General features: G+C 66.5%; 412 protein-coding genes, 7 tRNA genes, 1 other RNA gene and 4 pseudogenes (2 of these 424 cut by a window edge). 187 read left to right on the forward strand and 237 right to left on the reverse strand.

The features are described 5' to 3' along the window. Both ipdB and ipdC read left to right on the forward strand, forming a co-directional pair. Nucleotides 1-312, forward strand: partial view of a cholesterol ring-cleaving hydrolase subunit IpdB gene (ipdB, locus tag MJO58_RS25050; protein WP_239721330.1) — the 3' portion only. It extends 444 nt beyond the left edge of the window; only the last 312 of its 756 coding nucleotides appear in the window; its start codon lies beyond the left edge, outside the window; its stop codon occupies nucleotides 310-312. Nucleotides 313-418: 106 nt separating this feature from the next. Continuing rightward, a complete protein-coding gene (gene ipdC / locus MJO58_RS25055) occupies nucleotides 419-1489 on the forward strand; it encodes a (3aS,4S,5R,7aS)-5-hydroxy-7a-methyl-1-oxo-octahydro-1H-indene-4-carboxyl-CoA dehydrogenase (protein WP_239721331.1) in 1071 nt (356 codons plus the stop codon). Nucleotides 1490-1513: 24 nt separating this feature from the next. On the opposite strand, the gene MJO58_RS25060 is transcribed toward ipdC, so the two are convergent. The 5 genes from MJO58_RS25060 to ipdE1 form a co-directional block, all read right to left on the reverse strand. Next, nucleotides 1514-2431, reverse strand: a complete 918-nt coding sequence (locus tag MJO58_RS25060; protein WP_239721332.1) for an endonuclease domain-containing protein — start codon at nucleotides 2429-2431, stop codon at nucleotides 1514-1516. 131 nt (nucleotides 2432-2562) lie between these two features. Next, on the reverse strand, nucleotides 2563-3723 hold the full coding sequence (gene fadA6, locus MJO58_RS25065; RefSeq protein WP_090607225.1) for a steroid 3-ketoacyl-CoA thiolase FadA6: 1161 nt from the start codon (nucleotides 3721-3723) through the stop codon (nucleotides 2563-2565). Nucleotides 3724-3725: 2 nt separating this feature from the next. Then, nucleotides 3726-4328, reverse strand: coding sequence for a TetR family transcriptional regulator KstR2 (gene kstR2 / locus MJO58_RS25070; protein ID WP_239721333.1), 603 nt, complete (start codon nucleotides 4326-4328; stop codon nucleotides 3726-3728). A gap of 44 nt (nucleotides 4329-4372) precedes the next feature. Then, nucleotides 4373-5161 (reverse strand): (5R,7aS)-5-hydroxy-7a-methyl-1-oxo-2,3,5,6,7,7a-hexahydro-1H-indene-carboxyl-CoA reductase, encoded by a 789-nt coding sequence (gene ipdF, locus MJO58_RS25075; protein WP_090607230.1) that lies wholly within the window; start codon nucleotides 5159-5161, stop codon nucleotides 4373-4375. 28 nt (nucleotides 5162-5189) lie between these two features. Continuing rightward, a complete protein-coding gene (gene ipdE1 / locus MJO58_RS25080) occupies nucleotides 5190-6347 on the reverse strand; it encodes an acyl-CoA dehydrogenase IpdE1 (RefSeq protein WP_090607233.1) in 1158 nt (385 codons plus the stop codon). Between the two features lie 48 nt (nucleotides 6348-6395). On the opposite strand from ipdE1, the gene fadD3 reads away from it, so the two are divergent. The 5 genes from fadD3 to MJO58_RS25105 are packed head-to-tail and all read left to right on the forward strand — an operon-like array spanning nucleotide 6396 to nucleotide 12141. Continuing rightward, nucleotides 6396-7940, forward strand: a complete 1545-nt coding sequence (gene fadD3, locus MJO58_RS25085; protein WP_239721334.1) for a 3-((3aS,4S,7aS)-7a-methyl-1,5-dioxo-octahydro-1H-inden-4-yl)propanoate--CoA ligase FadD3 — start codon at nucleotides 6396-6398, stop codon at nucleotides 7938-7940. 1 nt (nucleotide 7941) lies between these two features. Beyond that, nucleotides 7942-9087, forward strand: coding sequence for an acyl-CoA dehydrogenase family protein (locus tag MJO58_RS25090; protein ID WP_239721335.1), 1146 nt, complete (start codon nucleotides 7942-7944; stop codon nucleotides 9085-9087). Further along, nucleotides 9084-10019, forward strand: coding sequence for an acyl-CoA dehydrogenase family protein (locus MJO58_RS25095; protein ID WP_090607242.1), 936 nt, complete (start codon nucleotides 9084-9086; stop codon nucleotides 10017-10019). The genes MJO58_RS25090 and MJO58_RS25095 overlap by 4 nt, the downstream gene beginning before the upstream one ends. After that, a complete protein-coding gene (ipdE2, locus tag MJO58_RS25100) occupies nucleotides 10016-10975 on the forward strand; it encodes an acyl-CoA dehydrogenase IpdE2 (protein ID WP_239721336.1) in 960 nt (319 codons plus the stop codon). Before MJO58_RS25095 ends, ipdE2 begins: the two co-directional genes overlap by 4 nt. A 44-nt stretch (nucleotides 10976-11019) precedes the next feature. After that, the gene (locus MJO58_RS25105; protein ID WP_420845443.1) at nucleotides 11020-12141 is read left to right on the forward strand and encodes a pyridoxal phosphate-dependent aminotransferase; all 1122 of its coding nucleotides are present in this window, start codon (nucleotides 11020-11022) and stop codon (nucleotides 12139-12141) included. Here the strand turns inward: MJO58_RS25105 and MJO58_RS25110 are convergent. Both MJO58_RS25110 and MJO58_RS25115 read right to left on the reverse strand, forming a co-directional pair. Then, nucleotides 12131-13954, reverse strand: coding sequence for a fatty acyl-AMP ligase (locus MJO58_RS25110; protein ID WP_239721337.1), 1824 nt, complete (start codon nucleotides 13952-13954; stop codon nucleotides 12131-12133). The two genes, MJO58_RS25105 and MJO58_RS25110, sit on opposite strands and share 11 nt — an antisense overlap. Before the next feature lie 261 nt (nucleotides 13955-14215). After that, on the reverse strand, nucleotides 14216-15046 hold the full coding sequence (locus tag MJO58_RS25115) for an arylamine N-acetyltransferase family protein (protein WP_239721338.1): 831 nt from the start codon (nucleotides 15044-15046) through the stop codon (nucleotides 14216-14218). A 165-nt stretch (nucleotides 15047-15211) separates the two neighbouring features. On the opposite strand from MJO58_RS25115, the gene MJO58_RS25120 reads away from it, so the two are divergent. From MJO58_RS25120 to MJO58_RS25130, 3 genes are all read left to right on the forward strand, one after another. Beyond that, nucleotides 15212-18331, forward strand: a complete 3120-nt coding sequence (locus tag MJO58_RS25120) for a serine/threonine-protein kinase (protein ID WP_239721339.1) — start codon at nucleotides 15212-15214, stop codon at nucleotides 18329-18331. Between the two features lie 173 nt (nucleotides 18332-18504). Beyond that, nucleotides 18505-21681 carry a serine/threonine-protein kinase gene (locus tag MJO58_RS25125; RefSeq protein ID WP_239721340.1) on the forward strand — a complete coding sequence of 1059 codons (3177 nt, stop codon included), beginning with the start codon at nucleotides 18505-18507 and terminating at the stop codon, nucleotides 21679-21681. A gap of 394 nt (nucleotides 21682-22075) precedes the next feature. Beyond that, nucleotides 22076-22510, forward strand: a complete 435-nt coding sequence (locus tag MJO58_RS25130; protein ID WP_239721341.1) for a hypothetical protein — start codon at nucleotides 22076-22078, stop codon at nucleotides 22508-22510. Nucleotides 22511-22521: 11 nt separating this feature from the next. On the opposite strand, the gene hsaB is transcribed toward MJO58_RS25130, so the two are convergent. The 4 genes from hsaB to hsaA form a co-directional block, all read right to left on the reverse strand. After that, entirely contained in the window at nucleotides 22522-23100 is a 579-nt protein-coding gene (gene hsaB, locus MJO58_RS25135) for a 3-hydroxy-9,10-secoandrosta-1,3,5(10)-triene-9,17-dione monooxygenase reductase subunit (protein WP_090607260.1), read from the reverse strand. A 14-nt stretch (nucleotides 23101-23114) separates the two neighbouring features. Next, complete coding sequence (hsaC, locus tag MJO58_RS25140) at nucleotides 23115-24017, reverse strand: iron-dependent extradiol dioxygenase HsaC (protein ID WP_090607262.1); 903 nt, start codon at nucleotides 24015-24017, stop codon at nucleotides 23115-23117. Continuing rightward, on the reverse strand, nucleotides 24017-24898 hold the full coding sequence (hsaD, locus tag MJO58_RS25145) for a 4,5:9,10-diseco-3-hydroxy-5,9,17-trioxoandrosta-1(10),2-diene-4-oate hydrolase (protein WP_239721342.1): 882 nt from the start codon (nucleotides 24896-24898) through the stop codon (nucleotides 24017-24019). Before hsaD ends, hsaC begins: the two co-directional genes overlap by 1 nt. Nucleotides 24899-24978: 80 nt before the next feature. Further along, nucleotides 24979-26163: a 3-hydroxy-9,10-secoandrosta-1,3,5(10)-triene-9,17-dione monooxygenase oxygenase subunit gene (gene hsaA, locus MJO58_RS25150; RefSeq protein WP_090607267.1), complete on the reverse strand. Its 1185-nt coding sequence runs from the start codon at nucleotides 26161-26163 to the stop codon at nucleotides 24979-24981. Nucleotides 26164-26320: 157 nt separating this feature from the next. Between hsaA and MJO58_RS25155 the strand changes: the two genes are divergently transcribed. Beyond that, on the forward strand, nucleotides 26321-27415 hold the full coding sequence (locus tag MJO58_RS25155; protein WP_239721343.1) for a ferredoxin--NADP reductase: 1095 nt from the start codon (nucleotides 26321-26323) through the stop codon (nucleotides 27413-27415). Nucleotides 27416-27463: 48 nt separating this feature from the next. After that, nucleotides 27464-27997 (forward strand): hypothetical protein, encoded by a 534-nt coding sequence (locus tag MJO58_RS25160; RefSeq protein ID WP_090607272.1) that lies wholly within the window; start codon nucleotides 27464-27466, stop codon nucleotides 27995-27997. A gap of 6 nt (nucleotides 27998-28003) precedes the next feature. On the opposite strand, the gene MJO58_RS25165 is transcribed toward MJO58_RS25160, so the two are convergent. The 6 genes from MJO58_RS25165 to MJO58_RS25190 form a co-directional block, all read right to left on the reverse strand. After that, entirely contained in the window at nucleotides 28004-28855 is an 852-nt protein-coding gene (locus MJO58_RS25165; protein WP_350355905.1) for an ABC transporter permease, read from the reverse strand. Beyond that, entirely contained in the window at nucleotides 28852-29706 is an 855-nt protein-coding gene (locus MJO58_RS25170) for an ABC transporter ATP-binding protein (protein ID WP_090607277.1), read from the reverse strand. Before MJO58_RS25170 ends, MJO58_RS25165 begins: the two co-directional genes overlap by 4 nt. A 13-nt stretch (nucleotides 29707-29719) precedes the next feature. Further along, the gene (locus tag MJO58_RS25175) at nucleotides 29720-35245 is read right to left on the reverse strand and encodes a type I polyketide synthase (RefSeq protein ID WP_239721345.1); all 5526 of its coding nucleotides are present in this window, start codon (nucleotides 35243-35245) and stop codon (nucleotides 29720-29722) included. Nucleotides 35246-35345: 100 nt separating this feature from the next. Next, entirely contained in the window at nucleotides 35346-37037 is a 1692-nt protein-coding gene (locus MJO58_RS25180) for an NAD(P)/FAD-dependent oxidoreductase (protein ID WP_434086270.1), read from the reverse strand. Nucleotides 37038-37332: 295 nt separating this feature from the next. After that, nucleotides 37333-38640 carry a cation:proton antiporter gene (locus tag MJO58_RS25185; protein ID WP_239721347.1) on the reverse strand — a complete coding sequence of 436 codons (1308 nt, stop codon included), beginning with the start codon at nucleotides 38638-38640 and terminating at the stop codon, nucleotides 37333-37335. 381 nt (nucleotides 38641-39021) lie between these two features. Then, on the reverse strand, nucleotides 39022-41184 hold the full coding sequence (locus tag MJO58_RS25190) for an acyl-CoA dehydrogenase family protein (protein ID WP_239721348.1): 2163 nt from the start codon (nucleotides 41182-41184) through the stop codon (nucleotides 39022-39024). A 265-nt stretch (nucleotides 41185-41449) separates the two neighbouring features. Here MJO58_RS25190 and MJO58_RS25195 point away from each other — a divergent pair, with 265 nt between their 5' ends. Continuing rightward, a complete protein-coding gene (locus MJO58_RS25195) occupies nucleotides 41450-42436 on the forward strand; it encodes an alpha/beta fold hydrolase (RefSeq protein WP_090607294.1) in 987 nt (328 codons plus the stop codon). A gap of 360 nt (nucleotides 42437-42796) precedes the next feature. Next, nucleotides 42797-43399, forward strand: a complete 603-nt coding sequence (kstR, locus tag MJO58_RS25200; protein ID WP_175364543.1) for a cholesterol catabolism transcriptional regulator KstR — start codon at nucleotides 42797-42799, stop codon at nucleotides 43397-43399. On the opposite strand, the gene MJO58_RS25205 is transcribed toward kstR, so the two are convergent. Then, a complete protein-coding gene (locus MJO58_RS25205) occupies nucleotides 43396-44475 on the reverse strand; it encodes an Rv3575c family transcriptional regulator (protein WP_090607298.1) in 1080 nt (359 codons plus the stop codon). The two genes, kstR and MJO58_RS25205, sit on opposite strands and share 4 nt — an antisense overlap. Nucleotides 44476-44692: 217 nt before the next feature. On the opposite strand from MJO58_RS25205, the gene MJO58_RS25210 reads away from it, so the two are divergent. Genes MJO58_RS25210 through MJO58_RS25225 form a run of 4 tightly spaced genes read left to right on the forward strand, consistent with a single transcriptional unit; the run spans nucleotide 44693 to nucleotide 48351 of the window. Next, nucleotides 44693-45418: a sensor domain-containing protein gene (locus tag MJO58_RS25210; protein ID WP_239721349.1), complete on the forward strand. Its 726-nt coding sequence runs from the start codon at nucleotides 44693-44695 to the stop codon at nucleotides 45416-45418. A 9-nt stretch (nucleotides 45419-45427) separates the two neighbouring features. Beyond that, nucleotides 45428-46186 (forward strand): LamB/YcsF family protein, encoded by a 759-nt coding sequence (locus tag MJO58_RS25215; protein ID WP_090607304.1) that lies wholly within the window; start codon nucleotides 45428-45430, stop codon nucleotides 46184-46186. After that, a complete protein-coding gene (locus MJO58_RS25220) occupies nucleotides 46186-47106 on the forward strand; it encodes an MBL fold metallo-hydrolase (protein ID WP_239721350.1) in 921 nt (306 codons plus the stop codon). The genes MJO58_RS25215 and MJO58_RS25220 overlap by 1 nt, the downstream gene beginning before the upstream one ends. 3 nt (nucleotides 47107-47109) lie before the next feature. Next, nucleotides 47110-48351 (forward strand): SLC13 family permease, encoded by a 1242-nt coding sequence (locus tag MJO58_RS25225; protein ID WP_090607310.1) that lies wholly within the window; start codon nucleotides 47110-47112, stop codon nucleotides 48349-48351. Nucleotides 48352-48358: 7 nt separating this feature from the next. Here the strand turns inward: MJO58_RS25225 and MJO58_RS25230 are convergent, their stop codons facing one another. Further along, nucleotides 48359-50983, reverse strand: a complete 2625-nt coding sequence (locus MJO58_RS25230) for a helix-turn-helix transcriptional regulator (RefSeq protein WP_239721351.1) — start codon at nucleotides 50981-50983, stop codon at nucleotides 48359-48361. A 171-nt stretch (nucleotides 50984-51154) separates the two neighbouring features. On the opposite strand from MJO58_RS25230, the gene MJO58_RS25235 reads away from it, so the two are divergent. Next, nucleotides 51155-52546 (forward strand): FAD-dependent oxidoreductase, encoded by a 1392-nt coding sequence (locus MJO58_RS25235; RefSeq protein WP_239721352.1) that lies wholly within the window; start codon nucleotides 51155-51157, stop codon nucleotides 52544-52546. Here the strand turns inward: MJO58_RS25235 and MJO58_RS25240 are convergent. From MJO58_RS25240 to carD, 6 genes are read right to left on the reverse strand one after another with little or no spacing between them, the layout of a single operon-like run. Next, the gene (locus MJO58_RS25240) at nucleotides 52543-53547 is read right to left on the reverse strand and encodes a glycerophosphodiester phosphodiesterase (RefSeq protein ID WP_434086271.1); all 1005 of its coding nucleotides are present in this window, start codon (nucleotides 53545-53547) and stop codon (nucleotides 52543-52545) included. The two genes, MJO58_RS25235 and MJO58_RS25240, sit on opposite strands and share 4 nt — an antisense overlap. 5 nt (nucleotides 53548-53552) lie before the next feature. Further along, complete coding sequence (gene rlmB, locus MJO58_RS25245) at nucleotides 53553-54485, reverse strand: 23S rRNA (guanosine(2251)-2'-O)-methyltransferase RlmB (RefSeq protein ID WP_090607321.1); 933 nt, start codon at nucleotides 54483-54485, stop codon at nucleotides 53553-53555. An 11-nt stretch (nucleotides 54486-54496) separates the two neighbouring features. Then, nucleotides 54497-55906 (reverse strand): cysteine--tRNA ligase, encoded by a 1410-nt coding sequence (gene cysS, locus MJO58_RS25250; protein ID WP_239721353.1) that lies wholly within the window; start codon nucleotides 55904-55906, stop codon nucleotides 54497-54499. A gap of 52 nt (nucleotides 55907-55958) precedes the next feature. Next, a complete protein-coding gene (gene ispF, locus MJO58_RS25255; RefSeq protein WP_090607326.1) occupies nucleotides 55959-56438 on the reverse strand; it encodes a 2-C-methyl-D-erythritol 2,4-cyclodiphosphate synthase in 480 nt (159 codons plus the stop codon). Beyond that, nucleotides 56435-57106 (reverse strand): 2-C-methyl-D-erythritol 4-phosphate cytidylyltransferase, encoded by a 672-nt coding sequence (ispD, locus tag MJO58_RS25260; protein ID WP_239721354.1) that lies wholly within the window; start codon nucleotides 57104-57106, stop codon nucleotides 56435-56437. The genes ispF and ispD overlap by 4 nt, the downstream gene beginning before the upstream one ends. 15 nt (nucleotides 57107-57121) lie before the next feature. Then, on the reverse strand, nucleotides 57122-57610 hold the full coding sequence (gene carD / locus MJO58_RS25265) for an RNA polymerase-binding transcription factor CarD (RefSeq protein WP_007166539.1): 489 nt from the start codon (nucleotides 57608-57610) through the stop codon (nucleotides 57122-57124). A gap of 346 nt (nucleotides 57611-57956) precedes the next feature. On the opposite strand from carD, the gene MJO58_RS25270 reads away from it, so the two are divergent. Genes MJO58_RS25270 through disA form a run of 3 tightly spaced genes read left to right on the forward strand, consistent with a single transcriptional unit; the run spans nucleotide 57957 to nucleotide 61026 of the window. After that, nucleotides 57957-58466 carry a copper chaperone PCu(A)C domain-containing protein gene (locus MJO58_RS25270; protein WP_090609634.1) on the forward strand — a complete coding sequence of 170 codons (510 nt, stop codon included), beginning with the start codon at nucleotides 57957-57959 and terminating at the stop codon, nucleotides 58464-58466. Nucleotides 58467-58516: 50 nt separating this feature from the next. Continuing rightward, the gene (radA, locus tag MJO58_RS25275; RefSeq protein WP_090607332.1) at nucleotides 58517-59926 is read left to right on the forward strand and encodes a DNA repair protein RadA; all 1410 of its coding nucleotides are present in this window, start codon (nucleotides 58517-58519) and stop codon (nucleotides 59924-59926) included. A gap of 26 nt (nucleotides 59927-59952) precedes the next feature. Continuing rightward, a complete protein-coding gene (gene disA, locus MJO58_RS25280; protein ID WP_090607335.1) occupies nucleotides 59953-61026 on the forward strand; it encodes a DNA integrity scanning diadenylate cyclase DisA in 1074 nt (357 codons plus the stop codon). Here disA and MJO58_RS25285 read toward each other — a convergent pair. Together MJO58_RS25285 and MJO58_RS25290 are read right to left on the reverse strand one after the other, a co-directional pair. Beyond that, complete coding sequence (locus MJO58_RS25285) at nucleotides 61023-61829, reverse strand: hypothetical protein (RefSeq protein WP_090609635.1); 807 nt, start codon at nucleotides 61827-61829, stop codon at nucleotides 61023-61025. The two genes, disA and MJO58_RS25285, sit on opposite strands and share 4 nt — an antisense overlap. Before the next feature lie 113 nt (nucleotides 61830-61942). Next, nucleotides 61943-62560: a carbonic anhydrase gene (locus tag MJO58_RS25290; RefSeq protein WP_090607338.1), complete on the reverse strand. Its 618-nt coding sequence runs from the start codon at nucleotides 62558-62560 to the stop codon at nucleotides 61943-61945. Between the two features lie 30 nt (nucleotides 62561-62590). Here MJO58_RS25290 and MJO58_RS25295 point away from each other — a divergent pair, with 30 nt between their 5' ends. Further along, nucleotides 62591-63478 carry an HhH-GPD family protein gene (locus tag MJO58_RS25295; protein WP_239721355.1) on the forward strand — a complete coding sequence of 296 codons (888 nt, stop codon included), beginning with the start codon at nucleotides 62591-62593 and terminating at the stop codon, nucleotides 63476-63478. Here the strand turns inward: MJO58_RS25295 and MJO58_RS25300 are convergent. Next, nucleotides 63461-64216 carry an alpha/beta fold hydrolase gene (locus MJO58_RS25300; protein ID WP_090607344.1) on the reverse strand — a complete coding sequence of 252 codons (756 nt, stop codon included), beginning with the start codon at nucleotides 64214-64216 and terminating at the stop codon, nucleotides 63461-63463. The two genes, MJO58_RS25295 and MJO58_RS25300, sit on opposite strands and share 18 nt — an antisense overlap. Before the next feature lie 64 nt (nucleotides 64217-64280). On the opposite strand from MJO58_RS25300, the gene mhuD reads away from it, so the two are divergent. Genes mhuD through MJO58_RS25315 form a run of 3 tightly spaced genes read left to right on the forward strand, consistent with a single transcriptional unit; the run spans nucleotide 64281 to nucleotide 66750 of the window. Further along, nucleotides 64281-64601, forward strand: a complete 321-nt coding sequence (gene mhuD, locus MJO58_RS25305; RefSeq protein WP_090607347.1) for a mycobilin-forming heme oxygenase MhuD — start codon at nucleotides 64281-64283, stop codon at nucleotides 64599-64601. Then, a complete protein-coding gene (locus tag MJO58_RS25310; RefSeq protein WP_434086272.1) occupies nucleotides 64564-65958 on the forward strand; it encodes a serine hydrolase in 1395 nt (464 codons plus the stop codon). The genes mhuD and MJO58_RS25310 overlap by 38 nt, the downstream gene beginning before the upstream one ends. 27 nt (nucleotides 65959-65985) lie before the next feature. Next, entirely contained in the window at nucleotides 65986-66750 is a 765-nt protein-coding gene (locus tag MJO58_RS25315) for a hypothetical protein (protein WP_239721356.1), read from the forward strand. Between the two features lie 260 nt (nucleotides 66751-67010). Here MJO58_RS25315 and MJO58_RS25320 read toward each other — a convergent pair whose 3' ends face one another. The 19 genes from MJO58_RS25320 to MJO58_RS25410 all read right to left on the reverse strand — a co-directional run bounded on the left by MJO58_RS25320 (nucleotide 67011) and on the right by MJO58_RS25410 (nucleotide 84997). Further along, entirely contained in the window at nucleotides 67011-67559 is a 549-nt protein-coding gene (locus tag MJO58_RS25320; protein WP_239721357.1) for a histidine phosphatase family protein, read from the reverse strand. Further along, nucleotides 67556-68347 (reverse strand): CbtA family protein, encoded by a 792-nt coding sequence (locus tag MJO58_RS25325; protein WP_090607356.1) that lies wholly within the window; start codon nucleotides 68345-68347, stop codon nucleotides 67556-67558. Before MJO58_RS25325 ends, MJO58_RS25320 begins: the two co-directional genes overlap by 4 nt. 6 nt (nucleotides 68348-68353) lie before the next feature. Beyond that, on the reverse strand, nucleotides 68354-68563 hold the full coding sequence (locus MJO58_RS25330; protein ID WP_090607359.1) for a CbtB domain-containing protein: 210 nt from the start codon (nucleotides 68561-68563) through the stop codon (nucleotides 68354-68356). Nucleotides 68564-68717: 154 nt separating this feature from the next. Then, nucleotides 68718-69098 (reverse strand): YbjQ family protein, encoded by a 381-nt coding sequence (locus tag MJO58_RS25335; protein ID WP_090607361.1) that lies wholly within the window; start codon nucleotides 69096-69098, stop codon nucleotides 68718-68720. A 132-nt stretch (nucleotides 69099-69230) separates the two neighbouring features. After that, complete coding sequence (gene clpC1 / locus MJO58_RS25340; RefSeq protein WP_239721358.1) at nucleotides 69231-71765, reverse strand: ATP-dependent protease ATP-binding subunit ClpC; 2535 nt, start codon at nucleotides 71763-71765, stop codon at nucleotides 69231-69233. Between the two features lie 308 nt (nucleotides 71766-72073). Then, complete coding sequence (gene lsr2, locus MJO58_RS25345) at nucleotides 72074-72412, reverse strand: histone-like nucleoid-structuring protein Lsr2 (protein WP_025736770.1); 339 nt, start codon at nucleotides 72410-72412, stop codon at nucleotides 72074-72076. 120 nt (nucleotides 72413-72532) lie between these two features. Further along, on the reverse strand, nucleotides 72533-74041 hold the full coding sequence (gene lysS, locus MJO58_RS25350) for a lysine--tRNA ligase (RefSeq protein WP_090607366.1): 1509 nt from the start codon (nucleotides 74039-74041) through the stop codon (nucleotides 72533-72535). 121 nt (nucleotides 74042-74162) lie between these two features. Further along, on the reverse strand, nucleotides 74163-74978 hold the full coding sequence (locus MJO58_RS25355) for a type III pantothenate kinase (RefSeq protein ID WP_239721359.1): 816 nt from the start codon (nucleotides 74976-74978) through the stop codon (nucleotides 74163-74165). Nucleotides 74979-74980: 2 nt separating this feature from the next. Next, on the reverse strand, nucleotides 74981-75436 hold the full coding sequence (panD, locus tag MJO58_RS25360) for an aspartate 1-decarboxylase (protein WP_239721360.1): 456 nt from the start codon (nucleotides 75434-75436) through the stop codon (nucleotides 74981-74983). Further along, nucleotides 75436-76365, reverse strand: coding sequence for a pantoate--beta-alanine ligase (gene panC, locus MJO58_RS25365; RefSeq protein WP_239723443.1), 930 nt, complete (start codon nucleotides 76363-76365; stop codon nucleotides 75436-75438). The genes panD and panC overlap by 1 nt, the downstream gene beginning before the upstream one ends. 5 nt (nucleotides 76366-76370) lie before the next feature. Beyond that, nucleotides 76371-77282 (reverse strand): Rossmann-like and DUF2520 domain-containing protein, encoded by a 912-nt coding sequence (locus tag MJO58_RS25370; RefSeq protein ID WP_239721361.1) that lies wholly within the window; start codon nucleotides 77280-77282, stop codon nucleotides 76371-76373. 116 nt (nucleotides 77283-77398) lie between these two features. After that, complete coding sequence (locus tag MJO58_RS25375; protein WP_239721362.1) at nucleotides 77399-78823, reverse strand: DUF6779 domain-containing protein; 1425 nt, start codon at nucleotides 78821-78823, stop codon at nucleotides 77399-77401. Nucleotides 78824-78967: 144 nt separating this feature from the next. Next, the gene (locus MJO58_RS25380; protein ID WP_090607382.1) at nucleotides 78968-79444 is read right to left on the reverse strand and encodes a DUF3180 domain-containing protein; all 477 of its coding nucleotides are present in this window, start codon (nucleotides 79442-79444) and stop codon (nucleotides 78968-78970) included. Continuing rightward, nucleotides 79444-79989: a 2-amino-4-hydroxy-6-hydroxymethyldihydropteridine diphosphokinase gene (folK, locus tag MJO58_RS25385; RefSeq protein ID WP_090607385.1), complete on the reverse strand. Its 546-nt coding sequence runs from the start codon at nucleotides 79987-79989 to the stop codon at nucleotides 79444-79446. Before folK ends, MJO58_RS25380 begins: the two co-directional genes overlap by 1 nt. Further along, the gene (folB, locus tag MJO58_RS25390) at nucleotides 79989-80387 is read right to left on the reverse strand and encodes a dihydroneopterin aldolase (protein WP_090607388.1); all 399 of its coding nucleotides are present in this window, start codon (nucleotides 80385-80387) and stop codon (nucleotides 79989-79991) included. The genes folK and folB overlap by 1 nt, the downstream gene beginning before the upstream one ends. Continuing rightward, nucleotides 80380-81222 (reverse strand): dihydropteroate synthase, encoded by an 843-nt coding sequence (gene folP, locus MJO58_RS25395; RefSeq protein ID WP_090607392.1) that lies wholly within the window; start codon nucleotides 81220-81222, stop codon nucleotides 80380-80382. The genes folB and folP overlap by 8 nt, the downstream gene beginning before the upstream one ends. Then, nucleotides 81219-81827 carry a GTP cyclohydrolase I FolE gene (gene folE / locus MJO58_RS25400; RefSeq protein ID WP_090607394.1) on the reverse strand — a complete coding sequence of 203 codons (609 nt, stop codon included), beginning with the start codon at nucleotides 81825-81827 and terminating at the stop codon, nucleotides 81219-81221. Before folE ends, folP begins: the two co-directional genes overlap by 4 nt. A gap of 15 nt (nucleotides 81828-81842) precedes the next feature. Continuing rightward, on the reverse strand, nucleotides 81843-84218 hold the full coding sequence (gene ftsH, locus MJO58_RS25405) for an ATP-dependent zinc metalloprotease FtsH (RefSeq protein WP_239721363.1): 2376 nt from the start codon (nucleotides 84216-84218) through the stop codon (nucleotides 81843-81845). Nucleotides 84219-84580: 362 nt separating this feature from the next. After that, nucleotides 84581-84997, reverse strand: a complete 417-nt coding sequence (locus MJO58_RS25410) for a VOC family protein (RefSeq protein ID WP_090607400.1) — start codon at nucleotides 84995-84997, stop codon at nucleotides 84581-84583. 93 nt (nucleotides 84998-85090) lie between these two features. On the opposite strand from MJO58_RS25410, the gene MJO58_RS25415 reads away from it, so the two are divergent. The 5 genes from MJO58_RS25415 to MJO58_RS25435 all read left to right on the forward strand — a co-directional run bounded on the left by MJO58_RS25415 (nucleotide 85091) and on the right by MJO58_RS25435 (nucleotide 90720). Beyond that, complete coding sequence (locus tag MJO58_RS25415) at nucleotides 85091-86059, forward strand: alpha/beta fold hydrolase (protein WP_239721364.1); 969 nt, start codon at nucleotides 85091-85093, stop codon at nucleotides 86057-86059. Beyond that, complete coding sequence (locus tag MJO58_RS25420; RefSeq protein WP_239721365.1) at nucleotides 86056-87243, forward strand: LLM class flavin-dependent oxidoreductase; 1188 nt, start codon at nucleotides 86056-86058, stop codon at nucleotides 87241-87243. Before MJO58_RS25415 ends, MJO58_RS25420 begins: the two co-directional genes overlap by 4 nt. Then, nucleotides 87243-88256 (forward strand): zinc-binding dehydrogenase, encoded by a 1014-nt coding sequence (locus MJO58_RS25425; RefSeq protein ID WP_239721366.1) that lies wholly within the window; start codon nucleotides 87243-87245, stop codon nucleotides 88254-88256. The genes MJO58_RS25420 and MJO58_RS25425 overlap by 1 nt, the downstream gene beginning before the upstream one ends. A 61-nt stretch (nucleotides 88257-88317) precedes the next feature. Beyond that, nucleotides 88318-89907 (forward strand): HNH endonuclease signature motif containing protein, encoded by a 1590-nt coding sequence (locus MJO58_RS25430; protein ID WP_239721367.1) that lies wholly within the window; start codon nucleotides 88318-88320, stop codon nucleotides 89905-89907. Nucleotides 89908-89979: 72 nt separating this feature from the next. Then, complete coding sequence (locus MJO58_RS25435) at nucleotides 89980-90720, forward strand: SIMPL domain-containing protein (protein ID WP_239721368.1); 741 nt, start codon at nucleotides 89980-89982, stop codon at nucleotides 90718-90720. Nucleotides 90721-90761: 41 nt separating this feature from the next. Here MJO58_RS25435 and hpt read toward each other — a convergent pair whose 3' ends face one another. The 4 genes from hpt to dacB are packed head-to-tail and all read right to left on the reverse strand — an operon-like array spanning nucleotide 90762 to nucleotide 94793. Further along, entirely contained in the window at nucleotides 90762-91415 is a 654-nt protein-coding gene (gene hpt, locus MJO58_RS25440) for a hypoxanthine phosphoribosyltransferase (RefSeq protein ID WP_090607410.1), read from the reverse strand. A gap of 11 nt (nucleotides 91416-91426) precedes the next feature. Continuing rightward, a complete protein-coding gene (gene tilS / locus MJO58_RS25445; protein ID WP_239721369.1) occupies nucleotides 91427-92386 on the reverse strand; it encodes a tRNA lysidine(34) synthetase TilS in 960 nt (319 codons plus the stop codon). Beyond that, complete coding sequence (locus tag MJO58_RS25450; protein WP_090609639.1) at nucleotides 92365-93411, reverse strand: zinc-dependent metalloprotease; 1047 nt, start codon at nucleotides 93409-93411, stop codon at nucleotides 92365-92367. The genes tilS and MJO58_RS25450 overlap by 22 nt, the downstream gene beginning before the upstream one ends. Further along, entirely contained in the window at nucleotides 93408-94793 is a 1386-nt protein-coding gene (dacB, locus tag MJO58_RS25455; RefSeq protein WP_090607415.1) for a D-alanyl-D-alanine carboxypeptidase/D-alanyl-D-alanine endopeptidase, read from the reverse strand. Before dacB ends, MJO58_RS25450 begins: the two co-directional genes overlap by 4 nt. A 126-nt stretch (nucleotides 94794-94919) precedes the next feature. Here dacB and MJO58_RS25460 point away from each other — a divergent pair, with 126 nt between their 5' ends. Further along, the gene (locus MJO58_RS25460) at nucleotides 94920-95408 is read left to right on the forward strand and encodes an inorganic diphosphatase (protein WP_090607417.1); all 489 of its coding nucleotides are present in this window, start codon (nucleotides 94920-94922) and stop codon (nucleotides 95406-95408) included. Between the two features lie 58 nt (nucleotides 95409-95466). Continuing rightward, nucleotides 95467-96159, forward strand: coding sequence for a hypothetical protein (locus MJO58_RS25465; RefSeq protein ID WP_090607420.1), 693 nt, complete (start codon nucleotides 95467-95469; stop codon nucleotides 96157-96159). Nucleotide 96160: 1 nt separating this feature from the next. On the opposite strand, the gene MJO58_RS25470 is transcribed toward MJO58_RS25465, so the two are convergent. Beyond that, complete coding sequence (locus MJO58_RS25470) at nucleotides 96161-97234, reverse strand: DUF475 domain-containing protein (RefSeq protein WP_239721370.1); 1074 nt, start codon at nucleotides 97232-97234, stop codon at nucleotides 96161-96163. Between the two features lie 56 nt (nucleotides 97235-97290). Here MJO58_RS25470 and MJO58_RS25475 point away from each other — a divergent pair, with 56 nt between their 5' ends. The 3 genes from MJO58_RS25475 to MJO58_RS25485 are packed head-to-tail and all read left to right on the forward strand — an operon-like array spanning nucleotide 97291 to nucleotide 99687. Next, nucleotides 97291-98634 carry a hypothetical protein gene (locus MJO58_RS25475; protein WP_239721371.1) on the forward strand — a complete coding sequence of 448 codons (1344 nt, stop codon included), beginning with the start codon at nucleotides 97291-97293 and terminating at the stop codon, nucleotides 98632-98634. 13 nt (nucleotides 98635-98647) lie between these two features. Continuing rightward, the gene (ppgS, locus tag MJO58_RS25480) at nucleotides 98648-99349 is read left to right on the forward strand and encodes a polyprenyl-phospho-N-acetylgalactosaminyl synthase PpgS (protein WP_090607424.1); all 702 of its coding nucleotides are present in this window, start codon (nucleotides 98648-98650) and stop codon (nucleotides 99347-99349) included. After that, nucleotides 99346-99687, forward strand: coding sequence for a DUF2304 domain-containing protein (locus tag MJO58_RS25485; RefSeq protein ID WP_239721372.1), 342 nt, complete (start codon nucleotides 99346-99348; stop codon nucleotides 99685-99687). The genes ppgS and MJO58_RS25485 overlap by 4 nt, the downstream gene beginning before the upstream one ends. Here the strand turns inward: MJO58_RS25485 and MJO58_RS25490 are convergent. Then, nucleotides 99684-100628, reverse strand: coding sequence for a GDP-mannose 4,6-dehydratase (locus MJO58_RS25490; protein WP_239721373.1), 945 nt, complete (start codon nucleotides 100626-100628; stop codon nucleotides 99684-99686). The two genes, MJO58_RS25485 and MJO58_RS25490, sit on opposite strands and share 4 nt — an antisense overlap. Between MJO58_RS25490 and MJO58_RS25495 the strand changes: the two genes are divergently transcribed. Then, nucleotides 100594-102402: a hypothetical protein gene (locus MJO58_RS25495; RefSeq protein ID WP_239721374.1), complete on the forward strand. Its 1809-nt coding sequence runs from the start codon at nucleotides 100594-100596 to the stop codon at nucleotides 102400-102402. The two genes, MJO58_RS25490 and MJO58_RS25495, sit on opposite strands and share 35 nt — an antisense overlap. Before the next feature lie 11 nt (nucleotides 102403-102413). On the opposite strand, the gene MJO58_RS25500 is transcribed toward MJO58_RS25495, so the two are convergent. Both MJO58_RS25500 and MJO58_RS25505 read right to left on the reverse strand, forming a co-directional pair. Further along, on the reverse strand, nucleotides 102414-102776 hold the full coding sequence (locus tag MJO58_RS25500) for a DUF3060 domain-containing protein (RefSeq protein ID WP_239721375.1): 363 nt from the start codon (nucleotides 102774-102776) through the stop codon (nucleotides 102414-102416). 78 nt (nucleotides 102777-102854) lie between these two features. Beyond that, a complete protein-coding gene (locus MJO58_RS25505) occupies nucleotides 102855-103124 on the reverse strand; it encodes a hypothetical protein (RefSeq protein WP_239721376.1) in 270 nt (89 codons plus the stop codon). A 230-nt stretch (nucleotides 103125-103354) separates the two neighbouring features. Here MJO58_RS25505 and MJO58_RS25510 point away from each other — a divergent pair, with 230 nt between their 5' ends. Then, on the forward strand, nucleotides 103355-104533 hold the full coding sequence (locus MJO58_RS25510) for an IS481 family transposase (protein WP_239721377.1): 1179 nt from the start codon (nucleotides 103355-103357) through the stop codon (nucleotides 104531-104533). Between the two features lie 45 nt (nucleotides 104534-104578). On the opposite strand, the gene MJO58_RS25515 is transcribed toward MJO58_RS25510, so the two are convergent. Next, nucleotides 104579-104654 (reverse strand) — tRNA-Thr (locus MJO58_RS25515). A 65-nt stretch (nucleotides 104655-104719) separates the two neighbouring features. After that, nucleotides 104720-105937 carry a DNA polymerase III subunit delta' gene (locus MJO58_RS25520; RefSeq protein ID WP_090607441.1) on the reverse strand — a complete coding sequence of 406 codons (1218 nt, stop codon included), beginning with the start codon at nucleotides 105935-105937 and terminating at the stop codon, nucleotides 104720-104722. 89 nt (nucleotides 105938-106026) lie between these two features. Here MJO58_RS25520 and MJO58_RS25525 point away from each other — a divergent pair, with 89 nt between their 5' ends. Further along, a complete protein-coding gene (locus tag MJO58_RS25525) occupies nucleotides 106027-107709 on the forward strand; it encodes an adenylate/guanylate cyclase domain-containing protein (protein ID WP_090607443.1) in 1683 nt (560 codons plus the stop codon). A gap of 12 nt (nucleotides 107710-107721) precedes the next feature. Here the strand turns inward: MJO58_RS25525 and topA are convergent, their stop codons facing one another. The 3 genes from topA to cspA all read right to left on the reverse strand — a co-directional run bounded on the left by topA (nucleotide 107722) and on the right by cspA (nucleotide 111789). After that, nucleotides 107722-110535, reverse strand: a complete 2814-nt coding sequence (gene topA, locus MJO58_RS25530; RefSeq protein WP_090607446.1) for a type I DNA topoisomerase — start codon at nucleotides 110533-110535, stop codon at nucleotides 107722-107724. A 272-nt stretch (nucleotides 110536-110807) separates the two neighbouring features. After that, entirely contained in the window at nucleotides 110808-111407 is a 600-nt protein-coding gene (locus MJO58_RS25535; RefSeq protein WP_090609642.1) for a hypothetical protein, read from the reverse strand. A gap of 178 nt (nucleotides 111408-111585) precedes the next feature. Next, nucleotides 111586-111789 (reverse strand): cold shock protein CspA, encoded by a 204-nt coding sequence (gene cspA, locus MJO58_RS25540; RefSeq protein ID WP_090607448.1) that lies wholly within the window; start codon nucleotides 111787-111789, stop codon nucleotides 111586-111588. 248 nt (nucleotides 111790-112037) lie between these two features. Here cspA and MJO58_RS25545 point away from each other — a divergent pair, with 248 nt between their 5' ends. Further along, nucleotides 112038-114353 carry a DEAD/DEAH box helicase gene (locus MJO58_RS25545; RefSeq protein WP_239721378.1) on the forward strand — a complete coding sequence of 772 codons (2316 nt, stop codon included), beginning with the start codon at nucleotides 112038-112040 and terminating at the stop codon, nucleotides 114351-114353. 312 nt (nucleotides 114354-114665) lie between these two features. Beyond that, nucleotides 114666-115703 (forward strand): PAS domain-containing protein, encoded by a 1038-nt coding sequence (locus tag MJO58_RS25550; protein WP_239721379.1) that lies wholly within the window; start codon nucleotides 114666-114668, stop codon nucleotides 115701-115703. A gap of 1 nt (nucleotide 115704) precedes the next feature. Here MJO58_RS25550 and MJO58_RS25555 read toward each other — a convergent pair whose 3' ends face one another. The 7 genes from MJO58_RS25555 to ssd are packed head-to-tail and all read right to left on the reverse strand — an operon-like array spanning nucleotide 115705 to nucleotide 120183. Further along, nucleotides 115705-116001: an Rv3654c family TadE-like protein gene (locus MJO58_RS25555; RefSeq protein ID WP_239721380.1), complete on the reverse strand. Its 297-nt coding sequence runs from the start codon at nucleotides 115999-116001 to the stop codon at nucleotides 115705-115707. Nucleotides 116002-116032: 31 nt separating this feature from the next. Next, the gene (locus tag MJO58_RS25560) at nucleotides 116033-116335 is read right to left on the reverse strand and encodes a TadE family type IV pilus minor pilin (protein ID WP_239721381.1); all 303 of its coding nucleotides are present in this window, start codon (nucleotides 116333-116335) and stop codon (nucleotides 116033-116035) included. Between the two features lie 23 nt (nucleotides 116336-116358). Further along, nucleotides 116359-116550, reverse strand: coding sequence for a DUF4244 domain-containing protein (locus MJO58_RS25565; protein WP_090609643.1), 192 nt, complete (start codon nucleotides 116548-116550; stop codon nucleotides 116359-116361). A gap of 36 nt (nucleotides 116551-116586) precedes the next feature. Beyond that, on the reverse strand, nucleotides 116587-117180 hold the full coding sequence (locus MJO58_RS25570; protein ID WP_090607464.1) for a type II secretion system F family protein: 594 nt from the start codon (nucleotides 117178-117180) through the stop codon (nucleotides 116587-116589). After that, entirely contained in the window at nucleotides 117177-117977 is an 801-nt protein-coding gene (locus MJO58_RS25575; RefSeq protein WP_090607467.1) for a type II secretion system F family protein, read from the reverse strand. Before MJO58_RS25575 ends, MJO58_RS25570 begins: the two co-directional genes overlap by 4 nt. After that, nucleotides 117974-119137, reverse strand: a complete 1164-nt coding sequence (locus tag MJO58_RS25580; RefSeq protein ID WP_239721382.1) for a TadA family conjugal transfer-associated ATPase — start codon at nucleotides 119135-119137, stop codon at nucleotides 117974-117976. Before MJO58_RS25580 ends, MJO58_RS25575 begins: the two co-directional genes overlap by 4 nt. Further along, on the reverse strand, nucleotides 119134-120183 hold the full coding sequence (ssd, locus tag MJO58_RS25585; RefSeq protein ID WP_090609644.1) for a septum site-determining protein Ssd: 1050 nt from the start codon (nucleotides 120181-120183) through the stop codon (nucleotides 119134-119136). The genes MJO58_RS25580 and ssd overlap by 4 nt, the downstream gene beginning before the upstream one ends. A 492-nt stretch (nucleotides 120184-120675) precedes the next feature. Between ssd and MJO58_RS25590 the strand changes: the two genes are divergently transcribed. Beyond that, nucleotides 120676-121533 carry an HAD-IB family hydrolase gene (locus MJO58_RS25590; RefSeq protein WP_239721383.1) on the forward strand — a complete coding sequence of 286 codons (858 nt, stop codon included), beginning with the start codon at nucleotides 120676-120678 and terminating at the stop codon, nucleotides 121531-121533. A 429-nt stretch (nucleotides 121534-121962) separates the two neighbouring features. On the opposite strand, the gene MJO58_RS25595 is transcribed toward MJO58_RS25590, so the two are convergent. From MJO58_RS25595 to MJO58_RS25615, 5 genes are read right to left on the reverse strand one after another with little or no spacing between them, the layout of a single operon-like run. Next, nucleotides 121963-122724 carry an oxidoreductase gene (locus tag MJO58_RS25595; RefSeq protein ID WP_090607473.1) on the reverse strand — a complete coding sequence of 254 codons (762 nt, stop codon included), beginning with the start codon at nucleotides 122722-122724 and terminating at the stop codon, nucleotides 121963-121965. A gap of 11 nt (nucleotides 122725-122735) precedes the next feature. Further along, nucleotides 122736-124361 carry a dipeptide ABC transporter ATP-binding protein gene (locus MJO58_RS25600; RefSeq protein ID WP_239721384.1) on the reverse strand — a complete coding sequence of 542 codons (1626 nt, stop codon included), beginning with the start codon at nucleotides 124359-124361 and terminating at the stop codon, nucleotides 122736-122738. A 49-nt stretch (nucleotides 124362-124410) separates the two neighbouring features. Further along, complete coding sequence (locus MJO58_RS25605; RefSeq protein WP_239721385.1) at nucleotides 124411-125274, reverse strand: ABC transporter permease; 864 nt, start codon at nucleotides 125272-125274, stop codon at nucleotides 124411-124413. Then, complete coding sequence (locus MJO58_RS25610) at nucleotides 125267-126193, reverse strand: ABC transporter permease (protein ID WP_239721386.1); 927 nt, start codon at nucleotides 126191-126193, stop codon at nucleotides 125267-125269. Before MJO58_RS25610 ends, MJO58_RS25605 begins: the two co-directional genes overlap by 8 nt. Nucleotides 126194-126196: 3 nt before the next feature. After that, nucleotides 126197-127810, reverse strand: a complete 1614-nt coding sequence (locus MJO58_RS25615; protein WP_239721387.1) for a peptide ABC transporter substrate-binding protein — start codon at nucleotides 127808-127810, stop codon at nucleotides 126197-126199. A gap of 90 nt (nucleotides 127811-127900) precedes the next feature. Here MJO58_RS25615 and MJO58_RS25620 point away from each other — a divergent pair, with 90 nt between their 5' ends. Further along, on the forward strand, nucleotides 127901-128719 hold the full coding sequence (locus MJO58_RS25620; protein WP_239721388.1) for an LppU/SCO3897 family protein: 819 nt from the start codon (nucleotides 127901-127903) through the stop codon (nucleotides 128717-128719). Nucleotides 128720-128722: 3 nt separating this feature from the next. Here MJO58_RS25620 and MJO58_RS25625 read toward each other — a convergent pair whose 3' ends face one another. Beyond that, on the reverse strand, nucleotides 128723-129268 hold the full coding sequence (locus MJO58_RS25625; protein WP_420845389.1) for a DUF4232 domain-containing protein: 546 nt from the start codon (nucleotides 129266-129268) through the stop codon (nucleotides 128723-128725). A 123-nt stretch (nucleotides 129269-129391) separates the two neighbouring features. Here MJO58_RS25625 and acs point away from each other — a divergent pair, with 123 nt between their 5' ends. Then, nucleotides 129392-131374, forward strand: coding sequence for an acetate--CoA ligase (gene acs / locus MJO58_RS25630; protein ID WP_420845390.1), 1983 nt, complete (start codon nucleotides 129392-129394; stop codon nucleotides 131372-131374). Between the two features lies 1 nt (nucleotide 131375). On the opposite strand, the gene MJO58_RS25635 is transcribed toward acs, so the two are convergent. Then, nucleotides 131376-132074 carry a S1 family peptidase gene (locus tag MJO58_RS25635; protein WP_090607490.1) on the reverse strand — a complete coding sequence of 233 codons (699 nt, stop codon included), beginning with the start codon at nucleotides 132072-132074 and terminating at the stop codon, nucleotides 131376-131378. A 255-nt stretch (nucleotides 132075-132329) separates the two neighbouring features. Here MJO58_RS25635 and MJO58_RS25640 point away from each other — a divergent pair, with 255 nt between their 5' ends. Continuing rightward, the gene (locus tag MJO58_RS25640) at nucleotides 132330-132872 is read left to right on the forward strand and encodes a phage holin family protein (RefSeq protein ID WP_239721389.1); all 543 of its coding nucleotides are present in this window, start codon (nucleotides 132330-132332) and stop codon (nucleotides 132870-132872) included. Continuing rightward, complete coding sequence (locus MJO58_RS25645) at nucleotides 132873-133823, forward strand: alpha/beta fold hydrolase (RefSeq protein WP_090607495.1); 951 nt, start codon at nucleotides 132873-132875, stop codon at nucleotides 133821-133823. Between the two features lie 7 nt (nucleotides 133824-133830). On the opposite strand, the gene marP is transcribed toward MJO58_RS25645, so the two are convergent. From marP to nth, 4 genes are read right to left on the reverse strand one after another with little or no spacing between them, the layout of a single operon-like run. Next, nucleotides 133831-135024, reverse strand: coding sequence for an acid resistance serine protease MarP (marP, locus tag MJO58_RS25650; RefSeq protein ID WP_090609648.1), 1194 nt, complete (start codon nucleotides 135022-135024; stop codon nucleotides 133831-133833). Between the two features lie 5 nt (nucleotides 135025-135029). Beyond that, nucleotides 135030-135812, reverse strand: coding sequence for an NUDIX hydrolase (locus tag MJO58_RS25655; RefSeq protein ID WP_090607497.1), 783 nt, complete (start codon nucleotides 135810-135812; stop codon nucleotides 135030-135032). A 55-nt stretch (nucleotides 135813-135867) separates the two neighbouring features. Continuing rightward, nucleotides 135868-136503, reverse strand: coding sequence for a TlpA family protein disulfide reductase (locus MJO58_RS25660; protein ID WP_239721390.1), 636 nt, complete (start codon nucleotides 136501-136503; stop codon nucleotides 135868-135870). A gap of 13 nt (nucleotides 136504-136516) precedes the next feature. Then, complete coding sequence (nth, locus tag MJO58_RS25665; RefSeq protein WP_239721391.1) at nucleotides 136517-137197, reverse strand: endonuclease III; 681 nt, start codon at nucleotides 137195-137197, stop codon at nucleotides 136517-136519. A gap of 197 nt (nucleotides 137198-137394) precedes the next feature. Between nth and MJO58_RS25670 the strand changes: the two genes are divergently transcribed. Together MJO58_RS25670 and crp are read left to right on the forward strand one after the other, a co-directional pair. Continuing rightward, on the forward strand, nucleotides 137395-137781 hold the full coding sequence (locus MJO58_RS25670; protein ID WP_090607506.1) for a hypothetical protein: 387 nt from the start codon (nucleotides 137395-137397) through the stop codon (nucleotides 137779-137781). 85 nt (nucleotides 137782-137866) lie between these two features. Then, complete coding sequence (crp, locus tag MJO58_RS25675) at nucleotides 137867-138541, forward strand: cAMP-activated global transcriptional regulator CRP (RefSeq protein ID WP_044508824.1); 675 nt, start codon at nucleotides 137867-137869, stop codon at nucleotides 138539-138541. A 194-nt stretch (nucleotides 138542-138735) separates the two neighbouring features. Here crp and MJO58_RS25680 read toward each other — a convergent pair whose 3' ends face one another. Genes MJO58_RS25680 through sp36 form a run of 3 tightly spaced genes read right to left on the reverse strand, consistent with a single transcriptional unit; the run spans nucleotide 138736 to nucleotide 140168 of the window. Further along, on the reverse strand, nucleotides 138736-139530 hold the full coding sequence (locus tag MJO58_RS25680) for an MBL fold metallo-hydrolase (protein ID WP_090607509.1): 795 nt from the start codon (nucleotides 139528-139530) through the stop codon (nucleotides 138736-138738). Between the two features lie 5 nt (nucleotides 139531-139535). Further along, complete coding sequence (locus tag MJO58_RS25685; protein ID WP_090607512.1) at nucleotides 139536-139991, reverse strand: RidA family protein; 456 nt, start codon at nucleotides 139989-139991, stop codon at nucleotides 139536-139538. 15 nt (nucleotides 139992-140006) lie between these two features. Continuing rightward, entirely contained in the window at nucleotides 140007-140168 is a 162-nt protein-coding gene (gene sp36 / locus MJO58_RS25690) for a Sp36 family protein (protein WP_090607515.1), read from the reverse strand. 109 nt (nucleotides 140169-140277) lie between these two features. Here sp36 and bagA point away from each other — a divergent pair, with 109 nt between their 5' ends. Continuing rightward, on the forward strand, nucleotides 140278-141300 hold the full coding sequence (bagA, locus tag MJO58_RS25695; RefSeq protein ID WP_090607518.1) for an ATPase BagA: 1023 nt from the start codon (nucleotides 140278-140280) through the stop codon (nucleotides 141298-141300). Further along, nucleotides 141297-142454, forward strand: a complete 1158-nt coding sequence (gene bagB / locus MJO58_RS25700) for an ATPase BagB (RefSeq protein WP_239721392.1) — start codon at nucleotides 141297-141299, stop codon at nucleotides 142452-142454. Before bagA ends, bagB begins: the two co-directional genes overlap by 4 nt. Nucleotides 142455-142737: 283 nt before the next feature. Here the strand turns inward: bagB and MJO58_RS25705 are convergent, their stop codons facing one another. Continuing rightward, a complete protein-coding gene (locus MJO58_RS25705; protein ID WP_090607523.1) occupies nucleotides 142738-143088 on the reverse strand; it encodes a WhiB family transcriptional regulator in 351 nt (116 codons plus the stop codon). Between the two features lie 361 nt (nucleotides 143089-143449). Here MJO58_RS25705 and ponA2 point away from each other — a divergent pair, with 361 nt between their 5' ends. The 6 genes from ponA2 to MJO58_RS25735 all read left to right on the forward strand — a co-directional run bounded on the left by ponA2 (nucleotide 143450) and on the right by MJO58_RS25735 (nucleotide 150889). Beyond that, nucleotides 143450-145876, forward strand: coding sequence for a transglycosylase/D,D-transpeptidase PonA2 (ponA2, locus tag MJO58_RS25710; RefSeq protein ID WP_090607526.1), 2427 nt, complete (start codon nucleotides 143450-143452; stop codon nucleotides 145874-145876). A 46-nt stretch (nucleotides 145877-145922) separates the two neighbouring features. Further along, complete coding sequence (locus MJO58_RS25715; protein ID WP_090607529.1) at nucleotides 145923-146882, forward strand: metallophosphoesterase; 960 nt, start codon at nucleotides 145923-145925, stop codon at nucleotides 146880-146882. Beyond that, nucleotides 146879-147985, forward strand: a complete 1107-nt coding sequence (cds1, locus tag MJO58_RS25720; protein WP_217493149.1) for an L-cysteine desulfhydrase Cds1 — start codon at nucleotides 146879-146881, stop codon at nucleotides 147983-147985. The genes MJO58_RS25715 and cds1 overlap by 4 nt, the downstream gene beginning before the upstream one ends. A gap of 68 nt (nucleotides 147986-148053) precedes the next feature. Further along, nucleotides 148054-148130, forward strand: a tRNA-Pro gene (locus MJO58_RS25725). A gap of 60 nt (nucleotides 148131-148190) precedes the next feature. Continuing rightward, a complete protein-coding gene (locus MJO58_RS25730; protein ID WP_239721393.1) occupies nucleotides 148191-149456 on the forward strand; it encodes a COG4705 family protein in 1266 nt (421 codons plus the stop codon). Between the two features lie 14 nt (nucleotides 149457-149470). Then, on the forward strand, nucleotides 149471-150889 hold the full coding sequence (locus tag MJO58_RS25735; protein ID WP_239721394.1) for a sensor histidine kinase: 1419 nt from the start codon (nucleotides 149471-149473) through the stop codon (nucleotides 150887-150889). Here MJO58_RS25735 and MJO58_RS25740 read toward each other — a convergent pair. Then, nucleotides 150835-151539 carry a response regulator transcription factor gene (locus tag MJO58_RS25740; protein WP_239721395.1) on the reverse strand — a complete coding sequence of 235 codons (705 nt, stop codon included), beginning with the start codon at nucleotides 151537-151539 and terminating at the stop codon, nucleotides 150835-150837. The two genes, MJO58_RS25735 and MJO58_RS25740, sit on opposite strands and share 55 nt — an antisense overlap. 206 nt (nucleotides 151540-151745) lie before the next feature. Here MJO58_RS25740 and MJO58_RS25745 point away from each other — a divergent pair, with 206 nt between their 5' ends. After that, nucleotides 151746-152561 (forward strand): COG4705 family protein, encoded by an 816-nt coding sequence (locus MJO58_RS25745; RefSeq protein WP_090607538.1) that lies wholly within the window; start codon nucleotides 151746-151748, stop codon nucleotides 152559-152561. Here the strand turns inward: MJO58_RS25745 and MJO58_RS25750 are convergent. Genes MJO58_RS25750 through MJO58_RS25760 form a run of 3 tightly spaced genes read right to left on the reverse strand, consistent with a single transcriptional unit; the run spans nucleotide 152558 to nucleotide 155270 of the window. Beyond that, entirely contained in the window at nucleotides 152558-152875 is a 318-nt protein-coding gene (locus MJO58_RS25750) for a DUF732 domain-containing protein (RefSeq protein WP_090607541.1), read from the reverse strand. The two genes, MJO58_RS25745 and MJO58_RS25750, sit on opposite strands and share 4 nt — an antisense overlap. Before the next feature lie 7 nt (nucleotides 152876-152882). Beyond that, entirely contained in the window at nucleotides 152883-154061 is a 1179-nt protein-coding gene (locus MJO58_RS25755; RefSeq protein WP_276553180.1) for a PPE family protein, read from the reverse strand. 21 nt (nucleotides 154062-154082) lie between these two features. Beyond that, on the reverse strand, nucleotides 154083-155270 hold the full coding sequence (locus MJO58_RS25760) for a PPE family protein (RefSeq protein WP_276553181.1): 1188 nt from the start codon (nucleotides 155268-155270) through the stop codon (nucleotides 154083-154085). Between the two features lie 401 nt (nucleotides 155271-155671). On the opposite strand from MJO58_RS25760, the gene MJO58_RS25765 reads away from it, so the two are divergent. Next, complete coding sequence (locus tag MJO58_RS25765; RefSeq protein WP_239721396.1) at nucleotides 155672-156238, forward strand: hypothetical protein; 567 nt, start codon at nucleotides 155672-155674, stop codon at nucleotides 156236-156238. Between the two features lie 74 nt (nucleotides 156239-156312). Here MJO58_RS25765 and MJO58_RS25770 read toward each other — a convergent pair whose 3' ends face one another. Both MJO58_RS25770 and MJO58_RS25775 read right to left on the reverse strand, forming a co-directional pair. Continuing rightward, nucleotides 156313-156693 carry a thiol-disulfide oxidoreductase DCC family protein gene (locus MJO58_RS25770; RefSeq protein WP_090607552.1) on the reverse strand — a complete coding sequence of 127 codons (381 nt, stop codon included), beginning with the start codon at nucleotides 156691-156693 and terminating at the stop codon, nucleotides 156313-156315. Nucleotides 156694-156717: 24 nt separating this feature from the next. Next, nucleotides 156718-157017, reverse strand: a complete 300-nt coding sequence (locus MJO58_RS25775) for a DUF4193 domain-containing protein (RefSeq protein ID WP_090609651.1) — start codon at nucleotides 157015-157017, stop codon at nucleotides 156718-156720. A gap of 412 nt (nucleotides 157018-157429) precedes the next feature. On the opposite strand from MJO58_RS25775, the gene MJO58_RS25780 reads away from it, so the two are divergent. Next, complete coding sequence (locus MJO58_RS25780) at nucleotides 157430-158104, forward strand: HAD family hydrolase (protein WP_239721397.1); 675 nt, start codon at nucleotides 157430-157432, stop codon at nucleotides 158102-158104. On the opposite strand, the gene MJO58_RS25785 is transcribed toward MJO58_RS25780, so the two are convergent. Both MJO58_RS25785 and MJO58_RS25790 read right to left on the reverse strand, forming a co-directional pair. Continuing rightward, on the reverse strand, nucleotides 158105-158605 hold the full coding sequence (locus MJO58_RS25785; protein WP_090609652.1) for a DUF6328 family protein: 501 nt from the start codon (nucleotides 158603-158605) through the stop codon (nucleotides 158105-158107). It abuts the gene before it with no gap. Between the two features lie 84 nt (nucleotides 158606-158689). Further along, on the reverse strand, nucleotides 158690-159058 hold the full coding sequence (locus MJO58_RS25790; RefSeq protein ID WP_239721398.1) for an STAS domain-containing protein: 369 nt from the start codon (nucleotides 159056-159058) through the stop codon (nucleotides 158690-158692). Between the two features lie 159 nt (nucleotides 159059-159217). Between MJO58_RS25790 and MJO58_RS25795 the strand changes: the two genes are divergently transcribed. Genes MJO58_RS25795 through MJO58_RS25820 form a run of 6 tightly spaced genes read left to right on the forward strand, consistent with a single transcriptional unit; the run spans nucleotide 159218 to nucleotide 164830 of the window. After that, nucleotides 159218-160099, forward strand: a complete 882-nt coding sequence (locus tag MJO58_RS25795; protein WP_090607561.1) for an STAS domain-containing protein — start codon at nucleotides 159218-159220, stop codon at nucleotides 160097-160099. Nucleotides 160100-160121: 22 nt separating this feature from the next. After that, on the forward strand, nucleotides 160122-160511 hold the full coding sequence (locus MJO58_RS25800) for an STAS domain-containing protein (protein WP_090607564.1): 390 nt from the start codon (nucleotides 160122-160124) through the stop codon (nucleotides 160509-160511). Continuing rightward, entirely contained in the window at nucleotides 160501-160911 is a 411-nt protein-coding gene (locus MJO58_RS25805; protein WP_090607567.1) for an anti-sigma regulatory factor, read from the forward strand. The genes MJO58_RS25800 and MJO58_RS25805 overlap by 11 nt, the downstream gene beginning before the upstream one ends. Continuing rightward, the gene (locus tag MJO58_RS25810; RefSeq protein ID WP_239721400.1) at nucleotides 160904-161530 is read left to right on the forward strand and encodes a SpoIIE family protein phosphatase; all 627 of its coding nucleotides are present in this window, start codon (nucleotides 160904-160906) and stop codon (nucleotides 161528-161530) included. Before MJO58_RS25805 ends, MJO58_RS25810 begins: the two co-directional genes overlap by 8 nt. Next, entirely contained in the window at nucleotides 161527-163764 is a 2238-nt protein-coding gene (locus MJO58_RS25815; protein WP_090607573.1) for a SpoIIE family protein phosphatase, read from the forward strand. Before MJO58_RS25810 ends, MJO58_RS25815 begins: the two co-directional genes overlap by 4 nt. A 46-nt stretch (nucleotides 163765-163810) precedes the next feature. Further along, entirely contained in the window at nucleotides 163811-164830 is a 1020-nt protein-coding gene (locus MJO58_RS25820; RefSeq protein WP_239723447.1) for an iron-containing redox enzyme family protein, read from the forward strand. Nucleotides 164831-164833: 3 nt separating this feature from the next. Here the strand turns inward: MJO58_RS25820 and MJO58_RS25825 are convergent, their stop codons facing one another. From MJO58_RS25825 to MJO58_RS25840, 4 genes are all read right to left on the reverse strand, one after another. Beyond that, a complete protein-coding gene (locus tag MJO58_RS25825) occupies nucleotides 164834-165043 on the reverse strand; it encodes a CDGSH iron-sulfur domain-containing protein (RefSeq protein ID WP_090607576.1) in 210 nt (69 codons plus the stop codon). Then, nucleotides 165040-165732, reverse strand: a complete 693-nt coding sequence (locus MJO58_RS25830) for a HemK2/MTQ2 family protein methyltransferase (protein WP_090607578.1) — start codon at nucleotides 165730-165732, stop codon at nucleotides 165040-165042. The genes MJO58_RS25825 and MJO58_RS25830 overlap by 4 nt, the downstream gene beginning before the upstream one ends. Nucleotides 165733-165828: 96 nt before the next feature. Further along, entirely contained in the window at nucleotides 165829-166383 is a 555-nt protein-coding gene (locus tag MJO58_RS25835; protein ID WP_239721401.1) for a type 1 glutamine amidotransferase domain-containing protein, read from the reverse strand. A gap of 75 nt (nucleotides 166384-166458) precedes the next feature. Beyond that, nucleotides 166459-167445 (reverse strand): LLM class F420-dependent oxidoreductase, encoded by a 987-nt coding sequence (locus MJO58_RS25840; RefSeq protein WP_090607584.1) that lies wholly within the window; start codon nucleotides 167443-167445, stop codon nucleotides 166459-166461. A 246-nt stretch (nucleotides 167446-167691) separates the two neighbouring features. Between MJO58_RS25840 and MJO58_RS25845 the strand changes: the two genes are divergently transcribed. Beyond that, nucleotides 167692-168381, forward strand: coding sequence for a response regulator (locus tag MJO58_RS25845; protein WP_239721402.1), 690 nt, complete (start codon nucleotides 167692-167694; stop codon nucleotides 168379-168381). 37 nt (nucleotides 168382-168418) lie between these two features. Here the strand turns inward: MJO58_RS25845 and MJO58_RS25850 are convergent, their stop codons facing one another. Next, nucleotides 168419-169021: a sigma-70 family RNA polymerase sigma factor gene (locus MJO58_RS25850; protein ID WP_239721403.1), complete on the reverse strand. Its 603-nt coding sequence runs from the start codon at nucleotides 169019-169021 to the stop codon at nucleotides 168419-168421. A 279-nt stretch (nucleotides 169022-169300) separates the two neighbouring features. Between MJO58_RS25850 and MJO58_RS25855 the strand changes: the two genes are divergently transcribed. Both MJO58_RS25855 and MJO58_RS25860 read left to right on the forward strand, forming a co-directional pair. After that, complete coding sequence (locus tag MJO58_RS25855) at nucleotides 169301-169681, forward strand: response regulator (RefSeq protein ID WP_239721404.1); 381 nt, start codon at nucleotides 169301-169303, stop codon at nucleotides 169679-169681. A 387-nt stretch (nucleotides 169682-170068) separates the two neighbouring features. Further along, entirely contained in the window at nucleotides 170069-171172 is a 1104-nt protein-coding gene (locus tag MJO58_RS25860; RefSeq protein ID WP_259608732.1) for a PPE family protein, read from the forward strand. A 55-nt stretch (nucleotides 171173-171227) separates the two neighbouring features. On the opposite strand, the gene MJO58_RS25865 is transcribed toward MJO58_RS25860, so the two are convergent. The 8 genes from MJO58_RS25865 to MJO58_RS25900 all read right to left on the reverse strand — a co-directional run bounded on the left by MJO58_RS25865 (nucleotide 171228) and on the right by MJO58_RS25900 (nucleotide 180320). Next, nucleotides 171228-171818 carry a hypothetical protein gene (locus MJO58_RS25865; protein WP_239721406.1) on the reverse strand — a complete coding sequence of 197 codons (591 nt, stop codon included), beginning with the start codon at nucleotides 171816-171818 and terminating at the stop codon, nucleotides 171228-171230. 31 nt (nucleotides 171819-171849) lie between these two features. After that, the gene (locus MJO58_RS25870; protein WP_239721407.1) at nucleotides 171850-172746 is read right to left on the reverse strand and encodes a hypothetical protein; all 897 of its coding nucleotides are present in this window, start codon (nucleotides 172744-172746) and stop codon (nucleotides 171850-171852) included. Continuing rightward, nucleotides 172743-174332, reverse strand: a complete 1590-nt coding sequence (gene mhpA, locus MJO58_RS25875; protein WP_239721408.1) for a bifunctional 3-(3-hydroxy-phenyl)propionate/3-hydroxycinnamic acid hydroxylase MhpA — start codon at nucleotides 174330-174332, stop codon at nucleotides 172743-172745. The genes MJO58_RS25870 and mhpA overlap by 4 nt, the downstream gene beginning before the upstream one ends. Beyond that, the gene (locus MJO58_RS25880) at nucleotides 174329-175246 is read right to left on the reverse strand and encodes a fumarylacetoacetate hydrolase family protein (RefSeq protein WP_239721409.1); all 918 of its coding nucleotides are present in this window, start codon (nucleotides 175244-175246) and stop codon (nucleotides 174329-174331) included. Before MJO58_RS25880 ends, mhpA begins: the two co-directional genes overlap by 4 nt. Nucleotides 175247-175274: 28 nt before the next feature. Beyond that, nucleotides 175275-176420, reverse strand: a complete 1146-nt coding sequence (locus MJO58_RS25885; RefSeq protein WP_090607609.1) for a VOC family protein — start codon at nucleotides 176418-176420, stop codon at nucleotides 175275-175277. Nucleotides 176421-176767: 347 nt separating this feature from the next. After that, entirely contained in the window at nucleotides 176768-178009 is a 1242-nt protein-coding gene (locus tag MJO58_RS25890) for an HNH endonuclease signature motif containing protein (RefSeq protein WP_239721410.1), read from the reverse strand. A 72-nt stretch (nucleotides 178010-178081) separates the two neighbouring features. Then, on the reverse strand, nucleotides 178082-179806 hold the full coding sequence (locus MJO58_RS25895) for a GAF domain-containing protein (RefSeq protein ID WP_239721411.1): 1725 nt from the start codon (nucleotides 179804-179806) through the stop codon (nucleotides 178082-178084). Nucleotides 179807-179969: 163 nt separating this feature from the next. Next, nucleotides 179970-180320 (reverse strand): DoxX family protein, encoded by a 351-nt coding sequence (locus MJO58_RS25900; RefSeq protein WP_259608733.1) that lies wholly within the window; start codon nucleotides 180318-180320, stop codon nucleotides 179970-179972. Nucleotides 180321-180669: 349 nt separating this feature from the next. Here MJO58_RS25900 and MJO58_RS25905 point away from each other — a divergent pair, with 349 nt between their 5' ends. Continuing rightward, entirely contained in the window at nucleotides 180670-182058 is a 1389-nt protein-coding gene (locus tag MJO58_RS25905; RefSeq protein WP_239721413.1) for an NAD-dependent succinate-semialdehyde dehydrogenase, read from the forward strand. A 39-nt stretch (nucleotides 182059-182097) separates the two neighbouring features. Next, nucleotides 182098-183798 (forward strand): alpha-keto acid decarboxylase family protein, encoded by a 1701-nt coding sequence (locus MJO58_RS25910; RefSeq protein WP_239721414.1) that lies wholly within the window; start codon nucleotides 182098-182100, stop codon nucleotides 183796-183798. A gap of 164 nt (nucleotides 183799-183962) precedes the next feature. Here MJO58_RS25910 and MJO58_RS25915 read toward each other — a convergent pair whose 3' ends face one another. Beyond that, a complete protein-coding gene (locus tag MJO58_RS25915; protein WP_239721415.1) occupies nucleotides 183963-184427 on the reverse strand; it encodes a GatB/YqeY domain-containing protein in 465 nt (154 codons plus the stop codon). On the opposite strand from MJO58_RS25915, the gene MJO58_RS25920 reads away from it, so the two are divergent. Genes MJO58_RS25920 through MJO58_RS25940 form a run of 5 tightly spaced genes read left to right on the forward strand, consistent with a single transcriptional unit; the run spans nucleotide 184426 to nucleotide 190026 of the window. Beyond that, complete coding sequence (locus MJO58_RS25920; RefSeq protein ID WP_434086273.1) at nucleotides 184426-185895, forward strand: DUF7847 domain-containing protein; 1470 nt, start codon at nucleotides 184426-184428, stop codon at nucleotides 185893-185895. The genes MJO58_RS25915 and MJO58_RS25920 overlap by 2 nt on opposite strands. Before the next feature lie 12 nt (nucleotides 185896-185907). After that, nucleotides 185908-186561 (forward strand): DUF4129 domain-containing protein, encoded by a 654-nt coding sequence (locus MJO58_RS25925; RefSeq protein ID WP_090607618.1) that lies wholly within the window; start codon nucleotides 185908-185910, stop codon nucleotides 186559-186561. Beyond that, complete coding sequence (locus MJO58_RS25930; RefSeq protein WP_239721416.1) at nucleotides 186561-187700, forward strand: DUF4350 domain-containing protein; 1140 nt, start codon at nucleotides 186561-186563, stop codon at nucleotides 187698-187700. Before MJO58_RS25925 ends, MJO58_RS25930 begins: the two co-directional genes overlap by 1 nt. Further along, entirely contained in the window at nucleotides 187697-188692 is a 996-nt protein-coding gene (locus MJO58_RS25935; protein ID WP_090607620.1) for an AAA family ATPase, read from the forward strand. Before MJO58_RS25930 ends, MJO58_RS25935 begins: the two co-directional genes overlap by 4 nt. Next, complete coding sequence (locus MJO58_RS25940) at nucleotides 188692-190026, forward strand: DUF58 domain-containing protein (protein WP_239721417.1); 1335 nt, start codon at nucleotides 188692-188694, stop codon at nucleotides 190024-190026. Before MJO58_RS25935 ends, MJO58_RS25940 begins: the two co-directional genes overlap by 1 nt. 3 nt (nucleotides 190027-190029) lie before the next feature. Here the strand turns inward: MJO58_RS25940 and MJO58_RS25945 are convergent, their stop codons facing one another. Further along, complete coding sequence (locus MJO58_RS25945) at nucleotides 190030-191022, reverse strand: stage II sporulation protein M (RefSeq protein WP_090607625.1); 993 nt, start codon at nucleotides 191020-191022, stop codon at nucleotides 190030-190032. A 72-nt stretch (nucleotides 191023-191094) separates the two neighbouring features. On the opposite strand from MJO58_RS25945, the gene MJO58_RS25950 reads away from it, so the two are divergent. After that, complete coding sequence (locus tag MJO58_RS25950; protein WP_239721418.1) at nucleotides 191095-192027, forward strand: RDD family protein; 933 nt, start codon at nucleotides 191095-191097, stop codon at nucleotides 192025-192027. On the opposite strand, the gene MJO58_RS25955 is transcribed toward MJO58_RS25950, so the two are convergent. Then, nucleotides 192028-192396 carry a hypothetical protein gene (locus tag MJO58_RS25955; RefSeq protein ID WP_350355906.1) on the reverse strand — a complete coding sequence of 123 codons (369 nt, stop codon included), beginning with the start codon at nucleotides 192394-192396 and terminating at the stop codon, nucleotides 192028-192030. 199 nt (nucleotides 192397-192595) lie between these two features. On the opposite strand from MJO58_RS25955, the gene MJO58_RS25960 reads away from it, so the two are divergent. Beyond that, nucleotides 192596-193336, forward strand: a complete 741-nt coding sequence (locus MJO58_RS25960; protein WP_090607629.1) for a PadR family transcriptional regulator — start codon at nucleotides 192596-192598, stop codon at nucleotides 193334-193336. A 48-nt stretch (nucleotides 193337-193384) separates the two neighbouring features. On the opposite strand, the gene glpK is transcribed toward MJO58_RS25960, so the two are convergent. Continuing rightward, nucleotides 193385-194941: a glycerol kinase GlpK gene (glpK, locus tag MJO58_RS25965; RefSeq protein WP_090607630.1), complete on the reverse strand. Its 1557-nt coding sequence runs from the start codon at nucleotides 194939-194941 to the stop codon at nucleotides 193385-193387. A 145-nt stretch (nucleotides 194942-195086) separates the two neighbouring features. Between glpK and MJO58_RS25970 the strand changes: the two genes are divergently transcribed. Next, entirely contained in the window at nucleotides 195087-196562 is a 1476-nt protein-coding gene (locus tag MJO58_RS25970) for a glutamate-cysteine ligase family protein (protein ID WP_239721419.1), read from the forward strand. A 19-nt stretch (nucleotides 196563-196581) separates the two neighbouring features. After that, nucleotides 196582-197262: a class I SAM-dependent methyltransferase gene (locus tag MJO58_RS25975; protein WP_090607633.1), complete on the forward strand. Its 681-nt coding sequence runs from the start codon at nucleotides 196582-196584 to the stop codon at nucleotides 197260-197262. Between the two features lie 6 nt (nucleotides 197263-197268). Here the strand turns inward: MJO58_RS25975 and MJO58_RS25980 are convergent, their stop codons facing one another. The 11 genes from MJO58_RS25980 to MJO58_RS26030 form a co-directional block, all read right to left on the reverse strand. Next, nucleotides 197269-197841, reverse strand: coding sequence for a VOC family protein (locus MJO58_RS25980; RefSeq protein WP_239721420.1), 573 nt, complete (start codon nucleotides 197839-197841; stop codon nucleotides 197269-197271). Nucleotides 197842-197851: 10 nt separating this feature from the next. Continuing rightward, complete coding sequence (gene egtE / locus MJO58_RS25985) at nucleotides 197852-198997, reverse strand: ergothioneine biosynthesis PLP-dependent enzyme EgtE (protein WP_239721421.1); 1146 nt, start codon at nucleotides 198995-198997, stop codon at nucleotides 197852-197854. After that, nucleotides 198994-199959, reverse strand: coding sequence for an L-histidine N(alpha)-methyltransferase (egtD, locus tag MJO58_RS25990; RefSeq protein ID WP_239721422.1), 966 nt, complete (start codon nucleotides 199957-199959; stop codon nucleotides 198994-198996). The genes egtE and egtD overlap by 4 nt, the downstream gene beginning before the upstream one ends. Next, entirely contained in the window at nucleotides 199959-200681 is a 723-nt protein-coding gene (gene egtC, locus MJO58_RS25995) for an ergothioneine biosynthesis protein EgtC (RefSeq protein ID WP_090607639.1), read from the reverse strand. The genes egtD and egtC overlap by 1 nt, the downstream gene beginning before the upstream one ends. Beyond that, nucleotides 200681-201997, reverse strand: coding sequence for an ergothioneine biosynthesis protein EgtB (gene egtB, locus MJO58_RS26000; RefSeq protein WP_239721423.1), 1317 nt, complete (start codon nucleotides 201995-201997; stop codon nucleotides 200681-200683). Before egtB ends, egtC begins: the two co-directional genes overlap by 1 nt. Before the next feature lie 92 nt (nucleotides 201998-202089). Next, entirely contained in the window at nucleotides 202090-203388 is a 1299-nt protein-coding gene (gene egtA / locus MJO58_RS26005) for an ergothioneine biosynthesis glutamate--cysteine ligase EgtA (protein WP_239721424.1), read from the reverse strand. A 170-nt stretch (nucleotides 203389-203558) separates the two neighbouring features. Continuing rightward, a complete protein-coding gene (locus MJO58_RS26010) occupies nucleotides 203559-204206 on the reverse strand; it encodes a sensor domain-containing protein (protein ID WP_239723450.1) in 648 nt (215 codons plus the stop codon). A 115-nt stretch (nucleotides 204207-204321) separates the two neighbouring features. Further along, nucleotides 204322-205764 (reverse strand): catalase, encoded by a 1443-nt coding sequence (locus tag MJO58_RS26015; protein WP_239721425.1) that lies wholly within the window; start codon nucleotides 205762-205764, stop codon nucleotides 204322-204324. A 149-nt stretch (nucleotides 205765-205913) separates the two neighbouring features. Further along, entirely contained in the window at nucleotides 205914-206303 is a 390-nt protein-coding gene (locus MJO58_RS26020; RefSeq protein WP_090607649.1) for a hypothetical protein, read from the reverse strand. Between the two features lie 205 nt (nucleotides 206304-206508). After that, nucleotides 206509-206886, reverse strand: coding sequence for a hypothetical protein (locus MJO58_RS26025; RefSeq protein ID WP_239721426.1), 378 nt, complete (start codon nucleotides 206884-206886; stop codon nucleotides 206509-206511). A gap of 116 nt (nucleotides 206887-207002) precedes the next feature. After that, complete coding sequence (locus MJO58_RS26030; RefSeq protein ID WP_239721427.1) at nucleotides 207003-208373, reverse strand: PPE family protein, SVP subgroup; 1371 nt, start codon at nucleotides 208371-208373, stop codon at nucleotides 207003-207005. A 375-nt stretch (nucleotides 208374-208748) separates the two neighbouring features. Between MJO58_RS26030 and MJO58_RS28765 the strand changes: the two genes are divergently transcribed. Beyond that, nucleotides 208749-210002, forward strand: coding sequence for a PPE family protein (locus MJO58_RS28765; protein WP_276553182.1), 1254 nt, complete (start codon nucleotides 208749-208751; stop codon nucleotides 210000-210002). A 4-nt stretch (nucleotides 210003-210006) separates the two neighbouring features. Here MJO58_RS28765 and MJO58_RS26040 read toward each other — a convergent pair whose 3' ends face one another. Genes MJO58_RS26040 through MJO58_RS26050 form a run of 3 tightly spaced genes read right to left on the reverse strand, consistent with a single transcriptional unit; the run spans nucleotide 210007 to nucleotide 213459 of the window. Continuing rightward, complete coding sequence (locus MJO58_RS26040; RefSeq protein WP_434086274.1) at nucleotides 210007-211137, reverse strand: DUF4185 domain-containing protein; 1131 nt, start codon at nucleotides 211135-211137, stop codon at nucleotides 210007-210009. 7 nt (nucleotides 211138-211144) lie between these two features. Beyond that, nucleotides 211145-212191 carry an aspartate-semialdehyde dehydrogenase gene (locus MJO58_RS26045; RefSeq protein WP_239721428.1) on the reverse strand — a complete coding sequence of 349 codons (1047 nt, stop codon included), beginning with the start codon at nucleotides 212189-212191 and terminating at the stop codon, nucleotides 211145-211147. A gap of 2 nt (nucleotides 212192-212193) precedes the next feature. Then, nucleotides 212194-213459 (reverse strand): aspartate kinase, encoded by a 1266-nt coding sequence (locus tag MJO58_RS26050; RefSeq protein ID WP_090607661.1) that lies wholly within the window; start codon nucleotides 213457-213459, stop codon nucleotides 212194-212196. Between the two features lie 240 nt (nucleotides 213460-213699). Here MJO58_RS26050 and leuA point away from each other — a divergent pair, with 240 nt between their 5' ends. Then, nucleotides 213700-215628, forward strand: coding sequence for a 2-isopropylmalate synthase (gene leuA, locus MJO58_RS26055; RefSeq protein ID WP_239721429.1), 1929 nt, complete (start codon nucleotides 213700-213702; stop codon nucleotides 215626-215628). Nucleotides 215629-215710: 82 nt separating this feature from the next. Here leuA and MJO58_RS26060 read toward each other — a convergent pair whose 3' ends face one another. From MJO58_RS26060 to MJO58_RS26070, 3 genes are all read right to left on the reverse strand, one after another. Next, entirely contained in the window at nucleotides 215711-216136 is a 426-nt protein-coding gene (locus tag MJO58_RS26060) for a hypothetical protein (RefSeq protein ID WP_090607663.1), read from the reverse strand. After that, nucleotides 216133-216705, reverse strand: coding sequence for a hypothetical protein (locus tag MJO58_RS26065; RefSeq protein ID WP_239721430.1), 573 nt, complete (start codon nucleotides 216703-216705; stop codon nucleotides 216133-216135). The genes MJO58_RS26060 and MJO58_RS26065 overlap by 4 nt, the downstream gene beginning before the upstream one ends. 97 nt (nucleotides 216706-216802) lie before the next feature. After that, complete coding sequence (locus tag MJO58_RS26070) at nucleotides 216803-216958, reverse strand: DUF6131 family protein (protein ID WP_090607667.1); 156 nt, start codon at nucleotides 216956-216958, stop codon at nucleotides 216803-216805. A 120-nt stretch (nucleotides 216959-217078) separates the two neighbouring features. On the opposite strand from MJO58_RS26070, the gene MJO58_RS26075 reads away from it, so the two are divergent. Then, entirely contained in the window at nucleotides 217079-217747 is a 669-nt protein-coding gene (locus MJO58_RS26075; RefSeq protein WP_090607669.1) for a response regulator transcription factor, read from the forward strand. A gap of 16 nt (nucleotides 217748-217763) precedes the next feature. Here the strand turns inward: MJO58_RS26075 and MJO58_RS26080 are convergent, their stop codons facing one another. After that, a complete protein-coding gene (locus MJO58_RS26080) occupies nucleotides 217764-218765 on the reverse strand; it encodes a DEDDh family exonuclease (RefSeq protein ID WP_239721431.1) in 1002 nt (333 codons plus the stop codon). 97 nt (nucleotides 218766-218862) lie between these two features. On the opposite strand from MJO58_RS26080, the gene MJO58_RS26085 reads away from it, so the two are divergent. The 4 genes from MJO58_RS26085 (at nucleotide 218863) to MJO58_RS26100 (ending at nucleotide 222043) form a co-directional block, all read left to right on the forward strand. Continuing rightward, a complete protein-coding gene (locus MJO58_RS26085) occupies nucleotides 218863-220113 on the forward strand; it encodes a Mur ligase family protein (RefSeq protein WP_239721432.1) in 1251 nt (416 codons plus the stop codon). Nucleotides 220114-220132: 19 nt separating this feature from the next. Continuing rightward, nucleotides 220133-220825 (forward strand): type 1 glutamine amidotransferase, encoded by a 693-nt coding sequence (locus tag MJO58_RS26090; protein ID WP_434086389.1) that lies wholly within the window; start codon nucleotides 220133-220135, stop codon nucleotides 220823-220825. Nucleotides 220826-220827: 2 nt separating this feature from the next. Continuing rightward, on the forward strand, nucleotides 220828-221262 hold the full coding sequence (locus MJO58_RS26095) for a hypothetical protein (RefSeq protein ID WP_090607675.1): 435 nt from the start codon (nucleotides 220828-220830) through the stop codon (nucleotides 221260-221262). A gap of 106 nt (nucleotides 221263-221368) precedes the next feature. Then, nucleotides 221369-222043 (forward strand): C39 family peptidase, encoded by a 675-nt coding sequence (locus MJO58_RS26100; RefSeq protein WP_239721434.1) that lies wholly within the window; start codon nucleotides 221369-221371, stop codon nucleotides 222041-222043. Nucleotides 222044-222055: 12 nt separating this feature from the next. On the opposite strand, the gene recR is transcribed toward MJO58_RS26100, so the two are convergent. Together recR and MJO58_RS26110 are read right to left on the reverse strand one after the other, a co-directional pair. Further along, nucleotides 222056-222667 carry a recombination mediator RecR gene (gene recR, locus MJO58_RS26105; protein WP_239721435.1) on the reverse strand — a complete coding sequence of 204 codons (612 nt, stop codon included), beginning with the start codon at nucleotides 222665-222667 and terminating at the stop codon, nucleotides 222056-222058. An 8-nt stretch (nucleotides 222668-222675) separates the two neighbouring features. Further along, nucleotides 222676-223026, reverse strand: coding sequence for a YbaB/EbfC family nucleoid-associated protein (locus MJO58_RS26110; RefSeq protein WP_090607683.1), 351 nt, complete (start codon nucleotides 223024-223026; stop codon nucleotides 222676-222678). Between the two features lie 98 nt (nucleotides 223027-223124). Here MJO58_RS26110 and MJO58_RS26115 point away from each other — a divergent pair, with 98 nt between their 5' ends. Continuing rightward, nucleotides 223125-223886, forward strand: a complete 762-nt coding sequence (locus tag MJO58_RS26115) for an Rv3717 family N-acetylmuramoyl-L-alanine amidase (protein WP_239721436.1) — start codon at nucleotides 223125-223127, stop codon at nucleotides 223884-223886. A 498-nt stretch (nucleotides 223887-224384) separates the two neighbouring features. Beyond that, a complete protein-coding gene (locus tag MJO58_RS26120) occupies nucleotides 224385-255551 on the forward strand; it encodes a non-ribosomal peptide synthase/polyketide synthase (RefSeq protein WP_239721437.1) in 31167 nt (10388 codons plus the stop codon). A 3-nt stretch (nucleotides 255552-255554) separates the two neighbouring features. On the opposite strand, the gene MJO58_RS26125 is transcribed toward MJO58_RS26120, so the two are convergent. Then, nucleotides 255555-255992, reverse strand: coding sequence for an SRPBCC family protein (locus MJO58_RS26125; RefSeq protein WP_090609660.1), 438 nt, complete (start codon nucleotides 255990-255992; stop codon nucleotides 255555-255557). Between the two features lie 129 nt (nucleotides 255993-256121). On the opposite strand from MJO58_RS26125, the gene MJO58_RS26130 reads away from it, so the two are divergent. Continuing rightward, nucleotides 256122-257456 carry an FAD-binding oxidoreductase gene (locus MJO58_RS26130; RefSeq protein ID WP_217493150.1) on the forward strand — a complete coding sequence of 445 codons (1335 nt, stop codon included), beginning with the start codon at nucleotides 256122-256124 and terminating at the stop codon, nucleotides 257454-257456. Then, the gene (locus MJO58_RS26135) at nucleotides 257453-258763 is read left to right on the forward strand and encodes a class I SAM-dependent methyltransferase (RefSeq protein ID WP_239721438.1); all 1311 of its coding nucleotides are present in this window, start codon (nucleotides 257453-257455) and stop codon (nucleotides 258761-258763) included. Before MJO58_RS26130 ends, MJO58_RS26135 begins: the two co-directional genes overlap by 4 nt. A 2-nt stretch (nucleotides 258764-258765) precedes the next feature. On the opposite strand, the gene MJO58_RS26140 is transcribed toward MJO58_RS26135, so the two are convergent. The 4 genes from MJO58_RS26140 to ffs all read right to left on the reverse strand — a co-directional run bounded on the left by MJO58_RS26140 (nucleotide 258766) and on the right by ffs (nucleotide 262475). Next, nucleotides 258766-260682, reverse strand: a complete 1917-nt coding sequence (locus tag MJO58_RS26140; protein ID WP_239721439.1) for a DNA polymerase III subunits gamma/tau — start codon at nucleotides 260680-260682, stop codon at nucleotides 258766-258768. Nucleotides 260683-260692: 10 nt separating this feature from the next. Continuing rightward, nucleotides 260693-260866: a hypothetical protein gene (locus MJO58_RS26145; protein ID WP_239721440.1), complete on the reverse strand. Its 174-nt coding sequence runs from the start codon at nucleotides 260864-260866 to the stop codon at nucleotides 260693-260695. 134 nt (nucleotides 260867-261000) lie between these two features. Beyond that, a complete protein-coding gene (locus MJO58_RS26150; RefSeq protein WP_239723452.1) occupies nucleotides 261001-262293 on the reverse strand; it encodes an aspartate aminotransferase type Ic in 1293 nt (430 codons plus the stop codon). A gap of 87 nt (nucleotides 262294-262380) precedes the next feature. Beyond that, nucleotides 262381-262475: signal recognition particle sRNA small type (ffs, locus tag MJO58_RS26155), an RNA gene on the reverse strand. Between the two features lie 79 nt (nucleotides 262476-262554). Between ffs and MJO58_RS26160 the strand changes: the two genes are divergently transcribed. After that, a tRNA-Ser gene (locus tag MJO58_RS26160) sits at nucleotides 262555-262640 on the forward strand. Between the two features lie 101 nt (nucleotides 262641-262741). Further along, nucleotides 262742-263644: a lipid uptake coordinator LucA gene (gene lucA / locus MJO58_RS26165; protein WP_239721441.1), complete on the forward strand. Its 903-nt coding sequence runs from the start codon at nucleotides 262742-262744 to the stop codon at nucleotides 263642-263644. On the opposite strand, the gene MJO58_RS26170 is transcribed toward lucA, so the two are convergent. Both MJO58_RS26170 and MJO58_RS26175 read right to left on the reverse strand, forming a co-directional pair. Next, nucleotides 263645-264361 carry an enoyl-CoA hydratase/isomerase family protein gene (locus MJO58_RS26170; protein WP_259608735.1) on the reverse strand — a complete coding sequence of 239 codons (717 nt, stop codon included), beginning with the start codon at nucleotides 264359-264361 and terminating at the stop codon, nucleotides 263645-263647. 67 nt (nucleotides 264362-264428) lie between these two features. Then, on the reverse strand, nucleotides 264429-264815 hold the full coding sequence (locus MJO58_RS26175; RefSeq protein ID WP_090607695.1) for a hypothetical protein: 387 nt from the start codon (nucleotides 264813-264815) through the stop codon (nucleotides 264429-264431). A 138-nt stretch (nucleotides 264816-264953) separates the two neighbouring features. Here MJO58_RS26175 and MJO58_RS26180 point away from each other — a divergent pair, with 138 nt between their 5' ends. From MJO58_RS26180 to MJO58_RS26190, 3 genes are all read left to right on the forward strand, one after another. Continuing rightward, on the forward strand, nucleotides 264954-265436 hold the full coding sequence (locus MJO58_RS26180) for a lipoprotein LpqH (protein ID WP_090609663.1): 483 nt from the start codon (nucleotides 264954-264956) through the stop codon (nucleotides 265434-265436). 72 nt (nucleotides 265437-265508) lie between these two features. After that, complete coding sequence (locus tag MJO58_RS26185; protein WP_239721443.1) at nucleotides 265509-267230, forward strand: hypothetical protein; 1722 nt, start codon at nucleotides 265509-265511, stop codon at nucleotides 267228-267230. Next, entirely contained in the window at nucleotides 267227-268591 is a 1365-nt protein-coding gene (locus tag MJO58_RS26190) for a CHAT domain-containing protein (protein WP_434086275.1), read from the forward strand. The genes MJO58_RS26185 and MJO58_RS26190 overlap by 4 nt, the downstream gene beginning before the upstream one ends. On the opposite strand, the gene MJO58_RS26195 is transcribed toward MJO58_RS26190, so the two are convergent. Then, nucleotides 268588-268893 carry a hypothetical protein gene (locus MJO58_RS26195; RefSeq protein ID WP_090607700.1) on the reverse strand — a complete coding sequence of 102 codons (306 nt, stop codon included), beginning with the start codon at nucleotides 268891-268893 and terminating at the stop codon, nucleotides 268588-268590. The two genes, MJO58_RS26190 and MJO58_RS26195, sit on opposite strands and share 4 nt — an antisense overlap. 83 nt (nucleotides 268894-268976) lie before the next feature. Between MJO58_RS26195 and MJO58_RS26200 the strand changes: the two genes are divergently transcribed. Genes MJO58_RS26200 through MJO58_RS26210 form a run of 3 tightly spaced genes read left to right on the forward strand, consistent with a single transcriptional unit; the run spans nucleotide 268977 to nucleotide 272505 of the window. Then, entirely contained in the window at nucleotides 268977-270296 is a 1320-nt protein-coding gene (locus tag MJO58_RS26200) for a hypothetical protein (RefSeq protein WP_239721444.1), read from the forward strand. Further along, nucleotides 270293-271420 carry a hypothetical protein gene (locus MJO58_RS26205; protein WP_239721445.1) on the forward strand — a complete coding sequence of 376 codons (1128 nt, stop codon included), beginning with the start codon at nucleotides 270293-270295 and terminating at the stop codon, nucleotides 271418-271420. Before MJO58_RS26200 ends, MJO58_RS26205 begins: the two co-directional genes overlap by 4 nt. A 29-nt stretch (nucleotides 271421-271449) precedes the next feature. Then, nucleotides 271450-272505 carry an NAD(P)H-dependent amine dehydrogenase family protein gene (locus tag MJO58_RS26210; protein ID WP_239721446.1) on the forward strand — a complete coding sequence of 352 codons (1056 nt, stop codon included), beginning with the start codon at nucleotides 271450-271452 and terminating at the stop codon, nucleotides 272503-272505. On the opposite strand, the gene lipL is transcribed toward MJO58_RS26210, so the two are convergent. Together lipL and MJO58_RS26220 are read right to left on the reverse strand one after the other, a co-directional pair. Then, nucleotides 272502-273797: an esterase/beta-lactamase LipL gene (lipL, locus tag MJO58_RS26215; RefSeq protein ID WP_239721447.1), complete on the reverse strand. Its 1296-nt coding sequence runs from the start codon at nucleotides 273795-273797 to the stop codon at nucleotides 272502-272504. The genes MJO58_RS26210 and lipL overlap by 4 nt on opposite strands. A 106-nt stretch (nucleotides 273798-273903) precedes the next feature. Beyond that, nucleotides 273904-274071: a hypothetical protein gene (locus MJO58_RS26220; protein ID WP_420845393.1), complete on the reverse strand. Its 168-nt coding sequence runs from the start codon at nucleotides 274069-274071 to the stop codon at nucleotides 273904-273906. A gap of 167 nt (nucleotides 274072-274238) precedes the next feature. Between MJO58_RS26220 and MJO58_RS26225 the strand changes: the two genes are divergently transcribed. The 3 genes from MJO58_RS26225 (at nucleotide 274239) to MJO58_RS26235 (ending at nucleotide 276463) form a co-directional block, all read left to right on the forward strand. Continuing rightward, nucleotides 274239-274412 carry a CsbD family protein gene (locus MJO58_RS26225; protein WP_090607710.1) on the forward strand — a complete coding sequence of 58 codons (174 nt, stop codon included), beginning with the start codon at nucleotides 274239-274241 and terminating at the stop codon, nucleotides 274410-274412. 299 nt (nucleotides 274413-274711) lie between these two features. Next, entirely contained in the window at nucleotides 274712-275422 is a 711-nt protein-coding gene (locus MJO58_RS26230; RefSeq protein ID WP_434086276.1) for a cutinase family protein, read from the forward strand. Nucleotides 275423-275473: 51 nt separating this feature from the next. Next, a complete protein-coding gene (locus MJO58_RS26235; protein WP_239721448.1) occupies nucleotides 275474-276463 on the forward strand; it encodes an SDR family NAD(P)-dependent oxidoreductase in 990 nt (329 codons plus the stop codon). A gap of 41 nt (nucleotides 276464-276504) precedes the next feature. Here the strand turns inward: MJO58_RS26235 and MJO58_RS26240 are convergent, their stop codons facing one another. From MJO58_RS26240 to MJO58_RS26250, 3 genes are all read right to left on the reverse strand, one after another. Beyond that, nucleotides 276505-276891 carry a PPOX class F420-dependent oxidoreductase gene (locus MJO58_RS26240; RefSeq protein WP_090607716.1) on the reverse strand — a complete coding sequence of 129 codons (387 nt, stop codon included), beginning with the start codon at nucleotides 276889-276891 and terminating at the stop codon, nucleotides 276505-276507. 163 nt (nucleotides 276892-277054) lie between these two features. Then, complete coding sequence (locus MJO58_RS26245; RefSeq protein ID WP_239721449.1) at nucleotides 277055-278503, reverse strand: aldehyde dehydrogenase; 1449 nt, start codon at nucleotides 278501-278503, stop codon at nucleotides 277055-277057. Nucleotides 278504-278534: 31 nt separating this feature from the next. Beyond that, nucleotides 278535-279245 carry an SDR family NAD(P)-dependent oxidoreductase gene (locus MJO58_RS26250; protein WP_090609666.1) on the reverse strand — a complete coding sequence of 237 codons (711 nt, stop codon included), beginning with the start codon at nucleotides 279243-279245 and terminating at the stop codon, nucleotides 278535-278537. A 297-nt stretch (nucleotides 279246-279542) separates the two neighbouring features. Here MJO58_RS26250 and MJO58_RS26255 point away from each other — a divergent pair, with 297 nt between their 5' ends. Then, the gene (locus MJO58_RS26255; protein ID WP_090607720.1) at nucleotides 279543-280112 is read left to right on the forward strand and encodes a TetR/AcrR family transcriptional regulator; all 570 of its coding nucleotides are present in this window, start codon (nucleotides 279543-279545) and stop codon (nucleotides 280110-280112) included. A gap of 51 nt (nucleotides 280113-280163) precedes the next feature. On the opposite strand, the gene MJO58_RS26260 is transcribed toward MJO58_RS26255, so the two are convergent. Beyond that, nucleotides 280164-281366: a cytochrome P450 gene (locus MJO58_RS26260; protein ID WP_239721450.1), complete on the reverse strand. Its 1203-nt coding sequence runs from the start codon at nucleotides 281364-281366 to the stop codon at nucleotides 280164-280166. A gap of 776 nt (nucleotides 281367-282142) precedes the next feature. Here MJO58_RS26260 and MJO58_RS26265 point away from each other — a divergent pair. Both MJO58_RS26265 and MJO58_RS26270 read left to right on the forward strand, forming a co-directional pair. Further along, nucleotides 282143-282973 carry a rhomboid-like protein gene (locus MJO58_RS26265; RefSeq protein ID WP_239721451.1) on the forward strand — a complete coding sequence of 277 codons (831 nt, stop codon included), beginning with the start codon at nucleotides 282143-282145 and terminating at the stop codon, nucleotides 282971-282973. Nucleotides 282974-283251: 278 nt separating this feature from the next. Beyond that, nucleotides 283252-283458 (forward strand): hypothetical protein, encoded by a 207-nt coding sequence (locus tag MJO58_RS26270; RefSeq protein WP_090607724.1) that lies wholly within the window; start codon nucleotides 283252-283254, stop codon nucleotides 283456-283458. Nucleotides 283459-283754: 296 nt separating this feature from the next. On the opposite strand, the gene ligD is transcribed toward MJO58_RS26270, so the two are convergent. Continuing rightward, nucleotides 283755-284795, reverse strand: coding sequence for a non-homologous end-joining DNA ligase (ligD, locus tag MJO58_RS26275; RefSeq protein WP_239721452.1), 1041 nt, complete (start codon nucleotides 284793-284795; stop codon nucleotides 283755-283757). Nucleotides 284796-284832: 37 nt separating this feature from the next. Between ligD and MJO58_RS26280 the strand changes: the two genes are divergently transcribed. Both MJO58_RS26280 and MJO58_RS26285 read left to right on the forward strand, forming a co-directional pair. Continuing rightward, nucleotides 284833-285906, forward strand: a complete 1074-nt coding sequence (locus MJO58_RS26280; RefSeq protein ID WP_239721453.1) for an ATP-dependent DNA ligase — start codon at nucleotides 284833-284835, stop codon at nucleotides 285904-285906. 125 nt (nucleotides 285907-286031) lie between these two features. After that, nucleotides 286032-286364, forward strand: a complete 333-nt coding sequence (locus MJO58_RS26285) for a DUF732 domain-containing protein (RefSeq protein ID WP_090607730.1) — start codon at nucleotides 286032-286034, stop codon at nucleotides 286362-286364. 13 nt (nucleotides 286365-286377) lie between these two features. Here the strand turns inward: MJO58_RS26285 and MJO58_RS26290 are convergent, their stop codons facing one another. Then, nucleotides 286378-287658, reverse strand: a complete 1281-nt coding sequence (locus MJO58_RS26290; protein WP_090609667.1) for a cytochrome P450 — start codon at nucleotides 287656-287658, stop codon at nucleotides 286378-286380. 80 nt (nucleotides 287659-287738) lie between these two features. On the opposite strand from MJO58_RS26290, the gene MJO58_RS26295 reads away from it, so the two are divergent. Next, the gene (locus tag MJO58_RS26295) at nucleotides 287739-288818 is read left to right on the forward strand and encodes a DUF2330 domain-containing protein (protein ID WP_239721454.1); all 1080 of its coding nucleotides are present in this window, start codon (nucleotides 287739-287741) and stop codon (nucleotides 288816-288818) included. Here MJO58_RS26295 and MJO58_RS26300 read toward each other — a convergent pair. From MJO58_RS26300 to MJO58_RS26320, 5 genes are all read right to left on the reverse strand, one after another. Further along, entirely contained in the window at nucleotides 288802-289287 is a 486-nt protein-coding gene (locus MJO58_RS26300) for an NUDIX hydrolase (RefSeq protein ID WP_239721455.1), read from the reverse strand. The two genes, MJO58_RS26295 and MJO58_RS26300, sit on opposite strands and share 17 nt — an antisense overlap. A gap of 5 nt (nucleotides 289288-289292) precedes the next feature. After that, the gene (locus MJO58_RS26305) at nucleotides 289293-290648 is read right to left on the reverse strand and encodes a WS/DGAT/MGAT family O-acyltransferase (protein ID WP_090607737.1); all 1356 of its coding nucleotides are present in this window, start codon (nucleotides 290646-290648) and stop codon (nucleotides 289293-289295) included. A 109-nt stretch (nucleotides 290649-290757) separates the two neighbouring features. Further along, complete coding sequence (locus tag MJO58_RS26310) at nucleotides 290758-292560, reverse strand: AMP-dependent synthetase/ligase (protein WP_239721456.1); 1803 nt, start codon at nucleotides 292558-292560, stop codon at nucleotides 290758-290760. A 135-nt stretch (nucleotides 292561-292695) separates the two neighbouring features. Next, on the reverse strand, nucleotides 292696-293079 hold the full coding sequence (locus MJO58_RS26315; RefSeq protein WP_239721457.1) for a DUF1330 domain-containing protein: 384 nt from the start codon (nucleotides 293077-293079) through the stop codon (nucleotides 292696-292698). Nucleotides 293080-293252: 173 nt separating this feature from the next. Next, nucleotides 293253-294116 carry an SDR family NAD(P)-dependent oxidoreductase gene (locus MJO58_RS26320; RefSeq protein WP_090607742.1) on the reverse strand — a complete coding sequence of 288 codons (864 nt, stop codon included), beginning with the start codon at nucleotides 294114-294116 and terminating at the stop codon, nucleotides 293253-293255. Between the two features lie 106 nt (nucleotides 294117-294222). Here MJO58_RS26320 and MJO58_RS26325 point away from each other — a divergent pair, with 106 nt between their 5' ends. The 5 genes and pseudogenes from MJO58_RS26325 to MJO58_RS26345 form a co-directional block, all read left to right on the forward strand. Then, complete coding sequence (locus MJO58_RS26325) at nucleotides 294223-295305, forward strand: NAD(P)H-dependent amine dehydrogenase family protein (protein WP_090607744.1); 1083 nt, start codon at nucleotides 294223-294225, stop codon at nucleotides 295303-295305. Further along, nucleotides 295302-295808, forward strand: a complete 507-nt coding sequence (locus MJO58_RS26330; RefSeq protein ID WP_090607746.1) for a VOC family protein — start codon at nucleotides 295302-295304, stop codon at nucleotides 295806-295808. The genes MJO58_RS26325 and MJO58_RS26330 overlap by 4 nt, the downstream gene beginning before the upstream one ends. Further along, entirely contained in the window at nucleotides 295805-296578 is a 774-nt protein-coding gene (locus tag MJO58_RS26335; RefSeq protein ID WP_239721458.1) for an SDR family NAD(P)-dependent oxidoreductase, read from the forward strand. The genes MJO58_RS26330 and MJO58_RS26335 overlap by 4 nt, the downstream gene beginning before the upstream one ends. Next, complete coding sequence (locus MJO58_RS26340; RefSeq protein WP_090607750.1) at nucleotides 296575-297186, forward strand: TetR/AcrR family transcriptional regulator; 612 nt, start codon at nucleotides 296575-296577, stop codon at nucleotides 297184-297186. Before MJO58_RS26335 ends, MJO58_RS26340 begins: the two co-directional genes overlap by 4 nt. Beyond that, nucleotides 297167-297268, forward strand: a pseudogene (locus MJO58_RS26345) (glyoxalase/bleomycin resistance/dioxygenase family protein); the annotation flags it as partial. The gene MJO58_RS26340 and the pseudogene MJO58_RS26345, both read left to right, overlap by 20 nt. Before the next feature lie 53 nt (nucleotides 297269-297321). Here the strand turns inward: MJO58_RS26345 and MJO58_RS26350 are convergent. Then, a pseudogene (locus MJO58_RS26350) lies at nucleotides 297322-297444 on the reverse strand (carboxymuconolactone decarboxylase family protein); the annotation flags it as partial. Nucleotides 297445-297653: 209 nt separating this feature from the next. Between MJO58_RS26350 and MJO58_RS26355 the strand changes: the two are divergent. Beyond that, nucleotides 297654-298322: a hypothetical protein gene (locus tag MJO58_RS26355; RefSeq protein ID WP_090607752.1), complete on the forward strand. Its 669-nt coding sequence runs from the start codon at nucleotides 297654-297656 to the stop codon at nucleotides 298320-298322. Nucleotides 298323-299074: 752 nt separating this feature from the next. On the opposite strand, the gene MJO58_RS26360 is transcribed toward MJO58_RS26355, so the two are convergent. The 8 genes from MJO58_RS26360 to MJO58_RS26395 all read right to left on the reverse strand — a co-directional run bounded on the left by MJO58_RS26360 (nucleotide 299075) and on the right by MJO58_RS26395 (nucleotide 306886). Next, nucleotides 299075-299869 carry a bestrophin-like domain gene (locus MJO58_RS26360; protein WP_239721459.1) on the reverse strand — a complete coding sequence of 265 codons (795 nt, stop codon included), beginning with the start codon at nucleotides 299867-299869 and terminating at the stop codon, nucleotides 299075-299077. A gap of 171 nt (nucleotides 299870-300040) precedes the next feature. Then, entirely contained in the window at nucleotides 300041-301408 is a 1368-nt protein-coding gene (locus tag MJO58_RS26365; protein ID WP_239721460.1) for an FAD-binding oxidoreductase, read from the reverse strand. A 191-nt stretch (nucleotides 301409-301599) separates the two neighbouring features. Next, nucleotides 301600-302253, reverse strand: coding sequence for a class I SAM-dependent methyltransferase (locus MJO58_RS26370; protein WP_090607758.1), 654 nt, complete (start codon nucleotides 302251-302253; stop codon nucleotides 301600-301602). Between the two features lie 124 nt (nucleotides 302254-302377). Continuing rightward, entirely contained in the window at nucleotides 302378-303067 is a 690-nt protein-coding gene (locus MJO58_RS26375; RefSeq protein WP_175364550.1) for a type 1 glutamine amidotransferase domain-containing protein, read from the reverse strand. An 82-nt stretch (nucleotides 303068-303149) separates the two neighbouring features. Further along, a complete protein-coding gene (locus MJO58_RS26380) occupies nucleotides 303150-303305 on the reverse strand; it encodes a hypothetical protein (RefSeq protein ID WP_090607761.1) in 156 nt (51 codons plus the stop codon). A 72-nt stretch (nucleotides 303306-303377) separates the two neighbouring features. Further along, nucleotides 303378-304310 (reverse strand): HpcH/HpaI aldolase/citrate lyase family protein, encoded by a 933-nt coding sequence (locus MJO58_RS26385; protein WP_239721461.1) that lies wholly within the window; start codon nucleotides 304308-304310, stop codon nucleotides 303378-303380. Nucleotides 304311-304323: 13 nt separating this feature from the next. Then, the gene (locus MJO58_RS26390; RefSeq protein WP_239723457.1) at nucleotides 304324-305508 is read right to left on the reverse strand and encodes a CaiB/BaiF CoA transferase family protein; all 1185 of its coding nucleotides are present in this window, start codon (nucleotides 305506-305508) and stop codon (nucleotides 304324-304326) included. Further along, nucleotides 305501-306886, reverse strand: a complete 1386-nt coding sequence (locus MJO58_RS26395) for an LLM class flavin-dependent oxidoreductase (RefSeq protein WP_239721462.1) — start codon at nucleotides 306884-306886, stop codon at nucleotides 305501-305503. The genes MJO58_RS26390 and MJO58_RS26395 overlap by 8 nt, the downstream gene beginning before the upstream one ends. Before the next feature lie 67 nt (nucleotides 306887-306953). On the opposite strand from MJO58_RS26395, the gene MJO58_RS26400 reads away from it, so the two are divergent. The 3 genes from MJO58_RS26400 to MJO58_RS26410 all read left to right on the forward strand — a co-directional run bounded on the left by MJO58_RS26400 (nucleotide 306954) and on the right by MJO58_RS26410 (nucleotide 312931). Further along, nucleotides 306954-307613, forward strand: coding sequence for a GntR family transcriptional regulator (locus tag MJO58_RS26400; protein ID WP_239721463.1), 660 nt, complete (start codon nucleotides 306954-306956; stop codon nucleotides 307611-307613). Between the two features lie 69 nt (nucleotides 307614-307682). Continuing rightward, nucleotides 307683-311612: a Pls/PosA family non-ribosomal peptide synthetase gene (locus MJO58_RS26405; RefSeq protein ID WP_239721464.1), complete on the forward strand. Its 3930-nt coding sequence runs from the start codon at nucleotides 307683-307685 to the stop codon at nucleotides 311610-311612. After that, on the forward strand, nucleotides 311609-312931 hold the full coding sequence (locus tag MJO58_RS26410; RefSeq protein WP_239721465.1) for a M1 family metallopeptidase: 1323 nt from the start codon (nucleotides 311609-311611) through the stop codon (nucleotides 312929-312931). The genes MJO58_RS26405 and MJO58_RS26410 overlap by 4 nt, the downstream gene beginning before the upstream one ends. 17 nt (nucleotides 312932-312948) lie before the next feature. Here MJO58_RS26410 and MJO58_RS26415 read toward each other — a convergent pair whose 3' ends face one another. The 7 genes from MJO58_RS26415 to MJO58_RS26445 all read right to left on the reverse strand — a co-directional run bounded on the left by MJO58_RS26415 (nucleotide 312949) and on the right by MJO58_RS26445 (nucleotide 320519). Next, nucleotides 312949-313215, reverse strand: coding sequence for a hypothetical protein (locus MJO58_RS26415; protein WP_239721466.1), 267 nt, complete (start codon nucleotides 313213-313215; stop codon nucleotides 312949-312951). Between the two features lie 131 nt (nucleotides 313216-313346). Beyond that, on the reverse strand, nucleotides 313347-314849 hold the full coding sequence (locus MJO58_RS26420; RefSeq protein WP_239721467.1) for a pyridoxal phosphate-dependent decarboxylase family protein: 1503 nt from the start codon (nucleotides 314847-314849) through the stop codon (nucleotides 313347-313349). Next, on the reverse strand, nucleotides 314846-316225 hold the full coding sequence (locus tag MJO58_RS26425) for an aminotransferase class III-fold pyridoxal phosphate-dependent enzyme (protein WP_239721468.1): 1380 nt from the start codon (nucleotides 316223-316225) through the stop codon (nucleotides 314846-314848). Before MJO58_RS26425 ends, MJO58_RS26420 begins: the two co-directional genes overlap by 4 nt. 275 nt (nucleotides 316226-316500) lie before the next feature. Then, a complete protein-coding gene (locus tag MJO58_RS26430) occupies nucleotides 316501-317472 on the reverse strand; it encodes an LLM class flavin-dependent oxidoreductase (RefSeq protein WP_239721469.1) in 972 nt (323 codons plus the stop codon). Between the two features lies 1 nt (nucleotide 317473). Next, the gene (locus tag MJO58_RS26435) at nucleotides 317474-317959 is read right to left on the reverse strand and encodes a VOC family protein (protein WP_239721470.1); all 486 of its coding nucleotides are present in this window, start codon (nucleotides 317957-317959) and stop codon (nucleotides 317474-317476) included. A 22-nt stretch (nucleotides 317960-317981) separates the two neighbouring features. Then, entirely contained in the window at nucleotides 317982-319241 is a 1260-nt protein-coding gene (locus MJO58_RS26440) for an alkyl sulfatase dimerization domain-containing protein (protein WP_239721471.1), read from the reverse strand. A gap of 9 nt (nucleotides 319242-319250) precedes the next feature. Then, nucleotides 319251-320519, reverse strand: a complete 1269-nt coding sequence (locus MJO58_RS26445; protein WP_434086278.1) for a sulfotransferase family protein — start codon at nucleotides 320517-320519, stop codon at nucleotides 319251-319253. A gap of 47 nt (nucleotides 320520-320566) precedes the next feature. Between MJO58_RS26445 and MJO58_RS26450 the strand changes: the two genes are divergently transcribed. Next, nucleotides 320567-321466, forward strand: a complete 900-nt coding sequence (locus tag MJO58_RS26450) for an IclR family transcriptional regulator (protein WP_239721472.1) — start codon at nucleotides 320567-320569, stop codon at nucleotides 321464-321466. Here MJO58_RS26450 and MJO58_RS26455 read toward each other — a convergent pair. Together MJO58_RS26455 and MJO58_RS26460 are read right to left on the reverse strand one after the other, a co-directional pair. After that, nucleotides 321456-321842 carry a DUF2237 family protein gene (locus MJO58_RS26455; protein ID WP_090607782.1) on the reverse strand — a complete coding sequence of 129 codons (387 nt, stop codon included), beginning with the start codon at nucleotides 321840-321842 and terminating at the stop codon, nucleotides 321456-321458. The two genes, MJO58_RS26450 and MJO58_RS26455, sit on opposite strands and share 11 nt — an antisense overlap. A gap of 82 nt (nucleotides 321843-321924) precedes the next feature. Beyond that, nucleotides 321925-322257, reverse strand: a complete 333-nt coding sequence (locus MJO58_RS26460; RefSeq protein WP_090607784.1) for a PE domain-containing protein — start codon at nucleotides 322255-322257, stop codon at nucleotides 321925-321927. A 397-nt stretch (nucleotides 322258-322654) separates the two neighbouring features. Between MJO58_RS26460 and MJO58_RS26465 the strand changes: the two genes are divergently transcribed. After that, nucleotides 322655-323785, forward strand: coding sequence for a cellulase family glycosylhydrolase (locus MJO58_RS26465; RefSeq protein ID WP_090607786.1), 1131 nt, complete (start codon nucleotides 322655-322657; stop codon nucleotides 323783-323785). A 13-nt stretch (nucleotides 323786-323798) separates the two neighbouring features. On the opposite strand, the gene MJO58_RS26470 is transcribed toward MJO58_RS26465, so the two are convergent. The 10 genes from MJO58_RS26470 to MJO58_RS26515 all read right to left on the reverse strand — a co-directional run bounded on the left by MJO58_RS26470 (nucleotide 323799) and on the right by MJO58_RS26515 (nucleotide 331324). Then, nucleotides 323799-324887, reverse strand: coding sequence for a 3-ketosteroid-9-alpha-monooxygenase, oxygenase component (locus MJO58_RS26470; RefSeq protein WP_239723459.1), 1089 nt, complete (start codon nucleotides 324885-324887; stop codon nucleotides 323799-323801). Between the two features lie 57 nt (nucleotides 324888-324944). Further along, nucleotides 324945-326048 carry a nitronate monooxygenase gene (locus tag MJO58_RS26475; RefSeq protein ID WP_239721474.1) on the reverse strand — a complete coding sequence of 368 codons (1104 nt, stop codon included), beginning with the start codon at nucleotides 326046-326048 and terminating at the stop codon, nucleotides 324945-324947. Nucleotides 326049-326069: 21 nt separating this feature from the next. Next, on the reverse strand, nucleotides 326070-326912 hold the full coding sequence (locus MJO58_RS26480) for an enoyl-CoA hydratase/isomerase family protein (protein WP_239721475.1): 843 nt from the start codon (nucleotides 326910-326912) through the stop codon (nucleotides 326070-326072). Next, nucleotides 326909-327295 carry a nuclear transport factor 2 family protein gene (locus MJO58_RS26485; protein WP_239721476.1) on the reverse strand — a complete coding sequence of 129 codons (387 nt, stop codon included), beginning with the start codon at nucleotides 327293-327295 and terminating at the stop codon, nucleotides 326909-326911. The genes MJO58_RS26480 and MJO58_RS26485 overlap by 4 nt, the downstream gene beginning before the upstream one ends. Nucleotides 327296-327361: 66 nt before the next feature. Continuing rightward, nucleotides 327362-328135, reverse strand: coding sequence for an SDR family NAD(P)-dependent oxidoreductase (locus tag MJO58_RS26490; RefSeq protein WP_239723460.1), 774 nt, complete (start codon nucleotides 328133-328135; stop codon nucleotides 327362-327364). Nucleotides 328136-328230: 95 nt separating this feature from the next. Next, complete coding sequence (locus MJO58_RS26495; RefSeq protein ID WP_239721477.1) at nucleotides 328231-328872, reverse strand: TetR/AcrR family transcriptional regulator; 642 nt, start codon at nucleotides 328870-328872, stop codon at nucleotides 328231-328233. Nucleotides 328873-328939: 67 nt separating this feature from the next. Beyond that, entirely contained in the window at nucleotides 328940-330013 is a 1074-nt protein-coding gene (locus MJO58_RS26500) for a GGDEF domain-containing protein (protein ID WP_090607797.1), read from the reverse strand. A gap of 215 nt (nucleotides 330014-330228) precedes the next feature. Then, nucleotides 330229-330318: transfer RNA gene (locus MJO58_RS26505), tRNA-Ser, on the reverse strand. A 29-nt stretch (nucleotides 330319-330347) separates the two neighbouring features. Further along, nucleotides 330348-330806 (reverse strand): nucleoside deaminase, encoded by a 459-nt coding sequence (locus tag MJO58_RS26510; RefSeq protein WP_239721478.1) that lies wholly within the window; start codon nucleotides 330804-330806, stop codon nucleotides 330348-330350. Further along, on the reverse strand, nucleotides 330803-331324 hold the full coding sequence (locus MJO58_RS26515; protein WP_163791572.1) for a tRNA adenosine deaminase-associated protein: 522 nt from the start codon (nucleotides 331322-331324) through the stop codon (nucleotides 330803-330805). The genes MJO58_RS26510 and MJO58_RS26515 overlap by 4 nt, the downstream gene beginning before the upstream one ends. Before the next feature lie 131 nt (nucleotides 331325-331455). On the opposite strand from MJO58_RS26515, the gene MJO58_RS26520 reads away from it, so the two are divergent. Continuing rightward, nucleotides 331456-332400: a prephenate dehydrogenase gene (locus MJO58_RS26520; protein ID WP_239723461.1), complete on the forward strand. Its 945-nt coding sequence runs from the start codon at nucleotides 331456-331458 to the stop codon at nucleotides 332398-332400. Here the strand turns inward: MJO58_RS26520 and MJO58_RS26525 are convergent. From MJO58_RS26525 to MJO58_RS26545, 5 genes are read right to left on the reverse strand one after another with little or no spacing between them, the layout of a single operon-like run. Further along, nucleotides 332363-332917, reverse strand: coding sequence for a putative glycolipid-binding domain-containing protein (locus MJO58_RS26525; protein WP_420845445.1), 555 nt, complete (start codon nucleotides 332915-332917; stop codon nucleotides 332363-332365). The genes MJO58_RS26520 and MJO58_RS26525 overlap by 38 nt on opposite strands. A gap of 46 nt (nucleotides 332918-332963) precedes the next feature. Beyond that, on the reverse strand, nucleotides 332964-333707 hold the full coding sequence (locus MJO58_RS26530) for an ABC transporter permease (protein WP_090607811.1): 744 nt from the start codon (nucleotides 333705-333707) through the stop codon (nucleotides 332964-332966). Beyond that, the gene (locus tag MJO58_RS26535; protein ID WP_090607813.1) at nucleotides 333704-334390 is read right to left on the reverse strand and encodes an ABC transporter permease; all 687 of its coding nucleotides are present in this window, start codon (nucleotides 334388-334390) and stop codon (nucleotides 333704-333706) included. The genes MJO58_RS26530 and MJO58_RS26535 overlap by 4 nt, the downstream gene beginning before the upstream one ends. A 2-nt stretch (nucleotides 334391-334392) precedes the next feature. Continuing rightward, nucleotides 334393-335484, reverse strand: a complete 1092-nt coding sequence (locus MJO58_RS26540; RefSeq protein ID WP_239721479.1) for an ABC transporter ATP-binding protein — start codon at nucleotides 335482-335484, stop codon at nucleotides 334393-334395. A gap of 22 nt (nucleotides 335485-335506) precedes the next feature. Next, the gene (locus MJO58_RS26545) at nucleotides 335507-336454 is read right to left on the reverse strand and encodes an ABC transporter substrate-binding protein (RefSeq protein ID WP_239723462.1); all 948 of its coding nucleotides are present in this window, start codon (nucleotides 336452-336454) and stop codon (nucleotides 335507-335509) included. Nucleotides 336455-336557: 103 nt separating this feature from the next. On the opposite strand from MJO58_RS26545, the gene MJO58_RS26550 reads away from it, so the two are divergent. Next, nucleotides 336558-336965 carry a LapA family protein gene (locus MJO58_RS26550; protein WP_090607819.1) on the forward strand — a complete coding sequence of 136 codons (408 nt, stop codon included), beginning with the start codon at nucleotides 336558-336560 and terminating at the stop codon, nucleotides 336963-336965. Here MJO58_RS26550 and MJO58_RS26555 read toward each other — a convergent pair whose 3' ends face one another. After that, nucleotides 336966-338012, reverse strand: coding sequence for a phosphotransferase family protein (locus tag MJO58_RS26555; protein ID WP_090607821.1), 1047 nt, complete (start codon nucleotides 338010-338012; stop codon nucleotides 336966-336968). A gap of 9 nt (nucleotides 338013-338021) precedes the next feature. After that, nucleotides 338022-338630, reverse strand: a complete 609-nt coding sequence (locus tag MJO58_RS26560; protein ID WP_090607823.1) for a histidine phosphatase family protein — start codon at nucleotides 338628-338630, stop codon at nucleotides 338022-338024. Between the two features lie 103 nt (nucleotides 338631-338733). Between MJO58_RS26560 and MJO58_RS26565 the strand changes: the two are divergent. From MJO58_RS26565 to MJO58_RS26590, 6 genes and pseudogenes are all read left to right on the forward strand, one after another. After that, nucleotides 338734-338820, forward strand: a pseudogene (locus MJO58_RS26565) (SAM-dependent methyltransferase); the annotation flags it as partial. Nucleotides 338821-338992: 172 nt separating this feature from the next. Further along, on the forward strand, nucleotides 338993-340039 hold the full coding sequence (locus tag MJO58_RS26570; RefSeq protein WP_239721480.1) for a phosphotransferase family protein: 1047 nt from the start codon (nucleotides 338993-338995) through the stop codon (nucleotides 340037-340039). Nucleotide 340040: 1 nt separating this feature from the next. Continuing rightward, nucleotides 340041-340799 (forward strand): SDR family NAD(P)-dependent oxidoreductase, encoded by a 759-nt coding sequence (locus tag MJO58_RS26575; protein ID WP_239721481.1) that lies wholly within the window; start codon nucleotides 340041-340043, stop codon nucleotides 340797-340799. A gap of 17 nt (nucleotides 340800-340816) precedes the next feature. Beyond that, complete coding sequence (locus MJO58_RS26580; protein WP_239721482.1) at nucleotides 340817-342124, forward strand: acyl-CoA dehydrogenase family protein; 1308 nt, start codon at nucleotides 340817-340819, stop codon at nucleotides 342122-342124. Next, on the forward strand, nucleotides 342121-342732 hold the full coding sequence (locus tag MJO58_RS26585; protein WP_090607831.1) for a TetR/AcrR family transcriptional regulator: 612 nt from the start codon (nucleotides 342121-342123) through the stop codon (nucleotides 342730-342732). The genes MJO58_RS26580 and MJO58_RS26585 overlap by 4 nt, the downstream gene beginning before the upstream one ends. Further along, nucleotides 342732-343700 carry an NADPH:quinone oxidoreductase family protein gene (locus MJO58_RS26590; protein ID WP_239721483.1) on the forward strand — a complete coding sequence of 323 codons (969 nt, stop codon included), beginning with the start codon at nucleotides 342732-342734 and terminating at the stop codon, nucleotides 343698-343700. Before MJO58_RS26585 ends, MJO58_RS26590 begins: the two co-directional genes overlap by 1 nt. A 150-nt stretch (nucleotides 343701-343850) precedes the next feature. Here the strand turns inward: MJO58_RS26590 and MJO58_RS26595 are convergent, their stop codons facing one another. After that, nucleotides 343851-345731, reverse strand: a complete 1881-nt coding sequence (locus MJO58_RS26595) for an alkyl/aryl-sulfatase (protein WP_239721484.1) — start codon at nucleotides 345729-345731, stop codon at nucleotides 343851-343853. 168 nt (nucleotides 345732-345899) lie between these two features. Between MJO58_RS26595 and MJO58_RS26600 the strand changes: the two genes are divergently transcribed. Then, nucleotides 345900-346376 carry a lipoprotein LpqH gene (locus tag MJO58_RS26600; protein ID WP_090607837.1) on the forward strand — a complete coding sequence of 159 codons (477 nt, stop codon included), beginning with the start codon at nucleotides 345900-345902 and terminating at the stop codon, nucleotides 346374-346376. Here MJO58_RS26600 and MJO58_RS26605 read toward each other — a convergent pair. From MJO58_RS26605 to MJO58_RS26630, 6 genes are all read right to left on the reverse strand, one after another. After that, nucleotides 346369-347886 carry a sensor histidine kinase gene (locus tag MJO58_RS26605; RefSeq protein WP_239721485.1) on the reverse strand — a complete coding sequence of 506 codons (1518 nt, stop codon included), beginning with the start codon at nucleotides 347884-347886 and terminating at the stop codon, nucleotides 346369-346371. The two genes, MJO58_RS26600 and MJO58_RS26605, sit on opposite strands and share 8 nt — an antisense overlap. Beyond that, nucleotides 347864-348568 carry a two-component system response regulator TcrX gene (tcrX, locus tag MJO58_RS26610; protein ID WP_090607842.1) on the reverse strand — a complete coding sequence of 235 codons (705 nt, stop codon included), beginning with the start codon at nucleotides 348566-348568 and terminating at the stop codon, nucleotides 347864-347866. The genes MJO58_RS26605 and tcrX overlap by 23 nt, the downstream gene beginning before the upstream one ends. 112 nt (nucleotides 348569-348680) lie before the next feature. Then, entirely contained in the window at nucleotides 348681-348836 is a 156-nt protein-coding gene (locus MJO58_RS26615) for a DUF6131 family protein (RefSeq protein WP_090607844.1), read from the reverse strand. An 11-nt stretch (nucleotides 348837-348847) separates the two neighbouring features. Continuing rightward, nucleotides 348848-349084 carry a hypothetical protein gene (locus tag MJO58_RS26620; RefSeq protein ID WP_090607846.1) on the reverse strand — a complete coding sequence of 79 codons (237 nt, stop codon included), beginning with the start codon at nucleotides 349082-349084 and terminating at the stop codon, nucleotides 348848-348850. Between the two features lie 119 nt (nucleotides 349085-349203). Beyond that, nucleotides 349204-349614 (reverse strand): MmcQ/YjbR family DNA-binding protein, encoded by a 411-nt coding sequence (locus tag MJO58_RS26625; protein ID WP_239721486.1) that lies wholly within the window; start codon nucleotides 349612-349614, stop codon nucleotides 349204-349206. A gap of 10 nt (nucleotides 349615-349624) precedes the next feature. Continuing rightward, nucleotides 349625-350035, reverse strand: coding sequence for a MarR family winged helix-turn-helix transcriptional regulator (locus MJO58_RS26630; protein ID WP_239721487.1), 411 nt, complete (start codon nucleotides 350033-350035; stop codon nucleotides 349625-349627). A gap of 94 nt (nucleotides 350036-350129) precedes the next feature. On the opposite strand from MJO58_RS26630, the gene MJO58_RS26635 reads away from it, so the two are divergent. Then, entirely contained in the window at nucleotides 350130-351080 is a 951-nt protein-coding gene (locus MJO58_RS26635; RefSeq protein WP_239721488.1) for a quinone oxidoreductase family protein, read from the forward strand. Here the strand turns inward: MJO58_RS26635 and MJO58_RS26640 are convergent. Beyond that, nucleotides 351077-352018, reverse strand: coding sequence for a class I SAM-dependent methyltransferase (locus MJO58_RS26640; RefSeq protein WP_239721489.1), 942 nt, complete (start codon nucleotides 352016-352018; stop codon nucleotides 351077-351079). The genes MJO58_RS26635 and MJO58_RS26640 overlap by 4 nt on opposite strands. A gap of 216 nt (nucleotides 352019-352234) precedes the next feature. Here MJO58_RS26640 and MJO58_RS26645 point away from each other — a divergent pair, with 216 nt between their 5' ends. The 4 genes from MJO58_RS26645 (at nucleotide 352235) to MJO58_RS26660 (ending at nucleotide 354543) form a co-directional block, all read left to right on the forward strand. Then, nucleotides 352235-353230, forward strand: coding sequence for a phosphotransferase family protein (locus tag MJO58_RS26645; RefSeq protein ID WP_239723463.1), 996 nt, complete (start codon nucleotides 352235-352237; stop codon nucleotides 353228-353230). Between the two features lie 11 nt (nucleotides 353231-353241). Then, nucleotides 353242-353757, forward strand: coding sequence for a hypothetical protein (locus MJO58_RS26650; RefSeq protein WP_239721490.1), 516 nt, complete (start codon nucleotides 353242-353244; stop codon nucleotides 353755-353757). A gap of 21 nt (nucleotides 353758-353778) precedes the next feature. Beyond that, a complete protein-coding gene (locus MJO58_RS26655; protein ID WP_090607860.1) occupies nucleotides 353779-353997 on the forward strand; it encodes a hypothetical protein in 219 nt (72 codons plus the stop codon). Between the two features lie 138 nt (nucleotides 353998-354135). Continuing rightward, nucleotides 354136-354543, forward strand: coding sequence for a hypothetical protein (locus MJO58_RS26660; protein ID WP_090607862.1), 408 nt, complete (start codon nucleotides 354136-354138; stop codon nucleotides 354541-354543). A gap of 20 nt (nucleotides 354544-354563) precedes the next feature. On the opposite strand, the gene MJO58_RS26665 is transcribed toward MJO58_RS26660, so the two are convergent. Continuing rightward, a tRNA-Arg gene (locus tag MJO58_RS26665) sits at nucleotides 354564-354636 on the reverse strand. Nucleotides 354637-354670: 34 nt separating this feature from the next. Then, nucleotides 354671-354759 (reverse strand) — tRNA-Ser (locus tag MJO58_RS26670). An 89-nt stretch (nucleotides 354760-354848) separates the two neighbouring features. Here MJO58_RS26670 and MJO58_RS26675 point away from each other — a divergent pair. Both MJO58_RS26675 and MJO58_RS26680 read left to right on the forward strand, forming a co-directional pair. Further along, on the forward strand, nucleotides 354849-355922 hold the full coding sequence (locus MJO58_RS26675) for an aromatic amino acid aminotransferase (protein WP_239721491.1): 1074 nt from the start codon (nucleotides 354849-354851) through the stop codon (nucleotides 355920-355922). Then, nucleotides 355919-356389, forward strand: a complete 471-nt coding sequence (locus MJO58_RS26680; protein WP_239721492.1) for a DUF4334 domain-containing protein — start codon at nucleotides 355919-355921, stop codon at nucleotides 356387-356389. Before MJO58_RS26675 ends, MJO58_RS26680 begins: the two co-directional genes overlap by 4 nt. 117 nt (nucleotides 356390-356506) lie before the next feature. Here MJO58_RS26680 and MJO58_RS26685 read toward each other — a convergent pair whose 3' ends face one another. The 4 genes from MJO58_RS26685 to espB all read right to left on the reverse strand — a co-directional run bounded on the left by MJO58_RS26685 (nucleotide 356507) and on the right by espB (nucleotide 360338). Beyond that, on the reverse strand, nucleotides 356507-357079 hold the full coding sequence (locus MJO58_RS26685; protein ID WP_239721493.1) for a hypothetical protein: 573 nt from the start codon (nucleotides 357077-357079) through the stop codon (nucleotides 356507-356509). 40 nt (nucleotides 357080-357119) lie between these two features. Continuing rightward, nucleotides 357120-357434, reverse strand: coding sequence for a type VII secretion target (locus tag MJO58_RS26690; protein WP_239721494.1), 315 nt, complete (start codon nucleotides 357432-357434; stop codon nucleotides 357120-357122). A gap of 38 nt (nucleotides 357435-357472) precedes the next feature. Continuing rightward, nucleotides 357473-358669 carry an EspA/EspE family type VII secretion system effector gene (locus MJO58_RS26695; protein WP_239721495.1) on the reverse strand — a complete coding sequence of 399 codons (1197 nt, stop codon included), beginning with the start codon at nucleotides 358667-358669 and terminating at the stop codon, nucleotides 357473-357475. A 184-nt stretch (nucleotides 358670-358853) separates the two neighbouring features. After that, entirely contained in the window at nucleotides 358854-360338 is a 1485-nt protein-coding gene (gene espB, locus MJO58_RS26700) for an EspB family ESX-1 secretion system-associated protein (protein ID WP_239721496.1), read from the reverse strand. A 92-nt stretch (nucleotides 360339-360430) separates the two neighbouring features. Between espB and MJO58_RS26705 the strand changes: the two genes are divergently transcribed. After that, complete coding sequence (locus tag MJO58_RS26705) at nucleotides 360431-361333, forward strand: LysR family transcriptional regulator (protein WP_090608217.1); 903 nt, start codon at nucleotides 360431-360433, stop codon at nucleotides 361331-361333. A gap of 1 nt (nucleotide 361334) precedes the next feature. On the opposite strand, the gene MJO58_RS26710 is transcribed toward MJO58_RS26705, so the two are convergent. After that, nucleotides 361335-361919 (reverse strand): TIGR03086 family metal-binding protein, encoded by a 585-nt coding sequence (locus MJO58_RS26710; protein WP_175364308.1) that lies wholly within the window; start codon nucleotides 361917-361919, stop codon nucleotides 361335-361337. 23 nt (nucleotides 361920-361942) lie between these two features. On the opposite strand from MJO58_RS26710, the gene MJO58_RS26715 reads away from it, so the two are divergent. Genes MJO58_RS26715 through MJO58_RS26725 form a run of 3 tightly spaced genes read left to right on the forward strand, consistent with a single transcriptional unit; the run spans nucleotide 361943 to nucleotide 364254 of the window. Beyond that, nucleotides 361943-362767, forward strand: coding sequence for a crotonase/enoyl-CoA hydratase family protein (locus MJO58_RS26715; protein ID WP_239721497.1), 825 nt, complete (start codon nucleotides 361943-361945; stop codon nucleotides 362765-362767). Nucleotides 362768-362801: 34 nt separating this feature from the next. Next, on the forward strand, nucleotides 362802-364037 hold the full coding sequence (lipE, locus tag MJO58_RS26720; RefSeq protein ID WP_090608219.1) for a lipase LipE: 1236 nt from the start codon (nucleotides 362802-362804) through the stop codon (nucleotides 364035-364037). Between the two features lie 28 nt (nucleotides 364038-364065). After that, on the forward strand, nucleotides 364066-364254 hold the full coding sequence (locus MJO58_RS26725; RefSeq protein ID WP_090597733.1) for a hypothetical protein: 189 nt from the start codon (nucleotides 364066-364068) through the stop codon (nucleotides 364252-364254). A 69-nt stretch (nucleotides 364255-364323) separates the two neighbouring features. Here the strand turns inward: MJO58_RS26725 and MJO58_RS26730 are convergent. Then, a tRNA-Ser gene (locus MJO58_RS26730) sits at nucleotides 364324-364410 on the reverse strand. A gap of 36 nt (nucleotides 364411-364446) precedes the next feature. On the opposite strand from MJO58_RS26730, the gene MJO58_RS26735 reads away from it, so the two are divergent. Next, complete coding sequence (locus tag MJO58_RS26735) at nucleotides 364447-365415, forward strand: NAD(P)H-quinone oxidoreductase (protein ID WP_239721498.1); 969 nt, start codon at nucleotides 364447-364449, stop codon at nucleotides 365413-365415. A gap of 162 nt (nucleotides 365416-365577) precedes the next feature. Here MJO58_RS26735 and MJO58_RS26740 read toward each other — a convergent pair whose 3' ends face one another. After that, the gene (locus tag MJO58_RS26740) at nucleotides 365578-366774 is read right to left on the reverse strand and encodes a cysteine desulfurase-like protein (RefSeq protein WP_090597737.1); all 1197 of its coding nucleotides are present in this window, start codon (nucleotides 366772-366774) and stop codon (nucleotides 365578-365580) included. A 117-nt stretch (nucleotides 366775-366891) separates the two neighbouring features. Between MJO58_RS26740 and MJO58_RS26745 the strand changes: the two genes are divergently transcribed. Genes MJO58_RS26745 through wzm form a run of 5 tightly spaced genes read left to right on the forward strand, consistent with a single transcriptional unit; the run spans nucleotide 366892 to nucleotide 372066 of the window. Further along, the gene (locus MJO58_RS26745; RefSeq protein ID WP_239721499.1) at nucleotides 366892-368865 is read left to right on the forward strand and encodes a DUF6541 family protein; all 1974 of its coding nucleotides are present in this window, start codon (nucleotides 366892-366894) and stop codon (nucleotides 368863-368865) included. 12 nt (nucleotides 368866-368877) lie between these two features. Continuing rightward, nucleotides 368878-369414, forward strand: a complete 537-nt coding sequence (locus MJO58_RS26750) for a bacterial proteasome activator family protein (protein WP_090597741.1) — start codon at nucleotides 368878-368880, stop codon at nucleotides 369412-369414. Nucleotides 369415-369426: 12 nt separating this feature from the next. Further along, nucleotides 369427-370275, forward strand: a complete 849-nt coding sequence (gene wzt / locus MJO58_RS26755; protein ID WP_090597743.1) for a galactan export ABC transporter ATP-binding subunit Wzt/RfbE — start codon at nucleotides 369427-369429, stop codon at nucleotides 370273-370275. After that, complete coding sequence (glfT1, locus tag MJO58_RS26760) at nucleotides 370268-371239, forward strand: galactofuranosyltransferase GlfT1 (RefSeq protein ID WP_239721500.1); 972 nt, start codon at nucleotides 370268-370270, stop codon at nucleotides 371237-371239. The genes wzt and glfT1 overlap by 8 nt, the downstream gene beginning before the upstream one ends. Next, nucleotides 371236-372066: a galactan export ABC transporter permease subunit Wzm/RfbD gene (gene wzm / locus MJO58_RS26765; protein WP_090597747.1), complete on the forward strand. Its 831-nt coding sequence runs from the start codon at nucleotides 371236-371238 to the stop codon at nucleotides 372064-372066. Before glfT1 ends, wzm begins: the two co-directional genes overlap by 4 nt. On the opposite strand, the gene MJO58_RS26770 is transcribed toward wzm, so the two are convergent. Then, nucleotides 372063-372785: a C39 family peptidase gene (locus MJO58_RS26770; protein WP_239721501.1), complete on the reverse strand. Its 723-nt coding sequence runs from the start codon at nucleotides 372783-372785 to the stop codon at nucleotides 372063-372065. The genes wzm and MJO58_RS26770 overlap by 4 nt on opposite strands. Before the next feature lie 324 nt (nucleotides 372786-373109). Between MJO58_RS26770 and MJO58_RS26775 the strand changes: the two genes are divergently transcribed. The 8 genes from MJO58_RS26775 to MJO58_RS26810 all read left to right on the forward strand — a co-directional run bounded on the left by MJO58_RS26775 (nucleotide 373110) and on the right by MJO58_RS26810 (nucleotide 383235). Further along, nucleotides 373110-373337 (forward strand): NfeD C-terminal domain-containing protein, encoded by a 228-nt coding sequence (locus MJO58_RS26775; protein ID WP_090608221.1) that lies wholly within the window; start codon nucleotides 373110-373112, stop codon nucleotides 373335-373337. Between the two features lie 57 nt (nucleotides 373338-373394). After that, nucleotides 373395-374519, forward strand: a complete 1125-nt coding sequence (locus MJO58_RS26780) for an SPFH domain-containing protein (protein ID WP_090597751.1) — start codon at nucleotides 373395-373397, stop codon at nucleotides 374517-374519. A gap of 188 nt (nucleotides 374520-374707) precedes the next feature. Continuing rightward, nucleotides 374708-375187 carry a GreA/GreB family elongation factor gene (locus MJO58_RS26785; RefSeq protein WP_090597753.1) on the forward strand — a complete coding sequence of 160 codons (480 nt, stop codon included), beginning with the start codon at nucleotides 374708-374710 and terminating at the stop codon, nucleotides 375185-375187. Nucleotides 375188-375283: 96 nt separating this feature from the next. Further along, nucleotides 375284-375649: a GtrA family protein gene (locus tag MJO58_RS26790; RefSeq protein ID WP_090608223.1), complete on the forward strand. Its 366-nt coding sequence runs from the start codon at nucleotides 375284-375286 to the stop codon at nucleotides 375647-375649. Between the two features lie 149 nt (nucleotides 375650-375798). Then, nucleotides 375799-377181: a decaprenylphosphoryl-beta-D-ribose oxidase gene (gene dprE1 / locus MJO58_RS26795; RefSeq protein ID WP_239721502.1), complete on the forward strand. Its 1383-nt coding sequence runs from the start codon at nucleotides 375799-375801 to the stop codon at nucleotides 377179-377181. A gap of 11 nt (nucleotides 377182-377192) precedes the next feature. Beyond that, nucleotides 377193-377957, forward strand: coding sequence for a decaprenylphospho-beta-D-erythro-pentofuranosid-2-ulose 2-reductase (gene dprE2 / locus MJO58_RS26800; RefSeq protein WP_090597754.1), 765 nt, complete (start codon nucleotides 377193-377195; stop codon nucleotides 377955-377957). Between the two features lie 2 nt (nucleotides 377958-377959). Beyond that, the gene (locus MJO58_RS26805; protein ID WP_239721503.1) at nucleotides 377960-379960 is read left to right on the forward strand and encodes a galactan 5-O-arabinofuranosyltransferase; all 2001 of its coding nucleotides are present in this window, start codon (nucleotides 377960-377962) and stop codon (nucleotides 379958-379960) included. Next, nucleotides 379960-383235 carry an arabinosyltransferase domain-containing protein gene (locus tag MJO58_RS26810; protein ID WP_239721504.1) on the forward strand — a complete coding sequence of 1092 codons (3276 nt, stop codon included), beginning with the start codon at nucleotides 379960-379962 and terminating at the stop codon, nucleotides 383233-383235. Before MJO58_RS26805 ends, MJO58_RS26810 begins: the two co-directional genes overlap by 1 nt. On the opposite strand, the gene MJO58_RS26815 is transcribed toward MJO58_RS26810, so the two are convergent. Both MJO58_RS26815 and MJO58_RS26820 read right to left on the reverse strand, forming a co-directional pair. Continuing rightward, a complete protein-coding gene (locus MJO58_RS26815) occupies nucleotides 383236-383586 on the reverse strand; it encodes a hypothetical protein (protein ID WP_090597760.1) in 351 nt (116 codons plus the stop codon). Between the two features lie 43 nt (nucleotides 383587-383629). After that, on the reverse strand, nucleotides 383630-383854 hold the full coding sequence (locus MJO58_RS26820) for a hypothetical protein (protein ID WP_090597762.1): 225 nt from the start codon (nucleotides 383852-383854) through the stop codon (nucleotides 383630-383632). Between the two features lie 208 nt (nucleotides 383855-384062). On the opposite strand from MJO58_RS26820, the gene MJO58_RS26825 reads away from it, so the two are divergent. The 3 genes from MJO58_RS26825 to MJO58_RS26835 are packed head-to-tail and all read left to right on the forward strand — an operon-like array spanning nucleotide 384063 to nucleotide 385488. Beyond that, nucleotides 384063-384383 carry an ArsR/SmtB family transcription factor gene (locus tag MJO58_RS26825; RefSeq protein WP_090597764.1) on the forward strand — a complete coding sequence of 107 codons (321 nt, stop codon included), beginning with the start codon at nucleotides 384063-384065 and terminating at the stop codon, nucleotides 384381-384383. Continuing rightward, on the forward strand, nucleotides 384380-384865 hold the full coding sequence (locus MJO58_RS26830) for an SRPBCC family protein (RefSeq protein WP_090597766.1): 486 nt from the start codon (nucleotides 384380-384382) through the stop codon (nucleotides 384863-384865). The genes MJO58_RS26825 and MJO58_RS26830 overlap by 4 nt, the downstream gene beginning before the upstream one ends. Continuing rightward, a complete protein-coding gene (locus MJO58_RS26835; RefSeq protein ID WP_090597768.1) occupies nucleotides 384862-385488 on the forward strand; it encodes a maleylpyruvate isomerase family mycothiol-dependent enzyme in 627 nt (208 codons plus the stop codon). Before MJO58_RS26830 ends, MJO58_RS26835 begins: the two co-directional genes overlap by 4 nt. Nucleotides 385489-385491: 3 nt before the next feature. Here the strand turns inward: MJO58_RS26835 and MJO58_RS26840 are convergent, their stop codons facing one another. Beyond that, a complete protein-coding gene (locus MJO58_RS26840) occupies nucleotides 385492-386622 on the reverse strand; it encodes a BTAD domain-containing putative transcriptional regulator (RefSeq protein ID WP_239721505.1) in 1131 nt (376 codons plus the stop codon). A 146-nt stretch (nucleotides 386623-386768) separates the two neighbouring features. On the opposite strand from MJO58_RS26840, the gene MJO58_RS26845 reads away from it, so the two are divergent. Further along, nucleotides 386769-390047, forward strand: a complete 3279-nt coding sequence (locus MJO58_RS26845; RefSeq protein WP_239721506.1) for an arabinosyltransferase domain-containing protein — start codon at nucleotides 386769-386771, stop codon at nucleotides 390045-390047. Then, complete coding sequence (locus MJO58_RS26850) at nucleotides 390038-393268, forward strand: arabinosyltransferase domain-containing protein (RefSeq protein ID WP_434086390.1); 3231 nt, start codon at nucleotides 390038-390040, stop codon at nucleotides 393266-393268. The genes MJO58_RS26845 and MJO58_RS26850 overlap by 10 nt, the downstream gene beginning before the upstream one ends. Before the next feature lie 15 nt (nucleotides 393269-393283). On the opposite strand, the gene glsA is transcribed toward MJO58_RS26850, so the two are convergent. Then, the gene (glsA, locus tag MJO58_RS26855) at nucleotides 393284-395056 is read right to left on the reverse strand and encodes a glutaminase A (RefSeq protein ID WP_239721508.1); all 1773 of its coding nucleotides are present in this window, start codon (nucleotides 395054-395056) and stop codon (nucleotides 393284-393286) included. A gap of 603 nt (nucleotides 395057-395659) precedes the next feature. Between glsA and MJO58_RS26860 the strand changes: the two genes are divergently transcribed. Beyond that, nucleotides 395660-395998 carry a hypothetical protein gene (locus MJO58_RS26860; protein WP_175364571.1) on the forward strand — a complete coding sequence of 113 codons (339 nt, stop codon included), beginning with the start codon at nucleotides 395660-395662 and terminating at the stop codon, nucleotides 395996-395998. Here MJO58_RS26860 and MJO58_RS26865 read toward each other — a convergent pair. Further along, a complete protein-coding gene (locus MJO58_RS26865; protein WP_239721510.1) occupies nucleotides 395968-396285 on the reverse strand; it encodes a DUF1918 domain-containing protein in 318 nt (105 codons plus the stop codon). The two genes, MJO58_RS26860 and MJO58_RS26865, sit on opposite strands and share 31 nt — an antisense overlap. A 202-nt stretch (nucleotides 396286-396487) precedes the next feature. Between MJO58_RS26865 and MJO58_RS26870 the strand changes: the two genes are divergently transcribed. From MJO58_RS26870 to MJO58_RS26880, 3 genes are all read left to right on the forward strand, one after another. Next, the gene (locus MJO58_RS26870; RefSeq protein WP_090597779.1) at nucleotides 396488-396955 is read left to right on the forward strand and encodes a hypothetical protein; all 468 of its coding nucleotides are present in this window, start codon (nucleotides 396488-396490) and stop codon (nucleotides 396953-396955) included. A gap of 40 nt (nucleotides 396956-396995) precedes the next feature. Continuing rightward, complete coding sequence (locus MJO58_RS26875) at nucleotides 396996-397436, forward strand: FHA domain-containing protein (protein WP_434086279.1); 441 nt, start codon at nucleotides 396996-396998, stop codon at nucleotides 397434-397436. A gap of 71 nt (nucleotides 397437-397507) precedes the next feature. Then, nucleotides 397508-399313 (forward strand): acyl-CoA dehydrogenase family protein, encoded by a 1806-nt coding sequence (locus MJO58_RS26880; RefSeq protein ID WP_239721511.1) that lies wholly within the window; start codon nucleotides 397508-397510, stop codon nucleotides 399311-399313. Between the two features lie 97 nt (nucleotides 399314-399410). On the opposite strand, the gene MJO58_RS26885 is transcribed toward MJO58_RS26880, so the two are convergent. The 11 genes from MJO58_RS26885 to glf all read right to left on the reverse strand — a co-directional run bounded on the left by MJO58_RS26885 (nucleotide 399411) and on the right by glf (nucleotide 418682). Next, nucleotides 399411-400991, reverse strand: coding sequence for an acyl-CoA carboxylase subunit beta (locus MJO58_RS26885; RefSeq protein WP_239721512.1), 1581 nt, complete (start codon nucleotides 400989-400991; stop codon nucleotides 399411-399413). Then, nucleotides 400991-406261 (reverse strand): polyketide synthase Pks13, encoded by a 5271-nt coding sequence (gene pks13, locus MJO58_RS26890; RefSeq protein ID WP_239723465.1) that lies wholly within the window; start codon nucleotides 406259-406261, stop codon nucleotides 400991-400993. The genes MJO58_RS26885 and pks13 overlap by 1 nt, the downstream gene beginning before the upstream one ends. Before the next feature lie 101 nt (nucleotides 406262-406362). Then, entirely contained in the window at nucleotides 406363-408261 is a 1899-nt protein-coding gene (gene fadD32, locus MJO58_RS26895; protein ID WP_090597787.1) for a long-chain-fatty-acid--AMP ligase FadD32, read from the reverse strand. Between the two features lie 335 nt (nucleotides 408262-408596). Further along, complete coding sequence (gene culp6 / locus MJO58_RS26900; protein WP_090597789.1) at nucleotides 408597-409613, reverse strand: carboxylesterase Culp6; 1017 nt, start codon at nucleotides 409611-409613, stop codon at nucleotides 408597-408599. 130 nt (nucleotides 409614-409743) lie between these two features. Then, a complete protein-coding gene (locus MJO58_RS26905) occupies nucleotides 409744-410649 on the reverse strand; it encodes an esterase family protein (protein WP_434086280.1) in 906 nt (301 codons plus the stop codon). Nucleotides 410650-410810: 161 nt separating this feature from the next. Continuing rightward, on the reverse strand, nucleotides 410811-411851 hold the full coding sequence (gene ag85A, locus MJO58_RS26910) for a diacylglycerol acyltransferase/mycolyltransferase Ag85A (protein ID WP_090597793.1): 1041 nt from the start codon (nucleotides 411849-411851) through the stop codon (nucleotides 410811-410813). Nucleotides 411852-412175: 324 nt separating this feature from the next. Continuing rightward, nucleotides 412176-414179 carry a terminal beta-(1->2)-arabinofuranosyltransferase gene (aftB, locus tag MJO58_RS26915; protein ID WP_434086281.1) on the reverse strand — a complete coding sequence of 668 codons (2004 nt, stop codon included), beginning with the start codon at nucleotides 414177-414179 and terminating at the stop codon, nucleotides 412176-412178. Beyond that, nucleotides 414166-415077 carry a decaprenyl-phosphate phosphoribosyltransferase gene (locus tag MJO58_RS26920; RefSeq protein ID WP_239721515.1) on the reverse strand — a complete coding sequence of 304 codons (912 nt, stop codon included), beginning with the start codon at nucleotides 415075-415077 and terminating at the stop codon, nucleotides 414166-414168. The genes aftB and MJO58_RS26920 overlap by 14 nt, the downstream gene beginning before the upstream one ends. Before the next feature lie 11 nt (nucleotides 415078-415088). Then, the gene (locus tag MJO58_RS26925) at nucleotides 415089-415607 is read right to left on the reverse strand and encodes a phosphatase PAP2 family protein (protein WP_239721516.1); all 519 of its coding nucleotides are present in this window, start codon (nucleotides 415605-415607) and stop codon (nucleotides 415089-415091) included. Further along, nucleotides 415600-417486: a glycosyltransferase gene (locus tag MJO58_RS26930; protein ID WP_239721518.1), complete on the reverse strand. Its 1887-nt coding sequence runs from the start codon at nucleotides 417484-417486 to the stop codon at nucleotides 415600-415602. Before MJO58_RS26930 ends, MJO58_RS26925 begins: the two co-directional genes overlap by 8 nt. Next, nucleotides 417483-418682 (reverse strand): UDP-galactopyranose mutase, encoded by a 1200-nt coding sequence (gene glf / locus MJO58_RS26935; protein WP_239721520.1) that lies wholly within the window; start codon nucleotides 418680-418682, stop codon nucleotides 417483-417485. The genes MJO58_RS26930 and glf overlap by 4 nt, the downstream gene beginning before the upstream one ends. Before the next feature lie 252 nt (nucleotides 418683-418934). On the opposite strand from glf, the gene MJO58_RS26940 reads away from it, so the two are divergent. The 3 genes from MJO58_RS26940 (at nucleotide 418935) to MJO58_RS26950 (ending at nucleotide 423800) form a co-directional block, all read left to right on the forward strand. Next, nucleotides 418935-420032 (forward strand): PirG, encoded by a 1098-nt coding sequence (locus MJO58_RS26940; RefSeq protein ID WP_239721522.1) that lies wholly within the window; start codon nucleotides 418935-418937, stop codon nucleotides 420030-420032. A gap of 142 nt (nucleotides 420033-420174) precedes the next feature. Then, nucleotides 420175-421827 carry an N-acetylmuramoyl-L-alanine amidase gene (locus MJO58_RS26945; protein WP_420845296.1) on the forward strand — a complete coding sequence of 551 codons (1653 nt, stop codon included), beginning with the start codon at nucleotides 420175-420177 and terminating at the stop codon, nucleotides 421825-421827. Between the two features lie 47 nt (nucleotides 421828-421874). Beyond that, on the forward strand, nucleotides 421875-423800 hold the full coding sequence (locus tag MJO58_RS26950) for a spermine/spermidine synthase domain-containing protein (RefSeq protein ID WP_239721523.1): 1926 nt from the start codon (nucleotides 421875-421877) through the stop codon (nucleotides 423798-423800). A gap of 10 nt (nucleotides 423801-423810) precedes the next feature. Here the strand turns inward: MJO58_RS26950 and MJO58_RS26955 are convergent, their stop codons facing one another. From MJO58_RS26955 to MJO58_RS26985, 7 genes are all read right to left on the reverse strand, one after another. Beyond that, nucleotides 423811-424278 (reverse strand): DUF350 domain-containing protein, encoded by a 468-nt coding sequence (locus tag MJO58_RS26955; RefSeq protein WP_239721524.1) that lies wholly within the window; start codon nucleotides 424276-424278, stop codon nucleotides 423811-423813. A gap of 32 nt (nucleotides 424279-424310) precedes the next feature. Further along, nucleotides 424311-425477 (reverse strand): glutathionylspermidine synthase family protein, encoded by a 1167-nt coding sequence (locus MJO58_RS26960; protein WP_239721526.1) that lies wholly within the window; start codon nucleotides 425475-425477, stop codon nucleotides 424311-424313. Further along, nucleotides 425474-426142: a hypothetical protein gene (locus MJO58_RS26965; RefSeq protein ID WP_239721527.1), complete on the reverse strand. Its 669-nt coding sequence runs from the start codon at nucleotides 426140-426142 to the stop codon at nucleotides 425474-425476. The genes MJO58_RS26960 and MJO58_RS26965 overlap by 4 nt, the downstream gene beginning before the upstream one ends. Before the next feature lie 100 nt (nucleotides 426143-426242). Then, nucleotides 426243-427070 (reverse strand): HAD family hydrolase, encoded by an 828-nt coding sequence (locus MJO58_RS26970; RefSeq protein ID WP_239721528.1) that lies wholly within the window; start codon nucleotides 427068-427070, stop codon nucleotides 426243-426245. A 91-nt stretch (nucleotides 427071-427161) separates the two neighbouring features. After that, nucleotides 427162-427947, reverse strand: coding sequence for a lysophospholipid acyltransferase family protein (locus MJO58_RS26975; RefSeq protein ID WP_239721529.1), 786 nt, complete (start codon nucleotides 427945-427947; stop codon nucleotides 427162-427164). 21 nt (nucleotides 427948-427968) lie between these two features. Then, nucleotides 427969-428718: a lysophospholipid acyltransferase family protein gene (locus MJO58_RS26980; RefSeq protein ID WP_090597814.1), complete on the reverse strand. Its 750-nt coding sequence runs from the start codon at nucleotides 428716-428718 to the stop codon at nucleotides 427969-427971. A gap of 6 nt (nucleotides 428719-428724) precedes the next feature. Further along, entirely contained in the window at nucleotides 428725-429492 is a 768-nt protein-coding gene (locus tag MJO58_RS26985) for a lysophospholipid acyltransferase family protein (protein WP_090597816.1), read from the reverse strand. Between the two features lie 60 nt (nucleotides 429493-429552). Between MJO58_RS26985 and MJO58_RS26990 the strand changes: the two genes are divergently transcribed. From MJO58_RS26990 to MJO58_RS27000, 3 genes are read left to right on the forward strand one after another with little or no spacing between them, the layout of a single operon-like run. Next, a complete protein-coding gene (locus MJO58_RS26990; protein ID WP_239721530.1) occupies nucleotides 429553-430320 on the forward strand; it encodes a phosphotransferase in 768 nt (255 codons plus the stop codon). Nucleotides 430321-430358: 38 nt separating this feature from the next. Next, nucleotides 430359-431909, forward strand: coding sequence for an MBL fold metallo-hydrolase (locus MJO58_RS26995; RefSeq protein WP_239721532.1), 1551 nt, complete (start codon nucleotides 430359-430361; stop codon nucleotides 431907-431909). Continuing rightward, nucleotides 431906-432250, forward strand: coding sequence for a hypothetical protein (locus MJO58_RS27000; RefSeq protein WP_090597822.1), 345 nt, complete (start codon nucleotides 431906-431908; stop codon nucleotides 432248-432250). The genes MJO58_RS26995 and MJO58_RS27000 overlap by 4 nt, the downstream gene beginning before the upstream one ends. On the opposite strand, the gene MJO58_RS27005 is transcribed toward MJO58_RS27000, so the two are convergent. Further along, the gene (locus tag MJO58_RS27005) at nucleotides 432247-433803 is read right to left on the reverse strand and encodes a phytoene desaturase family protein (RefSeq protein ID WP_090597824.1); all 1557 of its coding nucleotides are present in this window, start codon (nucleotides 433801-433803) and stop codon (nucleotides 432247-432249) included. The genes MJO58_RS27000 and MJO58_RS27005 overlap by 4 nt on opposite strands. Before the next feature lie 49 nt (nucleotides 433804-433852). Beyond that, entirely contained in the window at nucleotides 433853-434500 is a 648-nt protein-coding gene (locus MJO58_RS27010; protein ID WP_090597826.1) for a TetR/AcrR family transcriptional regulator, read from the reverse strand. Nucleotides 434501-434569: 69 nt separating this feature from the next. Between MJO58_RS27010 and MJO58_RS27015 the strand changes: the two genes are divergently transcribed. Beyond that, the gene (locus tag MJO58_RS27015; protein ID WP_239721533.1) at nucleotides 434570-435064 is read left to right on the forward strand and encodes a DUF2834 domain-containing protein; all 495 of its coding nucleotides are present in this window, start codon (nucleotides 434570-434572) and stop codon (nucleotides 435062-435064) included. Here the strand turns inward: MJO58_RS27015 and MJO58_RS27020 are convergent. Further along, nucleotides 435061-436104: a GGDEF domain-containing protein gene (locus MJO58_RS27020; protein ID WP_175364314.1), complete on the reverse strand. Its 1044-nt coding sequence runs from the start codon at nucleotides 436102-436104 to the stop codon at nucleotides 435061-435063. The two genes, MJO58_RS27015 and MJO58_RS27020, sit on opposite strands and share 4 nt — an antisense overlap. A gap of 129 nt (nucleotides 436105-436233) precedes the next feature. After that, nucleotides 436234-437490, reverse strand: coding sequence for a serine--tRNA ligase (gene serS, locus MJO58_RS27025; RefSeq protein WP_090597832.1), 1257 nt, complete (start codon nucleotides 437488-437490; stop codon nucleotides 436234-436236). 111 nt (nucleotides 437491-437601) lie between these two features. Between serS and MJO58_RS27030 the strand changes: the two genes are divergently transcribed. From MJO58_RS27030 to MJO58_RS27040, 3 genes are all read left to right on the forward strand, one after another. Continuing rightward, entirely contained in the window at nucleotides 437602-438987 is a 1386-nt protein-coding gene (locus MJO58_RS27030; protein WP_239721535.1) for a septum formation family protein, read from the forward strand. 4 nt (nucleotides 438988-438991) lie between these two features. Then, nucleotides 438992-439342 (forward strand): metallopeptidase family protein, encoded by a 351-nt coding sequence (locus tag MJO58_RS27035; protein ID WP_090597836.1) that lies wholly within the window; start codon nucleotides 438992-438994, stop codon nucleotides 439340-439342. A 91-nt stretch (nucleotides 439343-439433) separates the two neighbouring features. Next, nucleotides 439434-439625, forward strand: coding sequence for a hypothetical protein (locus MJO58_RS27040; RefSeq protein ID WP_090597839.1), 192 nt, complete (start codon nucleotides 439434-439436; stop codon nucleotides 439623-439625). Here MJO58_RS27040 and MJO58_RS27045 read toward each other — a convergent pair whose 3' ends face one another. Both MJO58_RS27045 and pheA read right to left on the reverse strand, forming a co-directional pair. Continuing rightward, complete coding sequence (locus MJO58_RS27045) at nucleotides 439626-440312, reverse strand: histidine phosphatase family protein (protein WP_090597841.1); 687 nt, start codon at nucleotides 440310-440312, stop codon at nucleotides 439626-439628. Next, on the reverse strand, nucleotides 440309-441280 hold the full coding sequence (gene pheA / locus MJO58_RS27050) for a prephenate dehydratase (RefSeq protein WP_239723468.1): 972 nt from the start codon (nucleotides 441278-441280) through the stop codon (nucleotides 440309-440311). The genes MJO58_RS27045 and pheA overlap by 4 nt, the downstream gene beginning before the upstream one ends. Nucleotides 441281-441372: 92 nt before the next feature. On the opposite strand from pheA, the gene MJO58_RS27055 reads away from it, so the two are divergent. From MJO58_RS27055 to MJO58_RS27065, 3 genes are all read left to right on the forward strand, one after another. Continuing rightward, complete coding sequence (locus tag MJO58_RS27055; RefSeq protein WP_239721536.1) at nucleotides 441373-442161, forward strand: DUF2470 domain-containing protein; 789 nt, start codon at nucleotides 441373-441375, stop codon at nucleotides 442159-442161. Nucleotides 442162-442212: 51 nt separating this feature from the next. Next, complete coding sequence (locus MJO58_RS27060; protein ID WP_239721537.1) at nucleotides 442213-443454, forward strand: LCP family protein; 1242 nt, start codon at nucleotides 442213-442215, stop codon at nucleotides 443452-443454. Nucleotides 443455-443628: 174 nt separating this feature from the next. After that, complete coding sequence (locus tag MJO58_RS27065; RefSeq protein WP_239721538.1) at nucleotides 443629-444186, forward strand: ferritin; 558 nt, start codon at nucleotides 443629-443631, stop codon at nucleotides 444184-444186. Here the strand turns inward: MJO58_RS27065 and MJO58_RS27070 are convergent. After that, nucleotides 444183-445007, reverse strand: coding sequence for a glycerophosphodiester phosphodiesterase (locus MJO58_RS27070; protein WP_090597849.1), 825 nt, complete (start codon nucleotides 445005-445007; stop codon nucleotides 444183-444185). The genes MJO58_RS27065 and MJO58_RS27070 overlap by 4 nt on opposite strands. Before the next feature lie 4 nt (nucleotides 445008-445011). After that, on the reverse strand, nucleotides 445012-446073 hold the full coding sequence (locus tag MJO58_RS27075; RefSeq protein ID WP_239721539.1) for a DUF4328 domain-containing protein: 1062 nt from the start codon (nucleotides 446071-446073) through the stop codon (nucleotides 445012-445014). A gap of 936 nt (nucleotides 446074-447009) precedes the next feature. On the opposite strand from MJO58_RS27075, the gene MJO58_RS27080 reads away from it, so the two are divergent. The 9 genes and pseudogenes from MJO58_RS27080 to rraA all read left to right on the forward strand — a co-directional run bounded on the left by MJO58_RS27080 (nucleotide 447010) and on the right by rraA (nucleotide 452658). Then, nucleotides 447010-447633, forward strand: a complete 624-nt coding sequence (locus MJO58_RS27080) for a superoxide dismutase (protein ID WP_090608247.1) — start codon at nucleotides 447010-447012, stop codon at nucleotides 447631-447633. 197 nt (nucleotides 447634-447830) lie between these two features. Continuing rightward, a complete protein-coding gene (locus MJO58_RS27085; protein WP_090597853.1) occupies nucleotides 447831-448364 on the forward strand; it encodes a peptidase in 534 nt (177 codons plus the stop codon). A gap of 45 nt (nucleotides 448365-448409) precedes the next feature. Further along, nucleotides 448410-448762, forward strand: a pseudogene (locus MJO58_RS27090) (TMEM165/GDT1 family protein); the annotation flags it as partial. Between the two features lie 498 nt (nucleotides 448763-449260). Then, nucleotides 449261-449659: a transcriptional regulator gene (locus tag MJO58_RS27095; RefSeq protein ID WP_090608251.1), complete on the forward strand. Its 399-nt coding sequence runs from the start codon at nucleotides 449261-449263 to the stop codon at nucleotides 449657-449659. A 120-nt stretch (nucleotides 449660-449779) separates the two neighbouring features. Further along, nucleotides 449780-450436 (forward strand): DUF6474 family protein, encoded by a 657-nt coding sequence (locus tag MJO58_RS27100; RefSeq protein WP_239721540.1) that lies wholly within the window; start codon nucleotides 449780-449782, stop codon nucleotides 450434-450436. Nucleotides 450437-450451: 15 nt separating this feature from the next. Then, nucleotides 450452-451117 carry a YcnI family copper-binding membrane protein gene (locus tag MJO58_RS27105; RefSeq protein WP_090597858.1) on the forward strand — a complete coding sequence of 222 codons (666 nt, stop codon included), beginning with the start codon at nucleotides 450452-450454 and terminating at the stop codon, nucleotides 451115-451117. Beyond that, nucleotides 451114-451626, forward strand: a complete 513-nt coding sequence (locus tag MJO58_RS27110; RefSeq protein ID WP_090597860.1) for a copper resistance CopC family protein — start codon at nucleotides 451114-451116, stop codon at nucleotides 451624-451626. Before MJO58_RS27105 ends, MJO58_RS27110 begins: the two co-directional genes overlap by 4 nt. Before the next feature lie 106 nt (nucleotides 451627-451732). Then, the gene (locus MJO58_RS29000) at nucleotides 451733-452179 is read left to right on the forward strand and encodes an Rv3852 family protein (RefSeq protein WP_434086282.1); all 447 of its coding nucleotides are present in this window, start codon (nucleotides 451733-451735) and stop codon (nucleotides 452177-452179) included. Then, on the forward strand, nucleotides 452179-452658 hold the full coding sequence (rraA, locus tag MJO58_RS27120) for a ribonuclease E activity regulator RraA (RefSeq protein ID WP_090597862.1): 480 nt from the start codon (nucleotides 452179-452181) through the stop codon (nucleotides 452656-452658). The genes MJO58_RS29000 and rraA overlap by 1 nt, the downstream gene beginning before the upstream one ends. Here rraA and MJO58_RS27125 read toward each other — a convergent pair. Then, nucleotides 452655-454124, reverse strand: a complete 1470-nt coding sequence (locus MJO58_RS27125) for a flavin-containing monooxygenase (protein WP_090608253.1) — start codon at nucleotides 454122-454124, stop codon at nucleotides 452655-452657. The two genes, rraA and MJO58_RS27125, sit on opposite strands and share 4 nt — an antisense overlap. 77 nt (nucleotides 454125-454201) lie before the next feature. On the opposite strand from MJO58_RS27125, the gene MJO58_RS27130 reads away from it, so the two are divergent. From MJO58_RS27130 to MJO58_RS27140, 3 genes are all read left to right on the forward strand, one after another. Then, complete coding sequence (locus MJO58_RS27130; protein WP_090597864.1) at nucleotides 454202-454843, forward strand: TetR/AcrR family transcriptional regulator; 642 nt, start codon at nucleotides 454202-454204, stop codon at nucleotides 454841-454843. 29 nt (nucleotides 454844-454872) lie between these two features. Next, nucleotides 454873-456066, forward strand: a complete 1194-nt coding sequence (dinB, locus tag MJO58_RS27135; RefSeq protein WP_239721541.1) for a DNA polymerase IV — start codon at nucleotides 454873-454875, stop codon at nucleotides 456064-456066. A 148-nt stretch (nucleotides 456067-456214) separates the two neighbouring features. Further along, nucleotides 456215-456970 (forward strand): YoaK family protein, encoded by a 756-nt coding sequence (locus tag MJO58_RS27140; protein WP_090597868.1) that lies wholly within the window; start codon nucleotides 456215-456217, stop codon nucleotides 456968-456970. A gap of 5 nt (nucleotides 456971-456975) precedes the next feature. On the opposite strand, the gene MJO58_RS27145 is transcribed toward MJO58_RS27140, so the two are convergent. Continuing rightward, a complete protein-coding gene (locus MJO58_RS27145; protein ID WP_090597870.1) occupies nucleotides 456976-457980 on the reverse strand; it encodes a PHP domain-containing protein in 1005 nt (334 codons plus the stop codon). Between the two features lie 75 nt (nucleotides 457981-458055). Next, nucleotides 458056-458487, reverse strand: a complete 432-nt coding sequence (locus MJO58_RS27150) for a hypothetical protein (protein WP_239721543.1) — start codon at nucleotides 458485-458487, stop codon at nucleotides 458056-458058. Nucleotides 458488-458538: 51 nt separating this feature from the next. Between MJO58_RS27150 and MJO58_RS27155 the strand changes: the two genes are divergently transcribed. Beyond that, nucleotides 458539-459393 (forward strand): LLM class F420-dependent oxidoreductase, encoded by an 855-nt coding sequence (locus tag MJO58_RS27155; RefSeq protein ID WP_090597872.1) that lies wholly within the window; start codon nucleotides 458539-458541, stop codon nucleotides 459391-459393. A gap of 341 nt (nucleotides 459394-459734) precedes the next feature. On the opposite strand, the gene MJO58_RS27160 is transcribed toward MJO58_RS27155, so the two are convergent. Both MJO58_RS27160 and gltB read right to left on the reverse strand, forming a co-directional pair. After that, the gene (locus MJO58_RS27160) at nucleotides 459735-461201 is read right to left on the reverse strand and encodes a glutamate synthase subunit beta (RefSeq protein WP_090597876.1); all 1467 of its coding nucleotides are present in this window, start codon (nucleotides 461199-461201) and stop codon (nucleotides 459735-459737) included. Then, nucleotides 461194-461373, reverse strand: partial view of a glutamate synthase large subunit gene (gene gltB / locus MJO58_RS27165; RefSeq protein WP_239721544.1) — the 3' portion only. Its footprint extends 4404 nt past the window's final position; the window shows 180 of its 4584 coding nt (coding positions 4405-4584); its start codon lies off the right edge, out of view; its stop codon occupies nucleotides 461194-461196. Before gltB ends, MJO58_RS27160 begins: the two co-directional genes overlap by 8 nt.

Raw genomic sequence — 461373 nt, forward strand, 5'->3', positions numbered from 1 at the left:
GAGAAGGTCGACATCGTCTGCGGAGTCGGCTGGGACAACGTGGACGCCGACAATCCGGCATTCCGGTTCGCCAACACCTATCGGGTGGTATCGAACCTCGGTGTGTTCGACTTCGGCGGACCCGACCACAGCATGCGGGCGGTGTCGCTGCATCCGGGTGTTTCGGCCGACGAGGTCCGGGAGAACACGTCGTTCGAGATCGAAGGCCTGGACGGCGCCGAGGAAACCCGGTTGCCCACCGACGAGGAACTGCGCCTGATCCGCGAGACAATCGACCCGAAAGCATTGCGCGACCGCGAGATACGTTCATGATCATTCCGCCTCTCCCCCGCAAGCGGGTGGTGCCCCCACCTCATCGCTTCGTCCCCCTCGCCGCTTCGCGGCTGGGGTTGCCCCCACTGCATCGTCGGCGGTGGCTATGAAGCTGCGCACCCCGCTGACCGAGCTGGTCGGCGTCGAGCACCCGGTGGTGCAAACCGGGATGGGCTGGGTGGCCGGAGCGCGGCTGGTGGCGGCCACCGCCAATGCCGGCGGGCTCGGCATCCTGGCGTCGGCCACGATGACCCTGGACGAGTTGGCGACGGCCATCGGCAAGGTCAAGGCCGCCACCGACAAGCCGTTCGGTGTGAACATGCGCGCCGATGCGGCGGACGCCGGCGACCGGGTTGAGCTGATGATCCGCGAGGGCGTGAAGGTGGCGTCGTTCGCGCTGGCGCCCAAGCAGGAACTGATCGCCCGCCTGAAAGAGGCCGGGGCGGTGGTGATCCCGTCTATCGGCGCGGCCAAGCATGCGCGCAAGGTCGCGGGCTGGGGTGCCGACGCGATGATCGTGCAGGGCGGCGAGGGCGGCGGGCATACCGGACCCGTCGCGACCACGCTGCTGCTCCCGTCGGTGCTGGACGCCGTGAAGGGCACCGGCATCCCGGTCATCGCGGCGGGCGGCTTCTTCGACGGGCGCGGGCTGGCTGCCGCGTTGTCCTACGGTGCGGCCGGGGTGGCGATGGGCACCCGGTTCCTGCTTACGTCGGATTCCACCGTGCCCGACGCGGTCAAGCGCCGCTATCTGGAGTCGGCGCTGGACGGCACCGTGGTCACCACCCGCGTCGACGGCATGCCGCACCGAGTGCTGCGTACCGGGCTGGTCGAGAAGCTGGAAAGTGGCACGCCGATAAGGAGTTTGACCGCTGCGGTGCGCAATGCCGGGAAGTTCAAGCACATGTCGGGGATGACCTGGAGGTCGATGATCCAGGACGGCATGGCGATGCGGCACGGCAAGGAAATGACTCTGGCGCAGGTAGTGATGGCGGCCAACACTCCAATGCTGTTGAAAGCCGGCCTCGTTGAGGGCAACACCGAGGCCGGCGTGCTGGCGTCGGGGCAGGTCGCCGGCATTCTCGAAGACCTACCGTCGTGCGCCGAGCTGATCGAGTCGATCGTGCACGACGCCATCGAACACCTGCAGGCCGCGTCCGGGCTGATCGCGGAGTAACTCCCAAAGCGCCGAGTGTGAATCTCACGACGCAACACGCCGTCTTGGCGTCGTACAGTTCACACTCGGGCCGGTGGAGCGCCATCCGGCGGCCTGCATCGCTGCCACGACGCGGGCGACGAAGGTGCCCTGGCGGTATCGAAGTAGATCGCTGCTCGCTCTGACGACTGTCCAGCCCAGCGCCAGCAATGCGCTGTACCGGTCGATGTCTCGGTCGCGCTGTTGGCGGTCCGTCCAGTGCTGTGGACCGTCGTATTCGATGCCGACGCGAATCTCCTCGTAGCCCATATCTAAGCGGGCAACGAAGTCGCCGAACTCGTCGAAAACCCGGATCTGTGTTAGCGGCTTCGGCAAGCCGGCGTCGATCAGCGCCAGCCGAGTCCGCGTCTCCTGTGGGGATTCCGCGCCCGCGTCAAGCAGTGGCACCACTCGGCGCAATCGGGTCAAACCGCGCGCGCCCGGGTGCCCGGCGATGACGGCCTCAATGTCAGTCGGTGTCACGCCCGTCGCATTCATCAGCGCATCGAGCCGTTGAACAGCGGGTAGCCGCGAGGCGGTCCGTCGCCCGATATCGAAGGCGGTCCGCGCCGGCGAAGTGACCGAGACACCATCGACGATGAACACTTCGTGGGGTTGCAAGACATCGGTGTGCACCGTAATCCCGCTGGGCGGCCGACGATTATCATGCACCAGTTCGACATCGAGCGCCGCACTCACCCATTTCGTGCCGAGCAACGCGGCCGCCGAGTTCCCCGCGACGACCGCGCTACGTCGCGACCACAACCACGCTGCGGTAGCACGCTGGATCGCCGTCAGCTCGATACCGGCCGGAGCGTAGACCCCGGGGTACACGGGTTCGTACCACACCCGCATGGCCCGCTCCGGCAATGCTTTCGCGGCCAACGCTTCCGAAGCCAGGAACGGCCACGGGTGTTCTTCCATGGCCGAATGCTGGCATCACCCACCGACACCTTTCACCGAGTGTGCATCCTGCGACACGACGCGCCGATAACGCGTCGAGTGGTTCACACTCGGCGAAGAAGAGGGGCGCCGGGGGCGGGGTAGGCCGAGTCTTAGAGCCGCTCGATGATCGTGACGTTGGCGGTGCCGCCGCCCTCGCACATCGTCTGCAAACCGTAACGGCCGCCGATGCGTTCGAGTTCGTTGAGCATGGTGGTGAACAGCTTGGCACCGGTGGCGCCCAGTGGGTGCCCGAGGGCGATCGCGCCGCCGTTGGGGTTGACCTTCTCCGGATCGGCCTTGACTTCCTTGAGCCACGCCATCACCACCGGGGCGAAGGCCTCGTTGATCTCGACCGTGTCGATGTCGCCGATGGACAGCCCCGTCTTTTCCAGCGCGTAGCGGGTGGCCGGAATGGGCCCGGTCAGCATGAACACCGGATCGGCGGCGCGCGCGCTGATGTGGTGAATGCGGGCCCGCGGGGTCAGCTTGTGGTCCTTGACCGCCTGCTCGGAGGCCAGCAGCACCGCACTGGCACCGTCGGAGATCTGGCTGGCCATCGCCGCGGTCAACCGGCCACCCTCGACCAGCGTCTTGAGGCCGGCCATCTTCTCCAGCGTCGACTCGCGCGGACCCTCGTCGACCCGGAACGGGCCGGATTCGGTTTCCACAGTGATGATTTCGTTGTCGAAGTGGCCCCCGCGAATCGCCGCGAAGGCGCGCTCATGGCTGGTCAGCGCGTAGCGCTCCATCTCTTCGCGCGAGATGTTCCACTTCTCCGCGATCAGCTCCGAGCCGCGGAACTGGGAGATCTCCTGGTCGCCGTAGCGATGCAGCCACTGCTTGGACTCGTTGGTCGGCGAAGTGAAGCCGAACTGCTCGCCGACCGTCATCGCCGACGAAATCGGGATCCAGCTCATGTTCTGCATACCGCCGGCCACGATGAGATCGGCCGTACCCGCCATGATCGCCTGTGCGCCAAAGGAAATCGCCTGTTGGCTGGAGCCGCACTGCCGGTCCACCGTGACACCGGGGACCTCTTCGGGGTAGCCGGCGGCCAGCCACGAGAGCCGCGCGATGTTGCCGGCCTGTCCGCCGATGGCGTCAACACAGCCGGCGATCACATCCTCGACGGCGGCGGGGTCGACATCCACCCGGTCGAGCAGTCCGCGCCACGCATGGGCACCCAGATCGACGGGATGGATCCCGGCCAGTGCGCCATTGCGCTTGCCGACCGCGGTACGCACAGCGTCGATGACGTACGCCTCAGCCATGTTCAGACTCCTTCTTTGGTGATCCCGCCGAGCACGATGGCGAGATATTGCTGGCCCACCTGCGCTGCGGTGAGCGGTCCGCCGGGTTGATACCAGCGCACCGACACCCAGGTGGTGTCACGGATAAATCGGTAGACAAGGTCGACGTCGAGGTCGGGCTGAAAGTAGCCCTCGTCGACGCCCTGATTCAGCAACTCGACCCACATCTTGCGTTGTTGCCGATTCATGTCCTCGATGTAGGAGAAACGGGGCTGCGACAGCAGTCGCTGGGCTTCATCCTGGTAGATGACGACCTGCGCGTGCCGATGCTCGATCGCCTCGAACGAGGCCATGAACAGGCCTTTGAGCCGCTCCAGCGGATTGGATTCGCTTTCGACGATCTCTTGGTAGCGGGCGAACAGCCAGTCCAGGAATTCGCGCAGCAACTCGTCGACCATCTCCTCTTTGGAGGAGAAATGGTGATACAGGCTGCCGGATAAGATGCCGGCGCCGTCGGCGATATCGCGCACGGTCGTGGCCCGCAGACCCCGCTCGGCGAACATGGTGGCGGCGAGCTCCAGGAGCTCGTCTCGCCGGCTGTTGGCCTGACCGGCCACTCGATCCACCCGACCAGAGTATCAACCAAGCGCTTGCTTGGCCAGTCGGCCGATCAGGGGTGTTGGCTGGAAACCGAGATCACCTCGCCGGTGAGGTAGCTCGAGTAGTCGCTGGCCAAGAACGCGATGGTGGCCGCGACTTCCCACGGCTCGGCAGCGCGCCCGAACGCCTCGCCCGCCGACAGCCGGTCAAGCAGGTCGGAGGAGGTCGTCTTGTCCAGGAACTTGTGCCGCGCGATGCTGGGCGACACCGCATTGATCCGGACGTCGTACTCGGCGGCTTCGATTGCGCTGCAACGGGTTAGCGCCATCACGCCCGCTTTGGCTGCCGCATAGTGCGACTGCGAGTGTTGCGCTCGCCAGCCCAGAACACTGGCGTTGTTGACGATGACGCCGCCGTGCGGCGCGTCGCGGAAGTACCGCAGCGCGGCGCGGGTGGCACGAAACACTGAGGTCAGCGTGACGTCCAGGACCCGGTCCCACTCCTCGTCGGCCATGTCGGCCACCGGCGTCTGCCCACCCAGCCCGGCGTTGTTGACCAGCACGTCGATACGCCCCATCCGCGCGGTGGCCGAGTCAATCAGCGCGTCGATCTGAGCCGTCGACGTCACGTCGCACACCACATGCTCGACCCGACCCTGGCCCAGCGCCGACAACTCCGCGGCGGCCTCGCCCAGCCGTCGCTCGTGGTGGTCGGAGATCACCACGTCGGCGCCCTCGGCCAGCGCCCGGCGGGCAGTCGCCGAGCCGATGCCGGTGCCCGCGGCCGCCGTCACAACGACGACCTTTCCGGTCAAGAGTCCGTGTCCGGCAATCTCTTTCGGCGCTTCGGCCAAACTCATGCTTCCTCCTGTGTCTTCGCGCAAGCGCTCATCCCTTGACCTCCCGGGGTAAGCCGAGCACCCGCTCGGCGATGATGTTGCGCTGAATCTCGTTGGATCCGCCGTAAATGGTGTCGGCGCGGCTGAACAGGAACAGCCGCTGCCACTCGTCGAACTCGCCGTCCGCCAGGGCCAGGCCGGGCTTGCCGACGACGTCCATCGCCAGCTCGCCCAGATCGCGATGCCAGTTGGCCCACAACAACTTCGACACATTGTCCTGGCCGGGTTGCTCGACGTCCATCGTCGCCAGCGCGTAGCTACGCATGGCCCGCAGACCGGTCCAGGCCCGGGTCAGCCGCTCCCGGATGAACGGATCGTCGGCCGCGCCGTTGCGCTGCGCGACCTCGGCCAGGTTGGAAAGCTCACGGGCGTAACGGATCTGCTGACCAAGCGTCGAGACCCCGCGCTCGAAGGTCAGTGTTCCCATCGCGACCCGCCAACCGTCACCCGGCTCGCCGACCACCAGGTGAGCCTCGGTGCGGGCATCGTCGAAGAAAACCTCGTTGAATTCCGAGTCACCGGTCAACTGAATGATCGGGCGGATTACCACCCCCGGCTGGTCCAACGGAACCAGCAGATACGACAGCCCGGCATGCCGCTTGGAGCCCTTCTCGGTGCGCGCAACCACGAAGCACCACTGCGCCCAATGCGCCAGCGACGTCCACACCTTCTGGCCGTTGATCACCCACTCCCCACCTCCTGAGCCGTCGAGCTCGGCGGTGGTTGCCACGTTGGCCAGGTCGCTGCCGGCGCCCGGCTCGGAATACCCCTGACACCACAGCTCGGTGACGTCGAGGATTCGCGGCAGGAAACGCTGTTGCTGCTCGGGCGTCCCGAACGCGATCAGCGTCGGGCCGAGCAACTCCTCGCCGAAGTGGTTGACCTTGTCCGGAGCATTGGCTTTGGCGTACTCCTCGTAGAAGGCCACCCGGTGCGCGGTCGAGAGCCCCCGGCCGCCGTGCTCTTCCGGCCACCCCAGACAGGTCAATCCCGCGGCGGCGAGATGCTGATTCCATGCCCGGCGTTCTTCGAAAGCTTCGTGCTCGCGCCCGGGACCGCCAAGTCCCCTGAGCGCTGCGAATTCGCCGACCAGATTGTCGGCGAGCCAACCGCGGACCTCTGCCCGGAACTCCTCGACGTCCTGCATGCCCTGTAGGCTAACCTACCAAGCACTTGCTTTGTTAGGAGTATCCCCATGACCGGCGATCCGCGCACTGTGCCCGCGGCGTTGGACCGTTTCGTCGACCAATTCCCGGACCAGGCGGCGCTGATCACCGAGGACAGGTCCTTCACCGCGACCGAGCTGCGCGACGAGGTGCACCGCGCGGCCGCGGCACTGATCGCGCTCGGCGTCGAACACGGAGACCGGGTGGCCATCTGGTCGCCGAACACTTGGCATTGGGTGGTCGCGTGTCTGGCGATTCACCACGCCGGCGCCGCGATGGTGCCGTTGAACACCCGTTACACCGCCTCGGAGGCCAGCGACATCCTGGCGCGCACCGGTGCACCGGTGCTGTTCGGCATGGGGCAATTCCTCGGCAACGATCGGCTTGGCGACCTGGACCGCGCCGCGCTGCCCGCGTTGCGCCACATCGTGCGGATTCCGATCGACGTCCCGGAGACGGGGGCCGGAACCTGGGACGAATTCATCGAGAAGGGCACCGACGCCGACGCGGTGATCGCCCGGGCCGCCGCCGTCATGCCCGACGACCTCAGCGACATCCTGTTCACCTCCGGAACCACCGGCCGCAGCAAAGGCGTGCTGTGCGCGCACCGGCAATCGCTGTCGGCGTCGGCGTCGTGGGCCGCCAACGGCAAGATCAGCAGCGACGACCGCTACCTGTGCATCAACCCGTTCTTCCACAACTTCGGGTACAAGGCCGGCATCCTGGCGTGCCTGCAAACCGGGGCGACGCTGATCCCGCACCTGACGTTCGATCCGCTGCGCGCGCTGCAGGCGATCGAGCAGCACCGCATCACCGTATTGCCCGGGCCGCCAACGATTTACCAAACGCTGCTCGATCACCCGGCGCGCGGCGACTACGACCTGAGTTCACTGCGGTTCGCTGTCACAGGCGCCGCGACCGTTCCGGTTGTGTTGGTGGAGCGCATGCAGTCCGAGCTCGACATCGACATCGTGCTGACCGCCTACGGCCTGACCGAGGCCAACGGCATGGGCACCAGTTGCCGTGCCGACGACGACGCGGTGACGGTAGCGACCACCTGTGGCCGCCCGTTCGCCGGCTTCGAATTACGGATCGATTCAACAACTCCCGGCGAATCCGGTGAGGTGCTGCTGCGTGGGCCGAATGTCATGCTGGGCTACCTCGACGACCCGGAGGCCACCGCCGCGGCCGTCGACGCCGACGGCTGGCTGCACACCGGCGACATCGGCGTCCTCGACACGAACGGCAACCTGCGCATCACCGACCGCCTCAAGGACATGTACATCTGCGGTGGATTCAACGTCTACCCCGCCGAGGTCGAACAGGTCCTGGCCCGCATGGATGGGGTGGCCGACGCCGCGGTGATCGGGGTTCCCGACGAGCGCCTCGGCGAGGTCGGCCGGGCGTTCCTGGTGACCCGCCCCGGCGCGAGCCTCGACGAGCAGTCGGTAATCGCTTACACCCGAGAACATTTGGCGAACTTCAAGGCACCGCGGTCGGTGCGGTTCGTCGACGAATTGCCGCGCAATGCCGGCGGCAAGGTGCTCAAATCACAATTGCGAGAGTGGGCCTGAATTGGATCTGGAACTAGACGAAGAGACGCTGGCCTTCGCGGCCGAGGTGCGGGACTTCCTCGCGGCCAACGCCGAGTCGATCCCGACACAGTCGTATGACAACGCGGAAGGCTTTGCCCAGCACCGCCATTGGGACAAGGTGCTGTTCGACGCCGGGCTGTCGGTGATCAACTGGCCGAAGAAGTACGGCGGCCGCGACGCGTCACTGTTGCATTGGGTGGTGTTCGAGGAAGAGTACTTCCGCGCCGGAGCACCGGGTCGCGCCAGCGCCAACGGCATCTCGATGCTGGCACCGACGTTGTTCGCCCATGGCACCGAAGAGCAGCGGGATCGCATCCTGCCGAAAATGGCTAGCGGCGAACAGATCTGGGCGCAGGCATGGTCGGAGCCCGAATCCGGCAGCGACCTGGCGTCGTTGCGGTCCACCGCAACCAAGACCGAAGGCGGCTGGCTGCTGAACGGTCAGAAGATTTGGAGCTCGCGGGCCCCGTTCGCCGAGATGGGCTTTGGGCTGTTCCGCTCCGATCCTTCGGCGCAGCGGCATAACGGGTTGACCTACTTCATGTTCGACCTGAAGGCCAAGGGCGTGACCGTGCGGCCCATCGTCCAGCTGGGCGGGGACACCGGATTCGGTGAGATCTTCCTCGACGACGTCTTCGTGCCCGACGAGGATGTCATCGGCACCCCGAACGACGGCTGGCGCGCGGCCATGAGCACGACGAGCAACGAGCGCGGCATGTCGCTGCGCAGCCCGGCGCGCTTCCTGGCGGCCGCCGAACGGCTGGTGCAGCTGTGGAAGGACAACGGTTCCCCGACCGAATTCGCCGACCGGGTCGCCGACGCCTGGATCAAGGCGCAGGCCTACCGGCTGCAGACGTTCGGCACGGTGACCCGGCTGGCCGCCGGCGGTGAGCTGGGTGCCGAGTCCTCGGTGACGAAGGTGTTCTGGTCCGACCTCGACGTGGCGATCCACCAAACCGCGCTCGACATCCGGGGCGCCGACGGGGAGCTGGCCGGGCCGTGGACCGATGGCTTGCTGTTCGCGCTGGGCGGCCCAATCTATGCTGGTACCAACGAAATTCAGCGCAATATCATCTCCGAGCGGCTGCTGGGCCTGCCGCGCGAAAAGTCCGGAGGCAAGAAGTGAAATTTGCGCTCGACGAGCAACAGCGCGACTTCGCGGCCAGCATCGACGCGGCCCTGGGTGCGGCGGACCTGCCCGGTGTGCTGCGCGCCTGGTCCGACGGCGACATCGCGCCTGGCCGCAAGGTGTGGGAGCAGCTGGCCAACCTCGGCGTCACCGCACTGATAGTGCCGGAGAAATACGATGGCCTTGACGCCCACCCCGTGGATCTGGTGGTCGCGCTCGAACGCCTCGGCCGTTGGTGTGTACCCGGTCCGGTCGCCGAATCCATCGCGGTGGCACCCATTTTGCTCGCCGACGACCAGCGTTGCGCCGAATTATCCTCCGGTGAACTGATCGCCACGGTCGCGCTGCCGCCGCACACCCCGCGCGCGGTGGACGCTCAAGCCGCCGGTCTGGTGCTGCTGGCCACCGGCGAGAACGTCGGCGAAGCGGACGCGGGTGACTGCCACCGGTCCGTCGACCCCAGCCGGCGCCTGTATGACGTGGCCGCGACCGGTGCGACCTGGCGGGCAGATATCCAGCGCGCCTATGAGTTCGGCGCACTGGCCACCGCGGCGCAGTTGATCGGGGCTGCTGAGGCCCTGCTGAATGACACCGTGGCATACGCCAAGCAGCGCGCGCAGTTCGGCCGGGTGATCGGCTCCTACCAGGCGATCAAGCACAAGCTGGCCGACGTGCATATCGCGATCGAACTGGCGCGCCCGCTGGTCTACGGCGCCGCCTTGTCGTTGCAACCCCGTGATGTGAGCGCGGCGAAAGCCGCGGCGTCCGATGCCGGCCTGCTGGCCGCGCGGTCGGCGTTGCAGACGCACGGCGCGATCGGTTTCACCCAGGAATACGACCTGTCACTATGGCTGCTGCGGGTGCAGGCGCTGCGGTCGGCCTGGGGCACGCCGGAGGCGCACCGGCGCCGAGTGCTGGAGGCATTGTGAGTGAAGAACGGGAACTGCTGCGCGAGACCGTCGCTGCGCTGGTCACCAAACACGCCAACGCCGCGGCCGTGCGAGCCGCGATCGAATCCGAGCGCGGGTATGACGAATCGCTGTGGCAGCTGCTGTGCGAGCAGGTCGGTGCCGCAGCGCTGGTGATACCCGAGGAGCTGGGCGGGGCCGGCGGTGAATTAGCCGATGCCGCAACGGTTCTGCAGGAGCTCGGCCGCGCCTTGGTGCCGTCGCCATTGCTGGGCACCACGCTGGCGGAGCTCGCACTGCTGGCCGCACCCGAGCCGGATGCCCAGACGCTGGAAGCCCTGGCCGCCGGCACCTCGATCGGGGCGCTGGTGTTCGACGCGGACTACGTCGTCAACGGCGACATCGCCGACGTCGTGGTCGCCGCGGCCGATGGGGAACTGAGCCGGTGGACCCGGTTCAGCGTGCAGCCCGTGACCGCGATGGACCCCACCCGACGACTGGCCCGAGTCCGGCCCGAAGACACCGCGGACATCACCGCGCTGGGCCCTGATCCGGGCCTGGCCGACACCGCGGCCATCCTGCTGGCGGCCGAGCAGGTCGGGGCCGCCGAACGCTGCCTGGAACTGACCGTCGAATACGCCAAGAGCCGAGTGCAATTCGGCAGGCCGATCGGCAGCTTCCAGGCACTCAAGCATCGGATGGCCGATCTGTATGTCACGATCGCCGCGGCCAAGGCCGTGGTGAACGAAGCATGCAACGACCCCACGCCCACCAACGCCGCAACGGCGCGGCTGGCCGCCACCGAGGCGCTGTGTACTGTGACGAGCGAGGGCATCCAGCTGCACGGGGGCATCGCGATCACCTGGGAGCACGACATGCACTTGTATTTCAAACGCGCACACGGCAGCGCGCAGCTGCTCGACTCGCCGCGAGAGGTGCTGCGCCGACTCGAATCCGAGGTGCTCGAAACGTCGTGAACGCCTCCGTCGCGCTGCGCGCCGGCATCCCGCCCTTCCATGTGATGGATGTCTGGCTGGCGGCCGCGGAGCGCCAGCGCAGCCACGGCGATCTGGTCAATCTCTCGGCGGGGCAACCCAGCGTGGGCGCTCCGGAGCCGGTCCGGGCCGCTGCGGCAGCGGCCGTACAAGCCAACCAGCTGGGTTACACCGTCGCCCTGGGCATTCCCGAGCTGCGCGCTGCTATCGCGGCGAATTACCAACGCCTGCACGGTATCTCGGTCGAATCCGACGCGGTAGTAGTCACCACGGGATCCTCGGGCGGGTTCTTGCTGGCATTTCTGGCGTGCTTTGACGTCGGGGATCGGGTCGCGCTGGCCAGCCCCGGCTATCCATGCTACCGAAACATCCTGTCCGCGTTGGGATGTGAGGTCGTGGAGATACCGTGCGGCCCGGAGACCCGATTCCAGCCCACCGCGCAGATGCTCGCCGAACTCGACCCGCCGGTGCGCGGTGTCATCGTGGCGAGTCCGGCCAATCCCACTGGCACCGTCATACCGCCCGAAGAGCTGGCGGCGATCGCATCGTGGTGCGACGCGTCCGGTGTCCGGCTGATCAGCGATGAGGTCTATCACGGGTTGGTCTACGAGGGCGCCCCGCAAACCAGTAGCGCCTGGCAAACCTCGCGAAATGCAGTGGTAGTAAACAGCTTTTCCAAGTACTACGCGATGACCGGCTGGCGGCTGGGCTGGTTGCTGGTGCCGCCCGAGCTGCGCCGCGCGGTGGACTGCCTGACCGGCAACTTCACCATCTGCCCGCCGGTGCTCCCGCAGATCGCCGCGGTCGCCGCGTTCACACCGCAGGCAACCGCCGAAGCCGAAGGCAACCTGAACCACTACTCGGTCAACCGCTCGCTGCTGCTGGACGGACTGCGCGGAATCGGTATCGACCGGCTAGCTCCGACCGACGGTGCGTTCTACGTCTACGCCGACGTCTCGGACTTCACCGACGACTCGCTGGCATTCTGTTCAAAACTGTTGGCCGACACCGGCGTTGCGATCGCTCCCGGTATCGACTTCGACACCGCGCGAGGCAACAGGTTCGTCCGGCTATCGTTCGCCGGACCGACTAGCGACATCGAGAAAGCCCTGCGGCGAATCGGGCCGTGGCTGTCGGTCAGCGGTTGAACTTGCCGGCGAGGTACTCGGCCCGCGCGGCACTGCGGACGAGTTTGCCGCTGGTAGTGCGGGGAATGGTGCCGGCGGCCACCAGCCGCACGTCGGCGATGCGGATCTGGTGGTTGCGCGAAATCGCCGCCCGCACAATGTCGGCGATCTGACCCAGGTCGGTACGTCCGGCGCCGGCGGCTCGCTCGGCCACGATCACCAGCTGCTCACCGGAGCCACCAGCGGTGGATCCGAGCGCCTCGGCGGGAACGGAGAAGGCGGCGACGTAGCCGGTACGGATCGCGGGCGAGCACTCGCTGACCGTGGTCTCGATGTCGAACGGGTAGTGGTTGCGGCCGTCGATGATGATCAGGTCCTTGATCCGGCCGGTCAGGTACAACTCGCCGTCCAGGTAGACGCCGAGATCGCCGGTCGCCAACCAGCAGCCGTTGTCGGCGGCACCCTCGGCATGGCTGCCCCGGTTGAGCCGGGACTGCAGCTTGTTGCCGAACACGCGTCGCGTTTCGTCCTCGCGTCCGAAATAGCCGCGGCCGATGTTGACGCCTTGCAACCAGATTTCGCCCACGGTGCCGTCGGGCACCTCGGCGCCGTCGGGGTCGGCGATCACCGCCCACTGGTCAGGGATCGGCTGCCCACAGGACACCTGAGCGACCGCGTTGGGGTCGTCGGCTGCCACGATCACCGCGCGCCCGGCGCCGAGCTGTTCGCGGTCGAGGTAGATCACGCTCGCCGCGGCCTCCTGCGAGATACTGGCCACCGAGAGCGTGGCCTCCGCCATCCCGTAGGACGGCTTGACCGCATTCGCGGGCAGCCCGTAGGGAGCAAACGCATTGGTGAACTTCTCGATCGCCGACATCGTCACGGGCTCGGACCCGTTGAGGATGCACACGACGTTGCTGAGGTCGAGAGTCTCGCCGGCCGGCGGCAAGCCGCGCTCGGACGTCAGTTCGAAGGCAAAGTTCGGTGCCGCCGCGAAGGTGCGGCCATGGGTCGACTCGATGCCCAACTGCTTGATCCAGCGGTAGGGCCGGCGCAGAAACGCCATCGGATCCATGATCGTGACATGCGCCCCGAAGAACGCCGTGAACATGATCATCATCAGCCCCATGTCGTGAAACAGGGGTAGCCAACTCACCGTGCGGACATCCACGTCCAGCCCGCCGGTCATGACCATCTGCATCGCGTTGGTGTAGACGGAGCGGTGGGTGATCTCCACGCCCGCCGGTGACCGCGTCGAACCCGAGGTGTACTGCAGGTAGGCAACGTCGTCGGTGTGCAGGTCGGCACCGGTGAACATCGCACCGAGGGTCTCCGGCAGCGCATCCACCGCGATCATCCGCGGACGCTCGTTGGGCGCCAGCGTCCGGATAAACGTGCGAACAGACTCGGCGACGGTGGTGGTGGTCAATACCGCCGCGGGCCGGGCATCTTCCAGCACCGCGGCCAACCGCTCGGCATGCCCGGACATGGTCGGCGCGAACAGCGGCACGGCGATATTGCCTGCATAGACGCTGCCGAAGAACGCCGCGACGTAGTCGAGGCCCTGCGGCGCGAGGATCGCCACCCGGTCCCCCGGCTTGGTGACCTGCTGCAGCCGGGCGCCGATCGAACACACCCGGACCCACAGCTGGTTCCAGCTGAGCACCACGGGCCGTCCATCTGGTTCGTGCGAGTAGTCAAGGAAACGGTAGGCCGGCCTGTCCCCGTGCTCGGCGCGGTTTTTGTCGAAGTACGACGTCAGCGTCAGGCCTTCGGGTACGACGATGGCGGCCTCGCGGGACGCGAAACGTTCCGCATCGTCCGAGGTGGCCACAACATCATCCAAACAAAGATCCCGACTCACGGTAGGACAGATTAATAGGCGCGTGTGCTATTCGCCGCACCGGTTCGATATGGCGGAGATCACGATCGGGCCACTATCGGCACATTTGTCACTGCTAGAGAGCCTGGTGGCGCGGCCCGAGCCTGCGCGGAAGCATTTGCCGAGCGATAATTTTGGGCAGACATTTTCGGTCGCCGAGACAGCCGGCGAAAAGTTTCTTGCAAACTCCGCGCGCGTCGGAGATTTCGTTGCTCAATTGCCGAGGATTTCGGCGATGCGCGCTTGGAGCCGGCCGCGCTCGCCGATGTCGTCGATATTGATGCCGAACCGGTCGCTCAGGGAGTCGATCACCGCGGCCGCATCGTCGAGAACGATCTTTTCGGTCCCGCCGGCGCGGTGGATGGCCAGGTTACGTCCGGACAGATTGATCCGGGTGTCGCCGCTCACCCGGGCGACCATCAGGCCGGTCACGAAGTGCGAGGCCGGGTTTGTCGAGACATACCAGCTACCCATCTTCAGATCGATCTGCGGCCGGGTTTGGGTGGTGAATTCGTACAGCGATTGCCATTCACCGCGCAGTTCGGCCTGTAGCACCAGGCCGTCGCCGCGGTCCTCCAGCCGATAGGGCTCGTGCGTGGTCTGCTGGATGTTGCCGATTTCGAAGCGAATCGGAGACGTCAGGGTCTGGCCGCCGAAACCGACGTCGACGAGATAGGACCCCTGCGAACCGGGGAACGTCACGGCCAACACGGTGTGGGTCTGCGCCGGCACCGCGGCGTCGGGCGGCAGCATCCAGATCACCCGCCCGGTCAATCGCCGCACCCGAAAGCCGATTTCGGCCAGCACGTAACCCAGCAGCCCGTTGTGCTCGTAGCAATAGCCGCCGCGGCGCCGGTGCACCAGCTTGTCGATCAGGGTGTCCGGGCCCAGGTCGTCGACCGGCACTCCCATCATCGGATCGAGATTCTCGAACGGGATGGTCTGGGTGTGAGCGGTCATCAGAGCCTGCAGCACCTCGAGGGTCGGCTCGACGGCACCGCCGTGACTGATGCGGTCGAAGTACGCGGTCAGATCCAGTGTCATGGCTCCATTCTGACTGAGGGTTAACCAGCAGGAAACCCAAGGCAACAGAAGGTGTTTGGATCACGTTCATACCTCGCCGAGACCGTTGTGCTCACAGCGCGCGCGGGGTGGGAGTTTAGTTACGCTTGAACCCGCGAGTCGCACTTACGCAGGAGGTTGCCCGCCGTGGCTGATGCACCCAAGACCGAAGGCCCGGCATCGGCGGTCAAGGGAATCGCCGAGGAGTTGGCCGCCGCCGGATTCGACAACGCCCGCCAGGTCGGCAAGGGCGGCGCGGGGGTGGTCTACCGCTGTCACGAGACGGCGTTGGGCCGCAAGGTCGCAATCAAAGTGATGCCGGCGAGTTTCGATGAGGAGAGCCGCGAACGCTTTCTGCGTGAGGGCTATGCGATGGGCGGGCTCTCGGGGCACCCGAACATCCTGAACATTTTGCGGGTCGGGATCACCTCGAGTGGCCAGCCCTACATTGTGATGCCCTACTGCGCCGAGGATTCCCTGGCGGTGCGGCTGCGCCGCGAGGGTCGCATCCCGTGGCCGGAGGCCATGCGCATCGGGGTGAAGTTGAGTGGTGCATTGGAAACCGCCCACCGGACCGGCATTTTGCACCGCGACATCAAGCCCGCGAACGTACTCGTCAACGATTACGGTGAACCGCAATTGGCCGACTTCGGGATCGCTCACATCCAGGGCGGGTACGAAACGACGAGCGGGTTCTTCTCCGGCACAATCGACTACACACCGCCGGAGTCGTTAGCGGGCAATCCCGCGACGGTCGCCTCCGACGTATATTCACTCGGCGCCACGATTTATACGCTGATCGCCGGCACCGCCCCCTACGAGCGCCTGGCGAGCGAAGACCTCGTCGCTCAGTACCTGCGGATCAGCACCACCTCGTTCCCCGATTTGCGCGCCAATGGAGTGCCCGACTCGGTCTGCGCGGCAATCGAAAGCGCGATGGCGGTGGACCCCGCGGACCGGCCCGCATCCGCGGCGGAACTGGGCCGCGAGTTCCAGGCCGCCCAGCGCAGCAACGGCTTGCCCGCCGACGCGATGGCGATCACCGACTCCGGTCGTTACTCGATACGTGCGGCGGCCGTGGAGATCTCCCAATTGGGGGGGCCCGAATCCGGCAACGACGGCGCGCAACCACCGTCCGCGGCCCCGGCCACCCTGGTCCGGGAATCCGTGATCCAGCGCGAGTTTTCGGACGCGAAACCGGCCCTGCGCGCCGTCTACGACGCCGAGGTGAAGCCGGAGATTGCGCAGGCGCACCAAGACGGTGGTCAAGACGGTGGTGGTGGGGCCCCGCCGGACGACGATTCGTCCGGTCCCGCCGGACCGCCCGGCGGAAAGCCTCCGCTGTCGGCGCGGGCGGCGGGGTGGTTCTCGGAGCCGGGAAAGAAGCGCAGCCGCATCGGATTAAGCGTCGGCGCCGCTGTCATGGTCGCTGTGCTGATCGCCGGAGTCGGCTATGCCGCGCTGCCGTCCGGCGGGGCCAATCACACGAGTGCCCCGGGTGCATCGCAGCCCTCGGCGCACCCCGCGCGCCAGGCTATTCAGTGGACGCCGATATCGGATGCGCGGGTGGCCCGCTACGCGGTGGCGACGACGCAAGTCGACGGCACCATTTGGGTTTTCGGCGGAATCAGAAGCGACGGCACCGTCACCGCGCGGCACGAGGGTTATGACCCGGCCATCGACGAATGGAAACGCGGCGATGATCTGCCGGTCGCGGTTTCGCACGCGATGGCGGTCACCTGGCAGGGCAACCCGGTGGTGCTAGGCGGCTGGACCAATTCAGACGGTAAAAACGTTGCGGCCGACCAGGTTTGGCGGGTCGTCAACGGTCACTGGGTCGAGCTCCCGCACTTGCTGCAGCCCAGGGCGGCGGCCGCGGCAGCGGTGGTGGGAGACCGCATCGTGGTCACGGGAGGTGTCGACGCGAACGGCGCCCTGCTGAGCACCACCGAAGTGTTCGACGGCAATGCGTGGACGCTGGGCGCGCCGCTGCCCACGCCTCGACAACTGCTGGCCGCGGCCTCCGATGGAAAGCAGGTGTACGCCGTCGGCGGAACGAATGGGGCCGACCTGGCGACGGTCGAGGCGTATGACCTGGGCACCAAATCGTGGACGTCGTTGCCCGCGTTGCCAAAAGCCCGTAGCGAGCTGGGCGCGACGGTTGCGGACGGAAGCCTGGTGGCCCTTGGCGGCGTCTCGTCGGGCCAGGTCCTCAAGAGCGTTTCCGTCTACGATCTGACGACCAGAACCTGGTCCGGCCTGCCGGATATGGCGACCGCACGACACAGCATGGCGCTCGCCTCGGTGGAGCGGTCGGTCTATGCGATCGGCGGATCGACGACGGTCGGGGATCAGCAAGCGATCACGTCGGCCGAGATGCTCAAACTGCCGCCCCGCAAGACTCAGCCGGCACCGCCGTGGCGTCCACTCCCCGACGCTCCGACTCCCCGGCTGATGATGGCGTCGGCTGTGCTCAACAACAAGATCTGGATCATCGGGGGCCTGCGCAACGGCGTTGCGCTGCAAACGGTTGAGAGCTACGAGCCACGCACCGGAATCTGGGAACCCGGGCCTGCGTTGCCGATTGCGCTGCACCACGCTGCGGCGGCGGCGTACCGCGGCGAGGTCGTCGTGCTCGGCGGCACAGGTGACAACATCGCCGACGGGTCCAACAAGGTATTCGCTCTGCGCGGCGGCAACTGGGTAGAGCTACCGTCGCTGCGGCATGGCCGGGCGGCGCCGGCCGCGGCGGTCGTCGGAGACAAACTGGTGGTCGTCGGCGGGCAGAACGGCAAGCAGTTGGTCGGCCAAACCGAGGTCTTCGACGGCACTTCGTGGAAGGACGCCGCCGACCTGCCGACCCCCCGCGAACATCTGGCCGCGGTATCGGACGACAGCTACGTCTACGCGCTTGGCGGCAGGTTGCTTTCCCCCGACCAGAACTCCGGGGCCTTGGAGCGGTTCGACGTGGGGTCGGGAACATGGGCGAAGTTGGTCGGTATGCCGACACCGCGCGGCAGCTTCGGTGCCACCTACATCGACGGCCGCATCGTCGCACTCGGCGGCGAAGAGCCGTCGGCGGTGCTCAATGTCGGCGAGATGTACGACATCGCCACCGGGAAGTGGACGACGCTGCCGCCGATGCCCACCCCGCGCCACGCCGAGGTGGTGGCCACGGTCGGCAACACCGTCTACGTAATCGGCGGTGCGAACCGCCCCGCGCATGAGGGTCCCGTCGCGACCGTCGAAGCGCTCGATTTCAGCTAGTGCCGCTGTTCAGGAGCCTTTGCTGATGGTATCCCGGGTTCGGCCACAGCACGTCGGGGGCCATGGCGGATTTCCGCCGATTGATCGTGCTCGAACCATGTCCCCGAACAGGCACCTAGCGATACTCTTGAGCTCGCGAATCGACATTCGCGGGGAAGTTGAGCGCCAAGAATATGGGTGATGGGTCCCCCAAAGACGCACCGCCGCCCAGCGGCATCATCGCGGAATTGTCCGACTCTGGATTCGAGGACGCACGCCAAGTCGCCAGAGGCGGCGCTGGAGTCATCTACTGCGCCTACGAGACAGCGCTGGGCCGCAACGTGGCGATCAAAGTGCTGCCGTCGCATATAGACGACGAGAGCCGCGAGCGTTTCTTGCGCGAAGGTTATGCGATGGGCGGACTCTCGGGACATCCGAACATCGTCAACATCCTGCGGGTCGGTGTGACCGACAGCGGACGGCCCTACATCGTGATGCCGTACATGTCCTCGGATTCCCTGGCGGTCCGGTTGCGCCGCGAAGGTCCGACCGCCTGGCCCGAGGCACTGCGAATCGCCGTAAAGCTTTGCGGCGCACTGGAAACCGCACACCGGAGCGGCACCTTGCACCGCGACATCAAGCCCGCCAACGTGCTGGTCAGCGACTACGGCGAGCCGCTGCTGAGTGACTTCGGGATCGCTCACATCGAGGGTGGTTACGAAACGGCGACCGGGTTCTTCTCGGGCACAATTGACTACACCGCACCGGAGGTCATGACCGGCAAGCCGGCCACCGTAGCCTCCGACATCTACTCGCTGGGCGCCACCATCTATGCGCTGATCGCCGGGGCGGCCGCGCATGAACGCAAGAACGACGAGGACCTCGTCGCGCAGTACCTGCGCATCAGCACGACCCGGATTCCCGACATGCGTCCGGAAGGAATCCCGGAAGCCGTGTGCGCGGCGATCGAACATGCGATGGCGATCGATCCGGCGGAACGGCCCGCGTCCGCCGCGGAGTTCGGCCGCGAACTGCAGGCCGCCCAGAAACTCTGTGGTCTACGACCTGACTCGATGGCAATTACCAACGCCGGAGCCGAATCGGGCCGCACCCCGAACACGCAGACGGGCGCGCAGACGTCGATTGCCTCTACCGACGCGATCGCGTCCGCTCCGGACGGTACGACGTCGACCGTTCCCGGCGCGGTCCCCCCGGCCGCGGACCCGGGCGCTACCCGGGCGATCGGCGACGTCGTCGGGGGCGCTTCACCGCCTCTGCAGCCGGCGCCTCCCGATTCGCGCGAGTTCTCCGAAGCGGCAAGCATCCTGCGGGGCGCCTCGGCCGCGGAAACCCAAGCATTGCTTGGAGCTTCGGCGAGCGGTGGCTCCGGAATGGGCCCGCCGAGCGGTCCCGGGCAATCGGTGGCGTCCGGTTCGGTCCCGCCCTCGTGGCGCAAACCGTTGTTGGTCAAGGTGCGGGACTGGTTCTCCGAGCCCGGTAAGGGGCGCAACCGCGTTGCGATGGTCGCCGGCGCCGCCGTCGTCGTCGTGTTGTTGGTGATCGGCGGTTTGTTCTTCCTGACGCCCGACAAAAAGAATCAGCAGCCGGTCGCAAGCCAGCCGACCACGCAAGCCCCGGTCGTTTGGAAGCCGATCACCAACGATCGCGTGTCGCGCGTTGAGACTGCGACGACGCAGGTCGACGGGACCATCTGGGTATTCGGCGGGATCCGGAGCGACGGCGCGGTCTCGGCACTGCAAGAAGGCTACGACCCCGTCATCGACAGCTGGAAAGGCGGCGACGATCTACCCGTCGCCGTGCAGGACGCGATGGCCGTCAACTGGCAGGGTAACCCGGTCGTACTCGGCGGCTTCAAAACCGTCGGCGGCAAAAGCGTTGCGACGGATCAGGTTTGGCGAGTCGTCAACAGTCGCTGGGTGGAGCTCCCCCGGCTGCTGCAGCCCCGCGCGGGAGCGGCGGCCGCGGTCGTGGGCGACCGCCTGGTCGTCACGGGCGGTGTGGACGCCAACGGCGCACTGCTGAACACCACCGAGGTCTTCGACGGCACGTCCTGGACCCTCGGCGCCCCGATACCGACCCCGCGCCAACAGCTGGCTGCGGCCTCGGACGGCAAGCTCGTCTACACAGTGGGTGGCACCACCGGGGACTCCGACCAGGTCAACGTCGAGGCGTACGACCCGGTCGCCAAGACCTGGACGACCTTGCCCCCACTCCCCCAGGCGCGCAGCGACCTCGGCGTCGTCATCACCGACGGACGGCTGGTGGCCGTCGGAGGGGTGTCCGGCGGGCAGGTCCTCAAGAGCGTTTCGGTGTTCGATCTGATGAGCAAAACGTGGTCCGGCCTCCCCGACATGTCGACCCCGCGGCACGGCATGGCGGTCGCAGCGGTCGAGAAGTCCGTATACGCGATCGGCGGGTCTAGCACCATCGGCGATAGCCAGCCGATCTCGACGGCGGAAGTGCTGAAGCTGCCGGCCCGCAAGATTCAGCCTGCCGCGCAATGGCGTTCGCTGCCGGACGCGCCGACCGCCCGGCTGATGATGGCGTGGGCGGTGCTCAACGACAAGATTTGGATCATGGGCGGCCTACGCAACGGGGTTGCCCTACAAACGGTCGAGAGTTACACCCCGAAAACCGGCGCCTGGGAAACCGGGCCGCCGCTGCCCATCCCGCTGCACCACGCCGCCGCCGCGACCTACCGCGGCGAGGTGGTCGTGCTCGGCGGTGCGAGCGACAACATCGCCGACGGCTCCAACAAGGTGTTCGCGCTGCGCGGCGGCAACTGGGTGGAGCTACCGCCGCTGACGCACGCTCGCGCGGCGCCGGCCGCGGCGGTGGTCGGCGACAAACTCGTCGCCGTCGGCGGGCAGAACGCCAAGCAGCTCGTCCCGCAGACCGAGGTGTTCGACGGCAGCTCGTGGAAGGATGCCGCCGATATGCCTACCCCGCGCGAGCACCTCGCCGCGGTCTCCGATGGCAGCTACCTGTACGCCATCGGCGGGCGGTTCCTGTCCTCGGACAAGAACTCCGCGGCCCTCGAGCGGTTCGACCCGCAATCCGGTCAATGGACCAAGTTGGTGGGTATGCCGACGCCGCGCGGCAGCTACGGCGCGACGTACATCGACGGCCGGATTCTGGCGGTCGGCGGCGAAGAGCCGACCCGGGTGCTCAATGTCGTCGAGATGTACGACATCTCCGAAGGGAAGTGGAGTACGTTGCCGCCGATGCCGACGCCACGGCACGCCGAGGTGGTGGCCACGGTGGGCAACACGGTCTATGTCATCGGTGGCGCGAACCGGCCTACGCATGAGGGCCCGATCGCGACGGTCGAGGCCCTGGACTTCATGTAGCGGATTTCTGCTGCGGCGCCTGGCGCGCAATGTTCCGGTCTCTTGCGCCCAAAGGTCCCGACGCGAAGCGGCGCTTTCCGGTCTTGTTTGATATATGTCGAATATGGGGATCCGCTAATTCGGATCGGCCCGGTGGCCCGCCCCCTCAACGGGCCACCGGGAACCCATCACCGCGATGCTCTCTGAGATGCCCCACAACGGCGGCATCGAAACCATTTACCGGCCCGGCCATCCGCACCGTTTGTTGTTTTATTCGTGTGCAATATGGGGATTCGTCCCAAGGGCCTCCAAAAGGCCTCCAAAGGGCCTCCAAAGGCCAAAGCGCCAACAACACCCACCTTGGAAAACGGAGCCCATCATGAGTACCAGCACGATGTGGATTGTGGTCGCAGTAGTGGCGATCTTGCTGATCGCCGCGCTGTTCGTGGTGATCAACAAGAGCCGAAACCGCCACCGCAGGCGCCAGGCCGAAGCGATTCGCGAGCAGGCAAGAGTCGAGTCAGCCAAGGTCGAGCGTCGAGAAGCACTCGCCCAGGAGACAGCGGCGAAGGCACGGGCGGCGCAGGCCGAGGCCGAGGTAAAGGCGGCCGAAGCCGCACGGCTGCAGGAGCGGGCCGCCCAACATCGCAGCGACGCGGCGGCATCACGTGATCAACTTCAGGAACAGTTCGACCGCGCCGACAGCATCGACCCGAAGGCCGGTCGCAAGGACCGCGACGAGGCAGAGCCCGTCCGGGACCGCGACGAGGCATGGCCTGCCGAGTCGCCGGATGCTGTGACGGACGCGGAAGCCGTCAAGCACGAGACCTATCGGGGCACGCGCGGCTGACCCTCGGCAAGCTACAGCCAGGTGTCCTGCGTCGTCGTGGTGAGGAAAGCTTCCAGGTCGTCGCGCCACTGGGCGGGCGTCGTCTTGTCCGGCTCGATCCCGGTGTATTCGCCGCGGTAGAACAGCAGCGGCCGCGGCTTGATCTTGGGCGCCTCGGAGACCGCTTCAGCCAGCGACTGCACCGCGCCGAACACCACGAAGTGATCGCCGCCATCGTGCACGGATGCCACTGTGCAGTCGATATGGGCAAGTGATCCGTCGATAATCGGCGATCCGAGTTCGGAGGGATGCCAGTCGATTCCGGCGAACTTGTCGGGTTCTTTGGATCCGAACTGGGCCGAGACGTGTTTCTGACTCTCGGTCAGCATGTTGACGCAGAAGCGGCCGCTGGCCTCGATGGCTTGCCACGACCGCGACACCTTGGTCGGGCAGAACAGCACCAGCGGCGGGTCCAGCGACAGCGCCGCGAAGGACTGGCAGGCGAAGCCGATTGGAACGTCGTCGTGCACGGTGGTGATGATCGTGATCCCGGTGCAGAACTGACCCAGCACGTTGCGGAACGTGCGCGGGTCGAGCGGCGCGGCGGTCATGGTGGGCCTCGAAGTCAACCCTTGAAACCGATGCTGAAGTCGTGGCCCCACAGGCTGATCGCGGTGCTCTCCCGGGCGACCCAATCGTTGTCTTCGACTTGTCTTCCCTCGCAACCGAATTCGACATCGAATCCGCTGGGTGTCTTCATGTAGAAAGACAGCATCAGGTCGTTGACGTGGCGGCCCAGCGTGGCCGACATGGGCACCTTCTTGCGCAGCGCCCGGTCCAGGCAGAGCCCGACGTCGTCGGAGTTCTCCACCTCGACCATCAAGTGCACGATGCCGCTGGGGGTCTCGCCGGGCATGAAGGCCAGACTGTGGTGCCGAGGGTTGCAACCCAGGAAGCGCAGCCAGGCCGGCGGGCCGTCGGCGGGCCGGCCGACCACCTGCGGCGGCAGCCGCATCGAGTCACGCAACTTGAAATCCAGCACGTCGCGGTAGAAGTGCAACGTCTCTTCGTCGTCACGAGTGGTCAAGACCACGTGGCCCAATCCCTGCTCCTCGGTGACGAACTTGTGCCCGTACGGGCTGACCACGCGGCGGTGCTCGAGCGCCGCGCCGTGAAAGACCTCCAGGCAGTTACCCGACGGGTCGGAGAACCGGATCATCTCGTCGACCCGGCGGTCGGCCAGTTCGGCGGCGGTGGCCTCCTTGTAGGGCGTGCCCTCGACGTCGAGCCGGTTGCGGATCTCTTGCAGCCCTGCGGCATTGGCGCATTCCCAGCCGGCTTCGATGAGCCGGTCTCGCTCGCCCGGCACGATCACCAGGCGCGCCGGAAAATCGTCCATCCGCAGATAAAGCGCACCTTCGGTGCTGCCCTTGCCCTCGACCATGCCGAGGACCTTCAAGCCGTATTCACGCCAGGCCGCCATGTCGGTGGCCTCGATGCGCAGGTAACCCAGAGAACGGATGCTCATCACGCACCTCCCAGGAAATCGATGGTGAGCTTGTTGAACTCGTCGAACTTCTCCACCTGTGCCCAGTGCCCACATTGCCCGAAAACGTGTAGCTGTGCACGCGGGATGGTCTTCAGCGCGACCAGTGCGCCGTCAAGCGGGTTGACCCGGTCCTCGCGGCCCCAGATCAGTAGCACCGGCTGGCGCAACCTGTGCACCTCTCGCCACATCATGCCGAGCTCGAAATCGGCTCCGGCGAAAGACATTCCCATCGCCCTCGTAGCCGTCAGCGATTCGGGCGTGCTGGCCAACTCGAAACGCTGCTCGACCAATTCGGGGGTGATCAGTTTCTGGTCGTAGACCATCACCCGCAGAAAGGCCTCGAGATTCTCCCGGGTGGGCTCCGCGGAGAACTTGCCCAGCCGCTTGACGCCCTCGGTCGGGTCGGGCGCGAACAAGTTCACGCTCACACCGCCGGGGCCCATCAGCACCAGGCGCCCGGCCCTGTCCGGGTAGTCCAGCGCGAACCGGACCGCGGTGCCACCGCCCAGCGAATTGCCCACCAGCGGAACACGTCCCAGACCAAGCTGGTCGAAGAGCCCCTTGAGCGCGCGCGCCGCGTAGTGGTTGAACTGCCCGTGTTCGGCGCGTTTGTCGGAGTGGCCGTAGCCAGGCTGGTCGACGGCCAGCACATGAAATTGCTTGGCCAGCACCGGGATGTTGCGCGAGAAGTTTGTCCAACTCGCTGCGCCCGGACCACCGCCGTGCAGCAGCACGATGGTCCGGCCGTTCCCTTTAAAGGACGAACCCGCCTCGTGGTAGTGCAGCTTCAGCGGCCCGTCCACGTCTACCTCCGCGAAGCGCGAGGTGGACTCGAACGTCAATTCCTCGGTAGCGGTCACAGTGCGCCGCTCCTCCTCATCGCAAGCGGGAGGTGCCCCCACATCGCTTTTGCGCTCTGCATCGTCGCGGCACGCACCGATTAGACCATGGTGTCGCCGGGCGGCAACCCGAACTCGTTGTTCCCGAAGATCTGGTAGGCCCGCTCGGGATCGTTGGCCGCGTGCACCCGACCGGCGTGCGCGTCTCGCCAGAACCGTTGCACCGGTTGGTCATTGCCCAGTGCGGTGGCGCCGGACGCCTCGAACAGCCGATCGATCGAGGCGATCGCCCGCCCGGTGGCACGGACCTGGTCGCGGCGCGCGCGGGCGCGCAGCTCGAACGGGATCTCCTTGCCGGCCGACAACAGCGCGTACTCGTCGGCGACGTTTCCGCTGAGCTGACGCCACGCGGCGTCGATGTCACTGGCCGCCTCGGCGATACGCACCTTGGCGAACGGATCGTCCTTGGCCTTCTCGCCGGCGAACGCCGCGCGCACCCGCTTGCCCTGGTGCTCGACGTGTGCGTCGTACGCGCCGTAGGCCATCCCGACGATCGGAGCCGAAATGGTGGTGGGATGCATTGTGCCCCAAGGCATCTTGTAAACAGGTGCGGTGTTGGTCTGATACCCGCCCGCGGTGCCGTCGTTCATGGCCTTGTAGGACAGGAACCGGTGCCGCGGCACGAAGACGTCCTTGACGACGACGGTGTTACTGCCGGTGCCGCGCAGGCCGACGACATGCCATACGTCGTCGATGCGGTACTCGCTGCGCGGGATCAGGAAGCTGCCGAAGTCGACGGGCCGACCGTCCTTGATGACGGGACCGCCCAGGAATGCCCAGGTGGCGTGGTCACAGCCCGACGACCAGTTCCACGACCCGTTGACCAGGTAGCCGCCGTCGGTCACCACGCCAGCGCCCATCGGCGCATACGACGACGAGACCCGGGTCTTGGGGTCCTCGCCCCAGACCTCCTCCTGGGCATGCTGGTCGAACAGCGCCAGGTGCCAGTTGTGCACGCCGATGATCGAGCTCACCCAGCCGGTGGAGCCACACGCGCTGGCCAGCCGCCGCACGGCCTCGTAGAACAGCGCCGGGTCGCATTGCAGACCTCCCCATTGTTCGGGCTGCAGCAGCGTGAAAAAGCCGACCTCGTCGAGTTCGGCAACGGTCTCATCGGGCAGCCGGCGCAGGTCCTCTGTCGCCTGAGCGCGCTCACGGATGTTCGGAAGCAGATCGTCGATCCCCGCTAGGACCGCCTGCGCATCACGCTGTTGAATAGACGTCACTTGGGTTTGCCTCCTGGGCCAGACTTACTCAGTGGACTTACACAGCAGACTAGAACATGTTCTGATTTGTGTCGAGCAGGGTATTCCTGCACCTGGTAGCGATATGAATCGGGTTTTCTGTAACATGTTCTAGTTGTCATGAAAGGGAGGGCGGGTCTTGACGGAAGCTGATCTGGACCAAGCACCCGACGAGCCGCTCGGCGCCCACGTCCTTGAACTGCAGATCGCCGAGGTCGTCGCCGAGACCGACGACGCGCGCTCGCTGGTGTTCGCGGTACCCGACGCGTCGGGCGACCCGGAAATCCCGCCGGAGCGGCTGCGCTACGCGCCTGGCCAGTTCCTGACGTTGCGGGTGCCCAGCGACCGTACCGGCTCGGTGGCGCGCTGCTACTCGCTGTGCAGCTCGCCGTTCACCGATGACGCGCTCACGGTCACCGTGAAAAGGACCGCGAACGGATACGCGTCCAACTGGCTGTGCGACAACGCCCGCCAAGGCATGCGGATCCACGTGCTGGCCCCGTCGGGCAACTTCGTCCCCAAGACGCTCGACCAGGATTTCCTACTGCTGGCCGCCGGCAGCGGGATCACTCCGATCATGTCGATCTGCAAGTCGGCGTTGTCCGAGGGCAGCGGCCAGGTGACACTGGTCTACGCCAACCGCGACGAAAGCTCGGTGATCTTCGCCGATGCGTTGCGTGAACTGGCCGCCAAGTATCCCGACCGACTCACGGTGCTGCACTGGCTGGAATCGCTGCAGGGCCTGCCCGGCGCCGCGGCGCTCGCGAAGCTGGCCACGCCGTTCACCGACCGGCACGCCTTCATCTGCGGGCCGGGCCCGTTCATGGAGGCCGCTCGTCAGGCCCTGGAGACTCTGGAAGTGCCCGCGCCACAGGTACATATCGAGGTGTTCAAGTCGCTGGATTCCGATCCGTTCGCCGCCGTGACGATCGAGGACACCGACGAGGGCGATCAGCCGCCGGCCACCGCGGTGGTGGAACTGGACGGTGAAACCCACACCGTGTCGTGGCCGCGCAGCGCCAAACTGCTCGACGTGCTGCTTGCCAAGGGCCTCGACGCGCCGTTCTCCTGCCGGGAAGGCCACTGCGGGGCATGCGCCTGCACCTTGCGCAGCGGCAAAGTCAACATGGAGGTCAACGACGTGCTCGAGCAGCAGGACCTCGACGATGGGCTAATTTTGGCCTGTCAATCTCACCCGGAATCTGATTCGGTAGAAGTCACTTACGACGAGTAGTCGCGGAGTCAGGTTTCGCTCGAGGGGTTCGACCGGAAGGAATCGCCGATGCGATCGGTAACGGGGTTGGCAGCCGTCGGACTGATGTTGACTTTTCTGCCGGCTCCCGCGGCCGGGGCGGCGAGCAACACGGCGACCACGCTGTTCCCGCTGGACGGGCCGAACCAGCTGGAGACGCACATGTTCCTCAACTGCTTCAAGTCCGACGGCCACTGCGACTTCGTCGCCGGCGCCGACACCCGCACCCCCGACGGCGGCGTGATCGGCTTCCCGCCCGGCCTGTGGGCGCGCCAGACCACCGAGATCCGATCGAACAACCGGATGGCCTACCTGGACGCGCACGCCAACGGGCAGTACGAGCGGGTGATGAAATCGATGGGGACCGACGAGATCACCACGGTCTACTTCGGCGAAGGCCCGCCGGACAAATATCAGACGACCGGGCGCATCGACTCCACCGATTGGGGCACCGGCCAACCCAAGACGGATGAGAACGTCATCACCTGCACTCACGTTCAGGTGGTCTACAGCGGAGTCAACATCACCTCGCCCAGCACCTGCGCGGTCACGACGTTCTCGTAGGCCGGGCTAGCGCCTCTCCGACCACCGAAATACCCGAAGGCACGCGAACAAGCCGCACAGGCTCCATGCGGTCAGGACGAAGAATGTCGTCCAATGCTCCCAGCTGCCGGCCGGTTCGAATGCTGCCATCTCCGGCGGTAGCAGCACCGAGCGAAACCCTTGCGCCATCCATTTCACGGGGAATAACGATCCGAGCGTCAACATCCAGCCGGGCAACGCCATCAGCGGCACGTACGTGCCGGAAACGAACTGCAATGCCACCGCCGGACCATTGGTTATCACCGCCGCCGAGACGGCGTTGCTAGCCAAGTTGCTGACAAATATTCCTAACAGCGAGCAACTGAGGATCCCCAAGAGAAACACCCACGTCAGCGTGAACCATCCGAAGGTGTCCGTAGGCAGGCGCAGCTTGAAGATGCTCACCCCGACTGTCAGAAGGACAACGGCCTCGGCGAGGCTGGCGGCGGCGACCAGAAATATCTTGCCGACGAAATAGGAGACGGCAGTGGTCGGTGTCCCTCGAAGTCGCCGCAGCGCGCCGGACTCGCGGTCGGCCGCAATGCTGATGCCCAGATTGATGAACGAAGTCGACAGAATCCCATAGGCCAAGATGCTCGCCGCGATCACGGCGCCGGTACTGGTGTCGCTATTGGGCAGTTTCGTCGAGAAGATGGAACCGAGCAAGATTCCGATAACCGCCGGCATCGAAAAAGTCAGAACCAGCTGTTCGGGCCGACGGTAAAACATCTTCAGCTCCGGGATGATTCGTGAGACACCGATGCGCAACGGACCGGGCAACGGCGATGCGGGCTCAGCCGGTCGATGCGTACCGGAACGGCGGGCCTGATCGACCTTCATCCGGCGTGGCCGATCAAATGTAGGTATGCGTCTTCAAGCGTGGGCCGGGACACCGTCAGCTGCTCCAATTCCGCCCCACCCTCCGACCGCTGTCTGATCAATTCGGTCGGGTGCTCGGTCTCCTCGACGTGAACCGTGTCTCCTTCGATCCAACGGACCGTCGCGGCCGAGCTGACGTAGCTGGTGAGTCGGGTCGGCGAGTCGATCGCCACGACGCTGCCGTGGGCAAGCACTGCTACCCGATCCGCCAGGGCCGCAGCCTCTTCCAAGTAGTGAGTGGTCAACAAAATCGTCGTGCCGTCGGCCGCCAACCGCCTGATCAGTTCCCAGAAGCGCCGACGGGCGTCCGGGTCGAAGCCGGTTGTCGGTTCGTCGAGAAACAGTATTTCCGGCATGCCGATGATGCCCAACGCAACGTCAAGCCGACGACGTTGCCCGCCGGACAGCGTTCTGACCTTCGAGCCGGATGCCGAGTCGAGGCCGACGAGGCCCAAGACATCGGCGGGATCTCGGGCCTTGCCGTAGGACTTGGTGAACATGCGCACGGTTTCCGACACCGTCAGCATCCCGGCGTCACTGGCCTCTTGCAGCACGATGCCGATCTTGGCGCGCCAGCTCCGGCCGGCGGTTCCGGGGTCCTCACCCAGTACGCGCACGTGCCCGGCGTCGCGTTTCCGATGTCCCTCGAGAATTTCGATGGTCGTCGACTTGCCCGCCCCGTTGGGCCCCAATATGGCGAAGATTTGGCCATAGCCGACGTCGAGATCAAGGTTGCGAACTGCCTGGAGTTGCCCATACGCCTTCGACAAGCCCCGAACATGTACCGCGGATGACCGATCCGAGCCCGTCATTTCAACTGCCCCGTCACGGGTGCGCCTCCGGTTCGACAGGTTGTTCCTGCAGCGCGGCAAGAACTTCGCGCAGGTCGGTCTCGGACAACCGTTCGATCAGCCGATCGACCTCATCCACGGTGAGCTCGGGCACGTCGTTGGACGCATCGTGGTCTGCAACGGCGGGCGCGAGCTCGTCGAGTATGCGCGCGGCCAGCGAGTTGACGCTGACCCCCCTGAGCAGTTCGAGCACCGGCACGTCGATAGCGAACAACGCGTTGATCCTGGACCTGAAATCCATTGCCATCATTGAATCGAGGCCAAGGTCATCGAGTCCGTCGTCGCATCCGATCTCAGTGACGGCCAGGTCGAAGACGGCGGAGACGACTTGGCGGACTTGGCGAGCGACCAGACCGAGCCGGTCGGCCTCTGGGCAGGCCGACAGCAATTCCCGAATTGACGATGTCGAATCCGTATCGGCGCAGGAGGATTCGGTGACACCCAGCTCAGAGAACATCGGCGGCAGTTGTCCGCCGAGCCCGCGGCGAACCCTCGCCCAGTCGGCACCGATCGCGACCACCGCGCAGAGCTTCTGGTTGATAAGCCGATCCAGAATTTTGGTACCAGTTGCCGCAGTGATGAGCTCGATTCCTCGCTGCGCATAGAGTTTCTCTAGTTTCAGCTCTTTGACCATGCCGACTGACCAAGGCCCCCATCCAATGGTGAGAGCCGGCAGCCCGTTGGCTCGACGGTAGTGCGCGAAGGCGTCAAGAAACGCGTTGGCGGCCGCATAGTTGCCTTGACCGGGCGAGGCGATGACCGAACCGGCCGATCCGAACATCACAAAGAACTCCAGATCGTGCTCGAGGAAGGTTTCGTGCAGTACCCGGGTGCCGGTGACTTTTGGTGCCAACACCCGCTCGAAGTCGGATTCGCTCATGTTCACCAAGAGTTGGTCGTCGACGACCCCCGCGGCATGGACTATTCCGCGCACTGGCGCGCCGCCATGACGAATATGGTTGGCAATCCACGACTTAACTTGGTCAGCGTCGGTGATGTCGACGCTGGCGGTGGTCACTCGGGCACCAAGACGCTCGGCTTTGCGGATGGTGTCGATGATCGCGAAATGCCGATCTTCGGGTCCGACCCGCGCCCAACTGTCTCTTGTCGGAATTTCACTTCGGCATAGCAGGGCAATATGCCGCGCCCCCCGCTCGGCGAGGTAGGTCGCGACAACCCGACCGAGAGCCCCAGCCCCTCCGGTGACGATGTATGTCGCGTCGGGAGGAAGTTTGGTCGGAAAGGTTTTGGCCAGGGTGGCGCTCTTCCGAAGACGGGGTACCAATGTTGTGCTGCCACGGATGGCAATCTGGTCTTCGGGATCACGGTCGAGAATGTGCTCGCAAACGCGGACAGCACTTTTGGCCTGGTCGTCGCCCTCGTCGATGTCGATGAGCCCGCCCCAATGTTTGACAAATTCCTGATGACCGACGACTCGGCCGAGTCCCCACAGGGCCGCCTGCGGTGCAACCGGACTGTCGCTGGGCAGTGCCGGCTGCGCGTTGGCGGTAACCACATAGAGGCGTGGCGCAACGGTGTCATGGTCGACGAGAGCCTTGACCAAGTGGAGTATCGCGAAAAGTCCTAGGCGGTGGTCTGTTTCCGAGGCAATATCAAGCGGCCAGCAGTCGATGATCCCGGCGAGGCCACCGTCACGGTCAAGTTGCGTTTGGAGTAGCTGCCTGAGCTGCTCGGGCTGTGACGGGTCGAGCGTGTACCCGTCGTCGACTCGGCTAAGCGTGGCTACGGACTGATGGGCGACGGTGTAGACGCGTTCACCGCAGCGTCGCATCTCCTCGGCGAGCGTTGCCCCGAAGCCTGCGTCGTCTGCCAACACGAGCCATGAGCAACTGGCTGTTGCAGTTGACACCTCACATTGCGGACGTTGACTGTCCGGCCGTGGCACCCATTCAACTTCCAGCAGACCCGTGTCCACCCGTTCGGGCGACATGCGAGACGCGGCGCTCAAGGAGCGCACGGTGAAGCCGTTGAATACCGCGAGCGGCTCGCCCTGCTCAGCCGTGATAGTGATATCGCTTTGGATCTCGTCCTCGTCGGCCGAGATGACGCGTACCTGAACAGTCATGTGTTCTTGGGGCCGACCATAGACGGCGCAGTGCTGCAGGCGAACTGGAAGATAGGGGCTGTCATTTGAATCGGACTCGAAAAGTGGTGACCCTAACAGTGTTTGGAATGCACCGTCTATAAGCGCGGGATGGAAGCGGAATGCGTCGAGTGTGCTGCGCAGTGCTGCCGGAATGACGAGCCGGGCGGTGGCCCAGCCCGCTGCGGCACTGACATCGGCGACGGTTCGGAACGCATCGCCGTAGGACAACCCGACGGCTTGGGTACGTGCGTAAAACTCGGCGCCGTCGATGCTAGCGACGTCACCTGTCCCACTTGCGATGTCGTTCGGTCCCGGCGTCCGAGGCAGCGTATTGAGCTCTGCGGTGGCCGTTATGGCCCACTTGACTTCGCCACCGGCCGTCGCTGTGAACGAAGCGAATTCCAATGTGCCGCTGCTTTGGTTGAGGGTCGTCCGCAATATGGGATCGCAGGTGTCATCGAGTATGACGGCGCGGTGCAGCGCAAGGTTGTCGACGCTGTACTCGGCCGATCCGTAGGCTTGCGCGGCCGCGGCAAGGGCCATCTCTACGTATACCGCCCCGGGCACCAGGACGCTGCCCTGCACTTGATGATCCGCGAGAAAAGGAATTCGGGTAGCACTCAGCTCGACTTCCCAGGTCGGGTGTATCGCGCTCACCGGCTGTCCCAATAGCGGATGTACCGGTTTGTAGTGCAACTCCTCGATCGCCTCCGGGGTCTCGTTCCAGTAGCGCTTGGACTGCCACGGGTACGGCGGAAGCTTCAGCAGGTGCGCGTGCTGCCGGGGAAACAGCGAGTCCCATGCGATCGGGCGCCCCTGACAGTGCAGTGCGCCAACGCAATTCATCAGTACCCGACTGTCGTCTGTATCGCGCCGTTGCGCCGGTAGCACGACCACGTCGGTCTGCTGGGCGGCGGCGATCTCGACCAACGAGGTTGCCAGCACCGGATGCGGGCCCAGTTCCACGAAGTGGGTATACCCGTCCTCGAGCATCCGGCGGACCGCCGGTTCGAAAAGCACAGTGGCGCGGGTGTTTTGCCACCAGTAGGCGGCCCCTGCGGCGTATCGGTCCAACCGGTCGCCGGTCACCGTCGAATACAGCGGAAGCGACGCCGCGGCCGTGCGCAGCCCGTCCAGCGACGCATAGAGTTCGTCTTTCACCGACTCCATGTAATGGGTGTGGTACGGCACCTGCACCGCGAGGAACCGATTGAAGACCCGGCGCTGATCGAGTTGACCGGCAATATCATTCAGGACATCGCTGGCTCCCGCGATGGTCACGGCGGTCGGGCTGTTGACGGCGGCGACGGAAATCCGTTGCCGGTCGTCGGCGACTGCCGTCTCGTCAATGATTGCGGTGAGCGAGTCCGCGTCGAGACCGACGGCGAGCATGCGCCCCAGTCCGCTGGTTCGCTGCTGCAGGCGGCTGCGGTGGTAGATCACGTGGATCGCTTGCTCGAAGGTGAGAACCCCCGCGAGATAGTGCGCGGCCACCTCACCCGCGCTGTGACCTATCACGGCGTCGGGACTGATGCCGAACGCTTGAAATTGCGCGGCCAGCGCTATTTGGATTGCGAAGTTGGCCGGCTGCGCGATATGCGTTTCGCCCATCCGAGAACGGGTCTCGTCCGCTGTCAGCTCCTCGATCAGCGACCAGTCAGCGTAGCGCGAGAGCTCGCGATCGCATTGTCTGATGCAGTCGGTGAAGGCCGGATAGACGCCGAAGAGTCCCCGGCACATCTTCCACCACTGCGGGCCCATGCCGGTACACACGAACGCCACCTTGGGGGCACCCGCTGGTGTGCGACCCACAACCCCGCGTCCACTTTCCGCAAGGTCTCGCAGCTGGTCTCGTGCATCAGAGGTGCTTGCCGCGATGACAGCACGGCGATAGTTCAGGTGTGAGCGACGTTGGCTGAGCGTGTAGCCGAAGTCCAGCGCCGTGACGTCGGGATGATCACCCAAGTATCGGGCCAGTTGGTCGGCTGTCGCCGCAAGCGCTTCCTCGGAGCGCGCCGAGACCGGAAAAATGGCCAGCGGCAACGGCACCGAAGCTTCGGGCTCCGGTACGCCGGTCGGCTCCGGGGGTTCGGCAAGCACGACATGCGCGTTGGTGCCGCCGAAGCCGAATGAATTGACGCCCGCGATCCGTCGTTTGACATCCGGAAACGCACGCCCGGTCCGGGGAATATCGATGTTCCATTCGACGAGCGGCATCCGGCTATTCGGCGTCTGCAGATGCAGAGTCGGTGGTATGTAGGCGTGCTTGAGCACCAACGCCGCTTTGATCAACCCGGCCACCCCGGCGCCCGCCTCGAGATGCCCGATATTGGTTTTGACCGATCCGATCAGCAACGGATCGTTTGCAGGCCGGCCGGCGGCCAACGCGCGGGCGAGCGCTTGCACCTCCACGGGGTCGCCGACGGGTGTTCCGGTGCCATGCGCCTCGACGTAGCCGATATCGTCGGGACGAACGTTGGCGTCGCGTAATGCCCTGGCAATGGCGGCTTCCTGCGCCTGGGCCCTGGGTACGGTGATGCTGTCGGTGCGGCCGTCCTGAGACACCGCGGTACCCAGAATCTGGGCGTAGATATCGTCGCTGTCCATCAGCGCTTGATTCAACGGTTTGATGACGACGACGGCGCCGCCCTCGCCTCGCGCGTATCCGTCGGCGGACTCGTCGAAAGCCTTGCACCGTCCGTCGGGGCTCAGGAATCCGCTTTTGGATTCGGCAATCGCGGTGTTGGGTCCGATCATGATGTTGACCCCGCCGGCAAGCGCGAGAGAGCATTCGCCGTTCCAGATACTCGACGCCGCAAGGTGTACCGCGACCAGCGAACTCGAGCATGCCGTATCGATGGTCATACTCGGTCCGCGAAAGTCAAACGCGAACGAGATGCGGTTGGCCAGCATGGTCATCATCATTCCCGTGGCGGAATGGGTCTTGAGCCGGTAGCGACTGGTTCTGCCCTGGTTTTGCAGCAATTGATAGTCGAGAGTGAAACCGCCTACGAATACTCCGACTTCGCTGCCGGCGAGGCATTCTGCAGGTGTTCCCGCATCCTCGAGCGCCTCCCAGGTGGTCTGCAGTAAGAGACGCTGTTGCGGATCCAGCAGATGCGCCTCACGAGGTGATATCCCGAAAAATTGCGGATCGAATTGATCGATCTCGCGCAGGAATCCGCCTCGGCGAGTCACCATCTTTCCCGCTTTCGCGGCGTGTGGATCGTAGTATTTGTCCGCGTCCCAACGTGTTTCGGGAACCTCACGGGTGGCGTCCATGCCGCTGCGCAACAAGTCCCAATACCGTTGCGGGGTGTCGGCATCGCCGGGAAATCGACACCCGATTCCGACGATCGCCAACGGTTCGCGCGCGTCGTGCTCAGTGGGCATGCTCATCCTTTCGCCCCACGTAGCACAGCTTTGGGCATCGGCGGCCACGACGCCGAGGTTGCGGCGCTTAGCTGGGGGTCGTACGAATTTCTATTGACTATCAATGAAGTTGGAGTGCTGGTGCTGGATGGATCAGCCAGGTGTGACTGATCGGATTGACGGTCTGCTGTCGGCGGTAACCAGAACGGAGTTCACCTAGATAAGGATCGCGCTGCCAGGCCTGAGCCTGGCGCATGACGTTGTCCTCGTCGAACCGACTGCACTTGTCTGAAATCACCGCGTCCACCAGTTGTCCGGCAAGTTGGTGCAACAACTCAAAATTCGCCTCAAACCCGGCGATGAATTCCGAGGCCTTACCCATCATGGCGGTGTGCAGCGTCGTCATGAAATTCAACGGCGCGTACAAATCCACGAACTGTCTTGAAGGGCGCGCGGTTTCGACGGCTGCCCACTCCCGAAAGAAACGTTGCGTGCGATTGCTGAGCGTGATCAATCCCTCCAGGTATGGCACCACTTGGGGGTCGTCCGCGACACTCACAAACCGACCGTTGACGTACAAGAAGCCCACAAAACCCCAGTAGAACGCGATGTCCCAGATCACCTTCGCCGACATCACCGCCGGTGAGCCCATCAGCGGGTATTGGTGGCAATACACCGCCAGCCACATGTCGGTGAGAGACCGAAACAGGGAGTCGCTCACCGCGGCCCGGGCGACGACGTTCTCCCCGTCGAGCTCTCGTGCGATCATGTCCGTAATGAGGCCATTACCGATCGCCACTAGATCGAGTCCCGAGGAATACAAGGGATCCAGGAAAATCCCGGCGTCACCCGTGAGGCACCAGCGGCTGCGGCCGTCGTAGACCTGCGTGGCGCCGTGGCTGTAATTCTTCATGACCCGAAAGTCTTTGATCAGATGTTCATGCTCGGCCAGAACCGCGGCGCACTGCGGCTCCCGTTCGCCAAGCCAGGACAAAGCTTTCGCGAGCGTGTTGAAATCGCCGAATTCGTGCACTGCTGGGTCGGCGACGATGCCGACGCTGGTCGAACCGGATGCGAGTCGGATCAGCCATACCCAATAGCCCTCGCCCATAAGATGATTAGTCGACAGCGCGCGGTCGCCCTCGACAAGTCGCTCTTGCCAGGCCGGGTCATCGCTCCACCCGCCGATGTCGATTTCCGTTGCCACGCGAAGCCAGACGGCGTTGCAGTTGTGCTCGTTGGTGCGCCTCAAGCCGAGCCGCCGGGACAACGCCCGGTTTCGTCCCGATGCATCGACAACCCAACGAGTCGTCGTGTCCGTCACCGTCTCACCGCTCTGGAATGAGACCGTGTTCGGCCGACCCGCCACACCGAACTCAACGTCGACAATTCGGCCGCTGAGGATTTGCACCCCGTTCGCCAGGCACCGTCGGTGGAGTTCGTTTTCCAACCTGCCGCGATCGATCTGATAGGTGACTTGAGGGACGAACGTGGAGCTACCGAGTTCCATTCGCGCAGCGATATCGGTGTTGGATTCGTGAGTGAAGAACATACGCAGGCCCATTTTGCGCAACTGCGCTGATTGCAAATGATCGGTCAGGCCAAGACGGTCCCGAAGATAATGCGCGGACACCTCCACCGTCGACTCGCCAACGGTATGGGTGATCTCGGGTACCGGGTACGAGGTCGGCGAGACGACCAGGATGCGCGTATGGGGCCGTGCCGTGCCGATTTCGAGCGCCAGGGTCAAGCCCGCCACGCCGCTGCCGATGATGGTGACGTCGTGGTCGGCGGCGTTGGCGTCGGCCTCCAACAGTCCCGCGATCCTGCGCGCTAACTCCTCACGTGCGTCCAGGCTCAACTTCGAGAGCTGCGCTCGCGCTTCCATAAGTCTCAACTCCCCCGGGTAAGGATGATTCACTTAATTAATAGTTAAGAACTTACACGGAAATACATTTCTGGCAACACTTGCGTCGCGGCCGGGCGCAGCGCGCCGGGGCGCCGTGCTGGTGGCTAAACACATTGCGAGGCAACAACTCTCCGCGTTATGCACGTGAGTCACCAACGCGCGGCAGCGCCGGGTCGGGAGTGACAAGAATCATTCAGACTTAACGAATATCTAATTCAACATTTTCAGTTTCAGTAGCCGACTCCTCGCAATTCGCATCTTGGGGCAGCGATTGGTCAACGCGCCGGCGGCCGTAGACCCACTCGAATAGCGGTGTCGCCATCAGTGTGGTGACGATGGCAACCAAGACCAAAATGCTGAACAGCGTCGGCGTGATGATTCCGGACTGGAGCCCGATATTGAGAAGAATGAGTTCGATCAGGCCGCGCGCATTCATGAGTGACCCTATGGCGATGGCTTCACGCAATGGCACCTTCCGCAGCCACGCGGCGAATGCGCACGCGACTCCCTTTCCCGCGATCGAAACGACGAGGATTCCGACCGCCACCAGCCAAAGCTTGCCGCTGTTGACGAGACCGACCTGCGTGTTGAGGCCCGAGTACACGAAGAACAGCGGCAACAACAGGGTGGTGACAAGTGGCTCGAGGCAGGCCGTTAGTTGTTGAGCGAAGCGTCCTGGAGGCATAGCAACGCCCAACACGAAGGCTCCGAATATCGCATATATGCCGATGCTGTCGGTGAACCACGCGCACGTCATAAGCAGAATCAGAACCGTGGTAAGTGCCGACGCCGGCAACGAATTCTGGCGTTCGGATTTGGTGCCGAGTCGAGCCAATGCCCTTCGACCGAGGGTGAACAGCACGAGCGTGTATAAAATACCGCCGACAATTGCGGACACGGCTGTCATGGGGCTGCCACGGTGGATGGCGAGAACAATCGCGAGGATGCACCATGAAAACGCGTCGTCTGTCGCCCCGCATATCAGGGCGAGGGTGCCTAAAGGTGTTCCTGACAGCCGTTGTTCGAAGATTATTCGGGCCAGCATCGGGAAAGCGGTGGTTGCGATCGACGCGCCCAAGAACATCATTGCCAGCGCGAGCGAGACGCCCTTTTCGAAATAGACGCCATCCGCCAGCAGGGGAATGGCGATCAGCGCCCCCAGGGCGAGCGGCGTGACGATGCCGGCAGCCGACACTGCGACGGCGGTGCCGGCGCGGTGTCTGATGAGGTTGACGTCGAAGTTGAGCCCGATGAGAAACATGTAGAGGACTAAGCCGATCTGTGCTGCGGTATAGAGCACAGTGTTAGCTGGCCCGGGCGGAAACAACTGATGTTGCAGCCCTGGCGCTACCCGCCCCAGCAGTGACGGACCCAGAAGTACGCCGGCGATCATTTCGCCGACGACTTGCGGCTGTCCGAGTCGTTGCGAAACAAGCCCGACGAGGCGGCAGACGCCGAGGATAACGGCCAGCTCGAGGAAAAAATGGACGGCGGTACTCGCGGGCATGATCTATGCCCCCGGATCCGTAGTGTCGACCAGCGAGGTGAAGCCGGCGGTCATTGGAACGCCGGAAAGTGCGGTACATGCGGGCACGGCGACCCCAGCGTCGTCTCCGGTTGAGCGCGCGGGCACGTGTTCCTCTCAACGTCTCGGGCGAAGCCTTGATGGTGTCCATCCGGTCATTCGTTGCTGTGGTGCGGTTGGATGGGACCACTTCGATCGGCGCCGGCTTCGAGTCGTCGAGCGGGCGTGCGGCCTAGTAGATCGCGGGCAACTCTGCGCCCCCCGTTAACCGTTGGTCACGGCGACGTGCTCAGCGTGATGAGCCGTACGTCGGGTGCGCGGCGGCGAGCACCGCGTCGCGCTCACCAGCTGATGCCGGCGACACTAACGCGGCAGGCCCAGTAGCCGCTCGGCGGCGACGGTCAGCAGGATCTGCTCGGTGCCGCCGGCGATAGTCAGGCAGCGCGTGTTGAGGAAGTCGAAGACCGCTCGGTCGTTTTCCTGGCGGCGGTCAACCAGGCCGCCGCCTTCGGCGACGTCCATTGTGAATTCGGCCAGTGCCTGCCGGTAGCGCACGCCGATCAGCTTTCGCACGCTGGACTGTGCGCCGGGATCCTGGCCGCCCACCGCCAGCTGGGCGATGCGCTGATCCAGCAGCGCGCCCGTTTGGGCCAAGATGATCAGCCGGCCGAGCCGGTCCTGCTCGGCGACGTCGAGGCCCCTGGCCGCCAACAGCCTGAGCAGCTCTTCCATCGGGTTGCCCAGCGCCGTCCCGCTGGCCATCGCGACCCGCTCGTTGGCCAGCGTGGTGCGGGCCAGCCGCCAGCCGTCGTTCACCGTGCCGACGACCATCTCGTCGGGCACGAACACGTTGTCCAGGAACACCTCGTTGAACAGCGAGTCGCCGGTGATCTCGCGCAGCGGTCGGATGTCGATGCCGGGCGATTTCATGTCGATCAGGAAGTAGGCGATGCCCTTGTGCTTCGGGGCGTCGGGATCGGTGCGCGCCAGGCACACTCCCCAGGCCGCCTTGTGCGCGGCCGACGTCCACACCTTCTGCCCGGTCAACAACCAGCCGCCGGCTGGATCTTCGGTGCGCACTGCTTTTGTGCGCAGCGACGCCAGGTCCGAGCCCGCTCCCGGCTCGGAAAACAGCTGGCACCAGAGGAATTCGCCACGCATGGTGGCGGGCACGAAGCGCTCGATCTGTTCTGGCGTGCCGTGCTCGAGGATCGTCGGCGCCGCCCACCAGCCGATCACCAGGTCGGGTCGCTCGACTCCGGCAGCGGCCAGCTCCTGGTCGATCAGCAGCTGCTCGGCGGGCGATGCGGCGCGCCCATACGGCTTGGGCCAGTGCGGCGCCTGTAGCCCCGCATCGGCCAGGGCCACCTGCCGCTTCTCGGCGGGCAGCGCGGCGATTTCGGCGACGGTCGCGGCGAGCTCGGCACGCTGATCGTCGACCTCCGTCAGATCGATGCTCAGCCGTCGGCGCACCCCGGCCTGGGTGAGCTCGGTGATGCGGCGCAGCCAGCGCTCGGCCCCGCCGAGGTATCGGCCGATCGCGTGCGCGCGGCGCAGGTACAGATGCGCGTCGTGTTCCCAGGTGCAGCCGATGCCGCCGAGCACCTGAATGCAGTCCTTGACGTTCGCCTTCACCGCGGGGATCGCGACGCCGGCGGCCAGCGCGGCGGCAATCGAGAACTGGTTATCGTCGGCGGCGCCGGCGGCCCCGGCCGCGCGTGCTGCGTCCGACGCGGCCACCTCGGCCTGCTCGGCGCGGCACAGCATCTCCGCGCACAGGTGCTTAATGGCCTGGAAACTGCCGATCGGCTTACCGAACTGCTCGCGCACCTTGGCGTAATCGACGGCAGTCTCCAGCGACCAGCGAGTGATGCCGGCGGCCTCGGCCGCCAGCACGGTAGCGGCCAGCTCCTGCACCCGCTGCCGCGATTCATCGATCGGGGTGGCCGGTGCCGAACGCAGCACCACGCGCGCCAGCGGCCGAGAAAAATCGGCGGCCTGCAGCGGCTCCAGCTGCACGCCGGCGCTGCCGGTGTCGACGAGGACCCACTTCTCGCCGGCGGGCAGCAGCAGCAGTCCTCCGTGGGCGCCGCCCAGCACGTAGTCGACGGTGCCCGACGCCTGCGCGCCGTCGAACTGAACGTCACCCTCGAGCGCCAGACCGGCGAACCGCTCCCCCGACGCGAGCGCGGATAGAACCTCGGGATCGGGGCCGGCCTCGGAGAGAACCAGAGTGGCCAGCGCGGTGGTGGCGATCGGCCCGGGCACCAGCGCCTTGGACGCCTCCTCGACCATCGCGCACAGATCTTCGACGCTGCCGCCAGCCCCGCCGGCGTCCTCGGCCACTGCGACACCGAAGATGCCGAGGTCGGCCAGGCGAGCGAATACCGGCCGCCAGGCGTCCGGATTGCCCTGCTCGACCTCGCGAATCGCCGCGGTGCCGCCGGGACCGGCGGTGGGATTGCGTGCCCAATCCCGCACCAACTCACGCGCCGCTAGCTGTTCGCCGGTAACGGTCGCTACCACGTAGAGCCCTCCGGGTTCGGAATGAAATGTGACGACAGGAAGCGCTAACTCCCACTAGAACGTGTTCCAATAGTGCCAGCGATCCACCCTCAAGTCGAATGCCATCGCAGCAACAGTCGGTGCGTGCGCCCCATCACGAAGAATGCCGTGGCGCGACTTCTTCGCGGCTCGCTGTCGCATTGCTCAGGCGAACAACTAACTCGCCCGGTGCTGCATTCGCGCCTGATCACGCCCGACTGGATAGGCTAAGTGTTTCAATTTCTTAATGACCTTGGGTTCGCTAGCCCGACGCGCCGGCTGCAATATCGTGGCCGTACTCAGCGCGGCCGCGATCGCCGCAATTGTGGCCGCCCCGCGCCCAGCCCGGGGCGATTGGATCGCGGCCGACAGCACCACTGACGTTGCGTGCGCGACCTCGAGCCGCCAGGTACCGACGACATGGTATCTGCCGAGCACGGCGCCGCTCGGATTGGTGTGGTTGCAGCACGGCTTCGTCGAGGGCAAGAACGTATGGTCTGCCCTTGCCACCGAGGTCGCCAACAGCGGATACCTTGTGATGGCCACCACGCTACCCACCGTCAACCCCTTTGGCTGCACCGTGGAGCACCTGATCGACAACACCGGCTTCCTCGACAACATCGCCGATGTGTTTGCCCACAAAGATGATCCGAATGGCGCCTTGGCATCGTCGTTCGCGGCGGCGACGTCAGATCTGAACCGATCCGTCACGCCGTTGCCCGAGAAGTTGGTGTTCGTGGGGCATTCGGCCGGGGCGGAGGCCGTCGAATACGTCGCCGAGCGCCTGCACAGCGCCTACCCTGCCGCATTCAGTCAGCTGCGTGGCATCATCAGCGAAGACGGCGTGAAGTCATTTATCGGCTCTAATACCGACAAAGCGTTGGCCGGGCTGGCCAGCACCACCCTGCCGATCTACGCCACGGCGTCACCGCACCTGCTCTGCAACTCTTTCCGAAGCGGCACCAGGGCACTTGAACGGTATCTGCCGGATCGGGCGTTTCTCGGGGTGAAGGTGACCACCGGCGCCCACGGAGACGCGCTCGGCATGTCGTCGCCGGCTTACGAGAACCTGGTATGCGGTCGTCCGAAGCCCACGAATGTGGCGGCGGTCTCGGGTCTGACGCGAGGCTGGATCACCGACATGTTCGCGGGAACAATCACGCCCGATTTCTACCCGGGTGGCAGCTACTACGACGACCTACTGACCTCCGGCACTATCACCACGCTGCCGTGAGCAGCCTCGAAGGCGCCGCGGGGAGGGCAGCGCCGGAAACGGCTACGCCGCATCATCGTTATCGGCCCGACCGGGCTGCCGTCCGGCCGATCGCCGACGTCACTACCCTTTACGCGTTGCGGGCGTCCTCGTTCTTCGCCACTAGAACGTGTTCTAATAGTGCGAGCGATCGACCGTCAAGTCGAACGCCATTGCAGCAGGACAGCTCGCTGCCCCGGCGGGATGGAGGTGGGAAATTCACACGCGACTTGGTTATCGTTTGCGAACGGACCACCCGGAAGAGGAGCAACCCGTCAGATGTCGCCGGCGAACACTAACCCGGAGCACGTCTCTGACTCGCAGCCACGCGAGGTCATGAACGTGGCAGTTCTGGCTGAGTCCGAGCTGGGCTCGGAGGCACAGCGGGAGCGCCGCAAGCGCATCTTGGACGCCACCATGGCCATCGCGTCCAAGGGCGGCTACGAGGCGGTGCAGATGCGTGCGGTGGCCGATCGCGCGGATGTCGCGGTCGGGACGCTGTACCGCTACTTCCCGTCGAAAGTGCACCTGCTGGTGTCGGCCCTGGGCCGTGAGTTCGGCCGCATCGACGCGAAGACCGACCGCTCCGCGATGGCGGGCGGCACGCCGTTCCAGCGGCTGAATTTCATGGTCGGCAAGCTCAATCGCGCGATGCAGCGCAACCCGCTGCTCACCGAGGCCATGACGCGCGCCTACGTGTTCGCCGACGCGTCGGCGGCCAGCGAGGTCGACCAGGTGGAAAAGCTGATCGACAGCATGTTCGCCCGCGCGATGAGTGACGGCGAACCGACCGAGGACCAGTACCACATCGCCCGGGTGATCTCCGACGTGTGGTTGTCGAACCTGCTGGCCTGGCTCACCCGACGCGCGTCGGCAACCGATGTCAGCAAGCGACTCGACTTGGCCGTGCGGTTGCTGATCGGCGACTCAGAGTCGTCCGGCTAAACGGGCGGACCGGAGGTCCGGCCGCGAATCAGCTCGGTCTCCAGCATCTCGACGACCGGCAGGCCGGACCGCGGTGGGTTGAGTAGCAGTTCCCCGGCCCGATGACCCTTAAGCAGGCTCGGCTGCGACACCGTCGTCAGGCCGCGGCTGATCGCCTCGGGCACACCGTCGAATCCGGTGACGCTGATCTGACCGGGCACGTAAATACCATGGGCGCGAAGGTAATCCATCGCCGACAGTGCCAAGATGTCTGCGGTGCACATCAATGCGGTGATCCGCGGATTGGCTTCCAGCGCCACCCTGGCCGCTTCGCCACCCGATTCCGGCAGGTGTTCGTAGCTCTCCACCACGGTCAGCGAATCCGGGTCCACGCCGGCGGCCTGCATGGCGTCCCACACCCCGGTGATGCGTTCGCGCTGCACGTCGAAAGTCAACGAACGCAGCCGCTCCGCGTCGGCCACGTCTTGGCGGCGGTCCTGTCCCAATCGCATTGTCAGCAGCCCGATCTCGCGATGCCCCAAGCCCAGCACATAGTCGGCGAGCTCGCGCATCGCCGTCCTGTCGTCGATGCCCACCCGCGACACCCCGGCCAGGTCCTTGGGCTGGTCGACCACCACCACCGGCACCCGCCGCTGCAGCACCATCTGCAGGTAGGGGTCGTCGTCGCGGACCGAATACACTACGAAGCCGTCCACCCCGGCGGCCAGCACCGCGGCCTCGCCGTCCTCACGGCTGCGGGTGGGTCCGACTGCCACCAGCAGCAGGCCCTGCCCCTGCTCTTCGCACGACTGCGCCACACCCGTGACGAAATCGCGCGCCGCCGGGTCGCTGAAGAAATACGTCAGCGGCTCGGCCATCAACAATCCAACCGCACCGGCCTTGCGGGTGCGCAACGACCGCGCCACCGGGTCGGGTCCGGCGTAGCCCAGCCGCTTGGCCGTGGCCAGCACCCGCTCGCGAAGGTCGGGGGAGAGCTGATCCGGCCGGTTGAAGGCGTTCGAGATGGTGGTGCGGGAAACTTTGAGTTCGGCCGCCAACGACGCCAGAGTCGCACGCCGGCGCGGGGTGGGACTCACGTTCGCCGACGCTACAGCGCGTCCTCGCGCGCGCCTAAGCCGCCGCGAACTGCTATTTTCTAATGGAAACGGTTTTCGTTAGTATTGTGACTCGGCGGGCCGGACAGCGCCACCGGAATTTCATGTCCGCGGGCAACGCTGATGGGACGACGGCGCGAGGTCAGCGCTTAAGCTTGCGCGCGTCCCAGCCCGCGGCGAAGGTGGCTAGCAGCAAGCGATGTACCCGGTACTTCGATGGCCGATCGTCCTACTCGCCGCTGGTGCGGTGACGGCCGGCTGCACCAGGGCGGTCGACGGAACGCCGCTGGCCGCCACCCCGGTGACCCACATCCCCGCCGGCAACGCGGCCGGCCCGGCGCCACGCGCGCTGCCGGCGATCGTCCTGGACGGCCTGCTGCTGAGTCAAGACCAGGTCGACGCCCTGATGGGCGGCGCGAACATGACGCTGGTCGGCACCGCGACCAGCACCTCGGACTCATCGACGATCATCGACGATCGCAGCTGCCTGGGAGTCGGTTCGGTGGGCGATGTGACGACCTACGCCAATAGCGGATATGTCGCGATGCGAGGCAACCAGTTCAGCACGCCCAACGCCGTGCAGGCCGACGCCACCCAGCTCGTCACGTCGTTCACCACCGCCGCCGATGCCCAGGCGTTGCTGCAGCGGGCACAACAGGATTGGCAACGATGCGCCCAGCGCCGGTACGGATTTCACTCCTCGAACGGCAATCACAGCTACTTCCTCACCCACGACATACGCGTCCGCGGCTCGCGGCTCGAATTGGCGATGCACCAGGAGGAAGACCCGCGGTGGGGCTGCTCGCACGCGATGGCCGCGCAGGATTCCGTCGTGGTCGAGGCCCGGGTGTGTCTGCTCGACAAGGACACCGATGCCGCGGCCGACAACCTCCTCGATCAGATCATTGCCAGGATCCCGCCATAAGCTAGGCAGGTGGCCGCTATCGACCTGAACGCCGACTTGGGTGAGGGCTTTGGCGTCTGGAGTCTGGGCGATGACGAGGCGATGCTCGGAATCGTCACCAGCGCCAACGTCGCGTGCGGTTTCCACGCAGGAGATCCCGCCAGCCTGATGCGGGTGTGCCGATTGGCCGCCGAGCGTGGCGTGCGCATCGGAGCTCAAGTCAGCTACCGCGACCTGGCCGGGTTCGGCCGGCGCTTCATCGATGTCGCCGTCGAGGATCTCGTCGCCGACGTGGTGTATCAGATCGGCGCCTTGCAGGCGATCGCCTGCGCGGCGGGCTCGACGGTTTCCTACGTCAAACCCCATGGCGCGCTGTACAACACCATCGTGACCAATCACGAGCAGGCCGCCGCGGTGGCATCGGCGGTATCTCTGGCCGACGCCACGCTGCCGGTGCTGGGCATGGCGGGCTCGGCGTTCTTCGAAGAGGCCGCCCGCGTCGGATTGCACACCGTCGCGGAGGCTTTCGCCGATCGCGCCTACCAGCCGGACGGCCAGCTGGTTTCGCGCCGAGAGGCCGGCGCGGTGCTGGACGACCCGGCGGCGATCGCGCAGCGCGTGGTGACGATGGTGTCCTCCGGGCAGATCACCGCCGTCGACGGCTCCCCGGTTGCCGTGAGTGTGGAATCTGTTTGCGTGCATGGTGATTCACCCGGCGCGGTGCAGATCGCCACCGCGGTGCGCGACCAGCTCGAGGCCGCGGGCATCGACATCAGGCCGTTCTGCTGATGCGGCTCAAGCTCGGTCGGCCCGACATCGCGCGCTATTCGGATCGATTCGACGTGCCCGCCGCCGACCCCGGCGGCCTCTCGGCGACTTGGATGGGTGTGGCAACACTGCTGATCGACGACGGTTCGTCGGCGTTGATGACCGACGGCTATTTCTCGCGCCCGAGCCTGGCGCAAGTCGCGGCCGGCAGGCTCTCCCCGTCGGAAGTGCGGGTGGACGGTTGCCTGGCCCGGGCGAAGGTGTCGCGGCTGGCGGCCGTCATCCCGGTGCACACCCACATCGACCACGTGATGGATTCCGCACTGGTCGCCGACCGGACCGGGGCGCAGCTGGTCGGCGGCGAGTCCGCGGCCAACGTCGGGCGAGGCTACGGCCTGCCGGAGAACCGCCTGATCGTCGCGGTGCCGGGCGAACCAATCCGGTTGGGCGCCTTCGACGTAACGCTCATCGAGTCACACCATTGTCCGCCCGACCGGTTCCCGGGCGTGATCGACGCGCCCCTGGTGCCGCCGGTGAAGGCGTCGGCCTACCGCTGCGGCGAGTCGTGGTCGACGCTGATCCACCATCTGCCGTCGGACAAGCGACTGCTGATTCAGGGCAGCGCCGGCTTCGTCAGAGGCGCGCTGGCCGGACAGCGCGCCGAGGCCGTGTACCTATCGGTCGGCCAGCTGGGTCTGCGGCCGCGGTCCTACCTGCTCGACTACTGGGCCGAGACGGTGCAAGCGGTGGGGGCGCGCCGGGTGATCCTGATCCACTGGGACGACTTCTTCCGTCCGTTGTCAAAGCCATTGCGGGCCTTGCCGTATGCGAGTGACGACCTGGACGTCTCCATCCGGGTGCTCGATGAGCTGGCCGCACGCGACGGTGTCGCATTGCACCTGCCGACGGTGTGGCGACGCGAAAACCCTTGGATGGTTTAGGCCTTGGCTTTAACTGTTGCGCTGCTGCTGCTTGCTTTGGTCCTGGGGTTCGCCGTCGCGCGCCCGCGAGGATGGCCCGAGGCGCTGGCTGCCGTTCCCGCTGCGCTCATCGTGGTTGCGATCGGCGCGATCTCGGTGCACCAGGCGGCCCGGCAGGTCGCCGACTTGTCCGGGGTGGTCGCGTTCCTGGGCGCGGTGCTGGTGCTGGCCAAGCTCTGCGACGACGAAGGCCTGTTCGAGGCCGCGGGCGCCGCGATCGCCCGAACGCCGCGCGGCTCGCACGGACTGCTGCGCCAGGTGTTCCTCATCGCCGCCACCATCACCGCCGTGTTGAGCCTGGACGCCACCGTGGTATTGCTGACCCCGGTGGTGCTGGCCGCCGTGCGCCGGTTGCGAACTCCCTTGCGCCCCTACGCCTATGCCACCGCTCACCTCGCCAACGGCGCCTCGCTGTTGCTGCCGGTGTCCAACCTGACCAACCTGCTGGCGTTTCACGTCGCGAACGTCTCCTTCACCACGTTCACCCTTGCGATGGCGCTACCGTGGCTGGCCACGGTCACCACGCTTTACCTCGTCTTCCGCGGTTTCTTCGCCCGCGATCTGCGCGTCGCGCCCGATCCGGACCAACTCGCACCGGCGCCACGGCCGCCGGTGTTCGTGTTGGTGGTGGTGGCGCTGACCCTGGCCGGGTTCGCCTTCTCCGAGCCGCTGGGAGTGGCCCCCGCGTGGGTGGCGCTGGCCGGCGCCTCGGTGCTCGCGGTGCGCAGCCTGCGCCACCGGCACACCACGGTGGTGGAAATCCTTGGTTCGGCCCAGGTTTCGTTTCTGGTGTTCGTGCTGGCGCTGGGCGTCGTGGTGCAGGCGGTCACGCTGAACGGGATGGACCGCGTGATGTCGGCCGTGCTGCCGCACGGGTCGGGGCTGCCGGCGTTGCTCGCCATCGCCGCGGTCGCCGCCGTGCTGGCCAACGTCGTCAACAATCTGCCGGCCACGCTGGTGCTGCTGCCGCTGGTCGCCCCCGGCGGACCGGTCGCGGTCCTGGCGGTGCTGATCGGGGTCAACATCGGGCCAAACCTGACTTACGTCGGTTCGTTGTCAAACCTGCTGTGGCGGCGGGTGCTTCGCCAGCACGACGTCGAAGCCGGCGTCGGCGAATACACCCGCCTGGGTCTGTGCACGGTTCCCCCGGCTCTGGTGATGTCGGTGCTGGCGCTGTGGGGGTCGGCGCGGCTGCTGGGCCTCTAGACCAACGTCAGCGTCGTCCGGCGCAGGGTCCCGATCGGATGATCGACGCCAGTTCCTCACGCGACTGGGCCCCCACTCGCTGACAGGCCCGGTACACATGGCCCTCGACGGTGCGCACGGACATCACCAGCTGCTCGGCGATGTCCCGGTTGGACAGACCGGCCACCACGAGTTCGACGACGTCACGCTGGCGGCCCGACAGTTTGATACCCGTCGGAGTCCGCAGTGCCGGGGTGTGCAGCCCGCCGCATTCATCGGCTAACTCCCTGGCCAGTGCGGCGGCGTACATGCCGCGCCGATGGTGCTGGCCTTCGTCGAACGCGACGGACGCCTGCGCTGCCGCGTCGGCGGCGGTGGCCCGGTCACCGATCTCGCGGTAGGCCGCCGAGGCCGCGAGCAGGCCCTCGCCGTCCCCAGCGTGCAAGGCCGCCGCGTGTGCGGCGATGGCGGCGGCCAGCGGCAGCGACAACTCATCGGCCAGCTCCCGCGCCCGCGCGGCCTGCGAGGCGTCGCCCCATTGAGCCGCGGCCTGAATGCAGGCGAGCTCATGGGTGGGCTGGCCGCGATCGCGGGCCAGGCGCGCCGCCTCCTGTGCGCTCGCCACGGCCTCGGTCAGGTGGCCGCTTGCCGCCATCGCCCAGCCGTCGGCCAGCGCCAATGCGGTGTGCATGAACAGAAACTCCGGCGGCACGCACGAGCGCGCGGCTGCGACGGCATCATTGGCCTCGCCTGCCTGTCCGAGCTTGGCGTGGGCTTCGGCAAGCGCGAAATAGGTCGCCGGCCGTAATCCCGTTGTGACGGAGTGTATTTGCACTCCAGCAACCGCTTCGTGCACCAACCGGGCGGACTCCGCGACGGCGCCGCGGGCCAGCGCGGCGTTGCCCAACAGGAAGGAGAGGTTCGCGTAGGCCAGGCCGGGAATCTCGCGGGCCGAGTCGGCCAGTTGCCTTGCCGTGCTCACGAATTCGTCGATCCGTCCGACCAGCCGGCAAGCCCGGCCATAGACGGCGCCGAACCAATATCGCATGTGGGATGCCTGAAACGACGTCGTCGCGCGGCGCAGGGCCTGCTCCGCGATACCCGAGAGATCGTCGACCTGACCGAGCGCCCCCATCGCCATGATCAACGCAAGCGAGGCCATCATCGCGTGAAACCCAGGCAGTTCCGGGAAATCCAATGCGGCTCGGGCGTTTACGACCGCGATCTCGCAGCGCGCCGACACCGCGTCCAGGCATGCCTGCACCGCCAACCGCTCCGCCCGCTGCGCCGGCGTCTCGGGGCTTGCGGCCAGGCCAGCGAGAATCGGGACCGCGGCGTGCGGTCTGGCGAGCCACCAGATCAGGTTGGCCGCCCGCACCGTCGCCCAGTGGTGGCAGCCGGGCTCATCGTCGCAGGCCATCTCGCGCAACGCCGCCTCAGCGGGCTCGCCGCGGCCAAGCAGTACCAGGTTCATCGCCCGCACCTCGGCCGCTCCGGGCGCGCCGGCTTTCGTGGCGGCGGTGGCGAACCGGTCGGCCAGATCCAGATCGAGCAGCGTCATGGCGTGCCGCGCCGATTCCAGATACAGCCCGGGGTCGGGATCGAGATCCGACTCGAGCCGCAGCAGCGCGCGGCGCACGGTGGCCTGCATGTCGGCGTCGCCGTCGTCAGCCAACCGCGCCGCGAGCCGGCCACGGATTTCCGAGAGATACAGCTCGCCGGCGCTCGCGCGGCGCAGCTCCCCGAACAGCGGGTGGGCGAGCCGGGCCGTCAATCCGGCGGCGGTGCGTTCGATGCTCACCAGGCCCATCCGCTCGGCGGCAGCCACGTCGCTGCGGTCCACCACATCACAGAGCACGCCGATGGCCAGCGGCTCGCATTGCGACAACGTGTCGACCACCATCGCCATACCCGGGCTCAGGCGGCCCATCTGGCGTCCCAGCGTGTCCGACAGGCTCGCCGAAACCGCCACATCGCCGTCCCACATCCACACCCCGGCGGTTTTGCGCATCCGCCCGGCGGCCACCTGGTCGGCCACCAGCTGCCGCAGGAACAGGGCGTTTCCGCCGGTCAGCTTTTGGAAACGGGCCGCGCTGCGCGCATCGACGGGACCGTCCAGCCTGCTTTCGATGACCTCGCGGGTGGCCGCCGCCGAAAGAGGTTCAAGATCAAGCCGTTGTAGCAGCCCGTCCTTCCACAACGCCGTCACCGCATCGGGTTCGTCGCTGCCGGTGCGGATTGTGACCACCAGTCGCACCCCGCCCGACTGCGCCAGCTGATGGACGACGAGGGCAGACAATCCGTCCAGCAGGTGCGCGTCATCGACGCCTACTACGACCTTGCCTCGACGCTGTTGCGCGACAAACGAATTGATGACCCGCTGTACATCGGTCAACGGGTTCGACATCGCTTCACCCAGCGACCCGATGAACGCTCCGAGCGGCAGCGCGTGCGCCGAGTCGGTGCCGACGATCCATTTCGTCCGCTCCCCCGCCGCCGCGGCCCGCCGCAGCGCCTCGTGGGCCAGCCAAGTCTTGCCCACGCCAGCGGCTCCGGCGACTACCACGCCCGAGTGATTGCCTACCGCGCTGAGGGCGCGGCGAATGATCCCCAATTCACTGTCGCGCCCGGTCAACGGCTCAGCGCCGATCACTCGGCGACTATAACGGTGCGGCAGCATCGAATGGGCCGCTTTTGCCGACGTTTCGGTGGGCCGATGTGTAGTGGACACGTAACGGTCGGGTAGTCGACTACGCTGCCGCCGCCAGTCAGCCGCCATCAGCATGGCTTTCGTCAGATAAACGCTCAGCACAGGCGGTGGGCCATGGCGAAGATCGGAATTCACGCGGTGGTATTGGGAGCGAGCATGGCCGGTCTACTGGCCGCGCGCTCGCTCAGCGAGTTCTATGACGTGGTGACGGTGGTCGACCGCGACCCACTGCCCGACATCGGCGTACCCCGCCGCGGTGTGCCGCAGGGCAAGCACTTGCACGGCCTGCTGCCCCGCGGCGCGCAGGTCCTCGAGGAATTCTTCTCCGGCATCCTCGACGAGCTGGTCGTCGACGGCGCGCATTACGTCGACGGGCGGGATCTGTCACAGCTGTACTACGACGTGGGCGGGCACCTGATGGTGCGCACCGGCAGCGCCACCTCGTTCACCGCCTATCTCGCCACCCGGCCGTTCCTCGAGGATCACGTCCGCGCGCGGCTGCGCACGATCCGCAACGTCACGCTGCTCGACGAGCACGACATCGTTGAATTGACCTCGACAACCGACCAGCACCGCGTCAACGGGGCGCAGGTGGTCGACCGCCGGACCCGGGAAGACCGCACGCTGCACGCCGATTTGGTGGTCGACGCGACCGGCCGGGGCGCCCGCACCCCGGCGTGGCTGGACTCCCTGGGCTACGACCGACCGCGCGAGGACGAGGTCAGAATGGAGCTGACCTACGTCAGTCAGCCGCTGAGCATGGCACCGGATGCGCTGCACGAACTTGGCTTCGTCGTCGGGCCAGTGCCGGGTCGGCCGCGCGGGTTGGGAATCCTGCACTCGGAGAACGACACCTGGATGTTCACCGTTTTCGGACTTGCGGGTCATGGGCCGCACCCCGACCTGATGTCGATGTGCGACTTCGTCGAAGACTTCGCACCGCCGCACCTGCTGGCAGCGATTCAGGCCGCCGAACCCATCGGAGAACCCACCCGGCACCGTACGCCGTCCAGCCGGTGGCGCCGCTACGACAAGATGCGGCGATTCCCCCAGGGCCTGCTGGTCGTCGGCGACGCAATCTGCAGCTTCAACCCGATTTACGGCCAGGGCATGACGGTAGCCGCACTCGAGGCGTTGACGCTGCGCGATTGCTTACTCAGCGGCACAAGGGATTTGGCGCATCGATTCTTCCGGGCCGCGGCGGTGCCGATCCGCCAGGCGTGGGAACTGTCGGCCAGCCCCGACCTCTGCCTACCCGAAATCGTGGGTACGCCATCGTTGCTTACCCGGCTGCTCAATGCCTATGTCGATCGTGTGCTCACCGCCGCCGAATACGATCCCGACGCCGTCGATCAGTTCGTCCGAGTGACCGCGCTCGTCGACCCCGCCACCGCGCTACTGCGCCCGGGCATGCTGTGGCGGGTCGCCCTGGCCAACCGCCGCCGACAGCCAGTCGGCCAGCAGGCCAACGTGGGTCTCGGGCTGGCCGGCAACCTAGCCCGCTAGCCGCGGCGATAGGCCGGCGGTAGCGGTATGCCGAGGTCGGCCAGCACAGCGCGCAGCAGCGTCGGATAGTCGGTGATGATGCCGTCGACACCAAAGCCGATCTGGTCACGCATCGCCCCTGCGTCGTTGACGGTCCATGGAATAACCTTGAGCCCCAAGGCATGTGCATGATCAACATACGGCTTGCCGGTGACCAACGGGTATCTGGGCGAGACGATGTTGGCCCCCACTATCAGCGCCCCGATCATCGCATCCCCGACCGCTGTGGCATCGATGCCGGCCAGCCACGGCGAATCCGGCGCCCAGGTCTCCTCGTTGTACAAGGCCACCAACGGAATCGACGGTTCGGCCCGGTGCACCATCGGCAGGGTTCGCCAGTCGAAGCTCTGAATGTCGACGGAAGAGACCTTACCCGCCGACCTGACCGCGCCCAGAATTACGTCGACGAATTCCTGGGGCTCGGCCGATCGGCCCGGCCGGTCGGCCTCCACCTTCGCTTCGATGTTGTACCGCACCCCCAATGCATTGAAGGACCGGTAGGAGTCGACCAGCGCGAACACCTCCGGCAAGGTCGCTATCTTGTTGCCCCACAACACTTCAGCCCGGGGAAACTCGGTGAGCAGGCGACCGCAGTCCAAGGTGCGTAGCTGCGCCAGAGTGAGTTCGTGCACCAGCTTTCCGACGTACGGGTACTGCGGATCGGCGGCAATCGCGGGCCCCGTGTCCATGCATTTTTCGGCGTCGATCGTCGGATCGTGCCACACCAAGGGCTGCCCGTCTTTGGTGATGACGATGTCGAGTTCGAGTGTGCTGACGCCTAGTTCGAGTGATTTGGCGAAGGCACGCAGCGATTCCTCGGTGGTCTCACCACGACCGCCGCGGTGTGCCTGGAGATCGAAGTCGGGTGCTTGCGCCGCGGCCACCGGGAGCGACACCGGCAGCGGCACCAGCAGTGCGACAGCCGTCAGCACCGCGCCCAGGCGCGCGAGCCGGCCCGGCACCCCGGTTAACTCCTGCGCTGACGCGCGATTTCGGCGAGCACCACCCCGGCGGCCACCGAGGCATTCAACGATTCGGCATGACCGGCCATCGGTATCGACACCACCTGGTCGCAGTTCTGCCGCACCAACCGGGACAGGCCCTTGCCTTCGGATCCGACGACCACCACGATCGGGTCGGTGCCGTCCAGGTCGTCGACCACGGTGTCACCCCCTGCGTCCAATCCGATCACCCGCAGCCCACGGTCGGCCCAATTCTGCAGTGTTCTATTGAGATTGGTCGCGCGCGCCACCGGCAGGCGGGCCGCGGCGCCGGCGCTGGTGCGCCAGGCCACCGCCGTCACCGAAGCCGAACGGCGTTGCGGGATAACCACTCCGTGGCCGCCGAAGGCCGCGACCGAGCGGACGATTGCCCCGAGGTTTCGGGGATCGGAGATGTTGTCCAGCGCGACCAGTAGCGCCGGCGGCGACTGCAGTGCGGTCGTGAGCAGGTCGTCGGGGTGAGCGTAGTTGTACGGCGGCACCTGCAGCGCGATGCCCTGGTGTAGATGATTGGCGGTCATCTTGTCCAGGTCGGTGCGGGGCACTTCCAAGATCGCGATGCCCAAATCGGCTGCCCGGGCGACGGATTCGGTCACCCGCTCGTCGGCCTCGGTGCCCAGCGCGATGTATAGCGCCGTCGCGGGCACCCCGGCGCGCAGGCATTCCACCACCGGATTGCGGCCCAGTACCGTTTCGGTTTCGTCGGTGCGTTTGGCCGGCCGGCGTTGCTGCGGCTGGCCGGCACGCTTGGCAGCGGGATGGTTGGGGCGCAGGTGAGCGGGCGGCGTGGGACCACGGCCCTCCAAGCCGCGACGCCGTTGGCCACCCGAACCGACGGTCGGGGCCTTCTTGCTGCCGGACTTACGTATCGCCCCCTGGCGCCGCGAGTTGCCGGCCATCTACTCGTCCATCACTTTTCCGGACCGGCTTGCAGCTCCCACTGCGGCCCGTCGGCGGTGTCGGTGACCTCGATGCCGGCGATTTTGAGTCGGTCCCGGATCTGGTCTGCGAGAGCCCAATTACGCTCCTCGCGGGCTCGCTTGCGGCTTTCCAGCTCAGACTGAACCAGCACGTCGACGGCCGCGAGGGCGGCCGACGTCTCGTCGCGCGTTTCCCAGCGTTCGTCCAGCGGATCGCAGCCCAGGATGCCCATCATCGCGCGGATCGAGCCGGCGTGCCGCAGGGCACTTTCGTGGTCGCCGGCGTCGAGCGCCCGGTTGCCCTCGGCGCGGGCATGGTGGATCTCGGCCAACGCGATCGGCACCGCGAGGTCGTCGTCGAGTGCGTCGGCGAATCGCGGCGTCCACTCGCCGGGAACCACGCCCCCGACCCGAACCCGCACGCGGTGCAGGAAATCCTCAACTCCCACATAGGCTTTCACCGCATCCTGCAGGGCGGTATCGGAGAATTCGAGCATCGAGCGATAGTGGGCGCTGCCCAGGTAGTAGCGCAGTTCCGGCGGCCGCACCCGCTGCAACATCGCCGGAATGGACAACACGTTGCCCAGCGACTTGCTCATCTTCTCCCCGCCCATCGTCACCCAGCCGTTGTGCAGCCAGTAGCGGGCGAACCCATCCCCGGCCGCGCGGCTCTGGGCGATTTCGTTCTCATGATGAGGGAACACCAAATCCATTCCACCACAATGGATATCGAACTCGGGACCCAGATAGGTGCGCGCCATCGCCGAGCATTCCAGGTGCCAGCCCGGGCGACCGCGGCCCCACGGCGAGGGCCATGAGGGCTCCCCTGGCTTTTCGCCCTTCCACAGGGTGAAGTCGCGCTGGTCGCGCTTGCCGGTCCCCGCCCCCTCGCCCTGGTGGACGTCATCGATCTTGTGACCGGACAGCTGTCCGTACTCGGGGTAGCTGAGCACATCGAAGTAGACGTCACCGGCGGCGGCATACGCGTGACCATTTTCGATCAGGCGTTCCATTAATTCGACCATCTGGGTGATGTGGCCGGTGGCTCGCGGCTCCGCCGACGGCGGCAAGACGTCCAGGGCGTCGTAGGCCGCGGTGAAGGCGCGCTCGTAGGTCGCCGCCCATTCCCACCATGGCCGGCATGCTGCGGCGGCCTTGGCGAGGATCTTGTCTTCGATATCGGTCACGTTGCGGATGAACGCGACGTCATAGCCGCGCGCCATCAGCCAGCGCCGCAGGATGTCGAAGGCCACGCCGCTGCGGACGTGGCCGATGTGCGGCTGGCCCTGCACGGTGGCGCCACACAGGTAAATGGACACGTGCCCCTCGCGCAGCGGAACGAAATCACGCACAGCGCCGGCGGCGGTGTCGTGTAGCCGCATGGCGGGGCGATCGGTCACGACGTGCCAGCTTACCTGCTACTTCAGATCGGCCTGCCGCAGCTCGCGGGGGCTATCCGTCGGCGACGACGAGGGCCGTCGCGATCGCGGCCACACCCTCACCCCGCCCGGTCAGGCCCAGCCCGTCGGTGGTGGTGGCCGAGACCGATACCGGCGCCCGCAGCAGATCCGACAGCAGTTGCTGCGCCTCGGCGCGGCGCGGGCCGATCTTTGGCCGATTGCCGATCACTTGCACGGCGGCGTTGCCGACCCGAAACCCGGCCTCCGACACCAGCTCGACGACGTGGCGCAGCATGTCGGCGCCGCTGACGCCCTTCCATCGCGGGTCATCGACGCCGAACACGCCACCGATGTCGCCCAACCCGACCGCCGACAACAGGGCATCGCACAACGCGTGCGCGGCGACGTCACCGTCGGAATGGCCTGCGCAGCCGTCGGTGTCGGGAAATAGCAGACCCAGCAACCAACAGGGCCGTCCGGGCTCAATCGGGTGTACGTCGGTACCCAGGCCGACCCGCGGCAACTCGTTCACCGGCGCACGATCGCTTGGGCCAGCAATAGATCCAGCGGGGTGGTGATCTTGAATGCCAGCGGGTCGCCGTCGATCACCTGAACCTGGCCGCCGACGTACTCCACCATGGACGCGTCGTCGGTGAAAACCGCGCCCGCCGCTGCCTGGTACGCACGCAACAACAGGTGGGTGGCGAACCCTTGCGGCGTCTGCACCGCCCGCAGCCCGGCCCGTTCCGGCGTGCCCAGAACCACGCCGTTGGCATCCACGGCCTTGATGGTGTCATGCAGCGGCAACGCGGGGACCACAGCGCCGTGACCGGCCCGCAGCGTGTCCACCACCCGCACGATCAGCTCCGGCGGCGTCAACGCCCGCGCCGCATCGTGAACCAGCACAAAATCCGGTTCGCCGGGCAGGGCGGACAACGCCCGATCGACCGATTCGGTGCGCCCGGCTCCGCCGGCCACGACGGTGGCCTGGCTGCCTAGAGCTTGCTTGGCCTGGTCGACGCGATCGGCGGGCACCGCCGCAATGACATGGCTAACGACGCCCGAATTCAGCAGGCCCGCAACGGCCCATTCGAGCAGAGTGCGCCCATCGAGTTCGCAGAATGCCTTCGGGATACCGGCGCGCAGCCGTTCCCCCGACCCCGCGGCCGGGACCACTGCGACAACTGTGCCCCCGACCACCTGAGCTCAGGGCCTTCAGGAAGCTGCGGCCAAAACCTCGTCGAGAATGGTCTCCGCTTTGGCGTCGTCGGTGCTCTCCGCGAGCGCCAACTCGCCGACCAGAATCTGGCGGGCCTTCGCCAGCATGCGCTTTTCGCCCGCGGACAGGCCGCGTTCCTGGTCGCGACGCCACAGGTCGCGGACAACTTCGGCAACCTTGTTGACGTCGCCGGAAGCAAGCTTTTCGAGGTTGGCCTTGTAGCGCCGTGACCAGTTGGTGGGCTCTTCCGTGTGGGGAGCGCGCAACACCTGGAAGACCTTGTCCAGGCCTTCTTGTCCGACGACGTCGCGCACGCCGACGTACTCGGCGTTGTCGGCGGGAACTCGAACGGTCAGGTCACCCTGCGCAACTTTCAAGACGAGATACTCTTTTTGCTCCCCTTTGATGGTGCGGGTTTCGATCGCCTCGACTAACGCAGCACCGTGGTGTGGATAAACAACGGTGTCGCCGACCTTGAAGATCATCAGATTCGAGCCCCTTTCGTTACCTCAGTCTAACACGGCGGTCCAACACACGCGAAGCAACAGTGCAGGTCAGGGGCTCAACGCGCGCTGAATAGGGGTTGACAGACGGACGAAGACGTGCAATAGAACACATTAGCAATGCCTGGTCTTGGCCCCGGCACTGCCCTGCCACCGGCGCTGCGGTGCAGGTCTTGCTACCTGCGCTACCGCTTAAACGTGGTTCCTACTACTGTGCATAGTTGCACGCGTCATCGTGCCGCGACTTGCTCTGAACAGCCAGACCGAGCCCAGGAGGCATCGAGTGAACCGCTTCAAGACCAGCCTCGCGGTCGGCCTTCGCGCCCGAATGGTCCTCGTTGGCCTGGCCGCCCTGGTCGCCACCGTGCTCACCGGGTGTGGCGCCGGACAGATCTCGCAGATGGCCACCCAGGAGCCCGCCATCAACGGCAACAAGGTCACGTTCAACAACGTGGCACTGCGCGACATCCGCATCCAAGCCGTGCAGACCGGCGACTACCTGCGCCCGGGTAAGAACGTGGACCTGGTGCTGGTAGCGGTGAATCAGTCCCCCGATGTCGAGGACCGGCTGCTGGGCATCACCAGTGACATCGGCACGGTGACGGTGACCGGCGACACTCGCCTGCCCGCCAGCGGCATGCTGTTCATCGGCACGCCGGAAGGCCAGCGGGTGGCACCGGGCCCGCTCAACCCCAACAGCGCGGCGAAGGCATCCGTCAACTTGGCCAAGCCCATCAGCAACGGCCTGTCCTACAACTTCACCTTCACCTTCGAGAAGGCCGGCCAAGCCAGCGTGCAGGTGCCGATTTCGGCCGGGATGGCTCCGCCGGAGGTCTAACCGGCCGTGTCACACCGGGTCTTGTCGGCCCAGCCGGATACCGTCATGACGTGGCTAATGCGCGCTCACAATTCCGTTGCTCGGAGTGCCAACACGTCACCGCCAAATGGGTTGGCCGCTGCGGAGAATGCGGCACCTGGGGCACCGTCGATGAGGTGACCGTGCTCAGCGCGGTGGGCGGCCGTCGTGCGCCGAGTCGGACGTCGCAGGCCGTTCCGATCAGTTCCGTCGAAGCGGGCGCCAGCCAGCACCGCGCGACGGGCATCGACGAACTCGACCGCGTCCTCGGTGGCGGCGTGGTGCCCGGTTCGGTCACGCTGCTGGCCGGCGATCCGGGCGTCGGTAAATCGACGTTGCTGCTCAAGGTCGCCCACCTGTGGGCGCAGTCCGGGCGGCGCGCGCTGTACATCTCCGGCGAGGAGTCCGCGGGCCAGATCAGGCTGCGCGCGGACCGCATCGATTGCGGTAGCGACGAGCTCTACCTGGCCGCCGAATCCGACGTGCACACGGTGCTCGAGCACATCGCGACGGTCAAGCCCGCGCTGGTGATCGTCGACTCGGTGCAAACCATGTCCACCGCCGGGTCCGACGGCGTCGCCGGCGGGGTCACGCAGGTGCGCGCCGTGACGGCGGCGCTGACAGCAGCGGCCAAGTCCAACGGCGTGGCGCTGATCCTCGTCGGCCATGTCACCAAGGACGGCGCGATCGCCGGCCCGCGCTCGCTGGAACACCTCGTCGACGTCGTTCTACATTTCGAGGGCGACCGCAACGGCTCGCTACGGATGGTCCGCGGCATCAAGAACCGATTCGGCGGCGCCGACGAAGTCGGATGTTTCACGTTGCACGACAACGGAATTGAGGGTGTTGCCGACCCATCCAACCTGTTCTTGGATCAACGGCCCGCCCCGGTGCCCGGCACCGCGATCACCGTGGCGCTGGACGGCAAACGGCCGCTGATCGGCGAAGTCCAGGCGCTGCTCGCCACGCCGAACGCCGGCTCACCGCGCCGCGCGGTCAGCGGGATCGACCACTCCCGCGCCGCGATGATCACCGCCGTGCTGGAAAAGCACGCCAAGCTGCCACTGGCCGCCAACGACATCTACCTGTCCACCGTGGGCGGCATGCGGCTGACCGATCCGTCTTCAGACCTCGCCGTCGCCATCGCGCTGGCTTCGGCCCTGGCCGACCTGCCGCTGCCCACCACCGCGGTGATGATCGGCGAGGTCGGCCTGGCGGGCGATCTGCGCCGGGTCAGCGGCATCGACCGGCGCCTGGCCGAAGCGGCCCGGCAGGGATTCACCATCGCCCTGGTTCCGCCCGGGTGCGAGGCAGTTCCGCGGGGCATGCGCGCACTGAGTGCGCCCACCATCGGGGCGGCGCTGCAGCACATGATCGACATCGCCCACGACCGCCCCGTCGAGCCCCCGGGACCCAAACGGCTATACATTGCGACGCCATAAGCCCTGGCGTAGCAGAATGACAGGCTGTGACGCGTCCGACGCTACGTGAAACAGTCGCCCGCCTGGCACCGGGCACCGGGCTCCGGGACGGCCTGGAGCGCATCCTGCGCGGCCGTACCGGTGCGCTGATCGTGCTCGGCCACGACGAGAACGTCGAGGCCATCTGCGACGGCGGGTTCGCCCTCGATGTCCGATACGCCCCGACGCGACTACGCGAGCTGGCCAAGATGGACGGCGCCGTCGTGCTGTCCACCGACGCCAGCCGGATCGTGCGGGCCAACGTGCAGCTGGTGCCCGATCCGTCGATCCCCACCGACGAGTCGGGCACCCGGCACCGCTCGGCGGAGCGCGCCGCGATCCAGACCGGCCACCCGGTGATCTCCGTCAGCCACTCGATGAACATCGTCACCGTCTATGTCGGCGGGGAGCGGCACGTGCTGGCCGATTCCGCGACCATCCTGTCGCGGGCTAACCAGGCCATCGCGACCCTGGAGCGCTACAAGACCCGCCTCGACGAGGTCAGCCGGTTGTTGTCGCGCGCGGAGATCGAAGACTTCGTCACGCTGCGCGACGTGATGACCGTGGTGCAGCGACTCGAGCTGGTCCGCCGCATCGGGCTGGTGATCGACTACGACGTCGTCGAACTGGGCACCGACGGACGCCAGCTGCGGCTACAGCTCGAGGAGCTGCTGGGCGGCAACGACACCGATCGGGAGTTGATCGTGCGCGACTACCACGCCAGCCCCGAGCCGCTGTCCGATGTGCAGATGATCGCGACGCTGGACGAGCTGGACGCGTTGTCGGACACCGAGCTGCTCGAAATCACTTCGCTAGCAAAGGTTTTCGGTTATCCGACGACGACGGAGGCGCAGGATTCGGCGCTGAGCCCGCGTGGCTACCGCGCGATGGCCGGTATCCCCCGGCTGCAGTTTGCCCACGTCGACCTGTTGGTCCGCAACTTCGGGACGCTGCAGGGTCTGTTGGCGGCCAGCGCCAACGACCTGCAATCGGTCGACGGTATCGGCTCGATGTGGGCCCGCCATGTGCGAGAAGGGCTGTCGCAGCTGGCGGAGTCGACGATCGCCGACCCGCTCAACTAGCCCGCGGGCGACGGACCGGGAGCTGCCCCGGGCGGAGCCTCGGGCTGCGGCACCGCCGGCTGACCCGGAACCGGCCCCGGCGGGGGCGGCGGCTGGTTCAGAATGAACGGCACCGCGAGCGAGCGCAGGTTGCCCAGCTGAACGACGAGGTTGTAGGTGCCCGGTCCGATCGCCGGGCGCGGCAGCGGGCAGTGCGGCGAGGATCCCATCCCCGTCCACGTCACCGCCGTCGTCACCTGCTCGCCGGGCGTGAAGGTCTTGACCAGGGTCTCGTTGGACGGCGCGCAGTCCAGGTTGGACCACAGCCGCTTGTTGTCCAGCGAGTACACGTAGGCGGCCAGGACGGCGGCGCCGACGTCACGCTTGCACGCCACCAGGCCGATGTTGGTGACGACCATCGTGAACTTCGGCTGGTCACCGATGAAGTACTGCGGCGCGTTGGTCAGGCCCTTGACGGCCAGCGTCGAGTCGGGGCAGTCGTCGCCCTCCTTGAGCACCGGCGGCGGCTGCACCGCGGCGGTCGGGGTTGGCGACTCCGGATTCTGGCCCTGGGGGCCCGGCACCGGGCCGACGCCCTCCTGCCCCGGCGGGGGCGGCGCTTGCGGCGGGGGTGCTGCCGGGGTGCTTTGACCCGGGCCGGCCTTGTTGACGCTGGCAGGCTTGGCGCCCGCACTGTTGCCCATAAAGGCGATGACAATCGCGACAGCGATGCCGATCACGACGACCGCGATCCCCAGGGCCAGCCCCCTGCGCCGCCAATAGATCTCCGTGGGTAGCGGGCCACGCGGTTCCAGATCCAGCACGGTCACACAATAAGTCCAGGTCACGCCGATTTGTCCGATCCGAGTCGGCGTGTCGCGATGTTAGCTGGGCGCCGACCGTGTTAGTGGCGCGTGCTGCTGGCGAGACCCGCCCGTTATTCGCCGATGTCGCCGACGTGATCGACCAGCGCTGCGCGCCCGTCGGCGAGGTGATAGGTGACCCCGGCGAGCGCCAGCGTGCCAGCCGAAACGCGGTCGGCGATGGCGGCAGAACGCGATTTGAGCTGCGCCAGCGTCTCGCTCACGTGCCGTGCCTCGAACTCGTCGACACGACTGAGTCCCTCACGCCGGCCCAACAGGATCGACGGCGCGACCCGCTCCACCACGTCGCGCACAAAACCGCCCGGGATCGCACCGTCGTCGACCGCGCCGATGGCGGCCTTGACGGCGCCGCAGCTGTTGTGGCCGAGGACGACGATCAGCGGAACGTCGAGCACCGTGACCGCAAACTCGATCGAGCCCAGTACCGCGGTGTCGATGGCCTGGCCGGCGGTGCGAACCACGAACATGTCGCCCAGGCCCTGATCGAAGATGAGTTCGGCCGCGACCCGGCTGTCCGCACAGCCGAACACGACCGCGGTGGGCTTCTGCCCGGAAGCCAGGCTGGCACGATGCTCGACGCTCTGGCTCGGGTGTGCAGGCTGTCCGGCGACGAATCGCTCGTTACCCTCTTTGAGTGCTTTCCATGCGGATACCGGATTGGAGTTGGGCATGGGACACATTCTGGCTTGCCGAGGGCACCGATGACTAGCCAGGGGCAAATCCCGGCGAGTGAACTTCTGGGTTGGTACGAACGCTCACGCCGTGATCTGCCCTGGCGGGAACCGGGTGTGGACGCGTGGCAGATCCTGGTCAGCGAATTCATGCTGCAACAGACGCCGGTGGCCCGGGTGCTGCCGATCTGGACGGACTGGGTACGGCGCTGGCCCACCCCGTCGGCGACCGCCGCGGCCAGTGCGGCCGACGTGCTGCGGGCCTGGGGCAAGCTGGGCTACCCGCGACGGGCCAAGCGCTTGCACGAATGCGCGATCGTCATTGCGCGCGATCACGGCGACGTCGTTCCCGACGACGTCGAAACCCTGCTGGAATTACCGGGTATCGGCACCTACACGGCGCGAGCCGTGGCGTGCTTCGCCTACCGCAAGCGGGTGCCGGTGGTGGACACCAATGTGCGACGGGTGGTCGCCCGAGCCGTGCACGGCCTGGCCGACGCCGCTGCGGCGTCGGCCACCCGCGACCTTGCCGACGTCGCGGCGCTATTGCCGCAAGACGCCACGGCGCCGCAGTTTTCGGTAGCACTGATGGAACTGGGCGCCACGGTGTGCGTTGCGCGCACACCGCGCTGCGGGCTGTGCCCGCTTGAGCGCTGCGCGTGGCGGCAGGCCGGCTTTCCTCCCGCACAGGGGCCGCCAGCCCGCCGCATTCAGACGTACGCCGGAACGGATCGCCAAGTTCGCGGACGGTTGTTGGATGTATTGCGCGCCAAGGATTCTCCAGTAAGCCGGGCAGAGCTGGACGTGGCGTGGCTCACCGATACCGCCCAACGCGACCGAGCGCTGTATTCGCTCCTTGCCGATGGCCTGGTGACGCAGACCAGCGACGGCCGGTTCGGGCTAGCCGGCGAGGAATAGTTCGACCGCTTCACGGTAGACCTGCGGCGCTTCGTCGTGAATCAGATGGCCGGCTTCGGGAATTGCTAAATATGTTGCCGCCGAATGTTTTTCGTACATATCGCGCATCTGGCCGGGCGGAGTGACGGAATTGCCTGCCTCGAGCAGCAGCGCCGGCACGCGGACCGCGAGCCAGTGCTCCCAGTAGTCCCGGGTGCCCCATTCGGCGGCGATCTCGATCCATCGCGCGGTGTGACCGTGTAACCGCCAACCGGTGTCGGTATGGTCGAAGGCTTCCAGGAAGTAGCGGCCGGCGACCGGACCGAACTCGTTGTAAACCCGTTCGGCAGTGTCGAATTCGACCGGAAGCGCGTGCAGCCATGGCTCCCACGGACCGGTGGTACGGCCGCGAAAGTCGGGCGCCATGTCCTCGAGGACCAGGGCCGACACCAATTCGGGGCGCTGTGCGGCCAGGCACCAGGAGTGCAGTGCCCCCATCGAATGTCCCACCAGCCGCACCGGCGTCTCCAATGTGGTTACCGCATCGGCGAGGTCGGCCACGAAGCGTTCGGTGCTGATCGGGTACGGGTCCTCGACGTCGCGGCCCCGATGCCACGGCGCATCGTAGGTGTAGACGGTGCCCAGCCGGGTCAGCCACGGCAGCTGGCGCGACCAGGTGGTGCCACGGCCCATCAGGCCGTGGACCAATATCAACGGCTCGCCTTGCCCGCCCCGGCAAGTCAACAGATCGGTGGGCATAGCACCATCTTGCGTGGCCCGCCCGTCAGCCGGACAGGCCAGGGTGCGGGGTAGCCTAGCGAACATGCCGCCAGTGGTGAAGATCAACGCAATTGAAGTGCCCGCCGACGCTGGTCCTGAGCTGGAAAAGCGCTTCGCCCATCGCGCCCATGCGGTGGACAACCAGCCCGGCTTCCTCGGCTTTCAGCTGCTGCGTCCGGTGAAGGGCGAGAACCGCTACTTCGTCGTGACACACTGGGAGTCCGATGAAGCATTCCAGGCGTGGGCGAGTGGGCCCGCCGTCGAAGCCCATGCTGGTCAGCGCGCCAACCCGGTGGCGACCGGGGCGTCGCTGCTGGAATTCGAGGTTGTCATGGACGTCGCGGGGAGCAAGCCGTCTGAATAGGCTGCACAGGCTGGGTCCCGCAGGACAGCGCGTGTTGGCCGTGACGGCGGCCGCGGCACTCGTGGCGACTCTGGCTCCGGGTTGCTCGTCTTCGCCGTCACCGCAGGCAAACGCGGCCAATCCGGGACGAGCGATCGACACCCGGACACCTCCGGGACTGCGGGCCCAGCAGACCGTCGACATGCTCAATTCCGACTGGCCGATCGGCCCGATCGGAGTGCGCACGCTTGCCGCGCCCGACGAGGTGGACTCGGTCGAAAAGACCATGGAAGAACTTTGGTGGGATCGTCCCTTCACCCTGGACGGGGTCGACATCAGCGCCAGTGTCGCCACGCTGCACCTCACCTCGTCCTACGGCGCGCGCCAAGACATCCGGATCCACACCGATGACATCGGCCGGGTTGATCGATTCGAGCTCGACACGATGGCGCCGACGATCACCTCGTGGCATGACATCGATGCGACGCTGAGCAAGACCGGCGCGCGGTACTCCTATCAGGTCGCCAAGGTCGACAAGTCCGTTCCGGGCCACTGCGATCCCGTGATGGGGACCAATACCGTCGAATCTCTGCCGCTGGCATCGATTTTCAAGTTGTACGTGCTGCACGCCCTGGCCGGCGCGGTGCGCAACCACACGGTGTCCTGGGACGAACAGCTGACCGTTACCGACAAGAGCAAGGCGGTGGGCTCTTCGGGCCTGGGACTTGCTCCCGGCGACCATGTCTCGGTGCGCACCGCGGCCGCGAAGATGATCGCCAACAGCGACAACATGGCCACCGACTTGCTGATCGAAAGAATGGGCAAGCACGCCATCGAATCCGCGCTCGCCTCGGCCGGCCATCACGATCCGGCCAGCATGACCCCGTTCCCCACGATGTACGAGCTGTTCTCGATCGGCTGGGGCGAACCGGATCTGCGCAGCCAGTGGCAGAACGCGACCCCGCAGGTCCGCGCCCAGCTGCTGGCGCAGGCGAATTCCGCTCCCTACCAACCTGATCCGGCGCGCGCCCACACTCCCGCCTCGGCCTCCGGGGTGGAGTGGTATGGCAGCGCCGAGGACATCTGCCGGGTTCATGCCGCGCTGCAGGCCGACGCCGTCGGCGAAGCCGCACCCGTCAAGCAGATCCTGTCGGCCGTGTCGGGTATCCAGCTGGACCGAAACGTGTGGCCGTACATCGGCGCGAAAGCCGGTGGGCTACCGGGCGATCTGACCTTCAGCTGGTACGCCGTCGACAAGACGCAGCAACCGTGGGTGGTCAGTTTCCAGCTGAACTGGCCGCGTGACCATGGGCCGAAGGTGACCGGCTGGATGCTGGGAGTGGCCAAGAAGACTTTCGCGCTGGTCGCGCCGCAGTAATCCCTGCAGCCGCAGCGTCCAACGACCGTGCGCATCCGCGAATCGCTACTGGATACGTTTCCGGGGCGCCTGTTCATCCGGGACATGTGGTTATCTGGCGGCTTCGACACGCCCGAGCACCTGATCAGGGCCGCGGCCTCGGCGGTGGGCAGGTACCTGTATTCCGGTGGTTGTCTCGACGTCGCCGATTTCGACGTGAACGATTCTGAGCTTCGCCAGCTCGACGCCGTATCGCTCGCGGCCCTGACGGCGCTCCCCACGTTCGACTCGCCGCAGATCCATCAGGGAACGCTGGGCACGTTGCGCGCACCGAACGTCCGCAACCGGAATCCTTTGAGCGCGTTGCCCGATGGGGCGTTCTGGACGTCTACCCCGGTCACCGCAGACGAGGACTCGTGGACCCTCTGCGGCGAGAACTTGAGGCGCGAAATGCCGCGCTGGGAAATATATTTCGACATCGCACGCGTTCGCGTCGCCCGGATCGAGTCGGCCCGTGACTGGGCCGATTTGATCGATTCCAACACCGTTGCGGCGAACGGCTGCAAGTACCCGGATTGGCCGGCGATCGCGCAGTCCTGGGATGCGGTACACCTGTCGCCCACGGGATTGTTGCTGGCCCATCCCCAGATCTCGACCACCCCGTTCAGCAGTGCCGATGGGTCCGGCCACGTGCACAGCCAGACCGGACCCTATGCCAGCGTCGGGGACTGGTCCTCGGTGTCCACCGCCTGGCTGCACGAGCCACCGAAATCGGAATTCACGCGGGCGCCGGCCCCGATTGACCCTGGGTGACTTACGCGGAAATGCAGCAAGGCGCGAACAGACTTGGCCGAAATTGATCCAGCACGCACACGAAAGTAGCTATACTTCAACATATTTCAGGCTGAATACGATCCTTATTGCCAAGCTAGTTGGGTGTTGGTGAGGGGCGTCGATCCGTGCCCCGTCGCCAGGCCCCGATTGGCTCTCGGGCCTAAGAGGCTTACGAATTTGACAGCATATGCGCTATCGAGTTCCGTTAAGCCGCGTGGCCGAATAACGCGCAGGACGCATTACATCCTTAGTGTCCAACGATTTTCGCGAAAGTTTATGGCGATGCAGCTCAGCGGCGCGATGTCGATGCGCCAAAACGATGTCGGTGCAACGCCAAGGGTGATGACGATTGCCGCCCGGATGATCGCTGGATGGGTGACCGCCACCACCCGTAAGGTGTTGTTGGCCAAGGAATCCAGCCATCCACCCACGCGGTCAATCAGGTCGACGATGGACTCGCCGCCGTGCGGCGACGCAGCCGGATCACTCAGCCACGCCTCGCGGTCGGCCGCGGGGACACCCTCGAGGGTCTGCCCACGCCATATCCCGCAATCGAGATCGGCCAGCCGCGGCTCGGTCGTGGCATCCAGGCCCAGCAACTGCGCGGTTTGCCGGACCCGCATTTCGGGGCCAGCCAGCTGGCGAGCGCCGCGAATATCAAGGCCCGCAGCGGCTTCGGCCTGTCGACGACCGATATCACTAAGCGGCTCGTCGGCCGGAAAACGCACGGCCGCCATCGCATCGGTCATAGCGTGCGACACCATTGCCAGCCGCACGACCTCCGTCACGCGACGGTGCTCGCTACCCGTCCGCTCTCGGTGCGCTCTCCCAGCAACCGCCCCGCCAGCGTCGCGAAGACCAAGCCGATGGTCACCCAGAGCAACAACTGCGTGCCCAGCGACAGCAACCTGAATTCGTAGAGGACATCCGCGGGAAAGCCGGGATAGACGATCGCACCCGAGGCGTCGCGCAACGGTTCGGGCGTCTCGTCGACCGCGGGTAACAACACCATCACCACCGCGACGGCCACCAGGTAAGCCCCGGCGGCGAGCAGCCGTCCATTCCACGCGCCGAACCGGTCGGTCAACGACCGAGCCAGCCAAACCGCCGCAACCGCCAGCACCACCGAGACCAGCACCATCGTCAGGTACCAGGCCGTGCGCATCCCGATCGTGTCGGACTGGCCGACGGCCGGTGGATTCGGGGGATATTTCACGAAGGGGACCAGGTACACCGCCACGAACGCACCGGCCGCCAGAAGCAGCGAAAGCCGGCGTGGTGCAGGGCTTTGCGCGCGGGCATGCAAGACGCAGAACAGCACCGCGAACAATGCGCCCATCGCCAGACCGAAGATCAGCACCCCGAAACCCAGCCCTGGGTTGGCCTGCACGCCACGAGTGAACAGCTCGGCGCCATGTTCGTGCACGCCGTGGGCGTTCTCGGCGTCAGTTCGACCGTCCTCAAATTCGATCGCGCGGGAAATGACGGGTTCGGCACACACACGGGCGAATATGAATGCCAGCACGGCGCCGATTGCGCCCGCCAGCAGCCCGCGTCCGATCAGACGCTTCTCCACGCCGGGTCAGTGGCAGGGGAAGCCGAGGAGATGGCGCGCATCGTGCACGAATTCATGCACATGCGTGTCGCTGCCGAACAGCGACACCGCGCCCTGATCGACACCGACGAAGTAAAGAGCCAACAACGCCAGGAAGGCGGTTGCCGCCAACCAGAGCGCGGCACGTGCCGCCGACAAATCAATCGAGCGGGCACCGGTCGTCTCGGAACTGGACACTGTTGACTCCTTCTGGGAATGACGCGTCCCATTTCGGTGACGGGTTCCGGGTCTGACTTTCTACAGTGGCGCGACCGTTCTGGAATTTCACCAGGATTCCGTTACCCATCGGAACAGTCGTCAGTCTAAACGGACTGGACGATGGAGCAAACAATCACTGCTGCGCGGGGCCGCCACCGTAGCCGAGCTGGCTGGCCGTGTACTTCGCCCCGTCCGTGACCGGCACCGCCTCCACGGCCGTGCCGTAGGCGCAGATCTCGGTCCAGACGTCGCCGATCTCGGTGGTGTCGAATCGCATCGCGATGATCGCGTTGCCGCCGCGGTTGCGCGCCTCCGAGATCAGCCGGCCCATCGCCTCGTTGCGGCTTTCGGCCAAGTTCTTGGTCATCCCGGCCAGCTCCCCGCCGAACATGGCCTTGAAGCCCGCGCCCATCTGGGAGAACGCATTTCGCGATCGGACCGTCAGGCCGAACACTTCGCCGCAGACGCGTCGAATCTCCCAGCCCGGCAGGTCATTCGTGGTGACGATCAGCACAGGTAAGCCCCTTTAGCACTCGGCACAGCAAAACGGGTGGTTGGTCCGGTCAGAGACTAGACCGATTGTGGCAACCTGCTTCGCGCGGCTCCGCCGCGCTCGCGATCGCCACGCCACCCGTTTGCTGTAGTGCTACTGGTTCTCGGGCGCGGCGTGCGCTCCGGCCTTCTGCAGCTCCGGCTCGGCCGGCGGCTTACGCGTTCCGGTGAATGTGAAGACCGCGTCCTCGCCGGTGCCTTCGCCGTCCCAGTTGTCCACGTCGACGGTGACGACCTGTCCGGGTCCGACCTCGTCGAAGAGGATCTTCTCCGACAGCTGGTCCTCGATCTCGCGCTGGATGGTGCGCCGCAGCGGGCGAGCACCCAGCACCGGGTCGAAGCCGCGCTTGGCCAGCAACGACTTGGCCTTGTCGGTCAGCTCCAGAGCCATGTCCTTGGTCTTGAGCTGCTTGCCGACGCGCTCGATCATCAGGTCCACCATCTGGATGATCTCGTCGCGAGTCAGCTGGTGGAAGACGATGATGTCGTCGATACGGTTCAGGAACTCCGGGCGGAAGTGTTTCTTCAGCTCGTCGTTGACCTTCTGCTTCATCCGCTCGTAGTCGTTCTCCCCGCCGCCCTGGGTGAAGCCCAGGCCGACCGGCTTGGAGATGTCCGACGTACCGAGGTTGGACGTGAAGATCAGCACGGTGTTCTTGAAGTCGACCGTGCGACCCTGCCCGTCGGTGAGCCGGCCATCCTCGAGGACCTGCAACAGGCTGTTGTAGATCTCCTGGTGTGCCTTCTCGATCTCGTCGAACAGCACCACGGAGAACGGCTTGCGGCGCACCTTCTCGGTGAGCTGACCACCCTCCTCGTAGCCGACGTAGCCCGGCGGGGCGCCGAACAACCGCGACGCGGTGAACCGGTCGTGGAACTCGCCCATGTCGATCTGGATGAGCGCGTCGTCGTCGCCGAACAGGAAGTTGGCCAGCGCCTTGGACAGCTCGGTCTTACCGACACCGGAGGGGCCGGCGAAGATGAACGAACCGGACGGGCGCTTGGGGTCCTTCAACCCGGCGCGGGTGCGGCGGATCGCCTTGGAGACAGCCTTGACCGCATCCACCTGGCCGATGATCCGCTTGTGCAGCTCGTCTTCCATGCGCAGTAGGCGGGTGGTCTCCGCCTCGGTGAGTTTGAACACCGGGATGCCGGTCCAGTTACCCAACACCTCGGCGATCTGCTCGTCGTCGACCTCGGCGACCACATCGAGATCACCTGAACGCCACTGCTTTTCGCGCTCGGTCCGCTGGGCGACCAGTTGCTTCTCCCGGTCGCGCAGACTGGCGGCCTTCTCGAAGTCCTGTGCGTCGATCGCCGATTCCTTCTCCCGGCGTGCCTCGGCGATCTTCTCGTCGAACTCGCGCAGGTCTGGCGGCGCGGTCATCCGGCGGATGCGCATCCGGGCGCCCGCCTCGTCGATCAGGTCGATCGCCTTGTCCGGCAGGAACCGGTCGTTGATGTAGCGGTCGGCCAGTGTGGCGGCCGCAACCATCGCGGAATCGGTGATCGAAACCCGGTGGTGCGCCTCGTAGCGGTCGCGCAGGCCCTTGAGGATCTCGATGGTGTGCTCCACCGTCGGCTCGCCCACCTGCACCGGCTGGAAGCGGCGCTCCAGGGCGGCGTCCTTCTCGATGTACTTGCGGTACTCGTCGAGGGTGGTGGCGCCGATTGTCTGCAGCTCGCCACGGGCCAGCTTCGGCTTCAGGATCGACGCGGCATCGATCGCGCCCTCGGCGGCCCCGGCACCCACCAGCGTGTGCAGCTCGTCGATGAACAGGATGATGTCGCCGCGGGTGTTGATCTCTTTGAGCACCTTCTTCAGGCGTTCTTCGAAGTCACCGCGGTAACGGCTGCCGGCGACCAGCGATCCCAGGTCGAGGGTGTAGAGCTGCTTGTCCTTCAGCGTCTCGGGCACCTCGCCGTGCACGATGGCCTGCGCCAGGCCCTCGACCACGGCGGTCTTGCCGACGCCGGGCTCGCCGATCAGCACCGGGTTGTTCTTGGTGCGCCGGCTCAACACCTGCATCACCCGCTCGATTTCCTTCTCGCGGCCGATGACGGGGTCCAGCTTGCCTTCCATCGCGGCAGCCGTCAGGTTGCGCCCGAACTGGTCGAGCACCAACGACGTGGACGGGCTGCCCGACTCGCCGCCGCGGCCACCGGTCCCGGCCTCGGCGGCCTCCTTGCCCTGGTAGCCGCTGAGCAGCTGAATCACCTGTTGGCGCACCCGGGTCAGCTCGGCGCCGAGCTTCACGAGCACCTGGGCGGCAACGCCCTCGCCCTCCCGGATCAGGCCGAGCAGGATGTGCTCGGTGCCGATGTAGTTGTGGCCGAGCTGCAGCGCCTCGCGCAGGCTCAGCTCGAGAACCTTCTTGGCACGCGGGGTGAAAGGGATGTGCCCGGACGGGGCCTGCTGGCCCTGGCCGATGATCTCCTCGACCTGGCTGCGGACACCTTCGAGCGAGATACCCAGCGACTCCAGCGACTTCGCGGCGACGCCTTCACCTTCGTGAATCAGACCCAGCAGGATGTGCTCGGTGCCGATGTAGTTGTGGTTGAGCATCCGGGCCTCTTCTTGGGCCAGGACGACCACCCTGCGGGCACGGTCAGTAAATCTTTCGAACATCGGTGGTTACCTGCTCTCCCTCACCATCGGTACTTCATCTCGCTAAAGACTCTGTCGGCACAGGGGCCGCGACGCGTACCTGGTGTCCACTGTAATGGTCGGCCCCTCGGGGTTCTAACCTTGCGGTGCCTTGCCGTTCGGGCCTGGTCGGCTCCGTGGCGAGGAATCCCCCGTGCGACCGAGCCATAGCTGGAGAAACGAGATTAACCATAAAATCGTTTCCCCCGAGCGCCGATGATCGTTTCGCCGCCAGCGAAAACGCAAACCGGCGCCCAGGCCTTTGCGACCGGGCGCCGGTTAACGCTTTGTCAGGTGGCCGCGTGGAATGCGTCGATCACGTCCGCCGGGATGCGGCCGCGCGTCGACACGTTGTGTCCATTTCGGCGGGCCCATTCGCGGATCGCAGCGCTCTGCTCGCGGTCGATCGCCCCGCGGCCGCGGCCAGAACCGGAACGCCCCCGACGACGACCCCCGACGCGGCGGCCGGCTGCCACCCACTGTTTCAGATCACCGCGGAGTTTCGCCGCATTCTTCGTTGAAAGATCAATCTCATAGGTCACCCCGTCAAGCCCGAATTCGACGGTTTCGTCGGCGGCACCTGCACCGTCGAAATCATCAACCAAGGTGACGGTGACTTTTTTCGCCATTAGCTTACCCTCGCGTTCTTCCTGAGCAGTTGCTGGGCAGTTTGGACCCACTCCCCGGTCACTAATCTGCCATATGGAAGCAGCATACTCAATCTGAGCGCAACACAGTGTGTTCGGCTTTCAGCTGGAGTGCGGTCGAACAATCGGGAACAAAACTGTCTCTCTAATTGACAGGCCGGTCAAAGTCATCAACAACCGGTCGATACCCATTCCCGTTCCGGTGGTTGGCGGCATCCCATACTCCAGTGCCGCGAGAAAATCTTCATCAAGCAGCATGGCCTCGTCGTCGCCGGCCGCCGCGGCGCGCGCTTGTTCGGCAAATCGTTCGCGCTGGACGACCGGATCGTTTAATTCCGAGTACCCGGTGGCCAGCTCCACTCCGCGCACATAGAGATCCCACTTCTCGGTCACACCTGGGATGCTGCGATGCTGGCGAGTCAAAGGTGTTGTCTCGACAGGGAAATCCTTGACGAACGTCGGCGCGGTCAGCGTATTACCCACCGCGTGCTCCCACAGTTCCTCGACGAGCTTTCCGTGTCCGTAGCCGCGGTCGGTGGGTATCTCCGGGAAGTCCGGGCCGAGCCGGTCCGCGATGTCCCATAGCCGCTCCACCGAGGTCTGCGGTGTGATCTCTTCACCGAGTGCCGCAGACAGCGACGGATACATTTCTATCGACGCCCATTCTCCGTCTATGTCGTAGACGCTGCCGTCTGGCAACGGGAGTTGTCGGGTACCGATCGCCTCGTCGGCCACCTCTTGAATAAGCTCTCGCGTGACGAGTGCCGAATCGTCATAGGTCCCGTACGTCTGGTAGGTCTCCAACATCGAGAATTCCGGAGAATGTGTTGAATCAGAACCTTCGTTTCTGAACACGCGATTTAGCTCGAAGACCTTGTCGAATCCACCGACGATGCATCGCTTGAGGAACAGTTCCGGCGCGATCCTCAGGTAGAGATCGATGTCGAGCGCATTGGAATGCGTGATGAACGGCCGAGCGGCGGCGCCACCGGCCAGTGTCTGCAAGATTGGCGTTTCGACTTCGAGAAACCCGCGCCGTTCCAGTGCGTTGCGTATGGCGCGGACAACGGCGATTCGCTGCCTGGCCACCTCGCGCGCTTGGGGGCGCACGATCAGGTCGACATAACGCTGCCGCACCCGCGATTCCTCGCTCATGTCCTTATGCGCGACGGGCAGCGGCCGCAGTGACTTGGCTGCGATCCGCCAGGAATCGGCGAGGACGGACAATTCGCCGCGTCGCGAGCTGATCACGTTGCCATGCACGTAGACGATGTCACCGAGGTCGACGTCGGCTTTCCACGCGTCCAGCGAATCTTGGCCGACCTTGTCCAGGCTGATCATTACCTGCAGCGTGGCGCCGTCACCGTCTTGCAGCGTCGCAAAACACAATTTGCCGGAATTGCGCGCGAATATGACCCGTCCTGCCACACCGACGATGTCGTCAGTCGCGGTGTCGACCGCCAGGTCGGGGTATGCGGAGCGGACCTGAGCCAGCGTGTGGGTGCGTTCGATGGCCACCGGGTAGGGGTCGAGCCCCTCGGCCAGCAGCCGAGCACGCTTATCCCGTCGAATCCGGAATTGCTCGGGAAGGTCTTGATCGGCGGCACTCACGACGTGCCAGCTTAAATGACATCGCGGCGGGTCCGCCGCAGGCGTCGAGAGTGCGCCGATGGCTTCGACTGTGTGGCCACGGGCTATCACTGCGGGTCGCCGCCGCGGACGCACGCGAGAGTCAGCGTGCGGTCTTGAGCCGGCCGCGCTGCGCGTCGCGGTTGCGCTCGAAGACCAGCCGCAGCCCCTGCAGCGTCAGGTGCTGGTCGTAGTGGGCGACGGTCTGCAGCTCGGACAGCAGCAGCGGCGCGGTGTGGCCGGTCGCCACCACCACCACGTCGTCGCCGGAGAAGCCGTCGACATCTTCGCGGATGCGCGCCACCAGGCCGTCGACCAGTCCGGCGAAACCGAACACCGCGCCGGCCTGCATGCACTCGACGGTGTTCTTGCCAACCACCGACCGGGGCCGGGACAACTCGACCCGGCGCAGCGCGGCAGAGCGGGCCGCGGCGGCATCCGAGGAGACCTGAATCCCGGGCGCGATGGCGCCGCCGAGGAACTCACCCTTGGCCGACACCACGTCAACACAGATCGACGATCCGAAGTCGACGACGATGCAGGGCTTCCCGAATTTCTGAAAGGCCGCCAGGCAGTTGACGATCCGGTCGGCGCCCACTTCCTTCGGATTGTCGACGAGCAGCGGTATCCCGGTCCGCACGCCGGGCTCTATCAGCACGTGCGGCACCGACGGCCAGTACTGGTCGAGCATGACGCGCACCTCGTGCAGCACCGACGGGACGGTGGACAGCGCCACGGCCCCGGTCAACCGCTCGGAGTCGTCGCCGATCAGGCCGTCGATGGTCAGCGCCAGTTCGTCCGCGGTGACCTCGGATTCGGTGCGGATCCGCCACTGCTGCACGACTTTTGCGTGCTCCTTGGCGCCGGACAGCAGCCCGACGACGGTGTGCGTGTTTCGGACGTCGATCGCCAGCAGCACGATTAACGCGCGCCGATCCGGGGATTGTGAGGGTACCGCCCGCGGGCGGGGAGCAATTCGGCCGCTCCGAGTGTTTCGAAGTCGGGCACGAATGCCGGATCGCTACCCAGGTCGATCTGCTTGTTGTCGGCGTCGACGAAGACAATGCGCGGCTGGTAGGCGCGTGCCTCGGCGTCGTCCATCGTACCGTAGGCGATCAGGATCACCAGGTCGCCGGGGTGCACGAGATGTGCTGCCGCACCATTGATTCCGATGATGCCGGTGCCACGCTCGCCGGTGATCGCGTAGGTGACGAGGCGGGCGCCGTTGTCGATGTCGACGATCGTCACCTGCTCGCCTTCGAGCAGGTCGGCCGCGTCCATCAGGTCGGCGTCGATCGTCACCGAGCCGACGTAGTGCAGATCAGCCTGCGTGACCGTGGCGCGGTGGATCTTCGATTTCAGCATCGTGCGAAACATCAGTTCCTCCAAGGTGATTCAACATGCCCGTCCGGCCCCCCAGGGGTGCCGGCGAGATTACCGATTTGGATTGCAATGTTGTCCAGCAGTCTCGTGGTGCCGAGCCGCGCGGCGACCAGCAGCCGGCCGGCTCCATCGACGGGATCCGGCCCCAGCTCCGGGCTGCGCAGCACCAGGTAGTCGAGCACGACTGCGGGTGCGGCGTCGAGCACCGCGCGGGCCGCTTCCAGCGCGGCCTGGACACCATGCGTGGCCGCGTGCGCCCCGGCCGTCAGCGCCGCCGAAAGCACCACGGCCAGTTCACGCTGCTCGGTATCGAGGTAGCGATTACGCGACGACATGGCCAGCCCGTCGGGTTCCCGGACGATCGGCACACCGACGATCTGCACGTCGATGTTCAAGTCGGCGACCATCTGCCGGATCAGCACCAGTTGCTGGTAATCCTTCTCGCCGAAGAACGCACGGTCCGGGTGCACGATCTGCAGCAGCTTGCACACCACCGTTAGCATTCCCGCGAAATGCGTTGGCCGCGATGCACCTTCGAGCTCACCGGCCAACGGCCCGGGCGCCACGGTGGTGCGCATGCCGTCGGGATACATCGCGTCGGCGGTCGGGGCGAACACGATCTCGACGCCTTCGCCGCGCAGCAGCGCCAGGTCGGCGTCGAGCGTGCGCGGGTAGGCATCGAGGTCCTCGCCGGCACCGAACTGCAACGGATTCACGAAGATCGAAACCGCCACCACCGAACCGGGCACCCGCTTAGTTGCGCGTACCAGGGCCAGATGCCCGTCGTGCAGTGCGCCCATCGTCGGCACCAACATCACCCGGCGGCCGGTGTGGCGCAGCGCCCGGCTGACGTCCGACACCTCGCGCGGCGACGAGTAGACGTTGAGTTCGCCCCTTTTGAAGACCGGTGGCCGGACCGTCATCGCGTTCATCGGACCAGCACCTCGACGACGGCCTCGGGAGCGTGGGCGCGCTGCGCGGTGCGCAGGGCATTCACCCGGTAGGCCTGGGCCAGTTCCGGGTCTACCTGGGTGAGCGCGCGCAGATGGTCGGCGACCGCGGCGGCGTCACCGCGGGCGACCGGACCGGTGAGTGCGGCCTGCCCGCGCTGCAGTGTGTTCTCCAGCGCCGCCCGGGCCAGTGGGCCGACGATGCGTTCGGCGAGGCCCCCCGGCTGCTCGTCGATGGTTTGTTGCCCGAGCAGTTCGCTGCCGTGCAGCGCGGCACGCAACGCGTCGAGCGCGTCGGCCAGCACCGCGACGATGTGGTTGCCGGCGTGGGCCAGTGCGGCGTGATAGAGGACGCGCGCCTGCTCGGGGACGCAAAACGGCTCGCCGCCCATCTCCAGCACCAGCGACTGCCCGATCGCCTGGCCGACCTCGTCGGCCGCGGTGATGCCGAAGCAGGTATCGGGTAGCCGGCTGATGTCCTCGTCGGAGCCGGTGAAGGTCATCGCCGGGTGAATCGCCAGCGGTATGCAGCCGTGCTGCGTCAGCGGCGCCAGAATGCCGACCCCGTTGGCTCCCGATGTGTGCACGACGATCGTCCCGGGCCGCACCGCGGAGGTGGCGGCCAACCCGGACACCAGGCCGGCGAGTTCGCTGTCGGGAACGGCCAACAGCAGCAGTTCGGCCGCCGTGGCCACGTCGGGCGGTGCGGCTACCGTGGTGTCGGGCAGTCGGTGGGCCGCCCGCTGCCGCGATGCGTGGGAGATCGCACTGCACGCCACCACGACGTGCTCAGCACGCTCCAGCGCGACACCCAAGGCGGTACCCACCCGGCCGGCCGAAATGATCCCTACCTTGAGCCTGGCCGGGCGCAAACCGTCGAACTGCTCCATCGCAGACGACCTCACAGTGTTGATTCGTTCGTTCCAGTCCCAGCTAATGGGTACCGGACGGTCACCAAGACTCTAATCGATTCGCGTCGCTGCCCCAATGTGAGGTATGTCCCGGCTCAGCCATCCCGGCGACGACGCCGGCCACCGCCGGATGGCTGCACCTGCAGCCGTGCCAGCAGGTCGGCAACCGACTGGCCACCGGTTTGCGGGACTTCGCCGCCGCTGTCCGACGCCTCGTCCGGACCCAGGTGGCGCGGGGCCGGCTCCAGGTGTGGCGCGGGAGCCAGTCGCGGGGGTGGCGGCGCGCCATCGTTCGGGGCGTGGTCGTTCGGCACGGGGTCGTTCGGAACGTGGCTGGGGTGCGGGGACGGCGCGGTCGCGGCGGCAGGCGGCGCGGCGGGCTCGCTTGTCGGGATGAAGTTCCGGACGCTGTAGTCGCGGTACTCCGCGGAGTGGCGCGAGCGCGCCCTACGGCCGGAATCGCCCGCCTGCGCCGGCGGATCGGTCGATGACGGCGGGCCGTCGAACTGCCCCTCGGGGTCGGCGTGCCGACGCCGGCGACGGCCCGACGACGCGGCAGCGGGTGCCTCGGGCCCATCGGCCCCGGCCCAGCTTCTGCCCGCCGCACCCGGAGGCAGCCAGAGCCCGTCGGCGTTGACCGGCTGCCAGTCCGGCGCCAAACCAGGCGTGGGCTCCGGGGGCGGTACCGGCTGCCAGTGCTGGGACTCGAATCGCCGCTGCTCGGGCTCCGCCGCGGCGGGCATCGGCGGAGGCGCGAACGGGACCTCCTGCGGCGGCACATACGGCGGGGCCTCGGGATACTGGACCTGCTGCGGCGGTGGGTAATACGCCTCTCGCTGACTCTCGTATTGGAACCGGGCCCGCTCCCGCGAGCGGGGCGGAAGCAGCGGTTCTTCGGGCACGTCGATGATCGCGGATTCGTCGGTGCGGGGTTCGTCCGAGCCGACCGAAGCTCCCTCGCGGACCGAGGTGACGCGATCGCTGGTGACCCAATCGACACTCGCTCCTTCACCATTGCGGTCCCAGTCGCTGTAGGCGCGGGCGGGCGGCGTGTCGGTCTCCATGGTCTCCAGCGCGGGCCGCTGCTCGAGATCGGTGTCGAACAGGATTTCCAGACTGGTCCGCAGCGCGGAGACTTCCGCACGCAGCGCGGCCAGATCGTCGGCGGCCTGGGCGCGTATCTCGGAGGCCAGCTCGCGACGCAGCTGGGACTCGACGGTCAGCTCGTACTCGCGGCGGGCCGAGATCTCCCGGTCCAGCTGCAGGTCGTAGACCAGCTTCAGGTCACGCACCCGCGACTGATCGGCGTCGCTTTGCCGGCGGTACAGCACCGACACGAAGGCACCGGCGACCGCGGCCCACAGCGCCAGGATCACTGCGAGCTTGAGCAGTTCCACGCGATTGGTGAAAACCAGTGCGGAACTGGCCCCTATTGCGAGGACCAGCAACGTCGTCAAGAGCACCCACCCCGGCCTGCGGCCGCCGCGCCGTACGCGGGCGCCGCGGGACAGAACGGTCATGGCCTGACTGTACCTGTGCGACGTCACTGAGCGTGTCGCGCTACTCCGGCGATTCTCACCTGGGTTAATTCGTTGATTCATCGCTGTTAATCAGCCCGTAGTTCTGGCCGGCCGCGGCGGCGGTCCGCAACCTCGGCGGGCGCCCTAGCCTTCCGCCCTCTCGGCGTGGTCGGTCGGATCCGGTGGGGATTTGCAGCAATGCTGCAACCACAGCGCGGCGACCAACAGCGCCAGCGCGCTGACGGCCGCCACCACCGTTCCGGTGGTGTCCTCCGCGGCGACCCGCAGCCACGATCGCCGCGGCAGGAAAAACACCAGGATCCCGATCCACCAACCCAGCACCAGGGCCCCCACCCAGGCCGACGCCTTCGCGACCATCACGCTGCGGGCCACCGAAAGCGGGTGCAACCAGCCGGGTCCGTCACCGATCTGCCCGTCGTTGACCTTGGCTCGCACGTAACGCGCCCACAGCGCCTCGGCGATGGCGACGACGAGCAGCGACAGCCCGGTCCACACGGTGATCGGCGGAAACCACCGAAACAGCACTTTGATCAGCAGATACCCCAGAAAGGCAGCCCCGACCACCGCGGCCGTCAGGTCACGTTTTCTGGTCGGACCCATCAGCTCTTCGATTCTCGATCGGCCGGGCACGAGTGTTCGAGCGTGCTCCTCGACAACTGGACGGCCTGTCGATCGGCGGGGTCGAGCTCGGCCAGCAGCTCGGCGACAGGACGGAGCCCGCCGGCGACGGTGAGCACGGCATCCGGGTCGACGGCCAGCCAGGGCACCAGCACGAAGGCCCGCAGATGGGCCAGCGGATGCGGCAGGGTCAGGTTGTTTTCGCGACTGAGCACTTCACCGTCGGCCGTGTGACACGCGATCAGGTCCACGTCCAGGGTGCGCGGGCCCCAACGCTCGCCGCGAATCCGGCCCGCGGCCTGTTCGAACTCCTGCGCCCGGCGCAGCCAGCCCGGCCCGTCGAGGGCCGGGTCGTCGGCGATGAGCACCGCGTTGAGGAACGGCCCCTGTTCCACCCGCCCCCACGGGGCGGTCTCGTACACCGGAGAGACGGCCCGCAGCGCGTCGCCGAGGCCGTCCACAACCGACTGCAGCCGCGCCAGCCGATCGCCGAGGTTGGAGCCGATGGACAGTACGACGCGCGTCATCACACGCCACCCGCGGGAATTACCGAACCACGCCCGGCGCGCCGCGACCGCCGTATCACCACCGCCACGTCGGCGAACCGCTGATCGATCGGGGCGTGCGGCTTGTGCACCGTGACCTCGACGGCGTGCACGCGTTCGTCGTCCATCACGACGTCGGCAATCTCGCCACCCACCGTCTCGATCAGGTTGCGCGCAGGGCCGGCGACGATCGCGGCGGCCCGCTCGGCCAGGGCGACGTAGTCGTAGGTGTCGGCCAAGTCGTCGCTGGCCGCGGCGTCGACCAGGTCGATCCAGGCCACGATGTCGACGACGAACTCCTGTCCACTTGCCCGTTCGAATTCGTAGACTCCGTGCTGGCCATGAACTGCCAAGCCGCGCAACTCGATTCGGTCAGCCATCGTTCTCAGTCCGCTCCGTGTGGGTCCACGCACCCACGACCTTGAGGGCGTCGACCGAGGCCCGTACGTCGTGCACTCGCACACCCCAGGCCCCGTAGAGGGCGGCCAGCGCGGAAATCACCGCGGTCGCCGTTTCGCGCCCATCGGGCGGTCGCGGCGACCCATCCGATCCGGCCAACAGCGTACCGAGGAACCGTTTCCGCGAGGCACCCAGGAGTACCGGCACTCCGGTGGCCACGAACTCGGGCAAGGCATGCAGCAACGCCCAATTGTGTTGCCCCGTCTTAGCGAATCCGAGCCCCGGGTCGATGACCAGCTTCGCCGGATCGACGCCGGCGGCCACCGCGTCCTCGACGCTGGCCAGCAATTCCGAACGCACCTCGGCCACCACGTCGCGATAGTGCGGAGCCTCGTGCGGACGGTCGGATGAGACCGAGCGCCAGTGCATCAACACCCACCGCACTCCGGCTTCGGCCACCAGCGGCGCCATCGCGGGATCGGCGCGTCCACCGGAGACGTCGTTGACGATCCGCGCGCCGTTCTGCACCGCCGCGCGCGCGACCTCCGCATGCATGGTGTCGATACTGACGGTAATGCCTTGCGCCGCAAGCTCTTTGACGACCGGCACGACGCGTGAGCTCTCGATGCGGGGATCGATCCGGGTGGCTCCGGGCCGGGTCGACTCTCCGCCGACGTCGACGATGGCCGCGCCTTCGGCCGCCAATGCCAGGCCGTGCGCGACGGCGTTGTCGACGCAGAGGTAGCGCCCGCCGTCGGAGAAGGAGTCGTCAGTGACGTTCACCACCCCGACTACCTGCACAGGCGGCGAACTCACTTACGCAGGATGAGGTCGAGCGCTTCGGCTCGTGAGGCGGCATCGGTCTTGAATTGGCCGCGCACCGCCGAAGTGGTGGTGATGGCGCCGGGCTTGCGCACACCGCGCATCGCCATGCACAGATGCTCGGCCTCCACCACGACGATCACCCCGCGCGGGCCGAGCCGGTTCACCAGGGCGTCGGCGATCTGGCTGGTGAGCCGCTCTTGGACCTGCGGCCGCTTGGCGTAAAGGTCCACCAGCCGCGCGATTTTCGACAACCCGGTCACCCTGCCGTCCTGACCGGGGATGTAGCCGACGTGGGCGACCCCGTGGAAGGAGACCAGGTGATGCTCACACGTGGAGTACAGCGGGATTTCCTTGACGATCACCAACTCGTCGTGCTCTTCGTCGAACATGGTGTTGAGCACATCGGAGGGGTCGGTGTAGAGCCCGGAGAAGATCTCCCGGTATGCGCGAGCCACCCGGGCCGGAGTGTCCCGCAACCCATCTCGATCGGGATCTTCGCCGATCGCGTACAACAGTTCGCGGACTGCCGCCTCCGCGCGTGCCTGGTCGAACGCCCGTACACGATCCAGCGCGGCGCGGGTATCCGGCAGCACCATCGAATTCTCCGTTCGTCAGCCTCGGGCCGGCGGATTGGGCCGGCTCACGTCCTCATCCGGTTGGTCAGGAGATTTTGCCGGATCCGGGCTGGGCTGCGCCGGCGGAGGGTACGGGGGATAGGGCGGATAGGACGGCTGACCCTGGCCCTGGCCACGGCTCGGCTGGCCCGGATAACTCGGGGCCGGTTGGGGCCAATAGTGCTGCGGCGGAGGCGGATACCAGTGACCCTGGGGTTGCTGCTGCTGCGGTGGCGGCGGCCATCCGGGCGCATACCAGCCGGCCGGCGCACCGTAATCCGGCTGGGTGGGACGGTGCGGCGAACCCTCGCGATCGCCGGTGCCCTGACCTCCGTGCGAACCGTTGGGGCCGTGGGCTCTTCTGTCGGCCTCCGCGCGTGCGGCCTCGGCGGCCTGACTGGCGGCCGCTATCGCGGCTTTGAAAGCCGGCTCGGGAACCGGTTGCGGCCACGGCTCGCCGCGCTCGATCGCCAGCTCGCCGGGCGTCTTGATCGGCGGCTTGTCCGACGGGATGCGGCCGCCGAAATCGTCGAACACCGTGAGCCGGGGCCGCTTTTCGACGTCGGCGAAGATCTTCTCCAGCTCGGGCCGGTGCAGCGTTTCTTTCTCCAGCAGCTCGCCGGCCAACGTGTCGAGCACATCGCGGTATTCGGTCAGGATTTCCCAGGCCTCGGTGTGCGCGGCCTCGATGAGCTTGCGGATTTCATCGTCGATGTCGCGGGCGACCTCGTGGGAGTAATCCGCCTGGTTGCCCATGGTCCGGCCCAGGAACGGGTCGCCGTGCTCGGAGCCGTATTTGACAGCGCCGAGCTTGGAGCTCATGCCGAATTCGGTGACCATCGCGCGCGCGGTCTTGGTGGCCTGCTCGATGTCGGACACCGCGCCGGTCGTCGGCTCGCGAAAGACCAGTTCCTCGGCGGCCCGCCCACCCATCGCGAACACCAGCTGCGCGATCATCTCCGAGCGGGTGCGCAGACCCTTGTCCTCCTCGGGCACCGCGACGGCGTGCCCGCCGGTGCGCCCACGCGCCAGGATCGTCACCTTGTAGACGGGGTCGATGTCGGGCATCGCCCAGGCGGCCAGGGTGTGTCCGCCCTCGTGGTAGGCGGTGATCTTCTTCTCGTGCTCACTGATGATCCGGCCCTTGCGGCGCGGTCCGCCGATCACCCGGTCGACCGCCTCCTCGAGGGCGGGCCCGGTGATGACGGTGCCGTTTTCCCGGGCGGTCAGCAGCGCGGCCTCGTTGATGACGTTGGCCAAGTCCGCGCCGGTCATGCCGACGGTCCGCTTGGCCAGCCCTTCGAGGTCGGCGTCGGGAGCGACCGGCTTGCCCTTGGAGTGCACGGCCAGGACCGCACGCCGGCCCGCGAGGTCGGGATTGGACACCGGGATCTGCCGGTCGAAACGGCCGGGGCGCAGCAGCGCGGGGTCGAGGATGTCGGGCCGGTTGGTCGCGGCGATCAGGATGACGCCGGCGCGCTCGCCGAAGCCGTCCATCTCGACCAGCAACTGGTTGAGCGTCTGCTCACGCTCGTCGTGGCCACCACCCAGGCCGGCACCGCGCTGGCGGCCCACCGCGTCGATCTCGTCGACGAAGATGATGCACGGGCTGTTCTGCTTGGCCTGCTCGAACAGGTCGCGCACCCGGGAGGCGCCGACACCGACGAACATCTCGACGAAATCGGAGCCCGAGATGGTGAAGAACGGCACCCCGGCCTCACCGGCCACGGCGCGGGCCAGCAACGTCTTGCCGGTTCCCGGCGGCCCGTAGAGCAGCACGCCCTTGGGGATCTTGGCGCCCAGCGCCTGATAGCGCGCCGGGTTCTGCAGAAAGTCCTTGATCTCGTAGAGCTCCTCGACCGCCTCGTCGACGCCGGCAACGTCGGCGAAGGTGGTCTTCGGCATGTCCTTGGAGAGCTGCTTGGCACGCGATTTGCCGAAGCCGAAGCCCATCCGGGCGCCGCCCTGCATGCGCGAGAACATCACGAACAGCCCGACCAGCAGCAGCAGCGGCAGCACGTAAACCAGCAGCTCGCCGAGAATGCTGCCCTCGTTGACGACGGTGCTGACCTTGGCGTTCTTCGCGTTCAGCGCGTTGAACAGGTCCACGGCGTAGCCGTTGGGGTACTTGGTGATGACTTTGTCGGAGTTGTCGGTGTCGTTGTTGCCCTTCTTCAGGGTCAACCGCAGTTGTTGCTCACGGTCGTCGATCTGCGCGCTCTTGACGTTGTCGCCACTGATCTGCGACATCGCCACCGAGGTGTCGACAGGCTTGTATCCGCGGGTGTCATCGCTGAAGTAGAAGAACGACCAGCCGAGCAGCACCACTACAGCGACCGCCGTGACTGTGCGAATCACGTTTTTCCGGTTCATCAATCATCGGCCGTTTCGGCCAGGTCCTTCCCCGATACACGCAGCTGGAAAAGTTCAGGTTACCTCTGTGGCGATTGCCAGCTCCGGTTAACCGCAGTGCAGCAGATCGCCACCATCGTCTGCAGCGGCGATTGCCAGCTCCGGTTAACCGCAGTGCAGCAGATCGCCACCATCGTCTACAGCGGCGATTGCCAGCTCCGGTTAACCGCAGTGCAGCGTTGCCGCCACCCGGTCCATTCAACGTCTATTCAACGAGCGACGGTTCCCGATAGGAACGAGAGCGCCGCAAATTGAGCTCGGGGACGCCTCGCATTAGGAGAAGCCACACTGGCATGACACCGCTGGTGCGCTCGGTTAAGCGATCAGTCGTAATAGCGGGCTTCGATCACGTTGCCGTCCGGATCGGAGAAGTAGTAAATGTGCGGCGCCCATCCCCGGGCTCCATAGCTGCGGTCGAGGCGGGCGCTGGTGTCCACTCCGGCGGCCTGCAGCCGCCGATCCAGGGCCTCGTATTCGGGCCGCGACATCGCCAGGCAGACGTGGTTGACCGGGTGGCCGGCGCTGCCCGCGACCTTGGTCAGCACGTCGGTCGCGTCAATGCCGGCCGCCGGCATCAGGTCGATGATCGAGTCCTCGCACACCCGCACGCTCGGAAACGGCGCTTCTCCGGCGGCGAACTCGTCGAACCGCACCGGCGTCAGCCCGATCACGTCCGTATAGAAGTCCATCGATGCCCGAACATTCTTCGTCCACAACACGATGTGGTCCAGCCGCCTCACGCCTCTAAGGGAACCAGAACCCGCCGCGATATGAACGGCCTTCAATCCCGCTGAATACTTCTCAGGCCAGAGGGGTTGTGATTTGGTGTGTTGGTGCCCACATCAACCGAACGGTTAGTAGAGACCAACGGGGTGCAACTGCGAGTCGTCGAAGCCGGCGACCGCGGTGCGCCGGTGGTGGTCTTGGCTCACGGCTTCCCTGAATTGGCCTACTCCTGGCGACACCAGATTCCGGTGCTCGCCGAGGCCGGCTATCACGTGCTGGCACCCGACCAGCGCGGGTACGGCGGCTCTTCTCGGCCCGATGCGATCGAGGCCTACAACATCCGCGAGCTGACGACCGACATCGTCGGCCTGCTCGACGACGTCGGTGCCGAGCGCGCCGTCTGGGTCGGCCACGACTGGGGCGCCCCCGTGGTGTGGCACGCACCGCTGCTGCATCCCGCCCGGGTCGCCGCCGTCGCCGCGCTGAGCGTGCCGGCTACGCCACGGTCGCACGTGGCGCCGACACAGGCCTGGCGCAAGACATTTGGCGAGAACTTCTTCTACATCCTGTATTTCCAGGAGCCAGGCGTCGCCGACGCCGAACTCAACAGCGATCCCGCCCGCGCGATTCGCCGGCTGATGGGCGGCCTGCGGACAGACGGCGACAAGGCCGCAGGACTGCGGATGGTGGCACCGGGCCCGGAGGGCTTCATCGATCGCCTTCCCGAGCCCGATGCGCTGCCGGATTGGATCAGCCAGGACGAACTCGATCACTACATCGCCGAATTCTCCCGCACCGGATTCACCGGCGGCCTGAACTGGTATCGCAATTTCGACCGCAACTGGGAGCTCACCGCCGACCTCGCCGACGCGAAGATCTCGGTGCCGTGCCTGTTCATCGGCGGCACAGCCGATCCCGTGCTCGCCTTCACCCGTGCCGACCGCGCCGCCGAGATCGTCTCGGGGCCCTACCAACAGCTGATGATCGAGGGTGCCGGCCACTGGCTGCAACAGGAGCGGCCCGACGAGGTCAACACCGCATTGCTGGAATTTCTCAATGGATTGGAGCTGCGGTGAACGCACCGCTTCGTTTCGGCGTCTTCATCACACCGTTTCACCCGATCGGCCAATCACCCACGGTCGCACTGGAATACGACATGGAACGGGTCGTTGCCCTGGACCGCCTGGGATTCGACGAGGCCTGGTTCGGCGAACACCACTCGGGTGGCTACGAGTTGATCGCCTGCCCAGAGGTGTTCATCGCGGCCGCCGCGGAGCGGACCAAGCACATCCGGCTGGGCACCGGTGTCGTCTCACTGCCCTACCACCATCCGCTGATGGTGGCCGACCGCTGGGTGCTGCTGGATCACTTGACCCGCGGCCGGGTGATGTTCGGCACCGGCCCCGGGGCGCTGCCGTCGGATGCCTACATGATGGGCATCGATCCGGTCGATCAGCGACACATGATGCAGGAGTCGCTCGAGGCGATCCTGGCGCTGTTCCGCGCCGGACCTACCGAGCGCATCGACCGTCACACCGACTGGTTCACGTTGCGCGACGCACAGCTGCACATCCGCCCGTACACCTGGCCTCATCCCGAAATATCCACGGCAGCAATGATTTCGCCGTCCGGACCACGCCTGGCCGGCGCGCTGGGCACCTCGCTGTTGTCGCTGTCGATGTCGGTGCCCGGCGGTTTCGCCGCGCTGGAAACCACCTGGGACGTGGTACGCGAGCAAGCCGCCAAAGTCGGTCGGGACGAACCTAATCGGGCCGACTGGCGGGTGCTGTCCATTATGCACATCGCCGACACCCGCGAACAGGCGATCAACGACTGTACTTATGGGCTGCAGGATTTCGCGAACTACTTCGGCGCCGCGGGGTTCGTACCACTCGCCAACACCGTTGAGGGTACGCAGACCCCTTACGAGTTCGTCGAAGACTATGCGGCCAAAGGGAATTGCTGTATCGGCACACCCGACGAAGCGATCGCACACATCGAGGACCTGCTGGAGCGGTCGGGCGGCTTCGGGACGCTGCTGATGCTCGGTCATGACTGGGCCTCGCCCGAAGCGACCTACCACTCCTATGACCTGATGGCCCGCAAGGTGATTCCGCACTTCAAGGGACAGCTGGCGGCGTCGCGGGCCTCGCACGACTGGGCCAAAGATCATCGCGACCAATTGATCGGCCGCGCCGGCGAGGCCGTCGTGAAAGCCATCACCGAGCACGTCGGTGAGCACGAAGGCGCGGCGAACTGATGCGCGCCTCGGTGCTGCGCGACGGCCGGATGGTCTATCGAGACGACGTTGCGGACCCGGTACCCGAATCCGGTCAGGTGCTGGTGGCCATCAAGGCCTGCGGAATCTGCGGCTCCGACCTGCATTTCGCCAAGCACGGCGAACGGGTGATGGAGATGACCGAACGGGTCGCGCGCGGCGCGGGCGCCATGAACGTCGACCTGAGGCGCGACATCTTCATGGGCCACGAATTCAGCGCCGAGGTGCTCGAAGCCGGACCCGACACTGACACCCAGCCGGCCGGTTCCCTCGTCACGTCGATTCCGGTGTTGTTGTCCGCCAAGGGCGTAGAACCCATCGTCTACAGCAACCACACCATCGGCGGCTATGCCGAACGGATGCTGCTCTCCGCTGCGCTGCTGCTACCGATCCCCAATGGCCTGGACCCCAAGCATGCCGCCCTGACCGAACCGATGGCGGTCGGGCTACACGCCGTCAACAAGTCGAACATCGAGCCGGGCGAGACCGCTCTGGTGCTGGGCTGCGGCCCGATCGGCATCGCGATCATCGCATCCCTGCGGGCACGCGGCGTGGAAAATATTGTGGCGTCCGACTTTTCACCCAAACGCAGAGAGCTTGCCGCCACGATGGGCGCACATCAGACGCCGGATGCCGCGCAAGGTTCGCCATTCGACACGGTCAAGCCCGCCGTAGTGTTCGAGGCGATTGGTATACCGGGAATCATCGACGACGTGCTCTTGCGGGCGCGGGCGGGCACCCGGCTGGTCGTCGCCGGAGTGTGCATGGAGGCCGACACCTTCCATCCTTTCTTCGCGATTGCCAAAGAGATCAACGTGCAATTCTGTTTGGCCTACGGCCCCGAGGAATTCGCCGAGTCGCTGCGCTCGCTGGCCGAGGGCGAGATCGACGTCAGCCCGTTGATCACCGGCGAGGTGGATCTGGACGGGGTTGGCGCGGCCTTCGACGACCTCGCCGACCCCGAGCGGCACTGCAAGATTCTCGTCACGCCGTAGGCGCTCGGGCGACGCGCCGGACCCGGCAGACTTGTCGGATGTTCCGGATATTATCGAATGTATGTTCGATAGCACTCTGGATCCGGCCGCGTTGATCGAGGTCGTCGAATCCACGCATCGGCAGGAGTCGACGCTGGTTGCGCGCCGGCTCGCAGCCGTCGCGGCCTTACTGCGGCACCGACTCGCCGCGACCGAGCGCACCGACGCTCACCACGGATACGCGGTGATCGACGGATTCGAGCAGACCTCGGCCGAGGTGGCCGCCGCTATGAACCTGTCTCCTTTGGCGGCCAGTTACCTGGTATCGGATGCCGATGCCCTGCACACCAGACTGCCTCAGATCGCGGCCCTCCTTGCTGAAGGGCAAACCGATTGGCGCACTGTGCAATTGATCATCAGACGCACCGATCTGGTCACCGACGCTGAGCTGGCCGCCCGGCTCGACCAGTCACTGGCTGCCCGCATCGGCAACTGGCACAGCTGGTCGAGGCAGCGCATCGTCAACACCGTCGATGCCACGGTTCGCGCCATCGATCCGGATGCCGCCCGTGAGCGCCGTGCCGCCGCCGAAGACGAACGGCACATCGGCATCAATCCCCTCGGCAACGGGATGTCCGAGGTCTACGGCACGGTCGCAGCCGCGGCCGCGGCAACCTTTGATCGCCGACTCGGCGAACTTGCCAAGCAGGTGTGTCCGGCGGACCCTCGGACGTTCGATCAACGCCGCGCTGATGCGCTCGCCGCGCTGGCCCAGGGCCACCGCCTCCGGTGCGCTTGCGGGCAATCGGGTTGCACCGCCGGAGCACCCGACGAAGCCGTCGAATGCGATCGAGGCAGCGCACGGGTGGTGATCAACGTTGTCGCCAGCGAGCAAACCGTCCTGGCCAACGGCGCGCAGCCCGGCTACCTGGAAGGGTATGGACTCCTCGACGCGGAGCAGATTCGTGAGTTGGCGACGGCGGCCCACCTGCTCGTCGCTGATCCGCTGACCAGCGCGCACGAGGCGCTGCGTTATCAACCGCCGGCGGCGCTCGAACGGGCGATCCGCTGCCGGGATCTCACCTGCCGCTTTCCCGGATGTAGTCGGCCCGCCAGTATTTGCGATATCGACCACACCGTCCCGTTCAACCACGAGAACCCGGCGACCGGCGGACTGACCACGGCGGTTAACCTCAAATGCCTTTGCCGCCAACATCATCGACTCAAGACTTTCGGTGCCTGGCACGATGCTCAACTGACCGACGGGACCGTCGTCTGGACATCGCCCACCGGGCGCATTTACAAAACCAGCCCGGCCGGCGGCGACCTTTTTCCACAGCCGCGCGGGCCCGCGTGTGTCGCACCCGTGCCCCGCAAACGCAACGCGTCCAAGCGACGAAGTTTACGAATCGCCCAGGCGCGCGGTCACAATCGGACGCAGCGTTTGGCCAACACCGCGCGGCGAGAACTTGCGCAGGCCAGAAAGCAGGAGATCGCGGCTCGACAGTTTCGAAATCACGCGCGCAACATGCTGTTTGCCTTCAAGGGCGCGGCGAGTACCAGCCCCTTCTGCACGTGGATCAATGATCCCCGAGAGCCAGAAGAATTGCCCGCGGACTGGGCTCCTGACGTTCCGATCTTCCCGCCCCTGCCGGACGACCCGCCCTTCTAAAAGCTTGGGTGCAGGGCCTCCGCATCACCTGCTCGTCAGGGCAGCAGTCGCAAAACAGCTAGGGTGCCAGGCATGGCGATCGAACACCGCGCTGCAAGTATCGTCCGCTACTCGATTGCCGCGGCCACTGCCGCCCTGGCCATCGCCACGGTGTCGGCGTGTGATGCCCACAATGCGACACCCGCACCGGGAGCGAATCCTCGTCAGGTCACCGTGGTGGGATCCGGACAAGTGCAGGGCGTCCCGGACACGTTGACCGCCGACGTCGGCATCGAATTCAGCGCACCCGACGTCACCTCGGCGATGAACCAGACCAACGATCGCCAGCAAGCCGTCATCAACGCGCTCGTCGGTGCCGGTCTCGACCGCAAGGACATCAGCACCACCCAGGTGACGCTGCAGCCGCAATACGGCGGTCCCGAGTCCACGATCACCGGCTACCGCGCCACCAACGCCATCCAAGTCAAGATCCACCCGACCGATGCCGCGTCACGAATGCTGGCGCTGATCGTCAGCACCGGCGGCGACGCCACCCGGATCAGTTCGGTCAGCTATTCGATCGCCGACGACTCGCAGCTGGTCAAGGATGCCCGGGCGCGCGCCTTCAACGACGCCAAGAACCGTGCCGACCAGTACGCCCAGCTGTCCGGGCTGCGGCTGGGCAAGGTGCTGTCCATCTCGGAGTCGACCGGGGGTGCACCGGTGGCCGGGGCCCCATCGGCACCGCCCAAAGCCATGGCCACCCCGGTGCCGCTGGAGCCGGGTCAGCAGACGGTGAGCTTCTCGGTGACCGCGGCGTGGGAGCTGGATTAGCTCTCGCCTGATGGCGGCGACCCGCTTGCGATCGCCGCTAGCTACTGCTCGTAGACCCGGGGGTCCAGGGTTCCGATGTAGGACAGGTCGCGGTAGCGCTCGTCGTAGTCCAGGCCGTAGCCGACCACGAAGTCGTTGGGGATGTCGAAGCCGACGTAGGCGATCTCGGCGTTGGCCCGGACCGCGTCGGGCTTGCGCAGCAGCGTGCACACCCGCAGCGAGCGGGGGTGACGGGTCTTGAGGTTGCGCAGCAACCAGGACAGGGTCAGACCGGAGTCGACGACGTCCTCGACGATCAGCACGTCGCGATCGTTGATATCGCGGTCCAGGTCCTTGAGGATGCGCACCACGCCCGACGACGACGTCGAGGACCCGTAGGAGCTGACGGCCATGAATTCGAATTGCGTGGGCACCGGGATCGCGCGAGCCAGGTCGGTGACAAAGATCACCGCGCCCTTGAGGACGGTGATCAGCAGCAGGTCCTCCCCGGTCTGGGTGACCGACTCGCGGTAGTCGGTGCCGATCTGGCCGCCGAGCTCGCCGATGCGGGCCTGGATCTGCTCGGTCGTGAGCAGCACAGACTTGATATCCCCCGGGTACAGGTCCACGGGCTGCTCGGGGGTTATCGCCGAGGAGGTCTGGGCCACGCCCACAGCGTGCCATGTCAGCGGCCGAACAACCAACGGCGACGACAATTTGCGGCCATTTACACAGGCTCACGCCGCAACGCGAGCATGCCGTCGCGACGTCCCGCGATCAATCGCTCGCCGCGCAAATCCGAGCCGACCGCCACCCCGCCCTGCCCGCGCCACGCGGTAACCAGCGCGTCCACCCCGCGGATCTGCTTGTCGGTCAGCCCGGTAGCCCCGCCGGCCAGCAGCCAGCCCCGGATCACCCGGCGCCGCACCGGGTCGGCCAACGTCGCCAGCGCCTCGGCCCGCAGGCCGTGGTCCGCCTGTACGCCGGGCAGCGCCTGAGCCGCCAGCGTGTCGATGAACTCGGTGTCCTCCCGCAACGCCGTCGCGGTGCGGGCCAGCGCCTCGGCCACCCCGCCGCCGAGCACGTCCTCGAGCAGCGGCATCACCTCGTGTCGCAGCCGGGACCGGGTGAAGCGGCGGTCGCTGTTGTGCGGGTCCTGCCACGCGGTCAGGCCCAGCTCGCGGCATGCGGCATGCGTGGTGGCCCGCCGGACCGCCAGCAGCGGCCGGCACCAGGGCGGATCGTGCGGTCGCATCCCGGCGATCGAGCGCGCTCCGGAGCCACGGCCCAGCCCGAGCAACACCGTCTCGGCCTGATCGTCGAGGGTATGCGCCAGCAGCACCGGCCCGAGCTGGTAAGCGCTCAACGCGGCGTAGCGTGCCGCGCGCGCCGCGGCCTCGGGGCCCCCGTCATTGCCCACCTGTACGCAAATAACTTGTGCGTCAACGCATCCCAACGCGATGGCTTGGTTGCGCGCGGTTTCGGCGACGGCGGCCGACTCGGGCTGCAAACCGTGGTCGACAATCAGCGCCGTGGTGGGCCGCAGCTGGGCCGCGACCGCCGTGAGCGCCAGCGAATCCGGCCCGCCCGACAGCGCCACACCCCATTGGTCCGCGGTGGCCAGATAGGTCTTCGCGAACGCCTCGACAGCCGCGTACAGCTGCCCTACAGGACCCTGTCGATCCATCGCTGGGGGTCTTCGATCTCGGCGGGCAGCGGCAGCGTTTCGGGGCCGGACCACACGGTGTTGAACCGCTCCATCCCGACCCGGCCCACCACGTGGTCGACGAAGGCCTTACCGCGGGTGTACTGGTTGAGCTTGGCGTCCAAGCCCAGCAGGGCGCGCATCAGGCGTTGCAGCGGCGGCGGCTTGCGATGACGGCGATCGTCGAATCGGCCGCGGATGGTCGCCACCGACGGCACCGCCTTGGGGCCGACCGCATCCATCACGTGGTCAGCGTGGCCCTCCAGCAAGGTGCCCAGCACCAGCAGTTGATCGAGCGCCTGGCGCTGGGGCTCGGACTGAACGGCGCGCACCAGGCCGACGATCCCCGACGCGGAAGCGTCGGGCGCGCCGAGACCGCGGTTGCGTACGTACTCGGCCAGCCGGCCCGCCACCTGTCCGAAGTCGTCACCCGCGTCGCGGGTCAACAACGCCAGCGCGTCCGACATGTAGTGCGGCAGCCAGCGGTTGGCGGTGAACTGCACCCGGTGCGTGACTTCGTGCAGGCACACCCACAACCGGAAATCGGCCGGGTCGACCCGCAGCTGGCGCTCCACGGCGATCACGTTGGGATACACCAGCAGCAGGCAACCCTCTTTGTCGGCAAAGAACGGGTCGTACTGGCCGAGAATCCCCGACGCGACAAACGCCAGCACAGCACCGGTCTGCGCACCGGTGAGCCGGCCGGTGAGAAACCCACGCGGCTGGTCGGTTCCGTTCGTCATCACCCGCATCGAGTCCGCCGCGGCGCGAACCCAGTCGCCGCGGTCGACGATGCGGGCCGCCGGCACCTCGCCTTCGGTGGCCAGGCCCGTCACGTCGCGCACGAGTGGTTCGGCTTTCGTCGCCGAACTCGCCAGCTCGTCGATCGCCTGACGGCGGGTGTAGTCGCTGGCGGGCGGACCGGGCCGGGCCAGCCGGGCGCCGACCGTCGCCGCGAACCGCCAGTCGACGGCGGTACCAAGAGTCAGGTCGGGTTGGGCGGTCATGTGCACCCGCAGGTCCACAGCCGGGTGGCCAGGGCGTCCATCGCATTGCGTCCGTTGGGCCCGGCGGCGTTGGAGATGAACGCGAAGGTCAGCACCCGCCCGCTGCGGTCGGTGACGACTCCGACCAGCGAGTTGATCGCGGTCAACGAGCCGGTCTTGGCGCGCAACCAGCCGGCCGGCCCCAGATTCGTGGCCTGGTCAAGAAAGCGGTCGGCCAGTGTCCCGCTGCCGCCGGCGATGGGCAGCAGATCCAGCAGCGCCCGCAGCGACGGCTGGTCCGGCCCCGCCGCGGCCTGCACGGTTCCGTCGAGGGTCTTGGCGGTCAGCCGATCGTCGACCGACAGCCCGCTGGAGTCCACCAGCATGGCGCCGGTGGTGTCGACGTGCGCGGTGTTCAATCGGTTGGTCACCGCGTCGACCGCGCCGGCGAAGCTGCGCGGCCGGTTGATCGCCGCGGCCACCTCGCGGGCGATACATTCGGCCAGCACGTTGTCGGAGTGATCCATCATCTCGCCGAGCCGCTGGACCAGCGGCGCCGATTGCACGACCGCCAGCTGGCGCGCCCCGGACGGGGCCGACGCGATCGTCACCGCGGCGGGATCCAGGCCCAGGGCCTTGGCCAGCTCACGCCCGGCGTCCAGCGCCGGGGTCTTGGACCGCCGGGAGTTGACGGTGCTGGGCTGAATGCGTCCGGCGTCGATCATCACCGACTCGATCGGGGCGATGTCGCCGTTGTCGATGTCGGCGGGATCCCAGCCCTGCGCCATCGTCGGGCCGGTGAACGCCGAGATGTCCACCTGCACGGTCGTCGGCGTCATGCCGCTGCGATGAATCTGCTCCACCAGGTCGCTGATGCGTGGCGCGCCGCGGTACCAGGTCGGCACGTCGCGCGGTGCCGCCGACAGCGTCGGATCACCGGCACCCACCAGCACGATCGGCCCCTGGGCGTTCGGACTGCCGGCCACCACCCGGGTGCTGATGCGGGCCTGACGATCCAGCGTCAGCAACGCCGCCGCCGCCGACAGGACCTTGTTGGTCGACGCCGGCACCAGGGGCACGTCGGCGGCGACCTGCCAAAGCTCCTTGCCGGTGAGGGCATCGGTGATCCGGCCGCCAAGCCGGCCGAGGTTGGGGTCGGCGGCCACCGGGGCCAGCACGGCCGCCAGCGCACCGGCCGAGGGCGTCTCGGCGGTGTCGGCGACGGGCACCATGCCCGGCTTCACGACCGGTGCCCGCGGCGGCGGTACCGCAACGTGTGCGCCGCCGCCGCCATGCCCACCCGAGGTGAAGAAGGTTGCCGCGGCCACCACGGCGGCGACGAACGCCAGCACGGCCAATCCAATGAACACCTGGGTGGATTTCCGCCAGCGAGTACGACCCATCACTCTCCTGACTGTTTGGTCCTATTCTGCCGAATCTGCCGCGACACGCTCGACTAGGGTGATCCGCGACGAACCGATCTACCCGGGTCCACCCAGACTTACTTCTCTTCAAAGGAGCGTCAGACAGTGCAATTCGACGTGGTCATCGAGATCCCGAAAGGCCAGCGGAACAAGTACGAGGTCGATCACGAGACGGGGCGGGTCAAGCTGGACCGCTACCTGTACACGTCGATGGTCTACCCGACCGACTACGGCTTCATCGAGAACACCCTGGGCGAGGACGGCGACCCGCTGGACGTGCTGCTGTTGCTTCCCGAGTCGGTGTTCCCCGGCGTGCTGGTCGAGGCGCGGCCGGTGGGGATGTTCAAGATGGTCGACGAGGCCGGCGGTGACGACAAGGTGCTGTGTGTTCCGGCCGGCGACCACCGCTGGGATCACATCCAGGACATCGGCGACGTTGCGTCCTACCAGCTGGACGTGATCAAGCACTTCTTCTCGCAGTACAAGGCTTTGGAGCCGGGCAAGTACGTCAAGGCGGCGGACTGGGTCGGTCGCGCCGAAGCCGAGGCAGAGGTCGAGCGCTCCTTCGCCCGGTTCAAAGAAGGCGGGCACTAACGCTGCAGGCGTAATTGCGCCCACCCCGCGCACCGAATCTCGGTGGCATCCTGGCGAGGTGACCCCGGTACTGCATTTCGCCGCGAACTTCTGGTGGCTGATCTTCCCGTTCGCAGGTGCGATCGGAACCGGCGTGCGGGCGGTGGCCGCCGCCAACGAGCGCCGGGCGCAGCGGCGGCTGGAACGGTACCGGCTCAAACAGCAGGCCAAGATCGCTGTCGCCCAGGCGTCCGGTCGGGCCCGCGGCGACGAGGAGAACGCCCGCCGGGATCTCACGAAACTGCTTGCCGCACATGACCGTACGGACGCGCGGTGGCTGGAGTACGAGGTCGACATCGCCAAGCTGCTGGATTTCCCGCTGATGACGAACATGCGCGATCCGCTGACCATCGCGTTCCACAAGGCCAAGCGGCGTGCGGACCTGCTGCGGCCGGAGCGGCCTGAGGACTTCGCCGGCGACCGGTCGGCGTACCTGGACTACCGCGACGGCGTCCACGAGTACATCAGCGCATTCGAGATCGCCGAGGCCGAGGCAATTCGCCGCCGCCGCAGCGATTTCTCCGAAGACGAACAACAGCGGCTGGCCCGCGCCCAGAACCTGCTACATCTGGCGCAGGACGAGGGGGCCACGCGCGAGGAACGCCAGATTGCCTACGCGCGAGCCGGCAAGGAACTCGACGGGCTCATCGTGCTGCCGGCGCCCGCGCGGGCCAGCATCGAACGCCGCATCGCCGGACAGATCGAGGCGTGACTCAGGCGGCGTCGCGCCTGATGCGCAGCACGCTCCATCCGAACGCCGCCCCGATGAAGATCACGCCGACGGAGGCGGTGGCGACCTCGGGGATTTCATAGCGCGGCTCGATCGACAGCAGCATGATCACCGACAGCGCGCCGATCGCCCAGTGCGCGCCGTGTTCCAGGTACACGTAGCGGTCCAGCGTCTGCTGCTGAACCAGGTAGACCGTGATCGACCGGACGAACATCGAGCCGATCAACCCCAGGCCCAGGGCGATGACGATGGGGTCCGATGTGATGGCAAAGGCACCGGTGACGCCGTCGAACGAGAAGGCGGCGTCGAGCACCTCGAGGTAAAGAAACAACATCAGGCCGGCCTTGCCCACTGCCACGGCCGGCGCGGATGCCTCGGCGCTGTCGACGTCGGGCGGCCGGAACGCCGTGCTCAACCCGTTGACGATCAGATACGTCACCAGGCCCAGCAGCCCGGCCGTCAGCACCGTCGCGCACTCGTCGCCGGAATGGGTCAACTGCGTGCCGACCAGCACCAACACGATGACGGTGGCTACCACCGAAACCTCGGCGAGACGGCCTATCCGGGCGAAGGGGACTTCAATCCACTTGAGCCACTTGATATCTCGGTCGTACACGACGAAATCCAGGAACAGCATCAACAGAAATATTCCGCCGAAAGCCGCGATCTGCGGGTGGGCCGACAGCACCAGCTTCTCGTAGCCGGGCGAGCCGTCCGGGAATTCCAGTGTGCCGTGCGGGGGCGGATTGAGCGCCAGGTGCATCGCGCGAACCGGGTCGAGGCCCGCGGTCGCCCACACGATGAGCAGCGGGAACACCAGCCGCATACCGAACACGGCGACCAGAATCCCGATCGTGAGAAACATCTGTCGCCAGAACGGGCTCATCCGCTTGAGCACCGTGGCGTTGATGATCGCGTTGTCGAAGGACAGCGACACCTCGAGGACGCCCAGGGCCACCAGAAGAAACAGGGCGTTGAGCCCGCCGTGGGCATATCCGAGCGCCAGGGCCGCCAACGTGACCAACAGCGAGATCCCGAAGATGCGAGCGGCGGCCATGGGTCCTTCCTAGACAGCCGCTCACATTAAGGCGAAGGTGGTCGCCACCGCCAGCCATGGCGACGGCGCACTTACTATTTTCCAATGCCGAAAGCGCCGCGCCGATGACCGAAGTCGGCGGTGCGGCGTCCCCACTGGGCGCTGCCGGGTCAACGGGAGCATCCCCGGGACCGGTGGCACGTAGCAGCATGGCCCGGGTCGGTGCCGCGACCGCACTGACCGCGGTGTGCGGCTACGCGGTGATCTATCTGGCGGCTCGTGACCTGGCGCCGAGCGGCTTCTCGGTGTTCGGGGTGTTCTGGGGGGCGTTCGGTCTGGTCACCGGCGCCGCCTTCGGGCTGCTGCAAGAAACCACCCGCGAGGTCCGCGCCACCCGCTACGTCGAGGCATTGCCGGGGCCCGAATTCCGCAACCACCCGCTGCGCGTCGCGGCGATGGTCGGTGTCGCGGCGGCCGTCCTGATCGCGGGCAGTTCGCCGCTGTGGGGTGGACGGGTGTTCGCCGAGCAGCGCTGGTTGTCGGTGGCGCTGTTGTCCGTCGGTCTGGCCGGGTTTTGCCTGCACGCCACCCTGCTCGGCATGCTGGCCGGCACCGATCAATGGACCCAGTACGGCGCACTGATGGTGACCGACGCGGTCATGCGCGTGGCGATCGCGGTGGCCACGGTGGTGCTCGGCTGGGGTTTGACCGGCTTCCTGTGGGCGACGGTGGCCGGCGCGGTGGCCTGGCTGGTAGTCCTGGCGACCTCGCCCACCGCCCGCGCGGCGGCCCGGCTCCTGACACCCGGCAACACCGCGACGTTCCTGCGCGGCACCGCGCACTCGATCACCGCCGCCGGCGCCAGCGCGATCCTGGTGATGGGATTCCCGGTGCTGCTCAAGCTGACGTCGAATCACCTTGGGGCACAAGGCGGTGTGATCATCCTGGCCGTCACGTTGACCCGCGCGCCGCTGCTGGTGCCGTTGACGGCCATGCAGGGCAACCTGATCGCGCACTTCGTGGACGCGCGTAGCGACCGGCTGCGGGCGCTGCTCGCACCGGCGGCGATCATCGCCGGCATCGGCGCCGTCGGGGTGCTGGCGGCCGGCCTGGTGGGGCCATGGCTGCTGCGCGCCGCCTTCGGTGCCTCCTACGACGCCAGCAGCGCGCTGTTGGCGTGGCTGACCGGTGCGGCGTTGTCGATCGCGATGCTGACGCTGACCGGCGCCGCGGCCGTGGCCGCCGCGTTGCATCGCGCCTACGCGCTGGGGTGGGTCGGGGCCACGGCGGCCTCGGGCCTGCTGCTACTGCTGCCGCTGCCGCTGGGGACCCGGACCGTGGTCGCGCTGCTGTGCGGTCCGCTGGTGGGAATCGGCGTACACCTGGTGGCCCTGGCGCGCGCCGGACGCCTAACCGGCTGATCCTGGCTACCCTGTGAACATCGAAACGGATTACCAGGGCGTCTGGATCGTGATTCCCGCCTTCAACGAAGCCACGGTCATCGGCGAGGTGGTCGCCGATGTCCGCTCCGTTTTCGACCACGTCGTCTGCGTCGACGACGGCAGCGCCGACGGCACCGGTGAGATCGCCCGGAAGGCCGGGGCTCATCTGGTGCGCCATCCGGTCAATTTGGGGCAGGGCGCGGCCATCCAGACCGGCGTCGAGTACGCCCGCCGCCAGCCCGGTGCGCGGATCTTCGCGACGTTCGACGCCGACGGGCAGCATCGCGTCAAGGATGTGTGCACGATGGTCGACCGGCTCATCGCCGAAGACGTGGACATCGTCATCGGGACGCGCTTCGGCGGGCTAAAGAGCAGCCGGCCGCCGTTAGTGAAACGGATCGTGCTGCAGACAGCGGCGCGGTTGAGCCCGCGCGGTCGCCGGCTCGGCCTGACCGACACCAACAACGGACTGCGGGTATTCAACAAGACGGTGGCCGACGGGCTGAACATCACGATGAGCGGGATGAGCCACGCCAACGAATTCATCATGCTAGTCGACGAAAACCATTGGCGCGTAGTCGAACAGCCTGTTGAGGTGCTCTACACCGACTACTCGAAGTCGAAGGGCCAGCCGCTACTCAACGGCGTCAACATCATTTTCGATGGGTTCCTGCGAGGAAGGATTCCGAGATGAACTGGATCCAGGTGCTGCTGATCGGGTCGATCATCGTGCTGTTGATCTACCTGCTGCGGTCGCGGCGCAGCTCGCGCTCGAAGGCCTGGGTCAAGGTCGGCTACATCTTCTTTGTGCTGGGCGGCATCTACGCCGTGTTGCGGCCCGACGACACCACCGTGGTCGCGCACTGGTTCGGGGTGCGCCGCGGCACCGACCTGATGCTCTACGCGCTGATCATGGCGTTCAGTTTCACCACACTGAGCACGTATATGCGGTTCAAGGACTTGGAGTTGCGCTATGCGCGCCTGGCCCGGGCCGTCGCGCTGGAGGGCGCCCAGGCGCCGGAGCCGCGCTAGCCGGTGTGAGCCTGCCGGAAGAACTCGACCGTGCGACGCACGCCTTCTTCGAGTTCGACCTGCGGACGCCAGCCCAAAACCCTTGCCGCTGAGCTGATATCGAGGCACGACCGCCGCAGATCGCCGAGGCGATCCGGATGGAAGTCCGGATCGTCCGGTCCGCCAACGGCTTTGGCGACCGCCGTGTGTAGCTTGCGGTCGGAGGTCTCAATTCCGGTGCCGATGTTGAACCGCTGCGCGCTGCCGGCCTCACCCGAGGCTTTGACGAATGCGTCCACGACGTCGTCGACGAACACGTAGTCGCGGGTCTTGCTGCCGTCCCCGAACACCTTGGTGGGCTTACCCGACAGCAGCGCCTGCGCGAAGATCGCCACCACGCCCGCCTCGCCGTGCGGGTCCTGGCGCGGGCCGTAGACGTTGGCCGGCGCGATGTGCGAGCAGTCCAGGCCGTACAGGTGCCGGAAGGTGTTCAGGTAGATCTCGCCGGCCACCTTGCCCGCGGCATACGGCGACGCCGGGTCGGTGGGCGTGGTCTCGGGCGTCGGGTACTGCGTCGGGGTGCCGTAGATGGATCCCCCCGACGAGGTGTGCACGATCTTGCGCACGCCGGTGCGGCGCGCCGCCTCGGCCAGCCGCACCGTGCCGATCACGTTGACCGAGGCGTCGAATTGCGGCTCGGCCACCGAGCGGCGCACGTCGATCTGGGCGGCCAGGTGGAAGACCACCTCGGGCCGGTGCTGGTCGAGAATCGCCTCGAGGTCGGCGGTCACGATGTCCGCCTCGATGAAGACGTGTTGGGGATTGTCGGCCAGGTGCTCGAGGTTGCGCGCCTTGCCCGACGCGAAATTGTCCAGGCTCACCACCGAGTGGCCGTCCGCCAGTAGACGGTCGACTAGCGTCGACCCGATGAATCCGGCTCCCCCGGTGACCAGTGCGCGCACCGGCCCACCATACCTAGGGGCGGCCGCGGCGGTATTGATCGTGGTCGCGCTGGTGATACGCGCGGTACTGGCCTTCGGCGGCTACTTCTACTGGGACGACCTGATCCTGATCGGGAAGGCCGGAACCGAGGGCCTGCTGTCGCCGTCGTACCTGTTCGACGACCACGACGGCCACGTAATGCCGGCGGCGTTTCTGATCGCGGGCGCGCTGACCCGGCTGGCCCCGTTGGACTGGACCGGGCCGGCGATCAGCCTGGTGGTGCTGCAGCTGCTGGCCTGGCTCGCGCTGTTGCGCGCGCTGTACGTGATCCTCGGCTGGCGTCGCGTGCTGCTGATCCCGTTGACGTTCGCGCTGTTCACCCCGTTGGGAGTGCCGGGATTCGCGTGGTGGGCGGCGGCGCTGAACTCGCTGCCGATGCTTGCGGCGCTGGCCTGGGTGTGCGCCGACGCGGTGCGGCTGGTGCACACCGGCAACCAGCGCTACGCGCTGACCGGCGTGCTGGTGTATCTGGGTGGGTTGCTGTTCTTCGAGAAGGCCGCGGTGATCCCGTTCGTCGCCTTCGCCGTGACCGTGCTGCTGTGCCACGTGCGCGGTGACAGGTCGGCGCTGCTGACGGCCTGGCGTGGCGGCCTGCGGCTGTGGGTCGCGTCGCTGATCCTGACGGTCGCCTGGGTGGCGCTCTACCTCGCGGTGGTCAATCAGCAGCGATGGAGTTCTGACCTGGCGATGACCGGGGATCTGCTGGCGCGGTCCGTCACCCACGGCATCGTGCCGGGGCTGGCCGGCGGGCCGTGGCACTGGGACCGCTGGGCACCGGCCTCTCCGTGGGCCACTCCCCCGCCGCTGGTGATGGCGCTGGGCTGGCTGGTGCTGATCGCGGTGCTGGCACTGTCGCTGGTCCGCAAGCAACGACTCGTCCCGGTGTGGCTGACCGGCGCCGGTTACGCCGTCGCCTGCCAGGTGCCGATCTATCTGATGCGCTCGTCGAAGCTCACCGCGCTGGAGCTCGCCCAAACCCTGCGCTATCTGCCGGATCTCGTCGTTGTGCTGGCGCTGCTGGCCGCGGTCGGGCTGTGCGCACCGAACCGGTCGCTGGGTGCGCGCTGGCTGGACACCTCGGCGCGACGGGCCGTGGTGACGACGGGTTTGGCCGCGCTGTTCGTGGCCAGCAGCCTGTGCTCAACGGCGACGTTCCTGACCAGTTGGCGCGACAACCCAACACAGAGCTATCTGCGCAATGCAGAATCCAGTTTAGCTGCGGCCCATACGAATTCGACCGCCCCGCTGCTAGATCAGGAGGTCGATCCGTTGATCCTGCAGCGGGTCGCCTATCCGGAGAACCTGGCCAGCCACATGTTCGCCTTACTGCGCGACAGACCGGAATTCGCCACGGCCACAACGCAATTGAGAATGTTCGACAGTGCGGGCCGACTGATCCCGGCCCGGGTCACCTGGATTCGAACCATCAAACCCGGACCGATGCCGCGGTGCGGCTATTTCGCCCAGCCGGACAGTCCGGCGCGCATGATGCTCGACGGGCCACTGCTGCCGGCCGACTGGACCGTCGAATTCAACTATCTGGCTAACAGCGACGGCTCGATGACCGTCTCGCTGCCGGAGGGTCCCGGCGTCAAGGTTCCGGTGCACCCCGGACTCAACCGGGTCTATGCCCGGGTGCCGGGCGCCGGCGACGCGATCATGGTTCGCGCCAACACCACCGCGCTGGCACTGTGCATTGCGTCGGGCCCGGTGGGCTTTTTGGCGCCGGCCTGAATTGCGCTGCACTAGCTGATCTGGATGCCGCCTGGTCCCCGAATGTCGTTGCTGCGCCCCGGGTTCCTGATTTGCGGGATACCACCTCCTGGCGCTTTCTCCCAGGTGATGTGGTTTCCGGTGCCGGTGGCCAAGATGGCGGCCACGGTTTGCAGGTTCACCGTGTTGGCGACACCGCTGACATCGACCTCGCCGCACGACCCGGTCAAGGTGATCGTCGAGTCCTCGCCCACGATCCTGATCGGCGATTGGTTGCCACACTCATAGGTCGCGAATGAGAAGCTGATGTCGATGTTGGCCGGCGACCCACTCGTCAAGGCGATATAGCTTGGGCCAGAAGCAATTCCAGAAAACACCATACCCACGATCAGCACGCGAAGCATGGTCAACCCTGTCACCGGCCACCGGCGCGGACGAGGATTTAAACCGCTGGGGTTTTAAAGGCGCCGCGCCTACGCGGCGCTGGGCCCCTGGATCGGCGTGGCCACCGGGTGCCGGTGAACCGCCGGCGCCGGGCGTAGCCGAGTCACCGGAGCCAAGTCGCCGTCGTGCTGCTCACGATGCACTTGGCGATAGCTCCAGACCGCGGCAATCACGCCCGCGATCACCAAGGCGAGAGCGAGTACGACCAGAACATCGCCGAAGGCCAGCAGCAGGATGATTCCCGCCGCGATCCACCCGGCCTCACCGATCGGGTAACGGGATTGGTTGTCGTGCAGCATGCCGGCCTCGCTCGAAATAGTGCCGCTCTTTGATCGAGCGACTGCATTACGCAACGCCGCAGCGACCCGGAGGCTGCCCCAATGAGGGCTGATGGTGACCCAACTCACGGTGGGGTGATGGAGCCGCCTGGGGTGTGTGAGTTCACGACATAGGTGACAGATGAGTCGCGTCATGGGTTACACCTGTGTCGATACCTGATGAGTCGCGTCATAGGTGACAGTCATGGTGGATGTCCAAAGCGCGTGTGGTCGTCCTTGAAGTCGTTAGTGGTCATCTGTCGGTGAGCGCGGCAGCCCGGGTCTATGGCATGTCGCGGCAACATATTTATCGGCTGGTCGGTCGCTACCAGCGGGGCGGTTTGGAAGCGGTGGATCCGCGGTCTCGACGCCCGGCCAGCAACCCTCGCGCCGTGTCTGATGAAGTGATCGCGGCGATCGTGTTACTGCGAGAAAGGCTCACCATCGAAGGCCTCGACGCCGGCCCGCTGACTCTGCAGTGGCATCTGACGCAACAGGGCTTTGCATCGCCGTCGACCTCGACCATCCGACGCATCCTGCATCACCATGGCCTGATCGTCCCGGCGCCGCGTAAACGCCCCAAAAGCTCCTATCACCGCTTTGCCGCTGAGCAGCCCAACGAATGCTGGCAATCGGATTTCACCCATTGGAGCCTGGCCGATGGCAGTGGTGTGGAAATCCTCAACTGGCTCGATGATCACTCCCGATTTCTGCTGGCGACCACCGCTTATCGGCGCGTGGGTGGCTCCGACGTCGTGGCCAGCTTCACCACCACCGCCACACACTATGGTCTGCCGGCCTCCACCTTGACCGACAACGGATCGGTTTACACCTCACGATTCACCCACGGCTACAACGACTTCGAACGCCTCCTGGCCAGCCTGGGCATCACCCAGAAAAACGGTCACCCCGGACATCCCCAAACCCAAGGCAAAATCGAACGCTTCCACCAAACCCTCAAACGCTGGCTAGCCCCTCGACCCCGGCCAGCCACCGTAGCCGCCATGCAAACCCTGCTCGACGACTTCACCGTCATCTACAACACCCAACGCACGCACCGCGCCTTACCCGCGGCCACCACTCCCGCCCAGGCCTACACCGCTCGCCCCAAAGCCAGCCCACCGCACAGTCCCACCGGACACTTCCGCATCCGCCACGACACCGTCGACCAATTCGGCAAACTCACCCTGCGCCACGGCAGCCACCTGCACCACCTGGGCATCGGCCGCACCCACGCCGGCATCGCCGTGCTCATCTTGGTGACCACCAACACCGTCACGGTCATCAGCAAAAGCCAGCACCGAGTCCTCAGCAGCCACCACATCGACCCCGCCGCAAACTACTGGCGCAACCAAAACAAAAACCCCGGCCGATGGCCGGGGAATCTGTAACCCATGACCCGACTCATCTGTCACCGATGACTCGACTCATCACAATGGAGCCGCCTGGGGGAATCGAACCCCCGACCTATTCATTACGAGTGAATCGCTCTACCGACTGAGCTAAGGCGGCGCACCCTCAAGCTGGGCGGCACGAGTCTACGGCAGCTGGGCGCGCACGCCCAAAAACCGGCCCGTTCAGTCCCGCAATTCCTGCCCGATGGTGGCCACCATCGCGTCGACGGCGAACTTGGGTTTGACGTTGACCGCCAGCGCTTCGCGGCACGCAAGCACCGCCTCGATGCAGCGCAACAGCCGATCGGGCGCGGCGTGCGCGGCCAGCGCCGCCACCCGCTCGGTCATGTCCGGATGGTTGGCTCGCACCGCACCCGCGCGGGCCGAGACCACCAGCGCGTCGCGGAAGTAAGTGGCCAGGTCGATCAGTGCTCGGTCCAGCGCGTCGCGCGAGGCCCTGGTCTGGCGGGACTTCTGCCGACGCTCGAGGTCCTTGATCGCCCCCGCGGCGCCGCGCATCACCCCGGCGGTGCCTTTACCGGTGCCCCCGGCCCCCAGCGCCGTCCGCAGCTCCTCGGTCTCGGCCTCGGCGCGGTCAGCGGTCAGTACGACGGCCTCGGTTTCGGCCGCGGCCACCAACTCTTCGGCCGCGGCGTAGGCCCGGGCCGGGGTCGCCGCATCGCGCACCAGTCCCAACGCCCGCTCCCGCCGCTCCCGGGCCTGCGAATCGGTCGCCAGCCGACGCGCCCGCCCCACGTGACCGCCACTGACCGACGCCGCCCAGTTCGCCGTGTCGGCGCTCAGGCCGTCGCTGTCGATCAGCACCTGCGCGATCGACTCGGTCGAGGGCGTCACCAGCGCGACGTGCCGGCATCTCGACCGCAGCGTGACCGCGATGTCTTCGGGATCCACCGACGGCGCGCACAGCAGGAACACCGTCGACGGCGGTGGTTCCTCGACCACCTTCAGCAGCGCGTTGGCGGCACCCTCGGTCAGCCGATCGGCGTCCTCGACCACCACGATCTGCCAGTGCCCGGTCGTCGGGCGCCGCGACGCCGTCTGCACGATCGCACGCATCTCGTCGACGCCGATGGAGAGGCCTTCGGGGATCACCCGGCGAACGTCGGCGTGGGTGCCGGCCATCGTCGTCGTGCAGGCCCGGCACTGCCCGCAGCCAGGGCCGCCGTCGTCAGGAGACGACGTGCACTGCAGCGCGGCCGCGAAGCACAACGCGGCAACCGACCGCCCCGACCCGGGCGGGCCGGTGATCAGCCACGCATGTGTCATAGTCCCGTGGTCCCCATCGCTATGACCGGGATCACGTCGGGCGGCCCTCGCGGCGCTGAGCAGCGCGGCCTCAACCGCGTCTTGGCCTACCAGCCGCGTAAACACTCCGGACATCACTGGCAACACTAGTGAGACAGACCGACGTCCACCCCCCGGCTACCGTGTCGCGATAATTCCGTGATCTTTTCGGACGTTTCGCCAGGATCCGGCGACTTGCCGAAGCGATTAAGGGTTACCGGCTAGTCCCTGCTGACCGATACGGTGGGTTGGTGGCAACACCGGGTGCTCTTCCCGGGCGAATCAGCGCGTTCGTCCGGTGGGTAGTGCGCACTCCATGGCCACTGTTCTCGCTGAGCATGCTGCAGGCCGACATCATCGGCGCGCTGTTCGTGCTCGGCTTCCTGCGCTACGGACTCCCACCCCAGGACCGTATCCAACTGCAGGATCTGCCGACGCCCAACCTGGTGATCTTCGCCAGCTCGCTGGTCATCCTGTTTTTCGTCGGCGTGGTGGTCAATCTCCGACTGCTGATGCCGGTGTTCCGCTGGCAGCGCCGCGACAACATGCTCGCCGAGTCCGACCCGGCCGACACCGAGCTGGCCCGCAGCCGCGCCCTGCGGATGCCGTACTACCGCACCCTGAGCACGGTCGTCTACTGGTGCATCGGCGGCGTGGTGTTCGTCGTCGCCAGCTGGTCGGTGGCCCGGTTCGCCGCGCCCGTCGTCACGGTCGCGACCGCGCTGGGGGCGGCGGCTACCGCGATCATCGGCTACCTGCAATCCGAACGAGTACTGCGCCCGGTGGCCGTGGCCGCCCTGCGCAGCGGGGTACCGGAGAACGTCAAGGCGCCGGGCGTCATCCTGCGCCAGATCCTGACCTGGATGCTGTCCACCGCGGTGCCGCTGCTGGCGATCGTGCTCGCCGTGGTGGCCGACAAGGTTTCGCTGCTCCACGCCGCGCCGGAGAGCCTGTTCAATCCCATCTTGTTGCTGGCTCTGACCGCGCTGGGGGTCGGGCTGATCAGCACGCTGCTGGTGGCCATGTCGATCGCCGACCCGCTGCGCCAGCTGCGCTGGGCGCTCTCGGAGGTCCAGCGCGGAAACTACAACGCGCACATGCAGATCTACGACGCCAGCGAGCTCGGCCTGCTGCAGGCCGGCTTCAACGACATGGTCCGCGACCTGTCCGAGCGGCAGCGGCTGCGGGACCTGTTCGGCCGTTACGTCGGTGAGGACGTGGCCCGCCGGGCGCTGGAACGCGGCACCGAGTTGGGCGGCCAGGAACGCGACGTCGCGGTGCTGTTCGTCGACCTGGTCGGCTCGACTCAGCTCGCCGCGACCCGGCCGCCCGCCGAGGTCGTCCACCTGCTCAACGAGTTCTTCCGGGTGGTGGTCGACACCGTCGGCCGCCATGGCGGCTTCGTCAACAAGTTCCAGGGTGACGCCGCGCTGGCCATCTTCGGCGCACCCATCGAGCACCCGGACGCCTCCGGCGGCGCGCTGGCGGCCGCCCGGGAGCTGCACGACGAACTCCTGCCCGTGATCGGCGCGGCCGAGTTCGGTGTCGGGGTGTCCTCCGGGCGGGCCATCGCCGGCCATATCGGCGCGCAGGCCCGCTTCGAGTACACGGTGATCGGCGACCCGGTCAACGAGGCAGCACGGCTGACCGAGCTGGCCAAGCTCGAGCCCGGGCACGTGCTGGCGTCGGCGATCGCGGTCAGCGGCGCGCTGGACGCCGAAGCGTTGTGCTGGGATGTCGGCGAGGTGGTCGAGCTACGCGGGCGCGCCGCGCCCACTCAGCTGGCGCGGCCGTTGAATCTAGCTGTCCCGCGGTCGGTTTCGGCCTCGCGGCATAACGCCGAAGAAGTCACCACCGAAATTATGTGATCTCCGCCGGCGCTAACTGCGCTTGGCGGCCTTTTTCGCCGGGGCCTTGCGCGTGCTTTTCTTCGCGGGCCGTTTCGCCGGACCCCGGGCCCGCCGGTCGGCCAGCAACTCGGCAGCGCGCTCGTCGGTGATCGACAACACGTCGTCGCCCTTGCGCAGGCTGGCGTTGGTCTCACCGTCGGTGACGTACGGTCCAAATCGACCGTCCTTCACCACCATTGGCTTACCCGACACCGGGTCGTTGCCCAGCTCGCGCAGCGGCGGAGCCGAAGCAGCTTGCCGACCACGGCGTTTCGGCTCGGCGTAGATCTTGAGCGCCTCGTCCAGGGTGATCGTGAACATCTGCTCTTCGGTCGCCAGCGAACGAGAATCTGTGCCGCGCTTCAGGTACGGGCCATAGCGCCCGTTCTGCGCGGTGATCTCCTCGCCCGACGCAGGGTCGACACCGACCACCCGGGGCAACGACAGCAGTTTCAGCGCGTCCTCGAGCGTGACCGTCTGCAGATCCATGGTGCGCAGCAGCGAGCCGGTGCGTGGTTTGGGGCCGGTGGGCTTCTTGCCCTTCTTCGCCGGGGCCGCGTCACCGTCCTCCGGCGGCGGTTCGGGCAGGACCTCGGTGACATACGGCCCGTAACGGCCGTCCTTGGCCAGGATTTCGTGACCGGTCTCCGGGTCCACACCCAGCGAGCGACCCTCCTGCGGCGTGGCGAAAAGCTCTTCGGCCACCTCCAGCGTCAGCTCGTCGGGAGTCAGCGAGTCGTTGAGGTTGGCACGCTGCGGCTTCGTCTCACCGTCGTCGCCGACGACCGTGCGCTCCAGGTACGGCCCGTTCTTGCCGACCCGGACGTAGACCGGGCGCCCTTCCGAATCATCAAACAGCTTGATGGAGTTGACTTCTCGAGCGTCGATTCCTTCGAGGTTGACACCGACGAGCTTCTTGAGCCCGCCGGCGCGCGCCACCGAATCCTGCACGCCGTGGTCACCGCCGAAGTAGAAGTTGTTGAGCCAGTTGGTGCGTTGCTCGCTGCCCGACGCGATCGCGTCGAGCTCGTCTTCCATCGCGGCGGTGAAGTCGTAGTCGACGAGACGGCCGAAATGCTGTTCCAGCAAACCGGTGACGGCGAACGCAACCCACGAGGGCACCAGCGCGCTGCCCTTCTTGTGCACGTAACCGCGATCCTGGATGGTCTTGATGATCGACGAATACGTCGACGGTCGGCCAATACCCAGCTCCTCGAGCGCCTTGACCAGCGAGGCCTCGGTGTAGCGCGCCGGCGGGCTGGTGGCGTGGCCGTCGGGAGTCAGCTCGAGCGCCGCCAGCCGCTGGCCTTCGGTGAGCTGGGGCAGCCGGCGCTCGGCGTCGTCGGCCTCGCCGCCGGCCAGCTCGTCCACGGTTTCCACGTAGGCCTTCAGGAAGCCGGCGAAGGTGATGGTTCGACCGCTGGCCGAAAACACCACCGGATGATCGCCTTCCGGGCCGGCCCCCTGGTTTCGCGAGGTGCCGGCGATGCGCAAACTCAGCGTGGTCCCGCGTGCGTCGGCCATCTGCGAGGCCACCGTGCGCTGCCAGATCAGCTCGTAGAGACGGAACTCGTCGCCGTCGAGCTCACGGCGCACCGCATCCGGGGTGGCGAACGTCTCGCCCGCCGGGCGAATCGCCTCGTGGGCTTCCTGGGCGTTCTTGACCTTGCGGGTGTACTGCCGCGGCGACGGGGACACGTACTCGTCGCCGTAGAGCTGACTGGCCTGGGTGCGCGCCGCGTTGATCGCCGACTGCGACAGCGTCGTCGAGTCGGTACGCATATAGGTGATGTAGCCGTTTTCGTAGAGCCGCTGCGCGATGCTCATCGTCCGCTCCGACGAGAACCGCAGCTTGCGGCCGGCCTCCTGCTGCAACGTCGACGTCATGAACGGCGCGTACGGCCGGCGGGTGTAGGGCTTCTCCTCGACCGAGGCCACCGACAGCTGCGCCCCTGTCAAACCGGTGGCCAGCTCGGTCGCCCGCGCCTCGTTGAGGACGGTCACCTCGTCGGCCTTGCGCAGTTGGCCCAGCGAGTCGAAGTCGCGTCCGGTGGCCACCCGCAGTCCGTCGACAGAGGTCAGCCGGGCGGTAAAGGTGGGCGGCTGCGCGGTGGCGTCGGAGACGCTGGCGTCCAGCTGGGCAACGATGTCCCAGTACGCCGCGCTGCGAAACGCCATCCGGTCGCGTTCGCGCTGCACGATGATGCGGGTGGCCACGGACTGCACCCGGCCGGCCGACAGCCGGGGCGCGACCTTCTTCCACAGCACCGGACTGACTTCGTAGCCGTACAACCGGTCCAGGATGCGACGGGTCTCCTGCGCGTCGACCAGGTCGATGTCGAGGTCGCGAGGGTTTTGCGCGGCCTCGAGGATGGCCGGCTCGGTGATCTCGTGGAACACCATCCGCTTGACCGGGATGCGCGGCTTCAGCGTTTCCATCAGGTGCCACGCGATGGCCTCACCCTCGCGGTCACCATCCGTGGCCAGGTAGAGCTCGTCGACGTCTTTCAAAAGGCCCTTGAGCTCGGTGACCGTGCTCTTCTTTTCCGGACTGATGATGTAGAGCGGTTCGAAGTCGGCGTCGACGTTGACCCCGAGCCTGGCCCAGGGTTCCGACTTGAATTTGGCGGGCACGTCGGCGGCGGCCCGCGGCAGGTCGCGGATGTGTCCTCGCGACGATTCGACGATGTAGGTGGAGCCCAGGTAGCCCGCGAGTTTGCGCGCTTTAGTCGGCGACTCGACGATGACAAGTCGCCGCCGGCTGCCATTGCCGCTGCTGTCGCGGCCTATTGTCGGGTCAGCCACCTGCGCTTACGCTCCATCTCTTCTCTCGGCCTCCGTTCGAGGCCGCCCTGCAGGAAGAATGACAGGCAGACGTCTGAAATTCCGCTGAAATTCAGATACGCCGGCGTTCCTTCCCTTCGGGCACCTGACAATTTCGCACCCTGAGGCGGGCCTGCGCAAACCGACTCCCCGAAAACGCCGGTCTTAGCGACGGCCATACCTTTGTGTCGGGTGCCGTCCCGGTCGCCGGCAAATCCTCGCTTCGGACGGTTTCCATATCCCGGGCCGCGCGGCTAAACCCGGGGCCACAGCGCCAACGCCTCGGCACCGTCAGGATGTTCCCCTACGTTCTCTACCAGCCGCGATAGCCTGCGGCGGCCGCTGATCCGCAAGGCCGGGCGCCCGCCGCGCGTACCGATCAGGGTGGGCGCGATCCCGACCCGCATCAACGCCGACGCCAGCGGCGAATGGGTGTCGGGAGCGTGGGGATCCAGACCGAGTTGGTAGTGCTCGCCCTCGGGCGTGCCCGCGGCGATGGTCCACGCCCGCAATTCGCGCGGGCCGGGTAGCCACCGCGGCGGCACCGTTTTGACCGCGCCACGGGTCCATTCGGCCGCGATGGCGCTCAGCGACGGGTCGATCGCCGTCCGCACCAACGGTGTGTCTTCGTCCGTGCGGCCGATCTCGGGGACCAAGCCGGCCTCGGAGATCATCTCGGCCAGCGCCGTGGCGCGCCAGAGCTGGTCCACCACGACCGACAGCCGGGCGCCACGGCCCTCTGAGGCGTCTGAGGCGCCCACCGTCACGATTTGGCCAGAGGCCGCCAGCACCCCGCACAGATCGGCGACGGCGGGCGGTACCGCCTCCGCTGTGAAGAAGGAAAGCTGGCTCACCACATCGACAGTAAGCCAGGCCGGGCGTCCCCGCTTTGAGGCATCCGGCGCGGCGGGACACGTGGCGTGTCGCCCGCTTTCGGCCAAGGGTTGCGCAGGAGTGAATAGATAGTGAAAACCCCCCGGCGGCACCCGCAAGGCGGGCTGCACGGGGGGTTTTCGTCCGAATCTGCTCGATTTAAGCGGAGCGGACTCCGGTGGCCTGGGGGCCCTTAGGGCTGTGGCCGATCTCAAACTCGACCTGCTGATTTTCTTCGAGGGTGCGGAAGCCCGAACCCTGGATCTCCGTGTAGTGGACAAAAACGTCCGCGGAACCATCTTCAGGGGCGATGAAGCCGAACCCCTTCTCCGCGTTGAACCACTTCACAGTTCCCTTCGGCATTTCTCGATCTTTCCTTTTCTTCAAGGTTCGGAGCACCGCTTTTCGGTGCTCCGGGCCCGTTGTCACCGCCATACCTCGCGGAGTCGTCGGAACTTCACCCGACCGTTAACCTCGCAGGAACCGCGGGTCGCAACGTCGATCCTGCGAAGTTTTGACACGAACACAGAAGCTACGACCGCAAACAGTCAATCATGTTCATCGCGTCGGCGACAGACTTGTGTCCCCGACTGATCCCCGGAGGGTGTGACGTGGCGAGTTTCGGCAGCGACCTGCTCGCCGTCGCGCTCGCGGGAACCCGCCCGGACGAGCATCCGCTGCGCCACGTCGCGGAGCTCCCAGCGCGCAGTGGCCGGCCCCACAGTTGGCCGCAATGGGCCGAATCCGACGTCATTGCTGCCTTTACCGAGCGCGGCATCACAGCACCGTGGTCACACCAGGCGCAGGCCGCCGAATTGGCCCACTCCGGGCGTCATGTCGTGGTCAGCACGGGCACCGCGTCGGGCAAGTCGCTGGCCTACCAGCTGCCGGTGCTCAACGCGCTGGCCACGGATCCGTTGGCCCGGGTGCTGTACCTTTCGCCGACGAAAGCCCTTGGTCACGACCAGCTGCGCGCTGCGCACGCACTGACCGCCGCGGTGCCGCGATTAGCGGATGTCGCGCCCACCGCGTACGACGGCGACAGCCCCGCCGAAGTTCGCCGGTTCGCGCGCGAGCGTTCCCGCTGGCTGTTCTCCAACCCGGACATGATCCATTTGTCCATCTTGCGCAATAACCCGCGCTGGGCCGTCTTGCTGCGCGGGCTGCGCTTCGTCGTCGTCGACGAATGTCATTACTACCGCGGTGTTTTCGGCTCGAACGTGGCAATGGTATTGCGCCGCCTGCTGCGGCTGTGTGCGCGGTATTCGCCTCGACCGGGCTGCCCGCCGACCTTCATTTTCGCCAGCGCGACGACGGATTCGCCCGGCACGACGGCGGCCGAACTCATCGGTCTGCCGGTCGAGGAGGTCACCGAAGACGGGTCACCGCAAGGCGAGCGCACCGTCGCGTTGTGGGAACCCGCGCTGCGCACCGACGTCACCGGCGAGCACGGCGCCCCAGTGCGGCGATCGGCCGGCGTCGAGGCGGCGCGGGTGATGGCCGACCTGATCGCCGAGGGCGCCCAGACCCTGACGTTCGTGCGTTCCCGGCGGGCTGCCGAACTGACCGCGCTGGGCGCCCGGGCGCGGCTGGACGAGATCGCCCCGGACCTGTCGCAGCAGGTGGCGTCATATCGGGCCGGTTATCTCGCCGAGGACCGCAGCGCGCTGGAGCGCGCACTGGCAGAAGGCCGATTGCGGGGTTTGGCCACCACCAACGCGCTGGAATTGGGTGTAGACATCGCCGGGCTGGATGCGGTGGTGCTGGCCGGTTTTCCCGGGACGGTTGCCTCGTTCTGGCAGCAGGCCGGCCGGTCGGGCCGACGCGGGCAGGGTGCCCTGGTGGTGTTGATCGCCCGGGACGATCCGCTGGACACGTATCTGGTGCACAATCCCGCAGCGCTGCTGGACAAACCGGTCGAGCGCGTGGTGATCGACCCGGCCAACCCTTATATCCTCGGGCCGCAATTGCTCTGTGCTGCAACAGAATTGCCGCTTGAAGAGGTGGAGGTTCGAGAATTCGGTGCCGAGCAGGTGGCCGAGGCGCTGGTCGACGACGGGTTGCTGCGCCGGCGCGGCGGCAAGTACTTCCCCGCGCCCGGGCTAGAACCGCATGGCGCGGTGGACATCCGGGGCTCGGCAGGCGGCCAGATCGTCATCCTGGAGGCCGACACCGGGCGACTGCTGGGCAGCACCGGCCTCGGTCAGGCTCCCGCGTCCGTGCACCCCGGCGCGGTCTATCTGCACCAGGGCGACACGTACGTCGTCGATTCGCTGGATCTTGAGGAGGCGATCGCGTTCGTGCACGCCGAGGATCCCGGTTATGCGACGTTCGCGCGCGAGATCACCGACATCAAAGTCACCGGCAGCGGCGAGCAGTCGACGTTCGGCCCGGTGACCCTGGGGGTGGTGCCGGTCCGGGTCATCCACCAGGTCGTGGGGTACCTGCGTCGGCGGTTGTCCGGGGAGGTCATCGATTTCGTCGAGCTGGACATGCCCGAACACATCCTGGACACCACCGCGGTCGTGTACACCATCACGCCGGAAGCCTTGGCAGGCAAGGGGATTGACGCAACGCGGATTCCCGGCTCATTGCACGCCGCCGAACACGCCGCGATTGGGTTGCTGCCGTTGGTGGCCAGCTGCGATCGCGGGGATATCGGCGGGATGTCCACGGCTCTCGGTCCGCTGGGGGAGCCCAGCGTGTTCGTGTATGACGGTTATCCGGGCGGGGCGGGCTTCGCCGAACGCGGCTTTCGGCAAGCGCGAACCTGGTTGAGTGCCACTGCCGCGGCCATCGAGGCGTGTGAATGCCCGATGGGCTGTCCGTCGTGCGTCCAGTCCCCCAAGTGCGGCAATGGGAATGACCCGCTGGATAAGGCGGGAGCTGTGCAAGTGCTGCGACTCGTGCTTGCGGAATTGCCGTAGCGATCGCGCTGAGCAATCCACGGACGGCGACCGACCCCTCGACGGTCGACCTCCACGGAAACTGCACACAACAACCGTCGAATGCGTTTCCTCGTTGCTAAAGAAACGCCGACGTGCTGTCTCAAAGCGCGACCAACGGCCGGAGCAGAAAACCTACCAAGGCTGTGATGGCGTTTGCAAACTTACCAGTAACTTAACGCCGTCGAAGTCGATTCGAAGCATCGCTGAACTGGTGTCGCGACGGCTTTGCTGTAGCGCTGAAAGTACGCCGGGGGATCCTCAGATGCGCCCACGCGCCCTAAAATCGAGCGCATGGCCCACGACTGGTTGCTCGTGGAGACACTGGGGGAAGAGCCTGCCGTGGTTGCACAGGGGCGGCAGCTCAAGAACCTTGTCCCTATCACGACCTTCCTCCGCCGCAGTCCCCATCTCGCCGCCGTCCGGACCGCGATCGCTGAATCGATGCGCACCGGCCAGAGCCTGACCAGCATTACCCCCAAGCACGACCGCGTGATCCGCACCGAACCGGTGGTGATGTCCGACGGCTGCATCCACGGTGTGCATGTGTGGACCGGTCCCGCCGATATCGACCCGCCCGAACGGCCCACCGCGGGCCCGCTGAAGTGGGACCTGACCCTCGGAGTGGCCACGGACACCCGGGAATCGCTGGCCATCAGCGGCAAGAACCCCGAAGTCGAAGTCACCTTCGGCAGGGCCTTTGCCGAAGATCTTCCTTCCCGCGAGCTCAACCCCAACGAAACCAAAATACTTGCCATGGCAGTCAAGGCCGAGCCGGGTCAAACCATCTGCAGCACATGGGATCTCACCGACTGGCAGGGAAATCCCATCCGGATAGGCTTCATTGGCCGCAGCGCGCTCGAGCCCGGACCCAACGGCAAGGACCACCTCGTCGCACGAGCGATGAACTGGCGCGCCGAGCTCAAGGGCCCCATCGTTTCCACCGACGATCTAGCGTTGCGGATCCTCGACGGGCTGCGGCAGGCCGGCGTGCACCGGGCACTCGTCGACCTCAACAACTGGACCCTGCTGAAATGGCTCGACGAGCCGTGCACCTTCTACGACTGGCGCGGCTCCGATAAGGACAGGCCGAAGGTCCATCCCGACGACGTCCCCCAAATGGCAGCCATGACGCAGGAATTCGGCAAGGGATCGACCAACCGGGTGTTGCGGATGCGCGGCTTCGACGGCGACTGGGTGCCCGTGCACGTGACGGCCAACCGGGTGGAACTCGAACCGGAGACCTTCGTCGGGCTGGTCTCGCTGCGCTTGCCCAGCGACGAAGAGCTCGCCAACGCCGGGCTACCGAAAGCCCCGGACGATGACAAGTGAGCTACGCCGCGTCGACCGGGCCCGCCCGCGCGGCGGCCTGAGCCGCACCGCCGAAGGCGACCGCCACGCGCACGGTGACGACGACGTCGAGATCGTCCACCCGGCAGCCGACGTCGTCGACTCGCATCGTGCGGGCGATCGCACTCGCCCGCACGCAGGCCGCCTCGGCTCCAGCAGGAAGCCGCGCCGCGGCGGCCAGCGCGGCCAGATCGGCAGCCGCCTGCGCACGATGGCGTGCCACCACCACCGAGCCGATGTATGCGCCGGCGCCTGTGATGCACAGCAGCACCGCGACCATTGCCGCCGCGAGGACGGTCGCCGAACCGCGCTCATCGCGACGGCTCCGCCGCGGAAACCGCTTTAGCACTAATGTCCAACGCGGGCAATACCTTTGAATGCGCGACGACCGTGGCCACGATGAAATCGCCATCGCGACGCACCTGGATCCGGGATCCGTCCGGCGCGATGCTGCGGGCGGCGTCGACGGCTGAACGGTCGTCACCGCGTGCGGCCAGGCGGGCCGCCTCGCGGGCGGCATCGACACAGCGAACCTGCATCGACACAGCCGTGATGCCGGCCAGGCAAAGCGCCAGCACCACCACCAGTGCGGCGATCGCCAAAGCCGCTTCCACGGTGCTCGCACCGGCGCAGCCGATCAGACCTTGGTGTTGAGCGCACGACCGATGATGTTGGTCAACGCCGACACGATCGAATCGCCGGTGACGACGGTGTAGAGAATCGCGCCGAAGGCGGCCGCCGCAATGGTGCCGATCGCGTACTCCACCGTGGACATGCCTGACTCGTCGGCGGCAAGGACCGCCATCCGCGCCACTAGTACGCGAAACATGTTGATCACCAATGTATCCCCTCTGTTGTAGTCGCTTCACAGCAAGCCCGACTGCAGGACATCTCCGGCCAGCCCCGCGACGACGGGAACAATGCCCAGGCAGACAAACGCCGGCAGAAAGCACAGCCCGAGCGGGCCCGCGATCAGCACGCCCGCGCGCTCGGCGGCCGCAGCGGCGGTATGCGCGGCGTCGTGTCGAGACTGGTCAGCCAGCTCGGCGATGCCGCCGGCCAGCGCCGCACCCGATGACGCCGAACGCCGGGCCAGTCGCAGCAGCGCATCGATCTGCACGTCCACCGTCTTATCGGGCGAGACCGACCATGCGACAGCGGGATCGGATCCCAGCGCCAGCAGATCGGCGGCCCGCCGCAAAACCCGGGCCAGCCTCGGCGGCGCGAACGCTGCGGTCGCGGCGGCCGCGGTCGACACGGCCATCCCGGCCTCCAGACACACGGCCAGCACGTCGAAGCTGGACGCGACCGCCAGCGGGTCCGCCCCGCGGGCGGTCTCGTCGGCCCGCCCGATCCGAAACCGTTGCGGGCGAGGCGTGGTGCCGGCACGAGCCCGCACCACCGACGGGCCAGGCCCGATCAACAGCGCGACGGCGAGCAATACCGCCGCGACGCTCACGGCCCGGCTCCCGCTCGCACGATGATTCGGTCCGACCACAGCAGCCCGGCGCACGTCAGCACGGACCCGACGACCAGTAGCCACCCACCCGTGTGCCCGCTCAGCAGGAAGCTCAGCGGGCGCGCCCCGATCAGTTGGCCCAGCAATACTCCCAGCACCGGCAGTCCCGCCAGTATCGCCGCGGTGGCGCGCGCCCCGGCCATGCCGGAGTCAAGCCGCGACGAGAATCGCTGCCGCTCAACGATATCGCGTTGGGCGGTACGCATCAGGGTGGCGATCGCGAGGCCGTGCTCGGCGGCCAGTTGCCAGCATGCGGCCAGTCGATGCCATTGCGCAGGCTGAGCCGAGGCGCATGCCGCGGCGCGCAGGCCGGCCACGACGTCGGCGCCCAACCGTGCCCGCGCCGCGACGCCCCGCAGCGAGACCGACACCGCGCCAACGGTTTCGTCGGCAGCAGCACCGAACGCCTGCACCGGATGCGCGCCCACTCGCAGCTCGCCGACCAACACATCCAGCGCGGCTTCCAATGTCCGGCCCTCCTCGGTGGCGCGCAGGCGATGACGACGCCGGCGGTAACGCAGGCTCGCCGTGGCGGCCACCGCCGCACCGGCCAGGACGGTCGTCGGCGGCAGCATCACCGCGGCAGCACCGGCGGCGCACACCGCCAGACAGCCCACCCCGTGCCAGCCGACGACCCGTTGGCGCGCCGGCCTCGGCCGCAGCCGCCGTCGCGGTGACGGTGGAAGGGCCAACAGCGCCAACGCAACCAGCAACGCACCGGCCGGGATACCGTTCATGCCGGCAACCGGCTTTGCAGCAAGAAATGCAGTTCGTCGGCATCGTCGGTCATGCCCCGCTGGGCATGCCACGCCGTTACTGCCCGGACCCGTCCCTCGACGTGCCGCAGCACCGCGATCTCAGCGAGCCGCCGCCAGCCGCTGCGATCCCGCGCTACGTGCAGCAGTACCTGGACCGCCGCCGCGAGCTGACTGTGCAGCGCGACGCGGTCCAAACCGCCGAGCGCGCCCAGCGCCTCCAGCCGGGCCGGGACCTCACCCGGATTGTTGGCATGCACCGTCCCGGCCCCGCCGTCGTGGCCGGTGTTCAGCGCCGCGAGCAGGTCGACCACTTCAGCGCCCCTGACCTCTCCGACCACTATGCGGTCGGGCCGCATCCGCAGCGCCTGCCGGACGAGTTGGCGCAGCGGAACCTCGCCCACGCCTTCGACATTGGCGCACCGCGCGACCAGCTTGACCAGATGCGGATGCCGGGGCGCCAATTCGGCCGCGTCCTCGACGCACACGATCCGCTCGTCCGGCGATACCGCACCCAGCATGGCCGCCAGCAAAGTCGTCTTGCCGGCGCCCGTGCCGCCACACACCAGGAATGCCAACCGCGCCGCGATGATGTCGGCCAGCAACGCCGCAGCCGCCGGCTCGATCGCGCCCGACGCGGTCAACGCCGCCAGGTCCTGGGTAGCCGGCCGCAAGACCCGCAGCGACAAGCACGTGCCGCCGGCAGCCACGGGCGGCAACACCGCGTGCAACCGGACCGCAAATCCGCCGGCGCCGATACCGGTCAGCTGGCCGTCCACCCACGGCTGGGCGTCATCGAGACGGCGCCCGGCGGCCAACGCCAGCCGCTGCGCCAGCCGCCGCACCGCGGCCTCGTCGGCAAACCGGATGTGGCTGCGACGCAAACCGTTTCCATCGTCGACCCACACCGCGTCCGGCGCGGTGACGAGGACGTCGGTGGTGCCGTCCGCACACAGCAAGGCGTCGAGAATCCCGGCGCCGGTCAGTTCGGTCTGCAGCACCCGCAGCGTGGCCAGGACCTCGGTATCACCGAGCATCCCGCCGGATTCGGCCCGGATCGCGGCGGCCACCACATTGGGCCGCAATGGCGCCGCTTCGGTCGCCAACCGCTCGCGCACCCGCTCAATAAGCGATTCGCTCACGCCGCACTGGCTTTCGGTCGGGACCCCGCGCGCGGCAGCACCGCGAGCACCCGGCGAGCCGCGGCCGTCAGGGCCGATCGCCTGCCCAAACGCAGACCGCCGTGTTCGAGTTGGTCGGCCAGTTGGGGCTGAGCCTTCATCGACGCGAGCAGCGGCAGGCCGCAGATGTCGGCGACTTCTGCCGCACGCAATCCACCCGGCGACGGGCCACGGACCACCAACCCGAGATTGGGATTGATCGCGGCCAGCACCGGCGTCAGCGCCGCCGTCGCGGCGCAGGCCCGCACATCGCACCTGCTGACGACGACGACAAGGTCGGCGGCATCGAGCGCGGCCCGGGTGGCGTCGGTCAGACGACGGGGCAGATCGCACACCACCGTGACGCCTCCGCGGCGGCCCGCATCGATGACCGCGTCCACCGGCCCGGCGTCCGGCTCGTAGCCACGCCGCGTGCCGGAGAGCAAGCTGATGCCGTGCGGGCGCGGCAGCGCGTCGCGAACGGCCGGCCAGCTGAGCCGCCCGTCCTGCAATGCCAAGTCGGGCCACCGCAAGCCGGGCGTGCTCTCACCGCCCAGCAACAAATCGAGGCCGCCGCCCCAGGGATCAAGATCAACTAGCAGTGCATCATTGGCGACTCGCGCCACTGCGGCCGCGAACAACGACGCGCCGGCCCCGCCGCAACCACCGATCACCGCGACGACGTGGCCGCGCGACTCGTCGTCCCGGATGGATTCCACGGACTCCGCGAGTTCGCGGATCAACTCGTGCTCCTGCGCCGGCATGCTCAGCACGTGCTGGGCGCCGACCGCGATCGCGGCCGACCAGGTGGCGGTCGCGGGTTCGGCGGCGCACAGCACGCTGACGTGAGTGCGACGCGGCAGACCAGCGCGCCGACAGCGGTCCGCGCCCGCCGCGTCGAGCACCACCGCCGCGGCCGCCGACCACGTCTTCCGTCCCACCGTCGCACCGCCGGCATGTACCACTCGAACGCCGACCGCGGCGGCCACCCGGTCCAGCTCGTCGCGCAAGATCGGGTCGGTCAGCACCGCGAGTACACCCGCAGAACCTCTCGCCTCGGCACTCGTCGCGATCGTCACCCCACCACCGTGCGGGCAGCTCAGGATGGCACACCAGTGCCAGATCGGGATTTGTGGAGAGATACCACGGTGTGCACAAAGTTCGGGGTTCGGCACGTGCCCGCCCGAGGGATAACACTGTGCCCGCAACGCACCGGAGGCGGCGCCGGAAGGCCTGTTTTTCGGGAAAATTACCCCAGAAAAGGGACGACCCCCGCCAGGGGGGGAGGAGGCGGAGGTCGTCGTGCATCAGCCCCGGGGGGTCGGGCTGATACACCCTCGGCTCAGGCCGAGTAATGCTTACTATACACACGACAGTGGGCGGTGCCGCAAGTAGATCTTTTTTTCGTAGCAGCGATTTGAGCCGTAAAAACACCGTTGGCCTCGGGTGTTACTCCCAGTTCAGCCCTCATTTTGCCGGCAACCCCCGGACGCGCCGACTGACCGACCTATGCTGTGTCGGTGACCGTCTCCGACCCGGACGCGCATCAGCAAACCTCGGCGCAGACAGCCGCAACCGGTACTGCACACGCCCGCACCGCGGCCTTTTTCGACCTGGATAAGACCATCATCGCCAAGTCCAGCACCCTGGCGTTCAGCAAACCGTTCTTCAACCAGGGACTGCTCAATCGGCGCGCCGTGCTGAAGTCCAGCTACGCTCAATTCATCTTCCTGCTCTCTGGTGCTGATCATGACCAGATGGACCGAATGCGCACTCACATGACCAACATGTGTACCGGTTGGGACGTCGCTCAGGTCAAGTCGATCGTCAACGAAACGCTCCATGACATCGTGACTCCGCTGGTGTTCGCCGAGGCCGCTGACCTGATCGCGGCGCACAAATTGTGCGGCCGCGACGTCGTCGTGGTGTCCGCATCGGGCGAGGAGATCGTCGCACCGATCGCCCGCGCACTGGGTGCCACGCATGCGATGGCGACCCGGATGGTCGTCGAGGACGGCAAGTACACCGGCGACGTCGCCTTCTACTGCTACGGCGAGGGCAAGGTCCAAGCGATCCGCGAGCTGGCGGCCCGCGAGGGCTACCCGCTAGAACACTGCTACGCCTACTCAGACTCGATCACCGACCTGCCCATGCTCGAGTCGGTCGGGCATCCCAGCGTGGTCAACCCCGACCGCGGTTTGCGCAAAGAAGCGACCGAACGTGGTTGGCCCGTGCTGAGTTTCTCGCGACCGGTCTCTCTGCGAGACCGGATTCCGGCACCCTCGGGTGCCGCGATCGCCACCACGGCCGCGGTGAGTATCAGCGCGCTGGCCGCCGGCGCGGTCACCTACTCGCTGCTGCGGCGCTTCGCGTTCTAGCCGCGGTCTCAGCAAATCTGCCGAGCGCTCGGCAAGTTTGAATTCGCAATGTTCGCAGAATTGGGCCTTGCTGTGCTAAGGCTCCAGTAGTACAAAGGAACCACGGAAGCCCGGTAAGGCCAAGGTCGATCCGGAAGAGAAGGTTCGTTCTCCCGAACCGGGCGCCCAGCACGGTGCTCGGCACCCACGCGGAGTCATAGCCGCGAAGATGGCAGAAGTGTTGCGGGCCTGCGTAATTGCGAAAATGCAGAGAGCATAACCGGCCCTTTGGGTGGGGTCGCAGCTGGAAGCGTCGCAAGATCGCCGAGGCCACCCACGCAGCCCCATACGTGCACGCTTGGTAACCGAGTTCCGTGCTAGCGGGCGGCGGACCGAATATTTCGGAACGCCGCCCGCTCTACGTGTCTGGACCTTTTCGCGCGGCGCCGCTCAACTCTTGCCCGGCAAAGACTCAGCGATCGACAACGCCTCCTGCGCGCCGGCCTGCATCGCCCGGCAACACAGCACCAACCAAGCTCCGACGCCGGCTGGTGTGCCTGCGGCGAATCCGCTTGCGGCGCCGCGATAGTCACCGGGTTTGCGCATCCAGCTCACCTCCGGCACACCCAGCCCGTGCGGATCCAGCCCGCTGGCGATCGTCACCAGCCGGGACACCGCCCGCGCGACCACTCCGTCCGCGCTGCCAAAGGGCTTGAGCGTCAGCAGTTCTCCGTGCGCGACCGCGGCGACCACAGGTGCTGGCACCCGCGTGCGACCGGTCACCAATTCGCCGAGCAGCTCCAGACGAGGGCCGATCTCGGGGTCGGCGCGCGGGCGGCCCAAGTGTTCGTCGTCGACCTGGTCGGCAGCCGCCAGCATGTGCAGCCGGGCCAGCGCCTGCAACGGCGATCGCTGCCACACGCCGATTAATGCACCCCCACCGCCCTCCAGCGCCTGAGCCACCCGCAGCGCTCCGCCGAACACCGGATCGCTCACCCCTGAGCTGTCCGCTAAGTCCTCAAACCGCACCGGCCCGCCATCGAGCACCGAGGAAGCGCGGGCCGCCCGCAGCGCCGCCTCGGCAGCGGTTACCGGCCAACCGCGCAGATTTGCGCGATGGCGGTGCGCGCGCCCCAACGCGTCGCGGGCCCGGTCACTGGCCTCGGCGACGCCGGGGAGCTCCATCAGCGGAGCCAGCGGGTCAGCCGTCACAGGTTGCCAACCTAGCGCGGCGGCATGGACGCCCCGGGGATGGCCTCCAGCAATTGGCGGGTGTATTCGTGTCCGGGCCTGGTGAACAGCTCTTCGGTCGCCGCGCGCTCGACGATCCGCCCGGCGCGCATCACCAGAACATCGTCGGCGATCTGCCGGATCACGGCCAGGTCGTGGCTGATGAACAGGTAGGCCAGGCCCAGTTCGGCCTGCAACGAAGCCAGCAGGTCCAATATCTGTGCCTGCACCAGCACGTCGAGCGCCGACACCGCCTCGTCGCAGACCAGCACCTCGGGCCGTAGCGCCAAAGCCCGCGCGATCGCGACGCGTTGCCGCTGGCCGCCGGAGAGCTCGCGCGGCAACCTGCCGAGCACCGACGAGGGCAACGCCACCTGGTCGACGAGGTCGCGCACCGCTGTCTCGCGCTGCCTGCGGTCGCCGACTCGGTGGATCCGCAACGGCTCCTCGATCGCGCGGAACACCGAGTACATCGGGTCAAGGCTGCTGTAGGGGTTCTGGAACACCGGCTGCACGCGCCGGCGAAAGGCCATCATCGCGTGGCGGTTGCGCGCATCAGAAATTTCGGTACCGTCGAAAACGACTGTGCCCGAGGTCGGTTGGAGCAAGGCCAGCGTCATCCGGGCCACCGTCGATTTGCCCGAACCTGATTCGCCGACGATGGCCAGGGTGCGACCCCGCTTCAGCCCGAAGGACACGGCGTCGACGGCACGGAACCCAGGCCGGCGCCACGGTACGCCGTGCGACTCCCGGTAGACCTTGGTCAGCTCCGAGGCGACGAGGATGTCGCTCGCCCCGGAGTCGGCGGCCGGGCGTTGCCGCGCCGAACTCCGCACCGTCAGCGACGGAGCCGCGGCCACCAGCCGGCGCGTGTACTCGTGCCGCGGATTCCGCAGGATCGACTGCGCGGCACCGGATTCCACCACCATACCGCGGTGGACGACGACGACCTGCTCGGCCCGTTCGGCGGCCAGCGCCAGATCGTGCGTGATCAGCAACAGCGCGGTGTCGAGTTCGTCGGTGAGACGCTGCAGATGGTCGAGTACCTGCCGTTGCACCGTGACGTCGAGCGCCGACGTCGGTTCGTCGGCGATCAGCAGCTGCGGGTGGCCCGCCAGCCCGATCGCGATCAGCGCACGCTGACACATGCCGCCCGACAACTGGTGCGGGTACTTGCCCGCCTGCTTCTCCGGATCCGGCATGCCCGCCTGGGCGAGCAGCTCGACTGCCCGCCGGCGCGACTGCCGGCCGTCGGTGTTGGCCCGCAACGCTTCTCGGATCTGGAAGCCGACCTTCCAGACGGGGTTGAGGTTGGTCATCGGGTCTTGGGGTACATAGCCGATGCGTCGGCCCCTGATCGAGCGGAGCAGTTTGCGATCAGCCGCGGTGATGTCCTGTCCGTCAAACGTGATGCGGCCGGCCGTGATTCGCCCGCCCGGCGGCAGCAGGCCCAGGACCGCGGCGGCCGTGGTCGATTTGCCCGATCCTGATTCGCCGACCACGGCGACGGTCTGCCCGCGCATCACGCGCAGGTCGACTCCGCTGACCGCGGGGTCGTGGTCGCCGAACCTGACTTCCAGGCCCTCGACTTTCAGCAGCGGCGATTCCGCAGCGGTCATGTGCACCGCTCCTCCTCATCGCTTCGCTCGGCATCGTCGCCGGTGCGGCTCATGCCCGCTCCGCTCGCGAGGCCGGATCCAGGGCGTCCCGCAACGCGTCACCCATCATCATGAATGCCAGCACCGTCAATGCCAGCGCGCCGGCCGGATAGAACAAAATCGGCGAGCCGGCCCGCAGCCGCGTCTGCGCCAGGTTGATGTCGCCACCCCACGACACCACCGAGGTCGGCAATCCGACGCCCAGATAGGACAGCGTGGCCTCGGTGACGATGAAGGCGCCCAGCGCAATCGTGGACATCGCGATCACCGGGCCCGCGGCGTTGGGCAACGCATGCCGCACCAGGGTTTGAAACCTGCTCAACCCCAACGCTTTAGCCGCCAGCACATAGTCGCTGGCCCGTACCTGAAGCACCGCACCGCGAGCGATCCTGGCCACCTGCGGCCAGCCGAACAAGGCCAGGATGGTGATCACCGTCCACACCGTGCGGTGGTGCAGGACCTGCATCAGCACGATCGCGGCCAACAGCAGCGGCAGCCCGAAGAACACGTCGGCGACGCGCGAGACCGCCGCGTCGATCCAGCCGCCGTAGAAGCCGGCCAGCGCGCCGAGTGCCCCGCCGACGACGAACACCAGCAGCGTGGCACCCAACCCGACCGTCACCGAGGCCCGCGCCCCGTAGACCGTGCGCGCATAGATGTCGTGGCCCTGCAGATCCGTGCCGAACCAGTGCGCCGCCGAGGGGCCGAGCAGGCTTTGGCTGGGGTCGGCGTAGGCGGGGTCGGCGTTGGTGAACAAGGCCGGAAACAGCGCGACCAGCAGGATGAGCATGATCATCAGACCCGCGACGATGAACTTCGGGCGCCGGTGCAGTTTGCGCCAGGTTTCACCCCAAAAGCCGGAATGCTCAGCCATAGCGGATCCTCGGGTCCAGCGCCGCATAGAGCAGATCGACCAGCAAGTTGGTGATCAGATAGATCACCACCAGCACCGTCACGATCGACACCACCGTCGGCGCCTCCTGCCGGGTGACGGCCTGATACAACACACCGCCGACGCCGTGAATGTTGAAGATGCCCTCGGTGACGATGGCCCCGCCCATCAGCGCACCCACATCGGCGCCCAGGAACGTCACCACCGGGATCAGCGAGTTACGCAGAATGTGCACGGTCACCACCCGCGGCCGTGACAACCCTTTGGCGGTGGCGGTGCGGACATAGTCGGCATGCGCACTGGCGGCCACCGCCGAACGGGTCAACCGCACGATATAGGCGAAAGAGACCGAGCCCAGCACGATTCCGGGTAGCAGCAGGCGCGCGAAGCTCGCCCGTTCGCCGACGGTGACCGGCGCGATGCCCAGCCGGACCCCGAACACGAACTGCGCCAGAAAGCCCAGCACGAAGATCGGGATCGCGATGATGATCAGACCCGTGATCAGCACGGCCGAATCGAAAAGCCCGCCCTGCCGCAGGCCCGAGAGCACGCCGAATCCGATGCCCAGCACCGCCTCCACGACGAGCGCGATAAGCGCCAGCCGGATGGTGACCGGAAAGGCGTGTGCCAGAACAGCACTGACCGGCAAGCCGGAATAGGCACGGCCCAGGTCGCCGTGCAGCACGCCGCCGAGGTAGCGCAGGTATTGCAGCAGGAACGGATCGTCGAGGTGGTAGCGCGCGCGCAGCGCCGCGGCGACCGCGGGCGTCAGCGGCCGGTCCCCGGCGATCGCGGCCAGGGGGTCACCGGGCAACAGGAAGACCATGCCGTAGATCAGCAAGGTGGCGCCCAGGAAGACGGGCACCATCACCGCGAGCCTTCGTGCGATATACCAACCCATGTCTTAGGCCTTGAGAATGTTCTCGTAGTCGGGCAGCCCGTTCCACGTGAGTCGGACGTTGCCGACCTCCGGCGACCACCCGACCACGGCGATGTAGTACCACAGCGGTACGGCGGGCATGTCGTGCAACAGGATTCGTTGCGCCACGTTGACCAGAACATCGGCCTGCCGCAGGCTGGGCGCGGCCTCGGCGGCCGCCAGCCCGGCGTCGAACTCGGGGCTGGAATATCCGACATCGTTGGATCCCGCACCGGTGGCGTACAGCGGGGCGAGGAATTCGATCATCGACGGATAGTCGCCGATCCATCCGGCGCGGAAGGCGGTGTCGATGGTGCGGTTGGTGATCTGGGTGCGGAACCCCGCAAAAGTCGGGTGCGGAGCTCCGACGGCGTCGATGCCCAGCACGTTCTTGATGCTGTTTGCCACCGCGTCCACCCACTCCTGATGGCCGCTGTCGGCGTTGTAGGCGATGGCGTAACTTCCGCTCCACGGTGATATCGCGTTGGCCTGCGCCCAAAGTTGTCGTGCCCGTTCGGGATTGAAGTCCAGTGTGTCGTTGCCCGGGATGTTCGGGTCGAACCCCGGCAGGGAGCGGGCGGTGAAATCGCGGGCCGGGCTGCGGGTGCCGTTGAAGATCTGCTGGCAGATCTGCGGCCGGTTGACCGCGGCGGACAGGGCCAACCGCCGCAGCCGGCCCTCCTCCCCGCCGAAATGCGGCAGCCGCAGCGGTGTGTCGAGTGATTGGCTGACCGCAACGGGCCCGCTGGCGGCGTTACCGCCCAGGTCGCGCTGGTAGATCGTCAGCGCGCTGGACGGAATCGTGTCCAAGACATCGAGGTTGCCGGACAACAGGTCGGCGTAGGCGGTATCCAGGTTGCCGTAGAACTCGAACCTCAGGCCCTTGTTATGAGGTTTGCGGTTGCCGTGGTAATCGGGGTTGGGCAACAAGTCGATCTTCACGTTGTGCTCCCAGGCAGGTCCGTCGGGACCGTCGGCCAGCCGATACGGCCCGTCACCCACCGGGTTGCGCCCGAACGCCGCCATGTCACGAAATGCTCTGTCCGGCAACGGATAGAACGCATTGTGGCCCAGGCGTAACTTGAAGTCGACGGTCGGCGCCTTGAGCCGCACCGTGAACTCGAGATCGTTGACTACCTCAAGCCCGGACATCGTGGTCGGCTTACCGTCGCCCGGGGGGCCGGCGACGTCGTCGAATCCGGCGATCGGCTTGAAGAAGTCCTGCTGCAGTTGGGCATTGGCGCTCAGGGCGCCGTAATTCCACGCGTCGACGAACGAATGTGCCGTCACCGCAGAGCCGTCGGTGAACTTCCAGCCCGGTTTGAGAATGATCCGGTAGTTGACGTTGTCGGTGGTCTCAATGGACTGCGCCACCTCCGGCGACGGATTTCCGTCGGCGTCGTAGGAGACCAACCCGGCGAACAGCCGATCCAGGATCCGGCCGCCGAGACTGTCGTTGGTGCCGGTCGGAATCAGCGGGTTCGGCGGTTCGCCGCCGTTCACCACCACCAGTTCAGGGCTCAGCACGCCGCCACCGCAGCCGGCCAGCGACGCTGCCGTCAGCATGAGGACGGCGGCGAAAGCCCGCATCCAACCCATGACAGCGACCCTAGGGCCTGCGCACACGGCGGCCGTGGAAGGACCGCCGATGAAGTGCACCGGCCGGCATCGACAACCTAGGATTTCGACATGGGGGTCACGCTTGTCGCCGCGGACTACGACGTCGCTGCACTGGCGGGCCGGTTGACCTTCGCGTTGGGCGTTCCCCTGTTCGGATTGATCCTTCTTGTGATCGGCCTATGGGAGCGCTCGCGCAGCCGTCGGCGACAGCGTCGCGCGTACCCCTACCCGCCGCCTACGGGATATCCGGGCCAGCCGTATCCGGGCGCGCCGCCTACGGGATATCCGGGCCAGCCGTATCCGGGGCCGCCCCCGCCCGGCTACCCGCCCTATGGCGCACCGCCGCGTCGCGCGAGCGGGGCATCCACGGCGCTGATTACGATCGGCGCGGTCGTGCTGGAGCTCGGAATCGTCGGCGACTTCGCCAACGCGGCGTCGCGGCTAGCCAAGCGTCAAGAACATACGTCGATGCAGGTTGGCGAGTGCATTACTCAAATGTCTTATCGTGCACAGGCATTCAAAGCGAGCCCGGGCAACGACTGCGCCGATCCGGTGAATACCTACTTGCTTGCCGCCAAAGGCGGACCGTCGGCACCGTGCCCCGACGGAAAGCGCGAGGGCTCCATCTATGACCGCTACACCGACAGCTCGACCATCCTGTGTTTCGCCCTGAACCTCAAACAAGGCCACTGTTATCTGGTATCCGGCGAGCGCGACAGTCCCAAACTGACCTTGGGTGACTGTAATGACCATGAGTCGGGCGTGATGCGAGTCATCCAGCGCATCGACGGCACCTCGAACAGTTCGGACTGCCCGTCGGGCCTCAACGGAGTCAGCTATCCCACTCCCCCGGTTGTCTATTGCCTGGAGCGGGCGAGCCCGTACTAGGCCCTACTGCTGCAAGGCGGTCACGGGATGCACCTGCAATTCGCAGGCGTCGATGGTGGCCGGCACCGTGACCACGCCGATCGTGTTGGGCGGGTTGACCCGCAGCGCGGTGTGATTGGGGCACGGGTTGCCCAAGCCGTCGATGGCCACGCCCTCCACAATGGCCTGGCCCTGTGCGGCCAGCGACAGGGTGACGGTAGGCGGCACATCGACATCGCTCGGCAAGCCGCCCATGTAGCCGCGCAGCGTGGGCGTGGCATGAATGTCCGGCCCGTCGTCGCCCGTTTCGACCGCGGGGTAGCCGGTCAGCGTGCAGGCTTGCGCACCACCGGCGAGGCTGAACGTCAGGGTGACTGAGCGATGGCCCACGGCGGCCTGGGTCGGGGAAGCGGCCACGTCGACCTGGTCCGAGCGACACGGCACCGCCTCGTCGCCGACCGGCAGCGCCGACGCGTGCGGCCCCAGCACGCCGGCTACCGCGTAACTCGTTGCGGTCGCGGCGATGCTGAGAAGCAGACAGCGGGCACGCGGCCCGCGAGATTCCCACACAACCGTGATTATGCGGTATGACAACGAGGTTTACCCCCGGATTGGAGTCCACAGGTTCGGCCGGCGGGTCTAGGCTCACAGACGGTTGACGAGCTCGAACCCGGCCCTCGACATACTCTAGGAGTGAAGCCAGTGACCGCCACGCACACCGAAGGCTCGTCCTCGCATCCCGCCTCGTACCCGCCGCCGGCGCAATTCGTCGAGCAGGCCAACGCCCGCGAAGATCTCTACCGCGAGGCCGACGAGGACCGGCTGGCATTCTGGGCCAAGCAGGCCAACCGGCTGACGTGGGCCAAGCCGTTCACCGAGGTGCTGGACTGGTCGCAGGCGCCGTTCGCCAAGTGGTTTTCCGACGGCACGCTCAACGTCGCCTACAACTGCGTGGACCGCCACGTCGAGGCCGGCCTCGGCGACCGGGTGGCAATTCACTGGGAGGGTGAGCCGGTCGGTGACAGCCGCAGCCTGACCTACTCCGACCTGCAGGACGAGGTGTGCAAAGCGGCCAACGCGCTGACCGATCTCGGTCTGGTCGCCGGCGACCGCGCCGCCATCTACCTGCCGTTGATCCCGGAAGCCGTGATCGCGATGCTGGCTTGCGCGCGACTGGGCGTCATGCACAGCGTCGTGTTCGCCGGTTTCACCGCCAAGGCGCTGCGAGCCCGCATCGCCGACGCCCAGGCCAAGGTGCTGATCACCGCCGACGGGCAATTCCGGCGCGGCAAGCCCGCGCCGCTCAAGGATGCGGCCGACGAGGCCGTGGCGTCCGGCCCGGACGGCGAGAGCCCCGTCGAGAGAGTTCTGGTGGTGCGGCGCACCGGAATTGACGTGTCCTGGAACGACGACCGCGACGTGTGGTGGGACGAGGTCGTGGATCGCGCACCGGCCCAACACACTGCGGCGCCCTTCGACGCCGAGCACCCGTTGTTCCTGCTGTACACCTCGGGAACCACCGGAAAGCCCAAGGGCATAATGCACACCAGCGGCGGCTACTTAACGCAGGCGTCGTACACGCATTACAACGTCTTCGACATCAAGCCCGACCGTGACGTGTTTTGGTGCACCGCCGACATCGGCTGGGTCACCGGGCACACCTACGGCGTCTACGGTCCACTGTCCAACGGCGTCACCGAGGTCCTCTACGAGGGCACTCCAGATTCGCCCAGCCCACACCGGCATTTCGAAATCATCGAAAAGTACGGCGTCACAATCTATTACACGGCGCCGACGCTGATCCGGACGTTCATGAAATGGGGCCGCGAGATCCCCGATACACACGACCTGTCCAGCCTTCGACTGTTGGGCACGGTGGGCGAGCCGATCAACCCCGAAGCCTGGCGCTGGTACCGCAAGGTGATCGGCGGCGACCGCCTGCCGATCGTGGACACCTGGTGGCAGACCGAAACGGGTGCGGCGATGATCTCCCCGCTGCCCGGAGTCGCTGCGGCCAAACCTGGTTCGGCGATGAGGGCGTTGCCGGGGATCTCGGCCAGCATCGTCGACGACCACGGCGATCAACTGACGCCGGCCGTCCACCACGGCGAACACGTCACCGGCTACCTGGTCTTGGACCAGCCGTGGCCGTCCATGCTGCGGGGTATCTGGGGCGACCCGGATAGATACGTCGAGACCTATTGGTCCAGGTTTGCCGAGCAGGGCTGGTATTTCGCCGGCGACAGCGCCTATTACGACCGCGACGGCGCCATCTGGGTGGTCGGCCGCATCGACGACGTGATGAACGTATCGGGGCACCGGCTGTCGAGCGCCGAGCTGGAATCGGCGCTCGTCGGCCACTCCGGAGTGGCCGAGGCCGCGGTGGTCGCAAAGAAAGACGAGACCACGGGCCAAGCCATCTGCGCGTTCGTCGTCATGTGCGCCGAGTACGACGTGCACGAGGGCGTCGTCGACGAATTGCGCGCCGAGGTGGCCCGTGAGATCTCACCGATCGCCAAGCCGCGCGAGATCCACGTGGTGCCCGAACTGCCCAAGACCCGCAGCGGCAAGATCATGCGCCGGCTGCTGCGCGACATCGCCGAAAATCGCGACCTCGGGGACACGTCGACACTGCTTGACCCGGGCGTCTTCGACGCGATCAGAGAGGCCAAGTAGCTCAGGCCGGTATCGGGACGAAGCCCGCGCCGGGCCGGTGTTTGGCGTTGATGTCGGCCAGGATCGCGTTGAACGACATCACCACCGCCGGAGTGTGCAGCGGGATGTATTTGATGATGCAGGTCGGCAGGTTGTCGCTGAACGCGCCGTGGATCATTCCGACCAACAGGTTGTCGACGGTCACCGGCCCACCGGAGTCACCCGGCCGGCCACACACCTGCATGACGATCGTTCCCGGATCCTGGCCCGGCCCCCAGGTGACGCCGCACGAATTGCCCGTCGTCCGGCCTTGCTTGCACGCGATCTGCCCGAACACCGGTTCCGGACCGATGCCGTTGATGATGAAGCCGCCGTAGTTGGCCACCGGCGTCACCTTGGCCTGATCGAACTTGATCACCGCGTAGTCCAGGGCGTCATTGCCCGCAACCATGACTCCCAGGACGCCTCTGCCCTCGGCGGCCTCGGCGGCGACCTGCGCGCCCGGGCCACCGCAGTGCGCGGAGGTGAAACCGATCAGCTCACCGGCGGCATCCCCGCCGATCGTGGTCAGGGTGCACATGGTGTCTCCATTGATGACGATGCCCGCACCCCCGCCCATCGGGACCCGGTCGTCAGCGGCCGCGACGTTCGCAGGCAAAGCGGGCTGGACGAGGAGCACGGCCACCAGCACCGCCACAAAGCACCGATGTGCCGTCTGCAATGCGTGACTCCCATCAGCGGGCCGGTGTCGGAGAACAGCTGCGCCAGTCTAGATGATCACCCTCGCGCCCCTCTTGCTGTGTGAATAGCGGCGCACGGCCCGTCGGTCGCGCGGTCCCGTGGACTTCGGCTGGCCTCGTCTGGCATCGCGGCACATGGCAACATAAACCGCGACGACAGCGAACGGGCTCGGTGACTACGCGAGCCAAGCAGCGGCTTGATGAGGAACCGGACAGTTCAACGGAGAGGACCGTTTGTGACAAAGGTCGATCGCAAAAATGGTGTGCCGAGCACACTGACCACGATTCCGTTGGCCGACCCGCATGCCAGCCCCGGCGAACCGTCGATTGGTGACCTGATCAAAGACGCGACGACTCAGGCGTCCACGCTGGTGCGGGCCGAGGTCGAGCTGGCCCGCGCCGAAATCGTCGGCGATATCAAGAAGGGCCTTACCGGCAGCGTGTTCTTCATCGCCGCGCTGGTGGTGCTGTTCTACTCAACCTTCTTTTTCTTCTTCTTCCTCGCCGAGCTGCTCGACAACTGGCTGTGGCGCTGGGTGGCCTTCCTGATCGTGTTCGCGCTGATGGTCGTGGTCGGCGCCGTGCTGGCGCTGCTGGGCTATTTGAAGGTGCGCCGGATCCGCGGACCACAAGAGACCATCGAATCGGTCAAAGAGGCGCGCACCGCGCTCACCCCGGGCCACGACAAGTCCGCCGCCGCGACCAAGCAGCTCACCGACGCACCCGGCAAGCACGCCAAGCCCGAGAACGGCAACCCCAGCGACCCCTCAGGTTGGTAAATGGCAGTACCTGATCCGTCGATGGTCCGCATCGACGGGCCGTGGCGCCATTTGGACGTGCACGCCAACGGCATTCGCTTCCACGTCGTCGAGGCGCTACCGACCGGTCCGGGCCCACCGGCGGCCGCCGCCGCGCGACCACTGGTGATGCTGCTGCATGGTTTCGGTTCGTTCTGGTGGTCCTGGCGTCATCAGCTGCGGGGGCTGACCGATGCCCGGGTGGTCGCGGTCGACCTGCGCGGCTACGGCGGCAGCGACAAACCGCCGCGCGGCTACGACGGCTGGACGCTGGCCGGTGATACGGCCGGACTTATTCGCGCGCTTGGGCATTCGTCGGCGACGCTCGTCGGCCACGCCGACGGCGGGCTGTGCTGCTGGACCACCGCGCTGCTGCACGCGCGGCTGGTGCGCGCCATCGCGCTGGTCAGCTCGCCACACCCGGCCGCGCTGCGTCGATCGGCGTTGACGCGCCGCGACCAGAGCTCCGCACTGCTGCCGACCCTGCTGCGCTATCAGCTGCCGCTATGGCCCGAGCGGCTGCTGACCCGCGACAACGGCGCCGAGATCGAACGTCTGGTCAAGAGCCGTAGCTCCGCCAAATGGGTTGCCTCCGAGGACTTTTCGCAGACAATCGGCTATCTGCGCACGGCGATCCAGATTCCCGGTGCGGCGCACTGCGCCCTGGAATACCAGCGCTGGGCGGTGCGCAGCCAGCTGCGCGGGGAAGGCCGGCGATTCATGAAGTCGATGTCGCGCCAGCTCGGGGTGCCGCTGCTACATCTGCGCGGTGATGCCGACCCCTACGTGCTGGCCGATCCGGTGGACCACAGTCAGCGCTATGTGACGCAGGGCCGCTACGTATCCGTCACCGGCGCAGGGCATTACAGCCATGAAGAGATGCCCGAGGAAATCAACAGACACCTGATGAGGTTTTTCGAGCAGGTGCACTGAGAGCGAATCAACTGACGCAGGTCCCGGTGCCCACCTGTTGGGTGTCACCGATCTTGGCCATCTGGCCGGCCACCTCACCTGCGGTCAACACGAACCCGGTGTCGGGATCGTCGACGGCCGCGCCGAACACCACGCCCAGCACGTGACCGCTGAGATCGATCAGCGGACCACCCGAATTGCCTTGCTCCACATTGGCTCTGATGGTGTAGACGTCGCGCGTGACCGGCTGCGGGTCGCGATAGATGTCGGGGCCGCTGAGTTTGATGGCTTCGCGAATCCTGGCCGGGGTCGCGGTGAAGTTGCCGCCGCCGGGGTAGCCCAGCACCACCACGTTGGTGCCGGTCTTCGCCTCGGTTTCACTGAAAGCCAGTGGCGGTGGCGGCAGGTTCGGAATGGCAAGAATGGCAATGTCGACCGAGGGGTCGTAGGAAACGACGGTGGCGTCCAACGGATTACCGCTGGCGTAGATCTGGACGCTGCTGGACCCGGCCACCACGTGCGCATTGGTCATCACCCGATCGGGAGCGATGACAAATCCCGTGCCCTCCAACACTTTCTGGCAGCTGGGCGCCAGGCTGCGTACCTTGACCACGCTGGGCGCGGCGGCGGTGACCACCGGATTGGTGGCCAGTGCCGGATCCGGTGATTCGACCGGAATCACCGGCGTGCGGCTGAATGGCTCGAGCACCGCCGGCAGCCCCGAGGTGTTCAACAGCGCCGAAAGGCGTTTGGGCACAGTCTTCAACCACGCGGGTGCGATGTTGTTGACCTCGGCGAGTACCCGCGAACCGCGGACCGCGGCTGCCAGCTCGGGCTGGTCTTTCGACTGCGTCAGCGGCGTCGCCAGCAGCCACGCGGCGGTGAGCACGACGACGAGCTGCACGCCCACCCCGATGACCGAGTCGACGGTTCTAACGGTGCGGCTGCGGATTGCGCCGCGCACCGCCCGTCCCAGCACCACGCCGGCGACCTCACCGACGACGACCAGCGCGAGAATCAGGAACAGCGCGCCGAACAGCTTGGCGCGCGGTGCGGCGATGTGGCTGACGATGTGGGGCGCCAGCAGCACCCCGGCGATCGCGCCGAGCAGCACACCGATAAACGAGAAGAGCGAACCGACCGCGCCCGATCGCCAGCCCGAGATGGCCGCGATGAAAGCGACGGCGAGCACCGCGATATCCAGCCACTGCGACGGGGTCATCGAATTCATCGCGCGCCGCCCTGCTGGCCGACCAGCACCATCGCGTCGTCGAGTTCACGGACGTCGTTAGTGTCCCACGGCTTTGCCCAGCCGGCGACGTCGAGAACGGCAGAGATCACCTGGCCAGTGAATCCCCACACCAGCATTTGGTTCAGCAGAAACGCCGGACCGGCCCAGCGATTGCCCAGGTCGCCGCGGTAGACCATCAGCCGGTTGTCCGGATTGATGAACGCGCGCACCGGAACCCGCGACACGATCGCCGTCTCGCCCTCGTTAACCACCGCGACCGGTCCGGGGTCCGGCGAGTAGGCCAGCACCGGAACGACGTGAAACTGCGACGGCGCGATGAACGTCTTCTCCATCGTGATCAGGGGGTGCAGCCGGGTGACGTCAATCCCGGTCTCCTCGTGCGCTTCTCGCAGAGCGGTGGCAACCGGCCCGCGATCGCCGGGGTCGGCCGCGCCGCCGGGAAACGCCGCCTGGCCCGCATGGTGTCGCAGCGAGGACGCGCGCACCGTGAGCAATAGGTCGGCGTCGTCGGGCAGGCCGTCGTTACCCGGCCCGGACTCGGGACCCGAAAACAGCACCAGCACAGCGGCCTCGCGGTCGTCGTTCGCGGATGCCGCCCGGGCCGCGGTCACCATCGCCAACACGTCGGGAGGCAACCGGCGCCGGTAAGCCTCCGGGATCTGGCCCACGTTGTCGACCAGCGGCCGCAACCAGGACGGGCAGACGTCGGGCGTGAGGGGAACCGTCCCCTGCGCGCGGGCGGCACCCCCACCACTCACCGGCGCCTCCTTGTCGGGTCCACCTGCCCAGCCATTTTCGGACCGGCGAACTCGGTCATCCGTTGTTTGCGACCGCGGCCTCGATCTCGTCGGCACTCGCGAAATCGCGCAGCAGCGTCTGCGCAACGCTACCGTCCGGTCTAAGCACCACCGTCGCGGGCACCACATTTGCGACCTGGAGTGCCGCGGCAATCAGCCGCCGCCCATCCTGCAAGGTCGGGAGCCGAACGCCCAGTTCGGCGAGCCGCAACAATGCGGCAGTCTCGTTCTCGTCCTGATGCACGGTCACCACGATGACGTCGGAGGAGACCCGGCGCTGATATTCGGCCATCGCGGGCAGTTCGGCCGCGCACGGCGCGCACCAATACGCCCATAAATTGAGGACCACCCGGCGGCCGGCCAGCGCACGAGCGACGTCGACGCTGGATCCGTCGGCAGCGCATTCGACCACCACACCGCGCAGGACGGCGGGGCCGGTGCCGTTGCCCGGCGCGGGGCACGGTGGCAGGTTTGCTCGCGCCCGGGGGCCGGCCAGCGCCGCCGGTGTGTCGGCGTCGCGGTGCTCTCGATTCGCCGACGGCACGGTCGTCGCGTTGGGCGCGGATTCGTCGCGCAGTTGCGCGACGAACGCGGCCACCAGCGCCACCACCACCGCCAAGATCGCGATGGTCCAGCGAGCTCTCGGGTACAACGTCCCGGCCGTGTTACAGCCCGACCAGACTGAGCAGGTGTTCGGCCTCGGGGCCCTGCACCAGCGGCGCGGCCAGCGCCGGCTCGGTGGGGCCCAGCCCGAACGAAGGGCAGTCCTTGGCGAGTACGCAGGCTCCGCAAGCCGGCTTGCGCGCGTGGCACACCCGGCGGCCGTGGAAGATCACGCGGTGGCTGAGCAGGGTCCATTCCTTGCGTTCGACCAGTTCGCCGACGGCGTGCTCGATTTTGACCGGGTCCTTTTCCTCGGTCCAGCGCCATCTGGCCACCAGCCGCTGAAAGTGGGTGTCGACGGTGATGCCGGGAATGTCGAAGGCGTTCCCCAAGACGACATTGGCGGTTTTGCGCCCGACCCCCGGCAGTGTCACCAACTCGTCCATCGTCGACGGCACCTCGCCGTCGAACTTCTCGACCAGGGCCTGCCCCAACCCGATCAGTGAGCTCGCCTTGTTGCGGAAGAAGCCAGTGGGACGGATGAGGTTTTCCAGCTCGTCGCGATCGGCTTTCGCATAATCCAGGGCCGACTTATATCTGGCGAACAATGCGGGCGTCGTCAGGTTCACCCGTTTGTCGGTGCTCTGCGCCGAAAGAATAGTGGCCACCACCAGTTCCAGCGGCGATCTGAAATCCAGCTCGCAATGCGCGTCCGGAAATGCTTGTGCCAGTGTGCGATTCATCCTGCGCGCGCGACGCACCAAACCGGCCCGAGTTTCTGAAGCCCAACGCCGGGCAAGGGCGGAATCGGGCTTGAAATCAGGCTTGGAATCAGGCTTGGAATCAGGCTTAGCCGCGGTGGTTTTCGAACGCCCGGACGGCCCTGCCACTGTCACCTACGACAGAGTACTGATTTCGTAATCTCACTGAGACCTTGGCCATGTTTACTCTCCTTGTGTCATGGTTGCTGGTGGCGTGCGTGCCCGGGCTGCTGATGCTCGCGGCGCTCGGCCTGGGGCGGCTCGAAAGGGAGCTTGGCCGCGAGTCGATTACGTCGACCGACGTCGACGAGTTTCTCGAACAGGCGCAGGCCATGGATATGCACACGCTGGCCCGGGAAGGGATGCCCGAAGCGCTGGAATACCTGCATCGACGCCAGGCCCAGCAACTTGCGCTGTCCCCGCCGCCCACCGGTCGCCATCGCGCCGAATCACTGCTGGCAACCGCATTCACCGATCCCCCCGCACGCGCTTTGCCGATGCGAATACACGCGCATTCAGGCGGAAATCCGCAATATGAGGCGACTAGACACGTCAATCGTGTGTAGCGTTGGCACGTTGGCCTACCTCTAGACTCGTAACCCGGGCTAGGTAGGTATCCATATCACTTCGTTGGAAAGCTGAAGAGGCAACGTGGACGAGATCCTGGCAAGGGCAGGAATCTTCCAAGGGGTTGAACCCGGCGCAGTCGCCGCACTGACCAAGCAATTACAACCCGTCGACTTCCCGCGTGGACACACCGTTTTCGCGGAAGGGGAACCAGGCGATCGGCTGTACATCATCGTCTCGGGGAAGGTCAAGATCGGTCGCCGATCACCCGATGGCCGGGAGAATCTGCTGACGATCATGGGCCCGTCGGACATGTTCGGCGAACTGTCGATCTTCGACCCGGGCCCCCGGACGTCGAGCGCCACGACGATCACCGAGGTGCGCGCGGTCTCGATGGACCGCGATGCGCTGCGCGCGTGGATCGCCGATCGGCCCGAAATCGCCGAGCAATTGCTACGGGTTCTCGCCCGACGGCTGCGTCGCACTAACAACAACCTGGCCGACCTCATCTTCACCGACGTGCCCGGCCGGGTGGCCAAGCAGCTGCTGCAGCTCGCCCAGCGTTTCGGCACCCAGGAGGGTGGGGCAATGCGGGTCACCCACGACCTGACCCAAGAGGAGATCGCCCAGCTGGTGGGCGCTTCCCGGGAGACGGTCAACAAGGCCCTCGCCGATTTCGCCCACCGCGGGTGGATCCGGCTGGAGGGTAAGAGCGTGCTGATCTCGGACTCCGAGAGGCTGGCGCGCCGAGCGAGGTAAGCGCGGGCGCAGCCCGGGCGCGACCGAGCGAGCATCCCACCCCGAGCGAGGTAAGCGCGGGCGCAGCCCGGGCGCGACCGAGCGAGCATCCCACCCCGAGCGAGGTAAGCGCGGGCGCAGCCCGGGCGCGACCGAGCGAGCATCCCACCCCGAGCGAGGTAAGCGCGGGCGCAGCCCGGGCGCGACCGAGGAGTTCACTCTCGGCGCAGATAGTCCAATTGCGCCTGTACGGACCATTCGGCGGCATCCCACAGTTTCTCGTCGACGTCGAGATAGACGTGTTCGACGATCTCGCGGGCGGTCGCTTCGCCGCCGAGGTCGCCCAGCGCCGCGCGCACCTGCTCGAGACGCTCGTGGCGGTGCGTCAGGTACCCGGTGGTGACGGATTCCAAATCAGCCAGGTCGGGGCCGTGGCCGGGCAGCACCGTGCGACGGCCCAGACCGCGCAGTCGCCGCAGTGACTCCAGGTAGTCGGCGAGGCTGCCGTCTTCGCTGTCGATGACGGTGGTGCCGCGGCCGAGCACGCTGTCGGCGGTCAGCACCGCGTCGTCGAGCACGAACGACAGCGAGTCCGCGGTGTGCCCCGGCGTCGCCATCACCTTGATCTTCAGGTTGGCGGCATCGATGACCTCACCGTCGACCAGCTCGCCGCCGAGCCCACGCAGGAATCCGCTGCCCGCCGAGCGCACGGTCGCACCGGTGAGCTCGACCAACTTGTCGATGGCGTCGGTGTGATCGCCGTGTCGGTGGCTGATCAGCACCAGGGCGACGCGCCCCAGCGAGGCGATCCGCGCGATGTGCTCGTTGTCGTCGGGTCCCGGGTCCACGATGACCAGCTCGTCGCTGCGGGGTCCGCGCAACACCCAGGTGTTGGTGCCCTCCAGCGTCAGCAGGCCAGGGTTCTCGGCCAGCAGGACCGAGGCAGTGTCGGTGACCGCCCGCAAACTGCCGTAGGCGGGATGAGTCAGCGGCTCGACTGTCTCGGTCACGGCCGTTAGCCGACCTCCACGATCAGCTCGACTTCGACCGGCGCATCCAGCGGCAGCTCGGACACACCCACCGCCGAACGTGCATGCGCGCCTTGGTCGCCGAACACCTCACCGAGCAGTTCCGAGGCCCCGTTGACGACGCCGGGCTGACCGTTGAAGCCGGGTGCCGAGGCGACGAATCCGACGACCTTGACCACCCGCACCACCGCGTCGATACCCACCAGAGAGTTCACCGCCGCCAGGGCGTTGAGCGCACACAGCCGCGCCATCGCCTTGGCGTCATCGGGATTGACGTCGGTGCCCACCTTGCCGGTGCCCGCCACCTTTCCCGCCACGATCGGCAGCTGGCCCGAGGTGTAGACCAGGTTGCCGGTGCGCACCGCGGGAACATAAGAGGCGAGTGGCGCAACCAAGTCCGGAAGTGTGACACCGAGCTGTTCAAGCCGGGCCGAAGCATTCATCCGCCGGTGTCCTCTTTACTTAGGGCGCTTCAGATAGGCGACGTGTTGCTCACCGGTCGGCCCGGGCAGCACGGCGACCAGCTCCCAACCGTCGGCGCCCCATTGGTCGAGGATCTGTTTGGTGGCGTGCGTCAGCAGCGGAACCGTGGCGTATTCCCATGGGGTCGGTTGGCTCATGACGCGAGCTTATCCGTCGGGCGTGAACCCCACGGGTCAGCCCGGTGGACCGCGATCCGACGTAGCTACCCGATTTGCGGGGGCCGCGAAGGCCTCGGGCTAGCATGCGATGGTGGAAACCACTTCTAGCGGCAACGCTGCCGTCGGCTGGCCGGCGCGACTGTCGAAGGCCCGCCTGCACTTCGTCACCGGCAAAGGCGGGACGGGCAAATCCACGATCGCGGCCGCGCTGGCACTGACCCTGGCGGCCGGCGGCCGCAAAGTCCTGCTGGTGGAGGTAGAGGGTCGCCAAGGGATTGCGCAACTCTTCGACGTTCCGCCGCTGCCCTACCAGGAGCTGCAGATCGCCACCGCCGAGCGCGGCGGTCAGGTCAACGCCCTGGCGATCGACATCGAGGCCGCGTTCCTGGAATACCTCGACATGTTCTACAACCTCGGGATCGCCGGACGGGCGATGCGCCGAATCGGTGCGATCGAGTTCGCTACGACGATCGCGCCCGGCCTGCGCGACGTGCTGCTCACCGGCAAGATCAAGGAGACGGTGGTTCGCAGGGACAAGAACAAGCTGCCGGTTTACGACGCGATAGTCGTCGACGCACCCCCGACGGGCCGCATCGCACGCTTCCTGGACGTCACCAAAGCGGTGTCCGATCTGGCCAAGGGTGGACCGGTGCACTCGCAAAGCGAGGGCGTGGTCAAGCTGCTGCACTCCGATGCGACCGCCATTCACTTGGTCACGCTGCTCGAAGCGCTGCCGGTGCAGGAGACGATGGAAGCCATCGAGGAGCTTGCCGAGATGCAACTTCCGATCGGCAGTGTGATCGTGAATCGCAACATTCCGACCTACCTCGAGCCCCGCGACCTGATTAAGGCCGCGGAGGGCGACATCGATGCCGACGCAGTGCGCGCCGGGTTGAAGACGGCTGGAATCGAGCTGGGCGACAACGACTTTGCCGGCCTACTGACCGAAACCATTCAGCACGCGACCCGGATTGCGGCACGGGCCGAGACCGCACAACAGCTCGACGCGTTGAAGGTGCCACGGCTGGAGTTGCCCGCGATCTCCGACGGTGTGGACCTCGGCAGCCTGTATGAGCTGTCGGAATCGCTTGCACAGCAAGGAGTTCGATGAGTACCACACCGAAAATCCTTGACCTGGCGTCAATTCTGGCCGATCGATCCAACCGCGTCGTGGTGTGCTGCGGCGCCGGCGGCGTGGGTAAGACGACAACCGCGGCGGCGATGGCTTTACGCGCGGCCGAATATGGCCGCACTGTGTGCGTTTTGACGATCGACCCCGCCAAACGGCTAGCGCAGGCGTTGGGAGTCAACGATCTTGGCAACACGCCACAGCGGGTGCCGCTGGCGCCCGAGGTCACCGGCGAGTTGCACGCAATGATGCTCGACATGCGGCGCACGTTCGACGAAATGGTGATCCAATATTCCGGAGGCGTTCGGGCGCAAGCGATTTTGGACAACCAGTTTTACCAGACGGTCGCCACCTCTCTCGCCGGAACACAGGAGTACATGGCGATGGAGAAGCTCGGCCAGCTGCTGAGCGAGGACCGCTGGGACCTGGTGGTGGTGGACACTCCCCCGTCACGCAATGCACTCGACTTCCTGGACGCGCCGAAACGTCTGGGTAGCTTCATGGACAGCCGACTGTGGCGGCTGTTGCTCGCCCCGGGCCGCGGCATCGGCAAATTGGTCACCGGCGCAATGGGTTTGGCGATGAAGGCGCTCTCGACGGTCCTCGGTTCGCAGATGCTGGGCGACGCGGCGGCCTTCGTGCAGTCACTGGACGCCACTTTCGGCGGCTTCCGCGAGAAGGCGGACCGCACCTACGCGCTGTTGAAAAGGCGTGGCACCCAGTTCGTGGTGGTGTCGGCGGCCGAACCCGACGCGCTTCGTGAGGCGTCCTTCTTCGTCGACCGGCTCTCGCAAGAGAGCATGCCGCTGGCGGGGCTGATCTTGAACCGAACCCATCCCCTGCTGTGCGCACTGCCGGTGGAGCGGGCCATCGACGGCATCGAGTCGCTGAAGTCTGATACGGACTCCGATGCCGCATCGCTGGCCACGGCGGTGCTCCAGATTCACGCCGACCGGGGCCAGACCGCCAAGCGAGAGGTCCGACTGCTGTCCCGATTCACCGGCGCCAATCCACACGTGCCGGTCGTGGGCGTTCCGTCGCTGCCGTTCGACGTTTCGGATCTGGAAGCCCTGCGTGCGCTCGCCGATCAAATCACCGCGGCCGGCGACGACACGGCCCGCGCAGCGGATCGCTGAGCACAAGCGAAGGAAACGCTCGTTGAGGGCGATCCGGCCCGCTCAGCGGCGCGAGACGGCCAGTTCAACTACGCCGCTGAGCGGCCGCCAAAAATTGTGCTGGGTGACAACGATGGGACCCGAACCCCGGCAAATCGGCGAATTGCCGTCTGGGACAAGCTAGTTGGCGCGAGAATCGCTATTGCACATGCGCTGAATCCAACTCGCGCTGTAACAGTTCTGTAATAGTAAGTTTCGGTCTACCAGTGCGCCGCCGCGATGCGGCGCACCCGCTGTCGAAGCGTCAGCTGATACCGCGATTGCGGCGCTTGTCGAAGAAGTCGGACCACGAAACGACCTCGGGATGCTGCTTGAGCAATGCCCGGCGCTGCCGCTCGGTCATACCGCCCCACACGCCGAACTCCACCTTGTTGTCCAGCGCGTCGGCGCCGCATTCCTGCATTACCGGGCAGTGCCGGCAGATCACCGCGGCCTTACGCTGGGCGGCGCCCCGTACGAAGAGTTCGTCGGGGTCAGTGGTCCGGCATAACGCTTGGGACACCCAGGCAATTCGTTCTTCAGCATCAACACTGTGCAGCACCCCCTGTGCCGCCGCAATGTTGGTTCGGCGTGCCGCCGGTCGTGTTCCTGACACGAGCTGTTCCCTTCCTCCCGGTCGCTATTAACGACCGCCCTCCTCGGGTAGCAGATCAACGTTGCGATCTACACCACACTGTGCTGATCGGTGTTACCTGAATCTCACCGTCTGTATAAGTTAGGTGGTCAGCTGCCAATTGCGCAACAGTCTGATAACGCTTTTTTTGGGACGGGCGTGCCGTCTTGCCGTTGAGCGTAGGCGGAATCATGGGATCGAGTACCCCTTTTGGGTAGCTGATATGTAACGCGATCGAGAACATCCCATCCCGATTGACAGCAAAGTTGCAGGTCACGCGTTCTAGATCCGCTGTACGGATCGACGGCGCGTCGCGCGACAACGGCCGGTTACTGTAGTACGCATGTCAGACCGCCCCCCGGCAGCTCTCACGATTCTCAAGCTGGCTGGCTGCTGCCTGCTGGCGAGCGTGGTCGCCACGGCGCTGCTGTTCCCGGTGGCCGGTGGGCTGGGACTGATGTCCAACCGGGCCTCCGAGGTGGTCGCCAACGGCTCGGCACAACTTCTCGAGGGGCAGGTGCCCGCCGTCTCGACGATGGTGGACGCGAAGGGCAACACCATCGCGTGGCTATACGAGCAGCGCCGGTTCGAGGTGCCCACCGACAAAATCGCTAACACGATGAAGCTGGCGATCGTCTCGATCGAGGACAAGCGGTTCGCCGAGCACAACGGGGTGGACTGGAAGGGCACGCTGACCGGGCTGGCGGGCTATGCGTCCGGCGACGTCGACACCCGAGGGGGTTCGACGATCGAGCAGCAGTACATCAAGAACTACCAACTATTGGTGACCGCGAAGACCGACGCCGAAAAGCGCGCGGCCGTCGAAACCACCCCGGCCCGCAAGCTGCGCGAGATCCGGATGGCGCTCACGCTCGACAAGACGTTCACCAAGCCGGAGATCCTCACCCGCTACCTGAACCTCGTCTCCTTTGGGAACGGCTCGTTCGGCGTGCAGGACGCGGCGCAGACCTACTTCGGTATCAATGCGTCGGATCTGAACTGGCAGCAGGCGGCGCTACTGGCGGGCATGGTGCAGTCGACCAGCACACTGAATCCCTACACCAACCCCGACGGTGCCCTGGCCCGGCGGAACCTGGTGCTCGACACGATGATTCAGAACCTGCCGCAGGAGACCGACGCGCTGCGCGCCGCCAAGGCGACGCCGCTGGGGATCTTGCCGCAGCCCAACGAGCTGCCGCGCGGTTGCATCGCCGCCGGTGACCGCGCCTTCTTCTGTGACTACGTCCAGGAGTACCTGTCGCGCGCCGGCATCAGTAAGGAACAGGTGGCCAGGGGCGGCTATCTGATCCGCACGACGCTGGACCCCGACGTGCAGATCCCGGTCAAGAGCGCGATCGACAAGTTCGCCAGCCCGACTCTGCCCGGTATCTCGAGCGTGATGAGCGTCATCAAGCCGGGCAAGGATTCGCACAAGGTGATGGCCATGGCCAGCAACCGCACCTACGGACTCGACGTCGACGCGGGCCAGACCATGCGCCCGCAGCCCTTCTCGCTCGTCGGCGACGGCGCGGGGTCGGTGTTCAAGATCTTCACCACCGCCGCCGCGCTCGACATGGGGATGGGCATCAACGCCACCCTGGAGGTGCCGCCGCGGTTCCAGTCCAAGGGCCTGGGTAGTGGTGGCGCCAAGGGCTGCCCCAAGGACACCTGGTGTGTGGTCAACGCGGGTAACTACCGCGGGTCGATGAACGTCACCGAGGCGCTGGCCACCTCGCCCAACACCGCGTTCGCCAAGCTGATCTCGCAGGTGGGGGTGACGCGCACGGTCGACATGGCGGTCAAGCTCGGGCTGCGGTCCTACGCCGACCCCGGCACGGCCCGTGACTACAACCCCGACAGCAACGAAAGCCTGGCCGATTTCGTCAAGCGGCAGAACATTGGATCGTTCACCCTCGGCCCGATCGAGGTGAACGCCCTGGAGCTGTCGAATGTCGCGGCCACGCTGGCCTCGGGCGGTGTGTGGTGCCCGCCCAACCCGATCGACAAGCTGATCGACCGCAACGGCAACGAAGTCGCGGTGACCACCCAGACCTGCGATCAGGTGGTGCCCGAGGGGCTGGCCAACACCCTGGCCAACGCGATGAGCAAGGACGCCACCGGCGGCGGCACCGCGGCCGGTTCGGCCGGCGCCGCGGGCTGGGACCTGCCGATGTCGGGTAAGACCGGCACCACCGAGGCCCACCGCTCTTCCGGGTTCGTCGGATTCACCAGCCGCTACGCCGCGGCTAACTACATCTACGACGACTCCACCTCGCCGACGGATCTGTGTTCGGCCCCGTTGCGGCACTGCGGCGAGGGCGACCTGTATGGCGGTAACGAGCCCGCGCGGACCTGGTTCACCGCCATGAAACCAATCGCCACCAGCTTCGGCGACATCAAGTTGCCGCCGACGGATCCGCGCTACGTCGAGGGTTCGCCCGGCTCGCGGGTGCCGAGCGTGGCCGGCATGGACGTCGACGCGGCACGCTCTCGCCTGAAGGAGGCCGGCTTCCAGGTAGCCGACCAGCCCAACTCGGTCAACAGCACCGCGAAGTTGGGCGAGGTGGTCGGGACATCGCCGTCGGGCAACACGATCCCAGGCTCGGTCGTCACGATTCAGGTCAGCAACGGCATCCCACCGGCCCCGCCTCCGCCGCCGGACGGTGCGCCGCTGCCGGTCGGCTCTCAGGTCGTGGAAATTCCGGGTCTGCCGCCGATCACCATTCCGCTGCTGGCGCCGCCACCACCGCCCGGACAGCCGCCGCCATAGGCGCGCAAGACGCTCCTGAGGCCCCAACCAGCAGTAGGCTGCGTACATGGCTGATGTTTTGCCCGCTCTGATCCGCACCGGCGCCGTCGCGCTGGGTTCGACGGTCGCCGGCATTGGTTACGCCGCGGTCGTTGAGCGCAACGCCTTCGTCCTGCGCGAGATAACCATGCCCGTGTTGTCGCCGGGTTCCACGCCGCTGCGCGTACTGCATATCAGCGATCTGCACATGATGCCCAACCAGCGCCGCAAGCAGGCCTGGCTGCGCGAGCTGTCCGGCTGGGAGCCCGACCTGGTGGTCAACACCGGTGATAACCTGGCGCATCCCAAAGCGGTCCCCGCGGTCATCCAGGCGCTGGGCGATCTGCTGTCGCGGCCGGGTGTCTTCGTCTTCGGCAGCAACGACTACTTCGGGCCGCGGCTGAAGAACCCGCTGAACTACCTGACCAACCCGTCCCACCGGATCAAGGGCGAGCCGCTGCCCTGGCAGGATCTGCGAGCGGTGTTCACCGAGCGTGGCTGGCTTGACCTCACCCACACGCGCCGCGAGTTCGAAGTGGCCGGCCTGCACCTCGCCGCGGCCGGCGTGGACGACCCACACATCGACCGCGACCGCTACGAGACGATCGCGGGGCCGGCCAGCCCGGCGGCGAATCTGCGACTGGGCCTGGTGCACTCCCCTGAGCCGCGCGTGCTGGATCGCTTCGCCGCCGACGGCTACCAGCTGGTGATGGCCGGGCACACGCACGGCGGGCAGCTGTGCCTGCCGTTCTACGGCGCACTAGTGACCAACTGCGGCCTGGACCGCACCCGGGCCAAGGGGCCGTCGCGCTGGGGAGCCAACATGCAGTTGCATGTCTCCGCGGGACTAGGCACCTCCCCGTTCGCGCCGGTGCGGTTCTGCTGCCGGCCGGAAGCGACCCTGCTGACGTTGATCGCCGCTCCGATGGGTGGGCGGGATTCCAGCAGCAACCTGGGTCGCTCACGCCCCGCGGCATCCCTGCGTTGAACGATCGGACCCAGACCGCGGGCCGCAGCCTGTCCCGCAGCTGGACCGACAATGCGATCCGGCTGATCGAGGCCGATGCCCGGCGCAGCGCCGACACCCACCTGTTGCGCTACCCGCTGCCGTCGGCCTGGGGCACGGACGTCGACATCGCGCTGTACCTCAAGGACGAGTCGACGCACATCACCGGCAGCCTCAAGCACCGGCTGGCGCGCTCGTTGTTTCTGTATGCCCTGTGCAACGGATGGATCGGCGAGGGCACCACGGTCGTCGAGGCGTCGTCGGGTTCGACGGCGATCTCCGAGGCGTACTTCGCGTCGCTGCTGGGCCTGCCGTTCGTCGCCGTGATGACGGAGAGTACCAGCTCCGCCAAGGTGGCTCTGATCGAATCACAAGGCGGCCGTTGCCATTTCGTGCAGAATTCCAGCGAGGTGTACGACGAGGCGCAGCGCGTCGCCCGCCAGACCGGCGGCCACTACATGGACCAGTTCACCAACGCCGAGCGGGCCACCGACTGGCGCGGCAACAACAACATCGCCGAATCGATCTTCGCGCAGATGCGCGACGAGAAGTACCCGATCCCAGCCTGGATCGTCGTCGGCGCGGGCACCGGCGGAACCAGCGCGACGATCGGGCGCTACATCCGCTACCGGCGCCACGCGACCGGCCTGTGCGTCGTCGACCCGGAGAACTCCGCGTTCTTCCCCGCGTATGCCGGGCGGCGCTACGACCTCGTGCTGCAGACGTCGTCCCGGATCGAGGGGATCGGGCGGCCGCGGGTCGAGCCGTCGTTTCTGCCCGACGTGGTGGACCGCATGGTCGCGGTGCCCGATGCCGCGTCGATCGCCGCGGCCCGTCACGTCAGTGCCGTGCTGGGACGGCGGGTGGGGCCGTCGACCGGAACCAATCTGTGGGGCGCCTTCGGACTGCTGGCCGAGATGGTCGCCGCGGGTCGCAGTGGCTCAGTCGTCACGCTGATCGCCGACAGCGGCGACCGCTACGCCGACACCTATTTCAGTGACGCATGGGTCGCCGCGCAGGGGCTCGATCTCACCGGTCCGGCCGCGGCGCTGGTCGACTTCGAGCGCAACACCAGCTGGACCTAGCTCGGGGGCCCGCTGCCAGCGGTTTGGGCAGTCGGCGGGCAGGTGCGATAGGCTGTCGAGGCTTCAAGCGGGGTGTGGCGCAGCTTGGTAGCGCGCTTCGTTCGGGACGAAGAGGCCGTGGGTTCAAATCCCGCCACCCCGACCAGTTTTGCGGCTGGCACTTCCTAAGCGTTGACTCAGCGACTCCTAGGTACCTTCGGGCGCCATGAGTCAGATGCTGCCTTCCATCGCCCTTCGCACGCCCCGCCGGATGCTCAGCAAGGTCCCTGAGGTCACCGTGTGGTTCTGGGTGATCAAGATCCTGTGCACCACCGTCGGGGAGAGTTTCGCCGACTGGATCAGTACGACGGTGGGCCTCGGCCTCAGCGTGACGGCACTGATCTTCACCGTCGCCCTGGGCATCGTTTTGGCCTTCCAGTTGATCCTCGACCGCTATCTGCCGATCGTCTACTGGCTGGCGGTCGTGGTGCTGAGCATCACCGGCACGCTCTACACCGACCTGCTGACCGACAAGCTGCACGTGCCGCTGGCGGTCAGCACGGCGGTGTTCGCGACGATATTGGCCGTTGTCTTCGGCGTTTGGTATGCCCGGGAGCGCACGCTGTCGATCCACAGCATCGTCACGACGCCGCGCGAGTTGTGCTACTGGCTCGCGGTGCTGGTCACCTTCGCCCTGGGTACTGCCGTCGGCGACTGGACGTTACAGCTCACCGGCTGGGGGCCGGGCACCTCGGTGCTGCTGCCGGCCGCCCTGATCGCCTCGATCGCGATCGGCTGGCGGGTGGGCGCCAACCCGGTGCTGTCCTTCTGGCTGGCCTACATCCTGACCCGCCCACTGGGCGCCAACCTCGGCGACTGGCTGGCCTCCCCATCGGCCAGCCACGGTCTGGGTTGGGGGACCGCGATCACCAGCGCGATCTTCTTGGCCGCGATTCTCGTCACCGTCGGGTACCTGATGGTCAGCCGCAGCGATGTCATCGATGACGAAAACCCAACCCGCGCAACGACTGTCACGACCAACCCGACCCGCGAGCGGCTGATGCTCGGCTATTACACGGCGGCGGCGGTTGCTACCGGCGCACTGCTGCTCTGGAGTGCCCACGGTCATGCCGACGGCCCCGAGAGCGACGAAGAATTGGATTCGGCCACCGCTGCCACGATCACCGCGCCTGCCCAGCCGGGACAACCGGCCGCGGCTTTCCCGCCGGCCGAGGTCGCCAAATTCCGGTCCATCACGCAGGACACGCTGTCCAAATTGCGGGCCGGCGATCAGGCCGGCGCCAAGGCGCGAATCACGGACCTGGAAACCGCATGGGATGACGACGAACCGAAGCTCAAGCCGATGAACCAAAGCGCGTGGCACACCCTCGACAAGCAGATCGACGGTGCACTGGCGGCCTTGCGGGCACCGATGCCCAACCCGGCCACCGAGAAGCAGCTAGTGACCGCATTGTTGAGCGCGCTGCAGTAGTACGGTCCGTGCTGATGGCACATTCAGGCAGGAAGCCGAGGTTGCTGCACCCGCGAGCGTGGAGCATCTCGGCGCGCTCGGCAGTGGTGTCGGCGACGGTCAGCCTGGTGGCACTGACGATGGCCGGTGCGATCCTGCTATTGGTGTTGTATTTCGCGTTGATTTCTGCCGCCGACGACGCCGCGGCGAGTCGGCTGCGCGACATCGCCAGGACGCTGCAGTCGGAGACCACTCCGGACCTCGATCCGCCCCTGCTGGCCACCGACCAACGCATCGTCGCCGTCCAGATCCTCGACGGCGCCGGCCATTCGGTGGCCTCGTCGAGCTCCACGCCTGAGCCGCCGATGCTGGCGCTCAACGCGATTGGAAGCACCCCGCGGATCGGAATCACGGGCGCCGAGGTGCGGATGCACGACGTCCGGGTGGCCGGACAGTCGCTCGAGACGCCGACCGGTCGCTACTTCGTACTCGTCGGGGCCGGCACCGACGACATGGAAAGCACCGTCTTGACGGTGGCGATCGGGCTGGCCGCGGCCGCGCCATTGGTGATCGCGGCGGCGGGCGTGGCCACCTACCTTCTGGTGCGACGGTCGCTGGGTTCGGTGGAAGCGATTCGCTCCCGGGTTGCCGATATCAGCGCGTCCGATCTCACCGAGCGAGTGCCGGTGCCAGCCCAACGCGACGAGATCTTTACGCTGGCGACAACGATGAACCAGATGCTGTCGCGCCTCGAATCCAGCCAAGCCGCCCAGCGCCGGTTCGTCGCCGATGCGTCCCATGAACTGCGTAGCCCGCTGTCGACGGTGATCTCGGCGCTCGAGGTCGGCGTCGCCCACCCCGAGTTGCTCGACGACCGGCTCGCCGTCGACACGCTGCTGCCCGAAGCGCGCCGGATGCAGGCGTTGGTCGAGGACCTGCTGCTGTTGGCCCGCGCCGACGAACGCGGCCTGGCGCTGCGCCGCACCGACACCGACATCGACGATCTGGCCGTCGCCGAGGTCAGCCGGCTGCGCCGCGAGACGGCGCTGGACGTGCATGCCGAACTTGCTCCGACGCGGTTGGTCGGTGACGCGAGCGCACTGGCACGCGTGCTGCGCAACCTGCTCGACAACGCGGCGCGACATGCGACCTCGCGAGTGGAGGTGGCGGTGCGGTCCGAACACTCTCAGGCGTGGCTGACCGTCGCCGACGACGGTCCGGGGATCGCGCCGGTCGACCGGCTGCGCGTGTTCGAGCGGTTCGTGCGCCTGGACACCGACCGATCCCGCAGCGGCGGCGGCACCGGACTCGGGCTGGCCATCGTGTTCGAAATCGTGGCCGCGCACGGCGGCAGCGTGCGCATCGACGACCGCCCTGGCGGCGGCACCGCGGTGGTCGTTCAGCTGCCGCTGGGCACCGCGACGTCGGCGTCCTCGCCGGCCTCCAGCCGATAGCCGACCCCGCGCACCGTCGCAATTGTGTTGGTGCCGAACGGGAGATCGATCTTTCGCCGCACATAGAAGACGTAGACCTCGACGAGGTTGTCATCACCGGAGAAGTGCGGATCCCAGACGTTGTGCAGGATGTCGGTCTTGCTCACCACCGTGCCCTTGTTGCGCATCAGGTAGTGCAGCAGTCCGTACTCGCGCGGTGTCAGCGCGATCGTGTCGTCGTTGCGACGCACGATGCGCCGCGCCGGATCCAGCGACAAGGTGCCCGCGGTCAACACGACCGGCCGCTCGGGGGCACCGCGCCGAACCAACGCCCGCAGCCGCGCGACCAGCACGATGAACGAAAAGGGTTTGGTCAGATAGTCGTCCGCGCCCAGATCGAACGCGTCGGCCTGCTCGTAGTCGCCGTCCTTGGCGGTGAGCATCAACACCGGCGTCCACACCTGGGCCGCGCGCATGCGGCGAACGACCTCGTAGCCGCTGATCCCGGGCAACATGATGTCCAAGATGATCACGTCGAAACGGTGCTCGGTGGCCTCCCACAACCCGTCGTTACCGTTGTCGGCAGTGGTCACCACGCATCCCTCGGCGCGCAAGCCCATCGTCAGCGTCGCGGCCAGCCGCGGCTCGTCCTCGACGATCAGCACCTTCACCCGCCCCGCCCCTTCTCATCGTGGCGTCGCGGATCCCCGCGGCAAGCCCACTTGACCACGGTGGCACGAGAACGCTGAGAAACCACTGAGGAGGTTCTCATCGTCATGCACACAGCTGACCCATACGGAATCTCAGCGTCTTCTCAACTCGGCTCAGCAACGATAGGAATAACTTACGCGGTCCGCACATCGACAGGTGATCATCCATGAGTGACATGACGAAGCATGCGTTAAGCAAGGTACCGGCGGTCACCCTTGGTTTTTGGGTCATCAAGGTGCTGGCCACGACGCTGGGCGAGACGGGCGGCGACACCGTCACGATGACGCTGGATTGGGGATATCTGGCCGGCGTGGCCCTGTTCGGCGGCACGCTGATCGCACTGGTCGTCGCACAGATTTTGGCCAAGCGGTTCCACGCGGTTCTGTACTGGCTCACGATCGTGGCCTCGACGACATTCGGCACCGTGTTGGCCGACTTCGCCGACCGCTCGCTCGGGATCGGGTACGCGGGCGGCTCGCTCCTGCTGTTGTTCCTCCTGTTGGCCACCCTCGGACTCTGGCATTGGTCGCAGGGGACGGTGTCGGTGAATACCGTGTCGACGCCGAAAGTCGAAGCCTTCTACTGGGCCACCATCACCTTTTCGCAGACCCTGGGCACCGCGCTCGGCGATTGGCTCGCCGACGACGGGGGGCTCGGGTACGAGGGCGGTGCGCTGGTGTTCGGCGTCGCGTTGCTGGTGGTCGCGGGCCTCTATTTCTGGACGAGCATTTCGCGCGTCACCCTGTTCTGGCTGGCTTTCATCCTGACCCGACCCCTTGGTGCGACCGTCGGCGATTTCCTCGACAAGCCCGTCGATCACGGCGGCCTGAACCTGAGCCGCCCGCTCGCCTCGGCGGTACTCGCGGGCGTCATCATCGTTTTGCTGATCGTGTTGCCGCAACGGCCGGGCCGACATCCCGGCTCCGACTCTGGCTCACGGCAAGACGCCGAGCCGGCGGAATCAGATGCGACGGCGGATTAGTTCCCGCCGCCACCGGCATCGAGGAGTTCGGGGCAGTAAGCACTCGCTGCAGCGTGGGCGAACCGAGCCGCTTTGGCCATGGTGAAGGCCGGGTTGAGATCCTTGATGTCCCGGACAATGTCAAGCTGCGAAGTCCCCGAGTTAGCCAAGTCGCACACCTTTTGACCCGCCTTGATCGCGCGGTCCGGGCTCTGATAGGTGATCCCTGCGTTGCTCAGCGCGGCGAGAAACGCATCGTCAGCGGGATCGGCGTGAGCGGGTGCGGACAGGCCGACCATCGCGATGACGCTGGCCAGCAGCGGGAGGGCTTTCATCTGTCCCCTAACCCGCGGCCGGTGGACGCCCGATGACGCGGGGGCGGAACCCGTAGATCGGATCGGCGAATTCGTCTTCATGCGAACCGGCAAGCGGCAGCCCCGGCATGCCCACTGCCCCAACGTCTTCCATCACCATCGGGGTGGCGGCGCCAAAGCCGTGGTAGGCCCCGGCCCCGATCCGAGTGGTCGTGGCGACCGTGCTGACCGCTACCCCGGCGCCGGTCCAACCGGGCGGGGTCGATAGGGCCCCCACCAGGCTGGCCTCCCCGAGGGTCGCCGAGGCTGCCGCGCCGGGCAGGCTCGTCGTCGCCGACACAGGTGCACTGGCAAGGCCGGCGGCCAGATCCTGCAGCCCCGACGTGGTTGCGCCTACGGCGCCCAGGCCGTTGATCGTCACCGCCGAATCGATGAATGACGTCGGGTTCAGAATTCCGTTGGTGGTGAAGGCGTTTGACAGGCCCGAGACGGAGGCGTTGTTCAGGAATGCCCCGATCAGGTTCTGGTTGGAGTTGCTGAAAAGGTTCATGATGCCGGCAAGGCCCTCGGTGGACGTATTCGAGTTGGGCGAAAGACCAAGCCAATCCCAGATACTGGTCGCAGCCGGTGCCGCCACGGCATTGTCGACCGCGTCGGCCTGCAGGGCCGCCCCGATCGCGGCGGTGTCCGACTGCGGTGGGCGCAACGGCATCATCTCGCTGGCCGCGCGCGACGCGCTGGTGTAGCCGATCATTGCCGAGGCATCCTGTGCCCACATCTCGCCGTACTGGGCTTCGGTGGCCGCGATCGCCGACGTGTTTTGGCCGAAGATGTTGCTTGCCAACAGGTTTGATTGCAATATGCGGTTGGCCGCGACGACCTGCGGGGGCACCGTCGCGGCAAAGGCTGCCTCATATGCGGCGGCCGCCGCGTTGGCCTGCGCGCCGGCTCGCTCGGCCGCCGCCGCGGTGGTCTGCAGCCACGCGACGTAGGGTTGGACCGACGCAGCCATCTTCGCCGAAGCCGGGCCCAGCCATCCCTCACTAACCAGCGAGCTGATGACGGCATCGTAACTATCTGCTGCGGAACGTAATTCGGCAGCCGTCGCATTCCATGCGGCCGCGGCCGCCAGCATTGATCCGGCCCCGGGGCCAGCGTACATCTTCGCCGAGTTGACTTCCGGCGGTAACGCCCCGAAATTCAGCATGACAATTTCTCCTGAGGTCTCTTAACCGGCGGCCGGCGGACGCGGGATAACGACGGGGCGAATCCCGTACCTGGGAATGGAGCGGCGTAACCTGCGGCCGTTGCCGGCCAGCGGTCCTGCGACACCGCCCGGCCCGCCCGCCGCGGACGACCCGATGTCGCTCAGCCCCGTGACAGGCGCCCCCGCCAGAGCGGGGGTGATGTTGGCGGCGGAGACCCAGCTCTGTGGCACCGACATCGACCCGACCAGATGCGCGTTGCCGACCCCTGCCGATGCGCCGGACAAGCCGACTGTGTTGGACGCCAGGGCGGCAGTCCCGGCACCTTCCGCGCCGAAGCCGAACTCCTCTAGACCCGACATGATGGTGGCACTCGAGCCCAAAGCACCCACACCCACCGCCGATGCCAGGATGGTCTGCGGGTTGAACGGACCGCCGCCAAGCGAACCGGTGACGACCGAGTTGCTGAAAAAGGTGCTTCCCAAAAAGCTGCCCAGCGCGCTGTTGTGCGACCCGTCCAACAGCCCCGTCAGGTAGTCGGTGACAGATCCTTGGGGTGCCGCGGCAACAGCATTCGCGTCATCTGCTGTGAAGCTAGGCGTCGACGCCAATGACTGCGCATTCCCGGCCGGCGTGTTGACCGCTTGGGTGACGGCCTCATTTTGTCTGGCCGGTGCGTCGGGAGCGGTGTTCGTCCGCGGCGATGTGAACGGCGTCAGCTGTGCCGCGGCGTTCGACGCCATGGCGTAGCCATTCATCGCCGCGGCATCCTGGGCCCACATTTCGGCGTACTGGGCTTCGGTGGCCGCGATCGCCGGAGTGTTCTGCCCGAACACGTTGGTAGCCAACAGGTTTGCCAGCATCGTGCGGTTGGCCGCCACGACCGGCGGGGGCACGGTCATCGCGAACGCGGCCTCGAACGCGGCCGCCGCCGCGTTGGCGTGCATGCCGGTCTGCTCGGCCTGCGCGGCCGTATTGTTGAGCCAAGCTATATAGGGTGCGACCGCGGCGAACATCGACGACGATGACGGACCGTACCAGCCCACGCTGATCAGGTCCCCGATCACCGAACCGTAAGCTGTTGCTGCCAGCCGTATTTCGGCCGCCAGCGCGTACCAGGTGGTGGCAGCTGCCAGCAATGGCCCCGATCCGGGGCCGGTATACATTCTGGTCGAATTGACTTCCGGTGGTAACGCCGCAAAATCCAGCAAGGTTTGCCCCCTCGGCGTGAATATCGGTTTGTGTTCGTGCCGGGTGCCGTGCGGATCGTCGCAAATCGATCCGGCCCCGCGGCGAGCGAAAATCGTTGTCGATGAGCAGCACTGCCCGGTGTTGCTTCCAGCGCCCGAGGCTACAGATTCGTTGCTGAGTCATCGCTGAGGAATCATTGGAATATGGCCTGCACCAGCTATTAATTCTGGCCGGAGCGTCTCCCGCCGTCCGTGCTGCGACTTTTCGCGACATTTGCCCTGAGCGCAGCGCGACCGTCCCGGCCTCCATCGGTCCGGCTAACAGCGGGGCTAAACCATCGGCTCGCTCACCCGCGGCCGCACGGCCGCGTCGACAATCGTCGGCTCGCCGGGGTGGACACCCCGCACTAAACTTGGCGCGCATGGCATTAGTCAGGCCGAGTTCCACGCTGCACGAGACGAGTCGGCGCGGGACTTCGCCGCCCGGCTCTGGGTCGAACGCCGAATTTCCCTATCACCCAACTCTTTTAGAAGTCGCCCAACGGCAGCAGGAGCTCGATGTCTGGGAGGCGCTGCAGGTTGGCGGCTACCGATTCGCCAAACCGGGCACGATCATCAGCTTGCTGGTCTCCGCCGTGATGCTGTTTCTCGCGCTCACGCCGATCCCGCCGAATTGGCCATGGAACATCCCGCTGGTCATCGTGGCGATCTTCGGTGCCGTGAGCATGGTGGTCTGTGGCCTCTTGTGGTTCGACACTCCGAAAGCCGCCCCCCGCCCGGAGCGCCTGGCGATCGTGCCGTTCTCGCGGGCGGAGAACCTGCACCTGATGAGCGCGCAACCCGTCGAGCCGTACCTCGCGACCTGCGCCTGTCCCGGCTGCGGCGACGAATGCACTCATCTGGTTCGGCAGCCGGTCGAGGGTGAGCCGGAATGGTCGACGGTCGTTCGGCAGTGCCGTGACTGCGGGCGCGAGTGGGCGCAGAGTTAGATTACGCGCCGTATCCGCTCGAAAAGATAACGCACAGAATGCATTTCACACCGTCGGCGACTCAGCGACGGCTACTACGCGCAACGTTCGGGTTCAGCCTCGCACAGCGGCGTCGCACCGCGGAAACGGTAGCGGTGTGCCGACACCCAGCGGTAGATGACGTTTTGCACGCCTGCCACGCCGGGGATCCGATAGATCCACAGCGGGATGCGGGTGCCCAGCGCCACCGACAGGGCTGCGTTCATTGCGTGCGCCCCGCCCAAGATCACCCCGGAAGAGTCCACCCACCAGGCGGATTGGAGCATTCGGTCGTCGGTGACGCCGAGTCGCTCGGCCATCCCGGGTGTCTGCATCGGTTCGACGCGCAGCATGCCCGTGCGATCCCACCGAACCAACGCGTTGACCGCCCGAGTGCATACCCCGCACCTGCCATCGAAGACTAGAACGCCGTGCATCCTTCGATTGTAATGCCCAACGCACTAGGCACAGTCGGTGCAAACGGGACGCCCCGAGCTGGTCAGGACCATCCGGTGTCGGTGCTGGACCAGGAAGCAACTGGTGCAGGTGAATTCGTCGGACCGCTGCGGGATCACCGTGACGGCCAACTCCTCGCCGGACAAATCAGCTCCGGGCAGCTCGAAGAAATGCACATCGTTGGGGTCCTCGTCGACAACGGCCGTGGCCGATCCCGACAAGCTCGGATCCAGTTGGCGTAGCTCGGGTTCCTGGCTGTCGGCGTCGGTCACGCGACGTGCGTCGTAATCGCTTGCTGTCTTCATGGGCAGACCTTTCATGCAGGGTGGCGGGATGACGCACGTCCGATGTACTCCCCCATGGCACAACCGGTACCCCGTTCTGCGGCGCCCCACACTGTGTCAAACATAAGAAAATTGCCTGATCGACCATTCGGCGTGTGCAGCCCACCGCAACGGCGATCGCGACCAGGCCGGGGACGTTGGTGGCGTGTTTGAGAGTTTCGCCAGCATGCTGGCGCGTGTGATCAACCGGGTAGTCCATCCCAAGTCCTCATGAATCGTGTTGCGAATTAACACTATCCACGTCGAGCGGATGCATGTGGTTCGATCTCGGCGCAAAATGCGCCCCGCCTACCAACGCCGTTGTGACCCACCCGCGAGCCCGGAGCGGCTAAACGGCCGTGTCAGGCGACCGCCAGGCGGGTATGCCGCAGCGATGAATGCTCCCGCTGTCCTGTTCGATGTGGACGGAACCCTGGTCGATTCCAACTATCTGCACGTCTACGCCTGGCAACGCGCCTTCGACTCCGAAGACGTAGCGGTCGCGGCATGGAAGATCCACCGATGCATCGGCATGGACGGCTCGAAGTTGGTGCACGCCCTGTCCGACGACGCCCCGGCGGACATCCAAGAACGGCTCAGCGACGCACACAGCCGGTACTACCGGCAGGTATCCGGACTGCTCACACCACTGCCTGGCGCGCGGGAGTTGCTGCACCGCGTCGCCGATCTGGGCCTTCAGGTAGTACTGGCCAGCTCGGCGCCCGAGGACGAACTCGAGACGCTGCGCAAGGTGCTCGACTGCGACGACGTGATCTCAGCGTCGACGTCGTCCCGCGACGTGGATACCGCCAAACCCGAGCCGGGCATCGTGCAAGTGGCGCTGGACCGGGCCGGGGTGACTTCCGAGCAGGCGGTGTTCGTCGGCGACGCCGTCTGGGATGCCCACGCCGCCAAGGCAGCTGGAGTGCCGTGCATCGGCGTGCGAAGCGGCGGCATCTCCGATGCCGAACTGCGGGCGGCCGACGCATCACCGATCTTCGACGACCCGCAGAACCTGCTCGATCACTTGGACTCCACCCGCGTCGCGGCGCTCGCGCACAGCCGCTGACTACATACCGCGGGTACGCAGCGAAAGCGGTAGCACCCACCAAAAGATGGTGAACAGCGCGAGTGCACACGCTCCCGCGATCATTCCCGCGGTGGTTCCGGCCACGGCGACAAAGACGATGACCGTTACCCCGGTCAGCGCCAATCCGAGCAGCGCCAGCCCAGCGAAGGCGCACCGGTGCGCGGCCGACACCAGCACCTGCAAGCGATGCCGCCGGAACAACAGCCGATGTATGCCGACCGGGGCGATCAGCAGCACCGTTGCCCCCACCGAACATCCCACGGTCACCAAGTAGGCGATCCGCATCTGTTGATCGAGAACGTCGAATCGCTGCTGGAACGGGAGTGTCAGGAGGAACCCGGTAAGCAGCTGCACGCCGGTCTGCACCACCCGCAGTTCCTGCAACAGGCTGTTCCAGTTACGGTCCAGCCGCGCGGTTTCGCTCTCACCGCGCTTATTGCGGTCCCACCGCTGGTCGTCTTCCGGGTGGTCGACATCCATGTCGGTGATCATCGCACCGACTGCAACCCAGGTGCGGGACCCCGCGGCCGAGGAAACCCCAGGCGCGGGTACCAGCAGCGAAAGTCAGTGGTTGAGTTTGCCGTCTCGCACGGCGGTCAACGCGTCGTCGAGCGTCGGATAAAGCGGGAAAGTCTTGTCCAGACCGGTCAGGTGGATCGGGCGTCGGGTCGCCGGACCCCGCGCGACCACCCCGAACTCCGCCGACTTGCCGAGTTTCTCGTAGGTCGCCGCAAGGATCTTCAGCCCGACCGAGCCGAGAAACTCCACCGCGGACAGGTCGATAACCAGCGCGGACGGCCCTTCAGCAACAACTGCACCGATTGCTTGCTCCAGGGCCGGAGCGGTGACCAAGTCGATTTCACCGCTGACACTGACCACGGACACCCCATCGTGGTCCGCAACCAACGTGGTAATCGAATCAGGAGCTGACAATGGCGATCCTTCGTCCGGGCCTTAAGTGTGGTGCAAGCCTAACCTGCCGTGCGAACTGCGAGAAGAAGAAGACCTCAACACCTGCCCCGCGTCAAACCAGGCTAGTCTCCCCATAGAACCTGCGCACTGCGGAGCGCGACGCGGCACACGGGAGGCCAGATGTCAGATTCCAGCAGCACCGGCACCACCGCAAGTGTCTCCAGCGAAGGTCTGCTTCCCCAGCTTGTGCAACACCTGCGGCAAAATCGCACGGTTCTCCGCGAGGAGTGGGCCCGACGAATCACCGAGGCCGAACTGCTGACCGCGATGACGCCGGAGGAGCTCTTCTCCGAGGCGACCGCCGTCTACGACAACTACGTCGAGGTGCTCGAAACCGGCAGCGTCGAGGCGCTGCAGGCCTACGCCCGCGACCTGTCCGAGCGCATCATCCCCCGAGGGGTGGAAACCGACGAGGTTCTCGGCATCGTGCTGCTGCTGCGAGACGTGCTGGCGCGCTCGCTGTTCGAGAAGTATCAGACCGAGTTCGAGATGCTCAACCGGGTGCTGGACGCCTACGAACCGGCCGCCAACCGTATCGCCAACACCGTCGGTGTGTCCTTCGTGCAGGAGCGCGAGCGCATCATCCGCCAGCAGCAGGAGGCGATCCGCGAGCTGTCCACGCCGGTGCTGCAGGTGCGCGAACAGTTGCTGATTCTGCCGATCATCGGTGTCCTGGACAGCCAGCGGGCCCGCCAGGTTACCGAGCAGCTGCTGAGAGCCATCCGCGCCAACCGCGCGAAAGTCGTCGTCATCGACATCACCGGTGTGCCGACCATCGACTCCACCGTGGCCAACCACCTGGTGCAGACGGTGGATGCGTCCGGCCTGATGGGCGCCAGCGTGATCATCACCGGTCTGTCCTCGGAGATCGCCCTGACGCTGGTGACGATCGGCCTGGATCTGTCCAAGATGAATGCCGTCGGTGACCTGCAGGGTGGTATCGAGGAGGCCGAGCGCCTGCTCGGCTACGAAGTCACACGCACCGGCGAGCTGACCGGGTGAGCACGACCGACACGGGCCCCGTATGCCAGTACCCATCCTGAAACAAGGCTCGATCCTGATCGCCTCGGTGCAGGCCGCACTCACCGATTCCGATGCGGAACGACTGCGGTACGACCTGATGGAGCGGGTCAGCCAATTCCGCGCGCAGGGCATCATCGTCGACGTCACCGCGATCGACGTGATGGACTCGTTTGCGGCCCGCTCGTTGCGGACAATCGCACACATGACTCGGCTGCGCGGCGCCGACACCGTGATCGTGGGTCTGCAGCCAGAAGTCGCGTTTGCCATGGTTCAACTGGGTCTGGCGTTCGACGACATGAACACCGCACTGGATCTCGAAGAGGGCCTTTCCCTGCTGAATCGCCAACGGGGAGTGGGGAAATCGACGATCGGGCGCGATGGTGGCGGCTGACATTGTCGTCGCTATCAATAACCCCGACGACATCGTCGCCGCCAGGAGAGCCGGACACCAGATCGCACTAGAACTCGGGTTTTCGCTGACCGACGTCACCATGATCGCCACGGCGATCTCCGAAATCGCACGCAATATCACCAGCTACGCGGGTCGGGGCGTCGTCCATCTGTGGGTGGCCGACCGTGAGGGTCGCAGGGCTCTGATCGTCCGCGCTGAGGACGACGGCCCAGGCATCGCCGACGTGGAGCGGGCGATGGAGGATGGCTACTCGACCGGTCGCGGGCTGGGCATGGGCCTGCCGGGATCGCGCCGTCTGATGGACCGCCTGATCGTGGAATCCGCGCTCGGCAAGGGAACGGTCGTCGAGATGTGGAAATGGGTTCCCGGCCGTGCGTGAAAACGGTCGCCTAGGGCCAATCGAGTGGGCGAACGCGGGGCGCCCACTCCCCGGCGAGAACATCAGCGGCGATCGGAAGATCGCGGTCGCCGTCGATGACGGCGCGGCGCTATTCGGTGTGGTCGACGGCCTCGGCCACGGCCCCGCCGCCGCCAGCGCCGCGATGCGCGCCGTCGATGCGGTCCAGCGGAGCCCGGGCGAACGTCTCGAGGTCTTGATCCAGCTGTGCCACCGTGTGTTGGGTGGGACCAGGGGAGTCGCCATGACGTTGGCGCGAGTGGATTTTGCGGCCAAAACGCTCACCTGGACCGGAGTGGGAAATGTCAGCGCCCACCTCGTCTCCAAGGATGTGACCGGCGTCCGCATCCGGTCCAGTGCGCGCCTTGCCGCCGGCATCGTCGGTTATCGCATCCCGGAAATCAGGCCAGCCCAGGTGGTTTCACTGCGCGTCGGCGACCTGATCGTGCTGGCCAGCGATGGCATCACCGAGGATCACCTGGACCACATCGACTTGGCCGCGTCGGCCATGGTGATCGCCGACCACATTCTGGGTAAGCACGCGAAGGAGACCGACGACGCCATGGTGCTCGCCGCGCGTCACAGGGGAGCCTCATCATGACCGATGCAGACGTCTTTCACGCCCAGTATCTCGCCTCGTTGCGCACCTATCTGGAGACGCGCGACGACAGCATCCTGGCCGTCGGCCACGAGCTCGGCCGCCGGGCACTGCAGGAACAAATCAGCATGCTCGACATCATCGAGCAACACGTGCGCATGGTCCTCGAGCTGTCCGAGGACATTCAAATCGATGCACCGATCGCGCTGGAATTCCTGCTGCAGACCCTGGCGCCGCTCGACGTCGCGACTCGCGGATTCCTGGACGGCACCAAGCGCTACGCCGAGCAACGGGCTCGAGCCGACGGGCTGGCCGACCGAGACAAATTCCGTACCGCCCTTGTGAATTCGTTGCAGGAGGGCTTCTTCGTCGCCGATCATGAGGGCTCGATCATCGAGATAAACAACGCCTTCATCGAGATCCTCGGCTACCCCACCGAGGGCTTGCCCTACCGGTGGCCGCACCCATGGCTGGTCGACAAGAAGACGGCGCGAGAACACCAATCCCGGGTCCGCAGCGAAGGCGGCACCCAGTACGAGACACCGATTCGGCATCGGGACGGGCATCTGGCCTGGGTGATGGTGAGCATCAACGCGGTCAAGGAATCCGAAACGGCGCAAGCGGTCTACGTGGGCACGGTTCGCGACGTCACAGCGGAACGGGCATTCGCGGCTCGCGAGAGTGCGGTCCTGCGCCTGGCCACCGCCGTGGCGGTAGCCAAAAGCGTTGCCGAACTGCTGGCGATCACCCTCGACGAATGCCGCACGGCGATCGGCGTCCAGCGGGTGATCGCCGTGACCTGGGCGGGCGGCGACGGCGAACCGACGGTTCAGGTGGCGGGCGAACCCGCCGTAACAACCTGGCGCGGACTGGATCCCTGGTTGCGCGACACCTTCCAGGACGCCCGCCACCAGCTGCCGCTGACTGCCAAAACCGTTGAGCGGCCCAATAAGCCGGGCAAGGCGCAGGGATTGGTCGCGGTGCTCTCCGGTACCGGAGACCTTGCCTTATGGCTGGAGCTCGGCGCACCGCGGTGGCTCAGCGCGGAGGATCGGTTGTTGATCACGGTGCTGATCGGTCATCTAAGTCTGGCCATGCAGCATGTCCGCCAATTCGAAAGTGCCCGTGAGACATCGCTGACGTTGCAGCGCGCGATGTTGCCGCCTATCGAGTCGCCACCGGGATTCGTGATGCGCTACGAGCCCGCCGTCCCACCGTTGGAGATCGGCGGCGACTGGTACGACGTGCTGTCGATCGGCGATCACCGCATCGGCATCGTCGTCGGCGACTGCGTGGGGCGGGGCCTGCCTGCCGCGGCGATCATGGGTCAGTTGCGTAGTTCGGCGCGCGCGCTGCTGATCAACGGCGCCGGCCCCGCGGCGGTGCTCGAGCAACTCGACCTGGCGGCCTCGCTCATTCCGAATGCGTACTGCACCACTGTTTTTCTCGCCATTCTGGATACCGAATCCGGCATGTTGGAGTACAGCAATGCCGGTCATATGCCCGCGGTGCTCGCCGGACCGTCGGGCACGACGGTGCTCACCGATGCCCGGTCGGTGCCACTCGCGGTCCTTCGAGACGAACCTCGCCCGCAAATATCCCGGCGGCTGCCGTCCGGCTCGACGCTGATGGTGTTCACCGACGGATTGGTGGAACGCAAACATGAGGCGCTCGACGACGGAATAACCCGCGCCGCGGAAGTTTTGGTGGAGACACGGACGTTGCCGTTGGACGCCGTCGCCGATGCGGTGCTGCGCGAGCTGGCGCCGGCAGCCGGATACGACGACGATGTGGCGATGGTGATTTACCGACACCAGCAGGCGCCGCTACGGATCGAAACACACGCTATCGCAGACGAATTGGCCAGCATCCGGCATCGGTTGGCAGACTGGCTCAGAGCCTCTGATGTCCCCGACGAACTCATCGACGATATCGTGCTGGTCGTCAACGAGGGATGCACCAACTGCGTCGAGCACGCCTACCGCGGACACGGCCTCGGAACAACGCTGCTCGAAGTCAAAACGGTGGACGGCCAAGTCCGCGCCCGCATCACCGACCGTGGTTCCTGGAAACCGCCGGCGATCAATCCGGGCAACAGCGGACGTGGCCTGATCCTGATGAGGGCCATCAGCGACATGATGGAGATCGACAGCAGCCCAACCGGAACCGTAGTTGACATCACCTTCCGGCTACCGGCGGCACCCGCCGGTAGCGACGACTGGTCCGGCGGCCGCTAGAAAGGACACCGTTTGCCATGACCCCTTTCGTGGTATGTCCAACGACGTGACCCGCGCGTCGATCAGCATCGAACCCGCCCTTCCGGCGGCCCACGGACCACTGTCGACGGCCGTGTGTCGGGCGCTGGCCGGGCCGCCATCCGTAGACCACCTCGCGCGAATCGGCTCATCGGTAGGCGATTCGGATCCGTACGGGCTCGACCTGCAGCTGGCCCTGTGCGTGTGCTACGAGCTGCACTATCGGGGTTTTGCGGGCGTGGATCCCACCTGGGAGTGGAATCCCGACCTGCTGCGACTGCGCGCCGAACTCGAGCGTGCCTTTCTGGCGGGCGTGCGTCGCGATGTCGGCCCCATCGAACGCGACCGGACCGCGACGGCGGAGATGGACGCCATGTCCGTCGAACCCGTCAACGGCACCGGGCCGTCCTACTATCTGCGCGACACCGGGACCTGGCAGCAGATGCGTGAATACTTCGTGCACCGATCGATGTATCACCTCAAGGAGGGGGATCCGCATGCCTGGGCCATCCCGCGGCTGACGGGCGGCGCCAAGGCGGCATTCGTGGCGATCGAATTCGACGAGTACGGCGCCGGGCAACGCCACCGAGCACACCAACAGCTCTTCGCGGACCTGCTGGCGGCGGCCGATCTGGACACCACCTACCTGGGATACCTGGACGCCGTGCCCGCCGAGGCGCTTGCGGTGGTCAACCTGATGTCACTGTTCGGCCTGCACCGGCGGCTGCGCGGCGCGGCGATCGGACATTTCGCTGCCACGGAGATCACGTCATCGCCCGGCTCCCGGCGAATGGCCCAAGCGCTCGAGCGGATGGACGCGCCACCGGCGTGCGTCGCGTTCTACCGCGAACACGTCGAGGCCGACGCCGTGCACGAACAGGTGGTGCGCTTCGACGTGGTAGGCGATCTAGTAGCCCGCGAACCGGAGCTGGACAGCGACATCGTTTTCGGGATGCGGGCGCTCGCTGCCGTCGAGGATCGCCTCGCCGACACCATCATGACGGCGTGGAAGCGGGGCCAGAGCTCGTTGCGGCGACCGCTTAGTTAGATCTCAATCAGGCTTCGTGCCAACGCCTTCGACGTGGCGGCAGCGCCGGTGGCTGGTGTCGCACAATGGGTATTCGCGACTGCGCCCACAGGTGCAGATGGCCACCATGAACCGGTCGGATTCGACCACCCGGCCGTCGTCGACTTCGATCCGCACCGGACCCGGTAGCAGGATGGGCCCCTTGGGGACCACCCGTACCCGTGTCCCGGTCATCGCTTGTCCGCCCGGATCACCACCAGGTCCTCTTCCCGGCAGCCTTGCGGCACCAAGCCGATCTGCTCCAGCCAACCCGCGCGCTGCGTCAGCACGGGCCCGAATGGAATGCGTTCGGACGCAACGACATCGGCACCCAAGCCGGTAGAGCGCAAGTAGTCCAACGAACGATGGACGCCGGCCAGGGTCGACTGCACCAACAGCAGGGATCCGCCGTCGCATAACAGGTCTGATGCCGCTGCGCAAAGCGGGTCCAGCACCCGCCGGCCGTCTCTGCCGGCATTCCAAGCCCACGACGGGCCCACGCCCGGCGAGACCACGTCGATGTCATCCTGCGGCGGGGTGGGCACGTAGGGCGGGTTGGCCACCACGACCTCGAACGGTGCGCATCTGAGGGCGGCGATCCACGAGCCTTCCCGGACGTCGATATCGACACCCGCGACGATCGCATTGCCCTGAGTGGAATCCACCGCGTCCGGGCAGATATCGAACGCCGTCACACTGGCGCAACCCATTTCGGCTGCCGCAATCGCGGCGAACCCGCTTCCGGTAAACAAATCCAGGACACGTCGCCCGGGGATCAGTCCGCTGTATTGCATCGCGCGAACCAGCAATCGGGAATCGGCTTGTGGCTGATACACAGTCGGCTCAGCTAACACCTCGGCGGTAACGGGGTACGTGCTCGTCAACGGCGGGCCTTTCGGGAGATCGCCGTGGCGATCACGGCATTTTGTGGGTAATTCCCACAAACAATGCGTTAAAACGCCACGCCCGCCCGGCGAGGCCTAACCCGTTGTTGCGTGCGCTAATTGCTTGATCAGCGTGGAGCAGAATGCCGGCAGGTCCGACGGGGAACGACTGGTGATCAGGTTGCCGTCGATCACGACCTCCTCGTCGACCACGTGCGCGCCGGCATTGCGCAGGTCGGTGCGAATGCTCGGATAGGAGGTGAGTCTGCGCCCGGCCGCCACCCCGGCCTCGACCAGCGTCCACGGCCCATGACAGATGGCCGCGACCGGCTTTCCCGATCCGACGAAGTCGCGAACGAACGAAACCGCGGTCGCGTCATTGCGCAGTTTGTCGGGGTTCACCGTGCCGCCCGGCAGTACCAGTCCATCGAACTCCTCCACCGAGGCGTCCGACACCGCACGGTCGACCGTGAATCGTCCGGCGGGTTCGAGATCGTGTTCGCGCGCCTGGATTTCGCCGGACTTCAGTGAGAGGACTTCGACGTGCGCACCCGCTTGCTTGAGGGCCGCGCGTGGCTGCTCGAGTTCTACCTTTTCCACCCCGTCGGCCGCCAGAATAGCGATTGCCTTGCCTTGCAGTTCGTTTGCCATCGTGTTCTCCTTCCCGGTTGGACGGCGCAGGTTGCAATCTCGGCCCGAATACCCTTGCCGGAACTCATCAAACGCTTAAGGCGACGCCGCCCGCAGTGCGGCCAGCAAGGGTTCTGCCACTTCTTTGAGGAACAGATCTTGTGTCTGCCCGCCGATCTGTATCAGCGCGATGTCGGTGAAGCCGGCTTCCCAGTACGGCCGCACGGCGTCCACGATCGCGTCCAGGTCCGGCCCGCACGCGATGGCATCGGCGACGTCTTCGGGTCGCACGAACTGGGTCGCGCCGGCGAAACCGGCCGGGGTCGGCAAGTCGGCGTTGACCGCCCAGCCACCGCCGAACCACCGGAACTGGTCGTGCGCGCGTGCGATCGCGGCGTCGCGGTCGGGGTCCCAGCAAATCGGAATCTGCCCGACCACCCGCCCGCCTTCGGCTCCGTTGGCGGCCTGCCGGGTGGCGTGCCAGGAGTCCACCAGGTCCTGGTCGGGCTGCACCGCGATCAGGTGGTCGGCGAGCTTGGCGAATTTCTCGACGCTGCGCGGGCCGCTCATCGCCACACCGATGCCGACCGGAGCGTCGGGCACATCCCACAGCCGCGCGGAGTCCACCTGAAAGTAGTCGCCGCGCCAGTTCACCAGCCGGCCGCCGAACAGCTCCCGAATAATGTTGATGGCTTCGCGCAGCATGTCTTGGCGCCGTTCGAGGGTGGGCCAACCTTTACCGACAATGTGCTCGTTGAGGTTCTCGCCGCTTCCCAGCCCGAGAGTGAACCGCCCGTCGGCCAGAATCTGCACGGTGGCGGCCTGCTGGGCGACGACCGCGGGGTGATATCGCATCGTCGGGCACGTCACATAGGAGTACAGGTCGACCCGCTCGGTCGCGTGTGCCACCGCGCCCAGCACCGCCCAGGCGTTGGGTGCATGCCCCTGCGAGGTCAGCCACGGAGAGAAATGATCGCTGCAGACCTCGAAGTCGAACCCGCGTTGCTCAGCCGAAACAGCGTACTGGACAAGGTCTTTGGGTCCGTTCTGCTCGGTCATCAAGGTGTATCCGAACTTGGTCATAACAGACCGGGTACCCGCGGCCCCCGCACGCAAACCGCCCGCGCCGGGCGCAAACCACCGGCGAACGACCGGCCGGGCGCTCGCCGAGTGAGACCGTCCAGCGCACGCACGTGACCTCACGATGCTGGTTGCACAACGCCTTGCCGTCGCCGGGGCGACCATCTGTCATGGTCGATCCCTGGAAATCACCCATATCGCGGTGCAAGATGATTCCTCAGGCACGCAAGGCGGGAGTACCAGGCGTTGATGACGGAATCTAGCACTGCCGCGGCCGACATGGCGCCGGCCGCGCTGCGCGCGGTGCTGGCCGACGACGAAGCCCTGTTGCGAGAAGGGGTGGCCAGCCTGCTCGACAGGTCGGGCTTCACCGTAGTCGGCCAGGTCGGCAATGCCGTCGAGCTACTCGCCCTGGTGCGCAAAACCCGTCCCGACGTGGTGGTCGTGGACATTCGGATGCCGCCCACCCATACCACCGAGGGGCTCGAGGCCGCCCGGGTGATCCATCAGGAGCTACCCGACACGGGGATCCTGGTGCTGTCGGCCCACGTCGACGTTGAGCATGCGATGGAACTACTGGCCAGCGGTCGCGGTATCGGGTACCTGCTCAAGAGTCGGGTCACCGATGTCGCCGATTTCGTCGACACGCTGCGGCGGATCGCAAAGGGCGCATCGGTGATCGATCCGGCGGTGGTGCAAGAGCTGGTATCGGGCCGGCGAAGAGACGATCCGCTGGCCGCGTTGTCTCCGCGTGAACTCGAAGTGCTGGGGTTGATGGCGGAGGGACGATCCAATGCCGGCATCGCGCGCCGGCTCTGGGTGACCGAGGGCACCGTCGAGAAACATGTCCGCAGCATTCTCACCAAACTGGGCTTGCCCGAGACCGACGACGACCATCGCCGTGTCCGCGCGGTCATCACGTTTCTTGACTCCCGCTGAGTCTCGGACGGTCGAGGACCTAGCACCCGCGACACGCTCATGCTGTTTGCGCCAAACCTCTTGGGGCATAGTAGGATCCGCGTCCGCGTTTGTCGGCCAGCAGCCCCCGTAGTTGGCGGTGCCCCCGATGCAGGCGCGACCGCACGGTTCCGACCGGCGCGTCCATCAGCACACTGATTTCCTTGCACCCCAGCCCTTCGACATCTGCGTAGTACACCGTGACACGGAGCACGTCGGGTAGGGCGCGCAGCGCCGCGATGACGTCTTGGTCACCGAGTCGTTGGAGAGCTTGATCTTCCGCCGAGGGCAGGGCCGAATGCGCGGAACTCGCCACCAGGTCCCGCTCCGTGATGCGGTCCGCCGAAACCAACGCCGGGCGGCGGCGCATTTTGCGGCAATTGCTGATGTGTGTGTTGACCAGAATTCGGTACAACCACGCTGAGATGGTGCTGTCGGCCCGCAAGGAACTGAAGGCGGCGAAGGCGCTCGCCATTGTGTCCTGGACAAGATCCTCGGCGTCGGCGCGGTGACGGGTCATCCGCATTGCATGCCGGTGCAGGTCGCCAAGCACCGGGGCGACTTGGCGTTCGAACTCGGCCGTGGGCCGCGCGTCGGCGGTCAATTCGGCTGGCAGGGTCATGGCGCACCTCTCGTGTCGGTGGGTCAACGGCGCCTTTCGGCTTCACGCTTCACGATTGCGCCTGCGCCGACTCACGTCTGCACCGCTGGCGGCCGTCGGCACTGCCCGTCAACCACAGTCACCGTCTGCCCGGTAGCCGGTATTAGTCCATGCCCCGCCCGCACGGCCAGCCTCTGCGCGGGACGCTTCTACTGACGCGCGCCCGAATTCATGCCGACTCACCGCACGTTTCCAGCTAGCCTCCATGCAACGGGCTTGCGGCTACCGCAGACTGAATTCGTGACAGCGAGTGATCGAACGCGGTGCGTCATCGTCGACGACAATCGCGATTTCCTCGATGCGGCGAAACGGTTGCTCAAGCATGAGGGAATCAACGTCGTTGCGGTGGCAACGTCGTTCGCGGAGGGCTTGCAGCGCGTCGAAGAGCTGCGGCCCGACGTGACGCTCGTCGATGTCAATCTCGGGGATGAGAGTGGCTTCGAACTCGTCGATCAGCTGCACCGAAATGGGCTCGGCGCATCGGTACGGACCATCTTGATTTCCACGCATGCCGAAGAGGACTTCGCCGAGTTGATTTCCGACAGCCCAGCTTTGGCTTTCATCCCCAAAGCTGCGTTGTCAGGTGCAGCGATCCGCGGCGCCCTTGGGACTATCGTTTAGCTGCCCGCTGGCTCCACATCCGGATTGGCGTCGCCGTAACGACAACCGTGCTCACAGCGGCTCGACGCGATCCGGTTCGCCGGCGCATCGGCCCCTGATCACCGAATTGACTTGCCGTTGAGCAACTCCGGACTCGAAGGGTTGCCCGTAAATCAGGACGCCGAAATTGCGGCTAGCCGGAATGCGGAGGGGCAGCTAGCCCTGACGACACCTCCGGGGTGATCCCGCATCCTGCTATCAGGCCCGTGGTCGAGTGCAACCTAATCGCACACCACAGTCAACCAATGTCCGGGCCGAATAGCTCACTGGGAGAATAGGAATGGGTTTCGTGATCAGACGGATTGAAGCGCCGGCCGTTGCGACGGCCCGCTGATTCGGGGCGAAGCCATGGACTATGGGGCCTTACCGCCAGAAATCAACAGCGGGCGAATGTATTCCGGCCCTGGGCCGGGCTCGCTAGTGGCCGCCGCGGCGGCATGGAGGGAGCTGGCGGCCGACCTCTACTCGGCGGCGCAGTCGTACTCCGCGGTGGTCTCCGGACTGACGACCCAAGGCTGGCGTGGCCCGTCGGCGCTGTCGATGGCTGCCGCGGCAACAACTTACGTCACCTGGCTGAGCGGCGCGGCAGGCCAGACCCAGCAAGCCGCCAACCAGGCGCAGGGCGCGGTGTCGGCATTCGAAACCGCGTTCGCCGCCATGGTGCCGCCGCCGACCATCGCGGCCAACCGGGCGCAGCTGGCAGCACTGGTTGCCACGAATTTTTTGGGCATCAACGCCGCGGCCATCATGGCGACCGAGGCTCAGTATGCCGAGATGTGGGCTCAGGACGCGGCGGCCATGTACGGCTATGCCGCGGCATCGGCCGACGCGGCTACCCTGACGCCGTTCACCGCGCCGCCACACAACACCGACCCGGCCGGTTTAGGGGCCCAACGCGCCGCGGTCGCCGATGCCACCGGAAATTCCACCGGGCCGTCGGCCAACACGATCGTCCAGCAGATCGTCGACGACATAAACAGTGCATTGGCGCCTGACCACGTCAACTCCGGGATCAGTGCGTTCTCGACGATCCCGTCTATCGTCCTGTCGGCGGCCTCCTTGGCGAATTCCGGCGCCGACTCGACGGCGACGGCATTGACCGACGTCAGCGCCGGACTCGGCAAGGTAGCGACCACGCTTGCCTCGGCCGGCTCGGCCCAGGTCGAAGGTGCCGTGTCCGCCGGGGTAGGACGGGCGGCCACCATTGGTGCCTTGTCGGCGCCGCCGGCCTGGGGGTCGCTCGTCTCAGCAAATGGCGCTGCGCCCAATGCATTACCGGTCAATCTCGTCGGCCAAACCTCCCTCGGGGAGTCGCCACCGCTCGGCGTCGCCACCGCTCCCGCGAACCTCGCGCCCGGCGCGGCCTCGCGCGGCGGGGCGGCGACGGAGGGCACAACACTGCGACTGCTGATGCGGCCGAACGTGCTGCCCCGCCAGAGGTACATCGGATAAGACGCTTGATGCGGGCCGCGATGGATTGGCGTGCCCGTTAAATTCCAGACGTGAGTCAGTTGAGCGGAAACCGCTCTGCTCTCAACGTTTCTCGCAGCGCGCGTCGGTACCGCGACAACACGGGCACATACAACGCCAACTCTTGGCGTACCGCCTGCACCACGTCGCGCCGATTGACGGTCACCTCTTCGTAGATCTGCAGCGCGGCCCGATGTTGTTCCGGCAGTGTGTCCAGCCACTTCTGCAGCTGTGCAGTCGCGGCACCGTCGCCCTCGACCTGCCTTACCCATTCGCCAAGTTGAACGGACTGCTGGTAGGCATACGCGATCGCAATGTCGGCCGTCTGAAAATTACCGGTCACCGCGAGCTCGCTGATCACCCGGTCGATCGCATCGGCCTTGTCCACGAGCACTTCTCGGCGAGTCTCCGGTGGAAGCGCCTTGACTATTTCCAAGTCTCGGCCGATCCTCAGGGCGTCCACGTAGAGCGTCTTCATCTCCTCGTAGTGGAATCGCTGGTGTTGTGACCTGCGGTCGAGCGCGCCCGTGCTGAACGCGATAACGCCCGCGCACAACACGAATGCGCCGCCCAGCAGCGTGCCCTGCCCGGGAGTGAGGTTGTGCCAGAAATCAATCCACGCGCTCATGTGGCCGCCTCCACCCCCAACCGCGCAGAGCTCACAGGTCCGCCAACGCGAGGCCGGTGAGGCCAAAGCCAAGGTGTGACAGCTCGGTGTCGACGCCGGTGTCGAGGTTGACGTACCGGATCCCGCCCCCCAGGTCGCCGACGTACAATTCCGAGTCGGAAATAGCGGCGACACCGATCGCCTCGTGATATCCCCGCGACACGATCTCGGGCGTACCGAGGGCCGGCTGCACCGTTGCCCGGTTGAGCGTGTTGCCGTCCGGCTCGGCGCCCCGATCGGTCCACACGAGCGTTTGCCCACCGAACAGATGTAGGTCGATTGGCTCCGGCAGGTCCTTCCACAGCAGTTCGACGTCGCGGCGGTGCCGTGGGCTGACGCCCACGGGCAGGTCGAGTGGAGTTCGAAAGATCCTGCCCTCACCCGCCTTTGGCGCGCCCTTCTGCGTCCAGTACACCAGGCGGCGCTCCAAGTCCACGGCGATCCCGACACAGTGGTTGGCAATCGTTTGCGCGTCGGCGTCACCGACCCCGGTGACGACCAGCGGCCGCAGGTCGCTGCCGTCGAGGTTACAGCGCAGCACCTGCATGCCTTCGCGGTCGCACCAATACAGCACACCCGCGTCGAAATCGGCGGCCAGCTGTTTGCCGGTGGTAAACGCCCCGCGCGGCACGATGGTGACACGGTTGGTGCCGTCGAGATCCGCGCGTTCCAGTGATCCGTTGCGGGCGTATGCCGTTTCCGAACGCGGGCCACCCCCGGGGTCGGGGGCGCCCATGTTCGTCCAGTAGACGTGGCCGCGTGACTGGTCGACGACGATGCCGTCCGGCCTCTCGTCGAGTTGGGCGATCAGGGTCCGCACCCGGGTGCCGTCCAGCGACACCGCCTGCATCTCCTGCTTGCCATCATTGAGCACCAGTAACTCGATCATCGGCGTTCGCTTTCGATGTCGGCGCCTTGACCCACGGAGAACGCCGGCACGGCGTCGCAGAGCGCCTGAATACTCTTGCCCGCCTGCATGACTGCGCCGTCGGGTCGAACGATTGCCGCGGTCGCCCGGCCCTGCTTCAGCCAGCGCCCGAGCTGGCTGTCCGGTGTCACGACGACAACGGCGGCGCCCCGGTTGCTGAGGTCCTGTTGTTGCGTCGGGCTCAGGGCTGTGGAGGTGACCACCGCGAATCGGTTCCCGACGATCTGGTCCAGGTGCAGGCCGTCGCGCAGAATCGGGTTGGGGCACAGCGATCCGGCCAGCTGACCCGGGAAGCGTGACTTGACTACCAGCTCCGACCGGTGCAGGCCCGGGGCCACACCGTCGGCAGCGCTGGTGCGGATGCCCGGCAGGCGGAAGCTTGCCAGCCGCGGGAATAGCACCTGACGCGCCAGGTCGCCCAGCCGGCCGCCGCCGGTCATGGCCGCTCCCACCGACGCCGCCATCAAAATCATCGCGGCCGCATGGGATTTGCGCTCCTGCTCGTAGGTGTCTAACACACTGTCGGGCAGGCTCCCACCCAGCACACCAGCCACCTTCCAGGTCAGGTTCAGCGCGTCCCGAAGACCCGCCGCCATGCCCTGGCCGACGAAGGGCGGCGTGAGATGCGCCGCGTCGCCGAGGACGAACACGTTACGGTCGCGCCATCTGCTGGCCACCTTCGCACGGAAGGTGTAGGCGGTGACCCGAACCAAGCGCAGCTCGCCGGCCGGTGTCTCACCCAGCCACGGCGCGATCAACGGCTCGATGTGCTCGATGGTCTGGTAGTCCGCGGCCGTCTCGCCATCGAGCAACTGGAACTCCCAGCGGTAGCGGGTCTGCCCGACTCGCATGTAGGTGCCCGCGCGCTGGGTGCTGCACAGTTGGTGGCACCCCTCCCACTGGTTGAATTCGGCGTCGGTGTCGACGTCGATGACCACCCAGTTCTGTTGGAACGGCAGCCCGTACATTTGCGACCCGATCGACGCGCGCACCATACTGTTAGCGCCGTCGCAGCCGAAGACATAGGCCGCCTCGACGGACTGCTCCCCACCGCGCACGCGGTCCAGGAAGCTGACCCGCACCCGGCCGGGCTTGTTCTGGGTCACGCTGGTGACCTCAACATCGCCCCGCAACACCACGTTTTGGTAGCGCTTGAGGTTGGTACGCATCATCGCTTCCAACTCGGGCTGGTCGAACATGTTCATTTGCGGGTAGCCGTTGGCGCTCGGCTCGGTGTTGCGCTTAATCTCGGCTAAAACCCGAAAGTCGTTGTCTAGCAACCGAAGCCCCAACGCGGACCGCCGGTGTGCGCCGAACTCGTCGGCGACGCCGAGCCGGGCGAGAATGCGGTAGATCTCGTCGTCAGCGTGCACTGCGCGCGGCAGGGGATAGACGGATTCATGCCGGTCGAGTACCAGGCACGAGATTCCGAACTGGCCGAGGACGGTGGCCGCGGTGACACCGGTCGGGCCGGCCCCGATGATGACCACGGGGACGAAGTCCGGCAGGGTGACCGGGGCGGATTGTGTGTTCCTGCTTGCGTTCATCGGAAGACCACCTTGTTGCGTTGCGTACCTAGGTTGATGGCGTCGTCATCGGTGGCCACCGTGGCCTCCACGACGTCGCCGTGATGCAGATAGTTGGGGTTAGCTGCCTGGGCGGCAAGGAATGTCATCAAGTCCATCTGGTGTGGGTTCTCGACTCCGCGCGCGGTCAGCGCGGTTCCGACCGGGGTGCCGGTGAGCACGATGTCTCCGGCCTCCAACTTCTGGAACTTCGCCAGCGCCTGCAGCGCCTCGACGGGTGGGTACAACATGTCGCCGTCGACCATCATGTTCTGCCGCAGTTCGCCGTTTACCCGCAGCTGCAGCCGCAACTCGCCGAAGCGCTTGAGTTCGTCGGCGTCGACGAGTACCAGCGCCGGGCCGACCGGGGTGAAGGTCGGATACGACTTCGACTCGTAGAACTGGGCTTTGGTGAGCTGCACGTCGCGGGCGGATACGTCGTTGGTCACCAGCAGGCCGTGGACGAACTCGGCCAGGTTGGCCTCGGTCACCTCGGTGCCCACCGGAAGCTCGCGACCGATCAGCAGACCGAGCTCCAGCTCGTAGTCCAGCAGCTGAACGTGGGGCGGCTTGACGATCTCATCGAACGGGCCGGTGACGGAGCCGGAAGCCTTGCGAAAGAAGGTCAACGGCGTTTTGGCGGGGTCACGGCCCACGTCGCGCACGTGGGAGGCGTAGTTGGTCGCCTGCGCCACCACCCGGCATGGCGTGGTGACCGGCGCGATCAACTCGAGGCTTGCCACCGGCACGGTGTCGCTGGAGTGCGCGGCTTCGTCGATGGCCGGGCGGTTGGCCAGCAGCTCGGCGGTGCTGGCCGCGCCGGTGACGATGCGGGCGGCGCCGTTGGGAGTCTGCACCCACCACGCGTCGGCGGTGCGCAGGATCGAGACGGTCATTGCGAATAACCTTTCTTTCGAATGATGGTTAGGATTTGGTCACGCTGAACAGCCCACGCAGGGCAGAGCGGTCGAACTCGTTGTCGTGGCGCAGCGCATCGAGCATCAATGCGGCCTCGCGCGCGGTTGCACGCGGTGTACCGACGCCGAGGAAGTCCTTACTCGGCGGTGGGCCCCACTGGTACAGCCCCGACGCGGTTAGCGGGGCCCAGCCGGGTTCCAGGGTGTTGTCGAACATGTCACCGTCGGCGTAGTGCTCGACCAGGAAATCACCTTCGGGGTCGCGCCAGTAATCGAAAATCTGACTGCCCTGAATGTGACGGCCGATGCCCCAGGACCGGAAATAGCCTTGCTCGCGCAGATATTCGCCACCGGCGGCCAGCGCGTCGAGGTCGCAAACCTGATAGGCCGAGTGCACGTAACGGTGCGTCGGACCCAAAGCCATCGCCAGCGTGTGGTGGTCGGCCGGGGTGGAGCCGCGGTCGCACCGAATGAAGCTCATGATCGGTCCGCGCTCGCGCTGGCCTGGGTAGTAACAAAAGTCGCTGACGATCAGACCCAGGTGGTCCAGGTACCAGTTCAGCGCCTCGATGTACTTGGGCGTCTGCAGGACGATGTGTCCCAGCCGCTGCACGCGCGCGGGGATCCGCGGCGGGCGCTGGGTGGCGTTCGCCCGGACGGTGTCGTGGCTGGCCCCGAAGTTAAAGACGTGGGGACGCTGGGACGGCAGCTCATCGAGCCGGTGAACACCGGACACCACCCGCAACGGAATCCCGCTTGGGTCGACCAGATCAACGCCGACCCCGCCGAGGGTCTCGGGCAGCGGCCGGACGGTGGTCCCGGTTGCGTCGGCCAGCCGCAACAGGTCTGCGTCGTCGGCGGCGATGAACGCCGGGCCGACGAACCGCGAACGCTTGGCGCGTCGGATCAGGACACACGGTGCCGCCGGGTCGCTGCCACGCAGGTGCAGCTCGTCGTCGGTGCGCAGTGCCACGCTGAAACCGAACGCCAGCGCGAACGTCTGCGCTTTGTCGAGATCCGGCTTCTCGAACTCCAGCCAGATGACGTCGTGGACCTTGATCACCGGGTTGGCCGAGCGCCCGGGATGCTCACCCGGCAGCGCGCCCTGCTCGCTGTGCAGCCCATTGTGGGCGCCGATGAGTTGGTCGGTCATTGTTCGCTCCTAGACTCGAAATCGATTGGCACCGAGGCCCGAAAGGGTTCTGGTGTCCGGGCTTTCACCGGGTGCGCCAGTTCATGTACCGCACTCGCCACTAAGGATGCCGCGTCCGCGCACATGTGTCGTTGCCGCTGACGGCAATCGCTATACCCTGCTAGCGGGTATTCAGGAGCACGGCGATCTCGAGACCGCGGGTGTGACGCAGTGGCCACAATTGGCTCATATTGGTGCGCACGTCGGCGGGATGCCGACGGGTTGCGTGCTGCAGCTGCACCGGTCAGAAGCGAATGCCGCTGCGCCGCAGGCTTTTTAGGCTCGAGCCACGAGCGCGGGCGACGGGTCTAGTTGTTCGTTGGTGGTGGTTGGGGTTGGAAGGGTTGGTACCACCACCATTGGGCGCGTTCGCCGGTAGGCCCTGAGCAGGGTGCCACTGCGGGCGGGGGTTGGGTTGGTGGGCGTGCGAGGGATCCGGCGCTGAGCGTTCGGCCGGAGTTGTCGGTGACGACGAGATGGTCTGCGGGGCCGGTGAGGGTGATGCCGCCTTGATGGTGTAGCCGGTGGTGATACGGACACACCAGCACCAGATTCGCCAACTCGGTGGGGCCGCCGTCCTCCCAGTGGCGCAGGTGGTGGGCGTGCAGACCGCGGGTGGCTCCACAGCCGGGCACCACACACGTTCGGTCGCGGTGCTCCAGAGCGCGCCGCAGCCGCCGGCTGATCAGCCGCGTCGTGCGGCCGGCACCGATGACCTCACCGTCACGTTCAAACCACACTTCACCGGTGGCATCACAGGTCAGATAGCAACGCTCGGCGTCGGACAGCAGCGGACCCAGATGCAGCGCCCCCGCACGCTGTTGCACGTCGACATGGACCACCACCATGGTGTGCTGCCCGTGGGGGCGGCGGGTGGCCTCGGCGTCCCAGCCCGACTCGACCAGACGCATAAACGCCTCGACGGTTCCCGGCACCGGCGGCGCGATATCCGATGCCGCGGCGCTGGTGCCGCGATCGTGTTTCCACTCGGCGATCAGCGCATCACGATGAGACGCCAGTGCCGCGTCGAACTTTGCCGCCTCGGGGCGCGGAAGCGTGATCCGCCAACAGCTGAACTCCTCGCTGGTGGTTTTGGTGATCGAGGGCTGCGGCCGAGGGTCGGGTTCGGGTCGCGGTTCCAGCTTGACCGCGGTGCGCAACTGGTTGACCGTCGCACTACGCGCCAACTGCGCATAATGCTCATCAGAGCCCTCGGGTGCGCGCGCCGCGATGATGCCGACCTGATCCAGCGACAGCCGCCCCTCCCGCATCCCTTGGACGCAGCGCGGAAACTCCTCGAGCCGACCCGCCACCGCGGTCACCTGATGGGCGTTGCCCGACGACAACCCGAGCTTCCACGCCACCAACGCCGCCACCGACCGCGCCCCCGTAACCCCACACAGCCCGTCGCGATCAATCTCGGCGACGATCTCCACGATGCGCCCATCAATCGCGTTGCGCTGACCGGCCAACTCCGCCAACTCATCGAACAACACCCCAAGACGATCAGGCGCAGTCACCGCCGCCGACAAAGACACGGTCGAAGACATAACGCCATCATCGCAACCGGGTACGACAAGTTTCGGCCGTCGATCCGCCGGGGTCGTCACTCACCAAGTAGCTCAACTTGCAAATGTCTTGTGTGGGATAGCGATATCAAACGCCGTCCCACCCCCCGGGGGACTGGCGACCTGCATCCGCCCACCCAGCGCTTCGATACGATCCTTGAGTCCGATGAGCCCGGAACCCTTTTGCGGGTCAGCACCACCGATCCCGTCGTCCGAGATGAGCAAGAACAGCGCCTGATCGGTGGCGTGGGCCCGCACCGCCACCCGAGAAGCCTTGGCGTGCTTGGCAGCATTGGTGAGCGCCTCGGCGACCACGTAGTAAGCGGCCACCTCAATGGGGTCGGGCAACCGGTGCGCGATCGCAACGTCAAGTTCGACGGGCACCGCCGAACGTCGGGCCAGTGTCTTGAATCCGGCGGACAGCCCACCGGTCGACAAGATCGCGGGGTGAATGCCACGCGAGATCTCCTGCAGCTCCTGGAAGACGTCGGTCAACCCCGAAACGGCTTGAGAGAGCTCCTCTTTGAGCTCAGCGCAGTCGGCCGGGACCAAATCCTCCGCGAGGCGAAGCTTCAGCCCCAGGGCGACCAGGCGTTGCTGCGCCCCGTCGTGAATATCTCGTTCCAGCTGGCGACGCGCGGTATCTGCGGCGGCCACGATCCTCGCCCGCGAGGCGACGAGTTCTTGGCGTGTGGTGGCGGCGGCAATGGCGGTCGCGATGAGCTCTGCGAATTCGGCTATGCGCGCCTCCGCATCTGGCGGCAGCCCTTCCGGTTCGGTCGTGCCGACGACGGCTACCCCCCATACCCGTTCGTCGACCACAATCGGGGCGCCGACGCGCGATCGCACGCCCAATTCGCGAACGCGTTGAGCGATCGAGCCGCGGGCGCCGTCGAACATATCCATGCGAGCCGGACCTCGCGTCTGCCACACCTGAGCAGAGACGTTGTCGCCCTCGGTGCTTAGCCGTTCGCCGACCGACAATAGCGGCACGCCCGGTCTTGCGAAGGAAGCGACGACGACGACCCCTGCACCATTGTCCTCGAACTGCAGCACCTCGGCGCCACCCACCTCCAGGCAACCGGCCATCTCCTCGGCTACCGCGGCAAACACCTCCGCCTGGCTGACTCCCTGTGCGACCAAGGTCGCCACCCGGCGCAACGCGGCCTGCTGCCGCGCCAGCACGCTGAGGTCGTCGGCGAGCTGACGGAGGCTGTCGCGGCTGGCGTTCAACTGTTCGCGCGCCGCGGCGTTGGCTAGCGCGGTTGCCACCAGATCCGCGAAGTCCGTGATTCGCGCCTCCGTGTCGGCGGGCAACGGACCCGTCCGCGAGGCAACGGCGGCCACACCCCAAAGATGCGAACCCACCGAAATGGGAACCGCAACCATCGATTGGACCCCGATGGCTCGAATGCGCGCCGCAGCTTCACCTGGCGTGTGCTCGTGACTGTCCACTCGGGCCGGACGGCCGGTTCGCCGCACTATCGCGGCGACATGGTCACCGTCCAGGGGGAATCGATCACCCACCACCGGCGGGTTCCTCAGCTCAATCTCGGGACGTCCTAGGGCGGCGATGACGATGTCATCCCCGTCAAAGCGGGCGACCGTTGCGTTGTGGGCGTCGACGCAACTGGCCATCTCCTCGGCCACCATGGTGAAGACTTCCGCGGGTTCGGCCTCGCGAGCGACCAGTTCCGCCACCCGGCGCAACGCGGTCTGTTGTCGAGCGAGCTGGTACAACGACGTCGACGCGTCGCCGTCGCGATGGCGATCATTCACCGGCAACCACCGCCCTCAGAAATCCCCGACTAGCGCGAATTTTAACGCCACCCATTCGTCTGCACCGCAGCGGTGCCCTGTCCGGCCCGTGACACCCGAGCCGCTCCGTTATTCACGGCAATTTCGTTGTGGTCCAGCGTAATTGCGAATAGTCCGGGTCGTCTCAAGACGCGATCGCAAGCACCAGCAATGCGGTGCTCGCCAGTCCGGTTATCACCGCGGGAGCGACGGCGGCGCCGGTGTCACGGGCCTTGAGGTGGTAACCGATCGCTCCGATCATCAAGGCGACAAGCCCGGCAGCAGTCACAACGGTGAGCGACTTGACCGCAACTCCCGCAAGAAGGCCGGCCACAGCCGCCAGTTCGGCGGCACCGATGAGACGGCTCGCGCCCTCACTGATGTCCAGATGCGCGGCATTGGCGCGCGCGGTCGCGGTACCCAGCACCTTGATGAAACCCGTGAATGCGAATTCCAGGGCCAGCACGACGGACAAGACGACGGTGGCGGTGTGCATCATGAACTCCTTCAGTAAAGCATCGTCGGCGCTCGAAAGGCGCTGCGAGACAAGTCGTCCCAATTATCAGCGCCGACAGCGGCGTATCGAGTCATGGCAGCCACAGTCTCCGGTACCGGCTAGCACCCATTTCGCCGTCAGAGCTAATCGAGACGGCGGCAGCACGGGCGATTTACCGGCTGGCAGGTATATCCATTTGGCGGTGGCGGTAGCGACATGCCGATACGGACGACGCATGCTCGAAGCGACACCGCACCCAGCGATGTGTAATCGACTGCGCAGAGCGGTATTTCACCGAACGAACGCAAAGCACCGGCTGACGCCGGTGGGCAAGAATGGAGAGGAACCCATGGCATACCGGACCGTCAACCCGTTCAACAACGAGATAGTGGCCACGTTCGCGGACCTGACCGACGTCGAGACGATGAACCTGCTTGCACAGGCGCACAAGAGCTTTGAGTCGTGGAGCCAGGCGTCGTTCGCCGAGCGCGCCGCCGTGTGTGACCGCGCTGCGGCCATCCTCACCGAACGGCGCGACGAGTTCGCCCGCCTGCTCACGCTGGAGATGGGCAAGCTCTACAACGAGGCCCTGGGTGAAGTCGCGCTCAGCGCGCAGATTTTCCAGTACTACGCGCAGCACGCCGAGGCATTTCTGGCGCCCGAGCGCGTCGACACTTTGAGCGTCAACGACAACGCGATGCTCGTCAGCGCCCCGCTCGGCGTGATCTTGGGCGTGCAGCCCTGGAACTTCCCCTTCTACCAACTGGCGCGCGTGGCGGCCCCCAACCTGATGGCCGGCAACGTGGTCATGGTCAAGCACGCCTCCAACGTGCCGCAGGCCGCGGCCGCCTTCGAGCGGCTGCTACTCGAGGCGGGCGCCCCGGAAGGCGTGTACACCAACCTGTTTGCGACCAAGGACCAGATCAACATGTTGATCGATGACCCGCGCGTGTGCGGCGTGTCGCTGACCGGCAGCGAGGGCGCGGGCAGCGTCGTCGCCGCCCGGGCCGGCAAGAACCTCAAGAAGTCCACGATGGAACTGGGCGGCTCGGACGCCCTGATCGTGCTCGACGACGCCGACCTGGACAAGTCCGTCGGATGGGCGGTGTGGGGCCGGATGAACAACGGCGGGCAGTGCTGCGTCGCCGCCAAGCGGATCATCGTCGTCGAGGAGATCGCCGACGAGTTCCTGGCGAAGTTCAAGGCCGCACTCGCCGGGCTCAAGGCCGGCGACCCCTTCGACACGGCGACGACTTTGCCGCCGATGTCGAGCCAGGGTGCCGCCGACGAGCTCAACGCGAAGATCAAGGCCGCGGTCGAAGCCGGCGCGACGGCCATCCCGCTCGGTGCGCCGGTGCCCACTACCGGCGCGTTCGTGCAGCCGACCATCCTGACCGACCTGACCCCCCACAACCCCGCCTACTACCAGGAGTTCTTCGGACCGGTCGCACTTTTCTTCCGCGCTACCAGCGAGGACGACGCCGTGCGGCTGGCCAACGACTCGCACTTCGGGCTCGGCGGCTCGGTGTTCACCTCAAACCCCGAGCGTGGTGTCGAGGTGGCCAAGCGGATGGAGACCGGCATGGTGTTCGTCAACCACCCCACCTGGACCAAGCCGGACCTGCCGTTCGGTGGCGTCAAGCTGTCGGGCTACGGGCACGAGCTCTCCAGCATCGGCATCAAGGAATTCGTCAACCAGAAGCTCATCAACGTCGTCCCGATCGACGCGCCCGAGTAACTCAATCTTCAAGCGGCTCAACGCAAAAGGAACTCAATCATGGCTGACTTCACCGTAGGGAAATATCTCGCCGCCCGCCTCGAGCAGATCGGGCTGAAGCACTACTTCATGGTCCCGGGGGACTACAACCTCGTGCTACTCGACGAGTTGCTGGAAAACCAGAACCTCGAGCAGATCGGTTGCTGCAACGAGCTCAACGCGGCTTACGCCGCCGAGGGCTACGCCCGGGTCAACGGTGCCGGGGCGGTGTTCACCACCTACAACGTGGGCGCGTACTCCGCGCTGAACGGTGTGGCCGGCGCCAACGCCGAACGGCTGCCGGTCATCATGGTGTCCTCCAGCCCGAATACCAATGACGCGGGGGAGAACCACATCCTGCACCACACGGTGGGCACCCACGACTTCACCGCGCAGTACGAGGTGTTCCGTCAGGTGACCTGCGCGGCGGTGCGAATTCAGCATCCCGACAATGCGCCCGCCATGATTGACAGGGCGATCAGCACGGCCCTGCGCGAGCGCAAGCCGGCCTACATCGAGATTCCGTGCAACCTGTCGGCCGCCCCCTGTGCCGCGCCGGCGCCGTTCTCGGAGCTGGCGGTCGGGCAGCCCAGCAACGCCCGCATGCTGGCCGAGGCCGTCGGGCATGCTTGCGACCTGCTGGCGGACGCCAAGAAGCCGATATTGCTGGCCGGGGTGCACCTGCGTTCCTTCGGGGCCATCGACGCATTCCGTGAACTTGCCGAGGCGCTGGGATGCGCGGTGGCGGTCATGCCCAACGCGAAGGGCTTCTTCCCTGAAGACCATCCGCAGTATGTCGGCATCTATTGGGGCGAGGTGAGCAGCCCCGGGTGCCAGGCCATCGTCGACTGGTCCGATCTGGTCGTGGCGGCGGGCCCGGTGTTCAGCGACTACACGACGGTGGGCTACAGCGCGGTGCCACCGCGGCAGCGGTTGATCAACGCGGAGCCCCAGTCGGTTCGGTTTCCCGATGCGGAGTTCACCGGGGTCGCACTGGCCGAGTTCCTGTCCGACCTTGCCAAGAAGGTCGAGGCCAACGAGGCGACCCTGACGCAGTTCAAGCGTCTTCGGGGAACGCAAACCCCGGCACCGCGGGCAGCGGCCGCGCAGCCGGAGGCCCCGCTGAGCCGGGCCGAAATGTGGCGCCAGATCGAGGAGGAACTCGACGCCACGACGACCCTGTTGGTCGAGACCGGTGACTCCTGGCTCAACGGCATGTATACGCGGTTGCCCGGCGGCGCCCGGTTCGAGATCGAGATGCAGTGGGGCTCGATCGGCTGGTCAGTCCCCGCGAGCTTCGGCTATGCGATGGGCCTGGAGGATGATCGCCGGCTGGTCGCGGTCATCGGCGACGGATCGTTCCAGCTGACCGCCCAGGAGGTGTCGAACATGATCCGCCACGGTCAGGAGATCCTGATTTTCCTGGTCAACAACCGCGGTTACGTCATCGAATCGGCGATCCACGACGGTCCGTACAACTACTACAAGAACTGGAACTACGCCGGACTTGTCGATGTGTTCAACGCCGAAGACGGCCGCGGGCTGGGGCTGACGGCGAACACCGCGGGCGAACTGACTGAGGCGATCGAACTAGCACGGGCCCACCGAGGCGGTCCGGTGCTGATCGAGTGCCAGATTCCCAACGACGACGCCAGCCCGGAGCTGATCTCCTGGGGATCGAAGGTGGCCCGGGTCAATTCCCGCAAGGATCCCCGGTTCTGATCGAGGGGCCGGCCGGTAGGGCGCGTGGTTGAGGCGCACTACCGGCCGGCTCTGCATCCGACGACGGGGTCAGCCGATGTGCAGGCCTCAAGAGGCGCCGATTCGGCCCGACTATTCGCGCAGAGCGAAACCGCTTGCGGCACAAGGCAACAGCGAACAGAACGTCAGAGCCGGTCCTTGACTGCCGCCGACAGCCGGGAGCCATCGGCCTTGCCGGCCGCGATCGCGGTCGCCGCCTTCATGACCTGTCCCATCTGTTTCATGCCGGGGCGCTCGCCGATGGCCTCAGCAACCTGGGCGATGGCGGTGTCGACCACGTCGGCTAACTCCGCCTCGGTGAGCGGCGTGGGCAGATACTCGTCGATGATCCGCGCCTCGGCGTGCTCGGCGGCGGCCAGTTCGCCGCGACCATTTTGGGTGTAAATCTCGGCGGCCTCACCGCGCTTGCGGGATTCGCGGGCGAATACCTTGAGGATTTCGTCATCGGAGAGCTCCCGGGCCTCCTTGCCGGAAACTTCCTCGGTCTGGATAGCGGCCAGCAACATGCGCAGGGTCGCGGTCCGCAACTTATCCTGGGTCTTCATCGCCCCGGTGAGGTCCGCCCGCAGCCGGGCTTTGAGTTCCGCCATGCTCAGAGACGCTACGCGCCCGGACTGTGCAGGCCAGCGGGGGCGGGACCGGACACCGGGGAAGATTGAGAAAACCCCCGACCGTCGACAGGATGGAGCCCATGACCAACGACGACGGCTGCTGGACCCGGTGAGCGCACTACCGCCTGGCTATCCAGCCGGCCCCCCGCCGGGAGGGCCCACGCCCGACGCCTCTCCGCCGGCGTATGGCCCGCCACCGGCCTACGGCGGTCCGCCGCCCGGATATGGGGCGCAGCCTGCGTACGTAGCGCCCCCCGGTTACGGACCCCCGCCCGGCTACGGACCCCCACCTGGTTACGGGCCACCGCCTGGTTATGGGCCACCGCCCGGTTATGGACCGGGCTACGGCCCACCCGACGGCTACGGTTCCCCGCCGGGTTATGGCCCACCCCCTGGATACGGGCCACCGCCCGGCTATGGTGCGCCACCCGGATACGGGCCGCAGTACGGCTCGCCCCAGCTGGCACCGGGAGCGATCAAACCCGGAATCATCCCGCTGCGGCCGTTGAGCCTCAGCGACATCTTCAACGGTGCGGTCGGCTACATCCGCACCAACCCGAAGGCCACGCTGGGGTTGACCGCCATCGTCGTGGTGGTCATGCAGATCATTTCGTTGGTCGCCACCGTGGGCCCCATCGCCGCGTTCGGCGGGCTCCCGAGCGATCGTTCGGCAGATATGAACTGGGGAGTGGTCGGCGCGTGGTTCGGCTCGATGGGTGTCGGCCTGCTGGTCACCTGGCTGGGCAGCATGCTGCTGTCCGGAATGCTCACCGTCATCGTCGGGCGGGCGGTGTTCGGATCGTCGATCACGATCGGCGAGACGTGGGCCAAGATCCGTGGGCGGCTGCTCCCGTTGCTCGGCCTGGCGCTGCTGGAAGCCGCGGTCGTGGCCGCACTTTTCGGGCTCGCCGCCGTGCTCATCGCGTTGATCGCGGCCATCGGCAACGGCGCCGCGGCGGTGCTGATCGGCATCCCGATGTTCTTCGCCCTGACCGCGTTGATGGTGTACCTGTACATGGTCGTGCTGTTCGCACCGGTGCTGATCGTGCTCGAGCGGCTGCCCGTCCTCAGCGCGATCACCAGATCCTTTGCGCTGCTTCGCAACGGCTTCTGGCGGGTGCTGGGTATCCGGGTGCTGACCTTCATCGTGGCGGGTGTGGTCTCCGGCGCGATCAGCGCACCGTTCAGCATCGTCGGGCAGGTGATGCTGGCCGGAATGCCGTCCACCGGTGTCCTGCTGCTGGGCACCATGATCACGTCGATCGGATCGGCGATCGGTCAGATCATCACGGCGCCATTCAACGCCGGCGTCATCGTGCTGCTCTACACCGACCGCCGCATCCGGGCCGAGGCATTCGATCTAGTACTGCAATCCGGTGCGGCGAGCGGACCGTATGCGGCTTCCTCGACCGACAACCTTTGGCTGACACGGCCATTGGCCGGCTGAGCGAGGACGACAGTGCCTTCTATCGACATCGACCGCGATGCCGCACGCCAGGCCGCAGCCGACGAGCTCAGCAAGCCGATCTATACCAAGGCGTCCGCGACTCAGCAGCTCATGGATTGGCTCAACGAGTTGCTGTACCGGCTGTTGCAGAAGACCTCCTCGCTGCCCGGTGGCTGGTTGACCACCGCGGTGCTGCTCACCCTGCTGGCCATTGCGATCATCGTGGCCATCCACACCGCGCGACGCACGATGCGCAGCAGGCGCCGCGGTGACTACCAGTTGTTCGAAACCGCCCAGCTGACCGCGGCCCAGCATCGCCAGACAGCGCAACGCTATGCAGCGGAAGGAAATTGGACCGCAGCCATTCGCCACCGGTTGCGCGCCATCGCGCGCCAACTCGAAGAGACCGGGGTGCTGAACCCGGCGCCCGGGCGCACTGCCAACGAGTTGGCCCGAGACGCAGGCGACGTGCTGCCTCATCTGACCGGCGAATTGTCGCAAGCGGCAACGGCGTTCAACGATGTCACGTACGGCGAGGTGCCCGGGACCCAGTCCGCCTACCAGATGATCGCTGACCTCGACGACCATTTGCGGTTGCGCGCGCCTGCCACCGCATCCACGGCAGCGCACTACAACCCCGTCGAATCATGGGCTCAGGTGCGGTGATGGCCACCACCACGTCTCAACCCGCGATCGCGACCACCGGCCGTTGGCGGTCGTGGCGCGGCGTCGTCCTCACCCTGGTTGTGCTGGCGGCCATCGCCTGGCTCGGTGCCTACCTGACCGCGCCGCGACCGGGGGCCCGTCTGGACGCGGAGTCCACCGGAACCGACGGCGCCCACGCATTGGTCACCCTGCTGCGCGACGGCGGTGTCGACGTTGTGGTGGCCGACAACCTCGCCGACGTCGAACACGCGGCCCGCCCCGACACGCAAATCCTGTTGGCGCAAAGCCAATATCTGTCCGAAGACATGCTGGAGCGGCTGGCCAAGGCACCCGGCGATCTGCTTCTGGTCGAGCCGACGGCGCGAACCCGCGAAGCTCTGCTGCCCGGCGTGCGTATCTCGGGCGCCAGTTCCTTCGACAGCGATCCCAACTGCACGCTGCGCGAGGCCACTCGGGCCGGATCGGTTCGCTTCGGTCCCGCCGACACGTTCGACGTCAAAGACACCCGGGTGGTCACCCGCTGCTACGACGGCGTGCTGATTCGCTTCCGGGACGACGGGCGAACCGTCACTGCGGTCGGAAGCAGCGACTTCATGACCAACCAAGCCCTGACGCAGGCGGGCAATGCCGCGCTGGCGATGAATCTCGCGGGCGACCGCCCCCGCTTGATCTGGTACGCGCCGCACCACATCGAAGGTGAAACCAGCTCCGCCACATCGATTTTCGACCTGATTCCGGACAATGTGAACTGGATGGTCTGGCAGCTGCTGGTCGTCGTGCTGCTGGTCGCGCTGTGGAAGGCGCGCCGGCCCGGTCCGCTGGTAGCCGAGGACCTGCCCGTCGTGGTGCGCGCGTCGGAGACCGTGGAGGGCCGAGGCCGGCTGTACCGATCCCGCCGCGCACGCGATCGCGCCGCCGCCGCGCTGCGCACCGCGGCACTGCACCGGCTGCTACCCCGGCTGGGTTTAGGCACCGGCGCACCGGCACAGGCGGTGCAGATGACCGTCGCCCAACGCACCGGCATAGACGCGGGATTCGTTTCCTACCATCTGTTCGGCCCGCCGCCGGACACCGACAACGACTTGCTGCAACTCGCCCGTGCGCTCGACGAAATCGAAAGGCAGGTCACCAACTCGTGACGCAGTCCCCTTCGGCCCCGCAAGCCGCCACCGCACCATCCCCGGCCGCCGACTCGGCGCGCGACGCGCTGCTGGCGTTGCGCGCCGAACTCGCCAAGGCCGTCGTCGGACAGGAAGGGGTGATCAGCGGCCTGGTGATCGCGCTGTTGTGTCGCGGCCATGTGCTGCTGGAAGGTGTTCCGGGAGTGGCGAAGACGCTCCTGGTGCGGACGCTGGCCGCGGCACTGCGACTGGAATTCAAGCGGGTGCAGTTCACCCCCGACCTGATGCCCGGCGATGTCACCGGCTCACTGGTGTACGACGCGCGCACCGCCGAGTTCGCATTCCGCCCCGGCCCGGTATTCACCAATCTGCTGCTCGCAGACGAGATTAACCGCACCCCGCCCAAGACGCAGGCCGCGCTGCTCGAAGCAATGGAGGAACGGCAGGTCAGCGTGGACGGCGAACCCCGGCCGCTACCAGACCCCTTCATCGTCGCGGCCACCCAGAACCCCATCGAATACGAGGGCACCTATCAGTTGCCGGAAGCCCAGCTCGACCGGTTCCTGCTCAAGCTGAACGTGACACTGCCGTCCCGTGATTCCGAAATCGCCATCCTCGGCCGGCACGCGCACGGCTTCGATCCCCGCGACCTGTCCGCGATCAAACCGGTCGCCGGGCCTGCCGAGCTGGCCGCGGGGCGCGAAGCGGTGCAACACGTTCTGATCGCCGACGAGGTACTGGGCTACATCGTCGACATCGTCGGAGCCACCCGCTCCTCCCCCGCATTGCAACTAGGCGTGTCACCGCGTGGTGCGACGGCCCTGCTGGGCACCGCACGCTCCTGGGCCTGGCTGTCCGGCCGAAACTACGTCACTCCCGACGACGTGAAGGCGATGGCCCGCCCGACGCTGCGGCACCGGGTGATGCTTCGTCCCGAAGCCGAACTCGAGGGCGCGACGCCCGATGGAGTGCTCGACGGCATCTTGGCATCGGTTCCGGTGCCACGCTAGTGATCCTGACCGGGCGCACCGGCCTGGCGGCGTTGATCTTCATCATTCCGATCGCGCTCTCTCCTTGGCCGGCAAAGGTTTTCGAGGCGCTGCTGGCGGCGCTGGCGGCGGTCGTGGCTGTCGATATCGCGCTGGCCGCGAATACTCGCAAACTGCGTTATGTCCGTTCGCCGAACAGCTCGGTGCGGCTTGGTCAACCGGTGGACATGAAGCTGGAGATCCACAACGACGGCCCCCGCCGGTTCCGCGGCCAGATCCGCGATGCGTGGCCACCTAGTGCGCGTGCCGAACCGCGCATCCACGAGATCAAGATCGCCGCCGGGCAATGTCAGCATGTCCAGACGCACCTGCGACCGGTCCGCCGCGGCGACCAGCGCGCGGCGGCGGTCACCGCCCGGTCGATCGGGCCGCTGGGGTTGGCGGGACGGCAAGGTTCGCAGCCGGTGCCCGGCCAGGTCCGGGTGCTGCCGCCGTTCTTGTCGCGCAAGCACCTGCCGGCGCGGCTGGCCAAACTGCGTGAGATCGACGGTCTGCTGCCGACGCTGATCCGCGGGCAGGGAACCGAATTCGACTCGCTGCGTGAGTATGTCGTCGGCGACGACGTGCGGTCGATCGATTGGCGTGCGTCGGCGCGCCGCGCCGACGTCATGGTCCGCACCTGGCGGCCCGAACGTGACCGGCGGGTGGTGATCGTGCTGGACACCGGGCGCATGGCGGCGGGCCGCGTCGGCGTCGATCCGACCTCCACCCATGCCGAAGCCGACCCAGCGGGCTGGCCCCGTCTGGACTGGTCGATGGACGCCGCACTGCTGCTGGCGGCGCTCGCATCGCGGGCCGGCGATCATGTGGACTTCCTCGCTCATGACCGGCTGAGTCGCGCTGGCGTGTTCGGTGCATCGCGTACCGAGTTGCTCGCCCAGCTGGTCGAGGCGATGGCCCCGCTACAGCCCACGCTGGTCGAATCCGATTGGCGTGCAATGGTTGCCGCGATCGCGCGGCGTACCCGGCGGCGATCCCTGGTGGTGCTGCTGACCGATCTCAACGCAACCGCTCTGGACGAGGGACTGCTGCCGGTGTTACCGCAACTGTCGTCCAAGCACCATCTGCTGGTCGCCGCGGTCTCCGATCCGCGGGTGGACCAAATGGCTACCGGCCGTTCGGATGCGGCGGCGGTCTACGATGCGGCGGCCGCCGAACGGTCCCGCAACGACCGCCGCGCGATCGCGACACGGCTGCGCCTAAGCGGGGTGGAGGTCGTCGACGCGCCACCCGACGAATTGGCGCCCGCGCTCGCCGACCGTTACTTGGCGATGAAAGCGACTGGGCGGCTGTAAGTTTCAGCGGGTGGGAACCACGTCGGGCGCATCGTCGATATCGCCAGTTTCCCCGGCCCGCACGGCGCGGCGCCCGAAGTAGATGACATACGTCAGGAACGCCGCCTCGGCGAGCACCCCGATCGCGATACGAATGAACGTCGGCAGGGGTGACGGCGTCACCAAGGCTTCGATCAACCCAGACACCAGCAGTACCCCGACGAGTCCAATCGCCACCGACACGACGGCCCGGCCCTGTTCGGCGAGCACCTGTCCGCGCGGCCGATCTCCGGGCGATATCACCGACCACCCCAGTCGCATCCCCGCTGCCCCGGACAGGAACACCGCGGTCAGCTCCAGCAGCCCGTGCGGAAGCAGCAAACCCAACAGGATGCCGCCCTTGCCAGCCTGAAACATCAGCCCCGCGATCAAACCCAGGTTGGCGGCGTTTTGGAACAGCACGAACGGAATCGGCAGGCCCAACAACACCGAAAATGCGATGCATTGGGCAGAGACCCAGGAGTTGTTCACCCAGACCTGCAGGGCGAACGCCGCGGCGGGGTGTTCGCTGTAGTACTCGGCGATGTCGTGGTTGACCAAATGGTCGATGTCGCTGGGTGTTCCGACCGCGGCCTGCACATCGGGATTGCTCGCCACCCAGACCGCGATGATCACCGCGACGCCTAGGAAGGCCACCGCGGTGGCCAACCACCACCGCCAGGCACGGTAGGCGGTCACCGGGAAGGACACCGTCCAGAACCTGGTGAACGTGCTGGTCAGTGGCGCATGGGCACCGGTGACCGCGGAGCGGGCACGCGCGATCAGGCTGGACAGTCGACCGATCATCAGCGAATCCGAGGATGCCGACCGCAGCATCGACAGATGGGTGGACACTCGCTGGTAAAGCTCGACGAGTTCGTCGACCTCCGCGCCCGTCAGCGACCTGCGCCGCTTGATCAACTGGTCAAGCCGGTCCCAGGTCGGGCGATGGGTCAGCACGAATGCGTCGACGTCCACCTTGGCAGCCTAATGTTTCGGGGCCAACGACCGCAGCCGGTCACACCCAGCGAACCTGTACCGTTCGGTGTTATGTCGGAGGTGGTGACCGGGGACGCCGTGGTGCTGGACGTGCAGATCGCCCAGCTGCCGGTGCGAGCCCTGAGCGCGCTGATCGACATCACGGTGATCTTCCTGCTGTACATCGTCGGGCTGCTTCTCTGGGCGGCGACGCTGACGCAATTCGACAGCGCGCTGAGCGGGGCCATCCTGATCATTTTCACGGCGCTGGTGATGGTCGGCTATCCGATCGCATTCGAAACGGCAACCCGGGGGCGCTCGCTGGGCAAGATCATCATGGGCTTGCGCGTTGTATCCGACGACGGCGGCCCAGAACGCTTCCGGCAGGCCCTTTTTCGCGCGCTGGCATCGGTGGTGGAGATTTGGATGCTCGCCGGGAGCCCGGCCGTGATCTGCAGCATCTTCTCGTCGAAGGCCAAGCGTGTCGGCGACATCTTCGCCGGGACGGTCGTTGTCAGTGAACGGGGGCCACGATTGGGGCCGCCCCCGATGATGCCTCCGTCACTGGCGTGGTGGGCGTCGTCGCTGCAGTTGTCGAATCTCGATGCCGGCCAGGCCGAAGTCGCACGCCAATTCCTTTCCCGCGCACACCAACTCGATCCGCAGCTGCGGCTGCAGATGTCATACCGAATCGCCGGTGACGTGGTCGCCCGGATCGCGCCGCCACCTCCGCCCGGCACTGCGCCCGAACTGGTCCTGGCTGCCGTCCTGGCCGAACGCCACCGCCGCGAGCTGGCGCGGTTGCGCACCGCGATGCCGCCGGGCCCACCGCCAGGACCGTGGACTGCCGGGCCGCAATATCAGGCACCGCCCGGCTGGCCCGCCGCACCGCCGGCGGCCATGCCGCGCCAGCCCGCGCCAGTCGCCTGGCCGCAGCCGACAGCACCGCAGGCGACGCCGCCGGAGCAGGAACAGCAAACGGGCGGCTTCTCGCCGCCGCGCTAGTCAGCTCGCGACCTTGACGGCCATCAGCGCCACATCGGCGACCAATAACGCCCAACCGAACAGCGGCACCGCAATGCCGCCGCGGCGCTTGGCCGTGAAAAACGTGATCAGGATGACGACGAACGCGACCAGCGGCGCCCCGTAAAAGGCCACGCCGAAATCGATCCCGCGGCGCAGGTTGGGGCAGCTGTGGTCGGTGCACCCGTCGGTACTCATCACGGCGCCGAGCGCGAAGAGCATGACGATCGCGGCGGCCGGCACCGTCGACAGCGCCAAACCCCAGTTCACCCATGGCCACACGTGCGGGTCGTGGCCGTGCCGCGCCGACACCGTGCTGTGGAACGTCACGTTGGAGTTCGCTGCGTTCATCCCGGAGTCCGTACCCGTCACCCAGCCGGGACAAACGAAGCTCCTACAGGATCCTTTTCTGCAGGTCAGGGCCGCATAATCCCCGGTACGGCAACCGCCGACCGAAATCCGTCGTTGCATCGCGATCGTTCACGATATATCGTGATATTCCGAAGCGCACAAACGGTGCGTTACTCCGAGAACATTGAGGACTACAACAATGAGCAACCCATTCACTCCCCCTGAGGGACCATTCGCCGGTCACCCCGGCACCGGATTCGGCTTCGGCCCCGGCTTCGGAGCTGGGCCAGGACACGGCCGGGAGCAACGGCGTGCCCTGCACGGCGCACGGCGGCAGGCCCGCCGCGAATTCTTCGAAAACCTCCGCGACCAGGCCGGCGATCAGGGCTTCGGCCCCGGTTTCGGCCCGGGCTTCGGCCCCGGCTTCGGGCCCGGCTTTGGCCCCGGTTTCGGCCCGGGCTTCGGCGGACGACGCGGCGGCTGGCGTCGCGGCGGCCACAACCGCGGTAAGCGCGGTGACGTACGGGCGGCCATCCTGGCACTGCTCGCCGAGCGGCCGATGCACGGCTACGAGATGATCCAGCAGATCGCCGAACGCAGCAATGGGATCTGGAAGCCCAGCCCCGGCTCGGTGTACCCGACGCTGCAGCTGCTCGACGACGAGGGCCTGATCACCGCGAGCGAAAGCGACGGCAGCAAAAAGCTTTTCGAGCTGACCGAAGAAGGGCGTGCGGCTGCCGAGAAGGTCGAGACCCCGCCGTGGGACGAGATCGCCGAGGGCGCCGACCCCGGTCAGATGAACCTGCGGTCGGCCATCGGCCAGCTGTTCGGGGCGATCGCGCAATCCGCGCACACCGCCTCCGCCGAACAGCAGCAGCGCATCATCGAGATTCTGAACAATGCGCGCCGCGAGGTCTACGGCATCCTCGGCGAGGACTGACCGTTGCGCTGGGAAGTGCCCGCCGGCCATGGGCCGGCGGGCACTTCGCTAGGAGACGTCGACCCAATCCAGCGTGCGCTGCACCGCCTTACGCCAGCCCGCATATCCCTCGGCGCGCGACGCGTCGTCCCACTTCGGCGTCCACCGCTTGTCTTCCTGCCAGTTGGCCCGCAGGTCGGACGGATCGGCCCAGAAACCGACCGCCAACCCGGCCGCGTAGGCAGCACCCAGCGCGGTGGTCTCGGCGACCACCGGCCGGACCACGTCCACTCCCAGCACGTCGGCCTGGATCTGCATGCACAGCTCGTTGCCGGTGATGCCGCCGTCGACTTTGAGCACCTCAAGGCGCACACCGGAATCCGCGGCCATCGCATCCACCACGTCACGGCTCTGGTAGCAGATCGCCTCCAGCGTCGCGCGGGCCAGATGCGCGTTGGTGTTGTACCGCGACAGCCCGACGATCACACCGCGCGCATCGGAACGCCAATACGGGGCGAACAACCCGGAGAACGCCGGGACGAAGTACACGCCGCCGTTGTCGGGAACCTCGCGGGCCAGCCATTCGCTTTGCGCGGCACCGCTGATGATGCCCAGCTGGTCGCGTAGCCACTGCACCGCCGAGCCGGTAACCGCGATCGAGCCCTCCAGCGCGTAAACGGGTTTGGCGTCCCCGAACTGGTAACAGACCGTGGTCAGCAGACCGTTGTCGGAACGCACTATGGTCTCGCCGGTATTGAGTAAGAGGAAATTGCCGGTGCCGTAGGTGTTTTTCGCCTCTCCAGCGGACAGGCATACCTGCCCGACCATCGCGGCATGCTGGTCACCCAACACGCCGGTGATCGGCACCTCGGCGCCGAGCGGCCCAGCTGCCGACGTGACGCCGTAGGGCTGCGTGGGCGACGACGACGCGATCGACGGCAGCATTGCGCGCGGAATCGAGAAGAACGACAACAGCTCGTCGTCCCAGTCCAGCGTTTCCAGGTCCATCAGCATGGTCCGGCTGGCATTGGTCACGTCGGTGACATGTACCCCGCCTCGCGCACCGCCGGTCAGATTCCACAACACCCAGGTGTCCGCGGTGCCGAACAGAGCGTCACCGTTTTCGGCCGCCGCGCGCACGCCGTCGACGTTGTCGAGGATCCACTGCAGCTTCCCGCCGGAGAAATACGTGGCCGGGGGCAGGCCGGCCTTACGGCGAATCACGTCGCCACGCCCGTCGCGATCCAGTGCCGACGCGATCCGGTCGGTACGGGTGTCCTGCCACACGATCGCGTTGTAATACGGGCGGCCGGTACGCCGATTCCACACCAGAGTCGTCTCGCGTTGGTTTGTAATCCCCAGCGCAGCAATGTCTTTCGTCGAAAACTTAGAGGTGTTCAGCACCGACATCAGTACCGAGGAGGTACGTTCCCAGATCTCGATCGGATTGTGCTCGACCCAGCCGGCCTGCGGCAGGATCTGCTCGTGCTCGAGCTGATGACGCGCGACCTCGGCGCCGTCGTGATCGAAAATCATGCAGCGGGTGCTGGTGGTGCCTTGATCGATAGCTGCGACGAACTCGGCCACCTGTCTCCTTCGTCGTGAACTGCGACACGTTCCTGCCATCGTCCATGATGGTGGATCGGTCCACCAGATCCGCAGCTAACCGACCCGATTCGCGATGCCCGGGTGCGCACGCGGCGGCGCGATCCGCCGCTGAGGAGTCCGGTGGCTCTTGCGTTACCGCCGGTAACCCTGTTCCATCGGCGATGTGGGCGAAGAGGTCAAGCGCACCACGTACGACCGCGCCCATGCGCGGGAGTACCGGCGCAAGGTGCAGCTGTGTCTGGACGTCTTCGAGACGATGCTCGCCCAGTCGCGCTTCGACTCCGACCGCCCGCTGACCGGCATGGAAATCGAATGCAATCTCGTCGATGGCGACTATCAGCCCGCCATGTCGAATCGGCCCGTGCTCGATGCCATCGCGGATCCGGCCTACCAGAAGGAATTAGGCGCCTACAACATCGAATTCAACGTGCCTCCCCGGCCGCTGCCAGGACACACCGGCCTGGATCTGGAGGCAGAAGTGCGGGCCAGCCTCAACGATGCGCAGACCAAGGCCGGCGCGGAGGGCACCCGCATCGTGATGATCGGCATCCTACCGACGCTGATGCCCGAGCATCTGTCCCGCGACGGTTGGATGAGCGATTCGACGCGGTACGCCGCGCTCAACGACTCGATCTTCAACGCGCGCGGTGAGGACATTCCGATACATATCTCCGGCCCGGAGCCGCTGAGTTGGGAATCGGTGACCATCGCTCCCGAATCCGCTTGCACCAGTATGCAATTGCACTTGCAGGTCTCCCCCGACGACTTCGCCCCGAACTGGAACGCGGCCCAGGTGATGGCCGGCCCGCAGCTGGCGCTGGGCGCCAACTCGCCCTACTTCTTCGGTCATCAGCTGTGGTCGGAGACCCGTATCGAGGTGTTCTCGCAGTCCACCGACACCCGGCCCGAGGAACTCAAGACTCAAGGGGTACGGCCACGAGTGTGGTTCGGCGAGCGCTGGATCAGTTCGATCCTCGATCTGTTCAAAGAGAACATCCGTTACTTTCCGTCCCTGCTGCCCGAGTTGTCCGACGAGGATCCGGCCAGCGAGCTGGCCGCCGGCCGCATCCCGCAGTTGCCCGAACTTCGGCTGCACAACGGCACCGTGTACCGGTGGAACCGCCCGGTGTACGACGTGGTCAACGGGCGTCCGCACCTGCGGTTGGAGAATCGGGTGTTGCCCGCCGGCCCCACCGTCATCGACATGCTGGCCAACTCCGCGTTCTACTACGGCACGCTGCGCACCTTGTCCGAGGAGGAGAACCCGCTGTGGACGAAGATGAGTTTCGCTGCGGCGCATCATAATTTCCTCGAAGCGGCCCGCCACGGGATGGACACCGTGCTGCATTGGCCCGGTCTGGGTGAGGTAGCGGCGACCAAGCTGGTGCTCGACACGCTGCTGCCGATCGCCGACGAAGGACTGCGCCGGTGGGGTGTGGACGCCGAGGTGCGCGATCGTTTCCTCGGTGTCATCGAGGGCCGCGCCAAGGCCGGCCGCAACGGCGCCAGCTGGCAGGTGGCAACGGTGCGCGCACTGCAGGACTCCGGCATGACGCGGCGCGCGGCGCTGGCGCAGATGCTGCGCCGGTATTGCGAGCACATGCACGCCAACGAGCCGGTCCACACCTGGCCCTGCTAGCCGCGGGTAGCTTGGATTCATGACACCCGACGAGGTAATGGACTGGGACAGCGCCTATCGCGAGCAGGGCGAGTTCAAGGGGCCTCCGCCGTGGAATATCGGTGAGCCACAGCCCGAATTGGCCGCATTGATTGCGGCCGGCAAGTTCCACAGCGACGTGCTGGATGCCGGTTGCGGCGTCGCCGAGCTGTCGTTGACGCTGGCCGCCCAGGGCTACACGGTGGTGGGCGTCGACCTCACGCCTACTGCTGTCGCGGCGGCCACCCGGGCAGCCGAGGAACGCGGCTTGAGCAGCGCCAGCTTCGTCCAGGCCGACATCACCTCGTTCACCGGCTACGACGAACGGTTCGCGACGATCGCCGACAGCACGCTGTTTCACTCGCTGCCGGTCGAGGGCCGCGACGACTACCTGCGTTCGGTGCACCGCGCGGCCGCCCCCGGCGCCAACTATTACGTGCTGGTGTTCGCCAAGGGCGCCTTCCCCGCCGAGATGGACGCGAAGCCCAACGAGGTGGACGAGGACGAATTGCGTGCCGCAGTGAGCAAGTACTGGGAGATCGACGAGATTCGGCCCGCCTACATCCACGCGAATATCGTCGATATGCCCGAAGCGCCGTTCCAGTTCCCGCCGCACGACCGCGACGACAAGGGCCGGATGAAGCTTCCCGCGTACCTGCTGACGGCGCACAAGGCAGGCTGATTCGGGTCACGGCCCCATGATGGCCAGGCCCCAGTCCAGGTGGCCCTGCCAAACGCTCGCGATCCGACCGCCCTGCACCGCGGGCTTGGGATCGCCGATCGGACCACCCGCGGCGCGAATAGCCGCGACGGTGGCGTCCAGGTCGGGAGACCATAGCGCCAGCCCGATCAGTGCCGGCGCACTGCCCGCGGCGACCACCTCGATGAATCCCTCGCCGACGCGGTAGAACGCCATCTCGGGTCCTTGGGCACCCCGCGGGTGAAACCGTCGACGCGGCGGGGCGCCGAGCACCGCAGTGAGAGCGGTGGTGGCAGTGTCCAATTCGCGCACCGTGTAGACGATGTGGTCGACATGGGTGACCCCACAGGGGTGCACCGCGCCGGTCACCGGTGGGCAGACCGCCGTCGGTATCCCGAGGGCGTCGGGCGGCGCGCAGATTTCGTCGAACCCCCAGCCCCGCTCGCCGGTCAGCGCGCAGGCCACCCGCCCGACGCGGATCTCGTAGTCATCTAGAGTGAATCCTAGTGCAGTCCAAGCACTTTCGTCGCCGGGTACGCCGAGCCAGGTCAGGGTGGACATCGCGGTTGAGTCAGGTCGCCGTTGCGGCGGTCGCGGCGATCAGCGCTTCGGCGAAGCTTTCCAGATCCTCGGCGGTGGTGTCGGCGTGCGGCGAGATCCGCAGCCGCGGCGCGGTCATCTCCAGTGGCGCCCGCTGCACGCCGGCGTAGGTGGTCAGGATTCGCCGCTCGGCGAGCAGCCATTCCCGTACCACCTGTGGGTCGGCGCCGTCGACCGGCGCCAAAGTGGTGATGGCGCTTGGCTCCTCGACCTCTTCGACCACCGCCCACCCCGGCACGTCGGCCAGCGTCGTCCGGCTGAGGCTGCCGAGCTCGGCCAGACGCGCGCGGACCGCGTCGGGACCGAACGCCAGATACTCGCCCAGCGACACCGAAAATCCCACTCGTGCGGCGACATTGGCGTCGCCGAACTCGAGCTGCTGGGCCACCGAGAACGACCCGGACCAGTCCGGCGCGGCCAGTCGGGGATGCAGCCGCTGCATCAGGTCGGGCTCCACCGCAAGGAAGCCCACCCCACGCGGACCGGCGATCCATTTGCGCGACGAGGAGTAGGTGACATCGGCGCCGACCGCACAGTCGACCTGGCCCAGCGCTTGGGCGGCGTCGACGACCAGCGGCAGTCCCAACTCGCGGCACAGTTTCGCGATCATCGAAATCGGTTGCACGACACCGCTATGGCTGGCGACCGGGGTCAGGTGGACGAAATCGGGCGGGTCGTCGTCGAGGGCGTAGGCCGCGTCGTCGAGCGCCAGCCGGCCATCCTCGAGGGCCGGCAACAACTGCCGGTCGAATCCGTGGGCGGCCATCACGGCGAGGTTGGGACCGTATTCGCCCGGCAGGCAGGCCAGCCTCCGGCGCTCGGCGGGCCAGCTGCCCAGCAGCAGATCCAGCGCGTGCAGCGAGCCCGTGGTGTAGACGACCTCGGCGTCGGTCATCCCGGTCAGCGCGGCGAACGCGGCACGCCCGGCGTCAAGCGTCGGCGCCGCGGCCTGCGCCGCCACATATCCGCCGACCTCCGCCTCGTGGCGGGCGTGCTGGGCGGCGGCGTCGATGGCCGCGTAACTCTGGCGCGAACAGGCGGCACTGTCCAGGTGTAAACCGGCGACGGGTGGGCGGGATTGCCGCCATCGGTCGGCCAGCGAACCGCCATCGCTCACTTGACGGCTAACGACAACCCGAAATCGCCCGCGGCGTCGGTCCACCACCGCACGCGACGCAGTCCCGCGCCGGCCAATTCGGCGCTCACGCCACCCGGGTGGAACTTGCTCGACACCTCGGTCAGCATCTCCTCGCCGGCGGCGAACTCGACGGTCAGGTCGAGGGCGCCGACCCGGACCGTCTGCGGCCGGTCGGTTCGCAGCCACATTTCGATGCGTTCCTCGTCGGCGTTCCAGCGCGCCACGTGCCGGAAGGCGTCGACGTCGAAATCGGCGTCGAGTTCCCGGTTGACGACCGCGAGCACATTGCGGTTGAACCGGGCCGTAACTCCCGCGGAGTCGTCGTAGGCGCGCAACAACCGAGCGGTGTCCTTGACCAGGTCGGTGCCCAGCAGCAGCGTGTCGTCGGGTTGCATCACGTCGGCGAGGGACTTGAGGAATTCGGCGCGTGGGCCGGGCGTGAGGTTGCCGATCGTCGACCCGAGAAACACGAACAACCGCCGGCCGCCGCCGGGAATCTCGCCGAGATGCTCTTCGAAATCGCCGCAGACGGCTTTGATTTCGACGCCCGCGTACTCTTGCTGGATGGCGGCCGCCGCGGTCGACAAAATCGTCGAGTCGACGTCGAACGGTACGAAACGGCGCAGCGATCCGCGGCCGTGCAGCGCGTCCAGCAGCAGACGAGTCTTCTCCGAGGTGCCACTGCCGAGTTCGACCAGGGTGTCGGCCGCGCTGGCCGAGGCGATTTCGGCGGCCCGGCCGCGCAGGATCTCCGCCTCGGCCCGAGTCGGGTAATACTCCGGCAAGCGGGTGATCTGGTCGAAAAGCTCACTGCCCACCGAATCGTAAAACCACTTGGGCGGCAAGGTCTTCGGCGTGCGCTGCAGACCGTCGAATGCATCGCGGCGCAATGCGTGGTACGCCGAGTCGGCGGCGAGATGGTTGGACAACGTCAGTGTCATCAAAATCCTTTCGGCTCGTCCAGTGGGGTCATCGTTACGCCTTTAGCGCTCACTTCGACAAGGTGGTGGTCGGGTACGTCCTCCCATTCGGAGTCGTCGTTGTAGGGCTCGCTGGCCAGCACCACACCGTCGTCGCGGCGCAGGATGGACAGGGTGTCCCCCCAGGCGGTAGCCAGCATTCGAGAACCGTTGGCGGCCAATATGTTAAGCCGGGCATTTGGATCCAGAGTCCCAATCTGCGCGATGGTCGCGCCGAGCACCTCGAGCCCCAGCGAGAATATGGTTGCCGCCAACATCGCGCTGTCGCAAACGGATTCAGCCGTCGCGGTCAAGGGCAGGACGCCGCGATCGACGACGCCGTTGTGCGACAGCAGCCACTGTCCGTCGGTGAACGGCGCCGTCGCGCTGACGTCGAGCGGCATGCCGATGGTCGCCGAGCGCACCGCGGCCACCACGCAGCCGCTGCGCAGCGCGGGCGCGACCGATTCCAACGACGTGTCGCCCCACAGCGGCGACGTGCTGCGCCAGCGCCGCGGCACTCCCCCTTCTGCAAGGCCTCCAGAAGAACGATCGAAAAACCCGACGCCCCAACCGTCGGCGTTCATCAGGCCGTGCTTTTGGCGGCGCGGGGAATACGACTGCACGCGCAGGGCGAAAGGCGGATCGAGGATCAGCGAGGAGACGCTGACGTCGGCACCAAGCCAGCCGAGGTGGCGGCACATCAGGCGCGGTCCTCCGCGTCGGGGACATCCCAGGCCAGCCGTACTCCGGAGAAGATCTGACGACGGATCGGGTGGTCCCAGTTGCGGAAACTGGGCCGCAGGATGGCGGATTCGACGGCCCACGATCCGCCACGCAAAATCCGGTAGTCGCCGTCGAAGAACGGCTGCGAGTAGCGGTCGTAGATCATCGGGACGAAGCCGGGCCACGGCCGCAACGGTGAACTGGTCCACTCCCAGACGTCGCCCAGCATCTGCTCGACGCCATAGGCCGACGCCCCGGACGGATACGCGCCGACCGGTGCCGGCCGCAACGCGGTGCCGCCCAGGTTGGCGAACTCCGGCGACGGGTCCTGCGCTCCCCAGGGGAAGCGACGCCGGGACTCGGTGACGGGGTCCCACGCGCAGGCCTTCTCCCATTCCAGTTCGGTGGGCAGCCGCGCGCCCGCCCAGGCCGCGTACGCCTCGGCCTCGAAGTAGCTGACGTGCTGCACGGGCTCGTCGGCCGGAATGTCTTCGAGGTAGCCGAAGCGGGTGCGGGTGCGCCCGTCGAACCCCCAGAATTGCGGCGCGCTAAGCCCCGCGCTGCACCGGTGCTCCCAGCCACGGTCGGACCACCAGCGTCGTTCGCGGTAGCCGCCGTCGTCGATGAAGTGTTGCCATTCGCCGTTGGTGACCGGGACCCGGCCGATGCGGAACGCCGGCAAATCGACGACGTGAGCGGGGCGCTCGTTGTCCAACGAGAACGGTTCGCTGGTGGCGTCGACGCCAAGCACGAACGGGCCACCGGGCACCAGCACCGACGTTCCGGCCAGGCCGTCCCGACCCGCGGGCAGGTTGGCGGGGTCGCGCAGCAGCGCGGCGCCGGTACGCAAATTCAGCGCCTGCAGCATCGTTTCGTCGTGCTGGTTTTCGTGGCTGACCACCATCGCGTAGACGAAGGCCGCGTGCTCTCCGGCAGGGTCGTCGGGCAATGCGTCCAGTGCATCCAGGGCAGCGGAACGCACTGTGCGGCAATAAGATCGGGCTTGGTCCGGGGAAAGAAGCGGCAAATCGACGCGACTGGCGCGGGAGTGTTCGAAGGCGTCGTAGAGACCTTCGACCGAAGGATCCAGCATTCCCGGGCGACTCGGGTCTCCGCCCCGCAGCAGCCACAGCTCCTCCTGCTGACCGATGTGTGCGAGGTCCCACACCAGCGGGCTCATCAACGGGTCGTACTGACGACGCAGTTCGGCGTCGTCGAAATCGACCAGCCGCAGCGTGCGCGCCCGCGCCCGCGCCAGATCATCGGCGACCCGTTCCCGGCATGACGATCGCACACGCGGCGCTGGGGGCAGCTCCCGCTTGCGGGGGACCGGGCGCTGGGGGTACCTCCCGCTTGCGGGGGACGGGTCGGAATCATCAGGGAAAGTCACAAGCCCCCTTGTGCCAACTGCGACACGGTGGCCACGATGCCGTGGTCAATCACCTGGTCGGAGAAGTCGTCGCCGGGACATCGGCCCCGCTCGACGGCGCGGATCAGCCGTTCCATCTCGTCGGTGAGCTCGGGCGGCGCCTTCGCGGCCGCGATCGCCACACAGGAGGTGGCGGCCTCGTGCAAACGCCGGTCGCTCAGGCCGAGCCGGGCCGCGTTGTCCCAGGCGGTGGCCACCGGTTCGACCGCCGCGGCGGCGGCGTCGGCCGCGACCGGGTCGTCGAGCAGCGCGGCCAGCGTGAACGCGATCGCGGGCCAGTAGGCGTCCGGTGCGCTGTCGAGGTAGCGGATTTCCAGCCATTGCCTGGGACGCACCGGAGGGAACAGCGTGGTCAGGTGATAGTCGAGATCGGCGAGGGTGGGCCGGCGGTCGCAGAGCCGCGCCGAGCCGTCCGCCCAATCGGCGAAGGACACGTAGTGGGTCACCGCTCGAAAGTCCCGGGCCTCCGGGTTGTGCACCATCATCACCGGCGCCTTGAGCGCGTAGCGCGCCCAGTCGGTGCCGGGGTCGTCACCGCTGGCGCCCAGGATGGGCCCGCAGCGCGCGGAGTCCATCTGGCCCCACACCCACTGCCGCGTGGACACCCAGCCGGAGAAGTCGCCGCCCAGCATCGGGGAGTTGGCCGCGATCGCGATCATGGTGGGGCCCAGCGCGTGCGCCAGCCGGACCCGCGCCGCCCAGCCTGCCTGCGGCCCGGCGTCGAGGTTGACCTGGACCGAGGCGGTCGACGTCATCATCGCCGCACCCGCCTCGGCGGAGTTGCTGGCGGCGAAGAACTCTTCCATCGTGCGATAACGCCCGCCCGGATTCACGCGCTTGGGTGCCCGCAGCGGGTCGGCACCCAGAAAGACCAGTCCCAGCCCGGCATTGGCGAAGGACTTGCGCAGCACGGCCTGGTCGTCGTTCATCGCTTCGATGGCGGCGACGACGCCGGCTGCGGGCGGGCCGGACAATTCGACCGCGCCGCCGGGCTCCACGGTCACCGCGCTGCCGGCGGGCAGTGGCGGCAGCTGGTCGATGATCTCGGTGATTTCGTCCCAGCTCGGCCGCCGGTAGGGATCGACCGGGTCGACGCAATGCGCCTCCATCTCCAGACCGACACGCCCGAGTGGGCCGTCGATCAAGCAACCACGGGCGATGTACTGGGCGGCTTCCTCGGAACTGGTCAGCTCGGAGTCGGCCGGACGGCCGGCGTCTAGCTGCGAGGCCGCGGCGGTGATAGCGGCGAGCGTCATATCACGATCCCTCCGGGCCCGACCACGCCGGAACATCACCGGGCCGAGCGCCACGTTGGGCAGCTATCCGAACGATAACCGCCGTCTCTTCATCTTCCAGATCGCCCCGACATATTCCCGTTCCCGCAGATTCGCGCCGCACGGCTTACACGCATACCCAAATTCACCGATTATTGCCCGAGTGCGTTTTGCATCGCCCCGGCCAGCACGTTGACCGCGGGTCCCGCGTTGCCAGACTGGCAAACCTTCGCCTGTAGCACCACGTTTTCACGCAGCCGGGTTTGATTGAAGCAGCGGCGATCGGTGCCGGCTTCTTGCTTGGTCCAGTTGGCGTCGATCGCGGTGGCCGGTGCGCCGGCAAATGACCACACCTGCGTCTGCCCGTTATCCAGGTGCATCGTCGTGGTCTGGCCGGAGCAACCCCCGGTGCGGTCCACCAGTCGGTGGAATGCCCGGTCCGCGGCGTCGTTGGTGGCGAATACGCCGACGGCCTGCTTGACGAGATGCGTCTGGTCGTTGGCCGACGTCTGCGATGTGGCCCCGTTGAAGGACGCCAGGTCGGGATCGTTGTACACATCGGGCAGCCCGATGTCGGCCCAGTTGTTGCAGTCGGCCAAGTCGATGTAGAAGCTCTGCACCGGCGCGGTGAACACCGCTTCCCACCCCATCGGGCCGCCGACGATGTTGCCAACCGACCCTTTGCCGAGCACCGCATACGACACCACCCCGGGATCGGATGGACGGGCCGCCGCGATGGGCATGCCCGAAGCCGCCCCCAAGCCCAGACCGACGCTTACCGCCACAGCGGACATCCGCATCATGGATCTCGATCATGCCAGGGCGACGGCCCGTGGCGAACACGGCGCCTGGCGGCGCAATTGTTGCGGCAAGTATGACCAGATTCACCCAACAACTCGACGTTCGACGCCAAGACTATTGAGCCCGGATGCCCTCCTCGACCTTCTTACCGAGATCGGGGTCGACATTGCGCCAGTACTCGAAAACCCGGGACAGCACGGGCTCTTTGACGCCCTTGGATACGTGCCCAATGATGTTGTGGGCCAGGCGGTCTCGGGCCTCGTCATCGAGAACCTCACGCACCATGGTGCCGGCCTGCCCGAAGTCGTCGTCCTCGGCGTGCAGCGTGTAGGCCGCCCGGACCACGTCTCCGTCGGCATGCCAACGGATCTCCGCGGCGCGCGCCGGGTCGGCGTGCGGCCCCCCGTAGGAGTTGGGCGCGTAGACGGGATCGGTGACGTTCTTGACGCGCATCGCGCCGTCCTTGGAGTAGCTGTTCACCTCCACCTTCGGTTCGTTGACCGGGATCTGCCGGTAGTTGGCCCCCAACCGGGCGCGATGCGCGTCGGAGTAGGAGAAGCCGCGCGCCTGCAGCATCTTGTCCGGACTGAGACCGGTGCCGGGCACGGTGTTGTTCGGCTCGAACGCAGCCTGCTCGATCTCGGTGTGGTAGTCGGTGACGTTGCGGTTCAACGTCATCTTGCCGACGTCGATCAGCGGGTAGTCCCCGTGCGGCCACACCTTCGTGAGGTCGAACGGGTTGAACCGGTAGGTCTTGGCGTCCTCGTACGGCATGATCTGCATCTTCAGCGTCCAGCTTGGGAAGTCGCCACTCTCGATCGACTCGTAGAGGTCCCGCTGGTGGTAATCGCCGTCCTCACCCGCCAATTGGTCGGCGTCCTCCTGGGTCAGGAACTCAATGCCCTGATCGGTGATGAAGTGATACTTCACCCAGAAGATTTCACCGCCGGCGTTGATCCAGCTGTAGGTGTGGCTGCTGTAGCCGTTCATATTGCGCCACGTCTTCGGGATTCCCCGGTCGCCCATCAACCAGGTCACCTGGTGTGCGGATTCCGGCGACAGGCTCCAGAAGTCCCACTGCATGTTGTGGTCGCGAACGTTGCTGGCCTGCAAGCGTTTTTGCGACCGGATGAAGTGTTGGAACTTGAGCGGGTCGCGCATGAAGAACACCGGTGTGTTGTTGCCGACCATGTCGAAGTTGCCCTCGGTCGTGTAGAACTTCAGCGCGAATCCGCGGGGGTCCCGCCAGGTGTCTGGGCTGCCGCGTTCGCCGGCCACGGTCGAAAACCTGGCCAGCATCTCGGTTTTGGTACCGGGCTGGAACACCGCGGCTCTGGTGAACTGGCTGACATCGTTGGTCACCTCGAAATGACCGAAGGCACCACCACCCTTGGCGTGCGGTTGACGCTCCGGGATGCGTTCCCGATTGAACTGCGCCATCTGCTCGATCAGGTAGTGATCCTGCAGCAGGATCGGACCGTCGGGACCGACCGTCAACGACTGGTCGTCGCTGGGCGCAGCAATGCCCGCATCGGTCGTGGTGAAGCGCTCCGTCATCTCGCCATCTCCTCGCTAACTGGACTCAATCGAGGGCCGTGCCACGGGTACCCACCCAGTGTGAACCCGAATCGGTGCCGTGCGCTCTCAGTGCATGAAAACGGCCCGGCATCCCCGATGGGACGCCGGGCCGTTTGCAGCTGTCGGTGCTAGGGACGCGGTGCGGGAGCGGGGGCACTGGTCGCCGGAGCGGGCCCGGCCGGAGCACTCGGGCCGGCGCCCGGACCGCCGTATCCCGGCGGCGGACCGTACTGGTAGGGCGGCATCATTGCGGGGCCACCCGGCCCGCCGTACTGCCACGGTCCCGGGCCGCCGGGCTTCCACATCTGGCCGTGGTGATGGCCGCAGTGGTGGCTGTGATATCCGAAGATCATGGCGCCGGAGAAGAAAACGACCGACAAGATGAAGACGATCCCCGCAACGATCACCACCCACGCTGCGGCCGTATAGACCTTGGGTGGCTTGACCAGATGCGGCGGTGGGGGCGGAGCCGTGTCGACGGCAGCCGGCTGTATCCCGCGTTCAGGTGTTTCACTCATGTCTTGAATACTGCCCGCAAATCCAACTGCCGCAACAGTTTTCCGGTGACAAAGTTGCTGTGAATTCATCCGAGTACGATCCGGCTGCCCAATCACTGGTAGCCCGGCGCTCGGGGGTGAGCGCCGGGCTACTGCGTGTGAAATTAACGGCCCCCCGGAGTCCTCCTATTACCCCGTGAGCATCTGAGGGATGGCGATGTCGCGGCTACGGCGTGCGAGACGGAGCGACGGACGACGGAACCTGGCTGGGCCCCGGAGCGCCCGGCGGCACGGCCGCAGGTCCACCCGGCTGCTGGTTCGCGCCGGGCCATCCCGGACCGCCCGGGCCGCCGAATCGGTGCGGATGCATCATCGCGTGTGGCTTGTGGTGGTGGCCGTGGTGGCCATGGTGCCCGCTGGACTTACCGAGCATGAAGCCGGTGAAGAAGATGACCGCGATGATGAACACGGTCCCGGCGGCGATGGCAACGTAGGCCGCTGCTTGGAAGACCCTAGGGGTCCGGTGGACGACGACCGGCTCTGCCGGCGCCGGTGCGGTTGCGGTCGCGGACCGCACAGTGGGGGTTTCAGATGTTTCACTCATGAGACAAATGATGCGAGGGTAAACAGTGGTTCTGGCTATGCGCTGGTTAGGTAGCAGCTGTGAGCCGAAAACCCCCGACCACCAGCGAAAACCGGTGGTCGGGCTGGCTCGTCTGCTCAGCGAAGCCGGCCGAGAAGCCGTTGCTTCTGTTCGTCGAACTCCTCGTCGGTCAGCAGCCCCGAGTCGCGAAGGTCGCCGAGTTTGCCCAGCAGTTCGGCGAATTCGCGCATCTCCGACGCGATACCGCTCATCTGGCCGCCCGCGCTGGGCGACGACCCGGAAGATGCGCGCGCGGGCGCCCCGACGCGTTCCCGGCGCGCTGGGCTCACGGTGCCATTGATCGCCTGGCCGGCCATGCTCGCCAGCGTCATCTCACCGAACAGGCTCGCCTGGCTGGTGGCGAGTACGTCAGGGACGGCACCGAGGCTGGTGGCCGGCAGCGCCAGCGTCGCCAACCTGATCTGCGGTGCCGCGGTGGTCCAGCCGGGCGGCACCGACAAGGCCCCGATCGTGGCCGCCTGGCCCAGACCTGCCGAACCCGCCTCGCCTATGGTCCCGAGCTGGTCGAACCGGCTCATGATCCGAGTCTCGGCGCCTGAGATCTGGCGGGTCAGCGCATCTTGGTCCTCGGCGATTTCACGGCCGGCCGCCTCAATCTCGGTGTCGGCCTTCGCCGCGTCCGCCCATGCCCCCGAGGCGGTGCCCAACTCGCTCGTCGCGACACCCAAACTGGCGGGCTCGAAGAACGTCGAAGGCGAGATCAGGCCCAGGCTCTGCAGCGCGTCGAAGATTCCCGACACGGGTGACACCGCGGCGGCGGTGGAGGTCGGGGACGAGGCGAGCGCCTGCAGCGTCGCGGGCACGTCGGAGCTCAATTGCACCAACGCCGCCTGGGTATCGGTCGCGGCCGATGTGGCGGTGGCCCGCGCGAGCGCGGCGGCTTGGTCCCTTGCCCCGCCGTCGCGGGTGCTCTGCGGTGATTGGGTGAACGGGGCCAACGTTGACGCGGACGCCGATAGTGCGGCGTAGCCGTACATCGCTGCGGCGTCCTGGGCCCACATCTCGGCGTAGTGCGTCTCGGTGACCGCGATCGCCGGAGTGTTCTGCCCGAAGATGTTCGTTGCCACCAGTGCCTTCAGCGTCGTGCGGTTGGCCGCGATCACCGGCGGGGGCACCACCGCCGCAAACGCCACCTCATAAGCGGCGGCCGCCGCTTTGGCCTGAGTGGCCGTCTGCTCGGCCTGCGCGGCGGCCGTGCGCATCCACGTCACATAGGGAGCAGCCGCGGCCGCCATCGACGCCGCTGCGAAGCCCAGCCAGGGACCGGCGACCAGCCCGGCGATCACCGATGCATAGCCCGCCGCCGCCGTGTGCAACTCGGCGGCCAACCCGTCCCAGGCCAACGCCGCGGCCAGCATCGAGCCCGACCCGGGCCCGGAGTACAACCGTCCGGAGTTGAATTCCGGTGGAATTGTTGCGAAATCCATTGCCGCACAACCTCCTAGCGGATGGCGATCACGTTGACGGGGTGGCTCCTTCGTTGTATTAGTGCACAAGGGACACCAGTCCGCAGATCTCGCGAAGGTTTTCCGGCGGGGCCGCCCGTCTCGCGGGCGATCGCTACCGAGGCCCCCGCCGGCTTCTTCTCCGTTAACCGAGCTACTCCTTTGGACGACAAACTTGCGCGCAACCACGGATCACAGCTTGATCGGGAAAGGTCCAGCGACAGCGATGCTTTAGCGCACACCACGGTTTTGGAGGAGCTTCAGCGGGCGGCCATTGGTTATTTACGCAGGCGCTATTAGACACGCGCTAGTGTGCCCGGCAAATCATTGCGCTTAGCTCGCGACAAGGGATAAGACATGGACTTTGCTTTGCTGCCGCCGGAGGTCAACTCGGGCCTGATGTACACCGGGCCGGGTTCGGGGCCGATATTGGCGGCGGCAGCCAGCTGGGACGCGGTGGCCGCGCAACTGGAATCGGCCGCCGGCGGCTACTCATCGGAGGTCTCGGGCCTGGCCGGTCGGTGGTTAGGCCCCTCCTCGATGCGGATGTCCGCCGCTGCGACCCGCCAGGTGGTGTGGTTGCAGGCCAGCGCCGCCCAAGCCGCGCAGACCGCCACCCGGGCGTACGCCGCGGCAGCTGCCTACGAGGCCGCGTTCGCTATGACGGTGCCCCCGCCGATGATCGCGGAGAACCGGATGCGGCTGATGATGCTGGTCGCGACGAACTTCTTCGGGCAGAACACCTCGGCGATCGCGGCGGCCGAAGCGCAGTACACCGAGATGTGGATCCAAGACGCCAGTGCCATGTACGGCTACGCCGCCGCGGCCGAAACCGCCAGCACCCTAGAACCATTCGACGAACCCGCGCCGACCACCAACCCGAACGGCCAGGCAGATCAGGCCGACGCGGCCGCGCGGGCCGCCGCCGACGCGACCAGCGGCCGCACCCAGTCCACGATCCAACTCGCCTCGTCGCAGGCCACTCAGCTCGCCTCGGCCAACATCCCCGTCGGCGACACCGTGACCGCCCCGGCGGGCAGCGCCGTGACCCTGGAGCCCGGTTCTGTCGCCTACATCGGCAGCGGCAGTGTTACCGCCGGACCCGGCGCCGGGGTCGGCAGCGAATCCTCGATCATCCTCAACGCCGGCAGCAGCATCATCCTTAATTTCGGTTCCGGCGCCCTCGCGTCGGACGGCACCGGCTACCAAGCGGGCGCCACCGTGTCCGCGGGTGCCGGCCCCGTCACGCTCACCCCAGTCGCCGCCGGTCAGGTCGAAGGCACGGTCGTCAGCGGCTCGGTAACCGTCCCCGGTAGTGCCTCAGCGCTCAGTGTTGTCGGGGCCGTCGGCAACTCCGCCGTTACCGTCACGGTCGGCGCCGGGGGCGCCACCATCGCCAACCTGCAAGGCGTCGTGACCGTCAGCAGCGCCGCCACCCCAATCGCCTCTTCCGGCGCGGTGGCGGCCCCCGCGGCAGCACCTGTGGCCGCCTCACCGGGCCTGGCGGGCACCGCGGGAATCCAGCCTCAGCTCAGCCTCGAGGGGCTTGCGCAATGGGCTCAGGGCATCTCTGGGGCCGACCTGGCCGCGGGCCTGGGCGAGGTGAGTTGAGGAACTAATCCGGCTTGAAGGGATTGACCGCGAACTGGATGACCCGGTACGGCGCGGACACCCGCGCCCGGGTGTCCCACTGGCTGACGAAGATTCGCAGCTCGTCGAGCGTGGAACCGGGCGAGATGTAGCCGCCATACGGTTGGGCGAGCCGGTTATCGGTGGGTGGTGGCAGGCTCTCCGCCGGCTCGGGCCACTCGTCGTGCTGCACGACCGTGGTTACCGGCGCCTCGCCCAGCGACGTCGGGTCGTTGGCCACACGAACTTCCATGTTGCCGTTGCTGGCGTTGAAGTAGGACAGCACCGCTTTGCCGTCGATCTGCCGAATGGACATCTCCCCCACTTGTTCGGGCCACAACGGCGTCGGCGGCTTGTTCCAGCCGCCACCGGGCCCGGCCGCCCAGCCCTGCCATCGCGACCGGTCCGTAAAGTTCTGCGGGGCAACCCGATACAGCACCACCGACTGACTGCGGGTAAAGCTGTTGGCCACGACGTACACCCACCCACTCGGTGAATCGGCGGTCGGGATCGGGTCGTAATACCCGCTGATCTGGGTCTGCGAACCGCCCTGATAGGTGGCGTCGCGCTTCGACCCGGCCACTGTCTGCCATCCTCCGCGCGCCGCTTCGGCTACCACCAGCCGAGAGTTCTGCGGCTTGAGATCCTTTGTCGTGGTGACCATTAGGTAGTTGCGCCGGTTGATCTGAACCACCCCGGCGGGAAGTTGCGAATCTCCCGAAGGCGTGGGGTCGGCCAGCAGCGGCTTGGTGATCCCCGTGACGCCGGTGTAGCGCACCCCGGCGGGGTCGTCGACCGACGACGTGTCGACATGCAGCGCGATCGGCGCGTACCAACCGCCGAACCCCACGCCCTGCCCGGCGAAGCTATCTCCACAGACCTGCAGCAGCTCGGTCGGAAACTCGAGGAATTCACAGAGATCGGTAGCGCCGATGCCGTAATCGCCTGTAGGAGTGCCGGTTCCGGCCGTCGGCCCGATCCGCAACACCTGGCCGGGTGCCAGTGGCTGCACAATCGGCTGCGGGACAGGCGCCGGCGGATCGGCATGCGCGATCGAAACAACCTGCGGCGCAATCAAACACAGCGCAGTGACCAGCGGGGCCCGCGCGCCACTCACCCGCGGGTCACAGCTCAGCGGCCAGCAGCTCGGCGATCTGAATAGTGTTGAGCGCGGCACCCTTGCGCAGGTTGTCCCCCGAGACGAATAGCGCCAGGCCACGCCCGTCGGGCACGCCGGGGTCGTGGCGAACCCGGCCCACCAACGAGTCGTCGACGCCGGCGGCATCCAAAGCTGTTGGCACGTCGACCAGTTTCACGCCGGGCGCGGCGCTGAGCAATTCTCGGGCCCGCTCGGGTGACAGCGGCCGCGCGAACTCGGCGTTGATCGACAGCGAGTGGCCGGTGAACACCGGAACCCGCACGCAGGTCCCGCTTACCAGCAGATCGGGAATGCCGAGTATCTTGCGGCTCTCGTGCCGCAGCTTCTGGTCCTCGTCGGTCTCCCCGGAGCCGTCGTCCACCAACGAACCCGCCAGCGGCAGCACGTTGAAGGCGATCGGCGCGACATAGGTCTTCGGAGCCGGGAACTGCAGCGCACGACCGTCGTGCACCAGTTGCTCGGCGTCGTCGATCACCGCGCGGACCTGTGTCGCCAGCTCCTCGACACCGGCCAACCCGCTGCCGGAGACCGCCTGGTAGCTCGACACCACCAGGCGCTGCAAATGGGCTTCCTCGTGCAGCGGCATCAGCACCGGCATCGCGGCCATCGTGGTGCAGTTCGGGTTGGCGATGATGCCCTTCGGCCGGTTCGCGGCGTCACGAGCGAAGTTCACCTCGGAGACCACCAACGGCACCTCGGGATCCTTGCGCCAGGCCGACGAGTTGTCGATCACCGTCACCCCGGCGGCCGCGAACCGCGGGGCCTGCACCAGCGACATCGTCTTACCGGCCGAGAACAGCGCGATGTCCAGGCCGCTCGGATCCGCCGTCGCGGCGTCCTCGACCTCGATCTCCTCGCCGCGGAAGGGCAGTTTGCGGCCCTGGGAGCGGGCGGATGCGAAAAACCGCACCGTGCTCGCCGGGAAGTCGCGCTCATCGAGCAGATTGCGCATCACCTGGCCTACCTGGCCGGTGGCGCCTACCACGCCTATCGACACGCTATTCGCGCCCATATCTATCGGCCCGTCCCCGCATACACCGTGGCCTCCTCCTCGCCGCCGAGGCCGAACGCCTCGTGCAACGCCACGACGGCCTTATCTAGTTCGGTGTCGCGGCACAGCACCGAGATCCGGATCTCGGAGGTGGAGATCAGCTCGATGTTGACGCCCACCTCGGCCAGCGCCTCGCAGAAGGTCGCGGTCACGCCGGGATGGCTGCGCATTCCCGCGCCGATCAGCGACACCTTGCCGATGTGGTCGTCGTAGAGCAGCTGGGTGAAGCCGATCTCGTCCTTGAGGGCGTCCAGCTTGGCCACCGCCGTGGGTCCGCTGTCGCGCGAGCAGGTGAACGTGATGTCGGTCTTGCCGTCCTCGACCTTGGACACGTTCTGCAACACCATGTCGATGTTTACGTCGGCCTCCGCGACGGCCCGGAAGACTCGGGCCGCGTACCCGGGGATGTCCGGGATACCGACGACCGTCACCTTGGCCTCGCTACGGTCGTGGGCGACGCCGGTGAGAAGGGGGCTTTCCATGGATATGTCCTTGATCGATCCGACAACGACGGTGCCTAGCTTGTCCGAGTACGACGACCTGACGTGCACCGGAAGGTTGTAGCGACGGGCGTACTCCACGCAGCGCAGCATCAGCACCTTGGCGCCGCAGGCGGCCATCTCGAGCATTTCCTCGAAGGTGACGGCGTCGAGTTTGCGGGCGTTGGGCACGATGCGCGGGTCGGCGCTGAAGATGCCGTCCACGTCGGTGTAGATCTCGCAGACGTCGGCCTTCAGCGCCGCGGCCAGCGCCACGGCGGTGGTGTCGGAGCCGCCGCGGCCCAGCGTGGTCACGTCGCGGCTGTCTTGGCTGACCCCCTGGAACCCCGCGACCAGCACCACATCGCCCTGCTCGAGCGCGGACTGCAAGCGCGTCGGCGTGACGTCGATGATCTTCGCGTTGCCGTGCGTGCCGGTGGTGATCACCCCCGCCTGTGAGCCGGTGAACGAGCGGGCGCGGGCCCCGAGCGATTCGACCGCCATGGCCACCAGCGCGTTGGAGATCCGCTCCCCGGCGGTCAACAGCATGTCCAGTTCGCGGGCTGGCGGCACCGGGCACACCTGCTGGGCCAGATCCAGGAGGTCATCGGTGGTATCGCCCATCGCCGAGACCACGACGACGACGTCGTTGCCCTGTTTTTTGGTCTCGACGATGCGTTCCGCGACACGACGGATCCGGTCGGCGTCGGCCACCGAAGATCCGCCGTACTTTTGTACGACGAGCGCCACTGTTTCCTGCCTTGCCTTCCCACCCACAGACGTGGTTCAAGTTCACAACAGGATACGTGGCGGCGCATCTTGTTTCTTGACCCGCTGGCGCGCACTGCAGCCTGCGGTTTTGGTCTCGATTGGGCGTAGTTTTCGCCGGGACGCTGATCGCGGTAGAGTTCACAGCGTGCAGCGGGTGTTCCTTCTCGGACGCCGCGACGGGGTCTGATCCAGACCGGCTTCCCGTCGCGGGTGTTCGCGATGCGCCGGTCTGAAGTCCCTTCTGACATCCCCGGAGCAATTACCGTGACCAACTATTCGCAGCCCGCCAACCCGGACGCATACACCTCGTCGTCTTTTGACGCCCGCACCGTGACGAAGCCCGCGGGCCCTACCCGGCCCGATCAGCCCGCGTGGAATCCGCAGCGCGGCTCGTCGATGCCGATCAACCGATACCGCCCCTTCGCCGACGAAGTGGAGCCCATCGCGCTCGTCGACCGCACCTGGCCGGACCGCGTCACCAGCCAGGCACCGCTGTGGTGCGCGGTGGATTTGCGCGACGGCAACCAGGCACTGATCGACCCAATGAGCCCAGCCCGCAAACGCCGCATGTTCGACCTGCTGGTTGCCATGGGCTACAAGGAGATTGAAGTCGGGTTCCCGTCGGCCAGCCAGACCGACTTCGACTTCGTGCGCGAGATCATCACCGACGGCGCCATTCCCGACGACGTCACCATCCAGGTGCTGACGCAATGCCGCCCGGAACTGATCGAGCGCACCTTCGAGGCGTGCCAGGGCGTGCACCGGGCGATCGTGCACTTCTACAACTCGACCTCAATCCTGCAGCGCCGCGTGGTCTTTCGCGCCGACCGGGCCGCGGTGCAGGCGATCGCGACCGACGGCGCCCGCAAGTGCGTCGAAGAGGCGGCAAAATACCCGGACACACAATGGCGCTTCGAATATTCGCCGGAGTCCTACACCGGAACGGAATTGGAGTACGCCAAGCAGGTCTGCGACGCCGTCGGCGAAATCATCGCGCCGACGCCGGACAACCCGATCATCTTCAATCTGCCCGCCACCGTGGAGATGGCCACCCCCAACGTCTACGCCGACTCGATCGAGTGGATGAGCCGCAACCTGGCCAACCGGGAGTCGGTGATCCTGAGCCTGCATCCGCACAACGACCGCGGAACCGCTGTCGCCGCAGCCGAATTGGGCTACCAAGCGGGTGCCGACCGGATCGAGGGCTGCTTGTTCGGCAATGGTGAGCGCACCGGAAACGTGTGCCTGGTGACGCTGGGGCTGAACCTGTTCTCCCGTGGTGTGGACCCGCAGATCGACTTCTCCAACATCGACGAGATCCGCCGCACGGTCGAGTACTGCAACCAGCTGCCGGTGCACGAGCGGCACCCGTACGGCGGCGACCTGGTGTATACCGCGTTCTCGGGCAGTCACCAGGACGCCATCAACAAGGGCCTGGACCAGATGAAGGCAGACGCCGACGCCGCGGACACCGATGTCGAAGACATGCTCTGGCAGGTTCCGTATCTGCCGATCGACCCGCGCGATGTCGGACGCACCTACGAAGCGGTAATCCGGGTCAACTCCCAGTCCGGCAAGGGCGGGGTGGCCTACATCATGAAGGCCGACCACGGCCTGGCCCTGCCGCGACGGTTGCAGATCGAGTTCTCACAGGTGATCCAGAAGATCGCCGATGGTGAGGGCGGCGAGGTGTCGCCGAAGGAGATGTGGGACGCGTTCTCCGAGGAGTACCTGGCGCCGATCCTGCCGCTGGAACGGATCAAGCAGCGTGTCGACGCCTCGGAGGAAGACGGCGGGACCACCCGGATCGTCGCGACCGTCAAGATCAACGGGACGGAGACCGAGATCAGCGGTGCCGGCAACGGCCCGCTCGCCGCGTTCGTCCACGCACTGGGCGATGTCGGATTCGACGTCGCCGTCCTGGACTACTCCGAACACGCGATGAGCTCCGGCGACGACGCGCAGGCCGCGGCCTACGTGGAGGCGTCGGTGGCCGGGCCGATCGCGAGCGCGGCGCAGCCGGGCGAAGCGGGTCGGCACGCAGACATCCCGAGGCGCACGGTGTGGGGGGTGGGCATCGCCCCGTCGATCACCACCGCGTCGTTGCGTGCGGTGGTGTCAGCGGTTAACCGCGCATCCCGCGGCTGACGGCACTACCGGCGTCAGGTTGCAGATCCGACCAGGCCCCGCCGCCATAGCGCTGGGCGGCGAGGCCTGGCATGAACCTGTCTTAGACGGCGAGCAACCGCTCGAAGAACTCGCGGTAGTTCATCAGGGCAACGCGCAGGTCCTCGGTCGACGCCTCTTCGCCGCGATCCCACTGCTCTTCTAGACGTGCACGCGCGTGGGCGAAGCTCGTCGTGAGCTGATCGATCACATCGGACACCAAGACATCGGCCTTCTGGACGCAATCCTTGGGGTCGTCGACGAACGCGGCTTGCACAGCGGCCCACCGACCACGCTTTTCGGTGAGATCGTCGTCGGCGAAAAGCACTCCCATCGTTGATGATTCGCGCTCGTCGACCGAATGCTGTTGCGCAGCCGCGAGCGGAGCGTCAACGCCTGCCGGCGGTTCGGCTGATGGTGCTGATGGTTCGGCCACGGTCTGCGACTCCTCGTAAGAATCGCTCGGTGCTTCTTGCTGGTGCGTAGTCATGCGCTTGCCTCCTGTGAGGTGTCCGTGTCTTTGGTTGCGAGCAACGTCTTGAAGAGCGCCCGGTAGTGCACGAACGCCTCACGCTGCTGCTCGGTGCTGACATCGCCGCGTTGTTGGGCCATATGGATACCGTGCGCGGTGCGGTAGTTGTCGACAATCTCCGGGTGATCTACCGAGATGTCAGCTGCCCGCCGATCAAAATCGTCGACGGGGTAACCCCGTTCGCGCATCACCTCGGTGACCAGACGATCTGCGACGCCGACGGCCGTCGACGGGTTGTCGACAAACCCGGTCTGAACCTGATTCCAGCGGGTCGTGAAGTCCGACAGAGCCGACGGCGTCAACGGAATGACGTCGAGCTTCTCTCGATTACGTTCTCGGGCAGTAAGTTCCGCTTCCGCCGCCGTTTGGTCCCCGGCCTCGGCTACCAGCCGTTCGTACTCGCGGCCGTAGTGTTGCTTTAGCCGCTGTGTTTTATTACGCCGACTAACGAAGCTTGCCGCCAAGAGCACTGCGGTCACCAAGACCAGAACGCCGGCCGCCACGAAAAACCATTCCCAAATAGCCATTTCCTCCTCCTCTCAACACATGTCGAATAGCCGGGGGCCCGCGGCTGCAAACGCGAATTCCTGAAGGTTCGCCGGGGCCCGGTCCACGGGGTCGGGGTCAGAAGTAGTGCCGCCGACCGCCGACAGCGCGCCCAGCGTTACCGAGGACTGCCAGAATCGCGCCGATGACGACCAAGACGATCCCGATGGTCCACAGGATGGACATTTTGAGCAGAAATCCCGCGACCAGCAGGATGATGCCGAGAATGATCATGATGAGTCTTCCCCTCTGAGTTGCCTGACTGAATTGTTTGGCCGGTTGCCCGACGCTGCGCTCAGTCGACCACCCCTAAGGGGGGTACCAATACACCCCTAAGTAGGTAATCTTCCCGGCATGCTGGCACCACCACGTGCGCCCATCACGGTCGCGCTCGTCGATGACTACGACATCGTGGTCAAGGGTGTGGCCAACATGCTTGACCCTTACCGCGACCGCGTTGTGGTCGCAGAACTCGACGCCACCATGCCGGTCAGCGATGCCGTCGACATCGCGCTGTACGACTCATTCGCTCAGCCCGAATCCGATCACGAAGAGATCGGGGTTCTGATCGCCAACCCTCAAGCCCGCCGAGTGGTGGTCTACACCTGGAACTTTCACCCTGACCTCGTCGAAAGCGCACGGCAACACGGAGCGCACGGCTACCTGTCGAAGACTCTCCCGGCACGCGAGCTGGTCGCCGCCTTGGAGGCCGTGCACTCTGGAGAGGTGGTTGTCAGCGATGTTGCGGGGCGGGCGCGCAGCGCGCCCGGGCTGGATTGGCCGGGTCGTGGCGAAGGGCTCAGCGACCGCGAAGCGGAGATCCTGGCGCTGATCACCCAGGGCAAGAGCAACGCCGATGTCGCACGATTGACCTACCTGAGCCCCAACACCGTGAAGTCCTACATTCGAACGATCTATCGAAAGCTCGGCGTCGCTAGCCGCACTCAGGCCGTGCTGTGGGGTGTGAATCACGGCTTCACGCCTGACCATCACCGCATCGAACACTGGCGCGGCGGTCCCTAATCGGAGCGGCGGCCGGTCAGAACAGCACGAGCTGGTCGTCGGCGCTGGTAGCGTCGACGAACTCCGCCATACTGGTGCCGCCGACCACGGTGCCCACGCCGTCCATGAACTGCGCGTCGGACACCACCGGCACGCCGAGCTGCCGAGCCTGGAAGCCCTTGCCCTGCTCGGGGACGGCGGCGTTGCAGACCACTAGCGAGGTCTCGCGGTCCACGACGTCGGTGTAGGCCAGCCCGGCGTGCAGGATCCGCTCGACGAGCTCCTCGTGGGTGCGCCGCACCTCGGAAGCCAGCGCCACCCGCATGCCCTGGACCAGCGGCCGGCCGCGGACATACGGCCCGGGGTTGAGGTAGGGGCACGGCATCCGGGTGGCCAGCGCCTTCAGCGGGCGCAGTTCGTCGTGGGTCACTCGGCCGTTGGGCCAGCGGCGCCGCGTGACGGGGCGCACCGGCAGCCAGATGTCGAGTTCGCGGGCGCGGCCCAACGCGGACGCGAGCACACCGGTCAACACCAGGGCGTCGTCGAAGGCGTCGTGCGGACGCTCCTGGGTCACACCCCAAAGCGCCGCGAGGGTCTCTAGCCGCAGGTTCTCGACGCCGAGGTCCAGGCGCCGGGCCAGCTCGACCGTGCACATGACGCTGTCGACGGGAAGTGCGATCCCGGCGAGCTCGGCCTCCGCGGCCAGGAACGCGTAGTCGAACGCGACGTTGTGGGCCACCAGCGTGCGGCCGCGCAGCACCTCGACCACGTCACCGACGATGTCATCGAACTGCGGCTGATCCTCGAGCATGGCGGCGGTCAACCCGTGCACGTGGGTGGGACCGGGGTCGACCCCGGGATTGAGCAGGCTGACGACGGACTGCTCGACGCGGCCGTCGGCATCGAGCCCGAGCACCGCGAGGCTGATGACCCGGGCCTGACCGGGCCGGAAACCGGAGGTCTCGACGTCAATCACGGCCCAACCCGCGTCCGGAGCGGTCGCCGGCCGGCCCCAAGGCGGCGGATTTGTGGGGCTCATGGACGACAGAATGGCACGTCTGACCGACATCACCACGTCGCTGCGCGGCCGTGTCGGCGGTTAGTTGGATCCGTGCGACCGCCCTTAAACTGCGCGGGTGATCACCACCCGCGCACGCCTGGCCCTCGCCGCAGGAGCGAGCGCGCGCTGGGCGTCGCGGATGACCGGGCGCGGCGCCGGAGCGATGATCGGCGGCCTGGTCGCGATGACGCTGGACCGCTCGGTCCTGCGCCAGCTCGGCGCGGGCCGGCGCACGGTCATCGTCACCGGTACCAACGGAAAGTCCACGACCACCCGGATGACCGCGGCCGCCCTCGGCACACTGGGATCGGTCGCCACCAACGCCGAGGGCGCCAACATGGACGCCGGCCTGGTCGCCGCCCTGGCCGCCGACCGTGACGCGGGACTCGCGGCCCTGGAAGTCGATGAGATGCACGTGCCGCACGTCTCCGATGCCGTCGAACCCAGCGTCATCGTGCTGCTCAACCTGTCGCGCGATCAGCTGGACCGGGTGGGCGAGATCAACGTCATCGAACGCACGCTGCGCGCCGGCCTGGCCCGTCACCCGAACGCCGTCGTCGTGGCCAACTGCGACGACGTGCTGATGACCTCGGCCGCCTACGACAGCCCGAACGTCGTGTGGGTGGCGGCCGGGGGCGCGTGGGCCAACGACTCGGTCAGCTGCCCGCGCAGCGGCGAGGTGATCGTGCGCGACCCCCCTGGTCGAGAGGGCCACTGGTATTCCACCGGCGCCGACTTCAAGCGGCCCAGCCCGCAGTGGTGGTTCGGCCCGGCCGATGGAGACGCGCTGTACGGGCCCGACGGGCTGGCCCTGCCGATGCGGCTGGCGCTGCCCGGCGCGGTGAATCGGGGCAATGCCGCCCAGGCCGTCGCCGCCGCCGTCGCGCTGGGCGCCGACCCCTCGAAGGCGGTCGCGGCCGTCGCGGGAGTCGACGAGGTCGCGGGCCGCTATCGGACCGTGCACATCGGCCGGCACGACGCGCGGATTCTGCTGGCCAAGAACCCGGCCGGCTGGCAGGAAGCGCTGTCGATGGTCGACAAGGACGCGGCCGGGGTGGTGATCGCGGTCAACGGGCAGGTGCCCGACGGCGAGGACCTGTCGTGGTTGTGGGATGTGCGCTTCGAGCATCTCGGGCACACATCCGTCGTGGCGGCGGGCGAACGCGGCACCGATCTCGCGGTGCGCCTGGGGTACGCCGGCGTCGAGCACACCCTGGTCCACGACACCCTGGCGGCCATCGCGTCCTGCCCGCCGGGACGCGTCGAGGTCGTCGCCAACTACACCGCCTTCTTGCAGCTGCACCGGGCATTGGCACGCCATGGCTGACCCTGGGTCTGTGTCCACAGTGCGGATCGGGCTGGTGTTGCCCGACGTGATGGGCACCTACGGCGACGGCGGCAACGCGCTCGTGCTGCGTCAACGGCTGCGGCTGCGTGGTATTGCCGCCGAGATCGTCGAGATCACGCTGGACGACCCGGTGCCGGACTCGCTGGACCTCTACACCCTGGGCGGCGCCGAGGACTACGCGCAGCGACTGGCCACCCGCCACCTGCTGCGGTATCCGGGCCTGCAGCGCGCCGCCCAGCGCGGCGCGCCCGTGCTGTCGATCTGCGCCGCCGTCCAAGTGCTCGGGCACTGGTACCAGACCTCGTCGGGAGAGCGGGTGGACGGGGTGGGCATGCTGGACGTGACGACGTCGCCACAGCAGGCGCGCACGATCGGCGAGCTGGTAAGTAAGCCGCTGCTGGCCGGGCTGACCCAGCCGCTCACTGGCTTTGAAAACCACCGCGGCGGCACCGTGCTCGGCCCCGACGCCGCACCATTGGGCGCGGTGGTCAAGGGCGCGGGCAACCGGCTCGGCGACGGTTTTGACGGCGTGATCCAGGGCAGCGTCGTCGCGACCTACATGCACGGGCCGTGTCTGGCCCGCAACCCGGAGCTGGCCGACCTGCTGCTCAGCAAGGTTGCCGGCGAGCTGGCGCCGCTGGAAATGCCCGAGGTGGACCGGCTGCGCCGCGAGCGACTGGCGGCGCGCTAGCCATGCGAGCCGTAACCATGACCGCCGGCGCCGCGCTGATCGCCGTGTGCATCGCGTCGCCGACGCCGGCGCGCGCCGACTCGGAAGTCCCGAGCGGCCGGTACAACGTGCTTTATCCGGACAACGGCAAATCGACCGCCTGGCTTTTCGCCCCGTGCGGATCGGACTGCACCCGGGCGACCTCGCAGGATGGCGGGACCTTGGTCATCAGCTGGGAATTCCACCTCGCCAACGGACGATGGACGCACAGCGGCACGGCCCAGGCGCCCTGTCCCAACGGCGCGTCGACCCCAGAGGCCCCAGCGGCACCCGTGACCGTCGACTACAGCTTCGATGCCGTGTCGCTGGCCGGCGTTGCGCAGACGACGACGTCGGACGCGTGCAGTGGGGAGCCCGGCAAGACCTTCACCAGGCCTTTCCAGTTGAGCAAGGCCTGAGACCGGCAGACCCCGTCCGACCTGCGCCACAAGGTTCCTTTTAGGGCGCTACCCGACCCTTCCGTTACGCCGACGCGCCCCGCGGCGGCTCGAGAAGGGGGTCCCCATGAGCAGCGCCTCAGCAACCACGGCCGCCATGACCACCAAGGCGCGCTTCGGCGCGCTCGCCGCGTTGCTCGCTGCGGCCGCCGCCGGCTGGGCGATCGGAATCGCCGGTGCCCACGCCGCCCCGAACGTTCCCGCTCCCCACATCACCGCCGGAATGCACGGCGATCCGGCCGCCGCGGCGCCCTACTGGCGTTATCAACAACAGCATCTCGACTGCGGCGAGATGGCGGTGGCCGACGTGATCGGCCAGATCAGCGGCCACGAGCCCAGCGAGGACGAGATCACCGCCGCGGCGGGAAACATCCCGAGCGCGGCTCACCCCGGGCCGATCTACCGCCCCGACGGCCGGACCAGCAATCATGACCTGGTCCCGCTACTGGAGCACTACGGCATCCACGCCGTCGCGGTGTACCCCAACACCGAAGCACTGGCGGTCGACCTGGATCACGGTCGCAAGATCATCGTCGGGGTCAACGACAACGTGATCTGGAACCGGCCCGGCAACCGGACCAAGGAAAACCACTTCGTGGTAGTCATCGGGATCGACTACGACGCCGGGGTGGTGCATCTCAACGACAGCGGCGTCCGCGCGGGCCAAGACGAGCAGGTCTCGATCGCGACGTTCGAAGAAGCGTGGGCGGCCAGCGACAACTTCGCCGTCGTGACCGCCTAACCGGCCGACGGGTCAGACCATGGACCGGCGGCCGATGAGCGCGCGGCCCAGCGTCAACTCGTCCGCGAATTCCAAGTCGCCGCCCATCGGCAGCCCGGACGCGATCCGCGTGACCGTCAGGCCCGGAATGTCGCGCAACACCCGGACCAGATAGGTAGCCGTCGCCTCCCCCTCGGTGTTGGGGTCGGTCGCGATGATCACCTCGGTGATGTCCACACCGTCGACCCGCTCGCCGATGCGGCTGAGCAGCTCCCGGATCCGTAGTTGATCGGGGCCCACACCGGACAGCGGATCCAGCGCACCGCCCAGGACGTGGTAGCGGCCGCGGAATTCGCGAGTGCGCTCGACGGCCTGGACGTCCTTGGGTTCCTCGACGACGCACACCTGCGAACCGTCCCGGCGCGGATCGCCGCAGATCCGGCAACGCTCGTCGTCGGACACGTTGCCGCAGACCGCGCAGAAGCGGACGCCGTCGCGGACCTTCCGTAGCACGGCGGTGAGTCGGTCGATCTCCGGCGGCTCGACCGACAACAAGTGAAAGGCGATGCGCTGCGCACTCTTTGGCCCGATACCCGGCAGCTTGCCGAGCTCGTCGATCAGATCCTGGACCGGTCCCTCGAACATCTAGGAGGTCAGAGCCCCGGCATCTGCGTCGGTGGGGCGGGCGGCGCGGGCGGCGCGCTCAAGCCGGCGGTCAGCGATCCCAGCTGCTCCTGTGCCATCTTGGTGACCTGTTTGGAGGCATCCACCATGGCGCCGACGATCAGGTCCTGCAACGTCTCGACGTCCGCGGGGTCGACGACCGATGGATCGATCTTGACGGCGACGACCTCGCCGCTGCCTTTTACGATTGCCTCGACCAGCCCGCCACCCGCCTGACCGCGGATCTCGGCGTTCGCGAGCAGTTGCTGAGCTTCCATTAGCTTTTGCTGCATCTGCTGCGCCTGAGCGAGCAGCGCCGACATATCGCCTCCGGGTTGCATGACAATCCCTTCGCATCTTGATCTCGAGTTGGTTTCGCCTGTGGATGTCGGGCGATTCGAAACACCCAGCGTAGACCGCGCGACGTTACCTTTGCGCCGTGGACCAACGAGTGAGCAGGCGTGTCGGAATCAAGACGGGGATCAGCATGCTGGTCGCCGCGTCGACCCTAATCGTCCCGACCGCGACCGCGACCCCATCCAACATCGCCGGCATGGTCGTTTTCATCGATCCCGGCCACAACGGCGCCAACGACGCGTCCATCGGCCGGCAGGTCACCACGGGCCGGGGCGGCACCAAGGATTGCCAGACCAGCGGGACCGCGACCAACAGCGGTTACCAGGAACACACCTTCACCTGGGACACCGCGCTGCGAGTCCGCGCCGCGCTGACCGCACTCGGTGTCAGGACCGCCCTGTCCCGGGGCAACGACAACGCCCTCGGACCGTGTATCGACGAGCGCGCCAACGTCGCCAACTCGTTGCGGCCCAACGCGATCCTGAGCATCCACGCCGACGGCGGTCCACCGTCCGGGCGCGGCTTCCATGTGAACTATTCGGCCCCGCCCCTCAACCAGGTGCAGGCCGGACCGTCGGTGCAGTACGCGCGGATCATGCGCGACCAGATGCAGGCCGCCGGTATCCCGCCGTCCACCTACATCGGCCAGGGCGGGCTGTACGGACGCTCGGACCTGACCGGTCTCAACCTGGCGCAATACCCCGCGATCCTGGTCGAGTGCGGCAACATGAAGAACCCGGTGGATTCGGCGCTGATGGAGTCTGCCGACGGCCGGCAGAAGTACGCCGACGCACTCGTCCGTGGCGTGGCGGGCTTCCTGGCCACCCAGGGCCAGGCACGCTGACCGTGGCGGTTCGGCAATTCGGGTAGCGGCGATGCCTTACAGCCGGTAGCGTTGACGACAGTTTGCGGGCCCCTGGCTTGGGCGGTCAGGAGACCAGATCTCTTGCGGCCCTAGCGGTTTCGCTGTGCGGATCTGACTGCGCGAAAATCGCGGCTAACATATCGCTAACATCAAGAACTTTGCCGAAACCCCTGTTGGAGCCCGTTTTGGTCTACTAGGGTTTGTTCCACTCATGTCGATTAGACGTGTGGGGAGAATCGGTGAGCGACAAACGGTCGGCGACAACTTCGTCCAGGTCAACGACGACCATCAGCACCGCAAAGGGTGGGCTCCCGCAGCCGTCGACACCTGTGGATAAGCGGTTCACCACAGGGTGGCCGTCGCGGTGGTTTTCGACTGTCTCCCGCGCTATCGCACCGGTACATGGCCATGGAATCTTCGGAACCCGGAACCGGCTAAGGCCTTTATTGCGTAAGCCTTTTGGGTAAGGGCGGTCGGATGGAATTTGACGCCCGTGCCTTCCCACTGACGCGCCGGCAATTGGATATCTGGCTCGCACAGGAAACGGGACGCTCCGGCACCGATTGGCAGCTCGGCCTATTCATCCGAATCGAGGGCGTGGTCGAGCCTGATTTGCTCAAACAAGCAATCAGCAAAACATTGCAAGAGGCCGAACCATGCCGCGCCGCGTTCTTCGAGGTGGACGGTCAGGTTTTCCAAAAGGCAATCGATTACCCGGATTTCGAGCTGGAGGTCCACGATCTGCGCGGTTCGAGCGATCCCGTGGCCGAAGCCCGCGAGATTGCTTCAGCAATTCAGCACACACTGATGCCGCTGGATGGCCGGCTACTCAAATTTGCGTTATTCCGTACCAAAACCGACGAATATTACTGGTCTGCCTGCTGCCACCACATAGTCCTCGATGGGTTGGGTATTGCGCTCGTCGGCCGCCGAATTGCGGCTCTCTACACCGCAATTGCGTCCGGCACGGCCAGCTCGCCCGCGTTCTTCGGCTCATTGCAGGACCTCGTCCGCTGCGAGCTGGACTACGAGGCGTCAGCGGAGTACCTGGAAGACCAGGCCTACTGGAACGCGAACCTGCCGTCGGAAAGCGGACCGGACTATCGATTGCCGCCGGCTACCTCGCGGCCGGATCCGAATCTGCCGACCAAGCCGGTTCAACTGGATCCGTCCGTCGTCGGCCAGATCAAACAACTGTCCAAGACGCTGGGCGTACGTCGAACCTCGATCCTGACGGCGGCGTGTGCGCTGTTGGTGCGAGGGTGCACCGGCGGTTCGGAGGTCGTGCTCGACTTCCCGGTCAGCAGGCGGGTCCATCCGGAGTCGAAGGCGCTGCCCGCAATGGTCGCCGGGGTGGTGCCCCTGGTACTGAAGACGTCACCGGGGTCCACGGTTGCCGACTTCTGCAAGCTTGTCGACAAGCGAACACGAGAGGCTTTGCGGCATCAGCGTTTTCCGGTCCAGGTGCTGGGCGACGACGGAGGCCTTCGCGGCGCCGGACAGACGGCGAATCGAGTCGTCCTCAATTTCATCCCGTCCAGACTCACCCTGAACTTCGCCGGAGTTCCGGCCACCGCGACGTACACCAGTTTTGGACCGATAGGCCACTTCGGGCTGTTCTTCGTCGGTGCCGGCGACGAGCAGTTCGTCACCACTGCTGGTGCCGGGCAACCGTATTCGAACTTCGACGTCGCGGAACTGACGCAGCGGTTGCAGCGGGTGCTCAAAGCTATGGCGTCGGCGCCCGAACGCGAGCTGTCCTCGCTGGATCTGCTGGACGACGACGAACACGCCGGCGTGGATCGGTTGGGCAACCGGGAGGTGTTGGCTCGGCCCGCGGCCGCGGTGTCGATTCCGGCATTGTTCGCAGCACAAGTCGCGCGCACCCCCGCTGCGGCGGCGGTGACCTTCGACGGCCGCTCGCTGACCTACCGTGAACTCGACGAGAACGCCAACCGGGTGGCACACCTGCTCGCGCATCGGGGCGCGGGGCCGGGACAGTCTGTGGCGCTGCTCTTTTCGCGCTCGGCCGACGCCATCGTCGCGATCTTGGCGGTGCTGAAGACCGGAGCCGCGTATCTGCCGATCGACCCGGCTCACCCCGCGACGCGGATCGAGTTCATGCTCGCCGACGCCGCGCCGGTGGCCGCGCTGACCACTGACGAGCTCGCCGGCCGGCTGGACGGCTACGGCTTGGCGACCATCGATATCCACGACCCGGCGGTCGATGCTCAAGCCGCCACCGCGCCGCCCGATCCGTCACCAGATGACATCGCGCATATCATCTACACCTCCGGCACCACCGGTGTCCCCAAAGGCGTGGCCATCACCCATCGCAACGTCAGTGCGCAGCTCGACTCCCTGTGCGCCGGGCTGCCACCCGGACGGGTGTGGACCCAATGCCACTCCTACGCGTTTGACTTCTCGGTGTGGGAGATCTGGGCAGCGCTGCTGCACGGCGACCGGCTGGTGGTGGTCCCCGAGCTGGTAACCGCCTCGGCCGACGACTTCCAGGCCCTGCTGATCGCCGAGGGCGTCACGGTGCTGACCCAGACCCCCTCGTCGGTGACGGCGCTGACGCCGGAAGGTCTGGGATCGGCGGCGCTGCTGATCGGCGGCGAGGCGTGCCCGGCCGAGGTGGTCGACCGGTGGGCGCCCGGGCGCGTGATGATCAACGCCTACGGCCCCACCGAAACCACCATCTATGCGGCGATGAGCGCGCCCCTGACGGCGGGAAATGCGGTACCGATCGGTGCGCCGGTCGCTACGTCGGCACTGTTTGTGCTCGACGACTGGCTGCGCCCGGTGCCCGCCGGGGTGGTCGGCGAGCTGTACGTGGCCGGCGGCGGTGTCGGATACGGCTATGTGGCGCGAGCCCCGTTGACGGCATCGCGGTTCGTGGCCTGTCCCTTCGGCGGGTCCGGCGCCCGCATGTATCGCACCGGGGACCTGGTGCGCTGGGGCGCCGACGGGCAGCTTGAGTATGTCGGGCGCGCCGACGAGCAGGTCAAGATCCGCGGTTACCGCATCGAGCCCGGCGAAATACGCTCCGCCCTAGCAGGTTTCGATGGGGTCGAACAGGCCGCGGTGATCTGCCGTGAGGATCGCCCCGGCGAGAAGCGCTTGGTGGGCTACGTCACGGGCACCGCCGACCCGGCCGAGCTGCGCAGCGCGCTGGCCGAGCGGTTGCCCGCGTACATGGTGCCGGTCGCGGTGCTGGCGATCGACAGCATGCCGTTGACGGTCAACGGCAAGCTCGACACCCGCGCGCTGCCGGCACCGGACTACCGCGACGTCGAGCACTATCTCGCCCCGGTCACCGCGGTTGAGGAGATCGTGGCCGGTATCTATGCCCAGGTTCTGGGAGTGGAGCGGGTCGGAATCGAGGAGTCCTTCTTCGATCTCGGCGGCGATTCGCTTTCTGCGATGCGGGTGATCGCCGCGATCAACACCGCCCTCGACGCCGGGCTTTCGGTGCGGGCATTGTTCGAAGCCCCGACCATCGCGCAGCTGGTACCCGCCATCGATACCGGGCAGGGACGACTGGAGCCGTTGACGGCCGGCGAGCGGCCGGCGGTGGTTCCGCTGTCGTTCGCCCAATCGCGGCTGTGGTTCCTGGGCCAGCTGCAAGGCCCCTCGCCGGCGTACAACATCGCGGTGGCACTGCGGCTGTCGGGCAGCCTCGACGTCGACGCGCTAGCCGCCGCGATGGCCGACGTGATCGCCCGACACGAGAGCCTGCGTACGGTGTTCCCCGCGACCGAGGACACCCCGCGGCAACTGGTGTTAGCCGCCGACCATGCCGAGCTCAGCTGGCAGGTAGTAGATTCCAACGGCTGGCCGGCAGAGCGGCTAGCCGAGGCCGTCAATGCGGCGGCGCGCTACACCTTCGACCTGACCACCGAGATACCGTTACGCGCAACGCTTTTCCGCTGCGGCTACGACGAGCATCTGCTGGTCGGCGTGCTGCACCACATTGCCGCCGACGGCTGGTCGATCGCGCCGTTGATGCGCGATCTGGCCGAGGCGTATGCCGCTCGGTGTGTGGGGCGCATACCGGACTGGGCCGAATTGCCAGTACAGTACGCCGATTACACGTTGTGGCAGCACGCGCAGTTCGGTGACCTGAACGACGCCGACAGCCCCATCGCGTCGCAACTGTCCTATTGGGAAGACACGCTGGCGGGAATGTCGGAGGTGTTGCCACTTCCCACCGACCGTCCGTACCCGCCGGTGGCCGATCAGCACGGCGCTAGCGTGGCCGTGCAGTGGCCGGCCGAGTTGCAGCAGCGAGTCCGCGAGGTGGCCCGTGCACACAACGCCACCAGCTTCATGGTGGTCCAGGCCGCCCTGGCCGTGCTGCTCTCAGTGGTCAGTTCGAGTTCGGATGTGGCCGTGGGCTTCCCGATCGCAGGACGCCGCGATCCCGCGCTCGACGAGCTGGTGGGCTTCTTCGTCAACACCCTGGTGCTGCGCGTCGACGTGTCCGGCGATCCCACCGTCACGGAATTGTTGGCTCAGGTACGCCAGCGCAGCCTGGCCGCTTACGAACACCAAGACGTGCCGTTCGAGGTTCTCGTCGAGCGGCTGAACCCCGCCCGCAGCCTGGCGCACCACCCGCTGGTGCAGGTGATGCTGGGCTGGCAGAACGCGGAGCCGGCCGAACTGGCATTGGGCGATGTGCGAGCCACCCCCTTGCCGATCGATACCCGTACCGCGCGAACGGATTTGGCTTTCTCCCTGACCGAGGGCTTCACCGAGTCCGGTGAGCCGGCCGGAATCTCCGGGACGGTGGAGTATCGCACCGACGTGTTCGACGCCGACAGCATCGAGGAATTGGCGCAGCGGTTGCAGCGCGTGCTGATCGCCATGACATCCGATGCCACCCAACGGCTTTCATCGATCCAGCTGTTGAATTCCGCCGGGCAGACCCAGCTCGACGCGTTCGGCAATCGCGCCATACTGACCCAGCCGGAGACTCCGACGACAGTTCCGGCGCTCTGGGCCGCACAGGTGGCCCGCGCCCCGCAGGCGGTAGCCGTCACCTTTGAGGGCCGGTCGATGACATACCTCGAGGTCGACGCGGCCGCCAACCGGTTGGCACACCTGCTCCGCTCCGCAGGAGCTGCGCCGGGACAGTCTGTGGCGCTGCTGTTTTCGCGATCCCCCGAAGCGATCATCGCGATCCTGGCGGTACTCAAATCCGGGGCGGCCTACCTGCCGATCGATCCCGCCCATCCGTCGGCGCGAATCGCGTTCATGGTTTCCGACGCCGCGCCGATCGCCGCGATCACCACCGCCGAGCTGCGGCCGCGGCTGCGGCAATCCGAGCTGCGGATCATCGATGTGGACGACCCACGCATCGACGCTCAGCCCGCGGCTGCGCCGCCCGGGCCGTCGCCAGACGACATAGCCCACATCATCTACACCTCAGGCACGACCGGTATGCCCAAAGGCGTTGCGGTCACTCATCACAACGTCACTCAACTCTTCGACTCGCTCGACACCGGCCTGGAACTGTCAGCCGAACAAGTCTGGACCCAATGCCACTCGTACGCATTCGACTTCTCGGTGTGGGAGATCTGGGGCGCGCTGCTGCACGGCGGCCGATTGGTGGTGGTGCACGAAGCGGTGGCCGGCTCACCGGAAGACTTCCACGCCCTGCTGGTGGCCGAACACGTCACCGTTCTCACTCAGACGCCGTCCGCGGTCGGGATGCTCTCCCCGCAGGGGTTGGAATCGACCGCGCTGGTGATCGGCGCCGAACCCTGCCCGGCTGAATTGGTGGATCGGTGGGCAGCCGGTCGACTGATGATCAACGTCTACGGCCCGACCGAGACGACCATGTGGGCGGCCAAGAGCGCGCCGCTCACCACGGGTTCGGGCGTTCCGCCGATCGGTTCGCCGGTATCGGGGGCGGCGTTCTTCGTGCTCGACGAGTGGTTGCGTCCGGTGCCCGTCGGCGTGGTCGGCGAGTTGTACCTGGCCGGGCGCGGCGTCGGATGCGGGTATTGGCGCCGGCCCGGGTTGACCGCGTCGCGTTTCATGGCCTGTCCGTTCGCGGGACCCGGCGCCCGGATGTACCGCACCGGCGACCTGGTGCGGTGGCGTCCCGACGGGCAACTCGACTACCTGGGCCGCGCCGACGAACAGGTCAAAATTCGCGGCTACCGCATCGAGCTCGGCGAAATACGCGCGGCCCTAGCATGTTTGGAAGGCGTGAAACAGGCCGTCGTCGTCGCCCGCGAAGACCAGCCCGGCGTCAAACGCCTCGTGGGTTACATCACCGGAACCGCCGACCCCCACCACGCCCGCGCCGCGCTCGCCGACGGCCTCCCCCCATATATGGTTCCGTCGGCAGTGGTGGCGCTCGACGCGATACCGATGACGATCAACGGCAAACTCGACACCCGCGCGCTGCCCGCGCCCGGATACCATGATGCCGGTCAGTACCGCGCCCCCACCGATGCCGTCGAGGAGATCCTGGCCGGGATCTACGCCCAGGTGCTGGGGTTGAAGCGCGTCGGGGTTGATGAGTCGTTCTTCGACCTGGGTGGGGACAGCATCCTGTCGATGCAGGTGGTGTCCCGGGCTCGCGCGGCCGGGGTGGTGTGCCGCCCGCGGGACATTTTCGTCGAGCAGACCGTGGCCCGGCTGGCCCGAGTCGCCAGTGTCGCAACGGATGACGCCGGCGTCGTCGATGAAGGCGTGGGCGAGGTGGCGGCCACCCCGATCATCCGCTGGCTCGAGGGCGTCGCCGGTCGCGTCGAGGAATTCAACCAGACCGTCGCCATTCAGGCCCCCGTCGCGGTGACCGAAGCCGACGTGGTGCTGGTGCTGCAGGCGTTGCTGGACCGGCACGCGATGCTGCGGCTGCGCGTCGACGACGACTTCGCCGGCGGCTGGTCGTTGTGGGTGCCCGAGCCCGGTTCGGTGGACGCGCGCGGTTGCCTGCGCGTCGTCGAAGAGCTCTCCGACGAGGTACTGGTCCAGGCGCGGGCCCGGCTGGATCCGGTCACCGGAAAGATGCTGAGCGCATTGTGGGTGGCGCCGATCGGCGAGCTCGTGCTGATCGTCCACCATCTGGCCGTCGACGGGGTGTCGTGGCGAATTTTGTTGGAAGACATCAACCTTGCCTGGGCACAGCATTGCAACGAGCAAGAGGTGGCGTTGCCGGCACCGGGGACGTCGTTCGCCCGGTGGGCGTCATGGCTCGATCAGCACGCCCGTGATCCCGAAGTCGTTGCCCAGACCGAGGTATGGCGGCAGATAGCCGCGGTGCCGGCCGCACTGCCCACACCCCGGCCCGAGCTGGACACCTACGCCAGTGCGGGACGGTTGTCGGTGGATCTCGACGTCGATACCACCCGGATGTTGTTGGGCGAAGTACCCGCGGCGTTTCACGCCGGCGTGCAAGACATTCTGCTGATCGCTTTCGGGTTGGCCTGCGCGGAGTTTCTGGGCACCGCGCAGGCGCCGATCGGCATTGATGTGGAGGGCCATGGCCGCCACGGTGAACTGGCCGGCGACCTGGACTTGTCACGGACGGTGGGATGGTTCACCACCAAATATCCGGTGGCCCTGGATGGCGGTGGCTTGTCCTGGGCACAGGTGCTCGCCGGCGCGCCCGCGCTGGGCGCGGTCATCAAGGACGCCAAAGAGCAACTGCGCGCGCTGCCTGACGGCCTGACCTATGGGCTGCTGCGCTACCTGAACCCCGAAGTGGATCTGGACTCGGCCGACCCGGTGATCGGATTCAACTACTTCGGGCGCCTGGGCGCCGGCGCCGTGGAGTTCTCCGACGATCTGTGGCTGATCGGCGAGGACGGCGTGGCGGTGGCCGCCGTGGCCTCGGCGATCCCAATGCCGTTGGTGCACACCGTAGAACTCAACGCCGGCACGCTCGACGCGGACAACGGCCCGCACTTGCACGCGACCTGGACCTGGGCCACCTCAGCGCTCACTAGTGAGCAAGTCGGCCGGCTCAACCAATTGTGGTTCGACGCCCTGACGGGGATCTGCGCTCATGTCCGCGCCGGCGGAGGCGGTCTGACACCGTCGGATATCGCTCCCGCCCGGCTCAGCCAGCAGCAGATCGACGAGCTGTGCCGACGCGACCGCATCGCCGACATCTTGCCGCTGACGCCGCTGCAGCAGGGTCTGCTATTCCACGCGAACACCTATGGCACAAGCGATTTGGGCGATCTGTATGCGGTCCAGCTGGATATCACCATCACCGGTCCACTCGATCCCGACCGGCTGCGCGTCGCGGTCGACACGGTGGTCGGCCGCCATCCCAACTTGGCCGCCCGGTTCTGCCCGGAGTTCGACGACCCGATCCAGGTCATCCCGGTGGATCCCGAATTGGCTTGGAAATACCTGGAACTCGATAGTGCAGCCGATACCGAGGAACACCTCGCGCGGCTGTGCGCTGCCGAACGCATGGCGGTCGTCGACCTGACCGAACCGCCCGCCTTCCGGGTCGCGCTGATCCGCATCGGCAGCGAGCTGCACCGGTTGGTGCTGACCAACCACCACATCGTGCTCGATGGCTGGTCACTGCCAATCCTGTTGCAAGAGATCTTCACTACCTACTACGGCCAGCGACTCCCGGCACCCGCGCCCTACCGCCGGTTCGTGTCCTGGCTGACCGACCAGGACCGCGGCAGCGCCGAGACGGCCTGGCGGCAAATGTTCGCCGGTTTCGAGGTTCCCACCCTGGTGGGGCCGCCGGGCCGCGTGGGGCTCGGGCGGCGCGCGGTGGTGACGTCGCGGGTACCCGCCGACACGACACTGGCCGTCGGTGAGCTGGCGCGGCTGAATCACACCACCGTCAACACCGTCCTGCAGGCCGGCTGGGCGCAGCTGTTGATGTGGCTGACCGGCCAGCGCGATGTCGCCTTCGGGACCGCCGTGTCGGGCCGCCCGCCCGAGTTGGCCGGGTCCGATTCGATGGTCGGTCTGCTGATCAACACCGTTCCGGTGCGCGCCACCATCACCACGGCCACCACCACCTGCGACCTACTCGATCAACTGCACCGCGCCAACAACCACACCCTGGAGCACCAGCACCTGGCACTGCCCGAAATCCACCGCGCGGCCGGCCACGACCAACTCTTCGACACCCTGTTCGTGTACGAGAACTACCCCGTGGATCCCGCATTGTTCGGCAGCAACGGCTTGGCCGTCACCGGGTATACCGCCCGCGAAAACAACCACTACCCAATGACTTTGCAGGCCATGCCCGGCGACGAACTCGGCCTGCGGATCGAGTACGACACGGACGTCTTCACCGCCGACAGCGTCCAAACCCTCATCCGGCAGCTGCAGCGAGTCCTGGTGGCCATCACCAGCGACCCCACCAACAGGTTGTCGTTGATGGATCTACTCGACGCCAACGAGCACAACCGCCTCGATGACATCGGGAACCGGGCGGTGCTGACGCGGCCGACGACCGGGATATCCGTGCCCGCGTTGTTCGCCGAGCAAGCCGCACGCACCCCCGACGCGATAGCGATCACGTTCGATGGCCGCTCGTTCACTTACCGCGAACTCGACGAAGAGTCCAACCGGGTGGCACACCTACTGACCTCGCACGGGGCCGCCCCCGGACAGGCTGTGGCACTGCTGTTTCCGCGCTCGGCCGAGGCAATCGTGGCGATCTTGGCGGTGTTGAAAACCGGGGCGGCGTACCTGCCGATCGATCCGGCGCACCCCGCGGCACGGATCGAATTCATGGTGACCGACGCCGCTCCGATCGCCGCAATCACCACCACCGAGCTGCGCGCGCGCATCGATGGGTACGACCTGACGACCATCGATATCCGCGATCCCGCGCTGGGCACGCAACCCGCCACCGCGTTACTACCGATGCCGGAGCCCGACGATGTCGCCCACATCATCTACACCTCGGGAACGACGGGGCTGCCCAAAGGCGTTGCGGTCAACCACTCCAACGTCACCCAGCTCTTCGACTCCCTGGAGGCCGGGCTGAAGCTGACCGCGGAACAGGTGTGGACGCAGTTCCATTCGTACGCATTCGACTTCTCGGTGTGGGAGATCTGGGGCGCGCTGCTGCACGGCGGTCGGCTGGTGGTGGTGCCCGAGCCGATGACCCGCTCACCCGAAGACTTCCACGAGCTACTCGTCAACGAATGCGTCACGGTTCTCACCCAAACCCCGTCCGCGGTGGCGGCCCTTTGCGTCGACGGTTTGGAATCCGTGGCCTTGGTGATCGGCGCCGAACCCTGCCCACCAGAGGTGGTGGATCGATGGGCGCCTGGGCGGACGATGGTCAACGTCTATGGGCCCACCGAGACGACGATGTGGCTATCCAAGAGTGCGCCTCTCAACGCGAAATCCGGCGTAGTGCCGATCGGTTCGCCGGTATCGGGGGCGGCGTTCTTCGTGCTCGACGAGTGGTTGCGTCCGGTGCCCGTCGGCGTGGTCGGCGAGTTGTACCTGGCCGGGCGCGGCGTGGGATACGGGTATTGGCGCCGGGCCGGGTTGACCGCGTCGCGTTTCATGGCCTGTCCGTTCGGAGGCCCCGGTGCCCGGATGTACCGGAGCGGCGACCTGGTGCGGTGGGGCGCCGATGGGCAGTTGCAGTATGTCGGGCGGGCCGATGAGCAGGTGAAGATTCGCGGCTACCGCATCGAGCTCGGCGAAATACGCGCGGCCCTGGCCGGTTTGGAAGGCGTGAAGCAGGCCGCGGTGATCGCCCGCGAGGAGCGCGACGCCACCAAGCGGCTCGTCGGATACGTCACCGGAACCGCCGACCCGGCCCTGGTCCGTGCCCAGCTGGCCGAGCTGCTTCCGCCGTACATGGTGCCGTCGGCGGTACTGCGGGTCGACGCGTTGCCGATGACGGTCAACGGGAAGCTCGACACCCGGGCCTTGCCGGCACCGGACTACCGCGCTGCCGATCGGTACCGGGCGCCGGCCAGCGCCGTCGAGGAGATCCTGGCCGGGATCTATGCCCAAGTGCTGAATGTGGAGCGGGTCGGAGTCGACGATTCCTTCTTCGATCTCGGCGGAGACTCGCTATCGGCAATGCGGGTGATCGCCGCGATCAACACGCTACTGCACGCAGACCTCAAGGTGGGCAGGCTTTTCGACGCACCCACGGTTGCGCAGTTGGCACCCCATCTCGGCGCGGCGGCGAGCCACCGTGAGCCGCTGGTCGCTCTCGGGCGACCTGCGGTGGTGCCGCTGTCGTATGCCCAATCTCGGTTGTGGTTCCTGGATCAGTTGCAAGGACCGTCCGCCGTCTACAACATGGCGGTGGCGCTGCGGCTGTCCGGGAGCCTCGATGTCGACGCCTTGGCTGCCGCGCTGGGCGACGTGGTGGCACGTCATGAAAGTCTGCGAACGGTGTTTTCGGCACCGGACGGCATTCCGCGGCAAATCGTGATGGAATCCGATCGGGCCGAGTTCGGCTGGCAGTTCGTCGATTCCAGCCGATGGTCCGCGACTCTTTTCGACGACGCCATCGACGCCGCGGTCGGTCACCGGTTCGACCTGTCTGCCGAGCTGCCCCTTCGGGCAACCCTGTTCAGGCGCAGCGATCACGAGCATGTGCTGGTGGGTGTCGTGCACCATATCGCCGCCGACGGCGCCTCGATCGCTCCGCTGGTGCGCGATCTGGGCGAGGCGTATGCCGCCCGATGCGCGGGACAAGCGCCCGCGTGGGCCGAATTGCCCTTGCAGTACGCCGATTACGCGATATGGCAGCACACGCAGTTCGGCGATCTAGCCGATCCCGACAGCCCGATCGCCTCCCAGCTGGCGTTCTGGCGCGATGCCCTGGCCGGGATGCCCGAGCGCATCGCACTGCCGACCGATCGGCCTTACCCGTCGGTCGCCGATCAGCGCGGGGCCACCGTGGCGTTGGAGTGGCCGGCCGAATTGCAGCGGCGGGTACACGCGGTGGCCCGCGAACACAACGCGACGAGCTTTATGGTGGCCCAGGCCGCGCTGGCCGTGCTCCTGTCGGCGGTCAGCGCGAGTTCGGATGTGGCGGTGGGATTTCCGATCGCAGGACGCGGCGACCCGGCACTGGACGAGCTGGTGGGTTTCTTCGTCAACACCCTGGTACTGCGGGTCGATGTGACCGGCGACCCGACCGTCGCCGAGCTGCTGGCTCAGGTGCGCCAGCGCAGCCTGGCCGCCTACGAACACCAAGACGTACCGTTCGAGGTGCTGGTCGAACGGTTGAACCCGACCCGAAGCCTGGCACATCACCCGCTGATCCAGGTGATGTTGGGCTGGCAAAACGCCCAGCCCGCCGAGCTGGAACTGGGCGATGTGAAGGCCACGGCGCTGCCGATCGACACCCACACCGCACGCATGGACGTGTCGTTCTCCCTGACCGAACTCTTCACCGCCGCCGGCGAACCCGCCGGGATTTCCGGAACAGTCGAATATCGCACCGACGTATTCGACGCCGACAGCATCGAGGAATTAGCGCAGCGGCTGCAGCGGGTGTTGACGGTTATGACATCCGATGCGGCGCAACGGCTCTCATCGATCCAGCTACTGGGCGCCGACGAGCATGCCAGGCTCGACATCTTGGGCAACCGCGCGATGTTGGCGCTGCCCGCGCCGGTGGCGGCGTCGGTGCCGGAATTCTTCGGCGAGCACGCGCAGCGCACCCCGGATGCGGTAGCCATTACCGACGCGGGCAGCTCACTGAGCTATCGCGAACTCGATAGATCCGCCAATAGGCTGGCGCATCTACTGGCGGCACGGGGTGCGGGGCCGGGACAGTATGTGGCGCTGCTGTTTTCGCGGTCGGCCGACGCCGTTGTCGCTATGCTGGCGGTACTGAAGACGGGGGCAGCCTATCTGCCGATGGATCCGGCCCATCCCAACGCGCGAATCGGGTTCATGCTCACCGACGCCGCCCCGGTCGCGGCAATCACCACCGCGGAGCTGCGGCCGAGGCTGAGCGATTACGACCTTACGGTCATCGACATCAACGACCCCGCCGTGCAGTCCCAGCCCGCGATTGCGCTGCCGGCGCCGTCGCCCGATGACATCGCGTACCTGATCTACACGTCGGGCACCACCGGCGTACCCAAAGGCGTTGCGGTCAGCCACCGCAACCTGGCCCACCTGGCGGTGTCCACGCCCAGCCAGCTGCCGGTGACGCAGGTATGGACGCAATGCCACTCCTACGGGTTCGACTTCTCGGTCTGGGAGATCTGGGCCGCCCTGCTCGGCGGCGGACGATTGGTCGTCGTCCCCGAAGAAGTGACGGCCTCGCCGCACGACTTCCACGCTTTGCTGGTCGCCGAACAGGTCAATGTGCTCACGCAAACCCCTTCGGCTGCAGCGGCGTTGACCCCGGACGGGCTGGAGTCCGTGTCGCTGCTCGTCGGCGGGGAGGCCTGCCCCGCCGAGGCGGTGGATCAGTGGGCCCCCGGCCGGATGATGATCAACGCCTACGGCCCCACCGAAGCCACCGTGTACGCCTCGATGAGCAACCCCCTCGTCGTGGGATCGGGCGCCGCACCCATCGGCGTGCCGGTGGCCACCGCGGCGTTGTTCGTGTTGGATCCCTGGCTGCGCCCGGTACCGGCCGGGGTGGTCGGCGAGTTGTACGTCGCCGGCACGGGGGTGGCGTGCGGATACCTCGGCCGGGCCGAGTTGACGGCCTCGCGATTCATCGCCTGCCCGTACGGCGAACCCGGCACCCGGATGTATCGCACCGGTGACCTGGTCCGCTGGCGCTCCGACGGGCAACTCGACTACCTCGGTCGCGCCGACGAGCAAGTCAAAATCCGTGGCTACCGAATCGAACTCGGCGAAATCAAAACAGCTCTCGCCGGCCTCGGTGGCGTGGATCAGGCCGTCGTCGTCACCCGCGACGAGCGCGCCGCCACCCGTCTCGTCGCCTACGTCACCGGCACCGCCGACCCGGCCGGGCTGCGCGCCGCGCTGGCCGAACAGCTTCCGGCCTACATGGTCCCGTCGGCGATCGTCGTACTGGACGAGCTGCCGCTGACCGTCAACGGAAAACTCGACACCCGTGCGCTTCCCGCACCCGATTACGACGACGCCGGTCGCTACCGCGCTCCCACCGACGCCATCGAAGAGATCCTGGCCGGTATCTACGCCCAAGTCCTTGGCCTCGAACGAGTCGGCATCGACGACTCGTTCTTCGACCTGGGCGGCGACAGTATCTTGTCGATGCAAGTGGTTGCCCGATCGCGCGCGGCCGGTGTGCTGTGCCGTCCGCGTGACATCTTCGTCGAGCAGACCGTGGCTCGGCTGGCCCGCGTGGCCAGCGTGGTCGACGACACAGCCGTCGTGGTGGATGAGGGCATCGGACCGGTGCTGGCCACCCCGATCATGCGATGGCTGCAGAACGTCGACGGCCCGGTCGAGCAGTTCAACCAGACGGTCGTCGTGCAGGCACCCGCCGGCGTAACCGAGGCCGAGGTGGTGCTGGTGTTGCAGGCCCTGCTGGATCGGCACGCGATGCTGCGGCTGCGTGTCGACGATGCGTGGTCGCTGCAGGTACCCGAGGCCGGGTCTGTCGCCGCGGGAAGCTGCCTGCGGTGCGTGGATGTGCTCTCCGATGAGGCGCTGACGCGGGCGCGGGAGCGGTTGAACCCCGGCACCGCAACGATGCTGAGCGCGCTGTGGATTACCTCGACGTCCCAGTTGGTACTGATCGCTCATCACCTGACCGTCGACGGGGTATCGTGGCGAATCCTGTTGGAGGACCTCAATATCGCGTGGGCCCAGCACCGAAGCGGGCAGCCGATAGCACTGCCGGCGCCGGGGACCTCCTTCGCCCGGTGGGCTTCGCTGCTCGATGAGCACGCCCGCACCGCGGCGGTGCGTGCGCACGCGGACGCATGGCGGCAGGTCGCGGCGGTACCGAACGCATTGCCGGCACCCCGGCCCGAACTGGACACCTATGCCACCGCCGGACAGTCGTCGGCCGAACTCGATACCGAGACGACCCGCATGCTGCTGGGTGAGGTGCCCGCGGCTTTTCACGCCGGCGTACAAGACATTCTGCTGATCGCGTTCGCCGTGGCCTGGGCAGAGTTCTTGAACACCGGTGCCGCCATCGGTATCGATGTCGAAGGCCATGGCCGCCACGACGAACTGGCCGCCAATGTCGACTTGTCGCGCACGGTCGGATGGTTCACCACGAAATACCTTGTGGCGCTGAGCATCGGCGATCTGGTTTGGGCGCAGGTACGCTCCGGTGAGTCCGCACTGGGAGCGGCGGTCAAGAACGCCAAGGAACAGCTGCGGGCGCTGCCCGATCCACTCAGCTACGGGCTGCTGCGCTATCTCAATCCTGACGCCGAGCTGACCGGACCCGACCCGGCGATCGGTTTCAACTACCTTGGACGACTCGGCGCTGGTGCCGCCGAGCTGTCCGACGATCTATGGCGGGTCAGCCGAGACGGCGTAGCGGTGGCGACCACGGCCGCGGCGATCCCAATGCCGTTGGGACACACCGTGGAACTCAACGCCGTCACTATCGACACCGACGCCGGACCACGCCTACAGGCGACGTGGACATGGGCGCGATCGGTACTCGATGGCGCCCAGGTCGACCGCCTCGGCGAGTTGTGGTTCGAAGCGTTGACGGGGATCTGCGCACACGTTCGCCGGGGCGGAGGCGGGCTGACACCGTCGGATATCGTCCCGGCCCGCCTGACCCAGCAGCAGATCGACGAGCTGTGCCGGCAAGACCACGTCGCCGATATCCTGCCGCTCACCCCGCTGCAGCAGGGGTTGCTCTTCCACGCCAGCGCCGCGAACGGAAACGCCGACGACCTGTACGCGATGCAGCTGGACCTCACTATCGCGGGCCCGCTCGATGCGAACCGGCTGCACGAGGCCGTGCGTACGGTGGTCAACCGTCACCCCAACCTGGCCGCCCGATTCTGTCGGCAGTTCGACGAGCCGGTGCAGCTCATCCTCGTCAATCCCGTTGTGCCCTGGCGTTATTACGTCCTGAGCTCCGAGCAGCGAATCCAGCAGGTCTGCGCCGCCGAACGCAGTGCGGTCTGCGATCTGACCGAACCGCCGGCATTCCGAGTTGCGTTGATCCGCACCGGAGACGACGCGCACCGCTGCGTGCTGACGAATCACCACATCGTGCTGGATGGCTGGTCATTGCCGATCCTGGCGCAGGAGATCTTCGCCAGCTACTACGGGCAGCGCCTACCCGCGGCCGGGTCCTACCGCCGGTTCGTCGCCTGGTTGGCCGAACGAGACGTCGACGCCGCGGCGCGGGCCTGGCGAGAAGCGTTGGCCGGCTTCGACTCCCCCACACTGGTGGGCCCGCCGGGCCGGGTCCGGCCGGGGCGCCGCGGTGTCGCCGGTTCGGCCCTGTCGGAGCAAACCACCCACGCCCTGAACGCGCTCGCCCGCGCGCATCACACCACCGTCAACACCGTGCTGCAGGCCGGCTGGGCGCAAGTGCTGATGTGGCTGACCGGCCAGCGCGACGTCGTCTTCGGCACCGCGGTCTCGGGCCGACCGCCCGAGCTGGCCGGGTCCGATTCGATGGTCGGTCTGCTGATCAACACCGTGCCGGTGCGGGCGACCAGCACGGCGGCCACCACGACGGCCGACTTACTGGACCAGCTGCACCGCACCAACAACCACACGTTCGACCACCAGCACCTGGCGCTGTCCGAAATCCACCGCGCTGCGGGCCACGACCAACTCTTCGACACCCTGTTCGTCTACGAGAACTACCCCATCGACACGTCCACCGTGCTCGGCGACGGTTTGGCCATCACCGCGATGACCGCCCGCGAATTCAATCACTACCCGCTGACCCTGCAGGCGATGCCCGCCGACGAACTCGGCTTACGCGTGGAATACGACACCGAGCTATTCGACGCGGAAACCATTGAGGCGCTGATCGGGCGGTTGCACCGGGTACTGACGGCCATGACCGAGGATGCGGGACGACGGCTGTCCTCGATCCAGTTGCTGGATGACGACGAGCGCGCCCGACTCGACAAGTTCGGCAACCGGGAGATGCTGACGCGACCCGTTCCGGCAGCCAAGTCGATTCCGCAGCTGTTCGCTGCGCAAGCGGCACGCACCCCCGATGCGATCGCGATCACCTGCGACGGCCATTCGATCAGCTACCGCGAACTGGACGAGTCCGCTAACCGGATGGCGCATCTGCTGGCCGAGCAGGGTGCCCGCCCCGGACATTCGGTGGCACTGCTTTTCTCACGCTCCGCCGAGGCGGTCGTCGCGATGCTGGCGGTGCTGAAGACCGGAGCGGCGTACGTGGCGATCGACCCCGCCCATCCCGACAGCCGCATCGAGTTCATGCTCACCGATGCAGCGCCGGTCGCCGCGCTCACCACCGCGGCCCTGCGGCCGCGGCTACGCGGGCACGACCTACCGATCATCGACGTCGACGACCCCGCCGTCGATCTCCGACCCGCCAGTCCGCCAGAAGCGGCACCGTCGCCGGACGACGTCGCTTATCTGATCTACACCTCCGGCACCACCGGTGTCCCGAAAGGTGTTGCGGTCACTCATCGCAACCTGGCCCACCTGGCCGAATCCACACCCGCTCAGCTGCCCGTGCCACAAGTGTGGACGCAGTGTCACTCCTATGGCTTCGACTTCTCGGTATGGGAGATTTGGGCCGCGCTGCTCGGCGGTGCACGCTTGGTGGTGGTACCGGAGTCGGTGACCAGCTCGCCATCGGACTTCCACGCCCTGCTGGTGCGCGAACACGTCAACGTGCTCACCCAAACCCCTTCGGCCGCAGCGGCATTGACTCCACAAGGCCTGGAGTCGGTCGCGCTGCTGCTGGGCGGGGAGGCATGTCCCACCGAAGTGGTGGATCAGTGGGCGCCCGGCCGGGTGGTGATCAATGCCTACGGGCCCACCGAAGCCACCGTGTACGCCTCGATGAGCGCCCCACTGACACCGGACACCGCCGTCGTGCCGATCGGAGCGCCGGTATCGACGGCGGCTCTCTTCGTCCTCGACGGCTGGTTGCGCCCGGTGTCACCGGGTGTGGTCGGCGAGTTGTATGTGGCCGGCGCGGGCGTGGCAGGTGGATATCTCGGCCGCCCCGAATTGACCGCATCCCGATTTGTCGCCTGCCCTTACGGACAACCCGGCAATCGAATGTATCGCACCGGAGACCTGGTGCGCTGGCGCGCCGACGGGCAATTGGACTACCTGGGCCGTGCCGACGATCAGGTCAAGATCCGCGGCTACCGCATAGAACTCGGCGAAATCCAAACGGCGATGGTCAACCTCGACGGCGTCGAACACGCCGTGGTGATCGCCCGCGAGGATCGCCTCGGCGCCAAACGCCTCGTCGGCTACGTCACCGGATCCGCGGACACGGCGGCGCTGCGCAGCGCACTGGTCGAGCGGCTGCCGTCTTACATGGTGCCGTCCGCCTTGGTCGTCCTGCCGGCATTGCCGATGACGCCCAACGGCAAGCTCGACATCCGCGCCTTGCCCGCACCCGAATATCAGGGCATCGGCGGCGACTACCGCGCCCCCGCCACCGCCATCGAGGAGATCCTCGCCGGCATCTATGCGCAAGTCCTCGGCGTCGAACAGGTCGGTGTCGACGACTCCTTCTTCGACCTCGGCGGCGATTCGCTGTCGGCGATGCGGCTGATCACCACGATCAACTCCGGCCTCGACGCGGGCCTGCAGGTGCACACCCTGTTCGACGCTCCGACCATCTCGCGGCTGGCACCGCGCATCGGGACCGGCCGAGGATGGCTGGAGCCATTGGCGGCGCGGCGGCGACCCGCGGTGGTGCCGTTATCCTTTGCCCAATCCCGCTTGTGGTTCCTGGATCAGCTGCAGGGGCCGTCCCCGGTCTACAACATGGCGGTCGCGTTGCGGTTGTCCGGTCGCCTTGATGTCGACGCGCTGGGAGCCGCGCTCGGCGATGTGGTGGCCCGGCACGAGAGCTTGCGGACGCTGTTCGTGGCGCCGGACGGTGTCCCCCAGCAGGTGGTGGTGCCCGCGGAGCGCGCCGAGTTCGCGTGGCAGGTTGTCGATGCCCGTGCCTGGGCCGCGACGAAGCAGGACGCGGCGTTCGAGGCCGCGTCGGGCTACGCGTTCGACTTGACCAACGAGATCCCGTTACGGGCAACTCTTTTCCGCCTTGCCACCGACGATCACGTACTCGTCGGCGTGGTGCACCACATCGCCGCCGACGGCTCCTCGGTCGCCCCATTGGTACGGGATCTCGGCGCCGCGTACGCCGCACGGTGTGCCGGACAAGAACCGGCCTGGACGCAATTGCCTTTGCAATATGCCGATTACACGCTGTGGCAGCACGCGCAGTTCGGTCGTCTCGACGACCCCGGCAGCCCGATCGCCTCCCAGCTGTCCTACTGGGAAGACGCCCTCGCCGGAATACCCGAACGCTTGACGCTGCCCACCGATCGGCCCTACCCGGCCGTGGCCGACCAGCGCGGCGCGACCATGGACATCGAGTGGCCGGCCGAATTGCAGCAGCGGGTGCGCACGCTGGCCCGCGAACACAACGCGACCAGCTTCATGGTGGTGCAAGCCGCCCTCGCCGTACTGCTGGCATCTGTTAGCGCGAGTTCGGATGTGGCGGTGGGCTTCCCGATCGCCGGTCGCCGGGAGGCGGCGCTCGACGAGCTGGTGGGGTTCTTCGTCAACACCCTAGTGCTGCGCGTCGAGGTCGACGGCGATCCCACCGTCACCGAGCTGCTGGCGCAGGTACGACGGCGCAGCCTGACCGCCTACGAACATCAAGACGTGCCCTTCGAAGTTCTCGTCGAACGCCTCAACCCCACCCGGAGCCTCACGCATCACCCGCTGGTTCAGGTGATGCTGGGCTGGCAGAACCTGTACGGTGACGACCCCGCCGCCGCGCTGGCGTTGGGTGATGTCCGGGCCACCCCGCTGCCGATCGACACCCACACCGCGCGAATGGATTTGGCGTTCTCACTGGTCGAACGTTGGACCCGCGACGGTGAGCCCGCCGGGATCCGCGGGACGGTGGAGTATCGCACCGACGTATTCGACGCCGATAGCATCCACACCCTGATCCGGCGATTCGAGCGGGTGCTGCAAGCCATCACCGCCGACCCCACCCGGCGGTTCTCCTCGATCCGGTTGCTGGACGTGGGCGAGCGCGCCCGCCTCGACGAGATCGGCAACCGAGCGGTATTGACCCGGCCTACCACGACCGCGAACTCGGTCCCCACACTGTTCGCCGCGCACGTGGCGCGCGCACCCGAAGCGGTGGCAATCACCTTCGACGGCGTCTCGTTGACGTACCGCAGCCTCGACGAGGCTTCGAACCGGTTGGCGCACTTGCTGGCTGCCAACGGCGTGCGGGCCGGGCAGTGTGTGGCACTCGTGCTGGAGCGCTCTGCCGAGGCGATCGTCGCGATGCTCGCAGTGCTGAAGACGGGTGCTGCTTACCTGGCGATCGACCCGGCGCTGCCCGACGCTCGAATCGGCTTCATGCTCAACGATGCCGCGCCGTCAGCAGCGATCACCACCCGGCAGCTGCTTAACCGGTTGGACGGTCACGACCTCGCGGTGATCATCATCAACGACCCCGCCGTGGACATTCAGCCCGGCACCGCGCTACCGGCGCCGTCGGCCGACGAGATCGCCTACCTCGTCTACACGTCGGGTACCACCGGTACCCCCAAGGGGGTAGCGGTCACACACCGCAACCTGGCGCACTTGGCGGCGTCGACACCGCGAGAGCTGCCCAGCGACCAGGTGTGGACGCAGTGCCACTCGTATGCGTTCGACTTCTCGGTGTGGGAGATCTGGGCCGCCCTGCTCGGCGGAGCGCGGCTGGTGGTGGTGCCCGAGACGGTGACGACCTCACCGGACGACTTCCACGCCTTGCTCGTCGCCGAGCGGGTCAACGTGCTGACCCAAACTCCTTCTGCGGTAGCGGCATTGGTGCCGCAGCAGTTGGAGTCGACCGCGTTACTGCTCGGCGGCGAGCCCTGCCCGGCCGAGGTGGCCAAGCAATGGGCGCACGGTCGTGTGGTGATCAACGCCTACGGCCCCAGCGAGGCCACCGTGTACGCGTCGATGAGCGCACCGTTGGCGCCGGACACGACGGTGGTGCCCATCGGCGCACCGGTGTCGACGGCGGCGCTGTTTGTCCTCGATGCGTGGCTGCGCCCGGTTCCCACCGGTGTGGTCGGCGAGTTGTACATCGCCGGCGACGGCGTGGCGTGCGGGTATCTCGGACGGGCCGGGCTGACGGCAGCACGGTTCATTGCCTGCCCCTTCGGCGGGGCGGAATCGCCTGGACAAAGGATGTATCGCACCGGCGACCTGGTGCGCTGGCGGGCCGACGGACAGCTCGACTACCTCGGGCGCGCCGACGAACAGGTCAAGATCCGCGGCTACCGCATCGAGCTCGGCGAAATCCGTTCAGCGCTGGCCAGTTTGGACGGCGTAGATCAGGCGGTGGTGGTCACTCGCGAAGACCGCCCCGGCACCGCACGCCTGGTCGGCTACATCACCGGCACCGCCGACCCCGCTCGGATACGCGCGGCGCTGGCCGATCGGCTGCCGCCCTATATGGTCCCGTCGGCACTGGTGCGGATCGACGCGCTGCCGCTGACGGTCAACGGGAAACTCGACACGCGCGCCCTGCCCGCACCGGAATACCGCGATGTCGATCGCTACCGCGCCCCTGGCAGCGCGACCGAGGAGATCCTGGCCACCATCTACGCCCAAGTCCTCGGCGTCGAGCGGGTCGGCGTCGACGACTCGTTCTTCGATCTGGGCGGCGACAGCATCTTGTCGATGCAAGTGGTTGCGCAGGCCCGGGCGGCCGGTGTGCTGTGCCGTCCGCGTGACATTTTCGTCGAACAGACGGTCGCGCGGCTGGCCCAGGTTGCCAGTGTGGCCGGCGAACGTGCCATCGCCGATGACGGCATCGGGCCTACGGTGGCCACCCCGATCATGCGCTGGCTGCTGAACATCGACGGTCCGGTCGAGGATTTCAATCAGGCATTGGTGGTACAGGCGCCCGCCGCGGTGACCGAGGACGACGTGGTGGTGGTGCTGCAGGCGCTGCTCGATCGACACGCCATGTTGCGGTTGCGCGTCGACAGCAACGGATCCCTGGAGGTACCCGAGGCCGGTTCGGCGGATGCCCGCGCATGCCTGGACACCGTAGGTGAACTGTCCGAGACGGCGCTGGCCGACGCACGAGCGCGGCTGAACCCGGCTGCCGGGACCATGCTGAGCGCGGTGTGGGCGACCTCCACCGGTCAGCTGATGCTGATCATCCACCACCTGGCCGTCGATGCGGTGTCGTGGCGAATCCTGTTGGAGGACATCAATATCGCCTGGGGACAGCGGCACAACGGGCAGCCGATCGCGCTACCCGCGGGTGGAACCTCGTTCGCCCGGTGGTCGTCGCTGCTGGCCGAATACGCCCGAACCGCCCAGGTCGTCGAGCAGGCCGACGCCTGGACACGGGCGCTGGCGACCCCGGCCCCAATTCCCCCGCCCAACCCCGAGCTCGACACCTACGCCAGTGCCGGTCAGCTGGCGGTGGAGCTGGACGCCGACACCACCCGAATGCTGCTGGGGGAGGCGCCCGCGGCGTTTCACGCCGGCGTGCAAGACATTCTGCTCATCGCGTTCGCGATGGCCTGGGCGGAGTTCCTGAACACCGACTCGCCGATCGGCATCGACGTCGAAGGCCACGGCCGCCACGAGGAGCTGGCCGACGATGTGGACCTCTCGCGCATCGTGGGCTGGTTCACCACCAAATACCCGGTGGCACTGAGGGTTGGCAGCCTGAACTGGGCGCAGGTGCGCGCCGGCGACCCGCCGCTGGGTGCGCTGATCAAGGAGGCCAAAGAACAACTGCGCGCGCTGCCCGACGGAATCACCTACGGACTGCTGCGCTATCTCAACCCCGAGGTAGACCTGACCGGGGCCGACCCGGCGATCGGGTTCAACTATCTCGGGCGACTCGGCGGCGCGACCGAACTCTCCGACGACCTGTGGCAGGTCAGCCAAGACGGACTCTCGATGGCCGCGGCGTCCTCCGCGATTCCAATGCCGTTGGGGCACACCGTCGAACTCAACGCCAGCACGCTGGACACCGACAGCGGACCGCAGCTGCACGCCACCTGGACCTGGGCGCCCTCGGCGATTGATGAGTCGCAGATCAGCCGGCTCAGCCAGCTGTGGTTCGACGCGCTAGCGGGAATCTGCGCTCACGTCCAACGCGGTGGAGGCGGACTGACGCCATCCGATATCGTCCCGGCGCGACTGAGTCAGCAGCAGATCGACGAGTTGTGCCAGCAGGATCGCACCGCCGATATCCTGCCGCTCACCCCACTGCAGCAGGGACTGCTGTTCCACGCCAACACCATCCACGGCAACACCGACGATGTCTACGCAATGCAGCTGGGCATCACCATCACCGGGCCGCTGGACCCCGACCGGCTGCGCCGGGCCGTACACACCGTGGTCGGCCGCCATCCAAACCTGGCCGCCCGCTTCTGCCGCCAGTTCGACGAACCGATCCAGGTCATCCCGGCCGATCCGGTGCCGGCGTGGCAATACATCGAACTCGGCGATGATGCGCAGTCCGTCGAGCGAGTGTCTGCGGCCGAACGTAGCGCGGTCTGCAATCTGACTGAGCCGCCGGCATTCCGGGTGGCATTGATCCACACCGCCAAGGATCGCCATCGACTGGTGCTCACCAACCACCACATCGTGCTCGATGGCTGGTCGCTACCGATCCTGGCCCAGGAGATCTTCGCCAGCTATTTCGGGCATCGACTCCCCGCGCCCACGCCCTACCGCCGGTTCGTCACCTGGCTGGCCGAGCGAGACATCGGTGCCGCGCAGGCGGCCTGGCGAGCGGCGTTCGCGGACTTTGAGATTCCCACCCTGGTGGGCCCACCGGCACGAATTGGGCTGGGGCGCAGAGGGGTACATACTTCTCGGGTCAGCGAGCAGATGACCCAGTCGCTGAGTGACCTGGCTCGCGCACATCACACCACCCTCAATACGGTGTTGCAGGTCGGCTGGGCACAGCTGCTGATGTGGCTGACCGGCCAGCACGACGTCGCCTTCGGCACCGCGGTCTCCGGCCGTCCCACCGACCTCCCCGGCGCGGACTCGATGGTGGGCCTGCTGATCAACACGGTCCCGGTGCGGGCCGACTGCACGCCGCTGACCACCACCGCCGATCTTCTCAACCAACTGCATCGCGCCAACAACGACACCCTCGAGCACCAGCACCTGGCGCTGTCCGAGATCCATCGCGTCACGGGTCACGACCAACTCTTCGACACCCTGTTCGTGTTTGAGAACTACCCCGTCGACGCCGCCACCCTGGCCGGTGTCGACGGGCTGGCCATCACCGAGATGACCGCGCGCGAATACAACCACTATCCCCTGACGCTGCAAGCCATGCCCGGCAAGGAACTCGGGCTGCGCGTCGAGTACGACACCGACGTCTTCGCCGCGGACAGCATCGACACCCTAATCCTGCAACTGCACGACGTACTTCTGGCCATGACTACCGAACCCACCCGCAAGTTGTCGTCGGTTCAGCTGTTGGACTCCGACGAGCAGACGCTGATGGATGAGGTCGGCAACCGGGCGATGTTGGCCCGACGCGCGGCCACGCCGGTGTCGATCCCCGAGTTGTTCGCCGAGCACGTGCAACGCGACCCGGACGCGGTGGCGGTGAGCTTCCAGGGACGCTCACACACCTATCGGGAGCTGGACGAGGCCGCTAATCGGCTGGCGCACCTGGCCGCCGGCCACGGCGCCGGCCCGGGACAGTTTGTGGCACTGCTGTTTACGCGCTCGCCCGAAGCCATTGTCGCGATGCTCGCGGTGCTCAAGACCGGAGCGGCCTATCTGGCGATCGACCCGGCCCTGCCCGACACGCGGATCGGGTTCATGCTGGCCGACGCCGCGCCGATCGCCGCGCTCACCACCGATGATCTGCGCCCGCGACTGGACGGCTACGACGTATCGATCGTCGACGTCAACGACCCCGTCGTGCACACCCAGCCCGCCACCGCGCCGGCGGCACCCTCGCCCGACGATATCGCATACCTGATTTACACGTCCGGCACCACCGGTGTTCCCAAAGGTGTTGCGGTCACTCATCGCAACCTGGCCCACCTGGTCAGCTCGATGCCAACCCACCTGCCCTTGGCACAGGTATGGACGCAATGTCACTCCTACGGCTTCGACTTCTCGGTGTGGGAGATCTGGGCCGCCCTGCTCGGCGGCGGACGACTCGTCGTGGTACCGGAGTCGATAGCCGCCTCACCCGATGACTTCCACGACCTACTCGTCAACGAACACGTCACGGTTCTCACCCAAACACCGTCAGCCGCAGCGGCATTGACGCCAAGCCGATTGGGTTCGGTGGCGGTACTGCTGGGCGGGGAAGCCTGCCCCGCAGACGTCGTGGACCAGTGGGCGGACGGCCGCGTGGTGATCAACGCCTACGGTCCCACCGAGGTCACCGTCTACGCCTCGATGAGTGCGCCGCTGACGGCGGGGTCGGGGGCGGCGCCCATCGGCGGGCCGGTTTCGACCGCGGCGCTGTTCGTGCTTGACGACTGGCTACGCCCCGTCCCGATCGGCGTCGTCGGTGAGTTGTATGTCGCCGGCGACGGCGTGGCATGCGGGTACCTGCACCGGCCGGGATTGACGGCAGCACGATTTGTGCCCTGCCCCTTCGGCGAACGCGGGGCGCGGATGTATCGCACTGGAGACCTGGTCCGTTGGCATCCCGACGGGCAGCTGGACTACGTCGGGCGCGCCGACGAGCAGGTCAAGGTCCGCGGCTACCGTATCGAACTCGGTGAAATCCAAACTGCGCTGGCCAGTTTGGACGGCGTCGAACAAGCCGCCGCGATCACCCGCGAGGACGCGCCCGGCGCTCCCCGCGTGGTCGGGTATGTGACCGGAACCGTCGACCCCGCTGCGTTACGAAATGCGTTGGCCGACAAGCTGCCTGCCTACATGATCCCTGCGGCCATCGTGGCACTCGAGACATTGCCGCTGACTACAAACGGCAAACTCGATATCCGCGCCCTGCCGGCGCCGGACTACCACGACCCCGGCAGCTACCGCGCCCCTACCAACGCCGTCGAGGAAATTCTGACCGGCATCTACGCCCAAGTCCTGGGTCTCGAGCAGGTCGGCACCGACGACTCCTTCTTCGACCTCGGCGGCGACTCGCTCTCGGCTATGCGCCTGATCACCGCTGTCAACTCCGCTCTCGACGCCGACCTGGAAGTCCACACCCTGTTCGACGCACCCACCATCGCCCGGTTGGCGCCAAGGATCGGCACCGACCGAACCGGTCGGCGAACGCCGCTGATCGCAGGCCAGCGGCCGGCTCTGGTTCCGCTGTCATTCGCACAATCCCGGTTGTGGTTCCTCTACCAATTCGAGGGCGGGGTGGCGACCTACAACATGCCGACCGCGTTCCGGATCAACGGGTCACTGGATGTCGAGGCACTGGACGCGGCCCTCGACGACGTGATCGCCCGCCACGAATCGCTGCGCACCATCTTTGTTGAGATCGACGGCGTGCCATATCAGGAGGTGCTACCGGCCGCGGCGGGAATGTGGCGACGCGGCCGCGACGCGGTGGTACCGCTGGCGCGACACCACATGGTCTCCGAAATGGTGGCACTGGCGAAGCATCGCTTCGATTTGTCGGCCGAGATCCCGATTCGTGCGCAGATCTACTCGGTGACAGCCGAGGAATACTACGTCGGGATTGTGGTACACCACATCGCGTTCGACGGATGGTCGCTGGCGCCGATGGTAAGGGACATCGGCGAGGCCTATCGGGCTCGACGACAGCACCGGAACCCGCAACGGGCGCCGTTGTCGGTGCAGTACGTCGACTACACGCTGTGGCAGCGCAAGCAATTCGGTGATCTGGCCGACGCCGACAGCCCGATCGCCGCCCAGCTCGCCTACTGGGAACACGCGCTGGCCGGAATGCCCGAGCGGTTGCAGCTGCCCACCGATCGGCCCTACCCGCTGGTCGCCGACTACCGCGGCTCCCACGTGGCGTTGGAATGGCCCGCCGAGCTGCAACAGCGTATCCGCGAGATCGCCCGCGAGCACCACGCGACCAGCTTCATGGTGATCCAGGCCGCCCTGGCGGTGCTGCTCTCGGCGGTCAGCGCCAGTTCCGATGTGGCGGTGGGGTTCCCGATCGCCGGTCGGCGTGACCCGGCGCTCGACGAACTGGTCGGCTTCTTCGTCAATACCCTGGTGCTGCGTGTCGAGGTGGAAGGGGATCCCACCTTTGCCGAGCTGCTGGCGCAGGTCCGTCGACGCAGCCTTGGCGCCTACGAGCACCAAGACGTGCCCTTCGAGGTCCTGGTCGAGCGCATCAATCCCACCCGGTCGCTGACTCATCACCCGTTGATCCAGGTGATGCTGGCCTGGCAGAGCGCCCCGGGACACCGGGTCGACTCCGCCACCGGATTGGCCCTCGATGATCTGCAGGTCGCCCAGCTGCCGATGGACACCCAAACCGCCCGAATGGATTTGGTGTTCCACCTCGCTGAACACTGGGATGGTGCCGGTGACCCGGCCGGGATCGCCGGGACGGTCGAATATCGCACCGACGTGTTCGACGCGGCCACCATCAGTACGCTCATCCAGCGCCTGCAACGGGTGTTGGTGGCGATCACCACCGACCCGACCCAGCGGTTGTCGTCGGCGGATCTCCTTGAGCCCGAAGAGTATGCGCGCCTCGACCGTTGGGGCAACCGGCCGTTGCTGGGCCGGCCTCCCTTGGCAGGCGCGTCGATTCCGCTGCGCTGGGCCGAGCAAGTCGCGCGCACACCCGGGGCGCTGGCCGTCACCTTCGCCGGCCTGTCGATGACCTACCGGGAGCTCGAGGAGGACGCGAACCGGTTGGCGCATCTGCTGACCGCGCACGGAGCAGCCCCGGGACAGACGGTGGCACTGCTGTTCACCCGTTCCGCCGAGGCGATCATCGCGATCCTCGCGGTGCTGAAAACCGGGGCGGCTTACCTGGCGCTCGATCCGGCCCACCCCGACGCCCGGATCGGATTCATGGTCGCCGACGCCAGGCCGGTCGCCGCGATCACCACCGCCGCGCTGTCCGACCGCTTGGGCGGGCACGACCTGGCGGTCGTTTCGGTCGACGATCCCCGCATCTCCGGCTACCCCATTACCCCACTACCGGCGCCGGACCCCGATGACATCGCCTACATCATCTACACGTCGGGCACCACCGGCACTCCCAAGGGTGTCGCCGTCCCGCACCGCAACGTGACCCGGCTGCTGTCCTCGCTCGAGGGCGAGCTGGAGATGAAACAGGCTTGGACACAATGTCATTCGCTGGCTTTCGACTTCTCGGTCTGGGAGATCTGGGGTGCGCTGCTCTATGGCGGGCGGCTGGTGGTGGTGCCCGAATCGGTGGCCCGCTCGCCCGAGGACTTCCACGCGCTGCTCGTCGCCGAACGTGTCGGTGTGCTGAGCCGAACCCCGACGGCGTTCTATGCGCTGCAAACCGCCGATACGCTCTCACCCCAACTCGCCGAACAGCTGGCGCTTCAGACCGTGGTGTTCGGCGGTGAAGCCCTTGAGCCACAACGTCTTCGGACGTGGTTGCAAAAGCATCCACGCTCGCCACGGCTGATCAATATGTACGGCATCACCGAGACGACGGTGCACGCCTCGTTCCGGGAGCTCGTCGACGGCGACGTCGACAGCCCGGTCAGCCCCATCGGCGGGCCGCTGGCGCATCTGGCGTTTTTCGTGCTGGACAACTGGTTACGCCGGGTTCCGGCCGGCGTGGTCGGGGAGTTGTACGTGGCCGGTGCCGGACTGGCCGACGGATACGTGCGCCGGCCGGACTTGACGGCGTCGCGGTTCCTGGCGTGCCCCTTCGGGGGGCCGGGAACACGAATGTATCGCACCGGCGATCTGGTGTCGTGGAGCGCCGACGGACAGTTGCGGTATGTCGGGCGCGCCGACGAGCAGGTCAAGATCCGGGGCTACCGCATCGAACTGGGCGAGATCGAGAATGCCTTGCTGGATTGCCCGCAGGTCACCCAGGCCGTCACCATGGTGCACCACGGCAACGCCGGCGAAAACCTCGTCGCTTACCTCACCCTGCGGCGCACCAGCACCGCCGACCATGACGCGGAAATCGTCGGCCAGTGGCAGGACGTGTACGACGACCTGTACGAAGGCCAAGACGCGGTGCCGCAATTCGGCATGGACTTCCGCGGCTGGAACAGCAGCTACACCGGTGAACCGATTCCGCTCGAGGAGATGCACGAGTGGCGGGCGGCCACGGTGCACCGGATCATGGGCCTGCGGCCGCGCCGGGTACTGGAGATCGGCGCCGGCTCCGGGCTGCTGCTGTCGCAGATCGCCCCGCACTGTGAGCGCTACGTCGCGACGGATATGTCGGCGGTGGCCATCGACAACCTCGCCCGTTCGCTGGAGCGGCTGCAAATCCCGTGGCGTGATCGGGTGCAGCTGCTGGCCCGGCCCGCACACGTGACCCACGGATTGCCCCCCGGCTACTTCGACACGATCGTCGTCAACTCGGTTGTCCAGTACTTCCCGAACGCGGCGTACTTGGCCGATGTGATCGACAACGCCATGGAGCTGCTCGCGCCGGGCGGCGCACTGTTCCTCGGCGACATCCGTAACCACGCCCTGCAAGAGGCCTTTCAAACCGGGGTCGCCCTCGCCCGCACCACCACCGCCGACGTCGCCGAGATCCGCCAGCGGGTCCACCGCGCCGTGGTCAGTGAACCTGAATTACTGTTGGCCCCAGACTTTTTCACCACCTGGGCCGCCGGTCACCCGTCCGCCGCCGGACTCGACATCCAAGTCAAGCGCGGCATGGCCGACAACGAACTCAACCGGTACCGCTACGACGTCGTCATCCGCAAGACCCCGGCACCGGTACGTTCCGTGGCGTCGGCTCCCGGCTGGACGTGGAGCGAGTGCGCGGGCCTGCTCGGCCTGCACACCCGCCTGTCCTCGCAACGTCCCGCCGCGGTGCGCGTCACCGGGATCCCGCGGGCCGGACTGGCCAGCGACGTACGCATCGAACGCGCGCTGGCCGACGGGTTCCCGTTGGCCGATGCGCTCACCCCGCCCACGCCTGCCCCCGACAGCGTCACTCCCGAACAGCTACACCGCCTCGGCGAAAACGCCGGCTACCACGTCGCGGTCACCTGGGGCGCCGAGCCGGGCACCATTGACGCCGTCTTCCTCGTCCCCGCCGGTTCCCCGCTGACCGACCTCTACCTGCCTCCCGCCGCGGCCCACCCGCGCGGCGCGCACGCCAACAACCCCAACACCAACATGGAGATCAGCGCGGTGCGCCAGCGGTTGAGCGCGCGGTTGCCCGAATACATGGTGCCGGCGCAGATCGTGGTGCTCGACGAGTTCCCGTTGACGTCGTCGGGCAAGATCGACAGCAAGGCGCTTCCAGCGCCGGTGTTCGCCGCCACGCCATTCCAGGCCCCGCAAACCGAGACGGAGCAGGTCATCGCGGCGATCTACGCCCAGGTCCTGGGGATCGAGCGGGTCGGAGTCGACGACTCGTTCTTCGACCTCGGGGGCGATTCACTCTCCGCGATGCGGGTGATCGCCGCGATCAACGCCGCCCTCGATGTTCACCTTCCGGTCCGCACCATGTTCTACGCCCCGTCGGTGCGAAATCTCAGTGAGCAGCTCGGCGCGCAGGACAGCGCCGCGGAGGTGGTCCCGGTCGAGGTCTTCCAGGAGGGCACCGGCGCACCGCTGTGCTGCATTCACGACGGCCTCGGACTCAGCTGGGCGTATCGTGCGCTGGGCGAGTACGTGGATTGCCCCATCATCGGGATCAACCAGATCTCACACGACGGCGAAGCCGGGCCGGCTTCGATTCGCGGGATCGCGGCAACCTACGCCGACCGCATCCAAGCCCGCTATCCCGACGGGCCCTACAAGCTTCTCGGTTGGTCGTTCGGCGGCGTCGTCGCCCACGAACTAGCGATCGAACTGCAGCGACGCGGACGCGTAGTCGAGAGCCTGGTGCTGATCGACCCGGTGTTCAGCGCCAACAAGTTCGTCGCGAGGCTCAACGCCAACCGGGCCATCGCAAAGAACGAGACGCTGGACGAAAGCCAGATCCTGGAACACATCTTGCGGACCAATCGGATCGACATTCCCGTGCAGTCCGGGCCGCTGGACTACCGGCAGGCCGAGGAATTGGTGCATCAGCACGGGGCGGGGATCCCGCTGCCGCCCCAGCAGCTGCTGGAGTTCATGGTGCACAGCGTCCAGACCAACCAGCGACACCTGCTGGACCACGTGCCCGGTGTGTTCGACGGCGACATGGTCATCTTCTGCGCCGCCCGGGGCAGAACCGACGACGGGCGGGGACGGTCACGGTGGCGAAGCCTGCGAAACGGGCGAGCCGCGCGGTCCCAGCAGCGGCTCTGGCGACCATATGTCGCCGGAGAAATCGCCATCTACTCGGTCGACAGCACGCATCTCGAGATGCTGACCGCCGATGCGCTGAGCACCTATGGCGAACAACTCGGGCTCTATCTGCACACCAGGGTGACGCAGCGCTGAGGCCTAGCCTTCGAGCTCCTTCTTCAGGTTGGCCAGTACCTCACCCTGAATTTTCTTCAGTCCCAACGGTGCAAACGTCTTTTCGAAAAAGCCCTTGACGCCGCCGGCCCCCGTCCAGCTGGTTTTGACGGTCACGCTCGATCCGGGTCCCGCCGGAGCCACCGTCCAGTTGGTGATCATCGAGGAGTTCGCGTCCTTCTCGATGACGCTGTGACCAGCGACATCGACCGTTGCCTGCACGTCGCGGCTCCGGGATTTGGTGGCTTGAAGCTTCCACTTGACGACGGTGCCCTGGCCCTGGCCGCCCTGCAGCACCTGGTATTCGCTGTAGTGCGAGGACAGGATCTTCGGGCGGACGGTCTGGTAGTCCGCCACCGCGGCGAGCGTGGCCCCGGGCTCGACGTTGATCAAGATGGTGCTGGCTGCGCTGACCTGTGCCATCAGGCGCGACTCCTCTGTTGTGATGCCGCTCGCGAGCGGGTGCACGGGGTGTGGTCGAAGACTAGGGTATATGTGGTGCCAGGATCAGGATCTGCACTCTCGGCTCACACGTCGGGCGTCGATCGGTTGATGGCGAGTTATCGTTCCATCCCCGTAACGTCCGCGGTGCGGCTCGCCAAGCCCACGTCAAACCTGTTCCGCGCCCGCACTAAACGCGATGCCCGCGGTCTGGATACCTCGGGACTGACCGGCGTCCTGAGTGTCGATCCCGAAGCCCGCACCGCCGATGTGGCCGGCATGTGCACCTATCAGGATTTGGTGGCGGCGACCCTGCCCTATGGCCTGTCGCCACTGGTGGTCCCGCAGCTCAAGACCATTACGCTCGGCGGCGCGGTCAGCGGCCTGGGCATCGAATCGGCGTCGTTCCGCAACGGGTTGCCACACGAATCGGTGCTGGAAATGGATATCCTCACCGGCGCCGGCGAATTACTCACCGCATCGCGCGATCAGCACTGCGACCTATTCCGGGCTTTTCCCAATTCCTATGGAACACTGGGCTATTCGACGAGGCTACGGATCGAGCTGGAACCGATCGCGCCGTTTGTGGCGTTGCGGCACATCCGCTTTCACTCATTGCCCGAACTGGTCGCGGCCGCCGAACGCATCATCGACACCGGCGGGCGTGACGGGACCCCGGTCGACTATCTCGACGGCGTGGTCTTCGGTCCCGACGAGAGTTACCTGTGCGTGGGCCGACGCACCACCACCCCGGGGCCGGTCAGCGACTACACCGGAAAAAACATCTACTACCAGTCGATGCAGCACGACACCGCGGATCGGGCGGACACCAAAGACGACCGGCTGACGATGCACGACTATTTCTGGCGCTGGGACACCGACTGGTTTTGGTGCTCACGCGCGTTCGGCGTGCAGAACCCTGCGCTGCGCCGTTGGTGGCCGCGCCGCTACCGGCGCAGCAGCGTCTACTCCAAGCTCGTGGCGATAGATCGCCGGTTCGGGGTTTCCGACCGGATCGAGGCCCGCCATGGGCGTCCGGCTCGGGAGCGGGTGGTCCAGGACGTCGAGGTGCCGATTGGGCGCGCCTGCGAGTTTCTGGAGTGGTTTCTGGACAACGTCCCGATCACGCCGATCTGGTTGTGCCCGTTGAGACTTCGCGATCATGACGGCTGGCCGCTGTATCCGATACCGGCGGAGGTCAGCTACGTCAACATCGGGTTCTGGTCCTCGGTGCCCGCCGGTGACGGTGTGGGGGTTACCAACCGGGCAATCGAGGCGAAGGTCAGTGAGCTCGACGGGCACAAGTCGTTGTACTCCGACTCCTTCTACACCCGTGAGGAATTCGACCAGCTTTACGGCGGCGAGGCCTACAAGGCGGTCAAAAAATCCTACGATCCCGACTCTCGTCTGCTCGATCTCTATGCAAAGGCGGTGCAACGGCGATGACGACGACCAAGGAGCCCGACCACTCCATTACGGGCAAGCTGAACATGGCCGAGGTGCTGGCCATCTTCACCGCAAGCGGCGGGCACCCGCTCAAGTTCACCGCGTACGACGGCAGCACGGCCGGAAGCGCGGACGCTGCGCTGGGACTGGATCTTTGCTCACCGCGTGGCACTACCTACCTGGCGACGGCGCCCGGCGAGCTCGGCATCGCCCGTGCTTACATCTCGGGCGACCTGCAGCCCATCGGCGTGCATCCGGGCGATCCCTACGAGCTGCTCCGAATGCTGGCCGACCGCGTCGATTTCAAGCGGCCGTCAGCGTGGACCCTGGCTCAGGTGGTGCGCTCGATCGGTATCGAACATCTGGTGCCGATTGCGCCGCCGGCGCTGGAAACGCCGCCGCGGTGGCGCCGGTTCGCAGAAGGCTTGCTGCACAGCAAGTCCCGAGATGCGGGGGCGATCCATCACCACTACGACGTGTCCAACACGTTCTACGAATGGGTGCTGGGGCCGTCGATGACCTACACCTGCGCGGTGTATCCGGACGCCGACGCGACTCTGGAAGAGGCGCAAGACAATAAGTACCGGCTGATCTTCGAGAAGCTCAAGCTGCAACCGGGCGACCGGCTGCTCGACGTGGGATGCGGCTGGGGCGGAATGGTGCGGTACGCCGCTCGCCACGGTGTTCGGGCCATCGGCGCGACCCTGTCGGCCGAACAGGCGAAGTGGGCGCAAAAAGCCATCGAGGACCAAGGCCTCGCCGACTTGGCCGAGGTGCGCCACTCCGACTACCGCGACGTGCCGGAGTCGGGCTTTGACGCCGTTTCGTCGATCGGGCTGACCGAGCACATCGGGGTGAAGAATTACCCAGCCTATTTCGCCTTCCTCAAGTCGAGGCTGCGCACCGGCGGTCTGCTGCTCAACCACTGCATCACCCGTCACGACAACGAGCAGCACACGTTTGCGAACGGTTTCACCGACCGCTACGTCTTCCCCGACGGTGAGCTGACCGGTTCGGGACGCATCATGACCGACGTTCAGGACACGGGTTTCGAGGTGTTGCACACGGAGAACTTCCGCCACCACTACGCGATGACGTTGCGCGACTGGTGCCGCAACCTCGTCGAGCACTGGGACGAGGCTGTTGAGGAAGTCGGTCTTGCTGTCGCCAAGGTATGGGGCCTGTACATGGCGGCTTCACGAGTTGCGTTCGACGAGAACAACCTTCAGCTCCATCACATCCTGGCCGCCAACGTGGAGCGGCGCGGCGCCGACAATCTGCCGCTGCGCCCGTGGTGGCGACCTTAGGCTCAGACCCCGTCGATCCGGCGCGCGCCTAACTCGTTCTGCAGCAGCTCGAGTGCGGCCTCTTCGGGGTCGCGACGCGGTGCCGACGGGTCGCTGCGACCGGCTTCGGCGAGCATGTGTTCTTCTTCGTCACGTTGAACGGATTCCGCAGCCGCAGCGTCGCTTACGGGTGCCTCGTCCTCGGCGGGTGGCGGCACGACTCTCCGACGGGGGGGTGCGGGCGCGACCGCACTGCTGGGAGTCGGCGGCGCGACCGGTGCCGACGCCGGGGAGCCGGCGTCGCAACGGACCCGCCAGTTCACGCCGAGCGCGTCCTTGAGCGCGTCCGCGATGACGTCGGCGTTGCGCTGTTCGGACAACCGCTTGGCCAACGGCGCCGACTCGTGCGTGAGCACCAGGGTGTCGCCCTCCACGGCGCGTACGGTGGCGCCGGCCAGCATCACCTCGGTGGTGCGGCTGCGCTCGCGCACCTTGTCGCGCACCGTCGGCCACATCGTTCGCACCGCCGCGGCATTGAGTTCGCCTGGGGCAGAGGGTGGTTCGGGGATGTTGGCCGACTTGTGCTCCGGATTCGGCACCGGGTCGGGGGGCGGCGCCACAACCGATTCGGGAACCGGCTCGGGGTCGGGGTCGGGGTCGGGGTCGGCGGGCTTAACCTCGACCGGTGGGCGCGCGGCCGGGCGGGCAACCGGCTCGGCCGGCGGTGGGGTGGCCACCGGTGCCGCGGGTACGGCGACTGGCGCGGCTTCGGAGGCGGGGATGGACATCGCCAGCCGGGTCTCGATCCGCTCGATGCGGTGCAGCAGCGCCGATTCGGCGTCGCTGGCCGACGGCAGCAGCAGACGTGCACAGACCACTTCGAGCAGCAGCCGGGGCGCGGTTGCACCGCGCATCTCCCCCAGGCCGGCCTGCACCACTTCGGCGTAGCGGGTCAGCGTCCCCGCACCGATTCGGGCCGCTTGATCGCGCATGCGATCCAGCACGTCTTCCGGGGCGTCGACCACGCCACGGCTTATCGCATCCGGAACCGCTTGCAGCACAATGAGATCGCGGAACCGCTCCAGCAGATCGGTGGCAAAGCGGCGCGGGTCGTGCCCGGCGTCGATCACCGACTCGACCGCGCCGAACAGCGCGGCGGCATCCCCGGCGCCCAGCGCGTCGACGGCGTCGTCGATCAACGCGACGTCGGTGGCGCCCAGCAGACCCAGTGCTCGCGGGTAGGTGACGTGGTTGTCGTCGGCCCCGGCCACCAGTTGGTCCAGCACGGAAAGCGTGTCGCGGGGCGAACCACCTCCGGCACGGATCACCAGCGGGTACACCGCGTCGTCGACGACCACGCCTTCTTGTTCGCAGATCCGCCCGATCAGCGAGCGCATGGTCTTGGGGGGCAACAACCGGAACGGGTAGTGATGGGTGCGCGAGCGGATCGTCGGCAGCACCTTCTCCGGTTGGGTGGTGGCGAAAATGAAGATGAGGTGCTCGGGCGGCTCCTCGACGATCTTGAGCAGCGCGTTGAACCCCGCCGTCGTCACCATGTGCGCCTCGTCGACGATGAACACCCGATAGCGCGACTGCGCCGGCGCGTAGAAGGCGCGGTCGCGTAGTTCGCGGGTGTCGTCCACGCCGCCGTGGCTGGCGGCGTCGAGTTCCACCACGTCGATGCTGCCGGGCGCGTTGGGCGCCAGCGCCTGGCAGGAGTCGCACACCCCGCACGGGGTGGCGGTCGGCCCCTGGGCGCAGTTCAGCGACCGGGCCAGGATGCGGGCAGACGACGTCTTTCCGCATCCACGCGGCCCGGAGAACAGGTACGCGTGGTTGATCCGGCCGGCCTCCAGCGCGATGGACAGCGGCTCGGTGACGTGCTCCTGCCCCACCACTTCGGCGAAGGTTGCCGGTCGGTACTTGCGGTAGAGAGCCACGGTCAGCAGGCTACCGGCGCCGTGCGACGACGATGCGGGCACCGCAGGTCCCGCTGAGGAGTCGCACCCTCAACACCGCGACGACGATGCGGGCACCGCAGGTCCCGCTGAGGAGTCGCACCCTCAACACCGCGACGACGATGCGGGCACCGCAGGTCCCGCTGAGGAGTCGCACCCTCAACACCGCGACGACGATGCGGGCACCGCAGGTCCCGCTGTGGGGGCACCTCCCGCTTGCGGGGGAAAGGCCAGCCGTCAGGTGTGCATCAACGGCTTCCAGTGCGCAAGCACGGCGCCGTCGGCGCAGAATCGACGCCGTCAGTTCGCACTCGGCGCCGCGGCGCCCAGCCGGGCCTCGGAAGCCGCCAGCAGCGCGCAGGTCGCCAGCCCGTCGACGGCGTCGCGCAGGTCCGGCAGCGACGGGAAGGTGGGCGCGATGCGGATGTTCTTGTCCTCCGGATCCTTGCGGTACGGGAACGTCGCACCCGCCTCGGTGACGGCGATACCAGCGTCCTTGGCCAGCGCGACGGTCCGGCGCGCGGTCCCGGGCCACACGTCGAGGCTGATGAAGTAGCCGCCCTTGGGGTCGGTCCAGGACGCGATCTTGGAATCGCCGAGCCGCTGCTCGAGGATCTCGAGCGTCAGGGCGAACTTCGGCGCCAGGATCTGCTGGTGGCGTTGCATCTGCAGGCGGACCCCGTCGGCGTCGCCGAAGAATCGCAGGTGCCGCAGCTGGTTGATCTTGTCCGGGCCGATCGATTTCTTCCCCGCGTACTGCAGGTACCAGGCGATGTTGCCCAGCGATCCGCCCAAGAAGCTGACGCCCGCGCCGGCGAAGGTGATCTTCGAGGTCGACGCGAAGACATAGGGGCGGTTCGGGTTACCGGCCGCGGCGGCGAGCCCGAGGATGTCGATCTGGCTCAAGAAGTCGTGCGTCAGGGTGTGCACCGCGTAGGCGTTGTCCCAGAAGATCCGGAAGTCGGCGGCCGCCGTCCGCATCTGCACCAGCCGCCGCACGGTTTCCCAGGAGTAGGTCACGCCGGTGGGGTTGCCGAACACCGGCACCGTCCACATCCCTTTGATCGCGGGGTCGACGGCGACCAGCTCCTCGATCAGGTCGACGTCGGGGCCGTCGTCGCGCATCGGGATCAGGATCATCTCGATGCCCATGGTCTCGGTGATGGCGAAGTGCCGGTCGTAGCCGGGTGCTGGGCACAGGAACTTGATGCTCGGCTCGTCCTTCCAGGGCCGCTGCGAGTCCACGCCTCCGTGGAGCATCGAGAAGGCGACGAGATCGTGCATCAGCTCCAGGCTGGAGTTGTTCCCGGCAATCAGGTTGGGCACCGGGATGCCCAGCAACTCGCCGAAGATGGCCCGGAGTCCGGGCAGGCCGTGCAGGCCGCCGTAGTTGCGGGTGTCGGTCCCCTCGGCGTCGCGGAAGTCGTCGCCGGGCAGGCTCAGCAGCTGGTTGGACAGATCGAGCTGCTCGGGGGCGGGTTTCCCACGGGTCAGATCCAGGTGCAGCTTCTTGGCCTGCAGTTCCGCGTAGTCCTGCTGATGACGGGAGTGCCGTGCGGTGAGCTCTTCGGGGCTGAGGGAATCGAACGCCACCATGCTTTTTGCAGGGCCCTTTCGCTGTCGAACGCCTGAGGGTGACGGGCCGGCTCGCGGCGTAAGCGCTGGTCGCGCGGCCCCACACATAGGGGACCCCGCGCACCCGACAGAGCCCATTGACCCTTGCTGCCTTCCGGCCCTGGGGGAGTTCACAGGATAGACGCCGCGCGGGGTCCATGGCGAGTGTAGTCCCTGGCTCGGGGCAGCCGATGACGGCCGACCGACATTCCACGTTGACCCAGCCGCTACCATTGCCACGGAGGATTCGCCTAGTGGCCTATGGCGCTCGCCTGGAACGCGGGTTGGGTTAACAGCCCTCGCGGGTTCAAATCCCGCATCCTCCGCAAATCGGGTTCACTCGGTTTCCGGACGCGGCCGAACGGTTGTTTGGAATCTGTTTGGCTGCATTTAGGCTGACGTGGGCTCACCAGTATGAGGGAGGCGTATGGGGCGCAAGGTCGCCATACCGTGGCACTTGGTGTTTTCGATCGGTGCTGGCGTCCTCTATTTCCTCTGCGTGTTGCCCCGCTGGTCCGAGTTGATGGGCGACACATCGCGCGGACTGGGGATGGCGGGCCGCATCGGCGCGGGCGCGCTGATCGCCCTGGCCGCGCTGCCCGTGGTGTTCACTCACCTACGGACCCGCAAGCCGGAGCTGGGCATCCCGCAAATGGCCCTGACGATCCGGATCTGGTCGATAGTGGGCCACGTGCTGGCCGGGGTGCTGATCATCGGCACCGCGATCAGCGAGATCTGGCTCAACCTGGACGCTGCCGGACAATATCTTTTCGGGATCTACGGCGCCGCCGCCGCGATTGCCCTGCTCGGATTTTTCGCCTTCTATCTGTCGTTCGTGGCCGAGTTGCCGCCTCCCGCGCCGAAGCCGATCAAGGCCAAGAAGCCCAAGAAGTCCAGGAAGCCCAGTCTGCGCCGTAAGAAGGGCGACGAGGCGGACGCCACCGAAGCCGAAGACATCGAAGACGTCGAAGAAACCGACGAAGCCGACACCGTCACAGCCGCCGAGGCCGTCGGGGACGAAAAGGCCGACGAAGCCGACGATGTCGAAGAAGCCGATGAAGCCGATGAAGCCGAGGCCGAGCCGGAACCAGCCGAAGAACCCATCGAGCCCGCACAAGAACCTGTCGGGCCCACCGCGAAAGCTGTCGACGCCGTCAAAGCCGAGAAGCCGGCTACTGACGACGCCGCCCAGCCGTCCGGCGAGACCGACGAGGACGAGACCGAGACCGAGGAACCCCGCTCCGGGCTGCGCAACCGTCGCCCGGAGGGCAAGGGCTCGCATCGCATGCGGCGCAGGCGCACCCGCGGCGGCGTCGCGCTCGACGAGTGATCAGTCGCGGCGTTTAAGACTCTCCACGTAGTCGGCCAGGCGCTGCTGCGTCTCGTCTGAACCCCACAGCTGGCGTACGTCGGCGTCGGTAGCAGCGCCTTGGCGAATCCGCGCCACGGCCGGGGCGCGTAGCTGGGCCTTCGTAGCGCGATATGCCTCGACCGGCAGCTCGCCAAGCTCGGCGGCCTCGCCCACCGCCGCCTCGATCAGATCGTCGGTGACGATGCGGTGGGCCAGCCCACGCGCGATCGCGTCGGCCCCCCGGTAGGTGCGCGCGCCGAGCAGCACCTCCTCGGCGCCATCCCCGCAGGCATAACGCATCACTTCCAGCGCGGCGACCGGGAAAGAAACACCGACGCGAACCTCGGCCGCACCGATTCCGGCTTCGGGTCCGATCAGCCGGCGATCACAGGCACACGCCAGCACACACCCCCCGGCGATCGCGGCGCCGTTGATGGCGGCCACGGTCGGCCACGGAAAGTTGAACAACGCGTCGAACGTGTCAGACAGCGCCGGAACCAGCCGGTCGGTGTAGTCACGGCCGCCGTCGACCACGCGGTTGAGGTCGACCCCCGCGGAAAACACCCGGCCGGAGCCGGTGACGACCAGCGGACCGTTGCCCGACTCCTGCAGTTCACGAAAGGTTCGGGTCAGCTCTTCGAGCACTTCCACATCGAGGGCGTTGACGCGCCCCGACGACAGGGTCAGCACCCGCACCGAAGCTGTCCCCGTTTTCAACGTCTGGATCTCTATCACAAGGACACTCAAGCATTCGCCGGAAGCGCTACTGCTGGTGGGTCAGTCTGGCCAGGATCACCGGAATATCGGTGTTCTCGTCGCAGTGATAGCTCGCGCAGACGCGGTGATAGCCGTCGGCGATCTGCAGCGGAACACCCGTCACGATGTCGCCGCGCACCAGCAGGATGGGCGAGAGCGCAATGCCTTTCTCGATCTTGGTGAGGTCGGCGGCGACGTGTGGGTTGTCGACCGGCAACAGGCTCAGCCGCGCGGCCCGCAGGATGTCCTTGGCCTTCTTATGCGTCACCGATCCGCTCTGCAGCCGTTTCGCGAGCTTCCTGACCATCGGCGGGTCCGCGAGTAGGTCGAGGTAATCGCAAGCTGCCGGAAAGTCATGTGCCTCAGGCGTTTCCAACCATTTCGCGCTGGCCATCGGATCTCTCCCTTCCTCGGGTCCCCGCCGACGGAGCCTACCGGCTGCACCTGAAAATTGGGATCGGTAGCAACGCCGGAGCTTTGTACTTGCTCCATGACGACGCCAACAGGGCGACGCATGAAGGAAGGAACGACAGTGAAACGTCTTCTCGTGGGCGCAATCGGAACCCTCGGCGTGGCAGCGACCGTGGTGGGCTGCTCGAGCGGCGGCCACACGGCCAGCCCGGCGTCGAGCACGGCCGCCAGCGTCGCCTCCGGGAGCGGTGCTCAGGTCAAGGTCGGCGGCGCCGACCTGGCGGGCGTCAACCCGGCGTCGGTGACCTGCGTGAAGCAGGGCGGCAAGATCGACATCGGTAGCGGCTCCACCGGCGGTGCGCAGCAGGCGCTGGCCGTCGTGATGACCGACGAGGCGACCCCGAAGGTCGAATCGTTGGCGCTGGTGGTGGACGGCAACGCCCTGTCGGTCGCCAACAACATGGGCGCGAAGGTCGGGTCGGCCAACGTGGCAGTCGACGGCAAGACCTACACCATCACCGGGCAGGCGCAGGGCGCCGACCTGAAAAACCCGATGGCCGGGATGATCACCAAGGACTTCAGCATCAAGGTGACGTGCGGTTGATCGGTTCCACTCCGGGCGGCGGGCGTGCCTCACTCACACGTCCGCCGCACCGTCCGGACTTATGATGCAGCCGTGTCGATCTCCGGCGAATTAGCGCGGGCCCGCCGCCTGACATTGGTTGCCGACGAGACCGGCGCCCGGGAACTGTTGCTGTCCCTGATGCCCGCGATCGAGCAAGAAGACCGCGACGACCTGATCCTGGAGGTCTTCGCGCAGCTGGGCGAGATCTACTTGGCGCGGGGCGCGAACGACGGAGTGCACGAGTGTATCCGGCGCATCCGCGACTGCCTGGCGATCTACTCCGCGATTATCGCCGGCACGATGCCGCAAGCCGCCGCTCAGGTGAGGATGCCGGCAGCCGACATACCGCGGATGATCCGTCGCTATTCGCGACGAGCGCAGTTCCTGCAGACCGGCGTGAGCGCCGTGCTGGGCGATCACGAAGGCGCCGAGACGGCCCTGGCCGAGTTGAGCCGCTCCGACGATACGTTTCCCGAGCTGGCCGACGAGCACGCCCGGCTGATCGTGCAAGCGCAGGTGTTGTGCGCGACCGCGCTGTGTGACGACGACCTGCATGTGCGGTCGGTTCCACTGTGGGAGCACGTGGTTGATGCGATCGACCGCCTGGGCGACGACGAATTCGACGACCAGCTGCGGGTGGACGCGTCCACCGCGTACGGCAGGTTCTGTGTCGAGACCGGCCGGCTAACCGAAGCCGAACCCTGGCTGCGTCGCGCCGGCGCTCGAGCGCGGGCGCGGGGATGGGAATTAGCCGAGGCGAGAACGCAATTGGAGCGCGCGGTGGCGCGGTGGCTGGTCAGTGATCACGCGGGGACCGAGCAGCTGGTCGCCGAGGCCTATCCCGTCATCGCACGATATGAACGGGCCCACGACGTCGCGCGGTGCTGGCTGTACCTGGGACTCACCCGGCTGGCATCCGGCGCGCTGGAAGGCGCCGACGAATGCTGGGAGCATGCCGAGCGACACTGGCGCGAGCTGGGAAAGCCATTGCATCTGCACCGCATCCTGTTGCAGCGCAGCTGGATAGCGATTTTTTGGAGCAAATTCGCCGACGCCGTCGAGCTGATCGCCCAGGCCCGGGAACTGCTGGACTCGTCGCCACGCAGCAGTTGGCTACAGTACGCCCAACTCGACAGTCATCTCGGCACGGTGTGGCGCGCGGATGCGTTGGCGGACCTCGGCTTCGACAGCTCGGGCGATCCCGACGAAACGCTGGAGGAAACCGAGGCGCGCCAAGCCGAAGGACTCGGGATCCTGAAGGGTGAGGTCGGCACTCCCGAATACTGGCGTGGCATGGCCAAACTCGAACAGGCCGCCGAGCTCAAGGTACCGGCCGCGCTCGCGGTCGACTCGGTGCGGTTTTCGATCGCCGACGCCGACGCGCGAGCGCGCTGGGCAACCAGCATTTCGGCACCCATCCTGGCCGGGGCCTTCGCCGTCGCGTACGAATGGGAGAACACCCAGCTGATCAGTGAGCTCGTCGAATATCACAGCGCTCGAGGCACTTTCGACACCGACCCGCAACGCCCGACCATCGGCGAATGGGCGTCGACGGGCACCGCTACCGTGCTGGTCGACGCCGACCTGGAACCGGCGCTGGCCGCGGCCGGACCACCGGCGGCCGGCCGTTCGCTCACGCGACTCGGCCCGCTGCCGCCGCTGCAGATGCAGCCCGACAGCCCGCCGATCATGAGCCATTACCGCGCCCTGGCGCTACAACGCTACGGCCGCGACGTCACGGCCACCGAACCCGCCTGGTCGACCTGGCCATGAGCGACCGGCTCACTCTGGTCCTGCGTTACGCCGACGTCGGGATCGCCACCTATGGCAGCTTGCGGATCATCGGACAGCCGTCGCGGACGGTCACCTGGGTAGTGGAGGAGCCGCTGCTGCTGGCGGCCATCGAAGAGCTGACCGACGCCATCCCCGAGCCGCACGGCAGCGAGAGCCGTCGCGACGCCATCGAGCGAGCTTTGGCCACCGGGCCTTTCGCGAATCCGGACACCGAGCTCACCGTCGCCTACATCCTGGGCGTGCTGCTGATCTCGACGCAGGGCTGGCAGCTGCTGAACGAGTGTGTTTCCTCGCCGCGCGCCACGTTGTTCGTGGCCCCCAGTGCGCGGCTGGCCCGCGTTCCCTGGGGGCTGCTCGCGGTGCCGAAATCAGGTCCGAGCAAAGAGGAACTGGTGCGCGCCCGCCAGGACGCCATCACATCCAGTGGTCGGGTGGCCGCCCGGATCCCTTGGCAGCTCGCGAATATCGGCGAACACACCGACGGCCATCGACTGATGGAGTTGGTCGACGTGCTGATGGCGGTGCCGGCGAACATCGTGCACGCGCCTCGCACACCGGCGCGATGGGACGCGCGACGCGACGGTCCGCCGGTGCTGGTCCTCGACCCGCGGGTGCCCGGGCAACGGCCCGACTCCGCACTCGGTTCGGTGCTCGGCAGACCCTCAGCGGAAACGCCATTGGCGCGACACTTCGCCGAACTGATGGGCGACCGTGCAGTACTTCCCGACGTCGACGGGGCGGTCGAACTGTTCCGGCGCCAGGACGCCGACCGGGGCTGGCTAGCCGGCATGCTCGGGCGGGCCCCCAGCAGGCTGCTCTACGTCGGCCACGCGAGTTCTGCTGACGCGCAGCATGATCACGCCGCCCAGGCCGACCGCGCGGCCCTGCATCTCGCTTGTACGGCGGCGGCCCCGGGCGATGCCGACACCATCGGGGACCATCGCCCGCTCACCGCGTCCGACCTGATGGCGCTGCGGCTGCCGATGCCGCCGCGGGTGGCCCTACTGGCCTGCGGGTCGGGCGGCGACTACCGATTCGACGAGGCGACCGGTCTGGTCGCGGCGATGATTCTGGGCGGCGCACAGCTGGTGACCGCCACGCTGTGGTCGCTGCCCACCACCGCCGCTTACCGCCAATTCGCCGCCAACGACGGCGATGCGGCCGATCCGATGTCCGAGGTGGTCGTCGCCGTGGACCACGCGCACGAGGCCGACGACGCGGGATGCGCGGTCAATCGATGGCAGCGCGAACAGATGCGGCGCTGGCGTGACGGAGACCTGGGCGCCAATCCGCTGTACTGGGCCGCACTGGTCACTTTCGCGGTCGACGGCGCACGCTAAACTGCGGCCAGCCACGACGCATGAACGGCCAAGACGTCGTCGGGCAGCGAAAGATCTTCGCGGGCAGCGGGATCGAACGCCACCAGAACGACGAGGCCGGGCCGCAGCACCGACACGTCCAAGTCATCCTCACAGCGCGCCAATCGGCCGATGAACGTCTCGCCCGACACGGCGACCACTTCGATGAAAACCTGCCGCTCACCGGCGACTTTGCGCACGGTGCCGACGCCGACGGTGCGGCCCTCGGCGTTGCCATGCCGCCAGAACGCCACCCGGTAAAGCAATGTCATCAGCTTCTTCATACATCCAGAGTGTGGGTGCCGGGCGGCTACCGAACCCAACTTTTTGGCTAGGGGTATCTGCGAAATGCCCCTATCCTGTGCTGATGAGCGCGGACCCACAGCTGGCCACCACGGTGGCCGCCGGCCATCCACGCCGGTCCGTGATCGACCAGGCGTGGCGGGCAATCGGGCTCGGCGTCGAGGTGCTCAGCAGCGACGATGGCGGACCATTGACCCGAACCGTCAAACGCATCATCGATCCGCTGGTGCTGCGGCTACGGTCCAACCCGCAGTATTCCGCCCCGGTGGTCGCACCCGACACCGCCGCGGCAATGCACGAACTGATCGTGGGCAGCGCATCCGAATTGCGCGCCGCTGCAGCGTGGTTCGAGGTCCTCAAGCTCGAGCGCCGCAGGCAGCGGATCCGTTCCGGAAACGCCCAGGAGCTCTACTTCCCCGTCTGCTACGAGCTGGCGGTCACCAAAGGCGCACCGGCGCCAGAGGATCGCGAAGCCGCGGCCACCGTGCTCGGCGAGATTCACCAGGGCCGCGACCGTACCGCGATCGAAGTCCTGCACCAGTACGTGGCCGGCCAGGATGTCGTTGCCACGCTTACCGATCAGCTCGAACACAGTTGGCGTGACGTGCGGGCGAGCCAGACCGTGACGGGTCCGTTCCTGGCCGAGCTGGGTACGGTGCTCGGGCCGGCCCATGGCCACCGCGCAGCGACCGCGCGCCAGCGGGTGTGGTCAGCCATGATCAGCGACACCACCCCGTACAACCTGGGCGCTCTGGTCCGTGTCGAATCGGCCGACCTACCCTGGTCGATCGTAGATCTGGGCTTGAGTTCGGTTGCGCCGCAACGGCCCCCGCGCATCGCAGGCGGTGCCGATGGCGATCGCCCGTTGGATCGCAGCGTGGTGGATCGGGTACGCGCGACGCTGCGCCGCGCCCTGGACCGCGACGCCCTGCCCGACATCCCGTTGCTTTGCGAAGAAGAGGTCGACCGCGCCTGTGCTCCGTGGGGGCTGCTCTCGGAGGACAAGCAGGCCACGCTGGTGGCCGGCATCGAGGTCGCGGTCGAGCTGGCACCGCTGGACCGATCTGTCACCAGCCGCTACGCGCTGGCGGCGCAGATCCAGGCGCGGCTGCGTAAGGAGGCGTACGTGCTGCACGCGCGGCGCTATCTCGCCGAGGGCGCCCCGATGCATCCGCGGCAACGCCAGGTGGTCGACGACCTCGCGGCGTATGCGCCGCCCTACCTGAGCCGCCTGTGGGCTCGCCTGCACGGCCGTGACGTGTGGCAGGAGTCGTGCGAGGACGTCGACGAGATGCGGTCGCTGCTGGAGGGTGTCGCGCGGTCGGTGAGCCTCGATCACCGCCAGCGGATCAAATCGATGCTGGAACTGCAGGTGGCCGGATGAAATTGGTTGCCGAGTCCGGCCTTTGGACCGTGGGGCCCGCCAGTGCCCAGACGCCGCTGGCCGCGGTGCTGGAAGTCAGCGGCGCCGTGCTGTCCTGGACGATCGATGATCCACCCGGCGACGAGCGAACCCAGATCACCTTCACCGATCTGTCGCGTGCGGACTGGCTGTGGCGCGTGTTCGGCGAGGCCGGCCATGTCGCGCTGACCGCCGCGGCAAACGCGACCGGCGGCACCACCGAGCTCACCGGCGTCGACATCGTGCCGGGTTCGGTCGAACCGCTGCGCCGGCTGGCGGTCGGGCATTGGCTGCGGCGCTGGTGGCCGGCGAGTCAGCGAGACGGCATCGCCGGCCTGGACGGCGCCCTGCTCGACCTCGAGGTCGCCCTGCTGACCGCCGGCGCGCAGGACTTCTTCACCGACGACACGCTGGATTCGGACGTGACCAGCCTGCTGGCGCCACACGCCGCGGCGTTGTTCACCCATGCCCGCAGCGACGATCCTCGCATCGCGAACCTGGTACGGGCGGGCGCCGATCTGGCCGACGAGGTCGGGGTGGACGACGACGCGTGGGCGGAACTTATTGCCGTCCTTGATGATTCGAGTGTGGCGTGGGCTTCGAAACTGTCCCAGCCCAGCGGACGCCGCGACGACTACGCCCTGGCCGCTGGTGCGGATGCGGGCTCCCGGCGCGGGGAGGCGATTGCCCGGGGCGTCGCGTCCATTCATTGGACCGCGGTACCCCCGGCCATCTTCGATGCGGGCGAGAACACCGTCGACTGGAGCGTCGAGGCGTCGGGCGCGGTGGTGCGCGCGGCGATCATCGGGCCGGACCTGCCGTCGGGCGTCGCGGTGCGATTGCAGTCCGGCGCGATCAGCGGCGCCGGTGCCCTGGACGGCGAGGGCCGCGCGATGCTCCCCCTGCTCGATGCCCAAGGCCAACCGATGACCGAGTCTGCCGCCTGGGATCACGATTGGACGGCGACCGCGGTGATCGTCGGGGCGCAGACCCGCGAGACCCGCGAGACCCGCGACCGGATCCGCCGTTGGCTACGCGCCCGGCTGGACCGGCCACCCGCGGACGCGTTCTTGGCCGAGATAGTGGCTTCGGAGTCCGCCTATTAAGCGCACGAACAATTCCCTATGCTGAGCGAGTGCCAAACAACTATCGAGTCGTTCAGTGGAACACCGGAAACGTGGGCAAAAGCTCGCTCAAGTCGATCGCGGACAACCCGATCCTGGAGCTGGTCGGGTGCTTCGCCTGGTCTCCGGACAAGGTGGGCAAGGACGCCGGCGAATTGGTCGGCATCCCTGCGCTCGGGGTCGCGGCGACCAATGACATCGACGCGCTGCTCGCGTGCAAACCGGACTGCGTGGTCTACAACCCCATGTGGATCAACGTCGACGAGCTGGTCGCAATCCTGTCCGCCGGCGTCAACGTGGTGACCACGGCGTCCTTCATCACCGGCCACAACCTGGGCGATGGCCGCGACCGGATCCTCGCGGCCGCCGAGAAGGGTGGCTCGACGATCTTCGGGTCCGGCGTGAGCCCGGGCTTCGCCGAGCTGCTGGCCATTGTCTCGGCGATGGTGTGCAACCGTGTCGACAAGGTCACCGTCAACGAAGCCGCCGACACGACCTTCTACGACTCCCCGGAGACCGAGAAGCCGGTGGGCTTCGGGCAGCCGATCGACCACCCGGACCTGCCGGCGATGGCCGCCAAGGGCACCGCCATCTTCGGCGAGGCCGTCCGGCTGGTTGCCGACGCGCTCGGTGTCGAGCTCGACGAGATCAAGTGCGTGGCCGAGTTCGCCCAAACCACCGCCGACCTCGAGATGGCGTCGTGGACCATCCCGGCCGGACACGTCGCGGGCACCTACATCAGCTGGCAGGGCATCGTGAACGGCAAGACCCTGATCGACCTGAACGTCCGGTGGCGCAAGGGGCAGACGCTGGAACCCGACTGGAAGATCGAGCAGGACGGCTGGGTGATCCAGATCGACGGTCAGCCGACGGTGACGACCAAGGTCGGCTTCCTGCCGCCGCCGTACTTCGAGGCGACCACGCTGGAGGAATTCATGGACCTCGGCCACATCATGACCGCGGTGCCCGCGATCAACGCGATTCCAGCCGTGGTCGCCGCGGCACCCGGCATCGCCACTTACGCCGATCTTCCGCTGACGCTGCCGCGCGGTTTCGCGAAGATCTAACCCTCGCCCGACGCCGCCCTGGCCGGCGCGGCCGCCCGTCGCCGGGCAGGTTTGGCGTAGGTCGCGCCGAACTGGGGTACTTCGACCGGGCCCTGGTGCCGGGCGGCTTCCATCGCGGAGCGCAGCGGCCCGGCCAGCCCCGCGAACGAACCCATGTCGAACACCCGCGACGTCAGCAGCCGGTTGTGCACGTATCCGAACGAGCCGCCCACCTCGGGGTCGGCCCAGCCGAGCGTGCCGCCCAGACCCACATGCCCGAACCCGTGCAACAGGCCCGGCACCGGCGACTCGTGGTAGCCGAGGTGAAAAGGCATGGGCACCACCATGTTCGCGTCCGGCCATTTGATTCGCGCTTGCCCGGCGAGCCCGCGGGACAACTCCTTGGACAGGTACTTCTTGCCGTCGATGCGGCCGTCGTTGGCCAGCACGGCGTACATCTTGGCCAGCGCGCGGCCGGTCACCACGCCGTTTGCCGCGGGGATCTCGCCGTCCAGGAACGGGGTGTCCCCCTGCATCAGCGACATGATGCCGGGGAAGTACATCGCGCCCAGCGCTCCCGAGTAGCGCATGTTGGCCACCCGTGGGGCGATGAAGTTGAACACCGGCGTCCGCACAATTCGTTTCTGTGGCATCAGGATCTGCGCCGGCTGCGTCGGCGAACCCTGCGGCGGCCGGCCCAGATGCAGGCCGTCGGTGTTCAGCGGACGCGCAACTTCCTGGCGGATCAGCTCTCGCATGCCTTTGCCCGTGATCGCCCGCGCCAGCCCGGACAGCAGCCACCCATAGGTCAACGCGTGATAGGCCTGCACGCCCCGCAAGTGGTCGACCGGCGCGGCGGCGAGCCGCTGCTCCATCACCAGGTGATCCATCAAATCCGTTTTGGTCACACCGCGCAGATGCGAAAGCCCGGCGCGATGGCGCAAGACGTCGCGCACGGTGATGTCACCTTTTCCGTTGGCCGAAAACTCGGGCCAGTACTCGGCGACCGGATCGTCGTAGGACAACAAGCCCCGGTCGGCCAGCCGATGGATCACCGTCGAGGCGACGCCCTTGGTCGCCGAGAAAACCATCGCGCCGGTGTCGGCGGTCCAGGGCTGGGTTCCGGCCCGGTCCGACCAACCCATCCAGACGTCGACGACAGGGACGCCGTCGATGTAGACGCTCAGGGCTCCCCCGCCGAGGCGCCGCCCTGGGAACTGGTCAGCGAATTTCTTGACGACGTTCGCGAAATGCGGATCGGCGGCCCCGGACATGCCGCGGGGCAGACCGTCGTCAGTTACGAGCAGAGTCATGGTGCCCCCGAGCCTTGTGCGCATTGGGCAGCAACCGCCGCGGCGGCCCCTCCCCATTGAGGTGCGATACCAGATCGAAGCTATCAGTCGAGCAGAGACCGGAAAGTCACTTGGACGGATCGTGCTCCGGCGGCTCGCCGCCGTCGGCACCGGGCAAATGCTCGGGGGGCGAATCCCCCAGGAACTTCCGCAGCCGCAGCAGCTGATTGATCACGATGCCCAGGCCCAGCAGCATCAGCACTACGACTATCGCCACCACCGTTGCGGTGTTCATAGCACCATTGTGATCCATCCCATGCCGGCCGAGTGATCGCGTCGTTTGCCCGCTAGACCGGGTAATCGCTCCCGCCGGGGCCGGGACGGACTCCGGTCCGGGTTTCGGAATTTCCCTTCGGGGTAGCCGGACGAAGTACAGCATCGAGTCAATAGGAAGCGAAACGCATGAGCACCGAAGACAAGATCAAGAACAAAATCGAAGATCTCGGCGGCCAGGCCAAGGAAGCCGTCGGCAAGCTGACCGGCGACAGCGACACCAAGAACGAAGGCCGTGCGGACCAGGCCAAGTCCAGCCTGAAGGACGCCGGCGAGAAGGTGAAGGACGCCTTCAAGAAGTAGCTAGCAGTCTCGGCCAGCAGGTTTACTCAAGACATCGGTAAACCTGCTGGCCGTTTTTTATGTCAGTCGACCTGTGCTCGGACAATTGCGCCGCTGAGTCCGCCGAGTACGCCCGGCTCTAGGGTCCGCCGAGCGCTCCTACCCGGGCTACAGCGACGACCGCGGCAGTCGGCCGCCACATCCCGGTATTGCGGCTGGCTCCCAGGTAGCGATTGAGAAATGGCGCTTTGGGCAATCCTTACCGCTACCTGCGTCGAATGCAGATAATGCAAAGTCAGGACAAACACGGTGGGATACGCATGAATTTCTTGAACTTGATCAATGGCCGGATTCGCAGGCTCGCGGGGGCCGGCGCGGCGGCCGCGCTGATGGCGACGGGCGTACTGGTCAGCGGCCACGCCCCGACGGCCAACGCCGACTGTCCTGACGTCGAATTGGTCTTTGCGCGCGGCACGAGCGAGCCGCCCGGTGTCGGCGGCATCGGCTCCGGCTTCGTCGACGCGCTGCGCGGGCAGCTCGGTGGCCGCAGCATGGCGGTGTACCCGGTGAATTACCCCGCCAGCAGCGACTTCGGCAGCCCCGACTTCCCGGCAACGTTCATCGACGGCATTCGTGACGCCAGCTCGCACATCGAATCGATGGCGGCCAGCTGCCCGAAGACCAAGGAAGTGCTCGGCGGCTTCTCGCAAGGTGCGGCCGTGGCCGGCTTTGTCACCTCGTCGGCCGTGCCGAAGGGCGTACCCGCGGCTTCGGTCCCGGCGCCGATGCCGTCCGACATCGCCAACCACGTCGCCGCCGTCACGCTCTTCGGCACGCCGTCGAATGAGTTTCTCGAACACTACGGCGCGCCGGACATCGCAATCGGCCCGCTGTACCAGCCCAAGACGCTGAAACTGTGCGCCCCCGGCGATCCCATCTGCGGCGGTGGCAGCGACGGCGCGGCACACGCGTCGTATGTGGTGAACGGGATGGCGGGCCAAGCCGCGAGCTTCGTGGCCAGCCACCTGTAGTTAATCCCCCGCCGGTTGCCGCGCGGCCAGCCAGGCTTGCAGAATCGCTGCGTGCGAATTCTGATAACGGGCGGTACTGGATTTGTGGGTGGGTGGACCGCCAAGGCCATCGCCAACGCGGGGCACTCGGTTCGGTTCCTGGTGCGCAACCCTGATCGGCTACACACCTCGGTCGCGAAACTCGGCGTCGATGTGTCGGACTTTGCCGTCGGGGACATCACCGATCGCGTCTCGGTGCGCGAAGCGTTGCAGGGGTGCGACGCCGTCGTGCACAGCGCCGCACTGGTGGCCACCGATCCCCGGCAGACCAACGAGATGCTGACCACCAACATGCAGGGCGCGCAGAACGTGCTCGGGCAGGCGGTCGAGCTCGGCCTGGACCCGATCGTGCACGTCTCCAGCTTTACCGCGCTGTTTCATCCCAACCTGGAGACGCTGTCGGCGGACCTGCCGGTGGTCGGCGGGGCCGACGGCTACGGAACGTCCAAGGCTCAGGTCGAGATCTACGCCCGCGGCCTGCAGGACGCCGGCGCGCCGGTGAACATCACCTATCCCGGGATGGTCCTCGGGCCGCCGGTCGGTGATCAATACGGGGAAGCCGGCCAAGGCGTGAAGTCGCTGCTGGACCTGCACGTCGTGCCCGGGCGAGGCGCGGCTTGGTTAATCGTCGATGCCCGCGACGTGGCCGCGCTGCACGTGGCGCTGCTGGAACCCGGGCGCGGGCCGCGGCGCTATATGGCGGGCGGTCACCGCGTCTCCGTCGGCGAGCTGGCGAGGATGTTCGGCGAGGTGGCCGACACCCCGATGGTCGCCGTGCCGGTTCCCGACACCATAATCCGCGCCGCGGGAGCGGTTCTCGATGTCGCGACGCCATATCTGCCGTTCAACACGCCGTTCACCGCGGCGGGGATGCAGTACTACACGCAAATGCCGGCATCGGATGACTCGCCCAGCGAAAAAGAGCTCGGCATCACCTACCGGGATCCGCGCGAAACGGTGGCCGACACCATCGATGCGCTGCGCAGCGCCGACAGCGGCTAGCCGTCAACCCTAACCGCGGGGTTGCACGCCGGGAAGCGTTGCTAACCGGCGGGTTTGATCTCGAGGCCGACGTGGACCTTGTCGATGCCGCCGCGCACGATCGAGTGCACGTAGAACCACGGGGCGTGATACCAGTACCGCTTCAGCACGGCGTTGTAGACCCGCTGAGTCTCGGACTTGGGCAGCACCCGGGCGACCCCCTCGACCTCTTCGCTCTTGGGTTTGCCCAGGGCCCCGCTCTTGGCGATGGTCACCCGTGGCGTGTTGTTGATCCGCTTGGTTTTCCAGGAGCCGTCGTCGGTGATGACGAGAAGCTTGTCGCCTTCGGGCACACCCCAGATCGCCGTGGGCTTCGGACGACCGTCCTTGGTGAATGTCGTCAACAGCAGGTATTTGGACTTGATGACGTCCTGAAAGCTCACAGCCACGGGTGTTCCTTAAGTTTATGAATTGTCTTGCACACCATTCCCCGATCACCAATTCCTTAATCATGGCCATCGTCATGACGCTGCAAAGTCCTCGACCGAGCGTGCAGCCAGCTTCACATTGGGCGTCGAGCGTGCGGCTAGCGTCACACTCGACGCTCGTCGATTAGCCGGCCGTCGAAATCGATTGGCTCACAGTGTAACTGTCGATTCCCTCGGTGCCGAGCTCGCGGCCGTATCCGCTGTTCTTGACGCCACCGAACGGCGCGGCCGGGTCCATGATGTAACCCTCGTTGACGCCGAAGGTACCGGATCGAATCCGGGCCGCGACCCCGTACCCGCGTTCGACGTCGGTGGTGAACACCGATCCGGCCAGCCCGTATTCGGAGTCGTTGGCGATGCGAATCGCCTCATCCTCGCCGCGGTAGGAGATGACCGTCAGGACCGGGCCGAAGATCTCCTCACGCGCAATCCGCATGTCGTTGCTCGCGTCGCTGAACAGCGTCGGGCGTACATACCAACCGGTGTCCAGGCCGTCGGGCATGTCAGCGCCGCCGGTAACCAGCCGCGCCCCTTCGCTTTTGCCCGCTTCGATGTAACCGCGGACGCGCTCCTGCTGGCGCTGGGCCACCAGCGGACCGATCTGGGTGTTGGGATCGGCCGGGTCGCCGACGGTCATCGACGCCATCCCGGCGGCCAGCGCGTCGACGAATTCGTCCTTGCGCTTCTCGGGCACCAGGATCCGGCTCAGTGCGTTGCAGACCTGGCCGCTGTTGGCCAGGCTGGCCATCTGAATGCCGGTCGCCGCGGTCGCGGGGTCCGCGTCGTCGAGCACAATGGCCGCCGACTTGCCACCCAGTTCCAGGCTCACCTGCTTCAGCCCTTCGGCGCAGGCAAGGGCCACCTGCCGGCCGGCCACCGTGGAGCCGGTGAACGAGACCTTGTCGACGCCCGGATGCCGCACCAGCAGCTCGCCGACGTCACGCCCCCCGGGCAGCACGTTGAACACACCGGGCGGAAGATCTGCTGCCGCAACCAGATCGGCGAGCAGCTGCGCATCAAGCGCCGACTCGGGCGCGGGCTTGAGCACCACCGAACAACCGGCCAGCAGCGCCGGTATCACCTTGGTGACGGTGAGGAATTGCGGCATGTTCCACGGCACCACCGCGGCGACGACGCCGACCGGAACCTTGCGGATCCGGATGTTCTTGCCGTAGAGCCCCGGCCGATCCTGGCACCATGGGTAGTCGGCGGCGAAGGTGCAGAACGCCGACATCATGGTCAGCGGTAGCCGGACCTGTGCCCTTTTGGCGAAGCTGATCGGGGCGCCGATCTCGGCCGAGATCAGTGCGGCCATATCGGCTCGCCGCTCGTTGTAGACGCCGGCCAGCCGGGTGATGGCCTCGATGCGCTCCGCCGGCGGCAGACGTGGCCACGGGCCGGTGTCGAAGGCGGCCCGGGCGGCCTCGACCGCGCGGTCGACGTCCGCGGGTCCGGCGCAAACCGCGTGGCCGATGACGGCCTCACTGTGCGGGGAGACCACCGAGATGGGATCCTGGCCCGAAGCAGGGGCCGCCCACTTCCCGTCGATGAAGAGTTGGTCCCTGTCGTACATCAAACTCCTTGGATCTCTTGGGATCTGGCCGTCAGGTATTACGGCCGCCGTTCACGCCGAGAATCTGTCCGGTGATGTAGCCCGCTTCCTCGGAAGCGAAGAACGCGCACGCGGCGGCGATATCTTCGGGCCTGCCCACTCGTCGAACCGGGGTGCGGGCGATGTGGTCCTCCACCGTTCCGCCGAGTAGATGCCGGCTCTCGGCACTGCGCAGCATCGGGGTGTCCACGAATCCCGGCGGCACGGCATTGACGGTGATCCCGCTCGGCCCGTACTCGAGGGCCAGCGACTTGGTCAGCCCGTTGACCGCGGACTTCGCCGCCACGTAGTGGGCCATGAAAGGTTGACCGGAATGCGTGCTGGACGACGAGATGTTGATGATGCGCCCCCAGCCCGCCTCGACCATGTCGGGCAGCACGGACTGGATGGTGTTGAACACGCCGTTGAGGTTGACGTCGATCACCTTCGACCATTCCTCGAACGACATGCTCAAGAACTTTTTGAAGCCTTCCATGCCGGCGGCGTTGATCAGCACCTGGATCGGGCCGAGCGCGTCGCGGATCGCCGACATCGCGGCGTCGACCTGCGCCCGATCGGTGACGTCGGCGACCTGGCCGAACCCGTCGTCGGTGGGAGACAGGTCGATGACGGCCACCTGAAATCCGTCTTTGCGCAACCTTTCGGCGCAGGCCCGGCCAATCCCCGAGGCACCGCCCGTCACAACCGCTGTCTTCGCGCTCAAGCCGTCATCCACCCTTCCTGAGCGATCGCTCAAACAGTCGGCTTCACATGCCTATCACCCGCCGTCGATTACGGTCAAGCCTATGGACCGGCCTCTGTTTCGCTTCGCGGTGCGGGGCGGCTGCACTTGTTGTATTCGTTGATTCTGGTGTCCTACACGGTCAACGCCTTCAAACAGAACCGCATCCCGGACTGCGGTGCCGCATTTTTCGACATGGTCGCCGAACCCGCTGTGTGATATCACCAGACTGTGACTGCATCCGAGCGACCGAAGGCGCGCGACTCCACGACGCGCGACATGTTGGTCGCCGCGACGAGTCAGATCATGGTCGAGGAGGGTTATGCCGCGGCGACGTCGCGTCGGGTGGCCGCCAAGGCCGGCGTCAAACCGGCCTTGGTGCACTACTACTTCCCCACGATGGACGAACTGTATCTGGCCGTCTTCCGCAGCGGTGCCGCCGTTTACCTAGAACGGCAGCAGGCGGCGCTGTCATCCGACCGTCCGCTGCACGCCTTCTGGGAAACACTGATCGCACCCAAGGACACCCGGCTGCTGCTGGAATTCATGGGACTTGCCAACCACCGCAAGGAGATTCGCGCTGAGATCGCGGCATGGTCGGACCGGTGGCGCGAGCAACAAATCACCGCGCTGAACTTCATCATCCGCCAACATGACATCGACACCGAGGAGTTCCCGCCGGCGGCCATCGCGGTCTTCATCGCCTCAATCGGCCGCACCCTGATCCTGGAAGAGGGGCTGGGTTCCTCCGGGGGCCACGCCGCGGCCATCGCGCTGGTGAACCGACTGCTGGACCGATTCGAGATGCCGGAACCCAAGACCCGCCGGGATCGCGACACGCAGGGCTGAGTCACGCCCTCGACTGTGCTGGCCGGGTAGGCGCAGGCTGCCGCGCCGAGGCTACGGCAGCACGACCCGTAGTCGCTCCCAGCCGCGCACCGTCGAGGTCGAGGCGAGTTGTGCGGTGTCGTAATCGATATCCCATTCCGGCCAGCGGTTGAGGATCTCGTCGAGCGCAACACGACCCTCCAGTCGCGCCAGGTTCGCGCCCAGGCAGTAGTGCACACCTTTTCCGAAGGTGATGTGCGCGATGTTGTCGCGATGAATGTTGAAGCTGTCCGGATCGGTGTAGCGGCGGGGGTCACGGTTGGCGGCGCCGAACAGCAGCAACATCGCGCTGCCCGCCGGAACCGTCTTCCCGTAGCACTCGAAATCCTTTGCCATCCAACGTGCTACGTGCGGCCCCGTGGGTTCGAAGCGTAATGTCTCGTCGACGGTGCGGTTCAGCAGTGAGCGGTCCCGGTGGATTTCCCGGCGCTGGTCCGGGTTTTCGGCGAGCACCTTGGCCAGCCAGCCAATCAGCCGTCCCGTGGTCTCGTTGCCCGCACCGGCCACCACCTGGGTGTAGTGCAGGACCTCCTTGCGGGTCAGCTTTCGATGCACTCCGTCTTCGTCGTCGAACTCGACGTTGAGCAGCGTGGTCATTAGGTCGTCGGACGGGTTCTTCGATCGCCATTCGACATAGTCGGCGTAGATGCGGCCATCGGCGATGGAATCGGCGTCAGCGACCCTGAGCGGCGCACCCGGCTTGGTGCGCAAATTGGCGTCGTTGGCGTCGCGAACCGAAACCTGTTCGGACTCAGGAATTCCCAACAACATCCCGATCACTCGCATGGGCATCATTGACGCAAGCTCGGCAATGATGTCGAATCCCGACGACCCGACGAGCGGTTCCAGGCAGCGCACGCAGTAGCGCCGGATCTGGTCTTCGATTTCGGCCATCCGGCGCGGCGTGAACACCCGCGACATCAGCCCGCGCAGCATCGTATGCTCGGGCGGGTCCTGGAACATCATCACGCCGCGGGGCATGTCGAACTTCGACTGCACCAGTTCGAGGATGTCGCTGCGACGGCTGGAGAACGTCTGCCAGTTGGCCAGTCCATGCTCAACGTCGGAATGCCTTGATAGCGCCCAGAAGTCGTATTGTTCGTTGTAATAAAGCGGGGCCTCTTCGCGCAGTCGCGCGTACGTCGGGTACGGGTCGGTGTTGATGCCGACGTCGTAGGGATCGTAGTAGGCCTCGGTGTCGTTGGTGACAGTCATCGATGTTTTCCCTTACGTCAGGCAGCGGCGCGCCGCACCCTTAACGAACGCGACCTTGCCGTCCATCCGACTCATCGCAACCTCCACCGAGTCCCTTTTGAGCGATCGCCCAAAAATTGACGCAGGCCATGTCTAACAGCCCCCGGAGGAGGTCGTCAAGGGTTCTGCGAAGCGTCGATCAGCGGGGCGCAGCCGCACGGGCATGCACAACGGGTGCGGTGTCTCGAGCGTGTCGGGAGCGAGTCGCGATCGCGGTCGCGCCCTCGAACAGCGCACCACCGGCTGCCGGACCGCGGCGCGGTGAGCTCCGGTCCGCACGACGATGGACCCCCACGTAAGCCGGTCGGCCGCCGCATCCTCGCCTGAACCGTGAAGTTTGAGCACCCGGGTGTGAAAAATCCGTTAAGAACGTGGCACGCCAGCCCGGCAGACCTCAAATTTGGAAGCATGACGCCGTCCGAGCCGCATCCGTCGCTCTGGCACGGATTGAGGCCCGCACGTCGATCGCGCCATCGGGCCCGGAGCCGCGGCTGCCGTGCGGCGCTTCCCGGCGTCGACTGGTCCACGCCGCTACGGCGCGGTCTCGGGCACCGCGAAACCACCGCTGACCTGCCGGCCCGCGACTGTGACTGGTCTCACCGGCCGCACCGCCTCGGTTCCGTCACAATGGTGGTCAACGCTGCGAGGGGGGAATAGGCATGTCGGACATGGCTGTTGACCCAAACGATGACCATTGGCCGCCGGTCGTGAGCCGCAACCACGAAGGTGCGACCGCCGTGCTTCGCATTGAGAACCGCCGGACCGCGTGGAGCTCGCGGGTGCTGTCGGTAGCGGCGTGGTTGCCGGTCACCATCGGGTACGCCGCCATGCTGCTTGGGGTGTCTTTGCTGTTCAGGGCGCTCGGTCCGCATGTGCACGACGTCGCGGTGCGGGAGATGAGCACCAATTTGCACAATCTGGCGCACGGCCAAATCGTCACGTTGGTCGGCAGCGCGTTCGTCAGCGACGGCGGCCATGTACTGCTATGGCTGCCGGGCCTGGTGTGCCTGCTGGCTTTGGGCGAACTGATCTGGCGCAGTAAGGGTTTGATCATCGCATTCGCACTCGGTCATATCGGCGCCACGTTGGTCGTAGCCGTCTGGCTCACCACGGCGCTGACCGCAGGCTGGCTGCCGATGTCCTTGGCGCGCGCCACTGATGTGGGGATGAGCTACGGTGCCGTGTGCGTCCTGGGCGCGCTCACGGCGTCGATACCGTCGCGCTGGCGGCCGATGTGGATCGGATGGTGGATGGGCAACGCCGTCGCCGCGGCGTTGAGCGCAGACTTCACCGCGGTTGGTCACGTTGTTGCGCTCTTGCTGGGTATCACTGTGTCCTTCCGACTGCGCTCCATCGTCCGCTGGACCGTCGTGCACTCCGCGTTGCTCGTCGTCGGCTCCGCGTTCGGGTACATGGTGCTGTGTGGACCGGCCGGGCCGGCACCGACCGCCGGCGTGGCGGGTGCCCTGATCGCGCTCGTCGCCGCCTGGATATTGCGGTCGCGCGACGGCGCACCGCGCGCAGTGGCCGGCCAGCCGGGATTTGTGCCGCAGCCGGCACAGTCGTAGTCGACTCGCCCGGGATCACATCGCATTCGGTTCAACCCACGCAAGCCGGGAGCGAATTCGCAGCGTCACGTTTCCTAAACCGGCCGGCGAACGCATATCGAATTCTTGCGAATTCAGTGCTGCCGTTTGCGCCGACGCCGGCATTTCCTTTGTTGAATTTGATCGGACCAGGCGGCGCGAATATGCAACAGTCCACGCAATGTGCTCCCAGTCGAGCCCCATCCGTTCGAAAATCCGCGTGCGACAATAACTTTCACCCCGGGCGTACAGTCGAACGCATGAGAGAGTCGATCCAGCGGGGCCTCAACTGGCTGGCCACCCCTCGTCACCTGGAGCCCCACCTGGACATGCAGACCCGGCCGATCGGTCGGACGCCGCTGGAAATGGAGATCGTCTACTGCACGATCTCGAGCGGCAGCGCAGCGCTGAAGTTCCCGTTGACGTTGTTGATCCTGCCGGCCGGGGCCTCGCCGGTCAGGAACTAGCCGGTCAGGAACTAGGCAGTGCAGGTGTAGGGACTGCAGTCGATCGTGAGCGGCGTTGTGCATCCGGCGGTCGCGGTGGCGGCGGCCGCGAGAATCGCCGCGATAATGAGCTTGCTCCTCAGGCCAGGCATGGCCACTCCGTCCTTCAGGCCCCCGGCCGTTGTCGGCTCGCTCGCAGTAATTCCCCTCCGCGGCGAAACGCGATGATTTAGCTGTCAGAATGCCAGAATATGCCCCGCACGGGGCTGATGAATGCAGAAATCGATCTGGATGTGCAACCCGGCGAACAATGTCATTCAATTCGGCTTGTTTTTCCTGGTCAGGTCCGTATCCCGACTCGGCTGCACTCGTTTCGGTTCGCCCGGCATTTTGGGGTAATTCGGCGGATAGGGCATATCGCCCAGGCCGCGCTCCTCGTCCGCCTCGACCATTTCCAGTAACGGGGTCAGCGATTGGGCGGCCCCATCCATGCCGGCCCACGGGTCGTCACGGCCCTGCAACAGTCCCGGCACCGTCGCCATCGTGTAATCGTCTGGCTCCGCGCCGGCTAACTCGCCCCAGCTCAACGGCATCGACACGGTCGCGATCGGCGTCGGCCGCACCGAATAGGGCGAGGCCATCGTGCGGTCCCGGGCGTTTTGGTTGAAGTCGATGAAAATGCGCTCGCCGCGTTCCTCCTTCCACCACGACGTGGTCACCGCGTCCGGCGCGCGGCGTTCGACCTCACGCGCCAACGCAATACCCGCCCGGCGCACCGCGATGAAATCCCAATCGGTGGCGATCCGGAGAAACACGTGGATCCCGCGGCCACCGGAGGTCTTGGGATACCCGACGAGCCCAAGCTCATCGAGCAATGGACGCAGCACTTCCACCGCCACCGAACGCGCCTGCTCGAACCCGACACCAGGCTGGGGATCAAGATCGATGCGCAGCTCGTCGGGGTGCTCGGCATCGGGGCAGCGCACCTGCCAGGGATGTAGCGTAATCGTGCCCATCTGCGCCGCCCACACGATCGCGGCGGGATGCGTCACCATCAGCGCGTCGGCGGTCCGCCCTGACGGAAAAGTGATCCGGCAGGTCTCCAAATAGTCGGGATGATGCTGCGGTATCCGCTTCTGATAGATCTCCTCGCCGTCGATGCCGTCCGGAAAGCGCTGCAGATGCGTGGGCCGGTTGCGCAGGGCGTCCAGCATCGGGCCGCCTGCCACGGCACGGTAGTACTCGACGAGCCGCCGCTTGGTGCCGTTCGACCCGAGCTTCGGGAAGTACACCTTGTCCGGGTTGGAGAGACGCACCGCGACGCCGTCGACGTCGAGCTCTTCGGATGCCGCAGCCATCTCTCGATTTCAGCACGCCCCCCGTCAGAATGGACCAATGGACTTGCCCGTCATGCCGCCGGTTTCGCCGATGCTGGCCAAGCCGGTCAAAGCGATACCGCCGGAAGCCTCCTATGAGCCAAAATGGGACGGCTTCCGGTCCATCTGCTTCCGGGACGGCGAACAGGTCGAATTGGGCAGCCGCAACGAGCGCCCGATGACCCGCTACTTCCCCGAACTGATCGCCGCGGCCCGGGCCGAACTGCCGCCGCGCTGCGTGATCGACGGTGAGATCGTCATCGCCACCGACCACGGCCTGGACTTCGAGGCGTTGCAACAGCGCATTCACCCGGCCGATTCGCGAGTGCGGATGCTCGCCGAGCAGACCCCGGCGGCATTCATCGCATTCGATCTGCTGGCCCTTGGCGACGACGATTTCACCGCGCGCCCGTTCAGTGAACGGCGCGCCGCCCTGGTCGACGCAGTGCCTGTTTCCGCGGCCGGGTCGGCCGCGGCGTTCCATGTCACGCCGGCGACCACCGATCTCGAGACGGCGCGGCTCTGGTTCGACGAGTTCGAGGGAGCCGGTCTCGACGGCGTCATCGCCAAACCACTGACCGTCACCTACCAGCCGGACAAGCGCGTCATGTTCAAGATCAAGCACGAGCGGACTGCCGACTGTGTGGTCGCCGGGTATCGGGTGCACAAGTCCGGCGGGGACGCGATCGGGTCGCTGCTGCTCGGGCTCTATGATGATGGAGCGCTGGCGTCGGTCGGCGTCATCGGCGCGTTTCCGATGGCCGAGCGGCGGCGCCTCTTTGCCGAATTACAGCCGCTGGTAACCACTTTCGACGACCATCCGTGGAGCTGGGCCGCGCACGAGGCCGGCGAGCGCACCCCCCGAAAGAACGAAACGTCGCGGTGGAACGCCGGCAAGGATTTGTCCTTCGTCCCGCTGCGGCCCGAGCGAGTGGTCGAGGTCCGCTACGACCACATGGAAGGTCGGCGGTTTCGACACACCGCTCAGTTCGGCCGGTGGCGTACCGATCGCGACCCCCGCTCGTGCACCTACGAACAACTCGAGCAGCCGATCACTTTCAGCCTCGGCGACATCGTCCCCGGCCTCGGCTGAAAGAGCAGCGGCTGACTGGTTCCGGCGAATCCGGCGGCGTTCCGTGCGCGTTCGTCGAAAGTTCCGTTGCGGGACTGGCGGCGGAAGCGGATCCTTAGTGTGCAAACTCGGAAGGAAGGAAACGAATGAACGTTGCTGCGGGCGTGAAGAAGCCCATGGCCATAGGAATCCTGGCGGCTATCGCGCTTATCGTGAGCGCACCGCCGATCGCACATGCAACTACGGCCGACTTCCTCCGCCAGGTGCGCGCGGCCGGGATCGGAACCAACGCACCGGATGGCGCGCTGATCGAGGACGCCCAGGAAGTCTGCGCCATGCTCGACTACCAAGAGGCGGCCTACCAATACCTCAATCAGCACTCGGGGCTCGACCGCAATCAGTCCGCGCTGTTCATCACCGCTTCGGTCATGAACTTCTGCCCGCAGTACGCCCCCAGAATGGGGCTGCCGAGCAGCTAAGCGCCCGGCGAGCTCACACCGCGACCGTCAGCTCGGATAACCCCCGCAGCGTGACGTTCGCTTTGTACCGCGGCTCGCTGACCAGCCGCGCGTCCGGGAAACGAGCTGCCGCCTCCGACAGGGCAATGCCGGCTTCCATCCGCGCCAGCGGCGCGCCCAGGCAGTAATGCAACCCGCGCCCGAAACCCAAGTGCCGCAGTGCTCCCCGATCGGGATCGAACGTATCGGGCCGGTCGAATTCGGCCGGATCCCGGTGCGCCGCGGCCAGCAACAACATCATCACGTCACCCGCGGGCACCTCGATTTGCCCGATCTTCATGTCTTCGAGGGCAATTCGGCCAACCATCTGAACGGGCGGGTCGTACCGCAGGGTCTCCTCGATGACCGCCGAGACGCGGTTCGCGTCGGCGCGCAGCGCCGCCCATTGCGCCGGCTCTCGTAGCATGGCCAACACCGCGTTCCCGATCAGGTTGACCGTGGTTTCGTGACCGGCGACCAGCAGCAGCAGGCAGGTCGAGACGATTTCCTCCTCGGTCAACTGATCACCGGACTCCTTTACCGCGATCAGACCCGACATCAAATCCTCGCCGGGCCGCGAGCGACGCCGGTCGATCAGGCGGTGCAGGTACTCCCGCAACCACGTTCCGGCGTCGAGGCGCTCCTGCAAACCGTCCGAAGCCGAACCGGTGAACGTGACGAACGGATCCAGCGATTGCGCCAGCAGTCCCGAGGCGTGGCTGAATTGGGGCTCGTCTTCCAGCGGCACACCGAGTAGCCGGCAGATGACCGCCACCGGCAGCGGGTACGCGAAATCTTCGATGACGTCGAAGCTGCCCTTCTCGGCGATCGCGTCGAGCAATCCGCGCACCAGGACGCTGATATCGGGCCGCAGCGCACTGACCACCTTCGGCGCGAACGCCTTGCTGACCAGCCTGCGCAACCGCGTGTGGTCGGGGGGATCGAGGAACAGAAATCCAGGCGGGGGCTGCGCGGGCGGCGGCGCACCCGCTGCCGTGAGTTCCCGGATCTGAGCTTCGACCTGCTCCTGAGCGCGCGCGGACTTCATCCGGTCGCTGCTCGACGCCGGGTGCCGCAGCGCGTCGTCGCAGTCCCGGTAGGCCGAGAAGACGGCGAGGTGCGCCTCGGGCAGCAGGATCGGTCCCCGGTCGCGAAACTGTGCGCACAGCCGATATGGGTCCGCCCGGTTGGCCGGGTCGAGGAACCGCAATAGCAACGTTTGCGATTCGGCCGCGTCGTCGGGTTCGGCGGGCGGCTGAATCGACACAGTCGTCATGGACATATTGTGCATCTCGCACCTTACGTAGCCCTGAGAAGTGGGTGACGGTGCGCGCGTCAGCAACTAGCATGTGCGCCATGAGGATGCCCCGCACTTGCGGGTTGGGTCTGGTCGCGATTCTGCTGGCTACCCTGGTCAATGTGGCCATGGCGGCTCCTGGCTACGCGTGCGCGTGCGGCGCAATCGTCCCTCCCGTCGGCGGCCAAGCCGCCATGGACCACGAAGTCGCGCTGTTACATTGGAACGGATCCAGCGAAACCATCGTGATGCAGCTGGCCCTGAATGCCGACACGAACAACGTCGCGCTGGTGGTGCCCACGCCGACCCCGGCGACCGTCACCGAGGGCGACAAGGCGACCTTTGCCGAGTTGGATACCCTCACCGCCCCCCGCGTGCAGCAGCGCCGGCACTGGGTCCTGGGCGGGGTGGGGGCCAGCGCGCCCGCGCCACTCGAGGCCGCGGCCCCCCGCGGACCGACGGTCGTCAACCAGGTCCATCTCGGGCCGCTGGAGGCCACCACGCTGGCCGGCGGTGACCTGAGCGGATTGCAAAAGTGGTTGGACGACAACGGTTATGCCGTCCGCCCGGCGGTGTCGGACGCCCTGGGTCCGTATGTACGTGACGGCTGGTCGTTCGTCGCGATCCGGCTGACCAGTTCGGAGCCCATCGTTGGTGGACTCAACCCGGTGCGGATGACCTTCCCGTCGACGAAATTGGTCTATCCCATGCGACTGTCGGTCGCGGCCGCAGGACCCCAACAAGTCACGGTCTTCACGCTGTCCGATCATCGACAGCAGCGCACCGACGCCGATGCCGCACCGGCGGGCGGCCAGACGGTGCAAGTCCAATTCGCGGGCAATGTCGCGGCCGAGGTACGTAACCCGCTGCTGCGCGAATTGGCTGCCGACCACGGCGGCTATCTCACCAAGCTTCAGGTGAATATCCCTAAGCCCGAACAGATCTCGTCGGATTTCACGTTCGCCAACTCGGTCAACGATGACGCCTACCGGCAGGTGATTTACGTCGACCGCAACACGGTCATCCCGATCGAGCTGATCGTATTTGTGGTGTTCGTGTTCGGTGTGGTCGCGATCGCGGTGCCGGTCGTCTTCTTCGCCGTGCGCCGGCGCCGGCGGCGCGCTAACAACCCTCGGTGAGGCCGGTCAGCTCCGGGTGTGCCATCAACAAGTCGAGAAAAGGCCGTTGTCCCTTAAGCAATTTGACGCGTGCCTGTGCCACCGGGAACCACCCGACCCGATCGACTTCGGGGAACTCGCGCATGTTGCCCGAGCCCTTGGGCCACTCCATTTCGAAGGTGTTGCTGCGCGTGTCGGCGATGTCGAGGTCGGCCCGGACGGCGAAGGCGGTCACCACCTTGCCGCTGGGTTGCTTCAGCGCACCGAGGTCGAGGCGCCCTCCGGCCGGCACCGATAGTCCGAGCTCCTCGGAAAACTCACGCTGCGCCGCGGCCCAGGGATCCCCGCCGTCGTAGTACTCGCCTTTCGGAATCGACCACGCCGCATCATCTTTGCGGGCCCAAAACGGACCACCCGGGTGCGCGATCAGGACTTCCGCCACATCGTCGCGGGTCCGGTACAACAGCACTCCCGCACTGAGTTTCGGCAACGGGCTCAGACTCCGGCGGCGCGTTCCAGGTCTTTCAGCGACTCTTCCAGATGCGCGAGCAGCCGCTGCAGGTGCGGGACGCTACGCCGGCACCCGACCAGCCCGAAATCGAGCTTGTCGGCATTGCTGACCAGGGTGATGTTCAACGCCTGGCCGTCGAGAATCGCAGACAGCGGATAGCTGCCGTCCAGGCGGGCGCCGCCGTAGTAAAGCTGCTCACGGGGTCCCGGCACATTGGAGATGATGATGTTGAAGGGCGGTGACGTCGAATTCACCCATCCGGGAACCGCCGACATCGCCAGCGCACTCATGTTCACCGCGGAAAGCGCCAACGCCTGTGTCCGCGGCAGCTGAGAGAACACCGTCTTGTTCTTGTACATCGACTCGCTGATGGTCTCCAGCCGCTTGGCGGGATCCTCGATGTCGGTGGCCAGGTTGCACAGGATGGCCCCGACCAGGTTTCCGCCGGCGTCGGCCTCGTCCTCTCGGCGCAGACTCACCGGGACCATCGCCAAGAGCGGTGTTTCCGGCAGTGCGTCCTGCTCGAGCAAGTAGTAACGCAACGCACCCGAACACATCGCCAGGACGACGTCATTGAGCGTCACCCCCGCCGCGTTCTTGACGTTCTTGATGCGGTCCACCGACCATGACTGCGCGGCGCACCGGCGGGCGCCGCCGATGTTGACGTTGAGCATCGTGCGCGGGGCGCCGAACGGAAGCGTGAGTTGCTGTTCGAACAGTGCGGCACGGACCAGTGACACCGTCGACGGGCCAAGTGCCGCAAGCGATCCCGCCGCATGCATCAACGAACTCATTCGCGACGTCGGCGTGGACTTGCGCTTGGGTTTAGGTAGGCTCCAGGGCGCCCGAATCTCGGTGTCCTCGGGGTCGGCGGACAGTGCGCGTTGCATCAGCTTCAGCGCCGAGACGCCGTCGATCAGCGAGTGGTGCATCTTGGTGTAGATCGCGAACCGGCCGTCCTTGAGTCCCTCGATCACGTACGCCTCCCACAGCGGACGGTGGCGATCGAGCAGGGCGCTGTGCAGCAGCGAGGTCAGCTCGAGCAGATCGCGAACCCGCCCCGGCGAGGGCAGCGCAGAGCGCCGGACGTGATAGTCGATATCGAGGTCCTTGTCGTAGGACCAGCCGAGGTTGGCGATGCCCCCCAAGAAGGTCGCCGGACGCTTGAGAAAGGTGGGCTGGAAGTCACGCTGAACCACCAGGCTGTCGTAGAACTCCCGCACAAACTCCGGGCCGGCGCCGCCCGGGGGTTCGTACAGCTGCAGACCACCGACGTGCATGGGGTGTTCCCGGGATTCGCCCAGCAGAAAGACCCCGTCGGTGGGGTTCATCAATTCCATCACCCAATTAGACCGCGATCGAGGTGCGAAGCGAAGGCGCAATCCTGCGCAGCCATGTCGGCGCATCGTCGCTTCTGGGGTGGAATGGACGCCGACCGAACGCCTCGGCTCACCCCTTTGCGTACATCGCCTCGATCTCGTTGGCGAACCGCATCCTGACGATGTTTCGTTTGACCTTCAGCGTGGGCGTCAGTTCACCAGTGAGCACGGTGAAGTCGACCGGCAAGATCCGGAATTTGCGGATCGATTCGGCATGCGACACCGCGCGATTGGCTTGTTCGACCGCCTCGCCGATCTCGCCGACCAGATCGGGGTCGTCGGCCAGATCTCCGACGGAGGCGGTCGCACCCTTGCCGTGGTGCTGCTTCCACACCTCGAATCCCTCCGGGTCGATCGCGATGAGCGCCGCCACGAAGGGCCTGTTGTCGCCGACCACCATCGCCTGACTGATCAGCGGGTGCGCCCGCAGCTGATCTTCGAGGACGGCCGGGGCGACGTTCTTGCCGCCCGCGGTGACGATGATTTCCTTTTTGCGGCCGATGATCGACAAGTAACCGTCGTCGTCCATCGTGCCGAGATCGCCGGTGTGGAACCACCCGTTGATGATCGCCTCTTGGGTCGCCTTCTCATTGTGCCAATACCCGCTGAAAACGACGCCACCACGCACCAACACTTCTTTGTCGTTGGCGATCGCCATGCTGTTGCCGGGCAACAGCTTTCCCACCGTGCCGAGACGCTCTTCGCCGATCAGGTTCACCGTGATCGCGGCGCTGGTCTCGGTGAGACCATAGCCCTCGTAGATGGTCAGGCCGGCGCCCCGGTAGAAGTGGCACAACCGCTTGCCCAGCGGGGCCCCACCGGAAACCGCGGCGTGGCAGTCGCCGCCCAGCGCAGTGCGCAATTTGCGGTAGACCAGCCGATCGAACAGGGCATGCCTGGCCCGCACCAGCGGCCCCGGGCCGCCGGCGTCTAAGGCCATACTCCACTCGATCGCCGTCCGTGCGGCCGCTTCGAAAACCCCGCGCCTCCCGCTGTCGTGGGCCTTCAATTCGGCCGTGTTGTAGACCTTTTCGAAGACACGGGGTACTGACACGACGACAGTGGGCTTGAAGGCGGCCAAGGTCGGAATCAGGTTTTTGATGTCGCCGGTGTAGCCGATGGTGACTTTCGCGGCGAAGGCCGACATGGACAATGCGCGGGCCAGTACATGGGCCAGCGGCAGGAAGACCAGCAGCCGTTGCCCCTTGCACAGTAGCGTCGGGAAATACATTGCCGCACCGCGTGTCTCGTAAAGCAAATTGGAGTGCGTCAACTGGCAGCCCTTAGGCCGGCCCGTCGTACCCGAGGTATAGATCAGCGTCGCGGGATCCGCGGCCCGCAATGCCGTCAGCCGCTTGTTGAGTTCGTCCACGCCGACCGATTTCCCGGACGTGGCGAGCTCCTCGAGCGCAGATGGTCCGCCCGTCTCGAGGTGCAGGATCTTGCGCAGTGCAGGCAGCTCGGTGCTCAGTTCCTTGACCAGTTGGCCGTGCGCATCGCTTTGGGTTATCACCAACACCGCACCCGAATCCTCCAGCACCCAGCGGACCTGCTCGGCCGATGAGGTGTCGTAGATGGGGACGGTGACCGCTCCCACCGAGAGGATCGCGTAGTCGAGAATTACCCACTCGTAGCAGGTGGCCGCCAAAATCGCCACGCGGTCCCCGGCGTTCACCCCCTCGGCGATCAGACCGAGCGCGGTTTCCCGGATCTGCTGAGCGGCTTGGGCGCAGGTCACATCCCGCCACACGTCGTTGACAAGGCGCTGAAAGATCACATGGTCGGGGTCGTCCCGCTCATGCGCATACACACTGGCGACGATGCTGTCGCGCTCGTCGACGCTGAAGTTCGCGGGAACGCTGAATTCACGCATGATCAGACGACCCAGTGGGTAACCATGAGACCCACCTCCTGGCTGTAGCTATTCCTGGCCCGACGCTAACCGCACTAACCGCACCCTTCTAGTGGCCATAGGTCCCGGCCTCAAGGGCCCATTGGACTCATCGGGTCAGCTTTCGTCGATCGACCACATCGAGGTAGCGACAAGGTCTCCGCGGTCCAGCGCGGCGGCGCGATGTTCGTGGACCTTGAGGTAGTCCTGATTCGTCACCATGTCGATGAAGGCCTGCGGCGACGGATATTCAACGACGAGAATCGCATCCCACCAAGGCTTTTCACCCTCACCGATCACTACCGAAGGCGATCCTCCCAGGTAGCGGACGACCGCACCGACGCGTTCGAGGTGCGGTGTGACCTCGCGCCCGTATTGCGCGTAGCGCTCCAGGCCGCCCTCGGCCTTGAACTTCAGGAGGTTGATCATCACCACCGGCGCGTCAGTCGGCCGCGCGGCGAGCGCCGCGAATTGCTCGGGGGTGGGTTGCAGTCCGCTCATGAGAATCTCCTGCCGTGGTGCGTTCACATCCGACGAAAGTACCGCGACTCCGTCACCGCCGGCCAAACGTCACCGACACCATTGCGGGTGCCGGCCGTCGGGTGCGCGGCGTGGGCGGGTCCGGTCGGCGTGTCGTCGCCCTGGACGCCCTGGACGCCCTGGACGCCCAATGCTTACAGCAGATCGGTGATCGTCTTCAGGCCCGCCTCGTAGAGCACGCCCGGCATCATGCCGCCGTCGCACTCGATGGTGGTGCCGTTGACGAAGTCGGCCTGGCCGCCGGCGAGGAAAACACAAACGCGCCCGACCTCTTCGGGCTCGCCGGCGCGGCGCATCGGGACGGCGGCGAAATACTTCTCTCCGGTCGGATCGTCCTTGGGCAACACGAACGAGCGGAAGTTCTCGGTCATCGTGGGACCCAGGGCCACACAGTTGACGCGCACCTTCGGCCCCCATTCCTCGGCCAATGATCGGGTGAGGTGGTTGAGGCCACTCTTGGCCGCGCCGTAGGAGACCAGGGTGGGCGAGCCGGCCGGGTGCCCGGCGCCGCTGGAGATGTTGATGATGCAGCCGACGCCGTCCTGGTTCGCCATCTGCCGGTAGGCGCGGATGGCGAACCAGAGCGGGCTGATCAGGTTCATCTGCACCGCGAACGCATGGAACAGCGCGGTGCGTTGGTACTCGTCGTCGCTCGGCGGTGCGCCCTGAATCCGTTGCACGAGTTCGGGAATGCTCTCCACATGCGGCGCAGGGACGGTGCCGCCGGCGTTGTTGACGAGGATGTCGACCCGACCGTGAGTGGCGACCACGTCGGCGACGAAGGAATCGATCGAGCCGCAGTCGCCCTGATCGCAGACACGCTGCGAGGCGCGCGGCGCCCACTCGGAGTCGGCGTCGACACCTGGGATGGTGTCCAACGGCCCGCGCGAACAGCCGACGACGGTGGCGCCGGCGCGCAGCAGTTCATGGGCGATGCCGACACCCACGCCCCGGCTGGTTCCGGTGACGATCGCGATCTTGCCCTCGAGGACGCTCATGAACAGACCTTCCTACCCGGAGCAATCATTGACAGTGACTGCCAGCGGGTCATACTGTGCCAGTTCTGTCGTTGGCATGTAAAGGCGTGCAATCGAAAGGACACCGATGAGTAGTTCGGCCAAGCTTCGCGTCATTCAATGGGCAACCGGCGGCGTCGGCAAGGCTGCCATCGCCTGCGTGCTCAACCACCCGCGGCTCGAACTGGCCGGCTGTTGGGTACACAGCGCGGAGAAAAACGGCGTCGACGTCGGCCGGATCATCGGAACCGGGGACCTTGGCGTCACGGCCACGTCGAGCATCGACGAGATTCTGGCGATGGACGCCGACTGCGTCATGTACAGCCCGCTGGTGCCCAACGACGACGAGGTCATCGCCATCCTGCGGTCCGGCAAGAACGTGGTCACCCCGGTTGGCTGGGTTTACCCCGATCCGGGCAACAAGCGTCACCAGGCCGTCGCCGATGCCGCAGTGGAAAGTGGTGTGACCCTGCATGGTTCGGGGATCCACCCAGGCGGCATTACCGAGCGGTTCCCGCTGATGATCTCGTCGCTGTCTTCCGCGGTCACCCACGTCCGCGCCGAGGAGTTCTCCGACATCCGCACCTACAACGCACCGGATGTGGTGCGCCACATCATGGGTTTCGGCGGTACTCCCGAAGAGGCCATGGAAGGACCCATGGCCAGCCTGCTCGACGCCGGATTCAAGCAGTCGGTGCGAATGATTGCCGACCACATGGGGTTTCGCATCGATCCGAGCATCAGGACCATCCAGGACGTGGCGGTGGCGACCGCTGAAATCGACTACGCCCCCTTCCCGATCACCACGGGCACGGTGGCCGCGCGCCGGTTCCGTTGGCAGGCCCTCGTCGACGGCGAGCCCGTCATCACGGCCGCGGTCAACTGGCTGATGGGTGAGGAAAACCTCGACCCGGCATGGGATTTCGGTGGGATCGGCGAGCGCTTCGAAGTAGAGATCACCGGCGACCCAGACGTGAAACTCACTTTCAAGGGCCTGCAACCGGAGACGATCGAAGAGGGGTTGATCAAGAATCCGGGCGTGGTGGTCACCGCCAACCATTGCATCAACGCCATCCCGGACGTCTGCATGGCGGAGCCGGGTATCAAGACCTACCTGGATCTGCCACTGTTCGCCGGGCGTCCGGCGCCCAATCTCGCGAAGCCATCGTGACCGGCGAAAGCGTGCTCGACGACGTGTCGTTCTGCCACCTCGTCGTCGGCGTCACCGACATGGACCGCGCGCTGGCGTTCTACCAGGGTGTGCTCGGGATGGAGATCGTCTTCGAATCCCTGATATCCGGAGAGCCTTTCGACGCGGTGCTGCACGCTAACCGTAAACAGGAAGGCCGAGTGGTCGGCGGCTTGCTGGGCGGGTTGATGATCGAGCTGCTGTCCCTGGGCGGCGAGCCGGCCCCGAATCGCACCACTCGCCGTGGCATCACCGGCATCCTCAACGTGTCGTTGTCGGTGACCGATCTTGACGACACCCACCGACGCGTCGTCAATGCCGGCTACTCGCCCGATCAGGAGCCCTTCGAGATCGGCGGAGTCCGAATGTTTTTCGTGAAAGACCCGGATGGCACGCCGGTGGAATTCATCGAACTGCCCGACGGGGTGCGTAGCACCTACGAAATGCACCGCGGCGTGCGGCTGCAGATGGGACCCGTTGCATGAGTTACACCCATCCCGATTCGATGCGCGGCCACGTCGCGATAATCACCGGCGCGGCTCAAGGCGTGGGCAAAGGGACCGCGACGGCACTGCTGGAACGCGGCGCATCGGTGGTACTGGCCGACATACAGGCCGACGCCCTGGAAACAACGACCAACGAGCTCAAGGAATTGGGGCCGGTCGCGAGCGTGGTCGCAGATCTGCGCGACCCGGCCAGCGCGCAGCGGATCACTGCGGCCGCGGTCGACGCCTTCGGCACCGTGCACGGGCTGGTCAACAATGCCATTGCCACCAACGAGCCCAAGGCATTCGTCGACATAACCCTCGAGGACTTCGCGCTCGGCCATGACGTCGGCCCCCGGGCGACCTTCCTGCTCATGCAGGCGGTGCACCCGTTGATGGTCAAGGCCGGCGGCGGTTCGATCGTCAACCTCGGCTCGGGAACGGGAACCGGCGGCGAACCCAAGTGGGGCGGTTATGCCGCCGCCAAGGAAGGCATCCGCGGCTTGTCCAAGGTCGCAGCGCTGGAATGGGGACGCGACAACATCCGCGTGAACGTCATCTGCCCGTTCGCCGAGTCCGACGGCGTCAAGTTCTGGAAGTCGTTTGCCCCCAAGGAATATGACAAGGCCGTGGGGCGTGTTCCGATGAAGCGCATCGGCGACGTCCGCACCGACGTGGGAGCGCTGGTGGCGTTCCTGCTCGGTACTGACGCCACGTTCATCACCGGTCAGACCATTCACGTCGACGGTGGGATCGGCTGCTTCCGGTGACCGGCGAGTCGCTACGTGATCGCCAGCGGGCTCAGATCCGCGCCGATATCCGGCGCGCGGCGTTCCGGCTGTTTGTCGAACGCGGATACGACGCGGTAACCACCGAGGAGATCGCCACTGCCGCAGGCGTGTCACCGCGAACCTTCTTCCGGCATGTGCCGACCAAAGAGGAGCTGCTGCTGGCGCCGGTGCGCCACGGCGGGGCCGCGATCGTCAATCACCTGGAAAAGCGTCCGGCCACCGAGGCGCCGGACGTCGCATTGATCAATGCCATCATCACGCGGACCCAGTCGTTCGACCAAGCCGACTGCGAGGAGTGGCGCGCAGCCCTACTGGTTGCGCCCGGTCTGCTCGACAAGGCAACGATCCACACTCCCGCTGACAAGGAGCGGGCGATGAAGCTCGTCGCCGAACGCATGGGCACCGACCCCGAAATCGATATGCGCCCCGGGCTGCTGATCCAACTCGCCTTCGGTGCGGCCGATTTCGCGTTCCAGCAGTGGGTACTGCGGTCGGCCAACCGGCAGCCGCTGGACCGCTACGTGATCGAGGCTCTTGAGGCGATCAAGAGCAGCTATTGGAAGCGGGGTCACCGGCCCCAACGGTGAGCGGTGGGAGGTCTACACCGTCTTAGCCGACTCGGACACCTTCGGTCCCGGAACCGACGAAGCCTGCTGCACGGCGTCATAGCGCCTACCGCGACTCACAGTTCCTCATCTTCTATGCCAAAGGCGGTGACCGCCATCGCCGGCGCCCTTGGGGTTGGCCCGCTCGGCGGGGATCAGCGCGGCGATCGCGCGTCGGCTGCGCTCGTCCCATTCGTCGGCCGGCAGCGGGCTCAGCCGCGGCGGGTGTTGGTCGGTCACGTGCGCACGACCGTCCGGGACGATGAGCCCATCCAGTAGGAGCCCGGCGGGTGGGACCGACGAAACAGCCCGAAATAATGCACGGCGAGACGACAAACACTCGTGGACTATGGCCCAGTCAGGCAGACTGAGCCCGTGGTAATGAGCACGTCCGTGCACACTCGGAGAAGCGTGTCAGCGCGAGCGCCGGGAATACCGGCGGTAGTGCCGTGAGTTGGGAGACCTTGCTCACGACCACCCTCGTCCCGGTCGTGTCCGTTTTGTCAACTGCGACGGTGGCGGTCTGGACGAAGCGGATCGACGCCAAAACCAAGCGCGAGGACCGAGACCACGCGCTGGTGCTCGACTACGAAAAGCGGGCCGGGGACGACAAGAAGGCCGTGCTGAAGCGTCTCATCTCCGCAACTCTTCACCTCAAGCGCGGGGCAGAACCACTCGCGGGCACCGAAGTCACTGAAGAAAGCGTCAGCCGGAGGCGGGCGGCGGCCACCAGGGAGTTGTACGAATTCCGCGCACGGCTGGGCCTCGACGACGGAGTTGCCGAGTTGATGATCTACGCCGCCGAACCGGTTCGTGACCTTGCCGAATTGATCCTCGACGAATGGGACCGCCAATTCCGCGAACATGGCTACTCACTGACGCAACTGGATGCGTGCAAGGAGCAACTCCAATCCGCCGTCGACGTTCCTCAACATAGCGATGAGGCGATGATTGAACGGAAGCGAAAATGGTCTGAGCTGAAGGACGAAGAAGCTTCGTTTCTCAAGCAACTCGGCGACGAGTCGGCCCTTGACGTCGACGCGCTGGTGGAGCTATGCAACCGCTTGTTGAAAGCCGCCCACACGGACCTCCGCGGTGGCTACGGCATACCAACGTGACGGATGGCGCACCGGTCGTCGACGCAACGCGGGCGCCACCAAAGCGCTCGGTGGTGCGGTGCCCGCTGTCCTAGCAGTTCAAGGGCGGGGGCTGGTCACGCGGGATCGTGTCACGGTTACACAGGCCTGATTCTCCGCGCGGTGCAGGCGGGCGCAGGGTCGCGGTGATCGTCGGGGTTGGGCCCGGCGTGTTTGGCGGTGCGGGGTCTGCAGTGGCCATTGCCGCGGTCAATCCCGTAGCAGCCATCCCCAACCCGCCGGCGAGAGCGGCTCTGGCGGCGAATTTTTTCAGTTTGGGCGCAGCGGTGCGGTCGACGTGATGAGTGGTGGTCATGAAGTTTCCTTTTTGGTCGCCGCCCGGGGTGGGCCGCCCTCCAGGTGGGACCTCCCCCGCGAGTCGGACAGTTTTTCTACGACTGTTTCCGAAGACCGCTCAGGGCGGAGCCGGAGTTCCCGGCAGTGGGGGTGCGCCTACACCTAGGTAGAGACTATTCGACAGGCCGGGGCTGTGTTCCGCTTTACGTGGAATTTGAGGTGGCGTTCACGCTATCGAGCCTGGCAAGTGCAGGCCCAGGCAATCGGAGATGCCTGCGCAACCATCAACGCCATTGCACGCCAACGCCGGAAGGCGCTGCCGCCGTGGCTTTCAAACCATTGTGAGAGTGCATAATTCGGGGATGCATTACGAAAAATGTTGATAAGTTTTGTATTTGACTTACTCGACCGAAGTAACGCCCTGTCAACCTGCCCGGCTACGCCGAGGGGGCCGACAGGGACTGGATAACCGCACCCAGTGACTCCGGGGTCGTTGCAGTGTCGCCGATGTACGGGTGGGCAAGCTCCACGACGAGGAACAGGTCGGTGGCCAGCAGCACGCCCACGGTGGCGACCAACGCGTAGTGAACGGTGGGTTTCTCGACGCCGTAAACCAAAGCGCCGCCGAGGACTAGCCCGCTGGTCAGGAAGAAGACTGTCCACATCGACCAGGGCAGGCCGTTATCAGTACGGGCCCGGAGCGTCCGTTCGGTACGTGCCTGACTGATCTTGTGAAGGGAATCGAAAGAGGTCGCGAGGTAAGTCTTTTGGGTATCGGTACGTGGCTGAACTTGGTCGTATGCGGACCGGAGATGCTGCAGCGCTTGGCCGGCCGCAGGGTAGGTGTGACCGTGTGCGACCAGCGGCCACTCAATTACCGCCGCGCGTTCATAGTCCAACAGCGCCCCGCGGATTCGGTCCCTGTCACCCTTGTCGAACGCGTTGAGATCGTCGGCCATCTGTACCGCGGTTGCGCCCTCGACGCGCATGTCGTCATCGGCGGCATTGTCCTGACCCCACAGCGCGGTAACGATGAAACCGGTGAAGAACGCGTACACGAAGCCGACCAACATGAAGGCGAACTGTGTCACCTCGCTGCGCTCGTCCCCCCTGACCCCGGGGAACCGGCGCCGGACATACTTCAGGGCGAGCACTGCCCCGCCTGCGATGAGGACGTTGAGTCCCAGTAGTAGCAACCACGACGGGACGTTGCTCACGATCCAACCACTCACAAGCCACACTCCTTCCACGCATCGCGCCGTAAACCCCAGTCCTGATGTTCGCGCTGCGGGGCCGCGGCATTGCTAGAGCTGATCACGGGACAATCCTTCTGGTACTCCGCCGAAACGATGAATAGGTCGCCGTCCCCGCACTGGCGGCCTCATCGCCTCTCAGTACTTGGGTCATCGTGTCGCCGGTGGAATGCTCTGTTCGTAACGAAACATGTTGCCGGGGTCGTACTTTGACTTGACCGCCCGCAGCCGGTCGAGGTTGTCGCCCCAGTAGGCCGTGGCCCAGTCAGCCATGCCCGCGTTCGGCACGTTCACGTAGGCTCCGGCCACGTAAGGCTGTAAAGATTCGCTGAACTCCGCGATCCAGGCAAGTGCTCGCGCGGTCAGCTGTTCATCGGCGGCGGGTCCACCGCGAACGCCCCAGCCGACACCGGGTTCGGCGTAGAACAATGCGTCGCGATGGGCGAACACCGAGCCGCCGGCGGGCTCGCTGGTCATGACGGCTCCGCCGAAGGCGTTGGTGAAGTAATTGCAATCCGGCGACGGGGCTTTGTCCATGAACCGACTGATTAGCTCAATCGCGGCGGCCGGAAATGGTCGAATGATGAACTGCGAAGTGAACTTCCAGTTCGCGGGCTCCTCCGGAGTGGGTATCTGGAAATCGGCGTAGGTATCGGCCCACGGTGCGGTTGTAGTGGTTATGCGAGGGTTTCCGACCGTCAGGATGGGCGCTAGCAGCTCGGTCGCCTCGGTGCCCGACCCTGCGCAGAGAGCCGCTATCAACTGGATTTCGCCGCAATGGATCTCAAGTTGGCTAGTGAGGCGGCTGTCGGTGTTCGGTGCCGAGTGTTGCCAGGCGTCGAAGACTTCAGGTAGGTCGCTGAGCCCTGCCCAGGTCGCTACCACGTAGGTGACGTGTGATAGCGGGTGGACCTGGTACGTCAATGAGGTGACAACGCCGAAGTTGCCGTTGCCGGCGCCGCGCAGAGCCCACATGAGGTCCGGGTGGGAGGTGTCATCGACGGTGATCGCCTTGGCCCCGTTGCCCTTGTCCGTCACGACGATCTCGACCGCCATCAGGTTGTCGCTTGCCATGCCCAGGCTGCGGGTGAGCAGGCCGAAGCCGCCACCGAGGGTCGCGCCGACCAGGCCGACCGTCCCTTCCGTGCCGGTCGGTGCCGCGAGTCCGTGAGCGCCGAGCGCGGTCACCGCCTCCAGTTGAAGAAGCCCTGCCCCAACTGTCGCACGACCTGAGACCGCGTCGATCTGGGCCGACTTAAGCCCGCTGACATCGATGACCAGGCCGCCGTCGACAGCCGACCAGCCCTCTAGGCAGTGGCCCCCGCTACGCGCTCGAACGGCGACATCGTTGTGTTGTGCCCACTCAAGGGCGTTGACGACATCTGTTGTGTTGCTGCAGAAAACGATGGCTTTGGGGTAGCGGGAGTAAAGATGGTTCCATCCGGTACGCGCCACCTCGTACCGGGGATCGCCGGCACCTACAACGTCACCGGTGAGCCGGCTGGCGGATGCGGTCATGTCTGTCACCTCGGCAGTGCTCTGTCATGCAGTCCCTCGCCTCGGTGGCCGTGGCACAAACTGTACGGCTCTTACGGTCTCTCCGTAGGAGATTTGCACATGCGCAGACACGTATTGGTATCTCATTAGTGACGGCCCAACTGATCCCAGGTGGGTGTGGAGATGGTCCCGTGCCGTGAGCATCCCGAGGCTCAGGTTCGGATGGCGACCAGGGACTTGATCAGTCCCGCGAATCGTTCGAACCAGATGTCCGAGGACGGGAACAACCCGCGCATCTGTGAGATGCCGACCAGTTCGATCTCGTCGACCTGTTCTCGGGCTTCCTCGCGGGTGTGCGTGCGAATGTGGCCGCGGTTCCACCGCAGCGACACCTGGATGCGCGCCTCGTAGGGCAGCCACTGCATGCCCGGGAATAACCAATGCGGCTCGATCGGAAAGTAGCGGTAGGGAGTCTGGATCCAGTGCCGGTCGCCGAGCGCGTGGACGTAGTCCGCGAGACGCTGGCGCTGTACATGCCCACCGACGTGCTCGAGCAGTGAGTTGGAAAACACCAGGTCGAAATGATCATTCGTCACCGAACTCGGAAGATCACACGCGTTGGCCTGAATCGCGGTCACGCCGGGAGTCTGCGCTTGCGCGGGCATCAGGTTCACCGTGGTGACGGCGCAGGGTTGCACCGGCGCGAGCTGCCAAGACTCGGGAGTCCCGCCCAGGTCCAGCACTCTCATTTCGGAGAATTCCGGGAAGCAGGTGACCAGGTGCTGCCAGCGACGGCCGCGTGCCCGCCCGGACAGCGACCGCTCGGAATTGACATCTGTCGCGAAGTCGCGCAGCCAGTTCGACATCCGCCGCTCTCATTCCTCGAGGCCGGCCCAAAGGCCAACATGTCACCCGAAAGTCCCGGAAGGAAACGTACCGTATCGGGGCACTGGACCTCAGCGGATGATGAATTTGCTTGGCGTTACTGGCTTAAAGCACTTCGAGCAGCTTTTCGGCGAGCGGTCCGGCCGAGGCGGGGTTTTGCCCGGTGTAGAGATTGCGGTCCGTCACCGTGAAAGGCTTCCACATTTCGCCTTTGACGAAGTCGATGCCCGCCTTCACGAGTTCGTCCTCGACCGTCCACGGCGCCTTCTCGCGGAGTCCGACACCATCCTCTTCGTCGTTGGTAAAGGCCGTGACCCGGTAGCCCGCGAAGGGCGTGGTGCCATCGCGACGGGTCGCCAGGATTGCCGCGGGTGCGTGGCAGACGATCGCCAACGGCTTTCCTGAGGCAAGCGCCGAGATGAGCAGCCGGCCGGAATCCGCGTCGCGCCATAGGTCTTCCATCGGGCCGTGGCCGCCTGGGTAGTAGATGGCGTCGTAATCGTCCAGGCGGGCGTTGGCGAGTTGGATTGGGGCACGCAACTGTTCGGCGGAACGCAGGATTCCTTCCAGCTTTTCGGCGATCTCGACGCTGCCGGCCATCGACGGGCGCAGGCTCATCACGTCCACGTACGGCACCGTGCCGCCGGGCGTGGCCACCACGATCTGGTGGCCAGCCCGGCTGAGCGCGTCGTACGGGGCCGCGAACTCCTCGGCCCAATACCCGGTCGGATGTCGGGTGCCGTCCGTCAGCGTCCAGTAGCTCGATGCGGTGACGACGAACAGAACCTTTGCCATCAGACGGTCACTTCCCTTGTCAGAGCAGCACCACACCTGGGTATTGGGTGCGGGTCCTGCCGGCAATCAAGCGAAGATAACCCTAGAACCAGACTTTGCGGCCAGCAACCGGGCGTCCGACCGCCCCCAGGATCCACAGGACGACACCGATCAGCACCAGGATGCCACCGATGGTTTCGAGGATCGGAATGGCCGCGAAATAGCCGATGACAACGAGGATGATGCCCAAGACAATCACGTCGTGCCCCTTTCTATTGGGCGTCAGTCGAATTGATCACTGACACGACTACCCCGCCGCGTTCGCGTTCAATCAGATGTGCGCCGATTCGTTGCCTTGCCGCGCTTTGACCAGCGCGGCGCGCGCCAGCGTCTGCTGGGCCTGCTTGACGTGGGCGGCGTCGACCAGCACCCCGTTGACTCCGACCGCGCCACGGCCCTCGGCCTCGGCCTCCCGGTAGGCGGCCACATTGGCTTCGGCTCGCGCGATCTCGTCGGCGGTCGGCGCGTAAACACCATTGGCGATGGGCACCTGGTCGGGATGGATGGCCCACTTGCCGGTGTAGCCGAGCAGCGACGAGCGCCTCGCATCACGCTCGTATCCGGACAGGTCCCGGTAGTCGGGATACGGCGCGTCGATCGCATCGATGCCGGCGATGCGGGCAGCGACGATTACCTTGTTACGCGCATAGGCCCAGAATTCGCCGGGGTATTCGCCGAGCGGAACAAAGTTGGTGTCTACCCGCGCACCCTGCGACAGCGAGAAGTCACCGACCCCGAAGATCAGGGCATCCAGGCGGGGACTGGCCGCGGCGATCTCCTCGGCATTAGCGAGGCCCTCCACTTCCTCGATCAGAACCTCGAGCCGAATTCGGTTGCTCAGGCCAAGTTTCGACTCCAACTGAGTCAGCAGGACGTCCACCCACCAGACATCGCGAGCGGTGCGGGCTTTCGGGACGATGATCGTGTCCAGGTTCTCGCCCGCCTGGGTGACGACGTCGATCACATCGTCGTGGCACCACCGAGTGTCCAGGCCGTTGATCCGAATGGCGCGAGCGGTGCGCCCCCAGTCGATATCATTGAGCGCCGCAATAACTTTGGCACGCGACTGGACTTTGGCGCCAACGGGGGTCGCGTCCTCTAGATCGAGGAACACCAAATCCGCCCCACACCGGGCGCCCTTCTCGAACATGTTGTCGTTGCACGCGGGCACCGCGAGTTCGGAACGACGGAGAAGATCAGTCATTGATTTCCTTCTGTCACAACACGCCGCGGGTGCGCAGTTCGTCAATCTCGTTGGGAGTCAAGCCGAGTAGCTCGCCGTACACTTCGTTGTTGTGTTCACCGAGGCTGGGCCCGAGATGGCCCACCGTTGCGGACGCCGACGAGAAGCGCGGAACCGGGGCCTGCACCGTCATCGCCCCGAGCTGTTCGTCGTCGATCGAGATGAACACCTCACGATGGGCCAGCTGCTCGTCGGCGACCAGATCGCGGATGTCGTAGACCGGGGCCGCGGCGACCTCGTGAGCTTCGAAAGTCTGCATCGCTTCCGAAAGAGTCTTGGTGGCAACCCAATTCGCGACCACCGTGTCGACCTCGCGGGCCCGGGCCAGCCGCCGCTGCGGGTCGGAGAAGTCGGGATCGGACAGCAGGTCGTCTCGCCCGATCGCACGAAACACCCGTAACGCCAGGGCCGGTGAACTCCCGGACATGGCCAGCCAACGCCCGTCGGCGGTTTGGTAGGTGTTGCGCGGGGCCGAGATATCCCAGCGGTTGCCGGCACGTTCGGGCACCAGGCCCAATTGGTCGTAACCGAGCAGCGTCTGCTCCAGCAGGCGCGCCAGCGGGTCGATCAGGTTGACATCGATCAGCTGCCCCAGCGCACCATGCACGTCGCGGTGATACAACGCCATCATGACCGCGTAGGTGGCGTTCAACGAGGCGACGCCGTCGGCCAACATGAACGGCGGCAGCGTGGGCGGTCCGCCAGCCTGTCCGGTGATGTGCGCGAATCCGCTCATCGCCTCGCCGAGCGTGCCGAAACCCGGGCGCTCACTCTTCGGTCCGGTCAACCCGTACCCGGTGATGTGCAGCATCACGATCCGGTCGTTGACCACGCGCAGGTTCTCGTAGTCCAGGCCCCACTTACGCAACGTCTGCGGCCGGGTGTTGAAGATGGCGACGTCGGCATGCTCGACCAGCCGGCGCACCATCGCCTGACCCTCGGCACACCGCAGATCCAGGGTGATCGCTCGCTTGTTGCGCGATAAGGACTTCCACATCAGCCCGACGTCCTCGCGCTGATTGCCCCATCCGCGGATCGGATCGCCATGCCGCGGGTCTTCGACCTTGATCACATCGGCGCCGAATTCGCCCAGGTATGTCGCAACCAGCGGGGCGGCCGCCAACGTCGCGAGATCGAGCACTCGCACACCCTCAAGCATTCGCACCGGCGCCCACCCTGCTATTCGAAGGCCGTTGCAGCCCCAGGTGTCCGCGCAGTGTCGAGGACTCGTATTCGGTCCGGAACAGACCGCGTCGCTGCAGCTCCGGAACTACCATCCGCACAACGTCTTCGAATGCGCCGGGCAGATGCGTTGCGGCCAGGACGAAGCCGTCGCACGCCCCGCTTTCGAACCAGTCCGCCATCTGATCGGCGACCTGCTCGCCGGTGCCGACGAAGCGCGGTCCCTGCAGCAGCGTCGCACGATGACCGGCCAGATCGCGGACGGTCACCGGGCGCCCGCCGCCCTCAGAAGAAATGTGGGAGCGCAGGTTCTGAACCAGTCCGCGAATTCCGGAGGACGACGCGATCAACTCGTCGGTGACGGGATCGTCCAGATTGTGTTGCGCGAAGTCATAATTCATCAACTCCGACAACAGTGTCAGCGATGCCATGGGATGCACCAGTTCGTCGAGGAACAGAGCTTCGCGCTCCGTGGCGTGGGCCTCGGACTCGCCCACCACAGCGTAGGCCATCGGGCAGATCCGTACCGCGGCAGGATTGCGCCCGGCGTCGGCGATGCGCGCTTTCTGGTCGGTGTAGTGGCTGCGTGCGACCTCGATGCCCGGGTCTCCGGTGAAGATCAATTCCGCCCAGCGCGAGGCGAATTCGCGTCCGCGCCCCGATGAGCCGGCCTGGATGATGACCGGTCTCCCCTGCGGGGTGCGCGGCACGGTCAGCGGCCCACGCGACGAGAAGTACTGCCCGACATGCCCAAGCTCGTGCACCTTGCCCGGATCGCCGAAGCGCCCGGACGCCCGGTCGTGCAGAATCGCATCGTCCTCCCAGGTATCCCAGAGCCCGGCCACCACGTCCATGAACTCGTCGGCTCGGTCGTAGCGTTCGTCGTGGCCGAGGTGGGCATCGACGCCGAAGTTCTGCGCCTCGCTGTCGTTGACGGAGGTGACCACGTTCCAGGCGGCCCGGCCGCCGGACAGGTGGTCCAGCGTGGCGAAGGTTCGCGCGACGTGGAACGGCTGGTAGTAGGTCGTCGAGTAGGTCGCGCCCAGCCCGATGCGCGACGTGGCCTGCGCCAGCACGCCGAGCACGATGCTGAGATCCAGCTTGACCGGACGGGCACCGTAAGACACCGCCTCGGCCACCGATCCCCCGAACACCCCCGGCATCGCCAGGCGATCGTCGAAGAACATCAGATCGAAGCAGCCTTCCTCGAGCTGGCGGGCGATCTTTGCGTAGTACGAAGCGTCGAGGTAACCGTGTTCGGTCGCCGGGTGTCGCCACGACCCGGCGTACACCGAGGTGCTGCCCGCCTGCATGAAGGCGACCAGGGTCATGTTGTCGTGTCGTCGATCAGTCATGCGCGAAACATAACATCTGATATTTCAGATATCAAATTTTGGATGTCTGATTTGATACCATTCCGGGATGGCTTCGATCTCGAAGGTCGACATCTCCGGCACCGTGCGCGAACGCGCCGCCCGCGAACTCAGGGACCGCATCCTCACCGGCGCTTTGTCCGCCGGCACGCGAGTCGACCTCGACGCCATCACCGAGGAGTTCGCGACCAGCCGGACCCCGGTCCGCGAGGCGTTGCTGGAACTCTCCTTCGAAGGCCTCGTTCAAATCGCGCCGCGCAGCGGCATCACCGTGATCGGCATCAGCCCCACCGACGTCATAGACAGCTTCACCATCCTCGGCGTTCTCACCGGACAGGCCGCCGCCTGGGCTGCCCAGCGCATCGAACCCGGCGAGCTCGAGATGCTGCGTGAGCTCGCCGCGGACGTGGTCGCGCGCTCCGGGGACGACAGCATCGGCGAAGCCAACTGGCACTTTCACCAGAAAATCCACCGCGCCGCGCACTCCCCGCGGCTGATGACCCAGATCAAACAAGCCGCGCGCGTCGTGCCGAGCAACTTCCTCACCCTGTTTCCCGACCACGAGAAACATTCGCTCGACGAGCACCGGGAGCTGCTCGACGCGCTTGGCGAAAAGGACGTCGAACGGTCCCGCACCATCGCCGAGCGCCATGTGCTGGACGCGGGGCGCTCGCTGGCGGACTGGCTCGAACAGCGGCGCACCGCCTGAGACGCACCCGGCCGTTACACGCCGCGAGCGCTTGCCGGCGCGGCGCCGAGATTTGAGTATTTTCGTGGGGTGCCTTCGACTTCTGGGCCTCCTGTCCCCGCACGAGTCCCAGCGCAGTACACGCTGTCTCCTGCCGCTCCGAGCCCGCGCACGCTGATCGACATCCTGTATGCGACCGCCGCGCGCTACCCGGACGCGCCGGCCATCGACGACGGCGCTGTCCAGCTGACCTACCACGAACTGATCGGCGACATCGAGGCCAGCGTGCAATGGCTGGCCGCCCGCGGTATCGGGCGCGGCGACCGAATCGGGATCCGGATGCCGTCGGGCAGCTACGCCCTGTACGTCGCGATCCTGGCAACGCTGGCCACCGGCGCGGCATACGTGCCCGTCGACGCCGACGATCCCGACGAACGCGCCGAGTTGGTGTTCGGTGAGGCCGGCGTCGTGGGCGTCATCACCGAGGCGGGCCTGCTCCGGGGCGTCGGCCTGTCGCGGGGCTGGCGGGCCACGGCGCCGCTGGCCCGCGACGACGCCTGGATCATCTTCACGTCCGGATCGACCGGCACGCCGAAGGGTGTCGCGGTGACGCACCGCAGCGCCGCCGCGTTCGTCGACGCCGAGGCGCAGATGTTCTTGCAGGACAACCCGATTGGGCCCGGTGATCGGGTACTGGCCGGGCTGTCGGTGGCGTTCGACGCGTCGTGCGAGGAAATGTGGCTGGCCTGGCGCCACGGTGCCTGCCTGGTTCCCGCGCCACGCTCGCTGGTGCGCAGCGGGATGGACCTGGGTCCGTGGCTGGTCACCCGCGACGTGACCGTGGTCTCGACGGTGCCGGCGCTGGCGGCGCTGTGGCCCAGCGAGGCGCTGGAAGCGGTGCGGCTGTTGATCTTTGGCGGTGAGGCCTGCCCGCCGGAGCTGGTCGAGCGACTCGCAGTCGACGGCCGCGAAGTTTGGAACACGTATGGGCCGACTGAGGCAACGGTGGTGGCGTGCGCGGCGAAACTCGGTGGCCCCGGGCCGATCAGCATCGGGCTGCCGCTGCCCGGCTGGGACCTGGCGGTCGTCGACGCCGACTGCCTGCCGGTCGCCTACGGCGACGTCGGCGAGCTAGTCATCGGTGGGGTCGGCCTGGCCCGCTATCTGGACAAGGCCAAGGACGCCGAAAAGTACGCCGCGATGCCGTCGCTGGGCTGGGCGCGCGCCTACCGCAGCGGTGACCTGGTTCGGCTGGAACGCGACGGGTTGTATTTCTGTGGCCGCAGCGACGACCAGGTCAAGGTCGGGGGCCGGCGTATCGAGCTGGGAGAGGTCGACTCGGCATTGGTGCACCTGCCCGGAGTCAGCGGCGCAGCGGCCGCAGTACGCCACACCGCCACCGGCACACCGGTTTTGGTCGGCTATCTCGTCAGCGCGGATCCGGAGTTCGACCTGGGCGAGGCGCGCGCCCGGCTTGCCGCACAGCTGCCTGCCTCGCTGATACCGCGGCTGGTCCGGGTGGCGGAGCTGCCCACCCGCACGTCGGGCAAGGTCGACCGCGACGCGCTGCCGTGGCCACCGCCGGGCGGTGAGTCGGACGAAGCGATCGATCTGGGCGGCACGACAGGCTGGCTGGCCGGGTTGTGGCGCGACTTGCTGGGTGCGGCGGTCGACACCGCCGAAGCGGACTTCTTCGCACTCGGCGGCGGCTCACTGGCTGCCGCGCAACTCGTCGCCGTGCTGCGCGAGCAGTATCGACAGGTGACCGTTGCCGATCTGTACGACCACCCCCGGCTGGGCTCGCTCGCCGGGTTCCTCGACGAACTCGAGGCGCCGCCGGAGGTCGCCGTGCGCGCGGTCTCCCCGACGCCGTGGCTGGCGCGGCTCACGCAAACCGTGCTCGCTGTTCCGCTGGCGACGCTGGCGGCGCTGCCGTGGTTGACGTGGCTGGCGTTGGGCAACAACATCGCTCGCGCCCTGCACGTGGTGCCGTGGACGGTGGCGGTGAATTGGTGGCTGATCGCGGGGGCGTTCGTGCTGTTCGTTACCCCGTTGGGCCGCATGGGCATTGCGGTGCTGTGTGCACGGGCCTTGCTGTCGAAGGTGCGGCCGGGTACCTATCGCCGCGGCGGGTCGGTGCATCTGCGGATCTGGTTCACCGAACGGCTCGCCGAGGCCAGCGGCGCGCACAACCTGTCCGGGGCGCCGTGGCTGGTGTACTACGCACGCGCCCTCGGGGCCGACATCGGCAAGGATGTCGACCTGCACTCACTGCCGCCGGTCACCGGGTTGCTCACCCTTGGTCACCGCAGCGCGGTCGAACCCGAAGTCGACCTGTGCGGTCACTGGATCGACGGGGACGCATTCCACGTCGGCGAGATCACGATCGGTGACGACGCGACGGTCGGCGCCCGCAGTACGTTGCTGCCCGGTGCGGTCGTCGGGAAGAACGCCGACGTGGCACCGGGCGCGGGCGTGCTGGACAAGATCAAGAACGGCCAGTATTGGAAGGGCTCCCCGGCGGTGAAATCCGGCCGGGTCAACCACCCATGGCCGGACGAACGGCCGTCGCCGCGCACGCATTGGGTCGCGATGTACGGCCTGACGTCGATACTGCTGGGGTCGCTACCGCTGGTCGCGGTGGCGAGCGGGCTCGCGGTCATCGGGCTGGCCGTGCGCCCCACCGACCGCCTGTCGCAGGCCGTGGTGCCGGCGCTGTTGTGGACACCGGTCGCGACGCTGACCGCGGTTGCGGTCTACGCGCTGCTGACGGTGCTCGGGGTGCGGGTGTTGTCGCTCGGCCTGCGTGAGGGCTATCACCCGGTGCGTAGCCGCGCCGGCTGGCAGCTGTGGGCCACCGAACGCCTAATGGACGCCGCGCGCAACTATCTGTTCCCGCTGTACGCCAGCCTGCTGACGCCGCTGTGGCTACGGCTGCTGGGCGCGAAAGTCGGTCAGGGCACCGAGATCTCGACGGTATTGCTGACGCCGAAGTTCACCGTGATCGAGGACGGCGCGTTCCTGGCCGACGACACGATGGTCGCGTCGTACGAGTTGGGTGGCGGCTGGATCTACGCGGCGACGACGACGGTCGGCCGGCGCGCGTTCCTCGGAAATTCGGGCATCACCCAGCCCGGTCGCCGTGTTCCCGACGACGGCCTGGTGGCGGTGCTGTCGGCCGCGCCGCCCAAGGCCAAGCGGGGTTCGTCCTGGCTGGGCAGCCCGCCGATGCGGTTGCGCCGTCGTCCCGCCGAAGCCGACGCGACGACCACCTACCACCCGCCGCCGCGATTGAAGGCGATGCGGGCGTTGGTGGAGACGTTCCGGTTGCTGCCGGTGGTCGTGTCGGTGGCGATCGGATTGGCGGTGCTGGGCGGATTACAAGCGCTGACAAGGCTATTCGGCATTTGGTGGGCCGCGCTGGGCTCCGGGCTGGTGTTACTGGCGGCGGGTGCGATCGCCGGTGGCATCACGATCGTGGCGAAATGGCTCCTGGTCGGCCGCATCAAGCCGAGCGAATACCCGCTGTGGTCGTCGTTCGTGTGGCGCAACGAAGTCGCCGATACGTTCGTCGAAACCGTGGCCGCGCCGTGGTTCGCACGGGCGGCCAGCGGCACCCCGGTCCTGACTCTGTGGCTGCGCGCGTTGGGCGCCCGGATCGGGCGGGGCGTCTGGTGTGAATCCTATTGGCTCCCTGAGGCGGATCTCGTCACGCTGGGTGATGGGGCGACCGTAAACCGCGGCTGCGTGGTGCAGACACACTTGTTCCACGACCGGATCATGCGAATGGACCGCGTCGTGCTCGAACCCGGCGCGACGCTGGGTCCGCATTGTGTAGCGCTGCCCGCCGCCCGGCTCGGCGCCGGCGCGACCGTCGGGCCCGCGTCTCTGGTGGTGCGTGGCGACGAGGTGCCGGGATCGACGCGCTGGCAAGGTAATCCGATCAGGCCGTGGAATCCCGGTCGTAAGAAGGCGCGTAAGGCGGCCGGCGGCAGCGGCGCCCAGGACACCGCGGCGTGAAAGCTTCCGCGAAGAAGGCGCCGCCGCCGGATGCGATCGACCAGTACCTGCCGAACAACGGCAACGCCGGGTACCAGGTGTCACGGTACGAGCTGGATCTGGACTACAAGGTCGCGCTGAACCGGCTGTCCGGTTCGGCGACGATCACCGCCGTCACGCTGACCGAATTGCAGCAAGTGACGCTCGACCTGGCAGGCTCGTTGACGGTGTCGAAGGTGTCGGTGAACGGCAAACGCGTTGACCAATTCTCTTGCCGTGGTGGCAAATTGCGCATCCGGCTGCCCTCGAAGCTGCCCACCGGGGCCGCGTTGTCAATCGTGGTGCGATACGGCGGGTCGCCGCGGCCGCTGCGTTCGCTGTGGGGAGCCGTAGGTTTCGAGGAGCTGACCGACGGCGTGCTCGTGGCCGGGCAGCCCAACGGCGCCGCATCGTGGTTCCCCTGTAACGACCACCCCAGCGCCAAAGCCGCGTTTCATCTCCAGGTCAGCACCGAAAGCCGGTACCGGGTGATCGCCAACGGCCAGCTGCTGTCGCGCCGGGCCCGCGCCTCGCGGACCGTATGGACCTATGAGCAGCGCGAGCCGACGTCGACCTACCTGATCACGCTACAGATCGGCGATTACGAAATCCGGCGACTGGCGCGCACGCCGGTGCCGATTCAGGCCGCGCTACCCCAGCGGCTGCGCCGCGACTTCGAGCACGACTTCGCCCGCCAGCCCGAGATGATGACGTTGTTCATCGAGCTGTTCGGACCGTATCCGTTGGCAGCCGGGTACACGGTCGTCGTCACCGACGATCCGCTCGAGATACCCCTTGAAGCTCAAGGTATTTCGATCTTCGGCGCCAACCATTGCGACGGCACGCGATCCAGCGAACGGCTGATCGCCCATGAACTGGCGCACCAATGGTTCGGCAACTCGGTGACCGTGGGGCAATGGCGCGATATCTGGCTACACGAAGGATTCGCGTGCTACGCGGAGTGGTTATGGTCCGAACGCAGCGGCGGACCCAGCGCCGACGACCTCGCGCGGCTGCACCATGCACAGCTGCGAACCAAGCCCCAAGACCTGCTGCTCACGGATCCCGGAGCACGTGACATGTTCGACGACCGCGTATACAAACGCGGCGCACTGGCACTGCACGCGCTGCGTGGGCAGCTGGGCAGCGACAACTTCTTTGCGCTGCTTAAGGATTGGACGTCGCGGCATCGCCACGGCACCGCCGTCACCGACGACTTCACTGGCCTGGCAGCCCGCTACTCCGAGGAGTCGCTGCGGCCGTTGTGGGAGGCGTGGTTGTACTCGACCGCAGTGCCGTGACGATTTAGGGGCGAGGGTCAGCCCCCACCGCCACCGGCGGCTCCACCTCCGGTCCCACCGGCCGGTCCACTACCGGTTCCCCCACTACCCGGCACGTTCTCGCCGCCGGACCCCGTACCCGGTTGCATCGGTGCGGGTGCTGGCTGGCTGGACGACGTCGGCGGCGACGTCGTCGGCGGCGCGCCCACCGGCGTGCCGGCGCCACCACCGCAGGCAACCGCCAGCCCGAGTATCGCTGCACCACCGAGCAGTGCGAGTCCTTTTTTCAGGTAGCCAATCTCCATCGAACACCCCATTCTCACGTCGGACCTACCTGCGGTACCCGTTCTGCAGGCGCTCAATCGACGGAAGTGCCGTGCCAACCAAGACTGCGACGTCAGGTCCGCGAATCAGAACTCAAATCCCTCGCACGCGACTAGACCCGGTTGAGCTGTGTCGCCCCTGCCGTGGCGATGGTGTTGCCGCAGTCAGCGATGCGCTGCACGAGATCTCGGGCGCGGTCAGGTGTGCAGACGGGATTGACGAACGTGAGCTTAAGCGCGGTGGCACCGGCGATTCGGGTCCGCCCGATCAGGGCCTGATCGGTGTCCACCAGGTGCTGGCGGATCGCGATGTTGACGTGGTCTCGCTCGACGGCGGAGGTGTCTGGCCCCGTCCAGCGCAGGATGACGGTGTTAGTCGTGCACGGACTGATCAAGTCGAGATGAAGCTGAGCGGCCACCGCATCGCCCGCGGCACGGGCGGCCTCGACAGTGCGGTCGATCATCTTGGCGACGGTGTCGAGCCCCAATGACCGCAGCGTGATAAGAACTTTGAGCGCATCAAATCGGCGGGTGGTCTGCAGCGACTTGCCGACGTGGTTCAGAATGTCTACTTCGTCGTCGTCGGCGGGGTTGAGGTAGTCGGAGTGACTGCGCATGACGTCCAGGTCGTGTCGTTGCCGCACCAGGAGAGCGGCACAACTGATCGTCTGGAACAGCAGCTTGTGGAAATCGACGCTAATCGAATTCGCCGCGCTAATGCCGTCGAGCAGGTTGCGGTGCCGTTCGCTCAACATCAGGCAGCCGGCGGCGGCAGCATCGACGTGCACCCAAATATCCTGCCCCGCAGCAATTTCAATGACATTGGCAAGCGGGTCGATAGCCCCCCGATTAGTCGTGCCCGCGGACAGCACCACCGCGATGACTTGCTCGTCGCGCAATCGAGAAGCGTGCAGCAGCTCCCTCAACGAGCCGGCGTCCAGGCGGCCGCATGCGTCTGTACCGGCGGGAAGAATTGCCGCCTCGCCGAGGCCCAGCAGCTGGGCGGCGGTCAGCACCGAAAAGTGCGCGTCGTCGGTGCAGACGATGCGCCACCGACGCGCATCGGGCGGCAGGCCGTCCGCGGCGATATCGACTCCCAGGGTGCGGGCCGCGAAATTATCGCGTGCCAGCATCAGGGCCTGCAGGTTGGATTGCGTTCCCCCACTGGTGAAGACGCCGTCACCGTCTGCGAGGTCGAAGACCTCACACAACCAGTCGATCACGAATTGTTCGACCACCGCGGCGGCCGGACCCTGGTCGAATGAGTCCATCGACTGGTTGAGCGCGCACAGCATCGTCTCTGCGGCAAGACTCGCGATGGCCGGTGGGCAATGTAAGTGGGCGACGTAATTCGGATTGGATACCGCGGTCGAGTGCGGCGCGACGAGTGCCGCCGTCTCCTCCAGCACAGCCGACAGGCCGAGACCGGTCCGCGGCACCACTCGGAAGCCTGCCAGAGTTTCCCGCAGCGCCGCGGCTCCCTGGATGAATCCGGGCCGGGCGGGGCGCAAACAGCCGGCCGCAACATGGCCCGCCGCCTCGTTGACCGCTTCCAGGTAATGCTGAGCTCCCGCGACAGTGAGGAACTCACTCTCGAAGGCGGTGTCGCCGCTCATGCGGAATACTCCGGCACCGCACCCGGCCATTCTTGGCCGGTGCGTACCAGATGCTCCACGTGGTCCATCGCCGTGTGGAATCGTTCGAGGATGTCGTCGATCTCGCGGTCGGTGATGATCAATGGTGGCATGAATCGGACCACGTTGTCGTATTCACCACCAACTTCGACGATGAGTCCGGCTGCCAGGCAAGCTTTTTGGATCTCGGTCGCCAGCCCCGGAGCCGGCTGGCCGACTCCTCGCTGGTCACAACCGGCCATCGGGTCAATGATCTCCACGCCGGCCATCAGACCGATGACGCGCACGTCGCCGGCGGTGGTGGCCTGGGCGGCGATAGCGCACAGCCCCTCGCTCAGGCGAACGCCCATCTCGGTGACGTGCGCGGCGATGCCGGCTTGAGCCGCATATCGCAGCACCGCGCTCGCCGCGGCGAACCCGAGCGCATTGCCGCGGAACGTCCCCGTGAACGCGCCCGCGCCCCAGACGTCAAACCGGCGCCGGATCACCAATACCGCAATGGGGATTCCCGAGCCTAATCCCTTGGAGATCGCGATCATGTCGGGCTCGACATCGCAGTGTTCGAAGGCCCACGGCCGGCCCGTCCGGTAGGTGCCGGCCTGCACCTCGTCCGCGATGAGCGGGATCTGGTTGGCCGTCGCGGCACGCCGCAACGCCTGCGCCCAGGCGGGCACGGCCGGAATTACACCGCCCTCGCCGAGCACGAATTCGGTCAGCAACGATGCGGGAGCGCGCAGGCCACTATGCCGGCTGGCAAACAGGCGCTCCACGGCATTGATCGCCAAGTCGGTCCCGGCCTGTCCGCCGAGATCGAATGGACAGCGGTACTCCTGGGGGTAGGGCAGGAAGTGGGCGGCAGCAGACAACGTGACTGGCTGGCGGCGCAGCCCGCCTCCCGAACTGAGGGCACGAGCGGCCCTGCTGCACCCGTGAAACCCGCCTTCCATGCCGATGTGTTCGTGACCACCGGTCGCGATCTCGGCCAGCATCAGCGCAGCCTCCACGGCATTAGCTCCGCTCGGCGAGCAGAGATGAACTACGCAGTCGTCGGCCAGGCCCGGCGGCAGAGTAGCCAGCAGGTCTTCGACGAACGCATCGCGCAGGGGATGATGGAAGTCCAGAGTCAACAGCGGTGTGCCGGAATCCAGTGTTCGCCGCAACGCCTGGGTCACGACGGGGTGGTTCCAGCCCAGTGACATCGAGCCTGCGGCGCACAGACAGTCCAGATACCACCGGCCCGAGATATCGCGTACGCGCGCGCCCTCGGCCTCGACGGGTGTGATAGGGATACGCCGCGAGTAGGAACTGGCACCAGACTCGTGCAGACGATGCCCGGACGACAATGCGCTATCGGTCATCGACGATCCCTTTCGTGGCTGCCTACGGGTCTGCGATACCGAATCCTGTTGCTGTACAGTCGACCTCGTACGACAACGATCGCTTATTAGACCGGCCGCCACGCTCAAGAAACGGCCGCGGCAGTCGACGTTCGCCAGCTCAAAATAGCCCGAAATTCGTTTTGCACGAGCGGTTTGTGACATTCGGCGGCAATTTAACAACCTGTTGCACCGGCGTTCATGCAATGGGTGCACGGGCTCTTAGGCGAATGGCCGGATGCTGCGGATCTGAGCCCTCAGCGTAGCGCGGGCAGCACGGTATCGGTCAGCAGCTGGACCGACTTCCACGCTTCATCTAGGGGCATGCCGCCGACCAGCGGGTGCAGCACCAGGGGTCCGAAGTCGTCGCTGTCGCGGATTTCGGCGACCAGTTCGTCGGGAGTCAGGAAGCGGTAGCGACCGGATGCTCGGACCTCGTCCAGGGTCCGGACGCCGGGCAGGTGCATCAGGGATCGCTGGTCGGTTGACCATTGCCCGTAAGTGACCGCCTCCCAAAGGATGTGCTGCCCGAGCTCGGCCCATGCCCGGTCGGGATCCTCGTGCAGATAGATCATTCCGCGGTTGACGGGCCCGGGCATCAGGATGAGCGGCTTAATGCCTGCGTCGGCGCACAGTTCGCGGTAATAGGTGGCGATGTCGGGCAGATGGTCGGCCAGGCTGAGCGGCAGCCCGAATCGCGCGGCCCGCCGGGCGGTGACGCGCGCACCGCCACCGACGTACAGCGGCGGATGCGGCCGGCTAAAGGTACCGGTACAGATTCCCGCGTCGGCGTCGGTACCCGACCAGACCGACAACACGCGTTCGACCAGCCGGTCCATCAGCGCGCCCCGCTGGCTGAAATCCATTCCGAGGGAGTCGTATTCGACGGCGCGGTAGCCCAGGCCCACGGTGGTGTGCAGCCGGCCGCGGCTCATGTTGTCGACGAGCGCAATGTCTTCGGCGAGCCGAACCGGGTTCCACAACGGCCCCAGCGCGCAGTCGACGCTGGCGATCATCGTCGACGTGCGCGCCAGAAACATAGCCGCAGCCATAATCGGGTTGCAGCTCCAGCCGTGTCCGGTGGCGTGGTGCTCGTCGACGCTGACCGACGTTATGCCGTGCGACTCACCCCATTGCGCCAATTCGAGCGCGGCGGACAAGAGCTTGCTCTGGACGCGCGGTTCTCCGTGCGGCGACGCGAAATTGAAGCGCAGCACCGTCAATACCATGTCAGGCTCCGTCTGGGCCCGGCGCGACGATGGACTCCACGAACGCGGTGAAGTCGGGAAACAGTGCGCGGTCGACGATCTCGATGCGGGTGCCGAACGCGTCGATGAAGTAGGCAAACATCCCGAACTCGACGTCCGGTAATTCGCCGGTCATTTCGAAGGTGAAGCCGTTGCCCTCCAACGCACGCGCGGTCTCGGCGAGGTTGTCGGTGAAGTAGCCGACGTGGTGCACCGAGTTGCCCGGTGCGGCGGTCCACGGAGTTCCGGGAACCTCCTGGACCAGTTCGATGTGCGGGCTCTGCACGGAGTAGACGATCGTCGAAGTCAGGTCGCGAACGCCGGCGGTGGTGCGGAAGGGCAGCGTATAGCGAAGCGGGGTGATCCACCGGTAGCCGGCCAGTGCGGTGAGGCGGGCCATTGCAACGTCGAGGTCGGGCACCACAATGCCGGTGTGATAGAAGTCCTTGGGCTGCAACACAAATGTCATGGTGATGTCCCTTCCCGTACCGTCACGAGTTTCTCGCTATCTGCCGCGAGAGCCAGGCCCGTTCCCAGAAGTTAGTCGTGGTGCTCAGCAGACTTTCATGCGCATCCCGCAGCACTTCGCGCGCCCCCGGGTGATCGGGTTGCGTCGCGGTGACGAGCTCGGCGAGGTGGATGGCGTGCAAGGGACGGTTTTCGGTGAGGTGGGCCCGCGCCCGACCGACAAGCGCATCGGCGCCGGCCAGTTCCACCACGTCGGTGCCGACAGCGTCGAACCCGACGGGATACAGCTCGGTGGTGGACCGGTGATGAAACCAGCCGGAGTAGTTCTCCCACACCGCCCGCACATCCCAGGAGACTTTTCCATAGCCCTGGCCCACTTCGTATTCCGCAGGCAAGGTGATCTCGCGCATCAGGGTCTGCACGTCTTTTCCGGCGTTCATACCGGCCACCGTCTGGTCGTGGATGTACTCGATGGCATTGCGCAGCCGACTGAGTTCGTGATGGATGCGGTCTGCGCCCGCGATCGGGTCGAAGTGGCCGGTCACCAGCAGTTCTGGCTGCAAGTCGCGCACCCGCTCGACCGACGCGATCGTGGTCAGGGCGTCCCGGTAGCGGTCGCCGCGGATCGTGACCAGGTTGGGAATATGTCCGAAGATCGGGCCAAAAGTATTTCCGCACAGACATATTCGCTCATCGGGCAGCCAGATGACCAACGAGTCGGTGGTCTCGCCACCGGGGACGGAGATCAGCTCCAGCCGGCGTCCGCCGACGTCGAGGATGAGCGTGTCTTCGAAGTCGAGGTCGACGGTGGGGACGCTCTGTGCGGGTAGCCGCGTGGTACCGAGACGGCGCTGGATGGCCTGGATTCCCGTCGCCAACGTGTCGGAGAAGGCGAACGCGCTGCGGCTGGCACGGTACCGGATAAGGCGCTCGTTGTCGTCTCGCCATTGGGTCCAGTTCGCTTGGGCGACAACGGTTGTGTCGGGATCACGAACGCTGTCCAGGCCGCCGACATGATCCACGTGGCCCTGGGTGAAGATGATGTAGCGCACCGGAGAGGAGTCGACAGCGTCGAAGTTGGCCCGATGCACCGGTCCCTCGAAACCCATGCCGGTGTTGACGATCACCCGACCGTCGCCGGTGGTCAGCAGGTAAGCGTTCGACAGCCCCGGCGAGCACCACAGTCCCTCGGCGATCTGCTCGGCCTGTTCGGCGGCCGCGGGCCGCAGGCCATCGGCGCCGGGCCTGCTGCGGTAGACCGGTTCAAAGTCCTGGGCACTCATCGATGCTCCTCATTCGGGGCGGACGTCGAACCGGTCGAAGTAGAAGTCGAACCGGCCACGCAGTTCGTCGGCCGAGACGCCGAAGTGCCGTGGTAGGTCGTAGCGGATGCGCCCGTGCTTGCCCCGCGGGTTGCCGTCGAGATACTGCTGGAATCGCCCGCGCACCTTCGGTGTCAGTTCGACCTCACCGCGGCGGTAAAACTCGTCGAGCACCGGCAATTCATTGCCGTTGAGCTGGTGGAAGGTGACATCGATGCTGCGGTCGGACGGCACCAGGTCGCGGTCGCGGACACATGCGCTCAGCAGTCGGTGCACCCGGTCCGTCCAGTACTCGAGAAGCCAGCTCGGATCGATACTCTTGCGGCGTAGCCGATCCGAGTAGGCCATCATCGTGATCGCCGACTGCACGACTGCGACCGGATCGCGGTGCGTGAACGCGACCGTCGCGTCGGGGAAGGTCGCCATCAGCGGGCCGAGTTGCTCGCAATGCTGGGGACTCTTGAGGATCCAGGTCTGCGGGCCACGCAGAAACGTCAGCGCCTGCAATACCTTCTTCAAATACGCGTAGTGCCGGGTCTGGTCGAGCGCGAGGTAGTAGTCGCGCCAATCCGGCACGCGGGCATGCCATTCCAGGACGTAGCCCGCCAGGTCCAGATCGAGGAGCTCGACCTCCTCCTCGATCGCCTCGGGGAATCGGTCGTGCATGGCGGCCACCACGGGTGCGCTGGCCATCAGGGCGTCGTGTTCGGCCTTGGCGCGCGCATAGCGCGGGTCGACTCCGAAAATGTCGGGGCCCTCACCGCGCGCAGGGATCGGCTCCTGGCTCTCCCAATACGGTAAGGCACGCCGGCGCGGGTCTGCGGCAATGAGATTCACCAGGTGGGTGGTGCCGGAGCGCGGCATCCCGACAACGACGAAGGGCTTGTCGATGGCAATGGACTCGATTTCGGGATAACGCTTGATGAGCTCGGTGAGCGACAGGCGGTTTCGCAGCAGCCGAACCACGCGCTGCCGCAACGTCGACCGAGTGAGCTGCCGCAGGCCGTTATCGGCTTCGATCGCCGCGACGTGAGCGGCCAGGCGGTTGCCGAACCCGTCCGTGTCGTCCAGATCGTCGGCACCGGCCTGCTCGACGGCCTCCGCGAACATCCGGTCGACGTCGAATTCGACCTTCTTGGCCTCCGTGAATTCCAGGATCTGACGTTGGACATCGGTCAGCTGCGGCGATGTCAGATCGTCGAAATCGATGTCAGCGATGTCGGGGCCCACAGAGCCCATGCGACCGCCTCCTCGCGGTGTCGAATATTCGACGTATCATTCGAAATATGATACGGACGGTAGACGCGGGACGGACGCCTCGTCAACCCGCTTCGCCGCCCACCGATCGCGTGGTCGCGGTCATGCGGCTGCTCGGGTCCCAACCCACGCGAGCGTTCTCCCTCGCGGAGATCACCCGCGAGCTCGGCATCAGCCGCGCGACCGGGCACGCAATTCTGACGACGCTGGCCGCCCATCACTGGGTGGTGCGTGACTTCGACACGGCCGCTTACTCCTGGGGGCCGGGTATTGCGGCGCTGGCCAAGCCCGCCGGCGACCGGGCCTTTCGTGGAGTCTTGCAGCAGCTTGCGGAATCGACAGCGGCACAAGCATTTCTGGCTCGCCGCGAGGGCAATGCCATCGTCGTGACGGATAGCGCCGGTGAATCCTCGTCCGGGATGCGCATCGACCGCGGACTGCGCATGCCGTTGGTCGCGCCGTTCGGTCGCGACTACATCGCCTGGAGCCCGACTCCCGCACAGCGCGCGTGGCTGCGGGGCATGGGCAGGCCGTCCGCCGCGCTGTCCCGTCGAATCACCGCCGTGCTCAATGAGATTCGGCAACGCGGATACACCGTCGAACGGCTGAGCCGCGAATATCTTCAGGTGTATACGGCACTGCGGGCACTGCGCGGTGACGGCGAACCCGACGCCATCACCGCACACCTCGCACGGGCGTTCGCCGACCTCACGGTGATCGACGTGCTGGACGCGGAGCTCGCGGAAAACGAGGCGCACAGTATCGCCACTATTTCCGCCCCGATCTTCGACGACGACGGGGTGGTCACGATGTCGATCAGCGCGGCACCGTTCACCGACCTGACCACGGCCGACGTCACACGCCTCAGTGAGCAGGTGTGCGCCGCGGCTCGACGGATCGAACCACAGATCGCGAGCCCTACAAGTTAGCCAAATCGTCCGGAACGTCGACTTGATGCTCCTGCAGTGCCTCGAGGGGCACAACCTCGAGCGTGCGTTCGTGCGTGCTGGCCAACACCACCGGCGCGGCGCAACCGTCGCGGTGCGCCCGCAGCCAGTTGAGGGCGGTCACGCACCAGCGGTCACCGGGCAGCAGGCCAGGAAAGCGGTACTCGGGGACCGGCGTCAGCAAATCATTGCCGATGGAACGCTGGTGCTCCAGGAAGTCGGCGGTCATCACAGCGCAGATCGTGTGGCGACCGACATCCTCGGCTCCGCTCGAACAGCAGCCGTCCCGGTAATAGCCGGTGAGTGGCTCGGTGCCGCACGGCTGCAGTGGGCCGCCGAGCACGTTGCGATCGGACATCTGGTTAGTATCGCGCCGTCGGGGCCAAACATAGAAGAGACAGCACCGTCTGTCCCCTGCGAATTGGCCGTGCTGCTGGGTGCTACCCGGCTAGCCGGAAGCCGACCTCGGTGCGGATCTGGGTCACCCGACGAGCCGCGACGGCGTCGGTCTCTGCATAGATCCGGGCAATGTCGACTAGCGCGGCGCCCGTCCGCGCCAGTTCCGCATGCGCCGCGTTGAGCCGAGCCAGCATCTGGGTGGCCTCCGCCCCAAACGCCGCTGCCGCCTGGACCGAGACCTCTTCGGCACCGGCGGGAGCCAGCGCTGCCACTGACGGCTCCGCGGCGGCACTGGTCGCAAGTGCCTGCGTCGCGCTGCCGACGATCTGAGTGCCAACGACGGCCACCGCCGGGTCGAAGGACATGGACTGCATTGGCGCACTCCCGGGTCAGCAAAATAATGATGACTGCGATAGTAGCAGTAGGCAATTATTTGTGTCTACAACAGTAACGCTAGGCCAGATCCTTGCTTGCGAGTCGTCGGGCACGGTTACCCCCTGCACAGCCCGGCCAGCCCCGGCCCGGCTACCCACCGCCGCCGCCATATCCCGTCCTCAGCCTGTTCTGCCTGATCGCATTGCCGGTCCTTCTTGGCAGCGTCGTCTGGGCAATCGTCGATGCGATCATGATGTTCACCGGCAGTGTCAAGACAACTACGGCCGCAAGCTTCGTTAATTCGCAGATCACGATCAGGTCACGATTCCCAATCTCAATTCATTGCGATCGGCGCGTCGAACCGCCTGTGCGACAAGGGAAATCTAGTGTCACTTCGTGAACCGCCGAACGGCCCTGAAGTTGCCTCTTATGCTGGCAGCGGGTGCGGCGCTGACCCAAGCGCCGCGTGCTTTTGCCGAGGCAGCCCGGTGGTCGCCGGACCGTGCCAACGCCTGGTATCGCGCACAAGGTTGGTTGGTGGGCGCGAACTACATCCCGTCGACCGCGATCAATCAGCTAGAGATGTTTCAGCCGGGAACGTTTGACCCACAACGCATTGACGGCGAGCTGGGCGTGGCGCGCACCCTCGGCTTCAACACCATGCGGGTCTTCCTTCACGATCAGTTGTGGGCGACAGACCGCCAGGGCTTCCAAAGCCGTCTGAGCCAGTTTGTCGGAATTGCGTCGCGCCATGGCATCAAGCCGCTGTTCGTCTTGTTCGACTCCTGTTGGGACCCGCTGCCCAAGGCCGGCCCGCAGCACGCGCCGGTCCCGGGGGTGCACAACTCCGGCTGGGTGCAGAGCCCGGGCGCCGAGCGCCTCGGCGACCCCCGCTACGTCCCGGTCATGCAGGACTACGTCACGGGAGTGCTGAGTCAGTTCCGCAATGACGACCGGGTTTTGGGATGGGACCTGTGGAACGAACCCGACAATCCCGCAAAGGAGTACCGCAAGGTCGAGCGCGCAGACAAGCTGCAGCGGGTGGCCGACCTGCTTCCTCAGGTGTTCCGGTGGGCCCGGGCGGTGGATCCTGCGCAACCGTTGACCAGCGGTGTGTGGCAGGGATCGTGGGGAGACCCGGGAAGCCGCAGCGCGATCAGCGCCATCCAACTCGACAACGCCGACGTGATCACCTTCCACAACTATGGCAAGCCGGCCGAGTTCGAGTCAAAGATCAACGAGCTGGCGCCCCTGGGGCGACCGATCCTGTGCACCGAGTACATGGCTCGGTCCCAAGGCAGCACGCTCGAAACGATCCTGCCAATTGCCAAGCGACACAACGTCGGTGCGTTCAACTGGGGCTTGGTGGCGGGGAAAACCCAGACCTATTTTCCGTGGGACTCGTGGAACCACCCCTACCCGGCACCGCCGAAACTGTGGTTCCACGACCTGCTGCTTCCCGACGGACGGCCATACCGGGTGAGCGAATTGCAGGCGGCTCGGGGACTGACCGGCGGGCTGGGCTAACCCGAACTTGTTCTTACCGCATGGCCGCCGCGAGGTTCTCCGCCACCTCGCGCTGCCAAAAGTTGTTGGCGTGGTTGGTGTCTACCTCGATTTCGAAGCGGTCGGTCATCTCCGCGGTGACATCGGCGGCATCAACATAGAACTGCTCGTACCAGCGCCGGTGCTGATACACCGCGCCGTCCTCCTCGGTAAGCAGTGGATTCTCGATGCGCGTCTTGTGCTTCCAGATCTCGACGTCTTCGAGGAAGCCCTCGCCGAACGATCGGCTCATCGCGGCGGCGAGCTTGGCCGCCTTGTCCGCCGGCAGGCCGGGTAGTTCCTGAACGGCCACCCCCCACTGCAGCACGAATGAGTTGTGCGTGACCGGGTAGTGGCAGTTGATCAACGCGACTTCAATCGTGAAGTCCGGCGCCACGTCGTTGTGGAGCCAGTTGATCATGTAGGCGGGGCCGAAATACGTTGCCTCGGAACGCAATTTCGTTCCCTCCCAGAGCTTCTCGTAGTTCTTGGTGGTATCGGGCCGGGCCTTGGACTCCATGATCTGGGTCGCCGTGTGGCCTTCGATGATGTTCTTGAAGAACGTCGGGTACGCATGGTGGATATAGAAGAAGTGAGCCATGTCGACGTTGTTGTCGACGATCTCGCGACAGTGTGAGCCCTCGATGAGGATGGAGTTCCACGACCATGGGGACCACTGCCCGTCGGCGTACCCGTCGATCGTCGGCGGGAAGAGCTCCGGCGCCGGCGACGACCCCTCCGGATCGTGCCAGACGAGCAGTTGGCCATTGACCTCTCCCGTCGGCCAGCGCCGTGTTCGCGCCGATCGAGGGGTGCGCTTGGCGTAGGGCACCAGCGAGCAGCGGCCGGTCGAGCCCTGCCAGCGCCAGTCGTGGAAGGGGCAGGCCACCGAATCGCCCTTGACGGTCCCCTGCGACAGGTCACCGCCCATGTGGCGGCAGTATGCGTCGAGGACGTGCACCTCGCCCGCCGAGTCGGCGAACACCACCAGACGGGTCCCGAATGCGTTGATCGCATGGGGTTTTCCGTCGCGGAAGTTTTCAGCCAGGCCGATGCAGTGCCAGCCGCGGGCGAAGCGCGTCATGGGTATGCCGGTGTCGATGTCCCGGACGTCGTCGTTGCTAACCACTGCGATTCCTCCTCAGCCGTCTTCTGCCAGTCGCCGCACCGTGGCGAGGTACTCCTCGACGATGTCGAGGACCACGTCGCGCGAGCGCCGCACCTTGTTGATCGACCCGACGATCTGCCCCGCCGGGGAGCCCGACAAGGCACTCGAGCGGGCCCGCATGAACCGCGCGGATGCGTCCGCATACACGATGCCCTGCAACGGCATTGGCAGCGGCTCCGGATTGTCGGGGCCTTCCCAGGCCTCGGTCCATTCGGTGCGGATCTGGCGTGCAGGCTTACCGGTCATCGCGCGCGAGCGCACCGTGTCGGAGTACCCGGCCTTCAACAGGTTCTCGACGACCCACGGCTCCGTCGACGCTTCGGCGACCGTCAGCCACAGCGATCCGGTCCAAGCCCCTTGTGCGCCAAGAGCCATCGCGGCCGCCATCTGGCGGCCGTTACCGATGCCGCCAGCGGCCAACACGGGGATGTCCGGCCCGACCTCATCGACGACCGCGGGCACCAGCACCATCGTGGCAATCTCGCCGGTGTGTCCCCCGGCCTCGCCGCCCTGGGCGATGATCACGTCGACTCCCGCGTCGACGTTGCGCCGAGCGTGCCGTGGCGAACCGCTCAATGCGCCTACCAGGATGCCCTTTTCGTGTGCGGCCGTGATGGCGTAGGCCGGTGGCGGGCCAAGCGCGTTGACGATCATCGACACCGGGTGTCGCAGCGCGACCTCTACCTGACCCGGCCCTTCGGCCTCGACCCCGAGGCCGGCGGCGATCACCCGCCGCTCGGCGTCCTCCGGGAGCGGCGGCACGCCGTGGTTGGCGAGCACTTTCTCCATGTGTTCGGTGTGGCTGGCCGGAATGAGCTCGCGCAGCGCATCGAGGCTGAAGGGCTCGCCCTTGCCGACGAACTTTTCCGGCATCGCGAAATCCACCCCGTACGGCCGGCCGCCGACATGCTCGTCGATCCAGGACAGCTCGACCTCGAGGCGCTCGGCGTTGTAGGCGAGCGCGCCCAGCACCCCGTATCCGCCGGCCTTGCTGACCTCGGCGACCACGTCGCGGCAGTGCGAGAACGCGAAGAGCGGGAACTCGATGCCGAGTCGCTCACACAGGGAATTCGCCATACTTTCGGTCGCCTTTCCGAGTCACAGTGGATTCCAACGAGCGGTCCCGTCGTCGCGGAAGGCGGCGAACGAGTTGGCCAGATCCCCGGTGCCCGTGCACATAACCTGTGTCCGGTTTTCGAGGTCGAGCGCGTGACGCAGACTCGGCGAGTCGATGGTCTGCCACATCGTTTCCTTGGTCATCCAGACCGCCAACGGCGAGTTCTGGGCTATCTCATGGGCTTTGGCGATCGCGGTGTCGAGCAGGCTCGCGGCGTCGACCACCTCGAGCACCAATCCGATGGCGATCGCTTCGGCCGCGTCGAAAACACGACCGGTGAGCATCAATTCGGCGGCCCGCGACGCTCCAACCAAGCGCGGCAGGAAGTAGCTGGTGCCCATGTCGCATGCCGACACCCCGTGCCGGATGAAAACCGCACCAAACGTCGCCGATTCGGCGGCATAACGGATATCACACGCCAACGCCAGCGCGAAGCCACCACCCAACGCGAATCCGTTGACCGCGGCGATGACCGGTACCCGCAGCCGATGGATCTTCTCGAAGGCCGAGGCCATGAGTTCTTGCGCGGCCATCGTGACGGCGACGGCCGAGGTGGCCGCCGAGCGGAGCTCGGCGTACGAGACGCCGGCGCTGTCGGACAGTTCGTCGGGCTGCGACTTCAGGTCGGCACCGGAGCAGAACGACACACCCGCGCCGGTCACCACGACGGCGCGCAGCCTGGGATCGCCGTTCAGTCCGTCCAGCAGCCGATGCATGTCGACGAGAGTCTGTGAGTCCAAAGCATTTCGGCGTCGCGGGCGGTTGATCGTCACGATGGCGATAGCACCGTCGTCGAGGCGCTCGACGGTGATCGCGGCGCTCATGAGCCGGCCCCGGAGGAGTCGGCGGCGAACCCCGCGACCATCGCTGCCGACACCATGGGATTGTCGAACTCGCGCCACAACGTGATCTTGCCGTCGCGAAACTCGAACACCCCGATGTAGTCGTTCTGGTAGACGACGGGCTTGTCCCGCCCCAGGGCGTCACCCCGATAGCGCGCCACCAACCTGTTCGGGTCGAGCAGGTCGTAGACGTCGGTCAGGGTGATCGTGAACTTTTCGAACATGACGAACATGGACCCGAGCAGCTCACGAATGCCGTCCTCGCCGGAGTCCGGAACCGCGTCCTCGTACGGCAATTCGAATTGGACGTCGTCGTGGAGTTCGGCGAGGACCGCGCCGAGGTCGAGCGCGCTGATGCCGTCCATCGCCCGCCGCAGCGTTTGCTTGTTGACTTCGCGCGTCGCGCTGTCGGTGTCGGTGATGATCGCCTCCTACCTGGCCACCATGCCGCCGTCGGCGATGATGGTCTGCCCGGTGATGAAACTTCCCGCGTCGGAAAGCAAAAGCAGTGCGGGAGGCACCATTTCGGTGGCCTCGGCGATCCGCTTGAGCAGCGCGGCCGACTTCATCACCTCGATGAACTCCGGCGGGTTGGCCCGCGCCATATCGGTATCGACCGATCCGGGCGCCAGGGCGTTGACCCGAATCCGCTGTGGCGCGAACTCCGCGGCCATGGACCGCGTGAACGACACCATCGCGGCCTTAGCCGCTGAATACATCGACGTCGCAGGCGAATAGATGAAGGCACCGGCGGAGACGACGTTCAGGATCGACGCGTGCCCGCTGTTGCGCAGGTGCGGTAACGCCGCCTGGACCAGGAAGACCGGACCTTGCAGGTTCACGGAGAACGACTTCGACCACGCTTCCGCGGTGAACTCGCCCAGCGGCAGCGAGAGGGCATTGGCGGCGTTGTTGACCACCATGTCGATGCCGCCGAACTCCGCGACGGTGGCATCGACAAGACCGTCGATGGCCTCCAAGTTCCCCAGATGCGTGGGCACGCCGACGGCCCGTCCGCCGCCCAGGGCCTGCAGCTTGTCGGCCGCCGCCGCGCACGCCTCGGCCTTTCGGCTGGCGACAACCACATTCGCCCCACAGTCGACCAATCCCTCGGCGATGGCCAGCCCGATGCCTCGGGTGCCGCCGGTGACGATGGCGGTGCGGCCGGTGAGGTCGAAGAGTGCGTGCAGCGAGTTCTTGGTCAACGTCTCCACGCCCTCCTTCGCGCCAATCTGGGGCCGGCGCCAGGCGTAGCACTCGGCGCCATTACCTTACACAATGTAAGGAAAACCTTCGATGGTCATTCTTCGACGCTGATCCCGTGCATGATCAACGACCTCAGGTGCGCAATCAGCTCGGCCTCACCCAGCGCCTTGTTCACCGAAGTGTGCAGCGTGACCGCACCCCGCATGGTGTCCATCAGCGCACTACCGTCGACCTCCGACCGGACCAGACCCTCGGCCTTTCCGCGTTCGATCAGCCGGACCCACAGTGCCCGGATCGGGGCCATGTAGCGCGCCTCGACCTGTTCGACCAGGTCGGGTCGGCTGTAGAGCACGGTCGCGACTCCCGGCATGCCGGCCAAATAGGCAGGATCGGACTGGACACGGACCATGCCGGTGATCAGGCTGGTCAATGCATCGGCGAAGGCGAGCTCGTCGATCGCGGGATATTCGCCGGGGACGGAAAAGATGGCGTCCTCGACCAGCGCGAACTTGCTGCCCCAGTGTTCGTAGACGAACGGCCGCGACACCCCGGCATGACGGGCGACGCCGGCCAACGTGATTTCTTCGTACCCGTTGGCGATCAACAATTCCCGGGTGGCGGAGATGACCGCGGCGCGACGCTGCATGTCGCGCGGGCGCCCCCGCGTCGCGTCGGACTCGTCGCCTCGAAAGGCCGAGGGGCCCCGCCGCTGTCGCGCTGCGCCGTTCGGCGTCATCGTCGAACCATACCCAGCCAATCAAAAGGCAGACACGTGCTGGTCGCCAAGCGCTTCCGCCGTTGACTCAGACTGCAACCTCGTGGTGACGAGTTTGATTACCCCCGCGTCGTTTGGCCTCGTACATGGCGTTGTCGGCATGGGCGACCACTTGGCGAAACGCTTCGTCGGCACGATCGGTGACCATGCCGCGCAACGCCAGGGCGGCGATTCCCACGCTCGCGGTCACGGAGGTGTTGATTGCGGCGACGGCGTCGCAGAGGTACAGACCCCAGCCGGGCCGCTCTTCTGGTGTCACGATTTCGCCGATCAAGAATTCCTCACCACCGACGCGACCGACGATGGCGCTGTCGCTGCAGGCGGCGTTCAATGCGCCGGCGACCGCGACGAGCGCTGCGTCGCCGGCGGCGTGTCCGTGGGTGTCGTTGAGAGTTTTAAACCGGTCCAGGTCGATCATCGCGACCATCAAAAACATGTGGTTGGCGCCGACGAGCATCCGCCCCACGATGGCCCGATCGCAGGCGCGCCGATTCAGCAGGCCGGTCAACGGGTCGCGGTTAGCGCGTAGCAGATCCACCCAGAGTGTGCGTACGACGATCTGGATGGCCAGCGGGACGACCGCGTTGAGTTCGAGGACCAAGAAGCAGCCGGTGAACGCCAGCATCACTTGCCCCGCGGCGGCCAGACGCGCCGCTTCCACGGTGGCAATAGTGAAGGCCAGGCCAAAATTCAGGGCCATGTACTTGGCGGTATGGAAGAACGCGAGGTAGCCACCCGTGACCGCCATGGCCGAGCAGGCCATCAGCCCTATTAGCGGCCGGGGTTGCCATACGCAGCCGAGGCCGATGATCACACTGCCAGTCAGAACGAAGAAGAGCGATTGCCGGCGGGTGGGCCACCCGCGCAACCACAGCGCGGCCATGGTTAGACCGATCGCCGCGGCCAAGACCGAATAGGCCAGCGCCAAAGGCCGCAGCGGCAAGGTCTGATCCAACCACACGTTGGCCGGCACGAGCACCAACGAGCCCGCCACCCCAGCCAACAGCCTGCGTGTGTTGGAACCTAGCCCGTGCGATTGCAAATAGCCTGTCAGCCAATCGAAATGGTGGTCCTGCTCCCACCACGTCGCCAGCCACGTCATCGCCCTGCCCCTCCCGCGCTCACTTGCCCCACGAACTACGCGGCCGCCTGCCACCGAGTGAGTTGGGTCACAGTAAATAGGATCGCGGGTTACAAATGCCTCGAATCGCCGAGAAACCCGGGGTGGCTGGGCGCAGTGGCAACGCGGCAACTGACCGACACGCTGTCGAAGCTACCTGCGATGGCGATTCCTGCGGTTTCCCGCAGGGGAGCTTTTGGCGGTGGCGGAGGGATTTGAACCCTCGGACGGTTTTAGCCGTCACACGCTTTCGAGGCGTGCTCCTTAGGCCGCTCGGACACGCCACCGCCGAGCAGCTTACAGAACTACGAGCCGCTCACCCCAATCGCTGGCGGGCGAAGAACTCCTCCAGTGGCGCGGCGCACTCCGCGGCGAGCACACCGCCACGTACCTGCGGGCGGTGATTGAGCCGGCGGTCGCGGACTACGTCCCACAACGATCCGACCGCACCGGTCTTGGGTTCCCACGCGCCGAACACCAGCCGCGCAACACGCGCCAACACCAGCGCGCCCGCGCACATCGTGCAGGGTTCGACGGTGACAGCCAGCGTCGCGCCCTCCAGCCGCCACCCATCGCCGAGCACCGTGGCCGCCGCGCGTATCGCCAAGACTTCCGCGTGTGCGGTCGGATCACCAAGGGCCTCACGGGCATTCACCGCGCGGGCGAGTTCGGTCCCGTCGGCGGCGACAACCACCGCACCGATCGGCACATCACGGGGGCCCGCCGTGGCGGCGGCCGCCAGCGCGGCACGGATCAGATCTTCGTCCGCGATCACCGACCGAGGCGGTCGATCACCGCCGACAGCTGATCGGCAAAGCCCATCTCGCGAGCGATGCGGCCCAATTGCTCGTCGGCATACAGGTCGGACTCGTCGAGGATGACGCCCAGAACCGCCTCGGGCAGACCGATATCGGACAGCAGACCGAGATCGCCTTCTTCGAACGGCTCCGAGTCCTCGAGGTCCTCGGGATCGATGTCGGCGTCCAGGCTGTCCAGAACTTCGGCGGCAATGTCGTAATCCAATGCCGCCGTGGCATCCGACAACAACAACCGGGTTCCAGACGGCGCCGGGCGCACGATGACGAAGAACTCGTCGTCGATGTCGAGAAGCCCAAAGACGGCTCCCGCACTGCGCAGTTCACGCAGCTCTGTCTCGGCGGCAGCCAGACTCGTCAGCGAATTGGGGGCCATCACCGAACACCGCCACTGGCCCTCTTCGCGCACAACGGCGACGCCGAAGCCGTCCGGTGTATCCACGGACGGGCCTTGCGTTGCGGCCCGCTCTCGTCCCATGGGCGCCTACGCTAGTCGCTGACCAGGCGGCTTGACCAGACAGCGCAAATCCAGCGAGGGGACCTCCAGCCGCCGTGGTCGACCAACTGTGCCAACCTAGTTCTGTGTCGTGGACGGCGGCGAGGATCCCGGTGTGTGTCCTCGGGTTGGGACTTATCGGCGGTTCCGTCATGCGCGCGGCCGCTGCGGCCGGCCGGGAAGTGTTCGGTTACAACCGTTCGGTAGAGGGGGCGCGCGGCGCACTCGCCGACGGCTTTGCCGCATCGACCGAACTCGCCGACACGTTGACACGCGCCGCCGATACCGGCGCCCTGGTCGTGCTGGCCGTGCCGATGCCCGCGCTGCCGGCGATGCTCGCCCATGTCAGCGATCTCGCCCCGAAATGCCCTCTCACAGACGTCACCAGCGTCAAAACGGCGGTCCTCGACGAGGTGATCGCGGCCGGCCTGCAGGACCGCTTCGTCGGCGGTCACCCGATGACGGGCACCGAGAGTTCGGGTTGGGCGGCTGGCCATGCCGGCTTGTTCACGGCGGCACCGTGGGTCCTCAGCGTCGACGACCACGTGGACCCGGTCGTGTGGTGGATGGTGATGAAGCTGGCGCTGGATTGCGGAGCGGTGGTGGTGCCGGCCAGATCCGACGAGCACGACGCTGCGGCGGCCGCCATCTCGCATCTGCCGCACCTGCTCGCCGAGGCCCTGGCCGTGACGGCCGCGGAGGTGCCGCTGGCCTTCGCGCTGGCCGCCGGGTCGTTCCGGGACGGCACCCGGGTGGCGGGCAGCGCGCCGGACCTGGTGCGCGCGATGTGCGAAGGCAACACCGCCCATCTGCTCACGGCGGTCGACCGGGTGATGGACCTGCTCAGCCGTGCCCGCGACTCGCTGGACTGGGACAACTCGGTGGCCGAACTGGTCGAGGCGGGCCATGCCGCACGAACGCGCTACGACCGCTTTCCGCGCTCCGACATTTTCACCGTCACGATCGGCGCCGACGGCTGGCGCGAAGAGCTGGCCGCCGCCGGCCGGGCGGGCGGGGTGATCAGATCCGCTCTGCCAATCCGGGATAGTCCACGATGAACCCATCGGCGTCGACGCTCACCGTGGTGTCGGCGACCGGTGAACGCAGCTTGATCCCCTCGGGACCGCCCTCGCCGGTATAGCTCACCGTGGCCGCGGTGACGGTCATGTCGGGCACGTTGACGTAGACCATCGGCAGCGTGATGGTTTCGGCCCGCGCGTGTAGCCCCAGCCGCCGGATGGGCAGGGCGTTGAAGAACGGGCTGAATACGACGTCGACGTCGAGTGCGCCGTTGTATCCCTCGCGCCGGTCGCCCTGGTGGTCGGTGATCATCCACATGTTCTCTTCATCGCGCGCGATGGCCAGCTGGCGTTCCCGCTCGGCGAGGGTGATCGTCAGCCCGAACCTCTTGGTAGCTCCGCTTTCGTCGGTCTGCACTTCGTAGAAAGCCCCGAATGCCGGGTTCGTCGCGGTAGCCGCGGCCACGATCCGGCCGGCCGCTCTAATCCGCTTGCCGGACACCTGTACCCGCACCGACTCCATGCGAGAGATGTCGGGCGCGCGCCAGGTCAGCATCGCGGGCCAGACGCTGTCAGTCGGATCAGAGGGGCTGTTCACCCTCCTACCGTAAAACGTGCCCACCCGACGCGGCAGGCTGATCGGCAACTGGGGCCACCGTCACATCGATTCGCCGATGAGGCCTTCGCAATCGCCCGGTGCCCGGCACCGAAGCCCAGACCGCCATCGCCAGCAGGCCGTCGAGGATCAGCGCCAGCCCGGCGACCATCAGCGCGCCGACCAAGGCGAGCTGGAATTCACGTTCTTTGATTCCGTCGATCAGGTAGCGGCCCAGCCCGCCGAGGCTGGCATAGGCGGCCACCGTCGCGGTGGCGACGACCTGCAGCGTCGCGTTGCGCAGCCCACCGAGGATCAACGGCAGCGCGTTGGGCGTCTCGACGCGCAGCAGCACCTGGGCCTCCGTCATACCCATCGCCCGGGCGGCGTCGACCACCACCGGGTCGACGTTGGCGATGCCGGCGTAGGTGCCGGCCAGCAGCGACGGCACGCCGAGCAACATCAGGGCAACCAGCGGCGGCCCGAGCCCCAGGCCGAACATCAGCACACCCAGCAGCAGCACCCCGAGTGTCGGCAATGACCGCAGCCCGTTGACGGCGCCCACCACCAGCAGTGTGCCGCGGCCGGTGTGGCCGATGACCATCCCGATCGGGACCGCGATCAGCGCCGATGCCCCCACCGCGACGGCGGTGTACTCCAAGTGCTCCAAAATGCGTGCCGCGAGGCCGACCGGACCGGTCCAGTTCTCGACGGTCAGCAGATACGACACCGCCTGCTGGACGAAGTTCATCGCGCCCCACCGACGACCGGAGCCACCACGGATCGCCGGCGCGTGACCGCACCCGCGCGGGACCAGGGGGTGGCGAACCGGCCGGCCACCACGATCGACATGTCGATCACGACCGCCAAGACGAACAGCGCGATGATGCCGGCCAGGATCTGATCGCTCTTGTCGGTCTGATATCCCTCGGTGAACCAGGTGCCCAGGCCGCCGATGCCGATCACCGAACCCACCGACACCATCGCGATATTGGTCACCACGACCACCCGCAACCCCGCGATCATGACCGGGATCGACAGCGGCAGCTCAACTTTCAGGATCCGCTCGACGGACGAGTAACCGACAGCGGTGGCGGCGTCGCGGACCTGAGCCGGCACCGCGTCCAGCGCCTCGAGCACCGCGCGCACCATCAGCGCGGTGGTGTACGCGGTGAGCGCGACGAGGACGTTGGCCTCGTCCAGGATTCGGGTTCCGATAACCACCGGCAGGGCTACGAACAACGCCAGCGATGGCACGGTGAACACCACACTGGCGGTCGCTGTCGTCAGCCGCCGCGGAATCGGCGCACGCTGTACCAGCACCCCCAGCGGCACCGCGATCAGTAGCCCAATCAGCACCGGTACCAACGACAGCCGCAGATGGATCACGGTCAGCGTCCAGGCGTCGCCGAGGTGGGTGAGCAGATAGTGCATGGTCAGGTCCGCCGCTGCGATTCGACCGCGGCCAGCACGTCGGCAGCCCGCACCCCGCCGATGACCTTGCCTTCCTCGTCGACGGCGATACCCACCGTCGACGGCGACGACAGCGCCGCGTCGAGCGCGTGGCTGAGGTTGCCGCCGGGCCGGAACAACGCACTGATGCCGCTCATGCTGTCGGTCAACGACGCACCACCGCCGTGCCGCCGCAGGCCCTCGCGGTCGATCCAGCCCAGCGGAAGGCCGTCGTCGTCGACCACCACCGCCCAACCGGCCAGCGCATGATCGGTGAGGCCACTGACCGGGAGCGTGTCGACGGCGTGCAGCGGCAGGCCATTCGCATCGATCAGCTGCAGCCACCGGTAGCCGCGGCCCAGGCCGATGAATCTCGATACGAAATCGTTGGCCGGCCGTGAAAGTAGTTGGGTGGGTTCGTCGTACTGCTGCAGCGCGCCGCCGCGGCCAAAGATCGCGACCCGGTCGGCGAGTTTGAGTGCCTCGTCGATGTCGTGCGTGACGAACACGATCGTCTTGTGCAATTCGCCTTGCAGACGCAGTATTTCTTTCTGCAGCTCGAGACGAACCACGGGGTCGACGGCCGAGAATGGCTCGTCCATCAACAAGATTGGCGGATCGGCGGCCAGTGCGCGTGCCACGCCGACGCGCTGTTGTTCTCCGCCGGAGAGCTGCGCCGGGTATCGGTTGGCAAGTTTGGCGTCCAGCCCGACGCGTTCCAGCACCTGGTAGGCCGCCTTGCGGGCCTGCCGGCGGGACTGCCCCCGCAGCACCGGCACGGTCGCGACGTTGTCGATCACCCGCTGATGCGGCATCAGCCCGGCGTGCTGGATCACGTAACCCATTCCGAGCCGCAGCTGCACCGGGTTTACGCCCGCGATGTCCTCGCCGTCGACGGTGATGGTGCCTGACGTCGGCTCGATCATTCGGTTGATCATCCGCAGCGCGGTGGTTTTGCCGCTGCCGGAGGAACCGACGAACACCGTCAGCTTGCCGTTGGGGACCACCAGGCTCAGCCCATGGACGGCGGTGGTCCCGTCGGCGAATGTCTTGCAGACATCGTCGAAGACGATCACCGTACTACCCCCAAGCCGGTCGTCATTGCGTAATCGGGTGGTTGAAGCCGTTGTCCCGCACCCAGTTTCGTGCAGCTTGGTCGGGATCGATGCCTGAGTTGCCCGCCACGGCCGCGTTGAGACCGGCCAGACCCTCAGTGCTCAGCTTGGCCGAGACCGCATCCAGGACATTCTTGAGGCGATCTGACTTCTTCTGCGAATTCACCAGCGGCACAATGTTGCCGGCAACGAAGTTGTGTTCGGGGTCCGCCAGCACCGCCAGGTGGTTCTGCGAAATCGCGGGCGAGGTGGTGAAGATGTTGGCCGCGTTCACCTTTCCCTCTACCAGCGCGCGTACTGTCACCGCACCGCCACCGTCGTTGATCGCGATGAAGTTGCCGGGGCTGATGTTGAGCGAGTATTTCTGCCGTAGCCCGGGCAGGCCGGACGGCCGGTTCTCAAAGGCCGACGGCGCCCCGAATTTCACCTCCGGCGAGTGCGCGGCCAGATCGCCGATGGTGTTGAGGTTCCACGCGGCCGCCGTCGCGCGCGTGACGGTCACGGTGTCGGTATCCGACGCGGGCGACGGCGTCAGAACCGACAGGTCACCCGGCAATTTCTGATAAAGCTCTAATTCCACGGCGTCGAGCATGGTCGCGGTCGAGTCGGGCGCGAAGTAACGCAGCAGGTTGCCGACGTATTCCGGTACCAAATCGATGGAATGGTCTTTGAGGGCTGGGATGTACGTCTCGCGGCTGCCGATGCCCATGCGCCGTCCTACGTCGAAACCGTTGGCCTGCAACGTTTGTGCATAGATCTCGGCAATGATCTGCGATTCCGGGAAGTCGGCGGACCCGACAACGATGGATTTCATGCTGCGCGTCTCCGGCGCCAGCGGATCGGAATTGCTGCACGACGCGACGAGGCAGCTGACTACTACGCACGCGGCCGCGGGGATGATCACGCGGTGCAGGCGCCGCAGCATCCTCATAACGCTGACAGTAACGGCATAACGGGCCGGACGCTGCGGCCATGAAGCAGGCGGTTTGCCTGGTTTGGTTTGATTCTCGGCAGGATGGGACAAAGATGAATCTATGAGCAGCACCGACCCTGGCTTGCCGGGTAACCCGCCGCCAAAGCCCACTGCGGCGCCGTCCGCCGAGCCCGTCCCCGTGCCTCCCCCGGCGCCTCCGGGCGGCGTGTTACCGCCGCACGCGGCCACGCACCCCAAGGATCCGGCCATCGGGTTCACCCGCGCCGGCGCGCTGTGGTCAGCACTGATCGCCGGCTTCCTGATTCTCATCCTGTTGCTGGTCTTCATCACGCAGAACACGACGTCGACACCGTTTCAGTTCTTGGTCTGGCACTGGAGCCTGCCGCTGGGCGTGGCCATCCTGCTGGCGGCGGTGGTTGGCGGCCTGCTCACCGTGGCCGTCGGTACCGCACGGATTCTGCAGCTGCGCCGCGTGGCCAAGAAGCATCACGCGGCGGTGCGCGACTAACTAGCCGGGCAGCTTGTCCAGTTCCGCGAGTCCACGAGAGATCAACGGCGCAACCACTTCGGGCATGTGCTCGGACTCTTTGCCGCTGGCCTGATCCGACATGCGCCGGCGGAAGTCGATGCCGGCGGCGATGATGGCGAGCTTGAAGTACGCCAGCGCCATGTAGAACTCCCAATGCGCCAATGGCAAGCCGGACACAAGCGAGTACCGGTCGGCCAGCTCGTCGGCCGTCGGCAGCAGCGGTGACGTCCAGGCGGCTTGCGCATTGACGATCAGATCCAGTGCCGGGTCACGGTAGACACACATCAGGGCCGCGTCGGACAGCGGATCCCCCAACGTCGAGAGCTCCCAATCCACCACGGCCCGCACCCGCGTCGGGTCGTCCACGTCCAGGATGGTGTTGTCGATCCGGTAGTCACCGTGCACGATCGAAGTACGGCTCTGCGACGGAATCGCTTGCTGCAGACCGGAATGCAGTTTTTCTACGTCGGCGTCGCGGTGGTCGTCGGGCAGTCGCACCAGTTCCCATTGCGAGCCCCAGCGACGCACTTGGCGTTCCAGATAACCGCTGGGCTTGCCGAAATCGGCCAGTCCCACTGCATTCGGGTCGACGTTGTGCAAGTCGACAAGTACCCGGACCAACGAGTCGACGCATTTGTCGATCACGGTGTGGTTGAAGGCTTCGAGCTGAGCGCGGCGGCGGACAACTTGGCCGGCGACGAACTCGACGATCTGGAACGGCGCGCCCAGCACAGAATCGTCCTCGCACAGTGCGATCGCGCGCGCCACCGGTACGGGCGTGTCCTGCAGTGCCGCCACCACTTTGTACTCGCGCGCCATGTCGTGGGCCGACGGGGTCAGCCCGTGTAGCGGTGGACGTCGCACCAGCCAGTTCGTTTTGTCGTCGTAGACCCGGAAGGTGAGATTGGAGCGGCCGCCGGAGATGAAATCCGCGCGCAATTCGCCGTCGCGCTCGATACCGAGCGAACGCAGATAACGGTCCAGCGCGGGCAGGTCCAGCCCGTCGAGTCGATCAGCCGAAGTCACCGAACTTGTTTACCATCGCTGATTACGCGGCAACAGGTCCCACACATGTTCGACGCCGTTGACTCCCGCCACGGTCGCCTGACCGGTCCGCGAATACAGCAATCGGGTCACCGATGCGTAGTCGACCGGAAACGACAACAGCCGCTTCGTGCCTAGGATTTCGTGCAGCAAGAGGTTGATCACCCCGCCGTGGCTGAACACCGCGACGGTGTCCTCGGGGTCGGCGGATGCGACGAGGTCGTCGGTCGCCGCCCGGATCCGCGCCCGGAATGCGTCTTCGTCGACCGCACTGGGCAAGTGGCCCTGCGCCAGCCGCTCCCACTCCTTCGGGTTTTCGGCGCGGATCTGCTCGACCGGGATGTACACCGGAAGGTCGCGATCGTATTCGGCGAAGCGATCGTCGATCTCGACGGACAGTTGCCGGGCCGCCGCGACCGGTTCGGCGGTCTGGATGGCACGCCGCTGCGGGCTGCTGATCACCCGGGAGATTGGGAACCTGGCGAGCGCCTCAGGCAGGCGGGCGATCTGGGCCAGCCCGTCTTCTGAAAGGTCCGGATCCGAACCCTGGCCGTGTTCGCTGCGCAGCGGCAACGCATGCCGGACCAGAAGCACTTGCATATCTCTCCCTGTCGTTCGGGTGGCTTGTTCGCAGTTTCTCATCGCCCGCTGCCACCGCGCGCAGCCGCCGCCTAATCTGCAAAGGAGACACCCTCTCGAGGAGATGACCCGGCCGAGCATCGATTGGGACGCCGCCTACCGCCAAGAATCACCACCGCCGTGGAGCATCGGCCGGCCGCAGCCCGAGCTGGCGGGCGGTGGAGGTCCGAGGCGGCACCCCTTTCACCGAACGTGCTCTGAGTGCGGATCTTCGGCGAATTTCTCGCCATGAGAGCACGTTCGACGCGGATGTCGGCGCCGGGCGGCAGTAGCGACAGTCCGGAGAATGCTATTCTCCACACAGAGAGTGGGGTGTGCGGACAATGGCGACTGCTGGTGAAACCCAACTAGACCCGGGTGTGCTGGGCCGATGGCTCGACGCCAACGACGCGCCCGGAAGCGGCGAAGAACCGCTTCTGGAGCAGCTCAAAGGCGGTTCGCAGAACACGCTGTATCTGATTGCGCGCGGCGGCGAACGCATGGTGTTGCGGATGCCCGGGCCCCGCGCGGACGCCGCGCGCATCGACGGCTTGCTGCGCGAGATCCGGCTGGTGCGGGCGCTGTCCGGCACCGACGTGCCGCACGCCGAGCTGATCGCCGCCGACGACAGCGGCACCGTGCTGGGCATGCCGTTCTACGTGATGCAGGCGATCGACGGATGGAGCCCGATGGACGGCGGCTGGCAGCCACCGTTCGACACGGACCCCGACGCGCGGCGCGGGCTCGCGTTCGAACTCGTCGAAGGCGCCGCCAAGCTGGGCCGGGTCGACTGGCGCGGCCAAGGACTCGAGGGCTTCGGGCGTCCGGACGGATTCCATGATCGGCAGGTCGATCGTTGGCTGGCCTTCCTCGACGCCTACCAGGTGCGCGATTTGCCCGGCCTGACCGAGGCCGCCGATTGGTTGCGCCGCAACCGGCCCGCGGAGTACCGGCCCGGCATCATGCACGGCGACTACCAGTTCGCCAACGTGATGTTCGCGCACGGCAGTCAGCCTCAGCTCGCCGCGATCGTGGACTGGGAGATGACCACCGTCGGCGATCCGCTGCTCGATCTCGCCTGGTGCCTGCTGGGCTACGACGGCGAAAACCCCAAGGGCGATGGGTTTTATCTAGACATGAGCGGGATGCCCAAGCGCAGCGAGTTGCTGGGCCACTACGAGAAAGTCAGCGGGCTTTCCACCGAGAACATCGACTACTACCTGGTGTTGGCCAACTGGAAGCTCGGCATCGTGCTGGAAAAGACCTACGCCGCCGGCGTGCGCACCGGAAAGGTCGACCCCAAGATCACCGACGCGTTCGGCCCGATGATCCTCGCGCTCATCGCGACGGCGGCCGAGATGGCGCGCAGCCTGCCGACTAGGTGCCGCTGAAATGGGTTATGCAGACCAGCTTTTCGACCTCACTGATCGCGTAGTGCTGATCACCGGCGGCAGCCGTGGACTCGGGCGGGAAATGGCGTTCGCCGTCGCGCACTGCGGCGCCGACGTGGTGATCGCCAGCCGGAACTTCGAAACGTGCGAGGCGGTCGCCAAGGAGATCCGGGCCGCGACCGGACGATCCGCGATGCCCTATGGCGTGCACGTCGGACGCTGGGACCAGCTCGACGGCCTGGTCGAAGCCACCTACGAGCGGTTCGGCAAGGTCGACACCCTGATCAACAACGCGGGCATGTCACCGCTGTACGACAAGCTGACCAACGTCACCGAAAAGCTGTTCGACGCGGTAATGAACCTCAATCTCAAAGGGCCGTTCCGGTTGTCGGCGTTGGTGGGTGAGCGAATGGTGGCCGCCGGCGGTGGGTCGATCATCAACGTCAGCTCCACCGGGTCGCTGCGGCCCAACGGCGGCATCATCCCGTACGCGGCAGCCAAGGCCGGGCTCAACGCGATGACCGAAGGACTGGCACAGGCGTTCGGCCCGACGGTACGGGTCAATACGCTGATGGCCGGGCCCTATCTGACCGACGTCAGCAAGGCGTGGGACCTGTCCGGCAACGACAACTTCAGCCACCTCCACCTGAAGCGCGCCGGCGACCCGCGCGAGGTTGTCGGTGCGGCATTGTTCTTGGCGTCCGACGCGTCCAGTTTCACCACCGGTTCGATTCTGCGGACCGACGGCGGAATTCCTTAACAGGCAGGAGTATTCGAATGTCATGGGACTTCTCTACCGACCCGGAGTTCGAGAAGAAGCTGGCCTGGGTTCGCGAGTTCGTCCGCGACGAGGTGGAGCCGCTCGAGGTCTTGTTCCCGGGCTGCGAGTTCCTGCCGCTCAATGACGAGCGTCGGCGCATCGTCGATCCACTCAAGCAGCAAGTCCGCGACAATGGCTTGTGGGCACCACATCTGGGACCGGAGCTGGGCGGGCAGGGCTTCGGCGCGGTCAAGCTGACGTTGATCAACGAGATCCTTGGCCGCAGCCCCTGGGCGCCGATCGTCTTCGGAACCCAGGCGCCCGATACCGGCAACGCGGAGATCATCGCGCGCTTCGGAACGCAGGAGCAGAAGGACCGCTACCTGTCCGGCTTGCTGTCCGGGGAGATCTTCTCCTGCTTCTCGATGACCGAGCCGCAAGGCGGTGCGGACCCGCGCGTGTTCACCACCCGCGCCGTGCGCGACGGCGACGACTGGGTGATCACCGGTCGAAAGTACTTCTCCTCCAACGCTGCTGTGGCATCATTCTTCATCGTCGTCGCCATCACCGATCCCGACGTGCCGGTCCACCGCGGCGCCTCGACGTTCCTGATCCCCGCCGGGACCGAAGGGCTGAATCTGGAAGCCAACCATCATCTGGTGGGCGCGGACCCGCACGAGCCGGGGCATTCGCTGGTGCACTACGACGGGGTGCGGGTCGGGGCGGATGCGTTGCTCGGCGAAGCCGGCCAGGGCTTCCTGATCCTGCAGACCCGGCTGGCCGGCGGGCGGCTTCATCACGCGATGCGATCGATCGGGATGGCGCAGCGCGCCGTCGACATGATGGCGCGACGCGCGAAAAGCCGCTTCACCCAAGGTAGCCCGCTGGCCGACAAGCAGCTGGTGCAGGAGTTCATCGCCGATTCCTACACCGAGCTGATCCCGTTCCGGTTGACCGTGCTGCACGCCGCCTGGCTGATCGACAACGGCGACGAGCATGGCGCCCGCGCCGAGATCGGAGCCTGCAAGATCCTGGCCTCGCAGGTACTGAAATCGATTGCACTGCGGGCGATTCAGGTGCACGGTGCGCTCGGCCTCACCGACCAGCTACCGCTGGTCAACGTGCTGCTGGGCGGCATCGCGCTCGGGCTTGCCGACGGGCCGACCGAGGCGCACAAGGTCAACCTGGCTCGCATGCTGCTTAAAGGGTATGAGGCCGAGGAGGGCGACTGGCCGAGCGAAATGCTGGACGTCCGCCGCGACGCCGCCCGCCAGAAGTACGGCGCCCTCGTCGGTAGCGTTCCGGCACAACCACATTCGCCATGACCGACCGGGTCGCCGCAGCCGTCGAACGCGCCCTCGACGAGCGGCAGCGGGGCGCCACCGCGGAGGTCGAACGAATCCTGGCCGCCGCGGTGCGGGTGATGGAGCGCGTCGCGCCCGAAGAGCCTCGGGTCAGCGACATCGTCACCGAGGCCGGGTCGTCGAACAAGGCTTTCTACCGATATTTTGCCGGCAAGGACGACCTCATCCTGGCGGTGATGGAGCGTGGTGTCGGGATCGTCGTGTCCTACCTTCAGCACCAGATGGCCAAGGAACGGCAACCGCGGGACAAGATCGCCCGCTGGATCGAGGGCACGCTGGCACAAGTCGCCGAACCCGACCTGATCAGGAAAAGCCGTGCCGCGGCCGGTCAGATGGCTGCCGCGACGAACTGGCGCACGGTCGATCACGCAATGATGTACCCATTGCGCGACCTGCTGATCGAACCGATTGCGGCACTGGGAAGTACCGATGTCGAGCGCGACGTCGAAGCGGTGTTCTGCTGCACCGCGGCGACCATGCGCCGATACATGGGCTCGGCCGTTGGGCCCGAGCCCGACGACATCGCACATGTGGTGCGGTTTTGTCTGAACGGGTTAGGAGCCAATTGATGCGTGCTGTCGTCTGTCGCAGCTACGGGCCACCGGAGAGCTTGGTGCTCGACGACGTTCCCGAGCCCGTCCCGGCGCCCGGCCAGATGCTGGTGCGGGTGCGCGCCGCGGCAGTCAATTTCCCCGACGTGCTGTTCATCGCCGGCAAGTATCAGGTCAAGATCCCACCACCGTTCATCCCCGGCAATGAGGTTGCCGGAGAAGTGCTCTCCGTCGGAGAGGGTGCACCGTTCCATCCGGGCCAGCGGGTGGCCGGAACGACGTTCGGAGCATTCGCCGAGCAGGCGCTGCTCGACTCGGCACAGGCCACGCTGGTGCCCGACGACGCCGACTTCGCGTCGGCTGCGGCCTTCGGCGTGACCTACCGCACTGCATACCACGCATTGCGCACGACCGCCGCTGTGAAGCAAGGTGATTGGGTCGTCGTGCTGGGTGCCGCGGGTGGAGTGGGTCTGGCCGCCGTTGATCTCGCGGTCGCGATGGGGGCGCGGGTGCTCGCCGCGGCGTCGAGCCCGGAGAAGCTGGAACTGTGTCGGCAGCGCGGCGCGGAGGCCGTCGTGGACTACGACCGCGAGGACCTCAAATTGCGGATCCGCGAGCTCACCGGAGATGCCGCGCGGGTGGTCCTGGACCCGGTCGGAGGATCGTATTCGGAGCCGGCGCTGCGTGGCCTGGCGCGCGGCGGCACCTTTGTCACCCTCGGTTATGCGGCGGGCAGCATCCCGGCGATCCCGCTCAATCTCGTTATGCTCAAGGACATCTGCGTGCGCGGCATGGAGATCCGCACCTTCATGGCCGACTACCCGAAGGAATTCGTCCGCGACATCGACGAGCTGACGCACATGTTCGCCGACGGCACCGTCCGCCCCTACATCGGCGCGCGATTCCCGTTGTCCGAGGCGCCGGCGGCACTGCGATACGTCGCCGATCGCAAGGTACTGGGCAAGGTGGTCATCGACGTCGCGTGACCCGGCCGCCACACTGGTTGCCGGGCAGGACCATAGCCCAATCTGCCTGCGGCTGAGCGACTAATGTGCGCCGCCCTTCCTTCGGGAAATGAATTGCCGCTCGCCGGCGGGCACCACGTGGCTCACTCCGCACCGAGGCGCGTGCGGCGGCTACGGCGTGACAATGTTGAACGTCGGGTTCGGCTCGTCGAGGACGTCGAGGAACATCTGCAGTGCGTTCTGGTCGCCGGCGATTTCCAGACCCGGTGAGGTGAAGTCGCCCATTGCAGTTCGCAGGAGCCGAGATTTGGTGTCCAGCTTGACCGTAACCGTCGCGGTCGCGGGGTCGGCGGCGACGTTGCGATGGACGAGCACGCCGTTGCGTAAGACGAGTCGATAATTCGTGGCCAGGTCGGCAAAAGAGATGTCGATGGTAATATCGAGATCCCAGCTGCGCGGGCCGTTGACGCGAATCGCAAGGCCGTCGAATATCTGCTCCGGCGTCAGTTGGGAAAGCATCGTCGACGACGTGACCTGGCCCGCCGTCCCGAAGTTGCCCTCGCGCAATTCGGTTGCCCCGCTCATGAAGAAGTTGCGCCACGTCGCGTTCTCGGCGCCGTAGCCCAGCTGCTCGAGGGTGTCGGCGTACAGCCCGCGAGCCGCGGCGTGCTCGCTGTCGGTGAAGATCGCATGGTCAAGCAGCGTTGCAGCCCAACGGAAATCGCCGGCGTCGAACGCTTTTCGGGCCAACTCGACGACACGATCGATCCCGCCGATCGCGTCGACATAGCGAGGCGCGAGGGCTTCGGGAGGATGCGGCCAGAGTCGTCCCGGGTTGCCGTCGAACCAGCCCATGTAGCGCTGGTAGACCGCCTTGACGTTGTGGCTCACCGATCCGTAGTAGCCGTGGGTATGCCACACCTGGTCCAAAGCCGGTGGCATCTGGAACATTTCGGCGATTTCGACCCCGGTGTAGCCCTGGTTGAGCAGGCGCAACGTCTGGTCGTGCAGGTAGGCGTAGAGGTCGCGCTGCAGCGACAAGAACTTGACGATGTTTTCCTGCCCCCAGGTCGGCCAATGGTGCGAGGCGAACACCACATCCGTGCGACCGGCGAAGGCATCGATGGCCTCGGTCAGATATCCCGCCCAGGCATGCGGGTCGCGGACCAGTGCTCCGCGCAAGGTCAGCAGGTTGTGCAAGTTGTGGGTGGCGTTTTCGGCCATGCACAACGCACGGAAACGTGGGAAGTAGAAATGCATTTCGGCGGGAGCCTCGGTGCCGGGCGCCATCTGAAACTCGATCTCCACGCCGTCGATTGTGTGGGTCTCACCAGTCTCCCGGATGTCGATGGTGGGCACGATGATCGCGACCTCTCCCGTCGACGGAATCTGACCGAGCCCGCAGCCCACCTGCTCTTGCGGTCCGCGCTCTAACAGGCTGCCGTACATATAGGTCGCGCGACGAAGCATGGCCGGACCCGCGTAGACGTTCTCCTGCACGGCATGCGCGGTGAACCCTTCGGGCGCCAGCACGGCCACCGCCCCGGCATCCACATCGGCCTGCGAGGTCACGCCCAGCACGCCGCCGAAATGGTCCACGTGACTGTGGGTGTAGATCACCGCGACGACGGGGCGCTTCGCGCCGCGGTGGGTGCGGTAGAGGTCCAGCGCCGCGGCGGCCACCTCGGTGGAGACCAACGGATCGATGACGATGATTCCGGTGTCGCCCTCGATGAATGTGATGTTGGAGATGTCGAAACCGCGGACCTGATAGATGCCCGGGACTACCTCGTATAGGCCTTGTTTGGCGTTCAGCCCCGATTGCCGCCAGAGGCTGGGGTGCACCGATGTTGGCGCCGGACCCGCCAGGAATGCGTAGACGTCGTTGTCCCACACCACACGTCCGTCGGCCGCCCTGATCACGCAGGGCGACAGCGAGCCGATGAATCCGCGATCGGCGTTGTCGAAATCCGTTGTGTCATCCCAGGGCAGGGTAAGTGTGCGATGCGCCGACTCGATGACTGGGGTGGGAGGCTTGTGGTCCACCGGCAATACATTGCCATTAATCCGCCCGTGCCCGAAAGGATGTGTCGAAAGCCGACGGGTTAACCCGGACGAAACAATTTCGGTGAACCTCTTATATGCGGCCCGGCAAACGCGGCATACTGCGGTGACGGCCCTCAATGTTGAGGACCGCAATGATCGGGCAAAGGAGAACAAGTGAAGCGTGAACTGACGGTCGCGGTAGCCGGAGCAGCGATTCTGGTCGCCGGCATTTCCGGCTGTTCGAGCGACAAGAAGAGTTCGAGTGGTTCCTCGTCGGGTACAAGCACTTCCGCTAGTTCGGGCGGCGGTGGTGGCACCAAGGTGATCATTGACGGCAAGGACCAGAACGTCAGCGGCTCGGTCGTGTGCACGAAGGCTGGCGGCAACGTCAACATCGCGATCGGCGGCGCCGCAACCGGCATCGCCGCGGTGCTGACCGACGCCGACCCGCCCCAGGTGACGTCCGTTGGGCTGGGCAATGTCAACGGTGTGACGCTCGCGTACGCCGCGGCCGGCGGCGGGGGCAATGCCTCGGCCACCAAGAACGGCAACAGCTACAAGATCACCGGGACCGCGACTGGCGTCGACATGGCCAACCCGATGCAGCCGGTGAACAAGCCCTTCGAGATCGACGTAACCTGCACTAGCTAAGCGAGGCCGCGGGCGGTTGCCACCCGTTGAGTGGCAACCGCACCGTGAACTCGGTATGACCCGGTGAGCTGTTGACGGTGATCGTGCCGTTATGCGCCTTGACGACGGCGGAGACGATTGCCAGCCCCAGCCCGGTGCTGCCGCCCTTGCGGGAGCGTGAGGTATCCCCGCGGGCAAACCGCTCGAACACCTCTGATTGCAATGCCGCCGGAATGCCAGGGCCATTGTCGATCACCTGCAGCACGCTGTGCGTCGGCTCGGCGCTCAACCGCGTCGTGACAACGGTCCCCGCGCCGGTGTGAATACGGGCATTGGCAAGCAGATTGGTCAACACCTGGTGCAGCCGTGCCGCGTCGCCGACGACAACCACCGGCTCCTCGGGTAGGTCGAGTTCCCACTGGTGGTCCGGTCCCGCGACGTGCGCGTCGCTGACCGCGTCGACCGCCACCCGCGACAAGTCAACCGGCTCACGTTCCAGCGGCCGGCCCGAGTCCAGGCGGGCCAATAGCAGCAGGTCCTCGACGAGGCGCGTGATCCGCTCGGTCTCCGACGCCACGCGGCTCATCGCGTGTGCCACCGCCTCGCGATCGTCGCCCATCCGTTGGGTGAGTTCGGTGTAGCCACGGATTGCGGCCAGCGGGGTGCGTAGTTCGTGACTCGCGTCGGCGACGAACTGCCGGACCCTCGTCTCGCTGGCCTGCCGGGCCGACAGTGCGGCCGCGATGTGGTCCAGCATCCGGTTCAGTGCGGACCCCAGTTGGCCCACCTCGGTGGATGTGTTGGCGTCGGATTCGGGAACCCGCACCGGCAGTTCGACCTCACCGCGGTCCAGCGGCAGATTCGAAACGCGGCGCGCGGTTTGCGCGACGCGCCGCAGCGGTGCGAGGGCTCGCCTGATGATCACCATCCCAGCGATCGTCGCTGCGGCCAACGCGATTATGGTGACGATCCCGAAGATGGCCAGCATCTGGATCAGTGTGGCGTCGACGTCTGCCATGGACAGGCCGGTGACGATCACGTCGCCGCCGCGGCGGCTCGGGGCCGCCACGACGCGGTACCGCCCGAGGCCGTCGAGATCCAGCGTCACCGGCTTGCGGCTGCCTGCGATAGCCGCAAGTTGCTGCTGGGCTTTCTCGGTCAGCGCGGCCCGCGAACCAATGCTGGTCAGGTAGCCGGCATCGACCGTCTTGCCGCCGCTGACCACCGCGGCGACCATGCCGGCGGGCTGGCCGGGCGCGTCGAGGAACCGCGGCCCCGGACCCGGCCGCGGGTTAAAGCCGTGGTCGTGACGCCAGCCCGGACGATTCGGCTCCGGGTACATCAGCGCCGAGCGGTGCGAGGTTCCGCCCAACTGAGCGTCGAGCTGTCGCATCAAGTGGTGGTTCAGCGACAGTTCGGTCGCCGCGGTGATCCCGACACAAACCAGGGCGAGCACGATGACCTGCCCAACCAGCAGACGCAGCCGAAGCGACCAAACTCGCCGCGCCCTAGCCGGCGGGCTTGAGGACATAACCCGCGCCGCGCAGCGTGTGGATCATCGGCTCGCGACCGTTGTCGATCTTCTTGCGTAAGTAGGAGATATAGAGCTCGACGATGTTGGACCGACCGCCGAAGTCGTAACTCCACACCCGATCGAGGATCTGTGCCTTGCTCAGCACTCGTTTGGAATTGCGCATCATGAACCGCAGCAGCTCGAACTCGGTGGAGGTCAACGAAACCGGCTCGCCGGCACGGGTCACCTCGTGGCTGTCCTCGTCCAACACCAGGTCGCCCACCACGAGCTGTGCGCCGCTGTCCACCGTCGTAACGCCGGTGCGCCGCAACAACGCTCGCAACCGCAGCACCACCTCTTCGATGCTGAACGGCTTGGTCACGTAGTCGTCGCCGCCCGCGGTCAACCCCGCGATGCGATCTTCAACCGCGTCCTTTGCCGTCAGCAGCAGCACCGGCAGCTGGGGATTCTCTTCGCGCAGTTTGTGCAGGACGTCGAGCCCGCTCATGTCGGGCAACATCACGTCGAGCACAACGACATCCGGCCGCTGGGCACGAGCAGAGGCGATCGCCGACGATCCGTCACCGGCGGTCGCGATATTCCAGCCCTCGTATCGCAGCGCCATCGACACCATTTCGGCCAGAACGGATTCGTCGTCCACGACCAGCACGTTGATCGGATTACCGTCCGCGCGGCACATGACAACGCGCTCCACGGAGGTTCGAGGCTGCGTCACAAGTTCGAGTATCCGCGTCCGACTGGGGCGACGCTATGACATTCCTTTGTGTGTCCTGTGAAACAGCAGGCAGGACCTAGTACCAATACCGCCTACCGGCCACCGGGCGACCGACCGACCCGAGGATCCACATCACCGCGCCGATGACGATCAGGACAATGCCGATCGTCCACAGCAAAGGAATTGCGAACAGATATCCGAGAATGAGTAGAACGACACCTAAGACGATCATGACGACTTCCTTTACGTGAGCGACACTAGACTGCTATGCATTGAACTGGGTTGCGGCACACGGCAATCCTTGACTTTGGGGTTCACACCCCCATAGTTCAACGGCCCTGCGACAACCGTCAGCGCGATGTTTCCCGCAGTGACACAATTCGTTTGGCCTGTTTCGAAGTACCCGCGTTGCCATGCTGCGAATACCCCTATGAGCAGCCACACTAGGACGATCGCGCCGATTATTCCGCGACCACGCATCGTGACCTCCGTTGTGTTCGAGAAAGAATTTCCCGTCGCCTAACGATACCCGTTAGACGCGTGTCTAAACCTCGCCATGGCTACCTTTGTGGGTCGCCCTCAAACCACAGCCCTGAGCACTACGATTGGGTGGCCAGCCAGTCCGCGGCGCGTTTCTTGGAAGCCCGGGACAGCCACGCATCCTGAATCAGCTCGGTCAGTTCCGTTCTGCAGATTTCCGGCAGGCGGCAGGCCCGCACGAGCACCGAACGATGCCCGTCGAAGTGGTCAGTGGTGAAGAACGGCGACCCAGGGTCCTGGACCAACGCCAGCTTGTCGCTCTGCGAGTCCACCCAGAACATGATCACGTCGTCGTAGCGTTCCCCGGTGTCCGGATCGGCCGCGTCGGCCTGCGGAGTACGGAAGAACACGAACGACTTCGCGCCGACCTGGTAGATGGCGTTACCCTTGGGCCCTTCGACCCGTTTCACGTGCGGCATCGATGCGGCGATCTGATGCACGTCGCTTACCCGAGCGGGTCGATCGGCCATAGCGGCGACCCTAGCGCGCAAGCATTTTCGCCAAAAGCTCGGTGAGCCGCTTCTGGTCGCCGGCACTGAGCTTGCCGGTCATGGGTGCCATCAGCTCACCGATCTCGGCGATGATGCGCAGCTCGAGTCGCCGCGCTTCGGCGGTCAGACTGACCCGTATCGATCGGCCGTCGACGGCGTCGGTGGCCTTACGGACCAGCCCGCGCTGGACCGCGCGGTCGATCAGGCCACTGACCGTCGAGCGTTCCAGCCCGAGATACGTCGCGAGTTCGGCCATCGCGGGCTCGCGATCACGCAGAATTCCCAGGACCCGCAGCTGGGTTAGGGACAGATCATGTTCGGCGGCAACGCGATTCAGCACCGCGATTACCCCGAATGACACCTGCACGAGGCTGTCCCTGAGATCGTCGTCCGTCTCCATGGCCAAGACGATACCTTGAAATAGTTCGCAGTACCATCTAATGTAATTCGTATTACCACCTAAATCCTTAGGTGCCGCAGCCAGGAGAACCACCATGCACGCAGCCGTCGTCACCACATTCGACAAACCGCCCGCCTACCGCGAGTTCCCCAGTCCCACCGCGCAAACCGCCGACGAGATCGTGGTCGATGTGATCGCCGCCGGCCTGCATCCGCGGGTGCGGTCCCAGGCCGACGGCTCGCACTACACCAGCACCGGGACGCTACCCCTGGTCCCGGGCATCGACGGGGTGGGACGCGCACCCGACGGCACGATCCGCTACTTCGTACTGCCCGACACCACGGTAGGCGCGATGGCCGAACAGACCGTCATCGACCAGCGCCGCAGCATCGTGTTGCCCGACGGCACCGACCCCATCCTGGTCGCCGCGGCGATGAACCCCGTCATGTCCTCGTGGCTGGCCCTGCGCCGGCGCATCGACTTCGCGCCCGGCCAATCCGTGTTGATCCTCGGCGCCACCGGCAGCTCGGGCCGCCTGGCCGTGCAGGTCGCCAAGCAGCTCGGCGCCAGTCATGTCATCGCCGCCGGTCGCGACGCGCAGCGACTCGCGGCGCTGCCCGCGCTAGGGGCCGACACCATCGCTGCGATCGACAATGCCTCGGCGGTAAACGATCTCACGCTAGCCGCGTGCGACGTCGATGTGGTGATCGACTATCTGTGGGGTCCGGTCACGGCCGAGGTGATGGCCGGGATCGCCGCCCACCGATCCGATCGCGGAAAGCCGCTCACCTGGCTCGAAGTCGGCTCGGCCGCGGGACCGTCGGCCGAGATCTTTTCCGCCGCACTGCGTGCCGTACGTCTGCAGATCGTCGGCAGCGGGCAAGGATCAATCCCGAATCGCGACATCCTCGCCGAACTGCCGGCGATTGCCGCCGAAATCAGCAGTGGCGCTTTCGAACTCGATGCCCGTACGGTACCGCTCGCCGACGTCGAAGCCGCGTGGAACGTCACCGACCCCGGTCATCGGCTCGTCATCACGCCCTAGCGGCGTCGTTGCGCGGACACGTAGAGGGTGGGCGGCATGGCATCGTCGGCGCCGTCCGGCAAGCTGCGGTGGTAGCGAGCCATCAACTCCGGGAAGGTCGCGGCCGCCACCTCCCAGCCATGGTCGCGCAGCCATTCGTCGACCGGGGTGCGCTCCTCGGCGTACCAGAGGTCGTCGACATCGGTGATCTCGGCATCGACCACCTCGGCGATCGCCGCGCGCATGCGCTGCATCTCTGCACGCTGCCGCCGTACCCGCTCGGGGTCGGTAAAGCCTTTGCTCGGAACGTTGGACGCCAGCCAACTGCCCGGAGCACTAAGCGAATGGACACGCTCGAACAACAGGTCCTGCGCCTGTGACGGTAGGTAGCGCACCAACCCCTCGGCGGACCATACGCTGGGTTTCGACGCGTCAAAACCAGCTTCCTGCAATGCCTTTGGCCAGTCCTGCCGCAGATCGATCGGTATGGTGACCAGTTCGGCGGTGGGGTCGGCGCCGTGCTGCTTCAAGGTGGATGTCTTGAAGTCGAGCACCTTGGGCTGGTCGAGTTCGTACACCACGGTGCCGGCAGGCCACGGCAGCCGCCACGAGCGGGCGTCAAGTCCCGACGCCAGGATCACCACCTGCCGAACACCGGCGTCGGCCGCACCGAGAAAGAACTCGTCGAAAAACGCCGTGCGGGTCGCCATGAAGTCGACCATCAGCTGGGTCCGCGAGCGCACCTCGGGATCGATTTGGACCGCTTTGGCCAACAACGCGGGATCGGCGTAGATGCTCCACATCCCCGCCCCCACGGCGTCGAGGAAGACGCGGGCAAACGGGTCGTTGATGAGCGGATTCTCGCTCTCGGTCTCGGCAGCGCGGGCCGCCGCGACACCGAGTGCGGTTGACCCCACGCTTTGAGTGATGTCCCAGGAATCGTTGTCAGTACGCGGCATCGCCAGTCCTCTCCCACCCGTCGTTTGCGTTCACTATCCTTCCAGCCGCCGACTTCTGCCGGTACTCGCAGAGGGTGACAGACGCCGTCTTCACAGGGTGCGCACAGGTAACGGCATGATCGGCCCGCAGATACACACCGAAACCCCAGGGCGCAGCGCCCGCAGAGTAGGTTCTGCGACGTGGAGCAGGTGGACTTGAACGCGGTCGCGGAATGGATGTCCGGGCAGGGGCTGGGTGAAGGACCGCTGCAGGAAGTTTCGGCCGTCACGGGCGGAACGCAGAACGTGATGCTGCGGTTCACCAGGTCCGGGCGACCCTATGTGCTGCGGCGTGGGCCACGACACCTGCGTCCGCGCAGCAACAGCGTGATCCTGCGGGAAACCAAAGTCCTTGCGGCACTTGCCGGTTCCGACGTGCCGCACCCGCACCTCATCGCGGCGTGTGAGGACACCAGCGTGCTGGGCGATGCCGTTTTCTACCTGATGGACCCCGTCGACGGATTCAATGCCGGCGAGGGACTGCCGCCGTTACATGCCGGCGATGCCGGCGTGCGCCACGGCATGGGCCTGTCGATGGCCGACTCACTGGCGAAGCTGGGCGCAGTCGACCACGTCGCGGTGGGTCTCGCCAACTTCGGTAGGCCCGACGGCTTCCTGGAACGTCAGGTGCCGCGGTGGCTTTCGGAACTGGATTCCTACAACGAGTACGACGGTTACCCCGGCCCGGATATCCCGGGGATCGAGGAAGTGTCGGCGTGGCTGGAACATCACCGGCCGACGACCTGGAAGCCCGGAATCATGCACGGCGACTACCACGCGGCCAACGTGATGTTCTCCCACACCGGGCCGGACGTGGTCGCGATCGTCGACTGGGAGATGTGCACGATCGGTGACCCGCTGCTGGATCTGGGCTGGCTGCTGGCCACCTGGCGCCAAGACGACGGAACCAGCGTGTTCAGCCACGCGCTGGGCGGGCAGGACGGGTTGGCCAGCACCGACGAGCTGTTCGAGCGCTACGCCGCCAACACCACCCGCGACCTGTCGCACATCACCTGGTACACCGTGCTGGCCTGCTTCAAGTTGGGCATCGTCATCGAGGGCACGTTGGCCCGTGCGTGTGCCGGTAAGGCCGAAAAGGAAGTCGGCGATCAACTGCATGCGGCCACGGTGCACCTGTTCGAGCGCGCGCTCACCCAGATCGGCAGCGGCTAGCATCGTTGACCGTGCCTCCTTATCCCGAGGAACCCGACTACTACTCCGAGTACGAGCCGACGCAGGCCGCGCGGTACGGCGGCGGTTATGACCAGGGCGGTTATGACCCCGAGCCGGAGCCCCCAACACCCTGGTACCGACGCCCGCCGGCGCTGATCGCGGCCGGTGCACTGGGCGTGATCGTGCTCGGCCTGGCGGCCTACGCGATCGTGACACTGGTGAGCGGCTCGCCGTCGCCGAGTCCGGCTATCACCACGACGCCGACCCCGTCACCCACTACGACGGTGACCACCACCGCCGCGGCGCCCACGCGGCACCACCCACCGGGGGGCGGCAGCGAGCCTCCGCCGACCCAGACGGTGACCGAAACGGCGCCACCGCCGAGCACGGACACCCCGACGACGACCGTCCCGACGACGACCGTCCCGCCGACAAGCACCGTCACGCTGTCGCCGAGCACGGAGACCAGCACGGTCACCCAGACGGTCACCGTGCCGACGCGTCGTCCGTTCGATCCACGTCCATAGCGGGCCGGTAGGGTCGAGGCCATGAGTCGGCTCGAGCGCGGCCTGGCGCGGCTGCGGGACATGCGCTTTGACCTGTACGAGCAGCCATTGCGGCAGGTGAGTGTGGAGCTCAAGATCGTGTTCGTCGCGATCCACCTGCCGATCGCCGGCGGTAAGACGCTGAGAATCCCGATGATCGCGACGATTGGGCCGATGCCCGAACAGGCTGGGGCTAGCGAGACGGACGACGGCGACGCTTAGCGCGAGGCGAAAGCGCGGTTTCGTAGCCAGTCGTTAACGTCTTGCGGAACAACGGCTTATTGCACGAGCTGGTGGTCTCGGCCGTGCGCGACAAGGGTTATCGTCAAAATCCCGAAGCCACGGCTCGAGGAGCTGCGAATGAGCACGGACGACGAGCCCGGATTCCCGGTGGACGCGCTGGGGTTCACGCCGATAGCGGCCGACGAAGAGCCCGACCACGTGATGCGGACCTGCGGAGTCTGCGGTGGATATTTCCCGACGAAGCCCGGGAGTGCCAACGATCGCGCCGCGCTGTGCCGCACGCACCTGCTGGTGACGCACGCGTTGATGCGCCGAGATGGCGACTCCTGGACGGAGTACGACCATGACCCGTATACCCGCCGCGAACTGGACAGTGGGCGAGAGTTGACTCAGGCGTGCCGGGGGTGGTTGGACGGCAACGGCATCACCTCCGGCGAATGGAAGGTCGAAGCACGCGGCGCCGACAGCGGCGACAAGCTGGCGGAATCAGAGGTCGTCAAACTCACCGAAAAAGCCACGGAGTGACGGGCCGACGTCGTCCTGAGCGCGCCCGAAGGGATTCGAACCCCTAACCTTCTGATCCGTAGTCAGATGCTCTATCCGTTGAGCTACGGGCGCCGGTACTTCAGTTGTGTCCCCGAAAGGACGTCAGCGGAGGCGAGAGGATTTGAACCTCCGGTCCCCTTTAGGGGGGACAACTCATTAGCAGTGAGCCCCATTCGGCCGCTCTGGCACGCCTCCCTTGGACTTCATGAGGGTACCCGACTCGACGCGGGCGTCCCTGAACCGCCGGAGGCATAGCGTACACAGCGGGGACATATGCTGTCGAAGTGACTGCCCGCCTACGGCCTGAGCTGGCCGGGCTGCCGGTTTACGTTCCTGGTAAGACCGTGCCGGGTTCGATGAAACTGGCCAGCAACGAGACGGTGTTCGGCCCGCTGCCCAGTGTCCGCGCCGCTATCGAGCAAGCGACCGACGTCGTCAACCGCTACCCAGACAACGGCTGTGTCCAACTCAAAGCGGCGCTGGCCAAGCATGTCGGTTCGGGTTTCGACCCCGAGCACATCGCCGTCGGCGCCGGATCGGTCAGCCTGTGCCAGCAGCTGGTACAGATCACCGCCTCGGCCGGTGACGAGGTGATCTTCGGCTGGCGCAGCTTCGAGCTCTACCCGCCGCTGGTTCAGGTCGCCGGCGCGGCCACTGTCAAAGTGGCGCTGACCGACCACACCTTCGACCTCGACGCGATGCTGGCGGCGATCACCGAACGCACGCGGCTGATCTTCGTCTGCAATCCCAACAACCCGACCTCGACCGTCGTCGATCCCGACGCGCTGATCCGTTTCGTCGAGGCGGTTCCGCCGCACATCGTCATCGCGATCGACGAGGCCTACGTCGAATACGTCCGCGACGGCATGCTGCCCGACAGCCTGGGCCTGGTCCGCGCCCGCCGTAATGTCGTTGTGCTGCGTACCTTTTCGAAGGCCTACGGGCTGGCCGGCCTGCGCGTCGGCTACGCGGTCGGCCACCCCGACGTGATCACGGCGTTGGACCAGGTGTTCGTGCCGTTCTCGGTGACGAACATCTCGCAGGCGGCCGCCATCGCGTCGCTGGATGCCGCCGACGAATTGTTGGCCCGCACCGACGCTTTGGTCGCCGACCGGGTTCGGATGAGCGCCGGGCTGCGCGACGCCGGATTCACCTTGCCGCCGTCGCAGGCGAATTTCGTCTGGTTGCCCCTCGGCCCGCGCACCCGGGACTTCGTCAAACGCGCAGCCGACGCGGGCATCGTGGTTCGCCAGTACGGCGACGACGGGGTCCGCATATCCATCGGCGCGCCCAAAGAGAACGATGCACTGCTGACATTTGCCCGCGACTGGATCAGACACCCGGAGGTTGACGAATGAGTTTGGCCCGCAAGCAGTTTACCGAGTTCAAGGAACGCGACAGTATTGCCGATGCCGAGCTCGACGAGTTCTGGGCGACGCTGCCTCCCGCGACGATCGACGAGATGATCGGCGAGTGGAAGGGCGGTGAATTTCTCACCGGACACATGATGAACGGTCAGCTGGAGAAGGTCGGTTGGTTCGGCAAGACCTTCACGTCGGTAACTGACGTGCAGCCGTTGGTCTGCCTCGACGCCGACGGAAACAAGTTCTCCAACAAGGAGATGGGCAAGGGCGAGGCGAGCCTGTGGCTGGAAGACTTCCGCGGCGAGGTCACCGCCACGATGGTTTACGACGGGCAGCCCGTGCACGACCACTTCAAGAGGATCGACGACGACGCCGTGATGGGCATTATGAACGGCAAGGGCGTGCTCGACTTCCAGGACGGGGTGGGCCGCTACTACTACTTCTATCTCGAACGCGTATAGGGCCCTTGCCGTTTGAGTGCGCGCTCAGGATTTGAGTGTGCGCCCGGGGCGGGATTTCGGTGGTTTTCCGCCCTGAGCGCACACTCGATGTCGTCGGCGCAGACTCGACGCGCCGGGTCAGTCGTCAGCGTTGCGGTACCTGGCGGCGAACACTTCTGCCTGTGCCGCGGCAGCATGCTCCGGCGTCGGCAAGGGCAAGAAATCCGTCACGAAATCGCGCAACGCCCCGCCATCGGCGATCCCGATCTCATGCATGGCCTCCGGCAGCGCGGCATTTCCGAGCAGATTCCATTGGCCGGCCAGCCCCTTTTGACGAGCCAAGCCCGCAAGAACGACGATCTCGGCCGCCAGCTCGGACTCGGTCATGTTCGTCACTTTCGACGACAGACGGACCCGTTGGGTTCTTCCGTCCATCAGCGCCGCGACCGACACCGTCCTCGGTGGGTTGGTCACCGCGAACAGCGGGCTTCCGTCCACCTCGTCATCATTTTCTTCCGGCTCCTCTTTGGCGGTTTGCGAACGGACGGCATCCAGTCCGGATCCCGTCCCGCTGGGCTGGGCCGGTGCGTAGCCCGGTAACGCGTCGGCGACACCGCCGCCATCGTCGGCAGCGGCTTTGCCTGAGCCGGAGAAGTTCAGCGCCGCGGCAAGGCCGCCCTGGTCGTCATCATTTCCAAAGTACTGAGGCATTTCTTCCTCTCCTACAATCTGAACTGGTAACGGGCAAGCACTATTTCGGCTGCGCCTGGTCGTCGAGGTTTTCGCGCAGCTCCCCGTCGACACCCTGATACGTTCCCTCGGCCGCGCGTAGTTTTGCGGACAGATCAGCGGCCGCCTTCGCCAGTGCGACGCCCGCCGCACGACGCTGGTTCACCAGACCGGCCCCCGCAATGTTGGATCCCCAGCTGATGACGCCATGGGTTATCCAAAGCCACTGTGCAACGGTGTCGGTCGTCTTGGCCGCGCTGACCGCGGTTGCGGCCACCGCATCCTGGCGCTTTGCCAGGTTGGCCAGATGTGTTGGGTCGACGTTCAGGTTCATCATGATTGTCTCCTTATCTTCGAGTTGCCGCACCCACCGCGTCAGCGAATGCGGTTAGTTTGCTTGGCTTCTGGGGTTTTCGCTGCATCGACGGGTGCACGCTCCGCTCCGTCGGAGCCCGCTTCGGCGCCGGCGGCATCCCGCGCGCGGGCGGGTTTTGCTTGTCTCGCCGAGGCGAGTGGCTGTGCGGACCCCATGGTCTGGCTGACTCGGTTCAATTGCTGGGGGACCTGCCTGGAACTGTCCGCGAACTGCCCGGTCATCGCGGGCCCATCAACGGCGGTCGGCGTTGCTTCTGCCTCACGCTGATCGAGGGTTTCAGTGTCGCTGAAGCAGGCGCCGCGCTGGCTCTGCTCGTCGAGCGAGACTACCTGGCTGGATATTTCGGCCAGCCGCGCAATGCTCGGCGGTGCGGAGAAGTCCGACAGGGCGTCTGAGATGGCCTGCAGGTCGGGAGTGTAGGTTTTATCGGCGCCCAGCACCTCAATCGTCGCGAAAGTCCCTGTGGGCGCTGCCCGGTCAGCGATGCTTTTGTACTCGTTCGCGAGTGCGTCGAACTTCTGTGCTGTCTCTCCCGACGAGTTCATCACTTGGAACTCGTAGCTGATGATGGTCAGCGATATCGCAGAAACCGTGACGGATTGGAACGCCACTGACCAAGCCGGGCCAATCACTGGCCACGCCCACATAAGTAAAGCCGCGGCCTGAGCAACTTGCAGCGCCAACAGCGACAATGCAATGACCCGGTGCGCCTGTTGAATCTTTGCGGCGTGGTCTGCGACGCATTGTTGCGTCTGCTTGTCCAGTTCTTGCAAGATATCCGCGAGATTCTTCAGGTGATCATTCACGGCCGCATACGATTTCGCCGCATCACCGTCCCATTTCGCGGGGTCCGGGTTGGCCAGTTCCTGCGTGAGACGCAGGTTCTCGAACCTGTCTTTCCCCGTGCTGAATGCGCCGCCCTGGTCGGCTGCCAGAAAACCATTCACCATGTCTAAGGCGGCGACGGCGACCATCGCTATGTCGATGATGGCTGTCGGGGTCGGGGTGGGCCCCGGTTTAGCCAATCCGGTTTTGAGCATGTCGAACTTGTCCCGCAGGTACCAAGTAAACTTCCCGGCCGCCGCACCCATATTTGCCCCAGTCGTGACCCAGTCCTGCTGGAGCCCGGCGCCGATTGCGGGAGAACCCCGTCCGACCACATATGCAAGATCGTGGGCACCTCTTAGCCAACTCATGTCCCTACTCCTTTTGCTCGTGATTGAAGTGCAATGATGCTGTACACGGCGGGCCAAGCCTAACGCGCACAGATCGAATCGTTGGATGAATTCCAATGTCTAGCAGCGGTTTTCATTCCCGGCTGCAAACGAAGGGCTGGACGTTACAGCCTGGCAGCGGCGCGGTGAACGGAATCGGTGCGTCTCAGTTTTGGAGTAGACCGATCACGGCCTCCGTCCACGCCCGCATTTCGGTGTAAATCGCCGACTCACCCTCTGTGCGCTTCACCTGGCCGCTACCTTCGGCCTGCTTGCTCGACTGGCCCAGCGGCGCCATGCCCATGCCGCTGCCGCCCATCACACCGGCCGCACCCGGAGCCCACCGGCTGTGGTCGGGACGAGGCGGGGCTGGGACACCTCCTCCGGCACCGGCTCCCACCGCGGGCTGCAGTGGTGCCGGGGGAACGGAAAACTTCACTCCCGCCCCTGGCTTTGCGCCACCCAAGGACGACGGCTTGACGGTTGGTGGTTGGTATTTCGGTGGAAGCGGCGACGCCCCGCCGGATTTGGGCCCGTTCGGTGTGCCCGGCATCAGTGGGGCACCAACGGGGGGCAGAAGTGGCATGTCGGTACTGGGAAGATTGTCCGCAATGGGCAGATCGCCGGGACCCGACGGCAAGCCGCCCGTGCCATCGCCATCGCCGTTTCCATCGCCATTGCCATTGCCATTGCCATTGCCATTGCCATTGCCGTTGCCGTTGCCGTTGCCGTTGCCGTTGCCGTTGCCGGGCGGGGCGGCGATGTAATAGGCCGCGGGTGGCCTCGCCGGGTCGACCGGTGTCAGCGGCAGCTCCGCCCTCGTCTCGTATTCGGCGAGCACTTGCTCCGAAATCCGTTGTGCCAACACGTAATAGTCTTGGCACTTCTGCACCAAACCCTTGTAATACTTTCTGGTCTTGTCGTCCGTTGCCATGGCCAGGCGCTCCGCGGCCATGACATAGACGGCCTCTTGCTCCTCGACCTCCTGCACCCAGGGATGTCGCTCCCAGCCCCACCGCTGGGCCGCGGCGACCTTTCGAGCCTGAGAAGCCAGGGTTTCGCACCGGTCGGCCATCTGGTCAGACCACGCCATTTGCTGATCGAAACTCGCGTCGACGGCATTCCTGGCATCGCCGTACCAGCTCACAAAGGGTCGGAACGCATCTTTGGCTGCCAACAGGTTTTGGCGATATGCCATCCACTCATCGGCGAATGCGTCGAACGCCTCGCCCTGGTCGGTGTCGCTGATTTCCGTGGCCGCCTGCCGCAACGGGCGGTACAACCCCGCTTCGCTCGCTGCCACCATCCGGGTGCGATTAAGCGGCGCGGTCGGAAGCTCGGCGCACGGCCCGACCGTGGCCGTCGACACAGAGGTGCTGTTGTTGATGGCCCGCTCGGCAGTCTCGTCGGTGTCCTCATAGAGTTTGGCCGCATTGCGCAGCGCCTCGGCCAAACGCAGTCGCTCGCGCATACCCGCGGCGAGGTAAATCCGCATGTTGTCAGCGGACTCCGCAAGCTGCTCTGCCGCCTTGATCACCATCGGCAACTTCGACGGTGCCGCCGGGATTTTGGTGGGTTCTGGAATCGTGATCTCCAGCTCGCTAGCGCGGGCCACCAGCTCTTCCGTGGCCACGTCCACCGGTTGCGTCATGGAATTCGTCTCCTCAGTGCTTGCGTCGGGCTGTTACAAAAAGTTTCGTTTGCCTGCTGCTATTTGTGAAATGAATCGTTAACATGACACTTATGCGCACTACGCATATCGATCAGGTTGATCTGAATCTGCTGCCGCCATTGGTGGCCCTGCTGGAGGAGCAACACGTCTCGCGTGCGGCCGACCGGGTCCGGTTAAGCCAGCCGGCGATGAGCCGCGCCCTGCAGCGGCTGCGCCGCCACTTCGGCGACGAGCTGCTGGTGCGGGGGCCGGATGGCTACTCGCTGACGCCGCGCGCCGAGCGTCTCCGCGACCAACTCACCACGGCCGTAACACATTTGGAGCAACTGTTTGCGACGGAGGCGTTCGACCCGGCTACGGCCGCCCAATCGTTTCGCCTCGCCGTCAGCGACTACACCGTCGCCACGTTCGGACCCGAGCTGGTGCGCACGGTGCTGGCCGAATCACCCGATTCGACGGTGGGTTGCGAAGTTCTGGACGAGCACGCGTTCGACAAGCTGGACGCGGGGACGATAGATTTGGCGATTTATGGCCGGGTGGCACCCGAAAGATATTGCAGCCAATACCTTTTCAGCGATCGCTTCGTCTGCGTCGTCGCCGCCGAGCACCCGATGGCCGACCAGACATCCGTGTCGCTGTCCACGTATCTGCGCCTGCCGCACCTGACGATCGACATCGGCCAGCCCTGGATCGATCGGGCACTCGAGCCGCTCGGCGTCACACGTCGCGTGGCGGTCAGCGTGCCCTACTTCGCGCTGGCGCCCAGCATTTTGCCGGGCACCGAGCTGCTGCTGACCCTTCCGGAACGGGTTGCCCGCAAGAACGCCGACCCCGCGCAGACCCGCATCCTCGCGGCGCCTCGCGAGTTGATCGAACTCGAGTTCTACGCGGTGTGGCACCCGCGCTTCGATCAGGACCCGTCCCACAGCTGGCTGCGCGAGAAGGTCCGCGCCGCGGCCGAATCGACCGCGTGAATTATCTGGCCGGGTCGCGGCCGGTGAACGCGACCAGCTGTTCCCAAGCGCTGGCATCCGCGGGCACGTCGACCGGATCGTCGAACCCGGCGGCGCCGCGAAATTCGGGCCTGATCGTCTTGTGCGCCAGGTCCAGCACGTACTCGGCCAGTGGCTCCGGGGCGTCGACGTCGCGGCCGACCGCGACCGCGTAATCCCAAGCGTGGACTAGGAATTCGATCGAGAAGATGCCGCACGCCGACTTGGCCGGCATCTCGGTCTTGCCGAATGGCACGGTGCCGTCCAGGCCGCGGTGGTGCCAGGCGTCCAACGCCGGGCGAGCCGCAAGGATGATCTGGCGTTCCACCGAGTCGCCGGGTTCGCGCTCCGGGAACTGGGCACCGGCCATCCCACCGATGCCGGTGATCGATTTCAGCAGGTGCTCGGTCAACTGGGTCACGTCGTATTCCGAGCAACCGGTCTGCCGGGACATGTCGGCACCGGAGATGGTGTGCAGCACATGCTGCAGCACCCCAAGGCTGTCTTCGGCGCCCTGCAGCTCGTCGGCCGGTGGAGAATCTGGTCCGGGTCGCAAATCACGAGGCATATTCGCCACGCTACGGTCTCGATATGGCCGATACATACGATTCCGTCACCGTCGAGGTCAAAGATCACGTCGCGCAGGTGACGCTGATCGGACCCGGTAAGGGCAATGCGATGGGGCCCGCCTTCTGGGCCGAGATGCCGGACGTGTTCGGGACCCTGGACGCCGACCGGGACGTGCGCGCCATCGTCATCACCGGATCGGGCAAGAACTTCAGCTACGGCCTGGACCTGCCCGCAATGGGCGGCACGTTCGCGCCGTTGCTGGCCGACGGGGCGTTGGCCCGACCCCGCACGGATTTCCACACCGAGCTGCGGCGCATGCAGGGCGCGATCAGCGCGATCGCCGACTGCCGCACCCCGACCATCGCCTCGGTGCACGGCTGGTGCATCGGCGGTGGCGTCGACCTGATCTCGGCGGTGGACATCCGCTATGCCAGCGCCGATGCCAAGTTCTCGGTGCGTGAAGTCAAACTCGCGATCGTCGCCGACGTCGGAAGCCTGGCCCGGCTGCCGCTGATCCTCAACGACGGTCATCTGCGTGAGCTGGCGCTGACCGGCAAGGACATCGACGCGGCCCGCGCCGAGAAGATCGGCCTGGTCAACGACGTCTACGCCGACGCCGAGGCCTCGTTGGCCGCCGCCCACGCCACTGCCGCCGAAATCGCCGCCAACCCGCCGCTGGCCGTATACGGCGTCAAGGACGTGCTCGACCAGCAGCGCATCGCGGCGGTGTCGGAAAGCCTGCGCTACGTGGCCGCCTGGAATTCGGCCTTCCTGCCGTCCAAGGACCTCACCGAGGGCATCCAGGCGACGTTCGCCAAGCGTCCGCCGCAGTTCACCGGAGAGTAGCCGGGCGCCACGTACCCTCGCGGGAGTGGCAACGATGACTGCAGACGGCAAGATCCGTGTCCCCGCCGACCTTGACTCGGTCACCGCGGTCGGCGACGAGGACCACTCGGAGGTCGACAGCGCCGCCGTCGAACGAATCTGGCAGGCCGCCCGCCACTGGTATCAGGCGGGCATGCACCCGGCGATTCAGTTGTGCATCCGGCACCGCGGTCGCGTGGTGCTCAACCGCGCCATCGGGCACGGCTGGGGCAATGCGCCTACCGACCCCCCCGATGCCGAGAAGGTCCCCGTCACAACGGACACACCATTTTGCGTGTACTCCGCGGCCAAGGCCATCGCCGCGACCGTGGTGCACCAGCTGGTCGAGCGAGGCGTCTTCTCCCTTGACGACCGAGTCTGCGAGTACATGCCCACTTTCACCAGCCACGGCAAAGACCGCATCACGATCCGGCACGTGATGACCCACAGCGCCGGCCTCCCGTTTCCGACCGGGCCGCTGCCGGACCTCAAGCGGACCGACGATCACGAGTACGTGCAGGAAATGCTGAGCAATCTGCGGCCGCTGTACCGCCCGGGGTTGATCCACATCTACCACGCGCTGACCTGGGGCCCCCTGATCCGCGAGATCGTCTACACGGCCGCCGGCAAGGACATTCGCGAAATCCTGGCCGCCGAAATCCTTGACCCGCTTGGGTTTCGGTGGACCAACTTCGGTGTCGCCAAGCAAGACCTCGATCTGGTCGCGCCGAGCCATGCCACCGGTCGGCCCTTGCCTCCGGTGGTCGCGCAGATATTCCGCAAGGCCATCGGGGGCACCGTTCACGAGATGATCCCGGTGACGAACCAGCCGTTCTTCTTGACCACGGTGATCCCGTCGTCCAATGCCGTCTCGACCGCCCACGAGATGTCGCGGTTCGCCGAGATCTGGCGTCGCTATGGCGAACTCGATGGTGTGCGGGTCCTGCAGGCGGAGACATTGCGCGGCGCGGTCACCGAATCCCGGCGGTTACGACCGGATTTCGCCGTGGGCCTGATGCCGGCCCGCTGGGGTACCGGCTTCATCCTCGGGACCAACCGATGGGGACCGTTCGGCCGCAACGCACCGGAAGCATTCGGCAGTCTGGGCTTGAGCAACATAGCGATCTGGGCCGACCCCGAGCGCAACTTGGCCGCCGGTCTGATCAGTAGCGGTAAACCCGGCCGCGACCCGGAACTACGTCGCTACGCGACGCTGATGAACACCATCGCGGCACAAATCCCGACCGATTGAGCGCGCCGACAGTGGGAACACTGCGGCGATGGCCAATTATCGAGTGATCAACCCCCACGGCGACATCGTCGCGACCAAGGACATCGCCAGCGCCGAGGACGCGCACGCCTGGTTCATCGACGCCAAGGCCGACAACACCGAACTCGGCTGGCGGATGGAAGTCGAGCATGACGGCGACTGGTCGTTCTTCGACGACACCGAAGGCGAACGGGCGTAAGCCGAGGGCCTCGGCGGCGTCTGCTCCCCGGCCGACAGCATCGGCGCGATTCTTCGCTGCTGAACACTGCGGTGGCGGAGGGATTTGAACCCCCGGACGGTTTTAGCCGTCTCTCGCTTTCAAGGCGAGTGCATTAGGCCGCTCTGCCACGCCACCGCTGACAAGGGTAACGGGGCTAGTACCGTGGCCCGCATGCGCGCCATCGTCGCCGAATCTTCCGACCAACTCGTCTGGCAAGAGGTCCCCGATGTCTCCGCCGGGGCCGGCGAGGTGCTGATCAAGGTCACCGCGGCCGGCGTCAACCGCGCCGACGTGCTGCAGGCCGCCGGAAAGTATCCGCCCCCGCCGGGAGCCAGCGACATCATCGGCATGGAGGTATCCGGCGTGGTCGCCTCAGTGGGGTCGGGCGTCACGGAATGGTCCGTCGGACAAGAGGTTTGCGCGCTGTTGGCGGGCGGCGGCTACGCGGAATACGTCGCGGTTCCCGCGCCTCAGGTGTTGCCGATTCCGGGCGGCGTCTCGCTGGAGGATGCAGCTGGGCTACCCGAGGTGGCCTGCACCGTGTGGTCGAACCTGGTGCTCACCGCGCACCTGCACGAGGGCCAGCTGCTGCTGATGCACGGCGGGGCAAGCGGCATCGGAACCCACGCGATTCAGATCGCGCGCGCCTTGGGCGCCCGAGTGGCGGTCACCGCTGGTTCCGAGGAGAAGCTGCAGACCTGCCGCGATCTGGGCGCCGAGATCACCATCAACTATCGCGACGAGGACTTCGTCGCGCGGCTGCAGGATTGCGGCGGCGCCGATGTGATCTTCGACATCATGGGTGCCTCCTACCTGGACCGCAATCTCGATGCGCTGGCCACCGACGGGCAGCTGCTGATCATCGGCATGCAAGGTGGTCTCAAGGCCGAGCTCAACATCGGCAAGCTGCTGCCCAAGCGGTTACGCGTGATCGGCACGACGCTGCGCGGCCGGCCGGTGCACGGCCCGAACAGCAAGGGCGAGATCGTCGCAGCCGTGACGGAGTCGGTGTGGCCGATGATCGCCGACGGCCGGGTCCGGCCGATCATCGGCGCTCGCATGCCGATTCAGCAGGCCGGCGCTGCCCACCAGAAGCTGGTCTCGGGCGAGGTGCACGGGAAGATCGTGCTGACCGTTTAGTGGGCGGGCCGGCGCCTCGAGTGCGCGCTGACGGCTTTCAGTGTGCGGTCCGGGCGAGATTTCCGGCGATTTCCCGCCGTCAACGCACACTCGAGGGTGAGCAGCGGCGAGCGGCGGCGGGTGAGCGACGGCGGCGGGTGAGCGGCGGCGGGTGAGCGGCGATTAACCCAGCGACGCGAGCGCGCGGACCAGTTGATCGACCTCGGCCATCGTCGAGTAGTGCGCCAGCCCGACGGCCACCGCGCCGCCAACCTCGTTGGCGCCCAAGGCATCCAGCACACGTGAGCTCTCGTTCGAGACGGCCAGAATTCCGTTGTCCGCCAAGCGCTGTACGACCCGCTCGGCGGGCACGCCCTGCAATGCGAAGCTGACCAGCGGGATCCGCACCTCGGGGCGACCGATCAACATCATCAACGGCAACGACCGCAACGAGACCATCAGGTAGTCGAAGATCCGGTTGAGGTACGAGGTGGCGGATTGCATCGACACCGACAGCCGCTCGCGCCGGCTGCCGCGGGCCGACTCGTCCAATGCCGCAAGGTATTCGATGCTGGCGACCACCCCGGCCAACAGTCCGAACTGATGCGCCCCCACCTCGAGACGCGCCGGGCCGGTGGCGTTGGGATTGGTGGAGACCGAGCTGAACGAGTTGATCATCGCCGGATCCCGGAACACGATCGCGCCGACGGGCGGGCCACCCCAGGCCGTCGCGTTGACCGCCACCACGTCGACCTCGGTCTCTTTGACGTCGAGCAGTCGGTAGGGCGCGGCCGCGGAGTGGTCGACGATCACCAGCCCGCCGACGTCGTGCACCAGCTTGGTCATCGCCCGCAGATCGGTGACCGTGCCCAGGGTTCCCGATGCGGAGGTGACCGCAACCAGTCGGGTCGACTTCCCGATCAGGCTCTCCCACTGCCACGTCGGCAGCTCGCCGGTCTCGATGTCGACCTCGGCCCACTTCACCTTGGCGCCGTAGCGGTGCGCCGCGCGCAGCCACGGGGCGATGTTGGCCTCGTCGTCCAGGCGGCTGACGACCACCTCGTAGCCCAGGCCGGCCCGCGAGGATGACGCCTCCGCCAGCGAGGACAGCAGGATCGCGCGATCGGCGCCCAGCACGATGCCCGCCGGGTCGGCGTTGAACAGATCGGCCACGGCCGCGCGCGCGGCTTCCAGCACGGCGGCGCTGCGCTGCGCCGACGGGTGCGCTCCCACGGTGGTGGCACTGGAGCGGCGGAAAGCGGTGGAGACGGTGGTCGCAACGGAATCGGGAATCAGCATCCCGGTCGGCGCGTCGAAGTGCACCCATCCGTCACCCAGTGACGGATGCAGTCCGCGCACCCGGGCGACGTCGTAAGCCATGCAGCCACCTTAGAGCTTCCGCACTAGAGCGAAATTGTGACGATAGCGGGTGCCACAGACGTCAGAGCCAGCCGGTGGCTGCCCGAGCCAGGTCACCCGGCCAGCCATACTAGTCCAGTGGGGCTCTGGATCGGAACGCTGATCGCACTGTTTTTGCTGATCGCCCCGGGGACAATCGTTGCGCGTATCGCCCAGCTAACGTGGCCAATCGCGGTCGCAGTTGGCCCGGCGCTGACCTACGGTGTCGTCGCGCTGGCGATCATTCCCTACGGTGCGCTCGGAATCCCATGGAACGGTTGGACTGCGCTCGCGGCGCTGGCGGTCGTGTGTGTGGTGGCGACGGGTTTGCAGTTGCTACTGGCCCGCTACCGCGACACCGACGCCGAGGCGCGGGGCATCGCCGGCTGGCCGGCGCTGGCGGTTGGGGCGGGGGTGGCGCTGGGCACGCTGCTGATCATGTGGGCGGCCTACCGGGGTTTGGCCACGCACTGGCAGGCCGTCCCCAGCACCTGGGATGCGGTGTGGCATGCCAACGAAGTGCGCTACATCCTCGACACCGGCCAGGCGTCGAGCACCCATATGGGCGAGCTGCGCAACGTCGAAACCCACCAGACGCTGTACTACCCGTCGGTGTTCCACGCTCTGACCGCGGTGTTCTGCCAGCTCACCGGGGCGGCCCCGACCACCGGCTACACACTGAACTCGGTCGCGGCCTCGATCTGGCTGTTTCCGACCAGCGCGGCGATGCTGACCTGGCATCTGCTGCGCCCGGTGATGACGCCGGGCCGCACCGCCGCGATCTCGGCCACCGCCGCCGCGCTGTCAGCGTCGTTCACCTCGGTGCCCTACGTCGAGTTCGGCGTGGCCGCGATGCCCAACTTGGCCGCCTACGGCGTCGCGATCCCGACCTTCCTGTTGATCACCTCCACGCTGCGGCATCGCGACCGCATCCCGATGGCCGTGCTGGCGTTGGTCGGCGTGCTGTCGGTACACCTGACCGGCGGATTCATCGTCATCCTGTTCCTGTTGGGCTGGTGGCTGCTAGACGTGTGGTGGCACCCGGTGCGCGGACGGCTCGCGGACGCCGCAATCCTGGCCGCGGTGGCGGTGCCGACCGGGGTGATCCTGGCGCCGCAGTTCATCGGGGTGCTCAAACAGGCCGACATCATCGCCGGGCATGCCTTCCCCAGCTTCAAGAGCGCCAAGCAGGGCGTCATCGATGCGCTGCTGCTGCACACCCGCCACCTCAACGATTTTCCGACCCAGTACGGCCTGGTCGTGCTGATGTATCTCGGCATGGCGTATCTGCTGTACAAGCGGATCTGGTGGCCGGTGGCGGTCTGGCTGGTACTGACGGTGGCGACCGTCTACTCGGGGGCCCCGTTTCACAACGCGGTCGGCGCCGCGATCGAGGAGTTCAGCCAGTTCTTCTACAACGACCCGCGCCGCCTCACCTCGGTGGTGACGATGCTGGTGACGCCGATGGCAGCCATCGCGCTGTTCGGCGCGGTGGCGCTCGCGGTCGCGATCGCCAAACGCATCACCGACCGGTTCAAGGAGTTGCCCGCACCGTTCTGGGTGTCGACCGCCGCGGTCCTGCTGGTGCTGACCACCGTGGTCAGCGCACGACATTACTTCTATCGACATCTGGTGCTGTTCGGCGACAAATACGACTCGGTGATGATCGATCAGCGCGACCTGATGGCGATGGCGTATCTGTCCAGACTGCCCGGCGCCCACGACACCCTGATCGCCAACGCGAACACCGACGGCACCGCCTGGATGTATGCGGTGGCCGATTTGCATCCGCTGTGGACGCATTACGACTTCCCGCAGCAGACCGGGCCGGGACCGCAGCGCTTCGTCATCTGGGCTTACGCCAACCGTGGTGATTCCGATCCGAGAGTCGTCGAGGCGATCAAGGCGCTGAATATCCGCTACATCTACACCAGCTCGCCCACAGTTCGCGGGTTCGCCATGCCCGACGGACTAGTGTCGCTGGAAAAGTCGAAGTCGTGGGCGCTGATCTACGACAACGGCGGGGCCAGAATTTACGAATGGCGCGGAAATGCCACACCGCCCCGCCCCTAGACGTACAAGAGGATGGTGACCGGATTGACTAACGGCAACGACGGCCCCAATGACGATGGCGTCGAGATCATCGGCGGCGTCGATCCGCGGATCATGGCGCTTCGCGATGGCGCCGACGACGACGATCCCGACGAAAAATCCCTGACCGATCTCGTCGAGCAGCCCGCCAAGGTGATGCGCATCGGGACCATGATCAAGCAATTGCTCGAAGAAGTGCGTGCGGCACCGCTGGATGACGCCAGCCGCAAGCGGTTGCGCGAGATCCACGCGACCAGCATCAGGGAGCTGGAAGACGGTCTCGCACCGGAACTTCGCGAGGAACTCGATCGCCTCACCCTGCCGTTCAACGAGGACGCCGAGCCCACCGACGCCGAGTTGCGCATCGCCCAAGCCCAGCTCGTCGGCTGGCTCGAGGGACTGTTTCACGGCATCCAGACCGCGCTGTTCGCCCAACAGATGGCCGCCCGCGCGCAGCTCGAGCAGATGCGCCAGGGTGCCCTGCCGCCGGGTATCGGGCGCCACGGTCCGGGCACCGGGCAGTACCTCTAAGAGCAGACGTCAGTGTCCGGTCCTCGCGGTCCGTATATCGAGACCAGCAACGCGTGGGTGGAATTTCCCATCTTCGACGCGAAGTCGCGATCGTTGAAGAAGGCCTTTCTCGGCAAGGCCGGCGGCACGATCGGCCGCAACAACTCCAACGTCGTAGTCGTCGAGGCGTTGCGCGACATCACGATGTCGCTCGAGCTGGGTGACCGCGTCGGCCTGGTCGGCCACAACGGGGCCGGGAAATCGACTCTGCTGCGCCTACTTTCGGGCATCTACGAACCCACCCGGGGCTGGGCCAAGGTCACTGGCCGGGTCGCGCCGGTGTTCGACCTCGGCGTCGGGATGGACCCCGAGATCTCCGGCTATGAGAACATCATCATCCGCGGTCTCTTTCTCGGTCAGACCCGCAAGCAGATGCTGGCCAAGGTCGACGAGATCGCCGAGTTCACCGAGCTCGGGGACTACCTGTCGATGCCGCTGCGCACGTATTCCACCGGGATGCGGGTGCGGTTGGCGATGGGCGTGGTCACCAGCATCGACCCCGAGATCCTGCTGCTCGACGAGGGCATCGGCGCCGTCGATGCCGACTTCCTGAAGAAGGCCCAGTCGCGATTGCAGGGCCTGGTGGAACGGTCCGGAATCCTGGTGTTCGCCAGCCATTCCAACGAATTCCTGGCCCGGCTGTGCAAGACCGCGATGTGGATCGACCACGGTGTCATCCGCCAGACCGGCGGCATCGAAGACGTGGTGCGCGCCTACGAGGGTGACGACGCCGCGCGGCACGTGCGTGAGGTGCTGGAAGAAACCCGGCTGCAGATCCAGACCGATAAACCGCTGGCGCAAAGCGCTTCCGGGGATGAGTGAATCCATCTTCGCCGTCGTGGTCACCCACCGGCGACCCGACGAACTCGCCAAGTCGCTGGACATGCTCAGCGCGCAGACCCGGCTGCCCGACCACCTGATCGTCGTCGACAACGACGGCGGTGCCGATGGCCGGATCCGCGACCTGGTTGCCGCCCAGCCGATCTCGACCACCTACCTGGCGTCGCGCCGAAACCTCGGCGGCGCAGGCGGTTTCGCGTTAGGCATGCTGCACGCGCTGGCCGACGGTGCCGACTGGGTGTGGCTGGCCGACGACGACGGACGTCCACAGGACTCGCAGGTGCTGGCCACGCTGCTGGCCTGCGCCGAAAAGCACGGCCTGGCCGAGGTGTCGCCGATGGTGTGCAATATGGACGACCCGGCGCGGCTGGCCTTCCCGCTGCGGCGCGGCCTGGTATGGCGCAGGCGCGCAAGCGAATTGCGCACCGAAGCGGGTCAGGACCTGCTGCCAGGGATCGCGTCGCTGTTCAACGGCGCGCTGTTCCGGGCGTCCACCCTGGACGCCGTCGGCGTCCCGGACATGCGGCTGTTCATCCGGGGCGACGAGGTTGAGTTGCATCGTCGGCTGGTGCGTTCCGGCCTGCCGTTCGGGACCTGCCTGGACACGATTTACCTGCACCCCTGCGGATCCGACGAGTTCCGCCCGATCTTGGGCGGCCGGATGCACACGCAGTATCCCGACAACCCGACCAAGCGGTTCTACACCTACCGCAACCGCGGCTATCTGTTGTCCCAGCCGGGTCTGCGCAAGCTGCTGGTCCAGGAGTGGGTTCGGTTCGGCTGGTTCTTCCTGATATCCCGGCGTGATCCCAAGGGCCTGCTGGAATGGATTCGTTTGCGCCGCTTGGGACGTCGTGAACAGTTCGGCAAGCCCAGTGGCGGCCGGGAGCGCGGGGCAGCCGGGCGAAGCGGGTCGCCACCATCCGGACCTGGAGGAACCCCGTGACTTTCATCGACGCCGCCGCACAGTCGCGGACCTTCACCCGGGCCCGCAACGACCTGGTCGACGGGTTTCGCCGTCGCGAGCTGTGGCTGCACCTGGGCTGGCAGGACATCAAGCAGCGTTACCGCCGCTCGGTGCTGGGCCCCTTCTGGATCACGATCGCGACCGGGACAACGGCCGTCGCGATGGGCGGGCTGTATTCGAAGCTGTTTCACCTCGACCTGTCGGTGCATCTGCCGTATGTGACGCTCGGCCTGATCATTTGGAACCTGATCAACGCCGCCATCCTGGAAGGCGCCGACGTGTTCGTCGCCAACGAGGGTCTGATCAAGCAGTTGCCGACGCCGTTGAGCGTGCACGTCTACCGGCTGGTGTGGCGACAGATGATCCTGTTCGCGCACAACATCGTCATCTACGTCGTCGTCGCGATGATCTATCCCAAACCGTGGTCGTGGGCCGACCTTTCGGTGATTCCGGCGTTGGCGCTGATCGTGCTCAATTGCATCTGGGTGTCGCTGTGCTTCGGCATCCTGGCGACCCGCTACCGCGACATCGGTCCCCTGCTGTTTTCGATCGTGCAACTGCTGTTCTTCATGACGCCGATCATCTGGAACGACGACACCTTGCGTCAGCAGGGCGCGGGCAACTGGTCAAAGATCGTCGAACTCAACCCACTGCTGCACTATCTCGATATCGTGCGGGCGCCGCTGCTGGGCGCCCATCAGGAGCTGCGGCACTGGGCGGTGGTGCTGGTCCTGACCGTCGTCGGCTGGCTGCTGGCGGCGTTCGCGATGCGGCAATACCGCGCCCGGGTGCCGTACTGGGTCTAACGGGCTGGGTCGGTGACGATCATCTCGTCATCACTGGTGGCCCACGCCCTGGTGAACAGGTCCAGGGACACCGTCTCGTTCGCGCCATCGTCGGCGCCACTGTCGTTCAGGTGCACTCGGGAGTTGACGACGTCGATCCCGGTGACCACGACCGCGTGGTCGGAGGTGGGCTGGCCGTTGCGGTCCTTGGCATCTACCGGCTGGCCCCAGATCATCTCGCCGTTCACCTCGACGATCACCTTGCGACCGCTGGCCAGGTACTGCTTGAGGGCGGGCATACCGCTGGCGAGGCCCGTCGTGGGCGCGTCGCTGGTGTTGGTCAATCTGGCGGTGACGCCGTAGTGCGCCAGCAGTAACGGAAGGTCGTCCGGGCTGGTGCCCTGGCCGCTGTTCGGGTCGTTGGTGTTCTTGGGCACGGTGTAGATCGACCCCGGGTGGCTCTGACTCGGCAGCTTCTGGGCCAGCGCGATGATCTCCTGCTCAGAGACCGGCCGGCCGGTCACCTCGCCGATCACGTCGGCGGCGGCCATTAACGCGCAGTCGTCGTAAGTCTGGGGCTTCCAGAACGCGGCGGCCGCGGTCGGTTCGCCGTACATGCCGCCGGTGGTGATGTCGTCGGCGTGCGCCAACCCCGTCGCAAACGCGAGGCTCAGAATAAAGGCGATGATTGCGAGACCGGCAGTCCGAGTGGCGTTTCCAGCCAGCTTGGCGGTGGTCATGATGGGCTCCTTTGCTCATCTCCGCGTAACGATTGAGGTGCGTGAGAAAAGGCTCGGCCATCGCCCTTTATGAATCCTTGGAGCCTTGGGCAGGACCTCCGCCGAGCGAGGCGGCGCCAAGGATCCTTCGAGAATTCGCCAAGGCCCCGGCCAGACGCTGGACCGACCGGAAAAGCCCTGGAAAACAGCCGATTTGGTAGGGCGGTGGCACACCACGAAAGGTCTGGAATGCACCCGATTCGACAGTGCGATGCTGGCGTCTATCCTTGCGGCAAACGTGGCGAAACTCGACGCGCGAACCCGTCGATGGAGGAATATGCGATCGTGAGCGACGCCTCGGCAATCGGTTGTGTGGGGAAGCTGGTCGTGGCTACCCGCGGCGACCGCGGCCCCGGCGAGGTGTTGGTGACCGTACGGGGGTCCAAGGAGACCTTTCTGGCCTGGTCCGACGACCCACTACCGAAGGGCAGCAAGGTCTTGGTGGTCGAGATCCGGGGCGGGCGGACGGTGGTGGTGGAGCCTTGGAACGAAGCTGAGCAGAACCTGTCCTGATCCAGACAACGAGTGAAATCCCCTGCTACACAACACCAAAACCTAAGGAGTCCAAGAATGCTCGGTTATAGGGTGCCCGCGCCGGACGAGGCGATGCTGATCTCCGGTGCCAAAGCCAAGGGCGACGCCCCGTTCCGGGTGGTGACCGGCCACGGCGCCTTCGTCCTCCCGTTCTTCCGCAAGGCGCGCTTTTTGACCCTGGCCATGTGTGAGTCCGAGGTCGCCGAAAAGTGCGTCACGCAACAAGGAATCACCCTCAACGTCCGGGCGGTGATCGCCTTCAAGGTCGGCAACGACACCGAGAGCATCATCAGCGCAGCCCAGCGATTTTTGTCCGAGCAGGATCAGATGTCGGTACTGACCGGCCGGATCTTCGCCGGTCACCTCCGGTCGATCATCGGGTCGATGACCGTCGAGCAGATCATCCGGGAACGTCAGAAGCTGGCCACCGAGGTCCTCGACGGCTCCAAGGAGGAGATGGCCCGCATCGGCCTCACCGTCGACGCGCTACAGATCCAGTCCATCGACGACGACGGCCTGGGCTACATCAACGCAATGTCGGCGCCGCACAATGCGGCCATCCAGCAGATGGCGCAGATCGCTCAGGCCCAAGCGAATCAGAAGGCCGCGGAGGCCGAGCAGGAATCTCAACGCCAGCAGGCCGAATTCGCCCGTCAGACCGCGGTTGTCAAGGCGCAATACAAGGCCGAGGTCGACAAGGCCCAGGCAGAGGCCGCCCAGGCGGGCCCGCTGGCCGAGGCCGAGGCGCAGCGCGAGGTGCTGGCGATGCGCACTGAACTGGCCCAGCGCGCCGCCGAACTGCGTCAGCAGGAGTTGGTCGCCGAGGTGGTCAAGCCGGCGGAGGCCGAAGCCGAACGCGTGCGGATCCTGGCTGTCGCCGATGCGGAGAAGATGAAGATCCTGGCCGAAGCGGCGGCCTCGCACAACCGGGTGGCCTTGGACAAGGCGCTCATCGACCAGTTGCCCGACATCGTGGAGCGGGCCGCGGCGGGGCTCGCCGGCGCGAATCTCACCGTGCTCAACGGGGCTGACGGCCTCAGCCAGGTGGCCAGTGGACTCGTGTCGCAGGGCAAGGCGATCTTCGACGCGCTGCGCGGCGAGACCTTCGACTACGACACCGCAGAAACCTCGCTGGTCCCGAACACCGAGTCGCATCCGTAAGACGCACTCCTCGGTGCGAAAAGTGCTGCCGTCCGGGGGCGGCACGCGTGTATAACCGATTGAAAGCGCTCGCCGAATATCGGTGGCGGCCGAGTTCGTGTGGTGCAACACTGAGGCACCACAAATTCACCACCAGGCAAATTAGTGCGCCTCGTGACACCGACGGGCGCCGCGGAAGGTCGACGGACGTGAGTAAAAAAGTCCAATCAGTGGCGGATGCGGCGCGGGAGAACCTCGCCGCGGAGCTGGACCGGCTGCGGCAGCGGCGCGACGCCCTCGAGGCCGAGGTCAAGGACGATCGCGGGATGATCGGCGATCACGGCGACGCGGCCGAGGCCATCCAGCGGGCCGAGGAACTGGTTGTCCTCGGCGACCGGATCAACGAGCTGGACCGGCGGCTGCGGACCGGGCCGTCGCACTTCGACGAGGACGAGGCGCTGCCCGGCGGCACCGAGTTGACCCTGAAGTTCGCCGACGGCGAGGTCGTCACGATGCACGTCATCTCGATCGTCGAGGAGACCCCCGTCGGTCGCGAGGCCGAGACGTTGACGTCGCACAGCCCGTTGGCGCTGGCCTTGGTGGGGCACAAAGCGGGCGATAAGGTCACCTACTCGACCCCGCAGGGTGAAAGCCAGGTCGAACTGATCGCGGTCAAGCTGCCCAAGTAGCTACCGCTGGGGCGCGCACGGCCCCGATAAACTCCCCCAATGCTTCCCCCGGAGCCGGGTACCACGCCGGCGCGCCTGAGTCTGTCCACCCAGATCGTGCGCTTCGTGGCGACCGGCGGGCTGGCTGCCGTCGTCGACTTCAGCCTCTACATGCTGCTGTGGAAAGTCCTGGGTGTGCAGGTCGACGTGTCCAAGGCCACCAGCTTCGTGGTGGGCACCATTACCGCCTACCTGATCAACCGGCGGTGGACCTTCCAGGCGGAGCCGAGCACCGCGCGCTTCGTCGCGGTCATGGTTCTCTACGGCGTCACCTTCGCGGTCCAGGTCGGGCTCAACCATCTCTGCCTGGTGTTGATGCACTACAGAGGATGGGCGGCCGTAGTTGCGTTCGTGATCGCGCAGGGCACTGCCACGGTGATCAATTTCATCGTCCAGCGAGTCGTAATCTTCCGCATGCACTGAGCCCTCCCGTGCTCAGGTGGGATGGGCGCACTCCTCACCGGGACCCACGCGTCCCGCATCGTCGCCGAGCTCGAGTGGGATGGGCTCACTCCTCACCGGGACGCACGCGTCCCGCATCGTCGCCGAGCCAGGCGGTACCCTCTTTGACGATGTTGAGCGCCGACTTCCCGACCACCCCGACCCGGCTGATGGGCTTCGGCCGCACCGCGCCGTCGGTGGCGCACGTGCTCTCGACGCCGGATCCCGAGGTGATCGCCAAGGCTGTGGCCCGGGCCGCCGACTCCGGCGGTCGCGGCGTGATCGCGCGCGGGCTGGGCCGCTCCTACGGCGACAACGCGCAAAACGGCGGCGGCCTGGTGATCGACATGACGGTGCTCAACCGCATCCACTCGATCAGCGCCGACACCCGATTGGTCGATGTCGACGCCGGCGTCAGCCTGGACCAGCTGATGAAGGCCGCGCTGCCGTTCGGGCTGTGGGTCCCGGTGCTGCCGGGAACCCGTCAAGTCACCGTCGGCGGCGCGATCGCGTCGGACATCCACGGCAAGAACCACCACAGCGCGGGCAGCTTCGGCAGCCATGTGCAGTCGATGGACCTGCTGATGGCCGATGGCTCGGTGCGCACGATCACTCCCGAGGGCCCCGAGTCCGAATTGTTCTGGGCCACCGTCGGGGGCAACGGCCTGACCGGGATCGTGTTGCGGGCCATCATCGCGATGACCCCCACCGAGACGGCGTACTTCATCGCCGACGGCGTTGCCACCAATGACCTCGACGAGACGGTCGCCGTGCATGTCGACGGCAGCGAGAGTCGCTACACCTACTCCAGCGCCTGGTTCGATTTGATCAGCCCGCCGCCCAAGCTCGGCCGGGCCTCGGTCAGCCGGGGCAGCCTCGCCACGCTGGATCAGCTGCCGAAGAAGCTCGCCAAGAATCCGCTGAAATTCGATGCACCACAACTGTTGACGGTGCCGAACCTTTTTCCGGTCAGCGCCATGAACAAGCTGTCGTTCATGGCGATCGGTGAGACGTATTACCGGCTGGGCGGCAACTACACCGGCAAGATCCAGAATCTGTCGCAGTTCTACCACATGCTCGACCTGGTCAGCGGCTGGAATAACGCTTATGGGCCAACGGGTTTCGCCCAGTATCAGTTCCTGGTGCCGCCGGATGCTCTTGCCGAATTCAAGGCCATCATCCGCTGGATCCAGACTCAAGGACATTACTCGGCGCTCAACGTGTTCAAGCTGTTCGGCCCGGGCAACCGCGCACCGTTGAGTTTCCCGATGGCCGGCTGGAACGTCGCGATGGACTTCCCCAACAAGCCCGGGATCAACGAGTTTCTCAACGAACTCGACCGCCGGGTACTCGAATTCGGCGGACGGGTCTACACCGCCAAGGACTCGCGCACCACCGCCGAAACCTTCCACGCCATGTATCCCCGCATCGACGAGTGGATCGCCGTGCGCCGCAAGGCCGACCCGCTGCGGGTCTTCGCCTCGGACATGGCCCGACGTTTGGAGCTGCTCTAGATGGTGCGTCAATGGTTTTAGATGCCGTAGGAAACCCGCAGGCAATCTTATTGCTGGGCGGCACCTCCGAGATCGGGCTCGCGATCTGCGCGCGCTACCTGAAGAACGCACATGCGCGAATCTTGTTGGCCGCCATGCCCGGTGACCCCGGGCGTGACGACGCCGTCGCACAGATGAAGGCCGCTGGCGCGCGCTCGGTCGAGCTGATCGACTTCGAAGCCACCGACCCCGACAGCCACCCCAAGATGATCGACGCGGCCTTCTCCGGCGGCGACGTCGACGTGGCCATCGTCGCGTTCGGCATCCTGGGCGACGCCGAAGAGCTGTGGCAGAACCAGCACAAGGCCGTGCTGGCCGCCGAGATCAACTACACAGCAGCAGTTTCGGTGGGCGTGCTACTCGGCGAGAAGATGCGTGCTCAGGGATTCGGTCAGATCATCGCGATGAGTTCGGCCGCCGGCGAACGGGTGCGACGCTCCAACTTCGTCTACGGCTCCACCAAGGCCGGCCTGGACGGTTTCTACCTGGGCCTCGGAGAAGCGTTGCGCGAGTACGGGGTTCGAGTTCTGGTGATCCGCCCCGGCCAGGTACGCACTCGGATGAGCGCGCACGTCAAGGAAGCGCCACTGACCGTCGACAAGGAGTACGTCGCCAACCTCGCGGTGACCGCGTCCGCAAAAGGTAAGGAATTGGTTTGGGCGCCAGCGGCATTCAAATACGTGATGATGGTGTTGCGACATATCCCGCGGCCCATCTTCCGCAAGCTGCCCATCTGATCATGCGGAACGCGCTGGCCAGCCTCGGCCAGATGGTGGCGGCAGCGATCGTGGCCGCCGTGGTTTCGGTGGTCTCGCTGATCGCCATCGCGCGAGTCCAGTGGCCCGCCTTCCCGTCGTCGAACCAGCTACACGCGCTGACCACCGTCGGCCAGGTCGGTTGCCTGATCGGGCTTGTTGGCGTCGGTTGGCTGTGGCAGCGGGAGGGCCGGTGGCGGTTGGTCGCCCGGCTGGGCGCGCTGGTGTTCTCCTCGGCGTTTTCCGTCGTGACGCTGGGCATGCCGCTGGGGGCGACCAAGCTGTATCTGTTCGGCATCTCCGTCGATCAGCAGTTCCGCACCGAGTACGTGACCCGCCTGGCCGATAGCCCCGCCCTGCACGACATGACCTATCTCGGGCTGCCGTCCTTCTATCCGCCGGGCTGGTTCTGGATCGGCGGGCGCGCGGCGGCGCTGACCGGGATGCCCGCGTGGGAGCTGTTCAAGCCGTGGGCGATCACCTCGATCACCATCGCCATCGCCGTTGCGCTGGTGCTGTGGTGGCGGATGATCCGGTTCGAGTACGCGCTGATCGTCACCACCGCGACCGCCGCGGTGACGCTGGCCTACAGCTCGCCGGAGCCGTACGCGGCGATGATCACGGTGCTGCTGCCGCCGGTGCTGGTGCTGACGTGGTCGGGCCTGCGCGCCGGCGAGCGCATCTCAAGCGCCGAGCGTCACGCCAGCGTGACCGTGGACGTCGACAGCCACGCCAGCGTGACGCTCGGCGCGGCAACGGAGCCGAGGGACGCGACCGGTCGCACTGGTTGGGCCGCCGTGGTCGGCGCCGGGTTGTTCCTCGGCTGGACGGCCACTTGGTACTCGCTGCTGTTTGGCTACACCGCCTTCACGATCGCGCTGATGGCGCTGGTGCTGGTCGTCTCACGCTGGCGGGGGGCCGGCTGGCAAGCCGCGCTCGACCCGCTGCGCCGGATCGCCGTCATTGCGGCCATCGCGGCCGCTATCGCGGCTACGACCTGGCTGCCGTTCCTGATACGCGCGGCGAGCAATCCCGTCAGCAACAGCGGCAGCGCATTCCACTATCTCCCGGCCGACGGGGCCGAGCTGACCTTCCCGATGCTCCAGTTCTCGCTGCTGGGCGCGATCTGCATGCTGGGCACGCTGTGGCTGGTCGTGCGCACGCGTACGTCGACCCGGGCCGGCGCACTGACGATCGGCGTGCTGGCCGTCTACCTGTGGTCGCTGCTGTCGATGCTGACCACACTGGCGCGCACCACGCTGCTGTCCTTTCGGTTGCAGCCCACGCTGAGCGTGCTGCTGGTGGCCGCGGGCGTGTTCGGCTTCATCGAGGCGACAGTCGCCCTCAAGGACCGCGGCCGCGCCTGGGAAAAAGCGACCGTCCCGGTGGCCGGCGCGATCGGGATGACCGCCGCCATTGCCTTCAGCCAGGACATTCCCGACGTGCTGCGCCCGGACCTGACCATCGCCTACACCGACACCGACGGCCACGGTCAGCGCGGCGACCGGCGCCCGCCGGGCGCCGAGAAGTTCTACTCCGCCGTCGACGCCGCCATCGTGGGCGTCACCGGGAAGCCGCGGGATCAGACAGTGGTGCTGACCGCCGACTACAGCTTCCTGTCCTACTACCCCTACTGGGGCTTCCAGAGTTTGACGTCGCACTACGCCAATCCCCTGGCACAGTTCGACTTGCGGGCCGCGCAGATCAAGAAGTGGTCCGGCCTCAAGAGCCCCGAAGAGTTCCTCCACGCGCTGGACACCTCGCCGTGGCCACCGCCGACGGTGTTCCTGATGCGCCGGGGGGCGAACAACACCTACACGCTGCGGCTAGCCGAGGACGTTTACCCCAACCAGCCCAACGTGCGTCGCTACACCGTCGACCTGCGGGCCGCCTTGTTCGACGACCCGCGATTTGCCGTGCAAAACATCGGTCCGTTTGTGCTGGCCATCCGCCGGCCGCTGACCCAACCGGCGGCAGGCCGCTGATGGCGACCGACACCGCGCGCGACTTGGCCGAAGAACTACCATCTAGGTCCGTGACGGGAGCGGGAGCAAGGCAGCGGACCGCTCGCATCGTGGCGGTCGTCGCCGGTCTGCTCGGCGTGCTGCTGGCAATCGCCACACCGCTGCTACCGGTCAACCAAACCACCGCCCAGCTCAACTGGCCGCAGAACGGGACCTTTCAAAGCGTCGAAGCGCCGCTGATCGGTTATGTCGCCACCGAGCTGAACATCTCCGTCCCGTGCCAGGCCGCCGCCGGGCTGACTGGCCCGCAGAGCACCGGCAAGACCGTGCTGTTGTCGACGGTGCCCAAACAGGCCCCGAAGGCCATCGACCGCGGGCTGCTGATCCAGCGCGCCAACGACGAACTGGTGCTGATAGTCCGCAACGTCCCGGTCGTCGTCGCACCGCTCAGCCAGGTCCTCAGCCCGGCCTGCCAGCGCCTGACCTTCACCGCGCATGCCGACCGGGTCACCGCCGAATTCGTGGGGCTCAGTTACGGACCCAACGCCGAACATCCCGGCTCCCCGCTGCGCGGGGAGAAGAGCGGCTACGACTTCCGGCCGCAGATCGTCGGCGTCTTCACCGATCTATCCGGGCCGGCACCGCCGGGTCTGAGTTTCTCGGCGACCGTCGACACCCGCTACACCAGCAGCCCCACGCCGTTGAAGATGGCGGCGATGATCCTCGGCGTCGTGCTGACCGCCGTCGCCCTAATCGCCCTGCACGTGCTGGACACCGCCGACGGCACCCGGCACCGGCGCTTCCTGCCGTCGCGGTGGTGGTCGATCGGCGGGCTCGACGCGCTCGTCATCGTCGTGCTGGTGTGGTGGCACTTCGTCGGCGCCAACACCTCCGACGACGGCTACATCCTGACCATGGCCCGGGTGTCCGAGCATGCCGGCTACATGGCCAACTACTACCGCTGGCTGGGCACACCCGAGGCCCCGTTCGGCTGGTACTACGACCTGCTGGCGATCTGGGCGCACGTCAGCACCAGCAGCATCTGGATGCGGCTGCCGACCCTGGCGATGGCCCTGACCTGTTGGTGGGCGATCAGCCGTGAGGTCATTCCGCGGCTGGGTCACGCCGTGAAGACCAACCGCGCGGCGGCGTGGACGGCCGCGGGGCTCTTCCTGGCGACGTGGTTGCCGCTCGACAACGGGCTGCGGCCCGAGCCGATCATCGCCCTGGGCATCCTGCTCACCTGGTGCTCGGTCGAGCGGGCGGTGGCCACCAACCGCCTGCTACCGGTGGCGGTCGCCTGCATCATCGGCGCGCTGACCCTGTTCTCCGGACCGACCGGCATCGCGTCCATCGGCGCCCTGCTGGTCGCGGTCGGGCCGTTGCGGACCATCATCCACCGCAGATCCCGACAATTCGGCGTGCTGGCGCTGCTGGCGCCCATTGCGGCCGCGGCCACCGTCACGGTGATCCTGATCTTCCGCGACCAGACCCTGGCCGGCGAGCTGCAGGCAACCGCGCTCAAGCGCGCACTCGGGCCCAGCCTGAGCTGGTTCGACGAGCACATCCGTTACGAGCGGCTCTTCATGGCCAGCCCCGACGGATCGGTCGCCCGCCGCTTCGCGGTGCTGGCGGTGCTGCTCGCGCTGGGCATCACGGTGGCTATGTCGTTGCGCAAGGGCCGAATTCCCGGCACCGCGGCCGGGCCGAGCCGCCGCATCGTCGGCATCACGATCATTTCGTTCCTCGCGATGATGTTCACCCCGACCAAATGGACACACCACTTCGGCGTGTTCGCCGGGCTGGCCGGCTCGCTGGGTGCCTTGGCCGCCGTCGCGGTCACCAGTGCGGCGATGCGCTCGCGCCGCAACCGCACCGTGTTCTCCGCGACCGTGCTGTTCCTGGTGGCGATGTCGTTCGCCAGCGTCAACGGCTGGTGGTATGTCTCCAATTTCGGTGTGCCGTGGTCGAATGAGTTCCCGGCATGGCACTACGCGTTCGCGACCGTCCTGCTCGGGCTGACGCTGGTGGTGCTGTTGCTGGCGGCGTGGTTGCACTTCATGTCTCCCGACGGGCCATCCGCTGGGCAGCCGAAGACCCGCAGCAGGGCCCGGATGTCCGCAATCATTCAGTCCCCGTTGGCAATTGCAGCGTGGGCACTGGTGACGTTCGAGGTGGTCTCCCTGACGCTGGCGATGACCGGGCAATATCCCGCCTGGTCGGTGGGCCGGTCCAACCTGGAGGCACTGACCGGCAAGTCCTGCGGCCTGGCAGAGGACGTCATGGTGGAGCAGGATCCCAACGCCGGCATGCTGTCGCCGATGTCCGCCCCGGTGGGCGAAGCGCTGGGCTCCGGCCTGTCAGAAGCCTTCACGCCCAACGGTATTCCGGCCGACGTCTCGGCCGACCCGGTGATGGAGCGCCCGGGCGACCGCAGCTTCGTCAACGAAGACGGTAAGACGACCACCAGCGAGGCCGGCACCGAGGGCGGTACCAGCGCCGCACCCGGAATCAACGGCTCACGCGCCCAGCTGCCCTACAACCTCGATCCGGCGCACACTCCGGTGCTGGGCAGCTGGCGGCCGGGCATCCAGGTGCCCGCCATGCTGCGCTCCGGGTGGTACCGGTTGCCGCCGCGCGACCAGGCCGGACCGCTGTTGGTGGTCTCGGCGGCCGGCCGGTTCGATCCCCGCGAGGTCCAGGTGCAGTGGGCCACCGACGACCAGGCGGCCAGCGGACACCCGGGCGGCTCGTTCCAGTTCTTCGATGTCGGCGCCTCCCCCGCGTGGCGCAATCTGCGGATGCCGATGTCATGGATACCCAACAACGCGACCCAGGTCCGCTTGATCGCCAACGACGAAGACCTGGCGCCGCAGCACTGGATCGCGGTCACGCCGCCGCGGATTCCCCGGCTACACACACTGCAGCAGGTGGTGGGCTCGGCGGACCCGGTGTTCCTGGACTGGCTGGTGGGTTTGGCGTTCCCGTGCCAGCGGCCATTCGGCCATCAAAACGGTGTCGACGAGACACCCAAGTGGCGCATCCTGCCGGACCGGTTCGGCGCCGAGGCCAATTCGCCGGTGATGGACAACAACGGCGGTGGCCCACTCGGTGTCACCGAGTTGCTGGCGAAGCCGACCACGATTTCCACCTACCTCAAAGACGACTGGTCGCGCGACTGGGGTTCGCTGCAGCGCCTGACGCCGTATTACCCCAATGCCCAGCCCGCCCGTCTGCAGTTGGGCACGGCGACGCGCAGCGGCCTGTGGGATCCGGCTCCGCTTCGCCGGGGCTAGTTACAGGCCCGGCAGGCAGTTGATGAATGGGATGCACGGCGGCGACGGTGGCCGCGGCGGCGGAAAGCCTTCGATGATCGTCGAGTCGGTCACCGGGCTGTTCTTGTCGAAATACCAAGGGTGACAGACGTTTCTGTCCCAGTTCGGCATGTTCTTCAGGACCGGTGAGCCCGGGCACCATTGATAGGTGCAGCTGTTCGTCGGGGTCGGGACCGTGCCACCGTCCTGGCAGACCATCGGGGCGGGCTGAGCCTGGCCGATTCCCGCGGCCAAGCCCAACCCGGCGACGGCGAACCCGCCCGACAGCACCGTCCCGGCGAGCAATCGTTTCATGGTGAAGTGCATTTTCATGCCGCCAGTACATCCGGTCAAGGCCGCTACCGATCCCATACATTCAGCGGGTGCCGGGCGCGGGCCCTTCGGCGATTTGGCCGCCGGAAAGCTGGTGGTATTGGTGGCAGACGGTCATATCCCAGGTGAGCCCCGGGGAGGCGGGCATGGCGTCTCCGGGGCACCAGTAGTGGGGTCCATCGGCCGTGGCGAACACGGCCAAGCCCAACCCGGCCGCCGCTACGCCACCCGACACCACCGCTCCGGCAATAATCCGCGTCCAGTTCATGATCGATTCCTTTGCGCTTTTTGTCGCCGTCGGCTTGTGCGACTCTTTCTGGTTTCTGTTGCCGACGCAGGTAGTCTCACGCGCGCCGCTTGCCGGGTCTTTGCGAGATCCTTGCGAAATTCATGCGCCTGTGACCAGGGCATTTGACACCCGTCGGGGACTGCGGAGACATTGTTAGCCGCTATCGGTAAGCGTAGGCTTACGGTTCGTGACCAGTTACCACGCCGGTGCTGACGCGTGGGGCGCCCTGGCGGATCGCACCCGTCGGGCCATCATGGAGCGCCTTGCGCACGGCCCGGCGGCCGTGGGCGAACTGGCCCAGGATCTACCGGTCAGCCGCCCGGCCGTTTCACAGCACCTCAAGGTGCTCAAATGCGCCGGTTTGGTGCGCGACCAGGCGGCGGGCACCCGGCGCGTCTACCACCTCGACCCGACCGGCCTCGACGCGTTGCGCGCCGAGTTGGACCGGTTCTGGACCCAAGCCCTGGCCAACTACGCGGCCGCGTTCACCGAAGGAGAGGCGTCATGACCCAGCCGCGAAGCTCCGAGATTCAACACCAGGTCATCGTCAATGCCCCGATCGAGCGGGCGTTCGCCGTCTTCACCGAGCGGTTCGGCGACTTCAAACCGCGCGAACACAACCTGCTGGCGGTCCCGATCGCCGAGACGGTGTTCGAAACCCACGCGGGCGGCCACATTTACGACCGTGGCGTCGACGGCAGCGAGTGCCGATGGGCGCGCGTGCTGGCCTACGAGCCCCCGCACCGGCTGCTGTTCACCTGGGACATCAGTCCGTCCTGGCAACCCGAACCTGACCCGTCGCGAACCAGCGAGGTCGAGGTGCGCTTCACCGCGGAATCGGAGACACGCACGCGCGTCGACCTGGATCACCGCCACCTCGACCGGCACGGCCCCGGCTGGCAATCGATCGCCGACGGAGTCGACGGCGAGGCCGGATGGCCGTTGTACCTGCACCGCTACGTCGGGCTGGCCGCCGGAGTACCGGAATGACCGCCACCGCCATGATGAGCATGGCCCACGACGAGCGCGCCGACCTCGCGGATTTCCTGGCCACCTTGGCGCCGCAGGACTGGGAGACACCCAGCCTGTGCTCCAAGTGGACCGTCAAAGACGTTGTCGCACACGTGATCAGCTACGAAGAGCTCGACAAGGTCGGGCTGCTGAAGCGTTTCGCGAAGGGCTGGGTTGTCCGAGCCAATCAGGTCGGGGTCGACGAATTCGCCAGTTTGAGCACCCAGCAACTGCTCGCATTTCTGCGCAGCCACCTCCAACCACGGGGATTGACAGCGAGTTTCGGCGGCATGATCGCCCTCGTCGACGGCACGATCCATCACCAGGACATCCGCCGTTCGCTGGGTCGGCCCCGCACTGTGCCGCCCGACCGGCTCGAGCGGGTGCTCGGTCTGGTGCCGGGTAATCCACGCCTGGGTGCCGGCCGCCGGATCAGGGGGCTGCGGCTGCGGGCCATCGATGTCGACTGGACCCACGGCAGCGGGCCCGAGGTCACCGGCCCGGGTGAAGCCCTGCTGATGGCGATGGCCGGGCGCCGGGCGGCGCTGGCCGACCTCAGTGGCCCGGGCTGCGCGACACTGGGGGCGAGGATGCCCGAATAACGGTCATTCCGAACGTATTTCGACGGTAAACTCTCGGCTGCCGATTTTGATGTGATCGCCGTCGCCAAGGACCACACTGCCGCGGATGCGCTTGCCTTGCACCTGCACGCCGTTGGTCGAGCGCAGATCGGTGATCACGAAACCGGTTCCGCTGTCGGTGATCACGGCGTGATAGCGGCTGACGTCGTTGTCGTCGAGGACGATGTCGTTGTCCATGAAACGACCGATCCGGGTGGTCGCATCGTTGAGCCGGTACTGGCTTCCTGCCTTGTCGCGCAACAGCACAACGACCGACCCGTCGGTCGGAATCGCGGCCGACTCGACGGGCGGGTCGACGCTGACCTTCAGAGTGGTCAGGGCCGCCCTGGTGCGCGCCGGCGGTTCCTGGCGCAGGATCCGCTCGTGCAGCTCGGTGACCGTCGGCCCGGGATCGATGCCGAGCCCCTCGGCCAGCGCCGTCTTCAGTCGCCGATACGCACCGAGGGCGTCGGATTGCCGCTCGGTCACGTAGTAGGCGGTCATCAATTGCGCCCAAAGTGGTTCCCGGTAGGGGTGTTCGGCGGTGATCGCCTCGAGCTCTCCGATGACCGATTCCGCGCGCCCGCAGGCGATTTCTGCGTGGGCGCGCGCGGTGTGGACGGCGACCTTCTCTTCGATCAGCGCGGTGGCGAACGCGTCGACGAATGCGAAGTCGCGCAAGTCATCGAGGACCGGCCCGCGCCATTCGCTCAGCGCGGCGGACAGGTGGCTGCTGGCGTCCTCGAACCGGCCCGCGGCGGCGGCCTGGGTGCCCGCGGCCTTTTCGGTGCTGAAGCGGCCGAGGTCGCAGTCCGCGTCGGCGATGCTGAGCTGGTAACCGGGCGGAACGCTCGCCAGCAGCTGCTCGGCCTCGGCGCCGCGCAGGAGCCGCCGCAGGTTGGACACATGGGACTGGATGCTGATCCGGGCGGCCGGCACCGGGTCGTCGTCCCACACCGCGCCGATCAACGCGTCGACCGACACCGGCCGGTTCCGGTTGATCACCAGCATCGCCAGCACCGCGCGCTGCTTCGGTGCGCCCAGATTCAGCCGGGTGTCGTTGGCGGTCACCTGCAAGGGACCCAACACACCGAACCCGAGACTTGAGGCCGTCATCGCATTGAATGGTTTCAGACCTGTCCGGAGAAAGGTACGCATCTTCGAACGCGCGGCAGCTCCGCGGGACTTCCCTGAGTCAACCGGCCCGTCGCGCGGCCCCGCATCCTCAACCGACAAAGGCGCGTCGCTTACCATCGGACCCCGTGCCCCACGACGAGCGACCGCAGCCGATCCTGCGCCTGGTCGCCGTCGTCGCCGGGCTCGCAGGCCTGCTGTTGTGCCTCGTTGTGCCGTTACTCCCGGTCAAACAGACCACTGCGACCATCGCGTGGCCACAGGGCACGGTCGACGGGCACATCACCCAGATCACCTCGCCGCTGGTATCGGGGGCGCCCCGGGCGCTGGACATCTCCATTCCCTGCCCGGCGATGGCGACCCTGCCGGCCAGCGGCGGATTAGTGATCTCGACGTTGCCGACCGGCGGCGTGGACCCGGGCAAGAACGGCCTGTTCGTCCGCGCCGACAAGGACGTGGTCGTCGTCGCGTTCCGCGACACCGTGGCCGCCGTGGCCAAGCGCTCGGCGATCGCCGCGGGCGCCTGCAGCGTGCTGCACGTCTGGGCCGACGCGGGCGCGGCGGGCGCGGACTTCGTCGGCATCCCCGGCGCCACCGGGATCCTGCCCGCCGAGAAGAAGCCGCAGGTGGGCGGCATCTTCACCGACCTGAAGGTCGCGCCGCAGCCGGGGCTGTCGGCCCGGGTCGACATCGACACCCGATTCATCACGGCGCCGACCACCCTTAAGAAGCTGGTGATGGGTGTCGGCGTACTGGCGGTCCTGGTCGCCATCGTCGCGCTGGCCATGCTGGATCGCCACAGCCGCGGCGGCACCCTGGTCAACTGGCGCTCCCCGATCGCTCGCTGGCGGCGGATCGGCTGGGCCACTTGGCTGAGCGACGTGGGCGTGATCGCGACGCTGCTGGTGTGGCACGTCATCGGCGCCACGTCGTCCGACGACGGCTACAACCTCACCATCGCGCGAGTAGCCCCGAAGGCCGGCTACGTGGCCAACTACTACCGCTACTTCGGTACCACCGAGGCGCCGTTCGACTGGTATCTCGCCGTGCTGTCCAAGCTCGCGTCGGTCAGCACCGCCGGCGTGTGGATGCGGATCCCGGCCACGCTGGCCGGGATCGCATGCTGGCTGGTGATCAGCCATTGGGGACTGCGCCGGCTGGGGCCCGGCAGGGGCGGGCTGGGATCCAACACGGTGGCGGTGCTCACCGGCGGCGTGGTGTTTTTGGCCGCGTGGCTGCCGTTCAACAACGGCCTGCGCCCCGAGCCGCTGATCGCGCTCGGCGTGATCGTCACCTGGATGCTGGTGGAGCGTGCGATCGCGCTGCAGCGGCTGGCTCCCGCCGCGGTGGCCATCGTGGTCGCGATGCTCACCGTGACGTTGGCGCCCCAGGGCTTGATCGCCGTCGCGGCGCTGCTGACCGGGGCACGTGCCATCGCGACGATCATCCGGCGCCGGCGGGCGACCGACGGGTTGTCCCCGCTGGCCGTGCTGGCGGCGTCGCTGTCGCTGATCCTGGTGGTGGTGTTCCGCAGCCAGACGCTGGCGACGGTCGCCGAGTCGGCCCGCATCAAATACAAGGTCGGGCCGACGATCGCGTGGTACCAGGATTGGCTGCGGTACTACTTCCTCACCGTCGAATCCAATCCCGACGGGTCGATGGCGCGGCGCTTCGCCGTGCTGGTGCTGTTCCTCTGCCTGTTCGGCATGCTGGTGGTGCTGCTGCGCCGCGGCCGGGTCCCGGGGTTGGCCAGCGGACCGGCCTGGCGGCTGATCGGCACCACCGCGCTCGGTCTGCTGCTATTGACATTCACGCCGACGAAGTGGGCCGTGCAGTTCGGTGCGTTCGCCAGTCTGGCCGGCGCGCTCGGCGCGGTTACCGCGTTCGCCTTCTCCCGGATCGGTCTGCACAGCCGCCGCAACCTGACGCTGTACGTGACCGCGCTGCTGTTCCTGCTGGCCTGGGCGACGTCGGGCATCAACGGCTGGTTCTACGTCGGCAACTACGGCGTGCCGTGGTTCGACATCCAGCCCGTCGTCGCCAGCCACCCGGTGACGTCGATGTTCCTGGCGATGTCGATCGCGACCGGACTCCTGGCCGCCTGGCTGCACTTCCGGATGGACTACACAGGGCACACCGAGATCAAGGAAAGCCGGCGCAACCGCGTGCTGGCCGCAACTCCCCTGCTGATCGTCGCGACGATCATGGTGCTCGGCGAAGTCGGCTCGCTGGCCAAGGGCGCGGTGTTCCGCTACCCGCTCTACACCACCGCCAAGGCCAACCTGGCCGCCCTGGAGTCCGGTCTCTCGCGTACCAGCTGCGCGATGGCCGACGACGTGCTGACCGAACCCGACCCCAATGTCGGCCTGCTGCAGCCGGTTGCAGGCCAGACGTTCGGACCCGACGGCCCACTGGGCGGCAGCAACCCCGTGGGCTTCAAACCCGACGGGGTCGGTGACGACCTGAGGTCGTACCCCGTGGTGACCAAACCCGGCGTGGTGAATTCCGACGCGTCACCGAACAAGCCCAACGCCGCGATGAGTGACTCCGCGGGCACCGCCGGCGGGAAAGGCCCGATCGGAGTCAACGGTTCGAATGCGGCGCTACCGTTCGGCCTCGACCCGGCCCGCACGCCGGTGATGGGCAGCTACGGCGAGAATTCGCTGTCGGCCACCGCCACCTCGTCGTGGTACCAGCTGCCGCCGCGCACCCCGGAGCGGCCGCTGGTGGTGGTCTCCGCGGCGGGCGCCATCTGGTCGTACAAAGAGGACGGCACCTTCACCTACGGGCAGTCGCTGAAACTGCAGTGGGGCGTCACCCGCCCCGACGGCACCACCCAGCCGCTCGGCGAAGTGCAACCGATCGACATCGGGCCCGAGCCGGCGTGGCGCAACCTGCGGTTCCCGCTGACCTGGGCGCCGCCGGAGGCCAACGTGGCGCGCATCGTCGCCTACGACCCGAACCTCAGTGAGGACCAGTGGTTCGCGTTCACGCCCCCGCGCGTCCCGGTGCTGCAGACCCTGCAGCAGCTGATGGGGTCACAAACCCCCGTGCTGATGGACATCGCCACCGCGGCGAACTTTCCGTGCCAGCGGCCGTTCGCCGAACACCTGGGCGTTGCCGAACTTCCGGGGTACCGCATCCTTCCCGACCACAAACAGACGGCGGCGTCGTCCAACGGATGGCAGGCCGGCGAGGCCGGGGGCCCGTTCCTGTTCACCCAGACGCTGTTGCGGACGTCGACGATCTCGACCTACCTGCGCGGGGACTGGTATCGCGACTGGGGGTCGGTCGAGCAGTATTACCCACTGGTGCCCAGTGACCTGGCGCCTAACGCCGTCGTCGAACAGGGTGTGATGACCGTGAACGGCTGGAGCCGGCAGGGACCGATTCGGGCATTACCGTGAGCGTCATCGAACACCAAGCACAAGCGGCCGGCGGCACCAGCGACAACGTCCGCGTCACCCGGTGGGTGGCCACGATCGCCGGGCTGATCGGCTTCGTACTGTCGGTCGCCACACCGTTGCTGCCGGTCGTGCAGACCACCGCGATGCTTAACTGGCCGCAAAACGGCCAACTGAATAACGTTACGGCACCGCTCATTTCACTGAGCCCGGTCGACGTGACGGCGACGGTGCCGTGCGACGCGGTGCGCGGATTGCCTCCCGAGGGCGGCGTGGTGCTGAGCACCGCACCCAAGAAGGGCAAGGACGCCGCACTCAACGCGTTGTTCGTCGTCGTCAACGCCAAGCGCGTCGACGTGACCGACCGCAACGTGGTCATCGCCAGCGCGTCGCGTGAGCAAGTGGAAGGGGGCCAGTGCCAGCGCGTCGAGATAACCTCCACCCGCGCAGGCACTTTCGCTACCTTCGTCGGGTTGACCGACCCCGCCGGTAAGCCGCTCGGCGGTGGCTTCAACGACCCCAACCTGCGCCCGCAGATCGTCGGCGTGTTCACCGACCTGACCGGCCCCGCCCCGCCGGGATTGAAGTTCTCGGCGACCATCGACACCCGGTTCTCCACCACCCCAACGACATTGAAGCTGCTGGCGATGGTGGGCGCCATCTTGTCGACCATCGTCTCGCTGGTCGCGCTATGGCGGCTCGACCAGCTCGACGGCCGCCGGATGCAGCGGTGGATCCCGACGCGCTGGAAGAAGTTCACTCTCGCCGACGCCACGGTGATCTTCGGGTTCGTGCTGTGGCATGTGATCGGGGCGAACTCCTCAGACGACGGCTACATCCTGGGCATGGCCCGGGTCGCCGACCACGCCGGCTACATGTCCAACTACTTCCGCTGGTTCGGCAGCCCGGAAGACCCGTTCGGTTGGTACTACAACTTGCTGGCGCTGATGACCCACGTCAGCGACGACAGTTTGTGGATGCGGCTGCCCGACTTGATCGCCGGGCTGGTGTGCTGGCTGCTGCTGTCGCGTGAGGTGCTGCCCCGGTTGGGGCCCGCGGTGACGTCGAGCAAGGCGGCGAACTGGGCGGCGGGCCTGGTTCTGCTGACCGCGTGGATGCCGTTCGACAACGGCCTGCGGCCCGAGCCGATCATCGCGCTGGGTTCGCTGCTGACCTGGGTGCTGATCGAACGCTCGATGTGCGCCTCGCGGCTCACCCCGGCGGCACTGGCGGTGGTCACCGCGGCGTTCACCCTGGGCGTGCAGCCGACCGGGCTGATCGCGGTGGCCGCGCTGGTTGCCGGTGGTCGCCCGATCCTGCGAATTCTGGTGAAACGGCATCGCCTGGTCGGGACCTGGCCGCTGGTGGCGCCGATGCTGGCCGCTGGTTTTGTGATCCTCACGGTGGTGTTCGCCGATCAGACGCTGTCAACGGTGTTGGAAGCCACCAGGATTCGCACCGCTATCGGGCCCAGCCAGGCCTGGTACACCGAGAACCTGCGCTACTACTACCTGATCCTGCCGACCGTCGACGGCTCGCTGTCGCGCCGGTTCGGCTTCCTGGTCACGGCGCTGTGCTTATTCACGGCGCTGTTCATCATGTTGCGGCGCAAGCGAGTTCCCGGAGTGGCCCGCGGGCCGGCCTGGCGGCTGATGGGTGTCATCTTCGGCACCATGTTCTTCCTGATGTTCACCCCGACCAAGTGGGTGCACCACTTCGGGCTGTTCGCCGCGGTGGGCGCGGCGATGGCCGCCCTGACGACGGTGCTGGTGTCGCCGAAGGTGCTGCGCTGGTCGCGCAACCGGATGGCGTTCCTGGCGGCGCTGATGTTCGTGTTGGCCCTGTGCTTCGCCACCACCAACGGATGGTGGTATGTCTCGAGCTACGGCGTGCCGTTCAACAGTTCGATGCCGAAGGTCGGCGGAATCTCAATCAGCACAATATTTTTCGCACTCTTCGCGATTACCGCGGTGTATGCGGCGTGGTTACACTTCGCCGACGCGAGCCATGGCGAGGGCCGGCTGGCGCGGGCGCTGACGGCCGCGCCGATCCCCATCGCGGCAGGCTTCATGGCGCTGGTGTTCATCGCCTCGATGACCGCCGGCATCGTGCGTCAGTACCCGACCTACTCCAATGCCTGGGACAATCTGCGCGAATTCAGCGGCGGTTGCGGGCTGGCCGACGACGTGCTCGTCGAGCCGGACAGCAATGCCGGCTTCATGGCGCCCGTGCCGGGTGATTACGGCCCCTTGGGCGCGCTGGGTGGAGTGAACCCAACGGGATTCAGCCCCAACGGAATACCGGAACGCACCCTGGCCGAAGCCGTGCGGGAGACCGCGGTCCCGCAGCCCGGCACCGACTACGACTGGTACGGGCCGACCAAGCTCACGGCGCCGGGCATCAACGGCTCACTGCTCCCGTTGCCCTACGGGCTGGACCCCGCGCAGGTACCGGTGGCCGGCAGCTACACCAGCGGCGCGCAACAGCAGAGCAGGCTCACCTCGGCGTGGTACCAGCTGCCGAAGCCGGACGCCGGGCATCCACTGGTGGTGGTGACCGCCGCGGGCGCGATCGCCGGCAACAGCATCCTGCACCACCACACCGCCGGGCAGACCGTGGAACTGGAATTCGGTATGCCCGGACCCGGCGGCATCGTGCAGCCGGGCGGCCGGCTGGTGCCGTATGACCTGTACGGGGAGCAACCGAAGGTGTGGCGCAACCTGCGCTTTGCGCGCTCGGCGATGCCCGCCGACGCGGTCGCGGTGCGGGTGGTGGCAGAGGACCTGTCGCTGACGCCCGAAGACTGGATCGCGGTGACCCCGCCGCGGGTGCCGGAGTTGCGCTCGTTGCAGGAGTACGTCGGTTCGACGCAGCCGGTGCTAATGGACTGGGCGGTCGGGCTGGCATTCCCGTGCCAGCAGCCGATGCTCCATGTCAACGGCGTCACCGAGATCCCGAAGTTCCGCATCACGCCGGACTACACGGCCAAGAAACAGGACACCGACACCTGGCAGGACGGCGTCAACGGCGGCCTGCTGGGCATCACCGACTTGCTGCTGCGCGCCCACGTGATGTCGACCTACCTGTCCCACGACTGGGGGCGCGACTGGGGGTCGCTGCGCAGGTTCGACACGATCGCCGACGCCCAGCCGGCGCGGCTCGACTTGGGCACCGCGACCCGCACCGGATGGTGGTCGCCCGGCCAGATCCGAATCAAGCCCTAGCAATTTGCGGGCCGGTCATTGCCGCAGCGCGGCAACCTCGTCGCTGAGCTGGCCTACCCGGTTGGCCAGCGCCCGGCCGATGTTGGTGTGCAGCTGTAGCGATATCCCCGGCCGGTCGCGGCTCAGCCGGTCGAGCTCTGCTACCTCCAACTCGAAGCAGACGCTAGGCATCGCCGCCCGCACCCCGGCGGATCGGGCACCCCCATACAGCGCCGCCATTTCCCCGAACGTCGCACCGGGCCCGAGCGTGGTCGCCCGCGCAAACGTCTCTCCCATCACCAACACGACGTCGACGCGGCCCTCGACCAGGAAGTAGATCCGGTCAGCGCGGTCGCCCGCGTTGAAAATCATCTCGCCGTCTTGGTAGCGGCGATACGTGCCGGCGGCCTCGATCATCGGCAGCAAGTCGGCGTCCACGCCGTGCAGCACCTCGACGTCGGCGAGCGGGATGCGGGCCGGGCCGGGTTCGAGGTCCGCCCGTTCGAGGAGTTGGTCTTCGCGCCACTCGAGCGCGTCGGCGAGGGCGTCAAACGACAGTGCCCCAAGGCTTTCCGCCACTTCGCGCGGCGCCGCGGCGACCACCACCTGACTGGGCGACTTCTCGAACATCTCGCCGATCGCCCGCAGCAGCTTGCTTGCGCTGCGACCGACCGCGCTGACCCTGCGGAAGTCGAGAATCATCACCTCGGCATCGTCCAGCTCGGCCGCAATGGCGCGGCTCAGTACCTCGCACGAGCCGAAGCGAAGCTGACCCTGCAATTCGAGCACCCTCGTGGTGCTGCCCAGTCTCTTGAGGGCAGAGTCCTGGAAGGCCAGTCGGTGTCGATTCGACCGGACAATGTCGCCGCCATAGGCGCGCCGGACAACGGAGTGGTCCACAGCTGCCGGACTGAACAGATGCAGGCTGAAGCGCTCGGAGACCGCCTTGCAGAAGCCGATCCCCCGAACGCTGTTGCCATGCGAGTCGAGACGAGGGGAGAAGATCGCCAGGCCGAACTGCCCCGGCATCACGGCGAGCACCGCACCAGACACGCCGCTCTTGGCCGGAAGGCCCACGTTGTAAAGCCACTCGCCGGCGTAGTCGTACATGCCGCAGGTGCTCATCGCGCTCAGCACCCGCACGACGTTCACGCCACTCACCGCGCGCTCGCCGGTCATCGGGTTCACGCCGCGGTTGGCCAGCGTCGCGCCCATGGTTGCGAGGTCGCGGGCGTCGACGAGTAGGGCGCACTGCCGGAAATACGCCTGCAGGGTGGTCTCGACCTCCGCCTCGAGCATGCCGAAGTTGCGCATCAGGTACGCGATCGCCCGGTTGCGGTCGCCGCTGTCGGACTCGGACTGAAATACCTCCTCGTCCAGCTTCAGGGCCCGGCCGGCAAACCGGGCGAAGCCCGCGTCGACGGCCGCCGCCCCGTCGAGCAGGCTGGACGTCATGATCGCGCCGGCATTGACCATGGGGTTATAGGGACGGCGAGTGGTCATGTCGAATTCGATCGAGTTGAAGGGGTCTCCGGACGGTTCGACTCCGACTCGCTGCAGCACCGCGTCGATACCGTGCTTTTCGAGCGCCATCGCGTATGCGAAGGGTTTCGATACCGACTGGATAGTGAAGCTCTGCTCGGAATCACCGACGTCATACCGGTGGCTGTCGACAGTGACGAGGCTGACGCCGAACCAGTCCGGGTTGGCTTCCCGTAACGCTGGAATGTAGTCAGCGACTTTACCCGCATCCATGCCGGCGACCTCATCGAAGATCGCGTTGAGCTCAGCATCCAGAGGTAGCTGCATTCCGCATACACCTTCCGTCCGAGTTGCTTCAACTAGGCGTATGTCTCCCGCCCCCCGGTCGTGCGGTGTTTGCTCCGCCGGCCCCGTACTCAAGACGTGCCTACCGTCGTCGTTTATCGACCGTTGTCCAATATCGCCAACGGAAGCCGCGCGCAGGTGAACGTCACGCCCAGTTGACGGGGTTGCGAGGTTAACTCGGCTTAAGGCTGAGGGTGTCCACGCCCATTCGCGAAAGTCCGCCGGCAAGCGAGCGTGACGAAAGTGGGCACTGTTGGATTCCCATTCACGGCTACGACGCAATTCGTCACCGGTCGAATAAAAACATTTAAATTGACCGACCCGTAAGTCACTCGAATGGGTTTGAGGTCAGAAAATATCGGTCAATATCTACTTCGCTGTGATTGGGGTAACACAGCCGGGAGCGATGGGGGACATATGCATGCGCACACGCGTACGGCCGCCTGCGGGGCGGCGTTAACCGTGGCGATGTCCACGGTGGCGACAGCGGGGATCGCCGCGGCGGGGGCCGAAGCCGGGACAACGGTCGTTTTAGACAGCAAATTGCGGCGCTGCGATTTCAGCCTGATAAGTACCGTACCGACGGTGCCGCAATCCGCCCTGGGCACGGGGTCGGTCATTGTGCATTCCGCCGGGGGGAAAGCGATCGCGGAGGTGCACTTATCGGACGCGCCCGATCCGGGCACCCATTTCGACGTCGGCTTGATTCAGGAACCTCGGCCGGGGTCGGGCGGCTGTGGTCCCGGGGATCCCGGCACCGCGTTTTCCGGTATGGACACCGATGCAGCCGGCGGCGCAACGGTGACCGTTTCCGACACCATTCGGCCGGGCACGACGGGCGTCTGGGTCGTGATCCAGCGCGCGAATCCGCACTCCCAGATTCCGGCCGAGTTCTACACGTCGGAGTTCGTCGCGCCGGTGTAGCACCTGCCGGTCGGCGCAGCGTCCTCACCCATGTGGTGATGCATCAGTTCCGACTGCATCGCGGCTACCCGATCGCGTACCTGCTCGTCGGACCGCCGCTGCTCGGCCGCGGTGACGACAATGGCATCCGGACCCGGAAACACCGTCGCCTCGTGGCCACTGGCGAGCCACCGCACCACGAACGGTGGTGCGCCGTCAGCCCCGCGCACCTGGGTGATCAAGCCCCGCTGATCCGCTGACTCCCTAGTGCCCTTGAGCACGAGCCAATCACCCACCTCGGCCTTCATCGCCGTCTCCCTCAGTCTGTGACCTCTCGGCCGATCATGCGCCCGGCCCCGTAGCTGGGCGAGGGCCGTAGGTCACCACTGACGACATCGGTCCGAGTCACTGCCGAATTCCCCCGCCGGACGGGACTTCCGTCCCTACCGCATCACAGCCATCGAATGCTGCGATGAGTATGAAGAACCAGCATCAGGCGGAGGTACGGCAATGGACGCTTCACCGCAAGCGCAGGCCAAGACACGCATGTTTGCCCGCGTGCTCGGCCCGTTCTTGGTCATCATTGATATCACGGCGGTGGGGCGTGCGTCGGACATGCAGACGGTGCTTTCAGACTTCGAGGCAAGCCCGCTGTGGTCGTGGGTGGCTGGTGCCTTCATCCTGGCCTTCGGCCTTGTCATCGTGGCGGCCCACCAATATTGGAAAGGCGCCGCGGCGATCATCGTGTCGCTCACGGGCTGGCTCATCACGCTGCGCGGCCTGCTCCTGTTCGCCTTTCCCAAGGCTTTTGCCACGGTCGCCAACAGCATGATCGGTGCGCAGGGGTGGTGGATAGCGCTGTGCGTGGCATTCGCGTTGGTGGGGCTGTACCTGACCTACGTGGGCTGGGTCCCGGTACCGCGTCGGCCGGAGCCACAAGCCGTGAGCGCCGATCCGCATTTACCGCGAGCCGCGTGATCGAGCCCTGATCGATCCCTGATCGAGCCGAAAGGGAACTATGACCGCGGCAGCTGAACACATCCCGCAAAAGACCACCAAGATGCCCGCCACGTTGCGCAACGGCGTCCCCAGCGACTTCGACGACTCGGCGGCGATCGCGGAGGCAGCCGTCGAGGACATGCGCACGTTGGGAACCGGGGTGGCGGTGCTGGTGGTGAAGCGCGGCCCCAATGCCGGAACGCAGTTTCGGTTGGATCAGCCCGTCGTCTCGGTTGGCCGGCATCCCGCCAGCGACGTCTTCCTCGACGACATCACGGTCAGCCGCAGGCATGCCGAATTCCGCAGGGAAGGCGACAAATTCCATCTCGTCGACCTCGGCAGCCTCAACAACACCTACCTCAACCGGGAACCTGTCGACTCGGCCGTACTCCGCGACGGCGACGAGATACAGATCGGCAATTTCCGGCTGGTCTTTCTTGTCGGGCCGGTGAAGAGCTGAACCGTGCGGCACGTGGCTGCCGGTCGGCGCAGTGTCTTCACCCGACGTCCCGGCTGTAATACCGTCGCGGAATGAGTGACTACGACCCTCAATACGGGCCAGAGGCAGTGGACCGGCTGCCCTTCTCCACTCCGGAAAAGTCGCGGCGCTATCAGACCGACAATTACACCGGCGCGGTCGGCCTGAACTGGTACCGGACCGACCCCACGCTGCAGTTCACCATGGCCTACTACCTGCGGCCCGATGAATTGGCGGTCCTAGAGCCACATTTGACCAGCATCGGCGAGCTGATGGGCGGCCCGGTTGCCCGCTGGGCCGACGAGACGGACCGCAACCCGCCACGGCTAGAGCGCTACGACCGGTGGGGACACGACGTCAGCAAGGTCGTCATGCCGGCGTCGTTCACCCAGTCCAAGCGCGCGGTGCTGGATGCTCAGCAGGCGCTGCGCACCGACGCGCGCTCCGCGAAGGTGAGCTCCGGGCTGGCGCTGTTCGCGTCCAACTATCTGCTCAACCAGGCCGACATCGGGATGGGCTGCGCGCTGGGCACCGGCGGCGGCATGGTCCAGTCGCTGGTGGCCGCCTACGCACCGGCCGATGTGGCCGAGCACGTACAAGCCAAGTTCGCCTCCGGCGAGTGGGCCGGCGAGACCGCGCAGCTGTTGACCGAACGCACCGGCGGCTCCGACCTCGGCGCGCTGGAGACCACTGCTCGACGCAGCGGTGATGCCTGGCTGCTGAACGGCTTCAAGTGGTTTGCGTCCAACTGCGCCGGCGAGGCCTTCGTGGTGATGGCCAAACCCGAGGGGGCACCCGACTCCACCCGCGGCATCGCCAACTTCCTGGTGCTGCGCACCCGCCGCGACGGTTCGCGCAACGGTGTGCGGGTGCGGCGGTTGAAGGACAAACTCGGCACCCGCTCGGTGGCCTCGGGCGAGGTCGAGTTCGTCGACGCCGAGGCGTTTTTGTTGTCCGAGAAGCCGAGTGGTCCAGAAGGGCAAGCGGGCCCCTCCGACGGCAAGGGACTGGGCCGGATGATGGAGCTGACCAACGCCGCGCGCCTGGGCATCGCGTTGTTCGGGCTGGGTAATGCGCGCCGCGCCCTGGTCGAGTCGCTGTGCTACGCGCGGCAGCGCCACGCATTCGGCAGTGCGCTGATCGACAAGCCGCTGATGCGACGCAAACTGGCCGAGCTGATCGTCGACGTCGAGGCTGCGCAGGCAATGGTTTTCGACGGCACCGGCGCGGCCAACCATCGCCAGCCGCGCAGCGTGCGCCAGCGCATCGCGGTGCCCGTCACCAAACTCAAGGTGTGCCGGCTGGGGATCACCGCGGCCTCGGATGCGATCGAGATCCACGGCGGCAACGGCTATATCGAGACCTGGCCGGTGGCAAGGCTTTTGCGCGACGCGCAAGTGAACACGATTTGGGAGGGGCCCGACAACATCCTGTGTCTCGATGTGCGTCGCGGCATCGAGCAGACCCAAGCGCACGAGACATTGTTGGCGCGGTTGCACGACGCGGTGTCGGTCTCCGATGACGACGCGACCACCGGCCTGGTCGCCCGCCGGATTGAGGATCTCGACGCCGCGATCACGGCCTGGACCAAACTCGACCGCACCGTCGCCGAGGCGCGGCTGTACCCGCTGGCTCAATTCATGGGCGAGGTGTATGCGGGGGCGCTGTTGATCGAGCAGGCGGCCTGGGAGCGGGAGACGCGCGGCGGTGAGCGCAAGGCGCTGGTGGCCCAGCTTTACGCGCAGCGGTATCTGGCCGATCGCGGACCGCTGCGCGGTATCGACGCCGAATCCGAGTTGGCGCTGGATCGCTTCGACGAGTTGGCGGACGGGGCGCTGGTGTTGCCGAGCGTGAATTGAGCGACGCTGAAACGGCGTGTCGCGTCGTAAGACTCACACTCGGCGTGGTGAACCGGCGTGGTGGACCGGCGGGCCGGTGCGGATGTGGCCGGTGTGACTAGAGCGGAAGCAGGCTGTGTTTTCGACCGACGCGGAACCAGATCTGCTTGTCTCGCAACAGATGTAGCGACTTGCGGATCAGTAGCCGGGTCTGGTGCGGATCGATGACCGCATCGATGAAACCGCGCTCGGCGGCCGTCCACGGGATGGCCATGTTGAGGTTGTAGCCTTCGATGAAGTCCTTCTTGATCTGCTGCGCCTCGGGCGTCGTCGGGTCCGGAAACCGCTTCATCAGCAGCTGGGCGGCGCCCTCGGCGCCGATCACCGCGATGCGCGCGGTGGGCCACGCGAAGTTGAAGTCGGCGGTCAGCTGCCGGGAGCCCATCACGGCATACGCACCGCCGTAGGACTTGCGGATCGTGATCGTCACCTTGGGTACGTCGGCCTCCACGACCGCCGAGAGGAACCGGCCGCCGCGCTTGATGATGCCGTTGCGCTCCTGCTCGGCACCCGGCAGGAAGCCGGGAGTATCGACGACGAAGATGAGCGGGAGCTCGAAGATGTCGCAGAACCGGATGAAACGTGTTGCCTTGTCCGAGGCTTCGTTGTCGATCGAGCCGGCCAGGAACATGGGCTGGTTGGCGATCACGCCGACCGGGCGTCCGTCGACGCGGGCGAACCCGGTGATGATCGCGGGCCCGTGCTGCGAGGCGACTTCGAGAAAATCACCGTCGTCGAAGATCCGCAGCAGGATCTCATGCATGTCGTACGCCGCGTTGTCGGAGTCCGGAATGATCGCGTCGAGTTCCAGATCGGTCGGGGTGATCTCGGGCTCCAGCCCGGGATTGACGATTGGCGGCTTGTCGAAGACGTTGGACGGCAGGAATGACAGGAAGTCGCGGACGTACTGAAATGCCTGCGCCTCGGTGTCGACGACGTGATGGATGTTGCCGTTGCGGGCCTGGACGTCGGCGCCACCGAGCTCGTCGAGCGTGATCTCTTCGCCGGTGACTTCCTTGATCACGTCGGGCCCGGTGACGAAGAAGTAGCCCTGGTCGCGCACCGCAACAAGGAGATCGTCCTGGATCGGCGAATAGACCGCTCCCCCAGCGCATTTGCCGAAGATGAGCGAGATCTGGGGCACCACTCCGGACAACGCCTCGTGACGGCGGCCCAGCTCGGCGTACCACGCCAGCGAGGTGACCGCGTCCTGGATACGGGCACCACCCGAGTCCTGAATTCCGATGATCGGGCAGCCGACCATCGCGCACCACTCCATCAGCCGGGCGACCTTGCGGCCGAACATCTCGCCGACGGTGCCCTGGAAGACGGTCTGGTCATGGGAGAACACACCGACCGGCCGCCCGTCGATCATGGCGTGGCCGGTGATGCAGCCGTCGCCGTAGAGCGCGTTGGGGTCGTTCGGGGTCTTGGCCAGCGCCCCGACCTCCAGGAAGGTGCCCGGGTCGACCAGTGCGTGGATGCGCGACCGGGCGCTGGGGATGCCCTTCGCATCGCGCTTGGCGGCGGCCTTCTCGCCGCCGGGCTCCTTGGCCAGTTCCAGGCGAGCGTTGAGCTCGGCTAGCTTCTCGGCCGTGGTGTGGACGACAGGAGCCGGCCCAGGCGCTACATCCGTCACTACTTGCCTACCTCACTTGTCCGGCGGTGCTCTGCCGCGACCGTGTTCAGCGCCTGGGTCATATGCGCACCGACCTTGGCGATGATCGGCTCGTCGATGGCCTGAATGTGCTCGCCACCAATCGGCACGACCTCGAGGTCGGCGACATACTCGCCCCAACCACCATCCGGCTGCCGAACGGCGTATCGCGGCTCGAACATGATCGCGTCGTCATGGTAGCGATCGGCCATATAGAGGGTCACATGCCCGTCGTAAGGCTGGATCTCGGCGGTGTCGATCGCCCGGTTGTCCAGGTACGACGTGCGCTGGTGCTCGATGATCCCGGCCGGGATCTGCACCCCGCTCTGGCTGACGGCGTCCAGCACGAACCGGATCTGACCCTCGTCGTCGAGCTCCTCGAGCTGCTCGTACGGGATCGCCGGGATGGTGACCTGGAAGGTCTTCTCCGCGAAGCGGGCGTAGCGGTCCCAGCGCGCACGGACCTCCTCCTTGGTCTGCGGGACCTCTTCGCCGGCGCGCACCGCGTCGATCAGGCCCACCCAGGCGACGTCCTTGCCCATCTTCTTCAGTCCGATAGCGCAGGCGTAGGCCAGCACTCCGCCCAGCGACCAGCCGGCCAGGATGTAGGGCCCGTCGCCCTGCATCTCGATCAGCTTCGGAACGTATTGCGCCGCACGCTCTTCGATCGTGCCCTCGACCCGCTCCAGCCCGTACATCGGAGTGTCCGCGGGCAACCGGTTGAGCAGCGGCTCGTAGACCACCGTCGATCCGCCGGCCGGGTGGAAGACGAAAACCGGTGGCTTGGTCGAGCCCTCGACCGGCGCCCGCAGCGTGCGGACGAACCCGTCCACCACGCCGGCCTCGAGGTACTGGCGGACCTTCTCGGCCAGCGCTTCGATGTTCTCCGAGCTCAGCACGTCCTCGGCGGTGATCGGCCCCTCGGCACGCTCGGTAAGCCGCTCGGCCAGCTTGGCGGCACTGGCGTCGTCCAGCTTGGGCAGCGGGTTGAAGATGCCGCCCGGGGACTTGCCGGTGACGATCGCCCAGGTGGCGAAGGTGACCCGCTCCGCGGCGTCACGCGGCGGCACATCGGAGTTCAGCGCCTTGGCCACCGTCTCCTGGCTGAGCGCTTCGGCCGCGCCGGCCAGGTTCGGCTTGGCGCCGTTGGCGTTGCCGTTGCCGGCCGGGCCGGACGGATCAGTCGGCGGCGGGGGAATCGCCACATCCGACGGCGGCGGAGCCTGCGGATCCGGCGCGGTGGCTCCCAGCGATTCCGGCGTTGCCCCGCTGAGCAATCCGGCCTGCACCCGGGCGATCTCCTCGTCGGTCTGCGTCCGCTGGTACTCGTGCAACTGCTCGACCTCGTCGCGGTGTTCGAGCGCGTACTCGATCAGCTTCTCGACGTTGTAGAGGTTGGCGTCGCGCACCGCCGTCAATTGGATTGGCGGCAGGTCGAAGTCGTACTCGACCCGGTTCTTGATCCGTACCGCCATCAGCGAGTCCAGGCCCAGCTCGATCAGCGGCACCTCCCACGGCAGGTCCTCGGGTTCGTAACCCATGGCCGCCGCGACGATCGCGCCGAGTCGCTCGGCGATGGTCTCGCCGGATTCCGGTGACCATTTGGTGAATCCGGACGGCATGTAGCGGTTGGTCAGGCTGTCCGACAACGTTTCCGCGTCCGCGGGCTCTTCGACGGGCGCAGCGACCGGTGCTTCCGCCAGTCCCGTTGCGGCCACGGGTGCGATCGTGGCACCGGCGCCGACCGCGGTGGGCAAGGCGCCCACTGCCGCACCCGCCCGCGCGACCAGCGCGTCGTAGACCAACGTGAACGATTCGTCGATACGCGCATGCACCTGCACCGACGCACCGCCGGGATGCCGCGTCATCGTCGTCACCAGCCGGGCACCGTCGCCCGGCACCGCGCGCTGCTCGGCCGCCGTCAGCTGCGCGTCCGGAATCACTTGAGCCGCAGCGGCTCTCACCAACGCGGCCAGGTCTGCCGTCTCGCCCCGGGGCGCGAATTCCCAGACGTGGCGGCCATCCGGCAACGCAACGTGCGTTCCCGGCATGATGAGCGATCCGTCGCTGCTGAAGTGCGCGTCCAGCCAATGCACTTTGCGCTTGAACCGGGTCGGCGGGATGTTGGCGTAGTCCTGCGGTCCCTGGGCGGGGCTGAACATGGTGCGGATGTCCAGGTCGTGTCCGTAGACGTAGAGCTGCGCCAGGGTCGACGTGATCGACTCGACCTCGTCCTGCTTGCGGGCCAGCGTCGGGATCAGCTGGGCTTCATGAAGACCAGCGCTGGCCGTCGTTAATCCCACCTGCATCAGCGCCACCGGGTTGGGCGCCAGCTCCAGGAACGTGGTGTGACCGCTGTCGACGGCGTTGCGGATGCCGTGGGTGAAGTAGACGCTGTGGCGCAGCCCCTTCTTCCAGTAGTCGACGTCGTGGATCGGGTCGGCGCCGGGCTTGACGTAACTGCCCTCGTGCACGGTCGAGTAGATCCCGGCCGTCGGGCTCATCGGCTTGATGCCCTGCAGCTCCGCGGCCAACTCGCCGAGCAGCGGGTCCATCTGCGAGGTGTGGCTGGCGCCCTTGGTCTGGAACTTGCGGGCGAACTTGCCCTCGGATTCCGCGCGGGCGATGATCGCGTCCACCTGCTCGGGCGGCCCGCCGATGACGGTCTGGGTGGGTGCGGCGTAGACGCACACCTCCAGGTCGGGGAAATCGGAGAACACCGTCTTGATCTCGTCGGCGGAGTACTCCACCAGCGCCATCAGCCGGATGAACTCACCGAACAGCATGGACTCGCCCTCGCCCATCAGGTGCGAACGCGAGCAGATCGCCCGGGTAGCGTCGCGCAGCGACAGGCCGCCGGCGAAGTAGGCCGACGCGGCCTCACCCAGCGACTGTCCTACCACCGCAGCGGGTTTGGCGCCGTGATGCTTGAGCAGCTCACCCAGCGCGATCTGGATCGCGAAGATGGTGACCTGAGTGGTCTCGATGCCGTAGTCCTGCGAGTCGTCGAGGATCAGCTCGAGCACCGAGTAGCCCAACTCGTCCTGGACCAGGGCGTCGACCTTCTCGATCCACTCGGCGAACACCGGGTTGCGCAGATACAGGCTCTTGCCCATCTTGCGGTGCTGCGCACCGAATCCGGCGAGCACCCACACCGGGCCGTTGCTCACCGGCCCGTCCACGCTGAACACGTTGGGCCGCTGCTTGCCCTCGGCGACCGCGCGCAAGCCCTTGATGGCCTCCTCGTGGTCGTGGGCCAGCACTATCGCGCGGGAGCGACCGTGGTTGCGCCGCGACAGCGACCGCCCGATCGACTCCAGCGACGACGCCTGCCCCTCGGGACTTTCCATCCAGTCCGCCAGTTCGGCCGCGGCGGCCTTCTTGCGCGACGTCAGGAACGCCGACACCGCAAGCGGAATCAGCGGCTTGGTCGGCTCCGACTCCTGTTGAGCGGCAAGCTCTTCCAGTGCGGCTTGCTTGAGCTCGAGCGCCTCGTCGGTCACACCCGGCAGCTCGGGCTCGAAATCCGGGATCTCGTACTCGTCGGTGATGATGTTGCCGAAGTCGTCGAACCGCAGCGAGTGGCTTTCACTCGTGGGCGTCTCGGCCTGATCGTCTTCGGCGGCCGCGGTCACCTCTTGGGCGGGTGCGTCGCGTTCGGCGACATCACTCGGCAGCACCTCGCGGACGACCACGTGCGAGTTGGCCCCACCGAAGCCGAAGCTCGACACCCCGGCCAACGCGTACCCGCCGTAGCGCGGCCAATCGGTCGCGGTATCAACGAATTTCAGGTGCATGCCGTCGAAGTCGATGTAAGGGCTCGGCCCGGCGAAGTTGATCGACGGCGGCAGCTTGTCGTGCTGCAACGACAACACGACCTTGGCCAAACTGGCCGCGCCGGCGGCCGACTCCAGGTGTCCCACATTGGTTTTGATCGCGCCCAGCAGCGCGGGACGGTCGGCGGAACGGCCTCGGCCGACCACCCGGCCCAGCGCCTCGGCCTCGATCGGGTCACCCAGGACGGTGCCGGTGCCGTGCGCCTCGATGTAGTCGACGTTGCGCGGATCGATGCCGGCATCCTTGTACGCCCGGCGGAGCACCTCGGCCTGGGCGTCCTGGTTGGGGGCGATCAGGCCGTTGGACCGGCCGTCGTGGTTGATCGCGCTGCCGGCGATGACGGCCAGGATCTGGTCGCCGTCACGGCGCGCGTCGTCGACCCGCTTGAGCACGAACATGCCGCCACCCTCGGAGCGGGTGTAGCCGTCGGCGTCCGAGGAGAACGACTTGATCCGGCCGTCGGGAGACAGCACCGCGCCGATCTCGTCGAAGCCGAGCGTGGCCAGCGGGGTGAGCAGTGCGTTGACCCCGCCGGCGAGCGCGACGTCGCATTCGCCGTTGCGCAGCGCCTGCACCGCCTGATGCGTGGCCACCAGCGAACTCGAGCAGGCGGTGTCCATTGCCACCGACGGGCCGCGGAAGTCGTAGAAGTAGGACACCCGGTTGGCGATGATCGAGTTCGCGGTACCGGTGATCGCGTACGGGTGGGCGACGGTCGGGTCGGATACCGCCAGGAACTGGTAGTCGTGGTTGGAGAAGCCGACGTACACGCCGACGGCCTCGCCGCGCAGGCTCGACGCCGGGATGCGGGCGTGCTCGAGAGCCTCCCAGGTCAGCTCCAGAGCCAGCCGCTGCTGCGGGTCGATGTTGTCGGCCTCGGTCTTGGCGATCGCGAAGAACTCGGAGTCGAATCCCTTGACGTCCTTCAGGTAGCCGCCGCGGGTGCGGGCCTTGGCGACCATTTCGGCGATGCGCGGCTCTTCCAGGAACTCCGACCAGCGGCCCTCGGGCAGATCGGTGATGGCGTCGCGGCCCTCCATCAGGGCCTGCCAGGTTTCCTCCGGGGTGTTCATGTCGCCGGGCAGTCGGGTGGACAGGCCCACGATCGCGATGTCGACGCGTTCGGCCGGCCCGGTGCGGGTCCAGTCGATTTCACCGAGGTCGTCGTCGGGCCGCTCCGGTTCGCCCTCGATGATGCGGGTGGCCAGCGATTCGATGGTCGGGTGCTGGAAGGCCACTGCCACCGACAGCGTGACGCCGGTCAGGTCCTCGATGTCGGCGGCCATTGCCACCGCGTCCCGTGACGACAAGCCCAGCTCCACCATCGGCACCGACTCGTCGATGGAGTCGGGCGACTGCCCGACGGCCCGGCCCACCCAGTTGCGCAGCCATTCCCGCATCTCGGGGACCGTCATGTCGGTCTTCTTGGCCGGCGCGTCGACGCCGGGCCCGGTAGCGGCCGCGTTGTCAGAGTTGTCCGGCAGGTCAGATTCTGTGTCAGCCATGATTCCTGAATTCAGTCGGTGGCACTGGCAAAGGCGGTCGGGGACCCGATACCGCTGCGCAGGCTGCCGTCGAGGTAGGCGGCACGGCAGGCACGGTGCCCGATCTTGCCGCTGGAGGTACGGGGAATCGTCCCCGACTGCACCAGCAGCAGGTCACGAACGGTGACCCCGTGGCGCACGGCGATGGCCGCCCGGATGTCGTCGGCAATGGGCTGGTAGTCGAGCTTGTGGGTACCGGCGGCGCGCTCGGCGACGATCACCAGCTGCTCCGAGGTGTCGTCGGGGTCGAACTTGAGTCCGGTGTGCGGATTGTCGAACACCTCTTGCGGCAGCTCGTTGGCCGGTACGGAGAAGGCGGCGACGTAGCCGGTGCGCAATGCCTTGCTCGCCTCCTGCGCCGAGTACTCGAGATCCTGCGGGTAGTGGTTGCGGCCGTCGATGATCACCAGGTCCTTGATACGGCCGGCTATATAGAGGTGGCCGTTGAAGTAGGTGCCGTAGTCGCCGGTGCGCACCCACAGGCCGTCGTCGGCGGCGCCTTCGGCGTGCGACTCCGGGATACGCGACTTGAGGATGTTGCGGAAGACCTCGGTGGTCTCGGCTTCCTTGCCCCAGTAGCCGGTGCCCAGGTTCTTGCCGTGCAACCAGATCTCGCCGATCTGGCCGTCCGGCAGCTCGCTGGCGGTGTCGGGATCGACGATGACGGCCCATTCATCGACGCCGATGACGCCGGCCGATACCTGCGCGACGGCGTTCGGCGAGTCCGCGGCCACCTCAACGAAGCGCTGCTTGTTCAGCTCTTCGCGGTCGACGTGGATCACGGTGGGCGCCTCGTCCATGGGTGTGGTCGAGACGAACAACGTGGCCTCGGCGAGGCCGTAAGACGGCTTGATCGCGGTCTTGCGCAGACCGTAGGGCTCGAACGCGTCGTAGAACTTGCGCATCGACGCCGGCGACACCGGCTCGCTGCCGTTGAGGATGCCCTTGACGTTGCTCAGGTCCAGCGGCGGCTCGCCCTCTTTCGGGACGCCGCGCACCGCGGCGTGCTCGAAGGCGAAGTTGGGCGCGACGGTGAAGACCTCGCAGTCCGGTCCGTCGTCGGGCTTGCGTGCCATCTCCCGGATCCAGCGGCCGGGACGGCGGACGAACGCGGCCGGGGTCATGAAGGTGAAGTGGTGGCCGAGCACCGGTGACAGCAGGGCGGTGATCAGACCCATGTCGTGGAAGAACGGTAACCAGGACAGGCCGCGGTCGCCGTCCTTGCCTTCCAGGCCGTTGAGCACCTGCAGCACGTTGGTGGGCAGGTTGAGGTGGGTGATCTGCACGCCGGTCGGGGTGCGGGTGGACCCGGAGGTGTACTGCAGGTAGGCGATCGTGTTCTCGTCGGCTTCCGGTTCTATCCAGGTCGCGGCGACCTCGTCGGGCACCGCGTCGACGGCGATGACGCGGGGCCGTTCCTTGGCCGCCCGGGCGCGGATGAACTTGCGGACGCCTTCGGCGGCCTCGGTAGTGGTCAGGATCGTCGACGGCGCGCAGTCGTCGAGCACGGCGTGCAGGCGGCCGACGTGACCCGGCTCGCTGGGGTCGAACAGCGGGACCGCGATGCGCCCGGCGTAGAGGGCGCCGAAGAAGGCAATGAGGTAGTGCAGGTTTTGCGGGCACAGGATGGCGATCCGGTCGCCGGGCTCGGTGACCTGCTGCAGTCGGGCGCCCACTGCCCGGTTGCGGGCGCTGAAGTCGCGCCAGACGATGTCGCGGTAGACGCCGTCGCGCTCGGTGGAGAAGTCCACGAACCGGTACGCCAGCCTGTCGCCGCGAACCTTCGCCCATTTTTCGACGTGCTTGACCAAGTTCGTGTTGTCCGGGAACTTGATTCGTCCGTCCACAATGAACGGGTTGTGGTACGCCATGCCGCCCTCTCCTGTTACAACTCGCCGGTTAGCTAGTCCGGCGGTCCTGGTGCCGGCTGTGCCGACAATGTTCCTCTGCGTCCCCTGCGCGCGGGCCGACCTCGTGCACGGCGCAATGTGCGCCGGTCCCTGCGAGCTTCGACCCGGTCGGAAACCGCCAAAATTCTTATCGCTCTTAGTTTTCTCTTAATGTTAGGCGGCGGCGCGCGGCAGACCAAATCTCAAGGTACCGCCGATTGCCCCGGGTACCGCCTACCTAACAGCTGTGTCCCCCAGCCCAGGTCGCCGGGGTGCCCGACAGCATCGTCTTGGCGATGTTCCCGGCACCCGGGCGGTTACCCGTGCTTGGGGTGTGGCGCGTTTTCGATGAGATTACGCGCCCAGTTCAATGTCCAATCGGTGGAGGTGGCGCCGTCCAGGTTCCAGAACTGGGGGGTCGCGTACATCGCGTGCACCGGCTGGCCCGCGCCGCCGGCCAGGGTGTTGAGCGTATTCGGCAGGTTGGCGACGCTGAAGGCCTCGTCGGGAGCCGCGCAGATCAGGTCGCCGGCCGCACAGATCTCGTTCGTCTTGCCGTTGAGGTCCCCGAAGCCGCCGGGCCGGGGGCCCGTCATCGTCAAACCCAGCCCGGACAACATCGGCACCTCGTGCAAGGTGACCTCGGCGCCCTGGCCGGGCGGATTAGGCCCGATGTCGTTGCCCACGCCCTGCTGGCGACGGCCGTCGGCAATCAATGTCACACCCAACACCAGGTCGTCGTCGACGGGGCCGCGGCCGTTGCCGATATCGCTGGCGATGTCACCGGCGATCACCGCGCCCTGCGAGAAGCCGACCAGCACGTAGCTGGTCAGCGGGCACTTGTTGTTCATGTCGGTCAGCGCTTGGATCGTCGCGCGGGTGCCTTCGGCCCGGCTGTCGTTGTACGACATCTGCTTGACGCCGCCCAGCGGGTTGTTGAATTGAGCCGTGTAGGGGACGGTGAAGATCTGCAATCGCGACGACGGGAACTGCTGGCCGATCGCGACGGTGTCTTGGTGCAGCAGCGCGTTCGGGAACTGCATCGGGTTGAGCGGATCGTCGGTCGGCGACGACTCCCAGGTGCCGGGCACGACGATCATTTGCACGTCTGGGCAGGAAGCGTCCTGAGAAGCCGGCCGCGGCTTGTGCGGATGCGTCGTGGTCGAGGACGGCGGCAGGATGCCGGGCGGAACCGCGCTGGGTGGCGCTTCGGTACTGCGCAGCATCGTCACGACGGCCACGATGACCAACAGCACGACGCCGGCCATGGACAGCGCGGCTACCCAGGCGAGAATTCGGCGGCGCTTGCGCAGCCGCTGGGCATTCGAGGTCATGTTCTCCTGCTAGCAGAGTCGGTAGGTCGCAGCGTGTTACCGGGCAGCGGCCACCCCGCCCTCTGCTGCTCAAATACACGGTACCGGCTCGGCGCGTGGCGCCGTCCGTCCTGCCGGCGCGCCCGCGTGGCTAGCGGATGGCTCCCACGATGTCACCCGACATGGCGCCCAGCTGCCCGGACCACGAGCCCCAGCCGTTGTCGCCGCCGCCCGGGAAGTCGAAGTGGCCGTTGTGACCGCCGACGCTGCGGTACTGCTGGTAGAACATGCGGCTGTTACCCATCGCCTCGCCGGCCTGTCCGATCATCGCGGGCGCGTCGCCGCCCATGTTCGTCGGGCTCCAGACCCACACCCGGGTATTGTTCTGCGCCAGCAGCGCGGCGTGCACGTAGGGGTCGTGCCACTTCCACCGGCCCAGCTGCGGAGCGCCCCACATGCCGTTGCCATCCACGCCGCCGAACTGCTGCAGGCCGGCCAGGATCGAACCATTCGTGGTGGTGTTCGACGGGTACAGGAATCCGGACAGCGAGCCGGCGAAGCCGAAGCGATCGGGGTGGAAGGCTGCCAGTGCCATCGCGGCATAGCCACCCTGGGATGCGCCCACGGCGGCGTGCCCGCCCGGTGCCAGCCCCTTGTTGGCGGCCAGCCAGTCGGGTAGCTCGGCGGACAGGAAGGTGTCCCACTGCTTGCTGCCGTCCTGCTCCCAGTTGGTGTACATGCTCCAGGCACCGCCGGCAGGCGCCACCACGGAGATCCCCTTGCCGGCCAGGGTGCCCATGGCGTTGCCCGCGGTCACCCAGTTGCTGACGTCGGGCGCGGCGTTGAAGGCGTCCAGCAGATACACCGCGTGCGGACCACCGCCGAGGAAGGCGACCGGGATATCACGGCCCATGGCGCCGGACGGCACCATCAGCGTCTCGTAAGGCGCCGCTTGGGCCTTGCCCGTGATTCCTGCCGCCACACCGCCGAATCCGAGTGTCAGCGCGGCAACGCAAAGTACCCGCAGCAGCATCGCCAGACCCCGCACGCTACCCATGTCCGCCCTCCATCGTGTAGTCGCTGTGTTTGCACAGTAACCAGGTCCGAAGTGCAGCCGACCCGCAGGGTAGTGAAACAAGTCACACCGCAGAATGACTAACGGCGGAAACCCGAAGGGTTTCCGCCGCTAATCGCGTGCTCTAGAGGTCCTCTACCGGACTAGGTGCCCTGGCTCGGCGCGGTTGCAGGTGCGGCCGTTGCCGGACCGGCGCCCGGGGTGGCGCCCAGGACCGACTGCAGGTCAGGCTTCATCGCCTGCAGCTGCGCGCCCCAGTAGGGCCAGTCGTGGGTGCCGTTGGCGTCGAAGTTGAACACCGCGTTGTGGCCGCCGGCCGCGTTGTAGGCGTCCTGGAACTTCAGGTTGCTGGTCCGCACGAAGCCTTCCAGGAACTTGGCGGGCAGGTTGTCGCCACCGAGGTCGGACGGCTTGCCGTTACCGCAGTAGATCCAGATCCGGGTGTTGTTCGAGACCAGCTTGCCAACCTGCAGCGACGGGTCGTTGCGCTGCCACGCCGGGTCGCTCGACGGCCCCCACATGTCCTTGGTCTTGTAACCGCCGGCGTCACCCATGGCCAGGCCGATCAGAGTCGGCCCCATGCCCTGGGACGGGTCCAGCAGCGCCGACAGCGAGCCGGCATAGACGAACTGGTCGGGGTGGTACGCCGCCAGGATCAGCGCCGACGAGCCGGCCATCGACAGACCGACAGCCGCGCTGCCAGTCGGCTTGACCTGCTTGTTGGCCGACAGGTACTGCGGCAGCTCGCTGGTCAGGAAGGTCTCCCACTTGTAGGTGGTGCAGCCGGCCTTACCGCAGGCGGGCGCATACCAGTCGGAGTAGAAGCTGGACTGGCCGCCAACCGGCATCACGGTCGCGATGCCGGACTGGTTGTACCACTCGAACGCAGGGGTGTTGATGTCCCAGCCGTTGAAGTCGTCCTGGGCGCGCATACCGTCCAGCAGGTACAGCGCGGGCGCGTTGGCGCCACCGCTCTGGAACTGAACCTTGATGTCGCGGCCCATTGCGGCCGACGGAACCTGCAGGTACTCCACCGGCAGACCGGGGCGTGAGAACGCCCCAGCGGTGGCCGGGCCCCCCACGACGCCGATCAGACCCGAGAGCAGAGCCGCCCCCGCGGCACCCACCACGAGCCGACGTGGCATCCGAGCCACGGCGCCGCGAAACCTGTCAACAAGCGTCATTCTTGCTTCCTCATCTTTTCGGCGCATCCGTTATCAGGGCGCGTCGGTGATTGGTTCGCACTGCATGCGCAACGGGCGCGGCAGTACTGGCTTAGTGAACCACACGAACCCCCGCGGGCTCTCATCGAGGACGCTCCGCAAACCGTCATCCGACCCGGATTTCGTGGGATTTTCGCGCGGCGCCGGACGGCCGAATTCGGCATTTCCGCATGTGCCCGACGGTGCACGCCCACTGGTGACGGTGCAAATGTGAATTTGCTGTGCGTGTCTGGGTCCGAAAAATTGTGATGGGTTCGCGATCTGTGAGATTTGTCCACGCAATATTCACTCGCGGGGGGGCGGTGGACTCGGTTCCGGCACCGGCAGGCCACACCTGGCGAGTTCGTAGAGCGGGACGCGGTCGATCCGGTAGGCGGTGAATTCGAAGGAGTGCAAGAAGTTTGAGACGAACCGGTGCAGCGACATCGGGGCGCGCACCGACGCCAGCACCGCCTTGGTCTCCGGGCACTGCAACGCGGCCACCGCCTGGGCAACCCAATTCGCATCCAGATAGCCCGGAATGCCCGGATACACCTTCACCCACGGGCCGTCGGCGATCACCCAGTCGGGGAAGAGGTTCTTGTCATGCCCGATCCGGCCGTGCGTCAGGCGCTGCGTGTGCTGGGCGAGCGGGTTCGCCAACCCGATCTGGTCGATCACCCGGACATCGAGCCCGACGTTCATGCCCAGCATGCCCAGGTTGGTGAAAAACACTGCGTGTTGCGGCTTTTGCGGCGGTTTGCTGTCGGGGGGGCTGCCTGGGGCCGGCGGCGGCTGCTGCGCCTGGGGCACGATGTCCCACTGAATGTAGTTGCCGGACGGCAACAGCAACGCCCCGTCCGGGGTGTTGTCCAGGGCCGCCAGCACCGCCGCCATCCTCGGGTAATCGAGGTAATCGGAGGCGGTCAACGGGTGCGCATGCCCGGTCGCCTGGGCGTAGAAGCGGCGTTCGTCGACGATGCCGCTGTAGGTCACGTGGGTGGCGTCGTAACCCATCCCCGGCGAGTTTGCTGCCCACAGCGACCACCCCGCGATACCCAGCCACAGCAGGCTGGCGGCACCGGCCAGCCAGTAGCCCGTTTCGCGGGAATAGTCCTGCCCGTCGGGGATCAGCACGGGGATCACGGCGACTGGCGCCAGCAAACAAAATAGCGGTGCCAGTAGTACCCGCGCGTGCATGAAATCGCCGCCCTGCCGGGTCCAGTAGAGGGCCTGCAGCAACCCACTCACGAGGACGAAGGCCACCACCGCGGGTGGGCTTTGGACGGCCCGCGCCACCCGGCCGTAGTTCGGCGCGAGCATCGGTCGCAAGAACGACGGCCGCCGACGCGCCATCATCAGCAGCAACCCCAGCGGGACCAGCAGCAGCACCGGCAGCCAGACGGCGTAGGGCGAGATGAAGTTCGACAGGTAGATCATGCCCTGGGACCACTTGTCACCAGCGGCGTCCTTGGCCAACGCGGTCCCGGGCACCAGCAAGCCGTAGTAGCCCATCCGGAAGATCTGGTAGGCCACCGGAAGCAACCCGCCTGCCACGACGATCAGCACTCGCCGGCGCCAGGTCCGGGCCGCGATCAGCATCATGATCAGAGCCAGGCCGCCCATCAGCGCCAGCTCAGGACGCACCAGCACGCTGAACCCCGCGACGAAGGCCAGCACCCCGAGGTACACGTCGTTATCCGGCCGGTTCCGCAGCGGCTGCGCCCAGCGCACCATCATCCACCACAGCAACCCCAGGTACGCCAGCGTCAGCCCACTCTCCAGCCCTGAGGTGGCGAAGTCTCGTGCCGGGGGCAACGCGATGTAGATCAGCGCCCCGGCGGGCAGCATGATCGCCTCGCGTCCGCGCAGGCTGGGCGCGTAGAGCCGACCGGCGCCCAGCATCAGCAGCACCACACCCGAGACGGAAAGCGCCAGCGCCAGCGCCAGCGCGACGTACTCCATGCGCACCGGTCCGCCGACCCAGCTTCCGATGTACATCAGGTAGGTCCACGCCGTGGAGGTGTTCGCCTCGACCCGCTCACCCTGGTTGAAAACCGGCCCGTTGCCGGCCAGCAGGTTGCGTACCGTGCGCAACACGATCAGTCCGTCGTCGGCGATCCAGCGCCGCTCCCAGGCTCCCCAGCCGAACAGCACGGCGACCACCGCCACGCTCACCCATAGGCTGACCCGAACCGAGGTTTCGTAGGCGAACGGCGGCCGGTTGCCCCGCCCGACCCTGGGCCGGCGGCGCATCACCGTGCCGTTGAAGCGCTTCAGCGCATCCAGACCCGGGCTAGCCGAACGCAACGGCGGCACCAACTGTTGCGATCCACGCCAGGAACAGCAGCTGCAACACCCGGTCACGCAGCGCGATTTCTTCGGGCTCGCCGGCCAGTCCGCCGTCGACGTCGACCGCGTAGCGCAGGACCGCAATGGTCAGCGGAACCATCGACACCGCGTACCAGGAGCCCGAACCGCGGTCCCGCTCAAACGCCCATAACCCGTAGCACATCACGAATGCCGTCGCCGACATCGTCCAGACGAATCGCAGGTAGGTGCTGGTGTAGCTTTCCAGCGACTTGCGAATCGCCGCGCCGGTGCGCTCGGCCAGCTGCAGTTCGGCATAGCGCTTGCCGGCCGCCATGAACAGCGACCCGAACGCCATGATCAGCAGGAACCACTGGGACAGCGGGATGTCGGTGGCCGCACCCCCGGCGATCGCCCGGAGCAGATAGGCCGACGACACGATGCAGATGTCCAGCACCGCTTGGTGTTTGAGGCCGAAGCAGTAGGCCAGCTGCATCGCGAGGTAGACGCCCATCACGACCGCGAGGTTCGGCGTCAGCCAGAAGGAAATTCCCAGCGAGGCCGCAGCCAGCACCACGGCCAGGGTGTAGGCCAGCCATTCGGGCACGACGCCGGCCGCGATCGGACGGAACCTTTTGGTGGGGTGCTCCCGGTCGGCCTCGACATCGCGGACGTCGTTGATCAGGTAGATCGCCGAGGCCGCCAGGCTGAACACGACGAAGGCCACGGAGGCCTTGGTCAGCACATCCACGTAGTCGTACCGGACCCCGTGCCCCGCCGCGGCGACCGGCGCGGCAAGCACGAGCACGTTCTTCACCCATTGACGCGGGCGCATCGCCTTGATCACGCCGGTGATCAGGTTGGCCGGAGGTTTTCCGGTCACCACGTCTTCGCTCATCTCGGCCACACCTATCTCGACTTTCTATCGAGCCAGAGTGCAAGGCGAGCGACCGCGGCGCCGAGCGCCACGCCGAAAGCAACGTCGCTGGGATAGTGCACGCCCAGCAGTATCCGCGACACCGCCATCGGGGGAACCAGCACCACTGGCAGCGGCAGACCGGTGGCCCGGCCCATCAGGATCGCGGCGGCCGTCGTGGAGGTGGCATGCGCGGACGGGAAGCTGAGTTGACTGGGAGTACCGACATTGACCCGCACGGCCGGATCGTGCGGGCGTTTGCGTCGCACCATCCGCTTGATCAGCACGGCGGCCGCATGCGCGGCGAACGTGCCGGCCGCGGCGACCAGCCATTCCCGCCGGCGGCGCTCCCACAACAGGGCGCCGAGCAGTTCGACGATCAGCCACCCGACGCTGTGCTCGCCGAAGTGCGACATTCCGCGCGCGACGGCCAACACCCCGGGGCGGCCAGCCAGTGCCGACTGAACGGCGACCATCGCGGCCACTTCGCCGCGCGGCGCCGGTTCAGGCATGGCTTGTTTCCGATAGCAGCACGGTTTCCCACTTCTGCTTACTGGACAGCACCGGCAGCGCGTCGCGGTACACCCGGCGCATCTCATCGAACCGGCTCAGCAGCTGGCGCTGGCGCCGCAGCGACTGCAGCAGCAGCGTGAACATCTTGCGCCGATCGCGCTGCCGGTAGACCACGCCGCATCCATCGGCGGTGGTCACCGTGACTCCGTCGACCGTGCACAGCCGAAACCAGCGCGCGTCCTGGGTCGGCACGTTGAACTCCGGGCGCCGGTGGCTTTCGGGGTCGGCGGTCTTGAGGTTGTGCAGAATTCCGCGGGCCAACCGGTAGCTGATCGACACCGGGTTCACCGGCGGCTTCATCGCCTTGGTCTTGTGCTGCGGCGCAGGCAGTTCGCTGGCGGCCGGCAGCACGACCGCGTCCGGGTACTCCTTGCGCAGCCGATGTACTTCCGGCAGCCCCGATTCCAGGATCGAGAAGATGTGCTCCGGGCCGGCCAAGAAGTCGTCGATGGCCCGGTTCTGGATCACGACGGTCGAATATTCAAGGCAGGCAAGGTGTTTCAATGTCGCTTTCAGGTGGCTGCGCACCAGACCGCGGACTTCACCGTCCCAGTGCAGCGCCGCGACCACCAGCCGGTTGCGCAGGTGGAAGTAGGCCTGCCAGTCGATCGCGTCGTCCTTGTCGCTCCAGGCCATGTGCCAGATCGCGGCGCCGGGCAGCGTGACGGTCGGGTAGCCGTGCTCGCCGGCGCGCAGCCCGTATTCGGCGTCGTCCCATTTGATGAACAGCGGCAGCGGCTGGCCCAGCTCCTCGGCGACCTGGCGCGGGATCATGCACGTCCACCAGCCGTTGAAGTCGACGTCGATGCGGCGGTGCAGCAGCGCGCTGCGATCGTTCTTGTCGTTCAACGGGAATTCGGCGAAGTTGTGGTCGTACTCGGCGTGCGGCGCGGCGGTCCACATGAAGTTCGACTGGTCGACGACCTCGCCCATGATGTGCAGGTGCGACGGCTCCTGCAGGTTGAGCATCTGACCGCCGATCAGCATCGGCGTCTTGGCGAAGCGGTTCATCGCCAGCACCCGCAGGATTGTGTCCGGCTCGATGCGGATGTCGTCGTCCATGAACAGAATCTGTTGGCAGTCAGTGTTTTTCAGCGCCTCGTACATCACCCGGCTGTAGCCACCGGACCCGCCGAGGTTGGGCTGGTTGTGGATCGAGAGCCGGTTGCCCAGATCCGCGGCGGCCGCCGCGAAGTCCGGGTGATCGCGCACCTTGCGGGTGCCCTGATCCGGCACGATCACCGCACCGATTACCTTGTCCACCAACGGGTCTGCAGTCAGATCGGCGAGCGCGTTGACGCAATCGGCGGGGCGGTTGAACGTCGGGATGCCCACGGCGATGTTGGCCGTGCCCGGCGCGGGTTCGGTTGCATACCAGCCGCCGCTGACCAAGTTGACCGCGGTGTCGGTGGTGATGTCGAACCAGATCCAGCCGCCGTCCTCGAACGACTTGAGCGGCACCTCGATCTCGACGACGGCCGGCTGCTCGTCGGTCCCGACGAATTGGCGGCCCTCCACCGAGATCCGCACCCCGGTGGCCTTGGTGCGGTACACGTCGACGCGACCGGTTCCGGTCAGCTCGACCCGCAGCACCACCGACGTGCAGATGGACCAACGGCGCCAGTAGCTCGCCGGGAAGGCGTTGAAATACGTGGCGAAAGAGACCTCGGACTCCTTGCCGATCTCCAGGGAGGTGCGGCTGGTCGCGTGCGCGCGCCGCGCATTGGTGGTCGACTCCTCGAGGTACAGCTTGCGCACATCGAGCGGTTCCCCCGGACGCGGCAGGATGATTCGGGACAGCAAGCTCACGGCGGTCACGGGCGCGCGCCTTCCTCTTCGGTCAACGGGGTTCCGTCGCGCAGGTGCGGCGCGAGGGTGTTGTCGTACATGTTCAGTGCGCTGGCAATCGCCATGTGCATATCCAGATACTGATAGGTGCCCAGCCGGCCGCCGAAAAGTACCTTCGACGAGGCGGTCTCGGACTTCGCCCTCCCCCGGTAGGCGGCCAACAGGGCGCGGTCGGCCTCGGTATTAATCGGATAGTAAGGCTCGTCGTCGTCGGCGGCGAACCGGGAGTACTCCCGCATGATCACCGTTTTGTCGGTCGGGTAGTCACGCTCGACGTGGAAGTGTCGGAACTCGTGGATGCGGGTGAAGGGGACGTCGGGATCGTTGTAGTTCATCACCGGGGTGCCCTGGAAGTCGCCGACGGGTAGGACCTCGAGCTCGAAGTCCAGCGTGCGCCAGCCGAGCCGGCCTTCGGCATAGTCGAAGTAGCGATCCAACGGGCCGGTGTAGACGACCGGGGCGTCGGGGCTCTCGGCACGCAGTTGGTCGCGGACGTCGAACCAGTCGGTGTGCGTGCGGACCTCGATGCGCTCGTCGGCGGCCATGTTCTCCAGCCAGGCGGTGTAACCGTCCAGTGGCAGGCCCTCATAGGTGTCGTTGAAGTAGCGGTTGTCGAACGTGTAGCGCACCGGCAGCCGGGTGATGTTGGCCGCGGGCAGTTCCCTCGGATCGGTCTGCCACTGTTTGGCGGTGTAGCCCTTGACGAACGCCTCGTAGAGCGGCCGGCCGATCAGCGAGATGGCCTTCTCCTCGAGGTTCTGCGCGTCGGCGGTGTCGATCTCGGCGGCCTGCTCGGCGATCAGCTGCCGGGCCTGCTCGGGAGTGAAGTACTTGCCGAAGAACTGCGACACCAGGCCCAGCCCCATCGGGAACTGGTAGGCCTGCCCGTTGTGCATCGCGAACACCCGGTGCTGGTAGTTGGTGAATTCGGTGAACTGGCGCACGTAGTCCCAGACCCTCTTGTTCGAGGTGTGGAACAGGTGGGCGCCGTACTTGTGGACCTCGATACCGGTCTGCGGCTCCGCTTCGGAGTAGGCGTTGCCACCAATGTGCGGGCGTCTCTCGACGACCAGCACCCGCTTTCCGAGTTGGGTGGCCACACGTTCGGCGATGGTGAGGCCGAAGAATCCGGATCCGACGACGAGGAGGTCAAAACGAGTGGTCATCGGTTGCTTAGGGTATCCGACCCCGCGGGGGCTACCCCAGTTGGCGAGGCTGGCGCGGTGGGATTCGAGCACGTGAAGCCTGGTTTGCAGTGACCCGAATCGCACGTAACGCCCAGGGTCGCAAATACCTCACGATTCAATATCGCCACTCTAGTAACAGCTTTCCCACTCGTACCATCGAATCTGTGTGGTTCCCACCGGATACGGACCGGCGGGATCGTCCGACACAACCGATGAATAGAGGAGACTTCCGTGCCGAACCGACGCCGTCGCAAGCTCTCGACAGCCATGAGCGCGGTCGCCGCCCTGGCAGTGGCGAGTCCATGCGCTTACTTCCTTGTTTACGAATCGACCGCCAGCGGTAAGCCGGTCGAGCACCACGATTTCAAGCAGGCAGCCGTCATGACCGACCTGCCCGGCGAGCTGGTGGGCGCGCTGACTCAGGGTCTGTCCCAGTTCGGGGTCAACCTGCCGCCGATTCCCGCCCTGGGTGGTGCCGGCACCGGGACGACGGGCCTGGGGACCACCGGGCTGACCAGCCCGGGCCTGGGCACTCCGGGCCTTGGGGCCACCGGTCTGACCAGCCCGGGTCTGGGCACTCCGGGTCTGACGAGTCCAGGTCTGACGAGTCCGGGTCTGACTAGCCCCGGCCTGACGAGTCCGGGCTTGACTAGCCCCGGCCTGACGAACCCCGGCCTGACCCCCGGTCTCACCAGCCCGGGTCTGACACCCGGTGCCGCGCCCAGTGCGCTGACGCCCGGTGTACCCGGTACGCCGACCACTCCCGGGATGCCTACCATGCCGGGCGCGGGGCTCAACCCGGCGCTGGCCAACCCCGGGCTGACCAGCCCGGCCGGACTGACTCCCGGTGGCCTGGGCGCTTCCAACGAGGTGCCCATCAGTGCGCCGATGGACCCGGGTGCCGACGGCACCTACCCGATCCTGGGTGACCCGTCGACGCTGGGTGGCGGTTCGCCGATCGGCGGTGCCAGCACCGGCAGCAGCGGCGGTGGCGGCCTCGTCAACGACGTGATGCAAGCCGCTAACCAGCTCGGCGCTGGTCAGGCCATCGACCTGCTCAAGGGCCTGGTGATGCCGGCCATCATGCAGGCTCAGGGCGGCGCGGCCGGTGCGCTGCCGGGTGCCGCGGGCGCCCTGCCGGGTGCGGCCGGTGCGCTCCCGGGTGCCGCCGGTGCGCTCCCGGGTGCCGCCGGTGCGCTGCCGGGTGCGGCTGCGGCCCTGCCGGGTGCGGCTGCGGCCCTGCCGGGTGCGGCCGGTGCGCTGCCGGGTGCCGCGGGCGCCCTGCCGGGCGCGGCCGCGGCGCTTCCCCCGGCGCTGCCTCCCGTCTAAAACTTCGGGGGTCCTGTCACCTGACGGCACCGCAGAGTCACCAATCCTCTGCGGTGCCGTCGAACAGTTTCCGGACCGGTTTTGACACGCGGAAAACGTGTCGCCTCATTAATAACATCAGAAACACACGTAACATCAGCTGGTGTTGTCTCGCCACCGTCCGCCCACGATGTTGCTGACGGCCATCGCGGCGACGGTAGTACTGGTCTCGGCGGTTGCGGACCTAACCCGCGACCACGGCGCGCCCGCCGCCGCTCGGCCGAGTCACGACACCAAGCTCGCCGAGCAGCCGCTGGTCGGGCTCGGCGGCGGGGTCACCGTTCGTGAAGTCACCCAGGAGACGCCGTTTTCGCTGGTCGCGCTCACCGGCGACCTGGCCGGCACCTCTACCCGGGTGCGGGCCAAGCACCCCGACGGTTCGTGGGGGCCCTGGTACCAGACCGAATACGAGACCGCGGCGCCGGACAACGGCCCACCGGCCGGCGAATCGGCCCCGCCACCCGGACCCACCGAGGGACCCCGCAGCACCGATCCGGTGTTCGTCGGGACCACGACGACCGTGCAGATCGCGGTCACCCGCCCGCTCGACGCCGCGGTAACCGTGGCGGTACCACCCGCCGCACCGGTCAACGATCTGGGTTACCGGCCCGCCTCGCGGGAACAGCCGTTCGGACAGAACATCTCCGCGATCCTCATCTCCCCGCCGCAGGCGCCGACACAGTGGACGCCGCCGGCCGGAGTCGTGATGCCCGGCCAGGCACCGCCCATCATCAGCCGGGAGGAATGGGGCGCCGACGAGTCGCTGCGATGCGGTAGTCCCCAGTACGACAACGGGATTCGCGCAGCAGTCATCCATCACACCGCGGGCAGCAACGACTACTCGCCGCTCGAATCGGCGGGCATCGTCAAGGCCATCTACACCTACCACAGCAAGACATTGGGCTGGTGCGACATCGCCTACAACGCGCTGGTCGACAAGTACGGCCAGGTGTTCGAAGGCAGCGCCGGCGGTCTCACCAAGGCCGTCGAGGGCTTCCACACCGGCGGCTTCAACCGCAACACCTGGGGTGTCGCGATGATCGGCAACTTCGACGACGTGCCGCCGACCCCGCTGCAGCTTCGCTCGGTCGGCCGGCTGCTGGGCTGGCGCCTGGGCCTGGACGGCGTCGACCCCAAGGGCACGGTGACACTGGAGTCCGCGGGCAGCCACTACACCACCTACCCGGCCGGCGCCGTTGCGACGCTGCCGACCATCTTCACCCACCGCGACGTCGGCAACACCGACTGCCCCGGCAACGCCGCCTACGCGCTGATGGACGAAATCCGGGATATCGCATCCCATTTCAACGACCCGCCGGAGGAATTGATTAAGGCGCTGCAGGGCGGCGCGATCTACCAGCACTGGCTGGAGCTGGGTGGGATGAACAGCGTGCTGGGCGCGCCCACCTCGCCGGAGGACAACGCCGAAGGCGACGCCCGCTACTCCACCTTCGCCAGGGGCGCGATGTACTGGTCGCCGGCGACCGGAGCACAACCCGTCACCGGCGCGATCTATGACGCCTGGGCCGCACAGAGCTACGAGCGCGGCCCGCTCGGCTTGCCGACCAGCGCCGAAATCCAAGAGCCGCTGCAGATCACGCAGAACTTCCAGCATGGCACGCTGAACTACAACCGTCTCACCGGCGACGTCAACCAGATCCTCGACGGGATCACCACCCAGCTCTCTGGACAAGCGCCCAGCGCCCCGGCCGTCCCGCCGGAACACTTCTCGCTGCCGACCCATCCGGACGCCTGACTCCGGGCCCCGCACACGGCGCCGACCCGCGTACTAGTCTGCGACCTGTGCCCGAGACGCCGTATCTGAGCATCGATCTGGGTCGGGTGCGCGAGAACTTCCAGGCATTGCGCGCCGCGTTTCCCCAAGCGCAAATCCGCTACGCGGTCAAGGCGAACCCGGCCGAACCGATCCTGCGCCTGCTGGCCGCGCAGGGCTGCGCATTCGACGTCGCATCGGTCGGCGAGATCGACACCTGCGCCTTGGCCGGGATCGACGGCGGCCTGCTGACGTTCGGGAACCCCGTCAAGAAGCCCGCCGACGTCGCCCGGGCACAAGCGCGCGGGGTGCGGCGGTTCGCGTTCGACACCGAACAAGGACTCGACGCCATCGCCGAACGCGCGCCCGCCGCAGCGGTGGAATGCCGTATCGCGCCAGACTTTCCGTCGTCGGTGACCCCGTTCGGCCACAAGTTCGGCTGCGCTGCGGATGCCGCGGCCGAATTGCTGAACCGGGCCGCGCGGCTGGGACTTCGCCCCGAAGGCGTGTGCTTTCACGTCGGGTCGCAGCAACTCGACCCATCGGCGTGGGATCTTGGAATTCGCTGTGCTGCAGCTGTATTCGACGATATAGGGGAAAACGGCACGATCAACGTCGGGGGCGGTTTCCCGCTGGCGTACGCGGTTGGCGCGCCGGATCTCGACGTCATTGCCGAGGCCATCCACGCGGCACTGGCCCGCCACTTCGGCGCGACGCCGCCGCAGCTGGCTATCGAACCCGGACGGGCCATCGCGGGTTCGGCGGGCACGATCAGCTGCGCGGTGGTCGCGGTGCGGACGGGCACCGACGCCCGGCGCTGGGTGTACCTCGACATCGGCCGCTACGGCGGTCTCGCCGAGACCGAAAACGAGTACATCCGGTACCGCTTGCGGACCGACCGCGATGGCGATCCCTTCGCCGATGCGGTAATCGCGGGTCCGACCTGCGACGGAGATGATGTGCTCTACCAGAGCTATCCGCTTCCGGTCACCCTGAGTCCCGGCGACCGGGTCGAGATCGCCGATGCCGGCGCGTACACCGCGAGCTATTCCTCTGTGCAATTCAATGGATTCCCGTCATTGCCAACCTATTTCGACGAACCATCGGACAACAGATGGGAGGTCGCCGAACCCCTGGCGCCGGGGCTGACCCGAATCTGGGACGTCGCCGAGGTCATCTGCGAAGTCGACACCGAATTCCAGAACCTGGTGATCGGCCGAACCCAGCAGGGCGTGTCGTTGTTCAGCGACGGCGAACGTCAGAGCACCGAGTTGAGTCAGCTCGTCTATCACGAGGCGCTCCTGGTACCGGCGCTGCTGCTGGCCGGCCACGTCGATCGGGTGCTCGTCATTGGCTCGGGCGAGGGCGTGGTCAGCCAGCAGGCGGTATCGGCGGGGGCCACCCACGTCGATCACGTCGACATCGATCGCGAGGCCGTGCGGCTGTGCGCGCGACACCTGCCCTACGGCTACACGGTGGACGAATTACTCAGGGCGGAAACAGGTTCCGGGCCGGTTGCCGTGCACTATTGCGACGGGTGGGAATTCGTGGACCGCGCCACCACGCAGTACGACGTCGTGGTGATCGATCTTCCCGACGAGCGCACCGAAGCGGTCCAGCATAACCGGCTCTACGGCACCGAGTTCCTGCGACGCTGCGCGAGGATCGGCCGGGTGGTCGTCGCTCAGGCCGGCTGTCCTACGCTGTGGCGCAATGAATCGCTGCGCGCGTCGTGGCGGCGGTTCCGGGAAACCTTTCCAACCGTCCTCTATTTCGGTAGCGACGAACACGAATGGGCGTTTCTTTCCGGGCTGACCGAAACTTGCGACGACCCCCTCGCAACGATGTCGGCGCGCCTGCCGACGCTGCCCTACCGCCCCCAGACCATCGATGCGGACACGCTCGCCGCGTCCACCGTGCCGCCAAAGAGCCTGCGGGACCGCGATTCCCGCTAAACAGTTGCCGTCAGAGGATCGCGACCGCCACCACGATGCCGAGCGCGACCTGCGCGGCGGCCACCATCAGCGCCTCATAGTTGAACTCATCGGAGTTGAATAACGCGTCCATGTCGATGCCGATCACCATGGTCGCGATCCGCATCATCACCACCTGGGCGACGATGCCCACCAGGCCGAAGACCGCCGAGCCCACCAACCCTTCGGCTAGCTTTCCGGACGACGAGTAGATCGCCAGCACGACGATCAACGCCATGCTCACCATTCCCGCGGCGGACACGATGATCGCGTTCGGCTTTCCGACGTTCACCATCCTGCGCAGCGGACCCGGCGTGGTGAGGTCGATGGCGTAGAACCCGACCAGCATCAGGATCAGCCCGACGATCGCGTACAAGATGATGGCGCCCGCGCCACGGCCGAGCACCGCCCAATAGCCCTGGTCCCAATAGCCTGAATTCAGCGCCACGATGTTTGTCATCGGTGATCAACTCCGTTCACTTGCTCACAAGTTCACTTCTGGGGGATCCGGTGTGGGACAAAGGCTGCGCCGTCGTCGGTGATCAGTCCCGCAGTCTCGCGAATGCCGAGGCCGGCGGCCGTATCGCCGACGATCCAGGCGCCCAACGCAGGCCGCATATCGTCGAATTCGGGTAGCGGGTCCAACAGCTGATAGACGTATCCCTCTTCGCCGTAGACACCACCCGTCGCGGTCTGGGTGCCGGCACCGACGACGGTGATGTTCGCGCCTTCGCGCCCCAGCTTGGGTTTGCGCACGTATTCGGTCAGCTCGTGCGGATCGTCGATGTAGGCGGGTAACAGGTTCGGGTGACCCGGATACATCTCCCACAAGATGCCGAGAATCGCCTTGTTGGACAGCAACGTCTTCCACAGCGGTTCGATCCACGCCGTCTGCGGCAGGCTGGACACCACGTGCTTGCCAAACTCGTCGTCGAGCACCCACTCCCACGGGTAGAGCTTGAAGACCGCGTGGATGGGTGACTCTTCGAGGTCGACGAAGCGCTCCAGCGCGGAGTCCCAGCCGATGTCCTCGATCATCAAGCCGACGGTCTGAAAGCCCGCTTCCGCGGCCGTTTCCTGCATGTAGGTGGTCGTGATCTGGTCCTCGCCGGTGGCCTCCACGCCCGACCAGCTCAGGTGCAGTTCGTCGTTGGGCAGCAGATCGCGCAGCACCTTCCACCGGTCGACCAGCTGCTCGTGCAAAGAGTTCCACTGGTCGTCTTCAGGGAAGCAGTCCTTGAGCCAATACCATTGCAGGATAGCGGCTTCCAGTAGCGTCGTCGGCGTATCGGCGTTGTACTCGAGCAGCACCGCCGGCCGCCGACCGTCGTAGCGTAAGTCGAAGCGGCCGTACACATGTGGGTCCGACCGTCGCCAGGACTCGGCAATCGGCTGCCAACTCCATTCCGGCAGACCAAATTCCGCGTAGCGCTCCATCAGAACGACCTGCTCGACGGCGTTCAGGCACATCGAATGCAGCAGTTCGACATCGGCTTCCAGCGCCAGGATCTCGTCCATCTCGAACTCGTAATACACCGATTCGTCCCAGTACGGGCGGTACCGTCCCCGGGCGTCACGCGCGGGCGTCCCGTACACCAGGCCTTGCGATTCGACGATTGTCTGCCACTTCGGCCGCGGTCGGCGCCTGGCGCGCTTCACGAGCCGCTGCTCTTCCCGGGCGAGGAGCCGCCCAGGCCGCCGCGCGAAATGCTGGTCCCCGATTTGGTGGTGATGTTGGCGCCCTTGGGCGCGGTGGTCGTACCGCCAATCGGCCGCGAACCCACCGAGCCCGAACTGCCGTAGTAGTAATGGTATTGGTGCCCGCCGTAGTAGAAGAAGCCGTTGAGTCCCTCGGTGTGACCGGTGCAGTAGCTGTCCGGCACGATCACCGGCTGACCGCTCGGATCTTCCTGGACGCACTGCGCGGTGACGGTCGGCTCCGACAACATCCAATACCCGAGGCCGGCCACCAGGCCGACCACGCCGACGGCGGCCGCGGCGCCCATCAACACGCGCTTCTGGTGGCGCCGCTTCTCCTCGGCCGCCAGCCGCGCCTCTTCGAGTTCCTTCTTCCTCTTCTCGTATTTGGCGCGGGCCCGCTGTTCGGCGGGTGTGGGCGGGCGTGGCGTCGTCGTCGCCGCGTCCTGGAACTCCATGCTGCCGCCGGACGGGAATCGTCCCGACTCGTCGTCGTCCGCGGGTGGCTCGACGTCGCGGCCGGTGGGTTTCTCGGGCTCCGGCTTATCGCCGGCCGTGTCGTCCAGGTTGTCGGCGTTGTTCTCGGTGGGCTCGCCGCCCTTCGGCGGCTCGACTTCAGACCCCACTAAGACACCTGACGAGGGGCAACAGGCCGGAAGGCGGGCACGCGGGCAGTCTGCCACATTTGCTACGGCTTCGGCAGAGATCAGCACCGCCGCGGCGGGCTTAGCCCCACCACCGTTCCAGCACGCGTCCCACGCCGTCGTCGCTGTTGCGCGCGGTGACCTCGTTGGCGGCGGCAAGCACCTCGGGATGGGCATTGCCCATGGCCACACCATGGCCGGCCCACCGCAGCATCGGCAGGTCGTTGGGCATGTCCCCGAACGCCACCACTTCGGCGCTGACGATCTCGAGCGGTCTGGCGATCTCCTCGATGCCGGTAGCCTTACTGACGCCCAGCGGCACCACCTCCACCAGTCCGTTATTGGTCGAGTAGGTGATGTCGCCCTCGACGCCGACGTGCTTGGCCAGCTCGGCGGCCATGTCCGCGCTGCGGGCACCGGCCTTGCGAATCAACAGCTTGATGGCCGGCGCGCTGAGCAAGTCATCGATCGACACCTCGGTGTTGTCCGGATTCAGCCACGCGTGCTCATAGCCCGGCGAGCTGACGAACTGCGGGGTCGCCGTGTCGTGGGCGCTGCGGCCGATCCGCTCCACCGCCAGACCCGCCCCGGGAATGACGCGGGTCGCAAGCTCGACCAATTCGGCCAGGGTGTCGACGGGCAACGTGCGCGCCGACACCACCCGGTCGGTGGCGGGGTCGTAGATGACGGCGCCGTTGGCGCACACAGCCATCGGCGCGAAGCCCAGCTCGTCGACGATGGGACGAATCCAGCGCGGCGGGCGACCGGTCGCCACAATGAATTGGGCGCCGGCGGCGACGGCGGCGCGCACCGCCGCACGGGTGCGCGGCGTGATGGTTTCGTCGTCGTCGAACAGGGTGCCGTCGACATCGCAGGCGATAAGCGCCGGCGGCGAAGTCGCCGCTGTCATTGAGCCGTCACTCAGGCGATCCGCCCGTCCAGCCCGACGGCGAACCCCGCCCTCGTCACCGCCCTCGTCAATGCACTCTTCCCCGCCCTCGTCAATGCCGTCCGCTTTGCTTATCCCCCGGCCGGGTGACTCCGTCGGTCCCGTACTTCAGGGCCCGCTGCTGCAATTCGACCAGCCGGATCTGCTGGGAGTCGTCGCGGTTCGGCGCGCTGCCGCCCAGGCGCCGCGGCACCCAGAACTCGCCCGGCGGATGCGGATACTCCTCCTGCACCCGGTAGAGCAGCTCATTCATCGCCCGGCGCAGCGTCGCGTTGAGTTGCTCGACCGAACCGTGCGGAGCAATCGGGCGCCCGGCGGACACCGTGATCGGAATCTTGTTGCGGAACACCTTCTTTGGATGATCCTTCGGCCAAATCCGGTGGGCGCCCCAGACAATCAGCGGAACGATCGGCACCTGCGCGTCCAACGCCATCCGCGCGGCACCGGACTTGAATTCCCGGAGTTCGAAACTGCGGCTGATGGTGGCTTCGGGGTGCATCCCGATCAGTTCACCCGCCCGCAGTCGCTGCACGGCCGTCGCGAAGGCGTCGTGCCCGTTGCGGCGGTCCACCGGAATGAGCCTGGCGTGCTTGATCACGTAGTCGACGGCCTTCACGTCGGCCATCTCGGCCTTGATCATGAAATACATCCGCCGGCCCCGCTCCCGTACGGCAAACAACGACGGAAGCCAGTCCAGGTAGCTGGTGTGGTTCTGCGCGATCAGTGCCGGGCCGCGCTGCGGAATGTTCTCCAGCCCGTGGAACGTGAACTTGGTCCCGTTCATCGCGACGAGCGGGGGAACGATCAATTCTCCGAACCGGTAAAACCCCTCTGCCATGTCTTCTCCTCCGCCGTAAGGCTACTGGCGCGGCGTGCGGTTCGCCGCGCGCGCCGCGGCCTCGTCAGCCTCGATCTGCGCCGCCTCGGCCATCGTCGGCGCCCCTCCGCCCAGCCGGTGCGGTACCCAGAACTCCCCGGCCGGGTGCGGGTACTGCTGCTGCGCCTCGTAGAGCAGCTTGGTCATGGCCTCCCGCAGCGCGCGGTCGGTCTGGGCGATGTCGCCGTCGGCGCGCAGCGGCGGTCCGACCTGCACGGTGATCGGCACGTTGTGGCGGCCGATGCGGCGGGGATGGTCCTTGGTCCAGATCCGGTGCGCACCCCAGACGATGACGGGGACGATCGGCACACCCGCTTCGCGGGCCATCCGGGCTGCCCCCGTCTTGAACTCCTTGAGCTCGAAACTGCGGCTGATGGTGGCCTCCGGATACACCCCGACCAGCTCCCCGTCCCGCAGGCGCTGCACGGCCACCGCGTAGGCACCCGACCCGGCGTTTCGGTCCACCGGAATGGTGTGGGTGCGCTTGATCAGGAAGTTCACCACCTTCACCTGCTGCATCTCGGCCTTGATCATGAACCGCAGCCGACGGCGGCGGCGGCGCATGGCCAGCCCGGCCGGCAGCCAATCGACGTAGCTGGTGTGGTTGATGGCCACCACCGCACCCCCGCGCTCGGGGATGTTGTCGACCCCGCGGTAGCTGATCCTGGTGCCCGTGGCGAAGACTCCCAATTGGGACAGGATCTCCAACGTGCGATAGGTCGGCTCCACCATCGGCGGCTACTCCGGCGCCCCCGCGGCTTGGGCCCGCCGTGCCGCTCGCGCGGCCGCCTCCTCGGCGTCCATCCGAGCGGCTTCCGCCAAGGATGGGGCGCCGCCGCCCAACCGGCGCGGCACCCAGAACTCACCGGCCGGGTGCGGTCCGTACTGCTCCTGCGCCCGTTCCAGCAGGTGCTGCATCCGCGAGTGCAGCAGCCCCCGCAGCTCCGGCACACCCAGTGTCGGTTCGATCGGCTCACCCACCAGCACCGTGATCGGTACCTTCGGGCGAGCGAGCTTCTTCGGGTGGCCCTTGGTCCAGATGCGCTGCGCACCCCAGACGATGTGCGGAACGATCGGCACCCCGGCCTCCACGGCCATCCGCGCGGCACCGCTCTTGCATTCTTTGATCTCGAAACTGCGGCTGATGGTCGCTTCGGGGTAGACGCCGACCAGCTCGCCGTCCTTGAGATTCCGGACGGCCGCCTCGTAGGACGCCGCCCCGTCCTGCCGATCCACCGGGATGTGGCGCAGGCTGCGCATGATGGGCCCGGTGATCTTGTCGTCGAACACCTCTTGCTTGGCCATGAACCGCACTTTGCGGCCGAGGCCCTGCTCATACGCCGGGAGCCCAGCGAACGTGAAGTCGAGGTAACCAGTGTGGTTGATCGCGATGACCGCGCCGCCACTGGTTGGTAGGTTCTCGACGCCGGAGACCGTGATCTTCAGGCCCTGGAGACGCCAGACCAGGCGAGCAAGCGCAATGACAGTCCCGTATACCGGTTCCACAGCTTGTCAGCCTAGTGCTCCCGACTGTGAGCCGCCTGAAGTGGTGAAAAGAGGTGATCCATGAGCTTCCCGTCGTCGCCGCCGCCGGTGCCCGCGATCGTCGACCGCCTCGCCGCGGGCCGGCCCGTGCGCGCGGTCTGGGTCAACGAGGAAAACGGGGTGACCTTCCGGCTCGGCGGGAGCCACACCGGCCCGGAGTTCGTCAAGACAGCTAACCCGCGCGGCACCGACTTCGCCGCCGAAGCGCGCCGGCTGCGTTGGGCGGCCCGGTACGTGGCGGTGCCGCAGGTGCTCGGATTCGGGGTCGACGGCGACCGCGCCTGGCTGCACACCCGCGGGCTGGCGGGCCGGTCCGCGGTGCACCCGCGGTGGCTGGCGGCCCCGCAGGTGGCGGTGCGCGCGATCGGTGCCGGCCTGCGCGACCTGCACGACGGATTGCCGACGGCCACATGCCCTTTCGAATGGTCGGTGGCCGGCCGGCTGGAGGCGCTGCCCCCGACGACCCGGGACCGCGTCGGCGATCCGCCGCCGGTCGACCGGCTGGTGGTCTGCCACGGTGACGCGTGCGCACCGAATACCCTGATCGACGACGACGGCCGTTGTTGCGGACACGTTGACTTCGGCGAACTCGGGGTGGCCGATCGATGGGCCGATCTGGCGGTCGCCTCGCTCTCGCTGGGCTGGAACTATCCCGGCCGAAATTGGGAGTCCGAGTTCTTCGCCGCTTACGGTGTGCAACCGGACCCGGCACGCATCGAGTACTACCGGCGGCTGTGGCAGGCCTGCGATCCGACCTCAGCTCCCACCTCCGAGACCACCTCACGCTAAGCTCGAAGCGATTCGACTGGACCATTCGAAAGGCATTTGTGCAGGTCACGAGCGTCGGCCACGCCGGATTTCTGATCCAGACCCGGGCGGGCAGCATTCTGTGCGATCCCTGGGTCAATCCGGCTTTCTTCGCGTCGTGGTTCCCGTTTCCGGACAACACCGCACTGGACTGGGACACCCTCGGCGACTGCGACTATCTGTATGTCTCACACCTGCACAAGGACCACTTCGACGCGAACCACCTGCGCGATCACGTCAACAAGGACGCGGTGGTGCTGCTGCCCGACTTCCCCGTGCCGGATCTGCGAAATGAACTGCAGCAACTAGGTTTTCACCGGTTCTTCGAGACCAGCGACTCCGTCAAGCACCACGTCAGCGGACCCAAGGGCGAGCTGGAGATCATGGTCGTCGCGCTGCGGGCACCCGCCGACGGCCCGATCGGCGACTCTGCCCTCGTCGTCTCCGACGGCCAGACAACGGTTTTCAACATGAACGACGCCCGGCCGGTCGACTTGGACATGCTCGCGACCGAGTTCGGGCACATCGACGTCCACCTGCTGCAGTACTCCGGGGCGATCTGGTATCCAATGGTCTACGACATGCCGGCCCGGGCTAAGGAGTCGTTCGGTATCCAGAAGCGGCAGCGCCAAATGGATCGCGCACGCCAGTACATCGCGCAGGTGGATGCGACCTGGGTGGTGCCATCCGCGGGACCGCCTTGCTTTTTGGACCCCGAGTTGCGCCACCTCAACGACGACCACGGCGATCCGGCCAACATCTTCCCGGACCAGCTGGTGTTCTTGGACCAGATGCGCCGCCACGGACACGATCGCGGCCTGCTGATGATTCCCGGGTCGGTCGCGGATTTCACTGGTAGGTCGATGAACTCGCTGCATCACCCGCTGCCCGACGACGACGTCGAGGCCATCTTCACCACGGGCAAGGCGGCCTACATCGCCGACTATGCCGAACGGATGGCCCCGGTCTTGGCCGCCGAGCGGGCGGGCTGGGCACCCGCGGCCGGCGAGGCGCTGCTGGAACCGCTGCGCGGGTTGTTCGAGCCGATCATGCTGCAAAGCGACGAGATCTGCGACGGCATCGGCTACCCGGTCGAGCTGGTGATCGGCCCCGATACGGTGGTCCTCGACTTCCCGAAACGGATTGTCCGCGAACGTATTGCGCATGAGAAATTCCGATATGGCTTTGCGATCGCCCCCGAATTGGTGCGCACCGTGTTGCGCGATCGGGAACCGGACTGGGTCAACACCATCTTCTTGTCCACGCGTTTCCGGGCATGGCGGGTCGGCGGGTATAACGAGTATCTGTACACCTTCTTCAAGTGCCTGACCGACGAACGCATCGCCTACGCCGACGGCTGGTTCGCCGAAACCCATGACGACTCCGCGTCGATCACTATGGACGGCTGGGAGATTCAGCGCCGCTGCCCCCACCTCAAGGCCGACCTGTCGAAATTCGGCGTGGTCGAGGGCGACACGCTCACCTGTAATCTGCATGGCTGGCAGTGGCGCCTCGACAACGGCCGCTGCCTGACCACCCGCGGTCACCAGCTGCGGAGCCGCCGGGTATGACCGAGACCTACCGGGAATCCTACGATGACGGCCTGGTGCAGTTGGACCGGGCGGCGATCACGTTGCGGCGCTACCACTTTCCTGACGGTACGTCGAAGATCATCGCGCTGGACGCGATCCGCGGATACAAATCCCAACCGCTGGGCTGGTTCACGGCGCGGTTCACCCTGTGGGGCGGTACCGATCCGCGCTATTGGCTGCCGCTGGACGTGCAACGACCACTGCGGTCGACGTTGATCACCCTGGACATCCCGGGCGCCCGGCCGAATCCCGCGTTCACACCGGCGCGCCCGGATGAGTTCATCGCCCTACTCGAGAGGCTGCTGGCCCGGCTCGGCTAGCGGTCTTCCAGCGCCGCATGCGCGGCGTTGTAGCCAGGGGTGAAGGTGATCCCGGGTCCGCCGTGACAACCCGCACTGCCCAGGTACAGCCCCTTGATCGGGATCGGTTGGCCGAGAAAGCCTCTCGGACCCGGCCGATTGGGACCGATCTGGTTCGCGTTCAACAGGCCGTGGCAGTAGTCGCCGCCGGGGGCGCCGAACATCACTCCCATGTGCTTGGGTGTGAAGGTGGTGTGCCGGATGATGCTGCGTTCGAAATTCGGTGCCAGCCGGGTGATCTTGTCGATCACCCGCTGACCCATCTCGACCTTCGCCTGCCCGTAATCCACGTCGCCCTCGATCGGGAAGAACAGCGCGAATACCGACGCGGCATGCTTGCCGTCGGGCGCCAGGTCCGGGTCGTTCTGCGACGGGATCTGCAACACGACCGTCGGGTCGGCCGGAACGATGCCGCGCCGGGCGTCCTCCCACTGCTGCTGGACTTCTTCCGGCGTGCAGAACAGCCCGATGGAGGCCTGCATGGCCCGGTCGTTGAGGATCTCGTAGGGTGCCGCGAATTCGGGGGCCTCGTCCAGTGCGAAGTGCATCTGCAAGTAGCTGCCGCGGTGATCGATGCGCGCATAGCGTTCCCGGATATCGGCGGGCAGCGCGGCGGGATCGACCATCTCGTTGAGCGTGACGTCCGGCGCGACGCCCGACACCACGATCGGGGCGTTCAACGTCTCCCCCGCCTCGGTGCGGATCCCGGTCACCTGTCCGTCGGCGACCAGAATGTCGGTCACCTTGGTACGCAACCGAACTTCGCCGCCGTGGCTCTCGAACACCTCGCGCAGATGGGCGGTCAGCGCGCCGATGCCGCCGCGCAGCTTCTTCATCTGCATGGTGTCCCCGGTCGGAACGCCGAGTCCGAAGGCGAGCGCCGCAGCGCTTCCCGGCGTGGCCGGCCCGCGGTAGAGCGTGTTGACGGCCAGCACGGTCATCGAGCCGCGGATCGCACCGAACTTCTCGCGGTCCGGAAGGTAGCGGTCCAACACGTCGGTGACCGACCCGAACAGCATGTCGTCGATCGCCGAGCGCTCGAATTCATTTGTGGCACAGGCATACATCTCATCGATGCTCTTGGGTGGCGTCCCGGCTTCGAATCGGCCCAACGCGCGGCACGGCGCCTGAGCCCATCCCATCAGGCCCGCCATCCCGTTGACGGCCTCCGCCCCGTGCACCTCGTTGAGGTGGGTGAACAGCTTGATCGGATCGCTGTACTGGATCAGCGGATCATCGCCGACACCACGCACTGCCACCGACATCACGTCCAGGTCGATCGTCGGCATCGTGTCGAGCCCGAGCTCGTGGACCACCTGGGACGACGTCGGGAACAGCACCGAGCCGGCGATCTCGAACTGGTACCCGTCGAACAGCTCGACGGTGGACGCCATACCGCCCGCGTAGAGCTTGGGGTCCAGGCACACCGTGCGCAGTCCCGCCTTCTGCAGCAGCACGGCCGCGGTGAGCCCGTTGTGCCCTGCACCGATAACGATCGCGTCATATTCAGTCATGTGCCTGCCCTCCGGAAAGGAGGCTCGCACGGCCGCAAAGTTTTGTCAATTATGACGAAACTCGCCGGCCGGTCGCCGAGCTCCACGAGTCGGTGATGCCCGCGCGCAGCGACTCCAGCGCGGCGTGACACAGCCGCGCGAGTTCGCCCAGCGACCGGTCGTCGCTCTCCATCCATACCTCCATCGCGCCGAACACCGCGGCCGCGATGCACCGAGCGGTAACCGCGGTGCGTACCTGTTCGTCCACCGCCGGATGCGCGGTGCCGTTGGCCCCGCCGCTACGCCGTTGTAGTTGCGCGCCAATGGCATCGGCGAAGTCGGCCTGGACCTCGCGGATGTGGCGAACGATGCGACCGGGGTCGAGTTCGTCGTGGCGCAGGGCGGCGATTTTGGTCACCGCGTCGACGTCATAGGGGAACGCGAAGATGGCCGACTGCACCGAATCGATGATCGCCTCGTCGGGCGGCCGGGCATCCAGCGCCGCCCGAAACCAGTGCAGCCCGGTGTAATCCGCGAACAGCAAGTCGTGCTTGGACGTGAAGTGGCGATAGAACGTGCGCAGCGATACCCCGGCATCGGCGGCAATCTGTTCCGCCGACGTGTCTTCCACGCCCTGGGCCAGGAATCGCACCACCGCAGCCTGGCGCAACGCATCGCGGGTGCGCTCACTGCGTGCCGTCTGGGCGGGCCTGACCATTTGAGTAAGGTACCAAGAAATGTTGTGTCAATATTGACAAAACTTCGCGGCGGGGGTGAGACTGCGCCCATGGTCTCCCTCATCACCCACGCGGTACTCGGACTCGCGGTCATCATCTGGATCGTCAGGTCAAACTCGACGGTCTTCGCCCGGCCCGCCGGCGGCGGATTCTTCTCTCCGATGGAAATCGTCTACTACGTCGTCGGGATCGCGTCGGTCGCGCTCGGCTGGTACTTCAACATCACCTACGTGGCGCAGTACTCGCACGGATCCACCAACCCGCTGTGGGGCGAACACGGGAGCTGGGCCGAATACATCAAGCTGATGTTCACCAACCCCGCGGCCAGCTCGGCCAGCCAGGACTACACGATCGCCAATGTCGTTCTGCTGCCGATCTTTACCATCGTCGACGGCTATCGCCGCGGGTACAAGCGACCCTGGCTGTACTTCGTGTCCAGCCTGTTCACCAGCTTCGCGTTCGCGTTCGCGTTCTACTTCGCGACGATGGAACGGCAGCGCCGCCACGAACAAGAGCGCGCGATGGTCCCCAAAGTCAACGCCTAAGGCTGCGCGCTTCGCGGGATCGGTGCCCGGTGATGGCCGACCTGATTGCCCCCGCGACGTTTCGCCACGTACATCGCGTCGTCGGCGGCCACGGTCAGGGCGGCGATCAAAGACTCGGGCTCATGCACTCGAGGGTCGGGACGGGCGCCGGCCGTCCCGACGCTGGCGGTGATTCTGAACGGTAACCGTGCGATGGCCTCACACAGCATTTGTGCCCGCCCGTCCACCTCGTCCGGGTTCCAGCCGGCGGCGATCACGAATTCCTCGCCACCCGAGCGGCCGATGACCGTGGCGTCGTCGCTGGTGTCTCGCAGCGCGCGAGCCACCGAGACGAGCGCTGCGTCGCCGGTGCCGTGCCCATGGAGATCGTTCAGCTGTTTGAAACGGTCCAAGTCGATCACCGCGATCACGAGATGACCGAACTCCTCGCTCAACTTTTCCGCCAGCACTTTGGCGCGCCGCTCGAATCCGCCGCGGTTCAGCAACCCGGTGAGTTGGTCGCGTTCGGACTGGAGCGCGTCGGCGCGAAGCACGTATACAACCGCTTGGACACCGAACGGCACCGCCAGGTTCAGGATCAGCAGAACCTCGTATCCGCAGGACGCGGCCACGATGCCGTACCTTTCGGCAAGGCGGACGAACTCGTAAGCACCTACCAGCGCGGTGATCACGAAGTTGTAGAGCATCAGCGGTGCGGTGTGAAACAGCGAGATGTAACTGGCCAGCGTCGCGAAGGTCATGCAGGCGAGCACGGCGGAGATCGGCCCAGTCTGAGACAGCGTGGTCAGCACGATGCTCGCGTTGCCCAACACCGTCAGCCGGACCGCCTGGCCGCGGCCGGGCCAGTGCAGCGCCCACAGCGCGGCCACGATCGCCGCGCCGATACACCCCAACGCCGCACAGATGACCCCCACGGGGGTGCGCGGCCCCAACGAGCTCCAGATCGTCGCGCCCGCGGTGACGGACAACGAGCCCGCAATTGCGGCGATGGCGACCCGCGTGACCGTGTCCATCCGCCGGGTCGCCAAGTGTGCGCTCAATTGGTCATAGTGATCGGTTTGGCGCCACCACAAGCCGATCACACCTCGCACGCTCGACCTCCCCCTCCAAAGGCCAGACCGACTGCTCGATCATAGGGTCCGCGGCGCGCCTCGGTGTCGGTTCGGCGGCTAAGTCGGTTCCAACACCTCGGTCCCGACGAACGGCACCAGCGCCTCGGGTACCCGCACGGTGCCGTCGGGCCGCTGGTGGTTCTCCAGGATCGACACCAGCCAGCGGGTGGTGCCCAGCGTGCCGTTGAGCGTGGCCGCGATCTGCGGCTTGCCTCCCGCGTCGCGATAGCGGGTGGCCAGCCGGCGCGCCTGGAACGTGGTGCAGTTCGACGTCGACGTCAGCTCACGGTAGGTCTGCTGGGTCGGAACCCAAGCCTCACAATCGAACTTGCGAGCCGCCGACGACCCGAGATCGCCCGCGGCGACGTCGATTACCCGGTACGGCACCTCGATGAGCGCCAGCATCTCGCGCTGCCAGCCCAGCAGCCGCTGGTGTTCGGCGTCGGCCTCGTCCGGCGTGCAGTAGACGAAACCTTCGACCTTGTCGAATTGATGCACCCGGATGATGCCGCGGGTGTCCTTGCCGTAGCTGCCGGCCTCGCGGCGGAAACACGACGACCAGCCCGCGTACCGTAGCGGGCCGCCGGACAGGTCCAGGATCTCGTCGGCGTGGTAGCCCGCCAATGGCACCTCCGAGGTGCCCACCAGGTAAAGGTCGTCGGCCTCGACCCGGTAGATCTCGTCGGCGTGGGCGCCCAGAAATCCGGTGCCGGCCATCACCTCCGGACGGACCAGCACCGGCGGGATCATCGGGACGAATCCGTTCTCGACGGCCAGCCGCAGCGCCAGCTGTAGCAGGCCCAGCTGCAGCAGCGCGCCCTTGCCGGTCAGGAAGTAGAACCGCGAGCCGGACACCTTGGCGCCGCGCGCCATGTCGATCAGACCCAGCGACTCACCCAACTCCAGATGATCCTTCGGGTTCTCGATCGCCGGCGGCTCACCGACGATGTCGAGCACCGCGAAGTCGGCCTCCCCGCCCGCGGGCACCCCGTCGATGACGACGTTCGAGATCGCCATGTGTGCGGCGGTGAACGCCGTCTCCGCGTCGGCCTGGGCGGTCTCGGCCGCCTTCACCTCTTCGGCGAGCTGCTTGGCGCGCGCCAACAAGGCCGGGCGCTCCTCGGGCGACGCCTTGCCCACGCTCTTGCTGGCGGCCTTCTGATCGGCGCGCAGCGTGTCGGCCGTCGAGATCGCGGCCCGGCGGGCGGCGTCGGCCGTCAGCAGCGCGTCGACCAGCGCCGGATCCTCACCGCGGCTGAGTTGGGAGCGGCGGACGGCGTCGGGGTCTTCCCGGAGCAGCTTGAGGTCGATCACGGCCGCAAGATTACTTTCGGCCGGGCGCCCGCCGCGCGGAGCATCCGAAGGAGCTAGCCCCAGGACTCACATCTGTAACTTTTGTCACGTTCGCTCGGGCGTCCTGTCAGAATGGAGGCGATGTCGGACACGCTCGAGACGGAAGTCGCCGCGCCAGGCCCGCCCGCCGCCGAGGCGGAGCGGCCGCTGGCCGGCTTCCAGTTGCCGCGCACCCTGCAGGCGACGGCGACCCGACGGGCGTTGCTTCTGTTCGCGCTCGGCGGGCTGTTGATCGCCGGCCTGGTAACCGCACTGCCGGTCGGCGGGCCGGGGCAGGGCCGGCTTGCCGGCTACCTCGACAGCAATCCGGTACCCAGCACCGGAGCTAAGACCGACGCCGCCTTCAACCGCGCCAAAAGCGGCGATTGTCTGATGTGGCCGGACGTCACACCGGAGTCCGCGAGCATCGTCAAGTGCACCGACGACCACAAGTTCGAGGTCGCCGAATCCATCGACATGCGCACCTTCCCCGGCTCGGAATACGGTCCCAACGCCGCCCCGCCGTCGCCGGCTCGCATCCAACAGATCAGCCAGGAGCAGTGCGAGGCCGCGGTGCGCCGTTACCTCGGGCCAAAATACGACCCCAACAGCAAATTCAGCGTCAGCCTGCTGTGGGCGGGTGATCGGGCCTGGCGCCAGTCCGGCGAGCGCCGCATGTTGTGCGGCCTGCAGATGCCCGGCGCGAACAACGAACAGGCCGCTTTCAAGGGCAAGGTCGCCGACGTCGACCAGTCCAAGGTGTGGCCGGCCGGCACCTGCCTGGGCATCGACTCGACCGCCAACCAGCCCATCGACGTCCCGGTCGACTGCAAGGCGCCGCACGCGATGGAGGTCACCGGCACGGTGAACCTGGCCGAGAAGTTCACGGGGGCGCTGCCGGCCGAGCCCGAGCAAGACGGCTACATCAAGGACGCCTGCACCAAGATGACCGACGCCTATCTCGCGCCGGTTAAGTTGCGCACCACCACGTTGACGCTGATTTACCCGACCGTGGCGCTGCCGAGTTGGTCGGCGGGTAGCCGCGAGGTCGCCTGCAGCATCGGCGCCACACTGGGCAACGGGGGCTGGGCCACCCTGGTCAACAGGGCCAAGGGTCAGCTGCTGATCAACGGTATGGCCCCGGTGCCGCCGCCCGACATTCCCGAAGAGCGGCTGACGATGCCGCAGATGCCGCAGCTTCCGGTTCAGGTTCCGGCCAGCCCGGCGAGCCCGCCCCAGCAGTCCAACGCTCCCCCGGAGATGCCGCAGGGCAATCAGCACCTGCCCCAGCAGCAGCCGGTGGTGACACCGCCCCGGGCGACCACGCAAGCCCCGGCTAACCAAGCGCCGCAAGATGTTCCGGCGCCTCCGGCCGACAACGGTGCACCGCCGGCGGGCAACCAGGCGCCACCGCCGATGCCGGACGCACCTCCACCGGGCGCACCGCCCGCGCCAGCCGAGCCGGCACCGGCAGGCTAGCCGCGTGGCCGTGCGGATGGATCCGCAGCGGTTCGACGAACTGGTCTCCGACGCACTCGATCTGATCCCTGCCCAGCTGGCGGCCGCGATGGACAACGTCGTCATCCTCGTCGAGGACCGCCATCCCGACGAGCCCGAACTGCTGGGGCTCTACGAAGGGGTGGCGTTGACCGAGCGTGACTCCGACTACGGTGGATCGCTGCCGGACGCCATCACGATCTACCGCGAGGCACTGCTAGATATCTGCGACTCCGATGACGACGTCGTCGAGGAGGTGGCGATCACCGTGATCCACGAAATTGCCCACCATTTCGGTATCGACGATGACCGGCTCGAAGAACTGGGCTGGGGCTAAAGATTCCCGAGATTTCCGAGATTCCCGCAATCCGCCGATCTTCTCCGCGCGGCAGCGCGGATTTGTCGTCCCCTGGTGCTAGGAACAGCCTATGAGCGCAGAATGCCGCGACTGCCGAGCCGGCCTAGAACACTGCCACGGCACCATCATTCGCCACTCGCTGCGCCGTTCGGAGTGCACCGAGCCGGACTGCGTCAGCCCCGAGCTGCTGGCGCACACGTTCGTCATCGACTGCGACGCCGTCGGCTGCACCTGCACAGAATTGGTGGCGCTGGCGGTCTGATCAGCCCATCGGATCGGTGCCCGAGTGCACCGCGTCCGCGACGGGGCTCGGCTCGGGCTCCGGGTAGAACGGCGGCGTCAGGGTTCCCCATCGCACACAACTCCACCGCCCGTCGGTGATCGGGGCCAGCACCACCGACTCCGCATTGCCCAGGTGGTTGTCCAGGGCGAAGCCGGCGTCGACTCCGGCCAGCACCGCGGATACCAGCCGGATCGCCGCGCCATGGCTGACGACGACGATGTCGCCGGTCCACGCGTGGTCGTCGAGGTAGCGCATCCGCAACTCGGTAAGCACCGGGACGTAGCGGTCCAGCACGTCGTTGGCGGTTTCGCCGCCGGGCAGCGCCACGTCGAGTTCGCCGTGCTGCCAGCGCTCGTAAATGGCGTTGAACTCCGCGACCGCCTCGTCGTCGTTGCGGTTTTCCAGGTGCCCCACCTGTACCTCGTGTATCCCGGCGAATTCACGCGGGGCCACGTCGACGTGGCTGCCGATCACCGCGGCGGTCTGTGCCGCCCGGTTGGCCACCGAGTGCGCGAGCAGCGCCGGGCGCCCGGCGTCGAGCGCGAACGCCCGCGCCTGGTCGCGCCCCGTCGGCGTCAGATCCGTCCCGGGCGGCCGGGTGTCCAGCCGCCGTTCGACATTGCCGAACGACTGGCCGTGCCGAAGCAGCACCAACCGACCACTCATCGTCTAAATCCCCCCGCCGAAGCATCGGCCTGCTCAGGTTTACCCTCCCGCAGCCGCGCCAGCCAGCGCGACGCCTCGTCTGGTGGTGGTGGCCCGATGCCCGTCGCCGAGCCCGTCGGCCAGGAACCTAGATACCGCACGTCCACACAACGACGGTGCAGCGCCTTGAGTGCCTCGGCGACAGCATCGTCGTCGATATGTCCCGCGCAGTCGACGAAGAACTGATAGGTACCGAGTTCGGTTCGGGTCGGCCGGGATTCGATTCGGGTCAGGTCGATGTCGCGGATGCCGAATTCGCCCAGCGCCGCGAGCAGTGCGCCCGGCGCATTCTCGATCCGCAACACCACCGAGGTGCGATCGGCACCGGTACGCACCGGCGGCGGCCCTGGGCGGCCCACTAACACGAAGCGGGTCCGGGCGTTGAGTTCGTCGACCACGCCTTGGGCCAGCGACTCGAGCTTCCAGTGCGTAGCGGCCAGCGGCGAGGTCACCGCGGCGTCGGCCTCACCCTTGGCCACCTGCCGCGCGGCATCGGCGTTCGAGTACGCCGGGCGCAGTTCGACGTCGGGCAAGTTGGCGGCGAGCCAGCGGCGCACCTGGGCGGCAGCCACCGGAAAGGCCGCCAGCGTCTTGACGTCGTCGGCGCCGAGTTTCTTACCCAGGCCGGGTTGGACGACGATGCTGAAGGCCACGTCCAGCGTCGTCTCGGCGAAGATCTGCATCGGCGAGCCGTTCGCAAGGCTGTCCAATGTCGGCACCACCGTGCCGTCGATCGAGTTCTCGATCGGCACACACGCGTAGTCGGTCTCCCCGCTGCGGACTGCCTCGAGCGCGGCGGGCGTGCTTTCGATCGGTGTCCGCTCTACCGGGCCCAGATGATGGTCGGGGATCAGCCCGGCCGACATCATCTGCAAGAGCGCTGCCTCGGTGAAGGTCCCTTCGGGACCGAGGTAAGTGATGCCGACCACGGTGACAACCCTAGTGGCCTCCATCAAAAAGCGGCCTTGCTTCGACCTTCGATCTAAGTTAACTTAGGCTTACCTAACGACGAAGGGGAACGATGTTACCGCTGACCAGCGCCGCGCCGACGACTGCCGAACGCATCCGCAGCGCCTGTGCCCGGGCCGGCGGCGCCCTGCTTGCGGTCGAGCGCGAGGAGCCGGTGCCCACGCCGGTGCACCACCTGCTGCACGACGGATCCTTCGCGGTCGCCCTGCCCAGCGACGGCACGGCGGGTGGCCGGGTCTGCGTCTCCCAAGCGCTGCTCGAACTGACCGACTACGCACCGCTTCCGCTGCGGGAGCCGGTGCGTTCGCTGGTGTGGGTCCGCGGCCACCTGCGCCAGGTCCCGCCGAACGAGATAAACCCCACCCTCGATGTGATCGCCAGCGAGTGCCCGCATCCGGCGCTGCTGCAGGTGGATACGCCGAAGTGCATGCCGCCGACCCCGGGCGAGGATCGCTACACGCTGCTGCGGCTCGAAGTTGCGTCCGTCGTGGTTACCGACGCCACCGGCGCCGAGCCCGTCGACATCCGGGACCTGCTCGCGGCGCGTCCCGACCCATTCTGCGAGATCGAGTCGAGCCTGCTGTGGCACCTGGACACGGCCCACGGCGACGTCGTCGCCCGCTTGGTGTCGCGGCTGCCGGCGCCGTTGCGGCGCGGACACGTGCGCCCGCTGGGGCTGGACCGCTACGGGGTACGGTTCCGTGTCGAAGGCGGCGACGGCGACGACCACGATATCCGGCTGCCGTTCCACAAGCCGGTGGACGACATGACCGGGTTAAGCCAGGCCATTCGCGTGCTGATGGGTTGCCCCTTCATCAACGGCTTGCGCGCCCGCCCGTAACCGGGCGCGCCGCACGCCGGGCACCCCGAGTGGGGCACGTAAGTTAGCTGGGTGAACGGCGACCGATCAGCACACCGTGAACGCCGTCGGCGTCCGATCCCGCCAGAGCCGCGTGCCGAGCCGCCGCCGATGCTGCATCGCCCCACCAATCCGCCGCCGTCTGCTACCGACCAGACGGTGCCGCTCCCCCGAATCTCGCCGCCGGTGTCCGTCGGCGCGGCGGGCCCCGGCCAGGTGGCGCCAAGCGACAAACCGCGATCGCGCGCACGGCCACGCGACCAGTCGTCGCCGCCGTCGGACCTGCCGGGCGTGCACCGCAAGCCCAAGAAGCGCCGCTGGGGACGGGTGATCGCGTCGACACTGTTGACCGGTTTCCTGCTGACCGTCGTCGTTGTCGTGGGCGGCGGCTGGTGGTTGGACACGACGCTGCATCGCACGACGGTGCTGACCAATTACCCCGATCGACCGGCATCCAGCCGCGGCACCAACTGGCTACTCGTAGGGTCGGACAGTCGCCAGGGCCTGTCGGCCGAGCAGCAGGAGAATCTGGCCACCGGAGGCGATGTCGGTAGCAGTCGCACCGACACGATCCTGCTGATCCACATCCCCGCGCTGGGGTCGAGCAATCCGACGACGATGGTGTCGATACCGCGCGACTCGTTCGTGCCGATTCCGGGACATGGCAAGGACAAGATCAACTCAGCCTTCGCGATCGGCGGGGCACCATTACTGGTCCAGACGGTGGAGCAGGCTACGGGACTGCGCCTTGACCACTACGCCGAGATCGGGTTCAGCGGCTTCGCGGCGGTGGTGGACGCCCTCGGCGGCGTCACCGTCTGCCCGACCGCGCCGATCAACGATCCGTTGGCCGGCATCGACCTGCCCGCCGGCTGCCAGAAGCTGAACGGCCGCAGCGCGCTCGGATACGTTCGGACCCGCGACACCCCTCGAGCGGATCTGGACCGGATGGTCAACCAGCGGCAGTTCATCTCGGCGCTGCTGCACCGCGCGGCCAGCCCGTCGGTGTGGCTCAACCCGTGGCGCTGGTACGCCGTGCCGCACGCCGCGGCCGAGGCGCTCACGGTCGACGACCGCGACCACGTCTGGGACCTGGCCCGGCTGGGCTGGGCGCTGCACGGATCGACCACCACACTGACCGTCCCAATCGGCGACTTCGCCAGTAACAGCGCGGGCTCGGTAGTGGTATGGAATCACGACGTCGCGGGCCAGCTGTTCGAAGCGCTGGTCGCCGACTCCGCGGTGCCCGCCGCCGCGCTCGAAGGGCAGTCATAATGAGTTCGTGACGCTAATACGCGTCGTAATTCCCGAAATATTCCACGCGTAATGTTGTCTATTTATACTGAGGTAAATATGGCTGGAACAATGCGCTTACATAGTTCTGAGAATATTTCCTGAGACGGTCCTACACCCGTTGCCCGGCCTTCTTACCTGCGCTAAGCTGCTGGCATGACCGAGACGGACGCCCCCAAGTCGAAGTTCCACTCATTACTCCAGGAACAGATTTCCCACGAATTCACGAGCTCTCAGCAATACGTCGCGATTGCCGTTTATTTCAGCGCCGCCGAACTACCACAATTGGCGAAACATTTTTACGGCCGCGCGCTTGAGGAACGCAATCACGCAATGATGTTGGTGCAGCATCTGCTCGACCGTGACGTTCCGGTCGAGATCACGGGCGTCGACGCGGTGCGCAACCGATTCGACCAACCGCGCGACGCGCTGGTCCTGGCTCTCGAGCAGGAAAAAATCGTCACCGAACAGATCACCCAGCTGGCCCGGGTGGCGCGCGACGAGGGTGATTACCTCGGCGAGCAGTTCATGCAGTGGTTCCTGCAAGAGCAGGTCGAAGAGGTCGCGGTGATGAAAACCCTGGTGACGGTGTCCGACCGCGCCGGGGCCAACCTGTTCGACCTGGAAAACTTCGTCGCCCGCGAGGTGGCTACTCAGGGCATCAGCGCGAGTGCCCCGCCGGCCGCGGGCGGCCACCTGGTCTCGCCGGTCTAGCCCCTGCCGTCGAGGGTCCGCGCGTTTTCCAGCCAGGTTTTCGTGCGGCCGGGGTGGTTGGTAGCGATCCAGGCCACCCCGACGTCCCGGCAGAAGTCGATGTCGTCGTACCCGTCGACGGTCCAGCAATACACCGCCCGGCCCTGGGCGGCGGCGCGATCCACCAGTTGCGGATATTCCTTCAGCGCGACGACCGAGGGCCCGACGGCTGTGGCCCCGACGGCCGTGGCCGCGCTGCTGGTCAGGTAGCGGGCATTCCGGCCGAGCAAAACCGTAGGCAGCAGCGGTGCTGCTCGGCGGATTCGCCACACGGCCGCGGCCGAGAAGGACATCACCACCGCGCGCGACCGGTCGGCCGACGCCGGCGAAGCGATGCCGTAGCGGTGCAGCAGCGCCAGCAGCTTGCTTTCGACCAGCGAGCCGTACCGAACCGGGTGCTTGGTCTCGATGAACAGCTTGACCGGCCGGTTCCAGTCGAGCACCAGCGATACCAGGGCATCCAGCGTCAGCAGGCTGGTATCACCGTGGGTGCCATCGGGCCGCCAACTGTCGTGCCAGGCACCGAATTCCAGCTCGCGCAACTGGGCGAGCGTCATGGTGCTGACTAGACCGGCGCCGGTCGAGGTCCGGTCCAGCCGGCGGTCGTGCACGCACACCAAATGGCCGTCGCGGGTCAGCCGTACATCGCATTCCACCCCGTCGGCCCCCTCTTTGAGCGCGAGGTCGTACGCCGCCTGCGTGTGTTCGGGGCGAGCCGCCGACGCGCCGCGATGGGCGACGACAAAGGGATGCCCGGCGACCACCTCGTCGGCCCACGTCATATCCCTATGCTGCCGGTTCCTCCCCCTTCAACTCAACCGGAGCCGCGTCGGACTCAACCGGAACGGCGTCGGACGCGCCGGGCCGAGCCGGGAGATCTGGGGTTACCACGACCCAACGGTGCGCGGGGCGTGCTACGGGTTTGCGTTCGAATCCCTCGAATATCCGGGCCACGGCGGCCAGCGTCGCGGCCGCGAACAGGTACCCGAACACCATCAGGACGGTGTTGTTCGCGATGCCCTGGGGATCGGTGGCGAAACTGGTGAGGATGGCCCAGATCGACACCGCGTAGCTGACAACCCAGGCGATCCACCATTCGACGATGGGTCGGCGCACTCGACCGAGATGATCCTCGAGAGCGGCCAACTCGATGACGTAGACCGGAGCCCACAGCAGATTGACCAGCGGCACGGCGCAGCCGGCCCACAACGCCGCGACCGAGCGATAATCGGCTAGGCCGTAATGCGCAAACACCGCTGCCCGCCGCGCGATCAGCCACCGAATCAGAAGCACCCCAGAGGTGATCAGCGCGATGAGGGCCGCCACACTGGCCAGATCCCCCAGCCAGTCCGCCGCGGTCGCCACGATCGAGTTCAGCAAGGTCTTTCGGTTGTAGACCAACAGCACATACCGGGCGACGTACACCAGCGCGGCAACGCCGAGCGTGAGCACGCTGATGAACAGCACCAGACGCACCAGCGCGGACGGCGGCCCGGCCGGCGCCGAACCCTCGGGGCCCGCCGCGGTCTGCGCGACGCGGTCGGTCAACCCCCAGCGCGGGATCACCGCGTAGCGAGGCGTGGGCCCGAGCACCCGTCGGCCCCGCCGCATGGGGGGTGCGGCACCCGGACGCACCGCGATCCAGCGGAAGCCCGGCGGCAACCGCGGCGGGGTGCGTTGCGGCGTGATCGACCGAGCAGGCGGGCTGGCGGGCGTATTCCACCCGGGGGCGGCCCCCGCGGTGTCCGGCAGTGGTGCGAGCAGCGCGCCGCGGCAGCGGGGGCACCACTCGCGGCGGCGTTCGCGCACGTTCCACCGAGTGCCGCACTGGGAGCACACCTGGATCACCGGACCAGCGTATCCCTGGCGACGATGCGGGCCGCCGCAACGCGACTGTTCCCACCGCCGACGCGGCCCGTTCAGAACCACTGCAAGGCACCGCAAAGCGCCGCAAAGCACTGCAACGCAACGATCGTCCGGCGTTAACGCAAAGCACGGCCGCCGCGTAAATCCGCGTCGGTGCGCTCGGCGACTCGCCTTCGGCGCGCGTGGATGGGCCCCCTGTTGCGCCGGTCACAGCTACTTCATGGCTATCCACAGTTTCCACAGGTTTATCCACATGGGCGTTAGGGGTATAGACGCAATCAATCAGCAACTAGCGGTTAACCCTGGCCCCAACTGTGGATAACGCCGGGCGCTTTCGGCAGGTCATCGACAGGCCAGACACGGGGCCGAGCGAATCGACCGCCCGTTGCACAGCGATGTGGTCCGCCCTCGAATCACGCGGAGTCACCTTCCTCCCAGACCGGCCCCGGTCGCCGGCAGTCGGCGCGAATCCCCAGCTCAGCGAGTTGTTGCTAGGGACATTTTCCAACCCCATCACAAAGGGTTATGATCGCCATCACCAAAACTGTTGTGACTCACCTCACTCGACTGAGGTGACCGAGCGGTGAAAGGCGACCGATGGCGATGCATTCGTTGGGTTCGGGTACCCCGGCCCCGTCGAACTCGTATTCCGGATCGCCTGCCTGGAACCACAGTTACAGCATCGCTGCCTTGCGTGCCGGCCTGATCGCGTTGGCATTGCTCGCAGTTCTCGCGCTCATCGTTTTGTCTTGATTATTTCCTCTTGAAACGATGCCGAGCGGGTACTCGGCCCGCCGGCCCATTCGAGCGGTCCTTGCGGCGCGTGCAGTCATGGAGCAGGGTTGATTACGCTGAGCCTGTCGCGTGGCGGACTCCGTGCGAATGCGCGTTAAGACGATCATCGAGGAAAGGAATGCCGTGGCTGAATACACCCTGCCCGATTTGGACTGGGACTACGCAGCGCTGGAACCACACATCTCAGGTCAGATCAACGAGATCCACCACAGCAAGCACCATGCGACCTACGTCAAGGGTTTGAACGACGCCATTGCCAAACTCGAAGAGGCACGCGCCAACGACGACCACGCCGCGATCTTCCTGAACGAGAAGAACCTGGCGTTCCACTTGGGTGGCCACGTCAACCACTCGATCTGGTGGAAGAACCTGTCTCCGAACGGTGGCGACAAGCCGACCGGCGACCTCGCGGCCGCGATCGACGAGCAGTTCGGATCCTTCGACAAGTTCCGCGCTCAGTTCAGTGCGGCGGCCAACGGCCTGCAGGGCTCGGGGTGGGCGGTGCTCGGCTATGACACGCTCGGCGACCGGTTGCTGACTTTCCAGCTGTACGACCAGCAAGCTAACGTGCCGCTGGGCATCATCCCGCTGCTGCAGGTCGACATGTGGGAGCACGCCTTTTACCTGCAGTACAAGAACGTCAAGGCCGACTACGTCAAGGCGTTCTGGAACGTGGTCAATTGGGCAGATGTGCAGTCGCGTTACGCAGCCGCAACGTCGAAGACCCAGGGCCTTATTTTCGGCTGATTCCAGTCTCGTAGAGCTGAGGGCGTCACGCGGATCGCGTGGCGCCCTCAGCTCTATCCCGGCCCGGTTGGCTCGCTTCAGGAAAGGTAAGCACCCGTGGCCGTGTCGAGTTGCAACACGCCTAAACCGCAGGCATTCTTAACTATTCGAGCTACCAGCGTGGTTAATTCGGACGACGACGTCGCGCGGAGGTCGACATGGAAACTGGTTCGGGCCAGCCGATAGGGGTAGCCCCCTTCCATGCTCGTGGTGCCCTGAAGGGGTTTGTCATCTCCGGCCGTTGGCCCGACTCGACCAAGGAGTGGGCGCAGCTGTTGATGGTTGCGGTACGGGTCGCGTCGTTGCCTGGATTGCTTTCCACCACAACGGTATTCGGCGCCCGCGAGGAGTTGCCAGACGAGCCCGAGCCCGACACCGTCGGGCTGGTTCTCGCCGAGGGCACGGTATTCGGTGAATCAGCAATCCAGCCAGGGTATTTCGCGGATCATCAACCGCCGGCGCTGCTGATGCTGCATCCCCCGTCCGAAACCACACCGTCGTTGCCGGAATGCACCGGAGCAGCGTCGGGATGCGTCCTGTTACCGGGGTTGCCCTATCTGGGTTTGGAGCACCGGGCCGCATGGGTAGAAGCCGAAGCCGACGGCACCATCACGTCGATGGTGAGCCGCGTCGGCGTCGACCCCATCAGCCATCCCGACACCGCTATTCTGGCCATGCTGCTTGCGGCATAAGGGAATTCAAACGATTTAGTTCATAAACCGAATCCACAGATACGGCGCTTCGCATTGCTGACCGTAGTGTCGTCGTTCGCACTCGCCGAAATGAGTGACAAGACAACGCTGGCGACCGTGACGCGGGCCGGCGATCACGACTGGGTGGGCGTCTGGATCGGTAGCACCCTGGGTATGGCCTTGGCCGACGCCCTGGCGATTGGCGCCGGGATGCTGTTACACCGCCGGCTGCCCCAGCAGCTGCTACACATTGTGGCCGGCATGCTGATCCTCGAGTTCGGGCTGTGGATGCTGTTCGACGGCGCGCTGGGCTGGCGGTCGGTGGCCATCGCTGCGACCGTCGCGGTGGCGTTGGCTGCCGTATCCGGGGCAGTGGCGCAAACACTGCGACGCCGCCGCATCGAGGGTTCGTATGCGGGGAGGTCCCCGGAGACCGTCTAAGGCGCAGCGACGCTCGCCCGCGCAAGCCGGCCGAGCCCGGCAGTCGCCCCCAGAGGTATCTCTGAGGGCCATTTGCTGCACCCCTCCCCTCTTGAGGTGACAAAAATCAGACCAGACAGCAAAGTTGGCTTTCGATAGGTTTTCGCTACCAGTCCGTTGCGAGATATCCGCCCGACACCATCTGGCCGGCTGCGGCGCTACCCTTCGGCACAGCGCCGAAGGGTCCGGCTACCAGACTAGCTTTCTGCGGATAACCTGTGAGTTTTGTTCGCTTTATGGACACTACCGTCATTTAGTTGGACGCTCGTCAGGTGTGGATGCAGCGAACCCTTGTGGCGCCACCAGCGAACCCGCCCCCCTTTGCACCTGGTTGCGGACACAAACTCTCGCTACCATGGTCAGCAAATACACTTAGGTAACAGTTTCACTTCTACAGCCCAGTGGAGGTCATATCGATGAGCACGACGTTTTCCGCCCGCCTGAACCGCTTGTTCGACACGGTGTATCCACCCGGGCGCGGACCGCACACCTCAGCGGAGGTGATCGCGGCACTCAAGGCGGAGGGCATCACGATGTCGGCTCCCTACCTGTCGCAGCTACGCTCCGGCAATCGCACGAATCCGTCGTCGGCGACGATGGCCGCCCTGGCCAACTTCTTCCGGATCAAGTCGGCTTACTTCACCGACGACGAGTACTACGAGAAGCTCGACAAGGAGCTGGTCTGGATGTCCACGATGCGCGACGACGGTGTGCGTCGCATCGCGCAGCGCGCCGTCGGGTTGTCGCCTCAAGCGCAGCAGGACATCGTGGAGCGCGTCAACGAACTCCGCCGCGCCGAACACCTCGACGCCTAGCCGGTTTGCTCGGCGCAGCCCGCCCTGTTGGGTTGCCGCCGACCCGTTCCGATTAGGGTTGCTCACGGATCGCGTATACGCGACAGCGATAGTCCACGAGACACCGGGAGGCGGCCGGGAATGGGCCTGTTTCGCAAGCGAAAGACTCGCGCCACGCGTCGTGCCGAAGCCCGTGCGATCAAGGCCCGCGCCAAGCTGGAAGCCAAGCTCGATGCCAAGAACCAGGTGCGCCGGTTGAAGGCCGATCGACGGGCGGCCGACAAGGCGCTCAAGGCGCAGATAAAGTCGCAGCGCGACAGCGACCGCGCGGCGTTAAAAGTCGCCGAGACCGAGCTCAAGGCCGCGCGGGAGGGCAAGGTGCTGTCCCCGACGCGGATCCGCCGGGTGCTGACGGTGTCGCGGCTGCTGGCACCGATCCTGACGCCGGTGATCTACCGCGCGGCGATGGCCGCCCGCGCGATGATCGACCAGCGTCGCGCGGACCAACTCGGGATTCCTTTGGCGCAGATCGGCCAGTTCTCCGGGCACGGCGCCCAGCTGTCGGCGCGGATCGCCGGCTCGGAAAAGTCGTTGCGAATGGTGCAGGACAAAAAGCCCAAGGACGCCGAGACCAAGCAGTTCGTGGCCGCCATCTCCGAGCGGCTCACCGATTTGTCGGCGGCCGTCACCGCCGCGGAGAACATGCCGGCCGCGCGCCGGCGTGCCGCGCACTCGGCGATCTCCTCGCAACTCGACGGCATCGAAGCAGATCTGATGGCTCGACTCGGACTGACCTGAAAGTAGTGATCTGACATGCCATTCCGCGACAGGTGGATGTTGCGCGCCCTTTTTGTCTGCTGCACTGCCGCCGCGCTTTTCGTCGGCTCCGGGAGCGCCACCGCGTGGGCGCACGTCCATGCCAGCGCCGACAACGCGGTCCGGGGCGCCATGGCGATCGTGACCTTTCAGGTACCCAACGAATCCGACAAGGGCGCCGCGACCACGGCGCTGAGCGTCGCGCTTCCCAACGTCGCATCCGTGCGCACCGAAGCCATGCCCGGCTGGACGGCCAAGCTCGACCGTGACACGGCATCCGGCGTCGTGAAATCGGTGACCTGGACGGCGGCGCCGGGCGGCGGGATCGGCGTCGACCAGTTCGCGCTGTTCCGGATCTCGGTGAAACTGCCCGACACCGATACCGTCGACTTCCCGGCCACCCAGACCTACGCCGACGGGACGATCGTCAAATGGGATCAGCAACCGCTGGCCGGTGGCGGTGAGCCCGAGCATCCGGTGCCCACGCTGACCCTGGGTGCCGGGTCGGGCGCCCCGCATGAGCACCACCATTCGGGAACGCCCACCGATCACGGCGGCGGCTCGCTGTCGGGGGACAACATCGCGCGGGTGTTGGGCGGGGCCGCCCTGGTCGTGGCCGCGCTGGGCATCGCCCTGGTGCTGGTCCGCCGCCCCAGGACATGAGGCGGCAGGCCCTCGTCGCCTGGGTGGGCCTGCTGCTCGCCGCCTTGCTGTCTACCGCGACGCTGACCGCACCGGTTGCGTCGGCACACGCCACCCGGGTGTCCGCCGACCCCGCCGACGATGCGGTTCTCGCGACCGGTCCGAGCCGGGTGAGTGCCACCTTCAACGAGCGGTTGCAGACCACGTTCGCGGCCATGACCGTCGTCGGACCGGACGGCAATGTTTGGTCCACCGGAAACACCACGGTGCAGGGCGCGATCGTCGGCATCGCGCTGCGTCCCCTCGGACCGACGGGCACCTACACGGTCAACTACCGGGTGACGTCCGCCGATGGACACGTGGTGTCCGGGTCGTGGTCGTTCCGGCTGACGGTGGCCGGTACCGGCACGCCGGGACCCCCGGCCGCAACCAGCGACGCCGGCCACAGCGTCCCCGTCTGGCCGTTCGTCGCGGTGGCCGTGGCGATCGTCGGTGCGGGTCTGTTGCTGACCCTGCGCCGCAAGCCCTGACCGACCTGGTCGGCGGGCTGCGATCGCCCGTGCTGGCATGATGGGGTCCGACTAACTTTTGGTGGCGCTAACAGAGGCCGAGAGAAAGCTGCGAAGGAGCGGCCGCATGGCAGACCCTGAAGACCGACCCAACAGCGAGGCCAACGGCGCAGCGACGCCGCCGGAGAAGACGCCCCCCGCCAAGGCCGCCAACAAGGCACCCGCGAAGAAAGCACCGGCCAAGAAAGCGCCCGCGAAAAAGGCCGTCGCAAAGAAGGCTCCGGCCAAAAAGGCACCCGCGAAAAAGGCGCCCGCCAAGAGCCCCGCACCCACGCCCCCGAAACCGCCAGCGGCGCACCAGGATCCACACCCCGGGAACGAGCCCAATGGTGAAATTGCTGCTGCGGCCAAAGATATTGCCGCACAGGCGAAGTCCACTGTGGACGGCGCCAACAACCCGGTATCGGCGAACATTCCACAGTCGGTGCCCGGCTCGTCGACGTTGCCACTCGTGGTCGCCGTCGCGCTGAGCCTGCTCGCGATCCTGTTGATCCGGCAGCTGCGGCGCCGCTGATGAGCGTGTCCTTCCAGGCGACGGCCGACCTCGTCGACCGAATCGGATCCGACGTACGCAGCTGTGATCTTCAGTTCCGCCAGTTCGGCGGCCGCACCGAATTCGCCGGACCGATCCGCACCGTGCGCTGCTTCGAGGACAACGCGCTACTGAAATCCGTACTGTCAAAACCGGGTGCGGGCGGGGTGCTGGTGATCGACGGCGCCGGATCGCTGCACAGCGCGCTGGTCGGAGACTTGATCGCCGAACTCGCCCGCTCCAACGGCTGGGCGGGGCTGATCATCAACGGCGCGGTGCGCGACGCCGCCGCATTGCGCGGCATCGACATCGGCATCAAGGCGCTTGGCACCAACCCGCGCAAGAGCGCCAAGAGCGGCGTCGGCGAGCGCGACGTCGAGGTCAGCCTCGGTGGTGTGACGTTTGTGCCTGGCGAGATCGCCTACAGCGACGACGACGGCATCGTCGTCGTTAGCCCCTAAACCGCTACTCGCGCGCGCTTTTTCGCGAATCGCAGGCCCTCGTCGGCGACCTTGCCGCGGCGGATCGTACGCATGTCGAGCAGATAGTTCTGTTTGAGCCGCCACGGCTCGCGCGATCCCGACTTGGGCAGCAAGTGCACCGACCGCAGGAGGTAGCCGGGGCTGAAGTCCATGAACGGCAGTTCGTCCACGTCCTTGCCCGGATGCTGCGGCTCTACGTTGTCAAAGCCGTTGGCGTCCATGTAGTTCAGCAAGCGGCAGACGAATTCGGAGACCAGGTCGGCCTTCAGCGTCCAGGACGCGTTCGTGTAGCCGAAGGTGATGGCGAAGTTCGGCACGCCGGAGAACATCAGGCCCTTGTAGGTCATCAACGACGTCAGGTCGAAGGCCTCGCCGTTGCGGGTGGGCTGCACTCCGCCGAGTAATTGCATGTTCAAACCCGTTGCGGTGACGATGATGTCGGCCTGCAGTTCCGCCCCGGAAGTGAGCTTGATTCCGTCTTTGGTGAACCGGTCGATGGTGTCGGTCACGACGTCGGCCTTGCCGTGCCTGATGGCCCGGAAGAAATCGCCGTCCGGAGCCAGGCACAGCCGCTGGTCCCACACGTTGTAGCTCGGTCCGAAGTGCTTCTCGACGTCGTAGCCCTTCGGCAGGCGCCGCTGCGCCATCGTCATCAGCAGATTGCGCATGTAGGCGGGGCGTTTACGGGCCAGCTGGTACTGAAAGGTGCTGAAGATGATGGCTTTCCAGCGATTTGCGACGTGCGCCCAGCGCTCCGGCAGCAGCCGGTTGGCCCGCACCGCGAAGGGGTCGACCCCGGGCAGCGAGCCGATGTAGGTCGGCGAGCGCTGCAGCATCGTCACATGGCCGGAGCCGGAATTCACCAGGGCCGGGATCAGCGTGATCGCGGTCGCGCCGGAGCCGATCACGACGATCTTCTTGCCCGCGTAGTCGAGGTCCTCGGGCCAGTGCTGCGGATGGACGATGGTGCCGCCGAAGTCTTCGGCGCCCGGGAACGTCGGCGAGTATCCCTCGTCGTAGTTGTAGTAACCGGTGCAGGCCAACAAGAACGAGCAGGTGATCTCGTGCTGTTTGCCGTCGCTCTCGACGGTCAGGGTCCACTGGTTGTCGGCGTCCGACCAATCGGCGGTCACCACCCGGTGGCGGTAGCGGATATGCCGATCGATGCCGTTCTCGACCGCGGCTTCCTTGATGTAGGCCTTGATGTCGGCGCCCTCGGCGATCGACTTCGCCGAGCGCCACGGCTTGAACCGGAATCCGAGCGTGAACATGTCCGAGTCGGACCGGATGCCCGGATATTTGAACAGGTCCCAGGTGCCGCCGAGATCGTCGCGGCGCTCCAGGATGGCATAGCTCTTGGTCGGGCAGCGGTCCTGCAGATGCCAGGCCGCGCTCACGCCGGAGATGCCGGCGCCGACGATGACGACGTCCAGGTGCTCAGTCATGACGGCCACGTTATCAACGCTGCGTCGATCTAGTCAACATACTGTTGAGATCATCAACCATGTGTAAAGTAGCGGGCGTGACCACTGCCGGCCAGACTCGCGCCCTGCGCGGCCGCCGCTCGATGCGTCCTTCGGGTGACGACCGTGAGCAGGCAATCCTCGCGACCGCCGAGCGGCTGCTCGAAGAGCGTTCGCTGGCCGACATTTCGGTCGATGACCTGGCCAAAGGCGCCGGCATCTCGCGTCCGACCTTCTACTTCTATTTCAAGTCGAAGGAAGCCGTGCTGCTGTCGCTGCTCGAGCCGGTGATCGCGCGAGCCGATTCCGAGTTCGACGGTGCGGTGATGCGGCTTCCGGCCGACCCGCGCCGGGTGTGGCGCAACGGCATCAAAGCGTTCTTCACGGAATTCAGCACGCATCGTGCCGTCGCCCGGACTGCCACCGAGGCACTGGCCACCAGCGCGGAGCTGCGGACTGTGTGGTCGGGGTTCATGCAGAAATGGATCGACCAAACGGCGGCGATGATCACCGCCGAGCGCGAACGCGGCGCCGCGCCGGACACCATCCCGGCCGCGGACCTGGCGACCTCGCTGAATCAGATGAACGAGCGCACCATGATGGCCGCCTTGTCCGCCGAAACACCCGCGGTGGAAGCCGAGCGCGTAGTAGACACCCTCACCCACATCTGGGTCAGCGCCATCTACGGCGAATCCGGCTAGCTGTCACAGCCTCGTGCGAACATACGTTCGTGCGGTGTGACGCGTCCATCCTGCACGCGGACCTGGACTCCTTCTACGCGTCGGTAGAACAGCGTGACGACCCGACGCTGCGCGGTCGCCCGGTGATTGTGGGCGGCGGCGTCGTGCTGGCCGCCAGCTACGAGGCCAAGGCGTACGGGGTGCGCACCGCGATGGGCGGCCGCCAGGCCATGCGCCTGTGTCCCGACGTCGTCGTGGTGCCGCCGCGCATGTCGGCCTATTCGCGGGCCAGCGAAGCCGTATTCGAGGTGTTCCGCGACGTGACACCCGTCGTCGAGCCGCTGTCGGTGGACGAGGCGTTCCTCGACGTCGGCGGCCTGCGCCGGGTCTCGGGCACGCCGGTCGAGATCGCGGAACGGCTGCGGATCGACGTGCGGGACCGGGTCGGCCTGCCCATCACCGTGGGCATTGCCCGCACCAAATTCCTGGCCAAGGTCGCCAGCCAGGAGGCCAAGCCGGATGGGCTGCTGCTGGTCGCGCCCGATCGGGAACTGGCGTTCCTGCGGCCATTGCCGGTGCGCCGATTGTGGGGCGTGGGCGCGGTGACCGCGGACAAGTTGAACGGCTACGGCATCACGACGGTGGCCGATGTTGCCGAGCTCAGCGAGTCGACACTGGCCGCACTGCTCGGCGGTGCGATGGGCCGCCAACTGTATGCGCTATCGCGCAATCTCGACCGGCGCCGGGTCGACACCGGCGTGCGACGCCAGTCCGTCGGCGCCCAGCGGGCGTTGGGCCGCGCTGGAAATCGCATGTCGCCCCACGAGGTCGACGCGGTTGTGGTCAACCTGATCGACCGCATCACGGCCCGGATGCGCGCCGCCGGGCGCACGGGTCGCACCGTGGTGCTGCGGTTGCGGTTCGACGACTTCACCCGGGCGACCCGGTCCCACACCCTGCCGTGGGCGACGTCGTCGACGCAGCCAATCCTGGCCGCCGGCCGCCAGCTGGTCGCCTCGGCCGCACCCACGATCGCCCAACGCGGCTTGACGCTGATCGGTTTCGCGGTGTCGGGCATCGATCGCAGTGGGGCCCAGCAGTTGATGCTGCCGTTTGAACAGGATTCACACGCGGTCGACGCCGCGGTCGACCAGGTCCGCGACCGCTTCGGCAAATCCGCTCTCACGCGCGGGGTGTTGATCGGGCGCGATACGGGTATAGAAGTGCCGCGACTACCCGATTGACTGGTTTCGACCGCTTCACCAATGTGCTTCTAGCCCATGCTGTTTCGATGATTAGAGCTTTGTTTGAGTTGACGCGCGCTGCGGGCGGGCCCGGCCGCAGCGCTTGTAAGCTGGCAAAAACCGAGGGGGAAGTGGAGTGCCTGAACACGTGTCGCCGGACAACGCCCGCGACAGTGGCCTGCCTCGCGAAGGTCTACTGCTCGGCTACAGCGCGGTACTCGCGTTGTCGGCGGGCTTCGTCAACGCGGTCGCCCTCCTGATATTGGCGTTGCCGGTCGGCAACCTCACCGCGATCACCACCCAACTGGGCATGAACACGGCCAATCCCTGGCTCTACGAAGGTCACGTGCTGGCCGCGATCCTGTTCGGTTTCCTGGCGGGCGCGACGATGGCCGGGGCGGTACTCGCGCCCACCGACGCCCTGGCCGGACCGCGCCACGCCGTGGTGTTGTTCGCCGAGGCGGCACTGCTCGTGCTGGCCGCCGCGGGCGTGGAAGAAACTCTCTTCAAGGCGCAGATCGAATCGCTCGGAGTCGAACTGACCGCGGTCCAGGCGATGTTCGCCGCCACTGCGCTCGGGCTGCAAAATGCGATGACCTCCAGCTTCCGCGGGATGCCGATTCGCACGACGCACTTCACCGGGACCGTGACCGACCTCGGGCTGATGCTCGGCCGCGCCCGGGAGGACGGAATCAAGAAGTGGAAGGCCGCGATCCTGGTGACCACGCTGTTGCTGTTCCTCGGCGGCGGCATCGCCGGGATCGTGTTCGGCTCGCAGCTGGGGGGATACTCTCTACTCTTTCCGGCTGCCACCTGCGCGATCGTGGCCGGTGCAAATGTGCTGCACGGCCGCAACACCGACGCGGAGCCGGTTCTCGCCGACGCCGAGCCCGCACGGGTCTAGAGGCCTTAGGACCGACTCCACGCCAGCAGCTTGTCGACCGGCCAGGTGTTCACGATCCGGTCGACCGGGACACCGGCGTCGAGGGCGCGTTGGGCGCCGTACCCCAGGAAGTCCAGTTGCCCGGGGGCGTGCGCATCGGTGTCGATGCTGAACACGCAGCCGATTTCCAGCGCCAGGTTCAGCAGCCTGGTCGGCGGGTCGCGGCGTTCCGGGCGGGAGTTGATCTCCACCGCGGTGCCGTGGTCGCGACAGGCGGTGAAGACCTTCTCGGCGTCGAACTTCGATTCCGGCCTGATGCCCCGATTGCCGGAAACCAGGCGCCCCGTGCAATGGCCCAGCACATCGGCGTGCCCGTCCGAGACGGCGCGCACCATCCGGCGCGTCATGGCCGCGCTGTCCATCGACAACTTGGAGTGCACGCTGGCCACGACGACGTCGAGGCGTTCCAACAGCTCGGGCTGCTGATCCAGGGTCCCGTCCTCGAGGATGTCGACCTCGATACCGGTGAGGATGCGCATCGGCGCGAACGTGTCCCGCAGCCCGTCGATCACGTCGAGCTGTTTGCGCAACCGCTCCGGCGACAGGCCGTTGGCGATCGTCAGCCGCGGCGAGTGATCGGTCAACGCGCAGTATTCATGCCCCAGCGCCGCCGCGGTGGCCATCATCTCCTCGATCGGCGCCGATCCGTCCGACCAATTCGAGTGCAGATGCAAATCTCCGCGCAGCGCGCTGCGTACCTCGCCGCCGCCGAGATCTGTTGCCTCAGCTCGCAATTCGACCAGTGCGTCGGGTTCCCGGCCGGCCCAGGCCTGGGCGATGACCTTTGCGGTCTTGGGTCCGATGCCCGGCAACGTCTGCCAGCTGCCGGCCTGCCCATGTCGTTCGCGCTCGGCGTCGTCGAGCGCCTCGACGATGTCGGCGGCGTTGCGATACGCCATCACGCGTTTGGGGTCCTGGCGGCTGCGGTCCTTGTAGTAGGCGATCTGCCGAAGAGCGACTACCGGGTCCATCGCTCCAGTGTGCCTGCGCGGCGACCGCACGCGCGGCGGAGCCGGGCGCCGCAGGTCACCGCGCAACCGCCACGCTCACCACAGCTGCCCTGCGATGAAGCCGGCGAAAACCACCGAAAAGCCGCCGATCTCGCCGACCATCAGCATGGCCATCGCGACCCCGGTCCCGCGCACCGGCCTCTCGAATTGGTTGACCGTGTCGCGCCGCGCGCCGTGTTCGATGTAGGCGGCGATCGCCGCGACGAAGAAGAACACGACCACCATCGCCGCGGACAGGTTGATCCAGGTGGGCCAGGCGCTGAGCTCGACGAAGACCGCGAGCAATAGCGTCGCGAACGAGTAGAGCAACGCCGCCCGATGGGCGATGTCGACGTAGGGATGCGCCCGGTGATCCTCGGACGTCGTGATCTGCCGGTACTTCCAGACTCCGAGGACCAGTACCAACAGAAAAATCAGGCCGGCGGACAGCAGGGTGATCCTGGTGTCGATCCCGAGGGCAGTACTCATCGCGCGCACGAGTTTAGTTGCGCTTCATAAATTTCGACTAGCGTCGATGGCATGCGATTCGCGTTCAAAACCTCACCACAAAACACCACCTGGGCCGGCATGCTCGCCGTCTGGCAGGCCGCCGACGATATCGACGTCTTCGAGTCCGGGTGGACCTTCGACCACTTCTACCCGATCTTTTCCGACAGCGCCGGCCCGTGCCTGGAGGGCTGGACCACGCTGACCGCGCTGGCGCAGGCCACCCGGCGGCTGCGGCTGGGCACCCTGGTCACCGGCATCCACTACCGCCACCCCGCGGTCCTGGCGAACATGGCCGCCGCCCTCGACGTGATCTCCGACGGCCGGCTCGAACTCGGGATCGGCGCCGGCTGGAACGAGGAGGAGTCCGGCGCCTACGGCATCGAACTCGGCAGCATCAGGGAACGGTTCGACCGGTTCGAGGAAGCCTGTCAGGTGCTGATCGGCCTGCTCAGCGAGGAGACCTTCAACTTCGACGGTAAGTATTACCAGCTCAAGGATGCGCGCAACGAACCCAAGGGCCCGCAGCGCCCACACCCGCCCATCTGCATCGGTGGCAGCGGCGAGAAGCGCACGCTGCCGCTGACCGCGCGCTATGCCCAACACTGGAACTTCGCCGGCGGCACGCCCGAGGAGTTCGCGCGCAAGCGCGACGTGCTGGCGGCGCGCTGCGCGGACATCGGGCGCGACCCGAAGGAAATCACCATGTCGGCGCATGTGCGCCTCGGCGAGGACCTCAACTACGGACAGGTCATCGAAACCGCCGCCGGGCTGGCGGCCGAGGGACTCGACCTGGGAATCGTCTACCTACCACCGCCGCACGACCCGGCCGTCCTGGAACCGTTGGCCGAGACGATCCGGGATTCGGGGCTGTTGTCGACGAAGTGACGATTCCGTGCCGCCGAGCAAACTGGCGGTGGAATCGCGGTTAGATAGCTTGGGTTGTTATGTCCCGAACAACAACAGCTCCTGGGCAGTTACCAGGCGCTCTTGCTTAGCGGGAAACTCGCGGCTCTTCACCGGGTGACGAAACCATGACCAGGCCATTCGCCCCACCCGCGAACTAGGTACTGGGTTCACATGCACAGTGACCACTCCTGCGATCGATCTGTTTAACCGTGGCTCCGTTGTGACGAAGCACACAAGCCGTTATTAGACACCTGCACGCTGGCAAACTACGGGAGACTCGCCGAACAAATACCGGCGTGTTTCTGGTGTGACTGGTGTGACTATTGAAGCGGTACGGCCGTCGGCTTGATCGGCGCCGGAAGGGCGGTTGACCCCATCAAATACCGGTCCACACCCGCCGCCGCGGCCCTGCCTTCGGCGATCGCCCAGACGATCAGCGACTGGCCCCGGCCCATGTCTCCGGCAACGTAGACGCCGGGCACCGAGGTCTCGTAATCGGCGCCGCGCGCGACGTTGCCGCGCTCGGTGAACTTCACGTCGAGGTCGGTGAGCAGACCCGCCTTCTCCGGACCGACGAAGCCCATCGCCAGGAACACGACGTCCGCCTCGAGTTCGAAATCCGATCCCTCGACCTTGACGAACTTGCCGTCCTGCATCTGCACTTCGTGGACCTTGAGCGCGCTCACGTGCCCGTCCTGGCCGACGAACTCCTCGGTGTTGACCGAGAAAACCCGCTCGCCGCCCTCTTCGTGGGCCGACGAGACCCGATACATCAGCGGATAGGTCGGCCACGGCGTGGACTCGGCGCGCGCCTCGGGTGGCCGCGGCATGATCTCGAACTGGTGCACGCTGGCCGCGCCCTGCCGGTGCGCAGTGCCCAGGCAGTCGGCGCCGGTGTCGCCGCCGCCGATGATGACGACCTTCTTGCCTTTGGCGGTGATCGGTGGCTGCCCGTCGGGGCCCAGCACGTCGTCGCCCTCTTGCACGCGGTTACCCCACGGCAGGTACTCCATTGCCTGGTGGATGCCGTCTAATTCACGCCCTGGGATCGGCAGGTCCCGCCAGGCGGTGGCACCGCCGGCCAACACCACCGCGTCGAAGTCGGCGAGCAGCTGCTGCGCGGTGATGTCGACTCCGACATTGACGCCGGCCCGGAATTCGGTTCCCTCGGCCCGCATCTGGTCCAGCCGCCGGTCGAGGACGCGCTTTTCCATCTTGAATTCCGGAATGCCGTAGCGCAGCAATCCGCCGATGCGGTCGGCCCGCTCGAAGACGGTGACGCTGTGTCCCGCGCGGGTGAGCTGCTGGGCGGCGGCCAAACCCGCCGGGCCCGAACCGATTACGGCAACCGTCTTGCCGGTCAGCTTGGTCGGCGGCTTCGGCTCGACAAAGCCCTTGTCGAAGGCGTGGTCGATGATCTCCAGTTCGATCTGTTTGATCGTGACCGGGTCCTGGTTGATGCCCAGCACACATGCCGGCTCGCACGGTGCCGGACACAGCCGGCCGGTGAAGTCGGGGAAGTTGTTGGTGGCGTGCAGCCGCTCGATCGCGTCGCGCCACCGGCCGCGGCGTACCAGGTCATTCCACTCCGGAATCAGGTTGCCCAGCGGACAACCGTTGTGGCAGAAGGGAATACCGCAGTCCATGCAACGAGTCGCCTGTTCGCGCAGGGTGTCGTCGTTGAATTCCTGGTAGACCTCGTTCCAGTCCTTCAACCGCAGCGGGACAGGCCGGCGTTGCGGCAGCTCCCGATGTGTGTATTTCAGGAAGCCAGTTGGATCAGCCATGCGCCGCCGCCATAATCGCCTTGTCGACATCGACACCGTCGCGCTCAGCTTGGGCGATCGCCTGCAACACCTTCTTGTAGTCCCGGGGCATCACCTTGGCGAAATGCCTTTGCTGGGAGTGCCAGTCGGCCAGAACCCGCTGGCCAACCGCGGAGTCCGTCGCATCGACATG

Source organism: Mycobacterium lentiflavum (assembly GCF_022374895.2).
Lineage (GTDB): Bacteria > Actinomycetota > Actinomycetes > Mycobacteriales > Mycobacteriaceae > Mycobacterium > Mycobacterium lentiflavum.

Excerpts from the sequence above, each read along its gene's own strand:
- ipdC (WP_239721331.1), top strand. The coding sequence starts at position 419 with ATGAAGCTGCGCACCCCGCTGACCGAGCTGGTCGGCGTCGAGCACCCG.
- MJO58_RS25060 (WP_239721332.1), bottom strand. The coding sequence starts at position 2,431 with ATGGAAGAACACCCGTGGCCGTTCCTGGCTTCGGAAGCGTTGGCCGCG.
- fadA6 (WP_090607225.1), bottom strand. The coding sequence starts at position 3,723 with ATGGCTGAGGCGTACGTCATCGACGCTGTGCGTACCGCGGTCGGCAAG.
- ipdF (WP_090607230.1), bottom strand. The coding sequence starts at position 5,161 with ATGAGTTTGGCCGAAGCGCCGAAAGAGATTGCCGGACACGGACTCTTG.
- ipdE1 (WP_090607233.1), bottom strand. The coding sequence starts at position 6,347 with ATGCAGGACGTCGAGGAGTTCCGGGCAGAGGTCCGCGGTTGGCTCGCC.
- fadD3 (WP_239721334.1), top strand. The coding sequence starts at position 6,396 with ATGACCGGCGATCCGCGCACTGTGCCCGCGGCGTTGGACCGTTTCGTC.
- MJO58_RS25105 (WP_420845443.1), top strand. The coding sequence starts at position 11,020 with ATGGATGTCTGGCTGGCGGCCGCGGAGCGCCAGCGCAGCCACGGCGAT.
- MJO58_RS25115 (WP_239721338.1), bottom strand. The coding sequence starts at position 15,046 with ATGACACTGGATCTGACCGCGTACTTCGACCGCATCAGTCACGGCGGT.
- MJO58_RS25125 (WP_239721340.1), top strand. The coding sequence starts at position 18,505 with ATGGGTGATGGGTCCCCCAAAGACGCACCGCCGCCCAGCGGCATCATC.
- hsaB (WP_090607260.1), bottom strand. The coding sequence starts at position 23,100 with ATGACCGCCGCGCCGCTCGACCCGCGCACGTTCCGCAACGTGCTGGGT.
- hsaC (WP_090607262.1), bottom strand. The coding sequence starts at position 24,017 with ATGAGCATCCGTTCTCTGGGTTACCTGCGCATCGAGGCCACCGACATG.
- MJO58_RS25160 (WP_090607272.1), top strand. The coding sequence starts at position 27,464 with ATGCGATCGGTAACGGGGTTGGCAGCCGTCGGACTGATGTTGACTTTT.
- MJO58_RS25165 (WP_350355905.1), bottom strand. The coding sequence starts at position 28,855 with ATGAAGGTCGATCAGGCCCGCCGTTCCGGTACGCATCGACCGGCTGAG.
- MJO58_RS25170 (WP_090607277.1), bottom strand. The coding sequence starts at position 29,706 with ATGACGGGCTCGGATCGGTCATCCGCGGTACATGTTCGGGGCTTGTCG.
- MJO58_RS25175 (WP_239721345.1), bottom strand. The coding sequence starts at position 35,245 with ATGCCCACTGAGCACGACGCGCGCGAACCGTTGGCGATCGTCGGAATC.
- MJO58_RS25185 (WP_239721347.1), bottom strand. The coding sequence starts at position 38,640 with ATGCCCGCGAGTACCGCCGTCCATTTTTTCCTCGAGCTGGCCGTTATC.
- MJO58_RS25195 (WP_090607294.1), top strand. The coding sequence starts at position 41,450 with ATGACCTTGGGTTCGCTAGCCCGACGCGCCGGCTGCAATATCGTGGCC.
- MJO58_RS25210 (WP_239721349.1), top strand. The coding sequence starts at position 44,693 with ATGTACCCGGTACTTCGATGGCCGATCGTCCTACTCGCCGCTGGTGCG.
- MJO58_RS25220 (WP_239721350.1), top strand. The coding sequence starts at position 46,186 with ATGCGGCTCAAGCTCGGTCGGCCCGACATCGCGCGCTATTCGGATCGA.
- MJO58_RS25235 (WP_239721352.1), top strand. The coding sequence starts at position 51,155 with ATGGCGAAGATCGGAATTCACGCGGTGGTATTGGGAGCGAGCATGGCC.
- rlmB (WP_090607321.1), bottom strand. The coding sequence starts at position 54,485 with ATGGCCGGCAACTCGCGGCGCCAGGGGGCGATACGTAAGTCCGGCAGC.
- carD (WP_007166539.1), bottom strand. The coding sequence starts at position 57,610 with ATGATCTTCAAGGTCGGCGACACCGTTGTTTATCCACACCACGGTGCT.
- MJO58_RS25270 (WP_090609634.1), top strand. The coding sequence starts at position 57,957 with ATGGTCCTCGTTGGCCTGGCCGCCCTGGTCGCCACCGTGCTCACCGGG.
- MJO58_RS25290 (WP_090607338.1), bottom strand. The coding sequence starts at position 62,560 with ATGCCCAACTCCAATCCGGTATCCGCATGGAAAGCACTCAAAGAGGGT.
- MJO58_RS25295 (WP_239721355.1), top strand. The coding sequence starts at position 62,591 with ATGACTAGCCAGGGGCAAATCCCGGCGAGTGAACTTCTGGGTTGGTAC.
- MJO58_RS25300 (WP_090607344.1), bottom strand. The coding sequence starts at position 64,216 with ATGCCCACCGATCTGTTGACTTGCCGGGGCGGGCAAGGCGAGCCGTTG.
- mhuD (WP_090607347.1), top strand. The coding sequence starts at position 64,281 with ATGCCGCCAGTGGTGAAGATCAACGCAATTGAAGTGCCCGCCGACGCT.
- clpC1 (WP_239721358.1), bottom strand. The coding sequence starts at position 71,765 with ATGTTCGAAAGATTTACTGACCGTGCCCGCAGGGTGGTCGTCCTGGCC.
- lsr2 (WP_025736770.1), bottom strand. The coding sequence starts at position 72,412 with ATGGCGAAAAAAGTCACCGTCACCTTGGTTGATGATTTCGACGGTGCA.
- panD (WP_239721360.1), bottom strand. The coding sequence starts at position 75,436 with ATGTTTCGCACGATGCTGAAATCGAAGATCCACCGCGCCACGGTCACG.
- panC (WP_239723443.1), bottom strand. The coding sequence starts at position 76,365 with ATGACGGTCCGGCCACCGGTCTTCAAAAGGGGCGAACTCAACGTCTAC.
- MJO58_RS25370 (WP_239721361.1), bottom strand. The coding sequence starts at position 77,282 with ATGGAGCAGTTCGACGGTTTGCGCCCGGCCAGGCTCAAGGTAGGGATC.
- MJO58_RS25375 (WP_239721362.1), bottom strand. The coding sequence starts at position 78,823 with ATGACCGTTCTGTCCCGCGGCGCCCGCGTACGGCGCGGCGGCCGCAGG.
- MJO58_RS25380 (WP_090607382.1), bottom strand. The coding sequence starts at position 79,444 with ATGGGTCCGACCAGAAAACGTGACCTGACGGCCGCGGTGGTCGGGGCT.
- folK (WP_090607385.1), bottom strand. The coding sequence starts at position 79,989 with ATGACGCGCGTCGTACTGTCCATCGGCTCCAACCTCGGCGATCGGCTG.
- folB (WP_090607388.1), bottom strand. The coding sequence starts at position 80,387 with ATGGCTGACCGAATCGAGTTGCGCGGCTTGGCAGTTCATGGCCAGCAC.
- folE (WP_090607394.1), bottom strand. The coding sequence starts at position 81,827 with ATGGTGCTGCCGGATACCCGCGCCGCGCTGGATCGTGTACGGGCGTTC.
- ftsH (WP_239721363.1), bottom strand. The coding sequence starts at position 84,218 with ATGAACCGGAAAAACGTGATTCGCACAGTCACGGCGGTCGCTGTAGTG.
- MJO58_RS25425 (WP_239721366.1), top strand. The coding sequence starts at position 87,243 with ATGCGCGCCTCGGTGCTGCGCGACGGCCGGATGGTCTATCGAGACGAC.
- MJO58_RS25430 (WP_239721367.1), top strand. The coding sequence starts at position 88,318 with ATGTTCGATAGCACTCTGGATCCGGCCGCGTTGATCGAGGTCGTCGAA.
- MJO58_RS25435 (WP_239721368.1), top strand. The coding sequence starts at position 89,980 with ATGGCGATCGAACACCGCGCTGCAAGTATCGTCCGCTACTCGATTGCC.
- tilS (WP_239721369.1), bottom strand. The coding sequence starts at position 92,386 with ATGGATCGACAGGGTCCTGTAGGGCAGCTGTACGCGGCTGTCGAGGCG.
- MJO58_RS25450 (WP_090609639.1), bottom strand. The coding sequence starts at position 93,411 with ATGACCGCCCAACCCGACCTGACTCTTGGTACCGCCGTCGACTGGCGG.
- dacB (WP_090607415.1), bottom strand. The coding sequence starts at position 94,793 with ATGGGTCGTACTCGCTGGCGGAAATCCACCCAGGTGTTCATTGGATTG.
- MJO58_RS25470 (WP_239721370.1), bottom strand. The coding sequence starts at position 97,234 with ATGGCCGCCGCTCGCATCTTCGGGATCTCGCTGTTGGTCACGTTGGCG.
- MJO58_RS25475 (WP_239721371.1), top strand. The coding sequence starts at position 97,291 with ATGGCGACGGCGCACTTACTATTTTCCAATGCCGAAAGCGCCGCGCCG.
- MJO58_RS25485 (WP_239721372.1), top strand. The coding sequence starts at position 99,346 with ATGAACTGGATCCAGGTGCTGCTGATCGGGTCGATCATCGTGCTGTTG.
- MJO58_RS25495 (WP_239721374.1), top strand. The coding sequence starts at position 100,594 with ATGAATCCGGCTCCCCCGGTGACCAGTGCGCGCACCGGCCCACCATAC.
- MJO58_RS25505 (WP_239721376.1), bottom strand. The coding sequence starts at position 103,124 with ATGCTGCACGACAACCAATCCCGTTACCCGATCGGTGAGGCCGGGTGG.
- MJO58_RS25510 (WP_239721377.1), top strand. The coding sequence starts at position 103,355 with ATGTCCAAAGCGCGTGTGGTCGTCCTTGAAGTCGTTAGTGGTCATCTG.
- MJO58_RS25520 (WP_090607441.1), bottom strand. The coding sequence starts at position 105,937 with ATGTCCGGAGTGTTTACGCGGCTGGTAGGCCAAGACGCGGTTGAGGCC.
- cspA (WP_090607448.1), bottom strand. The coding sequence starts at position 111,789 with ATGCCGAAGGGAACTGTGAAGTGGTTCAACGCGGAGAAGGGGTTCGGC.
- MJO58_RS25550 (WP_239721379.1), top strand. The coding sequence starts at position 114,666 with ATGGCCCACGACTGGTTGCTCGTGGAGACACTGGGGGAAGAGCCTGCC.
- MJO58_RS25555 (WP_239721380.1), bottom strand. The coding sequence starts at position 116,001 with ATGGTCGCGGTGCTGCTGTGCATCACAGGCGCCGGCGCATACATCGGC.
- MJO58_RS25565 (WP_090609643.1), bottom strand. The coding sequence starts at position 116,550 with ATGTTTCGCGTACTAGTGGCGCGGATGGCGGTCCTTGCCGCCGACGAG.
- MJO58_RS25575 (WP_090607467.1), bottom strand. The coding sequence starts at position 117,977 with ATGAACGGTATCCCGGCCGGTGCGTTGCTGGTTGCGTTGGCGCTGTTG.
- MJO58_RS25600 (WP_239721384.1), bottom strand. The coding sequence starts at position 124,361 with ATGACCGCTGCGGAATCGCCGCTGCTGAAAGTCGAGGGCCTGGAAGTC.
- MJO58_RS25605 (WP_239721385.1), bottom strand. The coding sequence starts at position 125,274 with ATGGCTGAGCATTCCGGCTTTTGGGGTGAAACCTGGCGCAAACTGCAC.
- MJO58_RS25610 (WP_239721386.1), bottom strand. The coding sequence starts at position 126,193 with ATGGGTTGGTATATCGCACGAAGGCTCGCGGTGATGGTGCCCGTCTTC.
- MJO58_RS25615 (WP_239721387.1), bottom strand. The coding sequence starts at position 127,810 with ATGGGTTGGATGCGGGCTTTCGCCGCCGTCCTCATGCTGACGGCAGCG.
- MJO58_RS25620 (WP_239721388.1), top strand. The coding sequence starts at position 127,901 with ATGGGGGTCACGCTTGTCGCCGCGGACTACGACGTCGCTGCACTGGCG.
- MJO58_RS25645 (WP_090607495.1), top strand. The coding sequence starts at position 132,873 with ATGGCAGTACCTGATCCGTCGATGGTCCGCATCGACGGGCCGTGGCGC.
- marP (WP_090609648.1), bottom strand. The coding sequence starts at position 135,024 with ATGACCCCGTCGCAGTGGCTGGATATCGCGGTGCTCGCCGTCGCTTTC.
- nth (WP_239721391.1), bottom strand. The coding sequence starts at position 137,197 with ATGAATCGCACACTGGCACAAGCATTTCCGGACGCGCATTGCGAGCTG.
- MJO58_RS25670 (WP_090607506.1), top strand. The coding sequence starts at position 137,395 with ATGTTTACTCTCCTTGTGTCATGGTTGCTGGTGGCGTGCGTGCCCGGG.
- MJO58_RS25685 (WP_090607512.1), bottom strand. The coding sequence starts at position 139,991 with ATGAATGCTTCGGCCCGGCTTGAACAGCTCGGTGTCACACTTCCGGAC.
- sp36 (WP_090607515.1), bottom strand. The coding sequence starts at position 140,168 with ATGAGCCAACCGACCCCATGGGAATACGCCACGGTTCCGCTGCTGACG.
- bagA (WP_090607518.1), top strand. The coding sequence starts at position 140,278 with ATGGTGGAAACCACTTCTAGCGGCAACGCTGCCGTCGGCTGGCCGGCG.
- bagB (WP_239721392.1), top strand. The coding sequence starts at position 141,297 with ATGAGTACCACACCGAAAATCCTTGACCTGGCGTCAATTCTGGCCGAT.
- ponA2 (WP_090607526.1), top strand. The coding sequence starts at position 143,450 with ATGTCAGACCGCCCCCCGGCAGCTCTCACGATTCTCAAGCTGGCTGGC.
- MJO58_RS25715 (WP_090607529.1), top strand. The coding sequence starts at position 145,923 with ATGGCTGATGTTTTGCCCGCTCTGATCCGCACCGGCGCCGTCGCGCTG.
- MJO58_RS25730 (WP_239721393.1), top strand. The coding sequence starts at position 148,191 with ATGAGTCAGATGCTGCCTTCCATCGCCCTTCGCACGCCCCGCCGGATG.
- MJO58_RS25735 (WP_239721394.1), top strand. The coding sequence starts at position 149,471 with ATGGCACATTCAGGCAGGAAGCCGAGGTTGCTGCACCCGCGAGCGTGG.
- MJO58_RS25745 (WP_090607538.1), top strand. The coding sequence starts at position 151,746 with ATGAGTGACATGACGAAGCATGCGTTAAGCAAGGTACCGGCGGTCACC.
- MJO58_RS25750 (WP_090607541.1), bottom strand. The coding sequence starts at position 152,875 with ATGAAAGCCCTCCCGCTGCTGGCCAGCGTCATCGCGATGGTCGGCCTG.
- MJO58_RS25755 (WP_276553180.1), bottom strand. The coding sequence starts at position 154,061 with ATGCTGAATTTCGGGGCGTTACCGCCGGAAGTCAACTCGGCGAAGATG.
- MJO58_RS25765 (WP_239721396.1), top strand. The coding sequence starts at position 155,672 with ATGGCATTAGTCAGGCCGAGTTCCACGCTGCACGAGACGAGTCGGCGC.
- MJO58_RS25770 (WP_090607552.1), bottom strand. The coding sequence starts at position 156,693 with ATGCACGGCGTTCTAGTCTTCGATGGCAGGTGCGGGGTATGCACTCGG.
- MJO58_RS25775 (WP_090609651.1), bottom strand. The coding sequence starts at position 157,017 with ATGAAGACAGCAAGCGATTACGACGCACGTCGCGTGACCGACGCCGAC.
- MJO58_RS25780 (WP_239721397.1), top strand. The coding sequence starts at position 157,430 with ATGAATGCTCCCGCTGTCCTGTTCGATGTGGACGGAACCCTGGTCGAT.
- MJO58_RS25785 (WP_090609652.1), bottom strand. The coding sequence starts at position 158,605 with ATGGATGTCGACCACCCGGAAGACGACCAGCGGTGGGACCGCAATAAG.
- MJO58_RS25795 (WP_090607561.1), top strand. The coding sequence starts at position 159,218 with ATGTCAGATTCCAGCAGCACCGGCACCACCGCAAGTGTCTCCAGCGAA.
- MJO58_RS25800 (WP_090607564.1), top strand. The coding sequence starts at position 160,122 with ATGCCAGTACCCATCCTGAAACAAGGCTCGATCCTGATCGCCTCGGTG.
- MJO58_RS25815 (WP_090607573.1), top strand. The coding sequence starts at position 161,527 with ATGACCGATGCAGACGTCTTTCACGCCCAGTATCTCGCCTCGTTGCGC.
- MJO58_RS25825 (WP_090607576.1), bottom strand. The coding sequence starts at position 165,043 with ATGACCGGGACACGGGTACGGGTGGTCCCCAAGGGGCCCATCCTGCTA.
- MJO58_RS25835 (WP_239721401.1), bottom strand. The coding sequence starts at position 166,383 with ATGGCAAACGAACTGCAAGGCAAGGCAATCGCTATTCTGGCGGCCGAC.
- MJO58_RS25840 (WP_090607584.1), bottom strand. The coding sequence starts at position 167,445 with ATGACCAAGTTCGGATACACCTTGATGACCGAGCAGAACGGACCCAAA.
- MJO58_RS25845 (WP_239721402.1), top strand. The coding sequence starts at position 167,692 with ATGACGGAATCTAGCACTGCCGCGGCCGACATGGCGCCGGCCGCGCTG.
- MJO58_RS25850 (WP_239721403.1), bottom strand. The coding sequence starts at position 169,021 with ATGACCCTGCCAGCCGAATTGACCGCCGACGCGCGGCCCACGGCCGAG.
- MJO58_RS25860 (WP_259608732.1), top strand. The coding sequence starts at position 170,069 with ATGGACTATGGGGCCTTACCGCCAGAAATCAACAGCGGGCGAATGTAT.
- MJO58_RS25865 (WP_239721406.1), bottom strand. The coding sequence starts at position 171,818 with ATGAGCGCGTGGATTGATTTCTGGCACAACCTCACTCCCGGGCAGGGC.
- MJO58_RS25870 (WP_239721407.1), bottom strand. The coding sequence starts at position 172,746 with ATGATCGAGTTACTGGTGCTCAATGATGGCAAGCAGGAGATGCAGGCG.
- mhpA (WP_239721408.1), bottom strand. The coding sequence starts at position 174,332 with ATGAACGCAAGCAGGAACACACAATCCGCCCCGGTCACCCTGCCGGAC.
- MJO58_RS25880 (WP_239721409.1), bottom strand. The coding sequence starts at position 175,246 with ATGACCGTCTCGATCCTGCGCACCGCCGACGCGTGGTGGGTGCAGACT.
- MJO58_RS25885 (WP_090607609.1), bottom strand. The coding sequence starts at position 176,420 with ATGACCGACCAACTCATCGGCGCCCACAATGGGCTGCACAGCGAGCAG.
- MJO58_RS25890 (WP_239721410.1), bottom strand. The coding sequence starts at position 178,009 with ATGTCTTCGACCGTGTCTTTGTCGGCGGCGGTGACTGCGCCTGATCGT.
- MJO58_RS25900 (WP_259608733.1), bottom strand. The coding sequence starts at position 180,320 with ATGCACACCGCCACCGTCGTCTTGTCCGTCGTGCTGGCCCTGGAATTC.
- MJO58_RS25905 (WP_239721413.1), top strand. The coding sequence starts at position 180,670 with ATGGCATACCGGACCGTCAACCCGTTCAACAACGAGATAGTGGCCACG.
- MJO58_RS25910 (WP_239721414.1), top strand. The coding sequence starts at position 182,098 with ATGGCTGACTTCACCGTAGGGAAATATCTCGCCGCCCGCCTCGAGCAG.
- MJO58_RS25920 (WP_434086273.1), top strand. The coding sequence starts at position 184,426 with ATGCTCAGAGACGCTACGCGCCCGGACTGTGCAGGCCAGCGGGGGCGG.
- MJO58_RS25915 (WP_239721415.1), bottom strand. The coding sequence starts at position 184,427 with ATGGCGGAACTCAAAGCCCGGCTGCGGGCGGACCTCACCGGGGCGATG.
- MJO58_RS25930 (WP_239721416.1), top strand. The coding sequence starts at position 186,561 with ATGGCCACCACCACGTCTCAACCCGCGATCGCGACCACCGGCCGTTGG.
- MJO58_RS25950 (WP_239721418.1), top strand. The coding sequence starts at position 191,095 with ATGTCGGAGGTGGTGACCGGGGACGCCGTGGTGCTGGACGTGCAGATC.
- MJO58_RS25955 (WP_350355906.1), bottom strand. The coding sequence starts at position 192,396 with ATGAACGCAGCGAACTCCAACGTGACGTTCCACAGCACGGTGTCGGCG.
- MJO58_RS25960 (WP_090607629.1), top strand. The coding sequence starts at position 192,596 with ATGAGCAACCCATTCACTCCCCCTGAGGGACCATTCGCCGGTCACCCC.
- glpK (WP_090607630.1), bottom strand. The coding sequence starts at position 194,941 with ATGGCAGGAACGTGTCGCAGTTCACGACGAAGGAGACAGGTGGCCGAG.
- MJO58_RS25975 (WP_090607633.1), top strand. The coding sequence starts at position 196,582 with ATGACACCCGACGAGGTAATGGACTGGGACAGCGCCTATCGCGAGCAG.
- MJO58_RS25980 (WP_239721420.1), bottom strand. The coding sequence starts at position 197,841 with ATGTCCACCCTGACCTGGCTCGGCGTACCCGGCGACGAAAGTGCTTGG.
- egtD (WP_239721422.1), bottom strand. The coding sequence starts at position 199,959 with ATGACACTGACGTTGTCCAACCATCTCGCCGCCGACTCGGCGTACCAC.
- egtC (WP_090607639.1), bottom strand. The coding sequence starts at position 200,681 with ATGTGCCGCCACCTCGGCTGGCTTGGTGCCGACGTCAGCGTCTCCTCG.
- egtA (WP_239721424.1), bottom strand. The coding sequence starts at position 203,388 with ATGACGCTCGCCGCTATCACCGCCGCGGCCTCGCAGCTAGACGCCGGC.
- MJO58_RS26010 (WP_239723450.1), bottom strand. The coding sequence starts at position 204,206 with ATGCGGATGTCCGCTGTGGCGGTAAGCGTCGGTCTGGGCTTGGGGGCG.
- MJO58_RS26015 (WP_239721425.1), bottom strand. The coding sequence starts at position 205,764 with ATGACGGAGCGCTTCACCACGACCGATGCGGGCATTGCTGCGCCCAGC.
- MJO58_RS26020 (WP_090607649.1), bottom strand. The coding sequence starts at position 206,303 with ATGAGTGAAACACCTGAACGCGGGATACAGCCGGCTGCCGTCGACACG.
- MJO58_RS26025 (WP_239721426.1), bottom strand. The coding sequence starts at position 206,886 with ATGAGTGAAACATCTGAAACCCCCACTGTGCGGTCCGCGACCGCAACC.
- MJO58_RS26030 (WP_239721427.1), bottom strand. The coding sequence starts at position 208,373 with ATGGATTTCGCAACAATTCCACCGGAATTCAACTCCGGACGGTTGTAC.
- MJO58_RS28765 (WP_276553182.1), top strand. The coding sequence starts at position 208,749 with ATGGACTTTGCTTTGCTGCCGCCGGAGGTCAACTCGGGCCTGATGTAC.
- MJO58_RS26045 (WP_239721428.1), bottom strand. The coding sequence starts at position 212,191 with ATGGGCGCGAATAGCGTGTCGATAGGCGTGGTAGGCGCCACCGGCCAG.
- leuA (WP_239721429.1), top strand. The coding sequence starts at position 213,700 with ATGCGCCGGTCTGAAGTCCCTTCTGACATCCCCGGAGCAATTACCGTG.
- MJO58_RS26060 (WP_090607663.1), bottom strand. The coding sequence starts at position 216,136 with ATGACTACGCACCAGCAAGAAGCACCGAGCGATTCTTACGAGGAGTCG.
- MJO58_RS26065 (WP_239721430.1), bottom strand. The coding sequence starts at position 216,705 with ATGGCTATTTGGGAATGGTTTTTCGTGGCGGCCGGCGTTCTGGTCTTG.
- MJO58_RS26070 (WP_090607667.1), bottom strand. The coding sequence starts at position 216,958 with ATGATCATTCTCGGCATCATCCTGCTGGTCGCGGGATTTCTGCTCAAA.
- MJO58_RS26075 (WP_090607669.1), top strand. The coding sequence starts at position 217,079 with ATGCTGGCACCACCACGTGCGCCCATCACGGTCGCGCTCGTCGATGAC.
- MJO58_RS26080 (WP_239721431.1), bottom strand. The coding sequence starts at position 218,765 with ATGAGCCCCACAAATCCGCCGCCTTGGGGCCGGCCGGCGACCGCTCCG.
- MJO58_RS26095 (WP_090607675.1), top strand. The coding sequence starts at position 220,828 with ATGCGAGCCGTAACCATGACCGCCGGCGCCGCGCTGATCGCCGTGTGC.
- MJO58_RS26100 (WP_239721434.1), top strand. The coding sequence starts at position 221,369 with ATGAGCAGCGCCTCAGCAACCACGGCCGCCATGACCACCAAGGCGCGC.
- recR (WP_239721435.1), bottom strand. The coding sequence starts at position 222,667 with ATGTTCGAGGGACCGGTCCAGGATCTGATCGACGAGCTCGGCAAGCTG.
- MJO58_RS26110 (WP_090607683.1), bottom strand. The coding sequence starts at position 223,026 with ATGCAACCCGGAGGCGATATGTCGGCGCTGCTCGCTCAGGCGCAGCAG.
- MJO58_RS26120 (WP_239721437.1), top strand. The coding sequence starts at position 224,385 with ATGGAATTTGACGCCCGTGCCTTCCCACTGACGCGCCGGCAATTGGAT.
- MJO58_RS26125 (WP_090609660.1), bottom strand. The coding sequence starts at position 255,992 with ATGGCACAGGTCAGCGCAGCCAGCACCATCTTGATCAACGTCGAGCCC.
- MJO58_RS26130 (WP_217493150.1), top strand. The coding sequence starts at position 256,122 with ATGGCGAGTTATCGTTCCATCCCCGTAACGTCCGCGGTGCGGCTCGCC.
- MJO58_RS26135 (WP_239721438.1), top strand. The coding sequence starts at position 257,453 with ATGACGACGACCAAGGAGCCCGACCACTCCATTACGGGCAAGCTGAAC.
- lucA (WP_239721441.1), top strand. The coding sequence starts at position 262,742 with ATGGGGCGCAAGGTCGCCATACCGTGGCACTTGGTGTTTTCGATCGGT.
- MJO58_RS26175 (WP_090607695.1), bottom strand. The coding sequence starts at position 264,815 with ATGGCCAGCGCGAAATGGTTGGAAACGCCTGAGGCACATGACTTTCCG.
- MJO58_RS26190 (WP_434086275.1), top strand. The coding sequence starts at position 267,227 with ATGAGCGACCGGCTCACTCTGGTCCTGCGTTACGCCGACGTCGGGATC.
- MJO58_RS26195 (WP_090607700.1), bottom strand. The coding sequence starts at position 268,893 with ATGAAGAAGCTGATGACATTGCTTTACCGGGTGGCGTTCTGGCGGCAT.
- MJO58_RS26200 (WP_239721444.1), top strand. The coding sequence starts at position 268,977 with ATGAGCGCGGACCCACAGCTGGCCACCACGGTGGCCGCCGGCCATCCA.
- MJO58_RS26205 (WP_239721445.1), top strand. The coding sequence starts at position 270,293 with ATGAAATTGGTTGCCGAGTCCGGCCTTTGGACCGTGGGGCCCGCCAGT.
- lipL (WP_239721447.1), bottom strand. The coding sequence starts at position 273,797 with ATGACTCTGCTCGTAACTGACGACGGTCTGCCCCGCGGCATGTCCGGG.
- MJO58_RS26220 (WP_420845393.1), bottom strand. The coding sequence starts at position 274,071 with ATGAACACCGCAACGGTGGTGGCGATAGTCGTAGTGCTGATGCTGCTG.
- MJO58_RS26225 (WP_090607710.1), top strand. The coding sequence starts at position 274,239 with ATGAGCACCGAAGACAAGATCAAGAACAAAATCGAAGATCTCGGCGGC.
- MJO58_RS26230 (WP_434086276.1), top strand. The coding sequence starts at position 274,712 with ATGAATTTCTTGAACTTGATCAATGGCCGGATTCGCAGGCTCGCGGGG.
- MJO58_RS26245 (WP_239721449.1), bottom strand. The coding sequence starts at position 278,503 with ATGTACGACAGGGACCAACTCTTCATCGACGGGAAGTGGGCGGCCCCT.
- MJO58_RS26255 (WP_090607720.1), top strand. The coding sequence starts at position 279,543 with ATGTTGGTCGCCGCGACGAGTCAGATCATGGTCGAGGAGGGTTATGCC.
- MJO58_RS26260 (WP_239721450.1), bottom strand. The coding sequence starts at position 281,366 with ATGACTGTCACCAACGACACCGAGGCCTACTACGATCCCTACGACGTC.
- MJO58_RS26270 (WP_090607724.1), top strand. The coding sequence starts at position 283,252 with ATGAGAGAGTCGATCCAGCGGGGCCTCAACTGGCTGGCCACCCCTCGT.
- ligD (WP_239721452.1), bottom strand. The coding sequence starts at position 284,795 with ATGGCTGCGGCATCCGAAGAGCTCGACGTCGACGGCGTCGCGGTGCGT.
- MJO58_RS26280 (WP_239721453.1), top strand. The coding sequence starts at position 284,833 with ATGGACTTGCCCGTCATGCCGCCGGTTTCGCCGATGCTGGCCAAGCCG.
- MJO58_RS26285 (WP_090607730.1), top strand. The coding sequence starts at position 286,032 with ATGAACGTTGCTGCGGGCGTGAAGAAGCCCATGGCCATAGGAATCCTG.
- MJO58_RS26290 (WP_090609667.1), bottom strand. The coding sequence starts at position 287,658 with ATGACGACTGTGTCGATTCAGCCGCCCGCCGAACCCGACGACGCGGCC.
- MJO58_RS26295 (WP_239721454.1), top strand. The coding sequence starts at position 287,739 with ATGAGGATGCCCCGCACTTGCGGGTTGGGTCTGGTCGCGATTCTGCTG.
- MJO58_RS26305 (WP_090607737.1), bottom strand. The coding sequence starts at position 290,648 with ATGGAATTGATGAACCCCACCGACGGGGTCTTTCTGCTGGGCGAATCC.
- MJO58_RS26310 (WP_239721456.1), bottom strand. The coding sequence starts at position 292,560 with ATGCGTGAATTCAGCGTTCCCGCGAACTTCAGCGTCGACGAGCGCGAC.
- MJO58_RS26315 (WP_239721457.1), bottom strand. The coding sequence starts at position 293,079 with ATGAGCGGACTGCAACCCACCCCCGAGCAATTCGCGGCGCTCGCCGCG.
- MJO58_RS26320 (WP_090607742.1), bottom strand. The coding sequence starts at position 294,116 with ATGAGCGTCCTCGAGGGCAAGATCGCGATCGTCACCGGAACCAGCCGG.
- MJO58_RS26325 (WP_090607744.1), top strand. The coding sequence starts at position 294,223 with ATGAGTAGTTCGGCCAAGCTTCGCGTCATTCAATGGGCAACCGGCGGC.
- MJO58_RS26335 (WP_239721458.1), top strand. The coding sequence starts at position 295,805 with ATGAGTTACACCCATCCCGATTCGATGCGCGGCCACGTCGCGATAATC.
- MJO58_RS26365 (WP_239721460.1), bottom strand. The coding sequence starts at position 301,408 with ATGACCGCATCCGCCAGCCGGCTCACCGGTGACGTTGTAGGTGCCGGC.
- MJO58_RS26370 (WP_090607758.1), bottom strand. The coding sequence starts at position 302,253 with ATGTCGAACTGGCTGCGCGACTTCGCGACAGATGTCAATTCCGAGCGG.
- MJO58_RS26375 (WP_175364550.1), bottom strand. The coding sequence starts at position 303,067 with ATGGCAAAGGTTCTGTTCGTCGTCACCGCATCGAGCTACTGGACGCTG.
- MJO58_RS26385 (WP_239721461.1), bottom strand. The coding sequence starts at position 304,310 with ATGACTGATCTTCTCCGTCGTTCCGAACTCGCGGTGCCCGCGTGCAAC.
- MJO58_RS26390 (WP_239723457.1), bottom strand. The coding sequence starts at position 305,508 with ATGCTTGAGGGTGTGCGAGTGCTCGATCTCGCGACGTTGGCGGCCGCC.
- MJO58_RS26395 (WP_239721462.1), bottom strand. The coding sequence starts at position 306,886 with ATGACTGATCGACGACACGACAACATGACCCTGGTCGCCTTCATGCAG.
- MJO58_RS26400 (WP_239721463.1), top strand. The coding sequence starts at position 306,954 with ATGGCTTCGATCTCGAAGGTCGACATCTCCGGCACCGTGCGCGAACGC.
- MJO58_RS26415 (WP_239721466.1), bottom strand. The coding sequence starts at position 313,215 with ATGGAGATTGGCTACCTGAAAAAAGGACTCGCACTGCTCGGTGGTGCA.
- MJO58_RS26420 (WP_239721467.1), bottom strand. The coding sequence starts at position 314,849 with ATGAGCGGCGACACCGCCTTCGAGAGTGAGTTCCTCACTGTCGCGGGA.
- MJO58_RS26425 (WP_239721468.1), bottom strand. The coding sequence starts at position 316,225 with ATGACCGATAGCGCATTGTCGTCCGGGCATCGTCTGCACGAGTCTGGT.
- MJO58_RS26430 (WP_239721469.1), bottom strand. The coding sequence starts at position 317,472 with ATGGTATTGACGGTGCTGCGCTTCAATTTCGCGTCGCCGCACGGAGAA.
- MJO58_RS26435 (WP_239721470.1), bottom strand. The coding sequence starts at position 317,959 with ATGACATTTGTGTTGCAGCCCAAGGACTTCTATCACACCGGCATTGTG.
- MJO58_RS26440 (WP_239721471.1), bottom strand. The coding sequence starts at position 319,241 with ATGAGTGCCCAGGACTTTGAACCGGTCTACCGCAGCAGGCCCGGCGCC.
- MJO58_RS26445 (WP_434086278.1), bottom strand. The coding sequence starts at position 320,519 with ATGGGCTCTGTGGGCCCCGACATCGCTGACATCGATTTCGACGATCTG.
- MJO58_RS26450 (WP_239721472.1), top strand. The coding sequence starts at position 320,567 with ATGATACGGACGGTAGACGCGGGACGGACGCCTCGTCAACCCGCTTCG.
- MJO58_RS26455 (WP_090607782.1), bottom strand. The coding sequence starts at position 321,842 with ATGTCCGATCGCAACGTGCTCGGCGGCCCACTGCAGCCGTGCGGCACC.
- MJO58_RS26460 (WP_090607784.1), bottom strand. The coding sequence starts at position 322,257 with ATGCAGTCCATGTCCTTCGACCCGGCGGTGGCCGTCGTTGGCACTCAG.
- MJO58_RS26470 (WP_239723459.1), bottom strand. The coding sequence starts at position 324,887 with ATGACGCGCTTCGCCCGCGGCTGGCACTGCATCGGCCTGGCTGAAAAC.
- MJO58_RS26475 (WP_239721474.1), bottom strand. The coding sequence starts at position 326,048 with ATGGCGAATTCCCTGTGTGAGCGACTCGGCATCGAGTTCCCGCTCTTC.
- MJO58_RS26480 (WP_239721475.1), bottom strand. The coding sequence starts at position 326,912 with ATGAGCGCCGCGATCACCGTCGAGCGCCTCGACGACGGTGCTATCGCC.
- MJO58_RS26485 (WP_239721476.1), bottom strand. The coding sequence starts at position 327,295 with ATGGACGGCATCAGCGCGCTCGACCTCGGCGCGGTCCTCGCCGAACTC.
- MJO58_RS26495 (WP_239721477.1), bottom strand. The coding sequence starts at position 328,872 with ATGACGCCGAACGGCGCAGCGCGACAGCGGCGGGGCCCCTCGGCCTTT.
- MJO58_RS26500 (WP_090607797.1), bottom strand. The coding sequence starts at position 330,013 with ATGACGTGGCTGGCGACGTGGTGGGAGCAGGACCACCATTTCGATTGG.
- MJO58_RS26515 (WP_163791572.1), bottom strand. The coding sequence starts at position 331,324 with ATGGGACGAGAGCGGGCCGCAACGCAAGGCCCGTCCGTGGATACACCG.
- MJO58_RS26525 (WP_420845445.1), bottom strand. The coding sequence starts at position 332,917 with ATGCTGACCTGGCGCGCGCCCGACATCTCTCGCATGGAGTCGGTGCGG.
- MJO58_RS26530 (WP_090607811.1), bottom strand. The coding sequence starts at position 333,707 with ATGAACTTCGTCCAGCAGGCGGTGTCGTATCTGCTGACCGTCGAGAAC.
- MJO58_RS26535 (WP_090607813.1), bottom strand. The coding sequence starts at position 334,390 with ATGCACTATCTGCTCACCCACCTCGGCGACGCCTGGACGCTGACCGTG.
- MJO58_RS26545 (WP_239723462.1), bottom strand. The coding sequence starts at position 336,454 with ATGAGGATGCTGCGGCGCCTGCACCGCGTGATCATCCCCGCGGCCGCG.
- MJO58_RS26550 (WP_090607819.1), top strand. The coding sequence starts at position 336,558 with ATGAGCAGCACCGACCCTGGCTTGCCGGGTAACCCGCCGCCAAAGCCC.
- MJO58_RS26560 (WP_090607823.1), bottom strand. The coding sequence starts at position 338,630 with ATGCAAGTGCTTCTGGTCCGGCATGCGTTGCCGCTGCGCAGCGAACAC.
- MJO58_RS26570 (WP_239721480.1), top strand. The coding sequence starts at position 338,993 with ATGGCGACTGCTGGTGAAACCCAACTAGACCCGGGTGTGCTGGGCCGA.
- MJO58_RS26575 (WP_239721481.1), top strand. The coding sequence starts at position 340,041 with ATGGGTTATGCAGACCAGCTTTTCGACCTCACTGATCGCGTAGTGCTG.
- MJO58_RS26580 (WP_239721482.1), top strand. The coding sequence starts at position 340,817 with ATGTCATGGGACTTCTCTACCGACCCGGAGTTCGAGAAGAAGCTGGCC.
- MJO58_RS26585 (WP_090607831.1), top strand. The coding sequence starts at position 342,121 with ATGACCGACCGGGTCGCCGCAGCCGTCGAACGCGCCCTCGACGAGCGG.
- MJO58_RS26590 (WP_239721483.1), top strand. The coding sequence starts at position 342,732 with ATGCGTGCTGTCGTCTGTCGCAGCTACGGGCCACCGGAGAGCTTGGTG.
- MJO58_RS26605 (WP_239721485.1), bottom strand. The coding sequence starts at position 347,886 with ATGTCCTCAAGCCCGCCGGCTAGGGCGCGGCGAGTTTGGTCGCTTCGG.
- tcrX (WP_090607842.1), bottom strand. The coding sequence starts at position 348,568 with ATGTGCCGCGCGGACGGTAATCCGATCAACGTGCTGGTCGTGGACGAC.
- MJO58_RS26615 (WP_090607844.1), bottom strand. The coding sequence starts at position 348,836 with ATGATCGTCTTAGGTGTCGTTCTACTCATTCTCGGATATCTGTTCGCA.
- MJO58_RS26620 (WP_090607846.1), bottom strand. The coding sequence starts at position 349,084 with ATGCGTGGTCGCGGAATAATCGGCGCGATCGTCCTAGTGTGGCTGCTC.
- MJO58_RS26625 (WP_239721486.1), bottom strand. The coding sequence starts at position 349,614 with ATGGCCGATCGACCCGCTCGGGTAAGCGACGTGCATCAGATCGCCGCA.
- MJO58_RS26630 (WP_239721487.1), bottom strand. The coding sequence starts at position 350,035 with ATGGAGACGGACGACGATCTCAGGGACAGCCTCGTGCAGGTGTCATTC.
- MJO58_RS26635 (WP_239721488.1), top strand. The coding sequence starts at position 350,130 with ATGCACGCAGCCGTCGTCACCACATTCGACAAACCGCCCGCCTACCGC.
- MJO58_RS26640 (WP_239721489.1), bottom strand. The coding sequence starts at position 352,018 with ATGCCGCGTACTGACAACGATTCCTGGGACATCACTCAAAGCGTGGGG.
- MJO58_RS26645 (WP_239723463.1), top strand. The coding sequence starts at position 352,235 with ATGTCCGGGCAGGGGCTGGGTGAAGGACCGCTGCAGGAAGTTTCGGCC.
- MJO58_RS26655 (WP_090607860.1), top strand. The coding sequence starts at position 353,779 with ATGAGTCGGCTCGAGCGCGGCCTGGCGCGGCTGCGGGACATGCGCTTT.
- MJO58_RS26660 (WP_090607862.1), top strand. The coding sequence starts at position 354,136 with ATGAGCACGGACGACGAGCCCGGATTCCCGGTGGACGCGCTGGGGTTC.
- MJO58_RS26680 (WP_239721492.1), top strand. The coding sequence starts at position 355,919 with ATGAGTTTGGCCCGCAAGCAGTTTACCGAGTTCAAGGAACGCGACAGT.
- MJO58_RS26685 (WP_239721493.1), bottom strand. The coding sequence starts at position 357,079 with ATGCCTCAGTACTTTGGAAATGATGACGACCAGGGCGGCCTTGCCGCG.
- MJO58_RS26690 (WP_239721494.1), bottom strand. The coding sequence starts at position 357,434 with ATGATGAACCTGAACGTCGACCCAACACATCTGGCCAACCTGGCAAAG.
- MJO58_RS26695 (WP_239721495.1), bottom strand. The coding sequence starts at position 358,669 with ATGAGTTGGCTAAGAGGTGCCCACGATCTTGCATATGTGGTCGGACGG.
- espB (WP_239721496.1), bottom strand. The coding sequence starts at position 360,338 with ATGACGCAACCGGTGGACGTGGCCACGGAAGAGCTGGTGGCCCGCGCT.
- MJO58_RS26705 (WP_090608217.1), top strand. The coding sequence starts at position 360,431 with ATGCGCACTACGCATATCGATCAGGTTGATCTGAATCTGCTGCCGCCA.
- MJO58_RS26710 (WP_175364308.1), bottom strand. The coding sequence starts at position 361,919 with ATGCCTCGTGATTTGCGACCCGGACCAGATTCTCCACCGGCCGACGAG.
- MJO58_RS26715 (WP_239721497.1), top strand. The coding sequence starts at position 361,943 with ATGGCCGATACATACGATTCCGTCACCGTCGAGGTCAAAGATCACGTC.
- lipE (WP_090608219.1), top strand. The coding sequence starts at position 362,802 with ATGACTGCAGACGGCAAGATCCGTGTCCCCGCCGACCTTGACTCGGTC.
- MJO58_RS26725 (WP_090597733.1), top strand. The coding sequence starts at position 364,066 with ATGGCCAATTATCGAGTGATCAACCCCCACGGCGACATCGTCGCGACC.
- MJO58_RS26735 (WP_239721498.1), top strand. The coding sequence starts at position 364,447 with ATGCGCGCCATCGTCGCCGAATCTTCCGACCAACTCGTCTGGCAAGAG.
- MJO58_RS26740 (WP_090597737.1), bottom strand. The coding sequence starts at position 366,774 with ATGGCTTACGACGTCGCCCGGGTGCGCGGACTGCATCCGTCACTGGGT.
- MJO58_RS26750 (WP_090597741.1), top strand. The coding sequence starts at position 368,878 with ATGGTGACCGGATTGACTAACGGCAACGACGGCCCCAATGACGATGGC.
- glfT1 (WP_239721500.1), top strand. The coding sequence starts at position 370,268 with ATGAGTGAATCCATCTTCGCCGTCGTGGTCACCCACCGGCGACCCGAC.
- MJO58_RS26770 (WP_239721501.1), bottom strand. The coding sequence starts at position 372,785 with ATGACCACCGCCAAGCTGGCTGGAAACGCCACTCGGACTGCCGGTCTC.
- MJO58_RS26780 (WP_090597751.1), top strand. The coding sequence starts at position 373,395 with ATGCTCGGTTATAGGGTGCCCGCGCCGGACGAGGCGATGCTGATCTCC.
- dprE1 (WP_239721502.1), top strand. The coding sequence starts at position 375,799 with ATGTTGAGCGCCGACTTCCCGACCACCCCGACCCGGCTGATGGGCTTC.
- dprE2 (WP_090597754.1), top strand. The coding sequence starts at position 377,193 with ATGGTTTTAGATGCCGTAGGAAACCCGCAGGCAATCTTATTGCTGGGC.
- MJO58_RS26805 (WP_239721503.1), top strand. The coding sequence starts at position 377,960 with ATGCGGAACGCGCTGGCCAGCCTCGGCCAGATGGTGGCGGCAGCGATC.
- MJO58_RS26810 (WP_239721504.1), top strand. The coding sequence starts at position 379,960 with ATGGCGACCGACACCGCGCGCGACTTGGCCGAAGAACTACCATCTAGG.
- MJO58_RS26815 (WP_090597760.1), bottom strand. The coding sequence starts at position 383,586 with ATGAAAATGCACTTCACCATGAAACGATTGCTCGCCGGGACGGTGCTG.
- MJO58_RS26820 (WP_090597762.1), bottom strand. The coding sequence starts at position 383,854 with ATGAACTGGACGCGGATTATTGCCGGAGCGGTGGTGTCGGGTGGCGTA.
- MJO58_RS26830 (WP_090597766.1), top strand. The coding sequence starts at position 384,380 with ATGACCCAGCCGCGAAGCTCCGAGATTCAACACCAGGTCATCGTCAAT.
- MJO58_RS26835 (WP_090597768.1), top strand. The coding sequence starts at position 384,862 with ATGACCGCCACCGCCATGATGAGCATGGCCCACGACGAGCGCGCCGAC.
- MJO58_RS26840 (WP_239721505.1), bottom strand. The coding sequence starts at position 386,622 with ATGACGGCCTCAAGTCTCGGGTTCGGTGTGTTGGGTCCCTTGCAGGTG.
- glsA (WP_239721508.1), bottom strand. The coding sequence starts at position 395,056 with ATGCAGCTACCTCTGGATGCTGAGCTCAACGCGATCTTCGATGAGGTC.
- MJO58_RS26865 (WP_239721510.1), bottom strand. The coding sequence starts at position 396,285 with ATGAAGGCCGAGGTGGGTGATTGGCTCGTGCTCAAGGGCACTAGGGAG.
- MJO58_RS26870 (WP_090597779.1), top strand. The coding sequence starts at position 396,488 with ATGGACGCTTCACCGCAAGCGCAGGCCAAGACACGCATGTTTGCCCGC.
- MJO58_RS26875 (WP_434086279.1), top strand. The coding sequence starts at position 396,996 with ATGACCGCGGCAGCTGAACACATCCCGCAAAAGACCACCAAGATGCCC.
- MJO58_RS26880 (WP_239721511.1), top strand. The coding sequence starts at position 397,508 with ATGAGTGACTACGACCCTCAATACGGGCCAGAGGCAGTGGACCGGCTG.
- pks13 (WP_239723465.1), bottom strand. The coding sequence starts at position 406,261 with ATGACGGTCCCCGAGATGCGGGAATGGCTGCGCAACTGGGTGGGCCGG.
- fadD32 (WP_090597787.1), bottom strand. The coding sequence starts at position 408,261 with ATGGCGTACCACAACCCGTTCATTGTGGACGGACGAATCAAGTTCCCG.
- culp6 (WP_090597789.1), bottom strand. The coding sequence starts at position 409,613 with ATGACCTCGAATGCCCAGCGGCTGCGCAAGCGCCGCCGAATTCTCGCC.
- MJO58_RS26905 (WP_434086280.1), bottom strand. The coding sequence starts at position 410,649 with ATGGGTAGCGTGCGGGGTCTGGCGATGCTGCTGCGGGTACTTTGCGTT.
- ag85A (WP_090597793.1), bottom strand. The coding sequence starts at position 411,851 with ATGACGCTTGTTGACAGGTTTCGCGGCGCCGTGGCTCGGATGCCACGT.
- MJO58_RS26920 (WP_239721515.1), bottom strand. The coding sequence starts at position 415,077 with ATGAGCGAAGACGTGGTGACCGGAAAACCTCCGGCCAACCTGATCACC.
- MJO58_RS26925 (WP_239721516.1), bottom strand. The coding sequence starts at position 415,607 with ATGCCTGAACCGGCGCCGCGCGGCGAAGTGGCCGCGATGGTCGCCGTT.
- glf (WP_239721520.1), bottom strand. The coding sequence starts at position 418,682 with ATGACCACTCGTTTTGACCTCCTCGTCGTCGGATCCGGATTCTTCGGC.
- MJO58_RS26955 (WP_239721524.1), bottom strand. The coding sequence starts at position 424,278 with ATGACAAACATCGTGGCGCTGAATTCAGGCTATTGGGACCAGGGCTAT.
- MJO58_RS26970 (WP_239721528.1), bottom strand. The coding sequence starts at position 427,070 with ATGACAGCGGCGACTTCGCCGCCGGCGCTTATCGCCTGCGATGTCGAC.
- MJO58_RS26975 (WP_239721529.1), bottom strand. The coding sequence starts at position 427,947 with ATGGCAGAGGGGTTTTACCGGTTCGGAGAATTGATCGTTCCCCCGCTC.
- MJO58_RS26980 (WP_090597814.1), bottom strand. The coding sequence starts at position 428,718 with ATGGTGGAGCCGACCTATCGCACGTTGGAGATCCTGTCCCAATTGGGA.
- MJO58_RS26990 (WP_239721530.1), top strand. The coding sequence starts at position 429,553 with ATGAGCTTCCCGTCGTCGCCGCCGCCGGTGCCCGCGATCGTCGACCGC.
- MJO58_RS27000 (WP_090597822.1), top strand. The coding sequence starts at position 431,906 with ATGACCGAGACCTACCGGGAATCCTACGATGACGGCCTGGTGCAGTTG.
- MJO58_RS27005 (WP_090597824.1), bottom strand. The coding sequence starts at position 433,803 with ATGACTGAATATGACGCGATCGTTATCGGTGCAGGGCACAACGGGCTC.
- MJO58_RS27010 (WP_090597826.1), bottom strand. The coding sequence starts at position 434,500 with ATGGTCAGGCCCGCCCAGACGGCACGCAGTGAGCGCACCCGCGATGCG.
- MJO58_RS27015 (WP_239721533.1), top strand. The coding sequence starts at position 434,570 with ATGGTCTCCCTCATCACCCACGCGGTACTCGGACTCGCGGTCATCATC.
- MJO58_RS27030 (WP_239721535.1), top strand. The coding sequence starts at position 437,602 with ATGGAGGCGATGTCGGACACGCTCGAGACGGAAGTCGCCGCGCCAGGC.
- MJO58_RS27040 (WP_090597839.1), top strand. The coding sequence starts at position 439,434 with ATGAGCGCAGAATGCCGCGACTGCCGAGCCGGCCTAGAACACTGCCAC.
- MJO58_RS27045 (WP_090597841.1), bottom strand. The coding sequence starts at position 440,312 with ATGAGTGGTCGGTTGGTGCTGCTTCGGCACGGCCAGTCGTTCGGCAAT.
- MJO58_RS27055 (WP_239721536.1), top strand. The coding sequence starts at position 441,373 with ATGTTACCGCTGACCAGCGCCGCGCCGACGACTGCCGAACGCATCCGC.
- MJO58_RS27065 (WP_239721538.1), top strand. The coding sequence starts at position 443,629 with ATGACCGAGACGGACGCCCCCAAGTCGAAGTTCCACTCATTACTCCAG.
- MJO58_RS27070 (WP_090597849.1), bottom strand. The coding sequence starts at position 445,007 with ATGACGTGGGCCGACGAGGTGGTCGCCGGGCATCCCTTTGTCGTCGCC.
- MJO58_RS27085 (WP_090597853.1), top strand. The coding sequence starts at position 447,831 with ATGGAAACTGGTTCGGGCCAGCCGATAGGGGTAGCCCCCTTCCATGCT.
- MJO58_RS27095 (WP_090608251.1), top strand. The coding sequence starts at position 449,261 with ATGAGCACGACGTTTTCCGCCCGCCTGAACCGCTTGTTCGACACGGTG.
- MJO58_RS27100 (WP_239721540.1), top strand. The coding sequence starts at position 449,780 with ATGGGCCTGTTTCGCAAGCGAAAGACTCGCGCCACGCGTCGTGCCGAA.
- MJO58_RS27105 (WP_090597858.1), top strand. The coding sequence starts at position 450,452 with ATGCCATTCCGCGACAGGTGGATGTTGCGCGCCCTTTTTGTCTGCTGC.
- MJO58_RS27110 (WP_090597860.1), top strand. The coding sequence starts at position 451,114 with ATGAGGCGGCAGGCCCTCGTCGCCTGGGTGGGCCTGCTGCTCGCCGCC.
- MJO58_RS29000 (WP_434086282.1), top strand. The coding sequence starts at position 451,733 with ATGGCAGACCCTGAAGACCGACCCAACAGCGAGGCCAACGGCGCAGCG.
- rraA (WP_090597862.1), top strand. The coding sequence starts at position 452,179 with ATGAGCGTGTCCTTCCAGGCGACGGCCGACCTCGTCGACCGAATCGGA.
- MJO58_RS27125 (WP_090608253.1), bottom strand. The coding sequence starts at position 454,124 with ATGACTGAGCACCTGGACGTCGTCATCGTCGGCGCCGGCATCTCCGGC.
- MJO58_RS27145 (WP_090597870.1), bottom strand. The coding sequence starts at position 457,980 with ATGGACCCGGTAGTCGCTCTTCGGCAGATCGCCTACTACAAGGACCGC.
- MJO58_RS27150 (WP_239721543.1), bottom strand. The coding sequence starts at position 458,487 with ATGAGTACTGCCCTCGGGATCGACACCAGGATCACCCTGCTGTCCGCC.
- MJO58_RS27155 (WP_090597872.1), top strand. The coding sequence starts at position 458,539 with ATGCGATTCGCGTTCAAAACCTCACCACAAAACACCACCTGGGCCGGC.
- MJO58_RS27160 (WP_090597876.1), bottom strand. The coding sequence starts at position 461,201 with ATGGCTGATCCAACTGGCTTCCTGAAATACACACATCGGGAGCTGCCG.